We start from the raw sequence: 456,643 nt of genomic DNA, 5'->3' as shown, positions 1-456,643 counted from the left end.
ACCCAGCGCGAGCATATTCAGCGGCTGGGCCTGCAGCGCAGCCCACGCGATGACCGGCACCAGCAGCGCCATTAGCCAGCCCTGGTGCCAGTCGACGCCGCCAAAGCCGCCCATCATCCAGTACATGAGCTGACGCAGGTCAAAGGAGGTCGAGAAGTAGACCGCCCAGGTCATCAGCGCGCTACAGATGATCCCCAGCGCCACGCCGGCAAGCAGCAGCCGGCTGGTCGACAGGTGCCGTCTGGCAAAGCGAAGAAGAATGACTGTGATTAGCAGTGCGCCGAGAATGGCGCTCAGGCTAATGCTCCAGCCGGAGAGTTCTCCCCCGCCCAGCATCACCGCCGCAATCAGCCCGACGCCTGCACCGTTCGACACCCCCAGCAGGCCGGGCTCCGCCAGTGGGTTTTCGAACAGCGCCTGCATAATGGTGCCAGACAGCGCCAGCGCGGCGCCGACCAGGATCACCGCGACGGTGCGCGGCAGGCGAATTTGCCAGACGAAGAGCTGCCCGTCAGGCCCCAGCCAGCTTTCAGGCCCGATCCAGCTGTCGCCTGCGCAGAGGCTAATACCCGCGGCAAGAATAAGCAGCAGCGCCAGCAGAAGCAGGCGACGCCGATCGGAACGGTGCTGGCGATGAGCATAATCAAGCATGTGTACGGTTTGTTAGCGAGTGATGTAATTGATTTTACGGCGTGTTTGCCGGAGAGCGCAAAGAAAAAAGGCCGCGTGAGCGGCCTTTTTGGTTAGTTCATATTACTCTGCTTTAGGCGTTGCGTTTTCGACGCGGCTCTTTAACTTCTGGCCGGGTCTGAAGGTCACCACGCGGCGGGCTGTAATGGGAATATCTTCCCCCGTCTTCGGGTTACGGCCCGGACGTTGGTTTTTGTCTCGCAAATCAAAATTGCCAAAACCGGAGAGTTTTACCTGCTCACCATTTTCCAGAGCACGACGGATCTCTTCGAAAAACAGCTCTACCAGCTCTTTGGCATCCCGTTTGCTAAGCCCAAGCTTATCAAACAGATATTCTGACATTTCAGCTTTTGTAAGCGCCATAGGTTCAATCCCTCAATGATGCCTGGAATCGCTCTTTTAATGCCTCTACACATTTGGCGACGGTAGCGGCAATCTCCTCTTCTTCGAGTGTACGGCTGGTATCCTGAAGGATAAGGCTGATAGCGAGGCTCTTGAAACCTTCTGCTACGCCCTTGCCGCGGTACACGTCAAATAAGTTTACGCCAACTACCTGATTTACGCCAACTTTCTTACATTCGGCCAAAATATCTGCTGCGGGCACGTTTTCAGCGACCACAACCGCGATATCACGGCGGTTCGCCGGGAAGCGGGAGACGTCCTGCGCCTGAGGAATGACGCGGTCTGCAACCGGGCTCCACTCCAGCTCGAACACGATGGTACGGCCGTTCAGGTCCAGCTTACGCTCCAGCTCCGGGTGGACAACGCCAATGAAACCAACGCGTTTGCCGTCTAAATAAATCGCCGCGCTCTGGCCCGGATGGAGCGCAGGAATCGCTTCCGCGCGGAATTCAATTTCAGATAATTTACCGGTCAGATCCAGAATCGCTTCCAGATCGCCCTTCATATCGTAGAAATCAACCGTGCCTTTTGCCAGGTCCCAGTGCTCTTCGTAGCGGTTACCGCTGATGGCACCAGCCAGCATGAGATCCTGACGGATGCCTAAATTTGCCTGATTATCCGGCACAAAGCGCAAACCGCTTTCGAAAATGCGCACGCGGTTTTGCTGGCGGTTCTGGTTGTAAACGATAGTCCCCAGCAGGCCCGTCCACAGGGACAGACGCATCGCGGACATTTCGCTGGAGATTGGGCTTGGCAGGATCAGCGCTTCCTGACCCGGGTGGATCAGCTGCTGCAGCTTAGGATCAACGAAACTGTAGGTGATCACTTCCTGGTAGCCTTTGTCGTTCAGCATGGTTTTCACACGCTTCAGGGACAGGTCGGCTTCACGGTGGGCGCCCATCACCAGACCCGCCTGCACAGGCTCGTCAGGGATGTTGTTGTAGCCGTAAACACGGGCCACTTCTTCCACCAGATCTTCTTCAATTTCCATGTCGAAACGCCAGGATGGCGCAACGGCCTTCCACTCGTCCTGACCTTCGGTCACTTCGCAGCCCAGGCGCGTCAGGATGTCGGTCACCTGCGCGTCGGCAACGTGGTGACCAATCAGGCGATCCAGCTTGCTGCGGCGCAGGGTAATGGTCGCACGCTTCGGCAGGGTCGCTTCGTTGGTGACGTCAATAACCGGGCCCGCTTCGCCGCCGCAGATGTCGATTAGCAGGCGGGTTGCACGCTCCATCGCTTTGTACTGCAGCGCCGGGTCAACGCCGCGCTCGTAGCGGTGAGACGCGTCGGTGTGCAGGCCGTGACGGCGCGCGCGGCCGGTGATGGAGAGCGGGCTGAAGAACGCGCATTCCAGCAGGACGTTTTGCGTTTCGTCGTTGACGCCAGAATGTTCGCCACCAAAGATGCCGCCCATCGCCAGCGCTTTGCTGTGGTCAGCAATCACCAGGGTGTCGGCGTTCAGTTTGGCTTCTGTGCCGTCCAGCAGCACCAGGGTTTCCCCCTCTTTCGCCATGCGCACAACGATGCCGCCGTCGATACGATCTTTATCGAACGCGTGCATCGGCTGGCCCAGTTCCAGCAGAACGTAGTTAGTGACGTCAACCACGGCGTCGATTGAGCGGATACCGCAGCGGCGCAGCTTCTCTTTCATCCAAAGCGGGGTTGGCGCTTTAACATTAATGCCTTTTACCACGCGACCGAGGTAGCGCGGGCAGGCATCAGCAGCGTCAACCTGAATCGGCAGCACGTCACTGATGGTCGCTTCAACCGGCACAATCTCCGGCGCGTTGAGTTCGGTCTGGTTCAGTACGGCCACGTCGCGCGCCACGCCGATGATACCTAAGCAGTCGGCACGGTTTGGCGTGACGCTGATTTCGATAGTATTGTCATCAAGCTTCAGGTATTCACGGATATCGGTGCCAACTGGCGCATCCAGCGGCAGCTCGATGATGCCGTTGTGGTCGTCGGAAATACCCAGCTCGGAGAAGGAGCACAGCATGCCTTCAGACGGCTCACCGCGCAGCTTGGCCGCTTTGATTTTGAAATCACCCGGCAGTACGGCACCGACGGTCGCCACGGCCACCTTCAGGCCCTGACGGCAGTTTGGCGCACCGCAGACGATGTCCAGCAGACGGTCGCCGCCTACGTTCACTTTTGTCACGCGCAGTTTGTCAGCGTTAGGGTGCTGGCCGCACTCGACCACTTCACCCACCACGACGCCGTTGAAGGCACCGGAAACCGGCTCAACGCCGTCAACTTCCAGGCCCGCCATGGTGATCTGGTTGGAAAGCGCTTCGCTGTCCAGCGTGGTGTTAACCCATTCGCGTAACCACAGTTCACTGAATTTCATTGTTCTGTCCTGCCCTTATTTAAACTGTTTGAGGAAACGCAGATCGTTTTCGAAGAATGCACGTAAGTCGGTCACGCCGTAGCGCAGCATGGTCAAACGCTCCATGCCCATGCCGAAGGCAAAGCCGGAGTATACTTCCGGATCGATACCCACGTTGCGCAGCACGTTTGGATGCACCATGCCGCAGCCCAGCACTTCCAGCCATTTGCCGTTTTTACCCATCACGTCAACTTCCGCAGACGGTTCGGTGAACGGGAAGTAGGACGGACGGAAACGAACCTGCAAATCTTCCTCAAAGAAGTTGTTCAGGAAATCGTGCAGCGTGCCCTTCAGGTTGGTGAAGCTGATGTTTTTATCAACAATCAGACCTTCCATCTGGTGGAACATTGGGGTGTGGGTCTGATCGTAGTCGTTACGATACACGCGGCCCGGCGCGATGATGCGGATTGGTGGTTCCTGATCCTTCATGGTACGGATCTGAACGCCAGAGGTCTGGGTACGCAGCAGACGCGTCGCGTCAAACCAGAAAGTGTCGTGGTCAGCGCGTGCCGGATGATGGCCAGGAATGTTCAGGGCGTCGAAGTTGTGGTAATCATCTTCGATTTCCGGGCCAGTCGCCACGGTAAAGCCGAGCTCACCGAAGAAACTTTCAATACGATCGATAGTACGAGTAACCGGATGCAGACCACCGTTTTCAATACGGCGACCCGGCAGAGAAACGTCGATGGTTTCTGCCGCAAGACGCGCGTTTAGTACCGCGCTCTCCAGCTCGGCCTTACGCGCGTTCAGCGCCTGCTGAACCTGCTCTTTGGCTTCGTTAATCACCGCACCCGCTGCCGGGCGTTCTTCTGGCGGCAGTTCACGCAGGGTTGTCATTTGAAGGGTCAGGTGCCCTTTCTTCCCAAGATATTCGACGCGGACATTGTCTAACGCGGCAACATCTGAGGCCTGATTAATGGCGGCTGTTGCACTGGCAACCAGCTCTGCGAGATGTGACATGATTTTCCTCATTATGTCGGTGCAGACACCGATTTGGTGGAGTTATTCTCTCAAATTCAGGCACAAAAAAAGCCTCCATCGGGAGGCTTATCTGGCGCTGTTTTTCGTTTCATCTTTCACGCGCTAGCCTCCTGGAGTCAGGTGCTAAAGTAAAAGAAGAAGCGGAAAATAGCAGCATTCATGCTTGCGTTACCTTGTTGGGTAAAAACCGGTAAGACCTTATTGAAAAGCCTGCACGGATAAATGTCAATCTTCTGATGGTGTTAAATGAAAAGAGGGAGCCAGGCCCCCTCTCTCAACTGGCTTATGCCAGTGCTGCTTTCGCTTTTTCGACCAGAGCGGTGAACGCTACTTTGTCGAATACTGCGATGTCAGCCAGGATCTTACGGTCGATTTCAACAGAGGCTTTTTTCAGGCCGTTGATGAATTTGCTGTAAGAAATACCGTTCTGACGTGCTGCTGCGTTGATACGCGCAATCCACAGTTGACGGAACTGACGCTTACGCTGACGACGGTCACGGTAAGCGTACTGACCTGCTTTGATAACAGCCTGGAAGGCAACGCGGTATACGCGTGAACGCGCACCGTAGTAGCCTTTAGCTTGTTTCAAAATTTTCTTGTGACGTGCACGTGCAATTACACCACGTTTTACGCGAGCCATATGTGCTCTCCTGTATCTATATTCTTAGTAAAAAATTAAACGTTAACGGCTTATGCGTACGGCAGGCACGCGATAACCAGACCCAGATCGCCTTTAGAAACAAGGCCTTTTGGACGCAGGTGACGTTTACGCTTAGTAGATTTTTTGGTCAGAATATGACGCAGGTTTGCGTGCTTACGCTTAAATCCACCACCACCGGTTTTTTTGAAGCGCTTAGCAGCACCGCGTACGGTCTTAATTTTTGGCATCTTAATAACTTCCACTTCGCATTGTTAAATAAACGAAACATAGGCGAACAAAACCTATGAAACCCGAAGGCTCCACAGATTTTGCTGCTTGAAGGCCTTACTGTTTCTTCTTAGGAGCGAGCACCATGATCATCTGGCGGCCTTCGATCTTCGTAGGGAAGGATTCGACTACTGCCAGTTCACTCAGATCGTCACGGACGCGGTTAAGCACTTCCATACCAATCTGTTGGTGGGCCATCTCACGACCGCGGAAACGCAGCGTGATCTTGGCCTTATCGCCATCTTCCAGAAAGCGAATCAGGCTGCGGAGTTTTACCTGATAATCGCCATCGTCGGTACCAGGACGGAATTTGATTTCCTTAACCTGGATAACTTTTTGCTTCTTCTTCTGTTCCTTAGAAGACTTACTCTTTTCATAAAGGAACTTGCCGTAGTCCATGATACGACAAACTGGCGGTTCGGCGTTAGGGCTGATTTCAACTAAATCTACTCCAGCTTCTTCAGCCTTTTCGATCGCTTCTCTCAGACTCACAATCCCCAGCTGCTCGCCTTCCAGACCTGTTAAGCGAACTTCCTGGGCGCGAATCTCGCCATTGATACGATTCGGACGTGCCGTTTGAACTCGTTTTCCGCCTTTAATACCTTATTCCTCCAGTTGTTGAAGACTGCGGCTGCGAATCTCTTGTTGCAGCTTCTCAATCACTTCACTTACGTCCAGGCTGCCCAGGTCTTTACCACGGCGGGTGCGAACGGCAACTTTGCCTGCTTCCACCTCTTTATCACCACAGACCAACATATACGGGACACGACGTAAAGTGTGCTCGCGGATTTTAAAGCCAATCTTCTCATTTCTCAAGTCTGCTTTTACGCGAATGCCCGCATTTTGTAGTTTCTGCGTCAATTCTTTAACGTAATCTGCCTGAGAATCGGTAATGTTCATCACCACGACCTGCACTGGCGCAAGCCAGGTTGGGAAGAAGCCCGCGAACTCTTCGGTCAGGATGCCGATGAAGCGCTCCAGAGAACCGAGAATAGCACGGTGAATCATGACCGGTACCTGACGCTCGTTGTCTTCGCCAACATAAGAGGCGCTTAAACGCTGCGGCAGGGAGAAGTCCAGCTGTACAGTACCGCACTGCCATGCGCGATCGAGGCAGTCATACAGGGTAAATTCAATTTTCGGACCGTAGAATGCGCCCTCGCCCAGCTGGTATTCGAACGGAATACCGTTCTCTTCCAGCGCTACGGCGAGATCCGCTTCTGCGCGATCCCAGGTCTCATCGCTACCGATACGTTTTTCCGGACGCGTTGAGAGTTTGACCACGATCTTCTCGAAGCCAAAGGTGCTGTACATATCGTAGACCATACGAATACAGGCGTTAACTTCATCACGAACCTGATCTTCAGTACAGAAGATATGCGCATCATCCTGCGTAAAGCCACGCACGCGCATCAGACCGTGCAGCGCACCCGATGGCTCGTTGCGATGGCAGCTACCGAACTCCGCCATACGCAGCGGCAGGTCGCGGTAGGATTTCAGACCCTGGTTGAAGATCTGAACGTGCCCCGGGCAGTTCATTGGCTTGATGCAGTATTCACGGTTCTCGGACGAGGTGGTGAACATCGCATCTTTGTAGTTGTCCCAGTGGCCGGTTTTTTCCCACAGCACACGGTCCATCATGAACGGGCCTTTCACTTCCTGATACTGGTACTCTTTCAGCTTGGAACGTACGAACGTTTCCAGTTCACGGAAGATAGTCCAGCCATCGTTATGCCAGAACACCATACCCGGCGCTTCTTCCTGCATGTGGTACAGGTCAAGCTGCTTACCGATTTTACGGTGGTCACGCTTCGCGGCCTCTTCCAGGCGCTGCAGGTACGCGTTCAGGGCTTTCTTATCCGCCCACGCGGTACCATAGATACGCTGCAACATCTTGTTGTTGCTGTCGCCACGCCAGTAGGCGCCAGCGATCTTCATCAGTTTGAAATGATGACAGAAGCGCATGTTCGGCACGTGCGGTCCACGGCACATGTCGACGTATTCTTCGTGATGGTACAAGCCAGGCTTGTCATCATGAGCAATGTTTTCATCGAGAATAGAGACTTTATAGCTCTCGCCACGCTTGACGAAGGTTTCACGCGCTTCGTGCCAGCTGACTTTCTTCTTGATGACGTCATAGTTGGTCTCGGCGAGCTCGTGCATACGTTTTTCGAGCGCGTCGATATCTTCCTGGGTCAGGGTGTGGTCAAGATCAACGTCGTAGTAGAAACCGTTGTCGATAACCGGACCGATCGCCATTTTGGTGTTTGGCCACAGCTGCTTGATAGCATGACCCAACAGGTGTGCGCAGGAGTGACGAATGATCTCCAGACCTTCTTCGTCTTTCGCGGTGATGATTGCAAGCGTCGCATCGTTTTCAATCAGATCGGACGCATCAACCAGCTCACCGTTCACACGGCCGGCGATGGTCGCTTTCGCGAGGCCAGGACCGATGTCCAGGGCGACATCCATAGGGCTAACAGCGTGGTCGAAATGGCGTTGGCTGCCATCAGGAAGAGTAATTACAGGCATTTTATATCCTTATTTGCAGTGATGCCCCACACATAAGAGCATATACAAAGAAAATAATCGTGATTTGACAATAGATTACGACACCATCTGACCAACAATCGTCAAATTGGTTCGTCATCATGCACCTGCCGAATTCAGATTAATGCGGATTTACGGCAAGCGACGTAATGTTAACACTATCAGCAAGGAGATTGCACCCTCTGCAGCCAGAATGATGGGCTGGCACGTAGCGTAAATTTGCAGATTGCATCTCTCCGGCGCTCGCATTTCAGACATGCTGGGCTACTCTTGAACATGCCTTTTATATCAACAGGTGCATACCATGAATGTATCCAGTAGAACGGTTGTGATTTTGAACATCCTTTCCGCAACAGGTCTAGTGTTGATCCTCGCCGAACGATTCCACTGGTTCTGAGCCGACCCCTTGTTGGCATAACTCGATCGCTCCCGGGAAGGCGCATCTTTTGGCCCCGTTTGATAGACTATGCGTATCAACGAACAAGGATTAGGTTATGCCAACAAAACGATTTGCCGTAAAACACTGGAAAATGGTGCTGGTGCTGGTTGCCATCTGCGGTGCAATGCTGTTATTACGGTGGGCGGCAATGATTTGGGGCTAAGTACAAATAAAAATAAATGCCGTTGCGCGTGATGAGAATTTATTGGCGCGGGTTAACCATAATAATGAAAACGGGCCGACACTTTCATCGGCCCGCTATGATTACATTTTATAGCCCAGCGAAATCGTGGTTCTGCGATCGGTATGATCCGGTGCCGTTTCTGGCGGTGAAGAGTTCCAGGTCACGTTGTAGGCCAATTTCAAACCGAAGTGTTCATTGATAGCCACGTTCAAAGCGCTTTCGGAGTTCAGCGTCGTATCCTCGGCACCAAACACAGAAACACCCTGCGTAAATTTGGTGTTGTCGGTCATCTGCCAGGCATACGTGCCGGAAGCATAGCCCAGCGGCTGGGTTTCATTTTCGCCATTGGTGTACTCGTCATAGCGGACACCAGGACCGAATTCGAAACGGAGGCTGTGTACCGGACCATTCAGGAACTGACGACCATAACCGGCGGTGAACACATCGCGCTGGCGATAGCCGTTGAAGCGGTCGGTTAACCAACTTGCCTGACCAAAGATGTAGTCATAGTCGGTCATGTTGTAACGGCTACGTCCACCGACCGCGTATTTCTCGGATGAGCGTTCATCGTTAGCGGACGTGTTGCTGGCATTCCCCCACAGCGACCATGCAGTGGTATTGCCGTACCAGGTCAGGGTGCTGTCCGCCGTCAGAGAAGAGCTTTTCGTATTACCCGATTGCGCGAGATACCCGGCGTTCAGGTTACCTTCAAACGGTTTTTTGGCAGTGGAGGGATCGTCCATGACAGTAAAAACGGTGTCATCGGCGGCTGCATTCAGTGATGCAAAAACGCCACCCGCCAGCATCAGTGCTGCGGGTACTGTCTTCAAAAGCTTCATTTTATTTAAGGAGTCCGTACAACAAAAAAAGAGACCACCACGGTCTCGGAAACTTTCTTGAGGATCAATGACAAGGCGTCCAGAGAAAGGTAACAAATTATAAAAAGGCGCAAATAACATAGCAATATTTTCTTATTTCATTTTTTGAATAAGAACGATCTCAAAACGCATTTTATTTTATATATCCCTCATCGCATTTATGTCAGCATTCATTTTTAAAATCATACTGTTATTTACATTGCCTTCCTGTCGATCGGTGCCAGGCTTAAAAGAACCCATGCTAAAAGGAGGTTATGATGGCTTCTATTTATACGCTGACGCTCTCCCCTTCCCTCGACTCCGCGACCATAACGCCGCAGATTTACCCGGAAGGTAAACTACGCTGTAGCGCACCCGTATTTGAGCCGGGCGGTGGCGGGATTAACGTTGCGCGCGCGATTACCCACCTCGGCGGTAAAGCGACTGCCATATTTCCGGCCGGTGGTGCCACGGGGGAGCATCTTGTTGCCTTGCTGGCCGATGAACAGGTTGCCGTGGATACCGTTGACGCCAAAGACTGGACCCGGCAGAACCTGCATGTCCACGTTGAGTCCAGCGGGGAACAGTATCGTTTCGTTATGCCAGGCGCCAGGCTGAGCGATGATGAGTTTCGTCAGCTGGAAGAAAAGGTGCTAACCATTGAAAGCGGCTCGCTGCTGGTCATCAGCGGTAGCCTGCCGCCAGGTGTCAAAACAGAAAAGCTGACAGCACTGGTTGATGCCGTACTTCAGCGCGGAATTCGCTGCATTGTCGACAGTTCAGGCGAAGCCCTGCAGGCGGCATTAGAACCCGGACAGCTTGAGCTGGTTAAGCCTAACCAGAAAGAGCTGAGTGCGCTTGTTAATCGCGAACTTAGCCAGCCGGATGACGTGCGTACTGCCGCAGAAGAACTGGTTCGCAGCGGCAAAGCGCACCGCGTTGTCGTCTCTCTCGGTCCTCAGGGTGCGCTGGCCGTCGACAAGACGGGCTTTGTGCAGGTTGTTCCGCCCCCAATGAAGAGCCAGAGCACCGTCGGCGCAGGCGACAGTATGGTCGGCGCGATGGCGCTGAAGCTGGCGCAGGGCGCATCACTTCTGGAGATGACGCGCTATGGCGTCGCGGCGGGGAGTGCCGCCACCATCAATCAGGGAACGCGCCTGTGTTCGCTTGCCGATACGCAGAAAATCGTCGATTACCTGTCACGAAGCTAACCGATATATCCCCCTCCTGGCGGAGGGGGAATATCTGTGGAAGTCGCCAAATATGGCGTATCGACTATGCTAAAAAAACTTTCAGGATAACAACGAGGTGAATTATGAGCAGTGGTGATATCACCCGCTACGTCGTGACCATCAGCCTTCATGAAGCATCGCTGACCGAGCTTAACGAGCTCAACAATGCCTTTACACGGGCGAATTTCCTGCTCACGCTAACGGATGACGAAGGTCATATTCATGATTTAGGCACCCTGGCGTTTGGCCTGATCGCAGCCCTGAGTGAAGAAGAGGTGCATGCGCTGGCCGCCAGCCTGGTGGAAAGCGTGACCGACAAGCCTGCCGACATCACCGTGGAGACGTGGGAACGCTGGCAGAAAAAAGAACAATAAGTGCCCTGCATGAAATTAATCCGCTCAGGTGTGCGTTAGTTCGTATTTTTTTACCGCAGTTATGCGCTAACTTTATGATCTGGCAGACAACATGGGAGAGTCAACATGTGGCAGGCAATCAGTCATCTTTTACATGAGCAATTGGGTGAAGGTGAAATTGAACTGCGTAACGAGCTGCCGGGCGGGGAAATTCACGCCGCGTGGCATTTACGCTACGCAGGACGCGATTTGTTCGTTAAATGCGACGAGCGAGAGCTGCTCCCGATTTTTACCGCTGAAGCCGATCAGCTTGAACTGTTGTCCCGTAGTAAAACGGTGACGGTACCAGAGGTGCTGGCCGTGGGCAGTGACCGGGACTACAGCTTTCTGGTGATGGACTATCTCCCTGCCCGCCCGTTGGACGCCCATAATGCCTTTATTCTCGGGCAACAGTTAGCGCGCCTGCACCAGTGGAGCGACCAGCCCCAGTTTGGTCTCGACTTCGACAACGACCTTTCCACCACGCCGCAGCCCAATGCCTGGCAGCGCCGCTGGTCGACGTTCTTTGCCGAGCAGCGCATCGGATGGCAGCTTGAACTGGCCGCAGAGAAAGGGCTGGAATTTGGCAACATTGATGCCATCGTCGAGCATGTGCAACAGCGCCTGGCCTCCCACCAGCCTCAGGCGTCTTTGCTGCACGGTGATTTATGGTCCGATAACTGCGCGCTGGGCCCCAACGGCCCGTATATCTTCGACCCGGCCTGCTACTGGGGCGACAGAGAGTGCGATTTGGCCATGTTGCCCCTGCATCCTGAACAACCGCCGCAAATATACGATGGCTATCAGTCTGTCTCCCCCCTGCCGCCGGACTTCCTTGAGCGCCAGCCCGTGTATCAGCTCTATACGCTGATGAACCGAGCCATTCTTTTTGGCGGGCAACATCTGGTCAACGCCCAGCGCGCGCTTGAACGCGTGCTTGCGGCTTAAAGACAAAACGGGTGGCCTTGCCGCCACCCTAATTCGTTACAGAAAACCGAGCAGTGAGAAGAAGAAATATCCCGCCACGATGATGATAACCGGCAGGATATAGAGCGGGAAAATTTGCAGGAAAATGGTGTGACGAGGCACCACAATGCGGGATTCAATCTGCTCCCGGCTCATTCCTTCAGAACCTTTCGCCTTCTCAAGGATAAGCTGATCTTCCACCCCTTCGCGTAAAAAACGGGTCTGGCGACTCATTCGTGCGCCCGATGCCTGCAGCGCCATCGCAATAAAAATCAGCGCATAGATAATCCAGAACCCAACATTCAGCTGCTGGTGAAAGTCCGGCGTTGGCGAGTTGAACCAGAAGACGTTCAGGAACGGGGTGTTAAACCGCACCATCTCAATCATGACATGCGCAAAATCAAGCATTACCGCATTAATGCCCGGCTGTTTTTCGCTGTGATCGTACATAAACTTCAGCACGGATATCAGCGTAGAAATGACGGCGGGAATAAAAATCACCCAGCCTGCAATACGTTTTAAGACAGCAATGCGTCCAGCTTGTTGATACGTCATCAGTTCCTCTTCATAAAGACGCGTGATTTGAGCCTAAGTCTACCTGCTGGACATCAATTTCGCCCGCTCTTTAAAAGCAATATGCTAAATTGCAGACTGTGCTTAGCACTTATCGTCTGTCGAACACCTGGATAAGGAGACGTTGTGATGTCGACACCGCGCCAGATACTTGCCGCTATTTTTGACATGGATGGATTACTGATTGATTCCGAGCCGTTGTGGGATCGCGCCGAGCTGGACGTGATGGCCAGCCTGGGCGTTGATATCAGTCGCCGTAATGAACTTCCCGACACGCTGGGCCTGCGTATTGATATGGTCGTTGACCTGTGGTACGCCCAACAGCCGTGGGTTGGGCCCGATCGCGACGAAGTCACCTCGCGTATTATCAGCCGCGCCATCGCGCTGGTGGAGGAGAACAAGCCGCTCTTGCCGGGCGTACATGAGGCTGTCGCGCTGTGCAAATCTCAGGGGCTGAAGGTTGGCCTGGCTTCCGCTTCACCGCTGCATATGCTGGAAAAAGTGCTGATCATGTTTGAGCTGCGCGACAGTTTTGACGCCCTGGCGTCTGCGGAAAAACTGCCCTACAGCAAGCCGCATCCGCAGGTCTATATGGACTGCGCCGCGAAGCTGGGTCTTGATCCGCTTACCTGCGTCGCGCTGGAAGATTCAGTAAACGGCATGGTGGCCTCCAAAGCCGCGCGTATGCGCTCCATTGTGGTTCCCGATGAAGAAAATCGCCACGATCCGCGGTATGCTCTTGCCGACGTTAAGCTGAATTCGCTGGCTGAACTGACGGTACAACACCTGCGCGGCGAATAGCCCCTCCTACAGGCAGCGTCATGCTGCCTGATAAAAACAAAACACAGTTTCATTTTGTTTGCTTTTCTCATCCCTGCCTCCTATCTTTAACGTCAACACGACGATAACCAGCTTCTGAGGCGCGTATGATACTGGACACCTTTACTCTTTCAGGCAAAGTAGCCCTCATCACCGGGTGCGATACCGGGCTGGGGCAAGGCATGGCTATTGCGCTGGCGCAGGCAGGTTGCGATATCGTTGGGGTAAATCGCAAAGCTCCAGAGAAAACGGCCAGCGCCGTCACCGCCCTGGGAAGACGTTTTGTGGCTATTCGGGCCGATCTGAGCCAGCAGGAAAATCTTCAGTACGTCGTGGACACCGCCGTGGCGGAGATGGGACGAATTGATATTCTGGTGAACAATGCCGGGACGATTCGCCGGGAGGAGGCTCTGACTTTCAGCGAAAAAGATTGGGATGACGTTATGAACCTGAATCTCAAGTCGCTCTTTTTCCTCTCTCAAGCGGTCGCTAAGCGATTTATCACCCAGGGCCAGGGCGGCAAAATTATCAATATCGCCTCTATGCTCTCCTTTCAGGGCGGCATTCGCGTGCCGTCGTATACCGCCTCGAAAAGCGGCGTGCTGGGGATCACGCGCCTGCTGGCAAATGAGTGGGCGCTACATGGCATCAACGTGAATGCCATCGCGCCGGGCTACATGGCGACGAACAACACGCAGCAGCTTCGCGATAACGAACAGCGTAACGCGGAGATCCTTGACCGCATCCCGGCGGGTCGATGGGGAGTACCGGATGACCTTCAGGGGCCGGTCGTCTTTTTAGCCTCCCCCGCATCAGATTACGTGAATGGTCACACCTTAGCCGTTGACGGCGGCTGGCTGGCGCGCTGAGGCGCGTTTGTGACAAACAGTTACACCGTCACCTCTTTCGCCCACTGTATAAAAACCCTATACTGTATAAATTGACAGTTTCGTGGGTTTTATCATGACGGCGGAAGGCCACCTGCTTTTTTCAATTGCGTGCGCAGTATTTGCCAAAAACGCAGAACTTACTCCCGTGCTTGCACAGGGAGACTGGTGGCATATTGTCCCTTCCGCCGTTTTAACCTGTCTGCTGCCCGATATTGACCACCCAAAATCCTTCCTCGGACAGCGCCTGAAGTGGGTGTCGAAGCCCATCGCCCGCGCGTTCGGCCACCGCGGGTTTACCCACAGCCTGCTGGCCGTTTTTGGCCTGCTCACGCTTTTCTATTTAAAAGTCCCTGAAAGCTGGATTGTGCCGGGCGATGCCATTCAGGGCATGGTGCTGGGTTATTTAAGCCATATCCTCGCCGATATGCTGACACCCGCGGGCGTGCCGCTGCTGTGGCCCTGCCGCTGGCGTTTCCGTTTTCCAATCCTTGCGCCGCAGAAAGGGAATCAGCTTGAACGCGTGCTGTGCATGGCGCTGTTCGCCTACGCCGTCTGGATGCCGCAAACCTTGCCCGAAAACAGTGCAGTGCGCTGGTCTTCCCAGATGATCAATTCGCTGCAATTTCAGTTCAATCGTTTTATTCATCACCAGATTGAACAGTAAACCAACAAAATCATTCCATTTGTCATAAACCATTCCATTTGGATATAAGCGCCACATCACACTTCTGCTAACCTTCCGCCAACAGGATCGGGAAAAACCGATCCCACATAATAAATCAGGAGAACGGGGATGAATTTTCCACTCATCGCGAACATAGTCGTGTTCGTCGTATTACTATTGCTTCTCGCGCAGGCGCGCCACAAACAGTGGAGCCTGGCGAAAAAAGTACTGGTCGGTCTGGTCATGGGTGTGGCGTTTGGTCTGTCCTTACACGCCGTCTACGGCTCCGATAGTCCGGTACTGAAAGAGTCCATTCAGTGGTTCAACATTGTCGGTAACGGCTACGTCCAACTGCTGCAGATGATCGTTATGCCGCTGGTGTTCGCCTCTATTCTGAGCGCCGTAGCCCGTCTGCACAACGCAACTCAGCTGGGTAAAATCAGCTTTCTGACCATTGGTACGCTGCTCTTTACCACGTTGATTGCCGCGCTGGTGGGGGTGCTGGTTACCAACCTGTTTGGCCTGACGGCCGAAGGTCTGGTTCAGGGTACCGCTGAAACGGCACGTCTGACCGCAATTCAAACCAACTACGTGGGTAAAGTGGCTGATCTGACGGTTCCGCAGATGGTCCTCTCCTTCATTCCGAAGAACCCGTTTGCTGACCTGACCGGTGCAAGCCCAACCTCTATCATCAGCGTGGTGATCTTCGCGGCGTTCCTGGGCGTGGCTGCGCTTAAGCTGCTGAAAGACGACGCGCCGAAAGGCGAACGCGTGCTGACGGCGATTGATACCCTGCAAAGCTGGGTGATGAAGCTGGTCCGTCTGGTCATGCAGCTGACGCCATACGGTGTTCTGGCATTGATGACCAAAGTGGTAGCCGGCTCTAACCTGCAGGACATCATTAAGCTGGGCAGCTTCGTTGTCGCCTCTTATCTGGGCCTGGGCATTATGTTCGTGGTGCACGGTATCCTGCTGGGCGTGAACGGCGTCAGCCCGCTGAAATACTTCCGCAAAGTATGGCCGGTACTGACCTTTGCCTTCACCAGCCGTTCCAGCGCAGCATCTATTCCGCTGAACGTTGAAGCACAGACCCGTCGTCTGGGCGTACCGGAATCTATCGCCAGCTTCTCTGCCTCCTTTGGTGCTACCATCGGTCAGAACGGCTGTGCGGGGCTCTACCCGGCGATGCTGGCAGTGATGGTTGCCCCAACCGTGGGTATCAACCCGCTGGATCCGGTCTGGATCGCCACGCTGGTCGGGATTGTTACCATCAGCTCCGCCGGCGTTGCAGGTGTCGGCGGCGGTGCAACCTTCGCCGCGCTGATTGTGCTGCCCGCGCTGGGCCTGCCCGTCACGCTGGTCGCTCTGCTGATCTCCGTTGAACCGCTGATCGACATGGGCCGTACCGCGCTGAACGTGAGCGGCTCCATGACTGCCGGTACGCTGACCAGCCAGTGGCTGAAGCAGACCGACAAAGCCATTCTGGAAAGTGAAGACGACGCCGAGCTGGCGCACCGTTAATCTCGATAGAAATAAAAAAACCGCCTGATGGCGGTTTTTTTATGGCTGTTATTCTTCAACCTCTTCATCCTGGCGGATTTGCGTCGCCCATCGCTGGGCTGACTCCGGCACGGAAAACGCCGGCGACCGGCGGAAATGTTCCCCCATCAGGACAAAAGCCACATATTTACCGCGAAGCAGCCAGACATCACGAAAACCATCCACTTTCAGGGCATGGTCAGGCGGCGCGGGCTCAACGCGGGGCACATAGCTAATAACCTGGCGGTTTTGTTGACGAAGAGGTTTCATAAGCGACGGATTCACTAAAGCAAATTCTTGATGCAGGAAAATTCTATGATAGCCGATCCTGCCGCCTTACGTCGCGCTCCGAGTGGGTGAGATGGCTCCTTTCGTTAATAACGTCATGTGAAAACTCTTAGTTAGCGAGCTATCTCACGACATTGTTCTATCCTTAATAGGGTTTTTAGCAATGGATAAAGGAGAAGCGTGCAATGTCGAACAAAGATAAATCACATCAATCACCGATTCATGGCACTGAAGAATCTCAACCGGGTATGGACTCTCTCGCCCCTGCTGACGGCTCTCACCGCCCCTCGCCGGGCCCATCAGCCCCTGGCGAACAACCAACCGCGCCGGGAAGCATGAAATCACCGGACACCGGAAACGAGAAGCTGAAATCGCTTGAGCCACACCGTAAAGGCGGCGAAGGTTTTGCACTCACCACCAATCAGGGCGTGCGCATTGCTGACGATCAAAACTCCCTTCGCGCAGGCGCGCGCGGGCCGACCCTGCTGGAAGATTTCATCCTGCGGGAAAAAATTACCCATTTTGACCACGAGCGAATTCCGGAACGCATCGTTCACGCGCGCGGTTCTGCGGCGCACGGCTACTTCCAGCCCTATAAAAGCCTGAAAGCGATCACCAAAGCGGATTTCCTCTCCGACCCGGATAAAATCACGCCGGTCTTTGTGCGTTTCTCCACCGTGCAGGGTGGCGCAGGTTCGGCAGATACGGTGCGTGATATCCGCGGCTTTGCCACCAAGTTTTATACCGAAGAGGGTATTTTCGATCTGGTGGGCAATAACACCCCGGTGTTTTTCATTCAGGATGCGCATAAATTTCCTGACTTTGTCCATGCGGTAAAACCGGAGCCCCACTGGGCCATACCCCAGGGACAAAGTGCGCACGATACCTTCTGGGACTATGTCTCCCTGCAGCCTGAAACCTTACACAACGTGATGTGGGCGATGTCCGACCGTGGGATCCCGCGCAACTATCGCACGATGGAAGGGTTCGGTATTCACACCTTCCGCATGATCAACGCGGAAGGAAAAGCCACGTTTGTGCGCTTCCACTGGAAGCCGGTAGCGGGCAAAGCCTCGCTGGTATGGGATGAGGCGCAGAAGCTCACCGGGCGCGATCCGGACTTCCATCGCCGCGAACTGTGGGAATCCATTGAAGCGGGTGACTTCCCGGAATATGAACTGGGCTTACAGCTGATCCCGGAAGAAGACGAGTTTAAGTTCGATTTCGACCTGCTTGACCCGACAAAACTCATCCCTGAGGAGCTGGTGCCCGTTCAGCTGGTGGGCAAAATGGTGCTTAACCGCAACCCGGATAATTTCTTTGCCGAAAACGAGCAGGCCGCGTTCCATCCGGGCCACATCGTCCCCGGACTGGATTTCACCAACGATCCGCTCTTACAGGGACGCCTGTTCTCGTATACCGATACGCAGATTAGCCGTCTTGGCGGGCCGAACTTCCACGAGATCCCGATTAACCGCCCAACCTGCCCGTACCATAACTTCCAGCGCGACGGGATGCACCGTCAGGATATTGATACCAACCCGGCAAACTATGAGCCGAACTCCATCAACGACAACTGGCCGCGAGAAACCCCGCCGGGGCCGAAACGCGGCGGATTCGAATCGTACCAGGAGCGTATCGACGGCAACAAAATTCGCGAGCGCAGCCCCTCGTTCGGTGAGTATTACGCCCACCCTCGCCTGTTCTGGAACAGCCAGACGCCGATTGAGCAACAGCACATCATCGGCGGCTTTAGCTTCGAACTGAGCAAAGTGGTGCGCACCTACATCCGCGAGCGCGTGGTCGATCAGCTGGCGCACATTGATATTCAGCTTGCCCAGAGCGTGGCGGATAACCTTGGTATCACGCTAACGGACGAACAGCGCAACCTTGCGCCACCGAAAGAGGTTAACGGCGTGAAGAAAGATCCATCGCTGAGCCTGTATGCGGTGCCTGGAGGCTCGATTAAAGGCCGCGTGGTCGCCATCCTGCTGAACGACAAAACTCGCGCCAGCGACGTGCTGGGGATTATGCAGGCGCTAAAAACGCAGGGCGTACACGCCAAACTGCTCTATTCCCGCATGGGTGAAGTGACCGCCGATGACGGCTCCGTGCTGCCGGTGGCGGCGACCTTTGCCGGCGCGCCGTCGCTGACCGTCGATGCGGTGATTGTGCCGTGCGGAGATATTGCCAGCCTGCTCAACAACGGTGATGCCATCTATTATCTGCTGGAAGCTTATAAGCACCTGAAGCCCATTGCGCTATCCGGCGACGCACGACAGTTTAAAGCACAGCTGAAGGTGGCCGATCAGGGTGAGGACGGCATTGTCGAGGGCGATAACGTTGACGATGCCTTTATGACGAAGCTGTTTGATTTGCTCGCCGCGCACCGCGTCTGGTCGCGCAGCAGTAAGATCGATCAGATTCCGGCGTAAAAACCATTCCCGGTTGTGCGGCCTGATGCCCTCACCCCGCCCCTCTCCCACGGGAGAGGGAGAAAACAATAAAAACGGTAACCCAGGTTACCGTTTTGCTTTTACCTCGCCACCCGGCACTTCTTACAGATCCCCAAACGTCCCCAACCGATACCCACGCTCGGCAATGGCGTATTTCAGCGACGGCGACGTCAGGACATCCAGCTCCGCCAGGCGCGGCCAGCAGTAGGCGCTCTTACGCACGGTGTTATCGACAAAGGCAGGATGCGCCATAACCTCCAGCGACCGTTCCCCCCGCGCGGCGGAATCCTCCAGCACCTTCAGGAACAGCGCTTCGTCGATCTCGTCACCGTAAAAGGCACTGCTGAACCCCTCTGTTGTTGTCACGGCAAAATCCGGCACGCCCTGCGCCTCTCGATCCACGCGCATCGCCACGCCTTTGCGTTGGGCAAACGCCGCAACAATCGGGAAAATCGCCGGGATCATGTGCACATGATGGTGGCTGTCGATATGCGTCGGCGCCTTGCCAAAAAGATCAACAAAGCGGTTGTACTGGCAGTCCAGCTCACGGGCAATCTCCTCGAGCGGCAGAGCGTCCTGCTCCGCCAGCGCCCAAATCCATTTGCCCAGCAGACCGTCACGCGTCAGGCCCGGCATAGGCGAAAGCGGCATCCCGAGCGTCAGCACAAAATGCATGCCGACACCCAGCTCTGGCACCTCGCGGCTCAGCTGCGCCGCGTGTTCAACCGCTTCACCGTTCACCAGTGCCGTTGTAGAGGTCACTACCCCGCGGCGACAGGCTTCAATAATGCCGTAGTTCTGGCCTTTCGAAAGGCCAAAGTCATCAGCATTAACGATCAGCAGGTTTTCCATTGTGCGTCCTCTCAGTGTTGTTTGAACTTCAGCTTCTCAATCGTGGCGGCAAAGTTCGGCAACCATTTTTCATGCGCCAGGATCATCTCGCTGGCCAGCTGCTCCGCATCGCGGTCGGAATGCACCAGCGGGCTGAGGTTCAGCGCCAGAAGCACGTCATTGAGTTCACCGCTCAGCGCCGCGTTGCTCGCCGCCACTTCAAAGCCTTTGATGGTGTGGATCAAGCCCATAACTTTGTCGTCGAAGTGGGTGATACGTGGATGCGGTTTAGCCCCCTCGCGCCCCAGAATGCAGGTCATCTCGACGGCCCAGTCCGCCGGGATATTGTCGATATGGCCGTGATGCGGCACGTTAACATAGTGCTCCGCCTGCTTGTCGTTGTAGATGGCGTTGATCACCTCACACGCTGCATCGGAGTAATAGGCCCCACCGCGCTGCTCAAGCGCTTTCGGTTTGACGTTCAGGTTCGGATCTTTATATAAATCGAACAGCTGCTTCTCAACTTTCTGAACGATTTGCGCACGCGCGCCGCCCTTATAGTACTCGCCCATTTCGATAGCCAGCATCTCTTTCTGCTTGAAGTAGTAAAGCAGGTATGAGCACGGCAGCAGATTCAGCGAGCGGATCAGCCCTTCGCTGAACGGCAGGTCAAAGATGTTCTTCACGGAGGCCGCGGTCAGGCGACCGGAAGCCACGCCGTCGAGCAGTTCGGCAAAGCGCGATTTTCCGTTCACGATGACGTCTTTAATGAACACCATGTGGTTCAGGCCGAACAGATCGATTGAGAGATCGTCACTGTCGGTCAGCTCCAGCACGTCGCGGATAAACATCTTCATGCCGATCGGGATATTACAGACGCCGATAAAGCGTTTGAAATTGGTATGACGATATACCGCCTCGGTCACCATTCCGGCCGGGTTAGTGAAGTTAATCACCCACGCGTTCGGGCAGATCTCTTGCACATCTTTGACGATGTCGAAAATCACCGGAATGGTACGCAGGCCTTTGAACAGGCCGCCCGCGCCGTTGGTCTCCTGCCCCAGGTAGCCGTGGCTCAGCGGAATACGCTCGTCCAGCTCGCGCGCTTTTAGCTGGCCGACGCGCAGCTGAGTGGTAACGAAATCCGCATCTTTCAGCGCCAGGCGACGATCGAGGGATTTATGCACGGTCATAGGCACGCCCGCTTTCTCAACCATGCGCTTGCACAGGTCGAAAATAATATCCAGCTTCTCCTGACCTTCCTCAACGTCCACCAGCCATAATTCGCTGACCGGTAATTCATGATAACGTTTCAGAAAACCTTCGAGTAATTCCGGGGTATAGCTGCTGCCGCCACCAATGGTTACGACTTTTAATTTCTTTTGCATAATATCTCCCTTAGCGTATCAGGTTAATCGCCTGCAAGGTATAGCGTACTCTTCCCGCTATTTGGGCAAGCCATTAAAGCAATATTTATGGCGGGTAATCCGCCGAAAGTTAATTAATTACCGTTAAATTCTTCCGGTAGCTGTTCGGTGTGAATGAGGTCAACTTCTTAAAAGTTTTAATAAACAGGCTGGGACTGCTATATCCTGACTCATAGGCAATATCGGTGACAGAATAGTTGGTAATCTCCAGCTGTTTTTTGGCAAAATTAATGCGGATTTCATTAATTATTTGCACCGGCGTTTTACGATAATAACGCTGCGTCGCGCGGGTCAGATATTCCTGGGATTTCCCCGAGAGGGATACCATATTTTCCAGCGCATTTTCGCTGAACTGGCCTTTATCGTGCATCAGTTCCACGGTGCTGCGCAGCCACTGTGGAACGTCATCCGTCACCTGCTGCTCTTCACGGTGATGCCGCAACCGGTTCATCACGTAGAAGGTCACCGTTTCAATAAATTCATCAAACTCATTGTCGCGGAAGTTAAGCGAGGCGATGACCGTTTCAATCCAGGTCATGAACTCGTTTTTCACACGATATACCTGGGACGCCACAAAGCAGAACGGCACCAGCGGCAGATAGTGCTTCTCAAAGAAGCGTCTGCTGACGCCCACGTTCAGAATGCGGGTCGCGCCAAATTCGTAAAAGCTCTGGTGATAGGAACCCATCGGCAGGAAGACAAAATCCCCTCGCTCCAGCAGGACGCGCTTACCGTTGATCTCCTGGTAGTAGCGGCCGGTCAGAACAATCGTGAACTCATAGTAGTCATGCTGGTGCAGACCGCTGGCGCTCTCCGTCTTGTTGTAGATAACCACGTGAAAATTTTTGCCATTAAACAGTTGCTGTTCAAATGCGGTTTTGATTTCCATCGTGCTGACCTCCTGCTGCTCAATCCGACCTAGTGCATTTTCTCGTGAAGCTCAATCAACTCCGCCACCAGCTCACGCGCCAGCATGGACGTCATCAGGTGATCCTGAGCGTGTACCAGCACCAGGCTGACCTTCATCTTCCCTTCGCCCTGGTCGCTTTCAATCAGCTTTGTCTGCACCAGGTGCGCTTCGTTCAGCGCCGTGCGGGACTGCTCCATCATGGTTTTCGCGGCAGCGAAATCGCCCTGCTTGGCCTGCTTCAGTGCGGCATACGCCAGGCTGCGCGCCTGCCCGGAGTTGATGATGAGGCCCATCACCACTTCTTCGAGATCGTTCTCTGCGGCTTCGTCTGCGACGATACTATCCAAATCTAACATTTTTTAGCTCCTTGTGGCTGGCGCGGGCTTCCCCGCGCCGGTCAATATTAGAATTTCAGTGAGAGGGCAATTTCCTCTTCGCTCTCTTCTTCATCAATGATGGTGGCAGCTTTGTTCGCAATCGCCACGAACGGCATGTACAGCAGGGTGGCAATCCCGAGGTTGAATATCGCCAGCAGGAAGGCCGCGACGCTACCGTTGGTGTTAAAGAAGGCACCCAGACCTGCCGGCATGGTCCACGGAGCAATGTTGGTGATCGGTGGAATAATACCCATGTAGTAGGCCGTCAGGGTGATCGCTGCCAGCAGCGGCTGCACCAGGATGAACGGGATAAACATTACCGGGTTCATGATGATTGGCAGACCGAACAGAATCGGCTCGTTAATCTGGAAGATGCCTGATGGCAGGGCCAGTTTCGCCACCTGACGATAGTCAGCGCGACGAGAGACAATAAAGACCGCGATGATCAGACCCAGGGTCGCCCCGGTACCACCCAGGAAGATATAGGAGTCAAGCATCGGCTTCGCCCACACATGGAAGGTTTTACCTGCCGCCAGCGCCGCGTCAACGGAGCCGTACTGCTGGTAAAGCGCAACGTTTTCCAGTGCCCATGGGGTCATAATTCCGCTGTCCAGCGCGGCCAGTGCCAGTGAACCATGCACGCCGAAGAACCACAGCAGAGAGGTGAAAATCACATACGCCCAACCGACCACGCCACCCATCGACGCCAGCGGCGTAGAGATAGAGTCCATGATGATCTGGTGGAAGTTCGTGCCCCAGTGAGAGAGCGCCCAGGCGATAATCCCCATGATGGAGAGGATAATGAAGCCTGGGATCAACGCGGAAAATGAACGAGAAACGGAGGCTGGCACGCTATCCGGCAGGCGGATAACCCAGTTGCGACGGATAATAAAGGTGAACATTTCTGCCACCACCAGGCCGATAACAATACCGGAGATGATGTTGGCTCCGCCCAGCCAGTTTGCGCCAACGGCGTAGGCTTCACCCACGCTGTAAGGCGTGACGGTCATAAACGCGGCAACGGATAATAATCCGGCGGCCAGCGGATCCACTTTCCGCTCTTCAGCCAGCGCCATCCCAATAAAGAAAGGCGCCATCAGCGACATAATACCCAACGTACCGTTATATACGTTGCCGCCGATGGCTTTAAAACCATTAAGGGTTTCAATAGTGGAAGCGTCTAACCGAATTCCTAATGAATAAAAGAAGGAACCTTCACCAAAGCTCAGAAAAACGTTGTTAATTAAAACGAACATGGCCCCGGCCAGCGTCAACGGCATTAATTTAATAAAACCGTTTTTGATGGCATTAACGTGAGGCTGCTTTCCTATTTTAACAGCAAAAGGAAGGAGTACCTTTTCAAGTGAAGCGATGACTTTACTCATAGGAAATACCCTTAAATGCCGTAACGCATGTTACGGCGTAATTGTGTGTGAAATAACTCTTTGACGGGAAAAATAAAAATTAATTAGCAGCTTTTTTAATGGCTGCCACAGCAGCTTTAAGTACACCTAAACCATCGATCTTGCCGTACAGCCCCGAGTCGATCACTTCGACCGGTTTATTCGGTAGCAGTCGTTGAATTTCGGGCAACATATAGGCAATTTGCGGCCCCAGTAACACCACATCGGCTTTCTGGCCTTTTTCGCCCGCCAGCGTTTCCGGAAACGCTTCAATCACCACAGGAACTTCATACTTTTCAGCCTGCGCGCGCATCTTTGACACCAGAAGCGAGGTTGACATGCCCGCAGAGCAGAACAGGTAGATATGTTTCTTTTCCATCATAATTTCCCTCTTGTATGACTACCTGCCGTCGCGCTATCACTCGACTCGCTGTCCCGGCAGACAGGTAGCTTGCGTACTGTTGTTTATCGTTGAAGTGAGTATACGCAATGGTACTAGAGGGGAGATAATTCTGGATAGGCCAAAATTGTCTCTCATTGACCTGGCTTGTTGACTACCTTCACATTTCAGGCAAATAATTCGCGCAAAGAAATAAGATTAACGTATGAATAAAAAAACCGGCCCAGAGGCCGGTTTGATAACATCTTCAGGCAAGCAGGGTTACTGCGCCTTAGGTGCCTGCGGATCGGTGTCGTATTCAGCACAGGTCTGATAGCCGGAGTTAATCACATGTCCGGTATCATCCAGCGCGACGAAGTAGGTTTCTGCCTTACCATCACGTTGACCCAGGATATAAGTCTGACACGTACCGCGCGCGTGAATCATGGTCACTTCAGAAGAAGGCTTGCCGGCGATCGCAGCCACCTGCGAACGTGTCATCCCTTTTTTAACGTCTTTAACCACGGGCTGGGTAAACTGATCCTTGGTGCGATCGTAAGCTGTACACCCTGCCAGCATCGTCAGTACCGCCGCTGCGCTAAGAATTCCTGCTACGTTCTTGTTCATATTCCGTCCTCTTGTTTATCAGCGTGTTATCTAAGCATGGGATAAAAAGTACTATTGTTCAACTTTGTGATTTACGCCAGACGAATTTCGGAAAATTCTAATAAAACAACGATAAGCTGCTAAATCGCCGCAAATTAACGCACTCGAAACTGTGATCCTTGTCGTTTTCCGCCCAAAGGGTTAGTTTTAACAGTTAACACATTCTGTTTATGTTCTGCATACGGAGGGCATGATGGCTCTGCAACAAGAGATTATTCAGGCGCTGGGCGCTAAGCCTGCGATAGATGCACAGGAAGAGATCCGCCGCAGCGTGGATTTTTTAAAGTCGTACTTAAAAAAGAACGCTTTCCTGAAATCCCTGGTGCTGGGCATCAGCGGCGGGCAGGACTCTACCCTGACGGGTAAACTCTGCCAGATGGCGATTTCAGAGCTTCGTGAAGAGACGGGCGACGAAGCGCTGCAGTTTATCGCCGTGCGTCTGCCTTACGGGGTTCAGGCGGACGAACAGGATTGCCAGGACGCCATCGCGTTCATCCAGCCCGATCGCGTGCTTACCGTCAATATCAAAGCCTCGGTGCTGGCAAGCGAGCAGGCGCTGCGCGAAGCGGGCATTGAATTGAGTGATTTTGTGCGCGGCAACGAGAAAGCGCGCGAGCGCATGAAAGCGCAGTACAGCATCGCCGGGATGACCAAAGGCGTTGTGGTAGGCACCGACCATGCGGCAGAAGCGATCACCGGTTTCTTCACCAAATACGGCGATGGCGGCACCGACATCAACCCGATTTTCCGTCTCAACAAGCGTCAGGGCAAGCAGCTGCTCGCCGCGCTGGGCTGCCCTGAGCACCTGTACAAGAAAGCGCCAACAGCGGATCTGGAAGACGATCGCCCTTCCCTGCCGGATGAAGCGGCCCTTGGCGTTACTTATGACAACATTGATGATTATCTGGAAGGCAAAACGCTGGATGAAGGTACCGCGAAAATTATCGAGGGCTGGTACCTGAAAACCGAGCACAAGCGCCACACGCCAATTACGGTGTTTGACGATTTCTGGAAATAAACGCAAAACGTTAATCTTTGCTCCCTCTCCCCTTTAGGGAGAGGGCATCAGGCCACCCGGCTCTTTTTTAACCACAGCACACCTGCTACACTGTATACCTGAACAGTATATGGAGCAGTATGTGAGCAGGCGTCAATCAGCCCCGCGTCTTGAGTTTGAAGCGGCGGCTATCTATGAATATCCCGAACATCTTCGCCCCTGGCTTGAGGCGCTGCCCAAACAGCCGGGCGTGTACATCTTTCACGGTGAAAGCGAGACCCTGCCGCTCTACATCGGCAAAAGCGTTAACATTCGCAGCCGGGTGTTATCCCACCTGCGCACCCCGGACGAGGCCGCCATGCTGCGCCAGTCGCGACGCATTACCTGGTTCCAGACGGCGGGAGAAATGGGCGCGCTGTTGCTGGAAGCCCGGCTGATAAAGGAGCAGCAGCCGCTCTTCAATAAGCGCCTGCGCCGCAACCGCCAGCTCTGCTCCCTGCAGATCGCCGACGGCAAGCCGCAGGTCGTCTACGCCCGCGAGGTCGATTTCTCCCACGCCCCGAATCTCTTCGGGCTGTTCGCAAACAAGCGTGCCGCCCTACAGTCTCTGCAGGCGCTCGCGGACGAGCTGCAGCTTTGCTATAGCCTTTTAGGGCTAGAGGGCACCACGCGGGGCCGCGCCTGTTTCCGCTCCGCTCTGAAGCGCTGCGCGGGAGCCTGCTGCGGAAAAGAGAGCGTTGAGGCGCATCACGCCCGGCTCCTCGCGGGACTGGCCGGGATCAGCGTCAACTGCTGGCCGTGGGACGGCGCCGTTGCGCTAAAAGAAGTGGGTGAAACCATGACGCAGTATCACATCGTCAATAACTGGCTCTGGCTGGGGGCTGTCGATGATTTAAGCGACGCAGCAACCCTGCTGCGCACCCCCGCTGGATTCGACCACGACGGCTACAAAATCCTCTGCAAGCCCGTATTAGCGGGCAAGTTCGAGATCATCGCACTCAGTGACCCGGCAGCCAGTTAATTTCACTGAACAGCAGGGTGCCCTGAGACTCCAGCAGACGCAGAGTATGGGTCCCCTCCTGCCAGCTGGCGCCCTGATCGGCCGTGAGCAATTTATCACCCAATTGCCACGCCCCGCTTAATACAAACACCACGCCCCCGCGCGAGCCAAAGGTGGTAAAAGTACGATCGGCAACCCGCACCTTCGCCTGACAGCAGTCGCGCCGGGTCATGATGTTGAAATCCATCGCCATCCTGCCATCGGAAAGCAGCGCCTTCACCGGCAAATCGCCGGCAAAACTGTAAGGCTGATGCTGTTTAAGGGTATGGCAGAACGCCTGACCGGCATCCAGCATCACCTCCCCGCCTTCCAGCAGGGTAATGACCCGGTCGACACCGGGAAACGAGGAGAATTCGCCGTTGCTGGCGATGGTCGCGATACTGGCACGCCAGAAAAAATCGCGCGTCGCGGGAGGGATACAGCAAATTTCTCGCGTTTCGCCAGCACCATTGCGCCAGAGGCTGACCGGCATCTTACGAATATCAAAGAACTCCATCACCACTCCTGAATGGCACAACCCGTGCCAGGGCAAGGATATCGCTACCCCTGCAGTCTTGTTTGTTATCGTTAGGTATTCACAGACACAGTATCGGCAGCAGAGCGGGCAGGCCTTAGCGGAACGTTAATAAAAATGCTAACGCCATGACTCTACAGACATTCTCTGAAGCGACTACAGGAGAATACCGCGCTGGCGGCGGCAGGCAAGAGGGCAGAATAGAAAAACCGCCGGTCCTGTCCACAGCGATTTCGCTTTTGTGGACAGGATCCCGGCGGTCTTAAGAGAGTGAACCGATTATTCGGTTGGTGCTGGCATTTTACCTTCCATCGCCGGACGTTCTGTCAGACGCTTCTCAAAATTGGCATTAAACTGTTTTTTCTGTTCCGGGGTCAGAATGTTGTAGATCTTGTTCTGGGTTTCCATGTGGGCCAGCATGCGGGCTTTGTGCTGCTCGGCCATTTTGTCGATCTGCGCTTCGGCTTTCGCCTTATCGAAGCTGTCGCTGGCAATGATGTCATGCATTGCGCGGCGCTCTTCCAGCGGAGGACGCTTCATCTGGTCACGCTGGCTTTTCATGATGTCGCGGATCTGCTGCTTCTGCGCGTCCGTCAGGTTCAAATCTTTGAACATCATCATCTCGTGGTGCATACCCGGCTTGCCTTTATGATGCATCATCATTTTGCCTTCAGCTGGCGCGGCGGTGGTGGTTGCGGTATCTGCGGCGAACGCCATGCTGGTAGCGCCCAGAGCCAGGGTAGAAGCAACAAACAGTGCAGTAAACTTACGCATAATTTATTTCCTTTCTTTCAGTTATTCTTCGGCGCTATGCCGTGTTGACGAGATTAACTTTACGGGGTTTATCGTCAATTAATCAGAGCAACGGTAAAACAATGAAAGTGTAAAAAACATTTTTTCGCCAAATGTGGAGGAAATAAGGATAAAGCGTGGAGAGTTGCAACAAGAAATATTCAATATGATGATTTTAAAGCTATTTAGCAGAAGTATAACGAAGTGACGGTGAATAATAAAGCAATTCACCAGGAATATTCCGTAAAAGAAATCAGAGCGCTTTAATCGCTAAGAAAACATTTTTACTTCCCCTCCCGGATGGTGAGAGGGGAAAGGTTCAGGTGAGTTTTTCCAGCATCAGACCAGCCCGCAGGCCAAACGCCACGGAGGGGTTGGGAAACAGCACATATTCGGTGGTTTTCTGCACCTCGTAACGCTCTTCGCCATCTTCCGCCAGCAGAGCCCCTTTGCGAAACGGCGTGAAGTTCAGAGTGTGCGCGGCCATGTGAAGCTGGAAAGCCTCGCTGCGGCGGGTGATCTGCTGAACGACCCGGTACCGCTCAACGGGCTGATGTGCGTGCTCGGTAGCCGTCCCACCGAGCAGCGCCCGAAGCGCGAGCTCCGTAGGCGCAAAGCGCGTGAGATCGTTCTGTCCGAACGGTAGCGCTTTTCCCAGCTCCAGCGTACAGGACAGCGCGCCAAACCGTTCGCAAGTGAAGTGAGTAAAGGTCCCGCCCGGCGACTGATGAAACACCAGCGCCTCCAGCCCGGCATCCCCCAGCCAGCTCAGAAACGCTTCATCCCACGGCTGATTGCGCTGCGGCAGAACGCCGAATCTGACATGGTAAGAGGCGCGGATCGCCGTATGCAGATCCAGATGCCAGCGCGCCGGTCCCGCCGCGGCAAAAAACGTTGTCACGACGTTCTCCAGCCACTGCGCGCGCGCCGTTTCGTCACTCTGCGGAAACTGCGACCAGCGACCGCCGAACATGCGGTTAATGTCGCTAACCAGGTACCGTTTGTTTTGCGCCAGCGCAGGCGGATTGCCAAGCACCACCAGCACGCGGCACGCAAGGGCGAGCTCGCCGCGATACAGCGCGCGCAGCAGCCCATCAACGATCTCAACGGGTGCAGTTTCATTCCCGTGGATCCCCGTGGAAAGCAGCAGCGATAACGCGCTGCCGGCCTTCGGCGTCAGCTCAAGCACCCCGCGCCCCAGCCACCGCCAGCGGAATGAGGGGCCCTCCCCCTCACTCTGGTCCGGCGTTTCATCGGCCAGGGTCAGCGCCAGTAAATTTTCCATATCCACTCCTTTAGCGCTGGAACGGGTAAACCGAGCCCAGCTGCAGGATTGACGATAATGCGTCCAGCGCCTCGCGCCCTTCGCGCAGCAGCTGCGGGTCAACCAGATCGGCCTGCGTTAACCGGTCGCGATAGTAGCGGTCCACCCAGTCGTTCAGGGTGTTAAAGAGCGTCTCATTCATCATGACTGCCGGGTTAACGGCCTGTATTTCATTTGGCGTTAACACGACCCGCAGGCGCAGACAGGCGGGGCCACCGCCGTTAGCCATGCTTTCACGCAGGTCAAACACGCGCAGCTCGTCAATCGGGTTATCGGCCTTCACCAGTTCGGTGAGGTAGCGCCACACGCCCCGATGATCCCGGGACTCCTGCGGCAGCACCAGCATCATGCTGCCGTCATCGCGGCTCAGCAGCTGGCTATTGAACAGATAGGTTTCGACCGCGTCCTGCACGCTGACCGCCTGCGTTGGCACCTGGATCGGCATAAAGCCCGGCACGCGTTCGCGCAGCGTGGCGAGCAGCTTATCCTGATGGGCAAAGGCCTGCTCATGGCAGAACAGCACTTGGCGGTTGGACACGGCAATCACGTCGTTATGGAACACGCCCTGGTCGATCACGTGCGGGTTCTGCTGGGCAAAAATCACCTGGGAAGGATTGACCTGGTTCAGGCGCGCAACCGCCTGGCTGGCCGCGAGCGTCTGACGCGCTGGATAACGGGTTGGCGCGGCGTGGCCGCCCTCTTCCCGCCCGTAGATAAACAGCTGCACGGCGGGATCGCCGTAATCGCCACCCAGCCGGTTATGGTTGGCCGCGCCTTCGTCGCCAAACATTGCCACCTGCGGCAGGGCCTGATGGATCTCAAAATGGGCGTCATGCTTGAAAATAGCGCGCAGCACGCGCTCGGTGGTGTCCGCTTCGGTGGCGCGATGAAACTTATTATTCAGGTTCGCCACCGTCAGATGGACTTTACCATCCAGCGTATCGGCTGACGGCGCGACAGTGGCCGCGTTGGCCACCCACATTGAAGAGGCAGAGCTTGCCGCAGAGAGCAAATGCGGCGTCTGCGTACCTGCTTTTTCGACGACCTGCTCATCCGTACCGCTAAATCCTAGCTGGCGCAGCACCGCCACGTTAGGGCGTTCCTGCGGCGGGATCACCGCCTGCGGGAAGCCGGCATCCGCCAGCGCCTTCATTTTTAGCAGCCCCTGCTTCGCCGCCAGCTTCGGGTTGGAGACCTGAAAGCGGTGCTTCGTCGAGGCTTCATTACCAAAGGAGAGACCGGCATAGTGGTGCGTCAGCCCCACCAGCCCGTCAAAGTTGACTTCACGCGCTTTCATGGCCTTCTCCCTTCGTAAAATCGAGCCCCGGATTAAGCGTCTCCGGCAGCGTCAGCGCCGGGGTTTCCAGACTCGCCATCGGCCACGCGCAGTAATCGGCGGCATACCAGGCGCTGGCGCGATGGTTGCCCGAGGCGCCCACGCCGCCGAACGGCGCGGTGCTCGCCGCCCCGGTCAGCGGTTTATTCCAGTTCACGATCCCGGCACGCGCTTCCAGCAGCAGTTGTTCAAACTTCTCGCGATGCGGCGATATCAGCCCGCTCGACAGGCCGTAGCGGGTGTTATTCGCCATCGCAATGGCCGCATCAAAATCGTCGTAACGCCAGACGCACAGCAGCGGGCCAAACACCTCTTCATCCGGCACGCTGCTCGCACCGCTCATCTCTACGATGCCCGGCGTCAGCAGCGAGGTACCCGGCTGAACCTGCTTCGGCTCCAGCAGGGTTTTCGCCCCGCGCGCTACGTGGTCCTGCCAGGCGTTGAGCACATTTATCGCGGCCTGTTCGGAGATCAGCCCGCCGATAAACGGCTGCGGATCGGCATCCCACGCGGCAGGCACCAGCCGCGCGCTCACCTCTACCAGACGCTTCAGGAAGGTATCCCCCTGCGCGCCGCGCTTGACCAGCAGGCGGCGGGCGCAGGTGCAGCGCTGTCCGGCGGTAATAAAGGCGGACTGGATCGTCAGGTGCACCGCGGCATCGATATCGTCAGGATCTTCGACAATCAGCGGGTTGTTGCCGCCCATCTCCAGCGCCAGAATTTTCTCCGGCTGCCCCGCCAGCTGGCGGTGCAGCTGATAGCCCGTTCCGGCGCTGCCGGTAAACAGCAGGCCGTCGATATCGCTCAGCGCGCTCAGCGCCTGGCCGGTTTCCCTCCCGCCCTGCACGAGGTTCAGCACGCCCGGCGGCAGACCGGCCTGCTCCCACAGCTTCACCACCGCCTCGCCGGTTAACGGCGTGAGCTCGCTCGGTTTAAAGATGACGGTATTGCCCGCCAGCAGCGCGGGCACAATGTGACCATTCGGCAGATGCCCCGGGAAGTTATACGGGCCAAACACCGCCAGCACGCCGTGCGGACGGTGGCGCAGCGTGGCCGCGCCGTCCGGCATCTCAGTATGCTGCTCGCCGGTGCGGGTGTGGTACGCCTTAACCGAAATAGCGATTTTATTGATCATCGCCGTCACTTCGGTCGCCGCTTCCCAGCGCGGTTTGCTGGTTTCGGACGCGATGATGCGCGTCAGCTCGGCCTTGTTGGCCTCCAGCAGTCCGGCAAATTTTTCAATAAGCGCCTGGCGCTCGGCGAATGGCCGTTTTGCCCACGCGGGAAACGCGTGTCGTGCGGAACGGCAGGCCTGCTCGACCTGCGCGACGCTGGCGTCATTTCCCTTCCACAGCACCTCTTTTCCAACTGGATTGGTTTTTACGCGCTGTTCGCCTTCGCCCGTTACCCAGTCACCGTTAATCCATAATGTCATGCTGTTTTCTCCTCAGGGCAGAGACGCACCAGGCGAACCGTATCGCCGGCGTTACATTTCAGGGCATCCAGCTCTGCAGCTGTCAGCACCAGACGTTCACATTTCGGGTTGGTCCGCACCAGCATGGCGCGGAAGTTGGCGTAATTTTCGTTCGCCACCAGGCATGCCGGCCAGTCACCCGGCGCGGGCTGGCCTTCGGATACCTCAACCAGTCGGCTTTTGCGGATGGCGCGCACGCGGTCGATATCGCACTCAAGCGTTGGCCCGCCGTCAAAGATGTCGACATAGTTACGGTAGCGGAAGCCCTCTTTCTCCAGCACCGCGCGGGCAGGCGCGGTTTGCGGATGCACTTCGCCAATTACCGCCTGCGCTTCAGGCGTTAAGAAATGGGTATAGATAGGATGTTTAGGCATCAGCTCCGCGATAAACGCCTTCTGGCCGGTGCCGCAGAGATAGTCCGCCCGGCTGAACTCCATCGAGAAGAAGCGCTCGCCCAGGCTCTCCCAGAAGGGCGAGTAGCCTTTGTCGTCGATCACGCCGCGCATCTCTGCCACCACTTTTTCGTTAAAGCGATCGCGGAAAGCGGCCATAAACATAAAGCGCGATTTGGAGAGCAGATAGCCGTTGCCCTCTTTGCGCCACGCCGGGTCGAGGAACAGCGTACAGAGCTCGCTGGCGCCCGTGTGGTCATTGCAGAGAAACAGCGTGGGCAGCGCGTTATAGACGTTCAGCTCTTTCGAGGCGTGAACCATCGTGCCGACGCGGTAGTTATACCACGGGTCGTTAAGCCCGACGGCCACTTCAATGGCGCAGATCCCGGCCACGCTCCCCGTTTCGGTGTCTTCCAGCACGAACACGTAACCCTGTTCGCTTTTTGGCAACGTCCCCTGCCAGGTTTGCAGGGCGCGCTCAATGCGCGCCGACAGCGTTTTTTCATCGGCAGGAAGCGAGGTCAGCCCACCTCCCGTCTTACCGGCAAGCTGCATGAGCCCGGCAATATCGCCGCGCTCAACGGGACGGATGACCATCATGATGACACCCCGGATTTCACCTTCTCACACGCCAGCGCAAAACGATCCAGACCGGTTTGCACCTCTTCCTCGCTGACAATCAGCGCAGGGGCAAAACGCACCACGTTGGCACCGGCAATCAGCACCATCACGCCCGCTTTTGCCGCTTCCTGTGAAATAAGCTTCGCTTTTCCGGCAAACTCAGCCGTGAGCTCGCAGCCGATCAACAGCCCCAGGCCGCGAATTTCTTTAAACAGGCCAAGCTTGCCGTTGATGGCGTTCAGGCGCTCAACGAACCACTCGTGACGCTGCTTAACGCCCTTCAGCACCTCAGGGGTGTTAATGATGTCGAGAACCTGTCCGGCGACGGCGGTCGCCAGCGGGTTACCGCCGTAGGTGGTGCCGTGGGTGCCCACGGTCATTACGCTGGCGAATTTATCGGTGGTCAGCGTCGCGCCAATCGGGAAGCCGCCGCCCAGCGCTTTGGCGGTAGAGAGAACGTCCGGCGTCACGCCGTAGTGCATATAGGCATACAGCTCGCCGGTGCGGCCCACGCCGGTCTGCACTTCGTCGAAAATCAGGACCGCGTCATGACGATCGCACAGCTCGCGCAGCCCCTGCAGGAATGCCTTTTGCGCCGGAAGCACGCCGCCCTCCCCCTGCATCGGTTCGACAATCACCGCGCAGGTGGTGTCGTTAATCAGCTCGCTGGCGGACTGAAGATCGTTATAAATGCCGTGGCGGATATCCGGCGGCAGCGGAGCGAAATCCTGCGAATAAGAAGGCTGGCCACCCGCGCTCACGGTAAAGAGCGTGCGCCCGTGGAACGCATTTTTAAACGCCACAATCCCGCTCTTGTGCGTCCCAAATTTGTCGTGGGCATATTTGCGCGCCAGCTTCAGCGCCGCTTCGTTGGCTTCCGCGCCGGAGTTACAGAAAAAGACTTTTTCAGCGAAGGTCGCGTCAATCAGCTTTTTCGCCAGGCGCAGTGCGGGCTCGTTGGTAAAGCCGTTGCCGGTATGCCAGAACTTCGCCGCCTGGTCATTCAGCGCCTGACGCAGCGCCGGATGGGCATGACCCAACGCATTCACCGCAATCCCCCCGGCAAAGTCGATATACTCTTTACCCTGCTGATCCCACAGGCGTGAGCCTTCCCCGCGAACCGGAATAAAAGCCGCCGGAGCGTAAACCGGCATCATCCATTCATCGAAATTTTCACGCGTAATTGACAGAGACATAGCGACCTCATCCGGTAAATAAAAAGTTATTTGAATGTTAAATAATTGAGTGTTTGCACTGTGAATGTAGATTGCAGCCTTCGTGCCAGCCAGCGATAAAAATGCATAAACGGGGTGAGGTAACAGAATATCAATAGGTTACAATATGGAGTTATTCACTGTTAGTGCATAAAAAGTGAATATTTTTACGACAAGCGGCGCTTTGCCGCATGAAAATCAGAAAGAGTATGCACAGGCCAAATATAATTCTGGAATTGTGATCGCTCGCGAAATTTATCGGCCCTTTACGCCCTGTTTGAGGGCGAAGCGCGTCAGAATGGTGCAAATATTGCACCACCGGCATTATCTGTCGCAGTTATTGGTCGAACCCGGTAACAGTTGACGCAAATTCTGCTACCATCCATGCACTATTCACCTTGCACTGGCAGCGACTATGAAATTTGTCTCTTTTAATATCAACGGCCTGCGCGCCCGCCCTCATCAGCTAGAAGCCATTGTTGAGCAACATCAGCCAGATGTGATCGGCCTGCAGGAGACCAAGGTACACGACGACATGTTCCCCCTCGAAGAGGTGGCGAAACTCGGCTACAACGTCTTTTACCACGGTCAGAAAGGTCACTATGGCGTCGCGCTGCTCACTAAAGACACGCCGGTTTCCGTGCGCCGCGGCTTCCCCGGCGACGGTGAAGAAGCCCAGCGCCGCATCATCATGGCGGAAGTGCCTTCCGCGCTCGGGAATATTACGGTCATTAACGGCTATTTCCCGCAGGGTGAGAGCCGCGATCACGAGACAAAATTCCCGGCCAAAGCGAAGTTTTATCAGGATCTGCAGAACTATCTGACGACCGAACTGAAAAAAGAGAATCCGGTGCTGATCATGGGCGACATGAACATCAGCCCAACGGATCTGGATATCGGCATCGGCGAAGAGAACCGCAAGCGCTGGCTGCGCACCGGCAAATGCTCCTTCCTGCCGGAAGAGCGTGAGTGGATGGAGCGCCTGCTGGGCTGGGGCCTGGTGGATACCTTCCGCAATGCCAACCCGGAAACGCAGGATCGCTTCTCGTGGTTTGACTACCGCTCGAAGGGCTTTGACGACAACCGCGGCCTGCGTATCGATCTGCTGCTGGCGAGTACGCCGCTGGCGGAGCGCTGCATTGAAACCGGGATCGACTACGACATCCGCAGCATGGAAAAACCGTCGGACCACGCGCCGGTATGGGCTAAATTCAAGCTGTAATCGCGCGTGAACATACGAAAAACACTCTTCCTGTGCGCCCTTATGGGCGCATTTCTTATGACACTTGTCATTCTGCCGCCTGACACGCTCTCTCTGGCAGGAATTAAAACCCACCAGCAGACGCTACTCTCCCATGTCGACCACGCGCCGCTGCGTAGCGCGCTGATCTTCTTTGCGCTTTACGTGGCGGTTTCCGCTCTCTCGATACCCGGCGCGGCGGTTCTGACCCTGCTGGGCGGGGCGTTATTTACGCTGTGGGAAGGCACCGTGCTGGTTTCGTTTGCCTCCACGCTCGGGGCCACGCTGGCGATGCTCGCCAGCCGTTACCTGCTGCGCGACTGGGTGCAGCGGCGGTTTGCCCGACAGATGGCAACGGTAAATGCGGGCATGGCGCGCGACGGCGCGGGCTATCTTTTTGCCCTGCGCCTGATGCCGCTGTTCCCGTTTTTCCTGGTGAATTTACTGATGGGGCTGACCCGCATCACGGTCCGGCGCTACTGGTGGGTCAGCCAGCTCGCCATGCTGCCCGCGACGGTTATCTTTCTGAACGCCGGGCGGGAACTGGGAAAAGTGGCATCGCTGCGCGATATTTTGTCGCCGGGCGTGGTATTCGCCTTTACACTACTGGGGTTATTACCGCTGGTTACGCGCCGGCTGTTTTCCCGCTATCTCCCTGCTGATAAAAAGTGAGGCATTATGCGCCGTGTGCGTTTTTGCACGTTTCTGACCGGTCTGCTGCTGGCAGCCCCCCTCTATGCCGCCGACGGCTGGCAAGCTATTCAACAGCAGGCCAAAGGACAGACCGTCTGGTTTAACGCCTGGGGCGGCGATCCGGCGGTTAACCGCTACCTTGAGTGGGTCAGCGGTGAGATGCAAACGCACTATGCCATCACCCTAAAAATCGTCCCGCTGGCGGATGCCGCCGATGCGGTCAAACGTATTCAGACGGAAGCCGCCGCAGGGCGTAAGACCAACGGCTCGGTCGACCTCCTGTGGGTGAACGGCGAGAACTTCCGCACGCTAAAAGAGGCGAACCTGCTACAAACCGGGTGGGCGCAGAGTCTGCCCAACTGGCGCTATGTCGATACCCGTAAACCCGTTACGGAAGATTTTGCGATTCCCACCGACGGGGCGGAATCGCCGTGGGGCGGCGCGCAGCTGACTTTTATTGCCCGCAAAGCCAGCATGCCAATGCCGCCGGAGGATCCGCAGGCGTTGCTGGCGTACGCGCAGCAGCACCCGGGCAAGGTGAGCTATCCTCGCCCACCCGATTTTACCGGCACGGCCTTTCTTGAGCAGTTGCTGCTGACGCTTACGGCGCATCCCGAGGCGTTACAAAAAGCGCCTGATGATACGTTTGCCCAGGTTACGGCGCCGCTCTGGGCCTACCTCGATAAACTGCACCCGCTACTGTGGCGTGAAGGAAAAGACTTCCCTCCCTCACCCGCCCGGATGGATGCCCTGCTCGCCAGCGGAAGTCTGAACCTGTCGCTGACCTTTAACCCGGCGCATGCGCAGCAAAAAGTGGCGAGCGGCGAACTGCCTGCCGACAGCTACAGCTTTGGTTTTCGCGACGGGATGCTCGGCAACGTGCATTTTGTGGCTATTCCGGCTAATGCCAGCGCGAGCGCGGGGGCGAAAATGGTCGCCAATTTCCTGCTGTCGCCGCAGGCGCAGATCCGCAAGGCCGACCCGGCCATTTGCGGGGATCCGAGCGTGCTGGATGCGAAAACGCTGCCCGAAGGTGAAGCGAAACAGCTGCAGGCCCACACGCCTCAGGGGCTACCGAAGGTGATCCCGGAGCCGCAGTCCGCGTGGGTGAACGCGCTGGAGCAGGAATGGCTGCGTCGTTACGGCACCCGTTAGGCTGGCTTGTCTGGCTGGCGATGGCGGTGATTTATCTGCCGATCCTGCCCGCTGGCACCGTGCTGTTCGCACCGGCCTTTTCCGTGACGAACTGGCAGCGGCTGCTAAACGATCCTCAACTGCCGCAGGCAGCCGTTGCCACGCTGGTCTCAACGCTTATCGCTACGCTGGGGGCCTTGTTTATCGCCCTTTCCCTCGTGGCTCTTTTCTGGCCCGGCACCCGCTGGCGGCGCCTCAGCACGCGCCTGCCTTGGCTGCTGGCGATCCCCCACGAGGCCTTCGCCACCAGCGCGCTACTGCTGTTTGCCGAGGGCGGACTGTTTTATCAGGTTTGTACCGTCTGTTCGCCGCCGTTTGACCGCTACGGCGTAGGGCTGGGCCTGACGCTCGCGGTCAAAGAGAGCGCATTCGTGCTGTGGGCCATTTACGCCGTGCTGCCGGAAAAAGGGCTCGCGCAGCAGAAGATCGTCCTGCAAACCTTTGGCTACGGGCGCTTTCAGACGCTCAGCTGGCTGATCCTTCCGGCGATCGCGCCCGTCCTCGGGGCGGTGATGCTGGCGGTGCTGGCGTGGTCGCTGTCGGTTGTGGACGTAGCGATCGTTCTCGGGCCCGGCAACCCGCCCACGCTGGCCGTGCTGGCCTGGCAGTGGCTGAGCCAGGGCGACGCGCAGCAGCAGGTGAAAGGGACACTGCTGTGCCTGGTGCTCCTTCTTTTGCTGGCCGCGCTTGCCGCGCTGGGGTACGGCCTGTGGAAAGTCTGGCGTCGCGCGATTCCGGACCTGAGCGGAACGCGCCGCAGGTTGCATCTCGTCCTGCCTGAACGCGCATTCAGCGGCTTTTTGCCCGCATGCGGCCTCCTTTGCGCCGCCGTGCTGTTGATGCTGGCGCAGCGGGACGACGTAGGTCCCGTGGGAACCAGCCTCTCCTTCGGACTGCTTTCGAGCCTTATCGCCCTGATCGTCATTTTTCTCTGGCTGGAATGGGGGCCGCAGCGCGGCGCGGCGTGGGTGTGGCTACCGCTCGCCCTTCCGGCACTGCCGCTCGTCACCGGGCAATACGCGATTGCTTTGCATCTGGGTCTCGACGGAGACTTTATCGCCGTCCTCTGGAGCCATCTGCTGTGGGTGCTACCGTGGATGCTGCTGGTGCTGCAGCCCGCCTGGCGGCGGATCGATCCCCGGCTTATCCTTACCGCCAGAACGCTCGGCTGGCGGCGGGCAAAAATTTTCTGCCTGCTGAAATGTCCCCTGCTGGTGCGTCCTGCGCTGCTGGCCTTTGCCACCGGCTTTTCCGTCAGCATGGCCCAATATATGCCGACCCTGTGGCTGGGCGCGGGACGTTTCGCCACGCTGACCACCGAGACCGTCGCGCTCAGCAGCGGAGGCAGCATCCCGCTTCTCGCTAACCGTGCCCTGGGATTACTGCTGGTCACGGGCGTCGTATTCGGTCTTGCTGCGCTGTTATCCCGGCTCGCGGGCCGCTACCGTCAAGGATTACGCTAATGCTCAAGGTCAACGATCTCACCATCGAACCGCTTTTCCGCGAGGTCAATTTTTGCGTACCCCGCGGGAAGATTGTCACCCTGATGGGGCCATCCGGCAGCGGCAAATCGACCCTCTTTGCCTGGATGGTCGGCGCGCTGTCAGAGGATTTTCAGGCGCAGGGCGAACTGTGGATCGGCGAACGCCGCTGCGACGGTTTGCCCGTCAAATCCCGCGGTCTGGGGATTCTTTTTCAGGACGCGCTGCTGTTTGACCCTTTCAGCGTTGGGCAAAATTTGCTGCTGGCCTTGCCTGAGCGGATCGCGGGACGCGCACGGCGAGAAGCGGTCGAGCAGGCGCTGGATTCCGCCGGGCTTGGCGGTCATTACGACAGCGATCCGGCCACCCTTTCCGGCGGAGAGCGCGCCCGGGTGAGCCTGCTGCGCGCCCTGCTCGCAGAGCCGCAGGCGCTGCTGCTGGACGAACCGTTCAGCCGCCTTGATAAAGCGTTACGCACGACGTTCCGGACATGGGTATTTGACGCCGTCCGCGCGCGCAATATTCCGGTGGTGCTGGTCACCCATGACGAGGACGATATTCCGCCCGGCGGCGAGGTGATGGAGATTTCTCGCTGGCAATAATGTGCTAACGCAATGTTTTCCGTTTCGGGAGAGACGACAATGCCCCCCTCTTTTACTGACGTCAGGTTATTCGATGAAACGTGTTTCTCAACTGACCGCGCTGGCCCTGATCTGCGGCCTCGCCTCTTTTTCCTCTCAGGCTGCTGATATGGCCAACGCGATGACGCTGTCTCAGCTTCAGGCGCAGCACGGCGCGGCAATCGACACCCGCCCCAGCGCCTTCTATAACGGCTGGCCGCAGACCCTCAGCGGTCCTTCCGGGCACGAACCCGCTGCGCTCAACCTGGCAGCCGCCTGGCTTAGCGCCATGAGCGACGAGCAGATTGCACTTTGGGCAAAACAGCATCAGCTTACCCCTGCGACGTCCATCGCGCTGTATGGCGAGGAGAACGATAACCAGGCGGTGAAAGCCCGTCTGGAGAAAGCTGGTTACCGCCACGTTTCGCTGCTCAGCGATGCTCTGCAGACGCCCGACCGCCTGCAGCGCCTGCCCCACTTTGAACAGCTGGTCTACCCGCAGTGGATCCACCGGCTTCAGCAGAGCAAACCGGTGACCGCCGCACCGGCGGGCGAATGGAAAGTCATAGAGGCGGCCTGGGGCGCGCCGAAGTTTTACCTGCTTAACCACATTCCCGGCGCGGGCTACATTGACACCAACGAGGTGGAAAGCGAGCCGCTGTGGAACAAAGTCTCCGACGACAGGCTGAAAGCAATGCTGGCAAAGCACGGGATCCGTCACGATACCACCGTCATTCTGTACGGGCGCGACGTTTACGCCGCCGCGCGCGTGGCGCAGATCATGCTCTACGCGGGCGTGAAGGATGTGCGCCTTCTCGATGGCGGCTGGAAGGCGTGGTCAGATGCCGGTCTGCCGGTTGAGCGCGGTACGCCCGGCAAAGTGGCTCCTGCCCCTGATTTTGGCGCGCCGATCCCCGGCCAGCCGCAGCTGATGGTGGATATGGAACAGGCGCGCGGCATGCTGCACCGTCAGGATGCCTCCCTGGTCAGCATTCGTTCATGGCCGGAGTTTATCGGCGAAACCAGCGGCTACAGCTACATCAAGCCAAAAGGTGAAATTGCCGGTGCCCGCTGGGGTCACGCGGGCAGCGATGCCACCCATATGGAAGACTTCCATAACCCGGATGGCACCATGCGCAGCGCTGACGACATCGCCGCCCAGTGGAAGCGCTGGAATATTCTGCCGGAACAGCAGGTCGCGTTTTACTGCGGCACCGGCTGGCGGGCGTCCGAAACCTTTATGTACGCCCGGGCGATGGGCTGGAAAAATATCGCCGTCTATGACGGCGGCTGGTACGAATGGAGCAGCCACCCGCAGAACCCGGTCACCGCCGGAGAGCGCGGACCAAAGAGTGCTCTCTAACGGGTGAGTGACTTCAGCGTCACGTAGCCGCTCCAGATGCGCGTTGTGGTGGTCAACCAGCACAGCGCGCCGAATATCCACGCGAACAGCGTAAACTGTGCCGGAAACAGGCAGCACAGCACGAACAGCGCGATGGTCTCCGTCCCTTCCGTTAACCCGCCGATATAGTAAAACGACTTATGCGCATAGCCGGGGTTGTCGATATCGTGCTTCGCCGCCAGCGCGGCAAAGGCGAGAAAACTGCTGCCGGTGCCGATAAATGCAAACAACAGCCAGGCCGCCGCCAGCGCATTCGCTGCGGGTGCAGCCAGCGCAAAGCCAAACGGCACCAGCGCATAGAACAGAAAATCGAGGGCGATATCGAGAAACCCTCCCGCATCCGTCAGCCCTCTCCGACGCGCCAGCGCGCCGTCCAGACCATCCAGCAGGCGGTTCAGGACGATGGCGGCCAGCGCCGCCGGATACCAGCCGAGGGCCAGGAACGGCAACGCCAGCAGGCCGATGGCAAACCCGGCAAGCGTTAATCCGTCGGGCGTAACGCCCGGCTTATCCAGCACGGATACCAGACGGTCCAGAGCGGGTTTTACCCGCGGGTGCAGGTGACGGTCAAGCATCAGGCCTCCCTTTAAACGTGGCGCACAGCCCCTGTGCCGGTATATCCAGCGCGGCATTAAACCGGGCCGAGAGATTCTGAAAGGCAATGAGCGCCGTCATTTCAGTGATGGCATCATCCGTAAAGTGGCGTTTCATCGCCGTTTTGATTGCTTCATCCACCCGGGGCGGCGTGGCGGTCACCGCCTCCGCATAGGCCAGCGCCGCGCGTTCCTGTTCACTGAACACGTCAGAATCAGCCCAGCCGCTTACGGCCTGGACTTTATCCAGCGCGCCGCAGCGCTCGGCCAGGCGCAGGCTGTTGGCGTCAATACAGAACGCACAGTGGCACAGCTGCGATACGCGCGTCATAAGCAGCGAGCGCAGCACTGGCGTCAGGCGCGCTTTTCTGCGCTCCAGAAACCCCACAAACAAAGCGACCAGCCAGAACAGACGCGGCATGCGTCCCCACCAGCGCGTGGGGTTCAGCACGGCGCCGAAGTGTTTTTGCTGCATGGCGGCAATAGGTTTTACGCTCGCCGGAAGGGTTGGGATGGGCTCTACCCAGGTGGACGTCTCTTTCACCTGATTCTCCTGATGGCTGGACTCTTTGAAAGGGCACGATAATATGGCGTTTTTCGCTATCAAGTATTGACGACCATGCTAAAAACAGTCGATGTCGTTGCGGCCATCATCGAAAAAGACGACAAAATTTTACTGGCACAGCGCCCTGCTGACGCCGACCAGCCGGGAATGTGGGAGTTCGCTGGCGGCAAAGTGGAGGCCGGAGAAACCCAGCCTGAGGCGCTTATCCGCGAGCTGCGTGAAGAGCTGGGTATCGAGGCACAGCCTGAGCAGTACGTGGCGAGCCATCAGCGCGAGGTATCACAGCGGTTAATCAACCTGCACGCCTGGCACGTACCCCGCTTCAGCGGAGAGTTAACGGCGCACTACCACAGCGCGCTGGCGTGGTGTACGCCGGAAGAGGCTTTCAGTTATGAGTTAGCTCCGGCGGATATTCCGCTGCTGGAGGCGTTTATTCTTTTACGCGACGCCAGACCAGCGGATTCGTGCTGATGGTACGTTCATCGCGCTGGCACTGCAGCAGCACGCCATCCGCCTTCACGACGGCCCCTTCAGAATAGTTTTGATCCTGGTAGATGCAGCACTGGTTACATGGCTGCGCGCGCTGGCCGCTGGAGCTAAACACCTCCGGCGGCACGTTCACTTCTACATCCGGGCCAATGCGGTCAGCCTGCGCGCCTGCGGTCAACATCAATGATAACGCGGCCATCACGTAACGGTTCATAGACTTCTCTTCCTGTTGTGTCCTGATAATGACTATAACGGTAAATCGGGCAGAATCTTTAATTTAGCGCGCCATCGCTTTTTGTTATGACGCGGCCCGGGTCATTAATTTCCCTTTCGGTCCACATTTCTGCTTGCTTCACAAAGCGGTACGGGTGGTATAGTCAAAAAACAACACAAATCGCATAAGCAACATACATTAATGACTATAAGAGGTTCTTATATCTATGGATCAGACACGCTCTCTGGAAAGTTTCCTTGCCTATGTTCAGCAGCGCGACCCGCATCAAAGCGAATTTGCTCAGGCCGTTCGTGAAGTAATGACTACCCTCTGGCCGTTCCTTGAAGTAAACCCGCGCTATCGTCAACTGTCGCTGCTGGAACGTCTGGTTGAACCTGAGCGTGTGATCCAGTTCCGCGTGACCTGGGTGGATGACCGCAACCAGGTACAGGTCAACCGCGCCTGGCGCGTGCAGTTTAACTCCGCCATCGGTCCGTTTAAGGGCGGCATGCGCTTCCACCATTCCGTGAACCTGTCGATTCTGAAATTCCTTGGCTTTGAACAGACGTTTAAAAACGCGCTCACCACCCTGCCAATGGGCGGCGGTAAAGGCGGGAGCGATTTCGACCCGAAAGGCAAAAGCGAAGGCGAAGTGATGCGTTTTTGTCAGGCGCTAATGACCGAGCTCTACCGCCACCTCGGCCCGGACACCGACGTACCGGCGGGGGATATCGGCGTGGGGGCCCGCGAAGTGGGCTTTATGGCCGGGATGATGAAAAAGCTCTCCAACAACAGCGCCTGCGTCTTTACCGGCAAAGGATTATCGTTTGGCGGCAGCCTGATCCGCCCGGAGGCGACCGGCTACGGCCTGGTTTACTTCACCGAGGCAATGCTCAAGCGTCACGGTTTAGGTTTCGAGGGGATGCGCGTGGCGGTCTCCGGCTCCGGTAACGTGGCGCAGTACGCTATCGAAAAAGCGATGCAGTTTGGTGCCCGCGTGGTAACGGCCTCCGACTCTAAAGGCACGGTAGTGGACGAAGCGGGCTTTACGGCGGAGAAGCTGGCGCGCCTGTGCGAAATCAAAGCCAGCCGCGATGGCCGACTTGTTGATTATGCCGCGGAGTTTGGCCTGACGTATCTGGAAGGCAAACAGCCGTGGGGCGTACCGGTGGATATCGCCCTGCCGTGCGCCACGCAAAACGAACTGGACGCGGACGCTGCGCGCACGCTGATTAGCAACGGCGTGAAGGCGGTAGCGGAAGGGGCGAATATGCCGACCACTATCGAGGCGACGGATCTGTTCCTGGAGGCGGGCGTGCTGTTTGCGCCAGGCAAGGCGGCGAACGCTGGGGGCGTGGCGACCTCCGGCCTGGAGATGGCGCAAAATGCGGCGCGGCTCGGCTGGAAGGCGGAGAAAGTGGATGCCCGTCTGCACCACATCATGCTGGATATTCACCATGCCTGCGTCGAGTACGGCGGCGAGGCATCGCAAACCAACTACGTGCGCGGGGCGAATATCGCCGGGTTCGTGAAGGTGGCGGATGCGATGATTGGGCAGGGTGTGATTTAAGGTTTATATCGTGCGGCCGGGTGCCCTCTCCCACAGGGAGAGGGAGAAAACCGGGCGTATCAGGCCGCGCTCTTTTTCTTTTTGAACGGTTTCTTCGCGCCACCACCGGGTGCAACCATGCCTCTGAACCGCTTCACCGGCGTGCTGCGCGCCTGATCGATCAGCTGGTAAAGCGTCCCCACCAGCGGCTGCATAAAGTCCTGATAGCGGCACTGCTTTTCGCTGATTTGCGTCAGCACGGATTCCCAGTGCGCGGTCATGTCCGGCCTTGCGGCCAGCTCCGGCAGGGAGTGTATGAGCGCCCGGCCCGGTTCCGTTGAGTGGATGTAGCGCCCCTTTTTCTCAAGAAAACCTCGCTTAAAGAGCAGCTCGATGATCCCCGCGCGGGTTGCTTCCGTACCCAGTCCATCGGTGGCGCGCAGGATCTTCTTGAGATCTTTATCCTGCACAAAGCGGGCGATCCCGGTCATGGCTGACAGCAGCGTTGCATCGGTGAAGTGGCGCGGCGGCTGGGTCTGACGTTCAACCACTTCACCCTTCTCGCACAGCAGTTCGTCGTCTTTAGCGACCACCGGCAGCGGCGTGCCGTCGTTCTCCTCATCGCGCTCTTTGTTGCCTAGGAGCGTGCGCCAGCCCGCTTCCGCCAGGAAACGCGCTTTAGCGATAAACTTGCCTTTGGCAATTTCCAGCTCGATGACGCACTTGCGGAACACCGCGTCCGGGCAGAACTGCATCAGGTACTGACGGGCGATCAGGTTATAGACCTTCGCTTCGTTATCGGTAAGATTGACCTTACTGGCGCGCGCCGTCGGGATAATCGCGTGGTGGGCATCGACCTTTTTGTCGTCCCAGCAGCGGTTATGGGTGTCCGGGTTAACGACGGACTGCGGGAGCAGATCCGGCGCGTGGACGCCGATGGCATTCATCACAGAATGGCGTCCGGCAAAGTGCTCTTCCGGCAGATAGCGGCTGTCCGAACGTGGATAGGTGATGAGCTTATGGGTTTCGTAGAGTTTCTGGCAGATATCCAGCACGTTCTGCGCGCTGAGGCCAAAGCGCTTCGCGGCCTCAATCTGCAGAGCAGAAAGGGAGAACGGCAGCGGCGCGGGTTCTGATTCCCGTTTATCGTTATAGCTGGTAACGATGGCCGGCTGGCCGGTAATACGGTTAACCACATGCTCCGCCAGCGGACGGTGCAGCAAACGCCCCTCTTCATCCTGGTACGACTCGCAAGCGTCGCTCGGCTGCCAGACGGCGGTAAAGCGCTCGTCTTTCGGGGTGACGATATGCGCTTTCACTTCAAAGAAATCTTTGGCGACGAAGTTCTCGATCTCTTCGTCGCGACGCACCACCAGCCCCAGCACCGGCGTCTGCACGCGGCCCACGGAGAGTACGCCCTGATAGCCCGCGTTGCGCCCGAGGATGGTGTAGGCGCGGGTCATGTTGATGCCGTACAGCCAGTCGGCGCGGGCGCGCGCTAAAGCAGAGACGCACAGCGGAATAAACTCGCTGTTGGAACGCAGGCGCAAGATCGCCCGCTCAACGGCCTGCGGGTTGAGGTCGTTTATCAGGCAGCGCTGCACCTGCTGGCGCTTTTCCGGCGCCAGCTCCAAGTAGTCCAGCACTTCGTCCACCAGCAGCTGCCCTTCTCTGTCCGGGTCACCTGCGTGGACCACTTCCGTCGCCTCATGCAGGAAGCGCTTAATGACGTTGAGCTGTTTGGTGACGGACGGACGAGGCTGAAGACGCCACTTTTCCGGCACGATGGGCAGATCGTTGAGGTTCCAGCGGGCGTAGCGGCTGTCGTAGACGTCCGGCTGCGCCTGTTCAAGCAGGTGGCCGATACACCAGGTGACCACCTGCCCGTTACCGCATTCGATAAAGCCGTCGCCTTTGCGATGCGGTTTAGGCAGCACGTCGGCGATGGCACGGGCCAGGCTCGGCTTTTCGGCAATAAACAACCGCATCGAATTAACGGATCTCAATCATCGGTCGGCCGCCGCGGGCGGTCACCAGTTCGCCGATCGCCGTCAGGGTGATGCCAAACTCGGCGGCGGTTGCCTGAACCTCGGCTTCGGATTCCGGCGTGACGGCCAGCAGCAGGCCGCCGGAGGTTTGTGGATCGCACAGTAGGTTACGCCACGCCTCAGGCATTTCGCCCATCAGGTGACCGTAGCTGGCGAAGTTGCGCTGGGTACCGCCCGGAACCGCGCCCTGGGCAATGTACTCTTCCACGCCAGGCAGCTTCGGCACGTCCTGATACCAGACCTGCGCCTGCACGCCCGCGCCCTGACAGACTTCAGAGAGGTGCCCCAGCAGGCCAAAACCGGTGACGTCGGTCATCGCCTTTACGCCGTCGATATTGGCGAACGCCGCGCCGGCGAGGTTCATCTGGCACATGACTTCCGTCGCCAGACCTTTGTGCTCCGGTTTGAGCAGGGATTTTTTCTCTGCGGTGGTGAGCACACCAATGCCCAGCGGCTTTGTGAGGAACAGCTTGCAGCCCGCCTGCGCGGTGCTGTTGCGCTTCACGCGCTCGGTCGGCACCACGCCGGTAACGGCCAGGCCGAAGATAGGCTCTGGCGCATCAATCGAGTGGCCGCCGGCCAGCGCAATCCCCGCCTGCTGGCAGGCGAAACGCCCGCCATCAATCACCTCGCGGGCGATTTCCGGTGGAATGGTGTTGATCGGCCAGCCCAGAATGGCGATGGCCATGATCGGCTTACCGCCCATGGCGAAGATATCGCTGATGGCGTTGGTGGCCGCGATGCGCCCGAAGTCGAACGGGTTATCAACAATCGGCATGAAGAAGTCAGTGGTGCTGATAATGCTGGTGCCGTTACCTAAGTCATAAACCGCCGCATCGTCACGCGTTTCGTTGCCGACAAGCAGGTTCGGGTCGACAAACTTCGCCTGTTCACTGTGCAGAATGGTCTCCAGCACTTTCGGGGAAATTTTACAACCGCAACCGGCTCCGTGGCTGTACTGCGTTAAACGAATGGTTTGCTCGCTCATGGACGTCTCCTGTCATCTCAATCGCGCTATGGTAGCGCTCATTCCATAAAGAGGTAAGTATGACTGTCTGAATTCTGCGGCGGATGCTCAGAATCCAGACAGTTTAGCGCGTGTAATTAAAAACGGCTGACGAAAGGCGTGGTGTCCGGCACGCTAATGGTGCTGGAGGCTTTAAGCTGCGGGGTGCCGAGGTAAAGGAAACCGACAATTTTGTCGTGCTCACCGCAGGAGAATCCTGCCCGCACTGCGGCGCTCTCGGTCAGCGGCCCGGTGCGCCAGATACCGTTATAACCCTGCGCAACGGCGGCCATCTGCATCGCCATCACCGCACAGCCGGCAGACATTTCCTGCTCCCAGACCGGCACCTTATGGTCGGTCTGACATTTCGCCACGACAGCGATAATCATCGGGGCGCGGAACGGCGCGTTACGCGCCTTGTCGATACCTTTCTCATCCTGCCCGGCGGCAACTGCCCCCTGCTCCAGCAGCTGACTGAAGCGATCGCGGCCTTCGCCTTCAATCACAAAGAAGTGCCACGGCTGCAGCGTGCCATGATCCGGCGCACGCATACCGGCACGCAGAATGTTTTCCAGCTGCTCGCCCGCAGGGGCGGGTTCGGCCAGACGTGACGCGCTACGACGGTTAACAAGCAGTTCGAGTGCATCCATTGGTTAACTCCTTTCTTGAAATTTACTCACAAAATTAACACGACGGCAGATTTTGTTACAGCCTGGCAGGCGATTCCTGCTGACAAGTGGCGGTTGGGTCATTACGATAACCCAACATTACCGTCCAGTGGCGACGGAAACAGTCATTTTCTGGTTAGGGAGAATACATGCGAACCCTTTGGCGAATCTTTGCCGGTTTCTTTAAATGGACGTGGCGACTGCTCAACTTCGTCCGCAACCTGGTGATGAACATCTTCTTCATCCTTCTGGTTCTGGTTTGCGCGGGCATCTGGATGCATATCAGCAACGCGAATCAGGCGCAGCATTCGACTCGTGGGGCCCTGTTACTCGATATCACCGGCGTGATCGTTGATAAACCGTCCACCAGCAATCGTCTGGGGGTGATCGGCCGCCAGCTGTTTGGCGCGACGTCAGACCGCCTGCAGGAGAACTCCCTGTTCGATATCGTCGATACTATCCGTCAGGCCAAAGACGACCGAAACATCACCGGGATCGTGCTGGATCTGAAAGATTTTGCCGGCGGCGACCAGCCTTCTATGCAGTACATCGGTAAAGCGCTGCGCGAGTTCCGCGACAGCGGCAAGCCGGTGATTGCCGTGGGCGACAGCTACAGCCAGGGGCAATATTATCTGGCAAGCTTCGCCAATAAGATCTGGCTTTCGCCACAGGGAACGGTCGATCTGCACGGTTTTGCCACCAACGGCCTGTACTACAAATCGCTGCTCGACAAGCTGAAGGTCACCACCCACGTCTTCCGCGTCGGCACCTATAAATCTGCCGTGGAGCCGTTTATCCGCGACGATATGTCCCCTGCCGCCCGTGAAGCGGACAGCCGCTGGATTGGCGAGCTGTGGCAGAACTATCTGGGTACCGTTGCCGCTAACCGTCAAATTACCGCTGAGCAGGTGTTCCCTGGCGCTCGCGGCGTGCTGGATGGACTGCGCAAGGTCGACGGTGATACCGCGAAATATGCGCTCGACAACAAGCTGGTTGACGCGCTGGGCACCAGTGCAGATATCGAAAAAGCCCTTACCAAACAGTTTGGCTGGAGCAAAGAGGACAAAAACTACAGCGCCATCAGCATGTATGACTATGCTGCGAAAAAGCCGGACGACAGCGGCGACAGCGTAGCCGTGGTGTTTGCTAACGGCGCTATCATGGACGGTCAGGAAACCCCGGGGAACGTCGGCGGTGATACTACCGCGTCGCAAATCCGCGATGCACGCCTTGATCCGAAAGTGAAAGCGATTGTCCTGCGGGTGAACAGCCCTGGCGGCAGCGTTAGCGCTTCCGAAGTGATCCGCGCCGAGCTGGCCGCAGCGCGTGCCGCTGGCAAGCCGATCGTCGTATCCATGGGCGGCATGGCCGCGTCTGGTGGGTACTGGATCTCCACGCCTGCCAACTATATTGTGGCGAACCCAAGCACGCTGACCGGCTCGATTGGCATCTTCGGGGTGATTAACACCGTGGAAAACAGCCTGGATTATCTGGGTGTGCATACCGATGGTGTTTCCACGTCGCCGCTGGCGGATGTGTCGATGACCAAATCTCTGCCGCCGGAAGTTTCAGAGATGATGCAGCTGAGCATTGAGAACGGCTATAAACGCTTTATCACGCTGGTTGCCGACTCGCGTAAGAAGACGCCGGAACAGATCGACCAGATTGCACAGGGCCACGTCTGGACCGGACAGGATGCGAAGAGTAACGGTCTGGTCGACAGCCTGGGCGACTTCGACGACGCGGTGAAGAAAGCCGCCGAACTGGCGAAGCTCAAGCAGTGGCACGTTGAGTATTATCAGGACGAACCGTCGTTCTTCGATATGGTGATGGACAGCATGTCCGTCTCCGTACGCGCCATGCTGCCGGAGGCGCTGCAGGCGTACCTGCCGGCCCCGGTGACCACGGCTGCGAAAGCGATGAAGGCGGAAAGCGATAAGCTCGTGGCCTTTAACGATCCACAAAGTCGTTACGCGTTTTGCCTGACCTGCGCGAACGTCCGTTAAAAACCGTCCCCTCTTCCCGTGAAGAGGGGATTTTTTTCTTTTGAAGAACAAGAACTCACTACCATGCAGAAGAAATCGATTTATGTAGCCTACACTGGCGGTACCATCGGTATGCAGCGCTCTGAAAATGGCTATATCCCCGTCTCCGGCCATCTGCAGCGTCAGCTTGCGCTGATGCCTGAATTCCACCGTCCGGAAATGCCTGACTTCACCATCCACGAATACGAGCCGCTGATGGATTCCTCCGACATGACGCCGGAAGACTGGCAGCACATCGCGGATGACATTAAAGCCCATTACGACCAGTACGACGGCTTCGTGATCCTGCACGGCACCGACACCATGGCGTTCACCGCTTCGGCGCTCTCCTTCATGCTGGAGAACCTGAGCAAGCCGGTGATCGTCACCGGGTCGCAAATACCGCTGGCGGAGCTGCGCTCGGACGGGCAGATCAACCTGCTGAATTCCCTGTACGTGGCGGCGAATTACCCGATCAACGAAGTGTCGCTGTTCTTTAACAATCGCCTGTATCGCGGCAACCGCACCACCAAAGCCCATGCCGACGGTTTTGATGCCTTTGCCTCCCCTAACCTGCAGCCGCTGCTGGAAGCGGGTATTCATATCCGTCGTCTGGGAACGCCTCCGGCACCGAACACCGCCGGCGAGCTGATTGTGCATCCGATTACCCCGCAGCCGATTGGCGTGGTCACCATTTATCCGGGCATCTCCGCGGACGTGGTGCGCAACTTCCTGCGCCAGCCGGTGAAAGCGCTGATCCTCCGTTCCTATGGCGTCGGCAACGCTCCGCAGAACGGCGAATTTCTGAAGGAGCTTCAGGAAGCCAGCGAGCGCGGAATTGTGGTGGTAAACCTGACCCAGTGCATGTCTGGCAAGGTCAATATGGGCGGCTATGCCACCGGCAACGCGCTGGCGCACGCGGGGGTGATCAGCGGCTTCGATATGACCGTTGAGGCGACGCTGACTAAACTTCATTATTTACTGAGTCAGGATCTGGACATTCAGTCCATTCGCCGCGCAATGATGCAAAACCTGCGTGGCGAGCTGACCCCGGACGAATAAGGAGCTCTCATGAAGCAACGCGCCATGCTACTGGTCGATTTGCAAAATGATTTCTGCGCGGGCGGCGCGCTGGCCGTCGCCGAAGGTGACAGCACCGTTGACGTGGCAAATACCCTGATTGACTGGTGCAAAGCCCGCGGTGAAGCGGTTGTCGCCAGCCAGGACTGGCACCCGGCGAACCACGGCAGCTTTGCCAGCCAGCACAACGTTGAGCCTTTCACCCAGGGTGAACTCGACGGTCTGGCGCAAACCTTCTGGCCGGATCACTGCGTGCAGCAGACCGAAGGAGCGGAGCTGCACCCGCTTCTGAATCAGAAGGCCATCGACGCGGTGTTCCATAAAGGTGAAAACCCGGTTATCGACAGCTACAGCGCGTTTTTCGATAACGGGCATCGCCAGAAGACGGCGCTGGACGCGTGGTTACGTCACCATGAAATCACGGAGCTGATCGTGCTGGGTCTGGCGACGGATTACTGCGTGAAGTTTACCGTGCTGGACGCGCTCCAGCTGGGTTATACCGTTAGCGTCATCACCGACGGCTGTCGCGGGGTGAACATTCAATCACAGGACAGCGCTCAGGCATTTATGGATATGGCCGCCGAAGGTGCCACGCTGTATACGCTGGCAGACTGGCAGGAAACGCAGGCGTAGCCTTTTAAGCCGGGTGGCGCTGATGCTTACCCGGCCTACCTTTCCCCGTAGGCCGGGTAAGGCGCAGCCGCCACCCGGCAAAACACCCCCTCCGATCCCCATAAAGTGAACTCCCTCGCATCCTCAGCGAAGCGGCAATGCTATTCTCTTCAGGCTGTTTTTTCGCCACGCCTTTTCTGTGGCGTGGTTATTTTTATTAAGTCAAAGAGGAACTTGTATGAAACGTTTGCCCCTGCTGGCAGCATTACCCTTGCTTTGCGCGTCGCTTGCTTCCGCCGCGCCTCTGATGTCCGTGGGCTACTTTAACGGGGGTGGCGATGTCACCGCCGGACCGGGTGGCGATATCAATAAACTGGACGTTCGTCAGATCACCCACCTGAACTACTCGTTTGGGCTTGTTTATAACAACGAGAAAGACGAGACCAACCCCGCGCTGAAAGATCCGGCGAAGCTGCATCAAATCTGGCTGTCGCCAAAAGTGGCGTCCGATCTGGCCTTAATCCCCACTCTGCGTAAGCAAAACCCGAACCTGAAAGTCCTGCTCTCCGTTGGCGGCTGGGGGGCGCGCGGTTTCTCTGGCGCAGCGGCAACCCAGGAGAGTCGCGCGGTGTTTATCCGCTCCGCGAAGGAAATTGTTGAGAAATACGGTCTGGACGGGATCGATCTCGACTGGGAATATCCGGTCAACGGCGCGTGGGGGCTGGTTGCAAGCCAGCCCGCCGACAGGGATAACTTCACCGCCCTGCTGAAAGAGATGCGCGACGCGTTCGGGCAGAAAAAGCTGGTGACCATTGCGGTGGGCGCGAATGCGGAAAGTCCGAAAAGCTGGGTGGATGTCAAAGCCATCGCCCCGCTCCTCGACTACATCAACCTGATGACCTACGACATGGCGTACGGGACACAGTACTTCAACGCGAACCTGTATGACTCCAGCGCCTGGCCAACGGTGGCTGCCGCCGACAAATACAGCGTCGATTTTGTGGTGAACAACTATCTGGCCGCCGGACTTAAGCCGAAGCAGATGAACCTCGGGATCGGTTTTTACGGCCGCGTACCGAAACGTGCGGTTGAACCGGGCATTGACTGGAGCAAGCCGGACGCGCAAAAAAATCCGGTCACCCAGCCCTACTTTGGACCGCAGGAGATCGCCCTGTTTAAGTCGCTCGGCTATGACCTGACTAAAGATACCTACGTGAAGTACAACGATATCGTGAAGAAGCTGCTGAACGATCCGCAGAAACGTTTTACCGAGCACTGGGACGACCGGGCGCAGGTACCGTGGCTCTCGGTAAAGGGTGCCGATGGCAACGCGCTGTTTGCGATTTCGTATGAGAATCCGCGTTCTGTCGAGATCAAGGCGGACTACATCAAAGAGAAAGGTCTCGCCGGGGCGATGTTCTGGGAGTACGGAGCGGACGACAATAATCAGTTAGCGAAACAGCTGGCGGAGTCGCTCGGGATCCCGCATAAGTAGTAAGACACCAGGCCCTCTCCCACAGAGAGAGGGCCTGGTGAGGGCATCAACCCGCACCGTTATTGCATTTTGATCGTCGCAATCGGCTTCGGCGTGATGCCAAAATCTTCCTTCAGTTCGCGCTTGCTCTTCATCACCATCTGACCGTTAGTGTCGATAGTCATGTGTTGCGCAACGGTGTTATTGCGCGCCTGCCACAGCATCACCAACTGCAAACTGTTCTCTTTTTGCTCAGGCGTGAGCGCCACACCGTCCGGCCATTTTCCCAGCTCAACGGCGGTCACCAGACGCTGATAAACTTCCGGGGTCATCCCGTTAATCATGTCCTCAATATTCACGATCTCTCCCTTTCAAAGGAATAATTTGCTGAATCGTTTTTTCAACCCTTAATCTGGTCGCCGTTTTCATCATCGGTGAAGCTCATTGAGGCTGAATTCACGCAGAAACGCTCACCCGTTGGCTGAGGACCATCCGGGAAGACGTGCCCCAGGTGCGCGTCGCAGTTACCGCAGCGAATTTCCGTGCGCACCATACCGTGCGACGAGTCGGTCAGATAGCGGATTGCGTCATCGCTCACCGGCTCGTAAAAGCTCGGCCAGCCGCAGCCGGAGTCGTATTTCGTTTGTGAATTGAACAGCGGGGCATCGCAGACCAGACAGTGATAGACACCGTCTCGCTTGTTGTGCAGTAATCGCCCGGTAAATGGCGGCTCCGTGCCGTGATTCTGGGTCACGTAAAACTGCATTTCGGTGAGGTTTTTTTTCAGATCGTCAGGGTTATGTTGGTTCGACATATGCTTACATCTCGCTGTAGAAACAGACATCTTTTAACCCGGATTCTAACAAAACATTAACACCCTTGCGTGCACTTTTGTTCTAAACTTATGTGTCGCGAAAAGGCGGTCAGGCAATTGTGATCACGTTCACATTTTTATCCTGCGAGGACTTTAAAATTCCGGGCGCAGCCCCCATGTGGTTGCAAGCTCAAAGGGAAAGTGAGGCGAGTCAGTCGCACAAACGTTAGTCACAGGATTGATTTGTCGCAATGATTGACACGATTCCGCTTGACGCTGCGTAAGGTTTTTGTAATTTTACAGGCAACCTTTTATTCACTAACAAATAGCTGGTGGAATATATGACTATCAAAGTAGGTATCAACGGTTTTGGCCGTATCGGCCGTATTGTTTTCCGTGCTGCTCAGAAACGTTCTGACATCGAAATCGTTGGTATCAACGATCTCCTGGACGCTGAATACATGGCGTACATGCTGAAGTACGACTCAACTCACGGTCGTTTCGACGGCACCGTTGAAGTGAAAGACGGCCACCTGGTTGTTAACGGCAAAACCATCCGCGTTACTGCTGAGAAAGACCCAGCTAACCTGAAATGGAACGAAATCGGTGTTGACGTTGTTGCTGAAGCAACCGGTATCTTCCTGACCGACGAAACTGCACGTAAACACATCACTGCGGGTGCGAAAAAAGTTGTTCTGACTGGTCCTTCCAAAGACAACACCCCAATGTTCGTTCGCGGTGCAAACTTCGAAACTTACGCTGGCCAGGACATCGTTTCTAACGCATCCTGCACCACCAACTGCCTGGCACCGCTGGCTAAAGTGATCAACGACAACTTCGGCATCATCGAAGGTCTGATGACTACCGTTCACGCGACCACCGCTACTCAGAAAACCGTTGACGGCCCGTCTCACAAAGACTGGCGCGGCGGCCGTGGCGCGGCTCAGAACATCATCCCATCCTCTACCGGTGCTGCTAAAGCTGTAGGTAAAGTACTGCCAGAACTGAATGGCAAACTGACTGGTATGGCGTTCCGCGTTCCAACTCCTAACGTATCCGTTGTTGACCTGACCGTTCGTCTGGAAAAAGCTGCTTCTTATGAAGAAATTAAGAAAGCAATCAAAGCTGCTTCCGAAGGCCCAATGAAAGGCGTTCTGGGTTACACCGAAGACGACGTTGTATCTACCGATTTCAACGGCGAAGTGTGCACTTCCGTGTTCGATGCTAAAGCAGGTATCGCACTGAACGACAACTTCGTGAAACTGGTTTCCTGGTACGACAACGAAACCGGCTACTCTAACAAAGTACTGGACCTGATCGCTCACATCTCCAAATAAGTTGAGATGAGTGATTGATCCAAAAAGGCGACTTCGGTCGCCTTTTTTATTGTTTTTTAGACAGAGGATTGCTTAATGATAAATAAAATTTTTGCACTTCCGGTAGTCGAACAACTTACCCCTGTGCTCTCCCGCCGTCAGATTGACGGTGCCGACGTTATCGTCGTTGACCACCCGCGCGTTAAAGCCTCCGTGGCGCTGAACGGCGCACACCTGCTCTCCTGGAAACCGGAAGGCGAAGCGGAAGCGCTGTGGCTGAGTGACGCCACCTCGTTCAAAAAAGGGGATGCGATTCGCGGCGGCGTACCGATCTGCTGGCCGTGGTTTGGCCCGTCCGCACAGCCGGGTTTGCCTTCTCACGGTTTCGCCCGTAACCAGCAGTGGACGCTGAAAGCGCATAACGAAGATGACAACGGCGCAGTGCTGACCTTTGAGCTGCAGGCTAATGATGAAACCCGCGCCCTGTGGCCGCATGATTTCACTCTGTATGCCCGCTTCAAACTGGGTCAGAGCTGCGAGATTGAACTGGAAGCCCACGGCGAGTTCGAGACCACCTCTGCCCTGCATACCTACTTCAACGTGGGTGACATCAATGCGGTGAAGGTGAGCGGCCTGGGCGATACCTTTATCGACAAAGTTGATAACGCGAAGGAAGGTAAGCTGAGCGACGGCGTTCAGGCGTTCCCTGACCGTACTGACCGCGTCTATCTGCATCCGGAAGCGTGCAGCGTGATCCACGACGGTGCTCTGAACCGCGGCATTGAGGTGGTTCATCACCATCACAGCAACGTGGTGGGCTGGAACCCGGGGCCTGCACTCTCCATCAGCATGGCCGACATCCCTGATGACGGTTACAAAACGTTCGTCTGCGTGGAAACGGCCTGCGTAACCACCCCGCAGAAAGCGAGCGAGGAAAAGCCTTCTCGTTTAGGGCAAACAATTCGCATCGTTAAGCGATAAGGTCGCTGCACCACACCAAAGCAAACGGGGCGCAAGCGCCCCGTTTTGATGCAATGATTGCACCGCGATAATGCACAATCAGAACTTGTAGGTCACACCCACCGAGAAGATGCCAGCCCAGGACTTATCAACCATCGGGCTATCCTTCACTTCGTCGCTCAGACGCTCGTAACGGCCAGTACCGTAGACGTTCCAGTCGCCAAGGAAGTTATAGCTCGCGGTCAGCTCCAGGTAAGGATCCCAGCCATCATCGGCGCTGTAGCTTTTCAGCCCACTGCGGCGGGACTCGTTTTTAGAGACGCCGTAGTAATAGTCGTTGTAGTTTTCACTGTTGTACTGCACGCCGATACCCGGCGTCAGGGTGAGCCCACCGTTGGTATAGCGATACAACCACGCCAGATCCCAGATAAAGCCGTTGCTGTTATCCAGCGTATCACCCGCCAGGGCCGTACGGAGGAAGCCATACTGGGTGTTATGCACGTATGAAAGCCCGGCCATCATGGAGCTTTTGCGCTTGTCGAGCTGGCGAAGCGCGTGGCTGTCGCTGTCGCCTGGCTTGAAGTGCGTTGGATCGTAGTAGGCCATGATAGAGAGCTTATCGGCCGTATCGTTCCACAGATAGTAGCCGCCGCCGAGACCGCGGAACCAGAAGTTATCGCCTTCATAGGTGATAACGGGTACAGGATAAACATCGCGGTCATACTGTTTGTATGGGCTGTTAATGACGCCAACGCCCGCACCCACCGTCCACTGACTTTCCGCCTGAGCGGTGCTAACTGCGGTCGCGGCAAGGATGCCCAATGCCAGAAGTTTGAGTTTGGTCACAATCCATTCTTTCCTGTAGTCAAATAATCAGCGGGTGAAGTGTAACCGCCATTCCCGTACATCCCAAAATTTTTTGCCTGCTAATCAGTCTGATTAACCCATTATTTTTAACTTTTCAGATGACAACCCGCTTTCATTTATATGACCGATGCATGAAAAACGTGCTTAAGCCTTATAACCAGGGTGGAAATTTTTGGATGAGTTATTGATATGTCATTGAAATTAGTTTTTCTCAGCATGCAAGTTTGGCAAATGCCATCTACGCTTAAATTTAAGAAGAGTTTTCCTGAACACCTGCGGTTCTTAGCGTCTGACCTGGCACACAGGTTGCTGCTCTGGCAGTGGGGTGCGAGAGATTCTCTTCCGGGAGCCTCCACTACTCATACGAACGGCTCTTATCCTGTGCTAAAAAACGAAAGGACGGCATGCCATGAATATATTCGATCACTATCGCCAGCGCTACGAAGCTGCCAAGGACGAAGAGTTCACACTGCAGGAGTTTCTTACCATTTGTCGGCAAGATCGCAGTGCCTATGCCAATGCGGCAGAACGGCTATTGATGGCTATCGGTGAGCCAAACATGGTTGATACTGCCCTGGAGCCACGGCTTTCCCGTCTATTTTCGAATCGGGTGGTCGCCCGATATCCGGCGTTCGAAGAGTTCTATGGTATGGAAGATGCCATTGAACAGATTGTCTCCTATCTGAAGCATGCCGCCCAGGGTCTGGAAGAGAAGAAACAGATCCTCTATTTACTCGGCCCCGTCGGCGGCGGTAAATCCTCGCTGGCTGAACGCCTGAAGTCGCTGATGCAGCGCGTACCGATTTACGTGCTAAGCGCCAACGGCGAACGCAGCCCGGTGAACGACCATCCGCTGTGCCTGTTTAACCCGCAGGAAGATGCGCAAATTCTGGATAAAGAGTTTGGCATCCCGCGTCGCTACCTCGGCACCATTATGTCGCCGTGGGCAGCAAAACGCCTGCACGAATTTGGCGGTGATATCACTAAATTCCGCGTCGTGAAAGTGTGGCCATCCATACTGGAGCAGATCGCTATCGCCAAAACCGAACCGGGTGATGAGAACAACCAGGATATCTCGGCGCTGGTGGGTAAAGTCGATATCCGTAAGCTGGAAAACTTCGCACAAAACGACCCGGATGCCTATGGCTATTCCGGTGCGCTGTGCCGCGCCAACCAGGGGATTATGGAATTCGTCGAGATGTTTAAAGCACCGATCAAAGTGCTGCATCCTCTGCTGACGGCGACCCAGGAAGGGAACTACAACGGGACGGAAGGTATCTCCGCCCTGCCGTTTAACGGGATTATTCTCGCCCACTCGAACGAATCGGAATGGGTGACCTTCCGTAATAACAAAAACAATGAGGCCTTCCTTGACCGCGTGTACATCGTCAAGGTGCCTTATTGCCTGCGGATCTCCGAAGAGATCAAAATTTACGAAAAACTGCTTAACCACAGTGAGCTGGTGCATGCGCCATGCGCTCCGGGCACGCTGGAAACGCTCTCGCGCTTCTCCATCCTGTCGCGTCTGAAAGAGCCTGAAAACTCCAGCATCTATTCGAAAATGCGCGTCTACGACGGTGAAAGCCTGAAAGATACCGATCCGAAAGCGAAATCGTACCAGGAATACCGCGATTACGCCGGGGTTGATGAAGGGATGAACGGCCTCTCCACGCGTTTCGCGTTTAAGATCCTCTCCCGGGTCTTTAACTTCGACCACGCGGAAGTGGCGGCCAACCCGGTTCATCTGTTCTACGTCCTGGAGCAGCAAATCGAGCGCGAGCAGTTCCCGCAGGAGCAGGCTGAACGCTACCTTGAGTTCCTGAAAGGCTATCTGATCCCGAAATACGCCGAGTTCATTGGCAAAGAGATCCAGACGGCCTATCTGGAATCCTATTCAGAATACGGGCAGAACATTTTCGACCGCTATGTCACCTATGCTGACTTCTGGATCCAGGATCAGGAGTACCGCGACCCGGATACCGGCCAGCTGTTTGATCGTGAATCCCTGAACGCGGAGCTGGAAAAAATCGAGAAGCCTGCCGGGATCAGCAACCCGAAAGACTTCCGGAATGAGATTGTGAACTTCGTCCTGCGCGCCAGAGCGCATAATAACGGGCGCAATCCGAACTGGACCAGCTACGAGAAGCTGCGCACGGTTATTGAGAAGAAAATGTTCTCCAATACCGAAGAGCTGCTGCCGGTGATCTCGTTTAACACCAAAACCTCAACCGACGAGCAGAAGAAACACGACGATTTTGTCGACCGTATGATGGAAAAAGGCTACACCCGCAAACAGGTTCGCCTGCTCTGCGAATGGTATCTGCGCGTGCGTAAATCGTCCTAAAACAAGTGCCCGGTAGCGCCTGCGCCTGCCGGGCCAACAAAAACGCAAGTTGGCAAATGCAGTACGGGGGGTATATGACCTGGTTTATTGACCGGCGTCTTAACGGCAAAAACAAGAGCACGGTGAACCGCCAGCGCTTCTTGCGCCGTTATAAAGCGCAAATTAAACAGTCGATCTCCGAGGCCATCAACAAACGCTCGGTGACCGACGTCGACAGCGGCGAGTCTGTCTCCATCCCTACCGATGACATCAGCGAACCGATGTTTCATCAGGGGCGCGGCGGCCTGCGCCATCGCGTTCATCCAGGTAACGACCACTTCGTTCAGAACGACAGAATTGAGCGCCCTCAGGGCGGCGGCGGTGGTTCAGGAAGCGGTCAGGGGCAGGCCAGCCAGGACGGTGAAGGCCAGGATGAGTTCGTTTTCCAGATTTCGAAAGATGAATATCTCGACCTGCTGTTTGAGGACCTTGCGCTGCCGAATCTTAAAAAGAATCAGCATCGTCAGCTTAACGAGTATAAAACCCATCGCGCGGGCTATACCGCTAACGGCGTGCCCGCCAATATCAGCGTTGTGCGTTCGTTGCAGAATTCTCTGGCGCGCCGCACGGCCATGACGGCAGGCAAACGTCGCGAACTGCGCGAGCTGGAGAGCAGCCTGAAGGTCGTGGAAAACACGGAGCCGGCGCAGCTGCTGGAAGAGGAGCGCCTGCGTAAAGAGATTGCCGAGCTAAGAGCGAAGATCGACCGCGTACCGTTTATCGATACCTTCGACCTGCGCTACAAGAACTACGAAAAACGTCCTGAACCCTCCAGCCAGGCGGTGATGTTCTGTCTGATGGACGTCTCCGGCTCGATGGACCAGGCCACCAAGGATATGGCGAAGCGTTTCTATATCCTGCTCTACTTGTTCCTGAGCAGAACCTATAAGAACGTGGAAGTGGTCTATATCCGCCATCACACCCAGGCCAAAGAGGTGGATGAACATGAGTTCTTCTACTCCCAGGAGACCGGGGGGACCATCGTATCAAGCGCCCTGAAGCTGATGGATGAAGTAGTGAAAGAGCGTTACGACCCGGCGCAGTGGAACATTTATGCTGCGCAGGCGTCGGATGGCGACAACTGGGCCGACGACTCACCGCTGTGTCACGAGATCCTGGCGAAAAAAATTCTGCCGGTGGTGCGTTACTACAGCTATATCGAAATCACCCGTCGCGCCCACCAGACCCTGTGGCGGGAATATGAACATCTGCAGTCCATGTTCGATAACTTTGCCATGCAGCATATCCGCGATCAGGATGATATTTATCCTGTGTTCAGGGAGCTGTTCCACAAGCAATCTGCTACCAGCAACGCATAACCCAACAGCCAGCGAATCCGCTGGCTGTTTTCTTTCGACCCCGTTTATCCCGTGCTAATGTAGCAAGCTGCATACTGGATTATCACCGGGAAAATGATGATGACTGACGACGTTATGGGGACAAGTACCCACCATCAGCTGATTACCTTACTCACCGAGCAGGGCGCGCGTTTTCGCGTCATGGAGCACGAGGCGGTGGGGAAATGCGAAGCGGTGAGTGAAATTCGCGGGACCGATCTGCGCCAGGGGGCAAAAGCCCTGGTCTGCAAGGTGAAGGGCAACGGCGTTAAAAAACACGTACTGGCGATTCTGGCCGCCGACCTGCAGGCCGATCTGAGCCAGCTTGCCAGCCATTTTGGCGGGCTTAAAGCCTCCCTCGCCAGCCCGGCCGAGGTCGATACCCTTACCGCCTGCGTTTTTGGCGCGATCCCGCCCTTTAGCTTCCATCCTGATTTGGCGCTAGTGGCCGACCCGCTGCTATTCGAGCGTTTCGACGAAATTGCCTTTAACGCCGGTTTACTGGAGAAATCCGTGATCATGGACACCCAGGATTACCTGCGCATCGCCCGTCCTGAGCTTGTAAACTTCCATAAAGCGTCGTCGTGACGGCGCTAGCCTCTTCTTTCCAGAAACAGCACGGAGGCGACGAGAATCACGGCAATAGCGAAAAACGATGAGGAGATAATGAGCGTTTCAACAAACATGTGATCGTTCATGATGGCGATCCCTTTGCGATACCTGCCTTCGTTTTAATCCGCGTAAATGACAAGGTAATGACAGCGATAAAATCTTTTAAACGCTGTCCTCCGCCGCGTTTGCGCGTACAGTAAGCAGGATAATTATTCTGGCAAGGATCCCCCATGTTTGACCCTACTCTGCTCATTCTTCTGGCGCTCGCCGCGCTCGGCTTTATCAGCCATAACACCACCGTCGCCATCTCGATTCTGGTGCTGATTATTGTGCGCGTGACCCCGTTAAATACCTTTTTCCCGTGGATAGAAAAACAAGGCCTCACCATCGGGATCATCATTTTAACCATCGGGGTGATGGCTCCCATCGCCAGCGGCACCCTTCCCGCCTCAACGCTGCTGCACTCGTTTATGAACTGGAAATCTCTGGTGGCGATCGCGGTGGGGATTTTTGTTTCGTGGCTGGGCGGACGCGGCGTGACGCTGATGAGCAGCCAGCCCTCGCTGGTGGCGGGCCTGCTGGTGGGCACGGTACTCGGCGTGGCGCTCTTCCGCGGCGTGCCGGTAGGCCCGCTGATTGCGGCAGGGCTGGTGTCCCTGTTTATCGGGAAGTCATAGTCAGGCTGGCCATGTAACGCGCCGGCGTCTGGCCCAGCCCCTTTTTGAACATGGTGATAAACGCGGTCGTTGAGTCATAGCCCAGAGACTGTGCCACCTGCTGCACCGATTTCCCGCTAATCAAATGCTGTAACGCCACGATCAGCTGAAGCTGGTGACGCCAGCGGCGAAAGCTTAAACCGGTCTCTTTGACCACCAGCCGCGCCAGGTTGCGTTCACTCATCGCGAAATGACTCGCCCACTGTGCCAGCGTCTGCCAGGCGGCGGGCTCTTCCGCCATCTTCTCGCTCATCAGCCGGATTTTAGGATGGGGAGAGACGGGCAGCTGCAGATGCTCCTGACGCTGGAGCGGCAGCTCATCAAACAGGACGTCCACCAGACGCGATGTGGCCGCAAGATGCAGCTGTTCACGTGATTTCTCCGCCAGGGATAAAATCAGCTCCCGCACCAGGGGAGAGATTTTCAGGGTGCAGCAGCGGTCGGGCAGGCTGGCGGCACCAGGCTCAATAAACAAAAAGCAGAGCTGCGCCCCCGGCGTGGCCCTGTTGCTGTGCGGCATTTGGCCTGGGATCCAGACGGCATACTGGGGCGGTACCATCAGCATCGCATTTTCCACTTCGCAGGTGATCGCGCCGCCAAGGGCCAGAATCAGCTGCCCCTTACGGTGTTGATGCTGCGGAATATATTGTTCTTCCGTCACCACGCGGATGCGAAACGCGACGGCCGCATCGTGCTGGCTATCAGGATCGTAGCCGTCCAGTCCCAGACCAATCATCAGGTTGTCCGATATTAGCGATAAACTGTCATTTTAGCCTGATTTCAACCGCTGAGAAAATCGGTATTGTGTGCGCTCGCTTGAACGTATGAGAACACAATGACTACTGCTCTTCGCACCTCAGGAAAACAGGGCGCGCTGTTGATTGCAGGCATCCTGATGATTGCCACCACGCTTCGCGTCACCTTTACCGGCGCAGCGCCGCTGCTCGATACCATTCGCCTTGATTATGGCTTAAGCACGGCGCAAACCGGTCTGCTGACCACCCTGCCCCTGCTGGCCTTTGCTCTTGTCTCCCCGCTCGCGGCGGGCGTTGCCCGGCGTATCGGCATGGAGCGCAGCCTGTTTATCGCCCTGATGCTGATTTGCATCGGGATTGCGGTTCGCTCCCTGCCTTCCGCTACCCTGCTTTTCATCGGAACGGCGGTGATTGGTTGCGGGATCGCGCTGGGGAATGTGCTGTTGCCCGGCTTAATTAAGCGTGATTTCCCGGGCCAGGTTGCCCGACTCACCGGCGCCTATTCCCTGACGATGGGTGTCTCTGCCGCGTTAGGCTCGGCGCTGATCGTACCTTTGGCGCAGGGTAATGCGGGCTGGCACGGCGCGCTGCTGACGCTGATGGCGTTTCCTCTGATCGCGCTGTTACTCTGGCTGCCGCAGTGGCGTCAAAAACACGTCGCAACGGTAACGGGCGCAGGCGCGCTGCATAACCGCGCGATCTGGCGCTCGGCACTCGCCTGGCAGGTGACGCTCTTTCTGGGGATAAATTCGCTGATTTATTACGTCATCATCGGCTGGCTGCCGGCCATACTGCTCAGCCATGGCTTTAGCGAAGCGCAGGCCGGCTCGGTGCACGGTCTTTTACAGCTTGCCACGGCCGTGCCGGGGCTTGCCGTTCCGCTCGTCCTGCAGCGTATGAAGGATCAGCGAACCATTGCCGGAGCGGTTGGGCTGATGTGCGCGGTTAGCGCGGCGGGTTTGTGGTTTATGCCTGAGATGGCGGTGATGTGGACGCTGGTGTTTGGCTTTGGTACCGGGGCAACGATGATCCTCGGCCTGACGTTCATCGGCCTGCGCGCCAGCTCCGCACACCAGGCGGCAGCGTTGTCCGGTATGGCACAGTCTATTGGTTATCTGCTCGCCGCCTGCGGTCCGCCGCTGATGGGTAAAATTCACGATTCGGCTGGAGACTGGCGGATCCCGCTTCTCGCCTGCGCGCTGGCCGCTGTCGTCATGGCCATCTGCGGCCTACTTGCCGGGCGCGACCGGGAAATCGCGCCCCGATAAACACGGTGGCAGACCATCGGGTCTGCCTTTTTTACCCGCGCGCCGCGCGCAGCATTGCCTGCACCAGCACCACCGGACGCCCTTCCAGCGCAGCACGCTCGTGCTGGAATAAGGTGATCACAAAGAACGGATGGGTCACCAGCTCCGCAGCGCGGATTTCCCCCTGCTCGTCCCAGCCCGTCACGCGCATATCACCGCTCTCCAGTTCCTGAGCAAACGCCGCCGATACGCCATAGTTACAGTGATAACCCTCTACGATTTCCGGCTTTCCGTAGGCCTTCGCGATCAGCGTATTATTGCGCAGCTCAATGGCATCGGTTTTTTCCACCAGCGAGCAGGTCAGCGGCGCAATCACCATCGTGCCTTCGGTATCCGTCTCAGCATGTGCCGCGTCGCTCCAGCCCAGCACGTTACGGGCATACTCAATTAACGCATGCTGGAACCCACCGCAGGTGCCCAGGAACGGAATGCTGTTTTCACGCGCGTAGCGTGCGGCAATAAAGGCCGCCTCGGTATTTTTATAGGGGCTTGCGGGAACCAGCCAGATGGCATCGTAGCCCACCAGATCCTCAGAACTGGTTAATTCCGTGGTGGCAAGCCAGTCGTAATCGGCGGTGAGGTCAAGGACCGCGGCGGCGTCGTCAATGGCCAGCGGGATCGCCTTGTGTGCAATAACATCAGGATTGTAATCGCCAACCAGCGCAATGCGCAGCGTCGTTTTAACCGGGAGGTGTTCCATGAAAGGTTCCTTATGCCAGAGTATTATCAGATAACATAAGGAACCTCAGACTACCGATCTTCTGCAATTATCACAATACCTTAAATTGGGAGGGTGGAATTATGATTCAGTGCAAACGCGTCTATGAACAGGCGAGCCCGGGCGATGGCTATCGGGTTCTGGTGGACAGGCTCTGGCCCCGCGGGGTGAAAAAAACGGACCTCGCGTATGACGAATGGTGTAAAACGCTCACACCGTCCAGCGCGTTACGCAAGGACTTTCATAGCGAAGCGATTGATTTCGCGGCCTTCACTAAAGCCTACAAGGAAGAGCTGGCGCAGCATAAGGACGAAGGAGAGCGTCTGGCGGCGCTGGCGAAAAAGCAGACCGTAACCCTGCTCTACGGCGCGAAGGACACGAAGCAGAATCACGCTCTGGTCTTAGCCGACTGGCTGCGCCATCTGTGATCAGCTGACCGTTAGCTCATCCTGAATTTGCGGGGCTTCGTCCGGGGTGAGCGGCATCAGGTGTTCGGCGCGAACAAACGCAAAGCCGTGCTGATTGTCAAAGGCGTAGACGTCTCCCGTCACCAGCCAGAGCGCGCGGTCCGCGCTTGCGGGTAACTGCGTCATCACGCCGTTGACCGGGTTAACGAAACGCTGGCCGGGCTGGCAGAGACCAAATAGCTCCACAGATTTACCAATATTGCGACGGCCTGACGCCGTGCGGGCACCGACGATCATCGCCACGCTGCCCGGTTTAAGCTGAAACATACTTCTCTCGCGGTAACGGTAGCCAGAAACTGGCTAAGAATAATCCTAAAGAGAAGTGTATCGCAGCTACTGTCCCTCTGTCACCTGGCAGGTTGCGGATGATCGCGACGATAGAGCGTCCATTCGTCGATCACTTCGCCACCGGGCAGCTTGCACTCGGTGCGGACCCCCTGCGGGCTTTGAATCGGGACCTGTTCCCCGCCCTTTTCCAGGCAGTAAACGGAAGCCGGGTTCGCCATGCCCACGGCGTGCGGCGGTTTCGGGGCGTCGGGCGGGGTTGTTTTTGCGGTGCAGGCAAACAGGGGAAGCGCCAGCGCCAGTAGCAGAAATCTCATCTTGTTGATCCTTTTGACATCATCATTGGCTAAGGGTAACGGCTTGTCGCCGCTTTCTCCATGATTTCTCCATTCTAACTGCACTTTTCAACGCTACAGTCTGGCATGTTCTCACTTTGACCAGAGAACATCATTCCGTAATCAAGATGTCTTTGCCCCGTTCTCAACAACGGGGCTTTTTTTCCCGCCTGCTGCCTACCTCTGCATATATTAAATTTTCTATATTCATGTTTTACTATGCCGGAAGCCTAAAAAATCAGCATAACATGCAGATGCAGACGTCTTCTGCCTGGGAGTCATTCTACGTCATGTCGGATCTTATCCTCGCTCGCGTTTCAGAAACCCTTGCCACCGAGCAATCCCTTGAAAGCCTCGTTCGTCAGCTGCTGGAGATGCTGGAAATCGTCACCGACATGGAGTCGACGTATCTGACGAAGGTGGATATAACAGCCCGGCTGCAGCATATCCTCTATGCCCGAAACAGCAAGCAGATGACTATCCCGGAAGGGTTAAGCGTGCCGTGGGATGAAACGCTGTGTAAGCGCGCGCTCGATAGCGACACGCTATTCAGTAACGATGTTCCCGAGCGCTGGCCGGAGTGTGAAGCGGCGAAAGCACTCGGCATTACCACTTACATGAGCATCCCCGTTCATCTTGCCGATGGCTCGCTTTACGGTACGCTCTGCGCCACCAGCACGGCAAAAAAACCGCTCAGCGCGCGCGGCGAGCAGATGCTAAAACTCTTCGCCGGGTTGATTAGTCAGTACATTCAGAAAGAGTCTCTGGTGACCCAGCTCCGTGAAGCCAACGCGGCGCTTATCGCCCACTCCTACACAGATGCTCTTACAGGGTTACCCAACCGTCGCGCCATTTTTGAGGATCTGACCACCCTGTTTTCGCTGGCGCGGCATCTGAAACGTAACGCCATCATTGCCTTTATCGATCTGGATGATTTTAAACTGATTAACGATCGATACGGGCATGAAGCAGGCGACCAGTTCCTGATTGAAGTGGGCAAGCGTTTGACTGCAGTAAAACAGCAGGACGATATCATCGGCCGGCTGGGCGGCGATGAGTTTCTGGTGGCCACTCTGTGCAACGTCGAGAATGAGGAGCAAATCCACCTTCTCAGAACGCGCCTCAGCGCCCGAATTGCGGGGGAATACTGGCTGGGTAGCATCAGCATCATTTATCCTGGCGCCAGCCTCGGCGTTATCGAAGTGGATCCCGGCGTAACCGATCCGGACAGTGCGTTACGTGCCGCGGATATCGCGATGTATCAGGATAAAAAAGGAAAAAGCAAAACAGGCTTTCTCGCGATGGATTAACCCCGTACACTCTACGGCGTTATAAAAACCGAAACAGGTGATGATATGAGAATAGGGATCCTCTTCCCGGTCGTTATTTTTATAACGGCGGTGGTATTTCTGGCGTGGTTTTTTGTCGGTGGTTACGCTGCTCCGGGGGCATAAATGAGAAAAACCACCCTTATAATGTTGATCGTTGCCGTCGTGGCGTTTGCCGGCACGCAATTTGGCTGGTGGTAAACCCGTTACGTAAAAAGGCCGCCATATGGCAGCCTTTTTAACGCTTCAGTATTAGCTTTTGATCTTTCTGTAGATAAACAGCACAACCAGCGCGCCGATCACCGCGACCGCGAAACTGCCGAAGTTAAAGCCATCGACTTTACCAAAACCGAACAGCGTACTGATCCAACCGCCGACTACCGCGCCGACAATACCCAGTATTATGGTGACGATAAACCCACCGCCATCTTTGCCCGGCATGATCCACTTCGCCAGAATACCCGCAATAAGCCCAAAGATAATCCAGGATAAAATTCCCATAACTTTCCTCTCTGTATGGTTTTTGTCATTAAATCAACGACACAAAAAGGATAGCACAGGATCTGAGAAAGGAAATTTGTGATAAGCCTCACAGAGAGAGTCTGCGCATTTCTTCATCAACATGCCCTTCCACAAGAACTGTGGGGTTGCATCTTTTATTGAGAAAGATTATCTTTCTCAACACTGAATAGTTGAGAAAAACACTCAGGTATTCAGTACGACATTGCTCACATTGCTTCCAGTATTTCTTGCCCACTCATGAGTGGGCTTTTTTTTGATCAAGCCCCAACGAAAGCGTGCCGGTTGCGCCCGCCGCGTTTTGCCTGATAGAGCGCCTGGTCGGCAGCATTAATAATATTCTGCTGGCTACCCGCGATGTTGACAGCACGCGCACTGGAGACCCCTACGCTTACCGTGACCCGCCCGAAGGGGCTAAACGCGTGTTCAATTTGCTGAGAGAAAACATAGCGAATAATCGTCTGCGCAAGGCGGAGCGCCTCCTGGATATCCGCTTCAGGCAAAATCAGCGCAAACTCCTCCCCGCCATAGCGCGCCACAATCTGGTTGTCGCGGGTGAGACTTTCCCTGAGGCAGTTTCCCAGCAACGCCAGGCATCTGTCCCCTTCCGGATGACCGTAGTTATCGTTGTACTTTTTGAAGTAGTCCACATCCACAAGGAGCAGCGAAACCGGCGCGTCCTTTGCCGCACACGCCGCAATTTCCGAGAGGATTTTTTCATCAAAGATGCGCCTGTTATAAAGCCCTGTCAGCGCATCCTCCGAGGCAATAATCTTTAGCGCTTTGTTATCCCGTGCTTTTCTGGATAAGTCGGAATAGAGGAAACAGGACGCCACGATGAGCGTCGCGGTAAACACCAAAATAAGTGCGGCAAGCTGAATCGCCTGCTTGCGCCACGGTGAAAGGGCTTCATCAATGCTTACCGCTACCGTCGTAACCAGTCCGTAGCGCCTGTTTTTCTCATAGGCATAAATGCGTTCAATTTTATCAAACCTGGAGACAGAGCTGGCTATCCCTGTATTTTGTACCTTGAGGTATTTTCTGAAGAGAGGTGAGTCAGAAAAAATCGTACCGATATAGTTATTTTTAAAGGGATAACGAATCAGTAAAACACCTGCTTGCGTCGTTAAACCAATAACGCCCGCGTGACCAATATTAATCTGTCCATAAAGCGCCAGAAAATTTTCGATACCCAGCGTCACCACCACAACACCGTTAAATGCACCGGTGTGGGTTTCAAGACGTCGGCTAAGAGTAATAACCCATTTACCATTGGTTCTGCTTATCACCGGCTCACCAATATAAATCTGCTGACTTTTATTTTCCTTGTGATAGACAAAAAATGCCCTGTCCGCGCCATTATGGGGGCCCGCAAAATTTTTGTGCAATGCAGTGAAGATATCCCCATGCGCATCGTAGACAACCACATTATTAATCTGAGTAAGAAGATTATCCTGATTGCTTATCATTCGCTGAATATTGATCGCCTGTTGCGGGGTCATACCATAAATTTCAATTGTGTCGGAAACGGTGGTAATCAACATTTCACTTTGGCGAATGATCCCTTCCGTGTAGACGTTAAGGGTATGGCTCAGGTTGGCAACGCTGGTATTGATTTGCTGGATTGACTGCTGTCGGGACGTGGCAATCTGGACGGCAAGCGACAATGAAACAATCAATGAGACAATGATGACGGTAATGGTTGTTGTGTAAAAAGTATTTTTCACGTGCACGAGCTTTTCCACCTTATCACGCCTGGCATCCCTGGCTGACAACTCTTGTCACTGTAACAAAGCTCAGGTTAAGAGGAAAACAAATTGCACTTAAGCATAACGGCTGCCGTTATTATCAGGCTTGTAGCTTGCACTGCCTGTGATAAGATTTGAGAGATGAGGGAGCGGACAGGGTATCTGGAAAATGAAAAAGATCATTGCCGTTACTATCGTTTCAGCGTTTCTGGTCTTCCTGTCTCTTTTTGCGGTTAATGCAGTTATCGGGAGCCAGCAGAAAAGCAAACAGCTTGAGATTTCCCGAACCCTTTTACAGCATTCAGAAAGTCTGACCCAGAGCGTGGCGCAGACGCTCAAAAACCTGACCACACAGGGATGCGACAGAGACAGCCTCGATCGCTACCGACAGGTCAAGCTCGAAAGCCGCTATGTCGCTGACGTCGGTTTTATTGAAAAGGGAAAAATAGTCTGTACCGCTTTTTGGGGTAAACTCGTTAATCCTGTCCCGCTTCCTGAAGAGCTCCATGAAACGCCCAGAGGATTTCTCCTCGCGCAATTTTCGCGAAAAGATTTTTTTATCGGCAATGCGGCCATCTATAATAATCACACTATCTTCACCTCCCGCTATGCTTACGATAAATTCACCCCGGTTACGGAGAGCTATTCTCTGAGCACCACCACCAGGGACTTAAGCAGAACGTTTTTTTCGGCTACGCCTGAATTAAACCAACAGAGCGAACTGAATTCCTCCTTGTTTACCCTGACCCTCACCCGGTGCAGCAACACGTGGGATTTGTGCGTCATTGTGAAGCATCACAACGCGGGACTGGCCTCGTTATCTCCCGTTGTATTTATCGTTCTCGCGGTCATTTTATGTTTTATCTGGATTGCGATAACGCTCTTTTTCTTTCGACTCAACGAGGACCGGTTTTCCCTGGAGCGGACGCTGGTCAAAGCAGTTATCACTAATACCATCGGCGTTCATTACCAGCCCATTGTTCGGATTGAGGATAAAAAAATTGTAGGCGTGGAGGTCTTGTCGAGGTGGCGTGACGCAAGTTACGGAGACGTCTCCCCGGAACTGTTTATTCCATTAATCAAAAAAATTGGCCTGTATAAAAATTACTATATTAATATTCTCCAAAAATCCCTTTCGGATATCGCGCCACTTATTATTAAATATCATCTGGTTGTTTCGCTCAATGTTGACCGAACGGAAATTGAAGACGGACAGTTTATCAGCATTTTGCGCCGTAGCTGTTTAGCTAATAACATTCCGCTCTCTCTGATCAAAATCGAGCTTTCTGAAAAAGCCATTTCAACGGGGAATATTCTGGAAGATTTCTGCAAGGATTTAAAAAACCTTGGCGTGAGAATATCCATTGATGACTTCGGGGTGCAAAACTCAAACCTGGCAAGGCTTTCGCTGCTTGAATATGATGAGATCAAAATCGACAAGTCGCTGGTCGATGGCATCAGTGAACATTACAAGCAGAACATTTTTGTCATCTTTAGCGACGCCCTCGCAAAACTGAATAAAACGCTTGTTTTCGAAGGCGTAGAGAGCGAAATACAGTATCGCTTTATTGCTGAAAGATACCCCGAGGCGCTGATTCAGGGATGGTATTTCTCAAAATCCGTCACCCGAAGCGAGCTTGCGAAGCGACTCGCAGGGATCGCCCGGTAGGTTACTCGTTTCCCCACTGATTGAGGAAGTTTGCAATATCATCAATACGTTCGGCACGAACCCCGGCTTCACGCGCCATCTCCTGCTGAGCTTCCTCATCGATCTCCTCATTATTCGACAAACGCGTGAGAAGCAGCTGGAAATAATGCGCCAGCGAGTCCTGCTCTGACTCACTCACGGGCTTTGTGGCTTCCGTCGCGTATTCTTCGACGATGTCATAATACTTCAGTGGGATTTCGTTATTCATAACAGCGTTAACCTCTGAGGGTGAAGCCACAAGTATATCCGACGACGTACGGTTAACCAACGCGTTGAGTCAGATAAGCAGGGCAAGCAGGGCTGCAAGAGCAGGTATGGCCTGAACGTACAGTATCTTTCGGCTGGCGGTCGCTGCACCAAAGAGTCCGGCAATCAACACGCAGGTCAGGAAGAAGATGGCCACAGATATACCCTTTTCACCAAGCCAGAGGCTCCAGAGCAGACCCGCAGCCAGAAAACCATTATACAGCCCCTGATTCGCGGCCAGCACGCGGGTGTCGCGCGCAAAATCGGGACGCAGATTAAAGGCCTTGTGCCCCGTTCTGGTGTTCCACAGGAACATTTCCAGCACAAGAATGTAGATATGGATGAATGCAACGACAGCGATAAGAACAGTAGCGAGCATCGTGTTATTTCCCGTAGGCAGAGGCAAAAAAAACGGGAACCCTCAGGCCCCCGCTCTTGTTTAACCCAGAATCTGGATTACATGTTCGCGATAATCGCGTCGCCAAACTCTGAGCATTTCAGCAGCTTAGCACCTTCCATCAGACGTTCGAAGTCATAGGTGACGGTTTTCGCGTTAATCGCGCCTTCCATACCTTTGACAATCAGGTCTGCGGCTTCGAACCATTCCATATGACGCAGCATCATCTCTGCGGAGAGGATGATAGAGCCTGGGTTCACTTTGTCCTGGCCTGCGTATTTTGGTGCAGTACCGTGGGTTGCTTCGAACAGGGCGCACTCGTCGCCTATGTTCGCGCCAGGGGCGATACCGATACCGCCAACCTGTGCCGCCAGGGCGTCAGAAATGTAGTCACCGTTCAGGTTCATACAGGCGATCACGTCGTATTCAGCAGGACGCAGCAGGATCTGCTGCAGGAACGCATCGGCGATGACATCTTTAATGATGATCTCTTTGCCGGTGTTCGGGTTCTTGATCTTCTGCCACGGGCCGCCGTCGATCAGCTCACCGCCGAACTCTTCGGTCGCCAGCTGGTAGCCCCAGTCTTTGAACGCGCCTTCGGTGAACTTCATGATGTTGCCCTTGTGAACCAGGGTCACAGAATCACGGTCGTTGGTGATCGCGTATTCGATGGCCGCACGCACCAGGCGCTTGGTCCCTTCTTCAGAGCACGGCTTAATGCCGATACCGCAGTGCTCAGGGAAGCGAATTTTCTTCACGCCCATCTCTTCGCGCAGGAATTTAATCACTTTTTCTGCATCAGCAGAGTCCGCTTTCCACTCGATACCCGCGTAGATGTCTTCTGAGTTTTCGCGGAAGATAACCATGTCGGTCAGTTCAGGGTGCTTAACCGGGCTTGGGGTGCCCTGATAGTAACGAACCGGACGCAGACACACGTACAGGTCCAGCTCCTGACGCAGCGCCACGTTCAGGGAACGGATGCCGCCGCCGACCGGAGTGGTCAGTGGGCCTTTAATAGCAACGCGGTAGTCGCGGATCAGGTCCAGCGTTTCTGCTGGCAGCCATACGTCCTGGCCATAAACTTGCGTTGATTTCTCACCGGTGTAAATTTCCATCCAGGAAATTTTACGCTCGCCTTTGTAGGCTTTCTCAACAGCGGCATCAACCACTTTCAGCATTGCCGGGGTAACGTCTACACCGATACCGTCGCCTTCGATGAACGGAATAATCGGATTGTGAGGAACGTTAATCTTGCCGTTTTGCAGGGTGATCTTTTTACCTTCCGCCGGAACAACTACTTTGCTTTCCATTAACCTCTCCTTCGAGCGCTTCTGGTTGTTACTGATCTTATGTTAATAAATTGTAATGAGCCCTTCGATAGTACCTGATTGTCCTGCGCCATGAAAGGTCTTCGTTATTAGGCTATAATGCGGCAATTGATAACACCTGAAAATACCATGAAGAAAACTTCTTTTACAAAACACCGGGTTGAGCGATTCAGCTCACGACAAGCCGCCAGACGACCACAAGAAACCCAGCCAAAGCGGGTTATTCTGTTCAATAAACCCTACGATGTTTTGCCGCAGTTTACCGATGAGGCCGGACGCAGCACGCTAAAGGATTACATCCCCGTTCAGGGCGTCTACGCCGCCGGTCGCCTGGACCGGGACAGCGAAGGACTTTTGGTCCTGACCAACGACGGCGCCCTACAGGCGAAGCTTACACAACCGGGCAAACGCACCGGCAAAATTTACTTCGTGCAGGTCGAAGGCGAGCCGGACGAAGAGACGCTGGCGAAACTGCGCAGCGGGGTGACGCTGAACGACGGTCCCACCCTGCCCGCCGGTATTGAACGCGTGAATGAGCCGGAGTGGCTGTGGCCGCGTAACCCGCCCATTCGCGAGCGTAAATCCATCCCGACAAGCTGGCTCAAAATCACCCTGTATGAAGGCCGCAACCGCCAGGTGAGGCGAATGACCGCGCACGTCGGCTTCCCTACCCTACGTCTGATTCGCTACGCCATGGGCAGCTACACGCTGGATACGCTGGCAAACGGCGAATGGCGCGACGCTGCCCCTTAAGGAGAAACGATGTTTAAACCTCATGTTACGGTCGCCTGCGTGGTGCACGCGCAGGGAAAATTCCTCGTTGTGGAAGAGAGCATCAACGGCAGGGCGCTGTGGAATCAGCCTGCCGGACATCTTGAAGCCAATGAAACGTTGCTGCAGGCCGCGAAGCGCGAGCTTTGGGAAGAGACCGGCATTCGCGCTGAGCCTCAGCACTTCATTCGCATGCACCAGTGGATTGCGCCCGACAGCACCCCATTCCTGCGCTTTTTATTCGCCGTTGAGCTTAGCGAAACGTGCGCCACAGAACCGCATGATGACGATATCGATCGCTGCCTGTGGGTCACCGCCGAGGAGATCCTGAACGCGCCAAACCTGCGCTCGCCGCTGGTTGCGGAAAGCATCCGCTGCTGGCAGTCAGGCGCACGCCTGCCGCTGGGTGTCATCGGAGAATTTAACTGGCCGTTTACAGAGGGTGTCAACGGTGGGGGGGCGTGATAGAATACGCCGCCTTGAAGTTCAATGTCGTGAGTATTCCATGTCAGATAACAGCCAGAAAAAAGTGATCGTCGGCATGTCCGGCGGTGTCGATTCCTCCGTTTCCGCCTACCTGTTGCAGCAACAGGGCTATAAGGTGGAGGGCCTGTTCATGAAGAACTGGGAGGAAGACGATGGCGAGGAATACTGCACTGCCGCAGCGGATCTCGCCGACGCGCAGGCCGTATGCGACAAGCTCGGCATTGAACTGCACACCGTTAACTTTGCCGCAGAATACTGGGACAACGTCTTTGAACTGTTCCTGGAAGAGTACAAAGCGGGCCGTACCCCGAACCCGGATATTCTGTGCAACAAAGAGATCAAATTTAAAGCCTTCCTGGAATTCGCCGCGGAAGATCTGGGCGCTGACTACATTGCGACCGGTCACTACGTGCGTCGTGCGGACGTGAATGGCAAAAGCCAGCTGCTGCGCGGCCTCGACGGCAATAAAGACCAGAGCTACTTCCTTTATACGCTGAGCCACGAACAGATTGCGCAAAGTCTGTTCCCGGTCGGCGAACTGGAAAAGCCGGAAGTGCGTAAAATTGCCGAAGAGCTGGACCTGATCACCGCGAAGAAAAAAGACTCCACCGGTATCTGCTTTATCGGTGAGCGCAAATTCCGTGATTTCCTGGGCCGCTACCTGCCTGCACAGCCAGGTAAAATTGTCACCGTTGATGGCGACGAGATTGGTCAGCATCAGGGGCTGATGTACCACACCTTAGGCCAGCGTAAAGGCCTGGGTATTGGTGGGACGAAAGAAGGCAGCGAAGATCCGTGGTACGTGGTCGACAAAGACGTCGAAAACAATATTCTGGTGGTGGCTCAGGGTCACGACCACCCGCGTCTGATGTCCGTTGGCCTTATCGCACAGCAGTTGCACTGGGTCGATCGCGAGCCCCTGAAAGGCACGCTGCGCTGCACGGTGAAAACGCGCTACCGCCAGACCGATATTCCTTGCACCATCACCGCGCTTGATGACGACCGTATTGACGTCCGTTTCGACGAGCCGGTCGCCGCCGTTACCCCGGGCCAGTCTGCTGTCTTCTACAGCGGCGAAATCTGCCTGGGCGGCGGGATCATTGAACAGCGCCTGCCGCTGCCCGCTGTTTAACCGATTGCACACATAAAGGAGACCGTGTGGCGAAGAATTATTATGACATCACCCTTGCGCTGGCAGGAATTTGCCAGTCTGCTCGTCTGGTGCAACAGCTGGCGCATCAGGGTCACTGTGACGCTGATGCCCTGCACGTTTCGCTCAACAGCGTTATCGACCTCAACCCCGGTTCAACCCTGGGCGTGTTCGGCGGCAGCGAAACCAATCTTCGTCTCGGTCTTGAAACCCTGCTTGGCGTGCTTAACGCCAGTAGCCGTCAGGGGTTAAACGCGGAACTGACCCGCTACACCTTAAGCCTGATGGTGCTTGAGCGTAAGCTGAGCGCGGCGAAAGGCGCGCTCAATACCCTGGGCGATCGCATCGCCGGGCTACAGCGTCAGCTCGACCATTTTGACCTGCAATCTGAAACGCTGCTGAGCGCCATGGCGGGCATTTACGTTGACGTCATCAGCCCGCTGGGCCCGCGCATTCAGGTCACCGGCTCCCCTGCCGTACTGCAAAGCCCGCAGGTGCAGGCGAAGGTCCGCGCTTCCCTGCTGGCTGGGATCCGCGCCGCCGTGCTGTGGCATCAGGTTGGCGGTGGCCGCCTGCAGTTAATGTTTTCTCGTAATCGCCTGACTACTCAGGCAAAACAAATTCTTGCTCATTGTTAACCTCCCGGAGTTGCGAATTATGGAATTATCCTCACTGACCGCCGTATCCCCTGTCGATGGACGCTACGGCGATAAAGTCAGCGCGCTGCGCGGGATCTTCAGCGAATATGGTTTGCTGAAGTTCCGTGTTCAGGTTGAAGTACGCTGGCTGCAGAAGCTGGCCGCCCAGGCAGCAATCAAGGAAGTTCCTGCTTTTGACGAAAAGGCAAACGATTACCTTGATAAAATCGTTGCTGAGTTTAGCGAAGAAGATGCCGCGCGCATTAAGACCATTGAACGCACCACCAACCACGACGTGAAAGCGGTTGAGTATTTCCTGAAAGAGAAAGTGGAAAGCGTCCCGGCTCTGCATGCGGTATCCGAGTTCATTCACTTCGCCTGTACGTCCGAAGATATCAACAACCTGTCTCACGCGCTGATGCTCTCCACCGCGCGTAAAGAAGTGGTGCTGCCTTACTGGCGTAAAATCATCGACGCGGTGAAAGCGCTGTCCGTGGAATACCGCGACATTCCGCTGCTTTCCCGTACCCACGGCCAGCCAGCCACCCCATCCACGATGGGTAAAGAGATGGCGAACGTGGCGTACCGTATGGAGCGCCAATACCGTCAGCTGGAGCAGGTTGAAATTCTGGGTAAAATCAACGGCGCGGTCGGTAACTACAATGCCCACATTGCCGCGTACCCGGAAGTGGACTGGCATCAGTTCAGCGAAGAGTTCGTGACCTCTCTGGGGATCCAGTGGAACCCGTACACCACCCAGATTGAGCCGCACGACTACATTGCAGAGCTGTTTGACTGCATCGCGCGCTTCAACACCATCCTGATCGACTTCGATCGCGACGTGTGGGGCTACATCGCGCTGAACCACTTCAAGCAGAAGACCATCGCCGGGGAAATTGGCTCCTCCACCATGCCGCACAAAGTGAACCCAATCGACTTCGAAAACTCCGAAGGCAACCTGGGCCTGGCGAATGCCGTGCTGCAGCATATGGCGAGCAAGCTGCCGGTTTCCCGCTGGCAGCGCGACCTGACCGACTCCACCGTGCTGCGTAACCTGGGCGTGGGCATTGGCTACGCGCTGATCGCGTATCAGTCCACCCTGAAGGGCGTGAGCAAGCTCGAAGTGAACCGTGACCGTCTTCTGGACGAGCTGGATCACAACTGGGAAGTATTGGCAGAGCCGATTCAGACCGTGATGCGCCGCTACGGTATCGAAAAACCGTACGAGAAGCTGAAAGAGCTGACACGCGGTAAACGCGTCGATGCCGAAGGCATGAAACAGTTTATCGACGGTCTGGCACTGCCGGAAGAAGAGAAAACCCGCCTGAAGGCCATGACTCCGGCGAATTACATTGGCCGCGCCATCACCATGGTTGATGAGCTGAAGTAACGTTCCTTCCCCCCCTTTCCGCCCGGAAAGGGGGTTGCTTTTCCCCGGTTTACTGAATGTTTATCCCCACAGCAACATAATCAGCGTTAAACTATTCATACTATTTATTCTGGGAGAAAAGATGATGCGCGTACTGGTTGTTGAGGATAACGCATTGCTACGCCACCACCTGAAGGTTCAGCTTCAGGAGATGGGACATCAGGTGGATGATGCTGAAGATGCAAAAGAAGCCGATTATTATCTCAATGAACACCTGCCGGACATCGCCATTGTCGATTTAGGCCTGCCTGATGAAGACGGCCTGTCGTTAATTCGTCGCTGGCGCAGCCATGACGTTTCCCTGCCGGTTCTGGTTCTCACCGCCCGCGAAGGCTGGCAGGACAAAGTTGAAGTGCTCAGCGCCGGTGCGGATGATTACGTCACCAAACCGTTTCACATTGAAGAAGTGGCGGCGCGCATGCAGGCGCTGTTACGCCGCAACAGCGGGCTGGCTTCACAGGTTATCTCCATTCCGCCTTTCCAGGTGGATCTCTCCCGTCGCGAGCTGTCGATTAACGATGAAGTGATCAAGCTCACCGCGTTCGAATACACCATTATGGAAACGCTGATCCGTAACAGCGGAAAAGTAGTGAGCAAAGACTCCTTAATGCTCCAGCTCTACCCTGACGCTGAGCTGCGCGAGAGTCACACCATAGACGTGCTGATGGGCCGTTTGCGTAAGAAAATTCAGGCGCAGTATCCGCAGGACGTGATTACGACCGTCCGCGGCCAGGGCTACCTGTTCGAATTACGCTAAATGAGACGGATTTTGCGCCACATTCTGCCCCTCTCGCTGCGGGTTCGTTTTTTACTGGCAACGGCCGCGGTGGTGCTGGTGCTGTCGCTCTCCTACGGTCTGGTCGCCCTGGTGGGCTACAGCGTCAGCTTCGATAAAACGACCTTTCGACTGTTACGCGGCGAAAGTAATCTTTTTTATACCCTGGCCAAATGGGAAGACAACCACATCACCGTTGAAATGCCAGAGAACCTGGATCAACAGAGTCCAACTTTAGCCCTGATTTACAATGAAAAGGGAAAGTTGCTTTGGGCGCAACGCGATATTCCGTGGCTGGCGAAAAGCATTCGTCCGGAGTGGCTCAAAACCAACGGGTTTCATGAGATAGAAGCCGATCTCAATACCACCAGCACGCTGATTCGCGAAGATCGCTCGATGCAGCAAAAGCTCAATGAAATCCGGGCTGACGATGCCGAGACGGAAATGACGCACTCGGTGGCGATCAATATCTACCCGGCGACCATGAACATGCCGCAGTTAACCATTGTGGTGATCGACACCATTCCGGTTGAGCTAAAACGTTCCTATAAGGTCTGGGGCTGGTTCGTTTATGTTCTGGCCGCAAACCTGCTGCTGGTGATCCCGCTGCTTTGGGTGGCGGCGTGGTGGAGCTTGCGCCCTATTGAGTCCCTGGCGCGAGAGGTGCGCGAGCTTGAGGAACATCATCGTGAAAAGCTCAATCCGGAAACCACCCGTGAGCTTACCAGTCTGGTGCGTAACCTCAATCGCCTGCTGAAAAGCGAGCGTGAACGCTATGATAAGTACCGTACGACCCTGACCGACCTCACCCACAGCCTGAAAACGCCGCTGGCCGTAATGCAAAGCACCCTGCGTTCCATGCGCAGCTCAAGGCTGAGCGTCGACGATGCCGAGCCGGTGATGCTGGAACAAATCAGCCGAATCTCGCAGCAAATTGGCTACTATCTGCACCGCGCCAGCATGCGTTCCGGCAGCGCGCTCCTGAGCCGCGAGCTGCACCCGGTGGCCCCGCTGCTGGATAATCTCACGTCCGCCCTTAACAAGGTGTATCAGCGTAAAGGGGTCAACATCAGTCTCGACATTTCGCCTGAGATTAGCTTTGTAGGCGAAAAAAATGACTTTATGGAAGTGATGGGGAACCTGCTGGATAACGCCTGTAAATACTGCCTGGAGTTTGTTGAAGTATCGGCGCGCCAGACGGATAACGAGTTACACATTATCGTTGAGGATGATGGCCCCGGGATCCCGCTTAATAAACGTGATGTGGTGTTCGATCGCGGTCAGCGAGCGGATACGCTGCGCCCCGGTCAGGGCGTGGGTTTAGCCGTCGCCCGCGAGATTGTCGACCAGTATGACGGAAAAATCGAAACCAGCGAAAGCTTGCTCGGCGGGGCCAGAATGGAAGTGATTTTTGGTCGTCAGCAGCCCACATCGGACGATAGTTAACCCGTTATGTGAAAAATGCGAGGATCTCGCAGCCGGGGGGCTGAGCTTCCGTTATAATCCGAGTCAGTAAGAGCCTGCGGATAAAAAAATATGGATTATCACTTAACACTTAACTGGCCCGAGTTTATTGAACGTTACTGGCAAAAGCGCCCGGTGGTTCTGAAACGCGGGTTCAGCAACTTTGTCGACCCTATCTCACCTGACGAGCTGGCCGGTCTGGCCATGGAAAACGAAGTCGACAGCCGTCTGGTCAGCCACCAGGACGGGAAATGGCAGGTCAGCCACGGTCCTTTCGAAAGCTACGATCATCTCGGCGAAAGCAACTGGTCGCTGCTGGTGCAGGCGGTTAACCACTGGCACGAGCCGACTGCCGCGCTAATGCGCCCGTTCCGCGCCCTGCCCGACTGGCGAATGGACGATCTGATGATCTCCTTCTCCGTACCTGGCGGCGGCGTGGGTCCGCATCTGGACCAGTACGACGTGTTTATCATTCAGGGCACGGGCCGCCGCCGCTGGCGCGTGGGCGAAAAAGTGCCGATGAAGCAGCACTGCCCGCACCCGGATCTGCTTCAGGTGGATCCGTTCGAAGGCATTATCGACGAAGAGCTGGAGCCAGGCGATATTCTCTACATTCCGCCAGGATTCTCTCACGAAGGTTACTCCCTGGAGAACTCGCTGAACTACTCTGTCGGGTTCCGCGCGCCAAGCGGCCGCGAAATGATCAGCGGCTTTGCCGACTATGTCCTGCAGCGCGAGCTGGGAAGCTATCGCTACAGCGATCCGGATGTGCCTGCGCGCGAGCATCCGGCAGACATCGTGCCAGAAGAGCTGGATAAGCTGCGCGGCATGATGCTGGACCTGATCAACGAGCCGGAACATTTCAGGCAGTGGTTTGGCGAATTTATTAGCCAGTCACGTCACGAGCTGGACGTTGCACCGCCGGAGCCGCCGTATCAGGCAGATGAGATCTATGATGCGCTGCTGCAGGGTGACAAGCTGGTTCGTCTGGGCGGATTACGCGTGCTGCGCATTGGTGAAGAGGTCTTCGTCAACGGTGAGAAGCTCGACTCCCCGCACCGCCCGGCACTGGAAGCCATTGCCAGCCATATGATACTGACTGCAGAAACCTTTGGCGACGCGCTGGAAGACCCATCCTTCCTCGCGATGCTGGCCGCGCTGGTCAACAGCGGGTACTGGTTCTTTGAGGACTGAGTTGTGACAATGCCCGGTGGCGCAGCGCCACCGGGCATTTTTTTAGCGTTTAGCGGTTAACTCGGCTATGCGCACAATCACCTTCACCGCCTTTTCCATCCCTTCCAGCGTCACAAACTCATGCTTGCCGTGGTAGTTATAGCCCCCGGTAAACAGGTTTGGGCACGGTAGCCCCATAAACGACAGCTGCGAGCCGTCAGTACCGCCGCGAATCGGTTTTAAGACCGGTTCAATATCGCAGTCTCGCATCGCCTGCTGGGCGATATCCAGAATGTGCGGATGGGCCATCACCTTGTCGCGCATATTGTAATAGCTGTCTTCAATGATCAGCTCAATATAGCAGTCAGGATGCAATCCCTTCCCAACCTTCTTGGCGATCTCCATCATTTTGCGCTTGCGCGCCTCAAAAGCTTTACGGTCAAAATCGCGGATGATGTAGTGCATCTGCGCGCTGTCCACGGTGCCTTTGATGCTGGTGAGGTGATAAAAGCCCTCGTACCCCTCTGTCTGTTCAGGGCTCTCTTCCGCCGGGACTTCCGCATGAATACGCGACGCCAGCGACAGCGCGTTCACCATCACCCCTTTGGCAGACCCGGGATGAACGTTGTTTCCGACAATTTTTATGGTCACCGACGCCGCGTTGAAGTTTTCATACTCCAGCTCGCCCACGCCACCGCCGTCGACGGTATACGCCCACTGCGCGTTAAAAGCGTCCACGTCGAAGTGCTTCGCGCCCTTACCAACCTCTTCATCTGGGGTAAAAGCAACGCGGATGTCCCCGTGCGGGATGTTTTTACCTTTCAGCACCGCCAGCGCCGTCATGATTTCCGCGATGCCCGCCTTGTCATCCGCCCCCAGCAGCGTTTTGCCGTCGGTGGTGATCAGCGTCTGGCCGAGCAGCTGGTGCAGCACTGGGAACATCACCGGAGAGAGCACTTCGTCGCCAATCCCCAGCGCGATATCACCGCCGCGGTAGTTTTCCACAATCTGCGGGTTCACGTGTTTGCCGCTAAAATCAGGTGAGGTATCGACATGAGAAATAAAGCCAATCGCCGGAATATCACCCGGCACATTCGCCGGCAGCGTTCCCATCACAGTGCCTTTTTCGCTTAACGTGACGTTGACCAGCCCCATGGCCTCAAGCTGCTCTTTAAGCAGGTTTAACAACTTCCACTGGCCTTCGGTGCTTGGCACCTGGCGGACACCCGGCTTAGATTGGGTATCCAGCGAAACATACTGTAAAAAACGCTCAAGTAATTTATCCATGCAGTCACCCTCACTTTTTGTGACAACATTATCAGTAAGCATCAAAACGCAAATATTGCGTCAGGTCACTTTTATCCCGCAAACGAGAACTTTTTACGTTTATATCTTTATGCGTTAATAAATGTAGCTTATGAATCAGTAACAAGGATTGGCGATTACGGGGGATTGCCGTAGAATGTCCGCCCTCATTACGAGTCACCAAGGTGGTTACACACAAACCCCGCTTCAGTCTGCTGCCTGAGGCGTCTATATGGGACAGCGCAAAAATTGAATACACAATCCCGTTCTCGTTCACCGCTGGTGCAACTGGAACGAATTCGTAAAAGCTTTGATGGCAAAGACGTCATTTCCGACCTCAACCTGACCATCAATGATGGTGAGTTTCTTACGCTGCTTGGCCCTTCCGGCTGCGGCAAAACCACCGTACTGCGCCTTATCGCCGGGCTGGAAAGCGTTGATAATGGCCGCATCCATCTTGAGAACCAGGACATAACCCAGGTTCCTGCCGAAGATCGCCACGTCAATACCGTTTTTCAGAGCTACGCCCTGTTCCCGCACATGACCGTGTTTGAGAACGTGGCGTTTGGCCTGCGGATGCAAAAAACCCCGGCTAATGAGATCGAACCGCGCGTCACCGAAGCCCTGCGCATGGTTCAGCTGGAGACGTTTGCCCAGCGAAAGCCCCACCAGCTCTCCGGCGGTCAGCAGCAGCGCGTGGCCATTGCCCGCGCGGTCGTCAATAAACCGCGCCTGCTTCTGCTGGATGAATCCCTCTCCGCGCTGGATTACAAGCTGCGCAAGCAGATGCAGAACGAGTTGAAAGCGCTACAGCGCAAGCTCGGTATCACCTTTGTCTTCGTCACCCACGATCAGGAAGAGGCGCTGACCATGTCAGACCGTATCGTGGTAATGCGTGACGGTAAGATTGAACAGGACGGTACGCCGCGTGAAATATACGAAGAGCCGAAAAACCTGTTTGTCGCCAGCTTTATTGGCGAGATCAATATCTTCAACGCCACCGTACTTGAGCGTCTGGATGCACAGCGCGTTCGCGCGAACGTAGAGGGACGCGACTGCATTATCACCGTGAACTTTGCCGTCGAGAAAGGACAAAAACTCAACGTCCTGCTGCGCCCGGAAGATCTCCGCGTTGATGAGATCCACGACACGGCCGACGTCGAAGGTCTGATCGGTTACGTTCGCGAACGTAACTATAAAGGGATGACCCTCGAGTCCGTTGTGGAACTGGAGAACGGCAAAATGGTGATGGTCAGCGAATTCTTTAACGAGGACGATCCTGACTTTGACCACTCTCTTGACCAGAAAATGGTTATCAACTGGGTAGAAAGCTGGGAGGTTGTGCTGGCTGATGAAGAACACAAGTAAGTTCCAGAAGGTGGTCATTGCCACTATCGTCGGTTGGCTTGTGTTATTTGTCTTTTTACCCAACCTGATGATCATCGCCACCAGCTTCCTGACCCGCGACGATGCAAACTTCGTTTCGCTGGTCTTTACGCTGGACAACTACGCGCGCCTGCTCGATCCGCTCTATTTCGACGTGCTGCTGCACTCGCTCAATATGGCGCTGATTGCCACCGTGGCCTGCCTGCTTCTGGGGTACCCTTTCGCATGGTTCCTGGCGGGACTGCCGCAAAAGGTGCGCCCGCTGCTGCTGTTTCTGCTGATTGTGCCGTTCTGGACCAACTCGCTGATTCGCATCTACGGGCTGAAAATCTTCCTCAGCACCAAAGGCTACCTCAACGCGTTTCTGCTGTGGCTGGGCGTGATTGATACGCCAGTGCGCATCATGTTTACCCCAGGTGCGGTAATCATTGGCCTGGTCTATATCCTGCTGCCGTTTATGGTGATGCCGCTCTACTCCAGCATTGAGAAGCTCGATAAACCGCTGCTGGAAGCGGCAAAAGATCTGGGGGCCAGCAAGCTGCAGATCTTTATCCGCATTATCATTCCGCTGACCATGCCCGGCATTATTGCGGGCTGTCTGCTGGTGATGCTCCCGGCGATGGGCCTGTTCTACGTGTCTGACCTGATGGGCGGGGCGAAAAACCTGCTTATCGGCAACGTGATTAAGAGCCAGTTCCTGAACATCCGCGACTGGCCGTTCGGCTCCGCGACCAGCATTACGCTCACGGTGGTGATGGGGCTGATGCTGCTGGTCTACTGGCGCGCTTCTCGCCTGCTCAACAAGAAGGTGGAACTCGAATGATCGGTCGACTGCTTCGCGGCGGTTTTATGACCGCCATTTACGCTTACCTTTATATCCCGATTATCATTTTGATCGTGAACTCGTTTAACAGCTCGCGGTTCGGGATCAGCTGGCAGGGGTTTACCACCAACTGGTACAGCCTGCTGATGAACAATGACAGCCTGCTGCAGGCCGCACAGCACTCGCTGACGATGGCGATCGTCTCCGCCACCTTCGCCACGCTGATTGGCTCGCTGACCGCCGTGGCGCTGTATCGCTACCGTTTTCGCGGCAAGCCGTTCGTCAGCGGCATGCTGTTTGTAGTGATGATGTCGCCGGACATCGTGATGGCGATTTCGCTGCTGGTGCTGTTTATGCTGCTGGGCGTACAGCTTGGCTTCTGGTCGCTGCTGTTTTCCCATATCACCTTCTGCCTGCCGTTTGTGGTGGTCACCGTCTACGCGCGTCTGAAAGGGTTCGACGTGCGCATGCTGGAGGCGGCGAAAGATCTGGGTGCCAGCGAGATGATCATCCTGCGCAAAATCATCCTGCCGCTGGCGATGCCTGCCGTCGCCGCCGGATGGCTGCTCAGCTTTACCCTGTCGATGGATGACGTCGTGGTTTCCTCCTTCGTGACCGGGCCGAGCTACGAAATTCTGCCATTGAAGATCTATTCGATGGTAAAAGTTGGCGTCTCACCGGAGGTGAACGCGCTGGCGACCATACTGCTGCTGTTTTCGCTGGTTCTGGTGATCGCCAGCCAGGTTATTGCTCGTGATAAAACAAAATCTCAGGGGACAATGAAATGAAAAAAATGCTCGCCGCTGCGGCGCTGGTGCTCGGCATGGGTGCCGCGCACGCTGATGACAGCAAAACGCTCTACTTCTACAACTGGACCGAGTACGTGCCGCCGGGCCTGCTGGAACAGTTCACAAAGGAGACGGGCATCAAGGTGATCTACTCGACCTACGAGTCGAATGAAACCATGTACGCCAAGCTCAAAACCTACAAGGACGGCGCCTATGATCTGGTCGTTCCTTCCACCTACTTTGTCGATAAAATGCGCAAAGAGGGCATGATCCAGAAGATCGACAAAACGAAGCTAACTAATTTTTCAAACCTCGATCCTGAGATGCTCAACAAGCCGTTCGACCCGAATAACGACTACTCCATTCCGTATATCTGGGGGGCGACGGCGATTGGCGTGAACAGCGAGGCCATCGATCCGAAAACGGTCACCGGCTGGGCGGATCTATGGAAACCGGAATACAAAGGCAGCCTGCTGTTAACCGACGACGCGCGTGAAGTGTTCCAGATCGCGCTGCGTAAACTTGGCTATTCCGGTAACACCACCGATCCGAAAGAGATCGACGCGGCTTACAACGAGCTGAAAAAGCTGATGCCTAACGTGGCGGCATTCAACTCTGATAACCCGGCGAATCCGTATATGGAAGGCGAAGTAAACCTGGGGATGGTGTGGAACGGCTCTGCTTATGTTGCCCGTCAGGCCGGGACGCCGCTGGAGGTGGTCTGGCCGAAGGAAGGCGGGATCTTCTGGATGGATAGCCTCGCGATCCCGGCCAACGCGAAGAATGTGGACGGTGCGCTGAAGCTGATTAATTTCCTGCTGCGTCCGGACGTGGCGAAACAGGTTGCTGAGACGATTGGCTACCCGACGCCAAACCTGGCCGCCCGCAAGCTGCTGAAGCCTGACGTGGCTAACGATAAGTCACTCTATCCGGATGCCGAAACCATCAGCAAAGGAGAATGGCAGAACGATGTAGGCGACGCGAGCCGCCTTTACGAAGAGTATTATCAGAAGTTAAAAGCAGGTCGTTAATGCAATACATAACGGGTGACGCAACGTCGCCCGTTACTCTTACAGCCCCTTCAGAAGCTTATCTACAAACGCTGGCACCACTTCGCTCGCCAGGCCATATTGCTTCTCTTCAAACTCGCTGCCCACCTGGCTCGGCTCCAGATTGAGCTCCACCGTATGCGCCCCGTGCAGTCGCGCTTCGTGAACAAACCCCGCCGCCGGGTAAACGTGCCCTGATGTGCCAATAGCGATAAACACGTCCGCCATCGCCAGCGCGCTGTAGATCTCATCCATCCCCAGCGGCATTTCGCCAAACCAGACCACGTGCGGACGCAGGCGCGACGGGAACTGGCAGCAGTGGCACTTGTCCTCTGGCAGCACGTCCTCTTTCCAGTCCAGCACCTGGCCGCTCCAGGCGCAGCGAACTTTAAGCAGCTCGCCATGCATGTGGATGATGTTCTTGTTACCGGCCCGCTCGTGCAGGTTGTCGATATTCTGTGTCACCAGCAGAAAACGATCCCCGAGCGCCTCTTCCAGCTTCGCCAGCGCCAGATGCGCCGCGTTCGGCGCAATCTCAGGCTGCTGAAGCTGTCGACGGCGAGCGTTGTAAAACGCCTGCACGAGATCCGGATCGCGGGCAAAGCCTTCCGGCGTCGCCACGTCCTCGACGCGGTGCTCTTCCCACAGCCCGTCTGCCGCACGGAAGGTTTGAATTCCTGACTCGGCGGAAATCCCCGCCCCGGTCAGTACCACCACTCTGGGTTTATCCATCGCTTCTGGCATGATTCTGTCTCTGAAAAAGATCCGCTGGCGCAAGCGCTCTCGTAAGCGGCGTTTGTTTTTGCGAAAACGGCTGAGTCGACCCTGGCGACGCGACAGCATAAAGACCTCGTAAACTAATCGGTGAGATGAAGGAATGCGGCTCCGCGCATGCCTCCCGCGTCCCCGTGTCGCGCGCGTTCAATGCGCGGCACGCGGGCGACCGGCAATAAATGTCGGGGCAGACGCCCGGACAACCGTTCCGTAATCGCAGTAAAGTTTGACAGCCCCCCCCCGATCACCAGCAGATCCGGGTCGACGATGGTGAGAATATTTCCCAGACACACCGCCAGCAGATCCAGATAGCGCTCGACGTGCTCACGCGCCTGCGCATCCCCCTGCTCCCACAGGGTAATGATTTGAGGGGCCTCAAGTTTCTGATGATAGAAGTGTTCGTAAAGCCATGCAAACCCGCGTCCTGAGAGATAGTTCTCGATACAGCCGTGCTGGCCGCAGCCGCAGCGGGTCAGCGGGAAATCACGCCCCACCATCTCCAGCGCATCCACCGGGAGACGGATATGACCAAACTCCCCGGTGATGTAGCTGCGCCCGGTAATCGGCTTGCCGTTGATGACAATCCCCCCGCCTACGCCGGTACCGAGGATCAGCCCCATCACCAGCGGATAGCGGCGGAATTCATCGTCCCAGGCTTCAGAGAGGGCAAAGCAGTTGGCATCGTTATCTAAACGCACGTCGCGTTCAAGGAGGGCCGAGAGGTCGGCGCGGAGCGGTTTACCGCTGGCGGCAGGCACGTTGGCGGCATACAGCGTACCGTCGTCGGTTTCCGGCATCCCCGGAATACCAATGCCGACGCTGCCTTTCACGCCAAATCGTTCATCCGCCTGCGCCACCAGCGTGGCAATGGCAGTTAAAAATTCATCGTAGCTTTCGCGCGGCGTGGGAACGCGGGTTTCCCACTGCAGTTTGAGGTCTTTATCAAACACGCCGAGCGCAATCTTGGTGCCGCCAATATCAAATCCATAATACATAACGCATTCCTCTTTCTGACATAGCGGCCTCAGGACCGCTACACCATGACGTAATTACTGGCCACTTAATACCCTCGCCGGATCAATTCGGCTTGCGCGACGCGCCGGATACCAGCTTGCCAGCAAACTCAGTAAAAGTGCTGTAACCAGCACATAAAAAACGTCCAGCCAGTGCAGTTCAGACGGCAGGAAGTCAATAAAATAGATGTCACCGGACAGGAACTGGTGACCAATAAGCTTTTCAATCCCGTTGATAATCGGCGTCAGCTGCAGAGAAACCACCACGCCAATCACCACGCCGCAAAGGCTGCCGAACAGCCCTGCCAGCAAACCGTACCAGACGAAGATGGCGCGAATAAGACCGTCTTTTGCCCCGAGGGTACGCAACACGGCGATGTCGCCGCTCTTATCCTTAACCGCCATGACCAGCGTCGAGACGATATTAAAGCACGCCACGCCAATCACCAGCACCATCGCCAGATACATGATCGCACGGATCATCTGGATATCACGGTACATATATCCGTAAGTGCCGATCCAGCTTTTGATATAGACATAGTTATTGGTGACGCTGCCGGCATCACGCACCAGTTTGTTGGCGTTAAAGACGTCGTTCACCTTAATGGCAATGCCCGTCACGCTGTCGCCCATGTCGAGATACTGGCGCGCATCCTCCAGCGGAACCATCGCAAAGCTATGGTCAAGCTGGCCGCTCAGTTGGAGAATACCGGTGACGTGCAGGCGCACGCGCTTGGGCTGCTGTAATTTGTGATCGGCGCTGGCATTCGGGATCATGATTGACACCCAGTCGCCCTGCTTCACCTTCAGGGCATCAGCAACGCCTTTACCCATAATGATCTGCTGCTCGCCGGCCTTAAAGTTCGCCCACGCGCCGTTCTGCACATATTTCGGCAGCGCGCTGAGCCGCTCCTCCTGGGCCGGGTTGACCCCTTTAACCTGGATGGCGCGCAGGTTAACCCCGCTCTCCACCAGCCCGGTAAAGTTAATGTAGGGCGCGGCCGCGGCAACGCCCGGCACTTTTTCCACTTTGGTGAGTGCATCGCTCCAGTTGGCCCACGGCTGGTTAACCGGCTCGATCTCCCCGTGCGGCACCACCGCAAGAATGCGGTTATTCAGCTCGCGCTCGAAGCCGTTCATGGCGCTTAAGCCGACAATCAGGACCGCCACGCCCAGCGCAATACCGATGGTCGAGATAACGGAGATCAGCGACACCATGCCGCCGCGACGGCGGCCGCGGCTAAAGCGTAACCCGATGAGTAACGATAACGGTGACGCCATTACTCTGCCCCCATGAGGGTCAGTTCCGCATTCAGATGGCCGTCGCGCATCTCAAGCTGGCGCCCCATGCGTTTTGCCAGCTGCAGGTCGTGGGTCACCACCAGAAACGCGGTTCCCTGCGAGGCGTTCAGCTCGCCGAGTAGCTGGAAGATACTGTCCGCATTGCGCGCGTCCAGGTTACCGGTCGGTTCATCCGCCAGCACCAGGCGCGGATTATTGACCAGCGCGCGGGCAATCGCCACGCGCTGGCGCTCGCCGCCGGACAGCTCCGACGGGCGGTGATTTCCCCGGTGGCCCAGCCCTACCGCTTTCAGCATATCGCTGGCGCGGGCGTTGATTTCTGCCGGTTTCTTTTTGCCAATCAGCAGCGGCATCGCCACGTTTTCCAGCGCCGTAAAGTCCGGCAGCAGGTGGTGGAACTGGTAGATAAAGCCCAGCTCACGGTTACGCAGCTCGGCCTTCGCCGCAGAGGACATTTTGCTCATCGGCTGACCGGAGAAGATCACGTCGCCGTTGGTTGGCGTGTCCAGCCCGCCCAGCAGGTGCAGCAGCGTACTTTTGCCCGAGCCGGAGCTGCCGACAATCGCCATCATCTCGCCCTCGCCCACGCTGAAGCTCACATTGTGCAGCACGTCAGTCTGCACAGTGCCTTCCTGATAGCGTTTGGACAGGTTGTCGCATTGCAACAGGATCTTATTCATAACGTAAAGCCTCAGCGGGTTGAGTGGCGGCAGCGCGCCAGGAAGGATAAAGCGTAGAAAGCAGCGCAATGGCCATCGCGGCCAGCGCAATTCCGACCACCTGCAGCGGCTCGATAGCCACCGGCAGCGCCGCGCCGTCAAGGAGCGCGCCGATGATCGGCATTAAATTATTAAGCTGGCTGGCAAGCAGTGCGCCGAGCACGGCGCCCAACAGCGCGCCGATAATGCCTGCACTGGCCCCCTGCACCATAAAGACCGCCATGATCTGGCGCGGCGTCAAACCCTGGGTTTGCAGGATGGCGACTTCGCCCTGCTTCTCCATCACCATCAGGCCCAGCGAGGTGATGATGTTAAATGCAGCCACGGCGACGATCAGGCTCAGCAGCAGCCCCATCATGTTTTTTTCCATGCGCACGGCCTGGAACAGCTCGCCTTTACGCTCGCGCCAGTCCTGCCATTTGGTGCCGTCCGGCAGTTTTTGCTGGCTGAGGGTATCGACCTTCAGCGGCTGATCGAGCCACAGGCGCCAGCCGGTGATATTTCCCGCCGGGTAACGCATCAGGCGTGACGCATCCTGAATGTTCACCAGCATCTGATAGCCGTCAACTTCGCTGTTGGCGGCAAAAGTACCAATCACGTTAAACAGGCGCTGGCTCGGCAGGCGACCCATTGGCGTAAACTGGCTGGCGGACGGCACCATCACGCGCAGCTGATCGCCGCGGTTGACGCCAAGCTGCCCGGCAAGCTGCTCACCCAGAATCACGTTGTATTTTCCGGCTTCCAGATCGGTTTGCTTCACGTTAACCAGGAACGGCGTCAGCGGGTCTTTTTGCGCCGGGTCAATCCCCAGCATCACGCCGACCGCCACGCTGCGGGCGCTTTGCAGCACCACATCGCCAGTGGTTAAGGGCGCAACGCGCGTGACGCCCTGTAACTTCGCCGCGCTTTCCGGCAGCTGTTGCGGGTTAACGGAACCGTTATTCGATGAGAGAACGGCCTGCGGCATCAGCCCCAGGATGTTGTTTTGCAGCTCGCGCTCGAAGCCATTCATGACGGAAAGCACCGTCACCAGAGCCATCACGCCGAGCGTAATGCCAATAGTCGAAAGCCAGGAGACAAAGCGACCGAAGCGGTCCGCGGCGCGCCCACGCATGTAACGTAAGCCTATGAAGAGTGCGACAGGTTGATACATGAAATCCGTCTGTTTGCTGATAGCAGACCCACGAGTATATAAGCGAATCCGTTAAGCGTAAATGACTGAAACCGTAAGCTTTGGTAATCATTTTTCCGAAAAACTCAGATAAATCAGGGTGGTACTTTCCATTTCCCCTCTGGATAGTCTCCACCTTTTCCGAAAAACGTCCCGATACAGACAGTTACCCGTTACATCTCTCTGTCGTTTTAGAACAATTGCCCCTACGTTTATGGCAAAACTGGTATGGGTTACCAATGAAACAAAAAGCATTATGGATTAATCAGATAAAAGGGCTGTGCATCTGTCTGGTGGTGATTTACCACTCGGTCATCACCTTTTATCCTTATCTCAGCGGGGTACAGCATCCGCTCTCCGGTCTCCTCGCCAAATGCTGGGTCTATTTTAACCTCTATCTCGCCCCGTTCCGGATGCCGGTTTTCTTCTTTATCTCCGGCTATCTGATCCGTCGTTATATTGATGAGGTAGACTGGCGCACCAGCCTCGACAAGCGGATCTGGAGCATTGTCTGGGTTCTGGCGCTGTGGGGGATCCTGCAATGGCAGGCGCTGACCCACCTGAACGCCTGGCTGGCGCCCGAACGCGAGCTTGCCACCTCGTCGAACGCGGCCTACGCCGATTCCCTGGCAGGATTTGTGCGGGGCATGCTCACCGCCAGCACCAGCCTGTGGTATCTGTATGCTCTGGTGGTCTACTTCACGCTGTGTAAACTGCTGAGCCGCTGGAAGCTGCCGGTACTCGGACTGCTTGCGCTGGCGAGCATCGCGATCAACTTCCTGCCGCTGCCGTGGTGGGGAATGAACAGCGTGGTACGCAACATGATCTACTACAGCCTGGGGGCGTGGTATGGCGCCGAGCTGATGGCGTGGATGAAAAGCTTCAACCTTCGCCGCACCTGGCTGGCTACTGGCGCTTTCGCGGCCGTCTCCGTGGTGCTGTGGTTTGCTAACGTTCCTCTCCTGCTTTCTCTGCTATCGATCGTGTTGATCATGAAGCTGTTCTACAGCCTTGAGCAGCGTTATGCCGTACATCCCAACAACCTGCTGAACGTGATTGGCTCAAACACCATTGCGATCTATACCACCCACCGCATCTTAATTGAGGCCTTCAGCCTGATCCTGATTGGCGAGATGAATGCCGCTTACTGGCCGGTCTGGGCAGAGCTGTGCTTAATTCTGATCTACCCGTTTGCCAGCCTGCTGATCTGTACCCTTGCCGGGCTTGGGGTGCGTAAAATTTCCACCTCGCTGTTCGGGGACCTTTTCTTCTCTCCTCCGTCTACGCGGAGCCTGTCACCTGCCACCCGTTAATGCCCTCTCCGCCCCCGTTTTGGGGGCGTTTAGCCCTGCCGTGCGGTTACAATTTGCTTATGTAAAACGATCGAGGATAATAAAGACATTGCGTATCAGTGATATGCCCCAATACTGTTGGTATATCCATAAGAGACTCTGACATAGCCATGCCTGAACACTATCGTTATTCCTTGCCCGTCAAAGCGGGCGACCAGCGCCAGCTGGGTGAACTCACGGGCGCGGCCTGCGCCACGCTGGTGGCAGAAATCGCTGAGCGGCACCCTGGCCCGGTGGTGCTGGTTGCCCCGGATATGCAAAACGCCCTGCGCCTGCACGATGAAATCCGCCAGTTCACCGATAGCCTGGTGTTCAGCCTGGCCGACTGGGAAACGCTGCCGTATGACAGTTTCTCCCCGCATCAGGAGATCATCTCCTCGCGCCTGTCGACGCTATATCAACTCCCGACCATGCAGCGCGGCGTGCTGATTGTGCCGGTGAATACCCTGATGCAGCGCGTCTGCCCGCACAGCTATCTGCACGGCCACGCGCTGGTGATGAAAAAAGGCCAGCGCCTGTCTCGCGACACCCTGCGAGACCAGCTTGACGGTGCCGGATATCGCCATGTCGATCAGGTCATGGAGCACGGGGAATATGCCACCCGCGGCGCGCTGCTCGACCTTTACCCGATGGGCAGCGACCAGCCGTATCGTCTGGATTTCTTTGATGATGAAATCGACAGCCTGCGCGTGTTCGATGCCGACACCCAGCGCACGCTGGAAGAGGTGGAATCCATCAATTTACTGCCTGCCCACGAGTTCCCGACGGACAAAACCGCCATCGAGCTGTTCCGCAGCCAGTGGCGCGACAGGTTCGACGTAAAGCGTGATGCAGAACATATCTATCAGCAGGTCAGCAAAGGTACGCTCCCGGCCGGAATCGAATACTGGCAGCCACTGTTCTTCAGCGAGCCGCTGCCCGCCCTGTTCAGCTACTTCCCGGCGAATACGCTGATTGTGAACACCGGCGATATCGACGCCAGCGCCAGCCGCTTTGAAAGCGAAACCCGCGCGCGCTTCGAAAACCGGGGCGTTGACCCGATGCGTCCGCTTCTGCCGCCGGAAGCGCTGTGGCTGCGCACCGACGAACTCAACGCCGAGCTGAAGCGCTGGCCGCGCATGCAGCTGAAAACCGATTCGCTTGCCGATAAGGCCGCCAACACCAACCTCGCCTTCCGCACGCTGCCGGAGCTGGCCGTTCAGGCTCAGCAGAAATCGCCGCTGGATAATCTGCGCAAGTTCCTGGAGTCCTTTACCGGCCCGGTGGTGTTCTCCGTTGAGAGTGAAGGCCGACGCGAAGCTTTGGGTGAGCTGCTGGGACGCATTAAGGTGGCGCCGAAGCGCATCCTGCGTCTGAGCGAAGCGACCGGAAACGGTCGTTATCTGATGATCGGCGCCGCCGAGCACGGGTTCATCGACACGCTCAACAACCTGGCGCTGATTTGCGAAAGCGACCTGCTGGGCGAGCGCGTCGCGCGCCGCCGTCAGGACAGCCGTCGGACCATCAACCCGGACACGCTGATCCGCAACCTGGCCGAGCTGCATCCAGGCCAGCCGATTGTTCACCTGGAGCACGGCGTTGGCCGCTATCAGGGGATGACCACGCTGGAAGCGGGCGGTATCAAAGGTGAATACCTGATGCTGACCTACGCCAACGACGCCAAACTCTATGTACCGGTCTCGTCGCTGCACCTGATCAGCCGCTATGCGGGCGGCGCGGAGGAAAATGCGCCGCTGCACAAGCTGGGCGGCGACGCCTGGGCGCGTGCACGCCAGAAAGCGGCGGAAAAAGTGCGCGACGTGGCGGCCGAGCTGCTGGATATCTACGCCCAGCGCGCGGCCAAAGAGGGCTTCGCCTTTAAGCACGACAAAGAACAGTACCAGCTGTTCTGCGACAGCTTCCCGTTTGAAACCACGCCGGATCAGGCCCAGGCGATCAATGCCGTGCTGAGCGACATGTGCCAGCCGCTGGCAATGGACCGCTTAGTCTGCGGCGACGTCGGCTTCGGTAAAACCGAAGTGGCGATGCGCGCCGCCTTCCTTGCGGTTGAAAACAACAAGCAGGTGGCGGTGCTGGTGCCAACCACCCTGCTCGCTCAGCAGCACTTCGACAACTTCCGCGACCGCTTCGCCAACTGGCCGGTACGCATCGAAATGCTGTCGCGTTTTCGCAGCACCAAAGAGCAGACGCAGATCCTGGAGCAGGCAAGCGAAGGCAAGATCGATATTCTGATCGGCACCCATAAGCTGCTGCAAAGCGACGTGAAGTGGAAAGATTTGGGGCTGCTGATCGTCGACGAAGAGCACCGCTTCGGGGTTCGCCATAAAGAGCGCATCAAAGCGATGCGCGCGGACGTCGACATCCTGACCCTGACCGCCACGCCGATCCCGCGCACGCTGAACATGGCGATGAGCGGCATGCGCGATCTGTCGATTATCGCCACGCCGCCGGCGCGCCGTCTGGCGGTGAAAACCTTCGTCCGCGAATACGATAATCTGGTGGTGCGTGAGGCCATTCTGCGTGAAGTACTGCGCGGGGGTCAGGTCTATTATCTGTATAACGACGTGGAAAACATCCAGAAAGCGGCCGACAGGCTGGCGGAGCTGGTGCCGGAGGCGCGTGTTGCTATCGGTCACGGACAGATGCGCGAGCGCGAGCTGGAACGGGTGATGAACGACTTCCACCACCAGCGCTTTAACGTGCTGGTGTGCACCACCATCATCGAAACCGGGATCGACATTCCGACGGCGAACACCATCATCATTGAACGCGCGGATCACTTCGGCCTGGCCCAGCTTCACCAGCTGCGCGGCCGCGTCGGGCGTTCGCACCATCAGGCTTACGCCTGGCTGCTGACACCGCATCCGAAAGCGATGACCACCGACGCGCAAAAGCGTCTGGAAGCCATCGCCTCTCTGGAAGACCTCGGCGCAGGCTTCGCGCTGGCCACGCACGACCTGGAGATCCGCGGCGCGGGTGAACTACTGGGTGAGGACCAGAGCGGCTCCATGGAGACCATCGGCTTCTCGCTCTATATGGAGCTGCTGGAAAACGCGGTTGATGCCCTGAAGGCCGGGCGCGAGCCGTCTCTGGAAGATTTGACCAGCCAGCAAACTGAGGTCGAGCTGCGAATGCCTTCCTTGCTGCCGGACGATTTCATTCCGGACGTGAATACCCGCCTGTCGTTCTACAAGCGCATCGCCAGCGCGAAGAATGAGAACGAGCTGGAAGAGATTAAAGTGGAGCTGATCGACCGCTTCGGCCTGCTGCCAGATGCTGCGCGTAACCTGCTGGATATCGCGCGCCTGCGCCAGCAGGCGCAGAAGCTGGGCATTCGCAAGCTTGAGGGCAACGAAAAAGGCGGCGTCATTGAATTTGCCGAGAAGAACCACGTCAACCCGATGTGGCTGATCGGCCTGCTGCAAAAACAGCCGCAGCACTTCCGTCTTGATGGCCCGACGCGACTGAAATTTACCCAGGAGCTGACGGAGCGCAAAACGCGCATGGACTGGGTGCGTAACTTTATGCGTCAGCTGGAAGAGAACGCTGTCGCGTAACTCGCCCTTCCCCCCGTTAGCGCAGTGCTGGCGGGGGGACAATTTACAAACTCTTTGCACTTCACCCGATCTTCCCGACACACCCATTCGCCATAATTATCTTTAACCCCCTTATAAAACAATAACCTTATCATTTACATGGATTATGGTGATGATGACCTCTTCGCGTTTTACCCGCTGGATAACCCTGTTTGCGCTGGCAGCCACCGTCGCGGTTGCGCTTCCTGCGCGGGCAAACACCTGGCCCCTTCCCCCGCCCGGCAGCAAGGTGGTGGGCGAAAACCGTTTTCATGTGGTTGAAAACAATGGTGGCTCACTGGAAGCGATAGCCAAAAAATATAACGTCGGTTTTCTGGCCCTGCTGCAGGCGAACCCCGGCGTCGATCCGTACGTCCCGCGCGCGGGCAGCGTACTGACCATTCCGTTACAGACTATCCTGCCGGATGCCCCGCGGGAGGGGATCGTGATCAACCTGGCGGAGTTGCGTTTGTACTATTACCCGCCGGGTAAAAATGAGGTTACCGTCTACCCTATCGGTATTGGTCAACTGGGCGGCGATACGCTGACGCCGACGATGGTCACCACCGTCTCGGATAAACGCGCCAACCCAACCTGGACGCCGACGGCCAACATTCGCGCCCGCTATAAGGCTCAGGGCATCGATCTTCCTGCCGTGATTCCGGCAGGCCCGGATAACCCGATGGGTCATCACGCGATCCGCCTTGCCGCATACGGCGGTGTTTACCTGCTGCACGGTACGAACGCGGATTTTGGCATCGGCATGCGCGTCAGCTCCGGCTGCATTCGTCTGCGCGATGACGATATCAAAACGCTGTTTAACGTCGTTACGCCGGGAACGAAGGTGAATATTATCAATACGCCCATTAAGGTCTCTGAAGAGCCAGGCGGCGTGCGGCTGGTTGAGATTCACCAGCCGCTCTCGAAAAACATTGGCGACGATCCGCAGACGCTGACCATTAACCTGAATGCCGCAATGGTAAGCTTCAAAACGAATGTGAATACCAACAGCGTGGTGATGGAGCGCGCAATGGAGGCCCGGTCAGGCATGCCGACCGATGTCACCCGGCATCACGATGTCATCCAGCAATCGATGTAAACCAGAAAGAAAAACGCCCTGCACGTGTGCAGTAATGCCGTTCACTTAAGGCTCACGTGTCTTAAAGCTGAACGGATATTCAGGCGGCACATAAAGCACTGAACGATCGTATCGTCGGTGCTTTCTTTTTTCCGGCAGGATAAAGGCTTTAACATTTTCAGACATGTAAAGAGAGCAGGCACAAAGCCAGCTACATCTATCAATGATATATAACGTAAGACATAGTTAACACAGTCACTCCCAGATACATAATCAATATCATTAAAAACACCTTATAATCTGTGAAAACTTTCAGTGGCACACAACTATAGCATTTCCGTCTGGAAGGGATACGTATCGACATATATAAGTGGTAGATTTCTGGAGAGTCCTTCAATGATTCTAATTTATTATGTGCACACCAGTGCTTTTTATTCCTGTAACCAAAAGACAAATCAATATACACTGCCATTAACGCAAGCAGAGCACCGAGGGCCAGACCATCATAATAAAATACAGATTTATGAGGTAAAATGAGAGCAATAAATTCATTCATCATTATACTCCCATATGTTCACGAGCTTTATCACCATAAAACCAGGTGAAAAATGCTCCCATACTACAAAATATAACTATCCACAGAACACCCATTGTAATTAAAAACCAACCGGATATAGATTTACCGCCATCACCAAAAGTGCCAATGGTTATCATAATTCCAAAAAAGAACATCAGCCCGGCGATCCCACAAACTTCCCACGGTGTCGTGTATCTTTTCTGCTGGGGATAATCAGGTTGGCGAGTTAATCGGGACGACAGAGCCGTCATTGAAAATCTGTTCTGTTCGGAAGCGGCCACTAGCTGATCACCCTGCGCATATACCACTGCATCTGATGCCAATGCTAGCATCAACCAGACGTACCCGGCAGAATGCTCACCGAGTGACATTTCAAGATCCAGCCTGTCCGGTACGGCCTTTTTCTCATCCAGCACTTCCAGCAGCGGGTACTTTTCCGTGCGAGAGAGTCCGGTATACCAGAGTTGTTTTGGTTTACTGACAACTTCCGCTCGCAGATAAATAGGTACTGTTGTTTCAACGTCTGTAACCCCCGTCATCGGTTGATAAAGATAAACCCGTTTTTCTCCTTCTGTTTTGACGTAGTAATTCGTGAAGAGAAGCGCAGTAACATTTTCCATCTGTTTAGACTCTTCTTCGTCAGAATGAAGGTCTACACAGATAAGCAGTCGTTCAACAACATACCCGTTCGTCTGCTTTATCCATTCCGTGATTTGCGTATAGTCGGGGCATTCAGGCAAAAATGTGATTTTTTTAGTAGAGATCGCTAGCCGCTCAAGCACACGCCGGAGTTCATCGCTACAGGATTCGTCCCCACCGCGAACCCACACCAGCGCTTCAATCTGCTGGTACTTAGATAGTTTTCCTGCCATCGGCTCCAGAACGTGGATCATTGCCTGCCCGGCTCTCGTGAAATCGAACGATGCTTCCAGTTCGATGTTCAACGGCATTTTAGCGGCCAGTGGAAACTCCCCCTCAAGTTTCAGCATACTCAGCGCCAGTTCCTTCGTTGCCTTTGGAGGAGCCAGCACCGACCAGCCTGCCAGGGTAATATTGCCCCTGGCATAGCTGACAACCTTGTATTCCTGTTCGGCCGCAATCAGCAACCGCGTTTCCATGTAGTGCCTGAGCCCGTGATACGCGGCAGAGAACACTTGCACGAACCCCGTCAGGAAAACAACCGGAATCACCACTGACTGGGCAAGAAAATCGAGATCGACATGTTTATTACCCGGCCAAGTGACAGCCCGGACGGCCAGGCAGATAACCACGACGATCACATACAAGAGACATATCCACAAATAGGGATATTTTTCGTCAAATTCATTCTGTTTTGAGAATAACCACCAGTTCATCAAACAGCCCCCGCAGTGGGGAGTGTGGTGCGAATGGCACAGCCGCACGCCGCTTTACAGCCATCCACGACCACGCCACGGCCGTTCATCGTCCATGTCGGGTGGTATTCGTTGATTGGGAACGTTCCCTTATGCTCAGGGCACATAACCAGATCGTCTTTCAGGGCCACAGGTTTTCCCATAAAGTCCGCGCCGGACGCTTTAATCACTTTTCCACCGCTCACCAGCGGATCGTTCAGTCGAATTACGCCATTCATGGTTATGTCCTTATTTACCTACAGTACCCATCCCAAATGGAATGATGAAAATCTGCACTGGAATGGTCACAGCATCAAGGAGAATAGTCACAGGATAAAGCAACATTAAAGCATAAGCGCTGAGAGGCGTGTGCTCAGTATACTTTTTCATAGCCAATATTACTGGTTTTTGTAAGTGAATAATATTTTGTTCTTCAACTCTCACAGGCTTCTGATTGTAATCGCCAGATAACTCACTGATCTCAAAAACACATTCATTCATCTCATTTAATTGGCATTTTGTGTTAGAAAGCAATTCATTAGCTTTATCTAAGTTTTTAAATGAATAAACAAAATCTACTTTCCCATAAATTTCTGTATAATCACCTTCGTCATACAAACTAAACTCACCATTTTGCCTTAATGATAAGTTATCAACATTCATCAAAGATGACGATAGAAGTGCTTTCAACCCATCCGAATCATCAAACACCAGAAAAGAGCTATTCACCCCACCCAGTTGAATATAATGAGGAGAGTTTTTATCAATATAAACATCAGCTATTGTATCGGATAATGTTTTTTCTGTTCTATATTTACTATCTTTAATGGCATTTGATAAGCCAATTGTAAAACAACCCGTTAAATTAAAAGCAAAGAAAACAACAAAAATCATTCTTAATATATTCATAACTAACGACCTTCATCCATGTTGCACTGCATATGATCCCAACCGGTGTAGCCTTTCACTTCCGGCACCTTGTCGGGCTGATCCTGCCAGTTGGACTGAATTTCCTGAACCGTTCCCTTCAGCCCTTGTTTAGTCATATAAACCATTCCCCAAGCCCATCCCCCAGAACCGGGCTTAATATCTCCTTTTGTTCCATCGCCAAGTTTATATTGAATCCCCATCCCCCCCGGCAATAAACGAGGGTCATCAAACGGCTTTGACGACATATACAACCTGTGTTTAGTCTGTAAAAATCCCTGATCGTTAACGACGGTGAAGGATACTGCGTCTTCCGCTGGCGCTCGGTTATCACCATTCGGTTCATTCCCCGAAGGAGAAAAACCTACAGCCTTCCAGGTTTGCCCATAATCTTTGGAAACCATAAATCCATCCACCTCCCAGTTTGGAACAGCAATATAGCGCTGGGATGGGTGTTCAAACTTTTTAGTGAATATCCGGTAAAATTGAAAAAATGGCTGAGAATGAATCCCTCGTTCTGTGTCCGTATACCAGAGTTCGCCTTCACAGTCCCAGCCCTTCAACTCCAGATAACGATGGTCATCGAACCGATATACTACCTGCGTCGGTGGTTCTTGAGCCTGACACGCAGCTACCAGAAAAATAGCGGAGACCGCCAGGCTAGTACATAATCCTTTCATGTCTTACCCTTAAGCCAGCTGGCTGTCACTTTTAGGTTTAGGCATTTCCCATTGAAGGATCTTTATCTCCTGGAAATCTTCCGGCCTGACGGTTCCCGTCTCAATATCCATAGAGTTACGCGAACGAGGTCGAATACCGGTATAATCATTTTCCACACCAAAATCGCCCAACGGCAGAACCTCATCAGGCTTACTCATAAAGTTTTTAGTCTCGGCAACTGGCAATCTCCCAGAACGGTAATATTCTCTCGCATCAGCATTACCATTCAATGGATCACGCCAGTCAGCGCGGTGCAACAGGCTTTCCCAGAATTTACCGGCTTTGTAGTCAAATGACTTGCACTGGCCGATTGCCAGGTCGAACGCCATCGCGTGCGATGGCGCGAACTCGCTCATAACAATTGACGAATGCTGGCTGTAGCTTACCGGGTCAGCTTTTTTCCATTCTTTTTCAAGTTCTTCACGGGTTTTCATCCAGGTAATGGACAAAACAGGATAATCTTTAGAACCAGTAACTTCCCCGTGAATAACGGTATGCTCCCGGTCATGGCTTTCCACATTCAGTTCATCTGGTGTTAAAACATGCCCAGGCTTCCAGCTAATACGCTGATAACTGTTAAGCATATACATCGCAGAATCCGTGCGCTTAATAGCACTGGCTTTAGCTGAATACGATATATAGGCATCCGGGCTATACGGATCGATATAATACGTATACGGCTTGTCACTCGTTTTAGGGTCATTATCCGGATGATTATCCTGACCCTGTAGTTTGAAAATAAAGGGTTCCGGCAATTCTTCACCGTTTACCACTACGTCATGGGCGCGGTAGCTGGCATTCGGGAGAAACGCATATTTTGCATCCCCCTCTTTTCGTTGTGGCAACTCAAAGGGTTTAGTGTCAGGTGCTTTCCCTACTTCGCCGTGCTGATAAAAAACTCGCTGGAACAGGTTAGGAATACCATCTGCAATTTTCTGAGGGATCCCTCGCCAGCCAAATCCCTGCACATTTTCCAGCGATACAACGCCATCATTTGGACAGAAGTAATTATACACTTTACCGTTATTGTTACGTCCATAGCGATCATCAGCCCGCAACGGATTATCAGAAGGTTTGCGCAGCGTACAGGAGGCTTCAAGGGCCAGTAATTCGTCTTCAGATAATTTTCCTCCCCCTTTCCACTGCGTATGCATCAGGCCACAGAATTTTTTGAATGTCTTCTGCCTGGCGGCATCCGTCTGTTGGTATCCGGGCTGAATATTTTCAGCCACGCGGGACTCCAGTGAATAAGGGGAATGATTCAGAATGATGCAGTTAACCGACTCATAACCTGCCTGCTTGACTAACATATTTGCCAGCATGGTAATAATCGTGCCCTGGCTGTGGGCGACAATATTAACCACATCATCACGCGTCTCTTGTTGCTGGCGGATCTGAATAATCAAATCTGCCAGACGCTGGGCAGCAAAAAACTGATAGATTCGGTGCGGGTTTTCATAAATGGGATGAGTGTAATCCCCGTCGTTCATATGCAGTGATGCAAATCCCGCCGCTGCCACGCCAAAACCTCCAGCTCCTGGCCCCAGCATATCGGGAATGTTGGTAGTCGCATTGGCGAACGTCCCGCCACCTTTTGCAAAATTTGAATCAAGACCATTCTTGAGGTTGTCATTCTGGTACTTAAACGAACCCTTACCGTCATTCCCCAGCGCGGCCATGTTCGTCTCGTTATCTTCCTGATAGGCGTCATACGGCAGATGGGCACCGGAAGACAGTTTTCCGACTTCATCCCTATATCGCTTCTGGTCTGCAACGTAATCAGCATGAGTGACCGGCTTATACCCCCAGTAAAACGGGATAACAGGTGAACGGCCGGGGTGCGCAATTCTGTTCTCCCCCCACTCATGCGCGTAAAAATCCTGACGATTAAGACGCTTACTCAGGCCTGCAAGAATGCCTTTCTCCTGATTCTGGTATGCCTCACCCACGTCGTTTACGCCATGGACCAGAATCACAATTCCCGGCATCGGACGCGGCACGCCAACGCGACGGGTCTGGGCCACCTCACCCAAATCTTTGTGTACCGGAATATCCCCTTCTGATATGACCCGTGGAGCATACGGGCTTTGTCTGGTTTCCGTCATTCCATTAACTCCATTTTGTAGGTGTCCAGGTCATCAGCATCGAGTAACGATGAATGACCGTTGCTGTCCGTTATGCCTTCCACCACTTTTCCGGCCGAGCTGGTCAGCCGGAATTTTTTGTTTGCGAGAATTTGCTCCGGATCGTCTCCGGCATGCAGCTGGTAGCGGAGTTTAAATGCGCCCTGATTGAACGGCGGGACCGTGACCTGTGCGCTTTCCGGGCCGTCATATTTCAGACTGGGTCCTTTCAGTTCGATTCCCGTCGGCGAGAAGATGGTGACCAGTCCGTTCGGACTGACGCGTATCCCGCCTCCCCCACAGACCAGCTGTATGCCCTGTCTGGCGCTGCCGTTCAGCTGCCCGTCGGTACTCGCCATCGTGAAATCATTCTGCGAGAGCATATGCATGGCACCGCGCTGGGCCTGCGTCGTGATATCTCCGGCCCCGGCAATCATCTGAATGCCGAGCTTGCGGGCAAACAGCGAGAGTTTTTCCCCCACGGCCAGCGAGAATTTTTTCACCACGTTTACGCTGGTATCCTGGCCCGCCGTCACAATCACATCTTTCCCGGCAGACAGTTGCAGACTGTCCGGCGTGACGTGTGCCTGCCCTTTGTCGGCATAGGTAAGCAGACCCGGCTCTGCCAGATTACTCAGCACCTGGTTCAACTGGTTTTGCTGATCGGTTTCCACATTACTGGCCCCGGCCGTCAGTGCGCTTTGTTGCAGTGTCATTGCCAGCGACAACGCTTTTTCCAGCTGCGCAATGGCGGCTGTCATATCCAGTTGCTTACCCGCAGCACGCGGTTGCGCCTCCGTGGTGATCATCACCCCTTTCGCAGCACGGAGCGCCATGTGATTGTCAGTGCGCGCTTCCACACCTTCACCGCGCTGTTTTCCCTCTGCATCAACGAGGTGACCAGCGCTGACCTGACTCTTGCCGTACTCCGTGGAAATCTTGATGTGTTCCTGACCGCGGCGGTCCTCCAGGCGGATTTTGTTCGAAGCAGCAGTGCGGATCACGTTGCGGGTGTCGTTGCGGTTTGTAACCAGATCAGGGTGCTTGCCGTCATGCATGACATGCGCAATAAAGGGCCGGTCCGGATCGCCGCCTTCAAAGGCTACAGCCACTTCTGTACCGTCCAGCAGCGGGAAATGAAAACCAAACACATCCCCACCGTACGGTCTGCCTAAGCGCATAAGAGCACTTTCAAAGCCGCCACGTTTCTCGTCGAGGTCAAAATCAAACTTCACGCGGTAGCGGCCATGCGCATCGACTCCGGCATAAGTGTGATCCCGATTGATGGCCGCCACGCGACCGGGTACCGTACCGGCAATCACCGGTCGCGGCAGATATTCCGGACGATAGCTGTAGCCGTTCAGATAAGGGATCCCTTTCAGGATGGCGCGGTAGTGCTGTGCGCGACTGCCGGATAGCGTCATTGTGGTGACAAGAAAACCGTGCTTAAACCCGTCAGGAATATCTCCTGTCGGGTGGAACATCATACCCGGCAACAGTGCCGGGTCACTGGTTGTCCCTCCCAGCACACTCTGTTTGTTCAGCAGACGCTCATAGCGCAGGCGCGCGTAAAACGTGGCTGTTTCCGCCTCTTCACCGTAAAAATCGCCGTACTTCAGATAATGATCGGCATAGTGATACTGTTTGCCGCTGGTTATCCCGTCGGGAATATCATTATCGAAAATGGTTTTATCCGCCTGTGGCGAAAATGGATTGCGGTAGTTATACGTACGCACCAGCACGCTTTCGGGAATGAGTTCGTATTGTTCTTCGAGCTCGGTAATGTATTCTTCATAGCTGGTCATGCCGGAATGGCGAACGTACGGCAGCTTCTTATCGCTGAAGGCATAGCGGCGGCCACCGTCACCAAAGACAACCACCGTTTCGCCCTGTACTTTGTCATGGTTTTCAAAGCGGAACCAGATCCCCACCTCGGCCAGCAGACGGCGGATAAACTGGAGATCGGTTTCCTTCCACTGAATAATCATTTCACGGCTGGGGTAGCTGTGGCTCAACTGGTCAAAATCGATGTTGTAACCTTGAAAATGCCCGCTCTCCTTCATCAGCTTCGTGACGAGCTCTGGCACTGACACATTCATGTATACGGCCGAACGGTAATTCCGGTCCAGCAGCGCCAGATCATGCTCCAGCACACACTCGTAAAGGGCCTCATCGGCAGATGACTTCAGACGGGCAAACGACGTGATCACCCCGTTAATCTGGCGCACCGGCAGCCAGGACTCCTGATTGTGCCAGCCAGCTTTCGGATTCGGGGCACGCAGAATAAATTCCGCCCTCTGATTGAGGACATCGTTGACGGCAATGCTTGATGCCGGGCTGGTAAAGCGGATGGTGTAGCGATAGGGCTTACTGAGTCCTTCTTCCCCTGTAAAAGAGTGAACATCCGGTAAAACAGATATGCCTCGTGGAATATACAGTAAATAACGGTTTAACGTATTCTGTTGCTGAATAATGCCTGACGGTCCTGTCATCGCCCAATATCCCTGATAAAGAATGACTGTTTATTAAAAAATAATACGCTCATAGGCCATTGAATAAAATGCCATTCGGTAACAAATCACAGAATTTTACAAAATACATATCATTCAGTTTAAAGATAAATAAAATAAAAACATTCACACGATAAATAAAAGACCAGAAATAATACCCGGCCCGTTTATAACAATTCAGCCGGTAAAAACAATATGGACGACGTGTTTTTCCTGTGAGCGCATAATCAGATATTCAGAAACCACCGCTGAAGGGTAGAGTTATTCGGCCCTTTCTCCTGATATAAATCGGTATTCCCTGGAGAGCAGCAATAAATATTAAACCGGTCGCCGCCTGGTAAGAATATACAGTAGTTTCCGTAAGCGGGATTTTATCTGCCACCAGTATATGAGGATAAATTCCGTTCCGGTATCCAGGGTTCGCAGGAGGCGGCAAAGAGCCGCTGCTTAAACTTAGGAGAATAATCAGGGCAGCCTTTTCGCCTGCCGCGAGTCACATTTTTCCGCATGTCTGACACGTTGATACCCACCACTTATTCGGTAGACACCACGTTGTCGAAAATATCAGATTATGGCCAGACGACTCTCGCTGAACGCATACTAAGAGTGGGAAAAGGTATCCAGTTCGGACAGGAAAGCATCCGCAACGAAGTCCATATCGAGTTCAGACGTAAAAAATCCGGGCCAGAGGGGCTGAACCCGGATTGTCTCTTACTGGCAGGATCGTTCAAGCGTTCTTAAACGATCGGCATTACTGCACAAGTGCAAGGCGTTTTTTATTGCAGTGGCATAAATGAGGGTTTATGCCCGGCTTATTTGTAGATGACAGCGGTGCCGTGCAGGGTGTTAGGACCGGTCACAGAGGTGATGCGGTAAGATTTTGCACCCATTGCTTCCGCTTTTTGTGCCAGTTGATCTTCCAGAGAGCCCAGGTTAGTCCCGGCAGACGCAGAGATCGTCCCGACTTTATGCTGATCGGCTGGAGTGGATTGTACCTGTACAGCAGCAAAGCTTGCGAAAGAGAGTGAACTCAGTACAGCAGCAGCGATGAGGGTTTTTACGTTTTTCATAATGTTTACCTTTGGCAGATGAATTTTTTGGTCGTTAGCTATTTAGTTAACGATCGATAGGTAAATAATAAATGTGATCCAGCTCACGCGTCAACACATTTTTATAACGAGCATTAATTAAATTTTAAAATTGTTATTTTTCATACATATATGATTAATTTATTTTTAAGCATTCTGCACTGGTGGTGGGTTGCGTTTATTTTTATAATGGTCATTCAACAAACCAACAGAGGACCAACGGCAAATGACAACCGACGTCACGAGTTGTGTGAAGAAAAGCCGTGGCCGACCAAAAGTGTTTGACAGGGATGCAGCGCTTGATAAGGCCATGACTCTCTTCTGGCAACATGGGTATGAAGCGACCTCGCTTTCCGATCTGGTAGAAGCCACCGGAGCTAAAGCGCCGACGCTTTATGCTGAATTTACCAATAAAGAGGGGCTGTTCAGGGCGGTGCTGGACAGGTACATTTCGCGCTTTGCGGCGAAACACGAAGCCCAGCTATTTTGTGAAGAGAAAAGTGTAGAACAGGCGCTACGGGATTACTTTACTGCCGTTGCCACCTGCTTCACCAGTAAAGAGACGCCTGCGGGCTGCTTTATGATTAACACCTCTGCCACCCTGGCGGCAGCATCAAAAGAGATCGCCAATACGGTGAAATCGCGTCATGCGATGCAGGAGGAGACGCTCAGCGCATTTCTGGCTCAGCGCCAGCAGCGCGGTGAAATTCCCGCGCACTGCCAGCCTCAGATGCTGGCGCAATACCTGAGCTGTATTTTACAGGGAATGTCGATCAGCGCCCGTGAAGGGGCGACGCTGGAAAAGCTGCAGAACATTTCCGACACCACGCTGCGCCTGTGGCCTGAACTGCTCAAAATCTGACGCAAAAAAAAGCTCCTCAGCCTGAGCGCTTGAGGAGCTAAGTTCAGAGAACATCTTTTTTACGCTTTGTTATTCAGTACCAGCTGGCCGTTTCCATCCAGTGGAATTTGGGTGCCCGGGTCTTTATCCATGCGGATTTTGCCCTGCTGATCGCCAATTTTGTAGGTCACGTCATAGCCCAGCATTTTTTCCGACTTGTCATAGACGGTTTTACAGCGCTGCTGGGTCGTGGTGTAAGTATCGTTATCCTGCATTGCGCCCTGCACCTGGTTACCGGCATAGCCGCCACCCAGCGCGCCGACCACGGTCGCGACATCTTTACCCCGACCACCGCCAAACTGGTGACCAATCACCCCACCCGCTACCGCACCCAGAACAGAGCCGGCAATACGGTTTTCATCCTGTACCGGACGACGGTGGGTTACGGAGACGTTACGGCACTCCTGACGTGGGGTTTTTACGGTTTCTTTAATAGGCGTTGCAGAAACCACCTGCGCATACTGCGGGCCGCGATCTAAAACGTTGAGACTGGCAACAGCAGCCACACCTAACGCAGCTGCGACGCCGATCCCTATACCCGCCAACATTGATTTATTCACGGGACTTCCTCCTTTGTTGCTATTGGTAACAATTCTGCTATGGAGGCGCGGCTTCGCCAATAAGACAAAGGATCAAAAAGTGGACATCGGGGAGAGATATATCGCGTTTAGGAGAACTCTTAGGCACCTAATCCACGACGAGCAGCATGATATGCTAAAAAATCCCTCCGGAGGGCCCGGAGGGAGTGAAAGATTAGTGCAGCTTCAGACGTGGACGAATGACGCGGTTGATTCTGCCCACCAGCATCATCAGGCCCGTTTTAAAGTAGCCGTGCAGCGCGATCTGGTGCATACGGTACAGGGAGATATACACGAAGCGTGCAATGCGCCCTTCCACCATCATCGAGCCACGCATCAGGTTACCCATCAGGCTACCGACGGTAGAGAAGTTTGACAGCGATACCAGCGAACCGTGGTCTTTATAGACATATGCCTTCATTGGCTTGCCTTTGTACTGCGCCAGGATGTTGTGCAGCACCAGGCTTGCCATCTGGTGCGCGGCCTGAGCGCGCGGCGGCACGAAGCCCCCTTCAGGACGCGCGCAGGAGGCACAGTCACCAATAGCGAAGATTTCAGGGTCGCGCGTGGTTTGCAGCGTCGGCTCGGTGACCAGTTGGTTAATGCGGTTCGTCTCCAGACCACCGATATCTTTCATAAAGTCAGGCGCTTTGATACCTGCCGCCCAGACCATCAGATCCGCTTTAATGTACTCGCCGTCTTTGGTGTGCAGTCCACCTTCGTCAGCGCTGGTCACCATGGTCTGCGTCAGGACGCGCACGCCCAGTTTAGTCAGTTCATTGTGCGCTGCGCCGGAAATGCGCGGAGGCAGCGCAGGCAGAATACGCTCACCCGCTTCAACCAGCGTCACGTTCAGCGCTTCGTTAGTTAACCCCTTGTAACCGTAGCTGTGCAGCTGTTTAACCGCATTGTGCAGCTCTGCGGACAGCTCAACGCCTGTCGCGCCGCCGCCGACAATGGCAATGTTAACCTTGCCATTCGCACCCAGATTGCTGGTGTACTTCAGGAACAGGTTCAGCATTTCCTGATGGAAACGACGCGCCTGGTGCGGGTTATCGAGGAAGATACAGTGCTCTTTAACGCCCGGCGTGTTGAAGTCGTTGGAGGTACTGCCGAGCGCCATCACCAGCGTGTCATACGCCAGCTTGCGCTCGGGGACCAGCAGCTCGCCTTTTTCATCACGCAGCTCGGCCAGGGTAATGGTTTTGTTCTCACGGTTGATGTCAACCACCGAGCCCAGCTGGAACTGGAAATGATGGTTGCGCGCGTGCGCCAGATAGCTCAGCGCGTCCACGCCCTCATCCAGTGAGCCGGTCGCCACTTCGTGCAGCAGCGGTTTCCACAGGTGGCTGTGGTTACGATCCACCAGCGTGATTTTGGCTTTTTTACCGCGCCCCAGCTTCTTGCCCAACTGTGTGGCCAGCTCCAGCCCGCCAGCACCACCGCCTACAATCACTATCTTTTTCAATGGCGTAGTCAACGTGACCCCCTCAAATTATTAACCAATTGTTAATTAAAAGTTATGAAAATAACCCTTAATTAACAACAGGTTACAGCACTGAAACCATTCAGGTGCATTGAGAATAACACGTCAGGCGCATTGGTCATACCAAAATTGATATGCATCAAGTTTTGATGGCTTAAAAGTAGACAATTCTGGACAAAAAGAAACCCGGTGCGCGTTCGCGACCGGGTTTCTGAAGTGGCAGGCTGTGGTTTAGCCCAGCGTTTTAAAGGCTTTGATGCGCTGGAGGTGCGGGGAGATGTTCTTGAACTTGTGGGTCTGCTCTTCGTCCCAGACGATCTCGTAATAGTGATGCAGCAGCTCTGCGGCCCGATGGCTGTTCAGTGCTTCATCATTACGCGAGAGGATCACCAGACAGCGATCGCGGTTTTTCTCACGGAAGTTGCTCACGCACTTGGTCGCAATATCGACATACTCTTCCGGGCGGTCAATTTTGCCTTCCATGTTCTCATTCGGGAAAAGGTTAGGATTGAAGACCACCTGGCGGATGTCGCACAGGAAGCCAATCCGCTCCGCCCAGTAGCCGCCCAGCCCCACGCCGCAAATCAACGGGCGATCGTCGACGTTAAGCTGCAGCATCTTGTCCACCTCTTTGAGCAGATGCTGCATATCATGCTTCGGATGGCGCGTACTGTAGCTAATCAGCCGTACATCGGGATCGATAAACTGCAGCTGTAGCACCTTCTCATGATTACCAGGACTGTTTGAGTCAAAACCGTGTAAATAGATGATCATTGTCTTCTCACCACTCTACGCCTTCCGGGAGGGTTTACAGGCTGGCTTTATGTGCCTGCCAGCGCTCATTCAGGTCTTCAAGCCGGGCGTTGACCGACTTCCAGCGCGCCGAATCCATCAGCTCCTGACGGCTAAATGAACCTTTATGATACAAATGCGTAACACGCTCTGCATTGATCGGTGACAGGTTATCCAACACGCTAACGGCACCTTTACGATTATTGCAGACAAGGATCATATCGCAACCTGCATCCAGCGAGGCCTGGCCGCGCTCAGCATAGCTGCCCATGATTGCCGCCCCTTCCATCGACAGATCGTCGGAGAAAATGACGCCGTTGAAACCCAGCTCCTGGCGCAGAACGGTTTTCAGCCAGTGCGGGGAGCCGCTGGCAGGACGCGGATCGACGTCGCTGTAAATCACGTGCGCGGGCATAATGGCGTCCAGCTTGTTATCGGTGATAAGCGAGCGGAACACCGACATATCTTTGGCGCGAATTTCTGCTTCCGGACGCGGGTCGCGCGGGGTCTCTTTGTGGGAATCTGCCGTCACCGCCCCGTGGCCCGGGAAGTGTTTCCCGGTGGTTTTCATTCCCGCATCGTGCATCCCGTCGATAAACCGGGTCGCCATTTCCAGCGCAATACGCGGATCTTCATGGTAGGAGCGCTCGCCAATCGCGGCGCTGATATGGCCCACATCCAGCACCGGGGCAAAGCTGATGTCGATATCCATGGCAGTCATTTCGCTGGCCATCAGCCAGCCGGCTTCCTGCGCCAGTTTCCCACCCTCTTCCGTGCCGAGCAGCGCGGCGAAAGACTGGGCTGCCGGCAGGCGGGTAAAACCGTCGCGAAAACGCTGCACGCGGCCGCCTTCCTGATCGACGGCCACCACCAGATGATTGCGCGACGCGGCGCGGATCTGGCGCACCAGTTCACGCAGTTGCGCCGGATCGTGATAGTTGCGGGTAAACAGGATCAGGCCGCCCACCAGCGGATGCGCCAGAATTTCACGCTCCTCCGCATCCAGCTCAAACCCTTCTACATCCAACATGACTGGACCCACACTCACCTCTCTTATCCTTTCGTTTGTAACTGGCGCCAGGCATCGTCTGCCAGCGCAATAAATTGTTTATCTCTGGACTGCTGCAAACGCATCTCAAACCAGCCCGCCATCAGCATGATGACCCAGGGCCGCCAGCGTCTCACCTGGTGTGCCAGCGCATCGGCGTTAAAGTGCGCAACGCTGGCATACTCTCTGATGAGTTTCTGCCGCGCGGCTTCACTTTCCGTCCAGACCGCGGCCAGCTCCAGCGCCACATCGCCGTCTCCGGCATATTCCCAGTCGATAAGCCTGGCGCCCTGTGGCGTATGCACGATGTTCCCGGCGTGCACATCCATATGTAACGGCGAGAGCCGAATCGGTTGCGGCTCGCCCGCTTTACGCAGCCGTTTGAGATGCGCAAGCCACACTGGGGTACGTCTTGCTGGAGAGGCTTGTTGCCAGTAGTTTTCCAGCAGTGGAAGTAAGGCGATTCGCCACCCCAGACGCTGTTGCTGGTGCAGATGATACAGCATCGCCGCAAGCGCTGGGGTGTCCGGCAGCGCGCTTTTCACCTCCCCCTCCAGATAGTCGACGGCCATCCAGCCCTTGCTGAAAAATCGGGGTTCAGGCACGAGATCCGCCGGAAGGCGTTTGAGGGCGCGAAACTGACGGCGAAACTGGAAAGCCGGGGCGAAGGGATCGTGGTTCTGCCGCAAGACCAGACGGTGCGCGCCCCGCGCTATAATGCAACTCGCGCCGCTAAGCCCGGAGTGGGCCTGCGGCGCGATAAGGCGGTACTGTGGAAAATAACGCGTCAGAATCTCTTCACGCGTGGTGTCATTGTTGCGTAACCGCACCTTTACCTGACCAGATAATTTCGCCTGTCTGAACCAGCATCAGCTGCATCTGCAGGGCTGGGGTATTCACGTTACCGGTCGCATTAGAGTACAGCACATACTGGGCGCCAACGTTGCGGGCAATGCCAATCGCCTTGCTGCGGGTACCGAGGCTATCCTGCGGCGACAGGCCCAGCTGCTGTTTGGCTAACGCGAGCTGCTGAGCAGAGACCAGCGTAAACTTACCGTTGTTTGCCAGCGCATTGCGCAGCGTTTCTGTCGCTTCGCCCGCGTTCAGCGAACCGTTGGTACGGTTGTTCACGCTATCGACCAGCAGCACGCTGCCTGCCGTCACGCCCTGAGCCTGCAGCATTTTACCGACCATCGGCTGCATCGCACCGTTCCAGTCGTAATGGCGCACGCGCGGCGCAGGTTGTGACGTCTGGTCCTGATGTTCAATCGGGCCAGGCTGTGACGGAATAGACGGTACAGACGGCACGGTTGGCTGGGTCTGCGTTGGCGGTGTCGGCTGCTCGGTACCCGGCTTTGCCTCTTCCACAGGTGCTGGCTGTTCTGTACGGGTCACACACCCTGCGAGGAACAGCGCGAATGCGGTCACGAGCGCATAACGGCTCATATTTTTAATCAAGGTTCACCCCTTAGAGATAAAGATAAAGTCTCACCTTATGCGCACCCAGATAGCTGGCGCTGTCATAGAGCGTTACCGACGACCTTGCCGGAAGAGTGACGCTGCGCGGCGCCTCCAGCGGGTGCATCTCAAGACCTCTTACGTCATACCAGAAAAAACGGTAGTGGACCGTCACCGGTTCATTTCTTTCGTTATAGAGCGTAGAGGAGGCAGAAGATTTAATTTCGCTGATGGTCAGTGCGGGCTGTTGCGCCGTGATGCCCGCAGCCAGCACGGAGGATTCCATCACCAGCGTCTGTTCATCGCTGACAGGGATCGCCGGACGCGTGCTGCACCCCACAACCATCATCGTCATTACCAGCGCTGCAATACGCCCTTTAAACATGTTACAGACCTTTGTGAGCCAGCATCGGTCCCAGCGGACGTCCACCCAGCAGATGCATGTGAATATGATAAACTTCCTGGCCGCCATGACGATTACAGTTCATGATCAGACGATAACCGTCTTCCGCTATGCCTTCCTGCTCGGCAATTTTCGCCGCCACCGTCAGCATACGACCTAACGCCACTTCGTGCTCGGTTTTTACGTCGTTTACGGTCGGAATCAGAATATTAGGAATGATAAGGATGTGTGTCGGTGCCTGAGGGGAAATGTCCCGGAAAGCCGTTACCAGTTCATCCTGATAGACGATATCCGACGGGATTTCGCGGCGAATAATTTTACTGAAAATCGTTTCTTCAGCCATGACCTTTTCCTTTTTTGTTAGGTGCGTCCGCTGTTAACACACTCTCTGGAGGACTGTGTGACACAATTCAAGAGTATGAGCGAGTTTCTCCTGTCCTTTCAACCTTCTCCCCCGAATTCTTTGCTGAATATTCATCAGCTGACTGAAGAGTGACCGCTCGCGTGCCTTAACGGGCTGAAACATTATTTCAGTTTCGCACGACACATCTGTTTACAGCATTAATGGCAATGCGTATATTTCGCATTTGCATTTTCATGCGCATTTTTAACATAGAAAACGACGTCAGACCGTATTTGTGGGACTGACGCAAACACTCTTCACCGTTCATAAGGGTTTGATAATGTCTTTCATTGATCACACCAGGGATGGGCAACGTCAGCCTGTCGCAACGCCTTCGTTGCTGGCAGCCTGTATTGCTATGGCATTGACGCCAGCCGCCGCTTTCGCTGCATCAGCAACCGAAGACACCGTCGTCGTGGATGGAGGTTTTGACAATACGCAGGATCCTTCCGCAAGTCAGGACCGGGATTACAGCGTAAAAACCACCACCACCGGCACAAAGCTGTTGCTGGTTCCCCGTGATATCCCACAGTCCGTTAGCGTCATTAGCCAACAGCGCATGGCCGATCAGAACCTGCAGTCTATCGGCCAGGTGTTAACCAACACGACTGGCGTAACGGCGCAGGTGCAGGACAGCGATCGTACCGTATTTTACTCGCGCGGATTTTTCGTCAGTAACTACGCCTTTGACGACCTGCCAACCTCCATCAGCGAAGTGTGGAACTTCGGCGACACCGCCGCCGATACCGCGATTTACGACCGTATCGAAGTGGTTCGCGGCGCGACCGGGCTGATGTCCGGCACCGGTAACCCGGCGGCGTACGTCAATATGGTGCGTAAGCATGCGGACAGCAATGAGTTCAAAGGCAATGTCTCCGCCAGCTACGGCAGCTGGGACAAGCAGCGCTACGTGCTGGATCTCCAGGCACCGCTGGTAGAGTCCGGGAAGGTACGGGGACGCCTGATTACGGGCTATCAGGACAACGACAGCTTCGTGGATAACTACCACTACCGGAAGAAGTTCCTCTACGGCGTGGTGGATGCGGACGTCACCGACAGCACCACCCTCTCTGTAGGGTATGAATATCAGGAAAGCCACACTGCCGATCCGACCTGGGGCGGATTGCCGACCTGGTACAGCGACGGGAGTAAAACCGACTACAATCGCAGCCAGACCGTCGCGCCTGACTGGGCCTACTCGGACAAGGATAGCACCCGCATCTTTGCTAACCTGACCCAGCGTTTCGACAACGGCTGGGAAGCGCACGTCAACGGCATGCACGCGGAGACCAACTTCGACAGCAAGCTGATGTATATGTCCGGCTATCCGGAAAAAGAGACCGGGGCGGGCATGGTTGGCTACGGCGGCTGGAACAGAGGTGAACGCAAACAGGATGCGGTTGATGCCTTCCTGCGCGGCGGCTTCGATCTTTTCGGCCGCCAGCATGAGATGATGTTTGGCGGCAGCTTCAGCCGACAGCGCAACCACTATGACAACAGAATGCCGGATGCGCTGTACGGCATGGTGGACGTGGGGAATTTCAAAAACTGGAACGGAAATATCGCCGATCCGCAGTGGACGCCGTGGAAGCTCTATAGCCAGGACGACATTCGCCAGTCCTCAGCGTACACCTCCGCCCGCTTCTCGCTGGCCGACCCGCTGCACCTGATCCTCGGGGCGCGCTACACCAACTACAACATTCGCTATAACCCGGCGGGCTCTCCTGACACCCGTCTGGAAAGCACTGATGATGACGTAACGCCTTACGCGGGCCTGGTCTACGATATCAACGAAGACTGGTCGACCTACGTCAGCTATACCTCCATCTTCCAGCCGCAGGACAAGCGCGACGCCAGCGGACGTTATCTCGATCCAACCACGGGCAAAAGCTACGAAGCCGGTGTTAAAGCAGACTGGTTTAATACCCGTCTGACCACCTCGCTGGCGATTTTCCGCATCGAGCAGGATAACGTGGCGAGCAACACCTATACCTACATGCCGAGCGGTGAGTCGATTTATGAATCGCTGGACGGCGTGGTCAGCAAAGGGATTGAGTTCGAGCTGAACGGCGCCCTGACCGATAACTGGCAGCTGACGTTCGGCGCGACCCGCTACATTGCGGAAGATAAGAACGGCAGCGCTGTCAGTTCCGATCAGCCGCGCACGACAATGAAGCTGTTTACCCGTTATCAACTGCCAATGCTGCCGGCGCTGACGGTGGGCGGTGGCGTAAACTGGCAGAACAAAGTGTGGACGGATGTGGACGGTGGCCCGGCGGGACAATCCCGCGCAGAGCAAGGCAGCTACGGACTGGTTAATCTGTTCAGCCGCTATCAGGTCACCAAAGATTTTGCTATTCAGGCGAACGTCAACAACCTGTTCGACAAAGAGTATTACGATTACGTCGGCTCTTACGTGGTTTATGGCGCACCGCTGAACGTCTCGGTGAGCGCAAGCTACGACTTCTGAGTGTTGGCACAACAAACCACAGCAATAAAAAAGGCAGCCATTCGGCTGCCTTAGTCTCCCCAGGTCACAGCTTAGCTGTTGCGGATGTACTCATCCATTTCGGTTTTCAGGTTATCGGATTTAGTACCGAAGATAGCCTGAACGCCCGAACCTGCAACAACCACGCCCGCTGCACCCAGTTTTTTCAGACCCGGCTGGTCCACTTTCGCAACGTCGGCAACGCTCACACGCAGACGAGTGATGCACGCGTCCAGGTTAGTGATGTTCTCTTTACCGCCGAACGCAGCAACCAGTGCCGGAGCCATTTCGCTGGTCGCGCCTGCTTTGCTGTCTTCAGTTGCATCTTCACGACCCGGAGTTTTCAGATCCAGTGCTTTGATCAGCACGCGGAAGATGGTGTAGTAAACAACGGCGTAGCACGCACCCACGATTGGGAACAGCCACAGCTTGCTGCTGTTACCGGACAGAACGATGAAGTCGATCAGGCCGTGAGAGAAGGACGTACCGTCACGCATGCCCAGCAGGATACAGATTGGGAACGCCAGGCCAGCCAGTACAGCGTGGATGATGTACAGGATTGGCGCAACGAACATGAAGGAGAACTCGATCGGCTCGGTAATACCGGTCAGGAACGAGGTCAGCGCTGCGGAGATCATGATACCGCCCACTTTTGCACGGTTTTCTGGCTTAGCAGAGTGCCAGATTGCAATCGCAGCAGCCGGCAGGCCGTACATTTTGAACAGGAAGCCACCAGACAGTTTACCTGCAGTTGGGTCACCCGCCATGTAACGTGGGATATCGCCGTGGAACACCTGACCTGCTGCGTTGGTGAATTCACCAATCTGCATCTGGAATGGAACGTTCCAGATGTGGTGCAGACCGAATGGCACCAGGCAACGCTCGATGAAGCCGTAGATACCGAACGCGACAACCGGGTTCTGGTAAGCAGCCCACTGAGAGAAGGTCTGGATAGCGGAACCGATTGGTGGCCAGATGAAGGACAGGATCACGCCAGTGAAAATCGCTGCCAGACCAGAGATGATCGGAACAAAACGCTTGCCCGCGAAGAAGCCCAGATACTCAGGCAGCTTGATGCGATAGAAGCGGTTGAACATATACGCTGCAATCGCACCGGAGATGATACCGCCCAGAACACCGGTATCTGCCAGGTGTTTCGCGGCAATCTCTTCTGCAGGTAAATGCAGAACCAGCGGCGCAACCACAGCCATGGTTTTCACCATGATGCCGTAAGCAACCACTGCAGCCAGCGCAGAAACGCCGTCGTTATTGGTGAAGCCCAGCGCCACACCGATAGCGAAGATCAGAGGCATGTTAGCAAAGACGGAACCGCCTGCTTCAGCCATCACATGGGAAACTACGGCTGGCAGCCAGCTGAAGTTAGCAGAACCGACACCCAGCAGGATACCTGCGATAGGCAGTACGGATACTGGCAGCATCAGCGATTTACCGACCTTTTGCAGGTTAGCAAATGCATTCTTAAACATAATTGAGAGTGCTCCTGAGTATTTGTGCTTTTTTTACGCTTTCACGCATTGGCCCGGGGGGAGTACCGTGCCGTGGACAGGACATCTAAGCGCCCTTTATTTATTACACAGAGTAAAATAATTCCCTCTGAGTTTGTTTGACGGCTATCACGTTTCAGCTTAAGACGGTCGAAAAACTTTCAGTAATTTACAAAAAGCATGTCTGGATGTTTCTAAGAACGCCGTCACCGCCCCAAATGAGGCGGTGAACTTTACTCGTTTTATTTATTAATTACGAGCCTAAAAAAAACAGGCTTATCAGACGGATTGCAGGCGGGCGGGGTCGATATGGAACAGCGCAGAGAAGTTTTGCGTCGTGACGCGGGCCAGCTCTTCGATACTGACGCCTTTAAGCACGGCCATGTACTCTGCGACGTCTCGCGTCATGGCCGGCTGGTTCTCTTTACCGCGATGCGGTACCGGCGCCAGATACGGAGAGTCTGTTTCCACCAGAATGCGATCGAGCGGGACATAGCGCGCAGCATCACGGAGCTGCTCAGCGTTACGGAACGTCACGATCCCGGAAAACGAAATATAAAACCCCAAATCAAGCAGTTTACCCGCCGTTTCTCTGTCTTCTGTGAAACAGTGTAGTACGCCACCGCAATCCGTCACGTTTTCTTCCCGGAGGATCGCCAGCGTATCGGCGCGCGCATCGCGTGTATGTACGATGACCGGTTTATTCAGTTCGCGGCCGATGCGAATATGGTTGCGGAAAGACGCCTGCTGGCGCGCTTTCGTTTCCGGCGTGTAAAAATAGTCCAGCCCGGTTTCACCCATCGCCACAACGCCCGCTTCTGCTGCCAGTCGGCGCAGCTCTTCTACGTCATACTCTTCATCCTGGTTCAGCGGATGAACGCCGCAGGAGAACACCACGTTATCGCGATCGCCCACCAGCTCACGCATTGAGCGATACCCTGGCAGCGTCGTCGCCACCGCAAGACAAAATTTCACATCGCGGGCAGCGGCTTTCGCCAGCACGTCATCCACGTCGTTGTGCAGGGATTGATAATCCAGGCCATCAAGATGGCAGTGTGAGTCGACTAAAAACATAATGTCTCTCTCAGAGATGGGAAACAGGCGGCGTAACGCCCGGTTGCAGGTAGTGTTCAATACGCAGTAACTGGTCGGTCAGCAAAAGCTCGCGATTAAGACCCGTCACGGTTAAAAGCTGTTCGCGGCTCTCGCAAACATCATGAAGGATAGCGTGCAGAGACGCGCCTGTAAGGCGGCTCGCCAGCATGTTCACCAGGGGCCACGCGTCCGGGTTAGTCAGCAGCGTAGCTCCTTGCTGGATTTTTAGCGCATCGAGCAATAAGGAGGCCAGCCAGTGCAGACGCTCAACGGCCCGATCGCTATTCAGCGCAGGCAGTAAACTCAGCCAGTCCTGGTTGTTAAGTGAAGCCTCAACGGCCCTGCAGAGCCCTTCTCGCTGCGACCAGACGTCAGGCTGTAGTAATGCCAGCGCCGCCGCGGGGGCGCCGCTGCTGAGGCGCAGCGCAGACAACGCACTCTCCTGTGACGTTGTCACCTCTCGCTCAAGCCAGCTTAACGCCCACGATTCCTGAGGCACCGCCAGATGATGGAGACGACAACGGCTGCGCAGCGTCGCCAGTAAACGTCCCGGGTCCCGGCAGGAAAGGAAAAACCACGTCTTTTCCGGCGGCTCTTCCAGGGTTTTAAGCAGCGCGTTCGCCGCCGCCTCGGTAAGCAACGCAGCGTCGTTGAGCCAGACCACTTTTGCCCCGCCCAGACGCGCATGTTCGTACAGTTTCTCGCTGACTTCACGCACGGCATCAATGCCGAGCGCGCTTTTGCCCTTCTCAGGCTCAAGCGTGTAGTAGTCAGGATGCGTGCCGGCCTGCATCAGCTGGCAGCCGCGGCATTTACCGCAGCTTTTATGCCCTTCCGGCTGCTGGCACATCAGAAAACGAGTGATGGCGTAGATCAACGCATCATCGCCCATTCCCGGCAACGCCTGAATCAGTAACGCATGATGCCCCCGACCGGCCTGATAGCTGGCGATCAGCTGTTCAAAGTGCGGGCGCAACCATGGATACCATTTCATGCCTGCTGCTCCTGTAGCCACTGCGTAACGGTCTGTTGAATATCGCGCGTGACGTCGTCCAGAGATTGCGTGGCGTCAATGGTACGAATTGCGCTGTCCCGTGCGGCCAGCTCAAGATAGCGTGAGCGCGTGCGGTTAAAGAAATCGAAAGACTCTTGCTCAATGCGGTCCAGTTCGCCGCGCGCGCGGGCGCGCCTGAGGCCCACTTCCGGGGTCACATCCAGGTAGAGGGTCAGGTCCGGGCGAAAATCCCCCAGTACGGCATCGCGAAGGGTTGCCAGCATCGCCTGGTCAATACCGCGTCCGCCGCCCTGATAAGCCTGAGTCGAAAGATCGTGACGGTCACCGATCACCCACTTGCCGTCGGCCAGAGCAGGTTTAATCACGGTCTCAACCAGTTGGACGCGCGCCGCATAGAACATCAGCACTTCGGCTTTGTCAGTAATAACCTCGTCGCCAACGGATTTAATATCCAGCACCAGGCTGCGCAGTTTCTCCGCCAGCTGAGTACCGCCCGGCTCGCGGGTAAAGACCATGTCAGCGACGCCAAGCGATTTCAGCGTATCCACTACCACGTTACGGGCGGTGGTTTTACCCGCCCCTTCTAGTCCCTCAATGACAATGTATTTACTGCGCATTTTTTTCCTTAAGTGCCTTCAGATAGTCCTGAACAGAGCGATTATGGCTGGCAAGGTTGGTGTTAAAGGTATGCCCCCCTTTCCCATCAGCCACAAAATAGAGGTACGGTGTTTTGGCCGGGTGCGCGGCGGCTTTGAGCGAAGCCTCGCTCGGCGTGGCTATCGGGCCCGGCGGCAAGCCGTTAATCACGTAGGTATTATACGCCGTTGGCGTCTCCAGATCTTTTCTGGAGATCTTACCGGCATAGCTTTCGCCCATACCGTAGATGACGGTCGGGTCGGTTTGCAGACGCATGCCGATGCGCAGGCGGTTGATAAATACCGACGCGACCCGGTCGCGCTCGGCCGCCACGGCCGTCTCTTTCTCAATGATCGAGGCCATTGTCACAAACTGGTTTTGATCTTGATAAGGCAGCCCGTCCATACGCCCTTCCCAGGCGGAATCAACTGCCTCGACCATCTTTTTGTGTGCCCGTTTAAGAATCGCCACATCGGTCGTGCCCGCCGTATACATCCAGGTGTCTGGCCAGAACCAGCCTTCCACCCACTCAGGATGTTCAAATTTCAGCACCTCGGCGACCGTCTCATAGCGATCGTCTTTGAGCGTGTGCTTGATGTAAGGCGCATCACGCAGCTGCTTGAGGTAATCGCTTAAGCGCATCCCTTCAACAAAGCGCAGCGGGAACTGTGCCTCTTTACCGCTTTCCAGCAGCTGCAGCATCTCTCTGACGGTCATGCCGGGCGTAAAGCGATAGGTACCAGCCTTGAAGTGAGACAGTTCAGGCTCGATACGCAATAGCCACTGGAACACGCGTGGACGGTTGATGATTTTATCCCCGTAAAGCTGCTCGCCCAGCGCCATCCGCCCGGTACCGGCTTTCAGGGTAAAAATCGTCTCGTCTTTAATCAGGATTTTACTGTCCGCCAGCTGGCGAACCTTCCATACTCCCGCTCCGCCGGCAATACCCAGCGCAACGATCAGGAGAAGGACAAAGCGCAACATTTTCTTCATGACTTTTTGATTTGCTCACATATCGGGGCTAAAAACGTAAAGAGCTCTCGCGAAGACCAGCGCTGTTGACCATACGCCCGAACGGGTATAACAGGCATCAGCGCATTGCAGATCACAACTTCATCGGCGGACAGCAGCGCCTCTTCCTTCGCGTTTACTTCGACAACGCGAAAGCCTGCATGTGCCAGTTGTTGCAAACAAAACTGGCGCATGATGCCGTTAACCCCAGCCTGCTCCAGCGAAGGGGTGAAGACCTCATGGCCCTTCCGCCAGAGTAAATTAGCCGCACAGCATTCCGTAATGAACCCTTCGCTGTCAAGGACTAGCGCCTCATCGGCGTCAGTCTGTTCAAGATGAGTACGAATAAGCACCTGTTCAAGGCGGTTAAGATGTTTTATTCCGGCGAGCATAGGGTTTCGCCCCAGCCGTACCGGGCTCAGCGTCAGCGTTACCCCTTCCTCACGCCAGCGCGCATAGTGAGCAGGATACGCTGATACGGAAAGAATACGCGTGGGATGCTGACAGGCGGAACCGCTGTACCCTCGCCCGCCGCTGCCGCGGCTAAGAATAACTTTTAAAACGCCGTTTGTATTACCTGACGCCAGCCGGCGCATCTCGCGCTCGAGAATGTCCCACTGCATGAAGGGAATCAGCAATTTCTCGCAGGCTTTTTGTAAACGACGGATATGGGCGTCAAGCAGGCTCACCTCACCGTCAAGAATACGCGCAGTGGTGAAACAACCATCGCCAAACTGGATTGCCCTGTCGCTTGCCGGCAGCGTTTCTTGCTCAAGGCCATTAATTAAAAACATGGTGGCTCCTTATGCGTGGAGGCTCAGTCTGGCAGGATGTTAAAAGCCGGACAAGGGGATTTTCCCTAATAAAAAAGGCCCGGCAAGCGGACCTTTTTTTATAGCTTTCAGGCAGTCAGGCTCAGACCTTTTTGAAGATCAGAGAACCATTCGTGCCGCCAAAGCCGAAGGAGTTACACAGGGTGTACTCCATACCGCTAACCTGACGCGCTTCGTGCGGAACGAAGTCCAGATCGCAACCTTCATCCGGGTTATCCAGGTTGATGGTTGGCGGCACAGCCTGATCGCGCAGCGCAAGGATAGAGTAGATTGACTCTACTGCACCCGCCGCACCCAGCAGGTGACCGGTCATGGATTTCGTGGAGCTGACCATTACGCGGCTGGCAGCCTCGCCGAAGATAGACTTAACCGCCTGCGCTTCTGCTTTATCGCCTGCAGGCGTAGAAGTGCCGTGCGCGTTAACGTAGCCAATCTGTGCAGGGGTAATACCCGCATCACGGATCGCATTTTCCATCGCCAGCGCAGCACCCGCGCCGTTCTCCGGAGGAGACGTCATGTGATACGCATCGCTGCTCATCCCGAAGCCAACGACTTCAGCATAAATTTTCGCGCCACGTTTTTTCGCATGTTCGTACTCTTCCAGTACGAGCATACCTGCGCCGTCACCCAGCACAAAACCATCGCGGTCTTTATCCCACGGACGGCTCGCCGCCTGAGGGTTATCGTTACGGGTAGAGAGCGCACGCGCTGCGCCGAAACCACCAACACCCAGTGGGGTACTGGCTTTTTCAGCACCGCCCGCAACCATAGCATCTGCATCGCCGTACGCAATGATACGCGCGGCCTGGCCGATGTTATGTACGCCAGACGTACACGCGGTAGCGATAGAGATGCTTGGACCACGCAGGCCGAACATAATGGTCAGGTGACCTGCCACCATGTTAACAATCGTGGACGGAACGAAGAACGGGCTGATCTTACGCGGTCCGCCATTCATCAGCGATGTATGGTTTTCCTCGATCAGGCCAAGACCGCCAATCCCGGAGCCAATAGCGGCGCCGATACGGGTTGCGTTCTCTTCCGTAATCTCAAGGCCAGAATCCTGCATGGCCTGAACGCCAGCGACAATTCCATATTGAATGAAGGCATCCATCTTGCGCTGTTCTTTGCGCGAGATGATCTCTTCACAGTTAAAATCCTTTACTAAGCCAGCAAATTTCGTTGCATAGGCGCTAGTATCGAAATGGTCGATTAGGCTGATGCCGCTCTGACCGGCAAGGAGAGCTTTCCAGGTAGACTCTACGGTATTGCCGACAGGAGACAACATGCCAAGTCCGGTCACAACTACACGACGCTTAGACACGTTTGTCCTCCAGGGAGGGATAAAAAAAGAGATACGTGGGACTAAAAAAGATAAAACTCAGGCGGTCGAATGACCGCCTGGAGATGTTCACTTACGCCTGGTGACCGTTGATGTAATCAATGGCAGCCTGAACGGTGGTGATTTTCTCAGCTTCTTCGTCCGGAATCTCAGTATCAAACTCTTCTTCCAGAGCCATTACCAGCTCAACGGTGTCAAGAGAATCTGCGCCCAGGTCTTCAACGAAGGAAGCGGAGTTCACAACTTCTTCCTGCTTAACGCCCAGCTGTTCGCCGATAATTTTCTTAACGCGTTCTTCGATAGTGCTCATACTCTTAAATTTCCTATCAAAACTCGCTTTCGCGATGGTTTTCGTAGTGTATAAAATGTTGAAAAATTTGCAACTAAATCCCGGCAGGTCTTACCACGATTTTACGTTATTTTGAGGCCATTTGCCCTAATAACGCAAATATTTTCGATCGTGATTAAACCATGTACATCCCGCCGTTGACGTGGAGGGTCTCACCAGTGATGTAACCCGCTTCGTCAGAGGCTAAAAATGCAACCGCACTGGCGATTTCTTTAGGGTCGCCAAGACGACCCGCCGGAACTGCCGCCAGCGTACCCGCACGCTGATCATCAGTCAGCGCACGCGTCATGTCCGTTTCAATAAAGCCCGGAGCAACAACGTTTACAGTAATCCCGCGGGACGCGACTTCACGCGCCAGCGACTTACTGAAACCGATCAGACCTGCTTTCGCCGCAGCGTAGTTAGCCTGACCAGCATTTCCCATGGTACCAACCACAGAACCAACAGTGATAATACGACCATGACGCTTTTTCATCATAGCGCGCATTACCGCTTTTGACAGACGGAATACAGATGACAGGTTGGTTTCGATAATATCGTTCCACTCATCATCTTTCATTCGCATCAGCAGGTTGTCGCGAGTGATCCCGGCATTATTGACCAGAATATCCACTTCACCAAACTCTGCGCGAATATTTTCCAGAACAGATTCGATAGATGCAGGTTCGGTCACATTCAGTACCAGACCTTTACCGTTCGCACCCAGATACTCGCTGATGGCCTGAGCGCCATTCTCGCTGGTTGCTGTACCAATCACCTTCGCGCCGCGCGCGACCAGTGTTTCAGCAATTGCACGCCCGATACCGCGGCTTGCGCCAGTAACCAGGGCAATTTTTCCTTCAAAACTCATGGTATTCCTCTTTTATTGCGAGAGTGCCGCTGACATCGCTTCCGGCTCGTTAATCGCCGAGGCAGTCAGGGTGTCAACAATACGTTTCGTCAGACCGGTGAGGACTTTACCAGGACCGACTTCATAAAGGTGCTCAACGCCCTGAGAGGCCATAAACTCAACGGTTTTGGTCCACTGTACCGGGCTATAGAGCTGGCGAACCAGTGCGTCACGGATAGCCTCCGGCGCGGTTTCGCATTTCACATCAACGTTGTTCACAACGGAAATCGTCGGTGCGTTAAAGGTAATTTTTTCCAGCTCAGCCGCCAGTTTCTCGGCTGCGGGCTTCATCAGTGCGCAGTGAGATGGTACGCTGACCGGCAGCGGCAGTGCGCGTTTGGCGCCTGCGGCTTTACAGGCAGCACCGGCACGTTCAACGGCCTCTTTATGACCAGCAATAACAACCTGGCCCGGCGAGTTGAAGTTAACCGGAGAAACCACCTGCCCTTCAGCAGATTCTTCACACGCTTTTGCAATCGCGGCATCATCCAGACCAATAATGGCAGACATGCCACCCGTTCCTTCTGGCACCGCTTCCTGCATGAATTTACCGCGCAGTTCTACCAGGCGCACCGCGTCAGCAAACGCAATCACACCGGCGCACACCAGCGCAGAGTATTCACCCAGGCTATGGCCCGCGAGCAGCGCTGGCGCTTTACCGCCCTGCTGCTGCCATACGCGCCACAGCGCAACGGACGCAGTCAGCAACGCTGGCTGAGTTTGCCAGGTTTTGTTCAGCTCTTCGGCCGGACCCTGTTGGGTCAGCGCCCACAGATCATAACCCAGCGCATCAGAAGCTTCACGAAAAGTCTCTTCAATGACCGGGTAGTTTGCTGCCATTTCAGACAACATCCCAACGGTTTGAGAACCCTGGCCCGGGAACACAAAAGCAAATTGCGTCATTTTTTATTCCTTATACTAGAAACGAACCAGCGCGGAACCCCAGGTGAACCCGCCACCGAAGGCTTCAAGCAAGACCAGCTGGCCCCGTTTGATTCGTCCGTCGCGTACCGCTTCATCAAATGCGCACGGTACCGACGCCGCAGAGGTGTTGCCGTGACGATCCAGCGTCACCACAACGTTATCCATCGACATGCCCAGCTTTTTAGCGGTGGCGCTGATGATACGCAGGTTCGCCTGATGCGGCACCAGCCAGTCGAGCGCGGTGCGTTCAAGGTTATTTGCTTCCAGCGTCTCATCGACAATGTGCGCAAGCTCGGTCACCGCCACTTTGAACACCTCGTTACCCGCCATGGTCAGGTAGATGGAGCTGTCCGGATTAACGCGATCGGCGTTAGGCAGCGTTAACAGCTCGCCGTAGCGGCCATCGGCATGCAGATGCGTGGAGATGATACCCGGCTCTTCGGACTGCCCCAGCAGCACCGCACCGGCACCATCACCGAAAATAATAATCGTTCCGCGATCGGTTGGATCGCAGGTACGCGCCAAAACGTCAGCACCGATAACCAGCGCATATTTGACGGAGCCAGATTTAACATACTGATCGGCAATGCTCAGCGCGTAGGTGAAACCTGCGCACGCGGCGGCAACGTCAAATGCCGGGCAGCCTTTAATGCCGAGCATGTTCTGCACCTGGCACGCTGCGCTTGGGAAGGCATGCGTGGCAGACGTGGTGGCGACCACGATCAAGCCAATCTGTTCTTTATCGATGCCCGCCATCTCTATAGCGCGTTGTGCGGCTTCGTAACCCATGGTGGACACGGTTTCGTCTGGCGCGGCGATACGACGTTCACGGATACCTGTGCGCGTGACAATCCACTCGTCAGACGTATCTACCATTTTTTCAAGATCGGCGTTGGTACGCACTTGTGTTGGCAGGTAGCTGCCGGTACCTAAAATCTTCGTATACATGTACGCTCAGTCACTTTTAGCTAATACAGATTCCAGGCGAGCGGCAATCCGTTGAGGAACTTGTCGCTGCACCGCCTGCACTGCCTGTTCTATCGCGACGGAAAAGGCTCGCTGATTGGCCGCACCGTGACTCTTAATCACAATGCCGCGCAATCCTAACAGACAGGCGCCATTATACTGGTCGGGGTTGAGGTGACTGAATCGCCGCGTCAGGCTTTTTTGTAACCAACGCTTTAATAAAATCAGCCACCAGGCGCTTTTTTTACCTTCCCCCTGCGATTTCAGCAGAGAGAGGAACATTCGCACCACCCCTTCCATAGTCTTCAACGTTACGTTTCCGGTGAAGCCATCACACACTAATACATCTGTCTTACCCGTCAGCAACTCATTGGCTTCGAGATAACCAATATAGTTGATGGAGGGAACCTGTTTGAGCAATTCGGCAGCGTCACGAATGCTGTCCAGGCCTTTGGTCTCTTCTTCACCAATATTCAGTAACGCAACGCGGGGATTGTGAATTCCCACTACGTCTTCAGCCAGCACCGAGCCCATGACGGCGAACTGAGCCAGCATTGTACTATCACAATCCACGTTGGCACCGAGATCCAGCACCACCGTTTTACCCTTTTGCTGGTGCGGTAACACCGTCACCAGCGCCGGACGCTCAATGCCCTCAATGGGTTTGAGCAATAATTTCGACAGCCCCATCAGCGCGCCGGTATTGCCCGCACTGACGCAAGCTTGCGCTCGCCCTTCTTTTACCAGTTCCAGCGCCACTCGCATAGAACTGCCGCGGCTATTACGAATAGCCTGCGATGGACGGGCATCACTGGCAATAACCGACTGTGCAGGAATAATCTGCAGACGTGAACGTTGTTCAAAGTCAGCTTTTGCAAGTAATGGCGTGATTGTGTCGGGATTGCCGACTAAAAGAAGTGTGAGTTGCGAATTAGAATTCAGTGCCTGCAATGCTGCAGGCACTGTCACGGAAGGGCCAAAATCGCCCCCCATGACATCTAACGCCAGGGTTAGACGTGTCAAGGTATCGTCGCAGCCTGGTTCGGTAACTTCCCCGTTTGCACGGGGAAATCCTCACTAAGCCTAATCACGCTAACGCGTGATTACTTAGTGATAACCTTGCGGCCGCGGTAGAAACCGTCAGCGGTGATGTGGTGACGCAGGTGTTTCTCACCAGAAGTCTTGTCTACAGACAGGCTGGTAACTGCGGTCAGCGCGTCATGGGAACGACGCATGCCACGTTTGGAACGGGTTGGTTTATTCTGTTGTACGGCCATGGACCTTACTCCTTAATTACTTACGCTTTAAGCTGGCTAATACGGCAAATGGGTTTGGTTTTTGCGCTTCATCAGGCAGTTCCCCAAAGACCATGTCCGCCTCGGACACTTCACAGTGTTCAGAATCATGCACCGGAACGACTGGCAAGGTGAGGATGATTTCATCTTCAACCAGAGCCAGAAGATCGATTTCACCGAATTCGTTAACCTCAATCGGCTCATACGCTTCCGGGAGTGCTTCAGCCTGCTCGTCAGAACGAACCGGACTGAAACAATACGTTGTGTGAACATGCTGTACAAACGGTTTCCCGCAACGCTGACATTCGAGGGTTACCGTCACCTTAGCATCACCGGTTAAAACGGCGAGACGCTGGTTGTCGATAGCGAACGACATGGAGCATTCTACATCACTGTCCACACTGACTACGGATTCGGCAATACGCTCAGCCTGATCGGAAGAATAGATTCCTTCGTAATCAAGGCGTTTTTGAGCCGTACGAACCGGATCAAGAGTCAGGGGTAATTTTACCTTTTGCATAGGGCGCGCATATTAACTTTGTAACGTCATAGAGTCAAAGAAAAAGGCAACCAGAGCTGCCTTTTGCCAATTATTCGCACACATTGCGGCCTGTAGTTTAAAATGGCTGGCATCGATACGCTATATCTGGTGATAAAAATATGCCAAATCTCGTTCTCGCCTCCACGTCACCCTACCGTCGAATGCTGCTGGAAAAGCTCGGGATCCCGTTCGAGTGCGTAGCCCCCGACGTTGACGAAACGCCACAACCGGGCGAATCCCCGCGTCATCTGGTAACCCGTCTCGCACAAGAGAAAGCCCAATCGCTGGCCGCACGTTATCCCGCCCATTTGATTATAGGCTCCGATCAGGTTTGTGTACTGGACGGAGAGATCACCGGCAAGCCGCATACGGAAGAGAACGCCTGCCAGCAGCTTCTGCGTGCGCGTGGCACTATCGTGACCTTTTATACAGGACTGGCGCTCTATAACTCCGCCTCAGGCCACCTGCAAACCGAATGCGAGCCGTTCGACGTGCACTTCCGCCATCTTAGTGAGCAGGAGATTATGGACTACGTGCGCCGGGAACGTCCGCTGAACTGCGCAGGAAGCTTTAAGAGTGAAGGACTGGGGATTGCGCTATTCGACAAGCTGGACGGTCGGGATCCGAACACATTGGTGGGATTGCCGCTGATTGCCTTGTGCCAGATGTTACGGCGAGAAGAGTGTAATCCGCTGATCGTGTAAGTTATGCCCAGCGGCGCTTCGCTTGCATGGGCCTACGGGTTTCGTAGGCCGGGTAAGCGCAGCGCCACCCGGCACCTAATCAGCCGCGCAGAACCTTCAGGCAGCGTTTCAACTGCTCATCCAGCGGCGCTTCAATACGGATAACTTGCCCGGTATTAGGATGGGTAAACTTCAGCGCTGCCGCATGCAGGAACAGACGCGACAGGCCCGTACCCGCCAGTTGCTTATCGAACTCGCGATCGCCGTAGCGGTCATCAAACGCAATCGGATGGCCCGCAAACTGGGTATGCACGCGAATCTGGTGGGTACGCCCCGTCACCGGGCTGCAGCGCACCAGCGTGGCAAACTCGTAGCGCTCTTCAACCTTAAAGCGCGTCTCCGACGGTTTCCCTTCCTGGCTCACGCGCACAATGCGCTCGCCGCTTTGCAGAATGTTCTTCAGCAGCGGGGCCTGCACCACCTTCACGTGGGACTGCCACTGACCGCGCACCAGCGCCAGATAATCTTTCTGCATGCCCTTCTCACGCAGCTGCTCGTGCAGGGAACGCAGCGCTGAACGCTTTTTCGCTACCAGCAGCACGCCTGAGGTATCACGGTCCAGGCGGTGAACCAGTTCGAGGAAACGGGCTTCTGGACGCAGCGCACGTAACCCTTCAATCACGCCGAAGCTCAGACCGCTACCACCGTGGACCGCGGTACCCGATGGCTTATTCAGCACCAGAATATGATCGTCCTCATAAAGGATGACATCGCTCAGGGCCGCGACTTTTTGCAGCTTCGGCGAAACCACCTCTTCTTCACGTTCAGCCACGCGAACCGGTGGAATACGCACTTCATCACCGGCTTCGAGCTTATACTCAGGCTTCACGCGTTTTTTATTCACCCGCACCTCGCCCTTACGCAGGATGCGGTAAATCATACTCTTTGGCACGCCCTTCAGTTGGGTGCGCAAGAAGTTATCGATGCGTTGCCCCGCGTAGTCATCCGCGATAGCAACCATTTTTACGGCTGGAGTCTCTGTTTTCATGGTTGGCGATTCTAAATATCGTCAGCCATTAGCGCCACTCATTTTTCTATGCTTATATTTACTTTTATCCGGCCTGCGCCCCGTTTCACGCAATCGATTTGGTGGTTATTAAACCAATCACCACCTTGAGGTGAAGAAACTGTGAGTAACCGGGTGATAATTGGTAAAAGTCATCTTGCTATAACCCGGCGAGCAGTGGAATAATGGGGCTGTTTTCCGCGTTAAATCCGGGTTTTGTAAGGATGTCGACGGAATGACCAATTTTGTCTGACCGATCATCCACGCAGCAATGGCGTAAGACGTATTGATCTTTCAGGCAGTTAGCGGGCTGCGGGTTGCAGTACTTCCCGGTATAAGGATTGTTCTCTGGAGAGTTCTACCCAGGCAATTCCCCTGATAATTGCGCTGTGTTTCCGTATGAAATACAGGCAACCGACACTCTGCGCCTCTTAAGCGAGCGACAACCGTGAGGTTGGCGACGTGAACAGACACGAGGCCATCGGTTCATACCCCGGAAAGCGTCACCTTGCCCGCAGCTTTGTCGTCAATGTAAGAATAACGAGTAAGTTACGATGAAAAGAATGTTAATCAACGCAACTCAGCAAGAAGAGTTGCGTGTCGCCCTTGTGGATGGGCAGCGCCTGTACGATCTGGATATCGAAAGTCCTGGACACGAACAGAAAAAAGCGAACATTTACAAAGGTAAAATCACCCGCATTGAACCAAGCCTTGAAGCTGCATTTGTCGATTACGGTGCTGAGCGTCATGGTTTCCTCCCTCTGAAAGAAATCGCCCGCGAATATTTCCCTGCAAACTACAACGCCCATGGCCGCCCAAACATCAAAGATGTTCTGCGTGAAGGTCAGGAAGTTATCGTTCAGATTGATAAAGAAGAGCGCGGCAACAAGGGTGCCGCACTGACCACCTTTATCAGCCTGGCGGGGAGCTATCTGGTGCTGATGCCAAACAACCCGCGCGCGGGGGGCATCTCTCGCCGTATCGAAGGTGATGACCGTACCGAGCTGAAAGAAGCGCTGGCAAGCCTTGAGCTGCCGGATGGCATGGGGCTTATCGTGCGTACCGCGGGCGTGGGCAAATCTGCCGAAGCGCTGCAGTGGGACCTGAGCTTCCGTCTGAAGCACTGGGAAGCTATCCAGAAAGCCGCAGAAAGCCGCCCTGCTCCGTTCCTGATCCACCAGGAAAGCAACGTTATCGTGCGTGCCTTCCGTGATTACCTGCGTCAGGACATCGGTGAGATTCTGATCGATAACCCGAAAGTGCTTGAGCTGGCTCGTCAGCACATCGCCGCGCTGGGTCGTCCGGATTTCACCAGCAAAATTAAACTGTACACCGGTGAAATCCCGCTGTTCAGCCATTATCAGATCGAATCCCAGATCGAGTCCGCCTTCCAGCGTGAAGTGCGCCTGCCGTCTGGCGGTTCTATCGTTATCGATACCACCGAAGCGCTGACCGCTATCGACATCAACTCCGCGCGTGCAACCCGCGGCGGGGACATCGAAGAGACGGCCTTCAACACCAACCTTGAAGCCGCTGATGAAATCGCCCGCCAGCTCCGCCTGCGCGACCTGGGCGGTCTGATTGTTATCGACTTCATCGACATGACCCCTGTTCGCCACCAGCGCGCGGTTGAAAACCGCCTGCGTGAAGCGGTGCGTCAGGATCGCGCGCGTATCCAGATTAGCCACATCTCGCGCTTCGGCCTGCTGGAGATGTCCCGCCAGCGTCTGAGCCCGTCGCTGGGTGAGTCCAGCCATCACGTCTGCCCGCGCTGCTCCGGTACCGGTACCGTGCGTGATAACGAATCGCTGTCTCTCTCTATCCTGCGTCTGATTGAAGAAGAAGCGCTGAAAGAGAACACCAAAGAGGTTCACGCCATTGTGCCTGTACCGATTGCCTCCTACCTGCTGAACGAAAAACGTGCAGCGGTCAGCGCAATCGAAGCGCGTCAGGGCGGCGTTCGCTGCATCATCGTGCCAAACGACCAGATGGAAACCCCGCACTATCACGTGCTGCGTGTCCGTAAGGGCGAAGAGACCAGCACCCTCAGCTACCTGCTGCCGAAGCTGCATGAAGAAGAGATGGCGCTGCCTTCCGATGAAGAACCTGCCGAGCGCAAACTGCCAGAGCAGCCTGCGTTAGCGACCTTCATTATGCCTGAAGCACCACCGGAAGCGGCGCTGGAAAAACCTGCAGCCAAACCGGCGGCGCAGAAACCAGAAGCAACGGCCGCGAAAGTCCAGCCGGCGCAACCGGGTCTGCTGAGCCGCTTCTTCGGCGCGCTGAAGAAGATGTTTGCGGGTGAAGAAGTTCAGCCAGAGCAGCCGAAAGAAGAACCTAAAGCAGCCAAACCTGAACGTCAGCAGGACCGTCGCAAGCGTCAGAACAACCGCCGCGATCGTAACGACCGCAGCGACCGTAACGAGCGTCGTGACAGCCGTTCAGACAATAACGAAGGCCGTGAGCAGCGCGAAGACAACCGTCGCAACCGTCGCGAGAAACAGCAGCAGAATGTTGAAGATCGTGAAATTCGCCAGCAGGCGGGCGATGAGTCTGAGAAGAGTAAACAGCGCGACGAGCAGCAGCCACGCCGCGAACGCAACCGTCGTCGTAACGACGAGAAGCGTCAGGCGCAGCAGGAAGTTAAAAACCTGAACCGCGAAGAGCCCGCTGAGCAGCAGGACGGCGAGCAGGAAGAACGTACTCAGGTGATGCCTCGTCGTAAGCAGCGCCAGCTGTCACAGAAAGTGCGCGTTGGTGCGGCTCCGGTAGAAGAAACCACCGTAGTTGCGGCTGAAGCGGCAGAAACCGCAACAGGCACGCAGGTTGCAAAAGTTGACCTGCCTGCCGTCGTGGACAATAACGTTGAGCAGGATGAAAACGGTGAAAACCGTGACAACGCAGGTATGCCGCGTCGCTCCCGCCGTTCTCCGCGTCATCTGCGCGTGAGTGGCCAGCGTCGTCGTCGCTACCGTGACGAGCGTTATCCGACTCAGTCTCCAATGCCGTTGACCGTGGCGTGCGCGTCACCAGAAATGGCATCCGGCAAAGTCTGGATCCGTTATCCGGTCGCTCGCCTGGAGCAGGCTGTTGAAGAGCAGGCAGTGACCGAAGAGGTGATTGCTCCTGTAGCAGCGGTTGAAGATGCGGTGACCGAAGCAGTAACCGTGGTTGAACCTCAGGTTGTTGAAGCGGCAGAACCACACGCAGTGGACGTCGAAACCACCCATCCTGAAGTGATTGCCGCGCCGGTTGATGCCGCACCGCAGATTATCGCCGAAGAAGATGTCGTGGTGGCTGAGGAAGTCGCTGAAGAGGCTGAACCTGTAGCCGCAGTGGAAGAAGCCGCTGAAACCCTCGTCGAAACCACCACTGAAGAAATCGTTCAGGACGTTGAGATTCAGGTTGAACCGGTTGTTGAAGAAGCGAAAGCGCCTGAAGTGGAGCCAGAGCCGGTTAAGGTTGTTGCCGCTCCTGCGCCTGCTCACGTTGCGACAGCGCCAATGACGCGCGCTCCGGCACCAGAGTATGTGCCTGAAGCACCGCGTCACAGCGACTGGGTTCGCCCGGCGTTCAGCTTTGACGGTAAAGGCGCTGCAGGCGGCCACAGTGCAACGCATCACGCGACTGCACCAGCGACGCGTCCGCAGTCTGTCGAATAACGACGCAGAAAGTAAAAAGCCGACCTTCGGGTCGGCTTTTTTTATGGCTGCTGCACGGGCTTTCTCATCCCGGTGACCTCCGGCATGATCTGCCGCATTAGCTCCAGAAATCGTCGCAAGCGCGCCGGATAATAGCGGGACCAGGGGTAAACCAGATGCACCGGTAACGCCGCCGGCTGCCACTCTGGCAGCAAATGTACCAGCCGACCTTCCCGGATATCATCCTGTACCGTCCAGCTGGATACTACCGCCACGCCAAGACCGGTGAGTGCCGTATTGCGTGCGACATACAGACTGTCGGTGCTCAGGCGTGGGGTAATTATCACGCGCGCGGTGGCGGATGATGCCTCGTGAAAAAGCTCCACATGGCGCTGGTAGAAAGAGCTGATGGCAATCCAGGGAAGCTGCTGCAGATCCTCCGGGGTGTTAACCGTCGGAAAGCGGTCCAGTAATGCCGGAGAAGCCACCACCGAGCGCGGCACTTCGGCCAGCAGTACGGACACGGTCGCCGGGTCGACTTCCATTCCCACCCGAATAGCGCAGTCAAGGTTGTCGCCCAGAAAATCAGCCGACCGATCGTTGAGCATCCACTCAATAGAAAGCTGCGGATAACGCTGTAGAAATTCGGTTAGTGGTTTCAGGAGCTGATCCTGACCAAACGCATGCGGCGCCCGCACTCGCAGCACGCCTACAGGTTCATCTTCCGTCTGCCCCACCTCATCTTCCAGCGCCAGCCAGCTGTCAATTACCCGACGGGCATGCTGATAGCAGCGCTCCCCGTCATCCGTCAGCCGCGTCGTGTGGGTGGTGCGCAACATCAGACGCACGCCCAGCATTGTCTCAAGCGACTGCAGCCGCCGGCTCACCGTGGCCTGGGTGGTGTCCAGCTGCCGTGCCGCCGCAGAAAGGGAACCCGCCTCCACAATGCGGACAAACGTTCGCATCAGCTCTACCCTGTCTATACGCTCAGCTCTTTTCATTTACTTTTCATCTATACGTTCAACGTATAAGCGTTTTACCACCGCGCCCGCTACCGCCGCAAGGCGTACTGATGAAAAATAGCCTCACACGATGAATGAGGAACGTCTTATGAACACAACAACCGTCGCCCATGCCGTAAGCCGCTGGGTAATCTTAATGCTGGCGCTCGGTGCAGGCTTCAGCGTGGCATCCATCTATTATGCCCAGCCTCTGCTGCCTCTGATGGGCGCCGACCTTCACCTGAGTATCGAAGGAATGGGCCTGGTCCCGACCCTCACCCAGGCGGGATATGCCTTAGGGATCCTGTTCCTGCTGCCGCTCGGCGATCGCCACGACCGCAGAACGTTAATCCTGATAAAGAGCGCAGCCCTGGCGCTGTTCCTGCTGGGCTGTAGCCTGACCGGGCAGATCCACTCCCTGCTGCTGGCAAGCCTGCTCATCGGCATGGCCGCCACCATGGCGCAGGATATTGTCCCGGCTGCGGCGATCCTTGCGCCGGAAGGCAAACAGGGGAAAACCGTGGGTACGGTGATGACCGGTCTGCTGCTGGGCATTTTGCTCTCCCGAACCGTCAGCGGCGTGGTGGGCGAAGCGTTTGGCTGGCGCGTGATGTATCAGCTGGCTGCGGGAAGTATTGCGTTTATCGGCGTGGTGATGTGGGCCGTACTCCCTCGTTTCGCCGTTCACTCCACGCTGAGCTATCCCGCTCTGCTGCGCTCGATGGAACATCTGTGGCGTCGCTATCCCGCTCTGCGCCGTGCCGCGCTGGCCCAGGGTTTTCTGTCGATAGCCTTTAGCGCCTTCTGGTCTACGCTTGCGGTCATGCTGCTGGAACGCTATCACCTCGGGAGTGCCGTCGCCGGTGGTTTTGGTATCGCAGGGGCAGCCGGTGCGTTGGCAGCCCCGCTGGCGGGCGGCCTGGCGGATAAACTGGGTGCCGGGAAAGTCACGCAACTTGGTGCCGTCCTTGTGACCGTCTCGTTTGCCCTGATGTTCCTGATGCCCGCCCTGGGAGTTCACGGACAGCTGATTCTGATTGCCGTCTCTGCTATCGGGTTCGATCTGGGCCTGCAGTCCAGCCTGGTCGCGCACCAGAATCTGGTTTACAGCCTTGAGCCACAGGCGCGGGGTCGTCTGAACGCCCTGCTCTTTACCGTGATCTTTATCGGCATGGCGTTGGGTTCCGCGTTAGGCAGCAATATTTACACGCTGGCTGGCTGGACGGGCGTGGTTGCGCTGGCAACGGTCTGCGGCATCATTGCGCTGGCAATCCGTATGATTGAAAGCGCGCGGGTCGCCTCGGCACCAGCAGAAATGGCATAAAAAAAATGCCCAATCCAGACGGATTGGGCAGTAAAACATGCCCAGTTTCAAGACATGTTCCAAGAGGTCAAGATGTTATTTGTTCAGCTGGAACAGAGACATGCCCTGCATATCGCTAAACGCTTTATAAGAGGCCTGCAGGGCCGCCTGCTGCATGGTGTAAGAGGAAATCGCTTCGTTCCAGTCCACGTCCACCAGATCGCTCATCTGCTTAGTCTGACCCAGCGCGCGGTCGTCACCCAGGGTATCGAGTTTTTCCAGTTCGTTCAGCTTGGTACCCACATCCGCAACGACCGTCAGAACGTTGTTCTGAGCGTTTTTAATACCGATCTGCACATTGGAAATCACCTGGCCTTGCGCGGCGCTGGCGGCCGGATCGTTCTCAATCGGCGTTTTCAGCGAAGCAATGGCGGAATCAAGGATTTTAAACATGTTGGTATCGCCATACCCACCGCCCGGCAGCTCTTGTGCATTGCTGGTAATGCTCTCAAAGATCTGCTGGCCGGTATGGCTGATCGCCATGTTTCGCGCCGTATCGACCTGCTGGGTGATCGCCTCAGTACCACCATTGTAGGTGCCGGTTGCGGCATCAAACGGTGCACTCTCGGTTTTGTATCCCGCAAAGATATAGCGACCATTGCCATCCGTCGTGTTAGCCAGGTTCATCAGCTGGTCGCGGATCCCCTGGATATCGGTTGCCAGAGAAAGACGGTCGTCATCGCTTAATGTGCCATTCGACGCATAGACCAGCTTCTCGCTCACGCTGGAGAGCGCGGCGTTCACCTGCGTTAACACGTTATCTTCCAGCGAGACCTTCTGAGTTGCAAAGGTACGCGCTAACGCAAACTGGCTGTTTTGTGACTGAGATTGTGACAGCACAATGGACTGCGAAGCCGCGATAGGATCGTCCGACGGACGGTTGACGCGCTTACCGGTCGACATTTGCTCACCGTAGCTCAGCCATTTGCTCTGGGAATCGGTGATCCCACGCATGTTCTGCTCGTACATCATCTGGGTGCTAATACGCATTATTCACCTCAACCTTAACGAATGTTGATAATTGCATCAAAGAGCGTACTGGCAGTCTGAAGTACCTGCGCGTTGGCGAGGTAGTACTGCTGATACCGCTGCAAGTTGCCATACTCTTCGTCGAGGTTGACCCCAGAGATGCTCTGCTGCTGCTTGGTTAACTGCGTTTCCACGTTGGCTTTTGTCTGGCTGCTCACCTTCAGTGAGGCAGTGGTGCTCCCGACGGTGCTGACGAGCGAAGCGTACGCATCGTTGAAGGTTTTGTTTCCGCCAACCACTTTGCTGTTTTGCAGATCGAGCATTTTCTGCCCGTTGCGGTTGTCACTCTCACCGCCGTTCTGCACCGCAGCCATGGCCAGTTTGGACTCGTCGCTGATGGACAATTCCATATTCATGATGACATCGGCCACGGGCTTCACGGTAAAGCTGTCTTTGGTATTTGCCGAACCGCTGACGTTCACGTTGAGGCCATCAAACGACAGATTACCGCTGGCATCCGGGCTCATTGTAAAGCTGGTCTTGTCCGAGGCACGGGTGATGGTCCAGTCGGTGCCGTTAAACTGCAGCGTATAGTCCGTTGCCTGAACTTTGGTGCTGTCCGCAACGGTGGCAGTGACCGCCGCCGTGCCGCTATTCTTGCTGTTGGAAAGCACGGCCGGAGAACCAAAGTCGAACAGCTTACCGCCCGCATCGCCATTGGCATCAAAACCGGCCTCATGCTGTTTGTTCATCGCATCAGCAAAGGCCAGCGCCATCTGGTTCAGGGTGTTACGAGCTTTATCCAGATCTTCAGCACGGAACGTCAGCAAACCGCCTAACGAACCGGTCGTGATCATCTTTTCCGGGATCTCGACATTACCCGCAACTTCATCGACGTAGGCGATCGTGGTGCGGGAAGGATCGGCGCTGGACTTCACGGCAGCCAGCTGGTTAGCTTTGCTGCCCTGCACCAGGCTGTAACCATTGCCGAAAGAGATGTTATACGTGCCGCTATCCTGCACAGAGACTTCCACGCCCACGATTTTGTTCAGCTCAGTGACGAGCTGATCGCGCTGGTCGAGCAAATCATTCGGGGATGCGCCCGCGCCAACGCCGGTCAGACGGGAGATCTGATCGTTCAGGTTGGCAATCTGTTTGGCGTAGTTGTTGATCTGCGACACGCTGGTTGAAATCGCGGTATTCACCTGCGAATCCTGATCGCGGAGATACTGATCGTTGGTTTTGAACTGATTGACCAGGCCGCTCGCTTTTCCCAGCACCGTCTGACGCGCAGCCGGGTCTTCCGCGTTGCTCACCAGCGTTTGCAGGCTCTTAAAGAAATCCTGTAGGGTGGTGGAAAGCGAGTTGGTGGTATCGGAGAGCACATCGTCAATTTTTGACATCTGCTGATAGCGCGTGGTCAGGCCGCTGCTCTGGGTCTGCGCGGCGCGAAGCTGGTTGGTGATGAAAGCGTCATATTCACGCTGGACACCGGAGACATACACCCCGTTACCCACCCAGCCACCGCCGGTCAGCGTGCTGTTAGATGCACCCAGCACCGTCGTCTGGCGGGTGTAACCTGCCACGTTATAGCTTGAAATATTATTACTGACGGTATTGAGTGCCGACTGCGCGGCACTGAGGCCACTCATGGCGCTGTTAATCAAACTGGACATGGGGGTTCCTTTTATACGTTCAGACACGAGTCCTGATGAAGGTTATCGGCAACCTCCACCGGGACTTGAGAACTTTCAGAACAGATTTTCGATATCTGTGCTATAGGCTTTGCTGACCTTCTCGCCCATGGATTTCAGCTGCTGGATCATGCTGGTAAGCTTGCGCGCGTAGTTCGGGTCGGTCGCGTAGCCCGCGTTTTGCAGGGCCTGAGCGCCCTGCTCCGCCGTTGCCGCCTGCGTAACGGCGGTATAACGCGGATTTCGGCTCAGCAGGCCTACATAATCGGATAAGGCTTCCAGATACGAGCTGTAAACGCGGAATTTGGCTTTCACCTTCACCGCCGCGCCGTTCTCGTATTCCGTAGTCGTGATCTCCGTGGTCGGTCCCTTCCAGCTGGAGGTGGCCTTCACGCCGAAGATGTTGAAGCTCGGGTCGCCGTTTTCCTTGCGGATCTGGCGCTGGCCCCAGCCCGACTCCAGCGCGGCCTGGGCCAGAATCAGGTGGTGAGGCACGCCGCTCTGTTCACTGGCAAGCCGTGCCGGCAGAGAAAGCTGCGCCAGGAAGTCTTTGCTGTCACCGGAGAGCGCCTCGTCACCGCTGCCCGTTGCCTTCGGTATCGCTTTACGCACCATCTGCGTCAGCGCCTGGTTCTGATAACTGGTCACCGTTTCGAGGTCGAACTTCATCGGCACCTGCGGCGGCTGCTCTTCTGGCTGAACACCCTGTGCGGCGGCGGTCTGTTTGACAATCATGTCAGCCAGACCGAGGCCTTTACCGGCGGTCATCTGCTGCGCAATCTGCTGGTCGTACATGCTGGTATAAAGACGCGTTGAATCGCTGCTGAACATCCCGTCTTTCGGCAGGGTTTCGCGCATGCTTTTCAGCATCATCTGTACAAACATCCCTTCCACCTGGCGGGCGACCGGGCGGATATTCGCCGCCGGGTCTTTACCTGCTTTGGCTTTCAGTTCGTTGAGCGACTGGGCGTCCCAGGCGGCACTGGTCAACAGTTTGCTATCGGTCAGCATCAGATGATTTCCAGTTTGGCGCGCAGGCAGCCCGCGCTTTGCATCGATTGCAGAATGGACATCAGATCCATCGGCGTCGCGCCCAGGGCGTTCAGGGCACGCACCACGCTGTTCAGGTTGGCGCTGGAGCGCACGCTCTGCAGGGAACCGCCGCTCTGGCGTAAATCAATCTGCGTTTGCGGCGTCACTACCGTCTGGCCGCCACCAAATGGTGTATCCGGCTGGCTGACGTTGGCGGAACGGTTAACCGTCACCGACAGGTTACCCTGCGCCACGGCACAGCTATCCAGCGACACTTCCCGGTTCATCACCACGGAGCCCGTACGGGAGTTGATGATCACTTTGGCATCCTGCACCGGCACGTTCACTTCCAGATTCTGGATATCCGCCAGCATGCGCACCTGGTTGCTGCTGCCGGTGGAGGTGCGGATCTGCACGGTACGCGCATCCAGTGCCGTGGCATTGCCATAGCTGCGGTTGATGGTGTCGGCAATCTGCTGCGCCATCGTGAAGTCTTCATTATTCAGTTGCAGGTTGATGGTGTTGCCCGCGCCAAACTGGGTCGGCAGTTCACGCTCGATGATCGCACCGTTGGTGATGCGCCCGCCGTTCAGCTGGTTCACCTGGACGCTGCTTCCGCCAGCGGATGCGCCTGCCCCGCCAACCAGGATGTTCCCCTGCGCCAGCGCGTAGACCTGGCTGTCGACGCCTTTCAGCGGGGTCATCAGCAGCGTACCGCCGCGCAGGCTTTTGGCGTTACCCATTGAGGAGACCACCACGTCAATGGTCTGCCCCTGGCGCGCAAACGCCGGGTAGGAGGCAGTGACCATAACCGCGGCCACGTTTTTTAGCTGCATGTTGGTTCCCGCCGGCACGGTAATGCCAAGCTGGGAAAGCATGTTGTTTAAGCTTTGGGTGGTAAACGGCGTCTGGGTGGTCTGGTCACCGGTACCGTCCAGCCCCACCACCAGGCCATAGCCAATCAGCGAGTTCCCGCGGACGCCCTGAACGCTGGTGAGATCGCGAATGCGGTCGGCCTGGGCAAACGTTGCGACAAGAACCAGCGCCGCGGCGAAGATCGATTTAAACATGGGTCACCTCGCTTACATCGGCGATAAATTAAGGAAGAAGCGCTGCAGCCAACCCATATTCTGCGCTTCATTAATGTAGCCGTTGCCGACGTACTCAATGCGCGCATCCGCCACCTGGGTGGACGGAACGGTGTTAGTGCCGCTGATGGTGCGTGGATTCACCACGCCCGAGAAGCGAATGAATTCAGTGCCCTGGTTAATGGCGATCTGTTTTTCACCCACGACGTGTAAATTGCCGTTAACCAGCACCTGGTCAACCGTGACCGTCAGCGTACCGCTGAAGGTGTTGCTGGCGTTCGCGCCACCTTTACCGTTAAAGGTATTGCCGCCGGAGGCCTCAACATCCGCACGGGCATTGCCGAACAGGCCCTGCAGATAGCGTGGAACGGTGTCAAAGCCAAAATTGGTTTTGCCATCGCGGCTGGCGTTCGCCGACGAGCTCTTGCTCGCGCTGACGTTTTCCTGCAGCACAATGGTCAATGTATCGCCAATATTACGCGGGCGGCGATCTTCAAACAGCGGCTGATAGCCGTAGTTAATCGGCTGCGCGGTCTGGAAAATGGAGCCGTTTACAACTGGCGCAGGGCCAGGAACGGGTTGGGCAGTCGTCGCACCCTGGACCAATGGTTTAGACGGGATCAAAGCGCACCCGCTGAGGGTGACGGCCAGAACAGTCAGTATCGGATAACGAAACGCCGCGTTTTTTTGCATTGCCTTCATCTTCGAAAACAGGGAGCCGGTGCGGGGTTTACCGCACCGGGCTACACCTTAGAGTTGCGTCAGTTTCTGCAGCATCTGATCGGTCGTCGAGACTGCTTTACTGTTAATTTCATACGCGCGCTGGACCTGGATCATATTCACCAGCTCTTCCGCCACGTTCACGTTGGAGGTTTCGACATACCCCTGGTACAGCAGCCCCGCACCGTTCAGGCCTGGCGTACTTTCATTTGGCGTGCCGGAGGATTGCGTTTCGGTGTAGAGATTCTCACCAATGCTTTCCAGACCGGTATCGTTCATGAAGGTGGTCAGGTTGAGCTGGCCGACCTGGACCGGCGCGGCCTGCCCCTGCTGGGTCACGCTCACGATGCCGTCGCGGCCGATGGTAATGCTCAGGGCGTTCGCCGGAATGGTGATCGCAGGCTGAACCTGGAAACCACCCGCCGTCACCAGCTGACCGTTCTGATCGACCTGGAAGGAACCGTCACGGGTGTAGGCAGAGGTCCCGTCAGGCAGCTGCACCTGGAAGAAGCCCTGGCCTTTGATCGCCACGTCTTTGCTGTTGTTGGTCTGAGACAGGTTGCCCTGGCTGTGCAGACGCTCGGTCGCCACCGGGCGAACGCCGGTACCGATCTGCAGGCCTGACGGCAGCGTCGTCTGTTCAGAAGACTGCGCGCCCGGCTGGCGGATGGTTTGATAAAGCAAATCTTCGAAAACGGCGCGCTGACGCTTGAAACCATTGGTGCTCACGTTTGCCAGGTTGTTGGCAATCACATCCATGTTGGTTTGCTGCGCGTCCAGGCCAGTTTTCGCGATCCATAAAGAACTGATCATAAAGAGTCCTGTTAACTCATCGACAGAAGTTGGTTAGCCTTGCCCGCGTTTTCGTCCACGCTGCTGATAATTTTCATCTGCATTTCAAAACGACGGGCGCTGGCGATCATGTCGCTCATGGCGGCTACCGGCTTAACGTTGCTGCCTTCCAGAACGCCGGACATCACGCGGATGCTCGGATCGGCCTGTAATGTGGCACCACGGGTAGCCTGAGCTGCCTGGGTCAGACGGAACATGCCGTCGTCGCCGCGCTGCACCTCTTTGCCTTCCGCTTTGACCAGCTTGAGACGCCCGACGGGGGCAACGGTGTTGGCCGGATCGCCCGGGTTCAGCGCCGAGATGGTGCCGTCCGCGGCGATGGTCAGCTCAGAGCCTTCCGGCACGGTCAGCGGGCCCGCTTCACCCATCACCGGATGCCCCTGAATCGTCAGCTGGCCGGTCGCGCTGACCTGGATATTCCCGTTACGGGTATAGCCTTCACCACCGTCCGCCGTTTGCACCGCCAGCCAGCCGTCCTGCTGCAGAGCAACGTCCAGCGGGCGTGAGGTGTAATCCATCTGCCCTGGCGTCATGTCTGCGCCCGGGGTGGATGCCGCCACCAGCGTACGGGTCGGCAGGGAGAGCCCTTCCACCGGCACCGCGCGCAGCGCATTCAGCTGCGCGCGAAAGCCCGGCGTAGAGGCGTTTGCCAGGTTGCTGGCGGTAACGGCCTGCTGGCTGAGCGTCTGACTTGCCGCGCCCATCGCGGTATATATTGCGTGATCCATTGCGCTTTCCTGTTAGCCGCTTAACGCAGGTTAACCAGCGTGTTGAGGATCTGATCCTGGGTCTTGATGGTCTGCGCATTCGACTGATAGTTACGCTGCGCGACAATCATGTTCACCAGTTCTTTACTCAGGTCCACGTTAGAGGCTTCCAGCGCGCCGTTGGTCAGCGTGCCGAAGTTACCGCTTCCCGCCGTACCCAGCAGCGCCACGCCGGAGGACTGAGTCGCCGACCAGACGTTATCGCCTTCAGACTTCAGCCCTTCGTTGTTGGCAAAGTTTGCCAGCACGATCTGGCCCAGCACCTGAGTCTGCTCGTTGGAGTAGTTCCCCACGACGGTGCCGTCGTCGTTGATCTGATAGCTCACCAGATCGCCCGGCTTGAAGCCGTTCTGGCTGGTCGCCACGATATTGTTCGCACCGGTGTTCTGCTGCATGGAGTTAGCAAAACTCATCGCAAAGGTGGCTGGCGTCGCGCCTGGCATCGTCGCGGTCGTGATGTTGATGTTTCCACCCCCGATCAACGTACCGTTATTATCGAAGGTCAGTGTCGTCGCCAGTGCCGCCGCGCTGCCTGCCACGCTGCCGTCCTGGGCATACACTTTCCAGGAGTTAGCCGGGGTCGCATCTTTGACGTAAAACAGGTTCATGTTGTGCGCATTACCCTGGCTATCAAAGACGGTTACCGTACCTTTTTTGTTGTAGGTATCCGGGTTGGCCGGATCGAAGGCGGCGGTTGGTGCAGCATCGGTGGAGTTGAGGTTAATCTGCTGGGAAGCCGTGGTGGTGGACTTCGCGGCCATCAGCGTGGTCGGGATATTAATCGCCTGTGGATTCGCACCGGTCTGAACCGTTGATGGCGTTCCGGCAACCGGATAACCCGTTAACTGCATCCCCTGCATGTTCACCAGATTACGGTTTTCATCCAGCTTGAACTGGCCGTTACGGCTGTAGAACACCGAGCCGTTAGAATCGACCATACGGAAGAAACCGTTCTGGCTGATGGCAACGTCCAGGCCACGACCGGTGTTGGTGGTGGTACCGTCGGTAAAGTCCTGAGTGATGCCCGCAACTTTTACGCCCAGACCCACTTTGGAGCCGGCAAACATGTCTGCAAAGGAAGCAGAACCGGATTTAAAACCATAGGTCGCGGAGTTGGCGATGTTGTTGCCAATGACGTCCAGGTTGGTGGCCGCAGCATTCAGGCCGCTGACCGCTTGAGAAAAGGCCATGACTTACTCCTGATAAGTGTTAAGGCTTAGATAATCTGCCGAACTTCGTCGAGTGTGGTGGTACCAGAGGTACCCAAATCCAGTTTGTTGCCGTCGCCCCCTTTAATCACGCCCTGAACCAGCGCGAACTGCAGCGGCTGCGCCACCAGTTGGGTCGTCCCGTTGCTGGCACTAATCGCGACTTTGTAGGAGCCATTTGGTGCTTTCGTGCCGTCGGTCAGGCTGCCGTCCCAGGTAAAGGTGTGAACGCCCGCTTTCAGCTCGCCGATGTCGATGGTGCGAACCACGGCGCCGGTTGAGTCGGTGATCGTCGCCGTCACTTTGTCAGCCGCCTGCTGCAATTCAACGCCGAACGGCGTCGTGGTGGTGGTCGATGTACCGTCGGTGATGCTGGTGCCCGCCAGGATCGTGGTCCCCGGGATCATCACGCCGTGACCAATCAGGCTTGCCGCCTGCAGGGACTGAGCGCTGTTAATCTGACCGGAGACGGAACCGAGGGTGGTGTTCAGTTTCTCAATGCCGCTCACGGTACTGATCTGCGCAAGCTGCGTGGTCAGTTCGTTGTTCTGCATTGGGTTAGTCGGATCCTGGTTCTTAAGCTGCGCCACCAGCAGCGTCAGAAAACTGCTCTGCAAATCGGAGGCATTGCTTCCCGTCAGGGAGCTGGAGCTTGTCGAACTTTTGGTGTTGTTAACACCCGTGTTCGTCGGATCATTCACATTTACGGCGATGGACATGCATGTCTCCTTTACTGGCCGAGAGTGAGTGTTTTGAGCATCATGCTCTTCACGGTATTAAGCACTTCGACGTTCGCCTGGTAGCTACGGGACGCCGACATGGAGTTCACCATCTCGCCCACCACATCCACGTTTGGCATCTTCACGTATCCGTTAGCGTCCGCGAGCGGGTTACCTGGCTCATACACCAGCTTGTCCGGCGCCTGGCTCTCAACCACGTCAGACACCTTCACGCCGCCCGTTGCCGCACCTGGCGCAGCGTCGACCTGAAACACAACCTGTTTGGCACGATAAGGCTGTCCGTCAGGTCCGGTCACGCTGTCGGCGTTCGCCAGGTTACTGGCGGCCACGTTCAGACGTTTGGACTGGGCGGTTAACGCCGAGCCGGCGATATCAAAAATATTCAGCAAGGCCATTTATCAGTTGCCCCCCTGCAGGACGTTCATCATGCCTTTGATTTGTCCGCCGAGTACGGTCAGGCCCGTCTGGTATTTCAGGCTGTTATCGGCAAACTGCGTACGCTCCCGGTCCATATCCACGGTGTTACCGTCGAGTGAAGGCTGGTCAGGGATGCGATAAAGTAAATCGGTCGCTGGCGCGGTCATCGCCTGAGCGGGAATATGGCGAGAGGATGTCATGGCGAGTGCAACACCGGTTCCTTCGGCACGTCCACGCTCCATCACCTTTTTGAGCTCACTGGAAAAATCAATATCGCGCGCCTGATACCCGGGCGTATCGGCGTTAGCGATGTTGGCGGCTAAAATCTCCTGCCGCTGGGCGCGTAAATTGAGCGCTTCCTGCTGAAAACGTAACGCGGCGTCGAGTTTATCGAGCATGTCTCCTCCGCTGATGGCAAAATTTCAGTTCACAGCTTAAATCTCACCCGGTCTCCCCTATCGACGGAATAAGCACAAAATGCGTCGCTATTTATTCCGTTGATGCAAAACCACTGCAGGTAGAATTCATCCAACTCTGGAAACGGTGGAACTTGCGATGCAAACGTTAAAACGTGGCCTGATGGCAACCTTCTTGCTGTTTAGCCCTCTGGTGAATGCCGGGGATTTACAGGATGCGCTGACGAATTTTTTTGCCCAGAAGCTGGCGGGCTTTAGCGATGACGTTAACGTGACCATCCGCACGCCGCCGAATCTGTATCCGACCTGCGAGCAACCGTCATTCAGCGTGACGGGGACCACGAAGCTGTGGGGCAATGTGAACGTCCTGGCACGCTGCGCCAACGAAAAACGCTATTTACAGGTTGCAGTTCAGGCGACGGGCAATTATGTTGTCGCCGCCGTCCCCATTGTGCGTGGCAGCGCGCTGCAGGCAAACAGCGTGACGTTAAAGCGCGGGCGTCTGGATCAGCTCCCGCCGCGGACAATGCTGGACATTAACCAGGCACAGGACGCCGTCAGCCTGCGCGATGTCGCGCCGGGCCAGCCGATTCAGCTCTCCATGCTGCGCCAGGCGTGGCGTGTCAAAGCGGGACAGCAGGTGATGGTCGTTGCCAACGGAGACGGCTTTAGCATCAACAGTGAAGGGAAAGCGTTAAACAATGCCGCGGTAGCGCAAAACGCCCGCGTCAGAATGTCCTCAGGCCAGGTGGTGAGCGGAACCGTCGATTCTGATGGGAATATTCTGATTAACCTATAATCTTTTTAAAGATTTCGCGGCGCGTGCCGATAAATATTCCACTAATGATGATGTCAGGCGCAAACGCCGCGAACCCTCGATGAGGACAACACTATGAGCATTGATCGTACATCAGCCCTGAAGCCGGTAAGCGCTGTACAGCCTCGCGAAACGAACGACGCTACCCCTCAGAAAACGCGTCTGGAAAAACCGTCAACGTCTAACAGCACCAGCGTGACCCTGAGCGATGCCCAGGCAAAACTGATGCAGCCAGGCAGCAACGATATCAATATGGAACGTGTTGAAGCGCTGAAAACGGCTATTCGCAACGGTGAGCTGAAAATGGACACCAGCAAAATTGCTGATGCCCTGATTCAGGAAGCACAGAGTTTCTTACAGAGTAACTAACCGTATGAGTCGACTGTCAGAAATACTGGATCAAATGACGGTTGTCCTGAACGACCTGAAAACGGTAATGGATGCTGAACAACAACATCTCTCTTCCGGTCACATTAACGGCAGCGCGCTGCAGCGTATTACTGAAGATAAGAGTTCGCTGCTGGCCACGCTGGATTATCTGGAGCAGCAGCGCCGCGCCGAGCAGGACTCGAAGCGCAGCGCCAATGACGATATTGCCGAGCGCTGGCAGACCATTACCGAAAAAACCCAGCATCTGCGCGATCTCAACCAGCATAACGGCTGGCTGCTTGAAGGCCAGATAGAGCGTAATCAGCAGGCGCTTGAGGTGCTGAAGCCGCATAAAGAAACCGGACTGTACGGCGCGGATGGTCAGACGGCGACGGCACGTATTGCGGGTGTAAAAAAGATTTCGATTTGACGCGTAAGCGACAAATCTTGCAGTGGGGAGCACCCTGAGGTGAACTCCCCTTTTAGCGTTTATGCCGTCCGGCGGGTAAACTCTTTCACTTTGAAGCCCAGCACGGCGAGCGTGGCAAAATACGCTACCACTCCAACGCCCACCACGGCCATCAGCCGCATCAGACGATAAGGCATCGTGCCCAGAGACCACTCCGGCATGACGTACATCATCCCGATGAGTGCCGCAGACATCACCAGCACCGCCACTACCAAACGCACGAGGAAACTTGCCCACCCCGGCTGCGGCGTAAAGATATCCTGCTTGCGCAGCTGCCAGTAAAGCAGACCGGCATTCAGACAGGCCGCCAGACCAATAGACAGCGACAGGCCGGCATGCTTCAGCGGGCCGATAAATGCCAGGTTCATCAGCTGCGTCATAATTAGCGTTACAATGGCAATTTTCACCGGCGTTTTAATGTCCTGACGTGAATAGAACCCCGGTGCCAGCACTTTGACGACAATCAGCCCCATCAGTCCCACCGAGTAAGCGACCAGCGCGCGCTGGGTCATCGCGGCGTCAAACGCGGTGAATTTCCCGTACTGGAACAGCGACACCGTCAGCGGTTTGGCCAGAATACCCAGCGCCACCGCGCTTGGCAGGGCCAGCAGGAAGCAGAGACGCAGGCCCCAGTCCATCAGGCGGCAGTATTCGTCATGGTTGCCGCTGGCAAAGCTTTTCGACAGCGACGGCAGCAGGATGGTCCCCAGCGCCACGCCCAGCACGCCGGACGGGAACTCCATCAGGCGGTCAGCGTAGTACATCCACGAGACGGAACCCGACATCAGGAAAGAGGCAAAGATGGTGTTGATAATCAGCGAGATCTGGCTGACGGAGACGCCAAGAATGGCGGGCCCCATCTGCTTGATAACGCGCATCGCCCCGGCATCTTTCAGGTTGATGCGCGGCAGCACCAGCATGCCGATTTTTTTCAGGTGCGGCAGCTGATACGCCAGCTGCAGCACGCCGCCCACGGTGACCGCCCAGGCCAGGGCCAGCACCGGCGGGTTGAAGTGCGGCGCGGCGAACAGCGCAAAACCGATCATGCTGACGTTGAGAAACGTCGGCGCAAACGCCGGAACGGAGAAGCGGTTCCAGGTGTTCAGGATAGCCCCCACCAGCGAGGCCAGCGAGATCAGCAGAATATAGGGAAAGGTAATGCGCAGAAGCTGCGAGGTCAGGGCAAATTTATCCGCCGTGTCGGCAAAGCCGGGGGCGGTCACCATAATGACCCAGGGCGCGGCCAGCATACCGACTACCGTCACCACGGCCAACGCCAGCGTCAGCAACCCGGAGACATAAGAGACAAACACGCGCGTCGCGTCTTCACCCTGCTTGCTTTTATATTCCGCCAGAATGGGTACAAACGCCTGGGAGAACGCCCCTTCAGCAAAAATGCGACGCAGCAGGTTCGGCAGTTTGAACGCCACGAAAAAGGCGTCCGTTGCCATCCCTGCACCAAAGACCCTTGCCACAATGGCATCGCGCGCAAAACCGAGAACGCGAGAGAACATGGTCATCGAGCTGACGGCCGCCAGCGATTTTAATAAGTTCATTAACGTGAATTTCCAGAACCATACGGATTTATAGACCGGGAACGCACAAGCGCCACCCGGCAAAGCCAACAAGCGGCGCTTAGTCTAACCCGATTTCAACGAATTACTATCCGCAGATGTTACAGCGAGTTATTCACTCATGGCCTCGCGCCAGAGCCGTTCCACAATGCGCTGAGCCAGAATGGCCTGCTCGCCGGACGTTTCAGGAACCGTCTGATTTTGCACGCAGGTGATAAAGTGGCGGGCACATCCTGCGAAACCTCGTTGCTCCAGAGTGCTTTGCCAGCCGGGGACCGGCTGCATCACCACGCCGCTGCCCTTCTCTTCCCGCCATTCATGCATGTCGGTAACGTCGTACAGTGCGCCGTCGGTTACCGCCTGCACGGATTCCCGCTGGCTGCCCGCGCGGCGGTGCATGCTGGTGGTGACCTGAAGATGCTCAACGGCAAAATGGTGTTCCGCATAGACCATCTGCCCCTGTTCGTTGGTGACAAGAGTGCCGCTTTTCAGCAGCGCTTCGCCGTTAGTCAGCCACAGCGCGGTGTCCACTACGTGGAGGTAGTCATCGAGAAGGGTAAAGCGCAGATCGTTTGGACCCACGCTGTCGGTGCGGTGCTTATCCATGCGCAGCGAGGCGATATTGCCGGACTGCGCCTTCAGCTGCTGGTAAAGCGGCGCGAAGCGGCGGTTGAAACCGACCATCAGCGTCAGTTTTTTACGTGCCGCCAGCTCAATCAGCCGTTCGGCGTCCTGAACATTTTCCGCCAGCGGTTTATCCACGCAGACGTGAACACCCGCATTGAGCAACTCGCTCACCACCTGATAGTGGGTTGCCGTTGAGGTATGCACAAAGACCGCATCGCACTCGCGGGCCAGATCCTGGAGCGATGCCGCATACGGGATACGCCAGGTTTCACAGATACGTTCTGCCTTTTCTCGGGTCGGTGACCATGCCCCTTGTAGCGTCCAGTCAGACGCAGCGCCCAATACGGGCAGCCAGGCTTTCTGCGCAATACCGCCCAGCCCCACCACGCCAATGCGTAATTTTTTCACCGTTAGTCTCCCAAATGTGCCAGCAGTGCATCCAGACGCTGTTTCAGCCCGGCCACCTCGTCTTCCAGCGCCTCTACGCGCGCGGCAAGGTCGTCACGGGTTGCAGGACTCGATTCCGTCGCCGCGCTTGCGGCGTCAACGTCGCCGCTGAAGAGATGCATGTAGCGGCTCTCACGTTTACCCGGCTCGCGCGCCAGTCGCACCACGTAAGGGCCATCCTCACGCGCGGCCAGCCCTTCCAGGGTCTGCTCGACTTCCTGCATGTCGCTGAACTCATGCATTCGGGAAGCGCGCGTTCGCAGTTCCCCCGGCGTTTGCGCCCCGCGCAGCAGCAGCGTGGTAATAACCGCCACTTCCGCGCTGCTCAGTTTCAGATCGCCAAATTCGGAGTTACAGAAGCGCTGCTCGTATTTGGTCACGCGGTTGCCGAAGCCGCTGACGGTGCGCAAATAGTGGCGCTTCACCAGCGCATCCAGCACGTCCTGAACCTCATGCTCGCTGAGATTCATCACCGGCTCGCGGTTGGTCTTCTGGTTGCAGGCCATGGTCACGGCGTTAACAGAGAGCGGATACTGCTCCGGCGTGGTGACCTGTTTTTCGAGTAAGCACCCAATCACGCGCGCTTCCGTACCGTTTAGCTGATACTTCATCTTTTCTCCTTAACGACCTGCGGTCCAGTCACGGGTGGTTAATGCCGTCAGAACGTGGTCGCGCCACTCTCCGTCTATCAGCAGATAGTCTTTGGCATAACCCTCTTTCTCAAACCCTAAACGCGCCAGCAAATTCCCGCTGCGCTGATTATGCGGCATGTAGTTCGCCATAATGCGATGGATATGCTGCGTGCGTTGCATATAGCGGATGGCTACCGTTAACGCCTCGTACATCAGTCCCTGCCCCTGCCATTTCTGGCCGATGGAATAGCCAAGGTAGCAGGCGTGAAACGATCCCCGCACCACGTTTGAAAAATTGGCGATCCCGATAATCTCTTTCTCTTCTGGATCCAGCAGCGCGAAATAAAACGCGCTGCCCTGCTTATGAAATTCAGCGATCATGCTGAGGCGTGCCTGCCAGCCGGAGGGGTAACAATGGCTCTCATCCCGAACGGGTTCCCAGGGTTTTAAAAACTGGCGATTCTCGGCGTAATAATCCGCCAGACGCCAGGCATCACGCTCATGCACAAGACGAACGACCAGCCTGTCCGTTGTCAGACGCACTTTTGGCACATTACTGCGATAGCCAAACATCAATACCACTCCTTCCCGTCACTTCAGCTTACCCATTAGCTTTACTATACCTGCGCCCGTGCCGTCTGTGAAAACAGTGACATACCATTTTGACCTCTTTTCACATTTTTCGATGAGAACTCTCTATCAAAGCACCGTTTTGATAAAAAAATATTGTCGCGCCCGGGGGTGGGAAAAAACGCGGCGACACCGCAGAATGTTAGCGTGCTCACCTTCTTATTTTCCCTGGAGGGAAAATGTCCCGCGTATCACAGGCCAGGAGCCTGGGTAAATATTTCCTGCTCGTCGATAACATGCTGGTCGTGCTCGGCTTTTTTGTCGTGTTCCCCCTCATCTCTATCCGCTTTGTCGATCAAATGGGCTGGGCGGCATTAATGGTTGGGATTGCCCTGGGGCTACGTCAGTTTGTCCAGCAGGGGCTGGGCGTCTTTGGCGGCGCGATCGCTGACCGCTTTGGCGCTAAACCGATGATCGTTACCGGGATGCTGCTCCGCGCGGCAGGCTTTGCCACGATGGCGGTCGCCCAGGAGCCGTGGCTGCTGTGGTTCTCCTGCTTTCTCTCCGGTATCGGGGGCACCCTGTTTGACCCGCCGCGCACCGCGCTGGTGGTAAAGCTGATTCGTCCTCAGCACCGCGGACGTTTCTTCTCCATTCTGATGATGCAGGACAGCGCCGGGGCGGTTGTTGGCGCCCTGCTGGGCAGTTGGCTGCTGCAGTACGATTTCCGTCTGGTTTGCGCGGCCGGGGCGGTGCTGTTTATTCTGTGCGCCCTGTTTAACGGCCTCTACCTTCCGGCCTGGAAGCTGTCGACGGTAAAAGCCCCGGTGCGCGAGGGGCTAGGACGCGTCCTGCGCGACAGGCGTTTTGTCACCTACGTGTTGACCCTGACCGGCTATTACATGCTCGCCGTACAGGTGATGCTGATGCTGCCAATCATGGTGAACGATATTGCGGGCACGCCTGCTGCCGTAAAATGGATGTACGCCATCGAAGCCTGCCTTTCATTAACGCTGCTTTATCCGATTGCCCGCTGGAGTGAACGGCGTTTTCGTCTGGAGCATCGCCTGATGGCCGGGCTGTTTCTGATGACGCTGAGCATGATGCCGATCGGTCTGGTAAACACGCTTCAGCAGCTTTTTACGCTGATCTGCACCTTCTATATCGGCTCCATCATCGCCGAACCCGCCCGCGAAACGCTGAGCGCCTCGCTTGCGGATGCGCGTGCGCGCGGCAGCTATATGGGCTTCAGCCGCCTGGGTCTGGCCTTTGGCGGTGCGCTGGGTTACGCCGGCGGCGGCTGGCTGTTCGATGCCGGCAAAGCGCTGAACCAGCCGGAACTCCCCTGGATGATGCTCGGCGTGGTAGGCATCATGACGCTTCTCGCCCTGTGGTGGCAGTTCAGCCAGAAACGCAGCGCGAGCGGCATGCTCGAGCCTGGCGCGTAGCCTTTCCCTCGGGCGGGAGCCTCTCCCGCCCCACTTCTCAGTTTTTTCTGCTGGTTTCTGCCCATTCACGCTGACATACTGGCGTAACAGGACAGAAGCGCCGATTTTTCGTTGAGGAGCACTATGAAGAAAATTGTCTTAGCCGCGGCATTCGTTGTCAGCGGTCTGCTGGTCGGCTGTAACCAGCTTACGCAATATACCGTCAGTGAGCAGGAAATTAATCAGGCGCTGGAAAAACATAACAATTTCTCTAAAGACATTGGCGTGCCGGGGCTGGCCGATGCCCACATCGTACTCACCAATCTCACCAGCCAGATTGGCCGCGAAGAGCCGAATAAAGTCACTCTCGCAGGCGATGCCGCGCTTGATATGACGTCCCTTTTTGGCAATCAGAAAGCCAACATCAAGCTCAAGCTGAAGGCGCTCCCCGTTTTCAACAAAGAGAAAGGGGCGATATTCCTGCAGGAGATGGAAGTGGTCGATGCGCAGGTTTCGCCGGACAAAATGGCGCCGGTACTGCAAACCCTGATGCCCTATCTGAACCAGTCGCTGCGAAACTACTTTAACCAGCAGCCGGCGTACGTCTTAAGCGAAGACAACAGCAAGGGTGAAGCTCTCGCGAAGAAATACGCAAAAGGAATAGAGGTGAAACCGGGAGAGATCGTTATTCCTTTCACCGATTAACCTGAAGGGCGCTGCGGCGCCCTTTTTTTTACGGAAAAGTGTGCAAACGAAAACGTTTCCGCTTATGATTTGTGTCCGGCAAAAACAGCCATCCTTATGACTGATTCCTGACAAGCCGGAGCTTCCATGACTGCACAACCCCAGGTTCTTAAAATCCGCCGCCCAGACGACTGGCATATCCATCTGCGCGATGGCGATATGCTGAAAACCGTCGTGCCCTATACCAGTGAAATTTATGGCCGCGCGATTGTCATGCCAAACCTGGTTCCGCCAGTCACCACCGTCGATGCCGCCATTGCCTACCGTCAGCGCATTCTGGATGCCGTTCCGGCGGGACATGATTTCACCCCGTTGATGACCTGCTACCTGACCGATTCACTGGATCCGAACGAAGTGGAACGCGGGTTTAACGAAGGCGTATTTACGGCGGCGAAACTCTACCCGGCGAACGCCACCACCAACTCCAGCCACGGCGTCACCAGTATTGATGCCATCATGCCGGTGCTGGAGCGCATGCAGAAACTGGGCATGCCGCTGCTGGTACACGGTGAAGTAACGCATGCGGAGATTGACATCTTCGACCGTGAAGCCCGTTTTATCGAAACCGTGATGGAGCCCCTGCGCCAGCGCCTGCCGGCGCTTAAGGTGGTCTTTGAGCATATCACCACCAAAGACGCGGCAGAGTATGTTCGCGACGGTAACGAGCTGATCGCTGCGACCATTACCCCCCAGCATCTGATGTTTAACCGTAACCATATGCTGGTGGGCGGGGTGCGCCCTCACCTGTACTGCCTGCCGATCCTCAAGCGCAACGTTCACCAGCAGGCGCTGCGCGAACTGGTCGCCAGCGGATTCACGCGTGCTTTCCTGGGCACAGACTCCGCGCCTCACGCCCGCCATCGCAAAGAGGCAAGCTGCGGCTGCGCGGGCTGTTTCAACGCCCCAACGGCGCTTGCCAGCTACGCAACCGTATTTGAAGAGATGAACGCGCTGGAACATTTCGAAGCGTTCTGCTCCCTCAACGGCCCGCGCTTCTACGGCCTGCCGGTCAATGACACCTTCATTGAGCTGGAGCGCAAAGCGAGCCAGGTTGAGGAGTCTATCGCGCTGACGGATGACACGCTGATCCCCTTCCTGGCAGGTGAAACCGTAAGCTGGACGGTAAAACGCTAAAAAATCAACGCCCCTTGTTGTCAAACCGATAATATGCCTGTATAAATAAACAGTATATTACACAGGGGGCATTTATGCGTATTGAAGTCACCATAGCCAAAACTACCGTTCTGCCTGCCGGCGCGCTTGACGCTCTGGCAGGCGAATTATCCCGTCGTATTAACAACACCTTTCCCGACAACGCGGGCGCCGTAACGGTGCGTTACGCCGCAGCGAACAACCTCTCCGTCATGGGTGCCGCAAAAGAAGATAAAGATCGCATCAGCGAAATCCTGCAGGAAACGTGGGAAAGCGCAGACGACTGGTTCATTACCGATTAACACTGCTCCCTCATTGTGTTTTTTGCCGGGTCGCCCCGGCTTTTTTTTTGCCTGTAATTTCGAAAGTTCAAATTAATTCAGCGTGTTCTTAAAAAATCGTGAACGAGATGGTGTTTTATTGTTCGAACAATCCTAAAAAGCAGAAAAATGTGTTGCTACCTGTTTATTTTTCCCTTTGGAACCCTTATTACTTGGTATACTGAAGAAGCTTTCAGAAAAACATGCATTGAACCTCAGAGCCGTTGTCTTCTAACACGCATTAAGGGGGTTATAATGGAAAAGAATAACGAAGTCATCCAGACCCATCCGCTTGTAGGCTGGGATATCAGTACCGTAGATAGCTACGATGCACTGATGCTGCGTTTGCACTACCAGACCCCAAATCAACTCAACCGTGACGAAGCGGAAGTGGGACAGACGCTGTGGCTAACAACAGACGTCGCCCGTCAGTTTATTTCTATTTTAGAGGCAGGCATTGCAAAAATAGAATCTGGCGACTATCAGGAAAATGAGTATAAACGGCACTAACCTTATGCCCACTTTTCACTCAACAGGCACCCTCGCGGTGCCTTATTTATTTCCCGCTTGTTTACGCCCGCGTTGTTAATTACTCTGCTAACAAACCGTAAGTTTACGAGATGCATATGAGATACGACTTAATCATTATTGGTAGCGGCTCCGTTGGATCGGCCGCCGGTTATTACGCAACGCAGGCAGGGCTAAACGTCCTGATGATTGACGCGCACCTGCCGCCGCATAGCGAAGGTAGCCACCATGGCGACACCCGTCTCATTCGCCATGCCTATGGCGAGGGGGAGCGCTACGTTCCGCTGGTGCTTCGCGCCCAGACGCTGTGGGACGAGCTGGCGAAACAGACTGAAGAGCGCATTTTCGAACGCACGGGGATCATCAACCTCGGTCCGGCCCGTTCAGAATTTCTCGCCAACGTCGAACGCAGCGCGAAAGCCTTTAATCTTGACGTTGAGAAGCTGGACGCGGCGGCCATTACCTCGCGCTGGCCTGAAATTACCGTCCCAGAGGATTATATCGGCCTCTTTGAAGCCAACTCCGGTGTGCTGCACTGTGAAACGGCGATCAAAACCTGGGTCGATCTTGCCGCCAAAGCGGGCTGTGCGCAGCTGTTCAATTGCCCCGTAGAGGCCATCACGCATGATGCAAACGGCGTTACGGTGAAAACCGTAGACGGGGAATATTCGGCTTCCCGCCTGCTTATTAGCGCAGGAACCTGGGTTACCCGCCTGCTTCCGGACCTGCCGATCCAGCCGGTACGCAAGGTCTTCTCCTGGTTCCAGTCGGACGGGCGTTACAGCGCGCAAAATAAATTCCCGGCGTTTACCGGCGAGTTACCCAACGGCGATCAGTTCTACGGTTTCCCTTCCGAGAAGGACGCTCTCAAGATTGGAAAACACAACGGCGGGCAGGTCATCTCATCACCTGAGGAGCGCAAGCCGTTTGGCGCCTGCCCGCAGGACGGCTCAGAAGCCTTCTCGTTCCTGCGCAATATTCTCCCGGGCGTCGGCGGCCTGCTTTATGGCGCGGCCTGCACCTATGACAACACGCCGGATGAAGACTTTATCATTGATACGCTGCCGGGACATGACAACACCCTGCTGATTACCGGGCTGAGTGGCCACGGCTTTAAGTTCGCTTCGGTGTTGGGTGAAATCGCCGCGCAGTTTGCCCAGGGTATCACGCCGCAGTTTGATCTGACGCCGTTCTCACTCTCGCGTTTTAACGGATAATCGGCCACGGGCCCCGGCGGTATCGGGGCCCGTTTTCTTCGTACTCAATTGTGGGGCGTTATGCGCAGGATAGTGGATTTCCTCATCAATAACATTCGCGAACACTTTATGCTCTATATCTTATTGTGGGCGCTGCTCGCTATCGTTGATGTTATTTACATTGTGTTTTATTGAAAGTGACAATTGACGTTAACTGACGTTACTTTATGTTTATTTAAGGTTTTTTCTTCTGCTAAATACGTCTTGCACGAAGCCATTGAATTAACCTTGCCGTTTCTTTTCAAAATCGCTGAAATAAATAAAATAAAAATCAATAGTCAATTATTTCAGTTGCAATATCGCGTCTTCCCGTTCATTTTTACCTTTCGGTTAATTTGAAAATGGACATTCTGATGCAATTGCGTAACTCCTCCCGGCGCTACGGAATAATATCCATAAGTTTGCACTGGATATTTGCCATTGCCGTCTACGGTATGTTCGGACTTGGACTCTGGATGGTCACGCTCAGCTATTACGATGGCTGGTATCATCAGGCACCCGAGCTGCATAAAAGCATCGGGGTTCTGCTGATGCTGGGGCTGGTGTTTCGCGCCATCTGGCGACATATTTCCCCACCGCCCGCGCCACTAAAGACATATGGAAAAATAACCCGCGTCAGCGCCGTTGCCGCGCATATTGCGCTCTACGCGCTGCTCTTTGCCATTCTGATCAGCGGCTATCTCATTTCAACGGCAGACGGCAAACCGATTAGCGTTTTTGGCCTGTTCGAGGTTCCGGCAACGCTCAGCGATGCCGGGGCTCAGGCCGATACGGCAGGCGTCGTTCACCTCTGGCTTGCCTGGAGCGTGGTGATCCTGTCCGTACTGCACGGGCTCGCCGCCCTTAAACACCATTTTATTGATAAAGACGATACGCTTAAGCGCATGCTTGGCCGCTCGTCAGTTGACTCTGGAGCATAAAATGAAAAAACACCTGCTGGGTATTGCCCTCGGTTCTCTGTTATTCACCACCGGTTCTGCCGTAGCGGCTGACTATAAAATTGATAAAGAGGGCCAGCACGCTTTCGTCAATTTCCGCATTCAGCACCTGGGATACAGCTGGCTGTACGGCACCTTTAAAGATTTCGACGGCACATTTACTTTTGACGAGAAAAATCCCGCGGCAGATAAAGTCAATGTGTCCATTAATACGAACAGCGTCGACACGAACCATGCTGAGCGCGATAAACACCTGCGCAGCGCAGAGTTCCTCAACGTCACAAAATTCCCACAGGCCACCTTCACCTCCACGGAAGTTAAGAAAGACGGTGATAAATTGGCTATTACCGGGAATCTGACGCTGAATGGCGTAACCAAACCCGTTACTCTGGATGCGAAGTTGATCGGTCAGGGCGACGATCCGTGGGGCGGAAAACGCGCAGGTTTTGAAGCGGCGGGTAAAATTCACCTGAAAGATTTTAATATCACAACGGATTTAGGCCCGGCGTCGCAGGACGTTGAGCTGGTTATTTCCGTTGAAGGTGTGCAGCAGAAGTCGTAATAGATTCGCCCGGCAGGCTTTCGCCGTGCCGGGCGTTATTATCATTCCGGGTCAGGAATACCCAGTTTGGTATTCAGACGGCCGCGTGATTTATTAAAAATCTTATTACCGTTTTCACGCCCCGCGCGACGACGACGCTGCTCTTCTTCCGGCAGGACGCTCTCTTCGCTGCACAGCTCGCTACAGCAGCCGTTAAACTTCTCGGCACAGGCCGGGCACTGAATAAACAGCAGGTGGCAACCGTCGTTTTTGCAGTTGGTGTGGGTATCGCACGGCGCGCCGCACTGGTGGCACTGGGCAATCACATCTTCTGAAATGCGCTCGCCCATGCGCTCGTCAAAGACGAAGTTTTTACCGATAAAGCGTACCGGTAAGCCCTGCTCACGGGCGCGGCGGGCGTACTCAATAATACCGCCTTCAATGTGCCAGACCTTGTTGAACCCATTGTGCTTCATCCACGCGCTGGCCTTCTCGCAGCGGATACCGCCGGTGCAGTACATAACGATTTTTTTATCCTTATGCTCCTGCATCATCTCCACCGCTTTAGGCAGCTGCTCGCGGAAGGTATCGGCCGGAATCTCCATCGCGTTTTCGAAATGCCCCACTTCGTACTCGTAGTGGTTACGCATATCAATGAACACGGCATCCGGATCGTCCAGCATCGCATTCACTTCCGCGGCCTTCAGATATTCGCCGACGTCCGCCGGGTTAAACTCAGGATCGTCAATACCGTCCGCCACGATGCGTTCACGCACCTTCATGCGCAGCACCCAGAACGATTTTCCATCGTCATCCAGGGCAATGTTCAGGCGTAAGCCGTTGAGGGCCGGATCGAAGCTATAAAGCGCGTCGCGGAACGCATTCACTTTGCTTTCCGGCACGCTAATCTGCGCGTTAATGCCTTCGCGGGCAAGGTAGACGCGGCCGAATACGTTCAGCGCCGTGAAGGCCTGATAAAGCGCATCGCGGGTCGCCTGCGGATCGTCGATGGTGAAGTATTTGTAGAAGGAGATGGTCGTGCGCGGTTCGGTTTCAGCCAACATGCGCGCCTTTAACATCTCATTCGAAACGCGGTTGTGTAACACTGGCATGGTGTACAAGTCCTGCAATCGTCAGAGAGAATCAAAATCGGTCGGCATCATATAGCAAACAAAACCAATTTACATCCACACAATTTACGCTACATTTCACACACCCTGATGAATCAGGCTTAACAATTGCCGTCGTCGTGCAGGTTTCGACGGCAGATATTTTGGCTACGTCTCAAAAAATGCGACAATAGCGAAACAGGACGTTTGAACACAGGAAAGACATGACCCAGTTACCAAAATTTACCGTCGCCCTTTTGCATCCCCGCTATTGGATGACCTGGCTTGGCATTGGCTTTTTATGGCTACTGGTACAGCTTCCCTACCCTGTTATCTTCCGGTTAGGTACATCATTAGGCCGACTCGCGCAAACGCTTATGAAGCGCCGCGCCCGCATCGCGTATCGTAACCTTGAGCTGTGCTTTCCGCAGATGAGCGAGGCGGAGCGCCATGATATGGTCTCGAAGAATTTCGAATCCGTCGGCATGGGTCTCATGGAGACCGGCATGGCGTGGTTCTGGTCGGACAAACGTATGGCCCGCTGGAGCAAGGTTACAGGCACCGGCATGGAGCCGGTGCATACGCTTCAGGCCAATCAGACCGGCGTGTTGCTGATCGGCGTCCATTTCCTGACGCTCGAAATCGGGGCGCGTATGTTTGGCATGCAAGCGCCCGGCATCGGGGTTTACCGTCCTAACGACAACCCGGTTATCGATCTCATCCAGACCAACGGCCGCATGCGCTCCAACAAAAGCATGATCGACCGTAAGGATCTGAAGGGTATGATCCGCGCGCTGAAGTCCGGTGAAGTGGTCTGGTATGCCCCCGATCACGACTATGGCCCCCAGGCCAGCGTCTTTGTCCCCTTCTTCGCCGTTGATGAGGCCGCCACCACGACCGGCACCTGGATGCTGGCGCGGATGTCCAAAGCCGCCATCGTTCCCTTTGTTCCCCGCCGTATGCCGGATGGCTCAGGCTACGAGCTGATGATGCTTGAGCCGGAACTCGCGCCGCCGCTGGAAGATGCGGAAACCACCGCGCGCTGGATGAACGGCGTTGTGGAGAAGTGCATCATGCTGGCACCCGAGCAGTACATGTGGCTGCATCGACGCTTTAAAACGCGGCCAGAAGGCATGCCTTCCCGCTATTGATCCTCATGCGGCCCTCAGGGCCGCATGCTATTTTAGCTTTAAAAGCTCCCCCTCATTGCGGCAATCATAACCCAGGCGCATAATTAGCAGGCTTATTACTTCATGCCTCAGGTGCTCTGCACCTCACTATGCGGATTGTTATGACACCCTCAGATGCCCCCATAAACTGGAAGCGTAACCTCACGGTTGCGTGGCTTGGCTGTTTTCTTACCGGCGCGGCGTTTAGCCTGGTCATGCCTTTCCTGCCCCTCTACGTCGAACAGCTGGGCGTGACTGGCCATAGCGCACTCAACATGTGGTCTGGCCTGGTATTCAGCATCACGTTTCTCTTTTCCGCCATTGCCTCCCCCTTCTGGGGCGGCCTTGCCGACCGCAAGGGACGTAAAATCATGCTGCTGCGTTCGGCGCTGGGGATGGCGATAATCATGGCGCTGATGGGCATGGCGCAGAACGTCTGGCAGTTCCTGATATTGCGCGCATTGCTGGGCTTATTGGGCGGGTTTATTCCCAACGCGAACGCCCTGATCGCCACGCAAATTCCTCGCCATAAGAGCGGCTGGGCGCTTGGCACGCTCTCAACCGGTGGCGTGAGCGGCGCCCTGCTTGGGCCGCTGGCGGGGGGATTACTGGCGGATAACTACGGCCTGCGCCCGGTCTTTTTCATCACCGCCAGCGTGTTGTTCCTGTGCTTTATCGTCACCCTGGTCTGCATCCGTGAAAAATTTACGCCCGTCGCCAAAAAAGAGATGCTTCACGCCAGAGACGTGCTGACCTCGCTTAAAAATCCCAGACTGGTACTGAGCCTGTTCGTAACGACATTGATCATTCAGGTGGCAACCGGATCGATCGCTCCTATTCTCACCCTATACGTTCGCGACCTGGCGGGTAACGTCAGCAATATTGCGTTTATCAGCGGACTGATTGCCTCTGTGCCCGGCGTGGCGGCGCTGGTTAGCGCACCGAGACTGGGGAACCTGGGTGACCGGGTCGGCCCGGAAAAGATCCTGATCTGCGCACTGATCATTTCCGTCCTGCTGCTTATCCCCATGTCGATGGTGCACTCTCCATGGCAGCTGGGCGTGCTTCGCTTTTTGCTGGGCGCCGCCGACGGAGCGTTGCTGCCCGCCGTACAGACCCTGCTGGTCTACAACTCCACGAACCAGATTGCCGGGCGTATCTTTAGCTATAACCAGTCGTTTCGCGATATCGGTAACGTCACCGGGCCGCTTCTCGGGGCGGGTATTTCCGCCAGCTTCGGTTTTCGCGCCGTCTTTATCGTGACGGCAGGCGTGGTGCTGTTCAACGCGATTTACTCGTGGTTCAGTTTATCCCGCGCGTTACGGCCGGTGACGGAATAAGAAGAACGCCTGACGGCTTATTTTCGCATTCATACTTGCAGAATCTGATATTCAGCTATTCTTTCCCTGAAACCTTCTGGAAAACAGGGAGACACCAATGACCATGTACGCCACGCTGGAAGAAGCTATTGATGCCGCTCGTGAAGAGTTCCTTGCCGATAATCCCGGCGTTGAGGAAGAAGATGCTGACGTGCAACAACTTAATATCCAAAAATATGTTCTGCAGGATGGGGATATTATGTGGCAGGCCGAATTCTTTGCCGACGAAGGTGAAGAAGGAGAATGTTTGCCGGTCCTGAGCGGTGCAGGTGCGCAGGCCGTGTTTGATGGCGACTATGACGAAATCGAGTTACGCCAGGAATGGCTGGAGGAGAATACGCTGCACGAGTGGGATGAGGGCGAATTTCAGCTCGAGCCACCGCTGGATACGGAAGAAGGTCAAACCGCAGCCGATGAATGGGACGAGCGTTAATTTACGCTACTCGTACGGACCGTGGCTGGCATCGATGGGCAGCAACAGCGTGTCGAAAATCAGCGAGAACGGCAGATCGAGCACCGTCAGGTAGCGCCATGCGGAATCACGGACATCCCATTTTACGCCCGGGTAGTACTGGTTGCCATGGCCCTGACCTGGAATAGTGCGGCTGATGATGCTGCCGCAGCCGCTCAGCAGGCATGCCATCATGACGACGATGATTATTTTCATCAGTAACCTCTAAAAAAATACCGGCCTCACAGCCGGTATTTTATCTGGCGGGTGGCGCTTTGCTTACCCGCCTTGCTTAACCGCTTACTTCGCCTTCAGCGCCAGCGGGTTTAGCTTCAGCTCTTTATAGTAGTTCACCCATGAAGAGTATTTCTCCGGAGCGGACCATACGCGATAGTGAAGTCTTGCCATCGTGACCGGATCGCTCAGCAGCACCAGACGACGGTCGCGATTGAGTTTTTCCGGAGTCTCGTTAAGCGCCTGCTCAACGTGACGATCGCGGGCAATCTCCAGCACCTGGCTTGCGCGGTGGCGCGCAGTGGCCATTGCCGTCGCCAGAGCGTTGAATGACGGATTAAACACGGCGTGCATAAAGCCATCGTCCAGCGTGCGGTTACGGTTCTGCTCCAGATAGGTATCGGTATCCACCAGCACCTGCGGCGGGGAATACTCTTCCGGGATCAGGAACAGTTTCCAGCGTTTGGTACGCAGCCCTACCGTTGAACGGCTGGAGATCACGGACACAAACGGCGACAGGATAAGCGAGAAGACAATCGGCGCCAGCCAGAACAGGAAGCGCAGATCCAGCCAGGCCATTCCGGCCGCCCACACCAGGCCCAGCAGCAGCTGAGAGCCGTGGCGCATGAAGGCTTCACTCCACGGCGTGGAGTCGTCATCACGCTGCGGTGAGTTCCAGACCACTTCCCAGCCCAGGAACGCGCTGACCACAAACACGGTGTGGAACAGCATACGCACCGGCGCCAGCAGCACGGAGAACAGCACTTCCAGCAGCAGCGAAAGGGTGACGCGGAAGAATCCGCCGTACTCTTTCGAGCCTTTGCACCAGATCAGGATGATACTGAGCAGCTTAGGCAGGAACAGCAGCACCATGGTGGAAGCAAACAGCGCAATCGCCAGCTCCGGACGCCACTGCGGCCACACCGGGAACAGCTGGCGCGGTTGCAGGAAGTATTGCGGCTCCGTCAGGGCATGGACGACCTGCAGCGCAGTGGAGAGCGCGAGGAACATAAACCACAGCGGTGCGGAGAGATAAGACATTACGCCCGTCAGGAACACCGCACGGTGAACCGGGTGCATCCCTTTTACGAGGAACAGGCGGAAGTTCATCAGGTTACCGTGACACCAGCGGCGGTCGCGCTTGAGCTCGTCCAGCAGGTTCGGCGGCAGCTCTTCGTACGATCCCGGCAGGTCGTAGGCAATCCAGACGCCCCAGCCCGCACGACGCATCAGCGCCGCTTCCACGAAGTCATGCGACAGAATCGAACCGGCAAACGAACCCTCGCCCGGCAGCGGCGCCAGCGCACAGTGTTCGATGAACGGCTTCACGCGGATAATGGCGTTGTGGCCCCAGTAGTGCGACTCACCCAATTGCCAGAAGTGCAGACCGGCGGTAAACAGCGGGCCGTAAACACGGGTGGCGAACTGCTGGCAGCGCGCGTACAGGGTGTCCATGCCGGATGCTTTTGGCGAAGACTGAATGATCCCCGCGTTCGGGTTGGCTTCCATCAGACGCACCAGACCGCTCAGGCAGTCACCGCTCATGACGGAGTCAGCATCCAGCACGACCATGTAGCTGTACTGGTTACCCCAGCGGCGGCAGAAGTCATCGATGTTGCCGCTTTTACGCTTCACGCGACGGCGGCGGCGGCGGTAGAAGATCTGTCCTTCGCCCTGCACTTCTGCAATCAGCTCCATCCAGGCTTTTTGTTCTGCCACGCAGATATCCGGGTTGTAACTGTCGCTCAGGATGTAAACGTCGAAATGCGCCGCATTACCGGTTGCCTTTACGGACTCCCAGGTTGCACGCAGCCCCGCAAATACGCGGTCAACGTCTTCGTTACAGATAGGCATAATCAGTGCGGTACGGTGCTCGGGATTGAGGGGTTCATCCCCGACCGTTGACGCCGAAATGCTGTACTTGTCCCGTCCCATCAGCAGCTGCAGGAAGCCCATCAGCGCGGTCCAGAAACCGGCCGAGACCCAGCAGAAGAGGACCGCGAACAGCAGGAGAATGCCGCTCTGCAGGATATACGGCAGCAGCTGCATGAAGGAGACCCAGAGATCCTGGCCCATCATGTCCGTCGGGTTGATAAACGCCCAGCCCTGGTAAGGCAGAATGGTTTTCATATACCAGGTCGCGACAACCGTCTGCGCCAGCGTCAGAAGCAACAGGATATAACGGCGAATTGTCCCCACGGTACGCCATTTCTGTTCGGAGGCCTGCTCTTCTTTCGTCAGGCGCGACAGATAGCGCGGCGTGACGTCACGCCCGCGCAGGCGATCCCAGAAGCGGCCAACCGGGTTGGTGCGCCACGGATCGGGGAACATTGAGGAACGCGTCGCTTTCGGCATCGCCTGAAGCTGATCGCGTCCTTCGTCGTCTTTAATCAACTGCCCTTCTGCCAGCGAGTCCGGCCAGGCCTGCTCCAGACGCGCCTTGACTGACCCCAGCGGCGTATCATCATCACGGGAAAACTGACGATGTTCGCCATCCAGCGCGGTATGAACCGCGCGGATGTCGCTCTTAGGCAGCGCCGCTTTTTCGATATCCGTCAGCGGCATGGCATCAATATATTCAGATGTATTATTCATTGGCAGGTAGCTGGTAGCTCCAGGTTTCACTCAGCGGCTGATCTTCACTGACCAGCGCAGCACGCATTTCAGTGGTCTGTTTCGGATCTTTCACTTTCACGCGCAGGGTCAGACGCCAGCCTTTGGTTACCGGGTTGTAACGCACGGTGTTCTCTACGATTTGACCGTTGTCACCGATGCTGGCCTGGGCCGACACCGCAGTATCAGGAGACAGTTTCTTCATATCCTGGCCGGTGAAGTCCACGACAAACGCTACCGTACCGTCAGGCTGACGGATCAGGTTAGACTGCTTCACGTCACCCGTAGAGCGGCGAGTCTGCGTCACATACGCGTTATCCGGCGCATGCAGCTTATCTTCGTCGCGGCTGAAGGTAATGGTGTACTTGAAGTTCATCTCTTTACCGGCTTCCGGCAGCTGATCCGGCGTCCAGTATGCGACGATGTTGTCGTTGGTTTCGTCGTTGGTTGGAATTTCAACCAGCTCTACCTTGCCTTTACCCCAGTCGCCTTTCGGCGTAACCCAGGCGCTTGGACGCAGGTCATAGCGGTCGTCGAGATCTTCAAAGCGAGAGAACTGACGGCCACGTTGCAGCAGGCCAAAGCCCTGCGGGTTTTCCATCGCAAAGCTGCTGACCGCCAGATGTTTCGGGTTATTCAGCGGACGCCAGATCCACTCACCGTTACCGGCATGAATAGACAGACCGTTGGAGTCATGCAGTTCCGGGCGGAAGTTGGTTGCCGGTGACGGCTGGTTCGGCCCAAACAGGAACATACTGGTCAGCGGAGCGACGCCCAGTTTGCCCACTTTGTCACGCAGGTAAACCTTAGACTGCACGTCAACGACCGTGTCACGACCAGGCATAATCACAAAGCGATAGGCACCGGTTGCGCGTGGGGAATCCAGCAGCGCATAAATAGTCAGACGTTTGTCCGTTGGTTTTGGACGCTCAATCCAGAACTCGCGGAAACGCGGGAACTCTTCACCTGATGGCAGCGCGGTATCAATAGCCAGACCGCGCGCAGAAAGCCCGTACACCTGCCCCGCGCCAATCACGCGGAAGTAGCTGGCGCCAAGCATGCTAACGATTTCGTCGTTTTTATCTTTGCTGTTGATCGGGTAAAGCACCTTGAAGCCTGCGAAGCCCAGGTCTTTCACCGTATCTTTGTCGTGCTGCACATTGCCAAAATTGAAGTAATCCGGGCTGTACTTGATCTTACGTACCGCGGTCGCCGTCACTTCATTGATGGCAACAGGCGTGTCGAAGTACATACCCTGATGATAAAATTCAAGCTTGAACGGGGTTTTAACATTGTTCCAGTACGCTTTATCGTGGTTGAACTGGATCTGCTGATAGTCCGCATACTTCATGTCGCGGAAAACGGAGGGCAGGTTACTTTTCGGCGCTTCGTAGCTCTTGCCTGCCATCGATTTTGCCTGTTTTGCGACATCGTCGATGTTAAAGGCCAGTGCCGATGAGGTATACAGTGATAACACCACCGCAACACCCAACCAACGCATTTTCATCATCTGTGGTTTATGTTTCATAATAAGTAAGCACTTCCCCCTTTGTGTGCTTATATCGATCCGATCCATTTTAATGGAAACTCAGGCAATCCGACAACATAATCACTGCTTTGTTCAGCTGCTGGCTCATGGATTAAGCAAATGAAAGAACCCGTTATTCACTTTGCGTGCTTATCCTGGAGACAGTGTGTCGGTCTTGGTGTAGGGTTGGCGTCGAATGTAACCATTATGAGCCTTAGGGATAAGGCGAAAAGTCTGAGAATGCGCAACGTTATATGAGCACAACACCGATACAACGGGAATATTTCCTCGACTCGATCCGGGCATGGCTGATGCTATTGGGGATCCCCTTTCATATTTCACTGATTTACTCCAGCCACACGTGGCATGTTAATAGCCAGATGCCCTCCTGGTGGCTGACGCTGTTTAATGACTTTATTCACGCCTTCCGCATGCAGGTGTTTTTTGTCATCTCCGGCTATTTCTCGTACATGCTTTTTTTACGCTATCCGCTTAAGCGCTGGTGGAAAGTGCGCGTGGAGCGCGTAGGTATTCCCATGTTAACCGCCATACCGCTGCTGACGCTGCCGCAGTTCATTATGCTGCAATACGTTAAAGGCAAGGCGGAGAACTGGCCGAATCTCTCGCTGTATGAAAAGTACAACACGCTGGTCTGGGAGCTGGTGTCTCACCTCTGGTTCCTGCTGGTTCTGGTGGTGCTGACCACGGTCAGTCTGGTGATTTTCAGCCGCCTGCGCCGCCATCTCAGCACGACAGCAGACTCTTTCTTCGCTAACGTCTCGCTGGGCAAACTGTCGGTGCTCTTCTTACTGCTGGGGATCGCTTATGCCGCGGTGAGACGCACGTTGTTTATCGTCTATCCACCGATACTGAGCGACGGCCTGTTCAATTTTGTGGTGATGCAGTCGCTGTTCTACATTCCGTTCTTTTTGATTGGCGCGCTGGCCTTTATTCATCCGAGGCTTAAAGCGCTGTTTACCACCCCGTCACCGTGGTGCGCGGTGGGTGCGGCCATTGCCTTCGTGGCCTACCTGCTGAACCAGCGCTACGGGAGCGGCGACGCCTGGATGTATGAAACGGAAAGCGTGATCACCATGCTGTTGGGCTTGTGGATGGTGAACGTAGTGTTCGCGCTCGGCCACCGTTTGCTGAACTTTAAGTCCAGCCGCGTGACCTACTTCGTCAATGCCTCACTGTTTATCTATCTGGTGCACCACCCGTTGACGCTGTTCTTCGGGGCATACATCACGCCGCATATCGCATCCAACACGCTGGGCTTCTTTACCGGGCTGGTGTTTGTGGTGGGGATTGCCGTCGTACTCTACGAGATCCATCTGCGGATCCCTCTTCTGCGCTTCCTGTTTTCAGGAAAACCTCAGCCGAAAGCCGCCTGAGCAGCGCGGCGCACTCACGGTGCGCCGCCTTCGCTTCAGCTCTCCAGCTCTTGTCTGCGCTGAGTCAGAAGCCGCTGATAAAGATGCGTGGTGTCTTCATCGAAGCAGACAAAAATCACCTTCTCTGGCAGCGGTTTAAGCGACAAATAGCGGTAAACCGTTTCGACGGCGATGGTCGCCGCTGCCGCCTTAGGATACCCATACACGCCGGTGCTGATGGCCGGGAACGCCATCGTTTTATAGCCGTTGTCGGCGGCAAGCCGCAGACAGTTTCGGTATGCCTCCTCCAGAAGGCTCGCTTCATGCTGGTCTCCGCCGTGCCACACGGGCCCGACAGCATGAATCACCGCTTTGGCAGGAAGGTTGCCCGCCAGCGTAATCACCGCATGGCCCGGTGGGCATTCACCCTGTTGCTGACGCACCATTTTACAGGCTTCCAGTAACTGCGGTCCGGCAGCCCGGTGAATAGCGCCGTCTACGCCTCCTCCCCCCATCAGGGAAGGATTGGCCGCATTGACGATGACGTCGACATGAACTGTCGTAATATCGCCATGAATAACTTCAATTTGCGGTTTCATAAAGCCCCTCTGCTGCCCGCCTTTTTTATAAGTGTATCGCAGAGGGGTTATTGAGAAAAACGATAGGCATAAAACCGCGCCCACCGGCGGGCGCTCACGTGTATTAACGGTACTGGATCTGAACAACCGCGAGCGTTTTTTCAGGATTCAGGTACGTCATATTCACTGTCGCCAGGCCGGAAGCCGTCGCCTTGCCGTTCAGCGCGTCGCCGTAACTCACCATACGCGTTTGCATACGATTTTTTTCCGGACACGACACCGCCAGCTGCCGCTGCTGGTGGGTAACTTCGCAAGGGTCAGCAACGATTGCGCCGCGAAAGTGAATAACGCCGCCCTGCGCGAGCGTGGCCGAATAAGCTGGAGCGATAAATGCCGAAACAAGCAGGCCCAGACCTGAAATAAGATGTGCAAAAGAGTGGGTCACGATATGTACTCCTCAATGAAAATCGTCCATGAGGGGCAAACGCGCTTCATTATGCAAACGAAGGCTGACGTTACGGAACCTAACAACGCAGTTCCTGATAACAGCTTAGTTCAACGGCAAATATTCACAATGCATTGATTTCATGAATATTTACAGCGCACCCCCGGCTGGCGACCACTGCTGTGATAAATGAAGCGCTTTTCCATCCGTGACGGTGACAACGATGTTGATCGTGTCTTCCGCAGAAATAGTTAAACTCAACCGCGTTAAATCAATCGGCTGATTAGCGGGAATAAAAAGGGTATTTTGCTGTCGCGAAGCACTTTGCCCACTCAGCCCTTCCTTCAAAGAGAGGATCTGAACCTGACAATCACACGGTTCCGTCAAAATGACCTGCGGAATAATGGTCGTCATATTTCCCTGCTGTGACGTTTGAAAGGTTATCTGGCCGGAAAGCGCGGCAAGGAGAATGAAGGTATTCATGAGGAACTCCCGAAAAAAAACAGGGCATCGGCCCTGTTTTTTTGTAGTACAGATTTCAGTATCAGTACTGATGCGCTGTCGCGTGGTTACCAAAGCCGATCTGGGTAACGTTGACGGTGGAGTTAGACGCCGTCTGGTCTACGAGCGCACCGTTAAGGCCGCCGTACTGGCTAACATTCATAACGGATTTTTTGCTGTTCCACTGATCGAGTGTCGCACTGTTGCCAAAGCCGTTCTGGGTCAGGTTGATTTTGCTGTCGTCAGAACCCTGACCGACATCAGCCCCGTTACCGCCACCGGTCTGGCTAATATTAAGAACGGAATTTCTGGCATCTGTCTGCAACGCCAGCGCGGAGTTACCGCCACCGTTCTGATAAATATTCAGGGTTGAATTTGGACCACTGTTTCCGCCCTGGCCATGACCGTGTCCATGACCCCATCCGCCCTGATTAATGATACCAGCCATAGCACTACCAGAAACGACGATTGCTGCAAGTGCTGCCACTTTGATAAATTTCATGGTAAACCCCCATCGGATTGATTAACGTCGTCGCGAAATAGCTAGCGCTGAATAACGCGAATTGCCATCTGCGACTGTTTCTGCACTACAACTGCGGTTTTCTGCGTACCGTACTGCGTAATATTTGCTCTATTACCCGACCCTTTCTGGATAATTTTCGCACTATTACCATATCCATCCTGCGTAATACCTGCATCGTTCCCGTTACCGCTCTGATCGATCCAGGCAATATTGTAAGTCCCTGATTGATCAACTCTCGCTCTGTTGCCTGCCCCATCCTGAGAAATGACGGACAAGAGTTTCGATCCTTCCTGGCGAAGCTGAGCGTCATTAAATACGCCCTGTTGACCAATAATGGCTGCCTGATTTAATGATGAATAACTTAATTCATTAACCGCAAAATTATATTCAGCGTTTGCTAAATCTGAATTCGCGGCGGTTACAAATCCAGGCGCACCCAGTAATGTAAACATCAAAAATAACGATGTGTTTTTCATGTTGTCACCCTGGACCCGGCTACCTGAAAACACCCTGATCGTATTTCGTATTAAACGACTCGTTTTTGTTAACGCGTCGTTACGGTGAAGAGTATGTCCGCTGAAACATTTTAAATATCTCACCCGCGCGGCTTATTTTTATTTTTCAGGTCACCACAAAGTTGTAATTTGCACCATAAAAGGCATGACACAGGGCGTTTTTATTTTTTATGAAATATTTATGCGCGACATGTTGTACAACGGCGAGACAGCCGTCCATGTCCCTTCCCGCGTTGTTTAAGCGTAACGCCAGGATGAGATTTTCTTCAGTGCGTGACACAAGGCGAGTTTTCTTAAGCCAGGAAAATCAGTACGGCATGACTTAGAAAGTATCAGTTACTCATACCTGGGTACAAACTAAAAAAAATAATAAATACTTATAAATATTAACTGGTTAATTATATTTGTATGATTTTTAAAATCTATGCACAACTATTTCCATGTACAACTTTCATATCAAATAGCAACATTCAAAATCTGCCATTTTCACAAATGAATATTGATTTTTACATCTTGTTACACGATTAACACTTGCTTTAAAATTCGTAAAAGCTAGATTGAAATTAGATATACGAAATTGGTTTTATATTTACCTCCCTGTGGAGGTTATGTTCTGATTCTACACACAGCAGTGCAACATCTGTCAGTACTTCTGGTGCCCTCTTCTTTACAGAAAGGCGGCTGTCAGGTGCCAAAAATAAGTGGGGTTTCATCATGTATAATGAAGTCCATAGTTTACATGGTCATACATTACTGTTGATCACAAAACCTTCTCTGCAAGCGACAGCTTTATTACAACATTTAAAGCAATCTCTATCACTGAACGGGAAATTGCATAATATTCAACGTTCTTTTGATGATATTGTGCCTGGCAGCATCATTCTGTTTGATATGATGGAAGCCGATAAAAAGCTTATCCATTACTGGCAAGATAACTTAAGCAGGAAAAACAATAATATCCGCGTGTTATTATTGAATACGCCTGATGAATATCCTTTCCGAGATATTGAAAGCTGGCCGCATATCAATGGCGTGTTCTACGTCACTGAAGAAGAGGTTCGGGTGGTAGATGGTCTGCAAGGCATATTGCGCGGCGAATGCTATTTCTCGCAAAAGCTGGCCAGCTACCTCATCACGCACTCCGGAAATTACCGCTATAACAGTTCGGAATCAGCGCTGCTCACCCACCGTGAGAAAGAGATCCTGAACAAATTACGCATTGGTGCTTCAAATATTGAAATCGCCCGTTCGTTATTTATCAGCGAAAATACGGTAAAGACGCACCTTTATAATCTTTTCAAGAAGATAGCTGTTAAAAACCGAACTCAGGCGGTTTCATGGGCAAACGATAACCTCAGGCGTTAATCACATGAAGCGCACGTTGAGTTGGATCGCCGCAGCGAGTCTCCTGCTCGCTGCAGGGAACCTGCAGGCCGTTGAGGTCGAAGTTCCCGGATTGTTAACTGACCACACTGTCTCATCGATCGGGCACAGTTTTTACCGGGCCTTCAGCGATAAATGGGACAGTCCCTACACGGGTAATTTAACAATCAACGAGCGGCCCAGTGCACGATGGGGAAGCTGGATAACCATAACGGCCAATCAGGACGTTATTTATCAAACGTTTTTATTCCCCTCGAAAACAGACTTCGAAAAAAACGTAGCCTTAGCACTGGCTCAAACTGAAGACGCTATTAATCGCCTGCAAATAGATAAAGCCCTATTAAGCACCAGCGATTTAGCAAAAGATGAGTTCTAGCGAACCGATATGCGGAGGCTGTCATGCGTATTGCATATGCAGTTGTTTCGATCATGCTTATTGCTCCCCTGAGCTGGGCCGGAAATATGACCTTCCAGTTCCGTAACCCTAACTTTGGCGGTAACCCCAACAACGGTGCCTTTCTGCTGAATCAAGCTCAGGCACAAAACTCCTATAAAGATCCGAGCTTTCAGGATTTTACCGTTGATACCCCTTCCGCACTGGATAACTTCACCCAGGCTATCCAGTCGCAGATTTTAGGGGGATTGCTGACCAACATTAATACCGGCAAACCCGGCCGAATGATGACCAACGACTTTATCGTCGACATCGCCAACAGGGACGGACAGCTCCAGTTGAATGTGACCGATCGTAAAACCGGAAAAACCTCCACCATAGAGGTTTCCGGCCTGCAAAATAATTCAACTGACTTTTAAACAATAGCTAAATAAGGACAACGACCATGCAGCGCTTCCTGATATTTGTTGCAGTGTGCTTATTGAGCGGTTGTTTAACTGCTCCGCCTAAAGAAGCTGCAAAACCCACATTAATGCCGCGGGCTCAAAGTTACCGTGATTTAACCCATTTGCCTTCACCTACGGGCAAGATATTTGTTTCGGTATACAACATTCAGGATGAAACCGGACAATTTAAACCTTATCCGGCAAGTAACTTCTCCACCGCGGTGCCGCAAAGCGCCACCGCCATGCTGGTGACTGCACTTAAAGATTCGCACTGGTTTATTCCGCTGGAACGCCAGGGGCTTCAGAACCTGTTAAATGAACGAAAAATCATTCGTGCCGCACAGGAGAATGGCACCGTTGCGGACAATAACCGGATGCCTCTGCAGTCTCTGGCCGCCGCAAACGTGATGATTGAAGGGTCGATTATCGGTTACGAGAGCAACGTGAAATCGGGTGGCGTGGGCGCGCGCTACTTCGGTATCGGCGCAGATACCCAGTACCAGCTCGACCAAATTGCGGTTAACCTGCGCGTCGTGAACGTCAGTACCGGTGAAGTGCTCTCTTCGGTCAACACCAGCAAAACGATATTGTCTTATGAAGTTCAGGCTGGGGTATTCCGATTTATTGATTACCAGCGCCTGCTGGAGGGAGAAATTGGCTACACCTCTAACGAACCGGTCATGATGTGTCTGATGTCAGCCATTGAAACCGGCGTGATCTTCTTAATCAACGATGGTATCGATCGCGGGCTGTGGGATCTGCAAAACAAAGCGGACGTGCAGAACCCGATCCTGGTGAAATACCGTGATATGTCGGTGCCTCCGGAATCCTGACGGGCAGCGCATAAAAAAAGGCGAGATGATTATCTCGCCTTTTTTTTATTCACTCAACGCGGTGATGTTTTGCGTTTTTTCCCGTCGCGCCGCCAGCCAAAGACCGCTGTTCTTCATGGCGTAGCCAAACAGCAGCCCCAGCGCCAGGGAAGGAACCACCAGCTTCCAGTCCCCCTGCCCGGCAAAGGTTGCGCAGGCCCCCATAAAGGTTCCCGGCACAAACGACAGCAGCAGATGCTTCGCCTGGATACACATCAGGAAGGCGACGACACCCGTCATGACGTACCCCAGCATCTCCAGATGCGGCGCCAGCGCGCTGCCTTTCATGATGACCAGCGCCCAGATAACGCCGCTCATCAGCGTGCAGCCTGAGATAAAGAGCCCTTTCAGCCCGCCCTGAGGACAGGCGAAATAGGCCGTGCAACCCAGGAAGCCAGCCCAGCTTAACAGACCGAGAGACACCGCTACCCATCCCCAAATACCGGAGAGGATGCCCGTCGTGATTGCAATACAAAGTAATATGTTCATGGCGCGCATCTTAGCAGAAGCGCGCCATAGAAATGAGATCAGAAGCACATTACGTGCAAGTTGAAATGTATCGTTGCAGGATTTTTGTGATTTACATCACTCCTCGTTCTCTTCTTCCAGTTCATCCCACATTGCTGCAATGGCGTCACGCGTCAGCGGGGCCAGCGTTCGCCAGAACGGAGAGGTGGCATGAGCTTCCACTTTACCCAGGAAGGTCCCCACCCACGGCAGCAGATACGTTTCGAAAAGGATCCCGATGGCTTCATTTTCATCGTCGCCAGCGTTGTCTTCGATCCAGGACGCGGCCAGCAGCAGCGTACCGATATGATCGGCTGGGGTATCGCTCAGGGGCATCCCGCGTTCTGAAAGGAATGCCCGCACTTCCGCTTCGGTCGCGCCTTCCTGCCAGGCGGAACGATACGGCGACACGCGGCACTCTTCGCCGACGAACAGAGCATTGTAGTCCGTTGAGATCTGCTGCATATCGCAGCTTTTCTGCAGGCGCTCCAGTAACTCATCCTGTTCCAGCGGCCAGTTCTGCGCCAGTTTACCTTCGCGAATCAGCGTAAACAGCGGCACCAGCAGCGGGTCCTGCGGCTGGCGGTAATACAGGGAGCCCAGCACGCGGCAAAGGATGGAAAATTCATTCATTGTTTTATTCCGTTATTCAATTAAAGATCGGCAAATTCATCAATCGGCGCCATGCCGCGCGACTCGAGGAAATCAAGCATACGACGCGGCGTGACGTTCAGGATGCGTTCTTCCGGGAAATCCACATCCTGCAATATTTTCAGGCACTCGCTAAAATCCCCCAGCGTGAAGGCCGTGTGCGAATCAGAGCCCAGCGCCACCATGCCACCCGCATCACGCACGGCGGCAGCCACTTCGCGACAGTTGGCTTCACTGCCTTTACGCGAGTGCACGAACGAGGAGTTGTTAATCTCCAGCGCCACGCGGTGTTTCGCCGCGGCCTGCGCCACGGCCTGAATATCAATCGGGTATTTCGGATTGCCCGGATGGCTGATGATGTGCACATTGCCGCTGGCAATAGTGGCAATCATCGCCGCGGTATTGGTCTCTTTATCCTGCGGCGGGAAAACCGGCTCATGGAAGCCGGCAAGGATCAGATCTAAGGAGGTCAGCATCGGGCCGGTACAGTCAATTTCACCGTCGGTGTTTTTGATGTTCGCCTCAATGCCGCGCAGTATCCCAATGCCGTCCACCAGACGTGGCCAGATACGCATATTCACAAAATGCCAGTAGTGCGGCGCATCCGCCATATCCGGGCCGTGATCGGTTATCGCGAACAGCTTGATGCCCTTAAGCTTCGCCTGGGCAATATAATCATGGAGGTTGCTATACGCGTGGGTGCTGGCGACGGTGTGCATATGCAGGTCAACGGGATACATCTTTCTCTCCTCTGCGTTTTTTCCAAAGGATAGCAGTTATCAGCGGCGAATATTAGCAAAAACCCGGCGAACGCCGGGTTTCTCTCAGTAGCCGCGCTGTCGGTCGACCTGTCCGGTGACCGGGTTACCCTTCTCTATTTCACCGATCGTGTGCGAGATATAGGCCACTGCCTCGGCAGGTCGCGTCACGGCGGCAACGTGCGGAGTCATTGCCACGCGCGGGTGTCGCCACAGCGGGCTTTCCTCCGGCAGCGGCTCACGGCTGTAGACATCCAGCATGGCGCCTTTAAGCTTCCCGCTATCCAGCGCCTTCAGCAGATCCGGCTCGACCAGATGCACGCCGCGCGCCAGGTTCATCAGGTAGCTCTGGTCGTCCAGCTGGTTGAGCAGGCCTTCATTGATAATCCCCACCGTTTCCGCCGTATTGGGCAGCAGGTTAATCAGCACACGCGTGCCGTTCAGGAAGGCCGGAAGCTCATCCGTTCCGGCAAAGCTCTCAACGCCCGGATAGTCTTTACGGCTGCGGCTCCAGCAGCGCAACGGAAAGCCCCACGGCGCGAGCGCTTCAGCCACTTTCGAACCCAGCACGCCTGCGCCGAGGATACCAACGGTAAACGCTTCGCGCGGATATTCAGGCAGCGGCTCCCAGCGGGATTGCTGCTTAAGCGCCTGATAGTCATCAAAACGGCGGAACCAGTGCAGCACCTGGCTGACGGCATATTCCTGCATTTGCTGGCCCATACCGGTATCTTCCAGGCGGAACAGAGGAATATCTTCCGGCAGCATTTCAGGGTGTGCTTTCAGCTTGCTCAGAATGGAATCCACGCCGGCTCCAAGCGCGAACACGGCCTTCAGCTTACGGCCCTGGAGCATTTCTACCGGCGGATGCCAGACCAGCGCGTAGTCAGCATGTTCGTTATCGCCCCGCTTCCACTCACGAACGCGAGCGCCCGGCAGTGCCGCAGAAAGTGCCTTAATCCAGTAAGCCGTATCAAAAGTGGGGTGATAGAAGAGTATATCCATAGTCAATTCTGCCTTTTATTGCGCTGATTTATTTTGCTTTTTAACTGGACGGTCAGCATAGCAAATTTATTGCGTGACCGTGTTGTTGATAAAAAAGACGCTTTCAGCACATTTAAGAATCATGTTGCCTGAAGTTTGTCTAAACGCGCTAAATTACTGAAAAAGTGGGTTGACGGCAGTTCGGCTTTTCCTTACATTAGCGCCCGTCCCAGCAACAACGGGATGACAATATGGTGAGGTGTCCGAGTGGCTGAAGGAGCACGCCTGGAAAGTGTGTATACGGCAACGTATCGGGGGTTCGAATCCCCCCCTCACCGCCATATTTTAAGAAGAGCTCGCATGAAAATGCGGGCTTTTTTTTCGCATGTTGCACGCCTGCGGGGGGATGAGAACCCCCGACCGGGGTTCGACAACTGGCGCAGCCAGTTGGACAGACTGAGAGCGAAGCGAACAGGCTGCCCGCAGGGCGAGCGAAGCGAGTCAATCCCCCCCGGTGCTATATTCAGCTCGGTGCGGCCTGAGACCCTCACCCTAACCCTCTCCCCAAAGCGGCGAGGGGATCGTTACTCCTCCACCATCCGCGCATACTCTTCGGTAAGAAAATCCACCAGCGTTCTGACGGACGGCAGTAAACCTCGCCTGGAAGGATAAACAGCGTGGATCACTTCCCGTCGGGGTTCCCATGCGTCCAGCACCCTTACCAGTTCCCCGGATGCCAGCTGCTCCTTGACCATCAAAATCGGCAGCTGCACCACGCCCACCCCCGCCATCGCCGCTTCACGCAGCGCCAGCATGTCGGTGGTAATAAAGCGCGGCGTGTAATGAATCGCGGCTTTCGCTCCCTCCGGCCCGCTCAGCTCCCATCTGTGCAGCTGTTTTCCCACACCCATGCTCAAACCCGGCCACTCGCTAAGCTCAGAGGGCACGGCAGGGTGACCCATCCGCTCAATCAGCGCAGGGCTCGCCACCAGGCAGTGTCCCCTGTCTGCCAGCACTCTTAACACCAGGTCGCTGTCATCAAACGGACGTGGACGAACGCGGATCGCCACGTCGATGCCCTCACCCACCAGATCAACCCTTCGGTTTGTGGCCTCAAGCTGAAGATTGATCCCCGGATAGCGCGCCATAAACCGCGCCAGCATGGGCCCCACGTGCACGTGCAGCAAGGTGACCGGACAAGTGATCCTGACCACGCCGCGTGGCTCGGCCTGCAACGCCGCCACCGCCTCTTCCGCAGCTTCGGCCTCTACCAGCATGGCTTTACAGTGCTGATAGAACGTCTGCCCCACTTCTGTCACCGTAAACTGCCGGGTGGTACGCTGGATCAAACGCACGCCAAGGCGCTCTTCCAGCTGGGCAATCCGGCGGCTCAGTTTTGACTTGGGCTGATCGAGCGCCCGACCCGCCGCCGCAAATCCACCATGGTCCACCACCTTCACAAACCACGCGAAATCATTGAGATCCTGCATACGCCCTCATCGTTCTATATTCAGAACAGTGAATGTCATTTTCACTATCTACCGGGATATTAACCCTGAATATAAGCTAATTACATCAACAGAACATCAGGAGTACATCATGAAAAACGTAACAGGCGTTTATACCGCACCTCGTCCGCACTGGGTCGGTGACGGTTTCCCGGTTCGTTCAATGTTTTCTTACCAGACGCACGGCGAGCCGCTGAGCCCGTTTCTGCTGCTGGACTATGCCGGACCGTACACCTTCCCGGCGGACGGCGCGAAACGCGGCGTGGGCGAGCATCCTCATCGCGGCTTTGAAACGGTGACCATCGTTTACGCCGGCGAAGTGGAGCATCGCGACTCCACCGGCAGAGGCGGCGTTATTGGCCCCGGCGACGTGCAGTGGATGACGGCGGGCGCAGGCATCCTGCACGAGGAGTTCCACTCCAGCGCCTTCGCGCAGAAAGGCGGTGAACTAAAAATGATGCAGCTGTGGGTCAACCTGCCCGCCAAAGACAAAATGGCGACGCCCGGCTACCAGAGCATCACCAAAGCGGATATCCCGGTGGTCACGCTGCCGGATAACAGCGGCACGCTGCGGGTCATCGCCGGTCGCCATGAGGACGTGACGGGCCCGGCCCATACCTTCTCACCGCTGAACGTCTGGGACATCGCGCTTAACCAGGGCAGCCATCTGACGCTCAACCAGCCCGAAGGCTGGAGCACGGCGCTGGTGGTACTTGAGGGCAGCGTAACGGTGAACGGCACCACGCCAGCGGGTGAAGCGCAGCTGGTTGTGCTAAGTCAGAGCGGTGAAAAGCTGCATCTGGAAGCGAACAGCGACGCGAAATTGCTGCTGATGGCCGGTGAGCCGCTGAATGAACCGATTGTGGGCTACGGCCCGTTTGTGATGAACAGTAAAACCGAGATCGCGGAAGCCATCCGTGATTTCAACTCCGGCCGCTTTGGCCAGATCTGAACGTAATTAAGGAGCGCAATATGTCTACCCCTGCAAACTTCAACGGTGCACGTCCCGTCATTGACGTAAATGATGCCGTCATGCTGCTTATCGACCACCAGAGCGGGCTGTTCCAGACCGTCGGCGACATGCCCATGCCGGAGCTGCGCGCCCGTGCGGCGGCGCTGGCAAAGATCGCCACGCTGGCGAAGATCCCGGTGATCACCACCGCCTCCGTTCCACAGGGACCGAACGGCCCGCTTATCCCGGAGATCCACGCCAACGCGCCGCATGCGCAGTATGTGGCCCGCAAAGGTGAGATCAACGCCTGGGATAACCCGGAATTCGTGGCGGCGGTAAAAGCTACCGGTCGCAAGACGTTAATTATTGCAGGCACGATCACCAGCGTCTGCATGGCCTTCCCGTCCATCAGCGCGGTGGCGGACGGATATAAAGTGTTTGCGGTGATTGATGCCTCCGGCACCTACAGCAAAATGGCGCAGGAGATCACCCTGGCCCGCGTGGTCCAGGCAGGCGTGGTGCCGATGGATACCGCCGCTGTGGCCTCTGAGATCCAGCGAACCTGGAACCGTGAAGATGCGGCTGAATGGGCTGAGGTATACACCCACATCTTCCCGGCCTACCAGCTGCTGATCGAAAGCTACGGCAAAGCGCAGGAGGTGGTGAAAAACAGCGAAGTGCTCGATTCGCAGCGTTAATCCTGCGCTGTACGACATAAGCTGATTAAGGCTTAACCGAACAAGCACGAATGCAGAAAATCTGCTTGACCGCTTTCGCGCAACTCCCTATAGTAGCGCCCCGTTGCCCCCCAAGCGGTCAGGCAGCAAAACAATATGGTGAGGTGTCCGAGTGGCTGAAGGAGCACGCCTGGAAAGTGTGTATACGGCAACGTATCGGGGGTTCGAATCCCCCCCTCACCGCCATATTTGAGATAAGAGCTCGTACGAAAGTACGGGCTTTTTTCTTTTATATTCTCCGTAAGGGGGGGATGAGAACCCCCGACCGGGGTTCGACAACTGGCGAAAGCCAGTTGGACAGACTGAGAGCGCAGCGAACAGGCTGCCCGCAGGGCGAGCGAAGCGAGTCAATCCCCCCCGTAGCCATATGCAACTCGGTGCGGCCTGAGACCCTAACCTTCTCCCCAGGAGCTGAGGGTTCCCCACAAATTAATGCTAGCACTGAACAATCCCCTCGCCCCTTTGGGGAGAGGGTTAGGGTGAGGGAAACATACGGCTGTGGTGGTCATTCCGTTCACTTTATGTTCCCTGCTACTCTGTAACGACATGACCGGTGAACGTGCCAGGGTGGCTCAATCGCCACCACCCTGGCGACCCGGGCTCCCGGCGGTAAATCGCCGCTTCGCGGTGCCCTCGGCTTATTCCTTCCGGCTTATCGGGTACGGGCGGAGGTAACGTCCCTGTAAAGCCCGCCCTCTCGGCGCATCCCTGCGCCTCGCCCCGGCCTGCAGGAAACGCCTCAGCGATTTACAGCCGGACCAGAGCATCGCTGAAAGCCTTAAATCGTTCTGAAACAACGTTAATGCTTCTGCTTAAAAATTACTGGGGATCTCTCACCCCCAGGCGAGAGGGAATAAAATGCACATAAAACAAAGCCCGGTTTCCCGGGCCTTGAACACAACAGCAAACTCAGTAATACGCTTGCAGCGTGCGCTGACAGAGCGCCGAGCGCACGCAGTCCTCTTTGGTGAATCGAACCACCCCAATCATCTCATCTTCCTCAAAACGTGACATGGCGTCGCTCAGTCCGGACTTCACGCCCGACGGCAGGTCACACTGGGTAATATCGCCGTTGACGATAACCGTCACGTTCTCCCCGAGGCGCGTTAAAAACATCTTCATTTGCGCAGCGGTCACGTTCTGAGCCTCGTCAAGAATAACGACCGCATTTTCAAATGTACGTCCGCGCATATAGGCGAACGGCGCGATTTCCACCTTGCCAATCTCTGGTCGCAGGCAGTACTGCATAAAGGATGCACCCAGTCGCTTCACCAGCACGTCATAGACGGGCCTGAAGTACGGAGCAAACTTCTCCGAAATATCGCCGGGCAGGAAGCCGAGATCTTCATCAGCTTGCAGTACAGGACGGGTAACAATAATGCGCTCCACGTCCTTATGGATTAGTGCTTCCGCTGCTTTGGCTGCACTGATCCAGGTTTTCCCGCATCCGGCTTCACCGGTTGCAAAGATGAGCTGTTTACTCTCGATAGCATTCAGGTAGTGCGCCTGAGCCTCATTGCGCGCCACAATTGGAGAATTATCACGGCTGTCTCTGGCCATGCCAATTGCTTCTACGCCACTCATCTGCACAAGCGAGGTGACCGATTCTTCTTCACGCTGTTTATGGCTACGTGAGTCCCGTCTCAGCACACGTTTTGCTTCGCGACGAGCTTTGATCACTGCTTTTTGTCTTCCCATGGATAGCACCTTGAGTTGTTGGTATTCATCACACGCGCCAGCTTCGGCACGATTATGCGCACGAACATCAGAGGGTTGGCTTCCTTGTAAGCCATTGCTTGCTTTATCAGATGACGATACAGAACGGCTACGCGCACCGGTCTGCACGTCGGTCGAATCAGATTCTTGAGGTGTGGGGGAGAATTTAGTGGTGAGGAAATCGCTGCCGGAGTCTGAGCCTCCGCGCCGGGTGCTGCGGTTGTTATGTTTACCTTGTCCAGTACAGGACGCAACCATTCGCGATCTCCATAGTGATTCAGCATCACTGCCGGGAACTACCGCTGTCTTATCTTAAGTACATCAGGAGTTATCATAAATGCAACATTTATTTTACCTGAATGCAACTTTTAAGACTGTTCCTGCAGCGGAATCAGTCTTATATATGAATATTACAGAAATATAACAATAAGATAGTCATATGAAAAAATAATGTCCCCGCGAACTATCGCAGGGACGATTATCAGGCTTCCATCAGACCTTGTGCGAGATACGCGCCAGCATCGCGCGCGCCGGGCAGGGCAAAGAAATAGCCGCCGCCGATGGGCTTAATGTACTCTTCCAGCGCTTCGCCGTTTAACCGCTTCTGCACGGTCAGGAAGCCTTTCTCCAGATCGTGCTGATAGCAGACGAACAGCAGCCCCATATCAAGCTGGCCGGAATTGGTCACGCCCAGCGAATAGCTGTAGCCACGGCGCATCATCAGGCTGGACTGCGTCTCTTTGGTGCGCGGGTTGGCAAGGCGAATATGGCTGTCGAGCGCGATAACGCCGCCATCCGGGTCGTTCGCGTAGTCCGGCACATCATGCTCGTGCTTCATGCCCAGCGGCGCCCCGCTCTGCTTGTCGCGGCCAAAAATCGTCTGCTGCTCTTTCAACGGCGTGCGGTCCCAGAACTCCACGTGGAACTGAATAATGCGCACAGCCTGGTAGCTGCCGCCCACCGCCCATGCGGGTTCCCCCTGATCTGCCGTCACCCACACCACGTCTTTCATCAGCGCCGCATCGCTGCTGTCCGGGTTGGCCGTGCCGTCCTTAAAGCCCAGCAGGTTAACCGGCGTCTCTTTGCCTTTGCTGCGGGCGGCGTGGTCAGAGATAAACCCTTCCCGCTTCCAGCGCACGCTCAGCAGATCCGGCGTGTGCTTGATGATATCGCGCAGGGCGTGGATCACCGTGTCCTGAGTATTGGCACAAATCTGCAGGAGCAGATCGCCGTGGCACAGCGCCGCGTCGAGGGAGTCATTCGGGAAGCGCGTCATCTTCTGCAGCGCGTTCGGCTTCTGTTTTGCCAGGCCGTAGCGGCCGTCAAACAGCGACTCCCCTACCGACACGGTAATGGTCAGGTTATCCGGCGCGATAAACGCCCCGAGGATACCGGAATCCATCGGCGGCAGGCGCGGGTTCGGCGTATCCGGTGCCGGCCCGCCCGCGGTAAGAAACGCGATGCGCGCCGTCAGCAGGCGGAACAGACGCTCCAGATCCGCCTTATCGCTGGCCAGCGAATCAAAGGCCACCAGCATCATGGAAGCCTGCTGCGGCGTGAGAATACCCGCCTGGTGCGCGCCATAAAACGGCTGGGTCTCCATCCGGGCATCCGGCGAGAGCGTACCGGGCGCGCTCTGCGGTTTCGCCGCATGCGCCACCGGGCAACCCCCCGCCAGGGCAAACGCGCCGCCCAGTGCCCCTACCCCTTTTAACAAACGACGTCGGGAAGGTTCCGCCACGTCGAATTCTTCGTGCTTGTTCATCGTGCTTAGTCCAGACCCAGTACGCCGCGCAGCAGGGAGAGATCTTCCGCCAGCGTCGTAATCGGGCCTTTCAGCGCGTTACGGTCGGCGTCGGTCAGCTTGTCGTAGGTTTCGAACCCGTCTGTGGTACGGTACTTCGCCAGGATGGTATCGACCTTTTTGAAGTTGGCATCTACTTTCGCCAGCAGTTCACCGTTCTCTTTCTGAAGCTGAGGACGCAGCAGCTCGACAATCTTCTGCGCACCGTCGACGTTGGCCTGGAAGTCCCACAGGTCGGTATGGCTGTAGCGATCTTCTTCACCGCTGATTTTGCTCGCGGCCACTTCTTCAATCAGACCGGCCGCGCCGCCCACCACCTTCGACGGCGGGAAGGCAAGCTCGCTGATGCGCTTTTGCAGCTCCAGCACGTCGGTGTTCAACTGCCCGGCGTATTTCTCCATTCCTTTGGTGGAGTTATCGCCAAACAGGGCTTTTTCCAGACGGTGGAAGCCGGTGAATTTCGGATCGGCGGCCTTCTGCTCGTAGTCATCTTCGCGGGCATCAATGCTGCCGTCGAGGTCAGAGAACAGCTCGGCAATCGGCTCGATGCGCTCGTAGTGCTGACGGGTTGGCGCGTACAGGGATTTCGCTTTTTCGATATCGCCCGCTTTCACGGCGTCGGTGAAGGCTTTGGTGCCCGTGACCAGGTCCGCCGTCTCTTTGGTGACGTAGGCTTTATAGGCGGTGATGGCGTCGCCCAGGCTCAGCAGGGCCGTGCCTTTGGCCGCGTCCGCCGTCGCTGCACCTTTGACGATAAGCTTGCCTTTAGGGTTGGTCAGCAGGCCGCAGGTCATGTCGTATTCACCCGGCTGCAGGTTGGCGGTCATCTTCTGGCTGAAGCCCGGCGCGATGTTCTCGCGCTCTTCCACCACCATCACGCCTTTGAGGATCTCCCACTCCAGCGCCTTCTGGCTGTGGTTCTGAATGATAAACTGGGTTTTACCGCTGTTAACCGTGATGGTCATCGGCTCACACTGCTTATCGTTAACGGTGACTTTTACCTGCGGAATATCCGCAGCCTGCGCAGCGAATGCAGAAGCGAACAGCGCGGCAATGCCTGCGCACAATGCACTACGACGAAACTGAATTGCCATGACTCTTCCCTTAAAAAGTATGTTGTAACTAAAACAATAATTACGGCGCAACGCGCGACGCCTGCGAGCCGGTACGCGGCGGCATCGCGAACAGCACCAGCGCCGGAACCAGATAGATAAAGTACATCGCCACTTCGCTGACGCTCGGCGTTTCCTGGTAGCCGAAGATGCCTTCGAGCAGGGTGCCGGTCAGTGAATGGGTGGAGAGAACGTTGCTAAGATCGAACGCCACGTCCTGGAAGTGGTTCCACAGGCCCGCCTCGTGGAAGGCGCGGATCGCTCCTGCCGCCAGCCCCGCGGCCACCAGCAGAATGAACAGGCTGGTCCACTTAAAGAAGGCGCCCAGGTTGAGGCGAATGCCGCCCCAGTAGAGCAGAAAGCCCAGCACCACCGCCGTTGCCAGACCGAGCATGGCGCCCAGCGGCGGCCAGATGCCCACGTCCTGCTGGAATGCCGCCAGCAGGAAGAAAACCGATTCCAGACCCTCGCGCGCCACGGCGAAAAAGACCATCATGATCAGCGCCCAGCCGTGGTGATTCCCCTTCTGCAGGGCGTTATCCACCGCCTGCTCCAGCTGCACCTTGACGTTGCGGGAAACTTTGCGCATCCAGAAGACCATCCACGTCAGGATGAACACCGCAATCACGGCGACGATACCTTCAAACAGCTCCTGCTCTTTCTGCGGGAATTCGCCGGTGGTTTCATTGATGAGGATACCTAAGCCCAGGCAGAGCGCCGCGGCAAGGAAGACGCCAACCCACATCACGCCAATCCAGCGCCCACGCTGGGTGCGCTTCAGATAGCTGGCGATAAGGCTGACAATCAGGGCCGCTTCAAGGCCTTCACGTAACATAATGAGAAATGGAACAAACATGCCGACACCTTAAATGTTTATCGCGGTCAACTGATGCAAAGAAAAGTAAATTCTTGTGATAGTGATTATCATTACGGCGAAAGGAAACACAAGCGAAATGTGTGGTGATTTGATGACGAGTTGTAAACGCAAAGCCTGTTAATAGTTGCCGCCGTTACCGATAAGTTTATAAGTTATAATAAAAATGCCCATTTACGGTTAACCAGTGCTGTGGCTAAATATCCGCCTCAAAAACCAACCGAAAATATCCCATGTTTAAGATTGTCCATTTCCTGCTGGCGCTGGTGATTATTCTTGCGCTTGCCTGGCTGGTGAGTTTCGACCGCCGAAAAATTCGCATTCGTTATGTTTTACAGCTGATTGTTATTGAAATTGCCCTGGCGTTCTTTTTCCTGCACGCCGAAAGCGGGCTATTCCTGATTAAATACGTTTCCGGCTTCTTTGAGTCACTGCTGAAATTTGCCTCGGAAGGGACGAATTTCGTCTTTGGCGGAATGGGAGAAAAAGGGCTGGCGTTTATTTTCCTCGGCGTGCTGTGTCCGATTATTTTTATTTCCGCACTGATTGGTATTCTCCAGCACTGGCGGATCCTGCCGATTTTTATTCGAATCATCGGGACGCTGCTGTCAAAACTGAACGGCATGGGCAAGCTGGAATCGTTCAACGCGGTGAGCTCGCTGATCCTCGGCCAGTCGGAAAACTTCATTGCCTATAAAGGCGTGCTGGGGGATCTCTCCTCGCGTCGTCTGTTCACCATGGCGGCCACGGCCATGTCGACGGTCTCCCTGTCGATTGTCGGTGCCTATATGACCATGCTCGACGCCAAATTTGTCGTTGCCGCGCTGATCCTGAACATGTTCAGCACCTTTATTATTCTCTCGGTCATTAACCCGGTGCGTCCGGAAGCCGAGCCGGATATCAAGCTGGAAAAACTGCACGAATCCCAGAGCTTCTTTGAAATGCTGGGCGAGTATATTCTGGCCGGTTTTAAGGTGGCGATGATTATTCTGGCGATGCTGATTGGCTTTATCGCCCTCATCAGCGCCGTTAACGCCCTCTTCTCCAGCGTATTCGGCATGAGCTTCCAGCAGATCCTGGGCTATGTGTTTTATCCGCTGGCGTGGCTTATCGGGATTCCACTCAGCGATGCGTTAAACGCGGGCAGCATTATGGCAACCAAGCTGGTGGCGAATGAATTTGTAGCGATGATTGAGCTGCAAAAAATTGCTCATGAAATGTCACCGCGCGGGCTGGGTATATTGTCCGTCTTCCTGGTGTCGTTTGCCAACTTCGCCTCCATCGGCATCGTCGCCGGGGCGATTAAGGGGCTTAACGAGCAGCAGGGCAACGTGGTGTCGCGGTTTGGTCTGCGCCTGGTATACGGTGCGACGCTGGTGAGCCTGCTGTCGGCGAGCTTTGCGGGATTAGTGCTGTAAATAGCTTTGCTACAAAACAACAACGGCGGGTTATCCCGCCGCTTTTTATTAAAACTGTACGCACACCGGCTGGTCGACCCGCATCACCGATTCCTGCGCGAAACGAGACTTATAGATCCCGCGCAACGCTTCGATGTTCTTCTCGCTCTGCGCGTCTTTACCGTGGATGAGCATCAGCGCCTTGCTCGGTTCACGCGCCACTTTCCCGTCGTTCCCCAGCCACTGCCCGCGCGCATCAAACACCGTTAAGCCATCGCGAAAACGCGGCGTCACGTCCTGGTCAACAAACTGCTGCCACTCGCTGCTGGTAATCTGCGCCCCTGCCGGGCGATTCAAGCCAAAATAGAGCGTGGTCTGCTGCATCTGGTTATCCGCTTTGCAGGTCTCTACCGCCGCATGTTGCGATGGCGCGTTGCAGCCCGCCAGCATCAATAATGCCGCTGCCATTACCCCTGTTTTGATGGTCATGTATCGCTATCCTCATTGTTATAAACACATGGATATCACAGGAAAATACGAATTTTGGCAAGAAAAAAGCCGGGTGCGCTTGCGCTTACCCGGCCTACGGTGTTACGTGGGAAAATTATTCTGCCTGAAGCTTAGTCGGCGGCGCAGTGTGGTAGTGCGCATCCGCTTCCGCAAAGCGCTTCTGCATAGAGGCAGACGGGGCTTTACCCAGCAGGCTGAACACCACAATACCGATGCTGCCGAAGATGAAGCCCGGAATGATTTCGTACAGGCCCAGCCACGCGAACTGCTTCCAGACGATGACGGTCACCGCACCGATGATCATCCCCGCCAGCGCGCCGTTGCGGGTCATGCGTGACCACATGACGGAGAACAGCACCACCGGCCCAAACGCGGCACCGAAGCCCGCCCACGCGTAGCTCACGAGACCCAGCACGCGGTTTTCCGGGTTGGCTGCCAGCGCAATGGCTACCAGCGCCACCACCAGCACCATAAAGCGCCCTACCCACACCAGCTCTTTCTGGCTCGCATTTTTACGCAGGAAGGCCTTGTAGAGATCTTCGGTGATTGCACTGGAGCAAACCAGCAGCTGACAGCTCAGGGTGGACATCACCGCCGCCAGGATCGCGGAGAGCAAAATACCGGCAATCCACGGGTTAAACAGGATCTGCGCCAGCTCGATGAACACGCGCTCGGCGTTCTGGTTCACCGCGCCCGCCTGCGCCGGGTTATTGCTGAAGTAGGCGATACCGAAGAAGCCGACCGCACACGCGCCCGCCAGACACAGGATCATCCACGTCATGCTGATGCGACGCGCGTGAACGATGGTGTGGTGAGAATCCGCCGCCATAAAGCGCGCCAGAATGTGCGGCTGACCGAAGTAGCCCAGGCCCCAGCCCATCAGGGAAACGATGGCAACGAAGTTCAGCCCTTTCAGCATGTCGACGTTTTCAATGCTCTTCTGCTTGATCACTTCCAGCGATTCGCCAAAGCCGCCGACGGTGAAAATCACAATCACCGGGGTCAGGATCAGGGCGAAAATCATCAGGCTCGCCTGCACGGTGTCGGTCCAGCTGACGGCCAGGAAGCCGCCCACGAAGGTATAGAGGATGGTTGCCGCGGCACCGGCCCACAGGGCGGTTTCATAGCTCATGCCGAAGGTGCTTTCGAACAGGCGCGCACCCGCCACGATGCCGGAGGCGCAGTAGATGGTGAAGAACAGCAGGATCACCACCGCGGAGATAATGCGCAGAATGCGGCTGTTATCTTCAAAGCGTCCGGTGAAGTAGTCCGGCAGCGTCAGGGCGTTGTTGTTGGCTTCGGTATGCACGCGCAGACGGCCTGCCACCAGCTTCCAGTTGATCCACGCGCCGACGGTCAGGCCGATGGCAATCCAGCTTTCGGAAATACCAGAGATGAAAATCGCGCCCGGCAGCCCCATCAGCAGCCAGCCGCTCATGTCGGATGCGCCCGCAGAGAGCGCGGTGACCATTGGGCCTAAGCTGCGCCCGCCAAGGATGTAGTCGTCAAAGTTTTTAGTGGAACGCCATGCCAAAAACCCTATCAGGATCATGCCAAAAATATAAACGAGAAATGTCACCAGCATCGGTGTGCTAATAGCCATTCAAATTCTCCAAAATGTCGAGCGACAACCGTCCGGGTTGCCTTGTTATGTCATCACCGGAACGTAGTGATGTGTGTATGTGTTTCCGTTGGGCGCGCTATCCTGCCGTATACGCTCCCCACTGACAAACGATTTAACACTGCATTTACATGAATTTCATCCCTGGTTTTATACGTCTTTCCTATAGGTTGCACTCGCTCACATTTATATGGGTTGCACCTTTGAAAAGTGTTAAGCACCGCATAAAAACAGGCTTCGCATGCAGAAGCCAGCGCTTTTTTCCAGCTAACTATTCGTTAACAATCCATTCATTTTCTAGCTTGCAAACCAGGTCACATTTAACACGGTTGCACAAAGTTGCAACATGGTGGATATTTCACGCTATCAACAGAACGCTATTACAGAACAACAGGAGTTTTGGCATGGGGATGACCACCATGGGGGTTAAGCTGGATGACGCGACCCGCGAACGGATTAAGACCGCAGCAACCCGCATTGACCGCACACCGCACTGGTTAATCAAGCAGGCGATTTTTAACTATCTGGAAAGGCTGGAGAGTGAAGACGACCTGCCGGAGCTGCCTGCCCTGCTGGCAGGCGCAGCGAACGAAAGCGAAGAGGCCGCGACGACTGTGGAAGAGAACCACCAGCCGTTCCTGGAATTTGCCGAGCAGATCCTGCCGCAGTCCGTCAGCCGCGCCGCCATTACCGGCGCCTACCGCCGTGCCGAAACCGACGCCGTGCCGATGCTGCTGGAGCAGGCCCGCCTGCCGGAAGCCGTTGCCGCTCAGGCGCACAGCCTGGCGTATCAGCTCGCCGACAAGCTGCGTAACCAGAAAACCGCCTCCGGCCGCGCCGGGATGGTGCAGGGCCTGTTGCAGGAGTTCTCCCTCTCCTCACAGGAGGGCGTGGCGCTGATGTGCCTGGCGGAAGCGCTGCTGCGTATTCCGGATAAAGCTACCCGCGACGCGCTGATCCGCGACAAGATCAGCAACGGCAACTGGCACTCCCACATTGGCCGCAGCCCGTCGCTGTTCGTCAACGCCGCCACCTGGGGTCTGCTGTTTACCGGCAAGCTGGTCTCCACCCATAACGAAGCTAACCTGTCACGCTCTCTGAACCGCATTATCGGCAAGAGCGGCGAGCCGCTGATCCGCAAGGGCGTGGACATGGCGATGCGCCTGATGGGCGAGCAATTCGTCACCGGGGAAACCATTGCCGAAGCGCTGGCGAATGCCCGCAAGCTGGAAGACAAAGGTTTCCGCTACTCCTATGACATGCTGGGCGAAGCGGCGCTCACCGCCGCCGACGCGCAGGCCTACATGGTCTCTTACCAGCAGGCGATCCACGCCATCGGTAAAGCGTCCAACGGTCGCGGTATTTATGAAGGTCCGGGCATCTCTATTAAGCTCTCCGCCCTGCACCCGCGCTACAGCCGCGCGCAGTATGACCGGGTGATGGAAGAGCTCTATCCGCGCCTGAAGTCCCTGACCCTGCTGGCGCGCCAGTATGACATCGGCATCAACATCGACGCCGAAGAGGCTGACCGTCTGGAGATCTCCCTCGATCTGCTGGAAAAATTGTGCTTCGAGCCGGAGCTGGCGGGCTGGAACGGGATTGGCTTCGTTATCCAGGCCTACCAGAAGCGCTGTCCGTTCGTCATTGACTACCTGATTGACCTGGCCAGCCGCAGCCGCCGTCGCCTGATGATCCGTCTGGTGAAAGGCGCCTACTGGGACAGCGAAATCAAACGCGCTCAGATGGAAGGTCTGGAAGGCTATCCGGTCTATACCCGCAAGGTCTACACCGACGTCTCTTACCTGGCCTGCGCGAAAAAACTGCTCGGCGTGCCGAACCTGATTTATCCGCAGTTCGCCACCCACAACGCCCACACTCTTGCCGCGATCTACAGCCTGGCGGGTCAGAACTACTATCCGGGCCAGTACGAGTTCCAGTGTCTGCACGGCATGGGCGAACCGCTGTACGAGCAGGTGACCGGTAAAGTGGCCGACGGCAAGCTGAACCGTCCGTGCCGTATTTATGCCCCGGTAGGGACCCACGAAACCCTGCTGGCGTACCTGGTGCGTCGTCTGCTGGAGAACGGGGCGAACACCTCCTTCGTTAACCGCATCGCCGATACTACCCTGCCGCTGGACGAACTGGTGGCCGACCCGGTGCAGGCCGTTGAGAAGATGGCGGCGCAGGAAGGCCAGATTGGCCTGCCGCATCCGAAGATTGCCCTGCCGCGCGAGCTGTACGGCAAGGGCCGCGTCAACTCGGCGGGGCTGGATCTGGCGAACGAACACCGTCTGGCGTCGCTCTCCTCTGCCCTGCTCAACAGCGCATTGCAGAAGTGGCAGGCTAAACCGATCCTTGAGCAGTCCGTTGAGGACGGTGAAATGCAGCCGGTGATCAACCCGGCAGAGCCGAAGGACATCGTCGGCTACGCGCGTGAAGCAACCGAAGCGGAAGTGGAACAGGCGCTGGAGAGCGCGGTGAACAACGCGCCAATCTGGTTTGCCACCCCGCCGCAGGAGCGTGCCGCCATTCTGGAACGTGCCGCGGTGCTGATGGAAGATCAGATGCAGTCGCTCATCGGCATTCTGGTGCGTGAGGCGGGGAAAACCTTCAGCAACGCCATCGCCGAAGTGCGCGAGGCGGTCGACTTCCTGCACTACTACGCCGGTCAGGTGCGCGATGATTTCGACAACGAAACCCACCGTCCGCTCGGCCCGGTGGTGTGTATCAGCCCGTGGAACTTCCCGCTGGCGATTTTCACCGGCCAGATTGCCGCGGCGCTGGCCGCAGGCAACAGCGTGCTGGCGAAACCGGCAGAGCAGACCCCGCTGATTGCCGCCCAGGGCATTAACATTCTGCTGGAAGCGGGCGTACCGGCGGGCGTGGTGCAGCTGCTGCCAGGGCGCGGTGAAACGGTCGGGGCCAGACTGACCTCCGATAACCGCGTGCGCGGCGTGATGTTTACCGGTTCGACCGAAGTGGCCTCCCTGCTGCAACGCAACATCGCCACCCGTCTGGATGCGCAGGGCCGTCCTACCCCACTTATCGCCGAAACCGGCGGCATGAACGCCATGATTGTGGACTCCTCCGCCCTCACCGAGCAGGTCGTCGTTGACGTGCTGGCCTCCGCCTTCGACAGCGCGGGCCAGCGCTGCTCCGCCCTGCGCGTGCTGTGCTTACAGGATGACGTGGCTGACCACACGCTGAAGATGCTGCGCGGCGCGATGGCGGAATGCCGCATGGGCAACCCGGGCCGTCTCACCACCGACATCGGGCCGGTGATCGACGCCGAAGCCAAAGCCAACATTGAAAACCACATTCAGGCCATGCGCGCCAAAGGCCGTCCGGTGTTCCAGGCGGTGCGCGAGAACAGCGAAGATGCCCGCGAGTGGCAGACTGGCACCTTCGTGCCGCCTACGCTGATTGAGCTGGCAAGCTTCGACGAGCTGAAAAAAGAGGTCTTCGGCCCGGTGCTGCACGTGGTGCGTTACAACCGTAACAACCTCAACGCGCTTATCGACCAGATCAACGCCTCCGGCTACGGCCTGACGCTCGGCGTGCATACCCGTATCGACGAGACCATTGCGCAGGTCACCGGCACGGCCAAAGTCGGCAACCTGTACGTTAACCGCAACATGGTTGGCGCGGTCGTGGGCGTGCAGCCGTTCGGCGGTGAAGGCCTCTCCGGCACCGGTCCGAAAGCGGGCGGTCCGCTCTACCTGTATCGTCTGCTGGCGAACCGTCCTGAGAACGCACTGGGAGTCACCCTGGCGCGTCAGGATGCGGAGTATCCGGTGGATGCGCAGCTGAAAACCGTGCTGACCCAGCCGCTGGAGGCGCTGATCGCCTGGGCGGAAAAACGTCCTGAGCTGCGTGCGATTGCGCAGCAGTACGGCGAGCTGGCGCAGGCCGGTACCCAGCGTCTGCTGCCGGGGCCAACCGGCGAGCGCAACACCTGGACGCTGATGCCGCGCGAACGCGTACTGTGCGTGGCGGATAACGAGCAGGACGCGCTGGTACAGCTGGCCGCCGCGATGGCCACCGGGTGTGAAGTGCTGTGGCCGGACGATGCGCTGCATCGCGATCTCGCCAAACAGCTGCCGAAAGCGGTCTCGGCCCGCATTCGCTTTGCGAAGGCCGATGCCCTGCTGACCCAGCCGTTTGACGCGGTGATCTACCACGGTGATTCCGACCAGCTGCGCGAGCTGTGCGAGCAGGTGGCGGCCCGCAGCGGGGCGATTGTTTCCGTGCAGGGCTTCGCCCGCGGGGAAACCAACCTGCTGCTGGAGCGTCTGTACGTGGAGCGCTCGCTCAGCGTCAACACCGCAGCGGCGGGCGGTAACGCCAGCCTGATGACAATCGGCTAACGCTGTGCTAATAAGGCTCCGGAGACGGAGCCTTATTTTATTGGGGAGTATATGAAACGATATCTTATCGCCGGTGCGGCACTGCTGCTCAGCGCCAGCGCGCTGGCCAACGAGTGCGACAACGCCACTACGCAGCTTGAACTGAACACCTGTAGCGCGCAGCAGTACCAGGCAGCCGATAAAAAACTCAACCAGACCTACCAGGCCGCCATCAAACGCGCGGCGGCCCCCCAGCGCGACCTGCTGAAAAAAGCGCAGCAGGCGTGGATTACCCTGCGCGACGCGGACTGCGCGTTTATCGGTTCGGGGACTGAAGGCGGGAGCGTCCAGCCAATGATTGTTAACCAGTGCCTGGCGGAAAAAACCGTGGAGCGCGAGGCGTTTCTGGCCTCGCTGATGCAGTGTGAAGAGGGCGACTTAAGCTGCCCTCTCCCGCCGGGCAATTAGCGCACGCGGATCCCTTCGATAATCATCCGCTGCACGTTTTCGAGGGTGCTCTGGAAAAACGCCTCGTCCTGAAGCGTTTTACCGGTCACCGCCTCAACCTGGGCCGCAAAGTCAGCGTAATGCTGGGTAGCGGCCCAGATCATAAAGATCAGGTGCTGCGGGTCGACCGGGGCAAGCTTTCCGCTGGCAACCCATCCGGCGATAATCGCCGACTTATCGTCCACCAGCTGCTTTAAATCCCCCGTCAGCTCCGCCCGTAGCAGCGGCGCGCCCTGCAGCATCTCAAGACAAAACAGCCTTGACGCCTGCGGGTAATCGCGCGACACCTCGAGCTTCAGGCGAATGTACTCCTCGATAGCCACCAGCGGGGCCAGCTCTTCGCGAAATGCCTTTAGCGGCGCCAGCCAGATATCGAGGATCTGCTGCATCACCGCCACATACAGCGCCTCTTTCGACGGGTAATAGTAGAGCAGATTGGTTTTAGACACCCCGGACTGCTCCGCCACCTGCTCAAGGCGCGTGCCGTGAATGCCAAACTGTGAAAAGGTCTCCAGCGCGGCGCTGAGGATCGCCTGCTTCTTGGCGCTCACCGCCTGCGAACGTTTTCCGGGTGTTTTCACTGCGCCTTGTGTCATTTCCGCTCTCCATTTTCTTTCCTGCGCTCAGCATAGCAAAACCCCCGCCTCGCCACGACCTTCTGCACTCCCATCGCGCATGAGTGCCTGTTTTCTGTGCAATGTTTTTGACCATTTAGTCCACATTTAACGGCATCAATTCTCCAACCTCTGATTAACACATTAATAACACAAGCGTTTTCAAAACTGGCATTGCCTTTGCAAAACCACCGTTACACCTGCGACGTAATGAAGAGAGGTTCGTGATGAAAATTGGCGTATTTGTACCCATCGGCAACAACGGCTGGCTTATCTCGACCACTGCACCGCAGTACATGCCGACCTTTGAGCTGAACAAAGCCATCGTGCAGAAGGCGGAGCACTACCATTTCGACTTTGCGCTTTCGATGATCAAGCTGCGCGGCTTTGGCGGCAAAACGGAATTCTGGGATCACAACCTGGAGTCCTTTACCCTGATGGCCGGACTGGCGGCGGTCACCTCGCGGATCCAAATCTACGCCACCGCCGCCACCCTCACCCTGCCGCCAGCTATCGTGGCACGCATGGCCTCCACCATCGACTCCATCTCCGGCGGGCGCTTTGGCGTTAACCTGGTCACCGGCTGGCAAAAACCGGAGTACGAGCAGATGGGACTCTGGCCGGGCGACGATTACTTCTCCCGTCGCTACGACTACCTGACCGAATACGTGCAGGTCCTGCGCGACCTGTGGGGCACCGGCAAAAGCGACTTCAAAGGCGACTTCTTTACCATGAACGACTGCCGCGTCAGCCCGCAGCCGTCGGTGCCGATGAAGGTGATTTGCGCCGGGCAGAGCGACGCGGGGATGGAATTCTCCGCGAAATACGCTGATTTTAACTTCTGCTTCGGCAAAGGCGTTAACACCCCTGCCGCCTTTGCCCCGACCGCCGCGCGCATGAAGGAGGCCGCCGACAAAACCGGGCGCGACGTGGGCTCGTACGTGCTGTTCATGGTCATTGCCGACGAAACCGACGACGCCGCACGTGCCAAATGGGAACGTTATCAGGACGGCGCTGACGACGAAGCCCTGAGCTGGCTTACCGAGCAGAGCCAGAAAGACACCCGTTCCGGCGCAGACACCAACGTGCGCCAGATGGCCGACCCGACCTCTGCGGTCAATATCAACATGGGCACGCTGGTCGGCTCGTACGCCAGCGTTGCCAGGATGCTCGACGAAGTGGCAGCCGTACCCGGCGCGGAGGGCGTCCTGCTGACCTTCGATGATTTCCTCACCGGCGTGGAAACCTTCGGCGAGCGCATCCAGCCGCTGATGCAGTGCCGCGCCCACATTCCTGCCGTCACGAAGGAGGTGGCGTAATGATGACCTTAAACGCTCGCCCGGAAGCCATCACCTTTGCGCCGCAGCAGAGCGCGCTGATTGTGGTAGACATGCAAAATGCCTATGCCAGCCAGGGCGGTTATCTGGATCTGGCGGGGTTCGACGTCTCCGCCACAAGGCCGGTGATCGAGAACATCAAAACCGCCGTCGCCGCCGCGCGCGCGGCGGGAATGCTCATCATCTGGTTCCAGAACGGCTGGGATGACCAGTACGTCGAGGCCGGCGGCCCCGGCTCGCCTAACTTCCACAAGTCGAACGCCCTGAAAACCATGCGCAAGCGGCCCGAACTGCAGGGCAAGCTGCTGGCCAAAGGCGGCTGGGATTATCAGCTGGTGGATGAGCTGGTCCCGCAGGCGGGCGATATCGTCCTGCCGAAACCGCGCTACAGCGGCTTTTTCAACACCCCGCTCGACAGCCTGCTGCGCAGCCGGGGCATTCGCCACCTGGTGTTCACCGGCATTGCCACCAACGTCTGCGTGGAATCGACCCTGCGCGACGGCTTTTTCCTCGAGTATTTCGGCGTGGTGCTGGAAGACGCGACCCATCAGGCCGGGCCGGAATTCGCCCAAAAGGCAGCTTTGTTCAATATCGAAACCTTTTTTGGCTGGGTCAGTAACGTTGCGGATTTCTGCGACGCCCTGAATCCTCCGCTCGCCCGTATCGCCTGAGGAGACACACGATGCCGAAATCCGTAATCATCCCGCCGGGCACCAGCACGCCCATCGCCCCGTTCGTCCCCGGCGCCCTCGCCGACGGCGTGGTGTATGTCTCCGGCACGCTGCCGTTTGATAAAGACAACAACGTGCTATTTATCAACGACCCAAAGGCGCAAACCCGCCACGTGCTGGAGACGATCAAAACCGTGATCGAAACGGCGGGTGGCACCATGGAGGACGTGACCTTCAACAGCATCTTTATCACCGACTGGAAAAACTACGCCGCGATTAACGAAATCTACGCCGAGTTCTTCCCCGGCGATAAACCGGCGCGGTTCTGCATTCAGTGCGGGCTGGTAAAACCGGACGCGCTGGTTGAGATCGCCACCGTTGCGCACATCGCGAAGTGAGGCAGGCATGAAACTTTCCGTCTCGCCGCCGCCATACGAGGGTGCGCCCGTGGTGGTCTTTATTTCCGGTCTCGGCGGCAGCGGCAGCTACTGGCTGCCCCAGCAGGCCGCGCTGGAGCCGGAGTATCAGGTGGTGTGCTATGACCAGCGGGGAACGGGCAATAACCCCGACACCCTGCCGGAGGGTTACAGCCTTGCGCAGATGGCAGACGAGCTCGCCCAGGCGCTGGCTGACGCAGGCATTGCGCGCTACAGCGTCGTCGGGCACGCGCTCGGCGCGCTGGTCGGCCTGCAGCTGGCCCTCGACAGGCCCGACGCCCTCACCGCGCTGGTGTGCGTCAACGGCTGGCTGACCCTCAATGCCCACACCCGCCGCTGTTTTGACGTTCGCGAGCGGCTGCTGCATTCCGGCGGCGCGCAGGCGTGGGTCGAGGCGCAGCCGCTGTTTCTCTACCCGGCAGACTGGATGGCCGCCCGCGCGCCGCGTCTGGAGGCCGAAGAAGCGCTGGCGCTGGCCCATTTCCAGGGTAAAACCAACCTGCTGCGCAGGCTCAGCGCCCTGAAAAAAGCCGACTTCCGCCGCCAGTCCGCACGCATTCGCTGCCCGGTTCACATTATCTGTTCCGCCGACGACGTGCTGGTGCCGTCCGTCTGTTCCGCTGAACTGCACGCCGCCCTCCCGCACGCCCACAAAACGGTCATGCGCCAGGGCGGACATGCCTGCAACGTCACCGAACCGGACACCTTTAACACCCTGCTGCTGAACGGGCTTGCCAGCCTGCTGCACAGCCCTGAACCCGCTTTATAAGGAGCTTTGATGAGCGAAGCCATTACCCCCGCCGCGCTGGAAACGCTGTTCACCGGTGCTCGCACCCACAACGGCTGGCTGGATATGCCGGTCAGCGACGAGACGCTGCGCGAGATGTATGACCTGATGAAATGGGGCCCGACGTCTGCCAACTGCTCACCGGCGCGCATTGTCTTTGTGCGAAGCGCAGAGGGAAAAGAGAAGCTGCGCCCGGCGCTCTCCAGCGGCAACCTCGAGAAAACGCTTACCGCCCCGGTGACAGCGATTGTCGCCTGGGACGGGGAATTCTACGAGCGCCTGCCCGAGCTGTTCCCGCACGGCGATGCCAGAAGCTGGTTTACCGCAAGCCCCGCGCTGGCGGAAGAGACGGCCTTTCGCAACAGCTCAATGCAGGCCGCGTATCTGATTTTCGCCTGTCGCGCCCTGGGGCTGGACACCGGGCCGATGTCGGGCTTTGACCGACAAAAGGTCGACGAGGCCTTTTTCACCGGCACAACGCTTAAAAGCAACCTGCTGATCAACATTGGCTATGGCGATACGCGCAAACTTTACGGGCGCCTGCCGCGCCTGACCTTCGACGATGCCTGTGGACTGGCGTAAGGAGCGATCGTGATGACACCGGATAAACAAACCTTTCGCGACGCCATGGCCTGCGTCGGCGCGGCGGTCAACATCATCACCACCGACGGCCCGGCGGGGATGGCGGGCTTCACCGCCAGCGCGGTATGCAGCGTCACGGATTCCCCTCCCACCCTGCTGGTGTGCCTGAACCGCGGCGCGTCGGTCTGGCCCACGTTCAGCGAAAACCGCACCCTGTGCGTGAATACCCTGAGTGCCGGACAGGAGTCTTTATCCAATCTGTTTGGCGGCAAAACGCCGATGGCGGAACGCTTTACCGCCGCCCGCTGGCAGACGGGCGACACGGGCTGCCCGCGTCTGGAGGATGCGCTGGCCTCGTTTGACTGCCGCATCAGCCAGGTGGTCAGCGTCGGTACTCACGACATTCTGTTTTGCGACATCGTATCGATTATTCGCCACCCCGCCCCGCAAGGTCTGGTGTGGTTTGACCGCAGCTACCACGCGCTTATGCGACCCGCCTGCTAAGGCGCTTTAAGGAGACAGACCATGTTCGGATTTCCCCACTGGCAGTTGAAATCGACCTCCACTGAAGCAGGCGTGGTCGCGCCGGATGAACGCCTCCCGCTCGGGCAAACCATGGTGATGGGCGTCCAGCATGCAGTCGCGATGTTTGGCGCGACGGTATTGATGCCGATGCTGATGGGGCTCGATCCCAACCTGTCTATTCTGATGTCGGGAATCGGCACCCTGCTGTTCTTTTTTGTTACCGGCGGGCGCGTGCCCAGCTACCTGGGCTCCAGCGCCGCCTTTGTCGGCGTGGTGATCGCCACTACCGGTTTTAACGGCCAGGGGATCAACCCCAACCTGAGCGTGGCCCTCGGCGGCATCATCGCCTGCGGGCTGGTCTATACCCTGATTGGTCTCGTTGTGATGAAGATCGGCACGCGCTGGATCGAACGGATGATGCCCCCCGTCGTCACCGGCGCGGTGGTGATGGCGATAGGCCTGAACCTCGCGCCGATTGCGGTGAAAAGCGTCTCCGCTTCGCCGTTTGAAAGCTGGATGGCGGTGATCACGGTGCTATGCATCGGCCTGGTGGCAGTCTTTACGCGCGGGATGATCCAGCGTCTGCTGATCCTGGTCGGGCTGATTGTCGCCTGTCTGATCTACGCCCTGCTGGCGAACGTGTTCGGCATGGGCAAGCCGGTCGATTTTACCCTGCTTCATCAGGCAGCCTGGTTCGGTCTGCCGCAGGTGACCTCGCCCACCATTAACACGCAGGCGATGATGCTTATCGCCCCGGTGGCGGTGATTCTGGTGGCGGAAAACTTAGGGCACCTGAAGGCGGTCGCGGGAATGACCGGGCGCAGCATGGATCCGTACATGGGCCGCGCGTTCGTCGGCGACGGGCTGGCGACCATGCTCTCAGGCTCCGTGGGCGGCAGCGGCGTGACCACCTACGCGGAAAACATCGGCGTGATGGCGGTGACCAAGGTCTACTCAACGCTGGTCTTCGTGGCGGCGGCGGTAATGGCGATCCTTCTTGGTTTCTCACCGAAGTTCGGCGCGCTGATCCACACCATTCCGTCACCGGTCATCGGCGGCGCGTCGATTGTGGTGTTCGGGCTGATCGCCGTGGCCGGGGCGCGCATTTGGGTGCAGCATCGGGTTGACCTCAGCCAGAACAGCAACCTGATCATGGTGGCCGTCACGCTGGTGCTGGGCGCGGGCGATTTTGCCCTGACGCTGGGCGGGTTTACGATTGGCGGGATTGGTACGGCGACCTTCGGCGCGATCCTGCTTAACGCCCTGCTGAGCCGCCGGATGGCTGCCGCGCCGCAGGCCGCCGCGGCGCATCAGGATTCGTGAAATCGATATGTCGGGTGACGGCTACGCCTTACCCGACCTGCATGCTCCTTAGGAGCGATCACGCCTACTCAAACAGTCGTTCGATAGCTTTTGTCGGGAAGAACAAAGAATGGCTGTTTTCGCCTGCCAGCGGGATAAACCCCAGCTTCAGATAAAATCGTTTAGCCTGCTCGCTAAGGGCATCAACAAATATTCCGTGTACTCCCACAGCCTGCGACGCCAGGTAAACCACCCGCATAGCGTGTGCAACAAGCGTTGTCCCCCACTCGTTTCCCTGTAGTTCTTTATGAATAGCCAGACGTCCCAGCGTCACGCTGGGTACGTTGAGATAAGGGATCCGACGCTGCTGAGTCTTAGAAGGAAGCATCGCTCTCTCAAAGCAACTTCCCGATAGCGTGTAATAGCCCAGCACGCGCGGATGGTCGCGCTCTTTAAGCAGGTAGGCTCGTAGAATACGTCCATTGTGCTGGCGTACCAGGTATTCTCTCAGGAAAGCATTTAGCGAGGGTTCACCACAATCAAAATCCCCGAAATCATAGTCGGTTCCCTCTGATAACATTTCAATCGTGAGATTTGCCAAGACGCTTCACTCCATGTTTCGAAGACGTTTTGCCGCGCGCTTGAGGCGTTCATTTGGCTCTGGCGGATTGTCGATGGCATCCATCACCGCACTCCAGGAGGCTTCGTTTAACACGAGACGACGGTGCTGCTCGATGACCTCTACAGCACGCTCTGACGCACTGTTCACCATAAACTGGGTGATCGTTTGATTCGTCATCGCCGCCGCTTCTTCAATCATTGTTTTGTCTTCGTCCGTTAAGCGAAGATCGATACGCTGTTTTTTAAGTGCTGGCATGGTTTGCATCACCGTGTACGGTTTTAATCCGTACACATCCTAAGTAACGTTGCGCTTTTTTTCAATCTAAACCTTTTTCAGCAGTCAAATGACTCGCTTCACGCCCCCGCTTTCTGAGCTTTAGTTCGCTCACCAGCACCCCGGCGACAATAAACGCCGCGCCCACCAGCGCCAGCAGCGGTAAACGCTCGCCGGCCAGTCGTCCGAAAATGCCCGCCCAGACCGGTTCACCGGTGTAGATCACCGTCGCCCGCGTTGGCGATACGCTGCGCTGTGCCCAGTTCATGGTCACCTGGATAATGGCGCTGAAGATGCCAAGCCCCAGCGCGACCACCACCAGCCCCGTGGACATCGGCGGCACGGATTCCCCGGCTGGCACCATCGTCGCGAAGGCCACCAGCGACGCCGTCGCGAGCTGCACCACCGTCACGCGCTTGACGTCCACTTTCCCAGCCCAGGCGCTGATCAAAATAATTTCCGCCGCGATGGCAATGGCCCCGACGAGGGTAATGATCTCGCCCGGCCCCAGCGCCAGCAGGTTATTTTCCGGCCCGGCTAATAAAATCAGGCCGATAAACGCCAGCACGATGCCAATGCAGGACATCAGCCCCGGTAGCCGTCCGAGGCATAACCATTGCAGCAGCGGCACCAGCGGCACGTACATGGCGGTAATAAAAGCGGATTTGCTGCTGGAGATGGTCTGCAATCCCCACGTCTGCAGGCTGTAGCCCATCGCTATCGCAATCCCAATCGCCACGCCGGCCTTGAGTTCCTTCAGCGTCAGACCCCGCAGCGTTTTAAGGGAGATCAGCCCCACGGCTATCGCCGCTGTCGCAAAGCGCAGGCCGACAAAAAAGAACGGATCGCTGAGGGTCACCGCGTACTGGACGGCAAGAAAGGTCCCGCCCCAGAACATGGTGATGAGAATAAGGATGGCTTCCTGCGGTTTTATGGAGAATTTAAAGCGTGAGACGGACATGCGACACCAACAAGTGAGATCAATTCTGTAGTGTGCGTTGCCTTTGGTTACAGTTCAATGTTGCAGACATAAAAAAACCGCCGGGAAACCCGGCGGCAGGGAGTCAACCCGGCGTACTACTTATTGCTGCCGTGGCTATTTTTACCCCCTTTTTTACCAGCCTCTGATGCGCGCTGAGGGTCGTTCTTGAAGTTACCCCCGCTAGACTGGCCACCTTTACGACCTGCTTCTGATGCTCTTTCACGGTCTTCAGCGAAATTACCTGAACCACCACGATGGTTTGCCATCTCTAACCTCCAGAGTGTGAAACATTAGACATCATATTGCATTCAGTAAAAGAGGATTCTTTCACCTCGCGGCTAAAGGACAGGGCCTTTATCTGTGCCGCGTGAAACTAAGCTTAGTGGACTGAGGCTATCCGGCAAGCCACGGGTAATATTCTGCAACATGATATCCGCCTTTCGGGTCAGATAACGCGACGGAAATCCATAAGCCTTTCTTATCATTTTAAAATTCGACGCCCAGAAAGTTGTTTCATTTTGCTACAGCACCTTATTGTAACCATGTTGTTATAAATCAAAGAAATGCCGTTCATTTTTGCAGTCTGGCCGTGATGTCATATCTTTAAATGAACGCAGCGATCCGCTGTCAGAAAAACCAACGAGGAGTGATGCAAAATGGCAAAAGTTCTGGTGCTCTATTATTCCATGTATGGACACATTGAAACCATGGCTCACGCGGTAGCAGAAGGTGCAAACAGAGTGGACGGCGTTGAGGTTGTGGTAAAACGCGTACCGGAAACCATGCAGGCGGAAGCGTTCGCCAAAGCCGGGGGAAAAACACAAAATGCCCCGGTCGCGACCCCGCAGGAGCTGGCGGAGTATGATGCCATTATCTTCGGCACCCCGACCCGTTTCGGCAATATGTCAGGCCAGATGCGTACCTTCCTCGATCAAACCGGCGGGCTCTGGGCATCCGGGGCGCTGTACGGCAAACTCGCCAGCGTATTCAGCTCTACCGGTACCGGCGGCGGCCAGGAGCAGACGATTACCTCAACCTGGACTACCCTTGCTCATCATGGGATGGTGATTGTGCCAATTGGCTACGGCGCGCAGGAGCTGTTTGACGTTTCCCAGGTGCGCGGCGGGACGCCGTACGGCGCAACCACCATTGCCGGTGGGGATGGCTCACGTCAGCCAAGCAATGAAGAACTCTCCATCGCCCGCTATCAGGGTGAATACGTCGCGGGTCTCGCTAAAAAACTGAACGGCTAACCCAACAGGAGGAAAAGTATGCCAACACAGGAATCCAAAGCTCACCACGTGGGCGAATGGGCAAGTTTACGCAACACCTCTCCGGAGATTGCCGAAGCCATCTTTGAAGTCGCGAACTACGACGAAAAGCTGGCCGAGCAGATTTGGGAAGAAGGCAATGATGAAGTGCTGATTCGCGCCTTCAAAAAAACGGACAAAGACTCGCTCTTCTGGGGCGAGCAAACCATCGAACGTAAAAACGTCTAAGCGTTTCCCCCCGCCATGCGGGGGGTTCTCTCTTACTTCGCCGCGTTATTCATCACCGCATTGAATTTATCAACCGGACAGAAGCCGTTCGCGTCCACCGGACAGCCCTTCAGCTCCAGCGTCACGCGCTGCGCGGGCGACTGCAATGACAGCACGCTGGCGTTGCGCAGCTGCTCCGCGCTCTGGTAGACATACTCAATTTTCATCAGCTCCTGATTGCTGTTTTTGTCGTGCCAACGCTGGAAGACAATCTTGCCGCCGATCGGGGTCCGTTCCTGCTGGTCATGCAGCTGATACGGCTTGAAATCCAGCGCGGTGAGCAGTGAAGCGATGTTCGAATCGTGCCCTACCAGCAGAGTAATCTTAGGCGCTTTCGCCTGTTCGGTGACCAGCGTTTTATCGATATATTTCACCAGCGGCTTCGCCACGTTTTGCGCCACCTCGGTGGAGGTAAACAGCGAGTCCTGATAGCCGTTCTTCAGCTTCGACAGCACGCGCCACTGCTGGTCGGTCTTGATTTCACCCCAGGCCACCTGGTCGGCCGGGAACCCTTCGTAATACTGCAGCGTGAACGCGTCCACCAGCGAGTTACCCACCTTCAGCGGCCCGGATACGCCAGGCTCTTTTTCATAGTCGGCGCTGAAGGTATCTTTCGCGTCTGCCAGCGAGCAGACTTTTTTCTCTTTGCAGGACGGGGAATCGGCGTAGTTCGTCAACTGCTCCAGCAGCTTATAGCTTTCACCAAGCTGCATTTTCTGCCGCTCGGACTCCATCGCCTTGAGCGCTTTTTCGCGGAACTCCGGCGAGTTGTCGGTAATCACCGGATTGAAGGTCGGGTCCATGGTGCCCATTTTTTCCTGATGATGCACGGGAACATCGCAGCCCGGGAACGCGCCGGTAATGAAGAACTGCGCGGTGGCGACAGTACGCTGCAGGCTGTTGGCGTAAGCATAAACGCTATCCGCTGGCGGACACGCCCCCGTCTTCACCATCCCCTGCTCTGCCAGCCACTCGCGCATGTAATGGCCCATATAGACTTCCAGCACGCCGCCTTTGGTGGTGAGCTGACCGCCCGGCACGTCCCACTCCGGCCACTGCTTCGGCGTGGACTGCTCCAGCACGCTGCCGTTGTTAGCGAGCGGTGCGCGCAGGTTGTGACGGCTCATGATTAACACCTGCTCAAGCTGATAGCCTTTCGGCGTCTCCTGCGCCTGTGCGCCAAAGGTCATTGAAAGGGTACCTGCCACGGCCACTGCGAGTAGTGCTTTTCTCATCCCTCGTTCCTCACGTTTTTTTAATATTCCAGTGAGTGTGACAGATTCGTGACAGTTTTTTCGGGAAGCATTTCTCAAACTGATGATTAACGTGCTTACGGTGGGCGCTAATTAGTTTTATAATAAAACCATACCCCACCGGAGACCTGACCGTGAAACGCACCCGCCTCGAAGAGAGCACCTGCCCCGTCGCCCGTTCGCTGGATATCATTGGCGACTGGTGGTCGCTGCTGATCGTTCGCGACGCGCTGCGCGGGATTAAACGCTTCGGTGAGTTTCAGAAAAGCCTCGGTATCGCGAAAAACATGCTCACCTCGCGGCTGAAGCTGCTGGTCGATGAAGGCATCCTCCGGCTTCAGCCCGCCTCCGACGGCAGCGCCTGGCAGGAATACGTTCTGACCGACAAGGGACGCGCGCTCCAGACGGTGCTGGTTGCTCTCTCCCAGTGGGGCAATGAATTTTTGTTCGCGGAAAACGAATGCGGCACCGTTCTCGTCGATAGCGAACAGCGCAAACCCCTGCGTAAACTCGCGCTTATCGCCGACGATGGGCGCGAGCTGACGCCTGAAGAGATCGTGGCTAAACTCCCCTCCTGATCGTTCCCAACGGCAAAAGCACAAAATGCCCGGCAAAATGGTTGCATTATAAAACCAAATAGCAGAGAGTTAATTCAGTTTCATATTGAAACCAAATAACCCACTTTGCTTTGAGGTAACACACAATGACTACGCAAATCACCACCGCCTTAATTACCGGCGCCTCTTCCGGGATCGGGGCCGTCTATGCCGATCGCCTGGCCGCGCGCGGCGCTAACCTGGTCCTGGTCGCCCGCCGCGAGGATCGCCTGAAAACCCTCGCCGCCGACCTGCGCGCGCGCTATGGCGTGGCCGTCGCTATACTGGTGGCCGATCTCAGCGATGAAGCCGGGATCCGCGCCGTGGAAAATGAACTGCGCCACAATACCGCCATCGATACGCTGGTAAACAACGCGGGCACCGCGCAGATGGCCCCGTTCCTCGCGGGCGATGTGGCGCAGCATCAGGCCATCAACACCCTCAACACCACGGCGCTGATGCGTCTGACCTACGCCATCCTGCCCCGCCTGGCGCAGAACAATCGCGGGACGCTGATCAATATCGCCTCGGTGTTATCTCTCCATGTCCGTGCGGGCAGCGCGTTGTACAGCGCCACCAAAGCCTGGGTACTGAGCTTTACCCGCGGACTGCAGGAAGAATTTGCCGATAGCAGCGTGCGCATTCAGGCCGTGCTGCCCGCCGCGACGGCGACGGAGATCTGGAGCCATTCAGGGGTTACGGTGAACGATCTGCCGGAAGGGTCGGTGATGACCACCGATGATATGGTCGATGCTTCACTGGCGGGTCTGGATCAGGGCGAACAGATCACTATTCCGCCGATGCATGACGCCGCCCTGTGGGATCGCTACGAAGCGGCGCGCCTTGAGCTGTTTAACAGCGCGCGCACCGGGGTTCCGGCACCGCGCTACGTGAAACAGTAGCCTAACGCTCAAGCTGGTCGCCGTACTCGCTCATCCAGGCGGCCAGCGGCGAGAGCGCATCCTGGAGGGTTAACCCCAGCTCGGTAATTTGATACTCCACGCGCGGGGGGATTTCCGGGTAGACCGTCCGCGTCACCAGCCCGCGCTGCTCAAACAGGCGGAGCTGCTTCGTCAGCTCTTTCTGCGTGATGGGGGCAGCGGCACGCAGCAGATCGCCAAAGCGTACGGGCGTGTTGAACACAATCAGGCGATAGAGAATGGGGATCGCCCACTTACCGGATATCAGGTTGACAAACTGCGTCATCGGGCAGGTATACGCCTCAGATTTTTTTTCGCAGCACACCTCCAGCATTTCTGCCATAGCACACCTCTTGCCTCGTTAGTATCCATTTGGTACCTGGTTTCCTTTCGATACTAACGTTTCTATAGTGCTTTCTCCAGTGACATTTCAGGAGAAGAACATGGGTCGTTTAACCGATAAATATACGCTGATTACCGGCGGCACCAGCGGTATAGGTCTCGCCACCGCGCAGGCGTTTATCGCCGAAGGGGCGCGCGTCGCCGTGACCGGACGCAACCCGGACACCCTCGCCGAAGCAGAGCGCATTCTGGGCGATAAGGCCTGGGTGATCCCAACCGACGCAGGCGATATCGCGTCGCAAAAAGCGCTGGCGGAAACCCTCGCCGCCCGCTGGCCACGCCTGGACGCGGTGTTTCTCAACGCCGGCGACGTGACGCACGCGCCGCTGGAAGCGTGGCAGGAGGATGCGTGGGACCGCCTGATGGGCATCAACCTGAAGGGACCGTTCTTTTTAATTCAGGCGCTGCTGCCGCTGCTGAATAACCCGTCGTCGGTGATCCTCTGCGGCTCCGTGAGCGCACGCATCGGCCTGCCCACCAGCAGCGTGTATGCCGCGAGCAAGGCCGCCCTCCTGTCGCTGGCGCGTACGCTGTCGGCGGAGCTGCTGCCGCGCGGGATCCGCGTCAACGGGTTGAGCCCCGGTCCGGTGGAAACGCCGGCATTTACGAAGACGGGCTTAAGCGAAGAGACGCTTAACGCGATGATGGCGGAGATCATCAAGCTGGTGCCGCTCGGCAGAATGGGCTCGACGACGGAGCTGGCAAAAGCCGCGCTCTATCTGGCGTCCGACGAGTCGAGCTACACGGTAGGAACGGAGCTGCTGGTGGACGGCGGAATGGGGAGTCTGTAACTCAAAAGGCGCTGATGCCGGTGACCGCGCCGACATACAGCGCCGCCCATGCACAGGCGGAAAGCAGGCTGACGGCGTAAACTTTGACGGCGTTCAGCCTGAGCATCCCCGCCGCCAGCGGCACGACATAACGCAACACCGCCAGAAAGCGCGACGTAAACAGTACGATGACACCGTTTTTTTGCAGCTGATGCTGAACCCGTAAAAACGTAGCGGCATGCTTCGCCGTAAAGCGCGCGACAAGCCGGGTGTGCCCCATCAGCTGGCCGATATGGTAGTTCAGCACCGCTCCCGCCGTTGCCCCCAGCACCACGGCGAGCCACGCCAGCGCCAAGTGCATGCTCCCCTGGCTGACGCCGATGCCCGCCAGCAGCATCACCGAGGCGGGCGGCAGCACGGAGGAGATCAGCACCGTGGACTTGCTCAGCGCCATTACGAATAACAGCGCGAACAGATGTGCCGGATAAAGCGCAAAATGATTCAGCAGATTATCAAACCACGCCATTTTCCTTCCCCCGTTAATTAATCCTCCATTTAAAAGGAATAACCTTAAATAAACCCTCAACATTTTATCAATAAGACTTACCTAAACCTTTCTTAAACATTATTTAATTTCCTGAGCGATAAATTTAAACAGGCGTATTATTCCTCACGCTTTACAACGATCTCGTTATGGCGAGGCTCCTGTACAAATACACGTTATCGCTCTGGTGGGTTCGAGAGAACCGGCACAGGGTAAAACAGGCACTGTCGAATCAAGGCTTTGTCAGTATAACTTCCCTTGCGGGATACGGTGTACAGTGCTGAACCCAGGACGTGGGGATCTCCTTTCCGACATGCCCTGTCTTGCTCGCCCCTGAGAGATTTTATTATTCAAAGGGAATTCACTATGTCTTACGCTATTCACAACCACAACCTGGCATTCAATGACAGCGCGGTCGCGCAATATATGAATACCGATTTTATTGTCCTCGACGTTTCATTATGCGTGGCGCTGGCGCGCGAGCAATTCTTCGAAAAATTAAAAGACGATGATATTCCGTCGCATATTTTTATTGAAGACCATGGACGCCTGGCGGGCATGATTGCGGTACGCAAATTATTGCAGGTCACGGATACCGTGCAGCCAATTAAAAGCCTGATGATTTCGCAGTTTTTGCAGGTCAAACCGGAAGATGAACGAGCCGATGTCGCCAGACTTCTGCCCCACGGCGAGGCGGACGTCGTGCCGGTGGTGACCCACGGCAAGCTCGTCGGCTGCCTGACCGAGCGCGAAATCGCCCATCTGCTGGAAGATGACGTCACCGAAGACGCCCAGCTTCAGGGGGCGACGCTGCCGCTGGAGAAGCCCTATCTGGAAACCAGCGCCTTCAGCCTGTGGAAGAAACGCTCCGTCTGGCTGCTGCTACTGTTTGTCGCGGAAGCCTACACCAGCTCGGTGATCCAGCACTTCGAAGAGGCGCTGGAGTCTGCCATCGCGCTGGCGTTCTTTATTCCGCTGCTGATCGGCACGGGAGGCAACAGCGGAACGCAGATCACCTCCACGCTGGTGCGCGCCATGGCGCTGGGTGAAGTGCATCTGCGCGATGTAGGCCGCGTGCTGCGCAAAGAGATGACCACCTCGCTGATGATTGCCGTGACGCTCGGTATTGCCGGGTGCATCCGCGCCTGGATGATGGGTATCGGGCTGGAAATCACGCTTATCGTCAGCCTGACGCTGGTATGCATTACGCTCTGGAGCGCGATTGTGTCGTCAGTGATCCCGATGGTGCTCAAGCGCTGCGGTATTGACCCGGCGGTCGTCTCCGCGCCGTTTATCGCGACGCTTATCGACGGTACCGGGCTGATTATCTACTTTAAGATCGCGCAGTATACGCTGGGGCTGGAGTAACGCGATCCGCCAGCTGAATCACCGCACGCGAAAACGCCTCAATCGCCAGCGCAACATCCTCAGCCATCACCGATTCCGCCGGGTGGTGGCTGACTCCGCCTCTGCAGCGCACGAACAGCATGCCCACCGGCCAGCGTTCCGCGATGGCAATCGCATCGTGGCCCGCGCCGCTGGGCAGCGACAGCGAGCGTCCCTGTACCGATTTTACGGCCTCCCCCAGCACGTTCTGCAGGTGCAGATCGCACGGCGTGGCGGCAATGCGGTAAAACTCCTCGGCGCTAAATGCCAGCCCGCGGCGCGATGCGATCGCACGGGCATGTTCCAGCAGGTCGTTGAGCAACCTGTCCAGCGGTGCATCCTGCGGGCCGCGAATATCGAGCGAGAGCTGAACCTCACCGGGGATCACGTTCACCGCTCCCGGCAGACAGCGCAATTCCCCGACCGTCGCCACCAGGTTGCCGCCCTGCTGTCGGGTAGCGTTTTCAATGATAACCATCCACTCGGCGGCGGCGGCCAGCGCGTCTCTGCGGTGGAGCATCGGCACGGTTCCCGCATGTCCGGCCTCGCCGGTGAAGCGACAGTTCAGGCGACGGGCGCCGTTAATGGCTTCCACCACGCCAAGCGCGAGCGCCTCCTGCTCAAGGCACGGCCCCTGCTCAATATGCAGCTCGAGATAGGCGCTGAAATCTTCCTGACGCCTTGCGGCATGCGACACGCGGGCAGGATCGAGCCCCGCCTGCACCATCGCCTGCGCCACGCTGATGCCGCTGGCATCACACGTCTCCAGCCAGCCCTGCGGCCAGGTGCCCGTTATGCCCCGGCTGCCTAACAGGGTGATCCCAAAACGGGTTCCCTCTTCGTCACCAAAGCCGACAATCTCAATGGCCTGGGCCAGATGCAGCCCCTGCTGGTGCAGGCTGTCCACCACTTCGATGGCGGTGAGCACCCCGAGCATGCCGTCGTAGCGCCCCGCATTGCGCACGGTATCCAGATGCGATCCAAGCAGCACCGCCTGCGCCCCTTCCTGCGCCCCCTCATAGCGTCCGCAGATGTTGCCCACGCTGTCCTGCCAGACGGTCATGCCCGCCTGGCTCATCCACTGCCCCACCAGCTGGTTGGCCTGCAGATGCTGCACCGAGAGATAGACCCGGGTCAGGGCATCCGGGGTTTCGCTGATGGCGGCCAGCGCGTCGGCGCGGGCCATCACCCGTTCTGCCGCCGGACTCATTGCGGCGTCTCGCGGCGATAGTGGTCCCACGCGGCCTGCATCGCCGCGCCCTGCGTGGTGGTGAATTTCAGGTAGTTCAGCACCGACTCCAGCGCGCTCAGGGTGGTCATCACGCAGTCCTTGCGCGCGTTATAGCCCATGGTGCCAATGCGCCACACCTTGCCGTGCAGCGGGCCAAACGAGGTGCCGATTTCAATCCCGAAATCCTCCAGCATCAGCTTACGCACCTGGTCGCCGTTGATGCCCTGCGGGATGACCACGCCCAGCACATTGTTCATCTTGTGCTTCAGATCGCCAAAGGTCTCCAGCCCCATCGCCTGAATGCCCTTCAGCAGCGCATCGCCGTGCAGCCTGTGGCGGGCGATGCCGTTATCCAGCCCTTCCTGGAGGATCAGACGCGCGCACTCGCGGGCGCCAAACAGCGCGGTGGTCGCTTCGGTGTGGTGGTTGAGGCGCTCCGGCCCCCAGTAGTCCATCACCATGCCGAGATCGAAATAGTTGGAGTAGATCATCTCCTCATCGCCGTCTCGGTGGGCGTCGGTGCGAATGCCCTCCTCAACGCATTTGCGGCGGCGGATCGCCTCCTCCATGCGCGCGCTCAGGGTGATCGGCGACGTGCCCGACGGGCCGCCGAGGCACTTCTGCATCCCGGCCGAGACGGCGTCCAGCCCCCATGCGTCGGTCTCCAGCGCGTTGCCGCCGAGCGACGCGGTGGCATCGGTGTAAAACAGCACGTCGTAGCGGCGGCAGATGGCGCCGAGCTCCGCGAGCGGCTGCAGCATGGTGGTGGAGGTGTCGCCCTGCACGGTCAGCAGCAGGCGCGGACGAATACGCTTAATCGCATCTTCGACCTGGTCCGGGGTAAACACCTCGCCCCACGGCACCTCGATGGTGTGCACCTCCGCGCGGCAGCGGCGGGCAATTTCGCACAGCAGGTGTCCAAAGCGGCCAAAGACCGGCACCAGCACTTTATCTCCGGGGCGGATGGCGGAGACCAGAATGGCTTCAATCCCCGCCCGAGAGGTGCCGTCCACCAGCATCGTCCAGCGGTTCTCGGTGCGAAACACGCCGCGATAGAGCGTCATCACCTCGTTCATGTAATGGGTCATGGCCGGATCGTACTGGCCGATCAGCTGGCTCGACATAGCGCGCAGCACGCGCGGGTCGGCGTTGATCGGCCCCGGCCCCATCAGCAGGCGCTGGGGCGGGTTGATTTGCGGAAAGTGTGCGATATCCATTGTTAAGTCCTTATCAGTTGAGGCCGCGCACGGAGGAGATGAACTGCTTCAGTTCCGTGGTCTGCGGGTTGGCGAACAGCGTTTTGCTGTCGCCCTGCTCCCAGACTTTCCCCTGGTGCATAAACACCACGCGGTCGCCCACTTCGCGGGCAAAATTCATTTCATGGGTCACGAGAATCAGGGTCATCCCCTCAGCCGCCAGCTGCTCCAGCACCTTGAGCACTTCGCCCACCAGCTCCGGGTCGAGCGCGGAGGTGATCTCGTCACAGAGTAAAACTTTAGGCGACATCGCCAGCGCGCGGGCAATCGCCACGCGCTGCTGCTGGCCGCCGGAGAGGCTCGACGGGTAGTAATCCAGACGATCGCCAAGCCCCACTTTCTCCAGCATGCGCTGGGCCAGTTCGCGGCATTCGGCGGCGCTTTTCTTCAGCACCCGACGCGGGGCGAGCATCACGTTCTCCAGCGCCGTCATGTGCGGGAACAGGTTGAAGCTCTGAAACACCATCCCGACCGAGCGGCTGATTTCGCGCGCCTGAGAATCCCGGTCGGTAATGGTCATGCCGCCCAGCTTGATGCTTCCGTCCTGATACCCTTCCAGGCCGTTGATGCAGCGCAGCAGCGTGCTTTTGCCCGATCCGCTGCGCCCGATAATGGAGATCACCTGGCCCATATCGATATCCAGATCGACGCCCTTGAGCACGTGGTTATCGCCGTAGTACTTCTGCACCTGATTAATGGTGATGAGAGGCATTGAATTTGGTCTCCAGATAGCGGCTGTAGCGCGACAGCGGATAACACAGAATAAAGTAGCCCAGCGCCACCAGCGCAAAGACCTTAAACGGCTGATAGGTCACGTTGGTCAGCATGGTGCCGGCCTTGGTCAGCTCGATGAAGCCGATAATCGACGCCAGCGCGGTACCTTTGATCACCTGCACCGCAAAGCCCACCGTCGGGGCGATGCCGATGCGCAGCGCCTGCGGAGCGACCACGCGAAACAGGGTCTGGCCGAAGGTCAGGCCCAGGCAGCGCGAGGCTTCCCACTGCCCCTTCGGCAGGGCGCGAATGCTGCCGTACCAGATATCGAGCAGAAATGCGCTGGTGTAGAAGGTTAACGCCAGCGAGGCGGCGGTCCACGGCGAAACGTCGATGCCGTACAGCGCCACGCCGAAGAAGGCCAGGAACAGCTGCATCAGCAGCGGCGTGCCCTGAAACAGCTCGATATAGCCGCGGATAATGCGCTTCACCGTGCGACCGCCCGTCAGGCGCAGCAGCAGGAGCGGCAGCGTTACCACCGCCCCGCCGACAAACGCCACCAGCGACAGCAGTACCGTCCAGCGTCCGGCCAGCAGCAGGTTGCGAATAATGTCCCAGTCGGTAAAGGTGGTCATCATGCCTGCACCCCCAGCCATTTGCGTCCTGCCGCCATCATCAGCTGGCGCAGGGTAATCGACAGCGCTAAGTAAATCCCGGTTGTCACCAGATAGACCTCAAAGCTCAAAAACGTTCTGGACTGGATCAGGTTAGCGGCGAAGGTCAGCTCTTCATAGGAGACCTGCGACACCACCGACGAGCCGAGCATCACGATGATGCACTGGCTCACCAGCGCCGGATAAATGCGCTGCAGCGCGGGCGGCAGCACCACGCGAATAAACGTCTGCAGACGGGTCAGCCCCAGCACGCGCCCGGCCTCCCACTGTCCTTTCGGCGTGACCTGAATGCCCGCGCGGATAATTTCGGTGCTGTACGCGCCCAGGTTCACCACCATTGCCAGCAGCGCCGCCTCCCCCGCCGTCATCTTCAGGCCAAGATTCGGCAGGCCGAAGACGATGAAAAACAGCTGCACTACAAACGGCGTGTTGCGGATGATCTCCACGTAGCCGCCCCAGATCCGGCTGTACCAGGTGGTGCGTCCGCTGCGGATCGCCGCGCCGAAAATCCCGATTGCCAGCCCGCCGACGGTTGCCATTACCGTCAGCTGAATGGTGACCCACAATCCCGCCAGCAGCTCCGGCCAGTGCGGCCAGAGGGCTGAAAAATCAAGTTGCTCCGTCATCGGCTCAGGCGCCAAGGTTTGCCGGCAGCGGGGCCTTCAGCCATTGCTCGGACAGGCCGTTCAGCGTGCCGTCCTTGATGCCCTGCTCAATCAGCGCATCCACTTTCGCCTTCAGGGCCGGTTCGTTCTTCTTCAGGCCGATAAAGCACGGTGAGTCTTTCAACATAAAGCTCGGCACCGGGGCTTTATCCGCGTTCTGGCGCGAAATGGCCGCCACCACGAGGTTGCCGGTCGCCACGTACTGCACCTGGCCGGAGAGGTAGGCCGAGAGCGTGGTGTTGTTGTCTTCGTAGCGTTTCACGTTGGCGTCTTTCGGTGCCAGGCCGGTCAGCACCATGTCCTCCACCGCCCCGCGCGTCACGCCGATGGTTTTTCCGCTCAGCGCGGCGGCGTCCTTCAGCTCGGCGCCTTTCGGGCCAAACACGCCGAGGAAGAACGGCGCGTAGGCGCGGCTGAAGTCGATCACCTTCTCGCGTTCCGGGTTTTTACCGAGGCTGGAAATGACCAGATCCACCTTATCGGTTTGCAGGTACGGCACGCGGTTGGCGCTGGTCACCGGCACCAGCTGCAGCTTGAGCTTCATCTGTTTCGCCAGATAGCGCGCCATATCGATGTCGTAGCCCTGCGGCTGCAGATCGGTCCCCACCGAGCCAAACGGCGGGAAATCCTGCGGAACGGCAATGCGAATGGTGCCGCGCTTCTCGATATCCTGAAGCTGGTCAGCCTTTGCGGGCAGCAGAGTGAAGAGACAGGCGGCCCCGGCCAGTGCAATAAACAGTTTTTTCATGGTGCTTCCCCGTAACGTTAACATGAAACAAAAGATTCTTTGAATGTGATTTTGCAACTAATGTGCCAGATAAGGCGAAGCGGGGAATTTTCTCTTAAAGCCTGATAAAACGCGGACGGGGCGAAAATACTCTCTATTTTCGCCCCGTTCAATTGCACCATTTCAATGCAAAGCACCAGCCTGATGCCCCATTATCGTTGTTCGAGTTCGTCCAGCTGCTGGTAGAGGGAGGCAATCTCGTGAATGCGCGGGCGGCCTTTATCGAGAATGTCATGCAGGAAGGCGTTCGCCAGCAGGTTGATCAGGCTGTTGACCGAGGAATAACTGTCATAGGCGGAGACGCTGTCCAGCGGGGCGCAGAGCTGCCAGCTCGCCAGCGGAAACAGGCTGTGGGCCTGCGGCTCGCACATCAGCAGCACCGGAATGCCGCTACTCTGAAGCTGCTGCATCAGCGGACGAATGATGCGCGGGCGGCGGCGGAAAGCCATCATCACCACCAGATCGTCCGGCGTTAGGTCCACCAGCTCCTCGCTCAGGCTCTGCCCCGGCTGCGGCAGGACCAGCACTTGACCGCGCGCCTGCAGCAGCTGCTGGCGCAGGTGGAGCGCCGCCGGATAGGCGTTACGCATGCCGATAATCACAATGCGCCGCGCCTTGACCATGCAGGCCATGGCGTCGGCAAACTGCTGCGCGTCAAGGGCATTGACCCACTGGGTCAGGTTCGCCATCTCCTGCTTGTAGTGGCGCGCCAGCAGCGTGTTGCCCTGCACCGCATCGCGATTATCGGTGAGCGGCATCCCGCTCTGGCGCAGGGTGCGCAGCTCGTCGCGCATATCCTTATATTTCTCATAGCCCAGACGCTTAAACAGGCGGCTGACCGTGGCTTTCGACACCCCGCTCAGTTGCGCCAGCTCGGCGCTGTTGTAGCTGATCAGGTCGTCAAAATGGTCGAATATAAAGTCTGCCACCCGTTGCTCCTGCGGCGACAGCGACGGGTATTGTGCTTTCAGACGTTCATCCAGTTGTTCCATAGCGCCTCTGTAACTTTTGTTTCATCACATTATACCTTTCTTTATACGTATTCATTATACGTGCCAGCTTACTGAAACTTTTCTTTCAGAACTGGAACAGCTTTTGCAGCGCCTTGTGACTTTCAGTGTTACGAGGACTTCTCATGCAAAGCAACGTCTCCACGCACGGCATGGCCGTTGCGCCCCACCATCTTGCCAGCCAGAGCGCGCTGGCGGTGTTGCGCGAAGGCGGCAGCGCGATTGAAGCGATGGTCGCGGCGGCGGCCACCATCGCCGTGGTTTACCCCCACATGAACGGGCTGGGCGGCGATGGCTTCTGGCTTATCGTGCCGCCAGAAGGCGACCCCATCGCCATTGATGCCAGCGGCGCGGCGGGATCGCGCGCGACGTTTGCCGCCTACAACGGGCACAAGCACATTCCTCATCGCGGACCGCAGGCGGCGCTGACCGTCGCCGGCACGGTGAGCGGCTGGGACGAGGCGCTGAAGGTCTCCCGCGAGATGACCGGCAAGTCGCTGCCGCTGGCCCGCCTGCTGGCCGACGCCATTGATTATGCGCAAAACGGCACCCCGGTCACGGCCTCACAGGCCCATGCCACGGCCAGTAAATTCGACGAGCTTAAGGCCATCCCCGGCTTCGCGGAAACGTGGCTGGTGAACGATAAGCCGCCGCAGGTCGGGAGCCGTTTTTACCAGCCCGCCATGGCCTCAACCCTGACGCGCCTCGTAGAGGACGGTCTGGACAGCTTTTATCGCGGCCCGCTGGCGGACGTGCTGGCGCACGGTATGGAGACGCTGGGCATGCCCGTGACGCTGGCCGATCTTAACGCGCACGTTGCCCGGCGCACCGCGCCGCTGAAGCTGCAGCATCAGCAGGGGGAGATCTTTAACCACGCCCCGCCGACGCAGGGGCTGGTCTCGCTGGCGATACTCGGCATCACCGACCGCCTGAATATGGCGGAGGCCGACGACGCGGACACCATTCACCGCATCGTTGAAGCCACCAAGCTGGCCTTTGGCCTGCGCGATGCCCACATTACCGACCCACGTGAGCTGAAAACCGAGATTCAGGAACTGCTGGATCCCGCCGCCCTGCAGGCGCTTGCCGACAGGGTTGACGACGGCCACGCCGCGCCGTGGGGAACCGGAAAAGGGCCTGGCGATACCGTGTGGATGGGGGTGATGGATAACAGCGGGCTTGCCGTGTCGTTTATCCAGAGTATTTATCACGAGTTCGGCAGCGGCGTGGTGCTGCCCGATACCGGCATCGTCTGGCAGAACCGGGGGGCGTCGTTCAGCCTCGACCCCGCTCATCTTCTGGCCCTCGCGCCGGGCAAACAGCCTTTCCATACCCTGAACCCGGCGGCGGCGCGTCTTAAGGACGGGCGCGTAATGGTCTACGGATCGATGGGCGGTGACGGACAGCCGCAAACCCAGGCCGCGCTCTTTACCCGCTACGTGGTTCAGGGCGTGTCCTTGCAGGAAAGCATTTCCCGCCCGCGCTGGCTGCTGGGGCGCACCTGGGGACAAACCTCAGACACGTTAAAGCTGGAAGGACGCTTTAGCGCTGAGACGGTCTCACGGCTTCAGGTACTCGGACATGAGGTAGAAATATTCCCTGACTTCAGTGAAGCGATGGGCCACGCGGGCGCGATTGTCCGGCACCCCAACGGGCTGTTTGAAGGGGCGTTTGACCCGCGCAGCAACGGCGCGGCCGCCGGATACTGAGGAGAAAACAATGACGACACAACAACCCGACTGGCAGGCGTATCTTGCGCAAATGGAGTCCGTGCTCGGCGTGACGCTGGACGATGCCCGTCGCGCCGAGCTGCAGTTGCAGTTCAGCCGCATTGCCAGCATGGCCGCCCCGCTGATGGCGCTGCCGCTCGACGACCGTCTGGAGATCGCAGGAGTGTATAAAGCATGACGCTACACGAGATGAGTATCAGCGACATTCAACAGGCGCTGAGCGCGGGCGAGCTGAGCGCCCATGAGATTGCCCGCCAGACGCTGGAGGCGATTGGGCGCGTTAATCCGCAGATCAATGCCTGGACCACCGTGACGGAAGCACGCATGCTCGCCGAGGCCGAGAACATCGACACCCTGCGCCGCGAGAAGCGCCCCCTGCCGCCGCTGGCGGGCGTGCCCTACGCGGTGAAAAACCTGTTCGACGTTGCCGGACACACCACCCTCGCGGGCGCCGAGCTGTTCAACCAGCGTCCCGCTGCGGCCGCTGACAGCTTCGCCGTGCGCCAGCTGCGCAGCGCGGGCGGGCTGCTGTCCGGGATGGTGAATATGGACGCCTACGCCTACGGCTTTACCACCGAGAACAGCCACTACGGCGCGACGCGTAACCCGCACGACCTGACGCGCATTGCGGGCGGGTCCTCTGGCGGTTCAGCCGCCGCCGTAGCCGCCGGGCTGGTGCACTTTTCGCTCGGCACCGACACCAACGGGTCGATTCGCGTTCCGGCCTCGCTGTGCGGCATCTATGGCCTCAAGCCCACCTTTGGCCGCCTGTCACGATCCGGCAGCCATCCGTTTGTCGCGAGCCTGGATCATATCGGCCCCTTCGCCCGCCGCGTGTGCGACCTGGCGTCCGTGTACGACGCGCTGCAGGGCCGGGACAGCAGCGACCGTTTTCAGGCAGAGAGCTCGCGCGAGCAGACGCGCCCCCTGCTAGACCGCGGGCTTGACGGCCTGCGCTGCGCGGTGCTCGGCGGCTACTTCATCACCTGGTGCGACGCACAGGCCAGAGACGCCGTGGCGCGGGTGGCGAAGGCGCTCGACGTGCAGGATGAGCTGCAGTTTCCGTACGCCGAGCTGGCGCGCTCCGCGGCATTTATCATCAGCGCCTCCGAAGGGGGAAATCAGTACCTGCCCGCGCTTCGCCGCGAGCCCGAGCGCTTTGAGCCGCACTCCCGGGAGCGACTGCTGGCAGGCGCGATGATCCCCTCCGCCTGGTATATTCAGGCCCAGCGGTTCCGCGCGCAGGCGCGGCAGGCGTTTCACGCACTGTTTGCCCTGGCCGACGTGCTGATCGCCCCCGCGACGCCGCGCAGCGCCACGCGGATCGGCGAGCAAACCATGGAGATTAACGGTCAGTCGCTCCCCATCCGCGCCAGCATGGGGATGCTGACCCAGCCAATTTCATTTTTGGGCCTGCCCGTGACCACCGTTCCGCTGCGCACCGCACATGGCGCGCCGATTGGCCTGCAGCTGATTGCCGCGCCGTTTAACGAGCAGGCCTGCCTGCGCGTCGCGCGCGTGCTGGAAGAGAGCGGCATCACCGATGCCCGCCCGGCGGAGGTTGCAGCATGATCAATCACGATGACATTAACCTGCCGTGGGTGGTTGCCGAGGTGACCGCCGCGTTTTACCGCTACGAGGACGCGCTGGTGAGTAACAACATTGCCGTGCTGGACGAGCTGTTCTGGCACGACAAAAACACGGTGCGTCTGGGGGCGGGTGAAAACCTGTACGGGATCGATGAAATCCGCGCCTTTAGGGCGGCGCGCCCGTCTGCCGGGCTTCAGCGGACGCTGCGCCACACCGTGATTACCACCTTCGGGGAGGATTATGCCGTGTGCAGCACCGAGTTTACCCGTGAAGGTACGGAGCGGATTGGCCGCCAGCAGCAGACGTGGGCAAGGTTTGCATACGGGTGGCGCATTGTTGCGGCGCAGGTGAGTTTGATGTCGTAGCCGTAGGCCGGGTAAGGCGCAGCCGCCACCCGGCAAAACATCGCATAATTACTTCTGAAACGGATGCACTTCCCGCCAGTGGTCAGCAATCTGCTGGCGGGTACAGACCCACACCCGATCGTGCTGCTGCACGTAATCCAGAAACCGTTGCAGCGCGCGAAAACGCCCCGGCCTTCCCAGCAGGCGGCAATGCATGCCGATGGACATCATCTTTGGCGCGCTCTCCCCCTCCTCGTACAGCACGTCAAAGCTGTCCTTCAGGTACGTATAGAACTGCTCGGCGGTGTTAAACCCCTGCGCGGTCGCGAAGCGCATGTCGTTCGCATCCAGCGTATAGGGCACGATCAGGTGCGGCTTTTGGGTGCCGTCGCCGCAGGTCACTTCCGTCCAGAAGGGCAAATCATCGCCGTAGTAGTCGCTGTCGTAGTCGAAGCCGCCGTGCTCCACCACCAGCTGGCGGGTGTTGGGGCTGTCGCGCCCGGTGTACCAGCCGGTTGGCGGCTTGCCGAACAGGTCGGTAAGAACCTGCACCGCCTTATGCAGGTGGTCGCGCTCCTGGCTGATGTCCATGTTCTGGTAGTGGATCCAGCGCCAGCCGTGGCTGACCACGTCGTAATCCGCGGCTTTGATCGCCTCAACAATCTCCGGGTGACGCGCCAGCGCCATCGCCACGCCAAAGACCGTCAGCGGCAGGCCGCGTTTTTGAAATTCATTGTGGATCCGCCAGAACCCGGCGCGACTGCCGTATTCGTAAAGGGAGTCCATCGACATATGTTTGTCCGGGTAGCTGGCCGCGCCGATGATGTCCGACAGGAACTGCTCGGACCCGGCATCGCCGTGCAGAACGTGGTTTTCCGCCCCTTCTTCATAATTGAGCACAAACTGCACCGCGATACGCGCCTGATTCGGCCACCGCGCGTGCGGCGGGTTGCCCGCGTAGCCGCGCAGATCCCGCGGATAATCCTGTTCGAAAAGCCCCATACCACCCCCAAAAGTTAAAATGGATTCAATACCTGAAAATGCCCGCTTAACGGTTTGTTCTCCGGGAAGGCCAGATCCCCATGCTTGCTGGTCGAGAGGCCCAGCGCCACCAGCGATTCCACCATCTTCACCGCCGCGCTGACGCCGTCGATCACCGGCACGCGCAGCTCGCGGGTCAGCTCCTGCGCAAGGGTCGCCATGCCGCCGCAGCCGAGCACGATGGCGCCGCAGCCATCCTCTTTCAGTGCCTGTATACAGCGCGCGCGCACCTTCTCCTGCGCCAGACCGCTGCCGTCCTCCAGCGCCAGCACCGGAAGGTCGATGGCGTGCAGCGCTGCGCAGTGGTCCTGAAAGCCATACTGGTACAGAAGATGGCGGGCAATAATCAGTGTGCGCGGCAGCGTGGTGACCACCGAAAAGCGCGTCGCCACCAGCGTCGCCATATGCATAGCGGCTTCAGCAATGCCGACTACCGGCCCCTGCGCCAGCTCGCGCGCCGCCAGCAGTCCCGGATCGCCAAAGCAGGCAATCACGTGACCGTCCACGCCCTGCTCCCTGCCTTTTTTGATCTGTTCCAGGACACCAACGGCGGCGATGGCCTCATCAAAGTGGCCTTCTATAGACGGCACGCCCGCGCCCGGACAGACCGCGAGGATCTCCGTTCCCGGCGCCGCCACCGCGCGGGCCGCCGCGCCGATGGTTTCCGTCATCGCGAGGCTGGTGTTGGGGTTGATCACTTGTATACAGACAGACATTACGACTCCTTGTGGCCGGCAAACAGCCGGGCAAAATCAGGCAGGCACTCGCCCGCCCGCTCGAAGCAGAGGCTGGCAACGATGTGTTCAAAATGGTGCATGAGGGCATCGCTTAGCGGCTGCAGCGCCTTCTGGCGCAGCAGATCTACAAGCTGTTCGTGGTCGTTGCAGCGACAGCCCTGACGCCACGGCGCGCCCCAGGTGGCAATCACCAGCGAGGAGCGCTGGCTCAGGCTTGTCACCATCTCCGTCAGCACCTGGTTGCCGGAGATGGCCTGCAGTTGTATGTGGAAACTGGCGGAATGTCGGATTGCCGCCGGGCCGTCGTACGCCTCGTGCGCCTGCTGCTCCTGGCGAATAATGGCCTCCAGCGCGGCAAGGTGCGGCGGCTGACAGTGCGCCAGCACATCCGGCAGGTTAGCGACCTCCAGCAGCGCGCGGGTGCGGAAGATGTGCCGCGCCTCTTCCACCGTCGGGCTGGCGACGTGTGCACCACGTTTGGGCGTCAGGGTGACCATTTGCACAGCGGCGAGTCGTTGAAGCACCTTGCGGATGCCCGTGCGGCTCACGCCAAAGACCTCGGCCAGCGCCTCTTCCGGCAATTTGCTCCCCGGCAGCAGCTGGTGTTCGACTATCGCGGTCATCAGCGCCTGGAAGATGGTTTCGTCTTTGTCATGCAGGTCTGGCGCGGTCTGCAGGGCGTTTATGTTGTTCATTCACCACTCCGAATTTTACTTTCCGTTATCGAATCGTATACATAAAAATAAAATATTGCATACAAGATTTATATTTTTGGCCTGGATCCTGCAACACCGCTTGCACTCCCACTCAACGGGTTTTCATTCACAGGAGCAGGTTTCATGCCAAACAGTCAAAACGCACAGCAAGGTACGGCCGCTGATTCCGGTGCGGTTTACAGCCCACGTCTTTGCAATGAGGATCTGGCACCGACGCGTGACCAGAACTGGAGCTGGTACAACATCTTTTCTTTCTGGATGTCCGACGTTCACAGCATGGGGGGTTACGTTGTTGCCGCGAGCTTCTTTACGCTCGGGCTGGCAAGCTGGCAGGTGCTGCTCTGCCTGCTGGTGGGGATCTGCATTGTGCAGTTGTGCGCCAACCTGGTAGCCAAACCGAGCCAGATGGCGGGCGTGCCCTATGCGGTGATCAGCCGTCAGGCGTTTGGCGTCTTCGGGGCCAATATTCCGGCGGTGATCCGCGGGCTTATCGCCTTTGCGTGGTACGGCATCCAGACCTGGCTTGCCGCCAACGCGCTGATGCTGGTGGTGCTGAAGTTCTGGCCTTCTCTGGCGAGCCTTACCACCGGTGCCTTCCTGGGCCTCTCGCCGCTGGGTTGGATCTGCTTTGCCATCATGTGGGTTCTTCAGGCGATGGTCTTCTGGCACGGCATGAGCGCCATTAAGCGCTTTATTGATATCGCCGGTCCGGCGGTCTATGTGGTGATGCTGGCCCTCGCGGGCTGGATTGTATACAAGACCGGTTTTGACGGGATCTCTTTCACCCTCGCCAGCAAATCCCTGAGCGCGGGCGAGCAAACCTGGCAGATGATCACCGCGATCGCGCTGGTGGTCTCCTACTTCTCCGGCCCGCTGCTTAACTTTGGCGACTTCTCCCGCTACGGCAAAAGCATGGGCGAGATCCGCCGCGGCAACCGCTGGGGGCTGCCGTTTAACTTCCTGCTGTTCTCCATCGTCACCGTGGTGATTGTGTCCGGCACCCAGTCGCTGTTTGGCCGCATGATCACCGATCCGATCGAGACCGTCAGCCACGTGGGCAACGATCTGGCCGTGGCAATTGGCCTGCTGACAATGATCACCGCCACCATCGGGATCAACATCGTCGCGAACTTTGTCTCACCGGCGTTTGATTTCTCTAACTGCTCGCCGCAGAAGATCAGCTTCCGCACCGGAGGGATGATTGCCGCCGTCGGCTCGATCCTGCTCACCCCGTGGAACCTGTTCAACTCGCCGGAGCTCATCCATTACACCCTGGACGTGCTCGGGGCATTTATCGGCCCGCTGTTCGGCATTCTGATTGCCGATTTCTACCTGATTAAGCGCGGCAAGGTGTCGGTAGACGATCTGTTCGACGACACGCCAAAGGGCAAATACTGGTACCGCAACGGCTTTAACCCGAAGGCTATTGGCGCGCTGATCCCATCCGTTGCCGTAGGTCTGGTGATTGGCTTTATCCCGGCCCTGCATGAAGTGGCAAACTTCAGCTGGTTTATCGGCGTCTTCCTCGGCGGCTTGACCTACCGCTGGCTGGCGCGGGAAGAGCGCGAGACGGCAGGCGCGGCCTCGTTCAGCTCCCGTGTGGCGACGCAAAAAGAGTAACCCCCTCCCTCCGGCCGCAGTTTATCTGCGGCCCGTTCATTCTGGCACCGTTCTTGCTGAGCTTTTTCACCCCGCTACGCAAACACTAAGGCAGGACCCACGATGGAATACCAGACTGCGATACGCGGTGCATTTTTCGATATCGCGCAGGTCTGCGACAGCGCAGACGCGATTGCCCAACACGCCCGCTACCTTGAGGACGGGCTGCTGTTTATCCAGAACGGAAAAATTCTGGCGCACATGGCGTGGCAGGAGGGCGAGCAGTATCTCGACCCCCACAAAGGCTACACGGACCTGCGCGGCAGGCTGCTGCTGCCCGGTTTTGTCGACACCCACGTTCATTATCCACAAACGGAGATGATCGGCGCCTTTGGCGAACAGCTGCTGGAGTGGCTAACCACCTACACCTTCCCGGTGGAGAGCCAGTTTGCCGATGAAGCCTACGCGAAAGAGATCGCCGAATTTTTCATTAACCAACTGGTGAGCAACGGCACCACCACCGCGCTGGTGTTTTGCACGCTGCATCCGCAATCGGTCGAAGCGCTGTTTACCGAAGCCCTGCGCCTCAACATGCGCCTTATCGCCGGAAAGGTGATGATGGACCGGCACGCGCCGGACTACCTGAGCGAAGATGCAAAGCAGAGCTACCGGCAGACGCGGGAGCTGATCCAGCGCTGGCATCAACGGGGTCGGCTGGGGTATGCCATTACGCCACGCTTTGCCCCAACGTCCTCACCCGAGCTGCTCGCCGCGGTCAGCCTGCTCAGAGAGGAGTTTCCGGATACCTGGCTGCAGACCCATCTCAGCGAAAACCCAAACGAAGTGGCCTGGGTGAACGATCTCTGGCCGGAGCACGAGCGCTATCTGGACGTGTATCACCACTACGGCCTGACCGGCGAGCGCAGCGTGTTTGCCCACGCGATTCATCTGCACCACAGCGAGTGGCAGTGCCTGCACGACACTGGTTCGGCGGTGGCGTTTTGCCCCACCTCGAACCTGTTTCTCGGCAGCGGGCTGTTTCGCCTGCCCGCCTGCTGGCAGCACAAGGTGCGGATGGGCATCGGCACCGACGTCGGCGCGGGCACCACCTTCAGTATGCTGCGCACCCTGGGAGAAGCCTACAAGGTCGGCCAGCTTCAGAGCTACCGCCTGCGCGCCAGCGAGGCGTTTTATCACGCCACGCTGGGCGGCGCGCACGCCCTCAGGCTGGACGATAAGATTGGCAACTTCGCCCCCGGCAAAGAGGCGGATTTCGTGGTTATCGATCCTGACGTGACGCCGCTGCAGCGCCTGCGCAATCGCCGCTGTCAGGATATCTACGAGCAGCTATTTGTGCTGATGACCCTGGGCGACGAGCGCAACATCAGTGAGACCTGGGTCAACGGCGAGCGGGTGTGGTCAACTGCCCCGGTAGGTTGACCACCCGCCTGGCGCAATCACAAACGGCAGATGGAAGTGCTCGTCTGCCGCTTCTCCCGTCACGAACTCAATTTGCGCGCAGGGGTAGATCGTCTCCCGGCCGGTTGCGCGAAACCACCCGCCGATCTCCGCCACCAGCCGATAGCGGCCTTTTGGCAGGAAAGGGACAAATTCGGTGATGCGACCATTAGCGTTGGTCACGTCCGTCGCCATGATTTCGCCCTCCCGTTCGAGATGAACCGTCACGCCCGCTGCGGGTTTGCCCGTCGAGATATCCAGAATATGGGTGCTGAGTGTGCTCATTCGCTAATGACTCCTTCCAGACGGAGTAACGTAATTTCCCGCAGCTGTTCCAGCGCGGCACGGATTTCCTGCGCATCGCTGTTCTCAAGCCGCGCATGCAACGCCTGTAAAATGTCCTCGCCGCTGCGGCCCTTCGCGCGGATCAGAAAGACGCGCCCGAAGCGAGCTTCGTAGCGGGCATTCCCCTCGCGCAGCGCCTGGGCAACCTCAGCATCGCCTTCATTCACCGCGCCCTGCTCCTGACGCGACAGCGCCGCCTCCACCTCTTCACCCGCGGGCTTTTCGCCGATGCGCGGGTGCGCGCTCAGGGCTTGCGCTAACGCCGCTTCGTCCCAGCGCTGCATCAGCGCCTGCGCCGCGATCGTCAGTTCACTCCGGCTCGGGTAAGGCCGTCCACAAACCAGCGCCTCAGCCCAGCCGGGGAGCGCCACGCAGGGGGTGAGCAGCGCGAGAGCCTCTTTCTCAGGAAGATGATTGAAGTCGTGCAGTGCGATCATAGTGTCTCCTTTATTGTCCTCCTCCGGGTTGTTGCACAAACCACGCCACTCTTGTCGCCGATGTGAAACAGTCGATTCTGTATGGCTGGACAGGAAATTATTGATTCATAAAAAGGCATATTCACCGTGTTTGCGCACCTTAGCAGTGCAAACTCACCTCCCACAACGCCGTTTTCGCCACTCTGCAGCCTGGTACGCAAATTGCTGAAGGTTTTTACACCCTGCAAAAGGAGAGAAGCATGAAAGCAATCGTCATTGGCGCGGGCATTGGCGGCCTGAGCGCTGCCGTCGCGCTAAAGAAAGCGGGAATCGACTGTACCGTGTTCGAAGCCGTAAAAGAGATCCGGCCCGTCGGGGCGGCCATCTCCATCTGGCCTAACGGCGTGAAGTGTATGCAGCACCTCGGCATGGGCGACATTATCGAAACCTACGGCGGTCCAATGCGTTTTATGGCCTACAAGGATTACCGGCGCGGCGACACCCTGACCCGCTTCAGCCTCGCTCCGCTGGTTGAGCGTACCGGCGGGCGCCCCTGCCCCGTCTCGCGCGCTGAACTCCAGCGCGAAATGCTGGACTTCTGGGGGCGCGACAAGGTGCAGTTCGGCAAGCGTGTGGAACACGTTCATGAAGACGACGCGGGCGTAAGCGTGACCTTTACCGATGGCACCACGGCAACAGGCGATTTTCTGATTGCCGCCGACGGCAGCCACTCGGTGGTTCGTCCGTACGTGCTGGGCTATACCCCCGAGCGCCGCTACGCCGGGTACGTGAACTGGAACGGGCTGGTGAAGATTGATGAAGAGATTGCCCCGGCGCACCAGTGGACCACCTTCGTTGGCGAGGGTAAACGCGTGTCGCTGATGCCCGTCTCCAACGGACGCTTCTATTTCTTTTTTGACGTGCCGCTGCCCGCGGGCCTGGCGGAGGATCGCACCACCCTGCGCGCCGATCTCACGGGCTACTTCCGCGGCTGGGCGCCGCCGGTGCAGAAGCTTATCGCCGCGCTGGATCCCGATACCACCAACCGCATTGAAATCCATGACATTGAGCCGTTCGACAGCCTGGTACGCGGCAACGTCGCGCTGCTCGGCGATGCCGGGCACAGCACCACGCCGGATATCGGCCAGGGCGGCTGCGCGGCCATGGAGGACGCCGTGGTGCTGGGCGAATGCCTGCGTGAAAACCACAACATTGCGCTGGCGCTGCGGCAGTACGAAGCCCTGCGCTGCGACCGGGTGCGTGACCTGGTGCTGAAAGCGCGTAAACGCTGCGACGTCACCCACGGGAAAGATATGGCGTTGACGCAGGCCTGGTATCAGGAACTCAAAGAGGAGACCGGGGAACGCATTATCAACGGTCTGTGCGAGACCATTCAGGGCGGCCCGTTAGGCTGAACAAGAGGGACAACGATGAAAAGAGAACCGACACCACCCGCCCACTGCACGTTTGAACCAGAGGACTGGCTGCGCCTGGCGAAATGCTGGCATCCGGTTGCGCGCGCCTGCGACGTCGGCCCGGCCCCCGTCAAGGCCACCCTGCTGGATGAACAGCTGGTGATTTACCGAATTAACGACCAGGTCGTGGTTGCCCGGGACGTGTGTCCGCACCGCGGCGTGCCGCTGACGCTCGGCTTTCACGACGATCACGGGATTATCTGCCCCTACCACGGCTTACGCTTTGGTGAAGACGGCCGCTGCAACCGCATTCCGTCCAGCCCCGACCAGCCCGTTCCGGCGAAGCTGAACCTGATTAACTACGCGGTGGAAGAGCGCTTCGGCCTGATCTGGACCTGCCTGGCGTTTGACCCGGACAATCCCGTGCCGCTGCCCACCATGCCGCACTGGAGCGACGACGGATTTCAGCAGATCAACTGCCCGGCGTTTGAGGTGAACGGCTTCGCCGGGCGCCAGGTGGAAGGGTTTCTGGATGTTGCCCACTTTGCGTGGATCCATACCGATACCTTTGCCGATCCCAATAATCAGCTTGTCCCTATCTATCAGCCGCAGGAGACGCCCTTCGGTTTCGTGGCCGATTACTGGAGTTCCGTGAGCAACTATCCCGCCAGTTCACCCGTGCAGGCGCCAGAAGGGTTCCAGTGGCTGCGCCATTTTGAAATGCATCTGCCGTTTACCGCCACCCTGACGATTCATTTTCCGGGTGAATCGCGGCTGGTGATTATGAACGCCGCCTCGCCCGTCTCGTCACGGGTGACCCGCATGTTCGCGCCCATCGCGCGCAACTTTGATCTGCATATTCCGGTGGAGGACGTGCATGCCTTTAACCTGCGCATTTTTGAAGAGGATCGCCTGATGGTCGAAACCCAGCGCCCGGAAAGTCTGCCTCTGGATCTCACTCTGGAAGCCCATATTCCGGCAGATAAGAGTTCGATTGCCTACCGCCGTGGACTGAAAAAAATGGGCTTTGGCGAATTTTTCCTGGTATGACGGAGGCCAATATGCTGAACGTGATCGTTGACGGGCTGTGGCGCGAGGGGGATAAAAGCCTCGCCGTCAGGCTGGTGGCCGAAAACGGCGACGCGCTACCGGCGTGGCAACCCGGCGCGCACATTGATGTCCACCTGCCCTGCGGCGTGGTCCGCCAGTACTCTCTGACCGGGGCATGTGGCGACGAGAGCTATCTTATCTGCGTGGGGCGAGAAGCCGCCTCGCGCGGCGGGTCGCGCTACGTTCACGAAACTCTGCGTCCGGGCCAAAGGCTTTCGATCTCGACCCCGCGCAATCTGTTTCCGCTGCATCAGGCTGAGCGGGTATTGCTGCTGGCAGCAGGGATTGGCATTACGCCGCTGTATGCGATGGCATTGCAGCTGAAAGCGACCGGAACGCCGTTTACGCTGCACTATTACGTCAGAAACCGGGAAAGCGCGGCGTTTGCGCGCGAACTCTCGCAGTGCGGTGACTGCATTATTCATACCACCACCCCACGAACCACGCTGGCGGAGCATTTCCCCGCGCCTGAAGCGGGGCTGCACGCGTGGGTGTGCGGACCTGCGGGGTTTATGGAGAAAGCGCGCGATGTGGCGGCGGCGAAGGGATGGGATGACGCCCATATCCACAGCGAGGCGTTTCAGCCCGCTCCCCCTGTCACAAGCGGCGTCGCAGGCGAGATCTTTACGGTCAAACTTGCCTCTACCGGCGAGCGCTGGCCGGTGCCTGCGGATAAGACCATCGCTCAGGTATTACAGGAAAACGGCGTGGACGTGCCGCTGTCCTGCGAAATGGGGATCTGCGGCGCCTGCCTGACGCCGGTGATTGACGGCGTGGTGGACCACAGGGATAGCGTGCAGTCGGAGGCAGAAAAAAGCGCGGCTGACCAGCAGGTGGCGCTCTGCTGTTCGCGGAGTCACTCCGGGGAGCTGGTGATTGCGCTGTAAAACGAAAAAACCCTGCGATATTGCTATCGCAGGGTTTTCGAATTTGGCGGAAGCGTAGAGATTCGAACTCTAGAACCCTTTCGGGTCGCCGGTTTTCAAGACCGGTGCCTTCAACCGCTCGGCCACGCTTCCAAAGTGAGGCGCACTATAAACATCTATTAGCGCCTTGTAAAGCAGGAATTTTTCTATTTTTGCCTGCAGGCGTTTGACTGCGCAAAAAGTCACCCGGACGCTTTCCTGCCCTCCCCCCTTCCCCCCTTGTACATACCGTTACACAGCAACGCTCATCCTTTTAAATCACCGTGGTATAGAATGCCAAAAAAAATAGACGGCCATGTGTTTTTTAATGGTAATAAATCCGGGTAATGCGGGTTTTAACGCATTACTGTCATAGCGCCTTACTGGTTGATGATGAAAATCAAAAATACGTTTTGCTTACATATCCTGATGGCCGTTTTGGCCATTTTAGTCCTGAGTTTTCACCCGCTGGTGACAAGCTTTGATCCGCCGCTTAAATTCCAGCCGCTGATCAAGTCCATGGCAGGGACGACAAAAGAACAGGCGGAAAAAATAGCCACAATTTCCCATGCTTTAGAAGGGAATGCTATTTTCTTCCTTGGTGCGTCTGAGGTCGCCACCTCAGAAGAGGAACATTACGCCGTATTTAATTATTTTAATAAGCAATTGCACCAGCCCGTCGTGGCCTATGGCGATGCGTTTGTCGATGACGAAACGCAATTTTTACTTCTCTCGCGTTTTAAAGATAGCCTTAACGCAAACAGCAAAGTGGTGCTGCTTCTGGCGCCTGACGGCTTTTATTCAAAAGGCCTGCCGCCCGCTATCTATGCGGATAATTTTCCGGGCTCGATTTTTAATCCCCTGATGAAGGATCCGCAGGCGCGCCCGTTCCTGGTTAATTACCTGAAGCATATTGATGCGAAAGAGATAAGCCATTTAACCTTCGGGCAAATGCGTGTGTATGGCTGGCATCCGGCGCTGATGTGGGACGAGCTGAGTTTTCAATTTGCAAACTTCTGCACCCTGATTAAAAACGACTGGCTGTCGCTGCTCAACATCAGACCACAGACAGCGCAGCCCTGGCCTCAGCAGCCAACCGCCCGTCTTTCCCCTGACTGGGATAAAGCGCTGGCGAATGCCCGCGAGTTGAATAAAAAGCGCCATCAGAGCGCGGCCACGCTGTGGATGGACAAAACGATTTATGACGAGGACGGTAAGCCGCAGCAGTGGGATGACACGCCGGTGGTGCCGGCGCAGTTCGCCGCGTTCAGGAAAACCGTTCAGCTTTTGAAAGCGCATCACGTGCAGGTGATTGCTATCGTCGACCCGGTTAACCCCTGGGCGCTTTACAATACCGACACCTTCCGCCCGTTCGATAAGCAGATTCAAACCATTCTGAAAGAGAACCAGATCCCGTATTTGGATATGTACGCCATGCCGTATCAGAACGGCTGGAACTGGGATCGTCTGCACCCTACCGAACTGGCCTGGGTGCCAATGCTTCGCTTTATTGCACAGAGTTTTAAATAATGAAAATCGCGATCCGTCTTTTTTGCCTTTATTTACTGCTGGCGATCACCGTCGTTGCATGGACCGCTGTCGATGACAGCATGAGTATGCAGCTGCATTTTGAATATCAAAAATTCTGAGGCGAAATGATGTACAGCTCAGGAATGTTTTTTGTCTGTTTATTTTCATCCGCGCTGGTGTTTGCGATGGTTAATCGTGTTTTACGCCACCGTCTGACCTGGCTAGTTTCCTTATCCGTGGTGACAGCATTAGGCTGGGGTTATATTTTTCAGGGCAATTACAGTGTTCCCGTGGCCGTCTTTTGCTGGTTTTATCTTGTCGCCACGTTAAAAGAAAAAGGCAGATTAAAAACCTGGCAGGCGGTCGTTTTAACGCTGCTGCCCCTGGTTCTGGTGAAATTACATTTTAATTATCACCTCGGCACAATCGGTCTCTCTTTTATGACCTTCCGTGCTGTGGATGTACTGCTGTATCGCAGTAAAAAAGAGGGCCAGAATTTCCTGCACTATTTCTGCTATCTCTTTATGCCCTTTATTATTCTGGCCGGCCCGATGTATCGCTGGCGAACATGGATGAGCGATGTGAATAAGCCGGCATTTGTCCTGAACCGCGAACAGTTTTTAACGGCGCTGGAGCAAATTATTACCGGCATCATTCAGAAGTTCCTGTTTGCCATGCTGATCGATTCGCTCGTCGTGCAGCCCTGGAGCCATAAGCCGTTTACCCTGACCGTGGGCGTGGTGATGTCGATTGCCTACAGCGCCTATCTGTACTTCGATTTTGCGGGCTACAGCAATATGGCCATCGGCGCGGGTCGGCTGTTTGGGCTGAATATTCCGGCAAACTTCAACATGCCGCTCCTTGCAAAGAACCCGCAGGATTTCTGGCGCCGCTTCCACATCAGCCTGTCCGAATGGCTGCGCGACGTGGTCTTTATGCCCGTCTATATGAACCTGATGAAGTTTAACTTTTTCCGCCAGAACAAAACGCTGGCGCAAAATATCGGTATTTTTTGCACCCTGTTCTGCATGGGGGCGTGGAATGGCCTGGAACGCCATTACGTCATCAGCGGCGCGCTGTTTGGCGCGATTTCCGTCGCGCACAACATGCTGCTGTGGTCAGCCAAACGCAGCCCAACGTTACACCGCGGATTGCAGTATCCGGCCGTTGCGTTTTTGGGACGAATTCTGACGCTGGGAAGCGCCGCAGGATCCCTTTACATCTTCAGTGGAATGTCACCTCTATGAAAAATCACTCCGATCTTCAGGAACTGCAGGATTTCTTGCGTGCGGCACTGCGCGATCCCGCCTCCCCGCAGCAGCTGGCCATCAGCGGAAGCGACGAAACCTTAAGCTGGCTCCAGCTTTCTTCTGCCGTGACGAACTGGGCAGAGCGTTATCGACGCTGCCAGCCCGCAGACGGTACGCCGATCGTGCTGTACGGCCATCAGCAGGCCGAGTTCGCCGTGGCAATCTATAGCTGCCTGCTGCACAACATTCCGTACATCCCGGTGGACTGCATCTACCCGCAGGAGCGGCTTCGCGAGATCTGCAACCTGACCGGCGCCCCTTACTACTACGACGTGGCGACGCGGCAGTTCATCGCCACCGGCGAGGCGGGCAAGGTGCTGGAGGAGCAGGATCTGGCCTATATCATGTTTACCTCAGGCAGCACCGGAAAACCGAAAGGCGTGCAGATTGGACGTGAAAGCGTATGGCACTTCATGAAGTGGGTCAGCCAGGACTTTTCACTGCCGGAAAAACCGGTGCTGATGAACCACGCGGTGTTTAGCTTTGACCTCTCCCTGATCCCTCTGCTGGCGAACCTGGCGATGGGAGGCCACATCGTGCTGAATGCCAAAGAGGATATCCAGAAAGAGAACTGGCTCGAGCGACTGCAAAGCAACGCGGTCTCCGCCTGGGTTTCCACCCCCTCTTTTGCCTACCAGCAGCTGCTTTCTCCGCACTTTAACAGCGAGTATTTGCCTGCACTCAGCGTCTTTATCTTCATTGGCGAAGTGCTCAATAAAGCGCTTGTGAAACAGCTCCGCCGCCGTTTCCCGCAGGCCAAAATCATCAACTCCTATGGCCCAACGGAAGCGACCATTGCGACAACCGTGGTTGAGATCACGGATGAGATCCTTAACAGCGACAGCGCGGTGCTGCCGGTGGGCGTGATGATGCCGGACAGCAGAATGGAAATTTCCGCCGAGGGCGAGCTGATTATCTGGGGCAAAAACGTCATGCGCGGCTATTTAGGCCTGCCGCAGGAGAACGCGGCAAAACTGCTGCGTCGGGAAAATGATGCGTTCCGCGGCTACCGGACCGGCGATCTGGGTTATGAAGACGGGCTCATCTACTGCCAGGGCCGCAACGACAGCCAGGTCAAGCTGAATGGCTACCGCATCGAGATCGGCGAGATTGAAAACCGCCTGCTGGCCATGTCCGGCATCAGCGAAGCGGTGGTGATGCCGCTGATGAAACCCTGCGGCAGCGTGCTGCGCATCGCCGCGTTCTGCGTGACGGAGCTGGCACCGGAGGCGATCAAAACCTCGCTGGCAAACGTGGTGCCCCACTACATGGTGCCTTCACAAATTATCGTAAAAGACGCTTTGCCGCTGAATCCTAACGGCAAAATTGACCGCAAGCTGCTGGACGCTTACGCCCGCACACATTAATTATCCCAGGAAAAATGATGGAACACGATATTCTCGCCCTGTTTGAAAAAGTGTTATCCCGCAAGGTTGGCTTTCACGATGAGCTGATTGAATCCGACATTCTCGACTCCATTCTGGCAGTCGACATGGTGCTGGAGGTGCAGGACGTTTACGGCTGTATGATCCCGCCTACCGACGTGGCGACGGTGCTGAAAACCCCGGCCGATCTCGCCCGTTATATTGAAGAGAACCGTTAACGCCCCCTCCTCTGATGGCTCTGGAACTCACTCCAGAGCCCATCATTCGCTTTCCCCTTCTGGATACCATTCACACGAATGAAACCCACCGGTTTTACTATTTCTCCTACACTTTAGGGGTACTGTCGGTACGGGAAACAAAACAAGCCAACATCATGAAGACAATAATGGTTCGCTCTGCGCTCAGCCAGCGATCGTTGCGTCTTTAACAGAGGAGTCTGCGGTATGGCATTCGTAACAACGAAAGACGGCGTCAATATTTACTACAAAGACTGGGGTCCGAAAGAGGCTCAGCCCATTGTTTTCCATCACGGCTGGCCATTGAGTGCCGATGACTGGGATAACCAGATGCTCTTCTTCCTTGCGGAAGGCTATCGCGTTATCGCAATCGACCGCCGTGGTCACGGGCGTTCGGACCAGGTCAGCGAAGGGCACGATATGGATCATTATGCGGCTGACGCGTCGGCCGTGGTTGAAAGCCTGGATCTGCACAATGCGGTGCACGTCGGCCACTCTACCGGCGGTGGCCAGGTGGCCCGCTATGTTGCGAAGTACGGCCAGCCGCAGGGGCGCGTTGCCAAAGCGGTGCTCGTGAGCGCCGTTCCACCGTTGATGGTGAAAACAGAAAACAACCCTGGCGGGACACCTGTAGAGGTTTTCGACGGCTTCCGTAAAGCGCTGGCCGCGAATCGCGCCCAGTTTTACCTCGACGTCGCCAGCGGTCCTTTTTATGGGTTTAACCGGGCGGGGGCCGAGGTTTCACAGGGCACCATTCAGAACTGGTGGCGTCAGGGCATGATCGGTAGCGCCAGGGCCCACTATGAGGGAATTAAGGCGTTTTCAGAAACCGATCAGACAGAGGATTTGAAAACCATTACGGTTCCCGTTCTGGTGATGCAGGGGGATGACGATCAGGTCGTGCCTTATAAGAATGCCGCCCTTCTGCAGGACCAGCTGCTGGCGAATAGCGTGCTGAAAATCTATCCGGGCTTCCCGCACGGGATGCATACCACCCACGCGGATACCATTAACGCGGATATTCTGGCCTTTATCCGCTCATAGACGTCAGGTTTTCAGATACGCGCAAAAAGAAAAACCCCAGCTTAACGAGTAAGCTGGGGTTTATATCTGGCGGAAGCGCAGAGATTCGAACTCTGGAACCCTTTCGGGTCGCCGGTTTTCAAGACCGGTGCCTTCAACCGCTCGGCCACACTTCCTGAGTGAGGCGAACTATAAACACCTCACCGCATGCTGTAAAGAGTGGCTGCAATCGTTCGCTTTAAAATTAGCCAAAATGTGCTTAATCGGTTGAACTGACAACACATCGGCGATTTTCTCAGCATAAAATCCAGCCCTCTCGCTTAGTGCTTTTTGATGTACATATCTTTTGTGAAATAGTACCCCAGCTTATCCGGCGTAAAGCCACCCACCCATGGTTTCACCAGGTGCGTACGGACGTAGTGATAAACCGGAATGGCAGGCACATCACGCCCAAGCAGATCCTCTGCCTGCTGGTAGAACTTACCCCGCTCTGCCGGCGTTTTGGCCTTTGCGGCGTTGATCAAGGCTTGATCGTAGTCCGGGTTGCTGTACTGGCTGGTGTTTTCACTGTCGCCGGTACGGAAGTTGTTCAGGAAGGTCGCCGCGTCGTCGTAGTCGGCAATCCAGGCGTAGCGCACCGCGTCAAAGTTGTGGGTGTGCATGGTATCCAGCATGGTTTTCCACTCCTGATTTTGCAGCTTCGCGTCTACGCCGAGGTTTTTCTTCCACATAGAGCTGGCCGCAATCGCGATGCGCTGGTGCGATTCAGAGGTGTTATAGAGCAGGTTGAAGCTCAGAGGATGGCTTTCGTTATACCCGGCCTCGTTGAGCAGTTTTTTCGCCTCAGCAATACGCTTGTCCAGCGGCCAGCTGGCGTAATCCGGATTCTGCAGCTTGACCCCGCCAATGTCCGGCTGGCTAATCAGCCACGCGGGACGCTGCCCCTGCCCCATCACCTTCTCAGCGATGATGTCTTTATCCAGCGCCATGTTCAGCGCCTTGCGCACGCGGGCATCGTTGAACGGCGGACGGGTGGTGTTGAATTCGTAGTAATAGGTTGCCAGCTGCGGGGAGACGTCCAGCTGGCTGCCCAGCGTTTTCTTCAACTGAGCAAACTGGTTAATGGGTACCGTATACACAATATCAATTTCGCCCGCTTTATAGCGGTTCACATCCGAGGCCTCGGAGGTGATCGGCAGATAGGTGACTTTGTTAATAACGGTATGCGCGTTATCCCAGTAGCGCGGGTTACGCTCCGCCACAATGCGTTCGTTGACCACCCACTGGGACAGCTTATACGCTCCGCTGCTGACGAAATGCTCCGGTTTGGTCCACTTTTCGCCGAAGCGGCCAATCAGCACTTTATCCACCGGCACCAGCGACGGGTGCGCCAGCATCGCCAGGAACGCCGCGTTGGGCTGGGTGAGCGTCACTTCCAGCGTGGTATCGTTAATTGCTTTTACGCCCAGCGTGTCGGGGGATTTTTTCCCCTGAGCGATATCGGCCGCGTTGACGATATGCATGTTGCCGGGATAGCTGGCGTACGGTGAAACGGTTTTTGGATCAACCAGGCGCTGCCAGCTCCAGACCACATCCTCTGCGGTAATGGCCGTCCCGTCGCTCCAGGTGATGCCCGGACGTAAGTGGAACGTCCAGACGGTGTTGTCCTTGTTCTCCCATTTTTCAGCCAGCCGGGGTTGGATTTCCCCTGACGGGGAGACGCTCACCAGCCCTTCGAATAAATCGCTGATAATATTGAATTCGACATCGCTTTCGACTTTGTGCGGGTCGAGCGAAGCCGGTTCGCTGCCATTGTTTCTGACCAGTTCCTGTTTTTCGGCCAGCGCTGTTCCTGCCGGCACGTTAGCCGCCCAGGTCGCCGTGCTGGCGCACAGGATCCCGGCGGTGAGTAAAGAGAGCGTAAAGCGCGTGCGTGTTTGTTGTTTCATTTCCTTCGCCTTATTGTCTGTTTTATGACGATCCGGAGATAACTCTTAGCGCCCGAAAGGCAATAACGCAATATTTTTCAGTAACCTATAAGAGGTTGATCTGGTAAATACTTTTAAACCGCCGTTCATACTGGTTACACATGCTTTTGCAGAAGAAACGACCACCTTCAGCGCTAACGTGCTGAGTAAAGATGGGTAAAACCACTTTGAGACTGGCGCGCCGTTTCCTATTCTTTCCGTTAATTACATCTGTCATAAGAGAGTGACTCATGGATCGTATAATTACTTCCTCACGCGACCGCACATCGCTACTCAGCACCCACAAGGTGCTGCGCAATACCTATTTCATGCTCAGCCTGACGCTGGCGTTTTCGGCGATCACCGCTACCGCCAGCACCGTGCTGATGCTGCCGTCTCCGGGCCTGATCCTGACGCTGGTGGGGATGTACGGTCTGATGTTCCTGACCTACAAAACTGCTGATAAACCGGTCGGTATTCTTTCCGCGTTCGCCTTCACCGGCTTCCTGGGGTATATCCTGGGGCCGATCCTGAATGCGTACCTGTCTGCCGGTATGGGTGACGTGATTGGCATGGCGCTGGGCGGTACCGCGCTGGTGTTTTTCTGCTGCTCGGCCTACGTGCTGACCACGCGCAAGGATATGTCCTTCCTCGGCGGTATGCTGATGGCGGGTATCGTGGTGGTGCTGATTGGTATGGTGGCAAACATCTTCCTGCAGCTGCCTGCTCTGCACCTAGCGATTAGCGCGGTGTTTATCCTGCTGTCATCCGGCGCGATTCTGTATGAAACCAGCAACATTATTCACGGCGGTGAGACCAACTACATCCGCGCGACCGTGAGCCTGTATGTGTCGCTGTACAACATCTTCGTCAGCCTGCTGAGCATCCTGGGCTTCGCCAGCCGCGATTAAGCAGATCTGCTGAAACAAAAAGGAGAATGCCTCAGGCATTCTCCTTTTTTTATGCCCTGGTCACCGCGGCAAATATAGGTGGGATAGAGCCGGTCCCGTCCCGATGAAAATAGAACTGAGCCACGGTATTGACCTGGACCTCATTCGCTTTTCCCTCGTTGCGCTTAAAGTTAAATTCCGTACTGCAGGCCAGCGCACCGCCTGCGGCGAACAGAAGTCTCATTTTCATTTTTCTGCTCCGCTTTTGTAGCGAATGGCTTTGCACAGGCTGGTGAACGGACAATCGGTACGGCATGTCGCGCATATGACGCAGATGAGTGAAAAACAGGTGTCGACGTATAAATGCAACGCGCTGAAAAAGCTTAATGCCAACAATCTGCTCCAGCTTCTTCTGTAGGTCGAGGTTTCTCACGCCGCCCCTTATTTGCTAGACTAGGGGCGGTTTTTACTTTATCGACAGAGCACTATGTTCATTTTTGCAGGCCAGGAAATTGAGACCGATAGCGAAGGCTATCTGAAAGACACCACGCTATGGAGCGAGCCGCTGGCGGAGAAAATCGCCGAAAACGAAGGTATCGCCCTCTCCCCCGAACACTGGGAGGTGGTCCGTTTTGTGCGCGAGTTTTATCTCGAGTTCAACACCTCTCCGGCGATCCGCATGCTGGTTAAAGCAATGGCCAACAAATTTGGCGAAGAAAAAGGCAACAGCCGCTATCTGTATCGCCTGTTCCCGAAGGGCCCGGCAAAACAGGCCACCAAAATTGCCGGCCTGCCTAAACCGGTGAAGTGTATTTAATACCGAATACCGAAGTTCACATATTCCCTGCCGGGTTGATGCGGTTCCGTTAAGACCTTATCAACCCGGGCGCTGCGCGGCCCGCCTGCTTTCAGCCACGCCATCAGTTTTTCAACCTGCTCCGCGTCGCCGCAGGCGACCACCTCAACGCTGCCGTCGTCCATATTTAGCGCGTATCCCGTTAGCCCAAGCGTTATCGCTTCGCGCTGGGTGCTGTAGCGGAACCCGACGCCCTGAACAAGGCCGTGGACCCAGGCAATGGTGCAGACTTTTGACATCTTCCTTCTCCTTATCCGTCTGGCGCGTTGCATTTCCCCAGCGAACTCGGGAAAATGGCGGCCATTTTCTTGAATCGACAGAACAGCAAATTATGAGTGTACGTTTAGTGTTAGCCAAAGGGCGTGAGAAGTCATTACTGCGCCGTCATCCCTGGGTCTTTTCCGGCGCGGTTGCCCGTATGGAAGGCAAAGCCAGCCTCGGTGAAACCATTGATATCGTTGACCATCAGGGGAAATGGTTAGCGCGAGGCGCTTACTCGCCAGCCTCCCAGATCCGCGCGCGCGTCTGGACCTTCGATAAAGACGAAACCATCGATATCGATTTCTTTGTCCGCCGTCTGCAGCAGGCGCAGCAGTGGCGCGAGTGGCTGGCAAAGCGCGACGGGCTGGACAGCTATCGCCTGATTGCCGGTGAATCCGACGGTCTGCCGGGCGTGACCATCGATCGCTTCGGCAATTTCCTGGTGCTGCAGCTGCTGAGCGCCGGGGCGGAATACCAGCGTGCCGCGCTGATTAGCGCCCTGCAAACCCTGTTCCCGGAATGCGCCATTTACGACCGTAGCGACGTGGCGGTGCGCAAAAAAGAGGGCATGGAGCTGACGCAGGGCCCGGTCACGGGTGAGCTGCCGCCTGCCCTGCTGCCAATTGAAGAGCACGGAATGAAGCTGCTGGTGGATATTCAGGGCGGGCACAAAACGGGTTACTACCTTGACCAGCGCGACAGCCGCCTGGCTACGCGTCAGTACGTTGCCGACAAACGCGTGCTGAACTGCTTCTCCTACACCGGCGGTTTTGCCGTTTCGGCGCTGATGGGCGGCTGTGCCCAGGTGGTCAGCGTGGATACCTCGCAGGAAGCGCTGGACGTGGCAAAACAGAACGTCGAGCTGAACAAACTGGACTTGAGCAAAGCCGAATTTATACGCGACGACGTCTTCAAGTTGCTGCGTAAATATCGCGATCGGGGCGAGAAGTTCGACGTCATCGTGATGGATCCGCCAAAGTTTGTGGAAAACAAAAGCCAGCTGATGGGCGCCTGCCGTGGGTATAAGGATATCAACATGCTGGCCATCCAGCTGCTGAACCCGGGCGGGGTGCTGCTCACCTTCTCCTGCTCCGGGCTGATGACCACCGATTTATTCCAAAAAATCATCGCCGATGCCGCAATAGATGCTGGTCGTGATATACAATTTATAGAGCAGTTCCGTCAGGCAGCCGATCACCCCGTGATTGCTACCTACCCGGAAGGACTGTATCTGAAAGGGTTTGCCTGTCGCGTCATGTAACTTGAAAAGAGAAATATTGCCCGCACTTAATGTGTAAGTCGTATTTCCCGGGAGGTGACTATGATTGCCAGCAAATTCGGTATCGGCCAGCAGGTCCGCCACACTTTGCTTGGGTATTTGGGTGTGGTCGTGGATATCGACCCGGAGTATTCCCTTGATGAACCGTCAGCGGACGAACTGGCGGTGAACGCAGAGCTTCGCGCTGCACCCTGGTACCATGTGGTGATGGAAGGTGACGACGGACAACCCGTACATACCTACCTTGCCGAAGCGCAGCTGAGTAGCGAGCTGCAGGAAGAGCATCCGGAACAACCCACGATGGATGAACTTGCTCAGACTATCCGCAAACAGTTACAGGCTCCGCGCCTGCGGAACTAAGCGTGTAAAAAAAGCCCGATGAACGGGCTTTTTTTTTATTACTTCGCCAGCCCCAGACGGGGGATATCGATTGCCGGACAGCGATCCATAACCACCTTCAATCCCGCATCCCGCGCCAGCACGGCAGCCTGCTCGTTAATCACGCCCAGCTGCATCCACAGCGTTTTCGCCCCGACGGCAATCGCGTCCTGCGCCACTTCCCACGCCGCCTCGGAATTACGGAAGACATCGACCATATCAATTTTTTCCGGCACGTCAGCGAGCGTGGCATAACCCTGCTGGCCCAGTAAGGTTTTCCCCGCCACTTTTGGCGACACCGGGATGACGTGATAGCCCTGATCGAGAAGGTATTTCATCACCCGATAGCTGGGACGGTCGGGTTTATCGCTCGCGCCCACCAGCGCAATGGTACGCGTGGATGTCAGAATCTCGGCAATATCGTTCTCTTTCATGGTTTTTCTCCTGGCTTTTTTAAAAGTGTACGCCAAAGCGCACATCTCAACCATCCATCCCATACAGATGTATGAGGGCAAAACGGCAAAATATGTCTATATGTTAGTAAACGTGATTATCGAAAGATTTAGATACATTAATGCGGCGACAGTATCTCTGACGGGAGCCTTCTATGAAAACCGGTTTTGCCACTGCTCTGATTGCGTTAGCGATGCCGGTTTGCGTTTTTGCCACCACGCTTCGGCTCTCTGGCGACATTGATCTTCTGGTTTTGGACGGGAAAAAGGTTTCCAGCTCGTTATTGCGCGGGGCTGACAGCATTGAGTTAGATAACGGGCCGCATCAGCTGGTGTTCCGGGTCGAAAAAGCGATCGGCCTGACTAACCATGAGCAGCGGATGTACATCTCTCCGCCGCTGATTGTCAGCTTTAATACCCAGCAAATCAGCCAGGTGAACATTACCCTGCCTCGCCTTGAAACGGAGAAGGAATCAGCGGCCTTCGACGCCTCGCCGCGCGTTGAGCTGCTGGACGGGAATGCAATGCCGATCCCGGTCAAGCTGGATATTCTGGCGTTGACCAGCGCCACAAAAAGCCCGGACTACGAGGCCGCAACGCAGGTCTATAACAAAGCCGGCAAACGCGCCTCCCTTCCGCAGTTTGCCACCATGATGGCGGACGACAGTACGCTGCTATCCGGCGTCTCGGAACTGGACGTCATTCCGCCGCAGTCCCAGAGCCTGACGGAACAGCGCCTTAAATTCTGGTTCCAGCAGGCCGATCCCGACACGCGGGCCCGGTTTTTACAGTGGGCAAAGCAACAACCTTCATCTTAAGCCACATTTTTTACGCCTTTCTCTTGCAGCGTCAGACGGTTCCCGTCATCGTGTAGTCAGTTAACCTGATGGATATGATTATGGAACTGACAACACGCACGCTGCCTGAACGCAAACACATTGCGCTGGTGGCGCACGATCACTGTAAACAAATGCTGCTTAACTGGGTTCGCCGCCATCAGCCGCTGCTGGAAAAGCACGCCCTGTCGGCGACCGGCACTACCGGTAACCTGATCCAGCGCGAAACGGGTCTGGAGGTGAATGCGATGCTGAGCGGCCCGATGGGCGGCGATCAGCAGGTCGGGGCGCAGATTTCCGAAGGGAAAATTGATGTGCTGATCTTCTTCTGGGATCCGCTGAATGCGGTTCCGCACGATCCGGATGTCAAAGCGCTGCTGCGTCTGGCAACGGTGTGGAATATTCCGGTGGCGACGAACCTGTCAACGGCGGATTTCATCATTGAATCACCGCAGTTTAACTCGCCGGTTGAGATCCTGATTCCGGACTATCAGCGCTATCTTTCCGAGAGACTGAAGTAGCTTTTTTGCCGGGTAGCGGCTACGTCTTATCCGGCCTCCCCCTCGTTGCCTTGGTCGTTATGGCTTCCGCGCCACCGGCACATCAATACTCTTCAGAATATCGACAAACACGGATGGCTCCTCTTTATTGAACAGCAGCCACACGCGATGACGCGCGCGGGTGATGGCCACGTACAGCAAACGTCGTTCTTCGGCATCCGGGAAGTCTTCCGGCACCGGCAGCAGGGCCTCTTCCATGACCGACTCGCGGGCCGGAGCCGGGAATCCGTCGCTGCCCTCCTTCAGCCCCACCACAATCACATAATCGGCCTGCTGCCCTTTGCTGGCGTGAATGGTCATAAATTCAAGCTGCAGTTTCGGCCAGCGGGTAGCGGCTTTTTCCAGCGCAGCAGGCTTAAGGTGATGATAACGCGCCAGCACCAGGATACGTTCATCGGGTTTCGCATAGCCGCTGAGCTTGTCCAGCAGCGGCTCCAGCTGGTCATCCGCCAGCAGGGTGACCGCTTTTTTATCCCCTGCCCGCAGGCTGTTTAGCGGCTTGGCCAGCTGGTGCGGGTTCTGCTGGATAAAGCGGTTGGCGATCTCACCAATCCGTGAATTGAAGCGGTATGTCGTGTCCAGATCGCTGCGGTCGCCTTCGCCAAAATAGTGGTGGAACGCGGTCGTCAGTGAAAGCTGCGCCCCGCTGAAGCGGTAGATGGCCTGCCAGTCGTCCCCCACCGCAAACAGCGAGGTATGTTTATTTTGCGCCCGCAGCGCCGAGAGCAGTGCCGCACGCTGGGGTGAGATATCCTGGAACTCATCCACCAGAATATGCTTCCACGGGCTGACAAAGCGCCCCTTCTCCAGAATGACGATCGCCTGATGGATAAGACCGGAGAAATCAACGGCATTTTCCTCTTTCAGCGCGGTTTTCCAGGCTTTCAATAGCGGAGCCATCAGCTTGACCCGTTTTGAAAACAGATCGCGGATCGCCTCCGGCGCGCTTTCAATCATCTCTGCCTGCGAGCCGCCGTGCATCCGCATCAGGCTGACCCAGCGGTCAAGACGCGAGCCGAGCCGACGCGCCAGTTTTTCATCCTGCCAGAAGCTGCCCTCCGGCACCTCCCAGTTGAGTTCCTCTTCCAGCCATTGACGCCACCCTTTCGCCTGCGCCTTTTTCTCACTGCACTGCTGACGCCACGTTTTAATAAACAACGCCTGTCGCGCCTGCGCGTCGTTTTCCAGTTTACTGATGGCAGGCACTTTTTTACTGCCCTGCTGAATGATATGCAGCGCGAGGGCATGGAAGGTTCTGGCGGTAATATCCCGGGTGTGCAGCCGTTCCTGGATGCGTTCGTCCATCTCCTGTGCCGCCTTACGGCCAAAAGCCAGAAGCAGGATCTGATCGGCAACGGCCTCCCCGGTGGTGAGAAGCCAGCCCGCACGCGCCACCAGCACCGACGTTTTACCGCTTCCGGCCCCCGCCAGCACCAGCAGCGACTGCTCGCCGTTCACCACCGCGCGCGCCTGAGCAGGGTTGAGCGGTGAAGACTCCACCGTACTGAAAAAGTCGGCGTATTGGGTGAGCATGGCATCCGTCCAGGCCTGGTTATGCGCCAGCCGGCTTTTATCCATATCGTTCAGCCAGGCCTGGCACTGACGCCAGGCATCGCGACAATTGTCGAACTCATCAAGACGCGTCACGGAGAGCGGCAGCGCCGAAAGTGCCTGTCGAATCTTTTGCTGCAGACCGGCGGTCTGCTGGCGCGTCAACCACGTTTGCTGCGCGTTGCTTTGCGCGATATCGTCCAGCACCTGCTGCAGCACCTGAGCGGCAATCACGCTCATGTCGTGGCTCCACTGCTGCCAGAGCGCGTTCAGGTGATGGTGGAAACGCTGGGTTTCCGCCCACTCGGTACCGTGAAGGCGCACGACTTTGTCGTCAGGCAGAACGAACTCGAGCTCGCCCCACACCAGCCCGCGCTTGCAGTGAATAGCCAGAAGCTGATTAAACGGAATAAGGTATTCGTGGCGTTCTCCGGAGACTTTAACCCCGGCGTTGAGCAGAACAACTCTGTCATAGGGGTGTTGCGCCAGGCGTTTGCCTAAAGAAGTTGCTTTCAGTTCCATGTCCCGCCAAATCCACGAAGAGATAATTTACCTGACAGTTTAACTGCCAGTTTTAAGGTGCTCCAGCCTAAAAAAACGTTACAATCATTGGGCGTTAATTTTATCGAAAGGAAGTGAGGGTTTATGCGTACCGTTCTGAATGTGTTGAATTTTGTGCTGGGCGGTTTTGCCACCACCCTTTCCTGGCTTTTTGCCACGCTGGTGAGCATCGTCCTGATCTTCACCCTTCCCCTGACCCGTTCCTGCTGGGAAATCACGAAACTCTCGTTCATCCCCTACGGTAACGAAGCTATCCACATTAACGAGCTGAACCCGGAGAGCAAAAGCGCCCTGATGAATACGGGGGGAACTTTGCTGAACATTCTGTGGCTGATTTTCTTCGGCTGGTGGCTGTGCATCATGCATATTTTTGCTGGTATTGCGCAGTGCATCTCAATAATTGGTATTCCGGTCGGGCTCGCGAACTTTAAAATCGCCGCCATCGCCCTTTGGCCCGTCGGGCGCAGGGTGGTTCCGGTCGAAGTGGCCCAGGCGGCGCGTGAAGCGAACGCACGTCGTCGTTTTCAGTAAATAAGGACTGGCCGCGTTTATGCTAAGTCCACTGCTTCGCCGTTATACCTGGAACAGCGCCTGGCTCTACAACGTCAGGATATTTATCGCGCTTTGCGGCACGGCTGCCCTGCCATGGTGGCTGAATGATGTCAAGCTCACCATCCCCCTCACGCTGGGGGTGGTGGCCGGAGCGCTGGCGGATCTGGACGATCGCCTGGCCGGGCGTTTGCGGAATCTGGTCATTACGCTCGTCTGTTTTTTTATCGCCTCCGCGTCCGTTGAGTTACTTTTCCCCTGGCCGTGGCTGTTTGCCCTTGGCCTGACGCTTTCCACCAGTGGGTTTATTTTGCTGGGCGGTCTGGGGCAGCGCTATGCCACTATCGCCTTTGGGGCCCTGCTGATCGCCATCTACACCATGCTGGGCGTTTCCCTGTACGACCAGTGGTATCAGCAGCCTGTGCTGCTGCTGTTGGGCGCCATCTGGTATAACCTGCTGACGTTAACCGGCCACCTAATCTTCCCGGTTCGTCCTCTGCAGGATAACCTTGCGCGCAGCTATGAGCAGCTAGCCCATTATCTGGAACTGAAATCCCGGCTGTTCGACCCGGATATTGAGGAAGAAAGCCAGGCGCCGCTTTACGATCTGGCGCTGGCAAACGGCCAGCTGGTCGCCACCCTTAACCAGACGAAAGCCTCGCTGCTTACCCGTCTGCGCGGGGATCGCGGCCAGCGCGGCACGCGCAGAACCTTGCACTACTATTTTGCCGCTCAGGACATTCATGAGCGCGCCAGCTCCTCACACGTTCAGTATGCCGCCCTGCGCGAGAAGTTCCGCTACAGCGACGTCATGTTCCGCTTTCAGCGCCTGCTGTCCATGCAGTCACAGGCATGCCAGCAGCTCGCGCGCTCCATTCTTTTGCGCACGCCCTATCAGCACGACTCCCGTTTCGAACGCGTGTTTAGCCATCTTGATGCGGCGCTCGACCGCGTGCAGGCCAGCGGAACGTCACCGGAACAGATCAAAGCGCTGGGTTTTCTGCTCAACAACCTGCGGGCGATTGATGCTCAGTTGGCGACGATTGAGTCCGAGCAGGCGATGGCACTGCCGGGCAGCGAGGTGGATAACCAGCTTGCAGATGACAGCGTGCACAGCGTGAGCGATATGTGGCTAAGGCTGAGCCGCAACTTCACGCCGGAGTCGGCGCTGTTTCGTCACGCGGTGCGAATGTCCCTGGTCTTATGCGTGGGGTATGCTTTTATCCAGATAACCGGTTTGCACCACGGCTACTGGATCCTGCTGACCAGCCTGTTTGTCTGTCAGCCGAACTATAACGCCACCCGACACCGCCTGGCATTGCGTATTATCGGCACCCTGGTCGGCGTCGCGATCGGCCTTCCGGTGCTCTATTTCGTGCCGTCCATTGAAGGACAGCTGATCCTGATCGTGATCACCGGCGTGTTGTTCTTCGCGTTTCGCAACGTGCAGTACGCCCATGCCACAATGTTCATTACGCTGCTGGTTCTGCTCTGCTTTAACCTGCTGGGTGAAGGGTTCGAGGTCGCCCTGCCCCGCGTACTCGATACCCTGATTGGCTGCGCTATCGCCTGGGCCGCCGTCAGCTTTATCTGGCCAGACTGGCGTTTCCGCAATCTACCGCGCGTGTTAGACAGGGCTATGAACGCCAACTGCCGATACCTGGACGCCATCCTTGAGCAGTATCATCAGGGCCGCGATAACCGCCTGGCTTACCGGATAGCGCGCCGCGATGCGCACAACAGCGATGCGGAACTGGCCTCGGTGGTATCTAACATGTCAACGGAGCCTCGCGCCACGGCCGAGATTCGTGAGACGGCTTTCCGGCTGCTCTGCCTGAACCATACCTTCACCAGCTATATTTCCACGCTGGGCGCCCATCGCGAAAAACTCACCAACCCGGGCATCCTCAATCTGCTGGATGACGCGGTCTGTTATGTCGATGATGCACTGCATCACCGGCCAGCCGATGAACCGCGCGTGAGACAGGCGCTGGATGAACTTACCCAACGTATTGCGCATCTTGAGCCCGGAAACGACAGCAAAGCGCCTCTGGTGTTACAGCAGATTGGCCTGCTCATCGCCCTGCTGCCAGAAATTTGCCGGCTGCAACAACAAATCGCTACCTGGAGGAGTGATTCTCCAGTGGCTCAGGCAGCGCATTAAACCACTCCGTCAACTCCCGGCGAATGCCGGCCGGGAGTGCCGCCTCATGCAGCCCCTCGATCGCCCCTTCCAGCGCGAATAGCACTTTGATACTCAGCGCTTTATTTTTCGCCCGCATCTTCAGCCAGCTCTCCCTAGCGCCAAGCGCCCGCAGTGTTTCTTCGTTGGTGATGCCCGCTTCAAAGAGCAACACTTCCAGCTGAAAGGTCAGGTTTGGCAGGTCCTTAAGTCGATTGCGCTGATGCCGCTGGTAACGCTCTTTTCTTGCCGCATTAAGTGCGAAAGTGGAGAGCTGAAGCAGACGCTCCCTGTCCTGCCATAGCCCGTCATCCACCCGGTAATAGTTGAGAAGCACCGGACGGCCCCGCTTCATCAGGGTCAAAAAAGACGCGGCATTTTTCACACAGTATTTCGCACTTTCTTCACAGGCGCGGAGGTAGAGCTCACCTTCTGACACCATGGCAAAAACCGCATCATCCACTGCCAGGGTATAGCCGCCGAACAGCGCGCGATGATGAATTTCACCCAGTGGTGACAGGTATTCCTGGGATTTATAAATCCGTTCATAAGATATCTTTTTCATGATATTTCCCTTCAAAATCATAAAGTAACAACGAAATTTCTTACTAGCGGATCCGTTAGCAGGAAAATAGGCAACTTAGCGTCGTTGAGCAAGATGATTTTTCGAAGGACATCAACATTGAATGAATTTTGCGAGTCGCTTTCCGAAAATGAGGTTGATCTTTATGCATACAGGGGTTACTGTATATTCATACAGTAACTACAGGGCTGGAATGAATATGTACACTTCAGGCTATGCAAATCGCTCAACTTCTCTCTTCTCTACCGCGGGCACTGTCGCGCAGAACACCGTTGGGGGTGCTTCGACGGGGCTTATTAGTGAAGTGGTTTACCGTGAAGACCAGCCTCTGTTGACCCAACTCCTGCTGCTTCCGTTATTACAGCAGCTTGGTCAGCAATCACGCTGGCAGCTCTGGCTGACGCCGCAGCAAAAACTGAGCCGCCAATGGGTGCAGTCTGCGGGCCTGCCGCTGGCAAAGGTTATGCAGATCAACCAGCTTTCTCCCTGCGATACCGTCGAATCGATGATTCGCGCGCTACGCACCGGAAATTACAGCGTGGTGATCGGGTGGTTACCGGAAGAATTGACGGAAGAGGAACATTTTCGTCTGACCGAAGCGGCTGAAGAAGGGAATGCGATCGGGTTTATCATGCGCCCGGTTCGTCCAGATTCTTATCGCAGAGGACAACTTTCTGGGCTAAAAATTCACTCAAATTTGTATCATTGAGTGAAATTAAGATTTTTCCTGGAATTTTTTTTGACCGCAGGATGCGGTTTTAGTTCCCGGCCTCAAAATTGCGGCAAGGCTTGTCTGGTGCGGTTCTCCTTAATTTTATTGCACAAAATTCGTTCTAAAAATGTTAAATAATAGGTATACGGAACTTTTTTTTTCATATGCCTGACAGACTTCACACTTGTAAGTTTTCAGCTACGTTGTAGACTTTACATCGCCAGGGGTGCTCGGCCTAAGCCGAAGATATCGGTAGATTTATATTTGACCACGCCCCCCCGGTGAAGGATTTAACCGTGATTCTCTCTTGAGACCTTCATGGCGAATTTTGGATGATAACGAGGCGCAAAAAATGAAAAAGACAGCTATCGCGATTGCAGTGGCACTGGCTGGCTTCGCTACCGTAGCGCAGGCCGCTCCGAAAGATAATACCTGGTATGCAGGTGGTAAACTGGGCTGGTCTCAGTTCCATGACACTGGCTGGTACAACAGCAGCCTGAACAACGATGGCCCTACTCACGAGAGCCAGCTTGGTGCAGGTGCGTTCGGTGGCTATCAGGTTAACCCGTATGTTGGCTTTGAAATGGGTTACGACTGGTTAGGTCGTATGCCATACAAAGGCGACACCATCAATGGCGCTTTCAAAGCTCAGGGCGTTCAGCTGACCGCTAAACTGGGTTACCCAGTAACTGACGATCTGGACGTGTACACCCGTCTGGGCGGCATGGTATGGCGTGCAGACTCCAGCAACAACATCGCTGGCGACGACCATGACACTGGCGTTTCCCCAGTATTCGCTGGTGGCGTTGAGTGGGCTATGACCCGTGACATCGCTACCCGTCTGGAATACCAGTGGGTTAACAACATCGGTGACGGTGCTACCGTTGGCGTTCGTCCAGACAACGGCATGCTGAGCGTAGGTGTTTCCTACCGTTTCGGCCAGCAGGAAGATGCAGCACCAGTTGTTGCTCCAGCGCCGGCTCCAGCTCCAGAAGTACAGACCAAGCACTTCACTCTGAAGTCTGACGTTCTGTTCAACTTCAACAAAGCGACCCTGAAACCAGAAGGTCAGCAGGCACTGGATCAGCTGTACACCCAGCTGAGCAACCTGGATCCTAAAGACGGTTCTGTAGTGGTTCTGGGCTTCACCGACCGCATCGGTTCTGACGCTTACAACCAGAAACTGTCTGAGAAACGTGCTCAGTCTGTTGTTGATTACCTGATCTCTAAAGGTATCCCAGCTAACAAGATCTCCCCACGTGGTATGGGCGAATCTAACCCAGTTACTGGCAACACCTGTGACAACGTTAAAGCTCGCGCTGCACTGATCGACTGCCTGGCACCAGATCGTCGCGTAGAGATCGAAGTTAAAGGCGTTAAAGACGTTGTAACTCAGCCAGCGGCATAAGTTATCGTCTTATAAAAAAACCCCGCCATGCGGGGTTTTTTATTGTCTGAAGAAAACTAAAATCTATTTTTTGCCCAACAACGCCTGAAGGTCGTTTTTCAGCGACGACATCTGGTTGGCGTACTTCTCTTTATGTTCGGCATCCTCAATCAGCTGCACGATAGTTTCCGACAGGGTCTTACCACGCCGTTGTGCCAGCCCGGCCAGACGCTGCCAAACCACGAACTCCAGGTCGATGGATTTTTTCCGGGTATGCTGATGCTCAGCATTAAAATGCCGTTTACGTCGCGCGCGGATAGTTTGCTTCATCCGGTTTAACAACGCAGGATTAATGTGCTTCTCAATCCAGCCATTGACCTGTACCGGTTCATTTTCGAGGGTCAGCAAAATATCCACGGCTTCTTGCGCAGCGCTGGCTTCGATGTAGCAGGTGATCAGCTCCCCTTCACGGTGCTTTTTGACCAGGTACTTCCATTTCCAGCCGCTTTCGAGATTTTCCAGTTGTTGATATTTCATTGCGATCTCAGTGTTACCACGTAACTCTGTTCAGAATATCAGTTTTTTAGCAATCTGCTGAAAAGAAATCATATCCTGTGAGTGACTGCAGCCAATCCGCCTGCTGAAATACCAATCCTGCTTGGGTAGAGCCCCCCGCTTACGGTATACTCCACGCTTTTACATCTGACTAAAAAACATCAACTTTGACCATTACGAAACTAGCATGGCGTGACCTTGTTCCGGATGCCGAGAGCTATCAGGAACTGTTTGCACAGCCCGATCTCGCAAAAGAACACGAATTCATCCTTAGCGATACGCAACCACGCTTACATTATGCGCTGGAGCAGACGTTAAGCCCGTGGGCGACATCGCCCTTCATGCTGCTGAAAGCCCCGGAAGAAGCGGAATATCTGTCGCTGCTTGGGGATGCCACGCGCCAGCTGCGGCCAGACACCACCGCGGTATTTGGCGGCCAGTATCGTATCGCGGGGCATAATATTACCTTCGGACCGGCGGACCAGGCCGACGGTCGTTTTGCTACTAACGGCGAGGTAATTACCGCTAATTGGGTCGAGGCTGAACAGCTGTTTGGCTGTCTGCGCCAGTTTAACGGCGAGCTTTCCCTGCAGCCGGGGCTGGTGCATCGTGCAAACGGCGGCGTGCTCATCATCTCTCTGCGCACTTTGCTCGCGCAGCCGCTGCTGTGGATGCGTCTGAAAACCGTTGTGACCCAACAGCGCTTTGACTGGGTCGGTTACGACGAGTCTCGTCCTCTTCCTGTCTCCGTGCCGTCAATGCCGCTGTCGCTGACCGTCGTGCTGACGGGTGACCGCGAATCGCTGGCGGACTTCCAGGAGATGGAGCCGGAACTGGCCGAGCAGGCAGTTTACAGCGAATACGAAGACAACATTCAGATTGCCGATGCGGACGACATGGCGCAGTGGTGTCAGTGGGTGATGGCCGTGGCGGAACGTTTTGCATTGCCAGCGCCTGCCGCCGACGCGTGGCCGGGTTTAATCCGCGAAGCCGTTCGCTATACCGGTGACCAGGAAACCTTGCCTCTCTGCCCGCTCTGGATCGGTAAGCAGCTGCGTGAAGTCGGTACGATCAGCGGTAACGGTGCGTTTACTGGCGAACAGCTCACGCAGATGCTGGCGCAGCGAGAGTGGCGCGAAGGCTATCTTGCTGACCGCATGCAGGATGAAATTCTGCTGGAACAAATTCTGGTCGAGACAGAAGGCGAACGCGTTGGGCAGATCAACGCCCTCTCGGTGATCGAGTTTCCTGGCCATCCGCGCGCGTTCGGTGAACCCTCGCGAATCAGCTGCGTTGTGCATATTGGCGACGGCGAGTTTACCGATATTGAACGCAAGGCCGAACTGGGCGGCAACATTCACGCCAAAGGCATGATGATCATGCAGGCATTTTTGATGTCTGAGCTGCAGCTTGAGCAGCAAATCCCCTTCTCCGCCTCGCTGACGTTTGAGCAGTCCTACAGCGAAGTGGATGGCGATAGTGCCTCAATGGCGGAGCTGTGCGCCTTAATCAGCGCCCTGGCGGACGTGCCGATCAACCAGAACATTGCTATTACCGGTTCGGTCGATCAATTTGGTCGTGCTCAGCCCGTTGGCGGTCTGAACGAAAAAATTGAAGGCTTCTTCTCTGTCTGTCAGCAGCGCGGTTTAAACGGCAAACAGGGTGTGATTATTCCGGCGCCTAACGTACGCCATCTCAGCCTGTGCCAGGATATTCTGGACGCGGTTGAACAGGAACAATTCGCCATCTGGGCCATCGAAGGGATTGAGGATGCACTACCCTTACTGACAAACCTGGTTTGGGATGGCGAAGGTCAGACAACTTTGATGCAGACTATCCAGGAGCGCATTGCTCAGGCGACGCAGCAGGATGCTCGCCATCGTTATCCATGGCCGTTACGCTGGCTGGGCTGGTTCAGTTCGAACTGATCGGACTTGTTCAGCGTACACGTGTTAGCTATCCTGCGTCCTTCACTAAAATAAGGCTTACTGAGAACATGGTAGATAAACGCGAATCCTATACAAAAGAAGATCTTCTTGCCTCTGGTCGCGGAGAACTGTTTGGCGCGAAAGGCCCACAGTTACCGGCCCCGAACATGCTGATGATGGACCGTGTCGTGAAAATGACCGAAACCGGCGGCAACTTCGATAAGGGTTACGTAGAAGCAGAACTTGATATCAACCCGGACCTGTGGTTCTTCGGTTGCCACTTTATTGGCGATCCGGTAATGCCTGGCTGCCTGGGCCTGGATGCCATGTGGCAGCTGGTTGGCTTCTATCTGGGCTGGCTGGGTGGTGAAGGTAAAGGCCGCGCGCTGGGCGTGGGCGAAGTGAAATTCACTGGTCAGGTTCTGCCTACGGCGAAGAAAGTCACCTATCGTATTCACTTCAAGCGCATCGTTAACCGTCGCCTGATTATGGGCCTGGCGGATGGCGAAGTGCTGGTAGACGGTCGTCTGATCTATACCGCGAACGACCTGAAAGTGGGTCTGTTCCAGGACACTTCCGCGTTCTGATATCGCTTTAAGCGACCCCGGAAAGGCGAAACCTCCGCAGTGCGGAGGTTTCTTTTTTTAAAGAGACGTTATCAGGCTATAAGTGCCCTGTCGCCGATGGCTTCTCGCCAGCCTCCAAGCCATTGTGACCTTTGATTTATCGTCTGATAAGGACACATTTCTTTCGAACGTCCAGCGATGCCGGCCTGATAACCACGTTGATGAGCCCGTTCCAGGCGATCTCGTTTCTGTCTCTTCATGCCTCGTTTCCCTCATTCTTTTGTCTGGTGGAAAGAAAACAGTGTCCGCGCCAGATGCGCAGGCACAGATAACGAATACCCCGAATTAGTCCCAGCGTCAATGTTCAAAATTCATACGGGTGTCATATTTGTGAGCTAGCCAGAAGATCATTTGTACAAAAATTGTGACCCGGCACAAGTAACAACCTGACGCAAAAACGAAAAAAAACCGCAATCAGCACCAGGCCGATTGCGGTTTTTGACGATGAATTTTACTTATGGCAGTCGGGAAATTTCCCTGGCGATACTGGCTGACTCCTGCGCCCAACCCTGAGCCAGCACTTTCACCATTTCATCATAGCCATCCTTCTGCTGCTTCAGCTCCAGATGGAAAGGACGCTTAATCAGCTGTCCCTGATGATTCAACAGCCACTCGCCGCTGATGACAACGGCACCGTCATAACGGCCGTGGAAGCCCGTTACCGTGACGTTCAGCGTGTCCTGATCGCTTCCCAAAGGCTGGGAGGCAACAACCCAGCCCGGAAGCTGGCTGCCCAGATTCGCCACCAGCGTATTGCGTAACTGCTGGTCCAGCGGGCTGGCCCACAGGTTGTTGTTGGCGATAACGTACTGTACATCGCTGGTCTGATAGACCACCCCGTTGCCGGCCAGATAATCCGGCACGGCGACCTGCTCAACCCACAGCAGACGGTTGCCCTGCGAGGCGGAACTTTGCGTAACCGCCTGCGTCACCAGAGGCAGCTGGTAGTAGCTTTTCGTTTCGCTCCCGGAGCTACAGGCCGTGAGTACCATCGCTCCTGCAATCGCTAGCCATTTTTTCATTGTTTCGCCCTCTTCGGCTCAGGATCCTTTTTATCTTTCGCTTCGAACACCAGCGCGTTGCTCTTCTCGTTGAGCGTTTTCAGAACCGGCTGCAGTTCACGCAAGACCTGATCGAGACGCTGCATATCTGCCACCATCTTGTTGTACGCCGCCGAGCCAGGCTGGAAGCCCTGCATACTGCGGTTCAGCTCGCGCAGCGTTTTCTGCATATCCTGCGGCAGCTGCTGCATACTCTGGTTTGCAGTGATCTTGTTGATGTTATCCAGCGTGGTCTGCAGGCGCTGCATTGTCGCCTGGCTTTGATGTAACGAACCTGTCGCCGCCTCAATCATTGGGTTGAGAGGCAGATTGTTAATTTTATCCAGCGTTTCCATGAGACGCTGCTGGATCTGGGCCAGACCGCTGCTTACCGTTGGGATGATCTTGTAACCACCAAATTCACGCATACCGGTAATCGGCGGCGCTTTTGGATAGAAGTCCATATCGACATACAGTGCGCCGGTCACCAGGTTACCGGTTTTCAGCGAGCCGCGCAGACCACGATTCATCAGGTCGGTGATGTGCTCGCCGATATCCTGATTCTCACCAATCTGGTTGATCAGGCGCTCAGGCTCAATGCGGATCAGCACCGGAATACGGTAATCATCATCAAGCATCTGCTTAAGGCCTGGAACAAAGTAAGGCACTTGTCCCACCGTCCCCAGACGAATACCGCGGAACTCAACGGGCGCCCCAGGCTGCAGGCCGCGAACAGAATCCTTAAAGAACATCAGGTAGTCGATGTGATCGGTATAGAGTGCATCCTGAATGCTTTTTTGATCGTCGAACAGGCGGAAAGCGGTGTTCTCCGCAACCGGCTGCCCCAGGTCCAGACCTTCGGGTACGTCAAAACTCACGCCGCCGCCAAACAGTGTTGTCAGCGAGCCCATTTCTACACGCATGCCCGCCGAGGTCAGATCCACCGCGATGCCGCTGTCTTTCCAGAAACGGACGTTGCTGGTAACCAGACGATCGTTAGGCGCATTGATGAACAGCTGATAGCTGATGGCTCTTTTCTGAGGATCGAAGGTGCTCTTCTCCACCGAACCCACGCGATAGCCGCGGAAAAGTACCGGGTCGCCCGCCGTGAGCTGGCCCGCTTTTTTACTGTCGAGGATCACGCGGATACCTTTTGCATCAGGCGGTGCTAGCGGCGGTGAATCCAGAAGCTGGTACTGCGCCGGCTGGCTGCCTTTTGCACCCGGCTGCAGTTCGATGTAGGCACCTGAGAGCAGCGTTCCTAAGCCGCTGATCCCTTCACGTCCCACCTGCGGTTTAACCACCCAGAAAACAGAATCGCCGTGCAGGAGTTTTTCCATGCCGGCATTAAGACGCGCCTTAATCTCCACATGGGTTAAATCGTCGGTCAGGGTTGCGCTTTCCACCACGCCCACATCCACGCTGCGGCTTTTGATGGTCGTTTTACCGCCCTCAATTCCTTCGGCATTGGTGGTAATCAGCGTCACTTCCGGTCCCTGATGGCTGTAGTGATAAAACAGGATCCATGCACCGATCAGCGCGGTCACGATGGGGAAAATCCACACCGGCGACCAGTTTTTGACCTTCTGCACTTTCGCCTCTCCACTCTTATTTTCCATGCTCTTACTCTTCCTCATGGCTTGATTCAGGCTCACGATCCCACGATAAACGAGGGTCGAAGGTCATGGCCGCAAACATGGTCATAATTACCACCAGTGCAAACATTAAAGCCCCCATCGCGGGATAAATACTCATCAAACCGCCCATCCGCACCAGCGCAGAGAGAACGGCAATCACAAACACGTCGATCATTGACCAACGACCGACAAATTCGACCACTTCGTAAATCAGATGCATGCGTTCGCTGTCGCGTTTTCCGTGGCCTTTTGCATCCCAACAGAGCCAGGCAATGGCGATCATTTTTAAAGTGGGCACCATGATACTGGCGATGAAAATCACGCCGGCGACAGGATAGGATCCTTCGCTCCACAGCAGTATGACCCCGGCGAGGATCGTCGAGGGCATTTTATCGCCGAGCAAATCGGTGATCATAATCGGCAGAATATTAGCGGGCAGATACAGCATGACGGACGTGACCAGCAGTGCCATCGTCCACTGCAGGCTATTTTTACGGCGAACATGGCCCTTCGTTTCGCAGCGCGGACAAACCTCAAGATCGGCGGGCAGCACGGCGGTACAGCACGGACAAGAACGGAGCCCCTGGCGGATACCCGGCACGCCGACCTTCACCGTCTGCGCGAGCGTCGGTGCCGGGGCGATATCGTCCCAGGCCCAGCGCCTGTCCACGCACTGGAAAGCACGCAGCTGCAGGACACAGTACAGACACCAGGGAATAAAACTGCTGCCTATCCCCACGTCGCCGTACGCCATCAGCTTCACGAAACTGACCAGTATCCCTGCGAGAAAGATCTCGGCCATCCCCCAGCTTTTGAGCTGAAAAAGGATGCGCGCGAGCCGGATTTTCAGCGGTGACGGCATCCTGACGCGGTTAACCAGCAGCAGGATGATGACCAGGCAGAACGCCGGGACTATCTGGACGAATAGCAGAAAAAAGGTGCCGAGGCTGGCGTAATCTTCCGAGAACATCACGCCCGGGATTTCAAGCAGATCCACCTGGCTTGTCATCCCGCCTACCTTCATATAGACGAAGGGGAAGAGATTGGAGAGCAGCAGCATGAACAGTGCTGCCAGCGCGTAAGCGGTGGGACGCTGCCGCGGCGCGTCCCACTCGGTTGTCAACGTCGCGCCACAGCGTGGACACTGGGCTTTATGTCCGTGACCAAGCTCTGGCAACGCCACGAGCATATCGCATTGCGAGCATAATATATGCCTGTCGGCATGGTGCTGGTCACACATATTTAATCCCTGTTATGCGCCGTTTTTCAGAGACTCAAGGTACTCCCAGCGCTCAAATGCTTCTTCCAGGGCTTTTTCAGCCGCGGACATTTCAGCCAGTACTTTCTGAGTATAGTCATGCGATTGGGTAAAGAATGAGGCATCAGCAACCTGCGCTTGCAGCTCCTCAAGCGCGGCCTCCAGCTCTTCAAGACGCTGAGGTAGCCCCTCCAGTTCGCGCTGCAGGTTATAGCTTAGTTTAGCCGAGGTTTTCTTGACAGTTTCTGCTTTTGTTACAGCAGGTTCAGAACTTGTTCTGGACTTCGACTGTTTCTGCGCCAGAGACTGCGACTGCTGCCCTTTTGCGTCGTGATAACCGCCCACGTACTGGCCAATTCGCCCTTCACCTTCGAAGATCCAGCACTCGGTCACGGTGTTATCCACGAACTGACGATCGTGGCTAACCAGCATCACGGTTCCCTGATACCCATCGATCAGCTCTTCGAGTAATTCCAGCGTTTCGACATCCAAATCGTTCGTCGGTTCATCGAGGATCAACAGATTACTTGGCTTCAGGAACAGACGGGCCAGCAGAAGACGGTTACGCTCCCCGCCGGACAGCGCGCGCACCGGTGTCATGGCGCGTTTCGGGTGGAACAGGAAGTCCTGCAGGTAGCCCAGAACGTGACGCGGCTTGCCGTTTACCATCACTTCCTGTTTACCTTCGGCGAGGTTGTCCATCACCGTGCGGTCCGGATCCAGCTCCGCGCGGTGCTGATCGAAGTAGGCCACTTCCAGCTTGGTGCCACAGTGAATGCGACCGCTGTCGGCCTGCAGCTGGCCCAGCATCAGCTTCAGCAGCGTGGTTTTGCCGCAGCCGTTCGGGCCGATGAGCGCAATTTTGTCCCCGCGCTGAACCTGCGCAGAGAAATCTTTCACCAGCACCTTGCCGTCAACCTGGTAGTTAACGTTTTCCATTTCGAAGACAATCTTGCCGGAGCGGGACGCCTCTTCCACCTGCATTTTGGCGCTGCCCATGACTTCGCGGCGCTCGCTGCGCTCGCGACGCATCGCCTTCAGGGCACGCACGCGGCCTTCGTTACGGGTACGGCGGGCTTTGATGCCCTGGCGGATCCAGACCTCCTCCTGCGCCAGCTTGCGGTCGAACTCCGCATTCTGCAGCTCTTCCACGCGCAGGTTTTCTTCTTTCTCCAGCAGATAGGTGTCGTAATCGCCAGGATAGGTGACCAGATTGCCGCGGTCGAGGTCAACAATGCGCGTCGCCATATTGCGAATAAACGAACGGTCGTGCGAGATGAAGATGATGGTGCCGCTGAAGGTTTTCAGGAAACCTTCCAGCCAGTCAATTGCTTCGATATCCAGGTGGTTGGTTGGTTCGTCCAGCAGCAGTACCTTAGGGCCGCTGACCAGCGCGCGCCCCAGCGCCGCTTTACGCAGCCAGCCGCCGGAGAGCGCCGACAGCTCCATGTCGGGTTCCAGCCCGAGCTGCGCCAGCACCTCGTTAATGCGGTTTTCCAGCTGCCACAAACCGTGGTGATCGAGCATCTCCTGCACTTTCGCCAGTTCGTTGAGATTCTTGTCGCTCGGGTCGGTCATCACCAGATGCGAAATCTCGTGATAGCGCTTCAGGTACTCCGCCTGCTCGGAGATGCCTTCCGCCACGAAATCGTACACGCTGCCGGTCACATGACGCGGCGGATCCTGCTGGAGGCGGGAGACGATCAGATCCTGCTCGTATACGATGCGGCCGTCATCCAGCCCCTGCTCGCGGTTGAGGATTTTCATCAGCGTGGATTTACCCGCGCCGTTACGGCCCACCAGACAGACGCGCTCGTTATCTTCGATATGCAGCTCTGCATTATCGAGAAGCGGTGAGTCGCTGAAAGAGAGCCACGCGCCGTGCATACTAATTAATGACATTTATTTTTCCTTTCAGACCGCGGTAATCAACCAGCAGTTATGAATTTGACGGTTACGGGCGAAGTCCTGAGACAGCGTTTTTTGACTGATTTCTTGTGCTTTCAGTCCCAGGGCTGCCAGGCCGTCATGATCCATACGGAAGCCGCGTTTGTTATTCGAGAACATAATGGTGCCGCCTTTGCGCAGCAGGCGCTTCAGGTCGGTCATCAGGCGCAGGTGATCGCGTTGAACGTCAAAGCTATCCTCCATGCGCTTGGAGTTAGAGAAGGTCGGCGGATCGATAAAGATCAGGTCGAACTGCTCGTCGGTATCGCGCAGCCAGCCCAGCACGTCGGCCTGCATCAGGCGATGCTGACGTCCGGTTAAGCCGTTCAGACGCAGGTTACGCTCGGCCCACTCGAGATAGGTGCGGGACATATCCACCGTGGTAGTGCTGCGCGCGCCGCCGAGACCGGCATGCACGCTGGCGCTGCCGGTGTAGGAAAACAGGTTGAGGAAATCTTTGCCCTTGCTCATCTGGCCGAGCATACGGCGGGCGATGCGGTGGTCGAGGAACAGGCCGGTATCAAGATAGTCGGTCAGGTTCACCCACAGGCGAGCGTTGTATTCGCCCACTTCGATAAAGTCGCCCTTTTCGCCCATCTTCTGGTACTGGTTTTTACCCTTCTGACGCTCGCGGGTTTTCAGCACCAGCTTGTTCGGCGCAATCCCCAGCACGGCAATGGTGGCCGCAATGACGTCCAGCATGCGCTGGCGCGCTTTTTGCGCATCGATGGTTTTCGGCGGAGCATATTCCTGAATCACCACCCAGTCCGCATAGCGGTCAACCGCTACGTTGTACTCCGGCAGGTCGGCATCGTACAGGCGATAACACTCGATCCCTTCCTGCTTCGCCCATTTTTCAAATTTCTTCAGGTTCTTGCGCAGGCGGTTGGCGTAATCCTCTGCCACGCCGGTTGGCTTGCTGTCCGCCGCTTTCTCTGCCAGATGGTAGTTTTTCTGCACGCAGTCCAGCGGGCCGTTTTTCGCTTTAAACTGGCGATCGGCACGCAGCTGCAGGCAGCTCAGCAGCTCCGGCGAGGCGCTGAACAGAGACAGATTCCAGCCGCCGAAGTAGTCCTTCATATTGCGGCCCAGCAGGCTGTGCAGGGCAATCAGCGCAGGCTCGCTGTCCAGACGCTCGCCGTATGGCGGGTTGCTGATTACGGTCCCGTACGGGCCCTTCGGCAGCGGGTTGGTCAGGTTCGCCACGTCTTTCACCTCGAAGGTGACCAGCTCGCCGATACCGGCGCGACGGGCGTTGCTGCGCGCGCGCTCAATGACGCGAGGGTCGCTATCCGAACCGTAAAAGTGAGAGGTATACTCCGCCAGCCCCTTACGCGCGCGGGTCTGCGCGTCGTCTTTAACCTCTTTCCAGAGCGCTTCATCGTGCTGCGCCCAGCCTTTAAAGCCCCAGTGGCCGCGGTGCAGCCCCGGCGCGCGGTCGGTTGCCAGCATTGCAGCCTCAATCAGCAGCGTACCGGAGCCACACATTGGGTCGAGCAGCGGCGTGCCCGGCTGCCAGCCGGAGCGCATCACGATGGCGGCGGCCAGGGTTTCTTTGATCGGCGCCATACCGGTGCGATCGCGGTAGCCGCGCAGGTGCAGACCCGCGCCGCTCAGATCGAGGGAGATGCTCGCCGTGTCGCCGTTCAGCCAGACGTTGATACGCAGGTCCGGGTTTTCGCGATCGACGTTCGGACGTTCCTTATTTTTACGCGTGAAGCAGTCCACAATGGCGTCTTTTACGCGCAGGGCGCCGTACTGGCTGTTGCGGATCTCGTCGTTCACGCCGTTGAAATGCACCGCGAAGGTGGCGTTAGGCGTGAAGATCTCTGTCCAGTCGATCATCTGTACGCCGGTGTAGAGATCCAGGTCGCTATAGACCTTGCATTCCTTCATCGGCAGCATGATGCGCGACGCCAGACGGCTCCACATCAGGCTCTGGTAAATAAGCCGCGTGTCGCCCTCAAAATGGACACCACCCTGAACCACCTGACACTCTTGCGCGCCCAGGCTTTCCAGTTCAGTTTTTAACAGCTCTTCCAGCCCACGGGCCGTACTGGCAAACAGAGAATTCATATCGTCACTTTTACTCTTAGAAAATTGTCGCGCATTATAGCTAATATGGCGTGTATGTCATAAAGTTGAAGGCTTATTTTCATTCGAGGGAGTGTGCAGTGGCGACGTTATCCAGGCTTTTTATTCATCCGGTGAAATCCATGCGCGGCATCGGCGTCACTCACGCGCTGGCAGACATGAGCGGGTTCGCCTTCGATCGTATTTTTATGGTCACCGAGCCTGACGGTACGTTTATCACCGCACGCCAGTTCCCTCAGATGGTTCGCTTTACCCCTTCCCCGCTTCACGACGGTTTGCACCTTACCGCGCCGGACGGTTCCAGCGCGGTGATTCGCTTTGCGGATTTTGCGGCTGTCGACGCGCCAACGGAAGTATGGGGCAACCATTTTACCGCGCGCATCGCCCCGGATGAAATTAACCGCTGGCTGAGCGGCTTCTTCTCCCGCGACGTGCAGCTGCGGTGGGTTGGGCCGGAACTGACGCGTCGCGTAAAGCGCCACGACGCCGTTCCCCTCTCCTTCGCGGATGGCTTCCCGTTCTTGCTCACCAACGAAGCGTCTCTGCGTGATTTACAGAATCGCTGTAAAGCCAGCGTACAGATGGAACAGTTCCGCCCGAATCTGGTCGTGACCGGAGCGGACGCCTGGGATGAAGACACCTGGAAAGTCATCCGCATTGGCAGCGTCATCTTTGATGTCGTCAAACCCTGCAGCCGCTGCATTTTCACCACGGTAAGTCCTGAGAAAGGCCAAAAGCATCCTTCCGGCGAGCCGCTGAAAACGCTGCAATCGTTCCGTACCGCGCAGGACAACGGCGATGTCGATTTCGGCCAGAACCTGATCCCGCGATCCAGCGGCGCAATCCGCGTAGGCGATGAGGTTGAAATTCTCGCCCGCGGGCCGGCGCGAGTGTACGGCTCAGGCCAGGAAGAAGAAATGGTCGAGGTTGAGACGAATGTCGCCACTGGGGTGGATATTCACTGGCAGGGCAAGGTTATTCGTGGCAACAATCAACAGGTTTTACTGGAGCAGCTGGAGCAAGCCGGTATTCGCGTACCGTATTCCTGCCGCGCGGGAATTTGCGGATGCTGCCGCATCAAGCTGCTGGAGGGAGAAGTGAGTGCGCTGAAAAAATCTGCAATTGGAAATGACGGCACAATCCTGTGCTGTAGCTGCGTACCGAAAACGTCGGTACAACTGGAAGCTTAAACCGCTTGTTCGAGGCGGAAGGCATCGACGCGCAGCTGTGGCTTCAGCCTGTCATTCATGACTTTGATCGCATCACCTAACTGCATTACGCGCCCGGCAATCGTCACGCCGGGCTGCGCCAGCAGACAGAGTGCGGCGTTTTCGCCCGGCTCAACCACTAACAAACTCACCTCTTCGGCGGTATCGCTCAGGTTAACGCTGGCCGCATCGCCCGTTGCTGGCGTCCAGTCCATGCCGTGAGGCAGGAAATGCCAGCTTTTCGGCATTTGCGGTTTCAGGAAACGGATAGCCACCAGCGCATTTAATACCAGTTCGGCACGCTGCTCTTTAGAGAGCATCAGGTCGCGGCATTTTTCTTCGAAGGAGAAATAAAGCGCCGCATCGTCAACGCAAAAGCCCGATGGAGAAAACGCGTCCGGGGTTAACATTCGGCGGGCAAAACGAGAACGAAACAACATGCCATTGGCTAAATCGAGCATCATACGGTCATGCTCGTCGCAAAAATACCAGCGCCAGTTATCGTCAGGTTTAATTCGCATGTGTCTCTCCCGTCCCCAAACGTCCTGTACTAAAAATGTCCTGTTCGCCGCTTCGTTTATAACACTAGTAATAAAAGACGATAATGTCTAAATAAGCAACAGTGACGGAATATAAAACAACCAGGGCTGGAAATAAAGCCCTGGTTGTCTGATTAAGAAAAAAGATTAGATATGCGTAACGATTTCTTTAATCAAAGGCGGGCCTTTAAAAATAAAGCCGGAATAGATTTGCACCAGTGACGCACCGGCCGCCATCTTCTCGCGCGCAGCAATCACCGAGTCGATACCGCCGACGCCAATAATCGGTAAACGGCCTTTTAATTCCGCAGACAGCGCGCGAATAATTTCGGTGCTTTTTAATTGTACCGGACGGCCACTTAACCCACCCGCTTCGTCACAGTTTTTCATTCCCTGAACGAGCGAACGATCGAGCGTGGTATTCGTTGCAATCACCCCGTCAATATTATGGCGAACCAAACTGTCGGCAACCTGGATCAATTCTTCGACAGAAAGATCCGGCGCGATCTTCACCGCGACCGGAACATATTTATGGTGGATCGCCTGGAGTTCATTTTGTTTATTTTTAATGGCACTCAGAAGATCGTCCAGCGCTTCGCCATATTGTAAGGAGCGCAGCCCCGGGGTATTGGGTGAGGAAATATTCACCGCGATATACCCGGCATAGGCGTAGACTTTTTCCATACAAATCAGGTAGTCATCTTTACCCTGCTCAACCGGCGTATCTTTATTTTTGCCAATATTGATGCCTAACACCCCATCAAAATGGGCTTTCTTCACGTTCTCTACCAGATGATCAACGCCGAGGTTATTAAAGCCCATGCGGTTGATTAACCCTTCGGCTTCGACCAGGCGGAACAGGCGCGGCTTGTCATTTCCCGGCTGCGGGCGCGGCGTGACGGTACCAATTTCGATGGAGCCAAAGCCCATCGCGCCCAGGGCATCAATGCACTCGCCATTTTTGTCCAGACCGGCCGCCAGACCCAGCGGATTTTTAAAGGTCAGCCCCATGCACTGCACAGGCTTTTCCGGCACGTTTTGACGCACCAGGGCCGCCAGAGGCGTTCCTGTAATGCGACGTAATTGCTGGAATGTAAATTCATGAGCGCGCTCGGGGTCGAGCTGGAAAAGGGCTTTACGAACGAAGGGGTAGTACATGAACTCTCCTGGATTCCCGGTGTGCAAACCGGGAGGGGATTATGGGCGATCCCGTCACGAAAGGGAATTGACCTGCGGCAAAAAAATCGGCGTAAAACGCAATCGTTTACCTCCCACTCTCTTTCTTATGCAGTTTTTCGCAGTTTAATTGCGGATAAATCATTTAGTGGAATAACCGCGCGGTGTCACACTCCTGAAAATTGTTATGAATGTTAGGCAAAAGCAAACAATTAGTTATAAGGAGGAAGTATGCGCGTCATTACCCTGGCCGGAAGTCCACGATTCCCTTCGCGTTCCAGCGCCCTGCTGGAATATGCCCGCGACAAGCTCAATGCCCTGGACGTGGAAGTGTGCCACTGGAATCTGCATAACTTCGAACCTGAAGATTTGCTGTATGCCCGCTTCGACAGCCCCGCGCTGAAAACCCTCACTGAGCAGCTCAAGGAAGCGGACGGCCTCATCGTTGCGACCCCGATTTATAAAGCCTCTTTTTCGGGCGCGCTGAAAACGCTGCTCGATCTTCTCCCCGAGCGCGCACTGGACGGCAAAGTGGTTTTGCCGCTGGCAACGGGCGGCACGGTGGCCCATTTACTGGCGGTAGATTACGCCCTGAAGCCGGTGCTGAACGCCCTGAAGGCGCAGGAGATCCTTCACGGCGTTTTCGCGGATGATTCGCAGGTCATTGACTACCAGCATAAGCCGCACTTCACGCCGAATCTGCAAACGCGCCTTGATGCCTCGCTGGAAACTTTCTGGCACGCGCTACATCGCCGGGATATCCAGGTTCCTTCTTTTAATCCGCCGCAGGGAGTCGCACATGTTTAAAACCTTAACCCGCCTCGGACTGGCTGGCCTGATGGCGTTTACCGCGCTGGCACATGCCGCAGAAACCGCACCGGATAGTCTACGGATTGGCTACCAAAAAGGCAGCGTCAGTATGGTGCTGGCAAAAAGCCACCAGCTGCTGGAAAAACGCTTCCCGGACACCAAATTCTCATGGGTGGAGTTCCCGGCAGGGCCGCAGATGCTTGAAGCCCTGAACGTCGGCAGTATCGATCTGGGCAGTACGGGCGACATCCCGCCTATTTTCGCTCAGGCTGCCGGGGCAGACCTGGTATACGTCGGTGTAGAACCCGCTAAGCCGAAAGCCGAAGTCATCCTGGTACCTGAAAACAGTGACATTAAAAGCGTCTCCGACCTTAAAGGGCGTAAGGTCGCTTTCCAGAAAGGTTCCAGCTCGCACAACCTGTTGCTGCGCGCCTTACAGGAAGCCGGGCTCAAGTTCACCGACATTCAGCCCGTTTACCTGACGCCCGCCGACGCGCGCGCCGCGTTCCAGCAGAAGAACGTTGATGCCTGGGCTATCTGGGATCCGTACTACTCCGCGGCATTACTGCAGGGTGGCGTACGGGTGCTGAAAGACGGTACCACGCTGAAGCAAACCGGTTCGTTCTACCTCGCCTCACGCCCTTACGCCGAAAAAAACGGCGCGTTTATTCAGGGCGTACTGGATACCTTTACGCAGGCAGATGCCCTGACCCAGAGCCAGCGTCAGGCGAGCATCACCCTGCTGGCAAAAACCATGGGCTTACCTGAGCCGGTGATCGCGAGCTACCTCAGTCACCGTCCGCCCACCACCATTGCGCCTGTCGACGCACACGTCGCCGCGCTTCAGCAACAGACTGCTGACCTCTTCTATCAAAACCGCCTGGTACCAAAACAGGTCGATATTCGCGAACGCATCTGGCAGCCCGCTGGCAAAGAAGGAGCTAAATCATGAGTCTGAATCTTTTCTGGTTTTTACCCACCCACGGTGATGGACACTATCTTGGTACAGAAGAGGGCTCGCGCCCGGTTGACCATGGCTATCTTCAGCAGATTGCCCAGGCGGCGGACCGAATCGGTTTTACCGGCGTGCTGATCCCGACCGGACGCTCGTGCGAGGATGCCTGGCTGGTGGCCGCGTCGATGATCCCGGTCACCCAGCGCCTTAAATTCCTGGTTGCATTGCGCCCGAGCGTCGTTTCACCCACCGTGGCGGCGCGTCAGGCAGCAACGCTGGACAGGCTCTCCAACGGCCGCGCTCTGTTTAACCTGGTGACGGGCAGCGATCCGCAGGAGCTGGCGGGTGACGGCGTGTTCCTCGACCATACCGAGCGCTATGAAGCCTCCGCCGAATTTACCCGCGTCTGGCGACGCCTGCTGGAAGGCGAAACCGTCACCTTTGAAGGTAAGCATATTCACGTTCGCGACGCGAAGCTCTACTTCCCGCCGGTGCAGCAGCCGCGCCCTCCGCTCTATTTTGGCGGATCGTCGGATGTGGCCCAGGATCTGGCCGCCGAGCAGGTCGATCTCTATCTGACCTGGGGCGAGCCGCCCGAGCTGGTGAAAGAGAAAATTGCCCAGGTCCGCGCCAAAGCCGCCGCCCATGGCCGCAAGGTGCGCTTCGGGATTCGCCTGCACGTGATTGTGCGCGAAACCAATGAAGAAGCCTGGCAGGCGGCAGACCGTCTGATCTCCCATCTGGACGATGAGACCATTGCGAAGGCGCAGGCTGCGTTTGCCAAAACCGACTCCGTCGGGCAGCACCGCATGGCCTCTCTGCACAACGGCAAGCGCGAGAATCTGGAAATCAGCCCGAACCTGTGGGCGGGCGTGGGTCTGGTACGCGGCGGCGCGGGCACGGCGCTGGTCGGCGACGGGCCAACCGTGGCTGCACGTATTAATGAATACGCTGACCTGGGCATCGACAGCTTTATTCTCTCCGGCTATCCGCACCTGGAAGAGGCCTACAGGGTGGGCGAGCTGTTATTCCCGCATCTGGATGTCGCCGTTCCGGAAATTCCGCAGCCGCAGCGGCTCCAGCTGCAGGGCGAAGCCGTGGCAAACGAGTTTATTCCGCGCAAAGCCGCACAGAGCTAAGGAGTGACCATGTCTGCCACCTCACAAAAATGGCTGCTGCGCGCCGCCCCGTGGTTTTTGCCCGTCGGCATCGTGGCGCTCTGGCAGCTCGCGTCGACCACCGGCTGGCTGTCGAGCCGCATTTTGCCCTCTCCGGAGGGCGTTATCGAAGCGTTCTGGTCGCTGAGCGTCAGCGGAGAGCTGTGGCAACATCTGGCGATCAGCTCCTGGCGCGCGGTAATTGGGTTTTCCATCGGCGGCAGCATCGGTCTGGTGCTGGGTCTGATCAGCGGCCTTTCACGCTGGGGGGAAAGGCTGCTGGATACCTCCATCCAGATGCTGCGCAACGTGCCGCATCTGGCGCTGATCCCGCTGGTCATTTTGTGGTTTGGGATCGATGAGAGCGCCAAAATCTTCCTCGTGGCGCTGGGCACGCTGTTCCCGATATACATCAACACCTGGCACGGCATCCGCAATATCGATCGCGGTCTGGTGGAGATGGCGCGCAGCTACGGCTTATCCGGTTTTTCCCTCTTTGCTCACGTGATTCTGCCGGGCGCCCTGCCCTCCATTATGGTCGGGGTGCGCTTTGCGCTCGGCCTGATGTGGCTGACGCTGATTGTGGCGGAAACCATCTCAGCCAACTCCGGTATTGGCTACCTGGCGATGAACGCCCGCGAATTCCTGCAAACGGACGTGGTGGTGGTCGCCATCATTCTGTATGCACTGCTCGGCAAACTCGCCGACGTCAGCGCACAGTGGCTGGAGCGCAGCTGGCTGCGCTGGAATCCGGCCTATACCCTTCAGGAGGCGAAAGCATGAATACCGCACGACTAAATCAGGGCACGCCGCTGCTGCTGAACGGCGTAACCAAACGCTACGGCGAAAACACTATCCTTAACGGGCTGGATCTGCACATTCCCGCCGGCCAGTTTGTGGCTGTAGTCGGGCGCAGCGGCGGCGGAAAAAGCACACTCCTGCGTCTTTTAGCCGGGCTGGAAGCCCCCAACGGAGGAGAGATTCTGGCAGGAACCACGCCGCTGGCCAATATTCAGGACGATACGCGCATGATGTTTCAGGATGCGCGCCTGCTGCCGTGGAAAACGGTGATTGATAACGTCGGGCTGGGGCTCAAAGGCAACTGGCGGGATGAAGCCCGTCAGGCGCTGGCCGCCGTCGGGCTGGAAAACCGTGCAGGTGAATGGCCTGCGGCGCTGTCGGGCGGCCAGAAGCAGCGCGTGGCGCTGGCGCGAGCGTTGATTCACCGTCCCGGCCTGCTGCTGCTTGATGAGCCGCTCGGCGCTCTTGATGCCCTGACGCGGATAGAAATGCAGGATCTGATTGAATCCCTCTGGCAGGCGCACGGCTTTACGGTACTGCTGGTGACGCATGACGTGAGCGAAGCCGTGGCGATGGCAGACAGGGTGCTGTTAATAGAAGAAGGTAAAATTGGTCTGGATCTGACGGTAGATATTCCACGTCCTCGCCGCGTGGGCTCGGCGAGACTGGCGGAGCTGGAAGCCGAAGTGCTGGATCGGGTGATGAAACGTGGGGAAGCGGAGATTCAGCGGATAAAGGCCAATGCCTGATGCCCTCTCCCACAGGGAGAGGGAGAAAACCGATGCCCCGCGCCCCCACGTAGGCCCGGTAAGCGTAGCGCCACCGGGCTTTTTTACATCAGGCCAGCGCCTTAGCAATCTTCTCGTACAGATCGCCAGACAGATTTTCCAGCCCTTTCAGCTGCTCAAGCGCGGCGCGCATCTTCGCCTGGCGCTGCGCATCATAGCGTTTCAGGCGGATCAGCGGCTCAATCAGACGTGATGCAACCTGCGGGTTACGGCTGTTCAGCTCGGTCAGCATTTCCACCATAAACTGGTATCCGCTGCCGTCTTCGGCGTGGAACGCGGCCGGATTACTGCTGGCAAATGCGCCAATCAGCGAGCGAACGCGGTTCGGGTTGCTCATGGTGAACGAACGGTGCTTCAGCAGGCTGCGAACCTTACTAAGCGCATCAGCCGCCGGGCTGGTCGCCTGCAGAATAAACCACTTGTCCATCACCAGGCCATCCTGGTGCCACTTGTCGTCATATTCCTGCATCAGCGCATCGCGGCACGGCAGTTCAGCGGCAACGCTTGCCGCCAGGGCCGCGAGCGCATCAGTCATGTTATCCGCTTCGTGATACTGCTTGCTCACCAGCGTGTTCGCCAGTTCGGCCTCACCAAACGCAAGATAGCGCAGGCAGGTATTGCGCAGGCTACGCTTGCCGATATCCGCATGCTCCACGCGATACGCGTCAAGCTTGTTAGCGTTGTAGAGCGCCAGGAATTCATCCGCCAGTTCGGTCGCCAGCGTGCGGGTCAGCGCTTCGCGCACCGCCACGATGGCAATCGGGTCGATAATGTCGAACAGCTCCGCAATTTCAGTCGCGGACGGCAGCGTCAGAATTTCAGCCGCCAGCGCCGGGTCAATCTTCTCGTCCAGCAGGATGGCGCGGAACGCGTCTGCCACATGCACCGGCAGCGTCAGCGGCTGGCCCTGCTGGTAGCGGTTCACGTTAAGCTTGATGTAGGTTGCCAGCAGGCTCTGCGCCGCGTCCCAGCGGGAGAAATCGTTGCGGGCGTGACGCATCAGGAACGTCAGCTGCTGGTCGCTCCACTTGTACTCCAGCTTCACCGGCGCGGAGAACTCGCACAGCAGCGCAGGCACCGGCTGGAAGTAGACGTTATCGAAGATAAAGGTCTGCTCTGCCTGGGTCACGTTCAGCACGTGGTGCACCGGGTGGCCGCCCTTCTGCAGCGGGATGACGTTGCCTTCGTTGTCGTACAGCTCAATGCTGAACGGAATGTGCAGCGGATATTTTTCTTCCTGCTCGGCGGTTGGCGGCGTGCGCTGGCTGATGGTCAGAGTGTACTGCTCGGTTTCCGGGTTGTAGTCGTCCTTAACGGTGACAATCGGGGTCCCGGCCTGGCTGTACCAGCGGCGGAAGTGAGAAAGATCAACGTTGGACGCGTCTTCCATCGCCTGCACAAAGTCGTCGCAGGTAGCCGCGCTGCCGTCGTGACGTTCGAAGTAAAGCTGCATCCCTTTCTGGAAATTCTCTTCACCCAGCAGGGTGTGGATCATGCGGATAATTTCAGCGCCCTTCTCGTACACCGTCAGGGTGTAAAAGTTATTCATCTCAATGACTTTATCCGGACGGATCGGGTGCGCCATTGGGCTGGCATCTTCCGCAAACTGCAGGCCGCGCATGGTGCGCACGTTGTTGATGCGGTTGACCGCCCGCGAGCCCAGATCGGAGCTGAACTCCTGATCGCGGAAGACGGTCAGCCCCTCTTTCAGGCTCAGCTGGAACCAGTCGCGGCAAGTGACGCGGTTACCGGTCCAGTTATGGAAATACTCGTGGCCGATAACGCGTTCGATATCGAGGTAGTCTTTATCGGTGGCGGTATCGGTACGCGCCAGCACGTACTTGGAGTTAAAGATGTTAAGGCCTTTATTCTCCATCGCGCCCATGTTGAAGAAGTCGACAGCGACGATCATATAGATGTCGAGATCGTATTCGAGGCCGAAACGCTCTTCGTCCCATTTCATGGAGTTAATGAGTGAAGTCATCGCCCACGGCGCGCGGTCAAGGTTGCCGCGATCAACGAACAGCTCCAGCGCCACTTCGCGGCCAGAGCGGGTTTTGAAGGTATCGCGCAGCACGTCGAAATCACCCGCCACCAGCGCAAACAGGTAGCACGGTTTCGGGAACGGATCCTGCCACTGCACCCAGTGACGGCCATTTTCCAGCTCGCCCTCACCCACGCGGTTACCGTTGGAGAGCAGGAACGGATAGAGGGTTTTATCGGCAATGATTTTGGTGGTAAAGCGCGCCAGCACGTCCGGGCGGTCCAGGTACCAGGTAATGTGGCGGAAACCTTCGGCTTCACACTGGGTACACAGGGCCACGCCTGACTGGTAGAGCCCTTCCAGCGCCGTGTTGGCGGCAGGGCTGATTTCATTCACGATGCGCAGCGTAAAGCGTTCCGGCAGGTTGTCGATGACCAGCTGGTTGCCTTCTTCTTTATAATCTGACCATGCTTCATCGTTAATGTGCAGGGAGACCAGCGTCAGGTCTTCGCCATCCAGACGCAGCGGTACGGCAGTCGCGCTGTGGCGCGTCACCTGGCTTACCGCCGTCACAACGGTTTTTGTGGCATCCAGGTCAAAAGTCAGGTCGATATCGCTAATCAGGTATTCCGGCGCACGGTAGTCGTGGCGGTATTTGGCTTGTGGCTGTTGTGTCATAGAAAACCTTATGCATCGTTTGTCGAGTAACGTTTCAATATATTCCTGTTGCGTAAAACGCGCTATGCAGAATGTTCATCTTTTCAGGCTTAAACACCTTTTTCGCTACATTTGTATAACACGGGGCACGAAATGCTCTCGACCATAAAGTGTGCTTATGTTGTGATCGGGGTTCAATAAATCACTAAACAAGGTATACTCCGGAGTTGTTTATTGTACTAAACGCTCCCGTGAGAGGATGCTACAGCGCACCTATGACTCAATTCGCTTCTCCGGTTCTGCATACGTTGCTGGATACCGACGCGTATAAACTGCATATGCAGCAAGCCGTTTTCCACCATTACTATGACGTTCACGTCGCGGCGGAATTCCGCTGCCGTGGTGACGACTTGCTCGGTATCTACGCAGACTCCATTCGTGAACAGGTCGATGCGATGCAGCATCTGGCGCTCACCGATGACGAATATCAGTGGCTTTCTGGCCTGCCTTTCTTTAAAGCGGACTATCTGAACTGGCTGCGCGACTTCCGCTATAAGCCTGAACAGGTCACCGTGACCAACGAGAACGGCAAGCTGGATATTCGTCTTGAAGGTCCGTGGCGGGAAGTGATCATGTGGGAAGTGCCGCTTCTGGCCGTCATCAGCGAGCTGGCTCACCGCTACCGTTCGCCTGAAACGGGCGTCGAACAGGCGGTCGCCTCGCTGGAGAACAAACTTGAGGCATTCTCAACGCTGACCGAAGGGCTGGATATGTCCCGCTTCCGCCTGATGGATTTCGGCACCCGTCGCCGCTTCTCTCGCGAGGTTCAGCAAGCTATCGTTGAACGTTTGCAGCAGGAGCCGTGGTTCGTGGGTACCAGCAACTACGATTTGGCGCGTCGCCTCAACCTGACGCCAATGGGCACCCAGGCGCACGAGTGGTTCCAGGCGCATCAGCAAATTAGCCCGGACCTGGCTAACAGCCAGCGTGCGGCGCTGGCTGCGTGGCTTGAAGAGTACCCGAATCAACTCGGGATCGCCCTGACCGACTGTATTACGATGGATGCCTTCCTGCGCGACTTTGGTCCCGAGTTCGCTGAGCGTTACCAGGGGTTACGCCACGACTCAGGGGATCCGGTTGAATGGGGCGAAAAGGCGATTGCTCATTACCAAAAACTCGGCATTGACCCGATGAGCAAGGTGCTGGTCTTCTCCGATAATCTCGACCTGGCAAAAGCCGTCGAACTGTATCGTCATTTCAATGCCAGAATTAACCTGGGCTTCGGGATCGGTACCCGGTTGACCTGCGACATTCCTCAGGTAAAACCTCTGAATATTGTGATAAAGCTGGTGGAATGTAACGGCAAGCCGGTGGCTAAGCTCTCTGACAGCCCGGGTAAAACCATCTGCCATGACAAAGCGTTTGTTCGCGCATTGCGCAAAGCGTTCGATCTCCCCCAGATCAAAAAAGCCAGTTAAGCGCTTACGGGAGCCTTCAGGGCTCCCTTCCCTTATTTATTTCTCAATTCTTCTCTTTTGACTGCGAAATTTACTTGTCTGATAGCGGTTGGCAGGTAACATAGATATCCCCCCGTCTTGGGGTGGACAAGTGTTTATTTTTTCCGACTATTAACAGAGAGAATATTATGAGCGTTGTGCCTGTAGCCGACGTACTCCAGGGCCGTGTCGCCGTTGACCAGGAGGTCACCGTGCGCGGATGGGTGCGTACTCGCCGAGATTCTAAAGCTGGCATCTCCTTCCTTGCCGTCTATGACGGTTCCTGCTTTGATCCTGTACAGGCCGTCATTAATAATTCTCTGCCCAATTACAATGATGACGTTCTGCGCCTGACAACGGGTTGTTCCGTTATCGTCACCGGTGTGGTTGTGGCATCCCCGGGCCAGGGCCAGAGTTTCGAGATCCAGGCTTCTGCCATTGAAGTGACTGGCTGGGTTGAAGATCCGGACACCTACCCGATGGCGGCAAAACGTCACAGCATTGAATACCTGCGTGAAGTCGCACACCTGCGTCCGCGTACCAACCTGATTGGTGCGGTGGCTCGCGTGCGCCATACGCTGGCCCAGGCGCTGCATCGCTTCTTCGATGAGCAGGGTTATTTCTGGGTGTCTACCCCGCTGATCACCGCGTCCGATACGGAAGGCGCAGGCGAAATGTTCCGCGTCTCGACGCTGGACATGGAAAACCTGCCGCGCACGCCGGAAGGTAAAGTCGACTACGACAAAGACTTCTTTGGTAAAGAAGCCTTCCTGACGGTATCCGGCCAGCTCAACGGCGAAACCTACGCCTGTGCGCTGTCTAAGATCTATACCTTCGGCCCAACCTTCCGCGCCGAAAACTCCAACACCAGCCGCCACCTGGCGGAATTCTGGATGCTGGAGCCGGAAGTGGCGTTTGCCGATCTGAATGACGTTGCAGGTCTCGCAGAAGCGATGCTGAAGTACGTCTTCAAAGCGGTGCTGGAAGAGCGTCCTGACGACATGAAGTTCTTCGCCGAACGCGTAGACAGCGATGCTGTAGCACGTCTGGAGCGTTTCGTCTCTGCCGACTTTGCGCAGGTGGACTACACCGATGCGGTGGCGATCCTCGAGAAATGCGGTGAGAAGTTCGAGAACCCGGTTTACTGGGGCGTCGATCTGGCGTCTGAGCACGAACGCTATCTCGCCGAGAAACATTTCAAAGCGCCGGTTGTCGTTAAAAACTACCCGAAAGACATTAAGGCCTTCTATATGCGCCTTAACGAAGACGGGAAAACCGTGGCAGCGATGGACGTACTGGCGCCGGGCATCGGTGAAATCATTGGTGGTTCTCAGCGTGAAGAGCGTCTGGACGTGCTTGACGCGCGCATGGCAGAGATGGGGCTCAACCCTGCGGACTATAGCTGGTATCGCGATCTGCGCCGTTATGGCACCGTTCCGCACGCTGGGTTCGGTCTGGGCTTCGAGCGTCTGATCGCCTACGTTACTGGCGTTCAGAACGTGCGTGACGTAATTCCGTTCCCGCGTACACCACGCAACGCCAGCTTCTAAGCAACGCAACAGACAATGGCCAGCATTTGCTGGCCATTATTTTATTCTGCCCTGTCAGTTTTTGTCAGCGTAAAGTCAGCGTTTTTAAACCACTACCCCGTCACAACCGCTACCTGTTACGTTTTGTTTCCGCGAAATATCCAGCCACAAAAAATTAACCTCATTCTTATTGCGATTACTACATCCTGAAGTAATAGCACAAATTTCAACCAATTTTTCAGCCATCCAGAAGTCTTTATTGGGTCATAAGAAAAAACGAGTCGTTTAACATTCGTTTATAGGAATTGCCTTTATCCAAATTAAACATAAGGAATTCATATATATAGGAAACAAACCGATGCTTAATTCGCCAGGGGGTTCTGAAATTTGAGATGGTTCACAAAGTTCCCAAAAATACACATTTAGTTACACATATTTTCTTTCTGTAACTCAATCTTGAGAATTGTAGCACTTTCAGGCTAGCGAAACGCTTCGGTGAATGGAAAGATGCCTGTCAGATACATAAAGACACCAAACTCTCATCAATAGTTCCGGAAATATTTATTGACAGAATTTATTGACGGCAGTGGCGAGTGTCATAAAAAAACCAATGAGGGTAATAAATAATGATGAAGCGCAATATTCTGGCAGTGGTAATCCCTGCCCTGCTGGTAGCCGGTGCAGCTAACGCTGCAGAAATCTATAACAAGAACGGCAACAAACTGGACTTCTACGGTAAAGTTAACGCCGAGCACGATTTCGTGACCTCCGGCGATGACACTAACAATAACGACGCTACCTACGCGCAGATCGGTTTCAAAGGCGAAACTCAGATCAACGACCAGCTGACCGGTTACGGCCAGTGGGAATACCGCTTCATGGCTAACCAGGCTGAGAACACCGCTCAGTCTAACAAAAACCGTCTGGCCTTTGCTGGTCTGAAAGCGGGCGACGCTGGCAGCATCGACTACGGTCGTAACTACGGTATCGTATACGACGTTGAGTCATACACCGATATGGCGCCGTCCTTCTCCGGTATGACCTGGGGCGGTAACTACGTTGATAACTTTATGACCAGCCGCAGCACCGGCCTGCTGACCTACCGTAACAGCGATTTCTTCGGTCTGGTTGACGGTCTGAGCCTGGGCGTACAGTACCAGGGTAAAAATGACCGTGCTGACGTTAAAACCTCTAACGGTGACGGCGTAGGTTACTCCCTGGGTTACGACTTCGGCGAAGGCTTCGGTGCAATCGCATCTTACAGCAACGCTAACCGTACTCTGAACCAGAAAGCTGATGGCCAGGGTGATAAAGCTGAAGCATGGGGCGTGGGTCTGAAATACGACGCTAACAACCTCTACCTGGCAACTACCTATGCAGAAACCCGTAACACCACCCGTACCGGTTCTAGCGGTGATGCAGGTTTTGCTAACAAAACTCAGAACTTCGAAGTGGTTGCTCAGTACCAGTTCGACTTCGGCCTGCGTCCAGCAATCTCCTACGTGCAGACCAAAGGTAAAGACCTGGCTGCCGTCGGCGGCTTCAGCGGTGGCGATGCAGACCTGGCTAAATTCATCCAGGTTGGTACCACTTACTACTTCAACAAAAACTTCAACGTGTGGGCTGACTACTACATCAACCTGCTGGATAAAGACACCGACTACGCGAAAGCTGTTGGCGGTCTGAACGGCAACGACGATATGGCTGCTGTGGGTGTAACCTACCAGTTCTAATCAGAACACCACTTTGTTATATGCATAATGAACAGGGCTTCGGCCCTGTTTTTTTATGCCTGACAGAAAATAATGGCGACTTTTGAAAAGCCGCACGCTTTTCGTCGCAAACGGTTGGCATTTTGTAAATCTACCGTTAACCTGATAGCGGATTTCACTTCTGTAATCACAATGGAACTTCGTCATGTTTGAGAACATTACCGCCGCTCCTGCCGACCCTATTCTGGGCCTGGCCGATCTGTTTCGTGCCGACGACCGCCCTGGCAAAATCAACCTGGGTATTGGTGTATATAAAGATGAAACCGGCAAAACTCCGGTACTGACCAGCGTTAAGAAAGCTGAGCAGTATCTGCTGGAAAATGAAACCACCAAAAACTACCTCGGTATTGATGGTATCCCTGAATTTGGTCGCTGCACCCAGGAGCTGCTGTTCGGTAAAGGCAGCGCAATTGTGAGTGACAAACGTGCGCGCACGGCGCAGACCCCTGGCGGTACCGGCGCGCTGCGCGTGGCGGCGGATTTCCTTGCGAAAAACACCTCTGTGAAGCGCGTATGGGTGAGCAATCCAAGCTGGCCGAACCATAAGAGCGTCTTTAACTCTGCCGGCCTGGAAGTGCGTGAATATGCTTACTACGACGCGGCCAATCACTCTCTGGACTTTGACGGCCTGCTGGCAAGCCTGAGCGAAGCGCAGGCGGGTGACGTGGTGCTGTTCCACGGCTGCTGCCACAACCCAACCGGTATCGATCCAACGCTTGAGCAGTGGGAACACCTGGCAAAGCTCTCCGTTGAGAAAGGCTGGCTGCCGCTGTTTGACTTTGCTTACCAGGGCTTCGCCCGCGGTCTGGAAGAAGATGCTGAAGGCCTGCGCGCGTTCGCAGCCGTGCATCAGGAGCTGATCGTTGCAAGCTCCTACTCCAAGAACTTTGGTCTGTACAATGAGCGTGTAGGCGCCTGTACGCTGGTTGCGGCTAACGATGAGACTGTCGATCGCGCGTTTAGCCAGATGAAATCCGTTATCCGCGCAAACTACTCTAACCCGCCGGCACACGGTGCGTCTGTTGTTGCGACCATTCTGAGCAACGATGCGCTGCGCGCGATTTGGGAACAAGAGCTGAACGATATGCGTCAGCGTATCCAGCGCATGCGCCTGCTGTTTGTGAACACCCTGGCGGAGAAAGGCGCTGACCGCGACTTCAGCTTCATCATCAAACAGAACGGTATGTTCTCGTTCAGCGGCCTGACCAAAGAGCAGGTTCTGCGTCTGCGTGAAGAGTTTGGCGTATACGCCGTAGCCTCTGGCCGCGTAAACGTTGCAGGCATGACCCCTGACAACATGGCGCCACTGTGCGAAGCGATTGTCGCCGTCCTGTAATTTGCGCCCACAAAAAAGCCTGCGTTAAGCAGGCTTTTTTTATGCTGGTTACCAGACAGGCATTTCATCCTGAAGGAACGGGTTATGGAGCCGTTCATAGCCCAGCGTCGACATCGGACCGTGACCAGGGATAAACGTTACGTCATCACCCAGCGGCAATAACTTCTGTTTGATCGACTGAATCAGCTGCCCGTGATCGCCGCGCGGAAAATCGCTGCGTCCTACGCCCCCTTTGAAAATCACATCGCCGGAAATCAGCAGACGGGACTGGTCGTCAAAGAAGACGATATGGCCTGGCGTATGCCCAGGACAATGCAACACCTGTAAAGTCACATTCCCTACGTTAACGCGCTCTCCTTCGTTCAGCCAGCGATCGGGCGTCAATGGCAGACACTCATCAAGGCCAAACATGCGGCTTTGGGCGGGTAACCCCTGCAGCCAGAACTCATCTTCTTTTTCCGGGCCAATAATCGGCACACCGTAGTGTTTAGCCAGTTCAGCCGCTGCGCCTACGTGGTCGAGGTGACCATGCGTCAGTAAAATCTGCATCAGCGTCACGCCGCTGTCGGCAACGTCCTGCTTGATTTTCTCAGCGTCACCGCCGGGATCGACAAGCGCGGCCAGTTTGGTTTGCTCGCACCAGATTAATGAACAGTTCTGGGAGAACGCGGTAACCGGAATAATACGATAGTTCATACTGCTCCTGTGTTTCGTTATTACCAGTGCCGAACCGGCCCGGTATCAATATGCACAAAGTTGCTACGTGGGTAATATCCTACACCACCCGCGCGCATAGATAACGCGGCTTTGCGAATATTGGCTAACGAAACGCCTTCAATGTGGAAATCCATTGCCTGTCCCTTCGTGTGGTAGCTTTTTTTCGCTACCCCACGGCTATGGGCGCGCAGTTCATTGTTGGTATCAATTGAGCGATAACCAGAAATAAGCTGCACCGGCTTGCTGGTGCCCAGCAGGCCCTGAAGGCGGAAAAGCTGATCAAACAGTCCCGGGTCGATGGCTTTTACTTTATTCGCGCGGAAATCACGGAAAAAATGGTTGAGTCTTGCTAATTCATCCTGAATATAGCCTCTGCCATCGAAAAACTCCGCTTTTAGCGACTCACCGGTGTGAAGATTGCTGAGCGTTAAAACGCGCGGACGAGGTGTCGAGAGGGTGGCAAATGCTGGCGTCGGTAAGATGGCCGCTGCGCCAAGCGCAACACCACCTAACGCCAGCAGCTTGCGGCGATTAGCGTCAAATTTGTCCATGATAATCAGGTCTACAGGTCAAAGAAATCGTAATATGCTTAGCGCACGAAGGGCACCTTAACTGGCAAAACAGGGTACGTCAAGGCGCCCAACCCCAGTGAATACGCGGCTTACAGCGATATTGGCCCCGATTCACCATAACTTACGACAATCATTTTTCCCGAACTACTTCATTTACCTGATTAATTGTTCCGCTTTTGGCAAAATTTGTGCGCCGGATCGCGCGGTGAGATCATAATTGTAAATATCTGTACGGTACTGCGTGCGACCGTCTTCACCCACAAACGCTGTCAGATAATAAAGATTAACCGGAATGTTGTGGCGAATATTCACGTAGCGCGTATCACCCTGCTTCAGGGCGTCAGAAATACGCGTATCGTTCCAGCCCGCATCCTGCAGCAGCATGTTGGCCAACTCCGAGGCTTTATTCACCCGCACGCAGCCTGAACTCAGTGCTCGGGTATCTTTCTGGAACAGATTGTGGTTCGGCGTATCGTGCAGATAGATAGCATCTGAACTTGGCATGTTGAATTTGTAGCGCCCCAGCGAGTTATGGGCTCCGGGAGCCTGCTGGAAGCGGAACGGCAGGTTGGAGGCCGTGATCGTCGACCAGTCGACCATGTAAGGATCGATCGCCTCTTTACTGTTCCAGCCACGCATGACCGTATAGCCGTGACGTTCCAGATAACCCGGATCGTTCCAGACCTTAGGCAGAATGTCCTTACGCGCCAGCGTCGGCGGCACGTTCCACGGCGGGTTAACCACCACGTTATTTAACGCGCTGCTCATCATCGGCGTTTTGCGATCCGGACGCCCGACAATCACGCGCGAGGCCAGCTTCTCGCTACCGTCCTGATAATAAACCAGTGAATAGGCCGGGATATTGACCATAATGCCGGTAGACAGCGTGCCCGGCAGCAAACGCAAACGCTGAATATTAAGCGCCAGCACCCCGGCCCGCTGCGCAGGCGATACGTTAAGCCAGTCACGCGTTGAGGGTCCAATGACACCATCGGCTCCCAGCCCCTGAGCGGCCTGGAACTGTTTAACCGCGGCGACCAGCTCGCGATCGTAAGCCTCGGGCTTATTGCTCAGGGTAGTGGCCTTGTTCTCTTTTACGGGCGCTGACGGGCTGACCACCGCGCTTTGCGGATCGTCGCCCGGCAGGGCAATCTTCGGCCCGCCATCAAGAATACCGGAGCGTTTAAGGATCTCGCGCAGGGCTGGCACATCGCTGCTCCACTGACCCGGACGCAGCGTTGCGGTCCCCCGCATTTGCGGCCATGGACGCGAGTCCCCCACCAACGCGAGGAGCGACTGGTGCATCGTGGCATACTGTGGATGCGCCGGCGCGAGGCTGGTAATGAAGTGCGGCAGGTCGCCGTTATCCAGCGCTAATTGCCACTGGTTAATCACCGACAGGGCTGGCGTCGCCAGCTTATAGGGCCTATCGCTGTACAGCCAGCGGTTGCCATTGACCGGAATACCCGCCACAAACTGCAGGTAACCCATCATGGCATCGGAAAGGACCACGTCCCGCGCCTGACCGGTGACGGCAGGATCGGTTAGCAGCTCAACCCACTTCGTAAACTGCGGCTGGAATCCCGCAATCGCCACTTCCGCCAGCTGTTGCTGGAAGGCGCGCACGGCTTCACGATTTTCCCACATGGGTTTCATATCGCGGGCAGCATATAGCAGCGTGAGCTGATTGATATAGGCAGGCGTGTAGCCTGAAGGCAGGCCTGTCTGGAGCTGCTGGCTGAGCGATTCAACGTCGATGCCTTCCGGCAGCGGCTTAATCCCGGCCATGATGGCCGTTGCCGTAGACTGTTCCAGCGGCTGAGACAATGACGTCGGCTGCGCGCCTGTCGTTGCGGTGCTGTCAGTCGGCACAATTTCAGGCTCGTCGGCCTGGGCGGTTAACAGTGGAGCAAACATCACTGCCAGACATAAACTCAGCGCTGACAGTTGACGACCACATTCTTTCTTTAGCAACATCCCTTGCCCCCTGTTTTCACGACATGCCCATCACGGTGGGGCTTTCTTTTATTATAGGTAGACGACAACTCTGTTGCCTTACCTTATGTAAAGAAGTTTAAAGATAACGCAGCCCTGAACACAAGTTAAGAGAATAAAAAAAGCGGCGCTTCTGCGCCGCTCTTTGTAACAAAACGCCTCAGGAAGCGTCTGCCGTGGTTTCCGGCAATGATTCCGGCGGCTGCGGCGCAAAGCCACGCAGCCCGACAACGTGCACGTGTTCGCTGTTCTGGAACACTTTACGCACCAGCTTATAGGTGGTGCCTTTTTCAGGGCTGATGTTTTCCGGTGCCGCAATGATGAGCTGCATATCGAGACGTTCGCAAAGTTCAAACAGCGTGGCAATCGAGCGGGCATCAAGACGCGCCGCTTCATCGAGGAACAGCAGTCGGCATGGGGAGATGTCTTTCCCGCGCAGGCGGCGCGCTTCATCTTCCCAGCTCTGTACCACCATCACCAGAATCGACATCCCGGTACCAATGGCTTCACCGGTCGACAGCGCTCCGGATTCCGCACGCAGCCAGCCGTCTGAACCACGGTTTACCTCAACTTCCATTTCCAGGTAGTTACGATAGTCCAGCAGCTCTTCACCGATGGTTTGCGGCGTACGCTGGCCCATATCAATCTGCGGATTCAGGCGCTGATACAGCTTCGCCAGCGCTTCGGAGAAGGTCAGACGGTTGCTGTTGAACAGATCCTGATGCTGCTCGTGCTGCTCAGAGAGCACTTCCAGCAGCGTCGAGTGGGCTTCCCGCACGTTGACGTTAAGACGCACGCTGTTGACCTGACCAAACGAGACGCTCTGCAGCCCTTGGTTCAGCTGGCGGATACGGTTCTGCTCGCGCTGAATGGTTTTGCGAATGATATTCGCCACGCTGCGGGAGCTGATCGCCAGCTTCTGCTCGCGGGAGGTCAGCTCTTCCGTCAGGCGGCCCAGCTCGATTTCCATCTGTTCGATGGCTTCGACCGGATCGTCGGTACGGATAATGTCCTGACGAATACGCTCGCGCAGGTGCTGATAAACCGCAACGAAGAACTGGATTTTACGTTCAGGACGTTTCGGATCCTCTGACATGCGCAGCACGTCGCGCAGGTGTTCGTTATCCGCCACCGCCAGACGCAGCGCACCCAGCGCCTTATCCGACATCGAACGCAGCTCATCGGCAGAAAGGTATGCCAGCTCGCGACGGTGCAGGCGACGTTCAACGTTGTTGTCTTTCACCATCCGCATCACGGCGCACCAGCCCGCTTTCGCCGTCACGACCTGCTCGCGCATTTCATGATAGTCGCGCTCCAGCTTGCGCAGGCGGCGGGTCAGGTTATCCATTTCCGCTTCGCAGAAGGTGAGCGCTTTCTCCAGCTGATTACGACGCGCGCGGTTATTGCTGAGCTGGCTATGCAGCTCATCACGACGAATGCGCGCGCGTTCTTCCGCCCCGCTGTCGGCACGAACGCCAATGTCCTGCAGCTCTTTCTGCAGGTCGTTTAACAGCTCTTTCTTGGTGTCGAAGGAGCTTTTCAGCGAGGCCAGCACCTGGTTGTACTGGTTCAGCTGAGCGGAGTGGCTGCGCATCGCTTCGCGAGCGCGGGTACGTTCCGCTTCCGCCTGCTCAAGGCGCTGGCGCAGTTTTTCATTCAGGTCGCTGTTACCGCTCAGCATTTCAGCCGAATCGGAGTAGCCGAAGTGCGCACGACGCTGCACCACTTCCGTCAGGGCAAACGCCTGCTGACGCGCTTCACGCTGCACCTGCTGCGACCAGGCGTAATCTTCTTTTAACTGCTCGAACTGTTCCGGGTCGCTCTGCAGTACAGACACGACGGGCTCCAGCTTCGCCAGCTGGTTGCCGTGCTGCTGCACGAAGCGCGCGGCTTCCTGGGCTTCATCCAGACGTTCCTGGATCTCATCCACGCGGTCGGCCAGCGTGTCATCTGCCAGCAGGTTCAGGCGCGGCAGAATGCGGTTAAGGGCAGCGACGCCCTCTTTCGCCTGTTCGAACTGGACGCGGCTCTGCTGGTTGTCACTTTCATGACTGGCAATCGCGCGCTCCAGCTCGCCACGGCGGGTGTTGAGCTTGCGGATTTCCGCTTCCGGGTCGGCTTCAAACGCCACGCCCAGATGGCTGCCGATAAAGCGGCTGAACGCCTGGTGCAGACGCTGGGTTTTCTGTACGTCAAACGACAGAGTGGCAAAGCGTTCAGACAGCGTTTCACGCTCGGCGTGGAGACTCTCGATGCGGCTTTCGCGCGCGGCGCGGCCAAACAGCGGCAGCTCCGGGAAGCGGGAGTAACGCCACTGGCGATCGGCGATTTTCACCACCACCGCTTTTTCCAGCTCGTCAACGCTGAAAACGCTGTCATCAAACGACTGCGGATCCCCTTCGATCAGATAGAGATCTTCCGGGCAATCTTCCAGCCCTGCGAGCTGCTCAGAAATCAGCGACAGATCCGGCACCACAATTGCGTTGCGGGATGGACCGTACAGCGCGGAGAAGTACGGCGCATCGTCCAGGCCAACGTCATCGTAAATCTCAGACAGCAGTACGCCGCCAAAACGCTCGGCTAAAGTGTTCAGACGCGGATCTTCTGACCCGCCCGGCTGGCTTAAGCGCTCGATTTCTTCATCGACGTCACGCTTGCGGGCACCCACTTCGTCACGTTCAACAATGGCTTCGCGCTCGCGCTCCAGCAGCTGTTGCAGATATTCGGTCACTTCCTGGCTGGACTCGAACTGCTCGCCGCATTGTTCGCTGAGCTGGTTCAGGCTGCTTTGCGCTGCCAGCCAGACCGGCGCACGCTGCAGGAGCGCCTTCGAACGGGACTGAAGCTGCTCCAGCTCCTGACGCAGCGTCATACGCTGTTCGCTGGCATTTGATACGGTATCGGACAGGGCCGCAATACGCGCTTCCAGCTCCTGATGCAGGGCCTCAAGCTCGTCGAAATCGTAATGTTTACCCTGACGCTTGCAGAACTCGGCCAGCAGACGTTCGGCTTCCTGCTGCTCGCGCAGGCGCTGTTCCAGCTCGTTCAGGCGCATACGCAGCGGCTGCACCTGCTCGGCCAGATGGCGCTGGTTGACGCCGTCGCGCAGCAGTTCACGGGCAACGTCCCAGGCTTCGCTACGCGCCAGCGGGCCGTTAATGGCAACTACCAGCTGATAAGCCTGTTCAAACTGGCTGTGCGCCGTTTGCGCGACGCTCATTTTCTGTTCAAGCGAGAGCAGTTTCTCGGTGGCTTCCTGCTCTTTGGCCTGGAAGGTGTCCAGCCACTCGTCGGCACTTTCCGGCGTCAGATCCGGCAGATGACACAGCTCTTTCGCACGCTGTAGCGCCTGCAGCGCCTGGTTGTATTGAATCGCACGCGTCTGCTGCACGTCCAGCGCCTGCTGGTAGTCCGCAAGCTGGCTTTTCAGCTCGTCCACTTCCAGCTCGGCGGCTTCGGCGCGGGCTTCATTCTCTTCCTGCATCTCGGCGGCTTCGGCCACTACTTCATTTTGCTCTTCGAGACGAATTTGCAGCTCATCGAGGTCCGCTTCGTAGCGTTCGATCTTTTCCTGCTGACGCAGCGCGGTCTGCACCAGGTTCAGGTGATCGCTGGCGGCCTGATAGTCGGCTTCCAGGTCGCCCTCGGCACCGTTGTGCTCACCCAGCTCGCGCGCCATTTCGACGTGCTTGTACTGCTCGGCCACCAGCTGTTTACGGGAGGTAAACAGCTCGCGGCGATATTCTAATGCCTGATCGAGATGGACGCGGCGCTCGTTGGCGTGGCGCATGTAGTCCGCCGCAACGTAGTTGGTCGCTTCACTGATCAGGTGTTTAAACAGGTCGCGGTCAGACTGGGTAACGCGAATCGCTTCCAGCGTCATGCGGTTTTCACGCAGTGCCGCCTCCATGTCCTGGAAGGCCTTACGCACGCCGCTGTTTTCCGGCAGCAGATAGTCACGCAGGGAACGGGTAATGGCGCTGGAGATACCGCCGTACAGGGACGCTTCGATCAGACGGTAGTATTTACTACGGTCTGAAGCGGTGCGCAGACGGCGCGCCACCACGCCCAGATCGAACATCAGTGAGTGATAGTCAGTAATCGAGTTGAACTGCTTAAACTGCACCCCTTCGATGGCTTCAAGCTTGTCCTTCAGCTCCTGCAGCGTCAGGACGCGCGCCTGGCGTTCATTCAGCGTTTCCGTCAGCAGCGCGGTCGGCTGTACGGAGGTTGGCAGCCCCTGAATGGCGAACGGTTTGATATCCACTTTACGGTCGCGGCCGGCAACCTGTTGCAGACGTACGCCCACCACCACGCGCTGGTGACGGGAGTTGATGACGTCCAGCACGGAATAACAGACGCCCGCTTTCAGCTTACCGTGCAGGCCTTTATCGCGGGAGCCGCTTGTCGCGCCCGCTTCGGTGGTGTTACGGAAGTGAAGCAGCGTCAGGTCGGGGATTAGCGCCGTTACAAACGCCGCCATGGTGGTGGATTTACCCGCCCCGTTACCACCTGAGAGCGTCGTGACCAGCTCATCCAGATCGAAGGTTCGGGCAAAGAAGCCGTTCCAGTTAATCAGCGTCAGTGAGCGAAATTTACCGCGTTCAATCATTACTCTTCCTCCCCGCTATCCGGCAGATTCTCTTCATGCTCATCATTGAGCTGCAAATGGTTTTCCACCGGCATCGCTTCACCGTCGCGGATCATGCGAAGCTGCGCTTCACGCGCATCATCGCCCGCACGCACGTCGGCGCCGAAGCGGAAGACCGATTCCGTGATGCGGAATTTGCTGCTGTCGTGGCCCATAAACCAGACCATCCCCAGACGGCGCAGACGGTTCAGGGAAGAGCGAACCTTTTCCTGTAATTTTTGACGGTCAAGATCCGACCCTGTCGAACGGTTATTCACCAGCTTAAGCAGCTTGCTCTCATCCGCCAGCGTCAGCAGTTCATCGTACAGCTCCTGCTGGGTGAAGATGCCTTCATTTGCCAGGCGTTCCGGGCTGAGGTAGAGATAGCAAAGAATTTTGCCAACCATCATGTCCAGCTCGGAGAGCACGGAGCGCGGGATCAGGGTCGTGGAACGCGGGCGCAGATAGAAAAAGCCTTCCGGCGCGCGGATAAGCTCCACGTTATAGCGGGCGTAAAACTCTTCCAGGTACTCCTGGAAGTCCATCAAAAAGGCGTGATTATCCAGCTCGTCCAGGCCAATGTGACGACCGGCACGCAGCTGGCTGTCCAGCGCCGGAAATAACGGATTCGCCAGCGCCTGTGCCAGCTTAACTGGCATCACTTGTTCAATATTTGTCAATGACATGCGCCTGTACCTTGGCTCCGTAATCGTTAATTGGCTGCCACTTCGGCGGCAGTCCGGTGAAGTCTGCTTGCGCGATACCCAGGCGCACCGCCTGGTCTACCACAATGCGGGCAACGTCGAAGTGGCGCGCGCGCGGATATTGCGCCAGATAGTCGCGCACCACGAGCCCAAGATCCAGCGGCGCTTGTCTGGTTTTGTAGACGGCGAGCTGTTCTTCGATCATCGCCGCAAGTTGCTCACGAATTTCGTTGAATTCTTCGTACTCCAGATCCGGCGGCAGTTCACCGGTGACCTCTTCATCGCGCAGCGCCATCTCTTCGTCGCGCATATCCAACAGACGATCGGCATTGGCATAGGTCAGCGCCCACGGTGCATCAAAGTAGGTCTGTACCGACTGACGAAGACGCTGAGCAAAGACGCGGTTTTTATCCATATCAATCGCGGTACGGATAAATTTATGCACGTGGCGGTCATAGCCGATCCACAGATCGATCGACTGCTGGCCCCAGCTGATAATGCGGTCAAGTTTGCTCTGCAGATCAAACACCAGACGGTCGATAAAATGCAGATCGTCGTGCGCCAGGGTCGCATCCTGGATGCGCAGCAGGTTGGCCTGCAGCTTGTCCCCTGCGGCCTCCAGCGTATCCTGCAGCTCACGCAGCGTACCGGAGGTTTCTGACAATAAAAGTTCACAGCTGGAAATGGCCGCACGCCAGTCTTTGTTCAGCAGCTGCGCGATATCATCTTTCACCTGCTGCTGCTGCTCGTCCATCAGACGCTGAGTGAGATCGATACTGTCGAAAATCTCGGCCACCGAGTATTTCAGCGGCGCGTAAACGTTGCGGTGCCAGTGGAATTCGTCACCGTTTTCATCGGCCGCGTCAGCGGCACGTTTAAGCTCACCCGCCACGATCGAGAGCTGCATGGAGAGACGCAGCGTGGAAAATTCGCGCTGGCGAATGTAGTAGTCGGTGATGCCGATGCCCAGCGGCGTCAGGCGATAGATGGCGTTTCCTTCCGCCTGCTCGCTGGTAAAGCGGTTCAGCAGACGTTGACGCACCATATCGTTGATTGCGTTATTGGCACGCACGCTAATGGTTTCGCTGGTTTGCTCAAACGCATCACTGACGTGGCGGAACGCATCCACCAATTCACCCTCGCTCATTTCACCATCCAGCCGTTCGCCGTTCAGCGTGGCAACCGCCAGCAGGAAAGAGAGTCTGTCTACCGGCAGCGAGATGGAGAAATCGTTTTTCCTGGCCCAGGCAACCAGTTCGGGGACTGTCTGGGAAAATTCACTCATAGGTTATCCTTGCATCTGCGGCTTGTGCGCGGTGACGTGAATATAGCGGCCAAGGCTGACGAACGGCTCCTGGCGGCAATACCGCGTTTCTAATTCTGTTAAGGTGTCAAAACAGTCACGCTGTTTGTGTTTTTCACGCAGATAATCATGAAACACCCTGACGCCCGTCTTCCCGACGATCTGCCAGCCAATCTCTTCCAGCCAGCCGTAAACCTGCTGCGGATCGCGCGGATAGTCCGGGGAAAGCGTGCGTTTTTTCTTTTTCGGCATCCCGACCTGAACATAGTCGAAGTTCCCTGCCACCATGTTGTGCATCAGGAAGCCGTTAGCATTGTAGAACATCAGCGACAGCGTACCGCCCGGACGTAACATTGACCACAGGGTTTGTAACACGCTTTGCGGATCGGCAACCCACTCCAGCACCGCATGAAACAATATCAGATCAACCTGGGTTTCCAAATGCTGCGCGATGTCCTGAGCGGCGCATTGTATAAAATGCATGTTGTCGCTCACACCTTTCTCTTCTGCCGCACGCGTCGCGCGGGCGACCATTTCAGCAGAAAGATCGCAAAGCGTGACGTGATGACCGCGTTCAGCCATTTTTATCGCCGTCTGCCCTTCACCACCACCGGCGTCCAGCACGCGCAACGTTTGACCACCGAACGTCGCCAGAATAGTGTCCAGATCCTGCCAGAGGATCGTCTGACGGAGCTGCCCTTTCGTGGTGCCATAAATGTTGCGCGAAAACTTTTCCGCGATGTCATCAAAATTGCGATCCCGCATTGGGAGAGTTCCACTCGCTAACTGCAAAACCGCTATTTTGTCACACCCGCGCGGAGAATGAACCTCTCTGGTGTAATATCACCGGTAATCATCTGCTGTATGGTCAAAAAAGGAACCAAAAAGGATGCTTTTTACCCTTAAGAAATACGTTGGAGGGATGATGCTTCCCCTTCCGCTGCTGCTTATCATCATCGCGCTGGGGCTGGCGCTGGTGTGGTTTAGTCGCTTTCAGAAGAGTGGCAAAACGCTTATTACGTTCGGCTGGCTGGTCCTGCTGCTGCTGAGCCTGCAGCCGGTGGCGGATGGACTGCTGCGCCCCATCGAAAACAGGTACCCTACGTGGCAGGGAAACCAGAAAGTTGATTACATCGTTGTGCTGGGCGGCGGGTATACCTGGGACCCTGACTGGGCCCCCAGTTCGAACCTGATCAACAACAGCCTGCCGCGGCTAAACGAAGGTATTCGCCTGTGGCTGGCGAATCCGGGATCAAAAATGATCTTCACCGGCGCAGCGGCCAAAACCAACCCGGTGAGTACGGCTGAAGCGGGGGCCAGAATCGCGGAATCGCTCGGCGTACCGCGTTCCTCTATCATCACGCTGGACAGCCCAAAGGATACCGAGGAAGAGGCTGCCGCGGTGAAGCAGGCGATTGGCGATGTTCCGTTCTTACTGGTGACCTCCGCCTCGCACCTGCCAAGAGCGATGATTTTCTTCGAGAAGCAAGGTTTGCACCCGCTTCCCGCACCGGCAAACCAGATGGCCATCAGCGCGCCGCTCAACCCATGGGAACGGGTGATCCCCTCTCCGATGTGGTTGATGCATAGCGATCGCGTTGGCTACGAGACGCTCGGACGCCTCTGGCAGTGGCTGAAAGGCTCGTCAGGCGAGCCAGGGCAAGAGTGATTTAGCCGCCAGATCGAAGTTGGCGCGATTGAAACGTCCGGTGTTGACCAGTTGCGCCACTTCGTCCCAGAGCAGATAAAGCCAGCGACGCCAGAGAAACGCCTCTGCAACGGGCGCGCGTTGAAGGTAGTGCCACAGTAAACCTTCCGCCGCCCCGCTGTCGCTGAGCCTGAACAGCTCATATTCCCGCGGTGCCCAGAGCATGATCCCCGGCCCTAGCATCGCCAGGAGCTGATCGCTGCGGGAGTCTTTGAGCATACTGCGCAGAGTAAAATTGCCGTGGATCAGCACGCAGTTGTCGTTAAAGCCGTCGAACAGCGCCGGTAAGCACTCGCGGGTGCGAAACAGAATACGTTTGTCCTGCATGGTCAAGCCGGTATTGTTGAACTGGTTAAGCGTCCCCCACAGCACTTCCACCCGCTGGCGATACCACAGCGGCCACAGGTTTTCCTGGGTGCTGTCAACCGGACCAACAAGCCCTCGGCTATCCTGTCGGTGCCAGGCTAGCAGCGCCTCAACAATCTGATCTTTCAGCTGTTCCCAGCGTTCCGGCGTACGCGCGGGCGCTTCTACCGGCACACCGCGTAAACGCTCAATCAGCAGTACGTCCGGGCCGGGATGTTCCTCGTGGGTCATCACGCCGTACACGGTCGGCATACGGACGGTTCCCTCCCGTGCCAGCATCGACATTTTCCAGGCAAGCTGCCTGGCGACGCCCGGCGACGAGAAGCTTCGTGCCATCAGCGGCATCGGGTTGCCCTGGCCGTCATACAACGACCAGAGCGCGGTATCGACCTTTTCACTCACGCATTCGACCCGGCTTAACTTCTCACCCAGCAGATGGCTAAGTTCGGCACGCAGCTGTTCCATATGAGATTACCCCCATTAAGACTACTGCTTTTATAATGAGCGCACAGCGTGAAGATGTCACCCGGAAGAGATCAATTAGGGTAAAGAAAGGGGAATTTGCGGGGAGAGGACATCCCTCCGAAAGGAGGGATGCAGGCGGGATTAGCGCAACTCGGCGCGGACGCGCTCAAGATCTTCCGGCGTATCAACGCCCGTTCCCGGTACTTCGCGGGCAACGGCAACGTGGATTTTTTCGCCATACCAGAGCACGCGAAGCTGCTCCAGCATTTCGATATGCTCCAGCGGGCTCGGTGCCCAGGCTACATAGCGGCGAATAAAGCCGGCGCGATAGCCGTAGATCCCAATATGACGCAGGAAAGAATCACCGATGGTCTCTTTAGAGAGCGCAAAGCGATCGCGATCCCACGGAATCGTAGCGCGGGAGAAATAGAGCGCATAGCCTTCGGCATCCATCACCACCTTCACCGCATTCGGATTGAATGCCTCTTCAGCGTGGTGAATAGGCACCGCGAGCGTCGCCATACCGACCTGACGCTGCGCCAGGTTTTCCGCCACCTGACGGATAATAACGGCCGGGATCATCGGCTCGTCGCCCTGCACGTTTACGATGACCGTATCGTCACTGAAACCACATTTCTCAACCACTTCAGCCAGACGCTCGGTGCCGGACTGGTGATCGGCGCGGGTCATGCACACCTCACCGCCTGCGGCCTCAACCGCACGGGCGACATCAGGATGATCGGTTGCAACGATAATGCGGTCGGCACCGGACTCACGCGCCCGCTCAAGGACATGCACAATCATCGGCTTGCCGTTGATATCTACCAGCGGTTTACCCGGCAGACGCGTTGAGGCATAACGTGCAGGAATAATGACAACAAAACTCATGGTTTGCTCTCTTCTGCCACCAGGGAACGGGCTTCATTTTCCAGCAGTACCGGAATGCCGTCACGCAGCGGGAAGGCCAGACTGTCCAGCTTGCAGATCAGCTCCTGTTTGTCCTGGCTGTAGTAAAGTTTGCCGTTGCATACCGGGCAGGCAATAATTTCAAGTAAACGGTGATCCATAGTTCCTCCGTATGGGTAATCGCTAAAGCTTAACACATTCCCTTTTCAGGGCGTGCCTGTTTCCCAGCCACTTCGACAGGATGTGAATAACCCGTCAGGTACCCGGCCAAGCGTTACGTCGCGAGCCTCCTGCCAGCGCGCGAACTCGCTAATGGCGGACGTTAACCCTTTTTCCAGGCTCGCCGTGACCCTGATGCCCTCTTGCAGATAAAGGGCAATGACTTCAAGCGTGCCGGTCTTGCGGTGCATTTTGGCATCCATGCGTCCGACCAGTTGTCCCTTGTGCAGCAGCGGTAAAACAAAGTAGCCGTATTGCCGCTTTGGCGCCGGGGTATAGCATTCCAGCCGGTAGCTGAAGTCAAACAGCTGCTCGGCGCGTTTTCTGTCCCAGACAACCGGGTCGAACGGCGACAATACCGCGCTGTGGGTCGCCCGGAGTTTCCCCTCCAGAGCCTCGGGCAGCAGAGGGACAAGATCCGCATGCAGCCACATTTCTCCCAGCGTTTCCACCATAACGGGAATAACTCGCTGTTCACGCTGCCACATCCCCAGCAGAGGCTTCAGCGCAGGCTGACGGAGACGGTAATAGTCTGCCAGCCATTGCGGACGGAAAATGCCCAGGCTGCGGGCGCTGTTCTCCAGCATGATGGCCTCGGCCGCCTCCTGAGTAAGCAGATCCCGCTCGTCGTCCCAGTGAGGCATTACGCGATGCGTCAGATCATAAACGCGCTGAAAATTACGCCGTTCAATGACCATGACTTTGCCTGACGTGAACAACCCTTCAAGATGACGCTTGTGCGGCTTCCACTCCCACCATCCGCCTGCACCTTTGCGCGGATGTTCAAAATCGGCGGATCGAACGGGGCCGTTTTCCTGAATATGGCTGATAAGCTGCTCTATTTCGGCCTCATGTTCCTCCATCCACGCCTGCCGGTATTTCCATCCCATCTTTTCCGGAGCAAGCATACGGTGACGTACCAGGGCGAAATCGCTACGGGGCAGGAAGCAGGCTTCGTGAGCCCAGTACTCCATCAGCTCCCCTTTGGAGAGCGCCTCATCCAGCCACTGCGGAGGATAACTCCCCAGGCGGCTAAACAGCACCAGGTAAGGGCTACGGGCGACAATGTTAATGGTGTCGATTTGGAGCAGCGACATGCGCTGGACGGTAGAGAGGATATCGGCAGGCTGCGCGCGGCGACGGGGCTTTTTGAGCAGCCCCTGCGCGGCAAGGTGTAAATGACGTGCGGCTGAAAGCGAGAGTTGCGGTAAAGACATGCGTTTTCCTGTCAGTCAAAGCGCCACCAGAACCGCGTAAGCCTCTACTGCACCAACGCAATCAGTTCCTTAAGCAATTGTTCCGGCTGTTCGCCGCTGAGTTCAGCGTCAACGGGCAGATACCACCAGTTTTCTTTCGCAAAGGCACGGCATTTCACCGCATCTTTTTCGGTCATAATGAGCGTCTGGCCAGGCGCGGTAAACGCCTCAACCTGCTCTGCCACCATCGCCTGATGGTCAGCCAGCGGAACGCGTTTTTCCAGCCGGGCGCCACACTGTTCCAGCGTCGCGAAGAAGCGCGGCGGATGACCAATACCCGCCATTGCCACCAGCGAAGGCAGTTCTGCAACCGCCCGGCGTTCACCCGTCACCAGGTTGACCGCCATTCCCGGTAACAGACGCATAGGAATTTCACCCGCCTCGGCTTCACCGCCGTTAACAATCACCGCATCAACGGACTTCAGACGCGAAGCCCGTTCACGCATGGGGCCAGCGGGCAGCCACCAGCCGTTGCCGAAACGACGAACGCCGTCGATAACTACAATCTCTTTATCACGCGCCAGAGCGTAATGCTGCAGGCCGTCGTCAGTGATGATGATTTGTGCCGCGTGTTCAGCAAGCAGGGCCTGCACGGCGTCGCTGCGCACCGGGGAGACCGCAACCGGCGCACCGGTACGCTGGAAAATCAATACTGGCTCATCACCTGCTTCTGCGGTCGTGGTTTCCGCCGACAGCAGCAATGGGTAGCGCGCCGCTTTACCACCATACCCACGCGATACCACGCCGGGGCGGATGCCGCGTTTTTGCAACTGCTCCACCAGCCAGATCACCACTGGCGTTTTGCCGTTGCCGCCCGCCGTGAGGTTACCCACCACGACTACCGGAACCGGCGCGCGCCAGGCACGCTTGATCCCCAGACGGTAAAACAGGCGAATAATGCCGCTCACCAGGCCGTACAGCCAGGAGAGCGGCAAAAGCAGCAGCCACAGCGGGGATTCACCGGACCAGATGCGTGCAATCATTCGCCGAACTGCATCTTATGAAGCTGGGCGTAAACGCCACGATGTTCCAGCAGATCGGCATGGCTTCCGCGTTCAACAATGATGCCGTCCTCAACCACGACGATCTCATCTGCCTGCTCAATAGTGGACAGACGGTGCGCAATCACCAGCGACGTACGGTTCTTTTGCAGTTCATCCAGCGCCGACTGAATCGCGCGTTCAGATTCCGTATCCAGTGCAGATGTTGCTTCGTCCAGGATCAGTATCGGGCTATCGCGCAGCAGCGCGCGCGCAATGGCAATACGCTGGCGCTGACCGCCGGAGAGCAGTACCCCGTTTTCACCGATGATCGTATCCAGACCGTTATCCATCTTGTTGATAAAGTCCATTGCATACGCCATACGCGCGGCGTTCTCAATCTGCTCGCGGCTGTACTCGTCAGTGCGCGCATAAGCAATGTTGTTGGCAACCGTATCGTTGAAGAGATGCACGTTCTGAGAAACCAGCGCAACCTGGTTACGCAGCGACTGCAGGGTGTACTCCCGCAGGTCGTGACCATCCAGCAGGATCTCACCTTCGTTAATATCGTAGAAACGAGTGATGAGGCTCGCAATGGTGGATTTACCGGAGCCGGAGCGGCCTACCAGCGCAACGGTTTTACCTGCCGGAATCGTCAGGTTGATATTGCGCAGAGCCGGCGTTTCGCGGCCTGGATAGGTGAAGGTCACGTTGCGGAACTCCACGTCGCCACGCGCGCGCTCTACCTCGCGTGTACCTTCGTCTTTTTCCTGTTCAGAATCCAGAATGCTGAACAGCGTCTGGCAGGCGGCCATCCCGCGCTGGAACTGGGCGTTCACGTTGGTCAGGGATTTCAGCGGGCGCATCAGGGCAATCATCGAGGAGAAGACTACGGTGATAGTACCCGCCGTCAGCGTCTCCATTACGCTCGGGAAGCTTGCCGCATAAAGAACGAACGCCAACGCCAGTGAGGCAATCAGCTGAATGATCGGGTCAGAGATGGAAGAGGCCGAGACCATCTTCATCCCCTGCAGACGCATTTTGTTGCTGACTTTGTCAAAGCGTTTGGTTTCAACTTCCTGACCGCCGAAGATCAACACTTCTTTGTGCCCTTTCAGCATCTGTTCTGCGCTGGTCGTCACCTGCCCCATGGTGTTCTGCATATTCTTACTGATATTGCGGAAGCGCTTTGAGACGACGCGGATAGCAATGGACACGACCGGTGCCAGCACGATAAGGATCAGCGACAGCTGCCAGCTGTAATAGAACATCATTGCAAACAGACCGATGATCGACGCTCCTTCGCGCACGACGGTAATCAGCGCGCTTGAAGAGGAGGAGGCAACCTGCTCTGAATCGTAGGTAATACGAGACAGCAGCGTCCCGGTGGATTGCTTGTCAAAGAATGAGACCGGCATGCCCATCATGTGGCTGAACAGACGACGGCGCATGGTCATAACCACTTTCCCGGAAACCCAGGAGATACAGTAGCTGGAGATATAGCTGGTGATACCACGTAAGATCATCAGCCCGATAACCACCAGAGGCATCCATAGCAACACTGAGCGATCCGTTTTACCAAAACCGTCGTCCAGTAACGGTTTGAGGAGCGATAACATAAAAGTATCGCTGGCTGCGTTGAGGATTAACGCTACACCCGCCACGATCAGGCCTGCTTTAAAGGGAGCAATCATCGGCCAGAGTCGGCGGAAGGTTTGCCACGTGGAGAGATCTTTGTCGTTATGCATTCAAAAAACCAGCATTTGTTGAAATAGCCGCATATTCTACCCGTTATCTACGGGCGCGCCAAACCACTGATGATACCAGGGGGGTAAAAATTGATCCCGCACGCGCCGGATTTGCCAGCGATGGTGCGAAAATGTCACCGATATTTGCCCGGAATGGGGGGTATCGTGCCAGATATATCCCTCTTTTCGATAGCGCCGGACTACTTTAGCCGACGGGAATCGCCATGCGTTATAGCGGGCCGCTGAATCCAGCGCAATCTCCCCTTCCAGGCGCTGTACCAGCGGCAATGAAGACGAGGTATTGCTGCCGTGATGAGGTACCTGTATGAGGGTGGACGTCAGATGCTGCCAGTAATGGCTAAGCATAGCCTGTTCTGCCTGTGCTTCAATGTCTCCCGTCAGCAGAACGCTCTGCTCGCCGTCGTCAATTTTTACCACGCAGGAGTGATTGTTACCCTGAGCCGGATAATTTTCAGTGGGCCAGTGGACGGTGAACGTTAACCCCTGCCATTGCCATCTTTGCCCGCGAAAGCAGGGACGATGCCCAGTCTGGTGCAACGGACTTCTTACCCACATTTCGGGCCATGTTTTTTGCAGCGATACAAGACCTCCCGCATGGTCGAGATGCTCATGGCTGAGAATAACGCCTTCCGGCTGCAGATGATGCCAGCGCAGCCATGGAATAATTAACCGCTGTGCACTATCCCCGCCCGGCCAGGCAAGCCCGGTATCGTAAAGAATGGCTTTTCCCTGTCGTTCAATAACCATTGCCAGCCCCTGCCCCACGTCCAGCATATGGAGCGTCCAGGCGTCGCTTTTCGCCGTTCGCCAGAGGGGAGAAGCCAGCAAGACACTTCCCGCCAGACAAACGGCAGGAACGGTTTTCCAGGCGCGGAAACGCCAGCCGATGAGGATAAGCCACGGCAGTAACGTCATGTACTGCCAGCGCTGGTCCACACTCTGCCAGCCGTCTGGCAGGCGCATCAGCAACCAGAACAACCCGGCAAGCGTCTTATCGGCTGCATACCAGATGCCGCTTTCCAGCCCCGCCAGCGGCAGCAGATGGAGCAGCATGCCAAGTAAAATCAGCGGTACGCAGACAAACGTCACCAACGGCACGGCAAAGAAGTTGGCGATCAACGATGAAATGCTAAAGCCATGGAAAATCAGAACCTGTAGCGGCATGAGAAGTAACAGCATGCCGACCTGCAGATAGACAAGGTTCAGCAGCGGACGTATCCGGCGAGCCCACTGCCAGTGAGGAAGCGGCAACCACTGAAACCAGAAAATCAGCGCGGCGACGGCAAATGCAGACAAAAGCAGACTCTGCGAAAGTATGGCTAAGGGATCGCTTATCAGGATCGCCGCGACACAGCAGATCCACACCTGCCATGGAGACCATTGCCGGGAACCGATCCGCAGCGCCGCCAGTACAGCAAGTGCGATGACCGTGCGTAGCGCGGGCGGTTGCAGACCGGTCAGCCAGGCGTAGAAAGCAGCAAAGAATAACCCTGCCAGCAGAGGCATTTGCCAGTTGACCCGATGGCAAGGTAATAAAAACTGAAGCCCGCGCACAAGAAACCAGACGATGGAGGCCGCCAGCGCGATATGCAGACCCGAAATCGCCATCAGATGCAGCGTGCCGGTTTCACGCATCAGGTCTTTTATTTCCCTGGGGACATCCAGACGTTCTCCCATGCCCAGCCCGAGGATAACCGCGCCCCAGCGATAAACTGAAAGTCGGTTTTGCAGCGATGTCAGGTATTGCGCTCGCAGGCTACAGCGTCCATCGATGAGTTCTGCATGGGTAAAACGCCCACTTAGCGTTTTATGGCGGGCAATAGCGCTGCGCTGGGGGTCATACCCTCCGTCGTTCAGTTCGCCGTGTACAGGCCTGAGCCGGAGCGTCATCGCCCAGCGCTGACCGGCACACGCTTTCTGCGGCAGATAATGACCATAAAGCGTTACGCCTGTTGACGCCCACCAGCGATGGCCATCAACGGTGAGTATTTTTCCCTGATGCACAGTGGCACCATCAGTCGCGGCGATCTCCACCTCGGCCTGTACGGCACCTGCGGTTAAATGCTGCATCGGCCAGACGCTCTCTTGCGCGGCCAGAATGCCCCACACGCAAAATAACAGCGTCAACCCCACATACTTCAGCCGTACGTTTTGGCGTGCGGCCAGTGCAACTGCGCCAGCCATCATTATCCAGATGGTATAACGCGATGGCAGTTCAGGTAACCAGAGTAACGGGGCTATCGCCAGAATGGCGCAGATACCTAAAGCGGGAATTCCCATTGCTACCTCCCTGTTTCTGGGTGGCAGTATGCGGGCAGATCGAGCGGGGTGTCAGGCGTGAAAAATGCAATCTACAGCAAGCGCTGCAAGGTTTTTAGCGCGTTGCAGAAAACGCAACTTAAAATGCGAGACACCTTCAGAATGAAAGTGACGGAGACAAAAAAAGCACCCGCAGGTGCTTTCTTTCGAACCCAGTTTAACCGGCTGGCTAAACTCAGTTGCCGTAAATATTGGCGCGATCGCGCAGTTCTTTACCCGGCTTAAAGTGTGGAACGTACTTCCCTTCCAGCTCGACTTTATCACCAGTTTTCGGGTTACGCCCGGTACGTGGAGCACGATAGTGCAGAGAAAAACTACCGAAACCGCGGATTTCAATGCGCTCGCCCTGGGCAAGAGTGGAGGCCATATGCTCCAGCATCTCTTTTACGGCATCTTCCACTGCCTTGGCAGGGATATGCGGTTGCTGACTGGCAAGTCTTTCAATCAATTCTGACTTGGTCATGATTCCTCCGGTTCCTTTCAAACCAATTAGCTGAACAGCTCATTAAACAAGGGCGGCCGTAGCCGCCCTTTGTTATTGATTACAGGACGAATCCTGCAATCTGTCAAGTCTGCTCCTCATCCTTCGCGCTGTAAATGCGTTACAGCTCAAATGATGCTGAGAACCTGATATTACTCGCCTTTAGCTGCTTTGAAAGCTTCAGCCATTGCGTTGTTAGAGAAGTTTGCATCTTCCTGTTTGTTAACAGTTGCGATTGCATCTTTCTCATCAGCTTCGTCTTTAGCACGAACAGACAGGCTGATTGCACGGTTCTTACGGTCAACACCGGTGAACTTAGCTTCAACGTCGTCGCCTACGTTCAGAACCAGAGTGGCATCTTCAACGCGGTCACGTGAAGCTTCAGAAGCGCGCAGGTAACCTTCAACGCCGTCAGCCAGTTCTACGGTTGCGCCTTTAGCGTCAACTGCAGTCACTTTACCGTTTACGATTGCGCCTTTCTTGTTCAGTGCAACCCAGTTGTTGAACGGATCTTCTGCGAGCTGTTTAACGCCCAGGGAGATACGCTCACGCTCTGCGTCAACCTGCAGAACAACTGCAGCGATTTCGTCGCCTTTTTTGTATTCACGAACTGCTTCTTCGCCTGCAACGTTCCAGGAGATGTCAGACAGGTGAACCAGGCCATCGATGCCGCCATCCAGGCCGATGAAGATACCGAAGTCAGTGATAGACTTGATTTTACCTTCAACACGGTCGCCCTTGTTGTGGGTTTCCGCGAACTGCTGCCATGGGTTGTTTTTGCACTGCTTCAGGCCCAGGGAGATACGACGACGTTCTTCGTCGATATCCAGAACCATCACTTCCACTACATCACCAACGTTAACAACTTTGGATGGGTGGATGTTTTTGTTGGTCCAGTCCATTTCGGAAACGTGCACCAGGCCTTCAACGCCTTCTTCGATTTCAACGAAGCAGCCGTAGTCGGTCAGGTTGGTTACGCGACCAGTCAGTTTAGTACCTTCTGGGTAACGCTTAGCGATAGCTACCCATGGATCTTCGCCCAGCTGTTTCAGGCCGAGGGATACACGAGTACGCTCGCGGTCGAACTTCAGCACTTTAACAGTGATTTCGTCGCCCACGTTCACGATTTCGCTTGGGTGCTTAACGCGTTTCCACGCCATGTCGGTGATGTGCAGCAGGCCATCAACGCCGCCCAGGTCAACGAATGCGCCGTAGTCAGTGAGGTTCTTAACGATACCTTTGACTTCCATGCCTTCCTGCAGGTTTTCCAGCAGCTGATCGCGTTCTGCGCTGTTTTCGGATTCGATAACGGCACGACGGGAAACAACAACGTTGTTACGCTTCTGGTCCAGCTTGATTACTTTGAACTCAAGCTCTTTGCCTTCGAGGTGCAGGGTGTCACGGACTGGACGAACGTCTACCAGTGAACCTGGCAGGAACGCACGAATACCATTCAGCTCAACAGTGAAGCCACCTTTAACTTTGCCGTTGATAACACCGACCACAGTTTCAGCTTCTTCGTAAGCTTTCTCCAGCGTGATCCATGCTTCGTGACGTTTAGCTTTCTCACGAGACAGCAGGGTTTCGCCGAAGCCGTCTTCTACTGCGTCCAGAGCAACGTCAACTTCGTCACCAACCTGGATTTCCAGCTCGCCCTGGGCGTTTTTGAACTGCTCAGCCGGAATGGCGGACTCAGATTTCAGACCGGCGTCAACCAGTACTACGTCTTTGTCGATAGCAACAACAACACCGCGAACGATGGAACCCGGACGGGTTTCGATTTCTTTTAAGGATTCTTCAAACAGTTGAGCAAAAGATTCAGTCATGTTTAATCTTCAGGTTAATATTAACGTCCACCTGGCTCCGTGCCGGATGGGGTTGTTTCACATACCCGCCGTCAATCCATTGCAGCGGGGGTACTGCTAAATCGGTCGCGATTACGCGAGTGCCAGTTTTTGGCGCGCATATTGTAGCGCTTTTTCAATCACTTGCTCAATAGTTAAACTGGTCGAATCCAGAACTAATGCATCTTCTGCAGGAACAAGCGGTGCGACGGCGCGGTTACGATCGCGGTCATCGCGCTCTTTTATCTCGGATAAAAGGCGATCAAAGTTAACACTAAACCCCTTTTCCTGCAACTGAAGCATACGGCGTTGAGCACGTTCTTCCGAAGAGGCGTCAAGGAAAATTTTTACTGGCGCATCAGGGAAGACCACGGTTCCCATGTCGCGTCCATCAGCGATCAGACCCGGGGCTTCACGAAACGCTCGCTGGCGACGCAGCAGCGCCTCGCGAACGCGTGGGAAAGCCGCCACCCGGGAGGCCGCATTAGCGACTTCCTGCGTACGGATTTCGCCGCTCACGTCTTCCCCTTCCAGGATCACTTCCAGGTTGCCATCGGTAGAAACAAAACGCACATCCAGATGCGCAGCCAGCGGTACCAGCGCTTCTTCAGAGGCGACATCCACGTGATGATGCAGCGCAGCCAGCGCCAGCACGCGATAGATTGCTCCCGAATCTAAAAGATGCCATTGCAATGCTTCCGCCATCGCTTTGCACAGAGTACCTTTCCCTGCGCCACTCGGCCCATCAATGGTGATTACCGGGGCAACTGCCGTCATCTTTTTCTCCTTAAATAAGGCATACCGTTAACATGAACGCCGCGCATTATACGCGCCAACGTGCGCAACTGTTACCTTTGCGTGCAAATTACGGAATGATAGAAGCAGAGTGTAGAAGAAATGAGCGGGAAAGATCGTCAGGAAGCGTAAGGAAATGCCGCATCAGGTGATGCGGCAAGACTTCATCATGCCAGGGTGCTAATGCGCGCCAGCTGTTCGAAATAGTCCGGGAAGGTTTTCGCCGTACATTTCGGATCGAGAATGGTCACAGGGGTATCGGACAGCGCCACCAGCGAGAAACACATCGCCATACGGTGATCGTTATAGGTCCCGATTTCAGCAAAGTTCAGTTTTGCCGGAGGGGTAACGCGAATGTAATCTTCGCCCTCTTCTACCTCAGCGCCGACTTTACGCAGCTCGGTTGCCATCGCGAACAGGCGGTCCGTCTCTTTTACGCGCCAGTTATAGATGTTGCGCAGCGTGGTGGTGCCTTTGGCAAACAGCGCCGCCGTGGCAATGGTCATCGCCGCATCCGGGATATGGTTCATGTCCATGTCGATGGCGTTCAGCTCACCGTGGGTACAGGAGATGAAATCATCTCCCCAGGTGACAACCGCGCCCATTTTTTCCAGCACGTCAGCAAAACGAATATCGCCCTGCACGCTGTTGCGGCCAATGCCGGTCACTTTTACCGTACCGCCTTTAATCGCGCCAGCGGCAAGGAAATAGGACGCGGATGAAGCATCGCCTTCAACCAGGTAGTTACCCGGCGACTGGTACTGCTGCGCCCCACGCACGACAAAGCGCTGATAAGACTGGTTTTCAACCTCAACGCCGAAGGTTTTCATCAGATGCAGCGTAATATCAATATACGGTTTGGAGACCAGCTCACCTTTAATCGTGATAACCGTATCCTGCGGGGCCAGCGGCGCGGTCATCAGTAGCGCCGTCAGGAACTGGCTGGAGACGCTGCCGTCAACCTCGACGGTACCGCCGGTAAAGCCCCCGCGCAGACGCAGTGGCGGGTAATTTTCCTGCTCCAGATACTCAATCTGCGCGCCGCCCTGACGCAGGGCATCTACCAGATGGCCGATCGGACGCTCCTTCATGCGCGGCTCGCCGGTCAGCACGATGTTATTGCTCCCGAGGCACAGGGCCGCCGCCAGCGGACGCATCGCGGTACCCGCGTTACCCAGAAACAGCTCAAGCTCTTCACTCGCCTGCAGCGCGCCGCCGTTGCCGGTCACTTCGCAGCGGGTGCGATCGTCAGAGAGTGTGTAATGAACGCCCAACGCTTTCAGCGCATTGAGCATATGGCGCACGTCATCGCTGTCCAGCAGGTTGGTGAGGACGGTGGTGCCGTTTGCCAGAGCTGCCAGCAGCAGAGCGCGGTTCGAGACACTTTTTGAACCAGGCAGATTGATGGTGCCATCTACCCGCGCGATAGGTTGTAACGTCAGGGATTCCATGAAAACTAAACTCTCAACTCAACATAATAAAAACCCCGCAGGGACGCTGCGGGGGTGAAAAACAGCAAATTAACCGTGACGACGTTCGAAGTCGATCATGAAATCGGTCAGGGCTTTAACGCCTTCCAGCGGCATGGCGTTATAAATGGAGGCACGCATGCCGCCCACGACACGGTGACCTTTGAGCGCATGCAGACCTGCGGCGAAGGACTCTTCCAGGAACACTTTGTCCAGGTTGCTGTCCGCCAGCTGGAACGGCACGTTCATGCGCGAACGGTTCGCTTTCGCCACATCGTTACGGTAGAAATCGCTCTTGTCGATCGTGCCGTACAGCAGTTCGGCTTTCTGCTGATTGATCTTGTCCATCTGCGCCACGCCGCCGTTTTGCTTCAGCCATTTGAAGACCAGGCCGGAGAGATACCAGGCAAACGTAGGTGGGGTGTTGAACATTGAGTCGTTGTCATTCAGGACGGTGTAATCGAGAATCGACGGGCAGGACTTATGGGCTTTCCCCAGCAGGTCTTCACGGACGATGACAATAGTCAGCCCAGCAGGACCGATGTTTTTCTGAGCACCTGCGTAAATGACGCCGTAGCGACTGACGTCCAGCGGAGTGGACAGAATGGTTGAAGAGAAGTCCGCCGTCACAATGACATTGTCGCCAAAGTCTGGCTCTTCGTGAATGGCGATGCCGTCGATGGTTTCGTTCGGGCAGTAGTGGAGATACGCGGCGTTGTCAGACAGCTGCCACTCGCTCATCGGCTTCACGGCGCGCAGACCGTCAACGGTCACTTTGGCGTCGATAACGTTCGGCGTGCAGTATTTGTGCGCTTCTTTTACCGCACTGGCTGCCCAGTAGCCGGCATCGACGTAATCAGCGGTGGTTTTGTCGCCCAGCAGATTGAGCGGGATGCCCGCAAACTGGCCGCGTCCGCCGCCGTGACAGAACAATACTTTGTAGTTCGAGGGAATGTTCAGCAGATCGCGAAAATCCTTTTCTGCCTCTTCCGCCACCTGAATAAACGCTTTACCACGGTGGCTGATTTCCATCACCGACGTACCCAGACCGTTCCAGTCACACAGCTCCTGTTGAGCCTGTTTGAGCACGTCTGCCGGTAACATTGCCGGACCTGAACTGAAATTAAAGACTTGAGCCATTTCCCCTCACCACGCTAAAAGCCATAAGTTATAACTGTGGATATCGGTTTTATCATTCAGTGACACGCGCCGCAATGTCTAAAACTTATGACCGGGGAAATGTGCCCTTCGTCACACAAAACAATCTGCCGCCTCGTCGTCACAAAACCGACAAAATCGCTGTCAGACGAGGCGTTTAGCCCGGCTAACCTTTGTCCATTCCGGATTTGCACAACGAGGGCATAATTGATGATCGCCCGCATGCATCCCCACAACATGACTACATTTTATACATGCATACTCCCCGGTTTCAGGTATCACCCTGAACCGTTCTACTAACATATCCGGCAGGATACACAGGCCGGGCTTAACGTCGTCATCAGCATAGTAATAGACGCTGATTTGCCCATTGGTTTCCATGATCGCCAGCCGCACCTGTCCGAGCTGTTCAACGCTATTCAGGCGCAGCTCCATAAAGAACTCAAACTCGGTCATATTGGCGCTTTGCACATTTTCCCAGGCCAGCTGACCGTCCTCGACAATAACGACCGGTTTCCCTTCAAGCAGATCTTCCAGCTTTTCACTTTTTGACATCAGCCACATCACCAACCGGTAAAGCAAGGCGAGGGAAACAAAAACGATAAACACCGGCACCATCGGCACGTCGTCATAAAACGCGACGTCCCCCGCCGCCGAGCCCAGCGTCAGGATGATCAGCACTTCAAACAGCGACATCTGACGAACGCCACGACGGCCGGTAATTTTGAGAAACAGGAAGACGAGTACGAAGGTATACAGGCTGCGCAGCGCCACTTCGCCCAGAAATTCAGGTGGAACTTTATCAAACGCCATCCGCTGGAGATCAAATGCTTTCATTTTTCTATGCCTTAACAGTCAGTTACTGCTACTAAGCATAGCCCAGCCATTTATTTTCGCCGGAGATAGCACCCGTCACGCAAAACCCGTATCATTGCGCGCTTTACGTACGATAAAAGTGAACGCCATGACTCAAACGTTTATCCCCGGCAAAGACGCCGCTCTGGAAGATTCCATCGCTCGCTTCCAGCAGAAACTGACCGACCTGGGCTTTAACATCGAAGAAGCCTCCTGGCTGAACCCGGTGCCTCACGTCTGGTCCGTGCACATTCGCGACAAAGACTGCGCGCTCTGCTTTACCAACGGTAAAGGTGCGACGAAAAAAGCGGCACTGGCCTCTGCGCTGGGTGAGTATTTTGAGCGTCTGTCCACCAACTACTTCTTCGCTGACTTCTGGCTGGGTGAAACCATCGCCAACGGCCCGTTCGTTCACTATCCGAACGAAAAATGGTTCCCGCTGACCGAAGACGATGAACTGCCGGAAGGCATTCTGGATGCCCGTCTGCGTGCCTTCTACGATCCGGAAAACGAACTGACCGCCAGCATGCTGATCGATCTGCAGTCTGGGAATGAAGAGCGTGGGATCTGCGCCCTGCCGTTCACCCGTCAGTCTGACGAGCAGACCGTGTATATTCCGATGAACATCGTCGGCAACCTGTATGTGTCCAACGGTATGTCCGCCGGTAACACCCGCAATGAAGCGCGCGTGCAGGGTCTCTCTGAAGTCTTCGAGCGTCATATCAAAAACCGCATTATCGCCGAATCCATCAGCCTGCCTGAAATTCCGGCAGACGTGCTGGCGCGCTACCCGGGGGTGGTGGAATCCATCGCCAAACTGGAAGCTGAAGGTTTCCCAATCTTTGCGTATGACGGCTCGCTGGGCGGTAAATATCCGGTTATCTGCGTCGTGCTGTTTAACCCGACTAACGGAACCTGCTTCGCCTCCTTCGGCGCGCATCCTGACTTCGGCGTGGCGCTGGAGCGTACCGTGACCGAGCTGCTGCAGGGCCGTAGCCTGAAAGATCTCGACGTATTCACCCCGCCAACGTTTGACGATGAAGAAGTGGCCGAGCACACCAACCTCGAAACCCACTTCATCGACTCCAGCGGTTTGATCTCCTGGGATATGTTCAAGCAGGACGCGGACTATCCGTTCGTGGACTGGAGCTTTGCCGGTACCACGGAAGAAGAGTTCGCGACGCTGATGGCGATCTTTAACGCGGAAGACCAGGAAGTGTACATTGCCGATTACGAGCACCTGGGCGTTTACGCGTGCCGCATCATCGTGCCTGGCATGTCTGATATCTATCCGGCGGAAGATCTGTGGCTCGCAAACAACAGCATGGGCGCGCACCTGCGTGAAACCCTACTCTCCCTGCCGGGCAGCGAGTGGGAAAAAGAAGATTATCTCAACCTGATAGCCCAGCTGGACGATGAAGGCCACGATGACTTTACCCGCGTGCGCGAGCTGCTGGGTCTGGCGACCGGGAAAGACAACGGCTGGTACACGCTGCGCATCGGTGAACTGAAAGCGATGCTGGCCCTCGCGGGCGGCGATCTGGATCAGGCTCTGGCCTGGACAGAATGGACCATGGAGTTTAACCAGTCGGTCTTCTCCGCCGAGCGCACCAACTATTACCGCTGCCTGCAAACCCTGCTGCTGCTTGCGCAGGAAGACGATCGCGAGCCACTGCAGTACCTGAACGCTTTCGTACGTATGTACGGTGCTGAAGCGGTTGAAGCCGCCAGCGCGGCGCTGAGCGGTGAAGAGCCGTTCTACGGTCTGCAGGCGGTTGACAGCGATCTGAAAGCCTTCCCGGCACATCAGTCTCTGCTGAAGGCCTATGAAAAACTGCAGAAAGCAAAAGCTGCTTACTGGTCAAAATAAACGCATATAACATTAACGGCAGTAGGCGTATTTAATCGTCTGGGCTATATTACGGGGCAATTTCATTGCCCCGTTTTTTATTCTCTTCGGCAATGATTGTTGATTGTAATAATAAAGTTAAACATGGGTAAATATAATAATATTTGCCTGGGCTTTATTGTTACTTTTTATGGTAAATACTCCATATTAATTAACTGTTTCGAAGGGGGCCGAACGAAAAAATTCAACTCTTTTCATAACTTTTAAAATTTATTTTTATACGGATAATCAAATACTTACTCCGCATTTGCTGTAAAACCATACATACTGCGGGCCTATAAGCCAGGCGAGATATGATCTATATCAATTTCTCTTCTATAATGCTTTGTTAGTATCTCGTCGCCGACTTAATAAAGAGAGAGTTAGTGTGAAAGCTGACAACCCTTTTGATCTTTTACTCCCCGCCGCGATGGCAAAAGTTGCCGAAGAAGCGGGTGTCTATAAAGCAACGAAACACCCGATGAAGACGTTCTATCTGGCGATCACCGCTGGTGTGTTCATCTCTATCGCTTTCGTCTTCTACATCACCGCCACCACCGGTACTGCCGGAATGCCTTTCGGCATGGCCAAACTGATTGGCGGCATTTGCTTCTCACTGGGTCTGATTCTCTGCGTCATTTGCGGCGCCGACCTCTTCACCTCAACGGTGCTGATTGTTGTGGCGAAAGCCAGCGGAAGAATTACCTGGGGTCAACTGGCGCGCAACTGGCTTAACGTCTACGTTGGTAACCTGATTGGCTGTCTGCTCTTTGTTCTGTTGATGTGGCTCTCTGGCGAGTATATGACCGCCAACGGTGGCTGGGGGCTTAATGTCCTGCAAACCGCTGACCACAAAATGCATCACACATTTATCGAAGCCGTTGCTCTCGGCATCCTCGCAAACCTGATGGTCTGCCTGGCGGTCTGGATGAGCTACTCTGGCCGTAGCCTGATGGATAAAGCCATGATTATGGTTCTGCCGGTTGCGATGTTTGTTGCCAGCGGCTTCGAGCACAGTATTGCGAATATGTTCATGATCCCGATGGGGATTGTTATCCGCAACTTTGCAAGCCCGGAGTTCTGGACCGCAGTTGGTTCATCCCCGGAAAGTTTCTCTCACCTGACTATTATGAATTTCATTACTGATAACCTGATCCCCGTCACTATCGGGAACATTATCGGTGGGGGTCTGTTAGTTGGGTTGACATACTGGGTCATTTACCTGCGTGGCGGCGACCATCATTAATGGTTGTCTCAGGCAGTAAATAAAAAATCCACTTAAGAAGGTAGGTGTTACATGTCCGAGCTTAATGAAAAGTTAGCCACAGCCTGGGAAGGTTTTGCGAAAGGTGACTGGCAGAATGAAGTCAACGTCCGTGACTTCATTCAGAAAAACTATACCCCGTATGAAGGTGACGAATCCTTCCTGGCTGGCGCAACTGACGCGACCACCAAGCTGTGGGACAGCGTAATGGAAGGCGTTAAACTGGAAAACCGCACTCACGCGCCAGTTGATTTTGACACCTCCGTTGCATCCACCATCACTTCTCACGATGCTGGCTACATCAACAAAGCCCTTGAGAAAATTGTTGGTCTGCAGACTGAAGCACCACTGAAACGCGCCATCATCCCGTTCGGTGGTATCAAAATGGTTGAAGGTTCCTGCAAAGCGTATAACCGCGAGCTGGACCCAATGCTGAAAAAAATCTTCACCGAATACCGCAAAACCCATAACCAGGGCGTATTCGATGTTTATACCAAAGACATTCTGAACTGCCGTAAATCTGGCGTTCTGACTGGTCTGCCAGATGCCTATGGCCGTGGCCGTATCATCGGTGACTACCGTCGCGTTGCGCTGTACGGTATCGACTTCCTGATGAAAGACAAATACGCGCAGTTCGTTTCCCTGCAGTCTGACCTGGAAAACGGCGTAAACCTGGAAGCGACTATCCGTCTGCGTGAAGAAATTGCTGAACAGCACCGCGCGCTGGGTCAGATCAAAGAGATGGCGGCTAAATACGGCTGCGATATCTCTGGTCCTGCGACCAACGCTCAGGAAGCTATTCAGTGGACCTACTTCGGCTACCTGGCCGCTGTTAAGTCTCAGAACGGTGCAGCAATGTCCTTCGGCCGTGTATCCACCTTCCTGGATGCGTACATCGAACGTGACCTGAAAGCAGGTAAAATCACCGAGCAAGACGCTCAGGAAATGATTGACCACCTGGTCATGAAACTGCGTATGGTTCGCTTCCTGCGTACCCCAGAATATGATGAACTGTTCTCTGGTGACCCAATCTGGGCAACCGAATCAATCGGTGGTATGGGCGTTGACGGCCGTACGCTGGTTACAAAAAACAGCTTCCGCTTCCTGAATACCCTGTACACCATGGGTCCTTCTCCGGAGCCGAACATCACCGTTCTGTGGTCTGAAAAACTGCCTCTGAACTTCAAGAAATTCGCCGCTAAAGTGTCCATCGACACCTCTTCTCTGCAGTACGAGAACGATGACCTGATGCGTCCGGACTTCAACAACGACGACTACGCTATCGCTTGCTGCGTGAGCCCAATGGTTGTTGGTAAACAAATGCAGTTCTTCGGTGCGCGTGCAAACCTGGCGAAAACCATGCTGTACGCTATCAACGGCGGCGTTGATGAAAAACTGAAAATGCAGGTTGGTCCTAAGTCTGAGCCAATCAAAGGCGACGTGCTGAACTATGACGAAGTCATGGAGCGCATGGACCACTTCATGGACTGGCTGGCTAAGCAGTACGTGACCGCGCTGAACGTTATCCACTACATGCACGACAAGTACAGCTACGAAGCCTCTCTGATGGCGCTGCACGACCGTGACGTTATCCGCACCATGGCGTGTGGTATCGCAGGTCTGTCTGTTGCGGCTGACTCCCTGTCTGCAATCAAATACGCGAAAGTTAAACCAATTCGTGACGAAGACGGCCTGGCCGTAGACTTCGAAATCGAAGGCGAATACCCGCAGTTTGGTAACAACGACGCTCGCGTTGATGACATGGCGGTTGACCTGGTAGAACGTTTCATGAAGAAAATTCAGAAACTCACTACCTACCGTAACGCTATCCCGACTCAGTCTGTTCTGACCATCACCTCTAACGTTGTGTATGGTAAGAAAACCGGTAACACTCCAGACGGTCGTCGTGCTGGCGCGCCATTTGGCCCAGGTGCTAACCCAATGCACGGTCGTGACCAGAAAGGTGCTGTAGCTTCTCTGACCTCCGTTGCTAAACTGCCGTTTGCTTACGCGAAAGATGGTATCTCTTACACCTTCTCTATCGTGCCAAACGCGCTGGGTAAAGACGACGAAGTGCGTAAAACTAACCTCGCGGGTCTGATGGATGGTTACTTCCACCACGAAGCGTCCATCGAAGGTGGTCAGCACCTGAACGTGAACGTAATGAACCGTGAAATGCTGCTCGACGCGATGGAACATCCTGAGAAATATCCTCAGCTGACCATCCGCGTATCTGGCTACGCAGTACGTTTTAACTCCCTGACGAAAGAACAGCAGCAGGACGTTATCACCCGTACTTTCACTCAGTCCATGTAAGTGGAATTGACTGAAATCACGCGTTAAAAAGCGTACAATAAAGGCTCCACGCAAGTGGGGCCTTTTTAACACCCTCGCTTCACCAGTCTCTTTTGTCCGCTATCTATACTTTATGGATAACAGCCAAAACAGACTCGACATAGCCTTTGAGCTGTGCAACTACACAGGCCCCCGGATGGGCCAAATTCGGAGATATCACCGCAATGTCAACTATTGGTCGCATTCACTCCTTTGAATCCTGTGGCACCGTCGATGGCCCGGGGATCCGCTTTATTACCTTTTTCCAGGGCTGCCTGATGCGCTGCCTGTACTGCCATAACCGCGACACCTGGGACACGCACGGCGGTAAAGAAGTCACCGTGGAAGATCTGATGAAAGAGGTGGTGACCTACCGCCACTTTATGAACGCATCCGGCGGTGGCGTGACCGCGTCCGGCGGTGAAGCTATTCTTCAGGCTGAGTTTGTCCGCGACTGGTTCCGCGCCTGCCATAAAGAAGGCATTCATACCTGTCTCGACACCAACGGCTTTGTGCGCCGCTACGATCCGGTCATTGATGAACTGCTCGACGTGACCGATCTGGTGATGCTCGATCTCAAACAGATGAACGATGAGATCCACCAGAATCTGGTTGGCGTTTCTAACCACCGTACGCTGGAGTTTGCCAAATACATCGCCGACAAAGGCATCAAAACCTGGATCCGCTACGTTGTTGTTCCCGGCTGGTCAGATGACGATGACTCCGCGCATCGCCTGGGTGAATTTACCCGCGACATGGGCAACGTCGAGAAAATTGAGCTTCTGCCCTATCACGAACTGGGTAAACATAAATGGGTGGCGATGGGCGAAGAGTACAAGCTTGATGGCGTGAAGCCGCCGAAAAAAGAGACGATGGAACGCGTGAAAGGTATTCTTGAGCAGTACGGCCACAAGGTCATGTATTAAAGAGAAGGCCCGGTAAGAACCGGGCCTTTTTATATTCTATTTAAAGACGCCGTTAATTACGGAGGTCACAATCGCCGTACTCAGCGCAATTAAGACCAGGTCGTCCCCGACCACACGCCATTCATAGCCCGGGTAGGAAGGAAGCTGGCCGAGCATAGAGGCTGGTACGGTCTTCTTCGCAATGCCCGGAGGAAGCGGTTTACCGCGTGCGAGGTTTTTCGCAATCCCCGGAGGCAGAGACTCATAGCCCGTTAAGCCATAATTCAGGGCCAGGTGGCGGGCATGATCGAAGCTCACGCGAGCGTCGACGTCATTACCGACATCTTTGCTGTTTTTGAAGCTCTTATCCGATTTTCCAGGGTTTTCCTTTCCGCTATTTTGCTTATTACCATGGTTACCGGAATTACCAGAATTCCCGTTACCATGATTGCCGCCATTACCTTGTCCGCCACTGTTTCCATGACCACCGCCATTCCCGTTTCCAGGATTAGCCATGACCGGAGCCGTTGCAAACGTTAAAGACAACACTACGGCAAGTGCGGTAGTGGAAAAACGACGTATAGACATGATTGTTGCCTTTTGTGGTAGAACTCATTTGAATTATCGCCAGGCGGGGAAAACAAACAATGCGTAAAAGTCTTATATGTGACAGGGACAAAAAAGCCTGTCATCGACAGGCTTTTATTTAATCAGGCGTGCGCCACAGGGGTTGGATGCTCGCCCGCTTTGCGCAGCAGCATCAGGAGATAAATAAACGACACGCTGGCAATCATGATAAACAGCAAATTGTCGGAATAATTCTGCATCAGCATCGCGGTAAATGTCGGTCCCAGCAGGCTACCGATGGTATAGCTTAATAATAGCGCCTGGTTCATTGCCACGAGCTGGTGATGTTCTACTTTCTCACAGGCCCACGCCATCGCGACCGGGTAAAGCGTGAATCCTGCGGCACCGAGAATAAACAGTGCAGGCGCCATCGCGGCGTTGCTGAGCATCGCAAGGCATCCCATGATCACCACAAAGACCTGAACGCGCAGCACCAGCAGACGACCAAAACGGTCTGCCAGGCGGCCAATCGGCCATTGCCCCACAATACCCGCACTGACCATCACCGCCATCCAGAAACCAATCCCGGAATCGCTCACGCCCTGATGGTTCAAATAGAGCGGCATCAGGCCATAGAGCGAGCCGAGTACAATCCCTGAGATAATACAGCCGTTAACCCCCAGACGCGCCTGACGCAGTCTCAGCATCGGCCAGACGTGCGTTGCTTCCTGATGTTCACTGTTCTGGTTCACAATGCGCGTAAAGAGCAGCGGCAGGATCGCGGCCAGCACCATGCCCGTTACCCACGGCAGAACGCTCATCAGATCGGTTGGCAGCTTGCTGACCATCAGTTGACCCAGCACGGTACCAATGTAGTAAACCATCATATAGGCTGCCAGCAGGCGTCCGCGGTTGCGGGAGGTACCGCTACACATCAGCGCGCTTTCAACCACCACCCAAATCATCGCGCAGCCGACGCCGGCGATAAAGCGCCATGCCATCCAGCTCCAGAAGCCCACCATCAGACCCAGACCGGCGCACCCGGCAGCGAAAATCAGCGAGGCCAGATAATAGCTGCGATTAAAGCCAAAACGCTTAATCAGGCTACCGGTTAATAATGTGCCCAACAGGTTCCCGGTGAAAAAGGACGAGCTGACCATACCCACCTGCCAGGTCGGTAAGTTTTCATGGGCGAGCCACAGCGGGACGAGCGTGTTTAACACGGCGATCGCCAGGGTCAACAGAAGCAGGCCACAGAGCAACAGGAGCACTGGCCGGGTATAGGTGGTCATGGATTAAAAACCGTGAGGAAGTTCAGATTTCGTGCGCATCATGCCACTGGCAAAAACAAAGTCAATCCACAGATTTAACCGGCTCGCACAATATGTTCCCTGTCGATTTAAAAAACTTATCCTGCTAATGCAGCGCCTGCTATAGATATTAATTATGTATCTGTTTTTATTTATTAATGACCGAAATTAAAACAAAACGACAGTCGAAAAATTTCATGAATGAAAAAAGAAAAGCCGGGCGCTATGTCCCGGCTTTTTATAACGAAAAATGAAATTAGCTGGCGATAGCCATACCGACCGTCATATGCAGGCCGTAAAACACACCGCGACCAATTAACTCCCCTGCCAGCACCAGCACAAAAGCCAGTGACAGGAGCGGCAGTGCAGGCTGATAACCTTTAAGCTGAGGGCCGATCCAGCACACCAGCGCAGCTGCCAGCAACACCACACGCCAGGCCATCAGCGAACCGTAGTCCGGCACCAGCGCAGAAGCCTGCTGGATAGAGCTGTGAATGGTTGCCAGCTCAGCTCCCTGCATCAGGGCGACCATCGCGCTCACCACCAGCGCCAGCAGCGAAACGGCTGGCAGCAGACGCATTGCCCAACCGTTTACCCCCGCCACACGCAGCAGCAGGTAGCCCAGCAGCGGCCCGCCGATAAACATCGTCAGGAAGAAGCTCATCGGCGTCCAGACGCTGTACCAGGTAGGAACGGTATCGATGGTGTTATAGACGCGCACCATCATCCACACGAACACCACGCCCAGTACCATGGTGACGATCAGCCACAGGCTGCGCAGGCCCGCAGGCAATTTCTTCAACGCAGCCAGCAGCCACCCCAGCCCGCCGACGGCAAAGAAGATTGCCCCGCTGGCAATTTCGTTACTGAGCGACGACGCCCCCACGCGGTTCAGGGAGTTAAACGCGCGCATCGGTGAGCCCAGGTGCAGCGTAGAGGCGATAAATCCAATCCCCATCAGCACCCACAGGCCAAACATGCTCAACACTAAACGCTGCTGCTGTTCGGCATTGAGGTTCCCTTTTAACAGCGCCAGCGCCAGAACAATAAAGCCGCCCACTACGCACTGCCCAAAGACTGTGAAGATCATCAGCGGCCATTCATGCCATCCACTTCCCATCTCACACCTCCTTCGGATTTGCCAGGTAGCCGGTGGTGTCACCCGTCGGACGGCTGTTGGCGTTAGGTTTAATGACAATACTCGGCTTGGTGAAGTGCGCTGACGGCAGCGGTGCCACAGCGGCAAGCTGACCGTGTTTCTGACGCAGCTCTTCTATCGGACCAAAATCCAGCGCGCGCAGCGGGCAGGACTCGACGCAGATTGGCTTTTTGCCGTCCGCTACGCGGCTGTGGCAGCCGTCGCACTTGGTCATATGTCCTTTGGCGGCGTTGTACTGCGGCGCGCCGTACGGGCACGCCATATGGCAGTAGCGACAGCCAATGCAGACATCTTCATCCACCACCACAAAACCGTCCTCCCGCTTGTGCATCGCCCCGCTTGGGCACACCTTAGTGCAGGCCGGATCTTCACAGTGGTTACAGGCAATCGACAGGTAATAGGTAAAGACGTTCTGATGCCAGACGCCGTTATCTTCCTGCCAGTCGCCCCCGGCGTATTCGTAAATGCGGCGGAAGCTCACGTCCGGGGTGAGATCTTTATAATCTTTACAGGCCAGCTCGCAGGTTTTGCACCCGGTGCAACGGCTGGAATCAATGAAAAATCCATACTGGGTTGTCATCGGTTACTCCTTAAACCTTTTCAACCTGGACAAGGTTTGTGTGAGACGGGTTGCCTTTCGCCAGCGGCGACGGACGCTGCGTGGTCAGGACGTTAATACTGCCTGCCTGGTCGATGCGGTTGGCATCCGGGCTGTACCAGGCCCCTTCCCCCAGTGCCACTACGCCAGGCATCATGCGCGGTGTCACTTTGGCTTCAATGTGTACCTCGCCGCGACCGTTAAAGATACGCACGCGATCCCCGTTACGGATACCACGTGCTTTGGCATCCATCGGGTTGATCCACATCTCCTGGCGGCAGGCGGCCTTCAGTACGTCAACGTTACCGTAGGTGGAGTGCACGCGCGCCTTGTAGTGGAAACCGGTCAGCTGCAGAGGGAATTTCGCCGTCAGCGGATCGTTATAGTTTTCGAACCCCGGCGTGTAGATCGGCAGCGGATCGATAACATCTCCTTCCGGCAGCTCCCAGGTAGAGGCGATTTTTGCCAGCGCTTCGGAGTAGATTTCGATTTTGCCCGACGGCGTGGTCAGCGGATTCGCCTGCGGATCTTCACGGAACGCTTTATACGCCACGTGATGCCCTTCCGGGTCACGCTGCTTGTACATGCCCTGCTTGCGGAAGGTGTCGAAGTCCGGCAGGTCTGGAATGGCTTTGCGGGAGAGCTCATGCAGATGGCGCATCCATCCTTCCTGAGTACGCCCTTCGGTAAACTGCTGTTCGACGCCCAATCGCTTCGCCAGTTCGGAGGTCATCTCATAGATGGTTTTGCACTCGAAGCGCGGCTTGATGGCCTGGTCGGTAAAGATCACGTAGGACATGTTGCCGCAGGAAGCGTCCAGCGCGAAATCCATCTGCTCAGACGCGGTGCAGTCCGGCAGCAGAATATCGGCATATTTTGCCGAGGAGGTCATGTGGCAGTCGATCACCACAATCATCTCGCACTTCTTGTCGTCCTGCAGAATTTCATGGGTGCGGTTGATTTCCGAGTGCTGGTTGATAAGGCAGTTGCCGGCGTAGTTCCAGATCATCTTGATCGGCACATCCAGCTTGTCTTTGCCCCGAACGCCGTCGCGCAGCGCGGTCATTTCCGGGCCGCGCTCGATCGCGTCAGTCCACATAAACATGGAGATGCTGGTCTGAATCGGGTTATCCAGCGTCGGCATCCGCTCAAACGGCACTTCATAAGAACCTTCGCGCGCGCCGGTGTTACCGCCATGAACGCCGACGTTGCCGGTCAGAATTGAAAGCATGGAGATAGCGCGGGTGGCGATTTCACCGTTCGCATGACGCTGCGGTCCCCAGCCCTGGCTGATGTAGGCCGGTTTAGCTGAACCAATCTCACGCGCCAGCTGAACAATGCGCTCGACCGGAATACCGGTGATGGTGGAGGCCCACTCCGGCGTTTTCGCTACGCCGTCGCTGCCCTGGCCGAGAATATATGCCTTGTAGTGACCATTGGCAGGGGCACTGGCTGGCAGCGTTTTCTCGTCATAACCGACGCAGTATTTATCAAGGAACGGCTGATCGACGAGGTTTTCAGTAATCATCACCCACGCCAGCGCGGAAACCAGTGCCGCATCGGTACCAGGACGAATGGGGATCCACTCATCTTCACGCCCGGCACCGGTGTCGGTATAGCGCGGATCGATAATGATCATGCGGGCATTAGATTTGGCGCGGGCCTGTTCGAGGTAGTACGTCACCCCGCCGCCGCTCATGCGGGTTTCGCCCGGGTTGTTACCGAACAGGACGACCAGCTTACTGTTTTCGATATCGGACGGGCTGTTGCCGTCGGCCCAGCCGCCGTAGGTATAGTTCAGACCTGCGGCAATCTGTGCAGAAGAGTAGTCGCCGTAGTGGTTGAGATAACCGCCGCAGCAGTTCATCAGACGCGCGACCAGCGTTTTACCCGGTGGCCAGGAGCGGGTCATCGTGCCACCCAGCGTCCCGGTGCCATAGTTCAGGTAGATGGACTCGTTGCCGTACTCTTTGATCAGGCGCTGCATGTTGGTGGCGATAATGTCGTAGGCTTCGTCCCAGCTAATGCGCTCAAACTTCCCTTCCCCACGCTTACCGACACGCTTCATTGGGTATTTCAGACGATCCGGGTTGTAGACGCGGCGACGCATGGAGCGACCCCGCAGGCAGGCGCGAACCTGGTGTAACCCTTCGTAGTTATCGTCCCCGGTGTTGTCGGTTTCGACATACTTAATTTCGCCATCCACCACGTGCATACGCAGCGGACAACGGCTACCGCAGTTTACGGTACACGCACTCCACACCACTTTTTCCGGAGCTGCGGCTGCGGATAGTGCGTCCGCCGCCGACGCCAGCCGGGTAAAAGGGAGCGTGAAGGCGCTGCTGGCTACAGCCAGGCCGCCTATTGCCGTGGTTTTCATCAACCCACGGCGAGTGACCTCGGCAGCCATTAACGCTTCAGGCGCTTTGATTTTCATAGAGACTCACTTTGGTTGCTCACAAAGAAAAAAGAGGCGGCACGAACCGCTATATAGTTTTGTAAATAACGAATTTCTTCGTTATCAGCGTCTTATGCTGACTTTCATTCGGAGGAGTATTACTACTTTAGAGGGAGGGGGTATTGCGTCGTGTCAATTCAGAGGCATAAAAAAAGCGCCCGAAGGCGCTTTTTTGTTGTGAGGCAAAGAATTAGCCGATGTACTGCTGGCCTTTCATGTATGGACGCAGCACTTCAGGGATCTCGATGCGGCCATCTGCCTGCTGGTAGTTTTCCAGCACAGCAACCAGCGTACGGCCAACAGCCAGACCAGAACCGTTCAGGGTATGCACCAGACGGGTTTTCTTGTCAGATTTGCTGCGGCAGCGTGCCTGCATGCGGCGCGCCTGGAAATCCCAGACGTTAGAGCAGGAGGAGATTTCACGGTAGGTGTTCTGTGCGGGCACCCAGACTTCCAGGTCGAAGGTTTTGCAGGCACCAAAGCCCATGTCACCGGTGCACAGCGCCATGCGGCGATACGGCAGGCCCAGCAGCTCCAGCACTTTTTCCGCATGGCCAGTCATCTCTTCCAGCGCGTCCATGGATTCTTCCGGACGGACAATCTGCACCATCTCGACTTTGTCGAACTGGTGCATACGGATCAGACCACGGGTGTCGCGACCGTAAGAACCGGCTTCTGAACGGAAGCACGGAGAGTGTGCCGTCAGCTTGATTGGCAGATCGTCTTCGTCAATGATCTCATCACGCACGAGGTTGGTCAGCGGCACTTCCGCGGTTGGGATCAGCGCATAGTTGCTGCTGTCTGCTTCTTCATCCAGCGGACGAGTATGGAACAGATCGCCGGCAAATTTCGGCAGCTGGCCCGTACCGTACAGCGTATCGTGGTTAACCAGATACGGAACATAGGTTTCGCTGTAGCCGTGCTGCTCGGTGTGCAGATCCAGCATGAACTGCGCCAGGGCGCGGTGCAGATGGGCAATCTGACCTTTCATTACTACGAAGCGAGAGCCGGTCAGCTTAACCGCAGCGGCAAAGTCCAGGCCCGCGTGCATTTCGCCCAGCGTCACGTGATCGCGCACTTCGAAGTCAAACTCGCGAGGCGTACCCCAGCGCTTCACTTCAACGTTGTCGTTCTCGTCTTTGCCGACAGGCACGCTGTCGTCAGGAATGTTCGGGATAGCCAGAGCGATGTCACGAATTTCGGTCTGAAGAACGTCCAGCTCCGCTTTCGCCTGATCCAGCTCTTCACCCAGCTTGTTCACTTCCAGGCGTAATGGCTCAATATCTTCCCCGCGCGCTTTCGCCTGGCCAATGGATTTCGATCGAGAGTTACGCTCTGCCTGCAGATTTTCAGTTTGTACCTGCAGTACTTTACGACGCTCTTCAAGAGCGCGCAGCTTATCTACATCCAGCTTAAAGCCCCGGCGTGCCAGTTTTTCAGCGACTGCGTCTGGCTCATTACGCAGCAGATTGGGATCGAGCATGCTTATCCTGTGCTTATCGAATTAAAATAGGAAATGTGACCACAGCCTGCGGTCACAAGGATACAATTGCCAACATTACCGCAACGATTGAACTAACGGTAGCGTTTTATAGGGCTATTTTGATCCTGTCCGGCGAGCCAGGTGAGCTTTTCACCAATCTTGCCTTCAAGACCTCTGTTTGTGGGATGATAATAGCGCGTTTGTGCCATCTCCTGTGGGAAATATTCCTCTCCAGCGGCGTAGGCGTTAGGCTCATCATGGGCGTAGCGATACTCCTGCCCGTAACCCATCTCTTTCATCAGTTTGGTTGGCGCATTGCGCAGATGAACCGGCACATCATAGTCCGGGCGCTCGCGCGCATCCGACATCGCCGCTTTGAACGCGGTATAGACCGCATTGCTTTTCGGCGCGCAGGCCAGATAGACAATTGCCTGCGCAATGGCGCGTTCGCCTTCCGCCGGGCCTACGCGGGTGAAGCAGTCCCAGGCTGAAAGCGCAACCTGCATGGCGCGCGGGTCGGCATTGCCAACATCTTCTGACGCAATCGCCAGACAGCGGCGCGCAACGTATAGCGGATCGCCACCTGCGGTAATGATACGTGCGTACCAGTAGAGCGCCGCATCCGGCGCACTGCCGCGCACCGACTTATGCAGCGCCGAGATCAGGTCGTAGAAACGGTCGCCTTTATTATCGAAACGCGCGCTGCGCTCGCCGGCAATTTCGGTGAGCAGTTCAGGCTTCAATACGCGCTTGCCCGCATCGTCCACTTCGGCCATATCAGCCATCATTTCGAGCGTGTTCAGCGCGCGGCGCGCATCGCCGTTGACCAGCTCCGCAATCGCACGTCGCGTGTCGTCAGGCAGAACGATATCCTGCCCGCCGTAGCCGCGCGATTTGTCGTCCATTGCCTGCGTCAGAACCTTTTCGATATCTTCCGTGGTCAGGGATTTAAGCAGGTAGACGCGGGCGCGGGACAGCAGCGCCGAGTTGAGTTCAAACGACGGGTTTTCGGTGGTCGCACCAATGAAGAAGATCGTCCCGTCCTCAATGTGCGGCAGGAAAGCATCCTGCTGGCTCTTGTTGAAGCGGTGGACTTCATCGACAAAGAGAATGGTGCGGCGTCCGGCATTACGGTTCTGACGCGCGCGCTCGATCGCCTCGCGGATCTCCTTCACGCCAGACGTTACCGCCGAGATACGCTCAACGTCCGCGTTGGCATAGCGGGCAATCACTTCAGCGAGCGTGGTTTTTCCGGTGCCGGGCGGCCCCCAGAGGATCATGGAGTGCAGATGCCCCGCCTCAATAGCGCGCGGCAAGGGTTTCCCCGCAGCCAGCAGATGCTGCTGACCGATGTACTGCGCTAAATTTTCTGGCCGCATACGGGCGGCCAGAGGTTGAAACGCATTATCTGAAAAATCGAGCGACAGGTTGCTCACTCACGCCTCTTACTTATTGCGTTGGTCGTCCACCGTTACGCCCTGCGGCGGGGTAAAGGTGAATTTCGATGCGTCAACGGCGCCGTTTTGCTGAGACTTAAGCTGGTAGCTGCTGCGCTGATCGTCCTGCTCAACCGCGCCGAACTGATTAATGGTACCGTTGGTGCTTACGTTGATGGTGAACTGCTTCAGATTGCCGTTGCTGCCTTTCGGCGTCAGGACAAACTCATCACCGTTCTGTTTAATGTTGTACTGCTGCCAGTCGCTGGTCTGGTTGCGGGCGATCAGCATAAACGGCGTATTGCTGGTCGCGTCTTTCAGCCAGGTCGCAGTGGCCTGCTCAACAAACGGGTTGAAGAACCACAGGGTTTTACCGTCAGAAACCAGGATGCTCTCATCCGGCTGGGTCATATGCCAGTTAAACAGATTGGGGCGTTTCACCCACAAATCACCCTGTCCTTCCTGCACCGCGTTGCCGCTGCCGTCCGTCACTTTTTGCGTGAAGCTGGCGTGGAAGCTGCTTACTTTATCCAGTCGGCTTTTAAGGTCGCTGGCTGCATCAGCCCAGACGCTGCTGGCTACAAAACTGGTGAGTAATGCACAGGCGATGGCGATTTTTTTCATTGTTATTCCTTAAAATACGTCTTCCCGAAAATGGGGTTTCCGTTTCTATTCTGGACCTGCCCGAAGGCAGGCGACAGAAGAATATGCTTAATTTTTGCTGATTTACCCTTCTTTGCAATCGCTGAAGGTTAATCAAACGGCGGCGGAGCCAGCACCTCACGGTTACCGTTGTGCCCCTGCTCGCTCACAATGCCCTGCGCTTCCATCTGCTCGATGATGCGCGCCGCGCGGTTATAGCCGATGCGGAACTGACGCTGCACGCCAGAGATGGACGCTTTGCGTTTTTCAGTAACGAAATTAACCGCCTGGTCGAATAACGGATCCAGCTCTTCGCCGCCGTCAAAGCCACCACCGCCGCCTTCGCTTTCGCTGTCGGAGGTAATGCCGTCAACGTACTGCGGACGTCCGCGCGCCTTCCAGTCCTGCACCACGGCGTGTACTTCCTGGTCGCGAACAAACGCGCCGTGTACGCGCACCGGAGAGGTGGAGTTCGGGCCGGAGTACAGCATGTCACCCATTCCCAGCAGCGACTCAGCGCCGCCCTGGTCAAGAATGGTACGGGAGTCGATTTTGCTCGAAACGGTAAACGCAATACGGGTCGGAATATTCGCTTTAATCAGACCGGTGATAACGTCCACGGACGGACGCTGGGTCGCCAGCACCAGGTGAATACCTGCCGCACGCGCTTTCTGTGCCAGACGCGCGATCAGCTCTTCCACTTTCTTCCCGACGGTCATCATCAGGTCAGCGAATTCATCCACCAGCACGACGATATAAGGCAGTTTCTCCAGCACAGGATGCTGAGCATCCATGCTGTCACCCGGTTTCCAGTAAGGATCCGGGATTGGACGGCCCATGCGCGCAGCCTCGGCGATCTTCTCGTTATAACCGGCCAGGTTACGCACGCCCAGCGCCGACATCAGCTTGTAGCGACGCTCCATTTCATTGACGCTCCAGCGCAGGGCGTTGGCGGCGTCCTTCATGTCGGTGACCACTTCGGTCAGCAGGTGCGGAATGCCTTCATAGACCGACAGTTCGAGCATTTTCGGGTCGATCATGATGAAACGCACGTCTTCAGGCTGCGCTTTGTAGAGCATGCTCAGGATCATGGCGTTCACGCCGACCGATTTACCGGAACCGGTGGTACCCGCTACCAGCAGGTGAGGCATTTTCGCGAGGTCTGCCACTACCGGGTCGCCGGCGATATCTTTACCCAACACCACGGTCAGCGGAGATGGGTTATCGCGGAACTTGGTGTTATCCAGCACTTCACGCAGGTAAACGGTCTGACGTTTCTTGTTCGGCAGCTCAAGGCCAACGTACGGTTTACCCGGAATCACTTCCACCACACGTACCGCCACGGTCGACAGAGAACGCGCCAGGTCGCGGGAGAGGTTAGAAATACGCGCGGCTTTGACGCCCGGCGCCAGGTTCAGTTCGAAACGGGTGATCACCGGACCCGGCGAGTAGTTCACCACGTCCGCCTTAATGCGGAAGTCTGCCAGACGGGCTTCCACCAGACGGGCCATCTGCTCCAGGGCAAACGTATCAACCGGCTCGACTTCAGCCGGTGGCGGCGTCAGCAGATCCAGCGAAGGCAGCGGCGTGCTCGGACGCTGCAGCGGACGGCTATCACCGTTACGCATCAGCAGTGGGTGAATCAGGCTCTCCTGCGGCTGCGGTGCTGGCTGCTGGTACTGCGGCGGCTGCTGTTGTGGCTGCTGCGGTTGCGCATACGGCTGCTGAACAGGTTGCTGCGGCTGCGCGTAAGTCTGTGCCTGCGGCGCTGGCTGCTGACGCACAGGCTCTGCTTCAGGCATCACGCTTGGGGTGAACAGAGGCTCGCTCGGGCCTTCATCCACCAGATCTTTCATCGGCGAAAACTCGAAATCCGATAATGAGAACGGGTTCGCACCCGCTGGCTGTTCACCTGAGTAACGCTGCTGCTGGGTTGCCGCAAACTGACGCGCTAATTCGGCTTCAGCCGCGTCATCTTCGTCTTCCAGCATCGGTTCATCATGCTGATAGTCTTCGCCGTAGCGCTGATTCTGCTGCGCGGCGAACTGGCGCGCCAGCTCGTCCTGCTGCATTTCATCAGCATCATCTTCGTAGTCCGTCCCACGCGCTTTCTCTTCGGCCATCCGCTGGGAAGGCAGCTTGATCCCATAGGAGGCAAGCTCACGACGGGTTGGAACGCGGACGCGGTTAGGGCGAGGCAGTTGCGGACCAATTCCCTCTTTCACCTGCGGACGCGGCGCACCGCCCGTTGCCAGGCTAAAGACAGGTGCCGCCGCCGCTGCGGCTGCGGTCGCCTGCTTCACGCTTTCCGCTACGGGGGCAACAGCAGGCGTCGGGTCGACCGGTGGAACCGAAACCGACGGGGCTTTTGGCGCAGGTTCCTGCACCGGTTCAGGCACAGGCTGATACCATGCCGCCAGCAGTTCGCGCTCACGAGCACGGCGTTCTTCAACTTCTTCAAAATAGTACATTGGCGGACGAGACGGTTTCACCTCTTCCACCACCTCAGGTTCAGGCTGAGGCTCAACATAAGGCTGCACAGGTTCAACCGGTTCAGGCACGTACTCCTGATAAGGCTGGGCCACAGGCTGCTCATAGTGCGGCTGTTCATACTCAGGTTGCGGCGGCTGATAAGGCTGCTGCCACTGCTCCTGCTGCACGGGGATATAGCTCTCTGGTTCCGGCGCGATAACAGGCTCCGGCGTGTGGACACCCGGCGCGGTCTGCCAGGCAACCTGAGGCTGCTGAATAGCGGATTCCGGAGGCGGAACCGGCGCGGATGACATCACGGCTTCGACAGGCGCGGCATACGCCTGTGATGCTGTCGTTGCGGCTGCGGCCGCGGCAACCGGCGCGGTAACGGTATGGCCGTTAAGCAGCGGATCGTATTCATCGAAATCACCCGGCATCGCACGGTTGCCGGAGAAAAGCACATCATCAGGATCGACTGCACTACCCGCTGCGAGGTACTCCACCTGCTCGTCTTCATCCATACGCTTACCGGAGAAGAGCGCCGCGTCGGTTTTACGTCCAAGCGGGTTGGCAAATTTTTCAGCAACGCGCTGGCGACGCGCCAGGGCACCGCGCAGAATACGGGCACGACGAGATTCACGACGTTGCACCGGCGCATCGTCTTCCTCTTCGTACTCATCTTCATATTCTTCTTCATCGACCCACGTGTCGTCGCGGCGGGTACGGTTGCTCGCGAAGGTCAGGATCGTAAGAATAAAGCTGCCGATCTTTTCGGCAATGCTCACCCATGACCAGCCGGTAAACAGCGTCAGCCCGGCCGCCCAGATGCAGAGCAGCGCCAGCGTACCGCCGCTGCTGTGAAGCATCGGCTGTAGCGCAGAGCTCAGCAGGCTGCCAATCACCCCACCGGAGGCGAAGTACCAGATATCATCGGCATTAATCGCCGCCAGCCCGCAGGAGGTGAGGATCAGCGCCAGGGCGCCAATCAGGCGCAGGGAAACCGCAAAATAGTCGATGTAATCATCGTTCTGACGATGACGCCATGCAAACCAGCATCCGCCAATGATTATGACGGGAATGGTGTAGGCCATCACACCGAAAATGAAAAAGAGCGTGTCCGCAAGCCAGGCTCCGGGTACGCCGCCTAAATTATGGATAGGCTCATGCCACGCGGTTTGCGACCAGCTGGGATCGGAGGGGTTGAAACTGAGTAAGGCTGCCATCAGCCAGACGGCAAAAAGGGCAATAACGATCAGCAAAGCCTCGAGGAGACGACGTCCGCTGCTTAGCTTCGATAGTGTGACTTCTTTGTCTTCAGTGTATTCCTGGCTCAAGAAAGGCTCTCCAGGTATCAGGCATATCCTGCCTGTTTGCTAAAACGGACAACAGCGCCGGGGCTCCCCGGCACTGTTGCTGTATGGATTAACAGGAGTGTAATCAAACTACGCTGATTTTGCACCTGTTCCGTGTTAGCGCGTCTTAATAACCAGACGATTGCTCTGTTTGACCTCTTCCATCACCACATAGGTACGGGTGTCGTTCACGCCTGGCAGACGCAGCAGGGTTTCCCCCAGCAGCTTACGGTAGGCGGACATATCAGGCACACGGGTTTTCAACAGGTAGTCGAAATCACCGGACACCAGATGACACTCTTGAATTTCTTCAAGTTTTTGTACAGCGGCGTTAAATTGCTCAAACACATCCGGCGCACCACGATTCAGAGTAATCTCAACAAATACCAGAAGTGAGGCATCCAGATAATGCGGGTTCAGCAGAGCCGTATAGCCCTGAATAAAACCCTGTCTTTCCAGTCGGCGCACACGCTCAAGGCACGGCGTCGGGGAAAGTCCCACACGTTTTGAAAGCTCGACGTTGGAAATACGCCCATCCTTTTGCAATTCATTAAGAATGTTACGATCGATACGGTCGAGATCTTTGCCAGGGCGCTTCTTGCTATCTACCATTATTATTGTCTCTCTGTATTCCTTCCCTACTCCTGCCTGGACCCTGTGCACATCACTGTTCAGAGCCTGTACCCGTTAGTCATCACATCGCCTGGTTATGTATTAGACGCGATGCGGATTCGGGTTCTGTTGGTAAGAAGACCGCTGCCCGAAGGCTGTCACCGACATCACGTATGGCGTCTGTCCACGCCATGCGTAGATTTCACTGACACGGTAAAAATGGCATTTACGTGCATGCCTATGCGGCATACGGTTAACGCGGTTTTTTTTCTTCCTTGAATGTTTTCGCAAATGCGCAGGGGATTGTCAAAGCAAAACATCGTTTTTTAGTACAAGATGCCGGATATTCATTACGGGGGGGTATTAATCCTCATTTTACTGCTTTATAAACGAGCGGTTTTCAGTAGAAAACGTGATGTAACGGCACTAGATTCATCGGGCGCAGCTATTACATATATCGAAAGCAAAATCCCAGTGCTCTTTTTTTACGGCAACAAATTCCCTACAATCCAGCCCATTGCCTGCCAACAACAATGGGGATCTCATGGGCACGACCAAACACAGTAAGTTGTTAATCCTTGGTTCTGGACCTGCGGGATATACCGCGGCGGTCTATGCTGCACGCGCAAACCTGCAGCCGGTTCTGATCACCGGCATGGAAAAAGGCGGTCAGTTGACCACCACCACGGAAGTGGAAAACTGGCCGGGCGACCCGAACGATCTGACCGGGCCGCTGCTGATGGAACGCATGCACGAGCATGCCGCCAAATTCGAAACCGAAATCCTGTTCGACCACATTAATAAAGTGGATTTGCAGAACCGTCCGTTCCGCCTGACGGGCGACAGCGGTGAATACACCTGCGATGCGCTAATCATTGCCACCGGCGCCTCTGCCCGCTATCTCGGCCTGCCGTCTGAAGAAGCGTTCAAAGGCCGCGGCGTCTCTGCCTGTGCGACCTGCGACGGTTTCTTCTACCGTAACCAGAAAGTCGCGGTTATCGGCGGCGGTAACACCGCGGTGGAAGAAGCGCTGTACCTGGCGAACATTGCCTCTGAGGTGCATCTGATCCACCGTCGTGACACCTTCCGCGCCGAGAAGATCCTCATTAAACGCCTGATGGATAAAGTGGCGAGCGGCAACATCGTGCTGCACACCAACCGTACCCTGGAAGAAGTCACCGGCGATCAGATGGGCGTTGCGGGTCTGCGCATTCGTGATACCCAGAACACCGATAACGTCGAAACGCTGGAAGTGGCGGGCCTGTTTGTGGCAATCGGCCACAGCCCGAACACCGCGATCTTCGAAGGCCAGCTGGAGCTGGAAAACGGCTATATCAAAGTGCAGTCCGGCATTCACGGTAACGCGACCCAGACCAGCATCCCGGGCGTGTTCGCTGCCGGTGACGTGATGGACCATATTTATCGTCAGGCGATCACCTCTGCGGGCACCGGCTGTATGGCCGCGCTGGACGCTGAACGCTACCTCGATGGACTGGCTGAACAAGGTAAATAATCTTTACAAGTCAGTAACAAACGTAAATAAAGGCGGCCACAGGTCGCCTTTATTTTTGCTCGCGTGTAACATGCAGATGTCTAATTTCTTATAACGTCACCTGCAAAATACGCAATGGAAAAAACCCGTCAACAAGAGTTAACACGCTGGCTGAAACAGCAAAGCGTTATTTCCCGCCGCTGGCTTACGATCTCCCGTCTTCTGGGGTTCGTTAGCGGTCTGTTGATTGTTGCCCAGGCATGGCTGCTGGCCCGCATTCTTAATCACATGATCATGGAGAACATTCCCCGCGAAGCGCTCCTGCTGCCCTTTATTGTTCTGATCCTGGTTTTTGTCCTGCGCGCCTGGGTGGTGTGGCTGCGTGAACGTGTCGGCTTCCACGCCGGACAGCATATCCGTTACGAGATCCGTCGTCAGGTGCTCGACCGCCTGCAGGAAGCCGGGCCCGCGTGGATCCAGGGTAAACCGGCCGGAAGCTGGGCGACGCTGATCCTTGAGCAGATCGACGATATGCACGATTACTACGCGCGCTATCTTCCGCAGATGGCGCTGGCGGTTTTTGTGCCGCTGTTGATTGTTATTGCCATCTTCCCGGTTAACTGGGTGGCGGCGCTGATCCTGCTGGGGACCGCCCCGCTGATCCCGCTATTTATGGCGATGGTCGGCATGGGTGCGGCTGATGCCAACCGCCGCAACTTCCTGGCGCTGGGCCGGCTGAGCGGACATTTCCTCGATCGTCTGCGCGGGATGGAAACCCTGCGTATTTTTGGTCGCGGTGAAGCGGAAACCGAGAATATTCGCCTGGCATCACAGGACTTCCGCCAGCGCACGATGGAAGTGTTACGCCTGGCGTTCCTCTCGTCCGGCGTGCTGGAATTCTTTACCTCGCTGTCGATTGCCCTCGTGGCGGTTTATTTCGGTTTCTCCTATCTCGGCGCGCTGGATTTCGGCCACTACGGCACTGCAGTGACCCTCTCTGCCGGTTTCCTCGCGCTCATCCTGGCTCCGGAGTTTTTCCAGCCGCTTCGCGACCTGGGGACCTTCTATCATGCCAAAGCGCAGGCCGTTGGCGCGGCCGACAGCCTGAAAACCTTCCTGGAGACGCCGCTGGCGCATCCGGAGCGCGGTGACGTGGCGCTGAACGCTAAAGAGCCGGTAACCGTCGACGCGAGCGACTTCTGCATTCTCTCGCCGGAAGGAAAAGTGCTGGCTGGCCCGCTGAACTTTAGCCTGCCCGCTGGGAAACGCGTGGTGCTGGTCGGCACCAGCGGTTCAGGGAAGAGTTCTCTGCTGAATGCGTTATCCGGTTTTATGGCCTACACCGGTTCGCTGCGGATAAACAAAACTGAACTGCGTAATCTCGATCCCGACGCCTGGCGTAAGCAGCTCAGTTGGGTCGGACAAAACCCTCAGCTACCTGCTTCCACGCTGCGCGAAAACGTGCTCCTGGCACGCCCGGATGCTCATGAAGATGAACTGCAGTCCGTTCTCGACCGCGCGTGGGTCAGTGAATTTCTGCCGCTGCTCCCGCAGGGTGTCGATACCGTGGTAGGCGATCAGTCTGCCGGGCTGTCTGTCGGCCAGGCACAGCGCGTGGCCGTCGCCCGTGCGCTGCTGAACCCGTGCCAGCTGATGCTGCTGGATGAGCCTGCTGCCAGCCTGGATTCACACAGCGAGCAGCGCGTCATGGCGGCCCTGAGCGCCGCTTCCCTGCAGCAAACCACCCTGATGGTTACCCATCAGCTGGAAGGCATTGCTGACTGGGATGAGATCTGGGTGATGGAAAACGGTCATATTGTTGAGCAAGGCAATTACGCCGCTCTTGTTGCCGCGCAGGGGCCGTTCGCCGCCCTGCTGGCGAACCGTCAGGAGGACATCTGATGCGTGCTCTGCTGCCTTATCTTGCGCTCTATAAACGCCACAAGTGGATGCTGACGCTGGGGATCGTGCTGGCGATTGTCACGCTGCTTGCCAGCATCGGCCTGCTCACGCTTTCCGGCTGGTTCCTGTCGGCCTCCGCCGTAGCCGGGTTCGCCGGATTATACAGCTTCAACTATATGCTGCCGGCGGCAGGCGTGCGGGGTACCGCCATTACCCGTACTGCCGGACGCTATTTCGAGCGGCTGGTCAGCCACGACGCGACGTTCCGTGTCCTGCAGCACCTGCGCATTTACACCTTCAGCAAACTGCTTCCCCTCTCCCCTGCCGGGCTGGCGCGTTTTCGCCAGGGCGAATTACTGAACCGTGTCGTTGCGGATGTCGACACGCTGGACCACCTTTACCTGAGGGTGATCTCCCCGATTGTGGGCGCGTTTGTGGTGATTGTGGTAGTTACGCTGGGGCTGTCCGTTCTGGATGTTCCCGTTGCGCTGACGCTGGGCGGGATCATGCTGCTGACGCTTATCATTCTGCCGCCGCTGTTTTATCGCGCCGGGAAATCCACCGGGGAAAACCTGACGCGGCTGCGCGGGGATTACCGCCAGCAGCTGACCTCCTGGCTTCAGGGCCAGGCGGAGCTGACCATTTTTGGTGCCAGCAAGCGCTACCGTGCCCGAATGGAAAGTACGGAGCTGAACTGGCATGAAGCCCAGCGCCGCCAGTCGGAACTGACGGCCTTCTCGCAGGCGCTGATGGTGTTAATCGGCGGCGTGGCGGTGATCGCCATGCTGTGGCTGGCATCCGGCGGGATTGGGGGTAATACCCAGCCAGGCCCTCTTATTGCCCTCTTTGTTTTCTGCGCGCTGGCCGCATTTGAGGCACTGGCCCCGGTGACGGGCGCTTTCCAGCATCTTGGACAGGTGATTGCCTCTGCCCTGCGCATCACTCAGATTGCCGAACAGGAGCCTGAAGTCACGTTCAGTGCCGGGCAAACCACCGTGCCTGAGCAGGTGGCGCTGACGCTTGATAACGTGACCTTCGCCTATGACAAACAGGCGCAGAACGCGCTGGAGGGTATCAATCTTTCCGTTAATGCAGGGCAGCGGATTGCGATCCTCGGCCGTACCGGCTGCGGTAAGTCGACGCTGCTGCAGCTGCTGACGCGCGCCTGGGACCCACAGCACGGTCAGATTCGTTTTAATAACACGTTGCTGACTGATTTCAGCGAGCAGGCCCTGCGCAAGACCGTGAGCGTTGTTCCACAGCGCGTGCATCTGTTTAGCGCCACCCTGCGCGATAATCTGCTGCTGGCCGCGCCAGAGGCTTCGGACGATGATCTTCGCGCCGTACTGGAGCAGGTCGGACTGCAAAAGCTGCTCGAGGACGAAGGACTGAACAGCTGGCTGGGAGAAGGCGGTCGTCAGCTTTCCGGCGGAGAGCTGCGCCGTCTGGCCATTGCGCGCGCGCTGCTGCATGATGCACCTCTGATGCTGCTCGACGAACCTACAGAAGGGCTTGATGCGACAACCGAGAGTCAAATCCTTGATTTACTGGCAAACGTTATGGCAGGAAAAACCGTCCTGATGGTGACGCACCGCCTGCGCGGGCTGGCAAGTTTTGATCGGATAATTGTGATGGACAACGGACACATTATTGAGCAAGGTAGTCACGCAGAGCTGTTGGCGAAACAGGGTCGCTACTACCAGTTCAAACAGCGTCTGTAGACTATATTTGTAGCGTCCTCACTCGCGTACTGGAGTTTTGCTGTCATGCGCCTGGTCCAGCTTTCTCGTCATAACATCGCGTTTCCTTCGCCGGAGGGAGCGCTGCGTGAGCCCAACGGGCTGCTGGCCCTTGGCGGTGACCTTAGCCCTGCGCGGCTATTAATGGCCTACCAGCGCGGCATCTTCCCGTGGTTTTCTCCCGGCGACCCGATTTTATGGTGGTCTCCCGACCCGCGCGCCGTGCTGTGGCCAGCGCAGTTCCATCTGAGCCGCAGCATGAAGCGTTTCCATGCTAAATCCCCATATCGCGTCACGCTGAATCACGCCTTTGGGCAGGTGATCGAAGGCTGTGCCGAAGATCGCCATGAAGGGACGTGGATCACCCGCGATATCGTCAACGCCTACCACCAGCTCCATGAGCTTGGCTACGCCCACTCCATTGAGGTTTGGGAAAAGGGGGAACTGGTTGGAGGCATGTACGGCGTGGCGCAAGGGACGCTGTTTTGCGGCGAATCGATGTTCTCCCGTGCGGTTAACGCCTCGAAAACCGCGCTGCTGGTCTTCTGCGAGGCCTTTGCCCAGCGCGGCGGACGCCTGATCGATTGTCAGGTGCTCAACGAGCACACGGCCTCTCTCGGTGCAGTTGACATCCCGCGACGACAGTATATCGAGCATCTGGACGCCTGCCGTCAGGAGAAGCTCCCGCGCGACTTCTGGATCCCCAGAACGCTCTTTATGCCCAATGCTTAAATGTTTTCCGCATATTTTTTGTGAGGGTGTTATAATTATGCCGCAGAGTAGCTTCTGCCTGTTGCCCCGCCGCCGTTTGGGACCCTCGCTTCAGATAACGTCCTGACGTTTATCCTGTCGTCTCCCCTTTACGAATGCGCTTCCTGTTCGGTTGTACCGTGACGCTTGGGCAATGCGCCGAAACTGTTTTGCTGCGTTTTAATCGCGCAATTCTTTACTTAATTGATGAATTTCGGCATTATCTTGCCGGTTCAAAACTTGGTAGTGATACCCCAGAGGATTAGATGGCCAAAGAAGACAATATTGAAATGCAGGGTACCGTACTTGATACGTTGCCTAATACCATGTTTCGCGTAGAGCTGGAAAACGGTCACGTGGTAACTGCGCACATCTCCGGTAAAATGCGCAAAAACTACATCCGCATTTTGACGGGCGACAAAGTGACTGTTGAACTGACCCCGTACGACCTGAGCAAAGGCCGCATTGTCTTCCGTAGTCGCTAATTTTTTCGCCTGTAATGGCAGATGAATATTTAAAAGGTCGGGATAATCCCGGCCTTTTTTATTTATGGCTTTAGTGTTGCTGCGTCGGAAGATGTATTGTCATCCACGGTTGTACAGGAGCGATTAAATCCCCCGCCATAGAATGAGCCATGTCATGGAGTAATCCCGTCAGGTGCGGCAGCATATCGCGGTCAAAATGCGACACCAGCAGCACATGATTCAACGCCCGGCAGTAATCACACTTTGTATCTGTATCTTCCAGCAGCCACTCCTTTTGTCGCGGTTGTTCCGCTTCTTTCTCAAATTCCACTATCTGAAAATCACGCATTGATTCTGTGAGGCCGGTTTTTACCTCTTCCAGCCAGGCTCCGAGACAGCGGCAAACGGGCTGCGTTTGCGGGAGTGATTTGCAGTCGAGGAGGATTTCGGTGAGCAGTTTGCAGCGCTCGGCCAGGGTGGGGAGATCGGGGTTGAGGGAGAGTTCGGTGTAAAGTTGGGCGAAATTATTAATATCAGTCATATGTGATCCTTTATGCACGTAAGATTGTTTGTGCACACTTTCAGGACGCCAATCCCGGCACCTGATTTTGCAGGTGCGCCGCCATTTTATTACTGTGGATTTATCCAGCAACTAACTTCGAAAGAAACTGGAAAGCGCCTCGCAAAATTCCTCTGCGGCCTGATGCCCTCACCCCAACCCTCTCCCACAGGGCTGAGGGATCCCCACAAAATAATACCAGCACGGACGACCCCCTCTCCCTTGAGGGAGAGGGCTGGGGTGAGGGGGAACATACGGCTCTGGTGGTCATTCCGTTCACTTTATGTTCCTTGCTACTCTGTAATGACATGACCTGTGAACGTGCCAGGGCGGCTTAATCGCCGCTTCGCGGTGCCTTCGGCTTATTCCTTCCGGCTTGTCGGGGACGAGCGGAAGGCAAACGCCTCAGCGATTTACAGCCGGACCAGGACATCGCTGTAAGTTATTCATTTCTCTGAAGCAATCTTCATCGCTTCAGAACAAATTTACTGGGGATCCCTCAGCCCACAGGGAGAGGGAGAAAACACTAAAAACGACAACACTGTTGTCGTTTTGCTTTTACCCTGGCAGGCATAAAAAAACCGGGCATTCGCCCGGTTTTTACGTTTAACGTTTAACTCAGTGAGCCGCTTCCGGCTTGTGCTTCGCCGCACTCTGGAAATCGTACGTCAGTTCGTTCTTCGCCTGATCCAGCGCCACGGTCACCTGGCCGCCGTCCACCAGCGAGCCAAACAGCAGCTCGTTCGCCAGCGGTTTCTTCAGGTTGTCCTGAATCACGCGCGCCATCGGACGGGCCCCCATCGCGCGGTCGTAGCCTTTCTCGGCCAGCCAGTTGCGGGCCTCCTGGCTCACTTCCAGCGACACGCCTTTCTGATCCAACTGAACCTGCAGCTCGACGATGAACTTATCCACCACCTGATGGATCACCTCGGTAGACAGGTGATCGAACCAGATAATGTTGTCCAGACGGTTACGGAACTCCGGCGTGAAGATCTTCTTGATCTCCTCCATCGCATCGGTGCTGTTATCCTGGTGGATCAGGCCGATGGATTTGCGCTCCGTTTCACGTACCCCGGCGTTAGTGGTCATCACCAGCACCACGTTGCGGAAGTCCGCCTTGCGCCCGTTGTTATCGGTCAGCGTCCCGTTGTCCATCACCTGCAACAGGATGTTGAACACGTCCGGATGCGCTTTCTCGATTTCATCGAGCAGCAGTACCGCGTGCGGATGCTTGATCACCGCGTCGGTGAGCAGGCCGCCCTGGTCAAAGCCCACGTATCCCGGAGGCGCACCAATCAGACGACTGACGGTGTGACGCTCCATATATTCGGACATATCAAAGCGCAGCAGCTCAATGCCCAGCGCTTTGGAGAGCTGAACCGTCACCTCGGTTTTCCCCACGCCGGTCGGACCGGCAAACAGGAAGGAACCAACGGGCTTGTGGTCATGCCCCAGGCCGGCACGGGCCATCTTGATCGCTTCGGTTAAGGCCTCAATGGCTTTATCCTGACCAAAGACCAGCATTTTCAGGCGATTGCCGAGGGTGCGCAGCGTATCGCGATCGCTCTGAGAAACGCTCTTCTCAGGAATACGCGCGATGCGGGCGACCACGGACTCGATATCCGCCACGTTAACGGTTTTCTTACGCTTGCTGGCCGGCATCAGGCGCGCACGCGCCCCGGCCTCATCAATCACGTCAATCGCCTTATCCGGCAGGTGACGGTCGTTGATGTATTTCACCGCCAGCTCCACCGCCGCACGCACCGCTTTCGCGGTGTAACGCACGTCGTGGTGCGCTTCGTACTTGGTTTTCAGGCCGTTGATGATCTGCACCGTTTCGTCAACCGACGGCTCGGTGACGTCGATTTTCTGGAAACGACGCGCCAGCGCGCGATCTTTCTCAAAAATGTTGCTGAACTCCTGGTACGTCGTGGAGCCCATCACGCGGATCTTGCCGCTGGAGAGCAGCGGTTTGATCAGGTTTGCCGCATCCACCTGGCCACCGGAGGCCGCACCCGCGCCGATAATGGTGTGGATCTCATCGATAAACAGGATGCTGTTGGTGTCCTGCTCCAGCTGTTTTAACAGCGCCTTGAAGCGTTTTTCAAAATCACCGCGGTATTTAGTGCCCGCCAGCAGCGAGCCAATATCCAGCGAGTAGATGGTGCAGTCGGCAATCACTTCCGGCACGTCGCCCTGCACAATGCGCCAGGCAAGACCTTCGGCAATCGCCGTTTTACCCACGCCTGACTCGCCCACCAGCAGCGGGTTGTTCTTGCGGCGACGGCACAGCACCTGAATCGCGCGCTCCAGCTCTTTATCGCGGCCAATCAGCGGGTCGATGCCGCCAACGCGAGCAAGCTGATTAAGGTTGGTGGTGAAGTTTTCCATACGATCCTCCCCGCCTGCTTGCTCTTCATTGTTATTGACCTGATTGCTGGGATCCGATGCCTGGTTAGGCTCGTCTTTGCGCGTTCCGTGAGAAATAAAGTTAACCACGTCGAGGCGGCTGACTTCGTGTTTGCGCAGCAGATAGGCAGCCTGTGACTCCTGCTCGCTGAAGATGGCGACTAAGACGTTTGCGCCAGTCACTTCGCTACGTCCGGAAGACTGGACGTGGAATACCGCTCGCTGCAGCACGCGCTGGAAGCTGAGCGTCGGCTGCGTGTCGCGCTCCTCTTCACTGGCTGGCAGCACCGGTGTGGTTTGTTCGATGAAGGCTTCGAGTTCCTGACGTAGCGCCACCAGATCCACGGAGCAGGCTTCCAGCGCTTCGCGGGCAGATGGGTTGCTAAGCAGTGCGAGCAGTAAATGCTCGACGGTCATAAACTCATGTCGGTGCTCACGCGCTCTGGCGAAAGCCATGTTTAAACTGAGTTCCAGTTCTTGATTGAGCATAGGCACCTCCCCCAATTTTATGCCTTATCAGGCCTTTTCCAGCGTACACAGCAACGGATGCTCGTTCTCCCTCGCATAGTCGTTCACCATCGCCACTTTGGTTTCCGCCACCTCGGCGGTAAAAATGCCGCAGATAGCTTTGCCACGATAATGAACGGTAAGCATCAGTTGCGTTGCACGTTCTACATCATAAGAAAAGAACTTTTGTAGCACGTCAATAACAAATTCCATCGGCGTGTAATCATCGTTCATTAACATAACTTTATACATAGATGGCGGTTTTAGCGCGTCGCGCACTTTATCTTCCGCCAGCTGGTCAAAATCCAGCCAGTCGTTGGTCTTACCCATTTTGCATAACCACTTTGAATCTACCTCAGATGTTAGATAACAATCATCTATTACTGTCATCCGCGATGTCTGTCACAAACTGTTGCAATAGCGTTAACTGCTTCAAACTTTGGTTGATTATTGTCCCAACTCCAGCGCCAAACGCTTGACGACGTCTTTCGTTTATCTAAATTGTACAAGCGTGAGATGGCGAGGTTTTGAACAGCCCCCACTCCACCACCGGTTCATTCCATCTTAATTTATAAGATTTACGAAGGATGTCGAAGCATGGAAATGGGTACTGTTAAGTGGTTCAACAACGCCAAGGGGTTTGGCTTCATCTGCCCCGAAGGCGGCGGCGAAGATATCTTCGCTCACTATTCCACCATTCAGATGGATGGTTACAGGACGCTCAAAGCCGGGCAGTCCGTCCGGTTCGATGTACACCAGGGACCAAAAGGCAATCATGCAAGCCTAATCGTACCCGTTGAAGCAGAAACGGTTGCATAGCTCTCTGTTTTATTGTGTACATCACGCAGTCAAAATGCCAGCCCGATCGGCTGGCATTTTTATTTTCAGGTTATTCCCGAGCCAGCGCGTCCACCGGATCCAGCCGCGCCGCGTTGCGCGCAGGCAGCCAGCCAAACAAAATCCCGGTAAAGGTGGAACACAAAAACGCGGTGAGTATCGCCATCGGCGAGAAACCAATCTCCCAGCCGGGTAAAAAGAGCTGGAGCGCAAAGGCAATCATCATCGAGAGCGCAATGCCCATCGCGCCGCCCACCAGGCATACCAGCACCGCTTCAATTAAAAACTGCTGAAGCACGTCGCTGGCCCTGGCCCCGACCGCCATGCGGATGCCAATCTCCCGGGTGCGTTCAGTTACCGACACCAGCATGATATTCATCACCCCGATACCGCCAACGACCAGCGAAATCACCGCCACCAGCGTCAGGAACATCTGAAGAGTACGTGTGGTCTTTTCCGCCGTTTTCAAGAGACCGTCCATGTTCCAGGTGAAGAAATCCTTCTTCCCGTGGCGCAGGGTGAGCAATCGCTCAAGCTGCTGTTCGGCCATAGCGCTGTCGTAGCCCTCCTTCACGCGCACGGTGATGGAGTTAAGCCACGACTGGCCCATAATCCGCCCGGAGATGGTGGTATACGGCAGCCAGACGCGCAGGATCTTGCTGCTGCCGAACATCGACTGCTTCTCTTCCGCCACGCCAATGACCGTGGCAGGCATGTTGCCGACGAGGATCACTTCCCCCACCACGTTCGCTTTATTGGGGAAGAGCTGCCTGCGCGAGTTGGCGTCCAGCACCACCACCTGCGCCCTCCCCGCCAGCTGTTCGGCGTTGAAGGTGGCGCCTTCGATGAAGGTCATGCCGTAGACGTTGAAGTAGTCGCCGCTCACGCCGTTGGCGCTGGCCGCCACGTCGATGTTGCCGTAGCGCAGACGCAGGTTTTGCGAGACCGCAGGCGTGGCGGAATTCACCCACGGCTGCTTCTGAATCGCCGCCAGATCGTCATACTTCAGCGCCTGCTGATACTGCGGCTCGTCGTCGCCGAAGTCTTTGCCGGGATAAACGTCAATGGTGTTGGTCCCGATGGCGCGGATATCCGCCAGCACCAGCTGCTTGGCCGCGTCGCCCACCACCACAATCGACACCACCGAGGCAATACCGATAATGATGCCGAGCATGGTCAGCAGGGTGCGCATTTTGTTGGCCGCCATCGCCAGCCAGGCCATGGTCAGCGCTTCACGAAAGCCGCTGGAGAACTGCGCCCAGCCGGTCGACGCAGGCAGCGCTTCCTTCGGTGCCGCCGCGCGGGACTCACGCGGCGGCGGGTTGCTGACCAGCTCGCCGTCGTGGATCTCAATAATGCGTTCCGCCTGCGCCGCCACCAGCGGATCGTGGGTAACGATAATCACCGTGTGCCCCTGATCGCGCAGCTGGTGCAGGATCGCCATCACCTCCTCGCCGGAGTGGCTGTCGAGCGCCCCGGTCGGTTCATCCGCGAGGATCACCTGCCCGCCGTTCATCAGCGCGCGGGCAATACTCACGCGCTGCTGCTGGCCGCCGGACAACTGCGACGGCTGGTACTCCACCCGCTCCGCCAGCCCCAGACGCGTTAACAGCGCCTTCGCGCGCTCGAGGCGTTTCTTCCGCTCAACGCCCGCATACACCGCGGGAACCTCCACGTTCTGCGCCGCGCTCAGGTGAGAGAGCAAGTGGTAACGCTGGAAGATAAAGCCAAAGTGTTCCCGGCGCAGCTTCGCCAGCGCGTCGCCGTCCAGCGTGGAGATATCGGTTCCGGCCACGCGATAGGTACCGCTGGTCGGCTTATCCAGACAGCCGAGAATGTTCATCAGCGTCGATTTACCGGAACCCGACGCGCCTACAATCGCTACCATCTCGCCCGCCTCCACGCTCAGGGAGATGCCTTTCAGCACCTCCACCGGGCCGTCGCCGGACGGATAGCTGCGACGAATGTCCTTCAGCTCAAGCAGCGCGGTCATTTAGCGGCTCCGGGCAGGCTTTCGCTGACAACAACCTCCTCGCCCTCTTCCAGCCCTTTCTCCACCACCACGTCGGTGTCGTTGCGCGCGCCAATCACCACCTCGCGCTCGCGCGTTTCACCGTTGCGCAGCACTTTCACCTTGTAGCGATTGTCCCCGGCGGATTCACCCAGCGCGGAGAGCGGAACAGTCAGCACGTTCTTCACGCCGGTCAGTTGGATGTGCACCTGCGCGGTCATGTCCAGGCGCAGCACGCCCTTCGGGTTTGGCACTTCAAAACGCGCATAGTAGAAAATGGCGTCGTTAACCTTTTCCGGCGTCGGCAGAATGTCTTTCAGCACGCCCTCGTAGCGGGTCTGCGGATCGCCGAGTACGGTAAACCAGGCATTCTGCCCCGGCTTAAGATGGATCACGTCCGCCTCGGAGACCTGGGCCTTCACCAGCATGGTGCTCATGTCCGCCAGCGTCAGAATGTTTGGCGCCTGCTGGGCGGCAATCACCGTCTGGCCCTGCAGCGTGGTAATTTGCGTCACTTCCCCGGCCATCGGCGCGACGATCTTTGTGTAATCAAGATTGGTTTTCGCCGTATCCAGCGAGGCCTGATTACGCTTGATTTGCGCGTCGATCGTGCCAATCTGCGCCTGTTTCACCGCCAGTTCAGTCGCGGCGGTGTCTAAATCCTGTTTCGAGATAGCCTGGGTTTTCGCCAGCGCCTGCTGGCGGGTCAGCGTCACCTGCGCCAGGTTACGCTCTGCCTGCGCCTGCGCGCGCTGCGCGCGCAGCTCCATCAGCGTCGCTTCCACTTCGCGGATCTGGTTCTCAGCCTGCTCGGGATCGATAACGCCAAGCAGCTGGCCTTTTTTCACCTTGTCGCCAATCTCTACCGACAGCGTTTTCAGCTGGCCGCTGACCTGAGCGCCCACGTCAACTTTGCGCAGCGCATCAAGTTTGCCCGTCGCAAGGACATTTTGCTGCAGTTCACCCGGACGGACGATCAGCGTCTGGTACTGCGGCACAGGCGCGTTAAGCACCTGCCATAACCAGAATCCACCGGCTACAATCACCAGCGCCAGCAGCAGAAACAGCGTTCTGCGTTTTCCCTTGAGGTTCATAAATATTCCAAATAAATGTTCTGGCAATAATAAACGTTGATTCTATCTAAACGACTCCTTAACGAAACCCCTGTTCTCCGAAATCACCTTAATTTGTTTACAAGACGTTGATATTTCCCCTGCTGAAATAGCGGTATTCCAAAAGACTCAGGATTTATCATGTCTTCTATCGTCGATACACCTCTTCCAAACCTGACGCAGCCGACATCCGGCTGGCAGCTCTTCAAAAATCTGGCGTTCGGCAAGATCGCGCCCGGCCTTGCATGGCAGAACCCCGCCTATCGCCGTAAGTTCATGCTGCGTTCTCTGGCGACGCCCGTGAGCACGTCTCGCCTGTTAACAAACCTCGCTAAGCAGCCGCGTCTGATGCAGATGCTGCAGGTGCAGCCCGGTCTGCCGTGTCGGCTGCATCGTCCCTGGCTGACGGTGAAGATGGATCGCCAGCACGCGCTGGAATCCCTGAACTGGCACTATCAGGCCATGAGCCGCCAGCTCCCGGCCACGCTCCTGAAGGGCTATCTTTCGACGCAGGGGACTACGCTGCTGACCTTAACCGGGAAAGATGAACAGCAATTTACCGTCCGCCTGTGTGCCGATGCGTTTCTGGATAAAGAGGGAGAGGCCACCCTCACCTTCTGCGACGTTCAGAATACGGTGCTGGCGGAGCTAACCTTTACGCTCTGCCAGTTTGAAGGAAAATCTACGCTGTTCATCGGCGGTTTGCAGGGCGCGAAAGCGCATGTTCCCCATGAGCTGATCCAGAAAGCGACGAAGGCCTGCCACGGTCTGTTCCCGAAACGCCTGCTGGTTGAAGCCGCCATGACGTTCGGTGCCGCATTCCCGGTCGCGCAGATTGTTGCCGTCAGTAATGCCACCCATATTTATCGCAGCTGGCGCTACCGCAAGAAAAAAGAGGGAAAACTGCTGGCCGATTACGACGGCTTCTGGAGTTCCCTCGGTGGGGAAAAACAGGAGAGCGGCCACTTTATGCTGCCGCTTGCCATGCCGCGTAAACCCGTAGAAGAGATCGCGAGCAAAAAACGCGCCGAATACCGTCGCCGCTACGCGCTGCTGGATAGCCTGATTCAGCAGGTGAAACAGGCGACCGAACGTTAATCCGCCCTTCCGCGTGCCAGCCACAGCACGCGGGAGAACATTTTCCGCAGCAGGGTCGGAACCGCCTCTACGCCCCGCCTTCCCGCTTCCGTCGCCACTTCAATGGCTAAGTCCGGTTTCGACGAACGGTGAATAGCTTTGGCGATCACGCGCCGCATGTTCATCGGGACGTCGACCGGCACCATCGCAATGCGGTGGAATACGTCGTCAAAGCCCTGACGGTACATAAAATGCTCCATGTCCATCGCGGGCAGCATCGTTAAATGGTCCCGTTCTTCTTCCCGCTCGTTGTTCAGCAGGCTGCGCACGGTTGAGGCATATTTTTTCCCCGCTTCGTCGCCGTCCACCAGCACATGCCATTCAATTCCCATTCGCCGGGCAAATTTTATCAGCGGTTTTAATCCCGACTGGGCAAATTCGATCACCTTAATACCTTCGGCATCAAAATGGTGGCCGCACTGGCGCGCCAGTTCGTTGATGACCCAGGTCTCTGTTTCCCCCTCCACCAGCAGCCAGCAGCGGGCGAAGAGCGACGAGGCGCGATTAAAGCGTATATGAAACGCGATTCGCCGCCCGTCTTCGGCGTTCATCCCGCCGGGCCCGAGGCGGTACGCGGATACGCGGGAGGACTCGCGCACCAGACGGCAGATGTGCTCCACCGGCGTCAGCGATAGCAGCTCACCGGAGTTGGTGGTGGTAATCCGCTGGAGCGGCAGCAGATTCAGCAGGTGCCACGCCACGGAGAGCATGATGGGGTGCAGGCGCGTTTCCGGATCTTCCACCAGCAGCAGCGGGCGGGCATCCCGGTCAAGACGCACGGTGCCCTTCGCCTGCAGAAGCGTTGAAAACAGCCCCAGCAAAATCACCCGATGGGTACGCCCGCCGGGCCGGTCGATCATCCGGTTGATGATGTCGAGATAGCGCCAGCTGCGCTGTTCATCATGAGAACAGCGGCGCATCAAACGATGGCGCGACTCCGAGGTGCCCTGCTCGGAAAAATAGTGCTCCAGCAGTTGCACCATCGCCGACAGCCCCTGACGAATTTGACCATCGGTGAGGTTTTGCGGACGCGACACCAGCTCTCGCGCCAGGAAATCCAGCTCGCGGGCGGTGACTTCCACCTCCGGCATATTCGGTACGGTGCCGTTACGAATACGGCGCATAAAGCGCGCATCGCGCAGGCGTAACACCGGCATCAGGCGGATAAGGTGACGCGCCAGATCGTCGATATTCTCCAGCGGAATCGGGTTGGCTTTCTCATCGAGGAATTCACGCAGGGTCAGTACCCCCTCGTTTTCCGCCATTTCACCTTCCAGCCGATAGAAAATCCGGTGGAAACCGTCGTCGCAGGGCACCCAGCAGGGCGACAGCGGGCGGAAGCGACGCACGCGGTGACGGCCGGGTTCAGATTCACGGAACGTCAGGATGATATGCAGGTGCTTCTCGCGGCCCGCGATATCGCCGGGCGGGAACCAGAAATCATCGTGGACGAAGTGATACAGCTTGTCTTCGGGTGAAAGCAGCAGCGTCAGCGCATCCAGCAGGCTGGACTTACCCCACGCGTTCTCGCCGATCAGGACATTGTTCTGCTCCAGCTGCAGCGACAGGCGGTTAATACCGCGAAACCCGACAATTTCCACACGTTCGAGAAGCATAAATCCCCCGCGAAATGATCACTTTTTCCTTTAAGTTATCAGCAGTATAGCGGCAGGAACCCTGGCACGACAGCAGAACATTCACCCTTGCGGGATTTGAACTATGCTCTATTTACCGCTGATTTGAACAAGGATTAACATCACATTGCCTTAAATCAAATTAACCGAATTTATTTAAGTGGCGAAGGGATGTTGTTGGTTTTTAAAATACGGGCTCTTTGAGTCGTCATCCCTTTATGGCGATATATCCCGCGCGCGGGAAAACGCGTGGAAAATTATTTTGAGGTGGTTATGTTTAGAAAATTGGCAGCAGAATGCTTTGGTACATTCTGGCTGGTATTTGGTGGCTGCGGTAGCGCCGTTCTGGCAGCAGCATTCCCGGAATTAGGTATTGGTTTTGTCGGCGTCGCGCTGGCATTTGGCTTAACCGTATTAACCATGGCTTTCGCCGTGGGGCATATTTCCGGCGGTCATTTTAACCCGGCGGTGACATTAGGCTTATGGGCGGGCGGGCGTTTCCCGGCGAAAGAGGTTATTGGCTACATCGTGGCGCAGGTGGTTGGCGGTATTATTGCGGCGGGCGTGCTGTACGTCATTGCCAGCGGTAAAGCAGGCTTTGACGCGGCGGCCAGCGGCTTCGCCTCTAACGGCTTTGGCGAACACTCTCCGGGCGGTTATTCCATGCTTTCTGCCATTGTAATTGAAATTGTACTGACCGCAGGCTTCCTGCTGGTGATCCACGGTGCAACCGACAAACACGCGCCTGCAGGCTTCGCGCCTATCGCCATTGGTCTGGCGCTGACGCTGATCCACCTGATCTCCATTCCGGTGACCAACACCTCCGTTAACCCGGCGCGCAGCACCGCCGTCGCCATTTTCCAGGGCGGCTGGGCGCTTGAGCAGCTGTGGCTGTTCTGGGTGATGCCGATCGTCGGCGGTATTCTGGGCGGCGTGCTGTACCGCTCTCTGCTGGAAAAACGCGATTAATTAATTGCGGCCTGTAATGTCGGGTGGCGCTAACGCTTACCCGACCTACGTGAGTGTGCACTTTGTCGGCCGGGTAAGGCGTAGCCGCCGCCCGGCTTTCTTTGCCGCTTTACTGAGCAGCCTTTATTGGGTAGTGTCTCTGGCGCTTAACAGAAACTCAAAAGGACCGGCTGTTCATGTTTTCAGGACTCCTCATTATTCTGCTGCCCCTGATTGTGGGCTATCTTATTCCGCTGCGTCATGAATCGGCCTTAAAGCTTATTAACCGTTTTCTCAGCTGGATTGTTTACGTCATTCTGTTCTTTATGGGGATCAGCCTGGCCTTCCTGGATAATCTGGCGACAAATTTACTTTCCATCCTGCATTATTCTGCGGTCACCGTGGTGGTTATTTTGCTGTGCAATATTGCCGCCCTGCTGTGGCTGGAACGCACTATTCCGTGGAAAAATAATCACCACCAGGAAAAGCTTCCCTCCCGAATTGCAATGGCGCTGGAATCATTAAAGCTCTGCGGCGTCGTGGTGCTTGGATTTCTTCTGGGCCTTGCCGGATGGACATTTTTGCAGCACGCGACGGACGCCAGCGAATATACCCTGATCTTCCTGCTGTTCCTGATTGGTATTCAGCTGCGAAATAACGGCATGACGCTGAAACAGATTGTCCTGAACCGTCGGGGAATGATCGTTGCCGTTATGGTTGTCGTCAGCTCCATGGTCGCGGGCGTGATTAATGCCTTTATTCTCGATCTGCCGCTAAAAACCGGCCTGGCGATGGCCTCCGGGTTTGGCTGGTACTCCCTCTCCGGTATTCTGCTGACCGAATCCTTCGGCCCGGTGATCGGCAGCGCCGCCTTCTTTAACGATCTGGCGCGAGAGCTGATTGCCATCATGCTGATCCCGGGTCTGGTTCGCCGCAGCCGCTCGACGGCACTGGGCCTGTGCGGCGCCACGTCGATGGACTTTACCCTGCCGGTCCTCCAGCGTTCGGGCGGGCTGGAGATGGTGCCCGCAGCCATCGTTCACGGCTTTATTTTGAGCCTGCTGGTTCCCGTCCTGATGGCGTTTTTCTCTGCCTGATACCTCTGTGGCGGTAGGGCTCCTGCCGCCAAAATTGCGCTAAATCAATCTCCCTCTATTTTGTCGCAGAAAGCTCTTTTCACCGTTCTGGCACAGGCATACCCTTAAACATGTATATTAAATATAACTTTTACAGGTGTGATTATGTTTTGTGTGCAATGTGAACAAACCATCCGTACCCCGGCAGGCAACGGCTGCTCTTACGCGCAGGGTATGTGCGGTAAAACCGCAGAAACATCAGACCTGCAGGATCTGCTGATAGCCGCCCTGCATGGTCTTTCCGCCTGGGCCTTCAAAGCCCGTGAATACGGCATCGTCGACCATTACGTCGACAGCTTCGCGCCGCGCGCGTTTTTCTCCACGCTGACTAACGTCAACTTCGATTCTCCTCGCATCGTCGGCTATGCCCGCGAAGCGATTGCCCTGCGCGAAGCTTTGAAAGCGCAGTGCCTGAATGCCGATACCAGTGCCCGCGTGGACAACCCAATGGCGGAGCTTCAGCTGGTTAGCGAGGACCTCGGCGAGCTACAGCGCCAGGCCGCAGAATTTACCCCTAATAAGGACAAAGCGGCGATTGGCGAGAACATCCTCGGCCTGCGTCTGCTATGCCTGTACGGCCTGAAAGGTGCAGCGGCCTATATGGAACACGCGCACGTTCTCGGGAAGTCAGATAACGACATTTACGCCCAGTACCACAAAATTATGGCGTGGCTCGGCACCTGGCCTTCCGACATGAATGCCCTGCTCGAGTGCGCAATGGAAATCGGCCAGATGAACTTCAGGGTCATGAGCATTCTGGATGCCGGTGAAACCAGCACCTACGGTCATCCGACCCCGACGCAGGTCAACGTCAAAGCGACCGAAGGCAAATGCATCCTGATCTCCGGCCACGACCTGAAAGATCTCTACAACCTGCTGAAGCAGACCGAAGGCACCGGCGTTAACGTCTATACCCACGGCGAAATGCTGCCCGCCCACGGCTACCCGGAACTGCGCAAGTTCAAGCATCTGGTGGGTAACTACGGCAGCGGCTGGCAGAATCAGCAGGTAGAGTTCGCCCGCTTCCCTGGCCCTATCGTGATGACCTCCAACTGCATCATCGACCCTACAGTGGGCGCGTATGACGACCGCATCTGGACCCGCAGCATCGTCGGCTGGCCGGGCGTGAGCCACCTTGAAGGCGACGATTTCGGCCCGGTTATCGAGCAGGCGCAGCAGATGGCGGGCTTCCCTTACAGCGAAATCGAACATCTGATCACCGTCGGCTTCGGTCGCGAAACGCTGCTGGGTGCGGCAGATTCTCTGATTGACCTCGTCAGCCGTGAAAAGCTGCGCCACATCTTCCTCGTTGGCGGATGCGACGGCGCGCGCGGCGAGCGTAACTACTTCACCGATTTCGCCACCAGCGTGCCGGATGATTGCCTGATCCTGACCCTGGCGTGCGGTAAATACCGTTTCAACAAGCTGGACTTCGGCAACATCGAAGGCCTGCCGCGCCTGATTGATGCAGGCCAGTGCAACGATGCTTACTCGGCCATCATTCTGGCGGTCACGCTGGCAGAAAAACTCGGCTGCGGCGTCAACGACCTGCCCCTGTCCCTGGTGCTCTCCTGGTTTGAGCAGAAAGCGATTGTCATCCTGCTCACCCTGCTCTCTCTCGGCGTGACCAACATCGTAACCGGCCCGACGGCGCCAGGCTTCCTGACGCCGGACCTGCTGGCGGTGCTGAACGAGAAATTCGGTCTGCGTTCCGTGACCAACGTTGAAGATGATATGAAGCAACTGCTGAGCGCGTAAGGAGCGATTCATGACCATGCCAACCTCACAATGTCCGTGGCGGATGCAGGTTCATCACATCCATCAGGAGACGCCGGATGTGTGGACGCTGTCGCTGCTCTGCCACGACTACTATCCGTACCGTGCGGGCCAGTATGCGCTGGTCAGCGTTCGCAACTCGGCGGACACGCTTCGCGCCTATACGATCTCCTCCACGCCGGGCGTGAGCGAGTACATTACGCTCACTATCCGCCGCATTGATGACGGTGCAGGCTCTCAGTGGCTGACCCGTGACGTGAAGCGCGGAGATTACATCTGGCTGTCTGACGCGCAGGGGGATTTCACCTGTGACGACAAGGCAGACGATAAATTCCTGCTGCTGGCGGCGGGCTGTGGCGTAACGCCGATCATGTCGATGCGCCGCTGGCTGGCGAAGAACCGCCCCCAGGCCGACGTGCAGACAATCTTCAGCGTGCGCTCTCCGGAAGATGTGATTTTTGCCGATGAGTGGCGTGATTATCCGGTGACGCTGGTGGCGGAACACAACGCGACCCACTGTTTTGTGCCCGGTCGCCTGAGCCGCGAGCTGCTGCAAAGCGTGCCGGACATTGCGAACCGTACCGTGATGACCTGCGGCCCGGCGCCGTACATGGATATAGTGGAGAAAGAAGTTAGAGCGCTTGGCGTGACCCGCTTCTTCAAAGAGCAGTTCTTCACGCCGGTGGCGGAAGCGGCAACCAGCGGGATTCAGTTCACCAAACTGCAGCCCGCACAGACCTTCTTTGGCCGCGTGGGCACCACGCTCCTGGAAGCGCTGGAAAGCAACAAGGTGCCGGTAGTCGCGGCCTGCCGTGCGGGCGTGTGCGGCTGCTGTAAAACGAAAGTGGTTTCAGGGGAATATACCGTCACCAGCACCATGACGCTGTCCGACGCGGAAATTGCCGAGGGCTATGTGCTGGCATGTTCCTGTCATCCGCAGGGGGATCTGGTGCTGGCGTAATCCGCTGCGGTGCCCCCTTCTTTGCCGGGTGGCACTGCCTTTACCCAGCCTACTTTGTACAGGTTTGCTCTTCACAGGCCCGGTAAGCGCTAGCGCCACCGGGCTTTTGTTATCCTCACCGCCACGCTGGAGCTTTCCCTACCGCAAACCGCCCTGCCCCTAAAAACGCGACTGCCAGCGAGCCAATAAAGAAGTACACCAGGCTTTCAATCGCCCATGCCCCAACCTTATCGAGAGCGAACGTTTCACTCGTTCCCACCATCAGCCATGCCACGATCATCGTAAACGCCAGCACCAGCGCGGCCGGGCGCGTAAAGAGCCCGACAATAATCAGGATCGGTGCCACCACTTCGCCAATCAACACGCCGTAGGCAATAAATCCCGGCAGCCCTTTCTCTACCAGCATGCCGCTGATAAATCCCACGCCACCAAACAGCTTATGCAAACCGTGAAAAAGCATCAGCCCACCGACGGCAAGTCGTAACAAGAGTTTGCCGAGATCGTCGTACGATAGCTTTTCATTAACAGCAATTAACAATGATTTAACCATTTGAAATTATTCCTGTTTTCACTGAGACATCACCAGATTATGCCGAAGCGTGGCGCGTGAAAAGCACCTTTTAAATGGGGGGATTTGACGGGCAATACAGTGACTTTCTTCTAAGCTTGTAAGCGATATCACAAAAAGGAGACGGACAACCATGAAACAAACCGTGGCTGCATATATAGCGAAAACGCTCGAACAGGCTGGCGTAAAACGTATCTGGGGCGTGACCGGCGATTCCCTGAACGGGCTCAGCGACAGCCTGAACAAGATGAAAACCATCGAATGGATGCCGACCCGTCATGAGGAGGTCGCTGCCTTCGCCGCCGGTGCCGAAGCGCAGCTCACAGGAGAACTGGCCGTGTGTGCAGGCTCGTGCGGACCTGGCAACCTGCATCTGATCAACGGCCTGTTCGACTGTCACCGTAACCACGTGCCGGTGCTGGCGATTGCCGCCCATATCCCCTCTTCCGAAATCGGCAGCGGCTATTTTCAGGAGACGCATCCGCAGGAGCTGTTCCGTGAATGCAGCCACTACTGTGAGCTGGTTTCATCCCCGGAGCAGATCCCGCAGGTGCTGGCGATCGCCATGCGCAAAGCCGTACTAAACCGTGGCGTTTCCGTGGTCGTTATCCCGGGAGACGTGGCGCTTAAGGCTGCACCTGAAGGGGCCAGCACCCACTGGTATCACGCCCCGCAGCCGGTGGTAACGCCAGCCGAAGAGGAGCTGAAAAAGCTGGCGCAGCTGCTGCGCTACTCCAGCAATATCGCCCTGATGTGCGGCAGCGGCTGTGCGGGCGCGCATAAAGAGCTGCTGGAATTTGCCGGTAAGCTCAAAGCGCCCATCGTCCACGCCCTGCGCGGCAAAGAGCACGTCGAATACGATAACCCGTACGATGTGGGCATGACCGGGCTGATCGGTTTTTCTTCCGGCTTCCACACCATGATGAACGCCGACACGCTGATCCTGCTCGGCACCCAGTTCCCGTACCGCGCGTTCTACCCGACGGATGCCAAAATCATTCAGATTGATATCAACCCGGCCAGCATCGGCGCGCACAGCAAGGTCGATATGGCGCTGGTGGGCGACATCAAATCCACCCTTGCCGCCCTGCTGCCGCTGCTGGAAGAGAAAACCGACCGCAAATTCCTCGATAAAGCGTTGAGCGACTACCGCGACGCGCGCAAGGGGCTGGACGACCTCGCCAAACCGAGCGACAAAGCCATCCACCCGCAGTATCTGGCGCAGCAGATCAGCCATTTTGCGGACGACGACGCTATTTTTACCTGCGACGTCGGCACGCCAACCGTCTGGGCGGCGCGCTACCTGAAGATGAACGGCAAACGTCGCCTGCTCGGCTCGTTCAACCACGGCTCGATGGCCAACGCCATGCCGCAGGCGCTGGGGGCAAAAGCGACGGCACCGGAGCGTCAGGTCGTGGCGATGTGCGGCGACGGCGGGTTCAGCATGCTGATGGGGGATTTCCTGTCGGTGGTGCAGATGAAGCTTCCGCTGAAAATCGTGGTCTTTAACAACAGCGTGCTGGGCTTCGTGGCGATGGAGATGAAGGCCGGAGGCTATCTCACGGATGGCACCGAGCTGCACGACACCAACTTTGCCCGCATCGCCGAAGCGTGCGGCATCACCGGCATCCGCGTCGAGAAAGCCTCCGAGGTGGATGAAGCCCTGCAGCGCGCCTTCTCTATCGACGGTCCGGTACTGGTTGACGTCGTCGTCGCCAAAGAAGAGCTGGCGATCCCGCCGCAGATCAAGCTGGAACAGGCCAAAGGTTTTAGCCTCTACATGCTGCGCGCCATCATCAGCGGGCGCGGTGACGAAGTGATCGAACTGGCAAAAACCAACTGGCTCAGGTAAAACGTTTCGCATGACCTCTTAAAATAAAGGGATGTGAAATGATTGATTTGCGTAGTGATACCGTTACCCGCCCGAGCCGCGCCATGCTCGAAGAGATGATGGCCGCCCCGGTCGGGGACGACGTCTACGGCGATGACCCGACGGTCAACGAACTGCAGCGCTATGCGGCAGAGCTGAGCGGCAAGGAGGCCGCGCTGTTCCTGCCGACCGGCACGCAGGCTAACCTGGTGGCGCTGCTCAGCCACTGCGAGCGCGGCGAAGAGTATATCGTCGGCCAGGGTGCGCATAACTACCTGTACGAAGCTGGCGGTGCGGCGGTGCTTGGCAGCATCCAGCCGCAGCCGATTGACGCCGCGCCGGACGGCTCCCTGCCGCTGGATAAAGTCGCGGCAAAAATCAAAGCTGACGATATTCACTTCGCCCGCACCCGGCTGCTCAGCCTCGAAAACACCCACAACGGTAAAGTGCTGCCGCGCGAATATCTGAAAGCGGCGTGGGAATTCACTCGCGAGCGCAGGCTCGGCCTGCACGTCGATGGCGCGCGTATCTTTAACGCCGTGGTGGAGTACGGCTGCGAGCTGAAGGACATCACCCAATATTGCGACTCGTTCACCATTTGCCTCTCGAAAGGGCTGGGCACGCCGGTGGGTTCGCTGCTGGTCGGCAGCACAGACTACATCAAGCGCGCCAACCGCTGGCGTAAAATGACCGGCGGCGGCATGCGTCAGGCGGGTATTCTGGCGGCTGCCGGACTGTACGCGTTAAAAAATAACGTGGCGCGCCTCAAGGACGATCATGACAACGCCGCGTGGATGGCAACGCAGCTGCGCGAGATCGGCGCGGACGTGATGCGTCACGACACCAACATGCTTTTTGTGCGCGTGGGCGACGAACACGCCGCTGCGCTGGGTGAATTTATGAAAGCGCGTGGCGTGCTGATCAACGCCTCCCCGGTCGTGCGCCTGGTGATGCATCTCGACGTGAGCCGCGAACAGCTGGCCGACGTGGTAAAACACTGGCAGGCGTTTTTACAGCGTTAAGGAGCATCACGTGCCGCAACGTATTCTGGTGCTTGGCGCCAGCGGATATATCGGTCAGCACCTCACTACTGCATTAAGCCAGCAGGGGCATCAGGTGCAGGCAGCGGCACGCAATACCGAGCGCCTGCAAAAGCTTGGTTTGCCTGGCGTGACCTGTCACAACGTCGATCTCAACTGGCCGAAGGAACTCCCCGCGCTGCTGGAAGGGGTCGACACGCTTTACTACCTGGTCCACAGCATGGGCGAAGGCGGGGATTTTATCGCCCACGAGCGTCAGGTGGCGATGAACGTCCGCGATGCCCTGCTGCAAACGCCGGTGAAGCAGGTGATTTTTTTAAGCTCGCTCCAGGCACCCGAACACGAGCAGTCCGACCATCTGCGCGCCCGCCAGCTGACGGCAGACACGCTGCGCGGGGCGAATATTCCCGTCACCGAACTGCGCGCCGGGATCATCGTCGGCGCGGGTTCCGCTGCCTTCGAAGTAATGCGCGATATGGTCTACAACCTGCCGGTGCTGACCCCGCCGCGCTGGGTGCGCTCGCGCACCACGCCGATTGCGCTGGAGAATTTGCTCCACTATCTGGTGGCCCTGCTGGATCACCCGGCAGAGCAACACCGCGTGCTGGAGGCGGCAGGCCCTGAAGTGCTGAGCTATCAGGAGCAGTTCGAACATTTCATGCGCGTCAGCGGACGCCGCCGCTGGCTGATCCCCATCCCCTTCCCGACCCGCTGGATTTCAGTGTGGTTTTTGAATGTGATCACCTCGGTTCCCCCGACGACTGCCAAAGCACTGATCCAGGGGCTAAAGCACGATTTGCTGGCGGACGATCGCGCGCTGCGCGCATTGATCCCCCAGGCGTTGATCCGCTTTGACGACGCGGTGCGCCATACGCTGAAAGAAGAAGAGAAGCTGGTGAACTCCAGCGACTGGGGCTACGACGCGCAGGCCTTTGCCCGCTGGCGCCCCGAGTACGGCTATTACCCGAAGCAGGCGGGCTGCACGGTAAAAACCTCTGCCAGCCTTCACGCGCTGTGGGAGGTGGTGAACCAGATCGGCGGCAAAGAGCGCTATTTCTTCGGCAATATCCTCTGGCAGACGCGCGGTGCGATGGATCTGCTGGTGGGCCACCGGCTGGCGAAAGGCCGCCCGGCGCATCCGTATCTTGCGCCAGGCGATGCGGTCGACAGCTGGAAGGTGATCGTCGTCGAGCCGGAAAAACAGCTGGCGCTACTGTTCGGCATGAAGGCGCCGGGGCTGGGGCGGCTCTGCTTTACGCTCAAGGACAAAGGCGATCATCGGGAACTGGACGTTCGCGCCTGGTGGCACCCACACGGGATGCCGGGTCTGTTCTACTGGCTGTTTATGATCCCCGCCCATCTGTTTATCTTCCGGGGAATGGCAAAACGCATTGCGCAACTGGCAGAACAAAAGACGAAAATAAGTTAATAAAACCCTCTTTCTTTCACCTTTCCCATTGCAACACATCGTAATTCACGAAAGAATGCGCACGAAATTCTTTTCAACACAGTGGATTGATATGAAGGTACTGGTTACCGGGGCGACCAGCGGCTTAGGCCGAAATGCGGTCGAATTTCTGCGCAACAAGGGCATCAGCGTCAGGGCCACCGGTCGCAACGAAGCGATGGGGAAACTGCTGCAAAAAATGGGCGCGGAGTTCGTCCATGCCGACCTGACGGAGCTGGTCTCCTCGCAGGCGAAGGTGATGCTCGCCGGTATCGACACGCTGTGGCACTGCTCCAGTTTTACCTCCCCGTGGGGAACCCAGGAAGCCTTCGATCTCGCCAACGTGCGCGCCACGCGTCGTCTGGGCGAATGGGCCGTAGCCTGGGGCGTGCGTAACTTTATCCATATCTCGTCACCGTCACTCTATTTCGACTACCACCACCATCGTGACGTGCAGGAAGATTTCCGCCCTGCTCGCTTTGCCTGCGAGTTTGCCCGCAGCAAGGCGGCCAGCGAAGAGGTCATCGACCTGCTGGCGCAGTCAAACCCGCATACCCGTTTTACCGTCCTGCGCCCGCAGAGCCTCTTCGGACCGCACGACAAAGTGTTTATTCCGCGTCTGGCGCAGATGATGCACCACTACGGCAGCGTGCTGCTGCCGCGCGGCGGCGATGCGCTGGTGGACATGACCTATTACGAAAATGCCGTCCACGCCATGTGGCTGGCAAGCCAGCCGGACTGCGATAAGCTTATCTCCGGTCGCGCCTATAACATCACCAACGGTGAACCGTGCACGTTGCGCAGCATTGTGCAGCGGCTGATTGATGAACTGCAGATCGACTGCCGTATCCGTTCCGTGCCCTACCCGATGCTGGACATGATCGCCCGCAGCATGGAGCGTTTTGGCAGTAAATCCGCCAAAGAGCCCGCGCTGACGCACTACGGCGTATCGAAGCTTAACTTTGATTTTACGCTGGATATCACGCGCGCGGAGACTGAGCTGGGATATAAGCCGATTGTGACGCTGGATGAAGGCATTGTGCGCACGGCGGCGTGGTTACGGGATCACGGGAAGTTGCACCGCTAGCCTTTTTGCCCGGTGGCGGCTTCGCCTTACCGGGCCTACATCTCCTCGCCCCTCCGGGGAGAGGGGAAAGTGCAGATACTAAAACGGCAACCTTTCGGTTGCCGTTTGCTTTTACAGAGCCGTCCAGGCATCAGCCCATGACAGACCTGCGCCTGGTTCATAGTATGCCGGGGCGTTGTTACACCAGCCGCTGTACGGGAACGGTTTGCACTGGAACAGTTTACCGTGGTTGTTCACGATATCACCTGCGTTGTACTTGCTGTTCGCGCTCCACGCCTGGTAAGCACCTTCGTCACCTGATGGCGTTGCCGCTTTCGCTTTCACGTTCAGCAGGTAAGTGGTGGTATTGGTCAGCTCGCCATCGCTGACGGTCAGGCTGATTTCAATCTGCTGTGCCGTTGCGGACTCAGGCGCCTTGAAGGTCACCACCGCTTTATCTTCGCCGGTCACAGTCTGGCCATCCTGAGAACGCCAGGTGTAGGTCAGCTTGTTGCCATCCGCATCGGTAGAACCTTCCGCACTCAGAGAAACCTGCGCTCCCGCTTCAACGGCACCAATTGGGCCAGCAATGTGCGCAACCGGGGCGTGGTTCACAGTAGCAGGTTCAGCCGGGGTTTCATCCGGCGTCGGCGCTGGCGCTGGAGCCGGTGTTTCATCTTCTGCTGGCGTCGGCGCTGGCGTTACCGGGGTTTCGTCCGGCGTGGTGGCAGAACCATCGTCGTTAACGATATTCACGTTATAGAACTTCTGCACACACTTGCTGTAGTCACCCTCTTTAAAGGCGCTGAACGGCGTCTGGTAGCCCACCAGTTGGCAAGAGTAGGTCTTTCCGTCTGGCGTATCGGCGCTCCACCCCCAGTCCTGTTCCCAGTAAATCTTCAGCGCACCTGCGCCACCTTCGTCGAACTGCTTCATGTTGGCGCAGCCCAGCACTTCGTTCGCCGGAACGGGCACTTTCAGGTAGTTCGCGAACTCTTTGTAATACTTGATACGGTTCTGAGACTGGGCAATTTCAGTCGGGCCGCCGCACTCTACGCCGCCGTTGATGATCTGGGTGGTCACGCCGAAGCCCGGTACCAGACCGTTGGCTTTATCATGATCGTTCGGCTGCCACGTGCCGTCGATAACCTGCAGCATGCTTGGTTTTGGCGGCTGCGGGTAGGCGAAGAAGAAGATCGCGCTCGCCAGGTTCAGCCAGGTATCCGCCACCAGCTCAGGTTTATCCAGCAGGGTACGCACGTCGCCGTACATTGCTTCGGAGAACGGACCGTAGTTGTAGTTGTAGGACAGCTGCTTCGCACCGCGACCGAAGTAGCTCAGGAAGTCGCCGTCTTTATCCTTACCGCACGGCCAGGTCTGGCCCTGCCATACTTTCGGGTCACATTCGCCGTTATAGCCGCCCTTCTGCCCTTCGCTCCAGCCCATTTCACGCACGTGGACCAGCGCCTGACGCCACTCGGCTTCCGGACGCCAGCTTTCGTGGCCGCCGGTTTCCTGGGCAAAGTGGGCAAACATGGTGGCCAGCTCTTTGCGGCAGATCGCATCGCTGTCGCGACCGTCGTTATAGGTCTTACACAGCGCCGGGAATTTACCTACGGCTTTCAGGAAGTTGCTGTAGGTATAGGCCTGAGCGCGCAGCGGGAAGAGATATTCCCAGTCGCTGGCCTTCACGATCCCTTCCACGCGCTTAACGTTGTCCGGGTTCGCCGCACGGCCTGGCTCAATCATTTCGACCTGCGCGTTATCAAGGGTCTGAATCGTCTCTTTAACGGAGGTCATCAGCGGGAAGTTAGTGAGCTCCTGCTCTTTCTTCGCCAGATCGCTGGCTTTCATGGTGTATGGTTCACTGGTGGTCGCCTGCAAAGAGGCAGCCTGCGCCATAAACGGTGCTACGCATGCGCCGGCAACGAGTACACTCAGTAACGTCCTTTTATTCATTTCAGTATTCCTGTTAATTAAAGTTAAAGTTAAATCCCGGCTTATGTATTAATCCATTAATAAATAAACCATAGACAGCTGTTTTCACTTTTCGAAGAACACCCTGAGGAACTCTTCAAAAATAAAAAACTTTAATAACGTGCAGCTAATTTCAACTGCTGATATTTCGCCCAAACTTTATGGGCATATTTCATCCGCTGCGGATAATTCTCTTTTTTCAATCCGGCGTTATAGGCACCTACCGCTTCCCAGTTATAGCCGTACACCTTAATCATCCCGGACAAGATGGAAGCGCCGACCATAATGGAGGTGCAGGGCTCGGTCATCAGCCGGTATTCGTCAATTCCTTGCCTTTCCAGCGCAGTAAAGTGAGTGCTATTAATTTGCATTAGCCCGACATCACGCGTGCCGTCATGATTTTGCCCAACCGCATACGGATTCATACCGGATTCAACGTTGGCTATGGCATACAATAAATAAGGATCGACATGATAATAATGTGCGGCTCTGTCCCAACAGTTTGCCAGTGCGCTTTGGCTTATTATAAATAACAACAACATTAACTTTTTCATTTTCACCTGCTGTAAGCGTCGGTTATTTCTCCTTAGCAACATCCTGTAAAATGAATTTTGAATCACTCACCACCCCGTCGGGGATGGTGAGTGTTTACCGGACCAGATTATTTGCAGTCGGTTGATGGACCTTCTTTCACCCAGACATCGCTGTTAGCCGGGTTATCACCACGTGTCCACCATTTGGCACGGTATACGTTGCCCTGGTAGGTGGTGGTTTCGCCGCCGTTATAAACGAGGTCAGAACGCCAGTTCATCTTCACGTTGCTGACCAGCTCCCACGCATCCACACCGAAGCCAGGCTGGTTGCCCTGGGTCCAGTACTTCGCTTTCCACACCAGATGGTCGAAGCTGACGGTATCGCCATTGTTGTAGATTTTGCTGGCATCCCACGCGACATATTTGCTGGCGTTAGCATCGACAGGCGCGTCGCAGCTACCGGTTGCAGTGCCTTCCTCGGATGGCGGAGCCACGTCATCAGCCGGAGGGGTAACCTCGTCAGAAGGTGGGGTAACCTCATCAGCCGGTGGCGTAACGTCAGCCGGTTTCGGATTCACTGTCACCTGTACGTTAGACTGCACGCTGGTTTTACCGTCGCCTACCACTACGCTCAGGGTGTAGGTAGAGGTTGCGGTCACTTCTGGCGCAGTGATGGTCACGTTCGCGGTATCAGTACCGGTCGCGTGCATATCCGCCGGAACGCTCCAGGCGTAAGTCAGCGCATCACCGTCTGGATCGGCAGCCTGCGCGTGCAGAGCGTAGGTTTCACCGGCCTGCAGCGTCACCGCTTCCATAGCGTTCACCACGGGTGCCTGGTTCGCTTTCGGCGCTTTGTTCACAACCTGCACGTCAATCGCGTTGCTAAGCCCTTTTGCATCCGTTACCGTCAGGCGGAACGCCATGGTCTGGTCGCTGGTCGCTGCCGCAACGTTGAAGGTTGCTTTCGCTTTGGTGCTGTTGGTGAGGGCCACCGATGGACCAGAGATCTGGGTCCATTTGTAGGTGATCGCATCGCCGTCTGGATCGCTGGAAGCAGAGCCATCAAGCGTGACGGTTGCCGGGCCAGAGACGTTCTGATCGGCAGATGACGCGATTGGCGCGTGGTTAGTGACCACCGGTTCAACCGGAGTCGAGCCGCCCAGCAGGCTTTCGTTCATCGCATTCAGAATGTCGCCGTTGTCAGAGTCAATAGACCAGGAGAACAGACCGCCCAGGTGGTTGGCCAGAACGTATTTGCCTTTTGCCGCAGCGGAGCGCGCATCCTCGTAAGAGATCAGGTCGCCGGTTGACTTGTTGAAGACGTAAGGCGCTTCTGCGTCAGCGTCATAACCGTATTCCCAGCCTGGCTTGCCTTTGTACTCGTTCACAATTTGACGGTAATCCACCACGCCCGGTTCCCAGGTACCTTTCACCGGACCCGTTGCGGTACCGGTGAACGGATTGTTGCCCGTCTGGCCGTGTACGCCGGTCCAGCCGCGACCGTACATGCCCGCACCCACCACAATTTTGCCAGGCTGTACGCCCTGCTGCAGCAGCGCGTTCACGCCGTTTTCGGTGGTGTAGTCCGTGTCAGGACGCCATGCCGGCGCGTGCAGCGCCGCCTGATGGCCCAGAACCGTGTTGCTCCACGCGCCGTAGAAGTCGTAGCTCATCAGGAAGATATGATCGAGATACTGCTGTGCCGTGGTGTAGTCCACATCTTCAATCTTATCTTTACCGGAACCAATCGCCGTGGTCAGTTCGTAGGTACGGCCGGTTTGTGCAGAAAGCTCATCCATCATTGCGCGCAGGTCGTGCATCAGCGCAGTGTAGGTTGCCTTATCCTGCTGCGGGTTACCCAATGCTGCGTTCTCACCGCCGCCGCCCGGGAATTCCCAGTCGATATCCACGCCGTCAAAGAACTTCCAGGTCTGCAGGAACTCTTTCACGGAGGAGACGAAGCGTGCGCGAATGGCCGGATCGTTCATCTGATAGAACGGGTCTGACAGGGTCCAGCCGCCGATAGACGGCAGTACCTTCAGGCCCGGGTGGGCTTTTTTCAGCGCCATCAGTTGACCAAAGTTACCTTTGTACGGGTCATCCCATCCGGAGACACCGGCCTGCGGTTTTTGCAGAGCAGCCCAGGGGTCGTGGATAGCCACAGTGTAGTCCTGACGGCCGTTACAGGCGCGTTTCAGGGCTTCAAAGCTGTTGCCGCCCTCAATGGATTTCAGGCTGTCGTTGATACCGTCGCCGCCGCAGATGGGAATGAAGCCGTACAGAATGTGGTTCAGGTTAGCCGCAGGGATTTTATCCACCGGGAAGTTGCGGCCATACACGCCCCACTCAGGGAAGTAGGCGCCGACCACTTTATCGGTATGCTGCGCGAAGGTTTTGTTGTTTTCCTGCATCGGCGCGTTCAGCGGCAGCAGGTGGCTACCGTCGGTGTCCGCAACGATAATCAGCTTGCTGGCGCTTTTGGTGCAGCCGCTGGCATTACAGAGTTCCACTTGCTCCTGGTAGCGTCCGCCTTTTTTCACTTTGAAGGTCGCAGAGCCAGATGCGCTGCCCGCGCCGGACCAGACGGTCTGGCCGTCCAGCAAGACTTTGGCAGAGGTTGGCGCGTCGCCGCTCCAGACGTTCCACTCAACCTTCACATCCACACCGTCAGGGTGAACTTTAACGAGGCTGTTATAGTCCTGTGCCGCCTGATCGACTTCTACAAGCGCAAATTTATCATTGCCGCTGCTAATAGACGGAGTGCCTGGCGCCGCTGCAAATGCAGAGCTGGTAGCCGCTGCAATAAAGAGCGCCAGATATTTAGGCTTCATAAATTTCATTTTTATTTCCTGATAAATTTATTCGTAACGTTAATAAACCATGCCTTCCTTGAGAACATGGATTTGTTTTGCATAATGCGTATTAAACCAACCTGACAACCGTGAAAAAAAGTTTTGCTGCGTTGTATTCCTCCATAAAAAGATACAAGCCCAAATTCCGTGTAGCTTATATCTTTTACGATACACTGAGCGCAAAGAGACATCCTTCTCTTCCACCGTCAAAAAAACTTATAAAAAAACTTGACCTGTATATTTAAAATATGAAAGCAAACTGCTGTCCAATAAACACGACTATTCCAGCAAATGACAGATAGGGTCCGAAAGAAATAGTGAGGTTATTTTTATTTAAATTATTTAACGCGAAATAGCCCGAGATACCGCTCAACGCTGCGGCAAGTTCAATTGAAGGCAGCGCCTGCCAGCCGCACCAGGCGCCTAAGGCCGCCAGCAGCTTAAAATCGCCGTAGCCCAGCCCTTCCCGCCCGGTCAGCAGGCGAAAGGCCCAGTAGAGCAGCCAGAGCGACAGATAGCCCGCTACCGCACCGAACAGCGCGTCCTGCAACGGCAATCTGTGGTCAAATGCATGGAGTAAGAGACCTGCCCACAACAGCGGTTGGGTCAGGCAGTCCGGGAGAAGCTGATGCTGCCAGTCGATCATCGCCAGAGGCAGTAAAAACAGCGCGAGTAACCACAGCGAAAACAACCCCTGAACGTCCGGCATGCACCAGGCCGTAACGCCAAAAAACAGCGCCGAGAAAAATTCGATCAAAAATAACCGCAGCGGGATGGTCGTGCCGCACTGGTGGCAGCGTCCCCGTAATAACAGCCAGCTGACCAGGGGGATATTTTCCCATGCAGCAAGCGTGTGCTGGCACACCGGACAGTGCGAGGCAGGAAAGAGCAGATTGCCGCTTTCCTCTTCATCCATCACGATCCCCGGCAGGCGCTCGGCAACAACGCCAAGAAAACTGCCCATAATCCCGCCCAGGATCGCACTCATTATCGGAAAACTAACCGGGCAGGCCTCCCGGATCAGCGAGAAGGTATTCATGCGTTTTTTGCCCAGGTGAGCTGCACCTGCGCTTTTACATCGCTGAGATGGTCAACCGGCGTGAGGTTTATTTTTTGCAATCTGACGCCGGAGGTCTGATTAATTTCGCGCAGCCAGTTTTTTAATTCATAAACATTTACCCGATTAACCACGAACGATAAAGTTTGTCCCTCCTGGCGCACGTCCGTCAGCGACAGGTTAATTTCATTGGCGCTTTTCTCGACCACCGTGCGTGGATTATCCGTTTTGACTAACTGAACCTGAAGATGATTTTTATCAATTTCATTGCGCATCCAGTTAAGCGTCTCTTTTTGTCTTTTAAGCGTCGATTTACTATTTTGAATCATATTATCCAAAGGGATGACTCCTGCGTAATACACCGCAGCCCCAAGCAGGGCAACGATGCAGAGTTTTAAAATAACTTTCTCCCGGGCGCTGTAGTTCTGGTAGCGTGATTTCAGCTGCGCGATTCGCTCTTTCATTTATGTTTCCCTGCGATCATGGCGGTATAGGGTTTGGTGGTTGAAACAGGCTGTAAGGTAAAATCGAAATTCTCACGGGTCTGGTTAACAAACGCCTGCAACGCGGGCTGGTTTTGCGCGCTGACGCTCAGCGTCAGCGTGTTTTGCTGCGCATCGTATTCCAGCAGATCGATTTCCATCGCAGGCACTGACTGCCGGGCGGCCGCCAGCTCGTCCAGCTGAAGGAAGATCCCCTTACTCTGTTTTTTGACGTTCTGACCAAAGTGATATTTGATATTGGTCTGGTGACGCATGCTGGGGAAATGGTGCTTATACACCTGGAGGATCTCCTCCTGTATCTGGTTTTCCTGCTGCACCAGCATCCAGGCCATTGCAATGCGCGGCCCCAGCAGCAGGCCAACGGACAGCAGGCCCGCAATCGCTACTGCGGCTTTCATGCTTTTCGCGACGCGCCCGTTACCGGCCTTAAGGCTGAATTCACCGTGAAGCAGATTCACGCGACAGGCCTGCCACTGCGGCTGGATCAGCACCAGCGGATGCTGCCAGGGCTGGGCAATGTCGACGTCCACACCAGCAGGCGCTTCGCCGTAACAGCACACCTCCCCCTCTCCGGCCTTCTGCATCAGAAGCGGCAGCAGGCTCGCTTCCATTTCGCTGGCAACATGCGGTGATAAACGTAGCCAGTAGCCGTCGTCCTGAGCGACAAGAGTACTTCCGCCAGCCGTCACCGGCAGCAGCCAGGCATCCGGCAGCACCTGGATCACTTTTAACCCCGCCTCCTGACAGCGGTTTAACCACACGCGCAGCAGTTCGGCATCAATCGCCACCGCATCGACTTCGGCACCCTTTTTGTGAAGCACCGTCCAGTGAAGATTATCCACCTCGCCAATCAGCGTCTCCTCGGCCATCCACGAGAACGCCGTCGCCAGCGAGGCGACTTTCTTCGGCAGCGTAAAATGGCGGAAGATCATGCTGCTGGCGGGCAGCAACAGACAAACCCGGTCAGCCAGCGGATGCTCCGCCAGCGCGTCCAGGCTCTCCAGCGTCTCAACCTGCTGGCTGCCGGAGACACACCCCATTATTTTCCCGCCCTCGCGGTTATCGGGACGAACAAAAAGTACCTGTTTCATAGCGATCTACTTTTCTTATTCAATCATTCGGTAACGACGTTGCCACGTCACGATCTCACCGGCCTCGTTATTGACCTGAAGCTGGCTAACCACGCGAAGCGTTAATTCATCGGTATTGCCGGTATAGTTCACGCGGAAATACCGGCTGCTGATGGAGAGAAGCTCAGCCACCTGCGGGAGATCGTCTTTCAACTGCGGGAAGGTCTGCTCCAGCGCTTTGCTGAAGGTTTCCATATTTTCCCAGCCGGTTTCTGGACGCGAATCAATCAGGCGAACGGCATCATCTTCCGTTAATTTTCCGGGGAACAGCGCGGCCAGTAAGGCGGCCTGTTCCGGTTTCAGGGTGTTCACATCCACCTTGCTGGCAGAGTCCGGCAGCGCGCAGAGCAGCTTGCTCACCTTCGGGTATGCCGCTACCGGGAACGCGGGCAGCTGTTTGATCTCCGCAATGGTGCGCATCATCTGGTTCGCGGGCTGTCGGGCGGGCAAGACGCCCGCCCAGGCATCGCTCTCTGCACCGTCTTTGGCCGTCGTCGCGTCGCCATCGAGATAGTCCACCAACTGCTGATAAACCTCTTCTGCCGTAGTGTGGCTGATGCCGCTTTCCGTCAGGATCTGTTCAACAATCTGCTCGTTGCGCGGTTTTTCCGGCACGGCGGGCGCGTTTTGCCCCTGTAGTATTTTCTCTGCGGCCAGCAGGTTATTGACGTTAAAGCAGTCCTGCGCGTCTTCCACCTGGCTGACCACCGTGTAATCTTCGCCCCGCGTCTCCAGCGGCTGGTGCCAGTCGCCGTCCAGGTTCAGAGCCTTGTTTTCACCGGTGGTATCGGTCTGCAGGCGATCTTTCACCACCTTCTCCTGCGCCTGCATCGCCCAGCGCAACTGCTGCTGGCTGACCTGATAATGGGTTTTCTGCAGATTGCGACAGAACTGCTGGCTAATTTTGGCGGCCAGCGCCGACATCATGACCAGCAGGATCAGCACCACCAGCAGCGCTACCCCTTTCTGTTTACGTAATGCACTCATGATTTTGCTTCCGGTGCCGGCAGCGGCGCAGGCGCGGTCTCTGGCGCAGCCGCCTCAGGCAGGTCGCCCGGGGTCGTAAAGACCCAGCGCCATATATCGCCGTTTTCCATGGTCAGCGTCAGCTCCACGCCGTCCGGCAGATGCGCCGGGTCGCTCCAGCTTTTCTGCCAGCCCTGACGGTAAAAACGCCACTGCAGCGATTTCACCTCACTGACAATCGGCACTTCATCGGGCTTCGCGTCCACCGGGCCATCAATCACCGGCCAGACGTCGCGATACAGACGCCCCTCTTCCAGGCGCCAGCGCACACGCTCCAGCTGGATCGTTCCGCTCACGCCATTCAGCGTGGTCAGCTCAAGCGCATCATCCACCTGACGAAACAGATCCGGCTCGTTACGCGGGGCGCGCGCCTGCAGCTGGTAGAAATCGCGCTCCATCAGATTCCAGGCCCGCTGCAGCTGATTGAGCTTCGCGGCGCTGGCGTCGGTTGCCGAACTGGTGCGCATTGTGCCGTCCAGAATTTGCCAGGCCAGGGTGCTGATCACCGCGAAAATGGTCAGGGCAATCATGATCTCCAGCAGGGTAAACCCGCGCTGGCGTCGCGTTTTTTTCACTTGCTCTCTCCCGGCGGAACGATTTGCAAAGCGATAACCGGCTGGCTGTCGTCCCCTTCCGCGTAGACGCGAATGGCGTTCGCCCAGCCGTTGTCGGCGGTTTTCACCCGCTGCTTGCGCCAGTTCCAGCTGCGCCCGCCCATGATTTCCGTCCCCTGCGTCTCGGCGTCCGGGAAGTCGGTTTTCGTGAGCTGCGCTTCCGCCAGCTGATTTTCCGCCACCCAGCTGGCCTGCAGCGTGTCGGCCAGGCCGTGAGTGAAACGCACGTTCAGGGAGACCGAATTCATCAGCGCCAGCGCGGCGGTGGAGAAGATCACCAGCGCGACCATCACCTCCAGCAGCGTCATCCCCTTTTGCTTTTTGCCGTTAGCCATCGTTCTCTACCGATACAGGCGCAGCGCCTTGCGACACCACGCGGAAATGGTGCTGTTTGTCATAGCTTTGCAGCGTCAGCGTGAAGCGGCTGATTTCGCCGTCCGGTAAAAAGAGCACCTGCGGATCGGCGCTTACCGTGGCGGCAAGGCGCTGGGGCGAAAGCGAAACGTGCATCTCTTCCGGGAAATCGCCCTTGGTGGTAATACGCCCGGCGGATAACGGCACCCAGTGACGTTCGCCGTTTTTATCCTCGAGCGTCACCAGCTGATAATTATCCGTCGTGATGACCAGCCCGACGATATTTCCGTCCATCACCGCACGGTCTGAACCATAATCAACGAGGGCTTTTAATTGCTGGCCAAATATATCCGCACCGCTGCGTGAAGGTATTGTTGACACCACCATCATGGCGCAGCTGGCAAATATAACCAGCGCCAGAATAATTTCCAGCAACGTAAAGCCGCGTTGTTTATTCATTATTTCTCTTTCTTATCCAGAGACCAGTTCGTAATATCATCGGCGGTATTGGCTTCACCGTCCGGACCGGCGGAGAAGACGTCGACCGCGCCGTGTTCGCCCGGGCTAACCAGAATATAATCTCCGCCCCACGGGTCCTGCGGCAGGCGACGGATATAGCCATCAGCACGGTAGCCGTTCGGGATTGGCGCGATTTCAGGCTTGGTTACCAGCGCCTGTAAACCCTGCTCGGTTGTCGGGTAGCGGTGGTTATCCAGCTTATACATATCCAGCGAACCTTCGAGCGCGACAATATCGCTGGTTGCTTTTTGCGTATCTGCTTTTTCTTTATTGCCCATTAAGTTTGGCACCACCATGCTCGCCAGTACGCCAAGAATAACAATGACCACCATTAATTCGAGCAAGGTGAAACCCGCCTGACGCGCCAGGTTTTTACGTTTTAAAGTCATGATTTAACCTACCATATTATTAAGTTGCAGAAGCGGTTGTAATATTGACAGCACGATGAATAAAACAATCGTCGCCATGGATACCACCAGCGCCGGTTCAAATACCGACAGCGTTAATGTAATTCGATGCTGCAATGCCGATTCCTGGTTTTCCGCCGCGCGGTCCATTAAATTCCCTAATTCCCCGCTCTCTTCGCCGGAGGCAATCATATACAGCATGGTTGGCGGGAATAATTTCGCATGTTCCAGCGCGGCATAGAGTGATGCCCCCTGGCGCACGGTGTCCGCCGCCTGCTCCAGCACCTGCCGGGCATAGAGGTTTTCGATACCGTCCATCGCGATATACATCCCCTCCAGCAGCGGCACGCTGCTGGCCTGCAAAATGCTCAGGGTACGGATGTAGCGGGCGCTGTTGATGGCGCATACCAGCTTTTTGATCGGCGAGCCGTTCACCAGCCAGCTGTGCCAGCGAAAACGGTTTTTGGCGTTTCTCAGCCAGGTCTTAAAGCCGACAAACCCGCCACCGAGGATCCCCACGATGTAGATCCCGTACGCCTGCAGAAAATCGCTCACCGCAATCAGCGTGCGGGTGGTGATCGGCAGCTGCTGCTTCATGTGGGTGAACTGCTCGATCACCTGCGGCACCACCGCCACCAGCAGAATGCTGATGACCGCGATGGCGACCACGGTCAGGGTAATCGGGTAGACCATCGCCTGCGTCAGCTTGCTTTTCATCTTCTGGCGCTGCTCGTTGTACTCCGCCAGCTTCTCCAGGACGTCGCCCAGGTGGCCGGTTTTTTCGCCGGCCATCACCAGGGTGCAGTAGAGCTTGTCGAAGGTGCGCGGGAACTGGCTAAACGCGTCGAACAGCGTGTGGCCTTCCACTACTTTCTCGCGGATCTCCACCACCATCGCCGCCAGCTTTTTGTCCTCCGTCTGCTTCGAGATAGCCTTCAGGGCGCTTTCCAGCGGCAGCGCGGCGTTGACCAGCGTCGAAAGCTGGCGGGTAAACATCGACAGCACCGGCGTGGAGAGCTTTGCGCCGGTTTTCACTTTACCGGACGCCGCCGCCTCGCGGGTTTCGTTGATGCTGACGGGCATCAGCTTTTGCTCGCGAAGCCACTGGCGAACCTGCTTTTGCCCCTCGGCCTGCAGCGTGCCGCGCTGGGTTTTCCCCGCGCCGTCCGTTGCGGTCCAGGCGTAGAAGGCCATTACGCATCCCCCCCACGCTCGGCGGTGACGCGAATCACCTCTTCCAGCGAGGTCACGCCGCTAATCACCTTCAGCAGCCCGTTTTCACGCAGGCTGTAAGCCTGCTTAAAGAGCTGCGTCTCGATGGACATTTCGTCCTTATCTTCATGTATGGCGCGGCGCATGGTGCTGTCCACCACCAGGAACTCATGAATACCGGCCCGGCCCTGATAGCCGCTCTGGCGGCAGTGTTCACAGCCCACCGCGCGGTAGATTGCTTTTGGCGGCGCGTCCATAAAGCTGAACAGCGCTTTTTCATTGGCATCCAGCGGACTGGTGGTCCGGCAGTGCGTACACAGCCGACGCACCAGACGCTGGGCAATGACACCGAGCAACGATGAACCGATTAAAAAGGATTCCAGCCCCATATCCCGCAGGCGGGTTATCGCCCCTGCGGCGCTGTTGGTGTGCAGCGTAGACATGACCAGGTGACCGGTAAGCGACGCCTGCACCGCAATTTGCGCGGTCTCACCGTCACGAATTTCCCCGATCATCACCACGTCCGGGTCCTGACGCAGAATGGCGCGCAGCCCGCGGGCAAAGGTCATGTCCACGCGCGGGTTAACCTGCGTCTGTCCCACCCCTTCCAGCTCGTATTCAATCGGGTCTTCTACGGTCAGAATGTTGCGTTCGTGACCGTTCAGCGCCGAAAGAATGGCGTACAGGGTGGTACTTTTACCGGAGCCTGTCGGCCCGGTGACCAGGATAATGCCGTGCGGACGGTCAATCAGCCCTTTCAGCTTCTCCAGCTCTTCATCAATCAGGCCCAGCTTGTTGATGTCAGGCTTAAGATTGCTTTTATCGAGCAGACGCATCACCACGCGCTCGCCGTACTGGGACGGAATGGTCGAGACGCGCACGTCGATCGCCTTGCGACCAATGCGCAGGGAGATACGGCCATCCTGCGGCAGGCGCTTCTCGGCGATGTCGAGTTTTGACATGACCTTGATGCGCGATACCAGCAGCGGCGCGAGCTTGCGCGCAGGCTGCAGCACCGGGCGCAGCACGCCGTCAACGCGGAAGCGAATGCTCAGCGTGCGCTCGAAGGTTTCGATATGAATATCCGACGCGCCGTCCTTCACCGCCTCGCCGAGAATGGCGTTGATCAGGCGGATTACCGGCGAGTTTTCGTCGTTATCGAGCAGATCTTCGTTATCCGGGATCTCCTCGGTTAACGCCATCAGGTCGATATCGGCGTCCATATCGTCCACCAGCTGCTGCGAGACGCCGCTGCTCTGCTGCCAGATTTTGGCCAGCATCTCGTCAAACGCTTCCGGCGTGAGGGTGACCGGGACGAACGCGCGTCCCAGCACCCGGCGCACTTCCAGCAGTGCAAATGCCGGGGTGTCATCACGGATATAGACGTCATTGTTATAAAATAAAACGCCGTTATCTTTTGCGTAGCTGCTGCTACACAGTGTTTTACTCAGTTCGTCCACGTTGCCCCTCCGCCTTACTCTTTAAACGGATTGCGTGTCGCGCTGGTTTTCACCGGTGCGGCATGGGTGGCCGTCTTAGTGTCGGCAGACGGAAACGCGGGCAGAATGGCGTTATCCGCTGGCTCAATAATGCCGAGCTTTTTCTCCTCCACGCGCTGCATCTGGCGAACGCGGATCTGGTCATATTTCTCTTTCGACGCGGCGCTGTAGTTGTCGTCGTCACGCAGGACGGTGGTATGGATAAACACCATCAGGTTGCGTTTCGACGTGTCCTGCGAGGTGTAGCGGAACAGCTGGCCCACCAGCGGGATATCGCCGAGCAGCGGCACTTTGGAAACCGACTGCTTGGTGACGTTTTCCATCAGGCCGCCGAGCACCACCGTCTGGCCACTGTGGACCATCACTTCGTTATTAATGGTGCGAGTGTTGAAGGTCGGGCCGAGGCTGGCGTCTTCCGTCGCGCTGTTGTCTACGCTGGAGACTTCCTGCTCAATCTTCAGGTGGATCATGTCACCGTCGTTAATCTGCGGCACAATTTTCAGCTTGGTACCGACGGTCTTACGCTCAACGGAATTGAAGACGTTGTCGCCGCTGGTGGTCTGCGAACCGGCAAGGACCGGCACGTCCTTGCCCACGTTAAACGACGCTTCTTTGTTATCCAGCGTGACTACGCTCGGCGTGGAGAGAATGTCGTTTTTACCGTCGGTGGAGAGCGCGGTCATCAGGGCGCCGAAGTCGCCGTTGAAGAAACCGGTCGCCAGGCCGGTAAAGCTTGCCCCCTTCATGGTGCCGTTTTTAATCTGGCTGATAGGCAGGCCGGTTGAGCCGAACTGCACGCCGCCGTGCTTGCTGGTCCACTGCACGCCGAGATCCAGGCCCTTTCCGTCCTGCACTTCAGCAATGATCGCTTCCACCAGCACCTGCGGACGGCGAATGTCGAGCTTGTCGATCACCTTCTCCAGGGAGTTCATCACGTTAGGCTGCGCGGTGATCACCAGCGAGTTCGTTGACTCGTCGGCGCTAATATTCAGATCGCTGGCCGCCGTGGCGGTTTTCGACTTCGGCGCACCCGCCTTGTCTTTCAGCTGCTCGCCAATACCGGTCAGCACCGGAACCACTTTGGTGGCGCTGGCGTATTTGAGGTAGAAGACGCGGGTATTCCCCTCGTTGTTCTGCTCGCGATCCAGCTGATGGATCAGGGAACGGGTGCGCATGCGCGCATCTTCCGAACCGCTGATCACCAGGCTGTTGGTCTCGTCATCCGCTACCACCTTGGTGGCGAGCTGCGGCGCGTTCTGCCCCTTCTGCTCTTCGTTGTTGAGGTTGTTCAACATGTCGGAGAGCTCTTTGGCGGACGCAAAGCGCAGCGGCACGATTTCGCGACGCTGAATGCCGTCTCTGTCGACGCGCTGCACCAGATCCACCAGGCGGTTCACCACCGAGGCTTTCCCGGTTAACAGCAGGACGTTCGACGGCTCAAAATGCACCACGTTACCGATACCGGTGGCATCGTTCAGCTGGCGCAGCAGCGGCGCCAGCTCACGCACCGGCACGTTTTCCATGCGCACGACGCGGGTGATGATCTCATCGCCTTTGCCCGGATTTTTGCTGTCTGCCAGCGGGGCCCCGGCGGTGCGGGCTACGCTTGAGCGCACCACTTTGACCATGCCGTTGTCCATCGGGATCACCGACAGACCGTACAGGTCCAGCACGCTCAGGAAGAACTGGTAATACTCATCTTCCGTCAGCACGTTATAGGTTCTGACCGACACCGTACCCTGAACGGACGGGTCGACGAGAATGGTTTTGTTAAGATTGCGGCCTACCGTATCGATAAACTCGCGGATATCGGTATTTTTAAAGCTCGCGCTAAAGTTGGCTGCAAGCAGCGAACTGGAATATAACGACAATGCGGTCAGCGCCACGCACGCCCAAGGAAATTTCTTCATGTCTGTACACTTGTTAGTTGTTTAGAACATTAACCCGAATATTTTCAAGGTGAGCGTGACGTCTGACGACGACCTCCGCTTCTTTCATTTTCGACCAGTTGGCAATAATACTTTTTGCCTTTGCTTCATCGGTCATATCGACAGAGTTGACTTTCACAGCCACGTCGCCTTTTTCCAGCCCGGAATGGCTGAAGAACGCTGAGGCATTCCTTGGATTGATGTTGTAGCCTTCCAGTTGGCCTTTTTCGATTACCGGTTTTAACACCAGATAATCATCCAGATGCACGCTTTCCGCGCCTGCATCTTTCGTCGATTTGGTTACCGGGCCGCTATCAACGCCGCCCTTAAAATAGTCAGGCTTATTTAACGCCAGTACCTGCGTAGCACCTTCGTAATTAACCACCACATTGTCTTTGTTAATTTCCTGAATAAAAGCATCGTTAAAACCGGTCAGCGGCTCGCCTTCACGATAGCTGCGCTGGCCTGCCGGGGTTTTAATCACCGCAAAGGAGAGCCAGGCATCGTCACTGCTGACAATTCCTTCAATTTCCGCTGCCAGCGGGGCTTTCGCGGCAGCCGGTAAGTTATCCTGACGCACCGCAGCCGTGAACAGAGTAAATGTCTTTTCTTCACGACGATTTTTCAGCGGCTGTTCATCAGACTTAGCCAACTTATTCGTAACTTTTTTATAATCTTTAAACGTCAGATAGCCTTGCTGGCCGCAAAAAATTAACAGCACAAACATAATACAAGGCGTTATCCACCGTGACAGAAATGAGAACCTCATTTTTCATCTGGCCTTTAGCAAAGCGGAAATAAGCAGCGTCGGGCTGCGCCAATATGTGTGAAAAATAGTAATTAACTGCCGTAAATACGACCATCGACTTCGCCATTAACTTTAATAAAAAAAACTATTGACCAAATAAAATCGGGATGTTAGGTCATTGCAACTGGATATTTTTACCCTGTGCGCAAATTGACCACCCTGTGGCGTTGCTTTACTTTCTCGTCCTGTTGCTATTCCTAATCAGAGACGGTAAGTCGTTATGTATCAGAGCCACTTTAAATTTAAACAACCGCCATTCAGAACAATCACGGGTTTCTCCGGCGATTTTCTGGTGCCTTATCATCAGGACGTATTCAACCTGCTGAAAGAGAAAAGCCAGGTGGCGGGAATTATCGGGCTCTTTTGCAACGACGCATCGCTGCTGGGCCACTTCAGCGATGCGCTGAAGGCCAGCCTTCCTGGCGCCATTGCCATCAACGCGTTTCCTAAGCTGAGTGCCAGTAGCCTGCTGTACAAGCTCAACCCAGGAACGAAAGAGAGCAAGAGCCGCATTCAGGCGGTGGATGCCGTGCTGCATCAGTGGCAGGGCGGAAAAAACCGCAGCAAAACCCTGGTCATCCGTCACGCGGAAGCGATGAAGGAGACCTGCCGTGAGGTGCTGGGGATGTTGCTTACGCGTGCTCAGGAGCTGGAGTTCCGTCTGTCCATCGTGCTGATGGGCAGCGCGGATCAGGAAGCCGCCCTCTTACACCCATCTGAACTTAGCGAATATGCCCATACCCGTCATACATTGCGTCCCCTGACCTGCCGGGAATTTCTCAGCTATGTGCAGGCGCAGTGTGAAGAACACGGGTGCGAGAATTCGCCGCTAACCCCGGCGCGCGTGCGCAAGATGCACGAGCTGACCAAAGGCAACATCAGCAAACTGAATGAACTGGCGCACCTGTCAATGCTCGCGGCCTGGACCGAACGTGCAGCGCAGGTCAGCCCGCGTCATTTACGCCTGGCGGCAGGCGAGATCCTCCCGGCGAAAAAACACGGTAAGCGCCTGGCGACCGTGGGATTGTTCGCCTCGGTTCTGTTCGCCGCCTGCGGATGGTATTTAACCGCCTCAATCAATGCAAAACTGCCGATTCAGCTTCCCGTACCGGCGAGCTGGAAACAGCAGAAGTCAAAAGCCGACGCGCCTGTCGTGCCGGTTATCGACAATGAAATGGTTAATCAGCCGGATGCGATGCACCAGCTGTACCTGATGTGGGGGTATGACGCCTCCGCGGATGATGCGCTGTGTCAGAACGCCGGGAAGGTCAATCTGATGTGTAAACAGGGCAACGCGTCACCGGATACGCTGGCACAGGAGGGTTATCCGTGGGTCAGTGAACTCAAAACCGGTAACCACCTTAACTACGCTGTTGTCGCCCGCGTAGGCGATGACTCGATGGATCTGCTGATGAATAACCGCACCTGGCAGGTGAGCCGCAGCTGGTTTAACCAGCATGCCACCGGTAACTTTACCCAGCTGCATCGCCTGACGCCGGAAGGCAAAGATGCCATCAGCGCCGCCAGCGATGCGAAAGACATGGGCTGGCTGGATCAGGCGCTGAGTCTGGCTCTTGGCCAGCCTGAAACCCATGCTCAGACCTGGACGGCTGAGATGATGAAACGCACCCGCGAGTTCCAGCAAAAAATGCATCTGCATGTGGATGGTATTCCAGGGGAAGATACGCTGATGCAGTTAATGCGTGAAACCCATACCACGCCGAGCGTGTTGATTCAGGCCACGCATGCCACACCGGACGCCAACACGCAGGAGAAGCATTCCTAATGTCTACCATCTGTCTTGCGGCTCAGCGCAGCTATACCACCGGAGAGGCGATCTGGTTTTCGTACCGCCTCCCCAGCCTGAGAAAAATTTGCGGTCATACCTTTTTATGGGTATTGGGTTTGTGCGCCCTGGTCATGGCAGGGCTGTACGCGCATATTTACTGGAATTTGCGCCACCCGGCCCCTGAACCGGTAAAAGCGAGCGTCGCTAAACCGGAAACGCAGCTTTCCGATATGCATTATGTGTACGTGAGTAAACCGTTCCCGCATCCGCATCCTAAACCGGCGCCGGTACGGGAAGAGATGCCGCCCATGCAGGATCTGCCGATAAGCACAGATGATGCTGACTGGCAGCAGGCCCCTGACAGCACCGTGCCGCAGGATGCCGGGCACGATACCTCGCGTGATACCCTGCCGGGTACCGAGGCGCACGAAAACGCCACCGCGTCGTCGGGAAGTGAAGATGCTTCGTTAGCCGAATTGTTTAAGCAGGCGTTAAAAGAACAAGAGCAGGATTATTCTCAAGGCAAAATTCCCGCGCCGCCGGTTGACGAAACGCAGGATCAATCGCAAAGCAGTTTGTTGCATAACGATCACGTCCAGTCTCCTTTGAGTAAAAAAGGAGACCGGCTGGAGTAGTTAATATTTTTCAGGCAGCGTAGTGAGGTTAAGCAGACGACCTTTCTCCACCACAATATATTGACCTTTTTTCAGGTCGGAGAGGATTTTAATAATGGTACTGCGGGCCAGGTTGGTATATTCCTGAATATAGTCATAGATATTAATATCGCGCTGTTGGTGAACAATCAGCTCATTAATTTCGTAGAGGAATTCGCGGACCACAGAATAGGCGCTACGGGCGACCAGAACATCATCGCGTTTGCTCAGCAGGCAGATGTACCAGGAGAGCACTTTGGTCAATTCAGGCCACAGATTTTTCTCGGTCATAAGCTGCGCGAAGGCCTCTTTTTTGATGCTGCGTACCACGGTGTTTGCGCGGACCAGGCCGTACATATGGGCTGACTGATAGAAAATAGCGGAGAGGCCAAACACGCACTGTCCGGTGACGGTAAACATGCAGAGTTCGTCTGATTCACGACGGAATTCGACTTCGCCGCTGACGATAATATGAATATACTGAGAGTCAGCCGTGGAAATTTTCTGCCATTTCTTTAAGGTTTTCTCTTCAAAACCTTCCGTGGCAGAAATAATGGCTTCCATTTCAGGTTGTGGACGTAATTTTTTACCGTAAATGCTTAACATTGTTATACCCATTTAAGATTAGATTTATTAGACATAGCATGGCCGCGGTATTAAAACCGAAAAACCAACAATCTTTTCCTGATGAAAGGCTCAAGGAGAAAATAAGAATGCCTGCCGCCAGCAATATTTTTTTTATTTACTTAGCAAGCTATGTGTCTATCTTAAATCCGGATAATTTTAAGTCAATTTACTAAAAATGAATTGAGTTTGTACTTAAGATTAATCTCAAGCACAAATAAGGGGAAAACGCGCATTCGGGCGCAAACCGAAGGTTTACCGTTGCCCGTATTTCTCTAAAAGGGCTTCTGCAATGGCCATCGTTTCCACATCCGCGACGCCGTTCCATACCTGCGGGCGATAGTGCATCTGGAAGGCGGTGATAACGCGTTGCTGCTGCTGATCCGTGGCGTTGTCCGGCACCTCATAGCCATAGCGCATCAGCAGGTCGAGCAGGGCTGCACGATCTACCTCCTGATAGCGCGGACGACCATTGATATAGAAGTTCACGCGCCCGGCATCGGGCCAGGCCCCAATCCCCTGCTTCGCCAGCGCCTGCCAGGGAAACAGCGGGCCGGGATCGTCCTTACGCTGGGGCGCGATATCAGCATGCGCCACCACGTTCTGCGGTTTAATGTCGTACCGGGCGATAATGTCTTTCGCCAGCGGGATAAGCGCCGCGATTTGCGCGGGCTCAAACGGGGCGAAAACTTTCACACCGTCGCGCTTCTGCCAGCCGCGGTTCTCCAGCTCAATGCCGACAGACGTGTCGTTGATGCGGTTGGTGCCGCGCCAGAAGCTGATGCCCGCATGCCAGGCCAGCTCGCTCTCCGGCACCAGCTGCCAGATGCGCGGCTTCCCGTCCGGCGTCGGCGGTTTTGCGGGGATGAGATAGTGGGAGCTGACGTTTTTGTCGGTTAAGGTCGCAAGCGAGGTGTCGAAGTCGTCGGCGGTGTAGTGGATCACCAGCACCTTTATCCGCGGATAGGCCGCCTGCGCCTGATGGCGAGTATCCAGCTCGTAGGCACCTTTATCAACAATGCCTTTTTCCTGGGCGCATCCTGCCAGCAACATCGCCAGCAGGAGCGTTGAAAGCGAGCGCTTCATCGACGAGTTTTCACCGCCGTGCCGCTTACGCTCACCATCAGCATGCTCGAATCTTTGCCGACGGTTTCATAATCAATATCGATTCCTACAACGGCATCCGCGCCCAGCGCTTTGGCCTGCTCGCCCAGCTCCTTAAACGCAATTTCGCGCGCTTTACGCAGCTCTTTTTCGTACGCGCCGGAGCGTCCACCGACGATGTCACGAATCCCGGCAAAGAAATCCCGGAAAATGTTCGCGCCCAGAATCGCTTCGCCGGTGACCACGCCGCAATACTCGGTAATGGTCTGTCCTTCCAGGGTTGGCGTTGTTGAAAACTGCATACTTTCTCTCCTTCTTTAGCGTTCAATGCGTTAGCAACAGCATTATCGGTTCGTTACGCTATGATTGAAAGGATAGTTAATAAATAAGGAAATCAACATGCGCTACTCTGCTTTAACACTTTTAGTGCCCTGCGCGCTGGTGCTCAGCGCCTGTACTACCACGGTCACGCCAGCCTTTAAGGATATCGGTACCCGCAGCGGCCCCTGCATAGACGGCGGCCCGGATACCGTGGCGCAACAGTTCTATGATTACCGCATTCAGCATCGCGGAAATGATCTCACCGCTCTGCGCCCGTACCTGAGCGATAATCTTGCAAAACTGCTTAACGACGCCACCCGCGATCCACAGCATAACGCCCTGCTGAAATCCGATCCGTTCTCCAGCCGCACCACGCTGCCGGATAGCGCCGAGGTGGCCAGCGCGTCAACCATCCCGAACACGGATGCCCGCAATATTCCGCTGCGCGTGAAGCTGACGCAGGGCAGCCAAACCTGGCAGGACGAAGTGCTGATGATCCGTGAAGGCCAGTGCTGGGCGGTGGACGATGTGCGCTATATCGGCGGAAGCGTTCATGCCCCGGCCGGCACGCTGCGCCAGTCGATTGAGAACCGCTAGATCATTAGTGATAAAAATGTTACCCCCGTAAAATGTCCGGCATTTCACGCGGAATGCCGACATTTATACTCGCCGACCTTGCCGTCCGCTATTTTGTGCTATGTTTAAGAGGAAATGCGGGTTATATTTAACTTTTAACGCAGAAATATTGCATAACTATTCTGTCAACGGTACTATCTGCGGCCTCAATTGCTATAGATTGCCTGGATGAGTAAAGACTGCCCCGATGAGTATTAAACTAAACGGCATTAACTGCTTCTACGGCGCACACCAGGCGCTGTTTGACATCACGCTGAACTGCCCGGAAGGCGAAACGCTGGTTTTACTTGGCCCAAGCGGTGCAGGCAAAAGCTCCCTTCTGCGCGTCCTTAATCTGCTTGAAATGCCCCGTTCCGGTACGCTGGCTATCGCCGGTAACCATTTTGATTTCGCGAAAACCCCGTCAGATAAAGCTATACGCGAACTGCGTCAAAACGTCGGCATGGTCTTCCAGCAATATAATCTCTGGCCGCACCTGACCGTGCTGCAAAACCTGATTGAAGCCCCGTGCCGCGTGCTGGGGTTAAGCAAAGATCAGGCCATCGCGCGTGCTGAAAAGCTGCTGGAGCGTCTGCGCCTTAAGCCCTACAGCGACCGCTATCCGCTGCACCTCTCTGGGGGTCAGCAGCAGCGCGTGGCGATTGCCCGCGCGCTGATGATGGAGCCCGCGGTACTGCTGTTTGATGAGCCGACCGCGGCGCTGGACCCGGAAATCACCGCCCAGATCGTCAGCATCATTCGCGAGCTGGCGGAAACCAATATTACGCAGGTCATTGTTACCCACGAAGTGGAAGTGGCGCGTAAAACCGCCAGCCGTGTGGTCTACATGGAAAACGGGTATATCGTTGAGCAAGGTGACGCGAGCTGCTTCGCGAACCCGCAAACCGATGCCTTCAAAAACTATTTATCTCATTGATTGTGTCAGGGGAAATATAATGAAAAAAGTATTACTTGCCGTGCTGCTTGCTGGCGTTACCCTTTCCGCTACCGCAGCCCAGACCATTCGTTTCGCCACGGAAGCCTCCTACCCTCCGTTTGAGTCCATCGATGCGAACAACAAAATTGTTGGCTTCGACGTAGACCTGGCAAACGCCCTGTGTAAAGAGATCGACGCAACCTGTACCTTCAGCAATCAGGCGTTCGACAGCCTGATCCCAAGCCTGAAGTTCCGCCGTATTGACGCCGTCATGGCCGGTATGGACATCACTCCTGAGCGTGAAAAGCAGGTGCTGTTCACCACCCCTTACTACGACAACTCCGCCCTGTTTATTGGTCAGAAAGGTAAATTCACCTCTGTCGATCAGCTGAAAGGTAAGAAAGTCGGCGTGCAGAACGGCACCACGCACCAGAAGTTCATCATGGATAAACATCCGGAAATCACCACCGTTCCGTACGACAGCTACCAGAACGCGAAGCTGGATCTGCAGAATGGCCGTATCGACGGCGTATTTGGTGATACCGCTGTCGTGACCGAGTGGCTGAAAGCCAACGACAAGCTGGCGCCAGTGGGCGACAAAGTGACCGATAAAGATTACTTCGGTACCGGTCTGGGGATTGCCGTTCGTCAGGGCAACACCGAGCTGCAGCAGAAATTCAACGCTGCGCTGGAAAAAGTGAAGAAAGACGGCACCTACGAAACCATCTACAAAAAATGGTTCCAGAAGTAATTCCTGATGAATGAAATTTTTCCTTTAGCAAGCGCCGCCGGGATGACCGTCGGCCTTGCCGTTTGCGCACTGATTATCGGCCTCGTGCTGGCGATGTTCTTTGCGGTGTGGGAATCCGCCAAATGGTTCCCCGTCGCCTGGACAGGCTCCGCGCTGGTCACCGTGCTGCGTGGGCTACCGGAAATTCTGGTGGTCCTGTTTATCTATTTCGGTTCCTCACAGCTGCTGCTCACGCTGTCTGACGGCTTCACGATCAATCTTGGCTTTGCGCAGATCCCGGTGCAGATGCAGATTGAAAACTTCGACGTCAGTCCGTTCCTGTGCGGCGTGATTGCCCTCTCCCTGCTCTACTCCGCGTACGCGTCGCAAACCCTGCGCGGTGCGCTGAAAGCCGTGCCGCAGGGACAATGGGAGTCGGGTCAGGCGTTAGGGTTGTCGAAATCCGCCATCTTTTTCCGTCTGGTGATGCCGCAGATGTGGCGTCATGCCCTGCCGGGACTCGGCAACCAGTGGCTGGTGCTGCTGAAAGATACCGCGCTGGTGAGCCTGATCAGCGTGAACGATTTGATGCTGCAAACCAAAAGCATCGCCACCCGTACTCAGGAGCCATTTACCTGGTACATCGTGGCGGCGGCTATCTACCTGGTAATCACGCTGCTCAGTCAGTACATCCTCAAGCGTATTGACCTGCGTGCGACGCGCTTTGAACGGAGACCAGGCTGATGCTTGAATATTTCCCGGAGCTGATGAAAGGGCTGCACACCAGCCTGACGCTGACCGTGGCGTCCATCATTGTGGCGCTGATCCTGGCGCTCATCTTCACCATCATCCTGACGCTGAAAACGCCGGTGCTGGTATGGATCGTGCGCGGCTACATCACCCTGTTTACCGGTACGCCGCTGCTGGTGCAGATCTTCCTGATATACTACGGTCCGGGCCAGTTCCCGTCACTGCAGGCGTATCCGGTTATCTGGCACCTGCTCTCTGAGCCGTGGCTCTGCGCTCTGATTGCCCTTTCGCTGAACAGCGCGGCCTATACCACCCAGCTGTTTTACGGGGCGATCCGTGCCATCCCGGAAGGACAATGGCAGTCCTGCGGGGCGCTGGGCATGAGCAAAAAAGACACGCTGGCGATCCTGCTGCCGTACGCCTTCAAGCGCGCTCTCTCCTCTTACTCCAACGAAGTGGTGCTGGTGTTTAAGAGTACTTCTCTGGCCTACACCATCACCCTGATGGAAGTGATGGGTCACGGGCAGCTGCTGTACGGGCGCACCTATGACGTGATGGTGTTCGGTGCAGCCGGCGTGGTCTATCTGGTGGTGAACGGTCTGCTGACGCTGATGATGCGACTGATTGAGCGTAAAGCGTTAGCGTTTGAGCGCAGAAATTAACCACGCGAGTGCATAAAACGTAATTACCAGAGCGGATAACCCGATGGCTTATCCGCTTTTTTTTATACCACACACAATATTTAATCATATTTATTGCATATAAATTCATTAACTGGCATTGTACATCCATGCCGCAGACACGGCGCATAATGACAAGATAGACAGACGGGAGCATTACAATGAAAAAGTTAGTTTTGGCCGCACTACTCGCCACCTTCGCCGCTGGCGCATCCGCTGCTGATAAAATCAATTTTGGCGTTTCGGCCACCTATCCGCCGTTTGAATCGCTGGACGCCAGCAATCAGATCGTCGGTTTCGATATCGACCTGGCGAAAGCCCTGTGCAAGCAGATGCAGGCCGACTGCACCTTTACCAACCATGCCTTCGACAGCCTGATCCCGTCGCTGAAATTCAAGAAATATGATGCGGTGATCTCCGGGATGGACATCACGCCGGAGCGCAGCAAGCAGGTCGCGTTCACCGACCCGTACTACGCCAACTCGGCGGTGGTGATTGCGAAGAAAGGGGTTTATAAGTCCTTTGACGAGCTGAAAGGCAAACGCATCGGGATGGAAAATGGCACCACGCACCAGAAATACCTGCAGGACAAACATCCTGAAGTGAAAACCGTGGCCTATGACAGCTACCAGAACGCGATTATCGACCTGAAAAATGGCCGTATCGACGGCGTCTTCGGCGACACCGCCGTGGTAAACGAATGGCTGAAAACCAACCCGCAGCTGGGTACGGCGACCGAGAAAGTGACCGACCCACAGTACTTTGGTACAGGCCTCGGCATCGCGGTACGCCCGGATAACAAAGCCCTGCTGGAAAAACTGAACGGCGCGCTGAAGGCGATTAAAGCAGACGGCACGTACCAGAAAATCAGCGAGCAGTGGTTCCCGCAGTAATCTCTTTTTGCCGGGTGGTCTGGCCTACGGGGGTGGTCTGTAGGCCGGGTAAGCGCAGCGCCACCCGGCAATTTCTCACAGCGGCACAAAGAACCTGAACCGCGCCCCGCTCACGGACTCCATCAGCCTGATCCCGCCGCCGTGCAGCTCCAGCATTCGCTTAACGATTAACAGCCCTAACCCCCCGCGGTTCTCCCGCGATGCCTGGGTATTCAGCGCCGAAGGCCGCTGGAACAGATCGTCGCGCAGCGAGGCATCCACGCCCGTTCCGGAGTCTGCCACTTCGACCTGAAGCCGTTCATTCTCCTGCCAGACCGCCAGACGAATTTCCCCGCCAGTGGGCGTATGACGCATCGCGTTATCGAGCAGGTTGGTCACCACGCGCTCGATCATCGACACATCGGCATTGACCAGCGGCAAGGGGCCCGGCACGTCAATATGCAGATTCACCTCGCGCGTGCGGGCGGTAAGCTCAAACTTCTGCGCCACGTCGGAGATCAGCTCTCCCATCGCGAAACGCTCGCGCTGCGGCTTAATGCCGCCGTGCTCAAGGCGCGCCAGCTCGAAAAGCTGCTGGGAAAGATGTCGTACCTTTTGTCCCTGACGCAGCGCGGTGGCGAGATACTGCTGGTGCTCCTGCGGCGTCAGGGTGGCGGATTTGAGCGACAGGGTTTCAAGATAGCCCAGCAGCGAGGTCAGCGGCGTGCGAAGATCGTGCGAAATGTTGGCGATAAACTCCCGGCGCTGGCGATCGCTGTCGGCCAGCTGGTCCCACTGGCGGGTAATTTTCCGCGCCAGCTCGATGAAACTGTTGCGCAGGAGCGCCACTTCGTCATTGGCTGCGGCATCCGGCGGCTGTGCTGCGAGCAGCCTGATTGCGCTAATGCTGTCCTGCTCCAGGCCGGTGACCTCTTCCGTCAGGCGCTTAACCGGACGCGTCACCCAGTACCAGACCAGCAGTCCCGCCAGCAGGCCAAACAGCGCGACCCACAGCAATGACCAGAGCACCGTGCTCCAGAGCGCCTTATGCCAGGCCATTTCCGCCAGCGCGTTCGACTCCTCGCCCTGCAAAATGATGTACAGGTAGCCCTTAAGCTCGCCGTCCTGCCGCAGCGGCGTGGCGCTGAACACTTTTTTATTTTGACTGCGCGGATCGTCGCCCAGTACCGGTATGGCGGTACCGCTCAGGAAGGTCTGAACCGGTGCCAGGTCGATTTTTTGGCGCTGAATATGGCCCGGCGGTGCGGCATCGGCCAGGATTTCGCCGTCCGGCGAGATAACGTACAGTTCAACGCTCGGGTTGAAGGTCATCAGCCGGTCGAACAGCGGCTTCAGCGCGGTGCGGTCGACCCTGCCCTGCGCGTCCAGAATCGGTTCCCGCTGGACGATCTGCTGCGCCAGGCCGCCCGACAACCGCTGCACCATCGCGTTGCCGTACTGCATACTGCTGTAGAGCTGTACCGCGCAGGCGACGGTAGCGCAGAGCATCATCAGCAGGACAAACAGCAGCGTCAGGCGCTGGCTCAGGCTAAAGCGGCGCATCATGGTTTGGCTCCGCAAATTTGTAACCCTTGCCCCAGACGGTGCGAATTATCTCCGGCTCGGCGGCGTCCTTCTCAATCTTGATGCGCAGGCGGTTGATATGGGTGTTGACGGTGTGCTCGTAGCCTTCGTGCTGATAGCCCCACACCTGCTCCAGCAGCGCCAGACGGGAAAACACCTCGCCGGGATGGCGGGCGAAGAAGTACAGCAGTTCGAATTCGCGCGGGGTGAGATCCACCACCTGGCCGTGAAGCAGCACGCTGCGCGCCAGGGGATCGATCGTCAGGCCGTGGGCCTGGATTTGCCCGTCAGCCTGCGCCTGCCCCATCGCCTGCTGGCGGCGGAACAGCGCTTTGATGCGGGCAATCAGTTCCTGCACTGAAAAGGGTTTTGCCAGATAATCATCGGCGCCGGTTTCCAGCCCGGTGATGCGGTCGGTTTCGCTGCTGCGGGCGCTGATGATGATCACCGGCAGGTAGCGGGTCATCTGGCGGATGCGGCGGCAGATCTCCAGGCCGTCAACGTTGGGCAGCATCAGGTCGAGGATCACCGCATCCCACGGCTGTTTTTCAAGGCGCTGCAGGGCGTTGCCCCCGTCGGGCTCGTGGGTGATGGCGTAGCCTTCGTCTTCTAAGTTGAGCCGCAGAAGCGCCGCGATATCGTGGTCGTCTTCCACCAGCAGGATCTGCTTCATGGGTAAGCCTTTATTCATCTCTTATGACGTAAGCTTACCTGATTTTATGGGCGGGCAGAGTTCACATTTTGTTTAAGATTTCACGAGCAACGTCAGGACTTCATAATGTGCGGTATGCGGGAACATATCGAAAAGCTGCACGCGTGCAATGCGATAGCCCGGCAGTTGAGCGATGTCTTTCGCCATGGTCTGTGCGTTACAGCTTGAATAGACGATGTATTCCGGCGCCATCTGGCTCAGGTAGTCGCACAGGGATTTGCCAATCCCACGACGCGGCGGATTAACCAGCACCAGCTCCGGCACGTTGCCCTGCCCGGTCGCGAACTGCGTGGAGTCCAGCGCCTGAAAGTGCACATTGGTTAACCCCAACTCGGCGGCGGACTGCTTTGCGCAGGCAATCGCTTCGGCGGAGATCTCAATGCCGGTGAGCTGCATCTCAGGCGTGGCGCAGTGCAGGCCAAAACCGCCCACGCCGCAGAACAGGTCCCACATATGATGGATGTTTAACGCGCGCACCCAGTCGCGTGCGGTGGCGTACAGGCTGCTTGCCACGGTCGGGTTGGTCTGGAAGAAGCTTTGCGGGCGGATCCACAGCGGTACGCCGTTGAAGCTCTCCGCCAGCGCGTGCTGGTCGGTGAAGAAAACCTCTTTCTCCCCTTCCATGATCGCCATATGCACCGGCTGAATGTTTGCGGTAATCACCTTTAACTGAGGAAGCTGTTCCTGCAGCCACGGCAGCGCCGCGCGCAGCTGCTCCAGCTTGGCTTCCGAACGCAGCACGAAGCGCAGCATCATGCCGCCGTCGATCTGGCTTTCCGTCAGGAGAAGGTACTTCAGCTCGCCACGCCTGCGGGCAACGTTGTAAGGCGTTAACCCCGCGCGAGCGATAAACGGTTTCAGTGCGGCAAAGACCGGCTCAAACGAGGCGGGATAGAGCGGGCAGTCGGTTAAGTCTTCCGGCGTGCCGTCGCGGTGTAGCATCCCCAGCAGCGGTTTTTCAACGCTGCCGCTGACCACCATTTTGGCTTTGTTGCGAAAGCCCTGCTCCGGGCCGCTGACGGGTGCGCACCACTCGCCCACCGCGCGTGCTGCCAGCAGCTGTTGCAGGTCGGCCATTTTGGCGGTGAGTTGTTGAGAGACCGGCTGTTCTATCCACTGACAGGAGCGGCAGCGTCCGGCGTCATAGAGTGCGCACTGCATATGAAAACCTTAAGGAAAACGAGGGCTGCGATTATACACATTATTGCAGGCGGAAGAACCGTCGACTGGACGCCGGAACGAAAAGCAGGCAGAGCACCAGCATATCCGGCAGTTTTTGCATGACCAGCGCATGGAAAATCTCACGTCGCGACTCACCCGGAATGCTGAACAGCTCAGGATAGCCATATCCCAGAGAGGCGGCCCACAGATAGCTGGCGGCGGTCACCTGCGTGAGCAGATAGACCCAGCGCGCCCAGTTTCGCCCTTTGACCAGCGAAAACGCGCAGTAGATCTCGATAAACACCAGCACCAGGCTGCTTAAAAAGACCAGCGTCAGATTCCACGTCTGCACGCTGCGGTGAATGAATTCCCCGATGCCGCGCACGCCCAGCGTATTCAAAATCATCAGCACGTCAAGGCAGCGGATCATAATAATGGCGAGCGCCGCCACCTGAACCAGCGCAGGAACGTTAGGACGGGCGTGCGTAATACGTGATTTTTTTACTAATCCCAATGTTTTACTTCCCTGAAAAACAGTGCCGCGTCATGCGCGGCACATCACCGGAAATATTAAATCCTTCAGCCGCGTCTTGCACGCTGGATATCGCGCACGCGCTGTTTTTCCGCGCGCGCCATCAAATACCAGGCGATAAATCCGACAATTCCGACCACGCCGAGGATGATAGAGGCCAGAGCATTGATCTCCGGGTTCACCCCCATGCGCACGCTGGAGAAGACCAGCATCGGCAGCGTCGTCGCGCCCGGCCCTGAGACAAAGCTGGCGATAACCAGATCGTCGAGGGAGAGCGTGAACGCCAGCAGCCAGCCGGAGATCACCGCCGGCATAATCATCGGCAGGGTAATGATGAAAAAGACCTTTAGCGGCGTGGCGCCGAGATCCATCGCCGCCTCTTCAATGGAGCGGTCCAGCTCGCGCAGGCGCGAGGAGATCACCACCGCCACATACGCGGTACAGAAGGTGACGTGCGCCAGCCAGATGGTGAGCATGCCGCGATCCGCCGGCCAGCCGATGGCGTGCGCCAGGGCCACGAAAAGCAGCAGCAGCGACAGGCCGGTAATGACGTCCGGCATCACCAGCGGGGCAGTGATCATAAAGGCGAAACCGTTTGAGCCGCGAAAACGCCCGAAGCGCACCATCACCAGCGCGGCGATGGTGCCCAGAACGCAGGCCATCGTGGCCGCCAGCGCGGCAATGGTCAGGCTCAGCCCCACCGCGCTCATCATTGCGTCGTCGTGGAACAGCTCGCTGTACCAGCGCGTCGACCAGCCCGCCCAGACCGTCACCAGTTTGGAACTGTTGAACGAGTAGATCACCAGCATCAGCATCGGCGCATACAGGAAGGTGAAGCCGATAACGAGGATCAGAATGCGCCACGGGGAGCGTACTACCGGTAAGTTGTTCATCCGCGATCTCCCATCTGTTTCTGCTGATGCTTATGGAACCACATGATCGGGACGATCAGCAGAAGGAGCATGATAATCGCCACCGCCGACGCCACCGGCCAGTCGCGGTTATTGAAGAACTCCTGCCACAGCACGCGGCCAATCATGATGCTGTCCGGCCCGCCGAGCAGTTCCGGGATCACAAACTCCCCGACCGCCGGAATAAACACCAGCATCGACCCGGCAATGATTCCGCCTTTGGTCAGCGGGACAATCACGCTGAAGAAGGTCTTCAGCGGACGCGCGCCGAGATCGAGCGAGGCTTCCACCAGCGAGTAGTCAATCCGCGTCAGGGCGGTGTAAATCGGCAGCACCATAAACGGCAGATAGGCATAGACAATGCCGATATAGACCGCAAGGTTGGTGTGCAGGATGGTCAGCGGCTGATCGATAACCCCAAGCCACATCAGAAAATTATTCAGCACCCCGTTGTTTTTCAGGATCCCCATCCACGCGTAAACGCGTATCAGAAACGATGTCCACGACGGCAGGATCACCAGCAGCAGCAGGATGTTGCGCGTTGACGGCTTGCTGTGCGCCACGGCCCACGCCAGCGGGTAGCCCATCACCAGACAGCAGAGCGTCGAGATCGCCGCCACCTGCAGAGACTGCAGATAGGCTTCGAAATAGAGCGGATCCTCGGTGAGCTGGAGGAAGTTGCCCAGATTCAGCGTCAGCGTCAGCTGCCCGTCGGCCCACTCCCACAGATCGGTATACGGCGGGATCGCCCGCGCCATCTCCGCCAGGCTGATCTTAAAGACGATCAGGAACGGCAGCAGGAACAGCAGGATCAGCCACACGTAAGGCATGGCGATTACCAGCTTGCGCCCGTGGTTCATCTTAAGGCGCGTCAGCCAGTGGGCAAAGCCGCCCGGTTTTTTGACGCGGGCTGGAGGTTCAAGTGTGCTCATGATCGCTCCTTATACCGTCAGCACGACGCAACTGTCCGCGTCCCAGCACAGGCGCACTTCGTCGCCCCAGGTCGGCTGCCCCTTGCGGTAGCGATGTTCGTTCTGTAGCTGCGCGCTGAGCATCTGTCCGCTTTTCAGGCGCACGTGGTAAATGGAGAGATCGCCCAGATAGGCAATGTGCACCACTTCCCCGACGGCAAAGTTATAGCCATCGGCAGGCGGATCGTCACAGAGCATGATCTTCTCCGGGCGCAGCGCCACGTAGACCGGCACGTTATCCACCACCGAGCTGTCAGGATCGACCTTAAGCGGATGCTGCAGCCCCGGTGATTCGATGACCAGACCATCCTCCTGACGATCCTTCAGCAGCCCTTCAAAAACGTTGACCGATCCGATGAACTCCGCGCTGTAGCGGGTGGTCGGATGCTCGTAAATCTCTTCCGGCTCGCCAATCTGCACGAACTTCCCGCGGTTCATGATCGCGATACGCCCGGCCATGGTCATGGCCTCTTCCTGGTCATGGGTGACCATCACGCAGGTCACCCCCACGCGCTCGAGGATATCGACCACTTCGAGCTGCATACGGTCGCGCAGCTTTTTGTCCAGGGCGCCCATCGGCTCGTCGAGCAGCAGCAGTTTCGGGCGTTTCGCCAGGCTTCTCGCCAGCGCCACGCGCTGACGCTGACCGCCGGAAAGCTGGTGCGGCTTCCGCTTCGCGAACTCCTGCATATGCACCAGGCTCAGCATTTCGGCCACGCGCGCGGTGATTTCGGCTTTCGGCAGCTTGTCCTGCTTCAGGCCAAAGGCGATGTTTTGCTCCACCGTCATGTGCGGAAACAGCGCGTAAGACTGGAACATCATATTAATCGGGCGCTGATACGGCGGCACGCTGGAGAGATCCACACCATCGAGCATGATTTGCCCGGCGGTGGGCTGTTCAAAACCGGCCAGCATACGCAGCAGGGTCGATTTACCGCAGCCCGATGCGCCCAGTAGCGCGAATATTTCGCCTTTATAGATAGTCAGGCTGACGTCGTCCACGGCATGCTGGCCATCGAAAGATTTGGTGAGGTTACGAATTTCAAGAAGCGGGGTCAGCGCTTTACGGACTTTCGCCTGCGGGCGGGGGATCGCGTCATTCACGGGGTGCTCTCCGGTAGAGATCAAATCATGGTGCAGGCGCACCAGAACGGTGCGCCTGTTGCCGGGGGCGCTAACGCTTGCCCGGCCTACGACTCACGGTAAATTATTTACCGCTCTTCACCTTGGTCCACGCGCGGGTACGTACGCGGTCAATTTTTGGATCCTGAACCTTCAGGGTGAACAGCTTGGCGAACACGTCCGCTGGCGGATAGATTGCCGGATTACTGCGGATCGCTTCGCTCACCAGCGGCACGGAGGCCTTGTTACCGTTGGCGTAGTAAACGTGGTCGCTGATGTGGGCGATCACCTCAGGACGCATCAGGTAATTCAGGAACTGGTAGGCTTCCTCTTTGTTTTTCGCGTCAGCCGGCATGGCGAAGACGTCAAAGAAGGCCAGCGCCCCCTCTTTCGGAATGAAGTAGGACACATTCACACCGTTTTTCGCCTCTTTCGCGCGGTTCGCCGCCTGCCACACGTCCCCTGCCCAGCCGATCGCCACGCAGATGTCGCCGTTCGCCAGGTCGTTGATGTACTGGGACGAGTGGAAGTAACGAATGTTTGGACGCAGCTTCAACAGCAGATCGGTCGCCGGGCCGGTGTAATCATCGGCTTTATTGCTGTTCGGGTCTTTGCCCAGGTAGTTCAGCACGGTGGCGAAGATCTCTTCCGGCGCATCGAGGAAGGAGACGCCGCAGCTTTTCAGCTTCTCAAGATTTTCCGGCTTCAGCACCACGTCCCAGCTGTCCAGCTTAACGTCCGGGCCCAGCGCGGCTTTGACTTTATCCACGTTGTAGCCGATACCGGTGGTCGCCCACAGGTAAGGCATGGCGTATTTGTTGTCCGGGTCGTGCTTCGCCACCAGCTTCAGCACTTCCGGATCGAGGTTTTTCCAGTTAGATAACTTGCTCTTGTCCAGCGGCTGGAAGACGCCCGCCGTCAGCTGACGTTCCAGGAAGCTTGCGGAAGGTACGACCAGGTCAAAACCGGTGCTGCCTGCCATCAGCTTTCCTTCCAGCACTTCGTTGGAATCGAAAACGTCATAGACCACTTTAATGCCGGTCTCTTTTTCAAAATTAGCGACCGTGTCCGGCGCAATATAGTCAGACCAGTTGTATACGTGCAGCGTTTTTTGTTCCGCAGCGAGCGTGCCGGCAGAGACGGCCATCAGAGCACCCGCAACCAGACCCGATAACCATTTTTTATTCAAGGCGATCATAGTGTTATTCCTTCTGAAAGCTCGTTAACAAACGAACTAAACTGTGCAATCTGGATATATGCAAAAATCATGCATAGTTTGTCGCTCTGCTCAAAATAAAAAGAAACCTCTTTACCCGGCAGGATCCGCTCGCTTTTTTAAGCATCGCAAGAATAACTGTAGCCCGTGTCTCCGGCTATAGCCCAGACGAAAAAACGCCTTTTATCAATTTTTTATGCAGGTTAAGTCTACGTGATAAGCCGAAATGGCCTTGAGGGAGGTGAAAAATTCTTTAAAGAAAGGTTAAAGGCAGCAGAAAAAATGGCCTTCTGCAGCCGCTATGGCAGCGACTGCGCAAAAGTCAGACAGGCTTAGTGAAGAAAATTGGGAGATGCATCATTATTCTCAGCATCGTCTTCCGCGCTATACAGCAGATGATGTGCATTGGCTTCCATCATAACCATGGAAATTTGCTCTTCGCTCAGGCGCATAAACCAGGCGAACTGCTTGAACGACAGCCCCGCCCCGGAGAATAAAGACTGGCAAACGACCAGTTTTGGCAGATTATCGTCCTGTATATCGAGAAATGCTTTCACCGTCAAAGAACTGGCGTTGATAGCCGAGAGATCGGAGGCCAGCGCCAGCAGCGCAGAAGGCTTCACTTCGGCTAGCGCGGAAAAAAGGATCACGTCGTTAATCAGATCGATTTTGGCATCGAAAATGCCGTCGAAATTCTGCATATGAGGCAGATGCAGCGCCTGGCAGGAATCACATTCGAAGAAGGTGATCCCGGCATCATCAAGCCATTGACGTAACGTATCCAGTGTAGGTACGACCTGTAAATCCATCGCTGTGCAGCCTCTTTAGTAAAAACTTCGCATAGGGTACTCAAAAAGCGCCCGGTAATCCATTTAACCGCCCGTTTTCAGACAGTAACCCGGCGTGGCATGACGCTCGATCCATGAGATCATTTTACCTGCAATATCGACCCCTGTGGTTTTTTCCACACCTTCCAGCCCCGGGGAGGCGTTCACCTCCATCACCAGCGGCCCGCGCGTCGCCCGAAGAAGGTCCACGCCCGCTACGTCCAGCCCCAGGGTTTGCGCCGCTTTCACGGCTATTTCCCGTTCGCGTTCGCTAATATCGGCTACCCGCGCTACGCCGCCGCGGTGAAGGTTAGAGCGGAAGTCGCCCTCTTTGGCCTGGCGCTCGATGGCCGCCACGACCTCGTTCCCCACCACGAAACAGCGAATGTCGCGCCCTTTCGCCTCTTCAATGTACTCCTGCACCAGAATGTGCGCATTCAGCCCGCGAAAGGCGTCGATCACGCTCTCCGCCGCCTGACGCGTTTCCGCTAACACCACGCCAATGCCCTGCGTGCCTTCCACCAGCTTGATCACTAAAGGCGCGCCGCCCACCATATCGATGAGATCGCTGGTGTCGTCCGGTGAATGGGCAATGCCCGTGACGGGAAGATCGATCCCCTGTCGGGCGAGCAGCTGCAGGGAGCGCAGCTTGTCGCGGGCGCGGGAAATGGCGACGGATTCGTTGAGCGGATAGCTGCCCAGCATCTCGAACTGGCGCAGCGCGGCCGTGCCGTAGTAGGTAATCTGGGAGCCGATGCGGGGGATCACCGCATCAAAGTGCGGCAGCTTGCGGCCTTTGTAGTGAATCGACGAGGCGGCGGGGTCGATGTTCATATAGCAGGACATCGGGTCGAGGATCTCAACCTGATGCCCGCGTTTCGCCGCCGCTTCTCGCAGGCGCTTACATGAATAGAGCGTTCCGTCCCGGGACAATATGGCAATTTTCACCCTGCACCTCTCTGAAGACATGGAAAAAGCCTGCATATCATATACGCAGGCAGGCGCAGGAGGAATGGACTATCGCGTTGCCCAGCCCTGCTTGTGCAGATACTCAAGAATAAACGGGCGGTTTTCTTTGATGATGGTGCGGCGAATATGATCCGTCCAGGTGTCGCGACGGTTATTGCTGCCGCGCGTCATGTAGTAGTTCGCCAGCTCTTCGTCGTATTGATTCAGGACATACTGATCGACCGGCTGGTAATGGTTTTCATGCACCAGCATCGCGGCAGGAATGCGCGGCTTGAGATCCGGGTTGTCCGCCGGCCAGCCGAGGCAGAGGCCAAACAGCGGCAGCACGTGTTTTGGCAGCTTCAGCAGGTCGGTCACGCTTTGAATGTTGTTACGCAGCCCGCCGATATAGACACCCCCTAACCCCAGCGATTCCGCGGCCGTAAAGGCGTTTTGCGCCATCAGCGCGGTATCCACCACGCCCAGCAGCAGCTGTTCGGCCAGCCCAAGTTCCGCCTCAGGGCAGATCTGCAGGTGGCGGTTAAAGTCGGCGCAGAACACCCAGAACTCGGCTGCCTGAGCCACATGCTTCTGCCCGCCGGTGAGCGTCACCAGCTGTTCACGCATGGCTTTATCGGTAATGCGGATAATCGAGCTGCACTGCAAAAAGCTGGAGCTGGAGGTGGCTCTTGCGCTGTCGATAATCGCATTACGCTGCGCCTCGGTAATCGGCTCATCGGTAAAGTGGCGAATGGAGCGGTGGGACTGGAGCAGGTCTATGGTTGGCGTCATCTTGTCTCTCTTTAGTCTTGCTTAATACGTATGGCAGCCAGTATAGGCAATGATGTGCGCGGTGTAATTGGCGAAACATAGCTCATAGGTATTATAACGACAGGCGAAACCTTCTTTAATGACGGCGGGTTATGGGGCACTATACGTGTCATTCGCCGTCAGGCTTGTTTTTTGAGGAGAGAGAAATGTTTGCAGTAATTTTTGGTCGTCCAGGGTGCCCTTACTGTGTGCGCGCGAAAGAGCTGGCTGAGAAACTGACCGAAGAGCGCGATGACTTCAACTTCCGCTATGTGGACATCCACGCGGAAGGCATCACCAAGGCCGACCTGGAAAAAACCGTCGGTAAGCCGGTTGAAACCGTGCCGCAGATCTTCCTCGATCAGAAACACATCGGCGGTTGCACCGACTTTGAGGCCTACGCCAAAGAGCATCTGGGCCTGTTTGCCGAGCAGTAATGAAGAGACGCCCTCACCCTGAGGGCGTTTTTATTTGCGGTGCCGTCGGTGCTGAACCAGGCTGCGCACAAACAGGTAGCACAGCGCGCCAAGCGCGCACCAGAATACGCCGCTCAGCAACCACGCCAGCTCCTGCCAGAAACTCCGCGTTGAAATATACATCAGGCGCATCATCAGCAGACACAGCGGTGCAGCGAGCATGGCGCCCAGCAGCGGCTTCACCACCTCCCCTTGACGGGAGAGAAAACTGGCGGCAGCCCCCGGCAACGTGAAGAAGAGCAACCCCAGCTCAGGATGCCCGGACGCCCTGAACGCGCCCTTTACATTAAATGCGAGCGACATGCACACGACCGTGAACAGCAAAAAACAGCTGATCACCCCCGCCCAGTTTCGTTTCATATTCAAACTATCCTCCTGACTTATCTCTATCAAATACACATTCGTCGGGTAGACGCCCAGTCAGATAAAGCAGTGCGGCAATCCATGCCAAAGTACGCACAGGGTGATGCGATAATCAGTAGCTGTCAGTAGCTAATGCGATTAAACTACACGCCAGCTAATGTTTTAGGGAATAAAGCAGGAAACAGGGAGCGTTAGCGCTTTTCCCTGATCCAGAAAACAGTAGCCCAAAAAGTCCTTTCATTCAACAACTTACTGGTAAACAAGAAGTTAGCCTCCGTGAATATAAACGTCGCAGACTTGTTAAATGGGAATTACATCCTGTTATTATTTGTGGTACTGGCGCTGGGTCTTTGCCTGGGTAAATTGCGCCTGGGCTCGGTTCAACTCGGTAATTCCATTGGCGTTTTAGTCGTCTCCTTATTATTAGGCCAGCAGCACTTCAGCATTAACACGGACGCGCTGAACTTAGGTTTTATGCTGTTTATTTTTTGCGTTGGCGTAGAAGCGGGACCTAACTTTTTTTCAATTTTCTTCCGCGACGGCAAAAATTATCTGATGCTGGCGCTGGTGATGGTCGGCAGCGCGCTGCTGATCGCGTTAGGACTGGGCAAACTGTTTGGCTGGGATATCGGGCTTACGGCCGGTATGCTGGCCGGCTCCATGACCTCCACCCCCGTGCTCGTGGGCGCCGGTGATACCCTGCGGCATTCCGGCATGGCGGGCGCGCAGCTCTCTACCGCCCTCGACCATCTGAGCCTGGGCTACGCCCTGACCTATCTGATTGGTCTGGTGAGCCTGATCGTTGGCGCACGCTACCTGCCAAAACTGCAGCACCAGGATCTGCAGACCAGCGCCCAGCAAATCGCCCGCGAGCGCGGTCTGGATACCGACTCCAAACGTAAAGTCTATCTCCCGGTTATCCGCGCCTACCGCGTCGGGCCGGAGCTGGTGGCATGGGCAGACGGCAAAAATCTTCGCGAACTGGGGATTTACCGCCAGACCGGCTGCTACATCGAACGTATCCGCCGCAACGGCATTCTGGCGAACCCGGACGGCGACGCGGTGCTGCAGATGGGCGACGACATCGCGCTGGTGGGTTACCCGGACGCCCACGCCCGTCTCGACCCGAGCTTCCGTAACGGCAAAGAGGTGTTCGACCGCGACCTGCTCGACATGCGCATCGTCACCGAAGAGATCGTGGTGAAAAACCATAACGCCGTGGGCCGCCGCCTGGCGCAGCTGAAGCTGACCGACCACGGCTGCTTCCTCAACCGGGTGATCCGCAGCCAGATTGAGATGCCCATCGACGATAACGTCGTGCTCAACAAAGGCGACGTGCTGCAGGTCAGCGGCGACGCGCGACGCGTAAAAACCGTTGCCGACCGCATCGGCTTTATCTCCATTCACAGCCAGGTCACCGACCTGCTGGCCTTCTGCGCCTTCTTCATCGTTGGCCTGATGATCGGGATGATTACCTTCCAGTTCAGCAACTTCAGCTTCGGCATCGGTAACGCTGCCGGTCTGCTGTTCGCCGGGATCATGCTGGGCTTCCTGCGAGCCAACCATCCGACCTTCGGCTACATTCCGCAGGGCGCGCTGAACATGGTGAAAGAGTTCGGTCTGATGGTGTTTATGGCGGGCGTCGGCCTGAGCGCGGGCAGCGGCATCGGCCACAGCCTGGGCGCCGTCGGCTGGCAGATGCTGGTTTCCGGCCTTATCGTCAGCCTGGTGCCGGTGGTGATCTGCTTCCTGTTCGGCGCCTACGTGCTGCGTATGAACCGCGCCCTGCTGTTCGGGGCAATGATGGGGGCGCGTACCTGTGCGCCTGCTATGGAAATCATCAGCGATACCGCGCGCAGCAACATCCCTGCGCTGGGGTATGCGGGCACCTATGCTATCGCTAACGTGCTGCTGACGCTGGCGGGTACGCTGATTATCATCATCTGGCCGGGACTCGGATAACTCCTAAGTTTGCGCGTAATGAAAAAATTTTTGTAACGCGCAGAACTTTTTTAGCAGGGGGCAGTCATAACTAGTGCCACTGCTTTTCTTTGATGTCCCCAATTTGTGGAGCCCATCAACCCCGCCGTTTTGGTTCAAGGTTGATGGGTTTTTTGTTGCCTGAAATTCCCCTTCCTGTAATCTGACCTTCTCTCTTCCCATCAAAACATATATGATTAAACGAATATGATTTAATCTACCCTCAGGAACACCCATGATCCACCCGCTCCAGCTCTTCAAAATCCTCTCCGACGAAACGCGACTCGCCATCGTCATGCTGCTCCGTGAAGCGGGCGAGCTGTGTGTCTGCGATCTCTGCTCCGCCACCAGCGAACCGCAGCCGAAAGTCTCCCGCCACATGGCCTTGCTGCGCGAGTCCGGGCTGGTTATCGACCGCCGCGAGGGTAAGTGGGTCCATTACCGTCTCTCTCCCAACATGCCCGCGTGGGCGGCAGCCGTTATCGACACCAGCTGGAACTGCCGGCGGGAAGAGACGCGCATGAAGCTGAAAAACCGACTCTCAGGCTCGTGCTGATCACAACACATTCACAAAAACAGATATAACGGAGTAAGCGATGTTTCTGGCAGGGGCAATTTTTCTGGTTACGCTGGTACTGGTCATCTGGCAGCCCAAAGGGCTCAGTATCGGCTGGAGCGCGACCATTGGCGCCGTGCTGGCGCTGGCCAGCGGGGTAATTCACATTAACGATATACCTGTGGTCTGGAATATCGTCTGGAACGCCACGGCGACGTTTATCGCCGTCATCATTATCAGCCTGCTGCTGGATGAGTCCGGCTTTTTCGAGTGGGCGGCGCTGCACGTTGCCCGCTGGGGAAACGGTCGCGGGCGATTGCTGTTTACTTATATCGTGCTGCTGGGTGCGGCCGTGGCGGCGCTGTTTGCCAATGACGGCGCGGCGCTGATCCTGACGCCTATCGTCATCGCCATGCTGCTGGCGCTGGGGTTCAGCAAGCAGGCCACGCTGGCGTTTGTGATGGCGGCAGGTTTTATCGCCGATACGGCCAGCCTGCCGCTGATTGTCTCCAACCTGGTCAACATCGTGTCGGCAGACTTCTTTAAGCTGGGGTTCAGCGAATACGCCTCGGTGATGATCCCCGTTGATATCGCCGCGATTGTCGCAACGCTGGTGATGCTGCATCTTTTCTTCCGCAAGGAAATTCCCCCGGAATATGACCTGGCGAAACTTCAGGAGCCCGCGCGGGCCATTCACGATCTCCCGACGTTCAGAACGGGCTGGATCGTGCTACTGCTTCTGCTCGTTGGCTTCTTTGTGCTTGAACCTCTCGGCATTCCGGTCAGCGCCATCGCCACCGTCGGCGCGCTGATTTTATTCGCTGTTGCAAAACGGGGACATGCAATAAACACCGGAAAAGTGCTGCGCGGCGCACCCTGGCAAATTGTTATTTTCTCGCTCGGGATGTATCTGGTGGTGTATGGCCTGCGCAATGCCGGGCTGACGGATTATCTTACTGGCGTGCTGAATAGCCTGGCCGGACACGGACTGTGGGCCACCACGCTGGGAACCGGGTTCATCACCGCGTTCCTGTCATCCATAATGAACAATATGCCCACGGTGCTGATTGGCGCGCTCTCCATTGAGGGCAGTACGGCGACGGGATTGCTCAAGGACGCGATGATTTACGCCAATGTGATTGGCTGCGATCTGGGGCCGAAAATCACGCCTATCGGCAGCCTCGCCACCCTGCTCTGGCTCCACGTGCTGGCGCAGAAAAACATGACGATTACCTGGGGCTACTATTTCCGGACGGGCATCATCATGACGCTGCCGGTCCTGTTTTTGACGCTCGCCGCGCTGGCGCTACGTCTCTCCTTCACACTGTAATGAGCCACTGATATGAGCCACATCACCATTTACCACAACCCAGCCTGCGGCACCTCGCGCAATACGCTGGAGATGATCCGCAACAGCGGCACGGAGCCGGAGATTATCCTCTATCTGGAAACCCCGCCGTCGCGCGATAAGCTGACCACCCTGATTGCCGATATGGGGATTTCGGTGCGGGATCTGCTGCGCAAAAACGTGGAGCCCTATGAACAGCTCGGCCTGGCCGAAGATATCTTCAGCGACGACCAGCTTATCGACTTTATGCTGCAACACCCGATCCTGATTAACCGTCCGATTGTGGTCACGCCGCTGGGCACCCGCCTGTGCCGCCCGTCTGAAGTTGTCCTCGACATTCTGCCGGACGCGCAGAAAGGAGCGTTTACGAAAGAGGATGGCGAAGCCGTCGTGGACGCCAGCGGGAAAAAAATCGAACACAGGTAAAACAGGCAGGGCGAGTGATGCCTAAGGGTTTCCCTCGCCCGCAATTCTCCCCACCATCGCCCGAATTTCCTCCCGGCTTAATGGCTCTCGGTCAGTCACATAGTGCAGCGTCATCCCTTCGATGAAGGCATCCAGCGCGCGGGTGGTGACCGGGTCGAACCACTGCTCCAGCGTGGTCTGGCTCATCTTCATCCAGTCCTGCATCACCGTTTTGAGCGCCGCGCTGCGGTGCATAAAGGCGTAAAGCTGGTACATCAGCGCCATGTTGTGCGGCGTGGTCACCTGCGAGCTGTGGATCAGGGTGGTGATGGATTCACACGCCATTTCCGGCCCGGTGACGCCCGCGAAGAAATCCCGGTACTGCTGCGACATCTGGCGGGTAAACCACGTGAAGGCCTCCTCCAGCAGCGGCTCCATGCCGTCGAAATAGTAGGTCATCGACCCCAGTGGCACGCCCGCGCAGCTGGCGATTTTACGGTGCGTAACGGCGTGAATCCCGTGTTCGGCAATGGTATCCAGCGTCGCCTGGAGAATTTTTTCACGTCGATGCGGATCGTTCGGTGGTCTGCTCATAAATCCCTCACCTGGTTTGTGTACAAATGTACACAAACTTGCTAGTGTTGTCGCTATTGTTGTACTTCTGGTGCTACCCCAATGACGCTGACCTCTTCCCGCAACGCCCTGCGACTACGCATGTGGGCATTGTTTATGTTCTTCTTTATTCCCGGTCTGCTGATGGCCTCCTGGGCCACACGTACGCCCGCCATTCGCGATATTTTGTCCGTCTCCACCGCGGAGATGGGCATCGTGCTGTTCGGCCTGTCGATAGGCTCCATGAGCGGCATTCTCTGCTCCGCGTGGCTGGTGAAGCGCTTTGGCACGCGGGCGGTGATCCGCACCACCATGTGCTTCGCGGTGTTCGGGATGGTAGTGCTGAGCGTGGCGCTGTGGTTTGCCTCGCCGGTGCTGTTTGCCCTGGGGCTGACGGTATTTGGCGGCAGCTTCGGTTCGGCAGAGGTTGCGATTAACGTTGAAGGGGCGGCGGTCGAGCGCGAGATGAACAAAACCGTGCTGCCCATGATGCACGGCTTTTACAGCCTCGGCACGCTCGCCGGCGCGGGCGTCGGGATGGCGCTGACGGCCTTTGGCATGAGCGCGAATCTGCATATCCTGCTGGCGGCGCTGGTATGCATCATTCCGATCCTGACCGGCATTCGGGCGATCCCGAACGGTACCGGCAAGAATTCCGCTGAAGAACAGCATTCGACGGAAAAAGGGCTGCCCTTCTACCGCGATTTCCAGCTGATGCTCATCGGCGTGGTGGTGCTGGCGATGGCCTTCGCGGAAGGTTCTGCCAACGACTGGCTGCCGCTGCTGATGGTGGACGGCCACGGCTTTAGTCCGACCTCCGGCTCGCTGATTTACGCCGGGTTTACGCTGGGGATGACCGTCGGGCGCTTCACCGGCGGCTGGTTTATCGACCGCTATAGCCGCGTGGCGGTAGTGCGCGCCAACGCCCTGCTCGGCGGCCTGGGTATCGCGATGATCGTCTTTGTAGACGTGGACTGGATTGCCGGGGTCTCGGTGATCCTCTGGGGTCTGGGCGCGTCGCTCGGCTTCCCGCTGACTATTTCGGCCGCCAGCGACACCGGCCCGGATGCCCCAACCCGCGTCAGCGTGGTGGCGACCACGGGCTACCTCGCCTTCCTGGTCGGGCCGCCGCTGCTCGGTTTCCTCGGTGAGCACTACGGGTTGCGCAGCGCCATGCTGGTGGTGTTAGGGTTGGTGATTATCGCGGCGCTGGTGGCGCGCGCGGTGGCAAAGCCGGAAACGGAACAAACGTCAATGGAGAAGGGATATGAGCGTTAAACTGATCGCCGTCGACATGGATGGCACATTCCTGAGTGATGCCAAGACCTATAACCGCCCGCGCTTTCTGGCGCAGTATGCGCGCATGAAGGAGCAAGGCATTCGCTTTGTGGTCGCCAGCGGCAACCAGTATTACCAGCTGATCTCGTTCTTCCCGGAGATCGCGCATGAAATTGCCTTTGTTGCCGAAAATGGCGGCTGGGTGGTCGATGCCGGGGAAGATGTGTTCAACGGCGAGCTGACAAAAGCGCATTTCAGCACCGTGGCCACCGTCTTAAACGACGTCCCCGGCATTGAGATTATCGCCTGCGGGAAAGGCAGCGCCTACACGCTTAAGGCCTATGACGATGCCTTCATTGATATCGCGTCAAAATATTATCACCGTCTCGAAAGGGTGCAGGATTTCAACAGCCTGAACGACATCTTCTTCAAGTTCGGGCTCAACGTTTCCGATGACGAAATTCCGCGCATTCAGGCGCTGCTGCATGAAAAGTTAAGTGACATTATGGTGCCCGTCACCACCGGTCACGGCAGCATTGACCTGATTATCCCCGGCGTGCATAAAGCCAACGGCCTGCGGATCCTGCAAACGCGCTGGGGCATCGAGGACAGCGAAGTGGTGGCCTTTGGTGACAGCGGCAACGACGTGGAGATGCTGCGTCAGTCCGGGTTCAGCTTTGCGATGGCGAATGCCAAACCGCATATTAAAGCGGAGGCGCGCTTTGAAGCTCCGCATAATAACGAGGAAGGCGTTTTAAACGTGATTGAGAAGGTGTTGAACGGGGAGGCACCGTTTAATTGACCGCGTGCGGTCTGGCGGCCTCGCCCCTCACCCAGGCCCTCTCCCCAAAGGGGAGAGGGAAAAAAAGATTATGGTTGCAGGGCGTTTCCGACACGTTTGTCCTTCAGGAATACCACCATCAGGCCAACCCACAGCACGCCGTTGGCGAGGTTAAACAGGCTGAACAACCCATTGCCGCCCAGCGCGTAGGCGTGCTTGCTCACCTCGATACCGACGGTAAAAATCAGCATCTGCAGCATGCCCATCGCCGCAGAGACCGTACCTTTACTCATCTCGCTCGCAAACAGGGTCAGGCGCACCAGACCAGCGTTCGCCACGCCAATTCCGAAGGCATAAATGCTCAGCCCCGCCGTCATCCACAGGTAGGCGTGGGATGACGCGACGGTCGCTACCGCCGCCAGAATCAGCCCTGCCGCAATCGGCCAGCCGCCCATGATAATCAGTGAACGCACGGTGCGGCGAGACGTCAGACGGGCCAGCACCAGGTTACCGATAATCAACGCGCCAAAGATCGGCACCTGCAGCAGGCCGTACTCGTAGCTGCTGAGCTTTTCACCGCTGATGATAATAACCGGTGACTGCGCGATCCACGCCAGCAGAGGCAGGCTAACGAATCCGGTCGCCAGCGCCCCCGCCACAAAGCGGCCATTTTGCAGCACTGCTTTGTAATCCCGGCCCAGCTCTTTCAGCGAGAGTTTTTCGCCCAGACGGGTAGCCGTTTCCGGCATCGCGCGGTGCAGGCCGAAGAACGCGATGGCGGCGAGAACAGCAAAGAGCACAAACATCCCTTCCCACGGCGCAACGTGCACCCACGCGGCCCCCACCAGCGGCCCGAGTAAGGGGGCGATCAGCGCCACGTTCGCCATCAGCGCGGTAATTTTGATACACACCGCCTCCTCAAACGACTCCTGAATGGCGGCATAGCCCACGGCGCCGATAAAGCACAGGCTCACCCCCTGCAGGAAACGCAGCAGGGTAAATTGTTCAATGTTTTGCGCCAGCAGCGTGGCGAGGCAGGTAACGATAAACCACACCACGCCCGTCAGCATCACCGGACGGCGCCCAATACGATCCGACAGCGGGCCTAACAGCCACTGCAAAAACATGCCGCCAGCCAGATAGGCGGTCATGGAGGTCGGCACCCACTCGATTCCCGCGTTGTACTGCTCCACAACGGCCAGCATACCGGGCTGGATCATATCGTTGCCGATATAGGTAGAGAATTCGTAGAGCACCAGACACAGAGGGAAAAGCAACGCCTGACGACCCAGACGTGAACCAGAAGAAGAACGGTTTAACATGCAATCTCTTTATAATGACAAAATCGCGACGAGTTTAATGAAATGCCGTAATCCGAGATAGTGATTTATCGAGGAGAAACAGAAATAAAGCACATATCGTCTTCGTTTAAGGTTTCCTTAAGTTGACAGATTTATGATAGCGCGATTACTCGTCAATGATCCCTAATTATGGCACTCACTTCCAGCCGTTCAGAATTGTCTAACTTACAGACTAATAAGACAAAACAGCTTTACCGCTTACCGTCCCGCTTTTATGGTTATCAGCTTTTGGTGCTAGTAGCGCTTGCCGTGGTGTTTACGTGGCTATCGCGCGATGAAGCGCTCGACAGATGGATCACCGGTTTTTGGTATGACGCGGCGACACAGACTTTCCCGCTGCAGAAAGACCACCTGCTGGATCTGCTGAACCATCGTCTGGCGAAGTACATTGCGATTGCCTTAGGCGCCGTGGCGCTGCTTTACGGCGCTTACAAACGTAACGCAAGGCTTGTCACAGCCGCGCTGCTGATGGGGCTTGGCGCGCTGGTGGTTGGCGTGCTGAAAAGCATCAGCCACCACAGCTGCCCGTGGGATCTGGTGGAATATGGCGGTAAGGCCGTGTCTTACCCCCTGTTCAGCGCCGTTCCGGCAGACAGCGGCCCGGGCCGCTGCTTCCCGGGTGGCCATTCTTCCAGCGGCTTTATGGTGATGGGGCTGTTTTTTGCCTTCTGGCGCGAGCGTCCGCGTCTCGCCTGGAGCTTTGTGGTCCTTGGCGCGGTTCTGGGTCTGGCGATGGGCTTCGGCCAGGTGATGCGCGGGGCACATTTTTTCTCTCACAACCTGTGGGCCGGGTGGTGGGTCTGGTTTTCCCAGGTGGCGGTCTACGGGCTGGTTTCCACCCGGTTTGCAAAAGAGTGATTACGCTATGCTAGAGAATCTGAATTATCAGCTGTTTTATCTGATCAACGCCACCCCGGCCTCGCCAGAGTGGATGATTGATTTTGCCACCTTTCTGGCGAAAGACCTTATCAGCATCGTGCCTGCGCTGGCTGCCATTCTCTGGCTGTGGGGGCCGCGCAGCCAGGTTAAGGCTCAGCGCCAGCTGGTGATCAAAGTCGCGATGGCGCTCGGGGTAAGCGTGCTGGTCAGCTATCTTCTCGGCCACGCGTTCCCACACGATCGTCCTTTTGTCGATCGCATTGGCTACACCTTCCTGCACCACGCGCCGGATGACTCTTTCCCGAGCGATCACGGTACGGTTATCTTCACCTTCGCGCTGGCTTTCCTGTTCTGGCATCGCCTGTGGTCGGGTGCGGTGCTGATGGTGGTCGCTGTGGCTATCGCCTGGTCGCGCGTCTATCTTGGCGTCCACTGGCCGCTGGATATGGTGGGCGGTTTCCTGGTGGGGCTGATTGGCTGCGTGAGCGCGGCTATCCTGTGGAATCTCTTCGGTGAGGCGCTCTACCGCGGGCTTTCTTCGCTCTATCGCGCCATTTTTGCCATCCCGATCCGTAAGGGCTGGATACGTGACTAATCCCAACCGGACAGGTTACACTGAGCCCCCGCCCTGCGGGGGCTCACTTTTTTATCCCGAGGAACTATGGAAACACGTCGCGATGACCGCATTGCTCAGCTGCTGCAGGCGCTGAAGCGCAGCGATAAGCTGCATCTGAAGGAAGCCGCCAACCTCCTCGGCGTCTCAGAGATGACCATTCGTCGCGATCTGAACAGCGACAGCGCCCCCGTGGTACTGCTGGGCGGGTACATCGTCCTTGAGCCGCGCAGCGCCAGCCATTATCTGATCAGCGACCAGAAGACGCGTCTGGTTGAAGAGAAGCGCAAAGCCGCGCGCCTTGCGGCTACGCTGGTTCAGCCGCACCAGACGCTGTTTTTTGACTGCGGCACCACCACGCCGTGGATTATCGAAGCCATCGACAGCAGCATTCCCTTTACCGCCGTGTGCTACTCCCTGAACACCTTTCTGGCGCTTCAGGAGAAACCCGAGTGCCGGGTGATCCTCTGCGGCGGCGAGTTTCACGCCAGCAACGCCATCTTTAAGCCGCTTAACCTGCAGGACACGCTCAGCAACCTCTGCCCGGACATCGCGTTTTATTCCGCCGCGGGCGTCAATGTGCGCCAGGGTGCAACCTGCTTTAATCTGGAGGAGCTGCCGGTGAAGAACTGGGCGTTAAATGCCGCGCAGTATCATGTGCTGGTGGTCGATCACAGCAAGTTTGGCAAGGTGCGTTCGGCAAGAATGGGCGAGCTGGCTCAGTTTGACGCTATCGTCAGCGATTGCCGCCCCGATGACGAGATTGTGGCCCATGCAAAGGCACAGCAGGTGAAGTTGATGTATTAAACGGGGTTCGGTCTGATGCCCTCACCCCGGCCCTCTCCCACAGGGAGAGGGAGAAAAAACGTAGGCCGGGTAAGCGCAGCGCCACCCGGCATAAAACTTAACTAAACCAACTGCCAAACCAGCTATGGAATTTCATCAACACGAAATCCCACATCCGGCTGAAGAAGCCGCCCTCTTCCACCGCTTCCATCACAATCAGCGGACGCTGTTCAATCGACTTGCCGTTTAGCTGGAAATCAATCGTCCCAACCACCTGGCCTTTTTTCAGCGGCGCGGTGAGCTGCGGTTCGGTCAGGGTATAGCTTGCTTTCAGGTTTTTCAGCTGACCGCGTGGAATGGTCACGGAACCGGCCTCACCCGCCCCCAGATTCACCTCGCTCTTGTCACCAAACCAGACGCGCTGGCTGACGAACGTGGCATCAGGTTTAATCGGCGTCACGGTTTCATAGAAGCGGAAGCCCCAGGTCAGCAGTTTTTCTGACTCGTTAAAGCGGATGCGGTCGGTTTTGGTGCCCAGCACCACCGAGATCAGGCGCATGTCGCCCTGCGTCGCGGAGGCCACCAGGTTGTAGCCCGCGCCGGCCGTGGTGCCGGTCTTCATTCCGTCCACGTTAACGTTGCTGCTCCACAGCAGGCGGTTGCGGTTCGGCTGGCGAATTTTGTTGAAGGTAAACTCTTTCTCTTTGTGGATGGCGTATTCATCCGGCACGTCGTGGATCAGCGCTTTTCCCAGCAGCGCCATGTCGCGCGCGGTACTGAACTGTCCCGGCGCATCCAGGCCGTGGACCGTTTTGAAGGTGGTGTTGGTTAAGCCGAGCTTTTGCGCATAGCCATTCATCAAACCAATGAAAGAATCCTGACTGCCGGCAACGTAGTCGGCCAGCGCGATACACGCATCATTTCCCGACTGAATGATTACCCCTTTGTTCAGATCGGAGACGGAGACCTGATCGCCTGGCTTCAGGAACATCACCGACGAGCCCCGTAGCGCCGGGTTGCCGGTAGCCCAGGCATCCTTCCCGATGGTGACCATATCGTCCAGCTTGATCTTGCCCGCTTTTAACGCCTGCCCGACCACATAGCTGGTCATGATTTTGGTCAGGCTGGCCGGATCGAGTTTCTCATCCGCATTGCCTTCCGCCAGCACTTTACCGCTGGAATAGTCCATCAGGATCCAGGCGCGCGCGTCCACAGGCGGCGCTTCGGGCGCAGCCTGTTCAGCCGCGTAGAGTGTTGGTGCAAACAGGAAAAGGAGCGCAGAGCCTGCCGCCAGGCTGCGCAGAGAAGTCATTTTTCGCGTCATAAATGCCACCCGAGTGTCCATTCAAAAATTACGTCACATCACCGTGTCGCAAGAAGCGATGAGTAATAGCGCACTAAAACGGTTAAAGAAACCCAACGAGGGTAAAGTTATTAAAGTTTATGCAATAACATTCATTTACGCTTTGATTCAGGCGATTTTTTTGTCTTCTGTTGCGTAATTGTTAGGTTTATCTCACCATGGCAAAAAGCCGAACCGGATTCACACTCATCAGGAGTAAATATGATTACGCTGTGGGGCAGGAATAATTCGACCAACGTTAAGAAAGTGCTCTGGACGCTGGAGGAACTGGATTTACCGTTTAACCAAATCATGGCTGGCATGTCGTTCGGCGTGAACAAAGAGGCCGACTATCTGGCGATGAACCCGAACGGCCTGGTGCCGCTGCTGCGCGATGACGAAACAGACGCAACGCTTTGGGAGTCCAACACCATTGTGCGTTACCTCGCCGCCCAGTACGGTCTTGGCCGCCTGTGGGTGGAAAACCCGGCGCAGCGCGCGCAGGGTGAGAAGTGGATGGACTGGGCAAATCAGACGCTCTCTCCCGTTCACCGCGTGATCCTGATGGGGCTGGTGAGAACCCCTGAAGCCGAGCGCGACTACCCCGCCATTCATGCCGCGCAGGATGCCTGCGAAAACCTGTTTGCGATGATGGACGATGAGCTGGCGAAGCACGCCTGGTTCTCCGGCGATACGTTCGGCGTGGGGGACATTGCCGTAGCGCCGTTCGTCTGGAACCTGACTAACCTCGGTCTGAAATGGACGCCGCGCCCGAACCTTGACCGCTGGCTTAAGCAGCTTGGCGAGCGCCCGGCGTACCGTAACGTGGTTATGATCCCGGTCACCTGATTACGCACCGGACGGGCTGACTTTTAACAGCTGCCCGTCCGTTTCGTCGGTCAGGACATACAGATAGCCATCCGGCCCCACCCGCACATCGCGAATACGCTGCTCCCGGTCGCCCAGGATCCGCCCGTCCTCCGCCACCTTATTGCCGTCCACGCTCAGCACGATAACGTCCTTTTCCTTTAGCGCCCCGATAAACAGCTTGTTTTTCCACTGCGGGAACACGTCGCTATTATAGAACGCCATGCCGCTGACCGCGGGCGACACTTTCCAGACAAACAGCGGCTTTTCGGCTCCCTCAACGTGCTCGCCTTTGGCTTCCGGGATTTTCAGCCCGCTGTAGTTTATGCCGTGCGTCGCCAGCGGCCAGCCGTAATTTTTGCCCTTCTCCGGGATGTTGATTTCATCCCCGCCGCGCGGGCCGTGCTCGTTCAGCCACAGCGTGTCGCTCCACGGGTTCATCGCCATCCCCTGCGGGTTACGAATGCCGTAGGACCAAATTTCCGGCCGCGCGCCGGAGGTGTTCACAAAGGGGTTATCCGGCGGCACTTTACCGTCTTCGGTGAGGCGCACCACTTTACCCTGCAGCTTGTCCAGATCCTGCGCCGTCGGGCGCTGGTTGTTCTCGCCGAGTCCAATGAAGAGATACCCTTTGCCGTCGAACACCAGTCGCCCACCAAAATGGTTACCGGTTGAGAGCTTCGGCATCTGGCGGAACACTACCTGAAATCCCTCGATGCGGGAAAGATCGTCGCTCAGGCGGCCATAGCCCACCGCCGTTCCGGCCTTGCCGTCACGCCCGGCTTCGGCGTAGCTCAGCCAGACGCGGCGCGACTTTTCAAAATCAGGCGCCAGCACCACGTCCAGCAGTCCTCCCTGGCCGTTCGCCCACACCTTCGGCACGCCGACAATGGGATCGGAAAGTCCTTTCCCGGCCTGCCAGCGCTTGAGCTGCCCGCCCTTAAGAGTGACCAGTAAACCGTCATTACCCGGCAGGAACGCCATCGACCAGGGGTGATCGAGTCGGTTTTGCAGCACCTCAACCTTTACCGCCTCTGGCGCAGCAAGAAGCGAAAACGGAATAAACAATGCAGGCAGGAAAATCAACGAGGATCGAGGCATAAAGCGCTCCTTTTTCGGCATATGGCATAAAGATTAGCCATTACCTCCGGGCGCGTTACCACTTTTACAAAAGCTTAATCAGAGGGGGGAGTTGCCTCCCCCCGAACTCAGTGCTGTGCAAGCGTCTCGTACTTGTTAAGACACATGATGCAAAGAGAGAGCGTTGTCAGGCAGTTTTCAAGCTTCTCCGCGTTAACAGCGATAAAATTTGGGCAGTCGTGGCGTCCGTTCATCAAACATACCCCTGCAATGGAGAGCACCTCAGCGGCGCGACGCAGCGCCATCAGCTCGCATTCATCGTATTCCGTCTTCAGGGTCGGTGCTTTTTCACGCATGAAATTACACAGTTCAAACAGATTATCACGCAGATGTTCGCTTTCGCTGACTGACATATAGCCCTTTGCCTTCCTGAGCTGCAGATAGGCGGCCAGGTCGATTCGGGCGTTGATCAGCTTGTTAAGCAGATCGCGTTTCAGTCTGTCAACGGACATGCTATTTCCTCCTCTGTCAGCCATGTTGCACATTCAGAATAAGGTCATTTTTTGTACAGTTTAATGCCTGAGATCAATTATTCTTAACTGATTAACATTATTTACAATGTTACAACCTCGGCCTGGCGCATCCGCCTTGCAAAGAGTGTATAAATCCCCCGCGATACGCTGTAAAATCCCGGCCTGATAACTCCATAATTGATGAATTTTTAACCTATGAGCAATGTTACGCACCAGCCGAAAATCGGCTTCGTCTCCCTGGGCTGCCCGAAAAACCTGGTGGATTCCGAACGCATCCTGACCGAACTGCGCACCGAAGGCTATGACGTGGTGCCAAGCTACGACAACGCCGATATGGTGATCGTTAACACCTGCGGGTTTATCGACAGCGCGGTCCAGGAGTCACTGGAAGCCATCGGTGAAGCGCTGACCGAAAACGGCAAAGTGATTGTTACCGGCTGCCTGGGCGCGAAAGTGGACCAAATCCGCGAAGTGCACCCGAAGGTGCTGGAGATCACCGGCCCGCACAGCTACGAGCAGGTGCTGGAACATGTTCATCACTACGTGCCAAAACCAAAGCACAACCCGTTCCTGAGCCTGGTGCCGGAACAGGGCGTGAAGCTGACGCCGCGTCACTACGCCTACCTGAAAATTTCTGAAGGCTGCAACCATCGCTGCACCTTCTGCATCATCCCGTCCATGCGTGGCGATCTGGTGAGCCGTCCGATTGGCGAAGTGCTGGCGGAAGCGAAACGTCTGGCCGACGCGGGCGTGAAGGAGCTGCTGGTCATCTCCCAGGACACCTCGGCTTACGGCGTAGACGTCAAACACCGCTCCGGTTTCCACAACGGCGAGCCGGTGAAAACCAGCATGGTGGGCCTGTGCGAGCAGCTGGCTAAGCTCGGTATCTGGACACGTCTGCACTACGTCTACCCGTACCCGCACGTTGACGATGTGATCCCGCTGATGGCGGAAGGCAAAATCCTGCCGTACCTGGATATCCCGCTGCAGCACGCCAGCCCGCGTATCCTCAAGCTGATGAAACGCCCTGGCTCCGTTGACCGCCAGCTGGCGCGCATCAAGCAGTGGCGTGAAATCTGTCCGGATCTGACCCTGCGCTCCACCTTTATCGTCGGCTTCCCGGGTGAAACCGAAGAAGACTTCCAGATGCTGCTCGACTTCCTGAAAGAAGCCCGTCTGGACCGCGTCGGCTGCTTCAAGTACAGCCCGGTGGAAGGCGCAACCGCCAACGAGCTGGCGGATCAGGTGCCGGAAGAGGTTAAGGAAGAGCGCTGGAACCGCTTCATGCAACTGCAGCAGCAGATCTCTGCTGAACGTCTGCAGGAGAAAGTGGGCCGTGAGATCATGGTTATCATCGACGAAGTGGACGAAGAAGGCGCGATTGGTCGCAGCATGGCGGACGCCCCTGAAATCGACGGCGCGGTGTACCTGAACGGCGAAACCAACGTTAAGCCGGGTGATATTATTCGCGTCAAAGTTGAAAACGCCGACGAGTATGACCTGTGGGGTAGCCGGGTTTAATCTCACTGCACATCTTTTACAGGCCGGGTAAGGCGTAGCCGCCACCCGGCACATTTCACTCCACTACCCCTTAATCCTCGGATCCAGCGCGTCGCGCAGTCCATCCCCCAGCAGGTTAAACGCCAGCACGGTCAGGAAAATCGCCAGGCTCGGGAAGATCGCCACGTGCGGCGCAATCACCATATCGGCCCTCGCCTCGTTCAGCATCGCGCCCCACTCCGGCGTCGGCGGCTGTGCCCCTAACCCCAGAAACGACAGGCTGGCCGCCGAAATAATCGACACGCCGATACGCATGGTGAAATAGACCACGATGGACGACACCGTCCCGGGCAGAATATGGCTGAACAGAATGGTGGTATCGCTGGCCCCCATGCTGCGGGCGGATTCAATAAACGTCTGCTGTTTCAGCACCAGCGTGTTGCCGCGCACCAGGCGGGCAAAGGCCGGAATCGAAAACACCGCGACCGCGATAATGACGTTCGCCATCCCGCTGCCCATAATGGCGACAACGGCAATCGCCAGCAGAATGCCGGGGAAAGCAAACAGCACGTCGCAGATGCGCATGATGATGCGGTCCCACCAGCCTTCATAATACCCGGCGACGAGCCCCAGCACGGTACCGATAGCTGCGCCGATCAGCACCGCGACTACCCCGGCGGCGAGCGAGATCTGCGCCCCCACCAGCACCCGGCTAAAAATATCCCGCCCGAGAGAGTCCACGCCGAACCAGTGCAGCATTGAGGGGCCGTCGTTCAGACGGTCGTAGTCAAAGTAGTTTTCCGCATCAAACGGCGCTACCCAAGGCGCAACGATCGCCACCGCAATCAGCACCAGCACGAACACCCCCGCCGCCATTGCGACCGGCTGACGGCGAAAACGTCGCCAGAATTCGGACCACGGGGTGCGGACATGCTCCGGTTTCAGCCCCGGCATCGCGTTCAAAACGGCCTGACGCCGCCAGTTCAACAATCGCATCTTACTTATACCTGATGGCCGGATTAATGGCGGCGTAAAGCACGTCCACCACTAAGTTGATAAGAATAAACTCCAGCGAGAAAAGCAGGACTTCTGCCTGAATCACCGGGTAGTCGCGCATCTCGACGGAATCGACCAGCAGGCGCCCCAGCCCCGGCCAGTTGAAGACCTTTTCCACGACGATAGAGCCACCCAGCAGGAAACCAAACTGCAGTCCCATCATCGTCACCACCGGGATCATCGCATTGCGGAACCCGTGCTTGAGAATGACCCACTTCTCGCTGACCCCTTTCGCCCGCGCGGTGCGAATATAATCTTCGCTCAGCACGTCCACGAACGAGGCGCGGGTAAAGCGGGCCATCACCGCCGAAACGGCAGCGCCCAGCGTCATGGAGGGCAGAATATAATGCTTCCAGGTATCGGCCCCGACGGTCGGCAGCCAGCCCAGTTCAACGGAGAAGATTTGCATCAGCAGCATCCCCAGCGCGAATGCCGGGAAGGAGATGCCGGTCACCGCCAGGGCCATGCCGAGCTTGTCCGGCCAGCGGTTGCGCCAGACGGCCGCAATAATCCCCGCGCCCAGCCCAAACGCCACCGCCCAGCCCATGCTGGCAATCGTTAACCAGAACGTGGGCATAAAGCGGCTGGCAATCTCCTCCGACACCGGACGCCGCGACACCATTGAAATACCAAAGTCGCCCTGCAGAACGTTGCACATATAGTGCAGAAACTGCATATACAGCGGCTGGTCGAGGCCCAGCTGTTTACGCACCAGCTCAATGACGGTGGCATCCGCTTCGGGCCCGGCTACCAGACGCGCCGGATCGCCCGGCAGCATGTGGACAAACAAAAACACCAGCACCGCCACTATCAGCAGCGTCGGGATAAGCCCCAGCAGACGTTTACAAACATAATTCAGCATGAGGTTTATTTTAAATCCGCATCGTCAAAGCTAAAGCCGGTGTCCGGCATGATGTAGAACCCGGTCAGCGCTTTGTTATGGGCTGAGACCAGTTTCTCCACCACCAGCGGTACCCACGGCGACTCTTTCCAGATAATGTCCTGCGCGTCCTTGTAGAGGCGGGCTTTCTCTTCCGGTTTGGTGGTTTTCAGGGCATCGGCCAGGTCTTTGTCCACCTGCGGATTGCTGTAAAACGCGGTGTTGAACAGGGTTGGCGGCCAGTTCTGCGAGGCGAACAGCGGCGACAGCGCCCAGTCGGCTTCACCGGTCGAGGCCGTCCAGCCGGTGTAGAACATCCGCACGCCGCTCTCTTTCTGCCCTTTCCCCTCCACTTCTGCCGCACGCTGCCCGGCATCCATCGCGGTCACCTGCGCCTTAATCCCCACTTGCGCCAGCTGCTGCTGGGTGAACTGCAGCACCTTCTGGGCGGTGCTGTGATTATGCGACGACCACAGCGTGGTGCTGAAGCCGTTCGGGAAACCCGCCTCTTTCAGCAGCTCGCGCGCTTTGGCCGGATCGTACGGCCACGGCTGATAACTTTGCGCATACGCAATAGACGGCGGCAGCACGCCGGTGGCCGGGGTGGCATAACCCGCAAAAGCGACCTTCACCAGCGCCTGACGGTTAATGGCATAGTTGATGGCTTCACGCACCTTCGGGTTATCGAACGGCTTCTGCGTGACGTTCATGCTGATGTAGCGCTGCATGATAGACGGGCTGGCAACCAGCTCCAGCTTGCTGTTTTTCTGCAGAATGGCGGCCTGCTCATACGGGATGGGGAAGGCAAACTGCGCCTCGCCGGTTTGCAGCATTGCCGCGCGGGTGTTGTTATCCACCACCGGACGCCAGGTGATGGTGTCCAGCTTCGGCAGACCCTGCTGCCAGTATCCCGCGAATTTTTTCACCTTCACAAAATCGGTCTGGTTCCAGGTGAGCAGCTCGTACGGCCCGGTTCCCACCGGGTGGAAGCCGATCTCTTTACCGTACTTTTTCAGCGCGGCGGGCGAGATCATCGCCGTCGCCGGATGCGCCAGAATATTGATAAACGCGGAGAATGGCTCTTTCAGGGTGATTTTTACCGTTGCCGGGTCGACTACCTCGGTGCTGGCGATATTTTTATACAGGTTATAGCGCTTGAGGCTGTTTTGAGGATTGCTGGCACGGTCGAGGTTGACCTTTACCGCCTCCGCATTGAAATCAGTCCCGTCCTGGAATTTCACGCCGGAACGGAGCTTGATGGTATAGACCAGCCCGTCGTCGGATACGGTGTACCCCTCCGCCAGCACATTTTTCAGCTTCATCTCTCTGTCGAGACCAAACAGCCCCTGATAGAACGATTTCGCCACCGCCTGGGAGAGCGTGTCGTTGGCGTCGTACGGATCGAGCGTGGTGAAGTTGGAGCCGACGGCAACCACCACGTCTTTGGCGGCGAACGCGGGGGCAGCGGCCAGGGCTGCCGTCACGCTCGCGGCTAACAACCATTTACGCGCTACAAATGTAACCATTGTGTTCTCCTGCCTGTTGTAAGTTATAACCGTGAGAAGGCATTGTCCTGGCGCGGCGGAGCCACGAAGTGGCCCGGACCAACCTCACGCAGCGTGACGCGCTCCACGGCTTCGCCGCGTTTACGAATGTTGCTCGGCATCTCATCCTGCAGCAGCACGCGCTGGCCGTGGCGGTGCGCGGGATCGGCAACCGGGACCGCCGCAATAAGCTTGCGGGTGTAGGGGTGCTGCGGATTCTCAAACACCGCCCTTCGCGGGCCAATCTCCACGATCTGCCCCATAAACATCACCGCCACGCGGTGGCTGATGCGCTCTACCACCGCCATATCGTGCGAGATAAACAGGAAGGCAATCCCCATATCCCGCTGTAAATCCAGCAGTAAGTTGATAATTTGCGCCCGGATCGAGACATCCAGCGCCGAGACGGACTCATCCGCAATCACCACCTTCGGGTTCAGCGCCAGCGCGCGGGCGATGCAGATACGCTGCCGCTGCCCGCCGGAAAACTCGTGCGGATAACGCCAGGCGTGTTCCGGCTTCAGGCCAACGCGCTCCAGCAGCCAGGCCACGCGACGCTGCGCCGCCTCGCCGTCGAGCAGGTTATGCACCCGCAGCGGCTCCATAATTGAGTACCCTACCGTATGGCGCGGGTCGAGAGAGGCATACGGATCCTGGAAGATAAACTGAATATCTCGCCGTATCGCCTGTAATTTATTATCTGGCAGGGTGTCGATACGTTCACCGTTAAAGGTTATCGTCCCCTCCTGGGTCTCCACAAGCCTGAGCAGCGCCCGCCCGGTGGTGGATTTCCCGCAGCCGGACTCTCCTACCAGCGCCAGCGTTTCACCCGGCCAGAGATCGAAACTGACGTTTTCCACCGCATGCACTTCGCGCTTCAGGCGGTTGAAAATTCCGCTGCGCAGCGGAAAGCGGGTCACCAGATTGCGCACTTCGAGTATCGGTTTGCCCGACACCACGGTGTCCTGCTCGCCTTCATCCTCCTGCGGCTCTGTCGCCTCCAGGGAAATCAGCGGAAAACGGCGCGGCAAATCGCTGCCGTTCATCGCCCCAAGCCGCGGCACCGCCGCCAGCAGCGCTTTGGTGTAAGGATGCTCGGGGGCATGGAAAATCTGCTCGACCGCACCGGTTTCCACAGCATTGCCCTTATGCATCACCAGCACCCGATCGGCGATGTCAGCCACTACGCCCATATCGTGGGTGATGAAAATCACCCCCATCTCCATCTCCTGCTGCAGCACTTTGATGAGCTGCAGGATCTGCGCCTGAATCGTCACGTCCAGCGCCGTCGTCGGCTCATCGGCGATCAGCACCGCCGGACGGCAGGAGAGCGCCATGGCAATCATCACCCGCTGGCGCATGCCGCCGGAAAGCTGATGCGGGTAGCGCCCCAGAATGGCCTGCGCCTCCGGAATGCGCACCAGCTCCAGCATGCGTCGGGCCTCTTTGAGCGCCTCATCGCCGCTCAGCCCCTGATGCAGCCGGATGGACTCGGCAATTTGTTCCCCGACCGGGAACACCGGGTTGAGCGAGGTCATCGGCTCCTGGAAGATCATCGCGATATCCGCCCCGCGCACGCCCTGCATCTGCGCGCCGCTCAGCTCGTTTAAATCGATGACCTGACGGTTACGGCGGCGCAGGAGCATTTTCTCGCTGCTGATTTGCCCGCCCGTCTGTTCCAGCAGGCGCATCAGCGCCAGCGCGGTGACCGATTTACCGGAGCCGGATTCGCCAACAATAGCCAGCGTCTCGCCGCGCCTGAGCGAGAACGATAAATTCTGTACTGCGGGGATGAACTGCCGCTCTTCCTGAAACGCAATATTCAGCTGATGGACAGCCAGCACCTCGCGGTTGTCCAGTTCTTCAGTGTGCGGCACGCGCTGCCCCCTTATTCACGATAGATGCCCGTGCTCGGCTCATCACCGGCATAACCCCAGGCGCGGTACATGCCTTCGCTGTTGAAAGGCAGGGCCACGTTGCCCTCACGATCGACCGCAATCAGCCCGCCGACGCCGCCCAGGGCAGGTAATTTTTCCATCACCACGCGCTCGCAGGCCTCGCTCAGGCTTAAACCGCCGTAATCCATCAGCGCGGTGATGTCGTAGGCCGCGAGGGCGCGAATAAACACTTCCCCGGTGCCGGTACACGACACCGCCGCCGTGGCGTTATTGGCATAGCAGCCCGCGCCGGGCAGCGGGCTGTCGCCGACGCGTCCCGGCAGCTTGTTGGTCATGCCGCCCGTTGACGTCGCCGCCGCGAGGTTACCGGCTTTATCGAGCGCCACCGCGCCGACCGTGCCCATTTTGGTGGTTTCATCCAGCGGCGCAGTATGGTCAAGCTGCGTTATGCCCGCCGTACGGGCTTCCAGCAGCTGCTGATAGCGTTCTTCCGTGGAAAACAGATCCGGCGATACCGGTTCCATTCCGTGCTCAAAGGCAAATTTTTCCGCCCCGGCGCCCGCCAGCAGAACGTGCGGGCTCTCCTCCATCACCAGACGCGCCGCCAGCACCGGATTTCGCAGATGGCTCACGCCTGCCACGGCGCCCGCCTTCAGGGTGACGCCGTCCATCACGCAGGCGTCCAGCTCGTGGGTTTCATCCCGGGTAAAGACCGAACCTATTCCGGCATTAAAGAGCGGACACTCTTCCAGCAGGCGCACCGCCTCGGTGACCACATCCAGCGCGCTCTCGCCCGCTTCCAGCATTTTCTGGCCCGTTTCCACAATGGCGTACAGCGCGTCAATGTAGCGCTTTTCCTGCTCGGGACTGAGCTGTGCACGGGTGATTGCCCCTGCGCCGCCATGAATTGCGATTACCGCATTAACCATTCGCATCACCCGTTAGCCTGATTCGCGGCTTTTTCTATAAATATCATTATCGTCGATGAAACTTCAGATGATTTTTGAATATAGAAAGACGCAACAGTGATGTAAAGCGTACACCCATCGGGTCATACAGTTAGCCGCACTTTTCTGCCATAATGGGCGCTTTCGTTGTTACTCCGCAGGAGCCCACCATGGATTTTACCGCCGGACTGATGCCGCTTGAGACGGCACTCTCGCAGATGCTTGACCGTATTTCTCCGCTGCATGACGTTGAGACGCTGCCGCTTGTGCGCTGTTTTGGTCGTATTGCCGCGCGCGATATCGTCTCGCCGATGAACGTGCCGGGGTTCGATAACTCCGCGATGGACGGTTACGCGGTGCGCCTGGCGGATCTCCAGACGGGTAACGCCCTGCCGGTGGCGGGTAAAGCCTTTGCGGGCCAGCCGTTTGGCGGCGAATGGCCTGCGGGCACCTGCGTGCGCATCATGACCGGCGCGCCGGTTCCGCAGGGCTGCGACGCCGTGGTGATGCAGGAAGAGACTGAGCAGACCGACGACGGGGTACGTTTTACCGCGAACGTTAAAGCGGGTCAGAACATCCGCCGCACGGGCGAAGACATCACCCTCGGCGCGACCGTTTTTGCCGCCGGGCAGAAATTGACGGTAGGTGAACTGCCGGTGCTGGCCTCGCTCGGCATCGCGGAAGTTGACGTTGTCCGCAAGGTGCGCGTGGCGGTCTTCTCCACCGGCGACGAGCTGCAGCTTCCGGGCCAGCCGCTGCAGGACGGCCAGATTTATGACACCAACCGCCTGGCGGTACACCTGATGCTGGAGCAGCTGGGCTGCGAGGTGATTAACCTCGGCATCATTCCAGACGACCCGGAAAAACTGCGCGCGGCGTTTATCGAGGCGGACAAATCCGCCGACGTGGTCATCAGCTCCGGCGGCGTCTCCGTGGGCGAAGCGGATTACACTAAAACCCTTCTTGAAGAGCTGGGCGAAATCGCCTTCTGGAAGCTGGCGATTAAGCCGGGCAAACCGTTCGCGTTTGGCAAGCTTCCGCACAGCTGGTTCTGCGGCCTGCCGGGTAACCCGGTCTCTGCGGCGCTCACCTTCTACCAGCTGGCGATCCCGCTGCTGGCGAAGCTTTCCGGCAACAAAGCCAGCCCGCTGCCGGAGCGCCTGCGCGTGCGTGCCGCTACGCGCCTGAAAAAATCGCCGGGTCGTCTCGATTTCCAGCGCGGCATTCTGGCGCGCGGCGCGGACGGTGAGCTCGAAGTGAGCACCACCGGACATCAGGGCTCGCACATTTTCAGCTCCTTCAGCCAGGGCAACTGCTTTATCGTGCTGGAGCGCGAGCGCGGCAACGTGGAAGCCGGCGAATGGGTTGAGGTTGAGCGCTTTAACCACCTGTTCGGAGGCTGACATGACGGTGGAGCTGAGCGACCAGGAGATGATGCGCTACAACCGCCAGATCGTGCTGCGCGGGTTTGACTTCGAGGGCCAGGAAGCGCTTAAGGCAGCCAATGTGCTGGTCGTCGGTCTCGGCGGGCTGGGCTGCGCCGCCGCGCAGTATCTTTCGGCGGCGGGCGTGGGCAGGATGACGCTGTTGGATTTCGATACCGTCTCGGTGTCCAACCTGCAGCGCCAGACGCTGCACAGCGACGCGACGGTTGGCCAGCCGAAAGTGGACTCTGCCCGCACGGCGCTGGCGCGCATCAACCCCAACGTTCAGTTCACCCTGATTGACGCGATGCTGGATGACGACGCGCTGTTCGCGCAGATTGCGCAGCACGATCTGGTGCTCGACTGCACCGATAACGTCGCCGTCCGTAACCAGCTGAACGCGGGCTGTTTTGCCCACAAAATCCCGCTGGTCTCCGGCGCGGCAATCCGCATGGAGGGGCAAATCAGCGTCTTCACGTACGCCGAGTGTGAACCCTGCTACCGCTGCCTGAGCCGTCTGTTTGGCGAGAATGCGCTGACCTGCGTCGAGGCGGGCGTGATGGCACCACTCGTCGGCGTGATTGGCTCATTGCAGGCAATGGAAGCGATTAAAGTGCTGGCACACTACGGCACGCCTGCCGCGGGGAAAATCGTGATGTATGACGCGATGACCTGCCAGTTCCGCGAGATGAAGCTGATGCGCAATCCGGGGTGTGAGGTGTGCGGTGGTTAAAGCAAACGGCAACCTTCAGGTTGCCGTTTTAGTGTTTGCTCCCTCTCCCTGTGGGAGAGGGTTGGGGCGAGGGCATCAGGCCGCCCCCGTCAGATAGACGTCCGTCCAAACGCTCCCTGCCAGTCCTGCTCAAACTTCACGATCGCCGCATCCACCGCAGGGGAAGTAATAAACTGCTGCGCGACGTCCAGCGGTAGCGTGATGGACTCGCACCCTGCCAGCAGGCAGTCCAGCGCCTGACGCGGGGTTTTAAAGCTCGCGGCCAGCACCTTTGACTGCGGCGCGTGCAGCGCCAACAGCTGCTGCAGTTCAATCACGGTCTGGATCCCGTCCCCGCCCTGCGCGTCCACGCGGTTAACGTAAGGGGCCACATACTCTGCTCCGGCCAGGGCGGACAGCATCCCCTGCGCGGCGCCATACACCGCCGTCCCCAGCGTCGGGATCCCTTCTGCTTTCAGCATTTTGATCGCCGCCAGCCCTTCCGCGGTCACCGGCACCTTCACCACCAGGTCGTTAATGATAGCGCGCAGCTTGCGCGCGTCTTCCACCATCCCTTCGGCGGTGGTTGCCATTACCTGCGCAAACAGACGGCCCTTACCGCCCAACGCGTCGTGCAGCGCGGGCAGCAGCTCATCTAGCGGCGTTTTTCCTGCCGCCACAATGCTTGGGTTGGTGGTCACGCCCGCCAGCGGGAAGATACGCGCCAGCTTTTTGACTGCCGCAACGTCAGATGTGTCGAGATAAAGTTCCATGATGTCACCCTCAAAAATTAGCCTGCACTTACCCTATCACGATAAAACCTGCTCAGGAGTTGACCTGCATCAAGATAACTTTCATTCGAAAGTCATTTAATCTTCATATGCAACTTGAGGGCAAAAATATGATCTTCAATATTCAGCGTTATTCCACCCACGACGGCCCCGGTATTCGAACCGTGGTGTTCCTGAAAGGCTGCTCGCTGGGCTGTCGCTGGTGTCAGAACCCGGAAAGCCGCTCGCGCAGCCGGGACGTGCTGTTTGACGCTCGCCTGTGTCTGGAAGGCTGCGACCTGTGTCAGCTGGCGGCACCGGGCTGTATCGAACGCGCGCTCAATGGCCTGGTCATCCACCGCGAAAAGCTGAGTGAAGAGACGCTTAATGCCCTCACTGACTGCTGTCCAACGCAGGCGCTTACCGTCTGCGGTGAAGAGAAGAAGGTGGACGAGATCATGGCCACCGTGCTGCGCGACAAACCCTTTTATGACCGCAGCGGCGGCGGGATCACCCTCTCCGGCGGCGAGCCGTTTATGAACCCGGAGCTGGCGCACGCCCTGTTCAAGGCCAGCCACGAACAGGGTATCCACACCGCCGTCGAAACCTGCCTTCACGTGCCGTGGCATTATATCGAGCCGTCATTACCGTACGTCGATCTGTTCCTTGCCGACCTTAAGCACGTCGATGGAGCGGTGTTCAAACAGTGGACCGACGGTTCGGCCAAACGGATCCTGGACAACCTGAAGCGCCTCGCCGCTGCCGGGAAAAAGATCACCATCCGCGTGCCGCTGATCCAGGGCTTTAACGCCGATGAAGCGTCCATCACAGCCATTGCCAACTTCGCCGCCGACGAACTCGGCGTCGATGATATTCATTTTTTGCCGTATCACACGCTGGGCATGAACAAATACACCCTGCTCGGCCAACCTTACTCTGCCCCTGACAAACCGCTGGATAACCCTGCCCTGCTGGATTTCGCGCAGCAGTACGCCTGCCAGAAAGGGTTAACCGCGACCTTACGAGGATAAACCTATGACCACCCTGAATCTCAACACCCTCAGCGAACGTATTAAAGCGCATAAAATGGCGCTGGTGCATATCGTCAAGCCGCCGGTCTGTACCGAGCGCGCGCAGCATTACACCGAAATGTACCAGCAGCACATGGACAAGCCGATCCCGGTGCGCCGCGCCCTGGCGCTGGCACATCACCTGGCGGAACGAACCATCTGGATCAAGCACGACGAGCTGATTATCGGCAACCAGGCAAGCGAAGTGCGCGCCGCGCCGATTTTCCCGGAATATACCGTCTCCTGGATTGAGAAAGAGATTGACGATCTGGCGGACCGTCCGGGCGCGGGCTTCGCGGTGAGCGAAGAGAACAAGCGTGTGCTGCATGAAATCTGCCCGTGGTGGCGCGGCCAGACGGTGCAGGACCGCTGCTACGGCATGTTCACCGACGAGCAGAAAGGCCTGCTGGAAACCGGCATCATCAAAGCCGAAGGCAACATGACCTCCGGCGACGCGCACCTGGCGGTAAACTTCCCGCTGGTGCTGGAGAAAGGTCTCGACGGCCTGCGCGCCAAAGTGGACGAGCGCCGCTCGCGCATCAACCTGACGGTGCTGGAAGACCTGCACGGCGATCAGTTCCTGAAGGCAATTGATATCGTGCTGGAAGCCGTCAGCCTGCACATCAAACGCTTCGCCGACCTGGCGCGTGAGATGGCGTCTACGGAAACCCGCGAAAGCCGCCGCGACGAGCTGCTGGCGATGGCGGAAAACTGCGACGTGATTGCCCACGAGCCGCCAAAAACATTCTGGCAGGCGCTGCAGCTGTGCTACTTCATTCAGCTGATCCTGCAGATTGAGTCCAACGGCCACTCCGTCTCCTTCGCGCGGATGGACCAGTATCTCTATCCGTACTACCGCCGCGACGTGGAGCTGGACCAGAGTCTGGACCGCGAGCACGCCATCGAGCTGCTGCACAGCTGCTGGCTGAAGCTGCTGGAAGTGAACAAGATCCGCTCCGGCTCGCACTCCAAGGCCTCCGCCGGTAGCCCGCTGTACCAGAACGTCACCATTGGTGGTCAGAAGCTGGTTAACGGCGAGCCGATGGACGCGGTGAACCCGCTCTCCTACGCGATTCTGGAATCCTGCGGTCGCCTGCGCTCTACCCAGCCAAACCTGAGCGTGCGCTATCACGCGGGCATGAGCAACGACTTCCTCGACGCCTGCGTGCAGGTGATCCGCTGCGGCTTCGGGATGCCGGCATTTAATAACGATGAAATCGTGATCCCGGAATTTATCAAGCTTGGCGTTGAGCGCGATGATGCCTACGACTACGCGGCCATCGGCTGTATCGAAACCGCGGTGGGCGGCAAGTGGGGCTACCGCTGCACCGGCATGAGCTTTATCAACTTTGCCCGCGTGATGCTCGCCGCGCTGGAAGGCGGCCGCGACGCCACCAGCGGCAAGGTGTTCCTGCCGCAGGAGAAAGCGCTCTCCGCCGGTAACTTCGACAATTTCGAGGAGGTGATGGCGGCGTGGGATACCCAGATCCGCTACTACACCCGCAAATCTATCGAAATTGAGTACGTGGTAGACACCATGCTGGAGGAGAACGTCCACGACATTCTCTGCTCGGCGCTGGTGGACGACTGCATCGAGCGCGCGAAAAGCATTAAGCAGGGCGGCGCGAAGTATGACTGGGTCTCCGGCCTGCAGGTGGGTATCGCCAACCTCGGCAACAGCCTGGCAGCGGTGAAAAAGCTGGTCTTTGAGCAGGGCGTCATCGGCCAGCAGCAGCTGGCGGCGGCGCTGGCGGATGATTTCGACGGGCTGACCCACGAGCAGCTGCGCCAGCGCCTGATCAACGGCGCGCCGAAGTACGGCAACGACGACGACAGCGTGGACATGCTGCTGACCCGTGCTTACGAAACCTACATTGAGGAGCTGAAGCAGTACCACAACCCGCGCTACGGCCGCGGCCCGATTGGCGGTAACTACTACGCGGGCACGTCGTCTATCTCCGCTAACGTGCCGTTCGGCGCGGCAACGATGGCCACGCCGGACGGACGTAAGGCCCACACCCCGCTGGCAGAAGGGGCAAGCCCGGCCTCCGGTACGGACCACCTCGGCCCGACGGCGGTGATCGGCTCGGTCGGTAAACTACCTACCGAGGCGATTCTCGGCGGCGTGCTGCTTAACCAGAAGCTGAATCCGTCGACGCTGGAAAACGACAGCGATCGCCAGAAGCTGATGGTACTGCTGCGTACCTTCTTCGAGGTGCACAAGGGCTGGCATATTCAGTACAACATTGTCTCCCGCGAAACGCTGCTGGAAGCGAAGAAGCACCCGGACCAGTACCGCGACCTGGTAGTGCGCGTGGCGGGTTACTCGGCGTTCTTCACCGCCCTGTCGCCGGATGCGCAGGACGATATTATCGCCCGTACTGAGCATACGCTGTAAGAAAACGCCCGGTGGCGCTGCGCTTACCGGGCCTACAGAGTCTCCCCGTAGGCCGGGTAAGGCGAAGCCGCCACCCGGCTTTCTGACTTTCATTCGAAATTAAATTTGTGCTCCCCGTCACCTTGTTATTAGAATGTTTCAAAACGCAGTGACCCAGGAGCACAGTATGACCGTTAAAGTTATCGTCACCGATATGGACGGAACTTTCCTTGATGATGCCAAGCAGTACGATCGTGACCGCTTCCAGGCACAGTTTGAGCAGCTTAAATCCCGCAATATTGAATTCGTTGTCGCCAGCGGCAACCAGTATTACCAGCTCATCTCCTTCTTCCCCGAGCTGAAAGAACAGATCTCCTTCGTGGCGGAGAACGGCGCGCTGGTGTTCGACCACGGCGAACAGGTTTTCCACGGCGAGCTGACCCGCCATGAGTCGCAGATCGTTATTGGCGAACTGCTGAAAGACGAAGGGCTGAACTTTGTAGCCTGCGGTCTGGAGAGCGCCTACGTCAGCGATAAAGCCCCGGACGCCTTCGTGGCGCTGATGTCAAAGCACTATCACCGCTTAAAACGCATCTGCGATTACCGCGAAATCGACGACGTGCTGTTTAAGTTCTCCCTGAACCTGCCGGACAGCGATATCCCGAACCTGGTTGATAAACTGCACGTCTCCCTGGACGGCATCATGAAGCCGGTCACCAGCGGTTTCGGTTTTGTCGATTTGATTATCCCCGGCCTGCACAAAGCCAACGGCATCAGCCGCCTGCTGAAACGCTGGAAAATCTCCCCGCAGGAGTGCGTCGGCATTGGCGACAGCGGCAACGATGCCGAGATGCTGAAGCTGGTAAAATACTCTTTTGCGATGGGCAACGCGGCGCAGAGCATTAAAGACATTAGCCGCTACAGCACCGACGATAACAACCATCAGGGCGCGCTGAACGTCATTCAGGCCGTGCTCGACAACCACTCTCCTTTCGACGTCTGATCCTTTCCTCGCCGGAGCCCAGCTCCGGCCTCTCACTCTTTTTCCGACCTGTGGCTTGAGTCAAGTTTTTAAACTTGCATTAACTTATTTTTAACTTAAAGTATCACTTGTAGACATTTTTACTTTCGAATGAAAGATGCGAGGCAGTTATGACCTTTACCAGTGAAACCTTGCCAGCGGACCACAAAGCGGCAATCCGTCAGTTAAAACGTGAGTTACGCGCGCAGATCGGCGACGTGCAGGCGGTGTTCGACAAGCTCAGCGATAAAATCGCCACCCGCGTGGCGGAGATCAACGCCCTGAAAAATAAAGGCGAACCCGTCTGGCCGGTGATTCCGTTTGCAGATGTGAAAAACGGCACGATTACCGACGCTCAGCGCGAGGCCGTTAAGCGCCGCGGCTGCGCGGTGATTAAAGGTCACTTCCCCCGCGAGCAGGCGCTGGCGTGGGATCGGTCGATGCTCGACTACCTCGATCTGAACAAGTTTGACGAGGTGTACAAAGGGCCGGGCGACAACTTCTTCGGCACCTTAACCGCCTCCCGCCCGGAGATTTACCCGATCTACTGGTCCCAGGCACAAATGCAGGCGCGCCAGAGTGAAGAGATGGCGCAGGTGCAGTCGTTCCTGAACCGTTTATGGACATTCGAGAGCAACGGCAAGCAGTGGTTCGACCCTGACGTCAGCGTGATTTACCCGGACCGCATCCGCCGTCGTCCGCCGGGAACCACTTCAAAAGGGCTGGGGGCGCATACCGATTCCGGCGCGCTGGAGCGCTGGCTGCTGCCGGCTTACCAGCAGGTGTTTGCCCGCGTGTTTGACGGCAACGTCGAGAAATACGATCCGTGGAACGCCGCGCACCGTACTGAAGTGGAAGAGTACACCGTGGATAACACCACCAAGTGCTCGGTGTTCCGCACCTTCCAGGGCTGGACGGCGCTGTCGGACATGATCCCCGGCCAGGGGCTGCTGCACGTGGTGCCGATCCCGGAAGCAATGGCCTACATTCTGCTGCGTCCTCTGCTGGACGACGTGCCAGAAGACGAACTGTGCGGCGTGGCGCCGGGGCGCGTGCTGCCGATTTCCGAGAAGTGGCACCCGCTGCTTGTCGAAGCATTGACCAGTATTCCGGCGCTGGAAGCCGGTGATTCCGTGTGGTGGCACTGCGACGTGATCCACTCCGTCGCGCCGGTGGAAAATCAGCAGGGCTGGGGCAACGTGATGTACATCCCCGCCGCGCCAATGTGCGAGAAAAACCTCGCCTATGCGAAAAAGGTCAAGGAAGCGCTGGAAACCGGCGCGTCGCCGGGAGACTTCCCGCGCGAGGATTATGAAAAAAGCTGGCAGGGCCGCTTTACCGTGAACGATCTCAATATCCACGGCAAGCGCGCGCTGGGCATGGCTTAACTGTCGTACAGCCCTTCCCGCTCCACGGCGGTGCGTCGTTTCCCCTGACGTATCCGCCGTACCGACTCCCGCACGGCCAGCGTGCCGTTCAGCAGCAATGTTCCTGACGGCGCGTCCGGGCGCATCAGCCGCTGCTGGAGCATATGCACCGCTTCCGTTCCCAGCTCGTCGCGGGGAACATGCACCGCCGTTAAGGGCACATCCTGAATCGCCGCCAGATTAAAGCCGTCAATGCTCATCACCGAGACGTCCTGCGGCACGCGCAGACCGTGATTTTGCAGCGCGCTGATGGTGCCTGCCGCCATAAAGTCCCCGCCTACCAGGAACGCCGTCGGCAGGTCTTTTCCCTTCTGTTGGTTAAGCCACTCGCTCACCAGTTGCTCCGTCTCTCTGGCGCTGAAGCTTGGCACCACCAGCAGGTCGCGCCTGTCGTTAAACCTGAGATTATGGGCGTGCCACGCGTCGCGGATCCCCGCCAGGCGCAGCTCCATGGTGTAGCGACGCAGGCACAGCACGTTCATCACCTCGCGGTGCCCCATCTCGAACAGGTACTCCGCCGCCCGCTCGCCAATCGCACGGTGATCCGGGGCAACGGCAGGCAGGCGCATGCGGCGGTCCCGACAGTTAATCAGCATGCAGGGTTTCCCCACATCCACCGCCAGATCGTGGATATGCGGATCGTCAATACCGAGAAGAATGGCCGCCTGGGTATCCGGCTCGTTCATGCGTGCCAGAAAAATTTGGGCGTCGCTGTCGTTCTCCTCCAGCGCGCAGTAGCGCAGCCGAACCTCGTGCGAGGCAAGCCCTTTGCTCACGCTCTGGATCACGCGGTAGTAAAAGATGTCGGACCGCTCGTCGAAGGCACGCTGAGGGGCAAAAACCACCAGGCTGTTAAGCAGCAGACGCCCCGCCGCCATGCCGTCCATCACCCCCAGCTCCCGCGCGCACGCCAGCACCTTAGCCCGCGCCTTTTCGCTGGTATTCGCTTTGCCTGCCAGCACACGGGAAACCGTACTGATGGAGAGCTGGGTACGGGCGGCGATTTCGGTGATTTTTAGCCTTTTGTCCATTTTGTGATCTGGCTCCATTTGCGAAATGAAAAAATTTTCATAGCGTATTCATCAGGCAATAACTGACATAAAGACCATCATGCCAGAGGGTTTACGTCAGTTATGAGAAATTTTGCACAAAATCCACTTTTGCCCTCTCATTTTCTTCCCTAAGGTGAACTTGTCACACAGCTTCCATACTAGTTGTACAGCAACTTAAGCATTCTAAGCGGATAGAAATCAAAGGCATAACAATCTGTGTGACACCTGAACCTCCGTCCCCTTACCGTCCGTCTTGTGGAGAGTAAAATGAGTCAGGACATCAATAACACCGTTGCGACAAGCAAAACCCGTCGCGTCATTAAGAATTTGCGCTGGTACGTGCTGGTGCTGTTTTTACTTGGCGTCACCGTTAACTACATCACCCGTAACTCACTGGGGATCCTCGCCCCGGAACTGAAAGAGAGCCTCGGGATCACCACCGAGCAGTACTCCTGGATAGTCGGCGCGTTTCAGATCGCCTACACCATTTTCCAGCCCCTGTGCGGCTGGCTGATTGACGTTATCGGCCTGAAGATTGGCTTTATGGTCTGCGCCGGGATCTGGGCGTTGATGTGTATCTTCCACGCGGGCGCCGGAAGCTGGCTGCACCTGGCGATTCTGCGCTTCTTTATGGGCGCTTCCGAAGCTGCCGCCACGCCAGCGAATGCCAAAACCATCGGCGAATGGTTCCCGAAATCAGAACGTCCCGTTGCCGCCGGCTGGGCAGGCGTGGGCTTCTCCATCGGCGCGATGCTGGCTCCGCCTATCATCTACTTTGCTCACGCGTCGTTCGGCTGGCAGGGCGCGTTTATGTTTACCGGCGTGCTGGCGCTGCTGTGGGTGATCCTCTGGTGGGCGTTCTACCACAACCCGGAACAGCACCCGAACCTGAGCCGCGACGAGCTGGCGTTTATCAAACAGGATAACGAACCCGCACCGGTCAAGCTGCCCTTCCTGACCGCGCTGAAAACCGTCTCGAAAAACAAACGCTTCTACGGTATCGCCATCCCGGCCTTTATGGCAGAACCCGCCTGGGCGGTGCTGAGCTTCTGGGTGCCGCTGTACCTCGCTAAAGAGCACGGCATGGACCTGAAGCAGATTGCGATGTTTGCCTGGCTGCCCTTCCTCGCCGCCGACCTCGGCAGCGTGGCAAGCGGCTACCTGACGCGCCTGTACACCCGCTGGTTCGGCTGCTCCCGCGTGAACTCGGTGGTGGCAAGCTCCGTCACCGGCGCGTTTCTGATGATTTCGCTGGCCATCGTCGCCGTGACCCGCGACCCGTATATCACCATCGTGCTGATCTCCATCGGCGGCTTCGGGCACCAGATCATCTCCTGCATGCTGAGTGCCCTGGTCGTGGAGTCGTTCGACAAAGGCCAGATGGCGACCGTCAACGGCATGCGCGGCTCGGCGGCGTGGATCGCCAGCTTCCTGTTCTCCCTGTTAATCGGGGTGACCGCCGACAAAATCGGCTTCAACCCGCTCTTTATTGCCATGGGCTTTTTTGACCTGATTGGCGCTCTCTTCCTGGTGGCATTTATTGCTGAACGTCGCGCCAAGCGCGCCTGATAGTGGATGTATTGCATATGAAAACCCTGAAAAACTGGACCGTCGATAAGCAGTCTGCGAATCATCTGGAGCTTCTGGTGGATAATCAGCACCGCCTGTGCCTGTATGTGCTGGAACAAAATCTGTTCCGCGTACTGATTAAGCGCAAAGGCGAGCTGGCGCTGGACCGCACCTGGAGCATCGCGCCGGAACAGGACGTGCCGTGGGAAGGCCGCCATCGTGACGACTTGAGCGGTTTCTCCTGCCCGGCCTGGACCCTGACGCAGCAGGATGACGCAGTGACGGTGGCAACCGAGCAGCTGCGCGTGACCGTCCACCAGCCCCTGTGGCTGGAGTGGCACTACCGTAATGATGCGGGCGAATGGCAGCCGCTGGTCCAGGATCGCCCGACCAGCGCCTACCTGCTGAACGCCCACGGCGATGGCGTGGCGCACTATCTCAGCCGCCGCAAGGACGAGCGTTTCTACGGGCTGGGCGAGAAAGCGGGCGATCTGCAGCGCAACGGCAAGCGCTACGAGATGCGCAACCTGGACGCCATGGGCTATAACGCCGCCAGCACCGACCCGCTCTACAAGCACATTCCGTTTACCCTCACCCGCCGCGATGACGTGAGCTACGGCCTGTTCTACGACAACCTGAGCAGCTGCTGGCTGGATCTGGGCAACGAGATCGACAACTATCACACCGCCTATCGCCGCTGGCAGGCAGAAGCGGGCGACATCGACTACTACCTCTTTACCGGCGCGCGCGCACTGGACGTCACCAAAGCCTTTGTGCGCCTGACCGGGAAAACGCTGTTTGGGCCGAAGTGGAGCCTGGGCTACAGCGGCTCGACCATGCACTACACCGACGCACCGGACGCGCAGAATCAGCTGATGAACTTCATCCGCCTGTGCGAAGAGCACGCCATTCCGTGCGATTCGTTCCAGCTCTCGTCCGGCTATACCTCCATCAACGGCAAGCGCTACGTCTTCAACTGGAACTACGACAAGGTGCCGCAGCCGAAGGCGATGAGCCAGGCCTTCCACGACGCGGGACTGAAGCTTGCGGCCAACATCAAGCCGTGCCTGCTGCAGGATCATCCCCGCTATAACGAAGTGGCGGAGAGCGGCCTGTTCATTCGCGATTCAGAAACCGATGCACCGGAACGTTCCAGCTTCTGGGATGACGAAGGCTCGCACCTCGACTTTACCAACCCGCAGACGGTGCAGTGGTGGCAGAACAGCGTGACCACGCAGTTGCTGGAGATGGGTATCGACTCCACCTGGAACGACAACAACGAGTATGAAGTGTGGGACGGGGAAGCCCGCTGCTTTGGCTTCGGCAAGGAGATCGCCATCAAGCATATTCGCCCGGTGATGCCGCTGCTGATGATGCGCGCCTCGCTGGAAGCGCAGCAGCGTTTTGCGCCGGAAAAACGCCCGTATCTCATCTCCCGCTCCGGCTGCGCCGGGATGCAGCGCTACGTTCAGACCTGGAGCGGCGACAACCGCACTAACTGGGACACCCTGCGCTATAACATCCGCATGGGGCTGGGCATGAGCCTGTCCGGATTATTCAACGTCGGTCACGACGTCGGCGGTTTCTCCGGCGACAAGCCGGACGCCGAGCTGTTCGTGCGCTGGGTGCAGAACGGGGTGATGCATCCGCGCTTTACCATTCACTCGTGGAACGATGACCACACGGTGAACGAGCCGTGGATGTATCCGGGCGTCACGCCTGCCATTCGCGGCGCGATTGAGCTGCGCTACCGCCTGCTGCCGTATCTCTACACCCTGCTCTGGCAGGCGCACGCCGACGACGAGCCGATGCTGCGCCCTACCTTCCTCGACCACGAGCACGACGCGCAGACCTTCGAAGAGTGCGATGACTTCCTGCTGGGCCGCGACCTGCTGGTCGCCAGCGTCGTCGAAGCCGGGCAGCGCGAGCGCCGCGTCTGGCTGCCGGATAACGAAACGGGCTGGTACAATTTTTACACCCACGCGTGGTATGCGGGCGGGCAATCCATCGTCCTTGATGCGCCGCTGGAAAAACTGCCGCTGCTGGTGCGCGCCGGGGCCGGTCTGCCGTTGAGCGAGCGCATCACGCATGTGAGTGCTGAAAAAGATACGACCCGCGAGCTGAAGCTGTTCCCGGTTAAAGGCGTCGGCACAACCACGGGGCTGCTGTTTGAAGACGACGGTGAAAGCTGGGGCTATCAGAAGGGCAATGCGCTGTGGGTGGAATGGGAAATGGAGTGTGATGGCGCAACCATCAACCTGAAGGTCAACGCGCGCGGGGATTATCGTCCTGCGTGGAAGGCGCTGAAGGTGTCGTTACCGGCGGGGGAAAAACGTACGCTGCGGGTGAATGGGGTTGAAGGGAGCGAGTGGGTGATGTAGTGCGGCCTGATGCCCTCACCCTAACCCTCTCCCACTGGGAGAGGGAATAAAGGCACGACGCCTTTCCCTAAGTATTTCGCGCTGCAGGAAGGCGGCAAACCTGTGAATCCCCGGGAGCTTACATAAGTAAGTGACCGGGGTGAACAGGTGAAGCCAACGCATCTGCAGCGTGAAAGACGACGGGAAATTAGCCGTCGATACCTTTACTGCGCAGATAATCTTCGTAGTTACCGGTGAAGTCCACCACGCGCTCTGGCGTAATTTCGATCACGCGGGTCGCCAGTGAACTGACGAACTCACGGTCGTGAGAGACGAAGATCAGGGTGCCCTGATACATCTCCAGCGCCATGTTCAGCGATTCGATCGATTCCATGTCCAGGTGGTTGGTCGGTTCGTCCATCACCAGAATGTTCGGTTTTTCCATCATCAGCTTGCCGAAGAGCATGCGGCCTTTTTCACCACCGGAGAGCACTTTGGCCGGCTTTTTGATGTCGTCCTGGCTGAACAGCAGACGCCCCAAAATGCTGCGCACCGCCTGCTCGTCGTCGCCTTCCTGCTTCCACTGGCTCATCCAGTCGAAGACGGTCAGGTCATTTTCGAACTCGTACTCATGATCCTGCGCGTAGTAGCCAATCTGCGCGTTCTCGGACCACTTCACGGTGCCGTTGTCCGGCTGCAGTTCACCCACCAGGGTTTTCAGCAGGGTAGATTTACCCACGCCGTTAGCGCCCAGAATGGCAATCTTCTCGCCCACTTCCAGCAACAGGTTGAAGTTTTTAAACAGCGGGCCTTCATCAAAGCCTTTGGTAAGCGCCTCAACTTCCAGCGCGTTACGGAACAGCTTCTTATCCTGCTCAAAGCGAATGAACGGGTTCTGACGGCTGGAGGCTTTAACCTCTTCCAGCTTGATTTTGTCGATCTGACGGGCACGCGATGTTGCCTGACGGGATTTAGAGGCGTTGGCGCTGAAGCGGCTCACGAAGGATTGCAGGTCCGCAATCTGCGCTTTCTTCTTGGCGTTGTCGGCAAGCAGACGTTCACGCGCCTGGGTGGCTGCCGTCATGTACTCGTCGTAGTTGCCCGGATATACGCGCAGCTCACCGTAGTCCAGATCCGCCATGTGCGTACAGACCATGTTCAGGAAGTGACGGTCGTGCGAGATGATGATCATGGTGCTGTCGCGGTCGTTCAGCGTCTGCTCCAGCCAGCGGATGGTATCGATGTCCAGGTTGTTCGTTGGTTCGTCGAGCAGCAGGATGTCCGGGTTAGAGAACAGCGCCTGCGCCAGCAGCACGCGCAGCTTCCAGCCTGGCGCGACTTCGCTCATCGGGCCGTAATGCTGTTCAACCGGAATGCCGACGCCCAGCAGCAACTCGCCCGCACGCGCTTCCGCGGAGTAGCCGTCCATTTCGCCGTACTGGGTTTCCAGGTCGGCCACTTTATAGCCGTCTTCTTCGCTCATTTCGGCGAGACCGTAGATACGATCGCGCTCTTGCTTCACTTCCCACAGCTCCGCGTGCCCCATGATCACGGTGTCGAGCACGGTGAACTCTTCGAAGGCGAACTGATCCTGACGCAGCTTACCGATACGCTCGTTCGGATCGAGCGACACGTTGCCCAGCGTCGGCTCTAAATCGCCGCCGAGGATCTTCATAAAGGTGGATTTTCCGCTACCGTTGGCACCAATCAGGCCGTAACGGTTGCCGCCGCCAAATTTGACGGAAATGTTTTCGAACAGCGGCTTACTGCCAAACTGCATAGTGACGTTGCTGGTAACTAACACGGAGAGATTCCTGCGAAAAGTGTGATAAACACGGCATTATGCCACAATTCCGAATTGAGATCCCGTGTTGCGGCAATCCACTAAACTTTAACAAAATCGAAAAAAATGTGATTTCGTACACATCTGAATTCCCTGTTAGCGGGAATGCACATATAATGCGCTCCCATCACAGATTCAGACTTATCAACTCATCGCCTGAATGGCTTAGATACCTCGCACAACATGAACATGAAATTAACAACGCTTTTTGCGGCGGCGTTAGCCGTAGTAGGTTTTTGTAAGACCGCGTCTGCGGTGACGTATCCCCTGCCGACAGACGGAAGCCGTCTGGTGGGTCAAAACCAGGTGGTGACGGTGCCTGAGGGTAACTCTCAGCCGCTGGAGTATTTCGCCGCGCAGTACCAGCTGGGCCTGTCCAACATGCTGGAAGCGAACCCGGGCGTTGACCCGTATCTACCAAAAGCAGGTACCGTGCTGAATATTCCTCAGCAGCTGATCCTGCCGGATACCGTTCATGAAGGCATCGTGATTAACAGCGCCGAAATGCGTCTGTATTACTACCCGAAAGGCACCAACACCGTTATCGTGCTGCCAATCGGTATCGGCCAGCTGGGCAAAGACACCCCGCTGAACTGGACCACCAAAGTAGAGCGTAAGAAAGCGGGCCCAACCTGGACGCCGACTGCTAAAATGCACGCGGAATACATCGCTGCGGGCGAACCGCTGCCCGCCGTTGTGCCGGCCGGCCCGGATAACCCGATGGGCCTGTACGCGCTGTACATTGGCCGTCTGTACGCCATCCACGGCACCAACGCCAACTTCGGTATCGGCCTGCGCGTGAGCCACGGCTGCGTACGCCTGCGTAACGACGACATCAAGTTCCTGTTCGAGAACGTGCCGGTTGGTACGCGCGTGCAGTTCATCAACGAACCGGTGAAAGCGACGTCTGAGCCAGACGGCAGCCGCTACATCGAAGTGCACAACCCGCTGTCCACCAGCGAAGACCAGATCAACAACAACGAGATCGTGCCGATTACGCTGAACAGCGCGGTGCAGTCCGTGACCTCTCAGCCAGACGTGGAAACCACCATCGTCGACCAGGCGATTCAGAACCGTTCGGGTATGCCGGTGCGTCTGAATTAATCACGCGTATTAAAAAAGCGGGCTTCGAGGCCCGCTTTTTTTTATCCGTTATTCACGATAACAATCCCGCCGTGGTCGTAGCGATAGTGGCAGTGGGCATACTCCAGCGGCGTGCCATCTTCCAGATAAATGACCTGCTCCACCTCCAGCACCGGATCGGTTTCCTCACAGACCAGATGCTCTCTGTCCAGCGCGCTGGGCTTTAGCGCCCGCACGACCCGGTATGACCCCATAATTTTCAGCCCCAGGGTTTCCTGAACGTACTGAAACACTGACCCTTCAAGGTGGTTTTTCGTCAGGCCCGGCACCAGATTCATCGGCATCACCGTGGAATCCAGCGACATCGGTTCGCCGTTCAGTAGACGCAGGCGAATGAAGTCGTAGATCGGCGCATCGGCGTTAATCATCAGCGACGCCTGCTCTTTTTCGTTCGGGAAGCGCAGTTCGAAATGCACCACCTGGCTCGTGACCGTACCCAGATGCGCCCAGGTTTTGGTCGCGCCAAAGTAGTCGCTGCCGGAGAGATCCCACTGCGAGAGCTGGAGGAAGTTTTTGCGGATGAACGTCCCCTGACCCTGACGGGTGTAGACCAGCCCTTCGACGATCAGCTGGCGCATCGCCTGCTGAATAGTCATCCGGCTGGTGCTGAACTCCGCCGCCAGTGCAAACTGGTCCGGCAGGGGTTCGTTGGCGGCGTACTGCTGGCTGATAATGCGTTTCTTAATTTCCCGCGCTATGGTGATGTACTTCGCCGCCATCGTCCTTCCTTTCTGTTAGTTTTCTATCCCGCTGTTTTTCAAGGCCACTCGCTCGGCAATTTTGAGGAAAGGCAGGTAGAAGAATACACCAAATACGATGATTGCCAACTGGACCACCACGGCACGCCAGTCCCCCGCCGTCGCCAGCCAGGCGCTGAGGATCGGCGGCGTGGTCCACGGGATCATCACCACGCAGCGGGACATTAACCCCAGCGTGGTGCAGAGCCAGGCGAAGTAAATGCCGATGGCGGGCAGCAGCACAAACGGGATCATCAGCGGCAGGTTAAAGACGATCGGCAGGCCGAAAATCACCGGCTCGTTGATGTTGAATAAGCCAGGTGCCAGCGACAGACGCGCCACCTGCTTCGCCGACTGCTGGCGCGAGAAGATAAAGATGGCGATCAGCAGCGAGATCGTGCTGCCCGTACCGCCCACCATGCCAAACGTCGGCACGAAAATATTGTTGATGATGTGCGGGATCGGTTGTCCGTTGGCGAAGGCCAGCATGTTCTCGTTGGTGTTAATCAGCAGGAACGGCTCCAGCACCACGCTGTTGACCACCGACTGATGAATACCGAGCGTGAACAGAAAGTTGCCGAAACTGTAGATGAAAATCGTCCCCGGCAGGCTGGTGTTGATCAGCCGCAGCGGCTGCTGGATAAAGGTCGTAATGAGGTGGATCAGATCCGTATGCAGCACGTTTGCCAGGATCGCCGCCAGCACCGCGAACAGGGAGAGCGTGAGGATCGTCGGGATCAGCGCGGTAAAGGATTTGCTCACCGCCGGGGGCACGTTTTCCCCCAGCGAAATGTGCAGCGCCTTCAGCCGCGAAATGGCGATGAACAGCTCGGTGGAGAGCAGCCCAATCAGCACCCCGGCGAAAATCCCGGTGGAACCGATATTGGCGAAGGTCAGCACCTGCGTGACGTTCACCACAACCTCGCTGCCAACGGGCGTTACCTGTAAGCGCATCGGCATCATGATGATAAAGCTGCTGACGGCGATAACCACTGCCGAGACCGGATTGTCGAAATCTTTGTTGCGCGCCAGCGACCAGGCAATCATCGGCGCCAGCAGCAGCGCGGCGATGTTCAGCGTGCCGTTAATAATCGCCTCGCCCCACACCTTAAACTGTGTGAGCGTGTCGCCCTCAAAAATCCACGGGAACACCACGTTGTTCACCAGCACCGCCAGACCGGCGAGGATGAAAATCGGCATCACCGTGGCGAAGGCGTCGCGCAGGGATCGCAGGTGCACCTGGTTTGCCAGGCGCGCCGAGAACTCAACAAATTTGTCGACAAAAGACTGCATGTGCGGTGTTATTTTTGCTTCAGACATAGCGGAGTGTTCCCATCAATCAGTCACAAAAACGGCCCGGCAGCGTACGGCTTACATCTCGCGTCCGTTGGTATGGATAACCTGTTTTAACCACGCGTAGCTCTTCTTCGGCACGCGCCTGAGGTCTTTCAGGTCATGATTTTCACGGTTGACGTAGACCACGCCGTAGCGCTTGCGCATGTCACCCTGGGAGCTGAGAATGTCAATCAACCCCCAGCCGAGATAGCCCACTACCTCTGCCCCGTCCTCGAACATCGCCTCTTTCATGGCCTCGATATGCGCCCGGTGGTAGTCGATGCGGTAGGTATCCTCTATGGGGTTTACACCATCCCAGGACTCAATCACCCCAATGCCGTTCTCAATCGGGAATACTGGCATCCGCCAGTCGTTGGCATAGCGGGTGATGATGGTGCGAAAGCCCAGCGGATCGATCTGCCAGTTCCACTCGGTGGCCTTCAGGTACGGATTGTTTTTCTCGCCGTGCAGCAGGTAATAGTTCACCGGCGTGCCTTCCGGGATCGCATCGCTGTCCAGCGTTTTGCTGGCGTAGTAGCTGAAGGCCATAAAGTCGTTCTTCGTGCGCGCAAACAGCGCGAGATCGTCTGCGCGGTAGATATCGCCGAAGCCTTCCTGCTCCACCACCGCCATCACCGCCGGGCTGTAGCCCTGGCCCGCGAAGACGCGCAGCAGGTTCTGGTTGAGGAATTCGTCGTACTGCTGGGCGCAGAAGATGTCACGCGGTTTGCAGGTGGCCGGATAAATCAGCTGGTGCGCCAGCATGCCGCCCATCAGCTTGCCCGGCTTAGTCTGGTGCAGGTACTCGGTCAGCGCCATGTGCGCCACCATGGTGTGATGCTGCACTTCGTACAGATCGCGCAGGGTTTCCTCCCCCTTCATATAGCCGGAGATGCGGAAGGCTATCGGCATGTGGAAAATATTCTGCTCGTTAAAGGTCAGCCAGTACTTCACCCGGTCACCAAAGCAGTCGATCATCTTTTTGCCGTAGCGGATAAACGCCTCCACGACGCGACGATCGTTAAATCCGTTGTACTCCTGTGCCAGCGCCAGCGGCATATCGAAATGGTAGAGGCAGACCATCGGCTCGATACCGCGGGCGATCAGATCGTCGATAAAGCGGTCGTAAAAGGCGATACCCTCGTCGTTAAAATCGCCTTCACCCTGCGGGCAGACGCGGCTCCAGGAGATCTGGAAGCGGTAGCAGTTCATGCCCAGATCCTGCATCAGGTCGAAATCTTCCCGGTAGCGGTGGTAGGAGTCGGTGGCCACTTTCCAGTCAGAGATATTTTCACCGGCTTCGCGAATGTCGTACACCGACATCCCCTTTCCGCCCTCATTCCAGGCCCCTTCCGTCTGCATGCTCGACACCGAGTTGCCCCATAAGAAGTTGGCTGGCAGTGATTGATTCATGGTTGCCTCCTATATGACTAGTCATTTAAATAATATGACTAGTCATATAGCCGGAGATGAAATTTCGATCAAAGGGGAGGAACGATTTTTGTGAGATGGGTTTGAATAATGACGAGGGATGTCTTGCGAACTGCGCCCTGGCAGCAAGTCATATTGCTGCCAGACGTAAATGAGTCTGCGCAATTCAGGGGAAAGATACCGAACCGCCGAACTCCATATAGATTTTTGCCAGATTATTTAACTGGTTAAAGCGATTTTCATACAGTGCCAGTTCGGCCTGACGGCGTTTCTCCTGAGCATCAAGCCAGAAAGAAATTCGCACCGCGCCCTGGCGATAGCGAACTTCGTTTAACCTCTCTGATTTTTTCGCCAGTTCCAGGCCTTCACGTAGAAGCGTCTCCTGTTCCAGGAGTTGATGACGCAAAGCAAGCGCATCTTCTATGCTACTCATCGCCTTGTAAAGTTCCTGTTTAAACTCCAGAACCCGTTGCTCGTAGTCGTTGCGGGCAATCTTCACGTCCATGCCCCTTTCTCTCCATTCCAGGAACGGCAGGGTCAGGTTTGCTCCAACAGAGCCTACAGGATTTTCCAGGAAGGCCATAAGGCTGCTGCTGCTGGTGCCAAGCGAGCCGGTCAGACTAAACGCTGGATAAAATGCAGTACGCTGGACATCAACGGTGGCCAATGCTTCCCGTACCCGCCACTCTTTAGCGCTGATATCGGGTCGATGCCGCAGCACGTTGACCGGGATCTTTCCACTGACCTGCGGCAGTGGTCCCATTGGTAACGTTTTCGGTTCGACTATCGCGCTGCCCGGCGCGGTTCCAAGCAAAACGGCTTGCTGATTGAGCGCCTGTAAACGTTCATTCTTCAACGCCGCCAGCCTGTTTTCCTGCGAAAGCACGCCCTGCTGAGCATCCACAACATCCAGAGAGGAGGCACCGCCCGCGGCATAGCGCGCGTTAGCCAGGCGCAGCGTCTCTTTTGCATAGTCGATGCTTTGTTGCAGGACAGACAGCTGCTGGTTAATAAAGCCTAAGCGCCAGTAATTATTACTGGCATTTGAAAGCAGCGTCAGGCGTGCAGAACGCAGATCCTCTTCCGAGGCAAAACGTGCCCACGCCTTCGCATCGCGCTGCCGCGCTATTTTGCCCCACAGATCCAGCTCATAGCTGGTATTAATACTGGCAACGCTGCCCCTGCTCCAGTGGGCTGAGCTGTTCAGCTGTTTTTTACCGTCAAGCGCGAGCGAACCTTTTAGTCCCGGATCGTTTGTGATGCCAATCCGCTCTTCTTCCAGGCGGGCGCGATAAACACGCAATACTGCTCCAGCAACATCGTTATTGCGCACCATCACCTGCCGCAGCCAGCCGTCGAGGTCTGGATCGTTAAAGGCCTGCCAGTCGAACGGCATCCTCTCCTCCGCAGCATCCGCCTGATACCAGTTGGCAGGGTATTTCACCTCAGGAGGCTGATAGTCGCTTTTCAGAGAGTCGGCGCAGCCAGCACTAAGCAGGACAGCAAGGCATACCGTTAAAGGGGATAATATTTTCATGGGTTACTCGCTGGCCAGTGAAACGACCGGATCCATCCTTGCTGCCTTGCGGGCAGGGAGATAACCAAAGATCATGCCGATTAAAGTTGAGCAGAAGAATGCGGCAGCAGCGGCCTGCCACGAATAAATGGCGGTGAAAATGCCCCCTGCCAGCGCGGTGAACAGCGCTCCGGCGGCATACGACAGTGCAATACCTAACACTCCGCCTATTAGACATACCAGCACAGCCTCAATCATAAACTGCTGCATGATATCGCCCTGACGCGCACCGACCGCCATTCGTACGCCAATCTCATGGGTCCGTTCCGTGACCGACACCAGCATGATATTCATCACCCCAATGCTGCCGATCATCAGCGAGATGCAGGCCACCATCAGAATCAGGATGCTAAAGGTCATTGAGGTCCGTTCGATTGATTGTCGAATCTGCTCGAAATTATAAAGCTGGAAGTCTTTCACGCCGTGGCGTTGAGTGAGAAGCTGAGAAATAGCGCTGACCGCTGCCTCGTTGGCAACATCATCCTTAAGCCTTACGCTGATGCTGGTCAACACCGGTTTTCCTGTCATTCGATACATCACCGTGCTGTAAGGCATCCAGACGTTAATGCGATTAGGCGCATAGCTTCGGCTGTTCCCTTTGGCGATGCCGACAACCCGTGCAGGCACGGAACCCAGAAAAACGATTTGCCCAAGTGCCTTGAGTCCCGCATCGTCAAATAACGCCTTGCGGGCGTTTTCATCAATGATGACTTCCTGCGAGGCATTTCGATCGTCCTGGAAAGTTGATCCCTGCAACAGTTCAATACCGTTTACGCGAAAATGATCGCGCCCAACGCCATTGATCGTGGCGGTAGCGGATTTACCCAGAAAGCGAATGTTGTCGGAAGCGTTAACTTCGGGGCTGACGCTGTCAACAAACCCCTGCTTTGCTAATGCTTCGGCGTCTGCCGGGACCAGTGTACGAATGGCTTCAGTGCTGTCGTCAAAGAAATCCCTTCCCGGGTAGATGCTCACCACGTTGGTTCCAAGCTCCTTGATATTATCAAGGGTTCGCTGTTTCGCGCCTTCTCCCAGTGCCACCACCGTAACAACCGCGGCGATACCAAAAATAATGCCCGTCATGGTTAACGTCGTGCGCAGGCGATGCGCATTCATCGCTTTTAACGCCATGTGCAGGGATTCACGGGTACGGTCAACAATACTTTGCCACCAGCTTTGCTGAACGCTGTCAGGTCGTTTAAGGGCAACCCCGGAGGTAACACGACTGCCGGTATCAGAAATAATTTCACCGTCACGCAGCTCAATAATACGGTTAGCATGCTGCGCTACCTTCATATCATGTGTCACCATAACCACGGTATGGCCACGCTGATTCAGTTCACTGAGTATTGACAGTACCTCCTGACCGGACTGCGTATCCAGCGCGCCGGTGGGTTCATCCGCCAGAATGATTTCACCGCCGTTAATCAGCGAGCGGGCAATACTCACACGCTGCTGCTGGCCGCCTGAAAGCTCTCCCGGCTTATGATGTTCACGACCTTCCAGCCCGAGTCTTCCAAGCAATGTCGCCGCGCGCAGACGGCGCTTTTCGCGCTCACTGTTGGCATAAATCGCCGGAATTTCAACGTTACTTAACGCGCTCAGGTCGGGCATTAAATGATAACGCTGGAAGATAAAACCGATGTGCTCACGGCGGATCCTTGCCAGATCGTCAGGTGAAAGCTGGGCGGCATTTTGACCGCTGATAAAGTAATCGCCACAATCAGGGACATCGAGACAGCCCATAATATTCATCAGGGTTGACTTACCGGAACCGGAGGCGCCGATGATCGCGACCATCTCCCCAGCAGCGATAGTCAAATCAATCCCTTTAAGCACGGTGAGATCCTGTCCACCGTTCCTGTAGGTGCGGCTGATGCCCTTGAGTTCTATGATATTACTCAAGATACAAACCCTTCCCCGGGCGCTTTTTCACCCGGCTGCGATAACACAACATGTTCCCCGACTTTTACACCGTCCAGGATCTGGATATCCACACTGTTAGTAATGCCGGTTTTGACCTCACGGGTTTCCAGCCGGTTATCACTGGTCAATATCTGCACCTGCTGTTTGTTGCCACTCACCTTGTGCACAGCCTGAATCGGCACCAGTAACGTATTGTTAGCTTCTCCAGCCAGCAAGGTCACCTGTGCTGTCATGGCAATTCGCAGCCGATTTTCTGGATTGGGGACATCCAGCAGCGCGTTGTAGTACACCGAAGCATTTGACGTGCCTGACCCTGAGGCTGAGCTACTGCTGGCAAGGCTATCATCTTTCATAACCGACTCAGGTGCCAGTTCAACGGTACGTAACGTGGCGTCATAATGCTTATCCGGCTCAGAGAAAATGGTGAATCTGGCTTTCTGTCCCGGTGAAATTCGCGTGATATCCGCCTCAGAGATCTGGGCTTTAATTGTCATCACGTCCAGACGTGCGAGTTTGATAATGGTCGGCGCACTTTGGCTGGAGTTAACCGTTTGGCCCTGTTGGGTGACAACGGCAATAACAATGCCGTCCATGGGAGCAACAACTTTTGTATAACCCAAATCGACCTTTTTCTTGTCGACATCAATTTGCGCCTGGACGAGTTTGGCATTCAGTGCCGATAGCTCAGCGCGGGTACTGGCCAGCGTGGTTTCAGCCGTTTCGAAATCTTCTCTCGAGCTGGCATCCTCATTTAACATCTGGCGCTGGCGCTTAAAACGCAATGAGGCTTGCTTCAACTGCGCCTGCTTAGCCTGAAGGTCCGCTTTTACCACGTTGAGAGCAGCTTCTGCGTTGCGTAAATCATTCCGCTGCGGCACGTCATCAATTTCAGCGATGAGCTGCCCTTTAGTGACACGATCGCCTAACTTCACCTTCAGCGACTTAACCTGGCCAGAAACCTGTGCCCCAACGTTGACCCGCTCAATCGCATCAATTCGACCGGTAGCAAGTACGGCGTTTTCAATATCGCCGATGCGTACTGGAGCGGTAACATACTCAGGAATCTCGGGGCTTCTCAGGAAGAAGAACAAGGCGATGCTAAAAATAATTAGCAGAGCCGCAGCACAGGTCATTACGCGTCGGGGAGGGAATTTTGTTAACATTACGCAGGTTTTCCATAACGATAAACAGCAGTGAATCAGGCATCATAGTAACATCGCCAGTATTTACGGGAGGTAAACCCGCGCTATTTGGTGAAGTAGCGTCATCGTAGACCCCCGCCATCAATTACACAGAATCACTAGGTCCGCCTGTAAACCGCCGCAAGCGTGGGATTTTGTGCCTAAATCCACAGAGTCCCCTTTTGCTGAGCCCCACCTGCGATTTTTCCCATAATCGATTCATTGTGCATTAAGTGCTTAATTATAGTTGCAACTCACATATGATAATAGTAATTATTATCATTAGCATTTGCACTGATGGTTTATCTGGCAAGGTATACAGAGGTATCAGGAAACAAGCCTCTCCAGGTTTGTTGAACGGTCTCACACTCAACAAATGCATCTGAACACCGCGGCGTGACAGCACGACGCCGCCTGGGCTGTTCAAAAGGACAACGGCGCGTAAGCGTTAATGGAAGCCGGGACAAGGAATTCCCGATTCACCAGCCTACGTCACGGAATAGTCAGCGACAGGACCGTTCGTAAGGCTGATGAAACTCAAAAAGGACGCAGCGTCTGTCAAAGCAGGCTTAACGAAAATTAACGTCCTGCTGCTGGCATATGACTGCGTCGACTTCCTGATTTAGTTCGTCAAGCGGAGAGGGATTTTCTCATGCGTATTTTGTTTGTAGGCCCGCCTCTCTATGGGCTGCTGTATCCTGTGCTGTCTCTGGCACAGGCGTTTCGCGTTAACGGCCATGAAGTGCTGATCGCCAGCGGAGGAAAATTCGCCCAAAAAGCGGCAGAAGCAGGGCTGGTGGTATTTGACGCCGCACCCGGTTTTGATTCTGAAGCTGACTATCGCCGCCGCGAGGCACAGCGAAAAGAAAGCAACATCGGCACAAAAATGGGCAACTTCTCATTCTTCAGCGAAGAGATGGCCGACCACCTGGTGGAGTTTGCCGGACACTGGCGGCCCGATCTCATCATCTACCCGCCGCTCGGCGTCATCGGGCCTCTGATAGCCGCCAAATACGATATACCGGTCGTAATGCAAACCGTCGGCTTCGGCCATACGCCCTGGCATATCAAAGGCGTAACGCGTTCGCTCGCGGACGCCTATCATCGCCACGGCGTTGGGGCCGCACCGCGCGATATGGCCTGGATCGACGTAACACCACCGAGCATGAGCATTCTTGAAAACGACGGAGAACCCATTATTCCCATGCAGTACGTCCCGTACAACGGCGGCGCGGTGTGGGAACCGTGGTGGGAGAGGACGCCCGACCGTAAACGTTTGCTGGTGAGTCTCGGTACCGTCAAACCGATGGTCGACGGCCTTGACCTGATCGCCTGGGTGATGGATTCCGCCAGTGAAGTCGATGCCGAGATCATCCTGCATCTTTCGGCCAATGCGCGGTCGGATCTGCGCTCACTGCCCTCAAATGTTCGCCTGGTCGACTGGATACCCATGGGAGCCTTCCTGAACGGCGCAGATGGCTTCATTCATCATGGTGGCGCGGGCAATACCCTGACGGCACTGCACGCCGGTATTCCACAGATCGTCTTCGGCCAGGGTGCCGATCGCCCGGTAAATGCCCGCGCTGTTGTCGAACGCGGCTGCGGGATCATCCCCGGCGACGACGGCCTGTCGAGCAGCATGATCAATGCTTTCCTCGACAATCGCGCGCTTCGCGACGCCTCTGAAGAGGTAGCGGCGGAAATGGCAGCGCAACCCTGTCCGAGCGAGGTGGCGAAAAGCCTGATCGCGAGGGTACAGAAAGGGTAGCCACTACGCCGTCATGACGATCATACGCCAGCACGCATCCAGGAGATACGCCCGTAACAATGCGGGACCGGATCGGGCTGGCGCTTTTTTTTTGCACAGCGATCCGACTTGGATCCTATTGTTTACAGACGGAGGAGGCTTAATGCCTGCGACTCACTCTCCCACTCCTGCGCGGTCCTGGATAGTTCGCCTGGCACGCGTGTGCTGGGAACGTAAGAAACTTAGCATCATCGTAGTGGTAGCGTCGGTCTCGACCATTCTGCTGGCCGCGCTGACGCCGTTGCTGACAAGGCAAGCGGTGAACGACGCGCTGGCAGGCAATCCGACTCGTCTGCCGTGGCTGGCCTGCGGGCTATTGCTGATTGCCTTTTTTGATTTCATCGGTAACTACGTGCGCCGCGGTTATGCCGGGGAGCTCTCGCTCTGGGTGCAGCACACCCTGCGAGGACGGGCATTCGACAGTATTCAAAAACTTGACGGCGCAGGCCAGGACGCACTGCGCACCGGGCAGGTGATTTCACGGACCAACAGCGATCTGCAGCAGGTGCATACCCTGCTACAGATGTGCCCGGTGCCGCTGGCGGTGTTCACTTATTACATTGCCGGCATTGCCGTGATGCTGTGGATGTCACCCGCCATGACGCTCATCGTCGTGTGCGTACTGGCATGCCTGGCTATCACTGCGCTGCGCGCGCGTCGCCGGGTCTTTGCGCAAACCGGGCTGGCCTCGGACCGACTGGCAAATCTCACCGAACATATGCGCGAGGTGCTGGCGCAGATCTCAGTGGTAAAATCCTGCGTGGCGGAGCTGCGTGAAACGCGCTGGCTGGATCGCCAGTCGCGGCAGATGGTGCGGGTACGCATCGGCGCGGCCATCTCGCAGGCGATGCCAGGTGCCACCATGCTGGCGCTCCCGGTGCTCGGGCAAATCGTCCTGCTGTGCTACGGCGGCTGGTCGGTTATGCACGGGCGCATCGATCTCGGCACCTTCGTGGCGTTTGCCAGCTTCCTCGCGATGCTGACCGGGCCAACCCGTGTACTGGCATCGTTTCTGGTTATCGCCCAGCGCACCCAGGCGTCCGTGGAGCGCGTGTTTGCTCTGATCGACACCCGTTCGCAGATGGAAGACGGGACGGAGACGGTTAACGGTCAGGTTATCGGGCTGCAACTGGAGAATATGAGCTTCGAGTACCGTGGCGGCAGACGCATCCTCAGCGATGTCTCCTTTTCCCTGCACGCCGGTGAAACGGTGGCGGTAGTGGGCGCATCGGGTTCCGGGAAATCCACGCTGCTGATGCTGCTGGCGCGTTTTTACGATCCCAGCGCCGGAGAGATATGGCTCAACACCAGCGCAGGCCGACAGAACCTCCGCGATCTCAGGCTGGAGGCGCTTCGTCGTCGGGTAGGCGTTGTGTTTGAGGATGCTTTTCTGTTTGCCGGTACGGTGGCGGAAAATATCGCCTACGGGCACCCTCAGGCAACGGCGGACGACATTCGCCTCGCGGCGAGGGCAGCAGGAGCCAGCGATTTTATCAACGCCCTGCCGAAAGGTTTCGATACCCAATTAACCGAACGCGGTACGAATCTTTCCGGCGGACAGAGGCAGCGAATCGCGCTGGCACGGGCGCTCATTACCGCGCCGGAAGTGTTGATCCTCGATGACACCACCTCGGCGGTCGATGCCGGTACTGAAGCGGAGATCAACACCGCGCTGAGTCGCTATGCTGACGAAAAGCATATGCTGCTGGTGATTGCCCGACGCCGTTCGACGCTTCAGTTAGCCAGCCGGATTGTGGTGCTGGATAAGGGCCGGGTGGTGGACACCGGAACCCAGGCAGAACTTGAAGCGCGCTGTCCGGCGTTCCGCGCGCTGATGACCGGCGACGGCGATTTCCTCGCGCCTTCCCACAGTGGGCCTAACGGATTGTGGCCGGCCGTACCAGCGCCACAAGACGATGCGGCGCAGACGGGGGATAAATGCTTTGTCGCCCGTATGACGCGCGTGCCGGAAAATGCAGTACAGCAGGCGCTGGCCGGTAAAGGCCGCAAAGTCACGTCGCTGCTGAAGCCCGTGGCGTGGATGTTCGTCATCGCCGCCCTGCTGATCGCCCTCGATTCGGCGGCAGGCGTCGGGGTACTTATACTGCTGCAGCGCGGCATTGACTCCGGCGTTGCCACAGGCGATATGTCGACTATCGGCCTCTGTGCCCTATTCGCCCTGTGCCTGGTGGCCGTGAGCTGGTGCTGTTATTCACTACAGACTGTCTTCGCCGCCAGAGCGGCAGAGTCAGTCCAGCATACGGTGCGCTTGCGCAGCTTCGGCCATATGCTGCGTCTTGGTCTCCCATGGCATGAAAAGCATGTCGATTCGCGTCTGACCCGCATGACCGTAGATGTGGACTCTCTCGCCCGCTTTCTGCAAAACGGCCTTGCCGGTGCAGCCACCAGCCTGGTGACAATGTTCGCCATCGCCGCCGCCATGTTCTGGCTCGACCCGCTCCTGGCGCTGACGGCATTAAGCGCGGTGCCAGTGGTCGCACTGGCAACCTGGATTTATCGCCGCCTCAGCTCCCCTGCTTATGCGCAGGCGCGGCTGGAAATAGGCAAAGTCAACAGCACCCTGCAGGAGAAAGTCTCCGGCTTGCGCGTTGTGCAATCGCATGGCCAGCAGGAACAGGAAGCCGCCCGGCTGCGCGCGTTATCGGATCGGTTCCGTGCGACCCGCGTACGTGCGCAAAAATACCTTGCCGTCTATTTCCCGTTCCTAACCTTCTGCACCGAGGCCTCCTATGCCGCCGTTCTTCTGGTGGGTGCATCGCGAGTCGCCGAAGGCGAAATGACCGCCGGGGTGCTGGCGGCTTTCTTCCTGCTGCTGGGGCAATTCTATGGGCCAGTGCAGCAGTTATCAGGAATTGTCGACGCCTGGCAGCAGGCGACGGCCAGCGGCAAACATATCAATGAACTGCTGGCGACCGAAGGCACAGAGAACATCGAGCCCTCTTCCGCACCGCCCGCCACCGGCGCGCTGCATCTTGATGAGGTCACGTTCAGTTATCCCGACAGTCCTCAACCCGCGCTGAACAAACTTACCCTGACAATCCCTGAGGGAAGGGTCGTCGCGGTCGTTGGTCGCAGCGGTGCGGGTAAGTCAACGCTGATTAAGCTGATCGCCGGATTGTATTCCCCCACCCACGGCAGGATCAGCATTGGCGATCGGATAATTGATGATGCCTCGCTTGCCGATTACCGTCGCCAGATTGGGCTGGTCGATCAGGATGTGGCGTTGTTTAGTGGTGATATCGCGGAAAACATTCGTTATTCACGGCCATCCAGTACCAATGACGACGTTGAGATTGCCTCTCAACAGGCAGGGCTGTATGAGACGGTGCGCAATCTGCCGCAGGGATTCCGCACACCGGTGAATAACGGCGGTGCCGATCTGTCCGCAGGTCAGCGCCAGCTGATTGCGCTGGCCCGCGCACAACTGGCGAATGCTCACATCCTGCTGCTCGATGAAGCCACGTCACGCCTGGATCGCACATCCGAAGAGCGATTGATGTCATCGTTAACAGACGTCGCGCACGCCGGGAAGCACCTGGCGCTGATTGTGGCGCACCGTCTGACCACCGCGCAGCGCTGCGATCTGATTGCCGTTATCGATAAGGGGCAGCTTGCGGAATACGGCACCCACGAACAGCTGTTAGCGGCCGGCGGCCTCTACACCCGCTTGTGGCATGACAGCGTCGGCAGCTCTGTTCCCCATCGCCAGCACGACATCACGGGGGAAATCGTGGAAGAGTAATTGCGCACGTAAGACATTACAAAACACGCGCTAAAGCGGCTGTTCCCGGAATAGCCGCTTTAGCTATTTATACTGACACCCTTCATATTCAAAGAGAGTGAATGCTGAACATGCAACAACATCCCTCTGCTATCGCCAGGCTGCGCAGCCAGCTGGCAGCAGGCCACATTGCTAACCTTTCTGACTTCTGGCGAGACGCTGAGTCGCTAAATGTACCGCTGGTGACGCCAGTCGACGGAGCGAAAGACGAGCGTGATGTGACATTTCTGTGGCGCGCCAGGCACCCTCTACAGGGCGTTTACCTGCGTCTGAATCGGGTGACGGATAAAGAGCACGTGGCGAAAGGGATGATGACCGCCCTTCCCGCGACGGATATCTGGACTCTGACACTGCGTTTACCCGCAAGCTACTGCGGCTCCTATTCGCTGGTGGAAATCCCCCCCGGCACCCCGGCCGAGACGATTGCACAGTCCGGAGGCCGCTTTGCTACCCTCGTCGGGCACGCCGATCCGCTAAACAAAACGCCGGGGATCAACGTTCGGGGAAGCACACAGGAGTCGGTGCTGGCGCTTGATAAAGCCCCCGCCCAGTCCGAATGGCGCGGCGGGTCACCCAGCGGGCAATTGCTTACCTCGGCGCGCACTCTCGCCGGGGAATCGCGCCGGGTTCGGCTCTATCTGCCGGACGTTGATGTTTCGCAGCCCCTCGGCCTGGTGGTACTGCCCGATGGTGAAACCTGGTTCGATCACCTTGGCGTATGCGCGGCAATTGACGCCGCCATAAACAACGGACGCATCGTGCCTGTGGCTGTACTTGGCATCGATAATATCGATGAACACGAGCGAACTGCGATACTCGGCGGGCGCAGCGAGCTGATAAAGGATATCGCCGGCCAGTTGTTGCCGACGATCCGCGCCGAACACCCGCAGCGGCGGTGGGCAGACCGTTCGCGCACCGTGCTGGCCGGACAGAGCCTCGGCGGGGTCAGCGCGCTCATGGCCGCTCGTTACGCACCGGAAACGTTCGGGCTGGCGCTCAGCCACTCCCCTTCGATGTGGTGGACGCCAGAGGGTGCCAGCCGGCCAAACGTGTTCAGCGAAACCGATTCGTCATGGGTGAGCGAACATCTGCTTTCTGCCCCGCCGCAGGGCGTGCGCATCCGCCTGTGCGTGGGATCGCTGGAAGGTTCGACGGTACCCCACGTTCAGCGGCTGCATCAGCAGTTGCTTACCGCTGGCGTCGACAGCCATTGCGCAATGTATACCGGGGGTCACGATTACGCATGGTGGCGCGGCGCACTGATTGACGGGCTTGGTTTACTCCAGGGTTGACTTGACCCGCGAACACTTTCAGGCAACTGTACAGGCTTCCTGAATAAAGAAAATGTCACCTGCGGAAAAGGAATAAACATCAGATGTATGCCCGCGAGTATCGCCCAACACGCTCACGCAAGGCGCTTGTCACTCTTCTTTCTGGTCTCACCCTTATCTGGAATGCGCACGCTTTCGCAAAGCCGGATATGCAGCCACTGGGGCCGAATATCGCCGATAAAGGCTCTGCGTTTTACCATTTCAGCGTCAACTCGTTCGACTCCGCCGATGGCAGCCGCCATTATCGGGTATGGACGGCCGTGCCAAATAAAGCCGCACCGGCGTCGGGCTACCCGATTTTATATATGCTCGACGGCAACGCAGTTATGGACCGCCTGAACGACGACCTGCTCAAACAGCTGGCAGAAAAATCACCGCCGGTGATTGTGGCTGTCGGGTATCAGACCAACCTCCCCTTCGATCTCAACGGCAGGGCCTACGACTATACGCCAGCAGCAGAAAGCGGCAAAACGGATACCCGCAACGGGCGTTTTAGCCGTAAGAGTGGGGGTAGCAACGACTTTCGCCAGTTACTGGAAACGCGTATAGCGCCAAAGGTGGAACAGGGATTGAATATCGATCGGCAGCGTCGCGGCCTGTGGGGGCACTCCTACGGCGGCCTGTTCGTGCTGGATGCATGGCTGTCTTCCCCTTATTTCCGGACGTATTACAGCGCCAGCCCGTCGTTGGGCAGAGGCCATGATGCGCTACTGAGCCGCATCACGGCGGTTGAGCCGTCGCAATACTGCGCCAGGCGCCTGATGATAATGGAAGGTTCGGCGACGCCGGGCGATAACCGGGAAACGCATGCTGCCGGAGTGCTGACGAAAATTCATGCCACCCTCGCCACGCTGGAAGATAAAGGCGTCAATGCCGACTTTTGGGATTTCCCAAACCTGGGACACGGGCCGATGTTCAACGCCTCCTTCCGCGGAGCGCTGTTAGATATCAGTGGTGAAAACGCAGGTAACACAGCAGGCTGTCATTCATTAAGCCGCTAAACACTGCCCGCCTTGACGCGGGCAGTACACCTGTAACACTACGATCAAAATGACGCGGTAACACCGGCATAATAAGCCCGGCCAGGCTCGTTATAGGTATTCGCCCCTTCGGAAGATCGGTAAATCTGTTTATCTAAGATATTGCTGACACCAACGTTAAGACGCAGATTTTTATTAATATCGTAATTGAAGTTCGTCCCCACCAGCGAATAAGCGCCCAGCTCTTTACCTGACAGACCGCCAGTATCTTCACTACGAGTTTCCGAATGAGTACGCGGTTTTTGTCTGCCGTATAACGTCCAGTTGACGCTGGCAGAGAACGCCTGGGTGATGGTCCAGTCAAGCGAGTTATTAATGGTGTATTTCGGGATGATCGACAGCGGGTTACCGGTGTCTTTTTGCTCCGAGGTGATCATCCAGGTGGCATTGGTATTCCAGTTCAGACGATCTTTCACCAGCGGGAACGCCATGCTGGCTTCGATACCGTCCACCAGCGCTTTCCCGCCGTTCTGCCACTGGAGAATATATGCGCCGGAAGCGGTTTGCCCGATAACATTATCGCCGGCCACGATCTTATTCTGGTAGTCATTGCGGAAGTAGGTCACGCTGGCATGGTAATCTTCCCAGGCGAACTCCAGCCCAATTTCTTTATTGATGCTAATTTCCGGATCGAGATCTTTATTACCGATCAGGTAGCAGCCGCCCGATGTAATATCTTTTGGACAACCGTTGCCTTTCGAGTAGAGCAGATAACCTTCGCTGGATTGATACAGGTTTGGTGCTTTAAAGGTTCGGGCAATCCCCGCTTTGACTTTGAAGTAATCGCCCAATTCCTGCGAGAGGTTCAGGCTGGGGCTGAAGTTACCGCCGGACTCGTTGAGATAATCAAAGCGCAGGCCGGGAATGATATTCGTGCCGGGAACCGGCTCAATATTATCTTCAATATACAGCGCACTGATTTGGGAATGGTTTTTACTGCTGCGATCCGCAGCCGAGCCAGAAATGCCGCCGATATCACTGTCATCCACGGTCAGGCTGGTAGAGGAAGGATCGTCGAGCTCATCGCGGCTCCACTCCGCACCCACGGTCAGCGTTTGATCGACCAGCGCATTCAGCGGAATATTAAGCTCGCCGCTGGTTCGCCAGGAGCTCAGGCGATTGGTCGTGAACTTTTCATCCGCCGAAATACGCCCTTCACCGCCACCGGATAATCCTTCATTCATGCGGGTGTTATTGGTTTTCTCATAATAGACACCAAAATGGCTTTGACCCCAGTCCCAGATACCATTGTGCGTAACGCCATAATTCTGCCGGTAAAGGCGGTTCGTCTCCTCGCCGGATTTCGCCAGGCTTTCAGTGACGGCACTGGAAGAACTATTTTGCGTATCGCCCGCATAGATATTCCCCTGACGGCTATATCCGGCTTCGAAATCGATAATTTGCTGCGGATTTAATTTCCACGAGACAACGCCGTTAATATCTTTGTTGCGCACCCCTTCATGCCCGGCCGCGTTTTTCGTACCGGCCGAGGAGTTAATATCCCAGCTGTCGGCATCGGTTTTATTCAGGTTTCCGTACAGGCGCATGGTCAGCGCATCGCCAGCCAGCGGCCCGCTAAGGCTGAAGTTGGCGCGACGCGTAGCGCCTTCGTCGCTGCTTTCCGGCTGGTTGGTGTATAACGACAGCGAACCGTGCCAGTCGTTGGTAGGGCGTTTGGTAATGATGTTCACCACCCCGCCCGCTGCGCCCGAACCGTAGCGTGCCGCCGCAGGGCCGCGGATCACTTCAATACGCTCAACCTGTTCCGGTGGCACCCAGTTGGTGTCGCCGCGGGTATCACGCTCTCCACGCCAGCTATAACGCACGGCGTTGCGCGACGTCACCGGCACACCATCAATTAAAATTAAGGTGTTCTCCGGCCCCATGCCGCGAATGTCGATCTGGCGGTTATTACCACGTGTACCCGAGGCGCTGTTGCCGGTCAGATTGACACCGGGCATTTTGCGAATAATATCGGAGAGATCGTTGACCGGAGGGTTCTTTTTAATATCTTCGCTGGTAATAATCGACACGCCCGGCTGCTGTTTGAGTACCTGCTCAGCGGTGGCTTCCACCACCAGGGTCTCGTCGTTATCATCGGAGGATTTTGCCAGTGATACCTGACTGTTCAACCCTGCCAGGAGCGCAGTGAGCGGCCAGAAGATCTTGATAATTCTCATACCCATTCCCTAATACATGCCTAACGTAAAAGTGATCGATCGTTAAGCTCACATCCTTGCCAGATATTTTAAACTGCCATTATTTTTATAATAAGAATGATAATTAATATCATTTGGAGAGGATTAAGGCAATCCTTAATACACGGATGCGCGCATTAATGAAACGCACGCATTGGCCCGGAGTGATTCTTCCCGGGTACCACCCTGTGCGTTCGTAAAGCTGGCATACTGAAACAGCGGAAGAAGAGAACAGCCCATTGGTATTTCGTGTAGTGACATAACGTTAATATGTCATTACAAGGGAACGCAGCCCCGGTAAGCGCAAGCGCCACCGGGGCAAGAAAGGTTACTGCTGCGCGAGCTGATTGCGGCGATACTCCCCCTGCCGCTCCAGCATCCAGCCAGGATATTCCCGCGGCAGCGCGCTCACCGCATCAAGCTGCTGAAGCTCGTCTTCGCTGAGACGGATCCCGGTGGCGGCAATGTTGTCGTCCAGCTGTTCAACGCGTTTCGCGCCAATGATGACGCTGGTCACCGCTTTCTGATGCAGCAGCCACGCCAGCGCGATTTGTGCGACGGAGACGCCCTTACTTTCGGCAATCACGCGCATCACGTCCACGCAGTCAAAGGCGCGATCTTTGTCCACCGGCGGGAAGTCGAACGCCAGACGGCGGCTACCGGCTTCGCTCTGCCCGTCGCGACCATATTTTCCGCTCAGCAGGCCGCCCGCCAGCGGGCTCCAGACCATCAGCCCGACGCCTTCGCTCTGCATCATCGGCACCAGCTCGCGCTCAAGATCGCGCCCGGCGATGGTGTAGTACGCCTGCAATGACGCAAAACGCGCCAGCCCCAGACGCTCGGAAATCCCGAGCGCTTTGGCTATCTGCCACGCCGCCCAGTTCGAGACGCCGATGTAGCGCACGTGGCCGTGCTGCACCAGGTTATCCAGCGCATACAGCGTCTCCTCAATCGGCGTGGCCGGATCGAAACCGTGAAGCTGATAGAGATCGATATGATCGAGCTGCAGGCGGCGCAGGCTCTCCTTCACGCTGCTGATGATGTGATAGCGCGAGCTGCCGCGCGAGTTCACACCGGCGGTGCCCGTTTCGCCGAACACCTTGGTGGCAACCACCACATTTTCGCGCGGGACGTTGAGGTTTTTCAGCGCCTGCCCGAGGATCGCCTCCGAGCGCCCTTCCGAATAGACGTCGGCGGTATCAATGAAGTTGATGCCCGCGTCCAGCGCGCGGCCCACCAGCTGCTCGGCTTCGTTTTGCTTAAGCTGACCAATCTTGCCCCACATGCCGTCTTCACCGCCGAAGGTCATGGTGCCGAGGCACAGTTCAGAAACAAACAGTCCGGTGTTGCCCAGTTTTTGATAACGCATAAATTATTCCTCGCATGTCGATTGGGTACCCGATAGTTATACCCGCCCCTCAGCCATCGCGAATGTGGCGTTCCTGTCCGTTTCTTGCCCAATCCTCTGAATTTATCCGCGCGGGGCGTCGCCAAAGACGCTGTAGTCCGGCAGCTGCACCTGCTGATACGGCTCCCAGCCGCCGCCGAGCGCCTTGTAGAGCGCCACCAGATCGAGAGCGCTTTGTACCTGCGCCTGCGCGCGCTGCTGCTCAGCCTGCGCCAGCTGCCGCTGGGCGTCCAGCACGTCGATAAAGCTGGCGATCCCCTGGCGGTAGCTGTCGCTGGCTAAATCAAAGGCGTTTTGCAGGGCGTCGATGGTTTTCGCCAGGCCCGCCTCACGCTGCTGGTCGGTGCGATAGCTCACCAGCGCGTTTTCGACATCGCCGAGCGCGGTCAGCACCGTTTGACGATAGTCCAGCACCGCCGCCCCCTGCTGCGCGCGCGCCACCTTGACGCTGGAGACCAGCCGACCGCCCTGGAAGATGGGGATGGAGACCTGCGGGCCGAAGCTGTAGAAGTGGCTGCTCCAGTCGGTCAGCCAGCCGGATTCGCTGTTGCGCAGGCCAAACTGTCCGGAGAGGGTAAAGCTCGGGAACAGTTCGGCCACCGAGACGCCAATCTGCGCCGTGGCGGCATGAAGGTTGGCCTCCGCTTCGCGCACGTCCGGACGGCGGCGCGCCAGCGTGGACGGTATACCAGTCTGCACGATATCCGGCAGCGCGGGCATTGGCTGTGCGGATTGCAGCTCGCTATCCAGCGCCCCCGGCGGCTTGCCGAGCAGAATAGCCAGCCCGTTCATCGCCTGGCGTTCCTGGGCCTGATACTGCGGCAGCTGGGCTTCAAGATTGCCCAGCTGCGCCCGGGCGTTTTCCACGTCCATCTGCGGCGAAAGCCCGCCGCGCTGGCGGCTTTCGGTCAGGTCCAGCGTCTGCTGCGCGCTTTTAATCTGGGTGTTCAGGGTAGCGATAATGCTCTGTGCCCCGCGCAACTGAAGCCACGCGCGCGCCACTTCCGCTTCCAGCGACACCAGCGCATCGTTACGCTGTTCGATGGCGGCCTTCTGCTGCGCCTCGGCGGCTTCCACCTGACGGCGCACCTTGCCCCAGAGATCGATTTCCCACTGGGCGTCGAAGCTGCCCTGATAAAGGTTAATCGGCTGCGTCAGCGGCCCCAGCGCGCCTCTGAGTTCAGGGTCGACATTATCCAGCTGGTCGTACACGCCGTGGGATTTTAGCTCCCCTTCCAGCCCGAGCTGCTGGCGCGTCGCCTGCAGATTGCCGTTGACCGATGGATAAAACGCGCCGCCCGCCTGATTAATCTGTTCACGCGCCCCGGCAATGCGCAGTACCGTTTGCTGCAGCGTCAGGTTTCCGGCGATGGCGCGTTCAACCAGACTGTCGAGCTGCGGCGAGCCGAAGGTTTTCCACCAGCGCGGATTGGTCGCGGCGGAGGTGGTTTGCGATTTTACCGCGCTGTCGCCCTTATCGTTCCAGTGCGTAACGGCGGGTGGCGCAGGCTGCTGGTAGTCCGGCCCGACGGCGCAGCCCACCAGCAGCATCATTATCATCAGGGGGTGTAAACGTCTGTGTATCATCAGTGTGCTCCTGCACTCCCCTCGCTCTTAACCGGCGAGAGCAACAAACAAAACGGAATCAGTAACAAGGCCACCGCGCTCAGGATAGTGAAGACGTCGATGTAGGCCAAAAAGCGGGACTGCTCGATCATCGTCTGGTACATCCGCCCGGTGGCAATCCCGGTCGGATCGCCCACCTGGGTGGTGAAGTTCTGGATCGCCAGGGCGCTTTCGCGAATCGCCAGCTGGAACTGCTCGTTAAACGGCGAGGCGTGGTAGGCAAGGTGCGCGCTGTGCGCCTGCGCGCGCTCGGTGATGGCCGCCGTCGAGAGCGAAATCCCGATGGATCCCGCCACGTTGCGGAACATGGTAAACAGCGCCGCCGCATCGGCGTTGAGCCGTCTCGGTATCGAGATGAAGGCGATGGTGGTGAGCGGCACAAACAGGAACCCCAGACCAATCGACTGGGCGCTTCGGAACAGCACCAGGGTTTCGAAGTCAATATCCGGCGTCAGCGTGCGCGACCAGAAGAACGACACCGCCAGGCAGGTAAAGCCAAAGGCGATGATCCAGCGCGTCTGCACCACCGGCATCAGCTTCAGCACCAGCGGGATGGTCAGCACGATCAGCACCGCGCCGGGCGAAAGCACCAGCCCGGACCAGGTGGCGGTATAGCCCAGATCCTGCTGCGCCAGCTGCGGGATCACCACCGAGCTGCCGTAGAGGATCATCGCCATCCCCGCCATCAGCAGGCTGGAGATCGCGAAGTTGCGGTCCTTCATGCAGTGCAGATCCACCACCGGCTTTTTGGCATACATCAGCCAGTAGATTGCGCCGATAATGCCGACCAGCGTCAGCACCGCGAAGGTGCGGATAAAGTTCGAGTAGAACCAGTCGTCATCCTCGCCCCGGTCGAGCATCACCTGCAAACAACCCAGACCGAGGGCGATCAGGCCGATCCCCGTCCAGTCGATGGTCAGCTTCTCTTTTGATTTGCTCTCCCACGGCGGATCTTCCAGCAGCTGGTAGATCGCCAGCACCGTCACAATCCCTACCGGGATGTTGATAAAGAACACCCAGCGCCAGGAGTAGTTGTCGGTGATCCAGCCCCCCAGCGTCGGGCCGAGCACCGGCGCGACGATAATCGCAATGGAGGAAAGCCCAAACGCTTTGCCCCTGTCCTCCGGCTTGAAGTAGTCAAGCAGCACCGACTGCTGGGTGGGCTGTAGCCCGCCGCCAAAGAAGCCCTGCATCACGCGGAACAGGATGATTTGCCACAGCTCGGTGGCGATGCCGCACAGGAACGAGCAGATGGTGAACATCACGATGCAAATGAGGAAGAACTGCTTGCGGCCAAACAGCCGGCTCAGGAACGCCGAGATGGGCAGCACGATGCCGTTCGCCACCAGGTAGCTTGTCAGTACCCAGGTGGATTCGTCGTAGCTGGCCGAGAGCGACCCCGCCACGTGCGGCAGCGCGACGTTGACGATGGTGGTGTCCAGAATTTCCATGAACACCGCCAGGGTGACGACAATCGCCACCGCCCACGGGTTACTGGCGGGCTTCCAGTTATCGTGGCTATGATCCGTCATTCCACGGTGACCTTCGGTTCAACCGACAGCCCCAGCGGCAGCGGCTTGTTCGGATCCAGACCTTTATCAATGACGATTTTTACCGGTACGCGCTGAACAATCTTCACGAAGTTACCGGTGGCGTTTTCCGACGGGAAGGCGGAGAAGCGCGAGCCGCTGCCCTGCTGGATGCTGTCGATATGGCCTTCAAGCTCCATATCCGGCCAGGCATCCACCGAGACGCTAACTTTATCGCCGGGCTTCATGCGCTCAAGCTGGGACTCCTTAAAGTTCGCCACCACCCACACGTTCGGCGAAACCAGTGAGAACAGCGCCGTTCCCGCCTGCACCAGCGTGCCGGGCTGCACGTTGCGTTTGGTGACAAACCCGTCGAACGGGGCGCGGACTTCGGTGTAAGAGAGGTTCAGATTGGCCGTTTCCAGCTGTGCTTTCGCCTGTTCGACCTGACGCTCGCGGGCTTCGACGTTGGTCTCCTGCTGGCGGATTTGCAGCTGTACCTGCTCCGCCACTTCCAGCTGCGCCTGTGCGCTGGCAAGGCCAGCCTGGGCGCTGCGCAGCTGAGCGTTCGCAGAATCAATACTTTGCTGGGTGGTCGCGCGCGGGTCGACGCCGCGCTGGCGCCGGTACTCCGCCTGCGCGTTCGCCAGATCGGCTTGCGCTTTCAGCACCTGCGCTTTGGCTTCGTCACGCTGGGCGGGATACTGCACTTTTGAGAGCGCCAGCTGCGCCTGGGCCTGATGCAGCTGCGCGATAGCCAGCCCAAGCTGAGCCTGAGCCTGATCGCGCTGGGCGGTGGTATCGCGAGGATCGATCACCACCAGCACGTCCCCTTTCTTCACGCGCTGGTTATCCCGCACGCGAAGCTCGGTAACGTAGCCCGCCGTTTTGGGGGCAATGGTCACCACGTCGCCGTCGGTAAAGGCGTCGTCGGTGGTCTCTTCGTTGCGGGTTAAAAACCACCAGACCAGCGCCACGATCACCATCACGATGACCACGATGCCAAGGATAATTAACGGTTTTTTGCCCGGGCGTTTACGCTCGTTATTGTTTTTATCCTGCTCGTCAGCAGGTGGATTTTGTTCTTCTGCCATAATTCAGCAACGGTCCTGTCAGTGAGCGGCATCACACTATGCCGTTCACTAAAGCTAGGACGTTGCTATACATTTGCCAGGAAAAACTGACAAATTGCGCACTATATGAGAAGGAATAGTCCGAAACCGATCGCCGCAGCCCAGAACAGCATCGGGATCGACCAGAGGTGGAAGCGCCACCAGATGCGACGGTCGTTGGCCATGCGCAGGGCGATCAGGTTTGCCAGGGAGCCGGGCAGCAGCCCAAACCCACCGATGTTCACCGCCCAGGCCAGTAGCGTGTCCGGCGGAACGTAGTTAAGCAGCAGAATGGTGGCAGGCACGTTGCTGATAAACTGCGACAGGCCAATCGCCGTCAGCCACAGCCCCGGCTGCGACAGCGTGCTGACGCTGTGCAGAACGTTTTGCAGCACGGGAAGCTGAATAAGCAGATGCACGTCGATGAACATCGCCATAAAGACCAGCAGCAGCGTCCAGTCCACGCTCACCAGCACGCGCCGCGCCAGCACGACAAAGCCCGCGGCGACGAGCAGGACGCCCGCCAGCTCATACCTCAGCTCCAGGGCGAACAGAAAGACGATATACAGCCCGAGGCAGCTCCAGACCAGCCGCGGCTGCCACTGCGGGCCCGTGGTCCCGCTATGGTATTGCAGCTTTTTATCCGGAAACGCGAACCAGCAGACCGCCAGCAGCGACAACATCATCACCAGCGCCAGAGGCGCCATCTGCCAGGTAAAGGCGGCGAATGACAGACCGGAACGTCCCCAGAGAAGAATATTTTGCGGGTTGCCGATGGGCGTCAACAGAGAACCGGCGTTAACGGCGAGCGCTTCAAAGATGATCAGTCTGCTGACCGGGATCTCGCAAAGCTTACGCAGGGTGAGCGTGAGGGGTACGATGATAAACAGCGCCACATCGTTGGTCAGAAACGTCGACAGCACCGCGGCGGAGAATACCATAAACAGGGCCAGCCTGCGCTCGGTGGCAAAACGGCGCACCATTTTGCGCCCCAGGACGTCAAAATAGCCGCTCAGCTCGACCCCTTTGGTCAGCATCATTAACCCGCTCAGGGTGATGATGGTGCGCCAGTCAATCGCCGCAGACCAGGCCTGTGGCGCAAACGGCACAAACAGGCTTAACCCGGCGCCAATGATTAATAAGAGATGGAAGAAACGATCGCGTGACAGGGCCTGCAGTCCAGGGATTTTCATTCAGCGGAGGGACCATATTTAAGGGTAAATTCGCGAAACTTCACCAGCGTCTCTTCGCTAACGTGGTGCTCCATTCCTTCCGCATCCCGACGGGCAATTTCCGGGCTGACGCCCAGCACCAGCAAAAAGTTCTCGACGAGCTGATGGCGCTCGCGGCTCTCCTGCGCAAGCTTCTCCCCTTCCGGCGTCAGAAACACGCCGCGCCAGGGGATCATTTCGATCAGGCCTACCGAGGCCAGACGTTTTAACATTTTAGCGACCGTCGGCTGCGAAACCCCGAGCCTGGCGGCCATATCGACCTGACGCGCTTCCCCAACCTCGCGGATCAGATCGGAAATCAGTTCAACATAATCATCAATCAGTTCACGCCGGTGCGCTTCACGGACCTGGCGAAAACCTTCGACATGTTCTTCAACATTCACCAGTTGCGTCGTTTTTTTAATGGTTGGCTTACCTGCGCGACGGTTCATTGTACTTCCTCATTGGGGTGACGCTTCCAGCGCCCGGTATCGAGAGCGCACATTGTAAACCATCCCTCCACAAGCACAAAAAATTAACGAAATAGCCATAGCTATACAATATAGCCTGTGCTATATCTGTATGTAATGCAGTCACCCTTCACGGATCGAAGGGATCAAACATCAGGAGGTCTCATGAACGAATTCAAGAGGTGCATGACCGTGTTTACCCACTCTCCTTTTAAAGTGCGCTTAATGCTGTTGAACATGCTGTGCGATATGTTTAACAACAAACCGCATCAGGACGACAAACCTTCCCACTAAGCGGCGTTGCGGTACGCCGCTTCATTTTTCTGTCACACTTCCGCTGTAAACTGACCAATTCCCGATAATTTTTGCGGATTTGCAGCCCCCTTCGCAAAACATCTGTTTAGCAACTGTTGACCTTAATTCACGCTCGCACTATCTTCTTGCAGCCCTGCACAATTTGCGGCTCGCTGAAGCGGACCTCTCATTCCCTTTCCACGCACTGTCCGGCAGGCTTTGACCCTTGGCGCCAGGGTGAGCACATGGCGTTTTTGTGATAGTGACCTATGAATGTAACCCTGATAGATACCATCGTTACCCGCAGCCGGGCCTTAAGCCCGTGGACGGGATTTTACTTTTTGCAGTCGCTGCTGATTAACTTTGCGCTCGGCTATCCCTTCAGCCTGCTTTATGCAGTGGCTTTCACCTGCATCCTGCATGTGCTGTGGCGAGCGGCCCCGCGCGTGCAGAAAGCGTTGGTAGGGGTCTGTTCGCTGATTGCTGCGATGTATTTCCCGTTTGGCCAGGCCTACGGCGCGCCAAACTTCAACACCCTGCTGGCGCTGCACTCCACCAATATGGAAGAGTCGACGGAGATCCTGACGATCTTCCCCTGGTACAGCTACGTCGTCGGCCTCTTTATCTTTGCGCTTGGCGTCATCGCGGTTCGTCGCAAAGCAGACGCGAAGAGATCATGGGGAAAAATGGAGTCTCTGTGCCTGGCGTTTAGCGTGGGGACGTTTTTCGTTGCGCCGGTGCAAAACCTGGCCTGGGGCGGCGTGTTCAAGCTGAAAGATACGGGCTATCCGGTGTTCCGTTTCGTTAAAGACGTCGTCGTAAACAATAAAGAGGTTCTCGACGAGCAGGCGCGCATGGCTGAACTTTCCAATATGAAAGACACCTGGAACGTGCTGGCGGTTAAGCCGAAATACCATACCTATGTGGTGGTGATCGGCGAGAGCGCACGTCGCGACGCGCTGGGCGCATTTGGCGGGCACTGGAATAACACACCGTTTGCCAGCTCTGTCAACGGCACCCTGTTTACCGATTATGTGGCGGCCAGCGGCTCGACGCAGAAATCGCTCGGCCTGACGCTGAACCGCGTGGTGGATGGCAAACCTCAGTTTCAGGATAATTTCGTCACGCTGGCCAACCGCGCCGGTTTTCAGACCTGGTGGTTCTCCAATCAGGGGCAAATTGGCGAATACGACACCGCCATCGCCAGTATTGCTAAGCGTGCTGACGAAGTGCAGTTCCTGAAGAGCGGCGATTTTGAAGCCGACAAAAACACCAAAGACGAGGCGCTGCTGAAGATGACGGCGCAGGTCTTTGCTACCCAGCGCACCCAGCCGCAGCTGATTGTTCTGCACCTGATGGGATCGCATCCGCAGGCCTGCGATCGCACTGGCGGTAAATACGCGGAGTTTGTGCAGTCGAAAGAGACCTCTTGCTATCTCTATACCATGACGCAAACCGACGAGCTGCTCAGCAAGCTTTACGATCAGCTGCGCAATACGGGCGAAAGCTTCTCTGTGGTCTATTTCTCTGATCACGGGCTGGCGTTTAAAGAGCGTGGCAAAGAAGTGCAGTATCTGGCGCACGACGACCAGTTCCAGCAAAATTTCCAGGTGCCGTTTATGGTGCTGTCGAGTGATGATAAAACGCATCGCGTTATCAAAGCGCGGCGCTCGGCGAATGATTTCCTGCAGTTCTTCTCGCAGTGGACGGGGATTAAGGCCAAAGAGATAAAAAATGATTACCCGTTTATCTCCAACAAGAAAGCGCCCCCAGTGTACGTTACCAACTTCAAATTACAGAAAGTTGACTATAACCATCTGGGTACCGATATTTTTGATATTAAGAGTAAGTAAGCTGTGCGATCTCGTGCGGTCTGATGCCCTTGTATGTTTAAAGTCACTTCAGTTACCCGTCAACAGACGGGTAAACTGTCACTGAGTTTGACCTG

430 protein-coding genes, 4 tRNA genes, 1 pseudogene, 1 riboswitch and 1 other annotated feature (1 of these 437 cut by a window edge) are annotated in these 456,643 nt (G+C 56.5%); of the genes and pseudogenes, 187 read left to right on the top strand and 248 right to left on the bottom strand.

What is annotated here, in order from left to right; genetic code table 11:
• From btuC to thrS, 9 genes are all read right to left on the bottom strand, one after another.
• A protein-coding gene (gene btuC / locus IM314_RS05555; RefSeq protein WP_041910447.1) for a vitamin B12 ABC transporter permease BtuC crosses the window boundary here: on the bottom strand, window positions 1–651 show its 5' portion. 330 nt of this gene lie to the left of the window's left edge; the window shows 651 of its 981 coding nt (coding positions 1–651); its start codon is at window positions 649–651; its stop codon lies beyond the left edge, outside the window.
• A 102-nt stretch (window positions 652–753) separates the two neighbouring features.
• Window positions 754–1,053 carry an integration host factor subunit alpha gene (ihfA, locus tag IM314_RS05550; RefSeq protein WP_003857805.1) on the bottom strand — a complete coding sequence of 100 codons (300 nt, stop codon included), beginning with the start codon at window positions 1,051–1,053 and terminating at the stop codon, window positions 754–756.
• 4 nt (window positions 1,054–1,057) lie between these two features.
• Window positions 1,058–3,445 (bottom strand): phenylalanine--tRNA ligase subunit beta, encoded by a 2,388-nt coding sequence (pheT, locus tag IM314_RS05545; RefSeq protein WP_028012816.1) that lies wholly within the window; start codon window positions 3,443–3,445, stop codon window positions 1,058–1,060.
• Window positions 3,446–3,460: 15 nt separating this feature from the next.
• The gene (gene pheS / locus IM314_RS05540) at window positions 3,461–4,444 is read right to left on the bottom strand and encodes a phenylalanine--tRNA ligase subunit alpha (RefSeq protein ID WP_010426091.1); all 984 of its coding nucleotides are present in this window, start codon (window positions 4,442–4,444) and stop codon (window positions 3,461–3,463) included.
• Window positions 4,445–4,506: 62 nt separating this feature from the next.
• Window positions 4,507–4,631: a sequence feature (Phe leader region), on the bottom strand.
• A complete protein-coding gene (pheM, locus tag IM314_RS05535; RefSeq protein ID WP_001386830.1) occupies window positions 4,582–4,626 on the bottom strand; it encodes a pheST operon leader peptide PheM in 45 nt (14 codons plus the stop codon). (Overlaps the previous feature by 45 nt.)
• A gap of 117 nt (window positions 4,632–4,748) precedes the next feature.
• A complete protein-coding gene (gene rplT / locus IM314_RS05530) occupies window positions 4,749–5,105 on the bottom strand; it encodes a 50S ribosomal protein L20 (protein ID WP_000124850.1) in 357 nt (118 codons plus the stop codon).
• 50 nt (window positions 5,106–5,155) lie between these two features.
• Entirely contained in the window at window positions 5,156–5,353 is a 198-nt protein-coding gene (gene rpmI / locus IM314_RS05525; protein ID WP_003030583.1) for a 50S ribosomal protein L35, read from the bottom strand.
• 97 nt (window positions 5,354–5,450) lie between these two features.
• Window positions 5,451–5,993 carry a translation initiation factor IF-3 gene (gene infC, locus IM314_RS05520; RefSeq protein WP_023616141.1) on the bottom strand — a complete coding sequence of 181 codons (543 nt, stop codon included), beginning with the start codon at window positions 5,991–5,993 and terminating at the stop codon, window positions 5,451–5,453.
• Window positions 5,994–5,996: 3 nt separating this feature from the next.
• A complete protein-coding gene (gene thrS / locus IM314_RS05515) occupies window positions 5,997–7,925 on the bottom strand; it encodes a threonine--tRNA ligase (RefSeq protein WP_028012814.1) in 1,929 nt (642 codons plus the stop codon).
• A 322-nt stretch (window positions 7,926–8,247) separates the two neighbouring features.
• On the opposite strand from thrS, the gene yncL reads away from it, so the two are divergent.
• Both yncL and yniD read left to right on the top strand, forming a co-directional pair.
• On the top strand, window positions 8,248–8,340 hold the full coding sequence (gene yncL / locus IM314_RS05510) for a stress response membrane protein YncL (protein ID WP_071787459.1): 93 nt from the start codon (window positions 8,248–8,250) through the stop codon (window positions 8,338–8,340).
• A gap of 97 nt (window positions 8,341–8,437) precedes the next feature.
• Window positions 8,438–8,545, top strand: coding sequence for a small membrane protein YniD (yniD, locus tag IM314_RS05505; RefSeq protein WP_193358728.1), 108 nt, complete (start codon window positions 8,438–8,440; stop codon window positions 8,543–8,545).
• A 101-nt stretch (window positions 8,546–8,646) separates the two neighbouring features.
• Here the strand turns inward: yniD and IM314_RS05500 are convergent, their stop codons facing one another.
• Window positions 8,647–9,405 (bottom strand): YdiY family protein, encoded by a 759-nt coding sequence (locus tag IM314_RS05500; protein ID WP_028012813.1) that lies wholly within the window; start codon window positions 9,403–9,405, stop codon window positions 8,647–8,649.
• 296 nt (window positions 9,406–9,701) lie between these two features.
• Between IM314_RS05500 and pfkB the strand changes: the two genes are divergently transcribed.
• From pfkB to IM314_RS05485, 3 genes are all read left to right on the top strand, one after another.
• Window positions 9,702–10,634 (top strand): 6-phosphofructokinase II, encoded by a 933-nt coding sequence (gene pfkB / locus IM314_RS05495; RefSeq protein ID WP_041910452.1) that lies wholly within the window; start codon window positions 9,702–9,704, stop codon window positions 10,632–10,634.
• Between the two features lie 104 nt (window positions 10,635–10,738).
• A complete protein-coding gene (gene ghoS, locus IM314_RS05490) occupies window positions 10,739–11,029 on the top strand; it encodes a type V toxin-antitoxin system endoribonuclease antitoxin GhoS (RefSeq protein WP_028012811.1) in 291 nt (96 codons plus the stop codon).
• Window positions 11,030–11,134: 105 nt separating this feature from the next.
• On the top strand, window positions 11,135–11,995 hold the full coding sequence (locus IM314_RS05485; RefSeq protein WP_041910453.1) for a fructosamine kinase family protein: 861 nt from the start codon (window positions 11,135–11,137) through the stop codon (window positions 11,993–11,995).
• 36 nt (window positions 11,996–12,031) lie between these two features.
• On the opposite strand, the gene IM314_RS05480 is transcribed toward IM314_RS05485, so the two are convergent.
• On the bottom strand, window positions 12,032–12,568 hold the full coding sequence (locus IM314_RS05480; protein ID WP_041910454.1) for a YniB family protein: 537 nt from the start codon (window positions 12,566–12,568) through the stop codon (window positions 12,032–12,034).
• A 147-nt stretch (window positions 12,569–12,715) separates the two neighbouring features.
• On the opposite strand from IM314_RS05480, the gene hxpB reads away from it, so the two are divergent.
• From hxpB to IM314_RS05460, 4 genes are all read left to right on the top strand, one after another.
• On the top strand, window positions 12,716–13,387 hold the full coding sequence (gene hxpB / locus IM314_RS05475; protein WP_028012808.1) for a hexitol phosphatase HxpB: 672 nt from the start codon (window positions 12,716–12,718) through the stop codon (window positions 13,385–13,387).
• 125 nt (window positions 13,388–13,512) lie between these two features.
• Complete coding sequence (kduD, locus tag IM314_RS05470; protein WP_041910455.1) at window positions 13,513–14,274, top strand: 2-dehydro-3-deoxy-D-gluconate 5-dehydrogenase KduD; 762 nt, start codon at window positions 13,513–13,515, stop codon at window positions 14,272–14,274.
• Between the two features lie 94 nt (window positions 14,275–14,368).
• Window positions 14,369–14,959: a metal-dependent hydrolase gene (locus IM314_RS05465; protein WP_032644865.1), complete on the top strand. Its 591-nt coding sequence runs from the start codon at window positions 14,369–14,371 to the stop codon at window positions 14,957–14,959.
• Between the two features lie 129 nt (window positions 14,960–15,088).
• A complete protein-coding gene (locus IM314_RS05460) occupies window positions 15,089–16,480 on the top strand; it encodes an L-cystine transporter (RefSeq protein ID WP_193358727.1) in 1,392 nt (463 codons plus the stop codon).
• 48 nt (window positions 16,481–16,528) lie between these two features.
• Here the strand turns inward: IM314_RS05460 and cedA are convergent, their stop codons facing one another.
• A complete protein-coding gene (gene cedA / locus IM314_RS05455) occupies window positions 16,529–16,804 on the bottom strand; it encodes a cell division activator CedA (protein ID WP_227008575.1) in 276 nt (91 codons plus the stop codon).
• A 167-nt stretch (window positions 16,805–16,971) separates the two neighbouring features.
• Here cedA and katE point away from each other — a divergent pair, with 167 nt between their 5' ends.
• Window positions 16,972–19,221 (top strand): catalase HPII, encoded by a 2,250-nt coding sequence (gene katE / locus IM314_RS05450; RefSeq protein WP_193358726.1) that lies wholly within the window; start codon window positions 16,972–16,974, stop codon window positions 19,219–19,221.
• Window positions 19,222–19,344: 123 nt separating this feature from the next.
• Here the strand turns inward: katE and chbG are convergent, their stop codons facing one another.
• From chbG to osmE, 7 genes are all read right to left on the bottom strand, one after another.
• A complete protein-coding gene (gene chbG, locus IM314_RS05445) occupies window positions 19,345–20,094 on the bottom strand; it encodes a chitin disaccharide deacetylase (protein ID WP_193358725.1) in 750 nt (249 codons plus the stop codon).
• Between the two features lie 11 nt (window positions 20,095–20,105).
• Window positions 20,106–21,461, bottom strand: a complete 1,356-nt coding sequence (locus IM314_RS05440; RefSeq protein ID WP_028012802.1) for a 6-phospho-beta-glucosidase — start codon at window positions 21,459–21,461, stop codon at window positions 20,106–20,108.
• 109 nt (window positions 21,462–21,570) lie between these two features.
• The gene (gene chbR / locus IM314_RS05435; protein ID WP_028012801.1) at window positions 21,571–22,413 is read right to left on the bottom strand and encodes a transcriptional regulator ChbR; all 843 of its coding nucleotides are present in this window, start codon (window positions 22,411–22,413) and stop codon (window positions 21,571–21,573) included.
• Between the two features lie 5 nt (window positions 22,414–22,418).
• Window positions 22,419–22,766 (bottom strand): PTS N,N'-diacetylchitobiose transporter subunit IIA, encoded by a 348-nt coding sequence (chbA, locus tag IM314_RS05430; protein ID WP_028012800.1) that lies wholly within the window; start codon window positions 22,764–22,766, stop codon window positions 22,419–22,421.
• Between the two features lie 47 nt (window positions 22,767–22,813).
• Window positions 22,814–24,172, bottom strand: coding sequence for a PTS N,N'-diacetylchitobiose transporter subunit IIC (gene chbC, locus IM314_RS05425; protein ID WP_028012799.1), 1,359 nt, complete (start codon window positions 24,170–24,172; stop codon window positions 22,814–22,816).
• Window positions 24,173–24,251: 79 nt separating this feature from the next.
• Window positions 24,252–24,569: a PTS N,N'-diacetylchitobiose transporter subunit IIB gene (chbB, locus tag IM314_RS05420; protein ID WP_014883474.1), complete on the bottom strand. Its 318-nt coding sequence runs from the start codon at window positions 24,567–24,569 to the stop codon at window positions 24,252–24,254.
• A gap of 282 nt (window positions 24,570–24,851) precedes the next feature.
• Complete coding sequence (gene osmE, locus IM314_RS05415; RefSeq protein WP_003857836.1) at window positions 24,852–25,196, bottom strand: osmotically-inducible lipoprotein OsmE; 345 nt, start codon at window positions 25,194–25,196, stop codon at window positions 24,852–24,854.
• 232 nt (window positions 25,197–25,428) lie between these two features.
• Between osmE and nadE the strand changes: the two genes are divergently transcribed.
• Complete coding sequence (gene nadE / locus IM314_RS05410) at window positions 25,429–26,253, top strand: ammonia-dependent NAD(+) synthetase (RefSeq protein ID WP_028012798.1); 825 nt, start codon at window positions 25,429–25,431, stop codon at window positions 26,251–26,253.
• Between the two features lie 121 nt (window positions 26,254–26,374).
• Window positions 26,375–27,253 carry an excinuclease Cho gene (gene cho, locus IM314_RS05405; RefSeq protein ID WP_032644984.1) on the top strand — a complete coding sequence of 293 codons (879 nt, stop codon included), beginning with the start codon at window positions 26,375–26,377 and terminating at the stop codon, window positions 27,251–27,253.
• Here cho and ves read toward each other — a convergent pair.
• From ves to IM314_RS05370, 7 genes are all read right to left on the bottom strand, one after another.
• On the bottom strand, window positions 27,231–27,788 hold the full coding sequence (gene ves / locus IM314_RS05400; protein WP_028012796.1) for an environmental stress-induced protein Ves: 558 nt from the start codon (window positions 27,786–27,788) through the stop codon (window positions 27,231–27,233). The two genes, cho and ves, sit on opposite strands and share 23 nt — an antisense overlap.
• Before the next feature lie 297 nt (window positions 27,789–28,085).
• A complete protein-coding gene (spy, locus tag IM314_RS05395) occupies window positions 28,086–28,580 on the bottom strand; it encodes an ATP-independent periplasmic protein-refolding chaperone Spy (RefSeq protein WP_028012795.1) in 495 nt (164 codons plus the stop codon).
• 337 nt (window positions 28,581–28,917) lie between these two features.
• Window positions 28,918–29,883, bottom strand: a complete 966-nt coding sequence (gene astE, locus IM314_RS05390; RefSeq protein WP_059355651.1) for a succinylglutamate desuccinylase — start codon at window positions 29,881–29,883, stop codon at window positions 28,918–28,920.
• 10 nt (window positions 29,884–29,893) lie between these two features.
• A complete protein-coding gene (astB, locus tag IM314_RS05385) occupies window positions 29,894–31,219 on the bottom strand; it encodes an N-succinylarginine dihydrolase (RefSeq protein ID WP_045630133.1) in 1,326 nt (441 codons plus the stop codon).
• Entirely contained in the window at window positions 31,206–32,693 is a 1,488-nt protein-coding gene (gene astD, locus IM314_RS05380) for a succinylglutamate-semialdehyde dehydrogenase (protein WP_193358724.1), read from the bottom strand. The genes astB and astD overlap by 14 nt, the downstream gene beginning before the upstream one ends.
• On the bottom strand, window positions 32,690–33,724 hold the full coding sequence (gene astA / locus IM314_RS05375; protein WP_041910463.1) for an arginine N-succinyltransferase: 1,035 nt from the start codon (window positions 33,722–33,724) through the stop codon (window positions 32,690–32,692). The genes astD and astA overlap by 4 nt, the downstream gene beginning before the upstream one ends.
• The gene (locus IM314_RS05370) at window positions 33,721–34,941 is read right to left on the bottom strand and encodes an aspartate aminotransferase family protein (protein WP_028012790.1); all 1,221 of its coding nucleotides are present in this window, start codon (window positions 34,939–34,941) and stop codon (window positions 33,721–33,723) included. Before IM314_RS05370 ends, astA begins: the two co-directional genes overlap by 4 nt.
• Before the next feature lie 433 nt (window positions 34,942–35,374).
• Here IM314_RS05370 and xthA point away from each other — a divergent pair, with 433 nt between their 5' ends.
• The 6 genes from xthA to IM314_RS05340 all read left to right on the top strand — a co-directional run bounded on the left by xthA (window position 35,375) and on the right by IM314_RS05340 (window position 41,550).
• Complete coding sequence (xthA, locus tag IM314_RS05365; protein WP_032644863.1) at window positions 35,375–36,181, top strand: exodeoxyribonuclease III; 807 nt, start codon at window positions 35,375–35,377, stop codon at window positions 36,179–36,181.
• A 6-nt stretch (window positions 36,182–36,187) separates the two neighbouring features.
• Entirely contained in the window at window positions 36,188–36,871 is a 684-nt protein-coding gene (locus tag IM314_RS05360) for a TVP38/TMEM64 family protein (protein ID WP_193358723.1), read from the top strand.
• Between the two features lie 15 nt (window positions 36,872–36,886).
• Window positions 36,887–38,047 (top strand): ABC transporter substrate-binding protein, encoded by a 1,161-nt coding sequence (locus IM314_RS05355; RefSeq protein ID WP_370529579.1) that lies wholly within the window; start codon window positions 36,887–36,889, stop codon window positions 38,045–38,047.
• Window positions 38,020–39,549, top strand: a complete 1,530-nt coding sequence (locus IM314_RS05350; RefSeq protein WP_193358722.1) for a thiamine ABC transporter permease — start codon at window positions 38,020–38,022, stop codon at window positions 39,547–39,549. The genes IM314_RS05355 and IM314_RS05350 overlap by 28 nt, the downstream gene beginning before the upstream one ends.
• The gene (locus IM314_RS05345) at window positions 39,549–40,169 is read left to right on the top strand and encodes an ATP-binding cassette domain-containing protein (protein ID WP_041910467.1); all 621 of its coding nucleotides are present in this window, start codon (window positions 39,549–39,551) and stop codon (window positions 40,167–40,169) included. Before IM314_RS05350 ends, IM314_RS05345 begins: the two co-directional genes overlap by 1 nt.
• 73 nt (window positions 40,170–40,242) lie before the next feature.
• A complete protein-coding gene (locus IM314_RS05340) occupies window positions 40,243–41,550 on the top strand; it encodes a sulfurtransferase (RefSeq protein WP_193358721.1) in 1,308 nt (435 codons plus the stop codon).
• Here IM314_RS05340 and IM314_RS05335 read toward each other — a convergent pair.
• Together IM314_RS05335 and IM314_RS05330 are read right to left on the bottom strand one after the other, a co-directional pair.
• Complete coding sequence (locus tag IM314_RS05335; RefSeq protein ID WP_060572848.1) at window positions 41,547–42,164, bottom strand: CDP-alcohol phosphatidyltransferase family protein; 618 nt, start codon at window positions 42,162–42,164, stop codon at window positions 41,547–41,549. The two genes, IM314_RS05340 and IM314_RS05335, sit on opposite strands and share 4 nt — an antisense overlap.
• Window positions 42,157–42,726: a carboxymuconolactone decarboxylase family protein gene (locus IM314_RS05330; protein WP_041910470.1), complete on the bottom strand. Its 570-nt coding sequence runs from the start codon at window positions 42,724–42,726 to the stop codon at window positions 42,157–42,159. The genes IM314_RS05335 and IM314_RS05330 overlap by 8 nt, the downstream gene beginning before the upstream one ends.
• Window positions 42,727–42,801: 75 nt before the next feature.
• On the opposite strand from IM314_RS05330, the gene IM314_RS05325 reads away from it, so the two are divergent.
• The gene (locus tag IM314_RS05325; RefSeq protein WP_193358720.1) at window positions 42,802–43,218 is read left to right on the top strand and encodes a pyrimidine (deoxy)nucleoside triphosphate diphosphatase; all 417 of its coding nucleotides are present in this window, start codon (window positions 42,802–42,804) and stop codon (window positions 43,216–43,218) included.
• Here the strand turns inward: IM314_RS05325 and IM314_RS05320 are convergent.
• Window positions 43,178–43,450, bottom strand: coding sequence for a YnjH family protein (locus tag IM314_RS05320; protein ID WP_193358719.1), 273 nt, complete (start codon window positions 43,448–43,450; stop codon window positions 43,178–43,180). The genes IM314_RS05325 and IM314_RS05320 overlap by 41 nt on opposite strands.
• A 226-nt stretch (window positions 43,451–43,676) precedes the next feature.
• On the opposite strand from IM314_RS05320, the gene gdhA reads away from it, so the two are divergent.
• Complete coding sequence (gdhA, locus tag IM314_RS05315; protein WP_193358718.1) at window positions 43,677–45,020, top strand: NADP-specific glutamate dehydrogenase; 1,344 nt, start codon at window positions 43,677–43,679, stop codon at window positions 45,018–45,020.
• 59 nt (window positions 45,021–45,079) lie between these two features.
• On the opposite strand, the gene IM314_RS05310 is transcribed toward gdhA, so the two are convergent.
• The 3 genes from IM314_RS05310 to IM314_RS05300 all read right to left on the bottom strand — a co-directional run bounded on the left by IM314_RS05310 (window position 45,080) and on the right by IM314_RS05300 (window position 48,703).
• Window positions 45,080–46,987: a DNA topoisomerase III gene (locus IM314_RS05310; RefSeq protein WP_047364334.1), complete on the bottom strand. Its 1,908-nt coding sequence runs from the start codon at window positions 46,985–46,987 to the stop codon at window positions 45,080–45,082.
• Window positions 46,988–46,991: 4 nt separating this feature from the next.
• Entirely contained in the window at window positions 46,992–48,035 is a 1,044-nt protein-coding gene (gene selD, locus IM314_RS05305) for a selenide, water dikinase SelD (protein WP_028012777.1), read from the bottom strand.
• Between the two features lie 116 nt (window positions 48,036–48,151).
• Window positions 48,152–48,703 (bottom strand): NAD(P)H nitroreductase, encoded by a 552-nt coding sequence (locus tag IM314_RS05300; protein ID WP_193358717.1) that lies wholly within the window; start codon window positions 48,701–48,703, stop codon window positions 48,152–48,154.
• A 167-nt stretch (window positions 48,704–48,870) separates the two neighbouring features.
• Here IM314_RS05300 and sppA point away from each other — a divergent pair, with 167 nt between their 5' ends.
• From sppA to IM314_RS05280, 4 genes are all read left to right on the top strand, one after another.
• Window positions 48,871–50,727 carry a signal peptide peptidase SppA gene (gene sppA / locus IM314_RS05295; RefSeq protein WP_193358716.1) on the top strand — a complete coding sequence of 619 codons (1,857 nt, stop codon included), beginning with the start codon at window positions 48,871–48,873 and terminating at the stop codon, window positions 50,725–50,727.
• Window positions 50,728–50,790: 63 nt separating this feature from the next.
• Window positions 50,791–51,807 (top strand): asparaginase, encoded by a 1,017-nt coding sequence (gene ansA, locus IM314_RS05290; protein ID WP_028012774.1) that lies wholly within the window; start codon window positions 50,791–50,793, stop codon window positions 51,805–51,807.
• A 9-nt stretch (window positions 51,808–51,816) separates the two neighbouring features.
• Complete coding sequence (gene pncA, locus IM314_RS05285) at window positions 51,817–52,458, top strand: bifunctional nicotinamidase/pyrazinamidase (RefSeq protein ID WP_193358715.1); 642 nt, start codon at window positions 51,817–51,819, stop codon at window positions 52,456–52,458.
• Between the two features lie 217 nt (window positions 52,459–52,675).
• Window positions 52,676–53,932, top strand: a complete 1,257-nt coding sequence (locus tag IM314_RS05280) for a glycoside hydrolase family 18 protein (RefSeq protein WP_193358714.1) — start codon at window positions 52,676–52,678, stop codon at window positions 53,930–53,932.
• 59 nt (window positions 53,933–53,991) lie between these two features.
• Here IM314_RS05280 and IM314_RS05275 read toward each other — a convergent pair whose 3' ends face one another.
• Together IM314_RS05275 and msrB are read right to left on the bottom strand one after the other, a co-directional pair.
• Window positions 53,992–54,270 (bottom strand): YeaC family protein, encoded by a 279-nt coding sequence (locus tag IM314_RS05275; protein WP_193358713.1) that lies wholly within the window; start codon window positions 54,268–54,270, stop codon window positions 53,992–53,994.
• A 41-nt stretch (window positions 54,271–54,311) separates the two neighbouring features.
• Window positions 54,312–54,725 carry a peptide-methionine (R)-S-oxide reductase MsrB gene (msrB, locus tag IM314_RS05270; RefSeq protein ID WP_028012770.1) on the bottom strand — a complete coding sequence of 138 codons (414 nt, stop codon included), beginning with the start codon at window positions 54,723–54,725 and terminating at the stop codon, window positions 54,312–54,314.
• A gap of 341 nt (window positions 54,726–55,066) precedes the next feature.
• Here msrB and gapA point away from each other — a divergent pair, with 341 nt between their 5' ends.
• Window positions 55,067–56,062: a glyceraldehyde-3-phosphate dehydrogenase gene (gapA, locus tag IM314_RS05265; protein WP_006809136.1), complete on the top strand. Its 996-nt coding sequence runs from the start codon at window positions 55,067–55,069 to the stop codon at window positions 56,060–56,062.
• A 75-nt stretch (window positions 56,063–56,137) separates the two neighbouring features.
• Window positions 56,138–57,022: a D-hexose-6-phosphate mutarotase gene (locus IM314_RS05260; protein WP_041910476.1), complete on the top strand. Its 885-nt coding sequence runs from the start codon at window positions 56,138–56,140 to the stop codon at window positions 57,020–57,022.
• Between the two features lie 78 nt (window positions 57,023–57,100).
• Here IM314_RS05260 and IM314_RS05255 read toward each other — a convergent pair whose 3' ends face one another.
• On the bottom strand, window positions 57,101–57,847 hold the full coding sequence (locus IM314_RS05255; RefSeq protein ID WP_041910477.1) for a MipA/OmpV family protein: 747 nt from the start codon (window positions 57,845–57,847) through the stop codon (window positions 57,101–57,103).
• Window positions 57,848–58,277: 430 nt separating this feature from the next.
• On the opposite strand from IM314_RS05255, the gene yeaG reads away from it, so the two are divergent.
• The 3 genes from yeaG to IM314_RS05240 all read left to right on the top strand — a co-directional run bounded on the left by yeaG (window position 58,278) and on the right by IM314_RS05240 (window position 62,176).
• Window positions 58,278–60,212 carry a protein kinase YeaG gene (gene yeaG, locus IM314_RS05250; RefSeq protein ID WP_014883443.1) on the top strand — a complete coding sequence of 645 codons (1,935 nt, stop codon included), beginning with the start codon at window positions 58,278–58,280 and terminating at the stop codon, window positions 60,210–60,212.
• Window positions 60,213–60,286: 74 nt separating this feature from the next.
• Window positions 60,287–61,570 (top strand): YeaH/YhbH family protein, encoded by a 1,284-nt coding sequence (locus IM314_RS05245; RefSeq protein WP_028012767.1) that lies wholly within the window; start codon window positions 60,287–60,289, stop codon window positions 61,568–61,570.
• A 99-nt stretch (window positions 61,571–61,669) separates the two neighbouring features.
• The gene (locus IM314_RS05240; protein WP_028012766.1) at window positions 61,670–62,176 is read left to right on the top strand and encodes a YbaK/prolyl-tRNA synthetase associated domain-containing protein; all 507 of its coding nucleotides are present in this window, start codon (window positions 61,670–61,672) and stop codon (window positions 62,174–62,176) included.
• A gap of 5 nt (window positions 62,177–62,181) precedes the next feature.
• On the opposite strand, the gene yoaI is transcribed toward IM314_RS05240, so the two are convergent.
• Window positions 62,182–62,286 (bottom strand): small membrane protein YoaI, encoded by a 105-nt coding sequence (gene yoaI, locus IM314_RS05235; RefSeq protein WP_088205013.1) that lies wholly within the window; start codon window positions 62,284–62,286, stop codon window positions 62,182–62,184.
• Window positions 62,287–62,430: 144 nt separating this feature from the next.
• On the opposite strand from yoaI, the gene IM314_RS05230 reads away from it, so the two are divergent.
• A complete protein-coding gene (locus IM314_RS05230) occupies window positions 62,431–62,877 on the top strand; it encodes a DUF441 domain-containing protein (protein ID WP_193358712.1) in 447 nt (148 codons plus the stop codon).
• Here the strand turns inward: IM314_RS05230 and IM314_RS05225 are convergent.
• Window positions 62,861–63,652 carry a helix-turn-helix transcriptional regulator gene (locus IM314_RS05225; RefSeq protein WP_041910482.1) on the bottom strand — a complete coding sequence of 264 codons (792 nt, stop codon included), beginning with the start codon at window positions 63,650–63,652 and terminating at the stop codon, window positions 62,861–62,863. The two genes, IM314_RS05230 and IM314_RS05225, sit on opposite strands and share 17 nt — an antisense overlap.
• 99 nt (window positions 63,653–63,751) lie before the next feature.
• Between IM314_RS05225 and IM314_RS05220 the strand changes: the two genes are divergently transcribed.
• A complete protein-coding gene (locus IM314_RS05220) occupies window positions 63,752–64,939 on the top strand; it encodes a CynX/NimT family MFS transporter (protein ID WP_193358711.1) in 1,188 nt (395 codons plus the stop codon).
• 31 nt (window positions 64,940–64,970) lie between these two features.
• Here the strand turns inward: IM314_RS05220 and IM314_RS05215 are convergent, their stop codons facing one another.
• Window positions 64,971–65,678, bottom strand: coding sequence for a CTP synthase (locus IM314_RS05215; RefSeq protein ID WP_028012763.1), 708 nt, complete (start codon window positions 65,676–65,678; stop codon window positions 64,971–64,973).
• 101 nt (window positions 65,679–65,779) lie between these two features.
• On the opposite strand from IM314_RS05215, the gene IM314_RS05210 reads away from it, so the two are divergent.
• Window positions 65,780–66,124, top strand: a complete 345-nt coding sequence (locus tag IM314_RS05210; RefSeq protein WP_041910484.1) for a DUF488 domain-containing protein — start codon at window positions 65,780–65,782, stop codon at window positions 66,122–66,124.
• Here the strand turns inward: IM314_RS05210 and IM314_RS05205 are convergent, their stop codons facing one another.
• On the bottom strand, window positions 66,125–66,430 hold the full coding sequence (locus IM314_RS05205; protein WP_045630116.1) for a periplasmic protein: 306 nt from the start codon (window positions 66,428–66,430) through the stop codon (window positions 66,125–66,127).
• A gap of 80 nt (window positions 66,431–66,510) precedes the next feature.
• Window positions 66,511–66,765, bottom strand: a complete 255-nt coding sequence (locus tag IM314_RS05200; RefSeq protein WP_193358710.1) for a DUF333 domain-containing protein — start codon at window positions 66,763–66,765, stop codon at window positions 66,511–66,513.
• A gap of 308 nt (window positions 66,766–67,073) precedes the next feature.
• Between IM314_RS05200 and IM314_RS05195 the strand changes: the two genes are divergently transcribed.
• The gene (locus IM314_RS05195) at window positions 67,074–68,093 is read left to right on the top strand and encodes a sensor domain-containing diguanylate cyclase (RefSeq protein WP_193358736.1); all 1,020 of its coding nucleotides are present in this window, start codon (window positions 67,074–67,076) and stop codon (window positions 68,091–68,093) included.
• Window positions 68,094–68,138: 45 nt separating this feature from the next.
• A complete protein-coding gene (locus IM314_RS05190; protein ID WP_014883431.1) occupies window positions 68,139–68,237 on the top strand; it encodes a YoaK family small membrane protein in 99 nt (32 codons plus the stop codon).
• 126 nt (window positions 68,238–68,363) lie between these two features.
• On the opposite strand, the gene IM314_RS05185 is transcribed toward IM314_RS05190, so the two are convergent.
• Both IM314_RS05185 and IM314_RS05180 read right to left on the bottom strand, forming a co-directional pair.
• Complete coding sequence (locus IM314_RS05185) at window positions 68,364–68,612, bottom strand: GlsB/YeaQ/YmgE family stress response membrane protein (RefSeq protein WP_028012758.1); 249 nt, start codon at window positions 68,610–68,612, stop codon at window positions 68,364–68,366.
• 278 nt (window positions 68,613–68,890) lie between these two features.
• Window positions 68,891–70,375 carry a sensor domain-containing diguanylate cyclase gene (locus IM314_RS05180; protein WP_320701294.1) on the bottom strand — a complete coding sequence of 495 codons (1,485 nt, stop codon included), beginning with the start codon at window positions 70,373–70,375 and terminating at the stop codon, window positions 68,891–68,893.
• Window positions 70,376–70,547: 172 nt separating this feature from the next.
• Between IM314_RS05180 and IM314_RS05175 the strand changes: the two genes are divergently transcribed.
• Window positions 70,548–72,047, top strand: a complete 1,500-nt coding sequence (locus IM314_RS05175; RefSeq protein WP_193358709.1) for an EAL domain-containing protein — start codon at window positions 70,548–70,550, stop codon at window positions 72,045–72,047.
• A 1-nt stretch (window position 72,048) separates the two neighbouring features.
• Here the strand turns inward: IM314_RS05175 and IM314_RS05170 are convergent, their stop codons facing one another.
• The 3 genes from IM314_RS05170 to icd form a co-directional block, all read right to left on the bottom strand.
• Window positions 72,049–72,294: a DUF2543 family protein gene (locus IM314_RS05170; protein ID WP_028012755.1), complete on the bottom strand. Its 246-nt coding sequence runs from the start codon at window positions 72,292–72,294 to the stop codon at window positions 72,049–72,051.
• Window positions 72,295–72,363: 69 nt separating this feature from the next.
• A complete protein-coding gene (locus tag IM314_RS05165; protein WP_028012754.1) occupies window positions 72,364–72,711 on the bottom strand; it encodes a DUF1304 domain-containing protein in 348 nt (115 codons plus the stop codon).
• A 77-nt stretch (window positions 72,712–72,788) separates the two neighbouring features.
• Window positions 72,789–74,039 (bottom strand): NADP-dependent isocitrate dehydrogenase, encoded by a 1,251-nt coding sequence (gene icd / locus IM314_RS05160; protein WP_003857898.1) that lies wholly within the window; start codon window positions 74,037–74,039, stop codon window positions 72,789–72,791.
• Window positions 74,040–74,156: 117 nt separating this feature from the next.
• Here icd and rluE point away from each other — a divergent pair, with 117 nt between their 5' ends.
• The 8 genes from rluE (at window position 74,157) to IM314_RS05120 (ending at window position 81,964) form a co-directional block, all read left to right on the top strand.
• Complete coding sequence (gene rluE / locus IM314_RS05155) at window positions 74,157–74,810, top strand: 23S rRNA pseudouridine(2457) synthase RluE (RefSeq protein WP_045261618.1); 654 nt, start codon at window positions 74,157–74,159, stop codon at window positions 74,808–74,810.
• Between the two features lie 9 nt (window positions 74,811–74,819).
• Complete coding sequence (locus tag IM314_RS05150; protein ID WP_028012752.1) at window positions 74,820–75,293, top strand: NUDIX hydrolase; 474 nt, start codon at window positions 74,820–74,822, stop codon at window positions 75,291–75,293.
• Between the two features lie 40 nt (window positions 75,294–75,333).
• Window positions 75,334–76,446 carry a tRNA 2-thiouridine(34) synthase MnmA gene (mnmA, locus tag IM314_RS05145; RefSeq protein WP_028012751.1) on the top strand — a complete coding sequence of 371 codons (1,113 nt, stop codon included), beginning with the start codon at window positions 75,334–75,336 and terminating at the stop codon, window positions 76,444–76,446.
• A 26-nt stretch (window positions 76,447–76,472) separates the two neighbouring features.
• A complete protein-coding gene (gene hflD, locus IM314_RS05140) occupies window positions 76,473–77,102 on the top strand; it encodes a high frequency lysogenization protein HflD (RefSeq protein ID WP_013097081.1) in 630 nt (209 codons plus the stop codon).
• Window positions 77,103–77,121: 19 nt separating this feature from the next.
• Window positions 77,122–78,492 (top strand): adenylosuccinate lyase, encoded by a 1,371-nt coding sequence (gene purB / locus IM314_RS05135; protein ID WP_014883421.1) that lies wholly within the window; start codon window positions 77,122–77,124, stop codon window positions 78,490–78,492.
• A 124-nt stretch (window positions 78,493–78,616) separates the two neighbouring features.
• Window positions 78,617–79,288, top strand: coding sequence for a two-component system response regulator PhoP (gene phoP, locus IM314_RS05130; RefSeq protein WP_025911763.1), 672 nt, complete (start codon window positions 78,617–78,619; stop codon window positions 79,286–79,288).
• Complete coding sequence (gene phoQ / locus IM314_RS05125; protein WP_041910493.1) at window positions 79,289–80,752, top strand: two-component system sensor histidine kinase PhoQ; 1,464 nt, start codon at window positions 79,289–79,291, stop codon at window positions 80,750–80,752.
• A 90-nt stretch (window positions 80,753–80,842) separates the two neighbouring features.
• On the top strand, window positions 80,843–81,964 hold the full coding sequence (locus IM314_RS05120) for a cupin domain-containing protein (RefSeq protein WP_193358708.1): 1,122 nt from the start codon (window positions 80,843–80,845) through the stop codon (window positions 81,962–81,964).
• 42 nt (window positions 81,965–82,006) lie between these two features.
• Here the strand turns inward: IM314_RS05120 and pepT are convergent, their stop codons facing one another.
• Window positions 82,007–83,230 (bottom strand): peptidase T, encoded by a 1,224-nt coding sequence (pepT, locus tag IM314_RS05115; RefSeq protein ID WP_032644861.1) that lies wholly within the window; start codon window positions 83,228–83,230, stop codon window positions 82,007–82,009.
• Between the two features lie 237 nt (window positions 83,231–83,467).
• Here pepT and potA point away from each other — a divergent pair, with 237 nt between their 5' ends.
• Genes potA through potD form a run of 4 tightly spaced genes read left to right on the top strand, consistent with a single transcriptional unit; the run spans window position 83,468 to window position 87,276 of the window.
• Complete coding sequence (gene potA, locus IM314_RS05110; RefSeq protein ID WP_167401640.1) at window positions 83,468–84,616, top strand: spermidine/putrescine ABC transporter ATP-binding protein PotA; 1,149 nt, start codon at window positions 83,468–83,470, stop codon at window positions 84,614–84,616.
• Complete coding sequence (gene potB / locus IM314_RS05105; RefSeq protein WP_193358707.1) at window positions 84,600–85,457, top strand: spermidine/putrescine ABC transporter permease PotB; 858 nt, start codon at window positions 84,600–84,602, stop codon at window positions 85,455–85,457. The genes potA and potB overlap by 17 nt, the downstream gene beginning before the upstream one ends.
• Window positions 85,454–86,245: a spermidine/putrescine ABC transporter permease PotC gene (gene potC / locus IM314_RS05100; RefSeq protein WP_041910498.1), complete on the top strand. Its 792-nt coding sequence runs from the start codon at window positions 85,454–85,456 to the stop codon at window positions 86,243–86,245. The genes potB and potC overlap by 4 nt, the downstream gene beginning before the upstream one ends.
• Window positions 86,242–87,276 carry a spermidine/putrescine ABC transporter substrate-binding protein PotD gene (gene potD, locus IM314_RS05095; protein ID WP_028012743.1) on the top strand — a complete coding sequence of 345 codons (1,035 nt, stop codon included), beginning with the start codon at window positions 86,242–86,244 and terminating at the stop codon, window positions 87,274–87,276. The genes potC and potD overlap by 4 nt, the downstream gene beginning before the upstream one ends.
• A 39-nt stretch (window positions 87,277–87,315) precedes the next feature.
• Here the strand turns inward: potD and cobB are convergent, their stop codons facing one another.
• Genes cobB through lolC form a run of 5 tightly spaced genes read right to left on the bottom strand, consistent with a single transcriptional unit; the run spans window position 87,316 to window position 92,255 of the window.
• The gene (cobB, locus tag IM314_RS05090; RefSeq protein ID WP_041910499.1) at window positions 87,316–88,137 is read right to left on the bottom strand and encodes a Sir2 family NAD+-dependent deacetylase; all 822 of its coding nucleotides are present in this window, start codon (window positions 88,135–88,137) and stop codon (window positions 87,316–87,318) included.
• Window positions 88,138–88,151: 14 nt separating this feature from the next.
• Window positions 88,152–89,063: an N-acetylglucosamine kinase gene (nagK, locus tag IM314_RS05085; RefSeq protein ID WP_193358706.1), complete on the bottom strand. Its 912-nt coding sequence runs from the start codon at window positions 89,061–89,063 to the stop codon at window positions 88,152–88,154.
• Window positions 89,064–89,117: 54 nt separating this feature from the next.
• The gene (gene lolE, locus IM314_RS05080) at window positions 89,118–90,362 is read right to left on the bottom strand and encodes a lipoprotein-releasing ABC transporter permease subunit LolE (protein WP_193358705.1); all 1,245 of its coding nucleotides are present in this window, start codon (window positions 90,360–90,362) and stop codon (window positions 89,118–89,120) included.
• A complete protein-coding gene (gene lolD, locus IM314_RS05075) occupies window positions 90,362–91,063 on the bottom strand; it encodes a lipoprotein-releasing ABC transporter ATP-binding protein LolD (RefSeq protein WP_008500772.1) in 702 nt (233 codons plus the stop codon). The genes lolE and lolD overlap by 1 nt, the downstream gene beginning before the upstream one ends.
• Complete coding sequence (lolC, locus tag IM314_RS05070; protein ID WP_028012739.1) at window positions 91,056–92,255, bottom strand: lipoprotein-releasing ABC transporter permease subunit LolC; 1,200 nt, start codon at window positions 92,253–92,255, stop codon at window positions 91,056–91,058. Before lolC ends, lolD begins: the two co-directional genes overlap by 8 nt.
• Window positions 92,256–92,512: 257 nt before the next feature.
• On the opposite strand from lolC, the gene IM314_RS05065 reads away from it, so the two are divergent.
• The 3 genes from IM314_RS05065 (at window position 92,513) to IM314_RS05055 (ending at window position 98,299) form a co-directional block, all read left to right on the top strand.
• Complete coding sequence (locus IM314_RS05065) at window positions 92,513–93,586, top strand: acyltransferase family protein (RefSeq protein ID WP_193358704.1); 1,074 nt, start codon at window positions 92,513–92,515, stop codon at window positions 93,584–93,586.
• Window positions 93,587–93,735: 149 nt separating this feature from the next.
• Complete coding sequence (gene mfd, locus IM314_RS05060) at window positions 93,736–97,182, top strand: transcription-repair coupling factor (protein WP_041910503.1); 3,447 nt, start codon at window positions 93,736–93,738, stop codon at window positions 97,180–97,182.
• A gap of 151 nt (window positions 97,183–97,333) precedes the next feature.
• Window positions 97,334–98,299 carry a L,D-transpeptidase family protein gene (locus IM314_RS05055; RefSeq protein WP_193358703.1) on the top strand — a complete coding sequence of 322 codons (966 nt, stop codon included), beginning with the start codon at window positions 97,334–97,336 and terminating at the stop codon, window positions 98,297–98,299.
• Between the two features lie 537 nt (window positions 98,300–98,836).
• Here IM314_RS05055 and IM314_RS05050 read toward each other — a convergent pair.
• From IM314_RS05050 to bhsA, 7 genes are all read right to left on the bottom strand, one after another.
• Window positions 98,837–100,210, bottom strand: coding sequence for a hypothetical protein (locus IM314_RS05050; protein ID WP_193358702.1), 1,374 nt, complete (start codon window positions 100,208–100,210; stop codon window positions 98,837–98,839).
• Entirely contained in the window at window positions 100,210–100,467 is a 258-nt protein-coding gene (locus IM314_RS05045; protein WP_047364287.1) for a PAAR domain-containing protein, read from the bottom strand. The genes IM314_RS05050 and IM314_RS05045 overlap by 1 nt, the downstream gene beginning before the upstream one ends.
• 10 nt (window positions 100,468–100,477) lie before the next feature.
• On the bottom strand, window positions 100,478–101,137 hold the full coding sequence (locus IM314_RS05040) for a hypothetical protein (protein ID WP_047364286.1): 660 nt from the start codon (window positions 101,135–101,137) through the stop codon (window positions 100,478–100,480).
• 2 nt (window positions 101,138–101,139) lie between these two features.
• A complete protein-coding gene (locus IM314_RS05035) occupies window positions 101,140–101,835 on the bottom strand; it encodes a hypothetical protein (RefSeq protein WP_047364285.1) in 696 nt (231 codons plus the stop codon).
• Between the two features lie 9 nt (window positions 101,836–101,844).
• Window positions 101,845–103,980 carry a DUF3274 domain-containing protein gene (locus IM314_RS05030; RefSeq protein WP_193358701.1) on the bottom strand — a complete coding sequence of 712 codons (2,136 nt, stop codon included), beginning with the start codon at window positions 103,978–103,980 and terminating at the stop codon, window positions 101,845–101,847.
• Window positions 103,977–106,490, bottom strand: coding sequence for a type VI secretion system Vgr family protein (locus tag IM314_RS05025; RefSeq protein WP_193358700.1), 2,514 nt, complete (start codon window positions 106,488–106,490; stop codon window positions 103,977–103,979). The genes IM314_RS05030 and IM314_RS05025 overlap by 4 nt, the downstream gene beginning before the upstream one ends.
• 830 nt (window positions 106,491–107,320) lie before the next feature.
• Window positions 107,321–107,578, bottom strand: coding sequence for a multiple stress resistance protein BhsA (gene bhsA / locus IM314_RS05020; RefSeq protein WP_023332711.1), 258 nt, complete (start codon window positions 107,576–107,578; stop codon window positions 107,321–107,323).
• A 244-nt stretch (window positions 107,579–107,822) separates the two neighbouring features.
• Here bhsA and comR point away from each other — a divergent pair, with 244 nt between their 5' ends.
• The gene (gene comR / locus IM314_RS05015; protein ID WP_028012732.1) at window positions 107,823–108,458 is read left to right on the top strand and encodes a TetR family copper-responsive transcriptional repressor ComR; all 636 of its coding nucleotides are present in this window, start codon (window positions 107,823–107,825) and stop codon (window positions 108,456–108,458) included.
• 59 nt (window positions 108,459–108,517) lie between these two features.
• Here the strand turns inward: comR and IM314_RS05010 are convergent, their stop codons facing one another.
• From IM314_RS05010 to hinT, 8 genes are all read right to left on the bottom strand, one after another.
• Window positions 108,518–109,057 (bottom strand): glycine zipper 2TM domain-containing protein, encoded by a 540-nt coding sequence (locus tag IM314_RS05010; protein ID WP_028012731.1) that lies wholly within the window; start codon window positions 109,055–109,057, stop codon window positions 108,518–108,520.
• Between the two features lie 193 nt (window positions 109,058–109,250).
• The gene (locus IM314_RS05005; RefSeq protein WP_041910505.1) at window positions 109,251–110,555 is read right to left on the bottom strand and encodes an NAD(P)/FAD-dependent oxidoreductase; all 1,305 of its coding nucleotides are present in this window, start codon (window positions 110,553–110,555) and stop codon (window positions 109,251–109,253) included.
• Window positions 110,556–110,792: 237 nt separating this feature from the next.
• On the bottom strand, window positions 110,793–111,335 hold the full coding sequence (gene ycfP, locus IM314_RS05000) for an alpha/beta hydrolase YcfP (RefSeq protein WP_008500781.1): 543 nt from the start codon (window positions 111,333–111,335) through the stop codon (window positions 110,793–110,795).
• Window positions 111,336–111,369: 34 nt separating this feature from the next.
• Window positions 111,370–112,395, bottom strand: coding sequence for a beta-N-acetylhexosaminidase (nagZ, locus tag IM314_RS04995; protein ID WP_163333140.1), 1,026 nt, complete (start codon window positions 112,393–112,395; stop codon window positions 111,370–111,372).
• 11 nt (window positions 112,396–112,406) lie between these two features.
• On the bottom strand, window positions 112,407–113,231 hold the full coding sequence (gene thiK / locus IM314_RS04990; protein WP_163333054.1) for a thiamine kinase: 825 nt from the start codon (window positions 113,229–113,231) through the stop codon (window positions 112,407–112,409).
• Window positions 113,212–113,856 (bottom strand): penicillin-binding protein activator LpoB, encoded by a 645-nt coding sequence (gene lpoB / locus IM314_RS04985; RefSeq protein WP_088205017.1) that lies wholly within the window; start codon window positions 113,854–113,856, stop codon window positions 113,212–113,214. Before lpoB ends, thiK begins: the two co-directional genes overlap by 20 nt.
• A gap of 13 nt (window positions 113,857–113,869) precedes the next feature.
• Window positions 113,870–114,244, bottom strand: coding sequence for a YcfL family protein (locus IM314_RS04980; RefSeq protein ID WP_041910507.1), 375 nt, complete (start codon window positions 114,242–114,244; stop codon window positions 113,870–113,872).
• A gap of 1 nt (window position 114,245) precedes the next feature.
• A complete protein-coding gene (hinT, locus tag IM314_RS04975; RefSeq protein ID WP_006809243.1) occupies window positions 114,246–114,605 on the bottom strand; it encodes a purine nucleoside phosphoramidase in 360 nt (119 codons plus the stop codon).
• Window positions 114,606–114,945: 340 nt separating this feature from the next.
• Between hinT and fhuE the strand changes: the two genes are divergently transcribed.
• Window positions 114,946–117,135, top strand: a complete 2,190-nt coding sequence (gene fhuE / locus IM314_RS04970) for a ferric-rhodotorulic acid/ferric-coprogen receptor FhuE (protein ID WP_163333053.1) — start codon at window positions 114,946–114,948, stop codon at window positions 117,133–117,135.
• A 71-nt stretch (window positions 117,136–117,206) separates the two neighbouring features.
• Here the strand turns inward: fhuE and ptsG are convergent, their stop codons facing one another.
• The 14 genes from ptsG to yceD form a co-directional block, all read right to left on the bottom strand.
• On the bottom strand, window positions 117,207–118,640 hold the full coding sequence (gene ptsG, locus IM314_RS04965; protein ID WP_028012724.1) for a PTS glucose transporter subunit IIBC: 1,434 nt from the start codon (window positions 118,638–118,640) through the stop codon (window positions 117,207–117,209).
• Between the two features lie 297 nt (window positions 118,641–118,937).
• On the bottom strand, window positions 118,938–119,732 hold the full coding sequence (locus IM314_RS04960) for a metal-dependent hydrolase (protein ID WP_028012723.1): 795 nt from the start codon (window positions 119,730–119,732) through the stop codon (window positions 118,938–118,940).
• Between the two features lie 10 nt (window positions 119,733–119,742).
• Entirely contained in the window at window positions 119,743–120,747 is a 1,005-nt protein-coding gene (holB, locus tag IM314_RS04955; RefSeq protein ID WP_045630100.1) for a DNA polymerase III subunit delta', read from the bottom strand.
• Entirely contained in the window at window positions 120,744–121,385 is a 642-nt protein-coding gene (tmk, locus tag IM314_RS04950) for a dTMP kinase (protein ID WP_193358699.1), read from the bottom strand. The genes holB and tmk overlap by 4 nt, the downstream gene beginning before the upstream one ends.
• Window positions 121,375–122,397 (bottom strand): cell division protein YceG, encoded by a 1,023-nt coding sequence (gene yceG, locus IM314_RS04945; protein WP_041910512.1) that lies wholly within the window; start codon window positions 122,395–122,397, stop codon window positions 121,375–121,377. The genes tmk and yceG overlap by 11 nt, the downstream gene beginning before the upstream one ends.
• A complete protein-coding gene (pabC, locus tag IM314_RS04940; protein ID WP_045630099.1) occupies window positions 122,394–123,209 on the bottom strand; it encodes an aminodeoxychorismate lyase in 816 nt (271 codons plus the stop codon). Before pabC ends, yceG begins: the two co-directional genes overlap by 4 nt.
• A gap of 121 nt (window positions 123,210–123,330) precedes the next feature.
• Window positions 123,331–124,572 carry a beta-ketoacyl-ACP synthase II gene (fabF, locus tag IM314_RS04935; RefSeq protein ID WP_045630098.1) on the bottom strand — a complete coding sequence of 414 codons (1,242 nt, stop codon included), beginning with the start codon at window positions 124,570–124,572 and terminating at the stop codon, window positions 123,331–123,333.
• A gap of 91 nt (window positions 124,573–124,663) precedes the next feature.
• Window positions 124,664–124,900, bottom strand: a complete 237-nt coding sequence (gene acpP / locus IM314_RS04930; RefSeq protein WP_003857954.1) for an acyl carrier protein — start codon at window positions 124,898–124,900, stop codon at window positions 124,664–124,666.
• 154 nt (window positions 124,901–125,054) lie between these two features.
• Window positions 125,055–125,789 (bottom strand): 3-oxoacyl-ACP reductase FabG, encoded by a 735-nt coding sequence (fabG, locus tag IM314_RS04925; protein WP_010429699.1) that lies wholly within the window; start codon window positions 125,787–125,789, stop codon window positions 125,055–125,057.
• 12 nt (window positions 125,790–125,801) lie between these two features.
• The gene (fabD, locus tag IM314_RS04920) at window positions 125,802–126,731 is read right to left on the bottom strand and encodes an ACP S-malonyltransferase (protein ID WP_028012717.1); all 930 of its coding nucleotides are present in this window, start codon (window positions 126,729–126,731) and stop codon (window positions 125,802–125,804) included.
• Between the two features lie 15 nt (window positions 126,732–126,746).
• Window positions 126,747–127,700 (bottom strand): beta-ketoacyl-ACP synthase III, encoded by a 954-nt coding sequence (locus IM314_RS04915; RefSeq protein ID WP_193358698.1) that lies wholly within the window; start codon window positions 127,698–127,700, stop codon window positions 126,747–126,749.
• Window positions 127,701–127,706: 6 nt separating this feature from the next.
• On the bottom strand, window positions 127,707–128,741 hold the full coding sequence (gene plsX, locus IM314_RS04910) for a phosphate acyltransferase PlsX (protein WP_193358697.1): 1,035 nt from the start codon (window positions 128,739–128,741) through the stop codon (window positions 127,707–127,709).
• 80 nt (window positions 128,742–128,821) lie between these two features.
• Window positions 128,822–128,995, bottom strand: a complete 174-nt coding sequence (rpmF, locus tag IM314_RS04905) for a 50S ribosomal protein L32 (protein WP_003857964.1) — start codon at window positions 128,993–128,995, stop codon at window positions 128,822–128,824.
• Window positions 128,996–129,011: 16 nt separating this feature from the next.
• Window positions 129,012–129,533, bottom strand: coding sequence for a 23S rRNA accumulation protein YceD (yceD, locus tag IM314_RS04900; RefSeq protein ID WP_006174678.1), 522 nt, complete (start codon window positions 129,531–129,533; stop codon window positions 129,012–129,014).
• 140 nt (window positions 129,534–129,673) lie between these two features.
• Here yceD and IM314_RS04895 point away from each other — a divergent pair, with 140 nt between their 5' ends.
• A complete protein-coding gene (locus IM314_RS04895) occupies window positions 129,674–130,258 on the top strand; it encodes a nucleoside triphosphate pyrophosphatase (RefSeq protein ID WP_193358696.1) in 585 nt (194 codons plus the stop codon).
• Between the two features lie 79 nt (window positions 130,259–130,337).
• Here the strand turns inward: IM314_RS04895 and rluC are convergent, their stop codons facing one another.
• A complete protein-coding gene (gene rluC / locus IM314_RS04890; RefSeq protein ID WP_193358695.1) occupies window positions 130,338–131,285 on the bottom strand; it encodes a 23S rRNA pseudouridine(955/2504/2580) synthase RluC in 948 nt (315 codons plus the stop codon).
• Between the two features lie 572 nt (window positions 131,286–131,857).
• Here rluC and rne point away from each other — a divergent pair.
• Entirely contained in the window at window positions 131,858–134,965 is a 3,108-nt protein-coding gene (rne, locus tag IM314_RS04885) for a ribonuclease E (RefSeq protein WP_153656067.1), read from the top strand.
• 41 nt (window positions 134,966–135,006) lie between these two features.
• On the opposite strand, the gene IM314_RS04880 is transcribed toward rne, so the two are convergent.
• Window positions 135,007–135,945, bottom strand: coding sequence for a LysR family transcriptional regulator (locus tag IM314_RS04880; protein ID WP_028012711.1), 939 nt, complete (start codon window positions 135,943–135,945; stop codon window positions 135,007–135,009).
• 109 nt (window positions 135,946–136,054) lie between these two features.
• Here IM314_RS04880 and IM314_RS04875 point away from each other — a divergent pair, with 109 nt between their 5' ends.
• Window positions 136,055–137,269: an MFS transporter gene (locus IM314_RS04875; protein WP_193358694.1), complete on the top strand. Its 1,215-nt coding sequence runs from the start codon at window positions 136,055–136,057 to the stop codon at window positions 137,267–137,269.
• A gap of 75 nt (window positions 137,270–137,344) precedes the next feature.
• On the opposite strand, the gene flgL is transcribed toward IM314_RS04875, so the two are convergent.
• From flgL to flgB, 11 genes are all read right to left on the bottom strand, one after another.
• The gene (gene flgL / locus IM314_RS04870) at window positions 137,345–138,298 is read right to left on the bottom strand and encodes a flagellar hook-associated protein FlgL (protein WP_028012709.1); all 954 of its coding nucleotides are present in this window, start codon (window positions 138,296–138,298) and stop codon (window positions 137,345–137,347) included.
• A gap of 14 nt (window positions 138,299–138,312) precedes the next feature.
• Window positions 138,313–139,953 (bottom strand): flagellar hook-associated protein FlgK, encoded by a 1,641-nt coding sequence (gene flgK, locus IM314_RS04865; protein ID WP_193358693.1) that lies wholly within the window; start codon window positions 139,951–139,953, stop codon window positions 138,313–138,315.
• Window positions 139,954–140,028: 75 nt separating this feature from the next.
• The gene (flgJ, locus tag IM314_RS04860; protein WP_041910522.1) at window positions 140,029–140,982 is read right to left on the bottom strand and encodes a flagellar assembly peptidoglycan hydrolase FlgJ; all 954 of its coding nucleotides are present in this window, start codon (window positions 140,980–140,982) and stop codon (window positions 140,029–140,031) included.
• The gene (locus tag IM314_RS04855; RefSeq protein ID WP_028012706.1) at window positions 140,982–142,073 is read right to left on the bottom strand and encodes a flagellar basal body P-ring protein FlgI; all 1,092 of its coding nucleotides are present in this window, start codon (window positions 142,071–142,073) and stop codon (window positions 140,982–140,984) included. Before IM314_RS04855 ends, flgJ begins: the two co-directional genes overlap by 1 nt.
• Before the next feature lie 12 nt (window positions 142,074–142,085).
• Entirely contained in the window at window positions 142,086–142,784 is a 699-nt protein-coding gene (flgH, locus tag IM314_RS04850) for a flagellar basal body L-ring protein FlgH (protein WP_048956759.1), read from the bottom strand.
• Window positions 142,785–142,841: 57 nt separating this feature from the next.
• Window positions 142,842–143,624, bottom strand: coding sequence for a flagellar basal-body rod protein FlgG (gene flgG, locus IM314_RS04845; RefSeq protein WP_000625853.1), 783 nt, complete (start codon window positions 143,622–143,624; stop codon window positions 142,842–142,844).
• An 11-nt stretch (window positions 143,625–143,635) separates the two neighbouring features.
• Window positions 143,636–144,391, bottom strand: coding sequence for a flagellar basal body rod protein FlgF (locus IM314_RS04840; protein WP_028012705.1), 756 nt, complete (start codon window positions 144,389–144,391; stop codon window positions 143,636–143,638).
• Between the two features lie 20 nt (window positions 144,392–144,411).
• Window positions 144,412–145,620, bottom strand: coding sequence for a flagellar hook protein FlgE (gene flgE, locus IM314_RS04835; RefSeq protein ID WP_193358692.1), 1,209 nt, complete (start codon window positions 145,618–145,620; stop codon window positions 144,412–144,414).
• Between the two features lie 26 nt (window positions 145,621–145,646).
• Window positions 145,647–146,357, bottom strand: coding sequence for a flagellar hook assembly protein FlgD (gene flgD, locus IM314_RS04830; protein ID WP_193358691.1), 711 nt, complete (start codon window positions 146,355–146,357; stop codon window positions 145,647–145,649).
• Window positions 146,358–146,368: 11 nt separating this feature from the next.
• Entirely contained in the window at window positions 146,369–146,773 is a 405-nt protein-coding gene (flgC, locus tag IM314_RS04825) for a flagellar basal body rod protein FlgC (RefSeq protein WP_013097138.1), read from the bottom strand.
• Between the two features lie 3 nt (window positions 146,774–146,776).
• Entirely contained in the window at window positions 146,777–147,193 is a 417-nt protein-coding gene (gene flgB / locus IM314_RS04820; protein WP_008500815.1) for a flagellar basal body rod protein FlgB, read from the bottom strand.
• Between the two features lie 157 nt (window positions 147,194–147,350).
• Between flgB and flgA the strand changes: the two genes are divergently transcribed.
• The 3 genes from flgA (at window position 147,351) to flgN (ending at window position 148,827) form a co-directional block, all read left to right on the top strand.
• Window positions 147,351–148,010, top strand: coding sequence for a flagellar basal body P-ring formation chaperone FlgA (flgA, locus tag IM314_RS04815; RefSeq protein ID WP_028012702.1), 660 nt, complete (start codon window positions 147,351–147,353; stop codon window positions 148,008–148,010).
• Window positions 148,011–148,103: 93 nt separating this feature from the next.
• The gene (flgM, locus tag IM314_RS04810; protein ID WP_014883360.1) at window positions 148,104–148,397 is read left to right on the top strand and encodes a flagellar biosynthesis anti-sigma factor FlgM; all 294 of its coding nucleotides are present in this window, start codon (window positions 148,104–148,106) and stop codon (window positions 148,395–148,397) included.
• A 4-nt stretch (window positions 148,398–148,401) separates the two neighbouring features.
• Window positions 148,402–148,827 carry a flagella biosynthesis chaperone FlgN gene (flgN, locus tag IM314_RS04805; RefSeq protein ID WP_028012701.1) on the top strand — a complete coding sequence of 142 codons (426 nt, stop codon included), beginning with the start codon at window positions 148,402–148,404 and terminating at the stop codon, window positions 148,825–148,827.
• A gap of 59 nt (window positions 148,828–148,886) precedes the next feature.
• Here the strand turns inward: flgN and murJ are convergent, their stop codons facing one another.
• The 4 genes from murJ to rimJ form a co-directional block, all read right to left on the bottom strand.
• Window positions 148,887–150,422: a murein biosynthesis integral membrane protein MurJ gene (gene murJ, locus IM314_RS04800; protein ID WP_193358690.1), complete on the bottom strand. Its 1,536-nt coding sequence runs from the start codon at window positions 150,420–150,422 to the stop codon at window positions 148,887–148,889.
• A 129-nt stretch (window positions 150,423–150,551) separates the two neighbouring features.
• On the bottom strand, window positions 150,552–151,475 hold the full coding sequence (locus IM314_RS04795; RefSeq protein WP_193358689.1) for a Gfo/Idh/MocA family protein: 924 nt from the start codon (window positions 151,473–151,475) through the stop codon (window positions 150,552–150,554).
• Window positions 151,476–151,477: 2 nt separating this feature from the next.
• Window positions 151,478–152,125 carry a YceH family protein gene (locus IM314_RS04790; protein ID WP_041910528.1) on the bottom strand — a complete coding sequence of 216 codons (648 nt, stop codon included), beginning with the start codon at window positions 152,123–152,125 and terminating at the stop codon, window positions 151,478–151,480.
• Window positions 152,126–152,134: 9 nt separating this feature from the next.
• A complete protein-coding gene (gene rimJ / locus IM314_RS04785; RefSeq protein ID WP_013097146.1) occupies window positions 152,135–152,719 on the bottom strand; it encodes a ribosomal protein S5-alanine N-acetyltransferase in 585 nt (194 codons plus the stop codon).
• A 236-nt stretch (window positions 152,720–152,955) separates the two neighbouring features.
• Between rimJ and mdtH the strand changes: the two genes are divergently transcribed.
• The 9 genes from mdtH to IM314_RS04740 all read left to right on the top strand — a co-directional run bounded on the left by mdtH (window position 152,956) and on the right by IM314_RS04740 (window position 159,643).
• On the top strand, window positions 152,956–154,164 hold the full coding sequence (gene mdtH / locus IM314_RS04780) for a multidrug efflux MFS transporter MdtH (RefSeq protein ID WP_047364272.1): 1,209 nt from the start codon (window positions 152,956–152,958) through the stop codon (window positions 154,162–154,164).
• Between the two features lie 123 nt (window positions 154,165–154,287).
• A complete protein-coding gene (locus tag IM314_RS04775; RefSeq protein WP_028012696.1) occupies window positions 154,288–154,848 on the top strand; it encodes a lipoprotein in 561 nt (186 codons plus the stop codon).
• A 126-nt stretch (window positions 154,849–154,974) separates the two neighbouring features.
• Entirely contained in the window at window positions 154,975–156,021 is a 1,047-nt protein-coding gene (pyrC, locus tag IM314_RS04770; protein WP_028012695.1) for a dihydroorotase, read from the top strand.
• Between the two features lie 74 nt (window positions 156,022–156,095).
• The gene (dinI, locus tag IM314_RS04765; RefSeq protein WP_028012694.1) at window positions 156,096–156,341 is read left to right on the top strand and encodes a DNA damage-inducible protein I; all 246 of its coding nucleotides are present in this window, start codon (window positions 156,096–156,098) and stop codon (window positions 156,339–156,341) included.
• A 273-nt stretch (window positions 156,342–156,614) separates the two neighbouring features.
• Window positions 156,615–156,869 carry a biofilm formation regulator BssS gene (bssS, locus tag IM314_RS04760; RefSeq protein ID WP_023299782.1) on the top strand — a complete coding sequence of 85 codons (255 nt, stop codon included), beginning with the start codon at window positions 156,615–156,617 and terminating at the stop codon, window positions 156,867–156,869.
• 116 nt (window positions 156,870–156,985) lie between these two features.
• Entirely contained in the window at window positions 156,986–158,104 is a 1,119-nt protein-coding gene (solA, locus tag IM314_RS04755) for an N-methyl-L-tryptophan oxidase (RefSeq protein WP_047368279.1), read from the top strand.
• Window positions 158,105–158,164: 60 nt separating this feature from the next.
• The gene (locus tag IM314_RS04750) at window positions 158,165–158,278 is read left to right on the top strand and encodes a YceO family protein (protein WP_032644857.1); all 114 of its coding nucleotides are present in this window, start codon (window positions 158,165–158,167) and stop codon (window positions 158,276–158,278) included.
• A gap of 218 nt (window positions 158,279–158,496) precedes the next feature.
• Window positions 158,497–159,063 carry a cytochrome b gene (locus tag IM314_RS04745; protein WP_028012692.1) on the top strand — a complete coding sequence of 189 codons (567 nt, stop codon included), beginning with the start codon at window positions 158,497–158,499 and terminating at the stop codon, window positions 159,061–159,063.
• 1 nt (window position 159,064) lies between these two features.
• Window positions 159,065–159,643 carry a YceI family protein gene (locus IM314_RS04740; protein ID WP_193358688.1) on the top strand — a complete coding sequence of 193 codons (579 nt, stop codon included), beginning with the start codon at window positions 159,065–159,067 and terminating at the stop codon, window positions 159,641–159,643.
• A gap of 41 nt (window positions 159,644–159,684) precedes the next feature.
• On the opposite strand, the gene IM314_RS04735 is transcribed toward IM314_RS04740, so the two are convergent.
• On the bottom strand, window positions 159,685–160,734 hold the full coding sequence (locus IM314_RS04735) for a rhodanese-related sulfurtransferase (protein WP_028012690.1): 1,050 nt from the start codon (window positions 160,732–160,734) through the stop codon (window positions 159,685–159,687).
• A gap of 221 nt (window positions 160,735–160,955) precedes the next feature.
• Between IM314_RS04735 and IM314_RS04730 the strand changes: the two genes are divergently transcribed.
• The 3 genes from IM314_RS04730 (at window position 160,956) to IM314_RS04720 (ending at window position 163,712) form a co-directional block, all read left to right on the top strand.
• Window positions 160,956–161,882 (top strand): Kdo(2)-lipid IV(A) acyltransferase, encoded by a 927-nt coding sequence (locus IM314_RS04730; protein WP_193358687.1) that lies wholly within the window; start codon window positions 160,956–160,958, stop codon window positions 161,880–161,882.
• Between the two features lie 140 nt (window positions 161,883–162,022).
• Window positions 162,023–163,240, top strand: coding sequence for a multidrug efflux MFS transporter MdtG (mdtG, locus tag IM314_RS04725; protein WP_193358686.1), 1,218 nt, complete (start codon window positions 162,023–162,025; stop codon window positions 163,238–163,240).
• Between the two features lie 97 nt (window positions 163,241–163,337).
• Window positions 163,338–163,712, top strand: coding sequence for a MysB family protein (locus IM314_RS04720; protein WP_028012687.1), 375 nt, complete (start codon window positions 163,338–163,340; stop codon window positions 163,710–163,712).
• A 6-nt stretch (window positions 163,713–163,718) separates the two neighbouring features.
• Here the strand turns inward: IM314_RS04720 and IM314_RS04715 are convergent, their stop codons facing one another.
• The 3 genes from IM314_RS04715 to mdoG form a co-directional block, all read right to left on the bottom strand.
• Complete coding sequence (locus tag IM314_RS04715) at window positions 163,719–163,946, bottom strand: YceK/YidQ family lipoprotein (protein ID WP_013097162.1); 228 nt, start codon at window positions 163,944–163,946, stop codon at window positions 163,719–163,721.
• An 84-nt stretch (window positions 163,947–164,030) separates the two neighbouring features.
• Window positions 164,031–166,559 carry a glucans biosynthesis glucosyltransferase MdoH gene (gene mdoH, locus IM314_RS04710; protein ID WP_041910533.1) on the bottom strand — a complete coding sequence of 843 codons (2,529 nt, stop codon included), beginning with the start codon at window positions 166,557–166,559 and terminating at the stop codon, window positions 164,031–164,033.
• Window positions 166,552–168,105 carry a glucans biosynthesis protein MdoG gene (mdoG, locus tag IM314_RS04705; protein WP_193358685.1) on the bottom strand — a complete coding sequence of 518 codons (1,554 nt, stop codon included), beginning with the start codon at window positions 168,103–168,105 and terminating at the stop codon, window positions 166,552–166,554. Before mdoG ends, mdoH begins: the two co-directional genes overlap by 8 nt.
• A gap of 254 nt (window positions 168,106–168,359) precedes the next feature.
• Here mdoG and mdoC point away from each other — a divergent pair, with 254 nt between their 5' ends.
• Window positions 168,360–169,499, top strand: coding sequence for a glucans biosynthesis protein MdoC (gene mdoC, locus IM314_RS04700; RefSeq protein WP_193358684.1), 1,140 nt, complete (start codon window positions 168,360–168,362; stop codon window positions 169,497–169,499).
• 35 nt (window positions 169,500–169,534) lie between these two features.
• Here the strand turns inward: mdoC and ymdB are convergent, their stop codons facing one another.
• From ymdB to csgB, 5 genes are all read right to left on the bottom strand, one after another.
• Window positions 169,535–170,077 carry an O-acetyl-ADP-ribose deacetylase gene (ymdB, locus tag IM314_RS04695; protein ID WP_045630081.1) on the bottom strand — a complete coding sequence of 181 codons (543 nt, stop codon included), beginning with the start codon at window positions 170,075–170,077 and terminating at the stop codon, window positions 169,535–169,537.
• Window positions 170,078–170,180: 103 nt separating this feature from the next.
• Window positions 170,181–170,501, bottom strand: coding sequence for a hypothetical protein (locus IM314_RS04690; protein ID WP_063153821.1), 321 nt, complete (start codon window positions 170,499–170,501; stop codon window positions 170,181–170,183).
• A 150-nt stretch (window positions 170,502–170,651) separates the two neighbouring features.
• Window positions 170,652–170,984, bottom strand: coding sequence for a curli assembly chaperone CsgC (gene csgC, locus IM314_RS04685; protein ID WP_193358683.1), 333 nt, complete (start codon window positions 170,982–170,984; stop codon window positions 170,652–170,654).
• Window positions 170,985–171,045: 61 nt separating this feature from the next.
• Window positions 171,046–171,504 (bottom strand): curli major subunit CsgA, encoded by a 459-nt coding sequence (gene csgA / locus IM314_RS04680; RefSeq protein ID WP_041910537.1) that lies wholly within the window; start codon window positions 171,502–171,504, stop codon window positions 171,046–171,048.
• Between the two features lie 41 nt (window positions 171,505–171,545).
• Entirely contained in the window at window positions 171,546–172,001 is a 456-nt protein-coding gene (gene csgB, locus IM314_RS04675) for a curli minor subunit CsgB (protein ID WP_028012679.1), read from the bottom strand.
• A 753-nt stretch (window positions 172,002–172,754) separates the two neighbouring features.
• On the opposite strand from csgB, the gene csgD reads away from it, so the two are divergent.
• Genes csgD through csgG form a run of 4 tightly spaced genes read left to right on the top strand, consistent with a single transcriptional unit; the run spans window position 172,755 to window position 175,096 of the window.
• A complete protein-coding gene (gene csgD / locus IM314_RS04670) occupies window positions 172,755–173,405 on the top strand; it encodes a biofilm master transcriptional regulator CsgD (protein ID WP_045630077.1) in 651 nt (216 codons plus the stop codon).
• Window positions 173,406–173,409: 4 nt separating this feature from the next.
• Window positions 173,410–173,799: a curli production assembly/transport protein CsgE gene (gene csgE / locus IM314_RS04665; protein WP_028012676.1), complete on the top strand. Its 390-nt coding sequence runs from the start codon at window positions 173,410–173,412 to the stop codon at window positions 173,797–173,799.
• Window positions 173,800–173,822: 23 nt separating this feature from the next.
• On the top strand, window positions 173,823–174,236 hold the full coding sequence (gene csgF, locus IM314_RS04660; RefSeq protein ID WP_028012675.1) for a curli production assembly/transport protein CsgF: 414 nt from the start codon (window positions 173,823–173,825) through the stop codon (window positions 174,234–174,236).
• Between the two features lie 26 nt (window positions 174,237–174,262).
• Window positions 174,263–175,096, top strand: coding sequence for a curli production assembly/transport protein CsgG (gene csgG, locus IM314_RS04655; RefSeq protein ID WP_028012674.1), 834 nt, complete (start codon window positions 174,263–174,265; stop codon window positions 175,094–175,096).
• 45 nt (window positions 175,097–175,141) lie between these two features.
• On the opposite strand, the gene IM314_RS04650 is transcribed toward csgG, so the two are convergent.
• From IM314_RS04650 to ghrA, 4 genes are all read right to left on the bottom strand, one after another.
• Window positions 175,142–175,624, bottom strand: coding sequence for a DUF1097 domain-containing protein (locus tag IM314_RS04650; RefSeq protein ID WP_193358682.1), 483 nt, complete (start codon window positions 175,622–175,624; stop codon window positions 175,142–175,144).
• Between the two features lie 96 nt (window positions 175,625–175,720).
• Entirely contained in the window at window positions 175,721–176,275 is a 555-nt protein-coding gene (locus IM314_RS04645; protein ID WP_045630075.1) for a molecular chaperone, read from the bottom strand.
• Between the two features lie 20 nt (window positions 176,276–176,295).
• A complete protein-coding gene (locus IM314_RS04640) occupies window positions 176,296–177,033 on the bottom strand; it encodes a phosphatase (protein ID WP_028012671.1) in 738 nt (245 codons plus the stop codon).
• Window positions 177,034–177,117: 84 nt separating this feature from the next.
• Complete coding sequence (ghrA, locus tag IM314_RS04635) at window positions 177,118–178,056, bottom strand: glyoxylate/hydroxypyruvate reductase GhrA (protein WP_028012670.1); 939 nt, start codon at window positions 178,054–178,056, stop codon at window positions 177,118–177,120.
• Between the two features lie 232 nt (window positions 178,057–178,288).
• Here ghrA and IM314_RS04630 point away from each other — a divergent pair.
• Window positions 178,289–178,376 (top strand) — tRNA-Ser (locus tag IM314_RS04630).
• Window positions 178,377–178,619: 243 nt separating this feature from the next.
• On the opposite strand, the gene IM314_RS04625 is transcribed toward IM314_RS04630, so the two are convergent.
• Entirely contained in the window at window positions 178,620–179,525 is a 906-nt protein-coding gene (locus IM314_RS04625; RefSeq protein ID WP_193358681.1) for a LysR family transcriptional regulator, read from the bottom strand.
• 109 nt (window positions 179,526–179,634) lie between these two features.
• Between IM314_RS04625 and IM314_RS04620 the strand changes: the two genes are divergently transcribed.
• The 3 genes from IM314_RS04620 to IM314_RS04610 all read left to right on the top strand — a co-directional run bounded on the left by IM314_RS04620 (window position 179,635) and on the right by IM314_RS04610 (window position 181,418).
• Entirely contained in the window at window positions 179,635–180,495 is an 861-nt protein-coding gene (locus tag IM314_RS04620; protein ID WP_041910542.1) for a pirin family protein, read from the top strand.
• A gap of 20 nt (window positions 180,496–180,515) precedes the next feature.
• Window positions 180,516–181,193, top strand: coding sequence for an isochorismatase family protein (locus IM314_RS04615; protein ID WP_025755865.1), 678 nt, complete (start codon window positions 180,516–180,518; stop codon window positions 181,191–181,193).
• 137 nt (window positions 181,194–181,330) lie between these two features.
• Window positions 181,331–181,418: transfer RNA gene (locus tag IM314_RS04610), tRNA-Ser, on the top strand.
• Window positions 181,419–182,141: 723 nt separating this feature from the next.
• Here the strand turns inward: IM314_RS04610 and phoH are convergent.
• The 4 genes from phoH to efeU form a co-directional block, all read right to left on the bottom strand.
• Complete coding sequence (gene phoH, locus IM314_RS04605; protein WP_024908976.1) at window positions 182,142–182,930, bottom strand: phosphate starvation-inducible protein PhoH; 789 nt, start codon at window positions 182,928–182,930, stop codon at window positions 182,142–182,144.
• Window positions 182,931–183,429: 499 nt separating this feature from the next.
• Window positions 183,430–184,713: an iron uptake transporter deferrochelatase/peroxidase subunit gene (efeB, locus tag IM314_RS04600; protein WP_193358680.1), complete on the bottom strand. Its 1,284-nt coding sequence runs from the start codon at window positions 184,711–184,713 to the stop codon at window positions 183,430–183,432.
• Window positions 184,714–184,718: 5 nt separating this feature from the next.
• Window positions 184,719–185,846, bottom strand: a complete 1,128-nt coding sequence (gene efeO, locus IM314_RS04595) for an iron uptake system protein EfeO (RefSeq protein WP_193358679.1) — start codon at window positions 185,844–185,846, stop codon at window positions 184,719–184,721.
• A 40-nt stretch (window positions 185,847–185,886) separates the two neighbouring features.
• On the bottom strand, window positions 185,887–186,720 hold the full coding sequence (gene efeU / locus IM314_RS04590; RefSeq protein WP_028012665.1) for an iron uptake transporter permease EfeU: 834 nt from the start codon (window positions 186,718–186,720) through the stop codon (window positions 185,887–185,889).
• Between the two features lie 251 nt (window positions 186,721–186,971).
• Here efeU and IM314_RS04585 point away from each other — a divergent pair, with 251 nt between their 5' ends.
• Window positions 186,972–188,156 (top strand): NupC/NupG family nucleoside CNT transporter, encoded by a 1,185-nt coding sequence (locus IM314_RS04585; protein WP_047368266.1) that lies wholly within the window; start codon window positions 186,972–186,974, stop codon window positions 188,154–188,156.
• A gap of 48 nt (window positions 188,157–188,204) precedes the next feature.
• On the opposite strand, the gene IM314_RS04580 is transcribed toward IM314_RS04585, so the two are convergent.
• Together IM314_RS04580 and putP are read right to left on the bottom strand one after the other, a co-directional pair.
• Entirely contained in the window at window positions 188,205–188,624 is a 420-nt protein-coding gene (locus tag IM314_RS04580; protein WP_041910545.1) for a DUF3574 domain-containing protein, read from the bottom strand.
• 115 nt (window positions 188,625–188,739) lie between these two features.
• On the bottom strand, window positions 188,740–190,248 hold the full coding sequence (gene putP, locus IM314_RS04575) for a sodium/proline symporter PutP (RefSeq protein WP_041910546.1): 1,509 nt from the start codon (window positions 190,246–190,248) through the stop codon (window positions 188,740–188,742).
• A gap of 422 nt (window positions 190,249–190,670) precedes the next feature.
• Here putP and putA point away from each other — a divergent pair, with 422 nt between their 5' ends.
• Together putA and IM314_RS04565 are read left to right on the top strand one after the other, a co-directional pair.
• Window positions 190,671–194,633: a trifunctional transcriptional regulator/proline dehydrogenase/L-glutamate gamma-semialdehyde dehydrogenase gene (gene putA / locus IM314_RS04570; RefSeq protein WP_193358678.1), complete on the top strand. Its 3,963-nt coding sequence runs from the start codon at window positions 190,671–190,673 to the stop codon at window positions 194,631–194,633.
• Between the two features lie 51 nt (window positions 194,634–194,684).
• Window positions 194,685–195,080 (top strand): lysozyme inhibitor LprI family protein, encoded by a 396-nt coding sequence (locus IM314_RS04565; RefSeq protein WP_028012660.1) that lies wholly within the window; start codon window positions 194,685–194,687, stop codon window positions 195,078–195,080.
• Here the strand turns inward: IM314_RS04565 and rutR are convergent.
• Window positions 195,077–195,715, bottom strand: coding sequence for an HTH-type transcriptional regulator RutR (gene rutR, locus IM314_RS04560; RefSeq protein ID WP_153656085.1), 639 nt, complete (start codon window positions 195,713–195,715; stop codon window positions 195,077–195,079). The two genes, IM314_RS04565 and rutR, sit on opposite strands and share 4 nt — an antisense overlap.
• Window positions 195,716–195,960: 245 nt before the next feature.
• Here rutR and rutA point away from each other — a divergent pair, with 245 nt between their 5' ends.
• The 7 genes from rutA to rutG are packed head-to-tail and all read left to right on the top strand — an operon-like array spanning window position 195,961 to window position 201,395.
• Window positions 195,961–197,052, top strand: a complete 1,092-nt coding sequence (gene rutA, locus IM314_RS04555) for a pyrimidine utilization protein A (RefSeq protein ID WP_193358677.1) — start codon at window positions 195,961–195,963, stop codon at window positions 197,050–197,052.
• Window positions 197,052–197,741: a pyrimidine utilization protein B gene (gene rutB, locus IM314_RS04550; RefSeq protein WP_047368263.1), complete on the top strand. Its 690-nt coding sequence runs from the start codon at window positions 197,052–197,054 to the stop codon at window positions 197,739–197,741. Before rutA ends, rutB begins: the two co-directional genes overlap by 1 nt.
• An 11-nt stretch (window positions 197,742–197,752) precedes the next feature.
• On the top strand, window positions 197,753–198,139 hold the full coding sequence (gene rutC / locus IM314_RS04545; protein WP_193358676.1) for a pyrimidine utilization protein C: 387 nt from the start codon (window positions 197,753–197,755) through the stop codon (window positions 198,137–198,139).
• A gap of 7 nt (window positions 198,140–198,146) precedes the next feature.
• Window positions 198,147–198,947 carry a pyrimidine utilization protein D gene (gene rutD / locus IM314_RS04540; RefSeq protein WP_028012656.1) on the top strand — a complete coding sequence of 267 codons (801 nt, stop codon included), beginning with the start codon at window positions 198,147–198,149 and terminating at the stop codon, window positions 198,945–198,947.
• 9 nt (window positions 198,948–198,956) lie between these two features.
• Window positions 198,957–199,547: a malonic semialdehyde reductase gene (locus IM314_RS04535; RefSeq protein ID WP_041910551.1), complete on the top strand. Its 591-nt coding sequence runs from the start codon at window positions 198,957–198,959 to the stop codon at window positions 199,545–199,547.
• Window positions 199,548–199,559: 12 nt separating this feature from the next.
• Complete coding sequence (gene rutF, locus IM314_RS04530; protein ID WP_047364261.1) at window positions 199,560–200,051, top strand: NADH-dependent FMN reductase RutF; 492 nt, start codon at window positions 199,560–199,562, stop codon at window positions 200,049–200,051.
• A gap of 21 nt (window positions 200,052–200,072) precedes the next feature.
• Window positions 200,073–201,395: a pyrimidine utilization transport protein G gene (gene rutG / locus IM314_RS04525; RefSeq protein ID WP_193358675.1), complete on the top strand. Its 1,323-nt coding sequence runs from the start codon at window positions 200,073–200,075 to the stop codon at window positions 201,393–201,395.
• Window positions 201,396–201,459: 64 nt separating this feature from the next.
• On the opposite strand, the gene IM314_RS04520 is transcribed toward rutG, so the two are convergent.
• The 4 genes from IM314_RS04520 to IM314_RS04505 all read right to left on the bottom strand — a co-directional run bounded on the left by IM314_RS04520 (window position 201,460) and on the right by IM314_RS04505 (window position 203,517).
• Window positions 201,460–201,954 carry a GNAT family N-acetyltransferase gene (locus tag IM314_RS04520; RefSeq protein WP_193358734.1) on the bottom strand — a complete coding sequence of 165 codons (495 nt, stop codon included), beginning with the start codon at window positions 201,952–201,954 and terminating at the stop codon, window positions 201,460–201,462.
• Window positions 201,955–201,981: 27 nt separating this feature from the next.
• Entirely contained in the window at window positions 201,982–202,251 is a 270-nt protein-coding gene (locus tag IM314_RS04515; RefSeq protein WP_193358674.1) for a DUF1778 domain-containing protein, read from the bottom strand.
• A gap of 61 nt (window positions 202,252–202,312) precedes the next feature.
• Complete coding sequence (locus tag IM314_RS04510) at window positions 202,313–203,230, bottom strand: DMT family transporter (protein WP_045261672.1); 918 nt, start codon at window positions 203,228–203,230, stop codon at window positions 202,313–202,315.
• A 116-nt stretch (window positions 203,231–203,346) separates the two neighbouring features.
• Window positions 203,347–203,517, bottom strand: coding sequence for a general stress protein (locus IM314_RS04505; RefSeq protein ID WP_001273664.1), 171 nt, complete (start codon window positions 203,515–203,517; stop codon window positions 203,347–203,349).
• A 390-nt stretch (window positions 203,518–203,907) separates the two neighbouring features.
• Between IM314_RS04505 and wrbA the strand changes: the two genes are divergently transcribed.
• Both wrbA and IM314_RS04495 read left to right on the top strand, forming a co-directional pair.
• On the top strand, window positions 203,908–204,504 hold the full coding sequence (wrbA, locus tag IM314_RS04500) for an NAD(P)H:quinone oxidoreductase (RefSeq protein WP_041910554.1): 597 nt from the start codon (window positions 203,908–203,910) through the stop codon (window positions 204,502–204,504).
• A gap of 18 nt (window positions 204,505–204,522) precedes the next feature.
• Window positions 204,523–204,750 carry a YccJ family protein gene (locus IM314_RS04495; protein WP_048958427.1) on the top strand — a complete coding sequence of 76 codons (228 nt, stop codon included), beginning with the start codon at window positions 204,523–204,525 and terminating at the stop codon, window positions 204,748–204,750.
• A 32-nt stretch (window positions 204,751–204,782) separates the two neighbouring features.
• Here IM314_RS04495 and agp read toward each other — a convergent pair whose 3' ends face one another.
• Window positions 204,783–206,024, bottom strand: a complete 1,242-nt coding sequence (gene agp / locus IM314_RS04490; RefSeq protein ID WP_041910555.1) for a bifunctional glucose-1-phosphatase/inositol phosphatase — start codon at window positions 206,022–206,024, stop codon at window positions 204,783–204,785.
• A gap of 152 nt (window positions 206,025–206,176) precedes the next feature.
• Here agp and IM314_RS04485 point away from each other — a divergent pair, with 152 nt between their 5' ends.
• Window positions 206,177–206,620, top strand: coding sequence for a helix-turn-helix domain-containing protein (locus IM314_RS04485; RefSeq protein WP_028012647.1), 444 nt, complete (start codon window positions 206,177–206,179; stop codon window positions 206,618–206,620).
• A 125-nt stretch (window positions 206,621–206,745) separates the two neighbouring features.
• Entirely contained in the window at window positions 206,746–207,540 is a 795-nt protein-coding gene (locus tag IM314_RS04480) for an SDR family oxidoreductase (protein ID WP_028012646.1), read from the top strand.
• Between the two features lies 1 nt (window position 207,541).
• On the opposite strand, the gene IM314_RS04475 is transcribed toward IM314_RS04480, so the two are convergent.
• Window positions 207,542–207,901, bottom strand: a complete 360-nt coding sequence (locus IM314_RS04475) for a helix-turn-helix domain-containing protein (protein WP_023335206.1) — start codon at window positions 207,899–207,901, stop codon at window positions 207,542–207,544.
• A gap of 100 nt (window positions 207,902–208,001) precedes the next feature.
• Between IM314_RS04475 and IM314_RS04470 the strand changes: the two genes are divergently transcribed.
• On the top strand, window positions 208,002–208,751 hold the full coding sequence (locus IM314_RS04470; RefSeq protein ID WP_028012645.1) for an SDR family oxidoreductase: 750 nt from the start codon (window positions 208,002–208,004) through the stop codon (window positions 208,749–208,751).
• Between the two features lies 1 nt (window position 208,752).
• Here the strand turns inward: IM314_RS04470 and IM314_RS04465 are convergent, their stop codons facing one another.
• Window positions 208,753–209,256, bottom strand: a complete 504-nt coding sequence (locus tag IM314_RS04465; RefSeq protein WP_193358673.1) for a DedA family protein — start codon at window positions 209,254–209,256, stop codon at window positions 208,753–208,755.
• A 154-nt stretch (window positions 209,257–209,410) separates the two neighbouring features.
• A riboswitch (M-box (ykoK) riboswitch) is annotated at window positions 209,411–209,580 on the top strand.
• A gap of 60 nt (window positions 209,581–209,640) precedes the next feature.
• Here IM314_RS04465 and IM314_RS04460 point away from each other — a divergent pair.
• Window positions 209,641–210,642, top strand: coding sequence for a magnesium transporter (locus tag IM314_RS04460; protein ID WP_193358672.1), 1,002 nt, complete (start codon window positions 209,641–209,643; stop codon window positions 210,640–210,642).
• Here the strand turns inward: IM314_RS04460 and hpxK are convergent.
• The 7 genes from hpxK to hpxU form a co-directional block, all read right to left on the bottom strand.
• The gene (gene hpxK / locus IM314_RS04455) at window positions 210,608–211,870 is read right to left on the bottom strand and encodes an allantoate amidohydrolase (RefSeq protein WP_193358671.1); all 1,263 of its coding nucleotides are present in this window, start codon (window positions 211,868–211,870) and stop codon (window positions 210,608–210,610) included. The genes IM314_RS04460 and hpxK overlap by 35 nt on opposite strands.
• Window positions 211,867–213,108, bottom strand: coding sequence for an alanine--glyoxylate aminotransferase family protein (locus IM314_RS04450; protein WP_028012642.1), 1,242 nt, complete (start codon window positions 213,106–213,108; stop codon window positions 211,867–211,869). Before IM314_RS04450 ends, hpxK begins: the two co-directional genes overlap by 4 nt.
• 13 nt (window positions 213,109–213,121) lie before the next feature.
• Window positions 213,122–213,859, bottom strand: a complete 738-nt coding sequence (locus tag IM314_RS04445; protein WP_008499843.1) for an amino acid ABC transporter ATP-binding protein — start codon at window positions 213,857–213,859, stop codon at window positions 213,122–213,124.
• Window positions 213,840–214,496, bottom strand: a complete 657-nt coding sequence (locus tag IM314_RS04440; RefSeq protein WP_193358733.1) for an amino acid ABC transporter permease — start codon at window positions 214,494–214,496, stop codon at window positions 213,840–213,842. The genes IM314_RS04445 and IM314_RS04440 overlap by 20 nt, the downstream gene beginning before the upstream one ends.
• Window positions 214,496–215,161: an amino acid ABC transporter permease gene (locus IM314_RS04435; protein WP_041912033.1), complete on the bottom strand. Its 666-nt coding sequence runs from the start codon at window positions 215,159–215,161 to the stop codon at window positions 214,496–214,498. The genes IM314_RS04440 and IM314_RS04435 overlap by 1 nt, the downstream gene beginning before the upstream one ends.
• 4 nt (window positions 215,162–215,165) lie before the next feature.
• Complete coding sequence (locus tag IM314_RS04430) at window positions 215,166–215,948, bottom strand: transporter substrate-binding domain-containing protein (protein ID WP_193358670.1); 783 nt, start codon at window positions 215,946–215,948, stop codon at window positions 215,166–215,168.
• Between the two features lie 191 nt (window positions 215,949–216,139).
• Entirely contained in the window at window positions 216,140–216,979 is an 840-nt protein-coding gene (gene hpxU, locus IM314_RS04425) for a MurR/RpiR family transcriptional regulator HpxU (RefSeq protein ID WP_045261682.1), read from the bottom strand.
• 143 nt (window positions 216,980–217,122) lie between these two features.
• Between hpxU and hpxW the strand changes: the two genes are divergently transcribed.
• The 4 genes from hpxW to hpxZ are packed head-to-tail and all read left to right on the top strand — an operon-like array spanning window position 217,123 to window position 220,682.
• Window positions 217,123–218,706 (top strand): oxamate amidohydrolase, encoded by a 1,584-nt coding sequence (hpxW, locus tag IM314_RS04420; protein WP_193358669.1) that lies wholly within the window; start codon window positions 217,123–217,125, stop codon window positions 218,704–218,706.
• A 10-nt stretch (window positions 218,707–218,716) separates the two neighbouring features.
• Window positions 218,717–218,905 carry an oxalurate catabolism protein HpxX gene (hpxX, locus tag IM314_RS04415; RefSeq protein WP_028012637.1) on the top strand — a complete coding sequence of 63 codons (189 nt, stop codon included), beginning with the start codon at window positions 218,717–218,719 and terminating at the stop codon, window positions 218,903–218,905.
• Window positions 218,902–220,299, top strand: coding sequence for an AtzE family amidohydrolase (locus tag IM314_RS04410; protein ID WP_193358668.1), 1,398 nt, complete (start codon window positions 218,902–218,904; stop codon window positions 220,297–220,299). Before hpxX ends, IM314_RS04410 begins: the two co-directional genes overlap by 4 nt.
• Entirely contained in the window at window positions 220,296–220,682 is a 387-nt protein-coding gene (gene hpxZ / locus IM314_RS04405) for an oxalurate catabolism protein HpxZ (protein ID WP_193358667.1), read from the top strand. Before IM314_RS04410 ends, hpxZ begins: the two co-directional genes overlap by 4 nt.
• 48 nt (window positions 220,683–220,730) lie before the next feature.
• On the opposite strand, the gene puuE is transcribed toward hpxZ, so the two are convergent.
• From puuE to IM314_RS04390, 3 genes and pseudogenes are all read right to left on the bottom strand, one after another.
• Window positions 220,731–221,630, bottom strand: coding sequence for an allantoinase PuuE (gene puuE / locus IM314_RS04400; protein WP_370529578.1), 900 nt, complete (start codon window positions 221,628–221,630; stop codon window positions 220,731–220,733).
• Window positions 221,548–222,418: pseudogene (hpxA, locus tag IM314_RS04395) on the bottom strand (allantoin racemase). The gene puuE and the pseudogene hpxA overlap by 83 nt, the downstream one beginning before the upstream one ends.
• Window positions 222,418–223,134, bottom strand: a complete 717-nt coding sequence (locus IM314_RS04390; protein ID WP_045630054.1) for a GntR family transcriptional regulator — start codon at window positions 223,132–223,134, stop codon at window positions 222,418–222,420. The pseudogene hpxA and the gene IM314_RS04390 overlap by 1 nt, the downstream one beginning before the upstream one ends.
• 144 nt (window positions 223,135–223,278) lie before the next feature.
• On the opposite strand from IM314_RS04390, the gene IM314_RS04385 reads away from it, so the two are divergent.
• Both IM314_RS04385 and guaD read left to right on the top strand, forming a co-directional pair.
• Complete coding sequence (locus tag IM314_RS04385; RefSeq protein WP_193358664.1) at window positions 223,279–224,775, top strand: NCS1 family nucleobase:cation symporter-1; 1,497 nt, start codon at window positions 223,279–223,281, stop codon at window positions 224,773–224,775.
• A gap of 102 nt (window positions 224,776–224,877) precedes the next feature.
• Window positions 224,878–226,194 (top strand): guanine deaminase, encoded by a 1,317-nt coding sequence (gene guaD, locus IM314_RS04380; protein ID WP_188245795.1) that lies wholly within the window; start codon window positions 224,878–224,880, stop codon window positions 226,192–226,194.
• Here guaD and uraH read toward each other — a convergent pair.
• Both uraH and uraD read right to left on the bottom strand, forming a co-directional pair.
• Window positions 226,174–226,497: a hydroxyisourate hydrolase gene (gene uraH, locus IM314_RS04375; RefSeq protein WP_041910587.1), complete on the bottom strand. Its 324-nt coding sequence runs from the start codon at window positions 226,495–226,497 to the stop codon at window positions 226,174–226,176. The genes guaD and uraH overlap by 21 nt on opposite strands.
• Window positions 226,494–226,994 carry a 2-oxo-4-hydroxy-4-carboxy-5-ureidoimidazoline decarboxylase gene (gene uraD / locus IM314_RS04370; RefSeq protein WP_193358663.1) on the bottom strand — a complete coding sequence of 167 codons (501 nt, stop codon included), beginning with the start codon at window positions 226,992–226,994 and terminating at the stop codon, window positions 226,494–226,496. Before uraD ends, uraH begins: the two co-directional genes overlap by 4 nt.
• 239 nt (window positions 226,995–227,233) lie before the next feature.
• Here uraD and hpxO point away from each other — a divergent pair, with 239 nt between their 5' ends.
• Genes hpxO through IM314_RS04355 form a run of 3 tightly spaced genes read left to right on the top strand, consistent with a single transcriptional unit; the run spans window position 227,234 to window position 230,385 of the window.
• Entirely contained in the window at window positions 227,234–228,388 is a 1,155-nt protein-coding gene (gene hpxO, locus IM314_RS04365) for an FAD-dependent urate hydroxylase HpxO (RefSeq protein ID WP_193358662.1), read from the top strand.
• Between the two features lie 15 nt (window positions 228,389–228,403).
• Window positions 228,404–229,438 (top strand): molybdenum cofactor-independent xanthine hydroxylase subunit HpxD, encoded by a 1,035-nt coding sequence (gene hpxD / locus IM314_RS04360; RefSeq protein WP_041910590.1) that lies wholly within the window; start codon window positions 228,404–228,406, stop codon window positions 229,436–229,438.
• A gap of 11 nt (window positions 229,439–229,449) precedes the next feature.
• Window positions 229,450–230,385 (top strand): PDR/VanB family oxidoreductase, encoded by a 936-nt coding sequence (locus IM314_RS04355; protein ID WP_193358661.1) that lies wholly within the window; start codon window positions 229,450–229,452, stop codon window positions 230,383–230,385.
• Window positions 230,386–230,429: 44 nt separating this feature from the next.
• Here the strand turns inward: IM314_RS04355 and IM314_RS04350 are convergent.
• A tRNA-Ser gene (locus tag IM314_RS04350) sits at window positions 230,430–230,517 on the bottom strand.
• Between the two features lie 279 nt (window positions 230,518–230,796).
• Between IM314_RS04350 and IM314_RS04345 the strand changes: the two genes are divergently transcribed.
• The 5 genes from IM314_RS04345 to IM314_RS04325 all read left to right on the top strand — a co-directional run bounded on the left by IM314_RS04345 (window position 230,797) and on the right by IM314_RS04325 (window position 235,908).
• The gene (locus IM314_RS04345; protein WP_041910591.1) at window positions 230,797–231,933 is read left to right on the top strand and encodes a D-alanyl-lipoteichoic acid biosynthesis protein DltD; all 1,137 of its coding nucleotides are present in this window, start codon (window positions 230,797–230,799) and stop codon (window positions 231,931–231,933) included.
• A gap of 128 nt (window positions 231,934–232,061) precedes the next feature.
• A complete protein-coding gene (locus IM314_RS04340; protein WP_041910592.1) occupies window positions 232,062–233,180 on the top strand; it encodes an MBOAT family O-acyltransferase in 1,119 nt (372 codons plus the stop codon).
• The gene (locus tag IM314_RS04335) at window positions 233,177–234,610 is read left to right on the top strand and encodes an AMP-binding protein (protein WP_069732523.1); all 1,434 of its coding nucleotides are present in this window, start codon (window positions 233,177–233,179) and stop codon (window positions 234,608–234,610) included. The genes IM314_RS04340 and IM314_RS04335 overlap by 4 nt, the downstream gene beginning before the upstream one ends.
• Before the next feature lie 17 nt (window positions 234,611–234,627).
• Entirely contained in the window at window positions 234,628–234,846 is a 219-nt protein-coding gene (locus IM314_RS04330) for an acyl carrier protein (RefSeq protein WP_028012621.1), read from the top strand.
• Between the two features lie 225 nt (window positions 234,847–235,071).
• A complete protein-coding gene (locus IM314_RS04325; protein ID WP_041910594.1) occupies window positions 235,072–235,908 on the top strand; it encodes an alpha/beta fold hydrolase in 837 nt (278 codons plus the stop codon).
• A 67-nt stretch (window positions 235,909–235,975) separates the two neighbouring features.
• Here IM314_RS04325 and IM314_RS04320 read toward each other — a convergent pair.
• Window positions 235,976–236,063, bottom strand: a tRNA-Ser gene (locus IM314_RS04320).
• Window positions 236,064–236,207: 144 nt separating this feature from the next.
• Window positions 236,208–237,836, bottom strand: coding sequence for an ABC transporter substrate-binding protein (locus IM314_RS04315; protein ID WP_041910595.1), 1,629 nt, complete (start codon window positions 237,834–237,836; stop codon window positions 236,208–236,210).
• Between the two features lie 269 nt (window positions 237,837–238,105).
• Here IM314_RS04315 and yccA point away from each other — a divergent pair, with 269 nt between their 5' ends.
• Complete coding sequence (gene yccA / locus IM314_RS04310; protein ID WP_013097244.1) at window positions 238,106–238,765, top strand: FtsH protease modulator YccA; 660 nt, start codon at window positions 238,106–238,108, stop codon at window positions 238,763–238,765.
• A gap of 49 nt (window positions 238,766–238,814) precedes the next feature.
• On the opposite strand, the gene IM314_RS04305 is transcribed toward yccA, so the two are convergent.
• Window positions 238,815–238,994 (bottom strand): hypothetical protein, encoded by a 180-nt coding sequence (locus IM314_RS04305; RefSeq protein WP_072201744.1) that lies wholly within the window; start codon window positions 238,992–238,994, stop codon window positions 238,815–238,817.
• 24 nt (window positions 238,995–239,018) lie between these two features.
• Here IM314_RS04305 and IM314_RS04300 point away from each other — a divergent pair, with 24 nt between their 5' ends.
• Both IM314_RS04300 and tusE read left to right on the top strand, forming a co-directional pair.
• Window positions 239,019–239,162: a LuxR C-terminal-related transcriptional regulator gene (locus IM314_RS04300; protein WP_223239634.1), complete on the top strand. Its 144-nt coding sequence runs from the start codon at window positions 239,019–239,021 to the stop codon at window positions 239,160–239,162.
• A gap of 69 nt (window positions 239,163–239,231) precedes the next feature.
• Complete coding sequence (gene tusE, locus IM314_RS04295) at window positions 239,232–239,561, top strand: sulfurtransferase TusE (RefSeq protein WP_028012611.1); 330 nt, start codon at window positions 239,232–239,234, stop codon at window positions 239,559–239,561.
• On the opposite strand, the gene yccX is transcribed toward tusE, so the two are convergent.
• Window positions 239,558–239,839: an acylphosphatase gene (gene yccX, locus IM314_RS04290; protein WP_193358660.1), complete on the bottom strand. Its 282-nt coding sequence runs from the start codon at window positions 239,837–239,839 to the stop codon at window positions 239,558–239,560. The genes tusE and yccX overlap by 4 nt on opposite strands.
• Before the next feature lie 92 nt (window positions 239,840–239,931).
• Between yccX and rlmI the strand changes: the two genes are divergently transcribed.
• Entirely contained in the window at window positions 239,932–241,122 is a 1,191-nt protein-coding gene (gene rlmI / locus IM314_RS04285; RefSeq protein ID WP_193358659.1) for a 23S rRNA (cytosine(1962)-C(5))-methyltransferase RlmI, read from the top strand.
• 60 nt (window positions 241,123–241,182) lie between these two features.
• Complete coding sequence (gene hspQ, locus IM314_RS04280; protein WP_008499919.1) at window positions 241,183–241,500, top strand: heat shock protein HspQ; 318 nt, start codon at window positions 241,183–241,185, stop codon at window positions 241,498–241,500.
• Between the two features lie 38 nt (window positions 241,501–241,538).
• Here hspQ and IM314_RS04275 read toward each other — a convergent pair whose 3' ends face one another.
• Window positions 241,539–241,952: a CoA-binding protein gene (locus IM314_RS04275; RefSeq protein WP_028012609.1), complete on the bottom strand. Its 414-nt coding sequence runs from the start codon at window positions 241,950–241,952 to the stop codon at window positions 241,539–241,541.
• A 173-nt stretch (window positions 241,953–242,125) separates the two neighbouring features.
• On the opposite strand from IM314_RS04275, the gene IM314_RS04270 reads away from it, so the two are divergent.
• The gene (locus tag IM314_RS04270) at window positions 242,126–242,788 is read left to right on the top strand and encodes a DUF2057 family protein (protein ID WP_060572728.1); all 663 of its coding nucleotides are present in this window, start codon (window positions 242,126–242,128) and stop codon (window positions 242,786–242,788) included.
• 80 nt (window positions 242,789–242,868) lie between these two features.
• Window positions 242,869–243,327, top strand: coding sequence for a methylglyoxal synthase (gene mgsA, locus IM314_RS04265; protein ID WP_041912035.1), 459 nt, complete (start codon window positions 242,869–242,871; stop codon window positions 243,325–243,327).
• Window positions 243,328–243,384: 57 nt separating this feature from the next.
• Here mgsA and helD read toward each other — a convergent pair whose 3' ends face one another.
• Window positions 243,385–245,439: a DNA helicase IV gene (gene helD / locus IM314_RS04260; RefSeq protein ID WP_045261704.1), complete on the bottom strand. Its 2,055-nt coding sequence runs from the start codon at window positions 245,437–245,439 to the stop codon at window positions 243,385–243,387.
• Window positions 245,440–245,562: 123 nt separating this feature from the next.
• On the opposite strand from helD, the gene IM314_RS04255 reads away from it, so the two are divergent.
• Both IM314_RS04255 and yccS read left to right on the top strand, forming a co-directional pair.
• The gene (locus IM314_RS04255; protein ID WP_188245791.1) at window positions 245,563–246,009 is read left to right on the top strand and encodes a YccF domain-containing protein; all 447 of its coding nucleotides are present in this window, start codon (window positions 245,563–245,565) and stop codon (window positions 246,007–246,009) included.
• A 19-nt stretch (window positions 246,010–246,028) separates the two neighbouring features.
• A complete protein-coding gene (gene yccS / locus IM314_RS04250; RefSeq protein ID WP_041910602.1) occupies window positions 246,029–248,191 on the top strand; it encodes a YccS family putative transporter in 2,163 nt (720 codons plus the stop codon).
• On the opposite strand, the gene IM314_RS04245 is transcribed toward yccS, so the two are convergent.
• Window positions 248,148–248,774, bottom strand: a complete 627-nt coding sequence (locus tag IM314_RS04245; RefSeq protein WP_041910603.1) for a TfoX/Sxy family DNA transformation protein — start codon at window positions 248,772–248,774, stop codon at window positions 248,148–248,150. The genes yccS and IM314_RS04245 overlap by 44 nt on opposite strands.
• Window positions 248,775–248,991: 217 nt before the next feature.
• On the opposite strand from IM314_RS04245, the gene sulA reads away from it, so the two are divergent.
• Both sulA and ompA read left to right on the top strand, forming a co-directional pair.
• Window positions 248,992–249,501 carry an SOS-induced cell division inhibitor SulA gene (sulA, locus tag IM314_RS04240; protein ID WP_047364233.1) on the top strand — a complete coding sequence of 170 codons (510 nt, stop codon included), beginning with the start codon at window positions 248,992–248,994 and terminating at the stop codon, window positions 249,499–249,501.
• Window positions 249,502–249,856: 355 nt separating this feature from the next.
• Window positions 249,857–250,912 (top strand): porin OmpA, encoded by a 1,056-nt coding sequence (gene ompA / locus IM314_RS04235; RefSeq protein WP_108780329.1) that lies wholly within the window; start codon window positions 249,857–249,859, stop codon window positions 250,910–250,912.
• A gap of 63 nt (window positions 250,913–250,975) precedes the next feature.
• On the opposite strand, the gene matP is transcribed toward ompA, so the two are convergent.
• Complete coding sequence (matP, locus tag IM314_RS04230) at window positions 250,976–251,428, bottom strand: macrodomain Ter protein MatP (RefSeq protein ID WP_023332611.1); 453 nt, start codon at window positions 251,426–251,428, stop codon at window positions 250,976–250,978.
• 185 nt (window positions 251,429–251,613) lie between these two features.
• Between matP and IM314_RS04225 the strand changes: the two genes are divergently transcribed.
• Together IM314_RS04225 and fabA are read left to right on the top strand one after the other, a co-directional pair.
• On the top strand, window positions 251,614–253,374 hold the full coding sequence (locus tag IM314_RS04225; RefSeq protein WP_041910605.1) for a Lon protease family protein: 1,761 nt from the start codon (window positions 251,614–251,616) through the stop codon (window positions 253,372–253,374).
• 68 nt (window positions 253,375–253,442) lie between these two features.
• Window positions 253,443–253,961, top strand: coding sequence for a bifunctional 3-hydroxydecanoyl-ACP dehydratase/trans-2-decenoyl-ACP isomerase (gene fabA / locus IM314_RS04220; protein WP_000227926.1), 519 nt, complete (start codon window positions 253,443–253,445; stop codon window positions 253,959–253,961).
• Between the two features lie 71 nt (window positions 253,962–254,032).
• Here the strand turns inward: fabA and rmf are convergent, their stop codons facing one another.
• The 6 genes from rmf to rlmKL all read right to left on the bottom strand — a co-directional run bounded on the left by rmf (window position 254,033) and on the right by rlmKL (window position 261,958).
• On the bottom strand, window positions 254,033–254,200 hold the full coding sequence (gene rmf / locus IM314_RS04215) for a ribosome modulation factor (protein ID WP_013097261.1): 168 nt from the start codon (window positions 254,198–254,200) through the stop codon (window positions 254,033–254,035).
• A 255-nt stretch (window positions 254,201–254,455) separates the two neighbouring features.
• Complete coding sequence (pqiC, locus tag IM314_RS04210; RefSeq protein ID WP_028012599.1) at window positions 254,456–255,022, bottom strand: membrane integrity-associated transporter subunit PqiC; 567 nt, start codon at window positions 255,020–255,022, stop codon at window positions 254,456–254,458.
• Window positions 255,019–256,659: an intermembrane transport protein PqiB gene (gene pqiB, locus IM314_RS04205; RefSeq protein WP_047364232.1), complete on the bottom strand. Its 1,641-nt coding sequence runs from the start codon at window positions 256,657–256,659 to the stop codon at window positions 255,019–255,021. The genes pqiC and pqiB overlap by 4 nt, the downstream gene beginning before the upstream one ends.
• A 4-nt stretch (window positions 256,660–256,663) precedes the next feature.
• Entirely contained in the window at window positions 256,664–257,917 is a 1,254-nt protein-coding gene (gene pqiA / locus IM314_RS04200; RefSeq protein ID WP_045261707.1) for a membrane integrity-associated transporter subunit PqiA, read from the bottom strand.
• A 12-nt stretch (window positions 257,918–257,929) separates the two neighbouring features.
• Window positions 257,930–259,837 carry an ABC transporter ATP-binding protein gene (locus IM314_RS04195; protein ID WP_193358658.1) on the bottom strand — a complete coding sequence of 636 codons (1,908 nt, stop codon included), beginning with the start codon at window positions 259,835–259,837 and terminating at the stop codon, window positions 257,930–257,932.
• Between the two features lie 12 nt (window positions 259,838–259,849).
• Window positions 259,850–261,958, bottom strand: coding sequence for a bifunctional 23S rRNA (guanine(2069)-N(7))-methyltransferase RlmK/23S rRNA (guanine(2445)-N(2))-methyltransferase RlmL (rlmKL, locus tag IM314_RS04190; RefSeq protein WP_048958373.1), 2,109 nt, complete (start codon window positions 261,956–261,958; stop codon window positions 259,850–259,852).
• Window positions 261,959–262,056: 98 nt separating this feature from the next.
• On the opposite strand from rlmKL, the gene IM314_RS04185 reads away from it, so the two are divergent.
• Window positions 262,057–263,166, top strand: coding sequence for a YcbX family protein (locus IM314_RS04185; protein ID WP_047368226.1), 1,110 nt, complete (start codon window positions 262,057–262,059; stop codon window positions 263,164–263,166).
• Here IM314_RS04185 and zapC read toward each other — a convergent pair.
• Complete coding sequence (gene zapC, locus IM314_RS04180; RefSeq protein WP_045630034.1) at window positions 263,163–263,705, bottom strand: cell division protein ZapC; 543 nt, start codon at window positions 263,703–263,705, stop codon at window positions 263,163–263,165. The two genes, IM314_RS04185 and zapC, sit on opposite strands and share 4 nt — an antisense overlap.
• Window positions 263,706–263,870: 165 nt before the next feature.
• A complete protein-coding gene (gene pyrD, locus IM314_RS04175; protein ID WP_045261711.1) occupies window positions 263,871–264,881 on the bottom strand; it encodes a quinone-dependent dihydroorotate dehydrogenase in 1,011 nt (336 codons plus the stop codon).
• A gap of 249 nt (window positions 264,882–265,130) precedes the next feature.
• Between pyrD and ssuE the strand changes: the two genes are divergently transcribed.
• From ssuE to ssuB, 5 genes are read left to right on the top strand one after another with little or no spacing between them, the layout of a single operon-like run.
• On the top strand, window positions 265,131–265,706 hold the full coding sequence (gene ssuE / locus IM314_RS04170; RefSeq protein WP_028012591.1) for an NADPH-dependent FMN reductase: 576 nt from the start codon (window positions 265,131–265,133) through the stop codon (window positions 265,704–265,706).
• Window positions 265,699–266,661, top strand: a complete 963-nt coding sequence (locus IM314_RS04165; protein WP_045630032.1) for a sulfonate ABC transporter substrate-binding protein — start codon at window positions 265,699–265,701, stop codon at window positions 266,659–266,661. Before ssuE ends, IM314_RS04165 begins: the two co-directional genes overlap by 8 nt.
• On the top strand, window positions 266,658–267,803 hold the full coding sequence (ssuD, locus tag IM314_RS04160; RefSeq protein ID WP_028012589.1) for an FMNH2-dependent alkanesulfonate monooxygenase: 1,146 nt from the start codon (window positions 266,658–266,660) through the stop codon (window positions 267,801–267,803). Before IM314_RS04165 ends, ssuD begins: the two co-directional genes overlap by 4 nt.
• 9 nt (window positions 267,804–267,812) lie before the next feature.
• A complete protein-coding gene (gene ssuC, locus IM314_RS04155; protein ID WP_028012588.1) occupies window positions 267,813–268,604 on the top strand; it encodes an aliphatic sulfonate ABC transporter permease SsuC in 792 nt (263 codons plus the stop codon).
• Window positions 268,601–269,371: an aliphatic sulfonates ABC transporter ATP-binding protein gene (gene ssuB / locus IM314_RS04150; RefSeq protein WP_045261712.1), complete on the top strand. Its 771-nt coding sequence runs from the start codon at window positions 268,601–268,603 to the stop codon at window positions 269,369–269,371. The genes ssuC and ssuB overlap by 4 nt, the downstream gene beginning before the upstream one ends.
• An 88-nt stretch (window positions 269,372–269,459) precedes the next feature.
• Here the strand turns inward: ssuB and pepN are convergent, their stop codons facing one another.
• A complete protein-coding gene (pepN, locus tag IM314_RS04145; protein WP_188245785.1) occupies window positions 269,460–272,072 on the bottom strand; it encodes an aminopeptidase N in 2,613 nt (870 codons plus the stop codon).
• A gap of 254 nt (window positions 272,073–272,326) precedes the next feature.
• On the opposite strand from pepN, the gene pncB reads away from it, so the two are divergent.
• The 4 genes from pncB (at window position 272,327) to aspC (ending at window position 278,184) form a co-directional block, all read left to right on the top strand.
• A complete protein-coding gene (gene pncB / locus IM314_RS04140) occupies window positions 272,327–273,529 on the top strand; it encodes a nicotinate phosphoribosyltransferase (protein ID WP_045630030.1) in 1,203 nt (400 codons plus the stop codon).
• Between the two features lie 167 nt (window positions 273,530–273,696).
• Window positions 273,697–275,097, top strand: coding sequence for an asparagine--tRNA ligase (gene asnS / locus IM314_RS04135; RefSeq protein ID WP_028012584.1), 1,401 nt, complete (start codon window positions 273,697–273,699; stop codon window positions 275,095–275,097).
• Window positions 275,098–275,702: 605 nt separating this feature from the next.
• The gene (locus IM314_RS04130) at window positions 275,703–276,809 is read left to right on the top strand and encodes a porin (RefSeq protein WP_041910616.1); all 1,107 of its coding nucleotides are present in this window, start codon (window positions 275,703–275,705) and stop codon (window positions 276,807–276,809) included.
• Window positions 276,810–276,993: 184 nt separating this feature from the next.
• Window positions 276,994–278,184 (top strand): aspartate transaminase, encoded by a 1,191-nt coding sequence (gene aspC, locus IM314_RS04125; protein WP_008499949.1) that lies wholly within the window; start codon window positions 276,994–276,996, stop codon window positions 278,182–278,184.
• A 48-nt stretch (window positions 278,185–278,232) separates the two neighbouring features.
• Here the strand turns inward: aspC and IM314_RS04120 are convergent, their stop codons facing one another.
• The 7 genes from IM314_RS04120 to cmoM form a co-directional block, all read right to left on the bottom strand.
• A complete protein-coding gene (locus IM314_RS04120; RefSeq protein WP_028012581.1) occupies window positions 278,233–278,880 on the bottom strand; it encodes an MBL fold metallo-hydrolase in 648 nt (215 codons plus the stop codon).
• A 20-nt stretch (window positions 278,881–278,900) separates the two neighbouring features.
• Window positions 278,901–279,452 (bottom strand): YcbK family protein, encoded by a 552-nt coding sequence (locus tag IM314_RS04115; RefSeq protein WP_028012580.1) that lies wholly within the window; start codon window positions 279,450–279,452, stop codon window positions 278,901–278,903.
• A gap of 174 nt (window positions 279,453–279,626) precedes the next feature.
• Complete coding sequence (gene ldtD, locus IM314_RS04110; RefSeq protein ID WP_193358657.1) at window positions 279,627–281,450, bottom strand: L,D-transpeptidase; 1,824 nt, start codon at window positions 281,448–281,450, stop codon at window positions 279,627–279,629.
• 178 nt (window positions 281,451–281,628) lie between these two features.
• The gene (mukB, locus tag IM314_RS04105) at window positions 281,629–286,080 is read right to left on the bottom strand and encodes a chromosome partition protein MukB (RefSeq protein ID WP_193358656.1); all 4,452 of its coding nucleotides are present in this window, start codon (window positions 286,078–286,080) and stop codon (window positions 281,629–281,631) included.
• On the bottom strand, window positions 286,080–286,784 hold the full coding sequence (mukE, locus tag IM314_RS04100) for a chromosome partition protein MukE (protein ID WP_008499954.1): 705 nt from the start codon (window positions 286,782–286,784) through the stop codon (window positions 286,080–286,082). Before mukE ends, mukB begins: the two co-directional genes overlap by 1 nt.
• Window positions 286,765–288,087 (bottom strand): chromosome partition protein MukF, encoded by a 1,323-nt coding sequence (gene mukF / locus IM314_RS04095; RefSeq protein WP_041910621.1) that lies wholly within the window; start codon window positions 288,085–288,087, stop codon window positions 286,765–286,767. The genes mukE and mukF overlap by 20 nt, the downstream gene beginning before the upstream one ends.
• Before the next feature lie 3 nt (window positions 288,088–288,090).
• Entirely contained in the window at window positions 288,091–288,870 is a 780-nt protein-coding gene (cmoM, locus tag IM314_RS04090) for a tRNA uridine 5-oxyacetic acid(34) methyltransferase CmoM (RefSeq protein ID WP_028012576.1), read from the bottom strand.
• Between the two features lie 124 nt (window positions 288,871–288,994).
• On the opposite strand from cmoM, the gene elyC reads away from it, so the two are divergent.
• Window positions 288,995–289,774 carry an envelope biogenesis factor ElyC gene (elyC, locus tag IM314_RS04085; protein WP_028012575.1) on the top strand — a complete coding sequence of 260 codons (780 nt, stop codon included), beginning with the start codon at window positions 288,995–288,997 and terminating at the stop codon, window positions 289,772–289,774.
• Here the strand turns inward: elyC and IM314_RS04080 are convergent.
• The 13 genes from IM314_RS04080 to IM314_RS04020 form a co-directional block, all read right to left on the bottom strand.
• Window positions 289,751–290,644: a YcbJ family phosphotransferase gene (locus tag IM314_RS04080; protein ID WP_028012574.1), complete on the bottom strand. Its 894-nt coding sequence runs from the start codon at window positions 290,642–290,644 to the stop codon at window positions 289,751–289,753. The genes elyC and IM314_RS04080 overlap by 24 nt on opposite strands.
• A gap of 141 nt (window positions 290,645–290,785) precedes the next feature.
• Window positions 290,786–291,532 (bottom strand): 3-deoxy-manno-octulosonate cytidylyltransferase, encoded by a 747-nt coding sequence (kdsB, locus tag IM314_RS04075; RefSeq protein WP_028012573.1) that lies wholly within the window; start codon window positions 291,530–291,532, stop codon window positions 290,786–290,788.
• Entirely contained in the window at window positions 291,529–291,711 is a 183-nt protein-coding gene (gene ycaR, locus IM314_RS04070) for a protein YcaR (protein ID WP_006174474.1), read from the bottom strand. The genes kdsB and ycaR overlap by 4 nt, the downstream gene beginning before the upstream one ends.
• Window positions 291,712–291,756: 45 nt before the next feature.
• Entirely contained in the window at window positions 291,757–292,986 is a 1,230-nt protein-coding gene (locus IM314_RS04065) for a winged helix-turn-helix domain-containing protein (RefSeq protein ID WP_041910622.1), read from the bottom strand.
• Window positions 292,987–293,030: 44 nt separating this feature from the next.
• The gene (lpxK, locus tag IM314_RS04060; protein ID WP_041910623.1) at window positions 293,031–294,008 is read right to left on the bottom strand and encodes a tetraacyldisaccharide 4'-kinase; all 978 of its coding nucleotides are present in this window, start codon (window positions 294,006–294,008) and stop codon (window positions 293,031–293,033) included.
• A complete protein-coding gene (msbA, locus tag IM314_RS04055) occupies window positions 294,005–295,753 on the bottom strand; it encodes a lipid A ABC transporter ATP-binding protein/permease MsbA (protein ID WP_028012570.1) in 1,749 nt (582 codons plus the stop codon). The genes lpxK and msbA overlap by 4 nt, the downstream gene beginning before the upstream one ends.
• Before the next feature lie 36 nt (window positions 295,754–295,789).
• On the bottom strand, window positions 295,790–298,054 hold the full coding sequence (locus IM314_RS04050; RefSeq protein WP_193358655.1) for a ComEC family protein: 2,265 nt from the start codon (window positions 298,052–298,054) through the stop codon (window positions 295,790–295,792).
• Between the two features lie 214 nt (window positions 298,055–298,268).
• Entirely contained in the window at window positions 298,269–298,556 is a 288-nt protein-coding gene (gene ihfB, locus IM314_RS04045; RefSeq protein WP_008499965.1) for an integration host factor subunit beta, read from the bottom strand.
• Between the two features lie 170 nt (window positions 298,557–298,726).
• Window positions 298,727–300,400, bottom strand: a complete 1,674-nt coding sequence (rpsA, locus tag IM314_RS04040) for a 30S ribosomal protein S1 (RefSeq protein WP_008499966.1) — start codon at window positions 300,398–300,400, stop codon at window positions 298,727–298,729.
• Window positions 300,401–300,511: 111 nt separating this feature from the next.
• Window positions 300,512–301,195 carry a (d)CMP kinase gene (gene cmk, locus IM314_RS04035; RefSeq protein WP_193358654.1) on the bottom strand — a complete coding sequence of 228 codons (684 nt, stop codon included), beginning with the start codon at window positions 301,193–301,195 and terminating at the stop codon, window positions 300,512–300,514.
• 185 nt (window positions 301,196–301,380) lie between these two features.
• On the bottom strand, window positions 301,381–302,664 hold the full coding sequence (gene aroA, locus IM314_RS04030; protein ID WP_047362721.1) for a 3-phosphoshikimate 1-carboxyvinyltransferase: 1,284 nt from the start codon (window positions 302,662–302,664) through the stop codon (window positions 301,381–301,383).
• A 69-nt stretch (window positions 302,665–302,733) separates the two neighbouring features.
• Window positions 302,734–303,822: a 3-phosphoserine/phosphohydroxythreonine transaminase gene (gene serC, locus IM314_RS04025; protein ID WP_047362720.1), complete on the bottom strand. Its 1,089-nt coding sequence runs from the start codon at window positions 303,820–303,822 to the stop codon at window positions 302,734–302,736.
• 162 nt (window positions 303,823–303,984) lie between these two features.
• Window positions 303,985–304,677, bottom strand: a complete 693-nt coding sequence (locus tag IM314_RS04020) for a DUF421 domain-containing protein (RefSeq protein WP_028012566.1) — start codon at window positions 304,675–304,677, stop codon at window positions 303,985–303,987.
• 127 nt (window positions 304,678–304,804) lie between these two features.
• On the opposite strand from IM314_RS04020, the gene ycaO reads away from it, so the two are divergent.
• The 4 genes from ycaO to pflA all read left to right on the top strand — a co-directional run bounded on the left by ycaO (window position 304,805) and on the right by pflA (window position 311,107).
• The gene (gene ycaO / locus IM314_RS04015; RefSeq protein ID WP_032644855.1) at window positions 304,805–306,565 is read left to right on the top strand and encodes a 30S ribosomal protein S12 methylthiotransferase accessory factor YcaO; all 1,761 of its coding nucleotides are present in this window, start codon (window positions 304,805–304,807) and stop codon (window positions 306,563–306,565) included.
• Between the two features lie 406 nt (window positions 306,566–306,971).
• On the top strand, window positions 306,972–307,829 hold the full coding sequence (gene focA, locus IM314_RS04010; protein ID WP_028012564.1) for a formate transporter FocA: 858 nt from the start codon (window positions 306,972–306,974) through the stop codon (window positions 307,827–307,829).
• 51 nt (window positions 307,830–307,880) lie between these two features.
• Window positions 307,881–310,163 carry a formate C-acetyltransferase gene (gene pflB, locus IM314_RS04005; RefSeq protein ID WP_023338210.1) on the top strand — a complete coding sequence of 761 codons (2,283 nt, stop codon included), beginning with the start codon at window positions 307,881–307,883 and terminating at the stop codon, window positions 310,161–310,163.
• Window positions 310,164–310,366: 203 nt separating this feature from the next.
• Complete coding sequence (pflA, locus tag IM314_RS04000; RefSeq protein WP_028012563.1) at window positions 310,367–311,107, top strand: pyruvate formate lyase 1-activating protein; 741 nt, start codon at window positions 310,367–310,369, stop codon at window positions 311,105–311,107.
• A 36-nt stretch (window positions 311,108–311,143) separates the two neighbouring features.
• Here the strand turns inward: pflA and IM314_RS03995 are convergent, their stop codons facing one another.
• The 10 genes from IM314_RS03995 to lrp form a co-directional block, all read right to left on the bottom strand.
• Window positions 311,144–311,674: an anti-virulence regulator CigR family protein gene (locus IM314_RS03995; protein ID WP_047368209.1), complete on the bottom strand. Its 531-nt coding sequence runs from the start codon at window positions 311,672–311,674 to the stop codon at window positions 311,144–311,146.
• A 122-nt stretch (window positions 311,675–311,796) separates the two neighbouring features.
• A complete protein-coding gene (locus IM314_RS03990) occupies window positions 311,797–312,945 on the bottom strand; it encodes an MFS transporter (RefSeq protein ID WP_060572718.1) in 1,149 nt (382 codons plus the stop codon).
• A gap of 274 nt (window positions 312,946–313,219) precedes the next feature.
• On the bottom strand, window positions 313,220–314,083 hold the full coding sequence (locus IM314_RS03985; RefSeq protein ID WP_028012560.1) for a dimethyl sulfoxide reductase anchor subunit family protein: 864 nt from the start codon (window positions 314,081–314,083) through the stop codon (window positions 313,220–313,222).
• Between the two features lies 1 nt (window position 314,084).
• Entirely contained in the window at window positions 314,085–314,702 is a 618-nt protein-coding gene (locus IM314_RS03980; RefSeq protein ID WP_193358653.1) for a DMSO/selenate family reductase complex B subunit, read from the bottom strand.
• A 10-nt stretch (window positions 314,703–314,712) separates the two neighbouring features.
• Window positions 314,713–317,157 carry a dimethylsulfoxide reductase subunit A gene (gene dmsA / locus IM314_RS03975; protein WP_188245784.1) on the bottom strand — a complete coding sequence of 815 codons (2,445 nt, stop codon included), beginning with the start codon at window positions 317,155–317,157 and terminating at the stop codon, window positions 314,713–314,715.
• 211 nt (window positions 317,158–317,368) lie between these two features.
• Entirely contained in the window at window positions 317,369–318,661 is a 1,293-nt protein-coding gene (gene serS, locus IM314_RS03970) for a serine--tRNA ligase (protein ID WP_047071876.1), read from the bottom strand.
• 92 nt (window positions 318,662–318,753) lie between these two features.
• Window positions 318,754–320,097, bottom strand: coding sequence for a replication-associated recombination protein RarA (gene rarA / locus IM314_RS03965; RefSeq protein WP_045630019.1), 1,344 nt, complete (start codon window positions 320,095–320,097; stop codon window positions 318,754–318,756).
• Between the two features lie 9 nt (window positions 320,098–320,106).
• A complete protein-coding gene (gene lolA / locus IM314_RS03960) occupies window positions 320,107–320,721 on the bottom strand; it encodes an outer membrane lipoprotein chaperone LolA (RefSeq protein ID WP_028012557.1) in 615 nt (204 codons plus the stop codon).
• 128 nt (window positions 320,722–320,849) lie between these two features.
• On the bottom strand, window positions 320,850–324,545 hold the full coding sequence (locus tag IM314_RS03955; protein ID WP_193358652.1) for a DNA translocase FtsK 4TM domain-containing protein: 3,696 nt from the start codon (window positions 324,543–324,545) through the stop codon (window positions 320,850–320,852).
• Between the two features lie 135 nt (window positions 324,546–324,680).
• Entirely contained in the window at window positions 324,681–325,175 is a 495-nt protein-coding gene (gene lrp, locus IM314_RS03950; RefSeq protein ID WP_000228469.1) for a leucine-responsive transcriptional regulator Lrp, read from the bottom strand.
• A 544-nt stretch (window positions 325,176–325,719) separates the two neighbouring features.
• Between lrp and trxB the strand changes: the two genes are divergently transcribed.
• The 5 genes from trxB (at window position 325,720) to infA (ending at window position 331,543) form a co-directional block, all read left to right on the top strand.
• Window positions 325,720–326,688 carry a thioredoxin-disulfide reductase gene (gene trxB / locus IM314_RS03945; RefSeq protein WP_028012555.1) on the top strand — a complete coding sequence of 323 codons (969 nt, stop codon included), beginning with the start codon at window positions 325,720–325,722 and terminating at the stop codon, window positions 326,686–326,688.
• Between the two features lie 114 nt (window positions 326,689–326,802).
• Window positions 326,803–328,569: a cysteine/glutathione ABC transporter permease/ATP-binding protein CydD gene (gene cydD, locus IM314_RS03940; RefSeq protein WP_193358651.1), complete on the top strand. Its 1,767-nt coding sequence runs from the start codon at window positions 326,803–326,805 to the stop codon at window positions 328,567–328,569.
• Complete coding sequence (gene cydC, locus IM314_RS03935; RefSeq protein ID WP_047362713.1) at window positions 328,569–330,290, top strand: cysteine/glutathione ABC transporter ATP-binding protein/permease CydC; 1,722 nt, start codon at window positions 328,569–328,571, stop codon at window positions 330,288–330,290. Before cydD ends, cydC begins: the two co-directional genes overlap by 1 nt.
• Window positions 330,291–330,335: 45 nt before the next feature.
• Window positions 330,336–331,040, top strand: a complete 705-nt coding sequence (aat, locus tag IM314_RS03930) for a leucyl/phenylalanyl-tRNA--protein transferase (protein ID WP_041910636.1) — start codon at window positions 330,336–330,338, stop codon at window positions 331,038–331,040.
• 284 nt (window positions 331,041–331,324) lie between these two features.
• Entirely contained in the window at window positions 331,325–331,543 is a 219-nt protein-coding gene (infA, locus tag IM314_RS03925) for a translation initiation factor IF-1 (RefSeq protein WP_002211347.1), read from the top strand.
• Between the two features lie 70 nt (window positions 331,544–331,613).
• On the opposite strand, the gene IM314_RS03920 is transcribed toward infA, so the two are convergent.
• The 3 genes from IM314_RS03920 to clpS all read right to left on the bottom strand — a co-directional run bounded on the left by IM314_RS03920 (window position 331,614) and on the right by clpS (window position 335,327).
• A complete protein-coding gene (locus IM314_RS03920) occupies window positions 331,614–332,063 on the bottom strand; it encodes a hypothetical protein (RefSeq protein ID WP_193358650.1) in 450 nt (149 codons plus the stop codon).
• A gap of 636 nt (window positions 332,064–332,699) precedes the next feature.
• The gene (clpA, locus tag IM314_RS03915; protein ID WP_041910639.1) at window positions 332,700–334,979 is read right to left on the bottom strand and encodes an ATP-dependent Clp protease ATP-binding subunit ClpA; all 2,280 of its coding nucleotides are present in this window, start codon (window positions 334,977–334,979) and stop codon (window positions 332,700–332,702) included.
• 27 nt (window positions 334,980–335,006) lie between these two features.
• The gene (clpS, locus tag IM314_RS03910) at window positions 335,007–335,327 is read right to left on the bottom strand and encodes an ATP-dependent Clp protease adapter ClpS (RefSeq protein WP_006174393.1); all 321 of its coding nucleotides are present in this window, start codon (window positions 335,325–335,327) and stop codon (window positions 335,007–335,009) included.
• A gap of 267 nt (window positions 335,328–335,594) precedes the next feature.
• Between clpS and cspD the strand changes: the two genes are divergently transcribed.
• Window positions 335,595–335,816 carry a cold shock-like protein CspD gene (gene cspD, locus IM314_RS03905; protein ID WP_006809408.1) on the top strand — a complete coding sequence of 74 codons (222 nt, stop codon included), beginning with the start codon at window positions 335,595–335,597 and terminating at the stop codon, window positions 335,814–335,816.
• Window positions 335,817–335,886: 70 nt separating this feature from the next.
• On the opposite strand, the gene macB is transcribed toward cspD, so the two are convergent.
• On the bottom strand, window positions 335,887–337,827 hold the full coding sequence (gene macB / locus IM314_RS03900; protein WP_193358649.1) for a macrolide ABC transporter ATP-binding protein/permease MacB: 1,941 nt from the start codon (window positions 337,825–337,827) through the stop codon (window positions 335,887–335,889).
• On the bottom strand, window positions 337,824–338,939 hold the full coding sequence (gene macA, locus IM314_RS03895; RefSeq protein ID WP_041910641.1) for a macrolide transporter subunit MacA: 1,116 nt from the start codon (window positions 338,937–338,939) through the stop codon (window positions 337,824–337,826). The genes macB and macA overlap by 4 nt, the downstream gene beginning before the upstream one ends.
• Window positions 338,940–339,098: 159 nt before the next feature.
• Between macA and IM314_RS03890 the strand changes: the two genes are divergently transcribed.
• Window positions 339,099–340,055, top strand: coding sequence for a VirK/YbjX family protein (locus IM314_RS03890; protein ID WP_045630014.1), 957 nt, complete (start codon window positions 339,099–339,101; stop codon window positions 340,053–340,055).
• Here the strand turns inward: IM314_RS03890 and IM314_RS03885 are convergent.
• The gene (locus tag IM314_RS03885) at window positions 340,052–341,710 is read right to left on the bottom strand and encodes an ATP-dependent endonuclease (protein ID WP_193358648.1); all 1,659 of its coding nucleotides are present in this window, start codon (window positions 341,708–341,710) and stop codon (window positions 340,052–340,054) included. The two genes, IM314_RS03890 and IM314_RS03885, sit on opposite strands and share 4 nt — an antisense overlap.
• A gap of 291 nt (window positions 341,711–342,001) precedes the next feature.
• Here IM314_RS03885 and aqpZ point away from each other — a divergent pair, with 291 nt between their 5' ends.
• The 4 genes from aqpZ to hcr all read left to right on the top strand — a co-directional run bounded on the left by aqpZ (window position 342,002) and on the right by hcr (window position 346,549).
• On the top strand, window positions 342,002–342,697 hold the full coding sequence (aqpZ, locus tag IM314_RS03880) for an aquaporin Z (protein ID WP_041912036.1): 696 nt from the start codon (window positions 342,002–342,004) through the stop codon (window positions 342,695–342,697).
• 176 nt (window positions 342,698–342,873) lie between these two features.
• Entirely contained in the window at window positions 342,874–343,773 is a 900-nt protein-coding gene (locus IM314_RS03875; protein WP_041910644.1) for a lysine exporter LysO family protein, read from the top strand.
• Window positions 343,774–343,917: 144 nt separating this feature from the next.
• The gene (gene hcp / locus IM314_RS03870) at window positions 343,918–345,570 is read left to right on the top strand and encodes a hydroxylamine reductase (protein WP_193358647.1); all 1,653 of its coding nucleotides are present in this window, start codon (window positions 343,918–343,920) and stop codon (window positions 345,568–345,570) included.
• A 10-nt stretch (window positions 345,571–345,580) separates the two neighbouring features.
• Window positions 345,581–346,549, top strand: a complete 969-nt coding sequence (gene hcr, locus IM314_RS03865; protein ID WP_193358646.1) for an NADH oxidoreductase — start codon at window positions 345,581–345,583, stop codon at window positions 346,547–346,549.
• A gap of 115 nt (window positions 346,550–346,664) precedes the next feature.
• Here hcr and IM314_RS03860 read toward each other — a convergent pair whose 3' ends face one another.
• Window positions 346,665–347,099 (bottom strand): DoxX family protein, encoded by a 435-nt coding sequence (locus IM314_RS03860; protein WP_041910647.1) that lies wholly within the window; start codon window positions 347,097–347,099, stop codon window positions 346,665–346,667.
• A 151-nt stretch (window positions 347,100–347,250) separates the two neighbouring features.
• On the opposite strand from IM314_RS03860, the gene poxB reads away from it, so the two are divergent.
• The 4 genes from poxB (at window position 347,251) to IM314_RS03840 (ending at window position 352,561) form a co-directional block, all read left to right on the top strand.
• Window positions 347,251–348,969 carry a ubiquinone-dependent pyruvate dehydrogenase gene (gene poxB / locus IM314_RS03855; RefSeq protein ID WP_041910648.1) on the top strand — a complete coding sequence of 573 codons (1,719 nt, stop codon included), beginning with the start codon at window positions 347,251–347,253 and terminating at the stop codon, window positions 348,967–348,969.
• Between the two features lie 38 nt (window positions 348,970–349,007).
• A complete protein-coding gene (ltaE, locus tag IM314_RS03850; RefSeq protein ID WP_193358645.1) occupies window positions 349,008–350,009 on the top strand; it encodes a low-specificity L-threonine aldolase in 1,002 nt (333 codons plus the stop codon).
• 10 nt (window positions 350,010–350,019) lie between these two features.
• Window positions 350,020–351,456, top strand: coding sequence for an SDR family oxidoreductase (locus IM314_RS03845; RefSeq protein WP_193358644.1), 1,437 nt, complete (start codon window positions 350,020–350,022; stop codon window positions 351,454–351,456).
• 91 nt (window positions 351,457–351,547) lie between these two features.
• Complete coding sequence (locus tag IM314_RS03840; protein ID WP_028012536.1) at window positions 351,548–352,561, top strand: NAD(P)-dependent oxidoreductase; 1,014 nt, start codon at window positions 351,548–351,550, stop codon at window positions 352,559–352,561.
• 111 nt (window positions 352,562–352,672) lie between these two features.
• Here IM314_RS03840 and IM314_RS03835 read toward each other — a convergent pair whose 3' ends face one another.
• From IM314_RS03835 to gspC, 15 genes are all read right to left on the bottom strand, one after another.
• Window positions 352,673–354,499 (bottom strand): chitinase, encoded by a 1,827-nt coding sequence (locus tag IM314_RS03835; RefSeq protein ID WP_193358643.1) that lies wholly within the window; start codon window positions 354,497–354,499, stop codon window positions 352,673–352,675.
• Window positions 354,500–354,630: 131 nt separating this feature from the next.
• Window positions 354,631–355,071 carry a type III secretion system invasion protein IagB gene (gene iagB / locus IM314_RS03830; RefSeq protein ID WP_193358642.1) on the bottom strand — a complete coding sequence of 147 codons (441 nt, stop codon included), beginning with the start codon at window positions 355,069–355,071 and terminating at the stop codon, window positions 354,631–354,633.
• Between the two features lie 107 nt (window positions 355,072–355,178).
• On the bottom strand, window positions 355,179–357,890 hold the full coding sequence (locus tag IM314_RS03825) for a glycosyl hydrolase family 18 protein (protein WP_193358641.1): 2,712 nt from the start codon (window positions 357,888–357,890) through the stop codon (window positions 355,179–355,181).
• Window positions 357,891–358,143: 253 nt separating this feature from the next.
• Window positions 358,144–358,941, bottom strand: coding sequence for an A24 family peptidase (locus tag IM314_RS03820; protein ID WP_193359380.1), 798 nt, complete (start codon window positions 358,939–358,941; stop codon window positions 358,144–358,146).
• Window positions 358,938–359,423, bottom strand: a complete 486-nt coding sequence (gspM, locus tag IM314_RS03815) for a type II secretion system protein GspM (protein ID WP_045261799.1) — start codon at window positions 359,421–359,423, stop codon at window positions 358,938–358,940. Before gspM ends, IM314_RS03820 begins: the two co-directional genes overlap by 4 nt.
• A complete protein-coding gene (gene gspL / locus IM314_RS03810; RefSeq protein WP_193359223.1) occupies window positions 359,420–360,553 on the bottom strand; it encodes a type II secretion system protein GspL in 1,134 nt (377 codons plus the stop codon). Before gspL ends, gspM begins: the two co-directional genes overlap by 4 nt.
• A gap of 15 nt (window positions 360,554–360,568) precedes the next feature.
• On the bottom strand, window positions 360,569–361,579 hold the full coding sequence (gspK, locus tag IM314_RS03805) for a type II secretion system minor pseudopilin GspK (protein WP_193359222.1): 1,011 nt from the start codon (window positions 361,577–361,579) through the stop codon (window positions 360,569–360,571).
• Window positions 361,576–362,193: a type II secretion system minor pseudopilin GspJ gene (gene gspJ, locus IM314_RS03800; protein ID WP_193359221.1), complete on the bottom strand. Its 618-nt coding sequence runs from the start codon at window positions 362,191–362,193 to the stop codon at window positions 361,576–361,578. Before gspJ ends, gspK begins: the two co-directional genes overlap by 4 nt.
• Window positions 362,190–362,567, bottom strand: a complete 378-nt coding sequence (gspI, locus tag IM314_RS03795) for a type II secretion system minor pseudopilin GspI (RefSeq protein ID WP_041910661.1) — start codon at window positions 362,565–362,567, stop codon at window positions 362,190–362,192. The genes gspJ and gspI overlap by 4 nt, the downstream gene beginning before the upstream one ends.
• The gene (gspH, locus tag IM314_RS03790; RefSeq protein WP_028012526.1) at window positions 362,560–363,045 is read right to left on the bottom strand and encodes a type II secretion system minor pseudopilin GspH; all 486 of its coding nucleotides are present in this window, start codon (window positions 363,043–363,045) and stop codon (window positions 362,560–362,562) included. The genes gspI and gspH overlap by 8 nt, the downstream gene beginning before the upstream one ends.
• Complete coding sequence (gene gspG, locus IM314_RS03785) at window positions 363,045–363,494, bottom strand: type II secretion system major pseudopilin GspG (RefSeq protein WP_193359220.1); 450 nt, start codon at window positions 363,492–363,494, stop codon at window positions 363,045–363,047. The genes gspH and gspG overlap by 1 nt, the downstream gene beginning before the upstream one ends.
• Before the next feature lie 3 nt (window positions 363,495–363,497).
• A complete protein-coding gene (gene gspF / locus IM314_RS03780) occupies window positions 363,498–364,706 on the bottom strand; it encodes a type II secretion system inner membrane protein GspF (protein WP_193359219.1) in 1,209 nt (402 codons plus the stop codon).
• Window positions 364,706–366,184 carry a type II secretion system ATPase GspE gene (gspE, locus tag IM314_RS03775; protein ID WP_193359218.1) on the bottom strand — a complete coding sequence of 493 codons (1,479 nt, stop codon included), beginning with the start codon at window positions 366,182–366,184 and terminating at the stop codon, window positions 364,706–364,708. Before gspE ends, gspF begins: the two co-directional genes overlap by 1 nt.
• A gap of 14 nt (window positions 366,185–366,198) precedes the next feature.
• Complete coding sequence (gene gspD / locus IM314_RS03770; RefSeq protein WP_047362772.1) at window positions 366,199–368,133, bottom strand: type II secretion system secretin GspD; 1,935 nt, start codon at window positions 368,131–368,133, stop codon at window positions 366,199–366,201.
• A gap of 13 nt (window positions 368,134–368,146) precedes the next feature.
• Complete coding sequence (gspC, locus tag IM314_RS03765; RefSeq protein WP_041910664.1) at window positions 368,147–368,878, bottom strand: type II secretion system protein GspC; 732 nt, start codon at window positions 368,876–368,878, stop codon at window positions 368,147–368,149.
• A gap of 301 nt (window positions 368,879–369,179) precedes the next feature.
• Between gspC and IM314_RS03760 the strand changes: the two genes are divergently transcribed.
• Entirely contained in the window at window positions 369,180–370,745 is a 1,566-nt protein-coding gene (locus tag IM314_RS03760; RefSeq protein WP_163332982.1) for an ExeA family protein, read from the top strand.
• Window positions 370,745–371,383, top strand: coding sequence for a hypothetical protein (locus IM314_RS03755; protein ID WP_193359217.1), 639 nt, complete (start codon window positions 370,745–370,747; stop codon window positions 371,381–371,383). The genes IM314_RS03760 and IM314_RS03755 overlap by 1 nt, the downstream gene beginning before the upstream one ends.
• On the opposite strand, the gene IM314_RS03750 is transcribed toward IM314_RS03755, so the two are convergent.
• The 3 genes from IM314_RS03750 to IM314_RS03740 form a co-directional block, all read right to left on the bottom strand.
• Window positions 371,384–372,007, bottom strand: coding sequence for a helix-turn-helix domain-containing protein (locus IM314_RS03750; RefSeq protein WP_028012518.1), 624 nt, complete (start codon window positions 372,005–372,007; stop codon window positions 371,384–371,386).
• Window positions 372,008–372,280: 273 nt separating this feature from the next.
• Window positions 372,281–373,111 (bottom strand): N-acetylmuramoyl-L-alanine amidase, encoded by an 831-nt coding sequence (locus IM314_RS03745; RefSeq protein ID WP_041910667.1) that lies wholly within the window; start codon window positions 373,109–373,111, stop codon window positions 372,281–372,283.
• The gene (locus IM314_RS03740) at window positions 373,108–373,431 is read right to left on the bottom strand and encodes a heavy metal-binding domain-containing protein (protein WP_028012516.1); all 324 of its coding nucleotides are present in this window, start codon (window positions 373,429–373,431) and stop codon (window positions 373,108–373,110) included. The genes IM314_RS03745 and IM314_RS03740 overlap by 4 nt, the downstream gene beginning before the upstream one ends.
• A 97-nt stretch (window positions 373,432–373,528) precedes the next feature.
• Here IM314_RS03740 and IM314_RS03735 point away from each other — a divergent pair, with 97 nt between their 5' ends.
• The 6 genes from IM314_RS03735 (at window position 373,529) to artJ (ending at window position 378,055) form a co-directional block, all read left to right on the top strand.
• Window positions 373,529–374,047 carry a lipoprotein gene (locus IM314_RS03735; RefSeq protein WP_193359216.1) on the top strand — a complete coding sequence of 173 codons (519 nt, stop codon included), beginning with the start codon at window positions 373,529–373,531 and terminating at the stop codon, window positions 374,045–374,047.
• Between the two features lie 226 nt (window positions 374,048–374,273).
• Window positions 374,274–375,002 (top strand): arginine ABC transporter ATP-binding protein ArtP, encoded by a 729-nt coding sequence (gene artP / locus IM314_RS03730; RefSeq protein ID WP_008500030.1) that lies wholly within the window; start codon window positions 374,274–374,276, stop codon window positions 375,000–375,002.
• Window positions 375,003–375,021: 19 nt separating this feature from the next.
• Complete coding sequence (gene artI / locus IM314_RS03725; RefSeq protein WP_008500032.1) at window positions 375,022–375,753, top strand: arginine ABC transporter substrate-binding protein ArtI; 732 nt, start codon at window positions 375,022–375,024, stop codon at window positions 375,751–375,753.
• 6 nt (window positions 375,754–375,759) lie between these two features.
• Complete coding sequence (gene artQ / locus IM314_RS03720) at window positions 375,760–376,476, top strand: arginine ABC transporter permease ArtQ (RefSeq protein ID WP_023310941.1); 717 nt, start codon at window positions 375,760–375,762, stop codon at window positions 376,474–376,476.
• Window positions 376,476–377,144 carry an arginine ABC transporter permease ArtM gene (artM, locus tag IM314_RS03715; protein WP_028012513.1) on the top strand — a complete coding sequence of 223 codons (669 nt, stop codon included), beginning with the start codon at window positions 376,476–376,478 and terminating at the stop codon, window positions 377,142–377,144. Before artQ ends, artM begins: the two co-directional genes overlap by 1 nt.
• Window positions 377,145–377,323: 179 nt before the next feature.
• Window positions 377,324–378,055: an arginine ABC transporter substrate-binding protein ArtJ gene (gene artJ / locus IM314_RS03710; protein ID WP_193359215.1), complete on the top strand. Its 732-nt coding sequence runs from the start codon at window positions 377,324–377,326 to the stop codon at window positions 378,053–378,055.
• Between the two features lie 75 nt (window positions 378,056–378,130).
• Here the strand turns inward: artJ and IM314_RS03705 are convergent, their stop codons facing one another.
• The 11 genes from IM314_RS03705 to nfsA all read right to left on the bottom strand — a co-directional run bounded on the left by IM314_RS03705 (window position 378,131) and on the right by nfsA (window position 388,810).
• Entirely contained in the window at window positions 378,131–379,600 is a 1,470-nt protein-coding gene (locus IM314_RS03705; RefSeq protein ID WP_028012512.1) for an ATP-binding protein, read from the bottom strand.
• A complete protein-coding gene (locus IM314_RS03700) occupies window positions 379,584–380,291 on the bottom strand; it encodes a response regulator transcription factor (protein WP_041912037.1) in 708 nt (235 codons plus the stop codon). Before IM314_RS03700 ends, IM314_RS03705 begins: the two co-directional genes overlap by 17 nt.
• Window positions 380,292–380,363: 72 nt before the next feature.
• Window positions 380,364–381,491: a 23S rRNA (uracil(747)-C(5))-methyltransferase RlmC gene (gene rlmC / locus IM314_RS03695; protein ID WP_059354563.1), complete on the bottom strand. Its 1,128-nt coding sequence runs from the start codon at window positions 381,489–381,491 to the stop codon at window positions 380,364–380,366.
• 40 nt (window positions 381,492–381,531) lie between these two features.
• Window positions 381,532–382,005 (bottom strand): YbjO family protein, encoded by a 474-nt coding sequence (locus IM314_RS03690; protein ID WP_028012509.1) that lies wholly within the window; start codon window positions 382,003–382,005, stop codon window positions 381,532–381,534.
• A 65-nt stretch (window positions 382,006–382,070) separates the two neighbouring features.
• Complete coding sequence (gene potI, locus IM314_RS03685; RefSeq protein WP_028012508.1) at window positions 382,071–382,916, bottom strand: putrescine ABC transporter permease PotI; 846 nt, start codon at window positions 382,914–382,916, stop codon at window positions 382,071–382,073.
• The gene (gene potH, locus IM314_RS03680) at window positions 382,913–383,866 is read right to left on the bottom strand and encodes a putrescine ABC transporter permease PotH (RefSeq protein WP_041910674.1); all 954 of its coding nucleotides are present in this window, start codon (window positions 383,864–383,866) and stop codon (window positions 382,913–382,915) included. The genes potI and potH overlap by 4 nt, the downstream gene beginning before the upstream one ends.
• A 9-nt stretch (window positions 383,867–383,875) precedes the next feature.
• Window positions 383,876–385,009: a putrescine ABC transporter ATP-binding subunit PotG gene (gene potG, locus IM314_RS03675; protein WP_045630953.1), complete on the bottom strand. Its 1,134-nt coding sequence runs from the start codon at window positions 385,007–385,009 to the stop codon at window positions 383,876–383,878.
• 103 nt (window positions 385,010–385,112) lie between these two features.
• Window positions 385,113–386,225: a spermidine/putrescine ABC transporter substrate-binding protein PotF gene (gene potF, locus IM314_RS03670; protein WP_028012505.1), complete on the bottom strand. Its 1,113-nt coding sequence runs from the start codon at window positions 386,223–386,225 to the stop codon at window positions 385,113–385,115.
• 350 nt (window positions 386,226–386,575) lie between these two features.
• A complete protein-coding gene (locus tag IM314_RS03665; protein WP_003858385.1) occupies window positions 386,576–387,052 on the bottom strand; it encodes a YbjN domain-containing protein in 477 nt (158 codons plus the stop codon).
• Between the two features lie 63 nt (window positions 387,053–387,115).
• Window positions 387,116–388,018, bottom strand: a complete 903-nt coding sequence (gene rimK / locus IM314_RS03660) for a 30S ribosomal protein S6--L-glutamate ligase (protein WP_028012504.1) — start codon at window positions 388,016–388,018, stop codon at window positions 387,116–387,118.
• Window positions 388,019–388,087: 69 nt separating this feature from the next.
• On the bottom strand, window positions 388,088–388,810 hold the full coding sequence (gene nfsA, locus IM314_RS03655) for a nitroreductase NfsA (RefSeq protein ID WP_193359214.1): 723 nt from the start codon (window positions 388,808–388,810) through the stop codon (window positions 388,088–388,090).
• A gap of 185 nt (window positions 388,811–388,995) precedes the next feature.
• Between nfsA and IM314_RS03650 the strand changes: the two genes are divergently transcribed.
• Entirely contained in the window at window positions 388,996–389,265 is a 270-nt protein-coding gene (locus IM314_RS03650; RefSeq protein ID WP_028012502.1) for a GrxA family glutaredoxin, read from the top strand.
• Window positions 389,266–389,295: 30 nt separating this feature from the next.
• On the opposite strand, the gene IM314_RS03645 is transcribed toward IM314_RS03650, so the two are convergent.
• On the bottom strand, window positions 389,296–389,664 hold the full coding sequence (locus IM314_RS03645; protein ID WP_080339193.1) for an inner membrane protein YbjM: 369 nt from the start codon (window positions 389,662–389,664) through the stop codon (window positions 389,296–389,298).
• Between the two features lie 279 nt (window positions 389,665–389,943).
• Between IM314_RS03645 and IM314_RS03640 the strand changes: the two genes are divergently transcribed.
• The 4 genes from IM314_RS03640 (at window position 389,944) to arsC (ending at window position 393,977) form a co-directional block, all read left to right on the top strand.
• Window positions 389,944–391,629, top strand: coding sequence for an aspartate:alanine antiporter (locus tag IM314_RS03640; protein WP_014169303.1), 1,686 nt, complete (start codon window positions 389,944–389,946; stop codon window positions 391,627–391,629).
• 253 nt (window positions 391,630–391,882) lie between these two features.
• On the top strand, window positions 391,883–392,203 hold the full coding sequence (locus IM314_RS03635) for a metalloregulator ArsR/SmtB family transcription factor (RefSeq protein ID WP_193359213.1): 321 nt from the start codon (window positions 391,883–391,885) through the stop codon (window positions 392,201–392,203).
• A 40-nt stretch (window positions 392,204–392,243) separates the two neighbouring features.
• Window positions 392,244–393,533 carry an arsenic transporter gene (locus IM314_RS03630; RefSeq protein WP_193359212.1) on the top strand — a complete coding sequence of 430 codons (1,290 nt, stop codon included), beginning with the start codon at window positions 392,244–392,246 and terminating at the stop codon, window positions 393,531–393,533.
• Window positions 393,534–393,545: 12 nt separating this feature from the next.
• Window positions 393,546–393,977, top strand: coding sequence for a glutaredoxin-dependent arsenate reductase (arsC, locus tag IM314_RS03625; protein WP_041910680.1), 432 nt, complete (start codon window positions 393,546–393,548; stop codon window positions 393,975–393,977).
• Window positions 393,978–393,998: 21 nt separating this feature from the next.
• Here the strand turns inward: arsC and IM314_RS03620 are convergent, their stop codons facing one another.
• Window positions 393,999–394,550 carry a TetR/AcrR family transcriptional regulator gene (locus IM314_RS03620; RefSeq protein WP_047368174.1) on the bottom strand — a complete coding sequence of 184 codons (552 nt, stop codon included), beginning with the start codon at window positions 394,548–394,550 and terminating at the stop codon, window positions 393,999–394,001.
• An 81-nt stretch (window positions 394,551–394,631) separates the two neighbouring features.
• Between IM314_RS03620 and IM314_RS03615 the strand changes: the two genes are divergently transcribed.
• On the top strand, window positions 394,632–395,846 hold the full coding sequence (locus IM314_RS03615) for an MFS transporter (RefSeq protein ID WP_193359211.1): 1,215 nt from the start codon (window positions 394,632–394,634) through the stop codon (window positions 395,844–395,846).
• The gene (locus tag IM314_RS03610) at window positions 395,836–396,648 is read left to right on the top strand and encodes a Cof-type HAD-IIB family hydrolase (RefSeq protein ID WP_059355492.1); all 813 of its coding nucleotides are present in this window, start codon (window positions 395,836–395,838) and stop codon (window positions 396,646–396,648) included. The genes IM314_RS03615 and IM314_RS03610 overlap by 11 nt, the downstream gene beginning before the upstream one ends.
• Window positions 396,649–396,716: 68 nt before the next feature.
• On the opposite strand, the gene IM314_RS03605 is transcribed toward IM314_RS03610, so the two are convergent.
• Complete coding sequence (locus IM314_RS03605) at window positions 396,717–397,949, bottom strand: MFS transporter (RefSeq protein ID WP_048960865.1); 1,233 nt, start codon at window positions 397,947–397,949, stop codon at window positions 396,717–396,719.
• Between the two features lie 168 nt (window positions 397,950–398,117).
• On the opposite strand from IM314_RS03605, the gene IM314_RS03600 reads away from it, so the two are divergent.
• The 3 genes from IM314_RS03600 (at window position 398,118) to deoR (ending at window position 400,287) form a co-directional block, all read left to right on the top strand.
• Entirely contained in the window at window positions 398,118–398,846 is a 729-nt protein-coding gene (locus tag IM314_RS03600; RefSeq protein ID WP_047368172.1) for a phosphatase PAP2 family protein, read from the top strand.
• 7 nt (window positions 398,847–398,853) lie between these two features.
• Window positions 398,854–399,462, top strand: a complete 609-nt coding sequence (gene ybjG, locus IM314_RS03595) for an undecaprenyl-diphosphate phosphatase (protein ID WP_028012487.1) — start codon at window positions 398,854–398,856, stop codon at window positions 399,460–399,462.
• A gap of 66 nt (window positions 399,463–399,528) precedes the next feature.
• Window positions 399,529–400,287, top strand: coding sequence for a DNA-binding transcriptional repressor DeoR (gene deoR, locus IM314_RS03590; protein ID WP_041910685.1), 759 nt, complete (start codon window positions 399,529–399,531; stop codon window positions 400,285–400,287).
• Between the two features lie 97 nt (window positions 400,288–400,384).
• On the opposite strand, the gene dacC is transcribed toward deoR, so the two are convergent.
• Entirely contained in the window at window positions 400,385–401,590 is a 1,206-nt protein-coding gene (gene dacC / locus IM314_RS03585) for a serine-type D-Ala-D-Ala carboxypeptidase (RefSeq protein WP_032644979.1), read from the bottom strand.
• Between the two features lie 240 nt (window positions 401,591–401,830).
• Here dacC and IM314_RS03580 point away from each other — a divergent pair, with 240 nt between their 5' ends.
• Window positions 401,831–402,457 (top strand): glutathione S-transferase family protein, encoded by a 627-nt coding sequence (locus IM314_RS03580; protein ID WP_028012484.1) that lies wholly within the window; start codon window positions 401,831–401,833, stop codon window positions 402,455–402,457.
• Here the strand turns inward: IM314_RS03580 and IM314_RS03575 are convergent, their stop codons facing one another.
• Together IM314_RS03575 and bssR are read right to left on the bottom strand one after the other, a co-directional pair.
• On the bottom strand, window positions 402,458–403,576 hold the full coding sequence (locus IM314_RS03575; protein ID WP_193359210.1) for a PQQ-dependent sugar dehydrogenase: 1,119 nt from the start codon (window positions 403,574–403,576) through the stop codon (window positions 402,458–402,460). It abuts the gene before it with no gap.
• A gap of 107 nt (window positions 403,577–403,683) precedes the next feature.
• Complete coding sequence (bssR, locus tag IM314_RS03570) at window positions 403,684–404,067, bottom strand: biofilm formation regulator BssR (RefSeq protein WP_163332973.1); 384 nt, start codon at window positions 404,065–404,067, stop codon at window positions 403,684–403,686.
• Window positions 404,068–404,283: 216 nt separating this feature from the next.
• Here bssR and rimO point away from each other — a divergent pair, with 216 nt between their 5' ends.
• Window positions 404,284–405,609, top strand: coding sequence for a 30S ribosomal protein S12 methylthiotransferase RimO (gene rimO / locus IM314_RS03565; RefSeq protein ID WP_041910688.1), 1,326 nt, complete (start codon window positions 404,284–404,286; stop codon window positions 405,607–405,609).
• Between the two features lie 63 nt (window positions 405,610–405,672).
• Here rimO and gsiD read toward each other — a convergent pair whose 3' ends face one another.
• From gsiD to iaaA, 5 genes are read right to left on the bottom strand one after another with little or no spacing between them, the layout of a single operon-like run.
• A complete protein-coding gene (gene gsiD / locus IM314_RS03560) occupies window positions 405,673–406,584 on the bottom strand; it encodes a glutathione ABC transporter permease GsiD (protein WP_193359209.1) in 912 nt (303 codons plus the stop codon).
• A 1-nt stretch (window position 406,585) separates the two neighbouring features.
• Window positions 406,586–407,506: a glutathione ABC transporter permease GsiC gene (gene gsiC / locus IM314_RS03555; protein WP_045630942.1), complete on the bottom strand. Its 921-nt coding sequence runs from the start codon at window positions 407,504–407,506 to the stop codon at window positions 406,586–406,588.
• Window positions 407,507–407,511: 5 nt separating this feature from the next.
• Window positions 407,512–409,050, bottom strand: a complete 1,539-nt coding sequence (gene gsiB, locus IM314_RS03550; RefSeq protein WP_047362754.1) for a glutathione ABC transporter substrate-binding protein GsiB — start codon at window positions 409,048–409,050, stop codon at window positions 407,512–407,514.
• 23 nt (window positions 409,051–409,073) lie between these two features.
• The gene (gene gsiA / locus IM314_RS03545; protein WP_045630941.1) at window positions 409,074–410,945 is read right to left on the bottom strand and encodes a glutathione ABC transporter ATP-binding protein GsiA; all 1,872 of its coding nucleotides are present in this window, start codon (window positions 410,943–410,945) and stop codon (window positions 409,074–409,076) included.
• 11 nt (window positions 410,946–410,956) lie between these two features.
• The gene (gene iaaA, locus IM314_RS03540; RefSeq protein WP_045260003.1) at window positions 410,957–411,895 is read right to left on the bottom strand and encodes a beta-aspartyl-peptidase; all 939 of its coding nucleotides are present in this window, start codon (window positions 411,893–411,895) and stop codon (window positions 410,957–410,959) included.
• Between the two features lie 188 nt (window positions 411,896–412,083).
• Here iaaA and moeA point away from each other — a divergent pair, with 188 nt between their 5' ends.
• Both moeA and moeB read left to right on the top strand, forming a co-directional pair.
• On the top strand, window positions 412,084–413,316 hold the full coding sequence (gene moeA, locus IM314_RS03535) for a molybdopterin molybdotransferase MoeA (RefSeq protein ID WP_028012475.1): 1,233 nt from the start codon (window positions 412,084–412,086) through the stop codon (window positions 413,314–413,316).
• A 1-nt stretch (window position 413,317) separates the two neighbouring features.
• On the top strand, window positions 413,318–414,070 hold the full coding sequence (moeB, locus tag IM314_RS03530; RefSeq protein ID WP_060572590.1) for a molybdopterin-synthase adenylyltransferase MoeB: 753 nt from the start codon (window positions 413,318–413,320) through the stop codon (window positions 414,068–414,070).
• Between the two features lie 89 nt (window positions 414,071–414,159).
• Here moeB and fsa read toward each other — a convergent pair whose 3' ends face one another.
• Window positions 414,160–414,822, bottom strand: coding sequence for a fructose-6-phosphate aldolase (gene fsa / locus IM314_RS03525; protein WP_028012473.1), 663 nt, complete (start codon window positions 414,820–414,822; stop codon window positions 414,160–414,162).
• A gap of 128 nt (window positions 414,823–414,950) precedes the next feature.
• Here fsa and IM314_RS03520 point away from each other — a divergent pair, with 128 nt between their 5' ends.
• The 4 genes from IM314_RS03520 (at window position 414,951) to IM314_RS03505 (ending at window position 420,675) form a co-directional block, all read left to right on the top strand.
• Window positions 414,951–415,850, top strand: a complete 900-nt coding sequence (locus IM314_RS03520; protein WP_060572587.1) for a glycyl-radical enzyme activating protein — start codon at window positions 414,951–414,953, stop codon at window positions 415,848–415,850.
• A gap of 4 nt (window positions 415,851–415,854) precedes the next feature.
• Window positions 415,855–418,287, top strand: coding sequence for a formate C-acetyltransferase/glycerol dehydratase family glycyl radical enzyme (locus tag IM314_RS03515; protein ID WP_163332971.1), 2,433 nt, complete (start codon window positions 415,855–415,857; stop codon window positions 418,285–418,287).
• A 166-nt stretch (window positions 418,288–418,453) separates the two neighbouring features.
• Window positions 418,454–419,269, top strand: a complete 816-nt coding sequence (locus IM314_RS03510; RefSeq protein WP_193359208.1) for a Cof-type HAD-IIB family hydrolase — start codon at window positions 418,454–418,456, stop codon at window positions 419,267–419,269.
• A 149-nt stretch (window positions 419,270–419,418) separates the two neighbouring features.
• The gene (locus tag IM314_RS03505; protein WP_193359207.1) at window positions 419,419–420,675 is read left to right on the top strand and encodes a DUF1479 domain-containing protein; all 1,257 of its coding nucleotides are present in this window, start codon (window positions 419,419–419,421) and stop codon (window positions 420,673–420,675) included.
• On the opposite strand, the gene IM314_RS03500 is transcribed toward IM314_RS03505, so the two are convergent.
• Window positions 420,672–421,745 (bottom strand): LacI family DNA-binding transcriptional regulator, encoded by a 1,074-nt coding sequence (locus IM314_RS03500; RefSeq protein ID WP_060572581.1) that lies wholly within the window; start codon window positions 421,743–421,745, stop codon window positions 420,672–420,674. The two genes, IM314_RS03505 and IM314_RS03500, sit on opposite strands and share 4 nt — an antisense overlap.
• 288 nt (window positions 421,746–422,033) lie before the next feature.
• Here IM314_RS03500 and IM314_RS03495 point away from each other — a divergent pair, with 288 nt between their 5' ends.
• Together IM314_RS03495 and IM314_RS03490 are read left to right on the top strand one after the other, a co-directional pair.
• Window positions 422,034–423,335: an MFS transporter gene (locus tag IM314_RS03495; protein ID WP_028012467.1), complete on the top strand. Its 1,302-nt coding sequence runs from the start codon at window positions 422,034–422,036 to the stop codon at window positions 423,333–423,335.
• 17 nt (window positions 423,336–423,352) lie between these two features.
• On the top strand, window positions 423,353–425,716 hold the full coding sequence (locus IM314_RS03490; protein WP_193359206.1) for a TIM-barrel domain-containing protein: 2,364 nt from the start codon (window positions 423,353–423,355) through the stop codon (window positions 425,714–425,716).
• Window positions 425,717–425,903: 187 nt separating this feature from the next.
• Here the strand turns inward: IM314_RS03490 and IM314_RS03485 are convergent, their stop codons facing one another.
• The gene (locus IM314_RS03485) at window positions 425,904–427,499 is read right to left on the bottom strand and encodes an ABC-F family ATPase (protein WP_041910703.1); all 1,596 of its coding nucleotides are present in this window, start codon (window positions 427,497–427,499) and stop codon (window positions 425,904–425,906) included.
• Window positions 427,500–427,721: 222 nt separating this feature from the next.
• Here IM314_RS03485 and ldtB point away from each other — a divergent pair, with 222 nt between their 5' ends.
• Window positions 427,722–428,642 (top strand): L,D-transpeptidase, encoded by a 921-nt coding sequence (gene ldtB / locus IM314_RS03480; RefSeq protein WP_008501186.1) that lies wholly within the window; start codon window positions 427,722–427,724, stop codon window positions 428,640–428,642.
• 41 nt (window positions 428,643–428,683) lie between these two features.
• Here the strand turns inward: ldtB and IM314_RS03475 are convergent, their stop codons facing one another.
• From IM314_RS03475 to IM314_RS03450, 6 genes are all read right to left on the bottom strand, one after another.
• Complete coding sequence (locus tag IM314_RS03475; protein WP_025912880.1) at window positions 428,684–429,400, bottom strand: GntR family transcriptional regulator; 717 nt, start codon at window positions 429,398–429,400, stop codon at window positions 428,684–428,686.
• A 15-nt stretch (window positions 429,401–429,415) separates the two neighbouring features.
• Window positions 429,416–430,738 carry a PTS sugar transporter subunit IIC gene (locus IM314_RS03470; RefSeq protein ID WP_193359205.1) on the bottom strand — a complete coding sequence of 441 codons (1,323 nt, stop codon included), beginning with the start codon at window positions 430,736–430,738 and terminating at the stop codon, window positions 429,416–429,418.
• A 51-nt stretch (window positions 430,739–430,789) separates the two neighbouring features.
• Window positions 430,790–432,166 carry a glycoside hydrolase family 1 protein gene (locus IM314_RS03465; protein WP_193359204.1) on the bottom strand — a complete coding sequence of 459 codons (1,377 nt, stop codon included), beginning with the start codon at window positions 432,164–432,166 and terminating at the stop codon, window positions 430,790–430,792.
• Window positions 432,167–432,350: 184 nt separating this feature from the next.
• Window positions 432,351–433,721 carry a TolC family protein gene (locus IM314_RS03460; RefSeq protein ID WP_041910708.1) on the bottom strand — a complete coding sequence of 457 codons (1,371 nt, stop codon included), beginning with the start codon at window positions 433,719–433,721 and terminating at the stop codon, window positions 432,351–432,353.
• Between the two features lie 3 nt (window positions 433,722–433,724).
• On the bottom strand, window positions 433,725–435,665 hold the full coding sequence (locus IM314_RS03455; RefSeq protein ID WP_023296167.1) for a MacB family efflux pump subunit: 1,941 nt from the start codon (window positions 435,663–435,665) through the stop codon (window positions 433,725–433,727).
• Entirely contained in the window at window positions 435,662–436,849 is a 1,188-nt protein-coding gene (locus IM314_RS03450) for an efflux RND transporter periplasmic adaptor subunit (protein ID WP_370529583.1), read from the bottom strand. The genes IM314_RS03455 and IM314_RS03450 overlap by 4 nt, the downstream gene beginning before the upstream one ends.
• A gap of 670 nt (window positions 436,850–437,519) precedes the next feature.
• Here IM314_RS03450 and iroB point away from each other — a divergent pair.
• From iroB to IM314_RS03430, 4 genes are all read left to right on the top strand, one after another.
• Window positions 437,520–438,635, top strand: coding sequence for a salmochelin biosynthesis C-glycosyltransferase IroB (gene iroB, locus IM314_RS03445; RefSeq protein WP_017384908.1), 1,116 nt, complete (start codon window positions 437,520–437,522; stop codon window positions 438,633–438,635).
• 142 nt (window positions 438,636–438,777) lie between these two features.
• A complete protein-coding gene (gene iroC / locus IM314_RS03440; protein ID WP_193359203.1) occupies window positions 438,778–442,437 on the top strand; it encodes a salmochelin/enterobactin export ABC transporter IroC in 3,660 nt (1,219 codons plus the stop codon).
• 101 nt (window positions 442,438–442,538) lie between these two features.
• Complete coding sequence (locus tag IM314_RS03435; RefSeq protein WP_032102662.1) at window positions 442,539–443,768, top strand: esterase family protein; 1,230 nt, start codon at window positions 442,539–442,541, stop codon at window positions 443,766–443,768.
• Between the two features lie 83 nt (window positions 443,769–443,851).
• On the top strand, window positions 443,852–444,808 hold the full coding sequence (locus IM314_RS03430) for an alpha/beta hydrolase (RefSeq protein ID WP_193359202.1): 957 nt from the start codon (window positions 443,852–443,854) through the stop codon (window positions 444,806–444,808).
• A gap of 44 nt (window positions 444,809–444,852) precedes the next feature.
• Here IM314_RS03430 and iroN read toward each other — a convergent pair whose 3' ends face one another.
• The 7 genes from iroN to mntR form a co-directional block, all read right to left on the bottom strand.
• Window positions 444,853–447,027, bottom strand: coding sequence for a siderophore salmochelin receptor IroN (gene iroN / locus IM314_RS03425; RefSeq protein WP_120787296.1), 2,175 nt, complete (start codon window positions 447,025–447,027; stop codon window positions 444,853–444,855).
• A gap of 346 nt (window positions 447,028–447,373) precedes the next feature.
• Window positions 447,374–448,414 (bottom strand): aldo/keto reductase, encoded by a 1,041-nt coding sequence (locus IM314_RS03420; protein ID WP_045630927.1) that lies wholly within the window; start codon window positions 448,412–448,414, stop codon window positions 447,374–447,376.
• A 102-nt stretch (window positions 448,415–448,516) separates the two neighbouring features.
• Window positions 448,517–450,040: an efflux transporter outer membrane subunit gene (locus tag IM314_RS03415; protein ID WP_193359201.1), complete on the bottom strand. Its 1,524-nt coding sequence runs from the start codon at window positions 450,038–450,040 to the stop codon at window positions 448,517–448,519.
• Entirely contained in the window at window positions 450,040–451,611 is a 1,572-nt protein-coding gene (locus tag IM314_RS03410) for a DHA2 family efflux MFS transporter permease subunit (RefSeq protein ID WP_045630925.1), read from the bottom strand. The genes IM314_RS03415 and IM314_RS03410 overlap by 1 nt, the downstream gene beginning before the upstream one ends.
• Window positions 451,608–452,702: an HlyD family secretion protein gene (locus IM314_RS03405; RefSeq protein WP_041910714.1), complete on the bottom strand. Its 1,095-nt coding sequence runs from the start codon at window positions 452,700–452,702 to the stop codon at window positions 451,608–451,610. The genes IM314_RS03410 and IM314_RS03405 overlap by 4 nt, the downstream gene beginning before the upstream one ends.
• A gap of 101 nt (window positions 452,703–452,803) precedes the next feature.
• Complete coding sequence (locus IM314_RS03400) at window positions 452,804–453,913, bottom strand: anion transporter (RefSeq protein WP_193359200.1); 1,110 nt, start codon at window positions 453,911–453,913, stop codon at window positions 452,804–452,806.
• Window positions 453,910–454,383, bottom strand: a complete 474-nt coding sequence (gene mntR, locus IM314_RS03395) for a manganese-binding transcriptional regulator MntR (protein ID WP_008501176.1) — start codon at window positions 454,381–454,383, stop codon at window positions 453,910–453,912. Before mntR ends, IM314_RS03400 begins: the two co-directional genes overlap by 4 nt.
• A 183-nt stretch (window positions 454,384–454,566) precedes the next feature.
• Here mntR and mntS point away from each other — a divergent pair, with 183 nt between their 5' ends.
• Window positions 454,567–454,695 (top strand): manganase accumulation protein MntS, encoded by a 129-nt coding sequence (gene mntS, locus IM314_RS03390; protein WP_014831181.1) that lies wholly within the window; start codon window positions 454,567–454,569, stop codon window positions 454,693–454,695.
• Between the two features lie 269 nt (window positions 454,696–454,964).
• Entirely contained in the window at window positions 454,965–456,548 is a 1,584-nt protein-coding gene (locus tag IM314_RS03385; protein ID WP_047362740.1) for a phosphoethanolamine transferase, read from the top strand.
• The last annotated feature ends 95 nt before the right edge of the window (window positions 456,549–456,643 follow it).

This window comes from Enterobacter cloacae complex sp. P42RS (genome assembly GCF_014930595.1).
GTDB lineage: Bacteria > Pseudomonadota > Gammaproteobacteria > Enterobacterales > Enterobacteriaceae > Enterobacter > Enterobacter bugandensis.
This window is presented reverse-complemented; position numbering and strand designations above follow the sequence as displayed.

What these genes read in the sequence shown, in the direction of transcription:
- ihfA (WP_003857805.1), bottom strand. Translation starts at nt 1,053, where the DNA reads ATGGCGCTTACAAAAGCTGAAATGTCAGAATATCTGTTTGATAAGCTT.
- pheT (WP_028012816.1), bottom strand. Translation starts at nt 3,445, where the DNA reads ATGAAATTCAGTGAACTGTGGTTACGCGAATGGGTTAACACCACGCTG.
- pheS (WP_010426091.1), bottom strand. Translation starts at nt 4,444, where the DNA reads ATGTCACATCTCGCAGAGCTGGTTGCCAGTGCAACAGCCGCCATTAAT.
- rplT (WP_000124850.1), bottom strand. Translation starts at nt 5,105, where the DNA reads ATGGCTCGCGTAAAACGTGGTGTAATTGCACGTGCACGTCACAAGAAA.
- rpmI (WP_003030583.1), bottom strand. Translation starts at nt 5,353, where the DNA reads ATGCCAAAAATTAAGACCGTACGCGGTGCTGCTAAGCGCTTCAAAAAA.
- thrS (WP_028012814.1), bottom strand. Translation starts at nt 7,925, where the DNA reads ATGCCTGTAATTACTCTTCCTGATGGCAGCCAACGCCATTTCGACCAC.
- yncL (WP_071787459.1), top strand. Translation starts at nt 8,248, where the DNA reads ATGAATGTATCCAGTAGAACGGTTGTGATTTTGAACATCCTTTCCGCA.
- yniD (WP_193358728.1), top strand. Translation starts at nt 8,438, where the DNA reads ATGCCAACAAAACGATTTGCCGTAAAACACTGGAAAATGGTGCTGGTG.
- IM314_RS05500 (WP_028012813.1), bottom strand. Translation starts at nt 9,405, where the DNA reads ATGAAGCTTTTGAAGACAGTACCCGCAGCACTGATGCTGGCGGGTGGC.
- pfkB (WP_041910452.1), top strand. Translation starts at nt 9,702, where the DNA reads ATGGCTTCTATTTATACGCTGACGCTCTCCCCTTCCCTCGACTCCGCG.
- ghoS (WP_028012811.1), top strand. Translation starts at nt 10,739, where the DNA reads ATGAGCAGTGGTGATATCACCCGCTACGTCGTGACCATCAGCCTTCAT.
- IM314_RS05485 (WP_041910453.1), top strand. Translation starts at nt 11,135, where the DNA reads ATGTGGCAGGCAATCAGTCATCTTTTACATGAGCAATTGGGTGAAGGT.
- IM314_RS05480 (WP_041910454.1), bottom strand. Translation starts at nt 12,568, where the DNA reads ATGACGTATCAACAAGCTGGACGCATTGCTGTCTTAAAACGTATTGCA.
- hxpB (WP_028012808.1), top strand. Translation starts at nt 12,716, where the DNA reads ATGTCGACACCGCGCCAGATACTTGCCGCTATTTTTGACATGGATGGA.
- kduD (WP_041910455.1), top strand. Translation starts at nt 13,513, where the DNA reads ATGATACTGGACACCTTTACTCTTTCAGGCAAAGTAGCCCTCATCACC.
- IM314_RS05465 (WP_032644865.1), top strand. Translation starts at nt 14,369, where the DNA reads ATGACGGCGGAAGGCCACCTGCTTTTTTCAATTGCGTGCGCAGTATTT.
- IM314_RS05460 (WP_193358727.1), top strand. Translation starts at nt 15,089, where the DNA reads ATGAATTTTCCACTCATCGCGAACATAGTCGTGTTCGTCGTATTACTA.
- katE (WP_193358726.1), top strand. Translation starts at nt 16,972, where the DNA reads ATGTCGAACAAAGATAAATCACATCAATCACCGATTCATGGCACTGAA.
- chbG (WP_193358725.1), bottom strand. Translation starts at nt 20,094, where the DNA reads ATGGAAAACCTGCTGATCGTTAATGCTGATGACTTTGGCCTTTCGAAA.
- IM314_RS05440 (WP_028012802.1), bottom strand. Translation starts at nt 21,461, where the DNA reads ATGCAAAAGAAATTAAAAGTCGTAACCATTGGTGGCGGCAGCAGCTAT.
- chbA (WP_028012800.1), bottom strand. Translation starts at nt 22,766, where the DNA reads ATGTTAGATTTGGATAGTATCGTCGCAGACGAAGCCGCAGAGAACGAT.
- chbC (WP_028012799.1), bottom strand. Translation starts at nt 24,172, where the DNA reads ATGAGTAAAGTCATCGCTTCACTTGAAAAGGTACTCCTTCCTTTTGCT.
- chbB (WP_014883474.1), bottom strand. Translation starts at nt 24,569, where the DNA reads ATGGAAAAGAAACATATCTACCTGTTCTGCTCTGCGGGCATGTCAACC.
- osmE (WP_003857836.1), bottom strand. Translation starts at nt 25,196, where the DNA reads ATGAACAAGAACGTAGCAGGAATTCTTAGCGCAGCGGCGGTACTGACG.
- nadE (WP_028012798.1), top strand. Translation starts at nt 25,429, where the DNA reads ATGGCTCTGCAACAAGAGATTATTCAGGCGCTGGGCGCTAAGCCTGCG.
- ves (WP_028012796.1), bottom strand. Translation starts at nt 27,788, where the DNA reads ATGGAGTTCTTTGATATTCGTAAGATGCCGGTCAGCCTCTGGCGCAAT.
- spy (WP_028012795.1), bottom strand. Translation starts at nt 28,580, where the DNA reads ATGCGTAAGTTTACTGCACTGTTTGTTGCTTCTACCCTGGCTCTGGGC.
- astE (WP_059355651.1), bottom strand. Translation starts at nt 29,883, where the DNA reads ATGGAAAATTTACTGGCGCTGACCCTGGCCGATGAAACGCCGGACCAG.
- astB (WP_045630133.1), bottom strand. Translation starts at nt 31,219, where the DNA reads ATGAAAGCGCGTGAAGTCAACTTTGACGGGCTGGTGGGGCTGACGCAC.
- astD (WP_193358724.1), bottom strand. Translation starts at nt 32,693, where the DNA reads ATGACATTATGGATTAACGGTGACTGGGTAACGGGCGAAGGCGAACAG.
- astA (WP_041910463.1), bottom strand. Translation starts at nt 33,724, where the DNA reads ATGATGGTCATCCGTCCCGTTGAGCGCGGCGATATTGCCGGGCTCATG.
- IM314_RS05370 (WP_028012790.1), bottom strand. Translation starts at nt 34,941, where the DNA reads ATGTCTCTGTCAATTACGCGTGAAAATTTCGATGAATGGATGATGCCG.
- xthA (WP_032644863.1), top strand. Translation starts at nt 35,375, where the DNA reads ATGAAATTTGTCTCTTTTAATATCAACGGCCTGCGCGCCCGCCCTCAT.
- IM314_RS05350 (WP_193358722.1), top strand. Translation starts at nt 38,020, where the DNA reads ATGGCTGCGTCGTTACGGCACCCGTTAGGCTGGCTTGTCTGGCTGGCG.
- IM314_RS05345 (WP_041910467.1), top strand. Translation starts at nt 39,549, where the DNA reads ATGCTCAAGGTCAACGATCTCACCATCGAACCGCTTTTCCGCGAGGTC.
- IM314_RS05340 (WP_193358721.1), top strand. Translation starts at nt 40,243, where the DNA reads ATGAAACGTGTTTCTCAACTGACCGCGCTGGCCCTGATCTGCGGCCTC.
- IM314_RS05335 (WP_060572848.1), bottom strand. Translation starts at nt 42,164, where the DNA reads ATGCTTGACCGTCACCTGCACCCGCGGGTAAAACCCGCTCTGGACCGT.
- IM314_RS05325 (WP_193358720.1), top strand. Translation starts at nt 42,802, where the DNA reads ATGCTAAAAACAGTCGATGTCGTTGCGGCCATCATCGAAAAAGACGAC.
- IM314_RS05320 (WP_193358719.1), bottom strand. Translation starts at nt 43,450, where the DNA reads ATGAACCGTTACGTGATGGCCGCGTTATCATTGATGTTGACCGCAGGC.
- gdhA (WP_193358718.1), top strand. Translation starts at nt 43,677, where the DNA reads ATGGATCAGACACGCTCTCTGGAAAGTTTCCTTGCCTATGTTCAGCAG.
- IM314_RS05310 (WP_047364334.1), bottom strand. Translation starts at nt 46,987, where the DNA reads ATGCGGTTGTTTATTGCCGAAAAGCCGAGCCTGGCCCGTGCCATCGCC.
- selD (WP_028012777.1), bottom strand. Translation starts at nt 48,035, where the DNA reads ATGAGCGAGCAAACCATTCGTTTAACGCAGTACAGCCACGGAGCCGGT.
- IM314_RS05300 (WP_193358717.1), bottom strand. Translation starts at nt 48,703, where the DNA reads ATGGATGCACTCGAACTGCTTGTTAACCGTCGTAGCGCGTCACGTCTG.
- sppA (WP_193358716.1), top strand. Translation starts at nt 48,871, where the DNA reads ATGCGAACCCTTTGGCGAATCTTTGCCGGTTTCTTTAAATGGACGTGG.
- ansA (WP_028012774.1), top strand. Translation starts at nt 50,791, where the DNA reads ATGCAGAAGAAATCGATTTATGTAGCCTACACTGGCGGTACCATCGGT.
- pncA (WP_193358715.1), top strand. Translation starts at nt 51,817, where the DNA reads ATGAAGCAACGCGCCATGCTACTGGTCGATTTGCAAAATGATTTCTGC.
- IM314_RS05280 (WP_193358714.1), top strand. Translation starts at nt 52,676, where the DNA reads ATGAAACGTTTGCCCCTGCTGGCAGCATTACCCTTGCTTTGCGCGTCG.
- msrB (WP_028012770.1), bottom strand. Translation starts at nt 54,725, where the DNA reads ATGTCGAACCAACATAACCCTGACGATCTGAAAAAAAACCTCACCGAA.
- gapA (WP_006809136.1), top strand. Translation starts at nt 55,067, where the DNA reads ATGACTATCAAAGTAGGTATCAACGGTTTTGGCCGTATCGGCCGTATT.
- IM314_RS05260 (WP_041910476.1), top strand. Translation starts at nt 56,138, where the DNA reads ATGATAAATAAAATTTTTGCACTTCCGGTAGTCGAACAACTTACCCCT.
- yeaG (WP_014883443.1), top strand. Translation starts at nt 58,278, where the DNA reads ATGAATATATTCGATCACTATCGCCAGCGCTACGAAGCTGCCAAGGAC.
- IM314_RS05245 (WP_028012767.1), top strand. Translation starts at nt 60,287, where the DNA reads ATGACCTGGTTTATTGACCGGCGTCTTAACGGCAAAAACAAGAGCACG.
- IM314_RS05240 (WP_028012766.1), top strand. Translation starts at nt 61,670, where the DNA reads ATGACTGACGACGTTATGGGGACAAGTACCCACCATCAGCTGATTACC.
- yoaI (WP_088205013.1), bottom strand. Translation starts at nt 62,286, where the DNA reads ATGAACGATCACATGTTTGTTGAAACGCTCATTATCTCCTCATCGTTT.
- IM314_RS05230 (WP_193358712.1), top strand. Translation starts at nt 62,431, where the DNA reads ATGTTTGACCCTACTCTGCTCATTCTTCTGGCGCTCGCCGCGCTCGGC.
- IM314_RS05225 (WP_041910482.1), bottom strand. Translation starts at nt 63,652, where the DNA reads ATGATTGGTCTGGGACTGGACGGCTACGATCCTGATAGCCAGCACGAT.
- IM314_RS05220 (WP_193358711.1), top strand. Translation starts at nt 63,752, where the DNA reads ATGACTACTGCTCTTCGCACCTCAGGAAAACAGGGCGCGCTGTTGATT.
- IM314_RS05215 (WP_028012763.1), bottom strand. Translation starts at nt 65,678, where the DNA reads ATGGAACACCTCCCGGTTAAAACGACGCTGCGCATTGCGCTGGTTGGC.
- IM314_RS05210 (WP_041910484.1), top strand. Translation starts at nt 65,780, where the DNA reads ATGATTCAGTGCAAACGCGTCTATGAACAGGCGAGCCCGGGCGATGGC.
- IM314_RS05205 (WP_045630116.1), bottom strand. Translation starts at nt 66,430, where the DNA reads ATGTTTCAGCTTAAACCGGGCAGCGTGGCGATGATCGTCGGTGCCCGC.
- IM314_RS05200 (WP_193358710.1), bottom strand. Translation starts at nt 66,765, where the DNA reads ATGAGATTTCTGCTACTGGCGCTGGCGCTTCCCCTGTTTGCCTGCACC.
- IM314_RS05195 (WP_193358736.1), top strand. Translation starts at nt 67,074, where the DNA reads ATGTCGGATCTTATCCTCGCTCGCGTTTCAGAAACCCTTGCCACCGAG.
- IM314_RS05190 (WP_014883431.1), top strand. Translation starts at nt 68,139, where the DNA reads ATGAGAATAGGGATCCTCTTCCCGGTCGTTATTTTTATAACGGCGGTG.
- IM314_RS05185 (WP_028012758.1), bottom strand. Translation starts at nt 68,612, where the DNA reads ATGGGAATTTTATCCTGGATTATCTTTGGGCTTATTGCGGGTATTCTG.
- IM314_RS05175 (WP_193358709.1), top strand. Translation starts at nt 70,548, where the DNA reads ATGAAAAAGATCATTGCCGTTACTATCGTTTCAGCGTTTCTGGTCTTC.
- IM314_RS05170 (WP_028012755.1), bottom strand. Translation starts at nt 72,294, where the DNA reads ATGAATAACGAAATCCCACTGAAGTATTATGACATCGTCGAAGAATAC.
- IM314_RS05165 (WP_028012754.1), bottom strand. Translation starts at nt 72,711, where the DNA reads ATGCTCGCTACTGTTCTTATCGCTGTCGTTGCATTCATCCATATCTAC.
- icd (WP_003857898.1), bottom strand. Translation starts at nt 74,039, where the DNA reads ATGGAAAGCAAAGTAGTTGTTCCGGCGGAAGGTAAAAAGATCACCCTG.
- rluE (WP_045261618.1), top strand. Translation starts at nt 74,157, where the DNA reads ATGCGGCAATTGATAACACCTGAAAATACCATGAAGAAAACTTCTTTT.
- IM314_RS05150 (WP_028012752.1), top strand. Translation starts at nt 74,820, where the DNA reads ATGTTTAAACCTCATGTTACGGTCGCCTGCGTGGTGCACGCGCAGGGA.
- mnmA (WP_028012751.1), top strand. Translation starts at nt 75,334, where the DNA reads ATGTCAGATAACAGCCAGAAAAAAGTGATCGTCGGCATGTCCGGCGGT.
- purB (WP_014883421.1), top strand. Translation starts at nt 77,122, where the DNA reads ATGGAATTATCCTCACTGACCGCCGTATCCCCTGTCGATGGACGCTAC.
- phoP (WP_025911763.1), top strand. Translation starts at nt 78,617, where the DNA reads ATGCGCGTACTGGTTGTTGAGGATAACGCATTGCTACGCCACCACCTG.
- phoQ (WP_041910493.1), top strand. Translation starts at nt 79,289, where the DNA reads ATGAGACGGATTTTGCGCCACATTCTGCCCCTCTCGCTGCGGGTTCGT.
- IM314_RS05120 (WP_193358708.1), top strand. Translation starts at nt 80,843, where the DNA reads ATGGATTATCACTTAACACTTAACTGGCCCGAGTTTATTGAACGTTAC.
- pepT (WP_032644861.1), bottom strand. Translation starts at nt 83,230, where the DNA reads ATGGATAAATTACTTGAGCGTTTTTTACAGTATGTTTCGCTGGATACC.
- potB (WP_193358707.1), top strand. Translation starts at nt 84,600, where the DNA reads ATGAAGAACACAAGTAAGTTCCAGAAGGTGGTCATTGCCACTATCGTC.
- potC (WP_041910498.1), top strand. Translation starts at nt 85,454, where the DNA reads ATGATCGGTCGACTGCTTCGCGGCGGTTTTATGACCGCCATTTACGCT.
- potD (WP_028012743.1), top strand. Translation starts at nt 86,242, where the DNA reads ATGAAAAAAATGCTCGCCGCTGCGGCGCTGGTGCTCGGCATGGGTGCC.
- cobB (WP_041910499.1), bottom strand. Translation starts at nt 88,137, where the DNA reads ATGCTGTCGCGTCGCCAGGGTCGACTCAGCCGTTTTCGCAAAAACAAA.
- nagK (WP_193358706.1), bottom strand. Translation starts at nt 89,063, where the DNA reads ATGTATTATGGATTTGATATTGGCGGCACCAAGATTGCGCTCGGCGTG.
- lolE (WP_193358705.1), bottom strand. Translation starts at nt 90,362, where the DNA reads ATGGCGTCACCGTTATCGTTACTCATCGGGTTACGCTTTAGCCGCGGC.
- lolD (WP_008500772.1), bottom strand. Translation starts at nt 91,063, where the DNA reads ATGAATAAGATCCTGTTGCAATGCGACAACCTGTCCAAACGCTATCAG.
- lolC (WP_028012739.1), bottom strand. Translation starts at nt 92,255, where the DNA reads ATGTATCAACCTGTCGCACTCTTCATAGGCTTACGTTACATGCGTGGG.
- IM314_RS05065 (WP_193358704.1), top strand. Translation starts at nt 92,513, where the DNA reads ATGAAACAAAAAGCATTATGGATTAATCAGATAAAAGGGCTGTGCATC.
- mfd (WP_041910503.1), top strand. Translation starts at nt 93,736, where the DNA reads ATGCCTGAACACTATCGTTATTCCTTGCCCGTCAAAGCGGGCGACCAG.
- IM314_RS05055 (WP_193358703.1), top strand. Translation starts at nt 97,334, where the DNA reads ATGATGACCTCTTCGCGTTTTACCCGCTGGATAACCCTGTTTGCGCTG.
- IM314_RS05050 (WP_193358702.1), bottom strand. Translation starts at nt 100,210, where the DNA reads ATGAACTGGTGGTTATTCTCAAAACAGAATGAATTTGACGAAAAATAT.
- IM314_RS05045 (WP_047364287.1), bottom strand. Translation starts at nt 100,467, where the DNA reads ATGAATGGCGTAATTCGACTGAACGATCCGCTGGTGAGCGGTGGAAAA.
- IM314_RS05040 (WP_047364286.1), bottom strand. Translation starts at nt 101,137, where the DNA reads ATGAATATATTAAGAATGATTTTTGTTGTTTTCTTTGCTTTTAATTTA.
- IM314_RS05035 (WP_047364285.1), bottom strand. Translation starts at nt 101,835, where the DNA reads ATGAAAGGATTATGTACTAGCCTGGCGGTCTCCGCTATTTTTCTGGTA.
- IM314_RS05030 (WP_193358701.1), bottom strand. Translation starts at nt 103,980, where the DNA reads ATGACGGAAACCAGACAAAGCCCGTATGCTCCACGGGTCATATCAGAA.
- IM314_RS05025 (WP_193358700.1), bottom strand. Translation starts at nt 106,490, where the DNA reads ATGACAGGACCGTCAGGCATTATTCAGCAACAGAATACGTTAAACCGT.
- bhsA (WP_023332711.1), bottom strand. Translation starts at nt 107,578, where the DNA reads ATGAAAAACGTAAAAACCCTCATCGCTGCTGCTGTACTGAGTTCACTC.
- comR (WP_028012732.1), top strand. Translation starts at nt 107,823, where the DNA reads ATGACAACCGACGTCACGAGTTGTGTGAAGAAAAGCCGTGGCCGACCA.
- ycfP (WP_008500781.1), bottom strand. Translation starts at nt 111,335, where the DNA reads ATGATCATCTATTTACACGGTTTTGACTCAAACAGTCCTGGTAATCAT.
- IM314_RS04980 (WP_041910507.1), bottom strand. Translation starts at nt 114,244, where the DNA reads ATGTTTAAAGGGCGTATTGCAGCGCTGGTAATGACGATGATGGTTGTG.
- hinT (WP_006809243.1), bottom strand. Translation starts at nt 114,605, where the DNA reads ATGGCTGAAGAAACGATTTTCAGTAAAATTATTCGCCGCGAAATCCCG.
- fhuE (WP_163333053.1), top strand. Translation starts at nt 114,946, where the DNA reads ATGTCTTTCATTGATCACACCAGGGATGGGCAACGTCAGCCTGTCGCA.
- ptsG (WP_028012724.1), bottom strand. Translation starts at nt 118,640, where the DNA reads ATGTTTAAGAATGCATTTGCTAACCTGCAAAAGGTCGGTAAATCGCTG.
- IM314_RS04960 (WP_028012723.1), bottom strand. Translation starts at nt 119,732, where the DNA reads ATGTTTTTAGTCGACTCACACTGCCATCTTGATGGCCTGGATTATCAA.
- holB (WP_045630100.1), bottom strand. Translation starts at nt 120,747, where the DNA reads ATGAAATGGTATCCATGGTTGCGCCCGCACTTTGAACAGCTGATCGCC.
- tmk (WP_193358699.1), bottom strand. Translation starts at nt 121,385, where the DNA reads ATGCGCAGTAAATACATTGTCATTGAGGGACTAGAAGGGGCGGGTAAA.
- yceG (WP_041910512.1), bottom strand. Translation starts at nt 122,397, where the DNA reads ATGAAGAAAATGTTGCGCTTTGTCCTTCTCCTGATCGTTGCGCTGGGT.
- pabC (WP_045630099.1), bottom strand. Translation starts at nt 123,209, where the DNA reads ATGTTTTTAATTAATGGCCTTGAGCAAGAAACGCTGCCGGCAAGCGAC.
- acpP (WP_003857954.1), bottom strand. Translation starts at nt 124,900, where the DNA reads ATGAGCACTATCGAAGAACGCGTTAAGAAAATTATCGGCGAACAGCTG.
- fabG (WP_010429699.1), bottom strand. Translation starts at nt 125,789, where the DNA reads ATGAGTTTTGAAGGAAAAATTGCCCTGGTTACTGGCGCAAGCCGCGGT.
- fabD (WP_028012717.1), bottom strand. Translation starts at nt 126,731, where the DNA reads ATGACGCAATTTGCTTTTGTGTTCCCGGGCCAGGGTTCTCAAACCGTT.
- IM314_RS04915 (WP_193358698.1), bottom strand. Translation starts at nt 127,700, where the DNA reads ATGTATACGAAGATTTTAGGTACCGGCAGCTACCTGCCAACACAAGTG.
- rpmF (WP_003857964.1), bottom strand. Translation starts at nt 128,995, where the DNA reads ATGGCCGTACAACAGAATAAACCAACCCGTTCCAAACGTGGCATGCGT.
- yceD (WP_006174678.1), bottom strand. Translation starts at nt 129,533, where the DNA reads ATGCAAAAGGTAAAATTACCCCTGACTCTTGATCCGGTTCGTACGGCT.
- IM314_RS04895 (WP_193358696.1), top strand. Translation starts at nt 129,674, where the DNA reads ATGCCAAATCTCGTTCTCGCCTCCACGTCACCCTACCGTCGAATGCTG.
- rluC (WP_193358695.1), bottom strand. Translation starts at nt 131,285, where the DNA reads ATGAAAACAGAGACTCCAGCCGTAAAAATGGTTGCTATCGCGGATGAC.
- rne (WP_153656067.1), top strand. Translation starts at nt 131,858, where the DNA reads ATGAAAAGAATGTTAATCAACGCAACTCAGCAAGAAGAGTTGCGTGTC.
- IM314_RS04880 (WP_028012711.1), bottom strand. Translation starts at nt 135,945, where the DNA reads ATGAAAAGAGCTGAGCGTATAGACAGGGTAGAGCTGATGCGAACGTTT.
- IM314_RS04875 (WP_193358694.1), top strand. Translation starts at nt 136,055, where the DNA reads ATGAACACAACAACCGTCGCCCATGCCGTAAGCCGCTGGGTAATCTTA.
- flgL (WP_028012709.1), bottom strand. Translation starts at nt 138,298, where the DNA reads ATGCGTATTAGCACCCAGATGATGTACGAGCAGAACATGCGTGGGATC.
- flgK (WP_193358693.1), bottom strand. Translation starts at nt 139,953, where the DNA reads ATGTCCAGTTTGATTAACAGCGCCATGAGTGGCCTCAGTGCCGCGCAG.
- flgJ (WP_041910522.1), bottom strand. Translation starts at nt 140,982, where the DNA reads ATGCTGACCGATAGCAAACTGTTGACCAGTGCCGCCTGGGACGCCCAG.
- IM314_RS04855 (WP_028012706.1), bottom strand. Translation starts at nt 142,073, where the DNA reads ATGTTTAAATCGATCTTCGCCGCGGCGCTGGTTCTTGTCGCAACGTTT.
- flgH (WP_048956759.1), bottom strand. Translation starts at nt 142,784, where the DNA reads ATGCAAAAAAACGCGGCGTTTCGTTATCCGATACTGACTGTTCTGGCC.
- flgG (WP_000625853.1), bottom strand. Translation starts at nt 143,624, where the DNA reads ATGATCAGTTCTTTATGGATCGCGAAAACTGGCCTGGACGCGCAGCAA.
- IM314_RS04840 (WP_028012705.1), bottom strand. Translation starts at nt 144,391, where the DNA reads ATGGATCACGCAATATATACCGCGATGGGCGCGGCAAGTCAGACGCTC.
- flgE (WP_193358692.1), bottom strand. Translation starts at nt 145,620, where the DNA reads ATGGCCTTTTCTCAAGCGGTCAGCGGCCTGAATGCTGCGGCCACCAAC.
- flgD (WP_193358691.1), bottom strand. Translation starts at nt 146,357, where the DNA reads ATGTCCATCGCCGTAAATGTGAATGATCCGACGAACACGGGTGTTAAC.
- flgC (WP_013097138.1), bottom strand. Translation starts at nt 146,773, where the DNA reads ATGGCCTTGCTGAATATTTTTGATATCGCCGGCTCGGCGTTAACCGCC.
- flgB (WP_008500815.1), bottom strand. Translation starts at nt 147,193, where the DNA reads ATGCTCGATAAACTCGACGCCGCGTTACGTTTTCAGCAGGAAGCGCTC.
- flgA (WP_028012702.1), top strand. Translation starts at nt 147,351, where the DNA reads ATGCAAACGTTAAAACGTGGCCTGATGGCAACCTTCTTGCTGTTTAGC.
- flgM (WP_014883360.1), top strand. Translation starts at nt 148,104, where the DNA reads ATGAGCATTGATCGTACATCAGCCCTGAAGCCGGTAAGCGCTGTACAG.
- flgN (WP_028012701.1), top strand. Translation starts at nt 148,402, where the DNA reads ATGAGTCGACTGTCAGAAATACTGGATCAAATGACGGTTGTCCTGAAC.
- murJ (WP_193358690.1), bottom strand. Translation starts at nt 150,422, where the DNA reads ATGAACTTATTAAAATCGCTGGCGGCCGTCAGCTCGATGACCATGTTC.
- IM314_RS04790 (WP_041910528.1), bottom strand. Translation starts at nt 152,125, where the DNA reads ATGAAGTATCAGCTAAACGGTACGGAAGCGCGCGTGATTGGGTGCTTA.
- rimJ (WP_013097146.1), bottom strand. Translation starts at nt 152,719, where the DNA reads ATGTTTGGCTATCGCAGTAATGTGCCAAAAGTGCGTCTGACAACGGAC.
- mdtH (WP_047364272.1), top strand. Translation starts at nt 152,956, where the DNA reads ATGTCCCGCGTATCACAGGCCAGGAGCCTGGGTAAATATTTCCTGCTC.
- IM314_RS04775 (WP_028012696.1), top strand. Translation starts at nt 154,288, where the DNA reads ATGAAGAAAATTGTCTTAGCCGCGGCATTCGTTGTCAGCGGTCTGCTG.
- pyrC (WP_028012695.1), top strand. Translation starts at nt 154,975, where the DNA reads ATGACTGCACAACCCCAGGTTCTTAAAATCCGCCGCCCAGACGACTGG.
- dinI (WP_028012694.1), top strand. Translation starts at nt 156,096, where the DNA reads ATGCGTATTGAAGTCACCATAGCCAAAACTACCGTTCTGCCTGCCGGC.
- bssS (WP_023299782.1), top strand. Translation starts at nt 156,615, where the DNA reads ATGGAAAAGAATAACGAAGTCATCCAGACCCATCCGCTTGTAGGCTGG.
- solA (WP_047368279.1), top strand. Translation starts at nt 156,986, where the DNA reads ATGAGATACGACTTAATCATTATTGGTAGCGGCTCCGTTGGATCGGCC.
- IM314_RS04750 (WP_032644857.1), top strand. Translation starts at nt 158,165, where the DNA reads ATGCGCAGGATAGTGGATTTCCTCATCAATAACATTCGCGAACACTTT.
- IM314_RS04745 (WP_028012692.1), top strand. Translation starts at nt 158,497, where the DNA reads ATGCAATTGCGTAACTCCTCCCGGCGCTACGGAATAATATCCATAAGT.
- IM314_RS04740 (WP_193358688.1), top strand. Translation starts at nt 159,065, where the DNA reads ATGAAAAAACACCTGCTGGGTATTGCCCTCGGTTCTCTGTTATTCACC.
- IM314_RS04735 (WP_028012690.1), bottom strand. Translation starts at nt 160,734, where the DNA reads ATGCCAGTGTTACACAACCGCGTTTCGAATGAGATGTTAAAGGCGCGC.
- IM314_RS04730 (WP_193358687.1), top strand. Translation starts at nt 160,956, where the DNA reads ATGACCCAGTTACCAAAATTTACCGTCGCCCTTTTGCATCCCCGCTAT.
- mdtG (WP_193358686.1), top strand. Translation starts at nt 162,023, where the DNA reads ATGACACCCTCAGATGCCCCCATAAACTGGAAGCGTAACCTCACGGTT.
- IM314_RS04720 (WP_028012687.1), top strand. Translation starts at nt 163,338, where the DNA reads ATGACCATGTACGCCACGCTGGAAGAAGCTATTGATGCCGCTCGTGAA.
- IM314_RS04715 (WP_013097162.1), bottom strand. Translation starts at nt 163,946, where the DNA reads ATGAAAATAATCATCGTCGTCATGATGGCATGCCTGCTGAGCGGCTGC.
- mdoH (WP_041910533.1), bottom strand. Translation starts at nt 166,559, where the DNA reads ATGAATAATACATCTGAATATATTGATGCCATGCCGCTGACGGATATC.
- mdoG (WP_193358685.1), bottom strand. Translation starts at nt 168,105, where the DNA reads ATGAAACATAAACCACAGATGATGAAAATGCGTTGGTTGGGTGTTGCG.
- mdoC (WP_193358684.1), top strand. Translation starts at nt 168,360, where the DNA reads ATGAGCACAACACCGATACAACGGGAATATTTCCTCGACTCGATCCGG.
- ymdB (WP_045630081.1), bottom strand. Translation starts at nt 170,077, where the DNA reads ATGAAACCGCAAATTGAAGTTATTCATGGCGATATTACGACAGTTCAT.
- csgC (WP_193358683.1), bottom strand. Translation starts at nt 170,984, where the DNA reads ATGAATACCTTCATTCTCCTTGCCGCGCTTTCCGGCCAGATAACCTTT.
- csgA (WP_041910537.1), bottom strand. Translation starts at nt 171,504, where the DNA reads ATGAAATTTATCAAAGTGGCAGCACTTGCAGCAATCGTCGTTTCTGGT.
- csgB (WP_028012679.1), bottom strand. Translation starts at nt 172,001, where the DNA reads ATGAAAAACACATCGTTATTTTTGATGTTTACATTACTGGGTGCGCCT.
- csgD (WP_045630077.1), top strand. Translation starts at nt 172,755, where the DNA reads ATGTATAATGAAGTCCATAGTTTACATGGTCATACATTACTGTTGATC.
- csgE (WP_028012676.1), top strand. Translation starts at nt 173,410, where the DNA reads ATGAAGCGCACGTTGAGTTGGATCGCCGCAGCGAGTCTCCTGCTCGCT.
- csgF (WP_028012675.1), top strand. Translation starts at nt 173,823, where the DNA reads ATGCGTATTGCATATGCAGTTGTTTCGATCATGCTTATTGCTCCCCTG.
- csgG (WP_028012674.1), top strand. Translation starts at nt 174,263, where the DNA reads ATGCAGCGCTTCCTGATATTTGTTGCAGTGTGCTTATTGAGCGGTTGT.
- IM314_RS04650 (WP_193358682.1), bottom strand. Translation starts at nt 175,624, where the DNA reads ATGAACATATTACTTTGTATTGCAATCACGACGGGCATCCTCTCCGGT.
- IM314_RS04645 (WP_045630075.1), bottom strand. Translation starts at nt 176,275, where the DNA reads ATGAATGAATTTTCCATCCTTTGCCGCGTGCTGGGCTCCCTGTATTAC.
- IM314_RS04640 (WP_028012671.1), bottom strand. Translation starts at nt 177,033, where the DNA reads ATGTATCCCGTTGACCTGCATATGCACACCGTCGCCAGCACCCACGCG.
- ghrA (WP_028012670.1), bottom strand. Translation starts at nt 178,056, where the DNA reads ATGGATATACTCTTCTATCACCCCACTTTTGATACGGCTTACTGGATT.
- IM314_RS04625 (WP_193358681.1), bottom strand. Translation starts at nt 179,525, where the DNA reads ATGCAGGATCTCAATGATTTCGCGTGGTTTGTGAAGGTGGTGGACCAT.
- IM314_RS04620 (WP_041910542.1), top strand. Translation starts at nt 179,635, where the DNA reads ATGAAAAACGTAACAGGCGTTTATACCGCACCTCGTCCGCACTGGGTC.
- IM314_RS04615 (WP_025755865.1), top strand. Translation starts at nt 180,516, where the DNA reads ATGTCTACCCCTGCAAACTTCAACGGTGCACGTCCCGTCATTGACGTA.
- phoH (WP_024908976.1), bottom strand. Translation starts at nt 182,930, where the DNA reads ATGGGAAGACAAAAAGCAGTGATCAAAGCTCGTCGCGAAGCAAAACGT.
- efeB (WP_193358680.1), bottom strand. Translation starts at nt 184,713, where the DNA reads ATGAACAAGCACGAAGAATTCGACGTGGCGGAACCTTCCCGACGTCGT.
- efeO (WP_193358679.1), bottom strand. Translation starts at nt 185,846, where the DNA reads ATGGCAATTCAGTTTCGTCGTAGTGCATTGTGCGCAGGCATTGCCGCG.
- efeU (WP_028012665.1), bottom strand. Translation starts at nt 186,720, where the DNA reads ATGTTTGTTCCATTTCTCATTATGTTACGTGAAGGCCTTGAAGCGGCC.
- IM314_RS04585 (WP_047368266.1), top strand. Translation starts at nt 186,972, where the DNA reads ATGTTTAAGATTGTCCATTTCCTGCTGGCGCTGGTGATTATTCTTGCG.
- IM314_RS04580 (WP_041910545.1), bottom strand. Translation starts at nt 188,624, where the DNA reads ATGACCATCAAAACAGGGGTAATGGCAGCGGCATTATTGATGCTGGCG.
- putP (WP_041910546.1), bottom strand. Translation starts at nt 190,248, where the DNA reads ATGGCTATTAGCACACCGATGCTGGTGACATTTCTCGTTTATATTTTT.
- putA (WP_193358678.1), top strand. Translation starts at nt 190,671, where the DNA reads ATGGGGATGACCACCATGGGGGTTAAGCTGGATGACGCGACCCGCGAA.
- IM314_RS04565 (WP_028012660.1), top strand. Translation starts at nt 194,685, where the DNA reads ATGAAACGATATCTTATCGCCGGTGCGGCACTGCTGCTCAGCGCCAGC.
- rutR (WP_153656085.1), bottom strand. Translation starts at nt 195,715, where the DNA reads ATGACACAAGGCGCAGTGAAAACACCCGGAAAACGTTCGCAGGCGGTG.
- rutA (WP_193358677.1), top strand. Translation starts at nt 195,961, where the DNA reads ATGAAAATTGGCGTATTTGTACCCATCGGCAACAACGGCTGGCTTATC.
- rutB (WP_047368263.1), top strand. Translation starts at nt 197,052, where the DNA reads ATGATGACCTTAAACGCTCGCCCGGAAGCCATCACCTTTGCGCCGCAG.
- rutC (WP_193358676.1), top strand. Translation starts at nt 197,753, where the DNA reads ATGCCGAAATCCGTAATCATCCCGCCGGGCACCAGCACGCCCATCGCC.
- rutD (WP_028012656.1), top strand. Translation starts at nt 198,147, where the DNA reads ATGAAACTTTCCGTCTCGCCGCCGCCATACGAGGGTGCGCCCGTGGTG.
- IM314_RS04535 (WP_041910551.1), top strand. Translation starts at nt 198,957, where the DNA reads ATGAGCGAAGCCATTACCCCCGCCGCGCTGGAAACGCTGTTCACCGGT.
- rutF (WP_047364261.1), top strand. Translation starts at nt 199,560, where the DNA reads ATGACACCGGATAAACAAACCTTTCGCGACGCCATGGCCTGCGTCGGC.
- rutG (WP_193358675.1), top strand. Translation starts at nt 200,073, where the DNA reads ATGTTCGGATTTCCCCACTGGCAGTTGAAATCGACCTCCACTGAAGCA.
- IM314_RS04520 (WP_193358734.1), bottom strand. Translation starts at nt 201,954, where the DNA reads ATGTTATCAGAGGGAACCGACTATGATTTCGGGGATTTTGATTGTGGT.
- IM314_RS04515 (WP_193358674.1), bottom strand. Translation starts at nt 202,251, where the DNA reads ATGCCAGCACTTAAAAAACAGCGTATCGATCTTCGCTTAACGGACGAA.
- IM314_RS04510 (WP_045261672.1), bottom strand. Translation starts at nt 203,230, where the DNA reads ATGTCCGTCTCACGCTTTAAATTCTCCATAAAACCGCAGGAAGCCATC.
- IM314_RS04505 (WP_001273664.1), bottom strand. Translation starts at nt 203,517, where the DNA reads ATGGCAAACCATCGTGGTGGTTCAGGTAATTTCGCTGAAGACCGTGAA.
- wrbA (WP_041910554.1), top strand. Translation starts at nt 203,908, where the DNA reads ATGGCAAAAGTTCTGGTGCTCTATTATTCCATGTATGGACACATTGAA.
- IM314_RS04495 (WP_048958427.1), top strand. Translation starts at nt 204,523, where the DNA reads ATGCCAACACAGGAATCCAAAGCTCACCACGTGGGCGAATGGGCAAGT.
- agp (WP_041910555.1), bottom strand. Translation starts at nt 206,024, where the DNA reads ATGAGAAAAGCACTACTCGCAGTGGCCGTGGCAGGTACCCTTTCAATG.
- IM314_RS04480 (WP_028012646.1), top strand. Translation starts at nt 206,746, where the DNA reads ATGACTACGCAAATCACCACCGCCTTAATTACCGGCGCCTCTTCCGGG.
- IM314_RS04475 (WP_023335206.1), bottom strand. Translation starts at nt 207,901, where the DNA reads ATGGCAGAAATGCTGGAGGTGTGCTGCGAAAAAAAATCTGAGGCGTAT.
- IM314_RS04470 (WP_028012645.1), top strand. Translation starts at nt 208,002, where the DNA reads ATGGGTCGTTTAACCGATAAATATACGCTGATTACCGGCGGCACCAGC.
- IM314_RS04465 (WP_193358673.1), bottom strand. Translation starts at nt 209,256, where the DNA reads ATGGCGTGGTTTGATAATCTGCTGAATCATTTTGCGCTTTATCCGGCA.
- IM314_RS04460 (WP_193358672.1), top strand. Translation starts at nt 209,641, where the DNA reads ATGTCTTACGCTATTCACAACCACAACCTGGCATTCAATGACAGCGCG.
- hpxK (WP_193358671.1), bottom strand. Translation starts at nt 211,870, where the DNA reads ATGAGTCCGGCGGCAGAACGGGTGATGGCCCGCGCCGACGCGCTGGCC.
- IM314_RS04450 (WP_028012642.1), bottom strand. Translation starts at nt 213,108, where the DNA reads ATGGATATCGCACACTTTCCGCAAATCAACCCGCCCCAGCGCCTGCTG.
- IM314_RS04445 (WP_008499843.1), bottom strand. Translation starts at nt 213,859, where the DNA reads ATGCCTCTCATCACCATTAATCAGGTGCAGAAGTACTACGGCGATAAC.
- IM314_RS04440 (WP_193358733.1), bottom strand. Translation starts at nt 214,496, where the DNA reads ATGACCACCTTTACCGACTGGGACATTATTCGCAACCTGCTGCTGGCC.
- IM314_RS04435 (WP_041912033.1), bottom strand. Translation starts at nt 215,161, where the DNA reads ATGACGGAGCAACTTGATTTTTCAGCCCTCTGGCCGCACTGGCCGGAG.
- IM314_RS04430 (WP_193358670.1), bottom strand. Translation starts at nt 215,948, where the DNA reads ATGAAAAAACTGTTTATTGCACTGGCCGGGGCCGCCTGTCTCTTCACT.
- hpxU (WP_045261682.1), bottom strand. Translation starts at nt 216,979, where the DNA reads ATGGAACAACTGGATGAACGTCTGAAAGCACAATACCCGTCGCTGTCG.
- hpxW (WP_193358669.1), top strand. Translation starts at nt 217,123, where the DNA reads ATGCAAAGCAACGTCTCCACGCACGGCATGGCCGTTGCGCCCCACCAT.
- hpxX (WP_028012637.1), top strand. Translation starts at nt 218,717, where the DNA reads ATGACGACACAACAACCCGACTGGCAGGCGTATCTTGCGCAAATGGAG.
- IM314_RS04410 (WP_193358668.1), top strand. Translation starts at nt 218,902, where the DNA reads ATGACGCTACACGAGATGAGTATCAGCGACATTCAACAGGCGCTGAGC.
- hpxZ (WP_193358667.1), top strand. Translation starts at nt 220,296, where the DNA reads ATGATCAATCACGATGACATTAACCTGCCGTGGGTGGTTGCCGAGGTG.
- IM314_RS04390 (WP_045630054.1), bottom strand. Translation starts at nt 223,134, where the DNA reads ATGAACAACATAAACGCCCTGCAGACCGCGCCAGACCTGCATGACAAA.
- IM314_RS04385 (WP_193358664.1), top strand. Translation starts at nt 223,279, where the DNA reads ATGCCAAACAGTCAAAACGCACAGCAAGGTACGGCCGCTGATTCCGGT.
- guaD (WP_188245795.1), top strand. Translation starts at nt 224,878, where the DNA reads ATGGAATACCAGACTGCGATACGCGGTGCATTTTTCGATATCGCGCAG.
- uraH (WP_041910587.1), bottom strand. Translation starts at nt 226,497, where the DNA reads ATGAGCACACTCAGCACCCATATTCTGGATATCTCGACGGGCAAACCC.
- uraD (WP_193358663.1), bottom strand. Translation starts at nt 226,994, where the DNA reads ATGATCGCACTGCACGACTTCAATCATCTTCCTGAGAAAGAGGCTCTC.
- hpxO (WP_193358662.1), top strand. Translation starts at nt 227,234, where the DNA reads ATGAAAGCAATCGTCATTGGCGCGGGCATTGGCGGCCTGAGCGCTGCC.
- hpxD (WP_041910590.1), top strand. Translation starts at nt 228,404, where the DNA reads ATGAAAAGAGAACCGACACCACCCGCCCACTGCACGTTTGAACCAGAG.
- IM314_RS04355 (WP_193358661.1), top strand. Translation starts at nt 229,450, where the DNA reads ATGCTGAACGTGATCGTTGACGGGCTGTGGCGCGAGGGGGATAAAAGC.
- IM314_RS04345 (WP_041910591.1), top strand. Translation starts at nt 230,797, where the DNA reads ATGAAAATCAAAAATACGTTTTGCTTACATATCCTGATGGCCGTTTTG.
- IM314_RS04340 (WP_041910592.1), top strand. Translation starts at nt 232,062, where the DNA reads ATGTACAGCTCAGGAATGTTTTTTGTCTGTTTATTTTCATCCGCGCTG.
- IM314_RS04335 (WP_069732523.1), top strand. Translation starts at nt 233,177, where the DNA reads ATGAAAAATCACTCCGATCTTCAGGAACTGCAGGATTTCTTGCGTGCG.
- IM314_RS04330 (WP_028012621.1), top strand. Translation starts at nt 234,628, where the DNA reads ATGGAACACGATATTCTCGCCCTGTTTGAAAAAGTGTTATCCCGCAAG.
- IM314_RS04325 (WP_041910594.1), top strand. Translation starts at nt 235,072, where the DNA reads ATGGCATTCGTAACAACGAAAGACGGCGTCAATATTTACTACAAAGAC.
- IM314_RS04315 (WP_041910595.1), bottom strand. Translation starts at nt 237,836, where the DNA reads ATGAAACAACAAACACGCACGCGCTTTACGCTCTCTTTACTCACCGCC.
- yccA (WP_013097244.1), top strand. Translation starts at nt 238,106, where the DNA reads ATGGATCGTATAATTACTTCCTCACGCGACCGCACATCGCTACTCAGC.
- IM314_RS04305 (WP_072201744.1), bottom strand. Translation starts at nt 238,994, where the DNA reads ATGAAAATGAGACTTCTGTTCGCCGCAGGCGGTGCGCTGGCCTGCAGT.
- IM314_RS04300 (WP_223239634.1), top strand. Translation starts at nt 239,019, where the DNA reads ATGGCTTTGCACAGGCTGGTGAACGGACAATCGGTACGGCATGTCGCG.
- tusE (WP_028012611.1), top strand. Translation starts at nt 239,232, where the DNA reads ATGTTCATTTTTGCAGGCCAGGAAATTGAGACCGATAGCGAAGGCTAT.
- yccX (WP_193358660.1), bottom strand. Translation starts at nt 239,839, where the DNA reads ATGTCAAAAGTCTGCACCATTGCCTGGGTCCACGGCCTTGTTCAGGGC.
- rlmI (WP_193358659.1), top strand. Translation starts at nt 239,932, where the DNA reads ATGAGTGTACGTTTAGTGTTAGCCAAAGGGCGTGAGAAGTCATTACTG.
- hspQ (WP_008499919.1), top strand. Translation starts at nt 241,183, where the DNA reads ATGATTGCCAGCAAATTCGGTATCGGCCAGCAGGTCCGCCACACTTTG.
- IM314_RS04275 (WP_028012609.1), bottom strand. Translation starts at nt 241,952, where the DNA reads ATGAAAGAGAACGATATTGCCGAGATTCTGACATCCACGCGTACCATT.
- IM314_RS04270 (WP_060572728.1), top strand. Translation starts at nt 242,126, where the DNA reads ATGAAAACCGGTTTTGCCACTGCTCTGATTGCGTTAGCGATGCCGGTT.
- mgsA (WP_041912035.1), top strand. Translation starts at nt 242,869, where the DNA reads ATGGAACTGACAACACGCACGCTGCCTGAACGCAAACACATTGCGCTG.
- helD (WP_045261704.1), bottom strand. Translation starts at nt 245,439, where the DNA reads ATGGAACTGAAAGCAACTTCTTTAGGCAAACGCCTGGCGCAACACCCC.
- IM314_RS04255 (WP_188245791.1), top strand. Translation starts at nt 245,563, where the DNA reads ATGCGTACCGTTCTGAATGTGTTGAATTTTGTGCTGGGCGGTTTTGCC.
- yccS (WP_041910602.1), top strand. Translation starts at nt 246,029, where the DNA reads ATGCTAAGTCCACTGCTTCGCCGTTATACCTGGAACAGCGCCTGGCTC.
- IM314_RS04245 (WP_041910603.1), bottom strand. Translation starts at nt 248,774, where the DNA reads ATGAAAAAGATATCTTATGAACGGATTTATAAATCCCAGGAATACCTG.
- sulA (WP_047364233.1), top strand. Translation starts at nt 248,992, where the DNA reads ATGTACACTTCAGGCTATGCAAATCGCTCAACTTCTCTCTTCTCTACC.
- ompA (WP_108780329.1), top strand. Translation starts at nt 249,857, where the DNA reads ATGAAAAAGACAGCTATCGCGATTGCAGTGGCACTGGCTGGCTTCGCT.
- matP (WP_023332611.1), bottom strand. Translation starts at nt 251,428, where the DNA reads ATGAAATATCAACAACTGGAAAATCTCGAAAGCGGCTGGAAATGGAAG.
- fabA (WP_000227926.1), top strand. Translation starts at nt 253,443, where the DNA reads ATGGTAGATAAACGCGAATCCTATACAAAAGAAGATCTTCTTGCCTCT.
- rmf (WP_013097261.1), bottom strand. Translation starts at nt 254,200, where the DNA reads ATGAAGAGACAGAAACGAGATCGCCTGGAACGGGCTCATCAACGTGGT.
- pqiC (WP_028012599.1), bottom strand. Translation starts at nt 255,022, where the DNA reads ATGAAAAAATGGCTAGCGATTGCAGGAGCGATGGTACTCACGGCCTGT.
- pqiB (WP_047364232.1), bottom strand. Translation starts at nt 256,659, where the DNA reads ATGGAAAATAAGAGTGGAGAGGCGAAAGTGCAGAAGGTCAAAAACTGG.
- pqiA (WP_045261707.1), bottom strand. Translation starts at nt 257,917, where the DNA reads ATGTGTGACCAGCACCATGCCGACAGGCATATATTATGCTCGCAATGC.
- IM314_RS04195 (WP_193358658.1), bottom strand. Translation starts at nt 259,837, where the DNA reads ATGTCATTAATTAGTATGCACGGCGCGTGGCTCTCTTTCAGCGACTCA.
- rlmKL (WP_048958373.1), bottom strand. Translation starts at nt 261,958, where the DNA reads ATGAATTCTCTGTTTGCCAGTACGGCCCGTGGGCTGGAAGAGCTGTTA.
- zapC (WP_045630034.1), bottom strand. Translation starts at nt 263,705, where the DNA reads ATGCGAATTAAACCTGACGATAACTGGCGCTGGTATTTTTGCGACGAG.
- pyrD (WP_045261711.1), bottom strand. Translation starts at nt 264,881, where the DNA reads ATGTACTACCCCTTCGTTCGTAAAGCCCTTTTCCAGCTCGACCCCGAG.
- ssuE (WP_028012591.1), top strand. Translation starts at nt 265,131, where the DNA reads ATGCGCGTCATTACCCTGGCCGGAAGTCCACGATTCCCTTCGCGTTCC.
- IM314_RS04165 (WP_045630032.1), top strand. Translation starts at nt 265,699, where the DNA reads ATGTTTAAAACCTTAACCCGCCTCGGACTGGCTGGCCTGATGGCGTTT.
- ssuD (WP_028012589.1), top strand. Translation starts at nt 266,658, where the DNA reads ATGAGTCTGAATCTTTTCTGGTTTTTACCCACCCACGGTGATGGACAC.
- ssuC (WP_028012588.1), top strand. Translation starts at nt 267,813, where the DNA reads ATGTCTGCCACCTCACAAAAATGGCTGCTGCGCGCCGCCCCGTGGTTT.
- ssuB (WP_045261712.1), top strand. Translation starts at nt 268,601, where the DNA reads ATGAATACCGCACGACTAAATCAGGGCACGCCGCTGCTGCTGAACGGC.
- pepN (WP_188245785.1), bottom strand. Translation starts at nt 272,072, where the DNA reads ATGACACAACAGCCACAAGCCAAATACCGCCACGACTACCGTGCGCCG.
- pncB (WP_045630030.1), top strand. Translation starts at nt 272,327, where the DNA reads ATGACTCAATTCGCTTCTCCGGTTCTGCATACGTTGCTGGATACCGAC.
- asnS (WP_028012584.1), top strand. Translation starts at nt 273,697, where the DNA reads ATGAGCGTTGTGCCTGTAGCCGACGTACTCCAGGGCCGTGTCGCCGTT.
- IM314_RS04130 (WP_041910616.1), top strand. Translation starts at nt 275,703, where the DNA reads ATGATGAAGCGCAATATTCTGGCAGTGGTAATCCCTGCCCTGCTGGTA.
- aspC (WP_008499949.1), top strand. Translation starts at nt 276,994, where the DNA reads ATGTTTGAGAACATTACCGCCGCTCCTGCCGACCCTATTCTGGGCCTG.
- IM314_RS04120 (WP_028012581.1), bottom strand. Translation starts at nt 278,880, where the DNA reads ATGAACTATCGTATTATTCCGGTTACCGCGTTCTCCCAGAACTGTTCA.
- IM314_RS04115 (WP_028012580.1), bottom strand. Translation starts at nt 279,452, where the DNA reads ATGGACAAATTTGACGCTAATCGCCGCAAGCTGCTGGCGTTAGGTGGT.
- ldtD (WP_193358657.1), bottom strand. Translation starts at nt 281,450, where the DNA reads ATGTTGCTAAAGAAAGAATGTGGTCGTCAACTGTCAGCGCTGAGTTTA.
- mukB (WP_193358656.1), bottom strand. Translation starts at nt 286,080, where the DNA reads ATGATTGAACGCGGTAAATTTCGCTCACTGACGCTGATTAACTGGAAC.
- mukE (WP_008499954.1), bottom strand. Translation starts at nt 286,784, where the DNA reads ATGTCATTGACAAATATTGAACAAGTGATGCCAGTTAAGCTGGCACAG.
- mukF (WP_041910621.1), bottom strand. Translation starts at nt 288,087, where the DNA reads ATGAGTGAATTTTCCCAGACAGTCCCCGAACTGGTTGCCTGGGCCAGG.
- cmoM (WP_028012576.1), bottom strand. Translation starts at nt 288,870, where the DNA reads ATGCGGGATCGCAATTTTGATGACATCGCGGAAAAGTTTTCGCGCAAC.
- elyC (WP_028012575.1), top strand. Translation starts at nt 288,995, where the DNA reads ATGCTTTTTACCCTTAAGAAATACGTTGGAGGGATGATGCTTCCCCTT.
- IM314_RS04080 (WP_028012574.1), bottom strand. Translation starts at nt 290,644, where the DNA reads ATGGAACAGCTGCGTGCCGAACTTAGCCATCTGCTGGGTGAGAAGTTA.
- kdsB (WP_028012573.1), bottom strand. Translation starts at nt 291,532, where the DNA reads ATGAGTTTTGTTGTCATTATTCCTGCACGTTATGCCTCAACGCGTCTG.
- ycaR (WP_006174474.1), bottom strand. Translation starts at nt 291,711, where the DNA reads ATGGATCACCGTTTACTTGAAATTATTGCCTGCCCGGTATGCAACGGC.
- IM314_RS04065 (WP_041910622.1), bottom strand. Translation starts at nt 292,986, where the DNA reads ATGTCTTTACCGCAACTCTCGCTTTCAGCCGCACGTCATTTACACCTT.
- lpxK (WP_041910623.1), bottom strand. Translation starts at nt 294,008, where the DNA reads ATGATTGCACGCATCTGGTCCGGTGAATCCCCGCTGTGGCTGCTGCTT.
- msbA (WP_028012570.1), bottom strand. Translation starts at nt 295,753, where the DNA reads ATGCATAACGACAAAGATCTCTCCACGTGGCAAACCTTCCGCCGACTC.
- IM314_RS04050 (WP_193358655.1), bottom strand. Translation starts at nt 298,054, where the DNA reads ATGGGAATTCCCGCTTTAGGTATCTGCGCCATTCTGGCGATAGCCCCG.
- ihfB (WP_008499965.1), bottom strand. Translation starts at nt 298,556, where the DNA reads ATGACCAAGTCAGAATTGATTGAAAGACTTGCCAGTCAGCAACCGCAT.
- rpsA (WP_008499966.1), bottom strand. Translation starts at nt 300,400, where the DNA reads ATGACTGAATCTTTTGCTCAACTGTTTGAAGAATCCTTAAAAGAAATC.
- cmk (WP_193358654.1), bottom strand. Translation starts at nt 301,195, where the DNA reads ATGACGGCAGTTGCCCCGGTAATCACCATTGATGGGCCGAGTGGCGCA.
- aroA (WP_047362721.1), bottom strand. Translation starts at nt 302,664, where the DNA reads ATGGAATCCCTGACGTTACAACCTATCGCGCGGGTAGATGGCACCATC.
- serC (WP_047362720.1), bottom strand. Translation starts at nt 303,822, where the DNA reads ATGGCTCAAGTCTTTAATTTCAGTTCAGGTCCGGCAATGTTACCGGCA.
- IM314_RS04020 (WP_028012566.1), bottom strand. Translation starts at nt 304,677, where the DNA reads ATGAAAGCATTTGATCTCCAGCGGATGGCGTTTGATAAAGTTCCACCT.
- ycaO (WP_032644855.1), top strand. Translation starts at nt 304,805, where the DNA reads ATGACTCAAACGTTTATCCCCGGCAAAGACGCCGCTCTGGAAGATTCC.
- pflB (WP_023338210.1), top strand. Translation starts at nt 307,881, where the DNA reads ATGTCCGAGCTTAATGAAAAGTTAGCCACAGCCTGGGAAGGTTTTGCG.
- pflA (WP_028012563.1), top strand. Translation starts at nt 310,367, where the DNA reads ATGTCAACTATTGGTCGCATTCACTCCTTTGAATCCTGTGGCACCGTC.
- IM314_RS03995 (WP_047368209.1), bottom strand. Translation starts at nt 311,674, where the DNA reads ATGTCTATACGTCGTTTTTCCACTACCGCACTTGCCGTAGTGTTGTCT.
- IM314_RS03990 (WP_060572718.1), bottom strand. Translation starts at nt 312,945, where the DNA reads ATGACCACCTATACCCGGCCAGTGCTCCTGTTGCTCTGTGGCCTGCTT.
- IM314_RS03985 (WP_028012560.1), bottom strand. Translation starts at nt 314,083, where the DNA reads ATGGGAAGTGGATGGCATGAATGGCCGCTGATGATCTTCACAGTCTTT.
- IM314_RS03980 (WP_193358653.1), bottom strand. Translation starts at nt 314,702, where the DNA reads ATGACAACCCAGTATGGATTTTTCATTGATTCCAGCCGTTGCACCGGG.
- dmsA (WP_188245784.1), bottom strand. Translation starts at nt 317,157, where the DNA reads ATGAAAATCAAAGCGCCTGAAGCGTTAATGGCTGCCGAGGTCACTCGC.
- serS (WP_047071876.1), bottom strand. Translation starts at nt 318,661, where the DNA reads ATGCTCGATCCCAATCTGCTGCGTAATGAGCCAGACGCAGTCGCTGAA.
- lolA (WP_028012557.1), bottom strand. Translation starts at nt 320,721, where the DNA reads ATGAAAAAAATCGCCATCGCCTGTGCATTACTCACCAGTTTTGTAGCC.
- lrp (WP_000228469.1), bottom strand. Translation starts at nt 325,175, where the DNA reads ATGGTAGATAGCAAGAAGCGCCCTGGCAAAGATCTCGACCGTATCGAT.
- trxB (WP_028012555.1), top strand. Translation starts at nt 325,720, where the DNA reads ATGGGCACGACCAAACACAGTAAGTTGTTAATCCTTGGTTCTGGACCT.
- cydD (WP_193358651.1), top strand. Translation starts at nt 326,803, where the DNA reads ATGGAAAAAACCCGTCAACAAGAGTTAACACGCTGGCTGAAACAGCAA.
- cydC (WP_047362713.1), top strand. Translation starts at nt 328,569, where the DNA reads ATGCGTGCTCTGCTGCCTTATCTTGCGCTCTATAAACGCCACAAGTGG.
- aat (WP_041910636.1), top strand. Translation starts at nt 330,336, where the DNA reads ATGCGCCTGGTCCAGCTTTCTCGTCATAACATCGCGTTTCCTTCGCCG.
- infA (WP_002211347.1), top strand. Translation starts at nt 331,325, where the DNA reads ATGGCCAAAGAAGACAATATTGAAATGCAGGGTACCGTACTTGATACG.
- IM314_RS03920 (WP_193358650.1), bottom strand. Translation starts at nt 332,063, where the DNA reads ATGACTGATATTAATAATTTCGCCCAACTTTACACCGAACTCTCCCTC.
- clpA (WP_041910639.1), bottom strand. Translation starts at nt 334,979, where the DNA reads ATGCTCAATCAAGAACTGGAACTCAGTTTAAACATGGCTTTCGCCAGA.
- clpS (WP_006174393.1), bottom strand. Translation starts at nt 335,327, where the DNA reads ATGGGTAAGACCAACGACTGGCTGGATTTTGACCAGCTGGCGGAAGAT.
- cspD (WP_006809408.1), top strand. Translation starts at nt 335,595, where the DNA reads ATGGAAATGGGTACTGTTAAGTGGTTCAACAACGCCAAGGGGTTTGGC.
- macB (WP_193358649.1), bottom strand. Translation starts at nt 337,827, where the DNA reads ATGACCGCGCTGCTTGAGCTGAAGGACATTCGTCGCAGCTATCCGTCC.
- macA (WP_041910641.1), bottom strand. Translation starts at nt 338,939, where the DNA reads ATGAACCTCAAGGGAAAACGCAGAACGCTGTTTCTGCTGCTGGCGCTG.
- IM314_RS03890 (WP_045630014.1), top strand. Translation starts at nt 339,099, where the DNA reads ATGTCTTCTATCGTCGATACACCTCTTCCAAACCTGACGCAGCCGACA.
- IM314_RS03885 (WP_193358648.1), bottom strand. Translation starts at nt 341,710, where the DNA reads ATGCTTCTCGAACGTGTGGAAATTGTCGGGTTTCGCGGTATTAACCGC.
- aqpZ (WP_041912036.1), top strand. Translation starts at nt 342,002, where the DNA reads ATGTTTAGAAAATTGGCAGCAGAATGCTTTGGTACATTCTGGCTGGTA.
- IM314_RS03875 (WP_041910644.1), top strand. Translation starts at nt 342,874, where the DNA reads ATGTTTTCAGGACTCCTCATTATTCTGCTGCCCCTGATTGTGGGCTAT.
- hcp (WP_193358647.1), top strand. Translation starts at nt 343,918, where the DNA reads ATGTTTTGTGTGCAATGTGAACAAACCATCCGTACCCCGGCAGGCAAC.
- hcr (WP_193358646.1), top strand. Translation starts at nt 345,581, where the DNA reads ATGACCATGCCAACCTCACAATGTCCGTGGCGGATGCAGGTTCATCAC.
- IM314_RS03860 (WP_041910647.1), bottom strand. Translation starts at nt 347,099, where the DNA reads ATGGTTAAATCATTGTTAATTGCTGTTAATGAAAAGCTATCGTACGAC.
- poxB (WP_041910648.1), top strand. Translation starts at nt 347,251, where the DNA reads ATGAAACAAACCGTGGCTGCATATATAGCGAAAACGCTCGAACAGGCT.
- ltaE (WP_193358645.1), top strand. Translation starts at nt 349,008, where the DNA reads ATGATTGATTTGCGTAGTGATACCGTTACCCGCCCGAGCCGCGCCATG.
- IM314_RS03840 (WP_028012536.1), top strand. Translation starts at nt 351,548, where the DNA reads ATGAAGGTACTGGTTACCGGGGCGACCAGCGGCTTAGGCCGAAATGCG.
- IM314_RS03835 (WP_193358643.1), bottom strand. Translation starts at nt 354,499, where the DNA reads ATGAATAAAAGGACGTTACTGAGTGTACTCGTTGCCGGCGCATGCGTA.
- iagB (WP_193358642.1), bottom strand. Translation starts at nt 355,071, where the DNA reads ATGAAAAAGTTAATGTTGTTGTTATTTATAATAAGCCAAAGCGCACTG.
- IM314_RS03825 (WP_193358641.1), bottom strand. Translation starts at nt 357,890, where the DNA reads ATGAAATTTATGAAGCCTAAATATCTGGCGCTCTTTATTGCAGCGGCT.
- IM314_RS03820 (WP_193359380.1), bottom strand. Translation starts at nt 358,941, where the DNA reads ATGAATACCTTCTCGCTGATCCGGGAGGCCTGCCCGGTTAGTTTTCCG.
- gspM (WP_045261799.1), bottom strand. Translation starts at nt 359,423, where the DNA reads ATGAAAGAGCGAATCGCGCAGCTGAAATCACGCTACCAGAACTACAGC.
- gspL (WP_193359223.1), bottom strand. Translation starts at nt 360,553, where the DNA reads ATGAAACAGGTACTTTTTGTTCGTCCCGATAACCGCGAGGGCGGGAAA.
- gspK (WP_193359222.1), bottom strand. Translation starts at nt 361,579, where the DNA reads ATGAGTGCATTACGTAAACAGAAAGGGGTAGCGCTGCTGGTGGTGCTG.
- gspI (WP_041910661.1), bottom strand. Translation starts at nt 362,567, where the DNA reads ATGGCTAACGGCAAAAAGCAAAAGGGGATGACGCTGCTGGAGGTGATG.
- gspH (WP_028012526.1), bottom strand. Translation starts at nt 363,045, where the DNA reads ATGAATAAACAACGCGGCTTTACGTTGCTGGAAATTATTCTGGCGCTG.
- gspG (WP_193359220.1), bottom strand. Translation starts at nt 363,494, where the DNA reads ATGACTTTAAAACGTAAAAACCTGGCGCGTCAGGCGGGTTTCACCTTG.
- gspF (WP_193359219.1), bottom strand. Translation starts at nt 364,706, where the DNA reads ATGGCCTTCTACGCCTGGACCGCAACGGACGGCGCGGGGAAAACCCAG.
- gspD (WP_047362772.1), bottom strand. Translation starts at nt 368,133, where the DNA reads ATGAAGAAATTTCCTTGGGCGTGCGTGGCGCTGACCGCATTGTCGTTA.
- gspC (WP_041910664.1), bottom strand. Translation starts at nt 368,878, where the DNA reads ATGTTTGTGCTGTTAATTTTTTGCGGCCAGCAAGGCTATCTGACGTTT.
- IM314_RS03760 (WP_163332982.1), top strand. Translation starts at nt 369,180, where the DNA reads ATGTATCAGAGCCACTTTAAATTTAAACAACCGCCATTCAGAACAATC.
- IM314_RS03755 (WP_193359217.1), top strand. Translation starts at nt 370,745, where the DNA reads ATGTCTACCATCTGTCTTGCGGCTCAGCGCAGCTATACCACCGGAGAG.
- IM314_RS03750 (WP_028012518.1), bottom strand. Translation starts at nt 372,007, where the DNA reads ATGTTAAGCATTTACGGTAAAAAATTACGTCCACAACCTGAAATGGAA.
- IM314_RS03745 (WP_041910667.1), bottom strand. Translation starts at nt 373,111, where the DNA reads ATGAAGCGCTCGCTTTCAACGCTCCTGCTGGCGATGTTGCTGGCAGGA.
- IM314_RS03740 (WP_028012516.1), bottom strand. Translation starts at nt 373,431, where the DNA reads ATGCAGTTTTCAACAACGCCAACCCTGGAAGGACAGACCATTACCGAG.
- IM314_RS03735 (WP_193359216.1), top strand. Translation starts at nt 373,529, where the DNA reads ATGCGCTACTCTGCTTTAACACTTTTAGTGCCCTGCGCGCTGGTGCTC.
- artP (WP_008500030.1), top strand. Translation starts at nt 374,274, where the DNA reads ATGAGTATTAAACTAAACGGCATTAACTGCTTCTACGGCGCACACCAG.
- artI (WP_008500032.1), top strand. Translation starts at nt 375,022, where the DNA reads ATGAAAAAAGTATTACTTGCCGTGCTGCTTGCTGGCGTTACCCTTTCC.
- artQ (WP_023310941.1), top strand. Translation starts at nt 375,760, where the DNA reads ATGAATGAAATTTTTCCTTTAGCAAGCGCCGCCGGGATGACCGTCGGC.
- artM (WP_028012513.1), top strand. Translation starts at nt 376,476, where the DNA reads ATGCTTGAATATTTCCCGGAGCTGATGAAAGGGCTGCACACCAGCCTG.
- artJ (WP_193359215.1), top strand. Translation starts at nt 377,324, where the DNA reads ATGAAAAAGTTAGTTTTGGCCGCACTACTCGCCACCTTCGCCGCTGGC.
- IM314_RS03705 (WP_028012512.1), bottom strand. Translation starts at nt 379,600, where the DNA reads ATGATGCGCCGCTTTAGCCTGAGCCAGCGCCTGACGCTGCTGTTTGTC.
- IM314_RS03700 (WP_041912037.1), bottom strand. Translation starts at nt 380,291, where the DNA reads ATGAAGCAGATCCTGCTGGTGGAAGACGACCACGATATCGCGGCGCTT.
- rlmC (WP_059354563.1), bottom strand. Translation starts at nt 381,491, where the DNA reads ATGCAGTGCGCACTCTATGACGCCGGACGCTGCCGCTCCTGTCAGTGG.
- potI (WP_028012508.1), bottom strand. Translation starts at nt 382,916, where the DNA reads ATGAACAACTTACCGGTAGTACGCTCCCCGTGGCGCATTCTGATCCTC.
- potH (WP_041910674.1), bottom strand. Translation starts at nt 383,866, where the DNA reads ATGAGCACACTTGAACCTCCAGCCCGCGTCAAAAAACCGGGCGGCTTT.
- potF (WP_028012505.1), bottom strand. Translation starts at nt 386,225, where the DNA reads ATGATCGCCTTGAATAAAAAATGGTTATCGGGTCTGGTTGCGGGTGCT.
- IM314_RS03665 (WP_003858385.1), bottom strand. Translation starts at nt 387,052, where the DNA reads ATGGATTTACAGGTCGTACCTACACTGGATACGTTACGTCAATGGCTT.
- nfsA (WP_193359214.1), bottom strand. Translation starts at nt 388,810, where the DNA reads ATGACGCCAACCATAGACCTGCTCCAGTCCCACCGCTCCATTCGCCAC.
- IM314_RS03650 (WP_028012502.1), top strand. Translation starts at nt 388,996, where the DNA reads ATGTTTGCAGTAATTTTTGGTCGTCCAGGGTGCCCTTACTGTGTGCGC.
- IM314_RS03645 (WP_080339193.1), bottom strand. Translation starts at nt 389,664, where the DNA reads ATGAAACGAAACTGGGCGGGGGTGATCAGCTGTTTTTTGCTGTTCACG.
- IM314_RS03635 (WP_193359213.1), top strand. Translation starts at nt 391,883, where the DNA reads ATGATCCACCCGCTCCAGCTCTTCAAAATCCTCTCCGACGAAACGCGA.
- IM314_RS03630 (WP_193359212.1), top strand. Translation starts at nt 392,244, where the DNA reads ATGTTTCTGGCAGGGGCAATTTTTCTGGTTACGCTGGTACTGGTCATC.
- arsC (WP_041910680.1), top strand. Translation starts at nt 393,546, where the DNA reads ATGAGCCACATCACCATTTACCACAACCCAGCCTGCGGCACCTCGCGC.
- IM314_RS03620 (WP_047368174.1), bottom strand. Translation starts at nt 394,550, where the DNA reads ATGAGCAGACCACCGAACGATCCGCATCGACGTGAAAAAATTCTCCAG.
- IM314_RS03615 (WP_193359211.1), top strand. Translation starts at nt 394,632, where the DNA reads ATGACGCTGACCTCTTCCCGCAACGCCCTGCGACTACGCATGTGGGCA.
- IM314_RS03610 (WP_059355492.1), top strand. Translation starts at nt 395,836, where the DNA reads ATGAGCGTTAAACTGATCGCCGTCGACATGGATGGCACATTCCTGAGT.
- IM314_RS03605 (WP_048960865.1), bottom strand. Translation starts at nt 397,949, where the DNA reads ATGTTAAACCGTTCTTCTTCTGGTTCACGTCTGGGTCGTCAGGCGTTG.
- IM314_RS03600 (WP_047368172.1), top strand. Translation starts at nt 398,118, where the DNA reads ATGGCACTCACTTCCAGCCGTTCAGAATTGTCTAACTTACAGACTAAT.
- ybjG (WP_028012487.1), top strand. Translation starts at nt 398,854, where the DNA reads ATGCTAGAGAATCTGAATTATCAGCTGTTTTATCTGATCAACGCCACC.
- deoR (WP_041910685.1), top strand. Translation starts at nt 399,529, where the DNA reads ATGGAAACACGTCGCGATGACCGCATTGCTCAGCTGCTGCAGGCGCTG.
- dacC (WP_032644979.1), bottom strand. Translation starts at nt 401,590, where the DNA reads ATGACGCGAAAAATGACTTCTCTGCGCAGCCTGGCGGCAGGCTCTGCG.
- IM314_RS03580 (WP_028012484.1), top strand. Translation starts at nt 401,831, where the DNA reads ATGATTACGCTGTGGGGCAGGAATAATTCGACCAACGTTAAGAAAGTG.
- IM314_RS03575 (WP_193359210.1), bottom strand. Translation starts at nt 403,576, where the DNA reads ATGCCTCGATCCTCGTTGATTTTCCTGCCTGCATTGTTTATTCCGTTT.
- bssR (WP_163332973.1), bottom strand. Translation starts at nt 404,067, where the DNA reads ATGTCCGTTGACAGACTGAAACGCGATCTGCTTAACAAGCTGATCAAC.
- rimO (WP_041910688.1), top strand. Translation starts at nt 404,284, where the DNA reads ATGAGCAATGTTACGCACCAGCCGAAAATCGGCTTCGTCTCCCTGGGC.
- gsiD (WP_193359209.1), bottom strand. Translation starts at nt 406,584, where the DNA reads ATGCGATTGTTGAACTGGCGGCGTCAGGCCGTTTTGAACGCGATGCCG.
- gsiC (WP_045630942.1), bottom strand. Translation starts at nt 407,506, where the DNA reads ATGCTGAATTATGTTTGTAAACGTCTGCTGGGGCTTATCCCGACGCTG.
- gsiB (WP_047362754.1), bottom strand. Translation starts at nt 409,050, where the DNA reads ATGGTTACATTTGTAGCGCGTAAATGGTTGTTAGCCGCGAGCGTGACG.
- iaaA (WP_045260003.1), bottom strand. Translation starts at nt 411,895, where the DNA reads ATGGTTAATGCGGTAATCGCAATTCATGGCGGCGCAGGGGCAATCACC.
- moeA (WP_028012475.1), top strand. Translation starts at nt 412,084, where the DNA reads ATGGATTTTACCGCCGGACTGATGCCGCTTGAGACGGCACTCTCGCAG.
- moeB (WP_060572590.1), top strand. Translation starts at nt 413,318, where the DNA reads ATGACGGTGGAGCTGAGCGACCAGGAGATGATGCGCTACAACCGCCAG.
- fsa (WP_028012473.1), bottom strand. Translation starts at nt 414,822, where the DNA reads ATGGAACTTTATCTCGACACATCTGACGTTGCGGCAGTCAAAAAGCTG.
- IM314_RS03520 (WP_060572587.1), top strand. Translation starts at nt 414,951, where the DNA reads ATGATCTTCAATATTCAGCGTTATTCCACCCACGACGGCCCCGGTATT.
- IM314_RS03515 (WP_163332971.1), top strand. Translation starts at nt 415,855, where the DNA reads ATGACCACCCTGAATCTCAACACCCTCAGCGAACGTATTAAAGCGCAT.
- IM314_RS03510 (WP_193359208.1), top strand. Translation starts at nt 418,454, where the DNA reads ATGACCGTTAAAGTTATCGTCACCGATATGGACGGAACTTTCCTTGAT.
- IM314_RS03505 (WP_193359207.1), top strand. Translation starts at nt 419,419, where the DNA reads ATGACCTTTACCAGTGAAACCTTGCCAGCGGACCACAAAGCGGCAATC.
- IM314_RS03500 (WP_060572581.1), bottom strand. Translation starts at nt 421,745, where the DNA reads ATGGACAAAAGGCTAAAAATCACCGAAATCGCCGCCCGTACCCAGCTC.
- IM314_RS03495 (WP_028012467.1), top strand. Translation starts at nt 422,034, where the DNA reads ATGAGTCAGGACATCAATAACACCGTTGCGACAAGCAAAACCCGTCGC.
- IM314_RS03490 (WP_193359206.1), top strand. Translation starts at nt 423,353, where the DNA reads ATGAAAACCCTGAAAAACTGGACCGTCGATAAGCAGTCTGCGAATCAT.
- ldtB (WP_008501186.1), top strand. Translation starts at nt 427,722, where the DNA reads ATGAACATGAAATTAACAACGCTTTTTGCGGCGGCGTTAGCCGTAGTA.
- IM314_RS03475 (WP_025912880.1), bottom strand. Translation starts at nt 429,400, where the DNA reads ATGGCGGCGAAGTACATCACCATAGCGCGGGAAATTAAGAAACGCATT.
- IM314_RS03470 (WP_193359205.1), bottom strand. Translation starts at nt 430,738, where the DNA reads ATGTCTGAAGCAAAAATAACACCGCACATGCAGTCTTTTGTCGACAAA.
- IM314_RS03465 (WP_193359204.1), bottom strand. Translation starts at nt 432,166, where the DNA reads ATGAATCAATCACTGCCAGCCAACTTCTTATGGGGCAACTCGGTGTCG.
- IM314_RS03460 (WP_041910708.1), bottom strand. Translation starts at nt 433,721, where the DNA reads ATGAAAATATTATCCCCTTTAACGGTATGCCTTGCTGTCCTGCTTAGT.
- IM314_RS03450 (WP_370529583.1), bottom strand. Translation starts at nt 436,849, where the DNA reads ATGTTAACAAAATTCCCTCCCCGACGCGTAATGACCTGTGCTGCGGCT.
- iroB (WP_017384908.1), top strand. Translation starts at nt 437,520, where the DNA reads ATGCGTATTTTGTTTGTAGGCCCGCCTCTCTATGGGCTGCTGTATCCT.
- iroC (WP_193359203.1), top strand. Translation starts at nt 438,778, where the DNA reads ATGCCTGCGACTCACTCTCCCACTCCTGCGCGGTCCTGGATAGTTCGC.
- IM314_RS03435 (WP_032102662.1), top strand. Translation starts at nt 442,539, where the DNA reads ATGCTGAACATGCAACAACATCCCTCTGCTATCGCCAGGCTGCGCAGC.
- IM314_RS03430 (WP_193359202.1), top strand. Translation starts at nt 443,852, where the DNA reads ATGTATGCCCGCGAGTATCGCCCAACACGCTCACGCAAGGCGCTTGTC.
- iroN (WP_120787296.1), bottom strand. Translation starts at nt 447,027, where the DNA reads ATGAGAATTATCAAGATCTTCTGGCCGCTCACTGCGCTCCTGGCAGGG.
- IM314_RS03420 (WP_045630927.1), bottom strand. Translation starts at nt 448,414, where the DNA reads ATGCGTTATCAAAAACTGGGCAACACCGGACTGTTTGTTTCTGAACTG.
- IM314_RS03415 (WP_193359201.1), bottom strand. Translation starts at nt 450,040, where the DNA reads ATGATACACAGACGTTTACACCCCCTGATGATAATGATGCTGCTGGTG.
- IM314_RS03410 (WP_045630925.1), bottom strand. Translation starts at nt 451,611, where the DNA reads ATGACGGATCATAGCCACGATAACTGGAAGCCCGCCAGTAACCCGTGG.
- IM314_RS03405 (WP_041910714.1), bottom strand. Translation starts at nt 452,702, where the DNA reads ATGGCAGAAGAACAAAATCCACCTGCTGACGAGCAGGATAAAAACAAT.
- IM314_RS03400 (WP_193359200.1), bottom strand. Translation starts at nt 453,913, where the DNA reads ATGAAAATCCCTGGACTGCAGGCCCTGTCACGCGATCGTTTCTTCCAT.
- mntR (WP_008501176.1), bottom strand. Translation starts at nt 454,383, where the DNA reads ATGAACCGTCGCGCAGGTAAGCCAACCATTAAAAAAACGACGCAACTG.
- mntS (WP_014831181.1), top strand. Translation starts at nt 454,567, where the DNA reads ATGAACGAATTCAAGAGGTGCATGACCGTGTTTACCCACTCTCCTTTT.
- IM314_RS03385 (WP_047362740.1), top strand. Translation starts at nt 454,965, where the DNA reads ATGAATGTAACCCTGATAGATACCATCGTTACCCGCAGCCGGGCCTTA.